General features: G+C 71.0%; 320 protein-coding genes, 1 tRNA gene, 1 pseudogene and 1 riboswitch (1 of these 323 cut by a window edge). Of the genes and pseudogenes, 215 read left to right on the forward strand and 107 right to left on the reverse strand.

Annotated features, from left to right (window positions below; translation table 11 throughout):
• The 5 genes in view from QM517_RS12800 to QM517_RS12820 are tightly spaced (at most 43 nt apart) and all read left to right on the forward strand, a layout consistent with a single transcriptional unit that may run on beyond the window.
• Positions 1-879 carry the 3' portion of an ABC transporter permease gene (locus QM517_RS12800; RefSeq protein ID WP_283287876.1) on the forward strand. It extends 486 nt beyond the left edge of the window, so 879 of the gene's 1365 nt are visible here — the last part of the coding sequence; its start codon lies beyond the left edge, outside the window; the stop codon is at positions 877-879.
• Positions 876-2174: an ABC transporter permease gene (locus tag QM517_RS12805; protein ID WP_077050473.1), complete on the forward strand. Its 1299-nt coding sequence runs from the start codon at positions 876-878 to the stop codon at positions 2172-2174. The genes QM517_RS12800 and QM517_RS12805 overlap by 4 nt, the downstream gene beginning before the upstream one ends.
• Before the next feature lie 43 nt (positions 2175-2217).
• Positions 2218-2619, forward strand: a complete 402-nt coding sequence (locus tag QM517_RS12810; RefSeq protein WP_058595516.1) for a cytidine deaminase — start codon at positions 2218-2220, stop codon at positions 2617-2619.
• Complete coding sequence (locus QM517_RS12815; RefSeq protein WP_283287881.1) at positions 2616-3905, forward strand: thymidine phosphorylase; 1290 nt, start codon at positions 2616-2618, stop codon at positions 3903-3905. Before QM517_RS12810 ends, QM517_RS12815 begins: the two co-directional genes overlap by 4 nt.
• A 23-nt stretch (positions 3906-3928) precedes the next feature.
• On the forward strand, positions 3929-5035 hold the full coding sequence (locus tag QM517_RS12820; protein WP_283287883.1) for an adenosine deaminase: 1107 nt from the start codon (positions 3929-3931) through the stop codon (positions 5033-5035).
• 138 nt (positions 5036-5173) lie between these two features.
• Here the strand turns inward: QM517_RS12820 and QM517_RS12825 are convergent, their stop codons facing one another.
• The 7 genes from QM517_RS12825 to QM517_RS12850 all read right to left on the reverse strand — a co-directional run bounded on the left by QM517_RS12825 (position 5174) and on the right by QM517_RS12850 (position 11677).
• Positions 5174-5953, reverse strand: a complete 780-nt coding sequence (locus QM517_RS12825) for an alpha/beta hydrolase (protein WP_283287885.1) — start codon at positions 5951-5953, stop codon at positions 5174-5176.
• Between the two features lies 1 nt (position 5954).
• A complete protein-coding gene (locus QM517_RS12830) occupies positions 5955-7106 on the reverse strand; it encodes a mannitol-1-phosphate 5-dehydrogenase (RefSeq protein ID WP_283287887.1) in 1152 nt (383 codons plus the stop codon).
• Entirely contained in the window at positions 7103-7540 is a 438-nt protein-coding gene (locus QM517_RS18420; RefSeq protein WP_077050468.1) for a PTS sugar transporter subunit IIA, read from the reverse strand. The genes QM517_RS12830 and QM517_RS18420 overlap by 4 nt, the downstream gene beginning before the upstream one ends.
• Positions 7541-7642: 102 nt before the next feature.
• Positions 7643-9301, reverse strand: a complete 1659-nt coding sequence (locus QM517_RS12835) for a PTS mannitol transporter subunit IICB (protein WP_077050467.1) — start codon at positions 9299-9301, stop codon at positions 7643-7645.
• 52 nt (positions 9302-9353) lie between these two features.
• Positions 9354-11036 carry a phosphoenolpyruvate--protein phosphotransferase gene (gene ptsP, locus QM517_RS12840; RefSeq protein ID WP_283287889.1) on the reverse strand — a complete coding sequence of 561 codons (1683 nt, stop codon included), beginning with the start codon at positions 11034-11036 and terminating at the stop codon, positions 9354-9356.
• 15 nt (positions 11037-11051) lie between these two features.
• Positions 11052-11327 carry an HPr family phosphocarrier protein gene (locus tag QM517_RS12845; protein ID WP_077050465.1) on the reverse strand — a complete coding sequence of 92 codons (276 nt, stop codon included), beginning with the start codon at positions 11325-11327 and terminating at the stop codon, positions 11052-11054.
• 23 nt (positions 11328-11350) lie between these two features.
• The gene (locus QM517_RS12850; protein ID WP_077050464.1) at positions 11351-11677 is read right to left on the reverse strand and encodes a PTS sugar transporter subunit IIB; all 327 of its coding nucleotides are present in this window, start codon (positions 11675-11677) and stop codon (positions 11351-11353) included.
• 121 nt (positions 11678-11798) lie between these two features.
• On the opposite strand from QM517_RS12850, the gene QM517_RS12855 reads away from it, so the two are divergent.
• Positions 11799-13772, forward strand: coding sequence for a BglG family transcription antiterminator (locus tag QM517_RS12855; protein WP_303655593.1), 1974 nt, complete (start codon positions 11799-11801; stop codon positions 13770-13772).
• 104 nt (positions 13773-13876) lie between these two features.
• Here QM517_RS12855 and QM517_RS12860 read toward each other — a convergent pair whose 3' ends face one another.
• The 3 genes from QM517_RS12860 to QM517_RS12870 all read right to left on the reverse strand — a co-directional run bounded on the left by QM517_RS12860 (position 13877) and on the right by QM517_RS12870 (position 17534).
• Positions 13877-14842 carry a type IV toxin-antitoxin system AbiEi family antitoxin domain-containing protein gene (locus QM517_RS12860; RefSeq protein ID WP_283287892.1) on the reverse strand — a complete coding sequence of 322 codons (966 nt, stop codon included), beginning with the start codon at positions 14840-14842 and terminating at the stop codon, positions 13877-13879.
• A 203-nt stretch (positions 14843-15045) separates the two neighbouring features.
• The gene (locus QM517_RS12865) at positions 15046-16704 is read right to left on the reverse strand and encodes a phospho-sugar mutase (RefSeq protein ID WP_283287894.1); all 1659 of its coding nucleotides are present in this window, start codon (positions 16702-16704) and stop codon (positions 15046-15048) included.
• Entirely contained in the window at positions 16701-17534 is an 834-nt protein-coding gene (locus QM517_RS12870) for a purine-nucleoside phosphorylase (RefSeq protein WP_283287896.1), read from the reverse strand. The genes QM517_RS12865 and QM517_RS12870 overlap by 4 nt, the downstream gene beginning before the upstream one ends.
• A 67-nt stretch (positions 17535-17601) precedes the next feature.
• Between QM517_RS12870 and QM517_RS12875 the strand changes: the two genes are divergently transcribed.
• The gene (locus QM517_RS12875; RefSeq protein WP_077050460.1) at positions 17602-19062 is read left to right on the forward strand and encodes an NAD(P)H-quinone dehydrogenase; all 1461 of its coding nucleotides are present in this window, start codon (positions 17602-17604) and stop codon (positions 19060-19062) included.
• A 296-nt stretch (positions 19063-19358) separates the two neighbouring features.
• Here QM517_RS12875 and QM517_RS12880 read toward each other — a convergent pair whose 3' ends face one another.
• Positions 19359-21125 (reverse strand): ATP-binding protein, encoded by a 1767-nt coding sequence (locus QM517_RS12880; protein ID WP_283287899.1) that lies wholly within the window; start codon positions 21123-21125, stop codon positions 19359-19361.
• 77 nt (positions 21126-21202) lie between these two features.
• Entirely contained in the window at positions 21203-21850 is a 648-nt protein-coding gene (locus QM517_RS12885) for a Maf family protein (RefSeq protein ID WP_077050458.1), read from the reverse strand.
• Positions 21851-21907: 57 nt separating this feature from the next.
• Here QM517_RS12885 and QM517_RS12890 point away from each other — a divergent pair, with 57 nt between their 5' ends.
• From QM517_RS12890 to QM517_RS12905, 4 genes are all read left to right on the forward strand, one after another.
• Positions 21908-23155: a class I SAM-dependent RNA methyltransferase gene (locus QM517_RS12890; protein WP_283287901.1), complete on the forward strand. Its 1248-nt coding sequence runs from the start codon at positions 21908-21910 to the stop codon at positions 23153-23155.
• 61 nt (positions 23156-23216) lie between these two features.
• The gene (locus QM517_RS12895) at positions 23217-23882 is read left to right on the forward strand and encodes a response regulator transcription factor (protein ID WP_077050456.1); all 666 of its coding nucleotides are present in this window, start codon (positions 23217-23219) and stop codon (positions 23880-23882) included.
• Positions 23875-25134, forward strand: a complete 1260-nt coding sequence (locus QM517_RS12900) for a sensor histidine kinase (protein WP_139340614.1) — start codon at positions 23875-23877, stop codon at positions 25132-25134. The genes QM517_RS12895 and QM517_RS12900 overlap by 8 nt, the downstream gene beginning before the upstream one ends.
• Positions 25131-26171, forward strand: a complete 1041-nt coding sequence (locus tag QM517_RS12905; RefSeq protein WP_083735027.1) for a hypothetical protein — start codon at positions 25131-25133, stop codon at positions 26169-26171. Before QM517_RS12900 ends, QM517_RS12905 begins: the two co-directional genes overlap by 4 nt.
• Positions 26172-26454: 283 nt before the next feature.
• On the opposite strand, the gene QM517_RS12910 is transcribed toward QM517_RS12905, so the two are convergent.
• Positions 26455-26685 (reverse strand): acyl-CoA carboxylase subunit epsilon, encoded by a 231-nt coding sequence (locus QM517_RS12910; protein WP_077050455.1) that lies wholly within the window; start codon positions 26683-26685, stop codon positions 26455-26457.
• On the reverse strand, positions 26682-28271 hold the full coding sequence (locus tag QM517_RS12915) for an acyl-CoA carboxylase subunit beta (RefSeq protein WP_283287906.1): 1590 nt from the start codon (positions 28269-28271) through the stop codon (positions 26682-26684). The genes QM517_RS12910 and QM517_RS12915 overlap by 4 nt, the downstream gene beginning before the upstream one ends.
• Positions 28272-28429: 158 nt before the next feature.
• Between QM517_RS12915 and QM517_RS12920 the strand changes: the two genes are divergently transcribed.
• The 9 genes from QM517_RS12920 to QM517_RS12960 all read left to right on the forward strand — a co-directional run bounded on the left by QM517_RS12920 (position 28430) and on the right by QM517_RS12960 (position 38111).
• Complete coding sequence (locus tag QM517_RS12920) at positions 28430-29212, forward strand: biotin--[acetyl-CoA-carboxylase] ligase (RefSeq protein WP_077050453.1); 783 nt, start codon at positions 28430-28432, stop codon at positions 29210-29212.
• Between the two features lie 59 nt (positions 29213-29271).
• Positions 29272-29826 carry a PH domain-containing protein gene (locus tag QM517_RS12925; RefSeq protein WP_077050452.1) on the forward strand — a complete coding sequence of 185 codons (555 nt, stop codon included), beginning with the start codon at positions 29272-29274 and terminating at the stop codon, positions 29824-29826.
• A gap of 79 nt (positions 29827-29905) precedes the next feature.
• On the forward strand, positions 29906-31039 hold the full coding sequence (locus QM517_RS12930; RefSeq protein WP_283287910.1) for a 5-(carboxyamino)imidazole ribonucleotide synthase: 1134 nt from the start codon (positions 29906-29908) through the stop codon (positions 31037-31039).
• Between the two features lie 94 nt (positions 31040-31133).
• Positions 31134-31601 carry a 5-(carboxyamino)imidazole ribonucleotide mutase gene (purE, locus tag QM517_RS12935; RefSeq protein WP_283288291.1) on the forward strand — a complete coding sequence of 156 codons (468 nt, stop codon included), beginning with the start codon at positions 31134-31136 and terminating at the stop codon, positions 31599-31601.
• Entirely contained in the window at positions 31598-33064 is a 1467-nt protein-coding gene (locus tag QM517_RS12940) for an LCP family glycopolymer transferase (protein WP_083735008.1), read from the forward strand. Before purE ends, QM517_RS12940 begins: the two co-directional genes overlap by 4 nt.
• Positions 33061-34161, forward strand: coding sequence for a glycosyltransferase (locus QM517_RS12945; RefSeq protein WP_283287911.1), 1101 nt, complete (start codon positions 33061-33063; stop codon positions 34159-34161). Before QM517_RS12940 ends, QM517_RS12945 begins: the two co-directional genes overlap by 4 nt.
• 21 nt (positions 34162-34182) lie before the next feature.
• Complete coding sequence (locus tag QM517_RS12950; RefSeq protein ID WP_283287912.1) at positions 34183-35118, forward strand: glycosyltransferase; 936 nt, start codon at positions 34183-34185, stop codon at positions 35116-35118.
• A gap of 54 nt (positions 35119-35172) precedes the next feature.
• Positions 35173-35685 carry a hypothetical protein gene (locus QM517_RS12955; protein ID WP_283287914.1) on the forward strand — a complete coding sequence of 171 codons (513 nt, stop codon included), beginning with the start codon at positions 35173-35175 and terminating at the stop codon, positions 35683-35685.
• Positions 35682-38111: a hypothetical protein gene (locus QM517_RS12960; protein ID WP_283287916.1), complete on the forward strand. Its 2430-nt coding sequence runs from the start codon at positions 35682-35684 to the stop codon at positions 38109-38111. Before QM517_RS12955 ends, QM517_RS12960 begins: the two co-directional genes overlap by 4 nt.
• Before the next feature lie 43 nt (positions 38112-38154).
• Here the strand turns inward: QM517_RS12960 and QM517_RS12965 are convergent, their stop codons facing one another.
• Positions 38155-39567 (reverse strand): bifunctional dTDP-4-dehydrorhamnose 3,5-epimerase family protein/NAD(P)-dependent oxidoreductase, encoded by a 1413-nt coding sequence (locus tag QM517_RS12965; protein WP_283287918.1) that lies wholly within the window; start codon positions 39565-39567, stop codon positions 38155-38157.
• 5 nt (positions 39568-39572) lie between these two features.
• Positions 39573-40571, reverse strand: a complete 999-nt coding sequence (gene rfbB / locus QM517_RS12970) for a dTDP-glucose 4,6-dehydratase (RefSeq protein ID WP_077050446.1) — start codon at positions 40569-40571, stop codon at positions 39573-39575.
• A gap of 83 nt (positions 40572-40654) precedes the next feature.
• Here rfbB and rfbA point away from each other — a divergent pair, with 83 nt between their 5' ends.
• The 5 genes from rfbA to QM517_RS12995 all read left to right on the forward strand — a co-directional run bounded on the left by rfbA (position 40655) and on the right by QM517_RS12995 (position 47487).
• The gene (gene rfbA, locus QM517_RS12975; protein ID WP_077050445.1) at positions 40655-41536 is read left to right on the forward strand and encodes a glucose-1-phosphate thymidylyltransferase RfbA; all 882 of its coding nucleotides are present in this window, start codon (positions 40655-40657) and stop codon (positions 41534-41536) included.
• Complete coding sequence (locus QM517_RS12980; RefSeq protein WP_077050444.1) at positions 41526-43400, forward strand: rhamnan synthesis F family protein; 1875 nt, start codon at positions 41526-41528, stop codon at positions 43398-43400. The genes rfbA and QM517_RS12980 overlap by 11 nt, the downstream gene beginning before the upstream one ends.
• 1 nt (position 43401) lies before the next feature.
• Positions 43402-45300 carry a rhamnan synthesis F family protein gene (locus tag QM517_RS12985; RefSeq protein WP_283287922.1) on the forward strand — a complete coding sequence of 633 codons (1899 nt, stop codon included), beginning with the start codon at positions 43402-43404 and terminating at the stop codon, positions 45298-45300.
• 136 nt (positions 45301-45436) lie between these two features.
• Positions 45437-46297 carry an ABC transporter permease gene (locus QM517_RS12990; protein WP_238592338.1) on the forward strand — a complete coding sequence of 287 codons (861 nt, stop codon included), beginning with the start codon at positions 45437-45439 and terminating at the stop codon, positions 46295-46297.
• A complete protein-coding gene (locus QM517_RS12995; RefSeq protein ID WP_077050441.1) occupies positions 46297-47487 on the forward strand; it encodes an ABC transporter ATP-binding protein in 1191 nt (396 codons plus the stop codon). The genes QM517_RS12990 and QM517_RS12995 overlap by 1 nt, the downstream gene beginning before the upstream one ends.
• 15 nt (positions 47488-47502) lie before the next feature.
• Here the strand turns inward: QM517_RS12995 and QM517_RS13000 are convergent, their stop codons facing one another.
• Positions 47503-49641, reverse strand: a complete 2139-nt coding sequence (locus tag QM517_RS13000; protein WP_283287925.1) for a glycosyltransferase family protein — start codon at positions 49639-49641, stop codon at positions 47503-47505.
• Positions 49642-49723: 82 nt separating this feature from the next.
• Between QM517_RS13000 and QM517_RS13005 the strand changes: the two genes are divergently transcribed.
• Together QM517_RS13005 and QM517_RS13010 are read left to right on the forward strand one after the other, a co-directional pair.
• Positions 49724-50452 carry a glycosyltransferase family 2 protein gene (locus QM517_RS13005; RefSeq protein WP_077050439.1) on the forward strand — a complete coding sequence of 243 codons (729 nt, stop codon included), beginning with the start codon at positions 49724-49726 and terminating at the stop codon, positions 50450-50452.
• Entirely contained in the window at positions 50449-50811 is a 363-nt protein-coding gene (locus QM517_RS13010) for a DUF2304 domain-containing protein (RefSeq protein ID WP_077050438.1), read from the forward strand. Before QM517_RS13005 ends, QM517_RS13010 begins: the two co-directional genes overlap by 4 nt.
• 23 nt (positions 50812-50834) lie before the next feature.
• Here QM517_RS13010 and QM517_RS13015 read toward each other — a convergent pair whose 3' ends face one another.
• Together QM517_RS13015 and QM517_RS13020 are read right to left on the reverse strand one after the other, a co-directional pair.
• Positions 50835-51917 (reverse strand): UDP-N-acetylglucosamine 2-epimerase, encoded by a 1083-nt coding sequence (locus tag QM517_RS13015; RefSeq protein ID WP_077050437.1) that lies wholly within the window; start codon positions 51915-51917, stop codon positions 50835-50837.
• Positions 51914-52957, reverse strand: a complete 1044-nt coding sequence (locus QM517_RS13020; RefSeq protein WP_283287929.1) for a glycosyltransferase family 2 protein — start codon at positions 52955-52957, stop codon at positions 51914-51916. The genes QM517_RS13015 and QM517_RS13020 overlap by 4 nt, the downstream gene beginning before the upstream one ends.
• 181 nt (positions 52958-53138) lie before the next feature.
• Between QM517_RS13020 and QM517_RS13025 the strand changes: the two genes are divergently transcribed.
• Together QM517_RS13025 and QM517_RS13030 are read left to right on the forward strand one after the other, a co-directional pair.
• Positions 53139-54632, forward strand: coding sequence for a DUF2142 domain-containing protein (locus QM517_RS13025; RefSeq protein ID WP_077050435.1), 1494 nt, complete (start codon positions 53139-53141; stop codon positions 54630-54632).
• Entirely contained in the window at positions 54629-55882 is a 1254-nt protein-coding gene (locus QM517_RS13030; protein WP_283287931.1) for a lipopolysaccharide biosynthesis protein, read from the forward strand. The genes QM517_RS13025 and QM517_RS13030 overlap by 4 nt, the downstream gene beginning before the upstream one ends.
• Positions 55883-55894: 12 nt before the next feature.
• Here the strand turns inward: QM517_RS13030 and QM517_RS13035 are convergent, their stop codons facing one another.
• The 5 genes from QM517_RS13035 to QM517_RS13055 all read right to left on the reverse strand — a co-directional run bounded on the left by QM517_RS13035 (position 55895) and on the right by QM517_RS13055 (position 62592).
• Positions 55895-56974: a glycosyltransferase family 4 protein gene (locus QM517_RS13035; RefSeq protein WP_283287933.1), complete on the reverse strand. Its 1080-nt coding sequence runs from the start codon at positions 56972-56974 to the stop codon at positions 55895-55897.
• On the reverse strand, positions 56971-58155 hold the full coding sequence (locus QM517_RS13040; protein WP_278101026.1) for a hypothetical protein: 1185 nt from the start codon (positions 58153-58155) through the stop codon (positions 56971-56973). The genes QM517_RS13035 and QM517_RS13040 overlap by 4 nt, the downstream gene beginning before the upstream one ends.
• Positions 58156-58277: 122 nt before the next feature.
• Positions 58278-59477 carry a glycosyltransferase family 2 protein gene (locus QM517_RS13045; protein WP_278101027.1) on the reverse strand — a complete coding sequence of 400 codons (1200 nt, stop codon included), beginning with the start codon at positions 59475-59477 and terminating at the stop codon, positions 58278-58280.
• Positions 59474-60673, reverse strand: a complete 1200-nt coding sequence (locus QM517_RS18690; protein WP_283287936.1) for a glycosyltransferase family 4 protein — start codon at positions 60671-60673, stop codon at positions 59474-59476. Before QM517_RS18690 ends, QM517_RS13045 begins: the two co-directional genes overlap by 4 nt.
• A gap of 2 nt (positions 60674-60675) precedes the next feature.
• On the reverse strand, positions 60676-62592 hold the full coding sequence (locus QM517_RS13055; protein ID WP_283287937.1) for a DUF6541 family protein: 1917 nt from the start codon (positions 62590-62592) through the stop codon (positions 60676-60678).
• A 162-nt stretch (positions 62593-62754) separates the two neighbouring features.
• Here QM517_RS13055 and glf point away from each other — a divergent pair, with 162 nt between their 5' ends.
• Genes glf through QM517_RS13075 form a run of 4 tightly spaced genes read left to right on the forward strand, consistent with a single transcriptional unit; the run spans position 62755 to position 67485 of the window.
• On the forward strand, positions 62755-63891 hold the full coding sequence (glf, locus tag QM517_RS13060) for a UDP-galactopyranose mutase (protein ID WP_283287939.1): 1137 nt from the start codon (positions 62755-62757) through the stop codon (positions 63889-63891).
• Positions 63892-63938: 47 nt separating this feature from the next.
• Positions 63939-65930 carry an acyltransferase family protein gene (locus tag QM517_RS18695; RefSeq protein WP_283287941.1) on the forward strand — a complete coding sequence of 664 codons (1992 nt, stop codon included), beginning with the start codon at positions 63939-63941 and terminating at the stop codon, positions 65928-65930.
• Between the two features lie 23 nt (positions 65931-65953).
• Positions 65954-66745: an ABC transporter permease gene (locus tag QM517_RS13070; RefSeq protein WP_077050427.1), complete on the forward strand. Its 792-nt coding sequence runs from the start codon at positions 65954-65956 to the stop codon at positions 66743-66745.
• A complete protein-coding gene (locus tag QM517_RS13075) occupies positions 66745-67485 on the forward strand; it encodes an ABC transporter ATP-binding protein (RefSeq protein WP_283287942.1) in 741 nt (246 codons plus the stop codon). Before QM517_RS13070 ends, QM517_RS13075 begins: the two co-directional genes overlap by 1 nt.
• Here QM517_RS13075 and QM517_RS13080 read toward each other — a convergent pair.
• The 4 genes from QM517_RS13080 to QM517_RS13095 are packed head-to-tail and all read right to left on the reverse strand — an operon-like array spanning position 67470 to position 73125.
• Positions 67470-68435, reverse strand: coding sequence for a glycosyltransferase family 2 protein (locus tag QM517_RS13080; protein ID WP_077050638.1), 966 nt, complete (start codon positions 68433-68435; stop codon positions 67470-67472). The two genes, QM517_RS13075 and QM517_RS13080, sit on opposite strands and share 16 nt — an antisense overlap.
• 2 nt (positions 68436-68437) lie before the next feature.
• A complete protein-coding gene (locus QM517_RS13085; RefSeq protein ID WP_283287944.1) occupies positions 68438-70348 on the reverse strand; it encodes a glycosyltransferase in 1911 nt (636 codons plus the stop codon).
• 48 nt (positions 70349-70396) lie between these two features.
• The gene (locus QM517_RS13090) at positions 70397-71728 is read right to left on the reverse strand and encodes an O-antigen ligase family protein (RefSeq protein ID WP_283287945.1); all 1332 of its coding nucleotides are present in this window, start codon (positions 71726-71728) and stop codon (positions 70397-70399) included.
• Positions 71725-73125 (reverse strand): O-antigen ligase family protein, encoded by a 1401-nt coding sequence (locus QM517_RS13095; protein ID WP_283287946.1) that lies wholly within the window; start codon positions 73123-73125, stop codon positions 71725-71727. The genes QM517_RS13090 and QM517_RS13095 overlap by 4 nt, the downstream gene beginning before the upstream one ends.
• A gap of 63 nt (positions 73126-73188) precedes the next feature.
• Here QM517_RS13095 and manA point away from each other — a divergent pair, with 63 nt between their 5' ends.
• The 4 genes from manA (at position 73189) to QM517_RS13115 (ending at position 79137) form a co-directional block, all read left to right on the forward strand.
• Positions 73189-74349 (forward strand): mannose-6-phosphate isomerase, class I, encoded by a 1161-nt coding sequence (manA, locus tag QM517_RS13100; protein WP_077050423.1) that lies wholly within the window; start codon positions 73189-73191, stop codon positions 74347-74349.
• A 139-nt stretch (positions 74350-74488) separates the two neighbouring features.
• Positions 74489-74812 carry a WhiB family transcriptional regulator gene (locus QM517_RS13105; protein ID WP_077050422.1) on the forward strand — a complete coding sequence of 108 codons (324 nt, stop codon included), beginning with the start codon at positions 74489-74491 and terminating at the stop codon, positions 74810-74812.
• A gap of 93 nt (positions 74813-74905) precedes the next feature.
• Positions 74906-77743, forward strand: coding sequence for a glycosyltransferase (locus tag QM517_RS13110; RefSeq protein ID WP_283287948.1), 2838 nt, complete (start codon positions 74906-74908; stop codon positions 77741-77743).
• Positions 77740-79137, forward strand: coding sequence for a DUF5719 family protein (locus tag QM517_RS13115; RefSeq protein ID WP_283287949.1), 1398 nt, complete (start codon positions 77740-77742; stop codon positions 79135-79137). The genes QM517_RS13110 and QM517_RS13115 overlap by 4 nt, the downstream gene beginning before the upstream one ends.
• A 16-nt stretch (positions 79138-79153) precedes the next feature.
• Here the strand turns inward: QM517_RS13115 and QM517_RS13120 are convergent, their stop codons facing one another.
• The gene (locus tag QM517_RS13120) at positions 79154-79585 is read right to left on the reverse strand and encodes a hypothetical protein (RefSeq protein WP_202400981.1); all 432 of its coding nucleotides are present in this window, start codon (positions 79583-79585) and stop codon (positions 79154-79156) included.
• A gap of 118 nt (positions 79586-79703) precedes the next feature.
• On the opposite strand from QM517_RS13120, the gene QM517_RS13125 reads away from it, so the two are divergent.
• On the forward strand, positions 79704-79910 hold the full coding sequence (locus tag QM517_RS13125; protein ID WP_022878762.1) for a DUF3499 family protein: 207 nt from the start codon (positions 79704-79706) through the stop codon (positions 79908-79910).
• A 70-nt stretch (positions 79911-79980) separates the two neighbouring features.
• Here QM517_RS13125 and QM517_RS13130 read toward each other — a convergent pair whose 3' ends face one another.
• On the reverse strand, positions 79981-80814 hold the full coding sequence (locus QM517_RS13130; RefSeq protein ID WP_283287952.1) for an RDD family protein: 834 nt from the start codon (positions 80812-80814) through the stop codon (positions 79981-79983).
• 16 nt (positions 80815-80830) lie between these two features.
• Here QM517_RS13130 and QM517_RS13135 point away from each other — a divergent pair, with 16 nt between their 5' ends.
• From QM517_RS13135 to katG, 3 genes are all read left to right on the forward strand, one after another.
• Positions 80831-81826 (forward strand): stage II sporulation protein M, encoded by a 996-nt coding sequence (locus QM517_RS13135; protein WP_077050418.1) that lies wholly within the window; start codon positions 80831-80833, stop codon positions 81824-81826.
• 70 nt (positions 81827-81896) lie between these two features.
• Positions 81897-82358 carry a Fur family transcriptional regulator gene (locus QM517_RS13140; protein WP_077050417.1) on the forward strand — a complete coding sequence of 154 codons (462 nt, stop codon included), beginning with the start codon at positions 81897-81899 and terminating at the stop codon, positions 82356-82358.
• The gene (gene katG / locus QM517_RS13145; RefSeq protein WP_283287955.1) at positions 82355-84613 is read left to right on the forward strand and encodes a catalase/peroxidase HPI; all 2259 of its coding nucleotides are present in this window, start codon (positions 82355-82357) and stop codon (positions 84611-84613) included. Before QM517_RS13140 ends, katG begins: the two co-directional genes overlap by 4 nt.
• 240 nt (positions 84614-84853) lie before the next feature.
• On the opposite strand, the gene QM517_RS13150 is transcribed toward katG, so the two are convergent.
• From QM517_RS13150 to QM517_RS18705, 8 genes are all read right to left on the reverse strand, one after another.
• Positions 84854-85813: an NAD-dependent epimerase/dehydratase family protein gene (locus QM517_RS13150; RefSeq protein WP_283287957.1), complete on the reverse strand. Its 960-nt coding sequence runs from the start codon at positions 85811-85813 to the stop codon at positions 84854-84856.
• The gene (locus tag QM517_RS13155; protein WP_283287959.1) at positions 85810-88458 is read right to left on the reverse strand and encodes an alpha/beta fold hydrolase; all 2649 of its coding nucleotides are present in this window, start codon (positions 88456-88458) and stop codon (positions 85810-85812) included. The genes QM517_RS13150 and QM517_RS13155 overlap by 4 nt, the downstream gene beginning before the upstream one ends.
• On the reverse strand, positions 88455-89477 hold the full coding sequence (locus QM517_RS13160) for a 3-oxoacyl-ACP synthase III (protein WP_077050415.1): 1023 nt from the start codon (positions 89475-89477) through the stop codon (positions 88455-88457). The genes QM517_RS13155 and QM517_RS13160 overlap by 4 nt, the downstream gene beginning before the upstream one ends.
• A 220-nt stretch (positions 89478-89697) precedes the next feature.
• Positions 89698-90999 carry a DUF58 domain-containing protein gene (locus tag QM517_RS13165; protein WP_283287962.1) on the reverse strand — a complete coding sequence of 434 codons (1302 nt, stop codon included), beginning with the start codon at positions 90997-90999 and terminating at the stop codon, positions 89698-89700.
• Positions 90999-92027, reverse strand: coding sequence for an AAA family ATPase (locus QM517_RS13170; protein ID WP_374114689.1), 1029 nt, complete (start codon positions 92025-92027; stop codon positions 90999-91001). The genes QM517_RS13165 and QM517_RS13170 overlap by 1 nt, the downstream gene beginning before the upstream one ends.
• Positions 92024-93190, reverse strand: coding sequence for a DUF4350 domain-containing protein (locus QM517_RS13175; protein ID WP_283287964.1), 1167 nt, complete (start codon positions 93188-93190; stop codon positions 92024-92026). Before QM517_RS13175 ends, QM517_RS13170 begins: the two co-directional genes overlap by 4 nt.
• Positions 93187-93858, reverse strand: coding sequence for a DUF4129 domain-containing protein (locus QM517_RS18700; protein ID WP_283287966.1), 672 nt, complete (start codon positions 93856-93858; stop codon positions 93187-93189). The genes QM517_RS13175 and QM517_RS18700 overlap by 4 nt, the downstream gene beginning before the upstream one ends.
• On the reverse strand, positions 93855-95117 hold the full coding sequence (locus QM517_RS18705) for a glycerophosphoryl diester phosphodiesterase membrane domain-containing protein (protein WP_283287968.1): 1263 nt from the start codon (positions 95115-95117) through the stop codon (positions 93855-93857). The genes QM517_RS18700 and QM517_RS18705 overlap by 4 nt, the downstream gene beginning before the upstream one ends.
• Before the next feature lie 160 nt (positions 95118-95277).
• Here QM517_RS18705 and mtrA point away from each other — a divergent pair, with 160 nt between their 5' ends.
• The 5 genes from mtrA (at position 95278) to hpf (ending at position 100838) form a co-directional block, all read left to right on the forward strand.
• Positions 95278-95958 (forward strand): MtrAB system response regulator MtrA, encoded by a 681-nt coding sequence (mtrA, locus tag QM517_RS13190; protein ID WP_077050411.1) that lies wholly within the window; start codon positions 95278-95280, stop codon positions 95956-95958.
• A gap of 7 nt (positions 95959-95965) precedes the next feature.
• A complete protein-coding gene (mtrB, locus tag QM517_RS13195) occupies positions 95966-97651 on the forward strand; it encodes an MtrAB system histidine kinase MtrB (RefSeq protein WP_283287970.1) in 1686 nt (561 codons plus the stop codon).
• Positions 97648-99306, forward strand: a complete 1659-nt coding sequence (locus QM517_RS13200) for an LpqB family beta-propeller domain-containing protein (RefSeq protein WP_283287972.1) — start codon at positions 97648-97650, stop codon at positions 99304-99306. The genes mtrB and QM517_RS13200 overlap by 4 nt, the downstream gene beginning before the upstream one ends.
• A gap of 92 nt (positions 99307-99398) precedes the next feature.
• Positions 99399-100082 (forward strand): ComF family protein, encoded by a 684-nt coding sequence (locus QM517_RS13205; RefSeq protein ID WP_283287974.1) that lies wholly within the window; start codon positions 99399-99401, stop codon positions 100080-100082.
• Between the two features lie 93 nt (positions 100083-100175).
• Positions 100176-100838: a ribosome hibernation-promoting factor, HPF/YfiA family gene (gene hpf / locus QM517_RS13210; RefSeq protein ID WP_077050407.1), complete on the forward strand. Its 663-nt coding sequence runs from the start codon at positions 100176-100178 to the stop codon at positions 100836-100838.
• 60 nt (positions 100839-100898) lie between these two features.
• On the opposite strand, the gene QM517_RS13215 is transcribed toward hpf, so the two are convergent.
• On the reverse strand, positions 100899-102209 hold the full coding sequence (locus QM517_RS13215; protein ID WP_283287977.1) for a hypothetical protein: 1311 nt from the start codon (positions 102207-102209) through the stop codon (positions 100899-100901).
• A gap of 181 nt (positions 102210-102390) precedes the next feature.
• On the opposite strand from QM517_RS13215, the gene secA reads away from it, so the two are divergent.
• Both secA and QM517_RS13225 read left to right on the forward strand, forming a co-directional pair.
• Positions 102391-105192, forward strand: coding sequence for a preprotein translocase subunit SecA (secA, locus tag QM517_RS13220; protein ID WP_077050405.1), 2802 nt, complete (start codon positions 102391-102393; stop codon positions 105190-105192).
• A gap of 113 nt (positions 105193-105305) precedes the next feature.
• A complete protein-coding gene (locus QM517_RS13225; protein WP_077050404.1) occupies positions 105306-106532 on the forward strand; it encodes a pyridoxal phosphate-dependent aminotransferase in 1227 nt (408 codons plus the stop codon).
• A gap of 7 nt (positions 106533-106539) precedes the next feature.
• On the opposite strand, the gene QM517_RS13230 is transcribed toward QM517_RS13225, so the two are convergent.
• On the reverse strand, positions 106540-106971 hold the full coding sequence (locus QM517_RS13230; protein ID WP_077050403.1) for an Rv3235 family protein: 432 nt from the start codon (positions 106969-106971) through the stop codon (positions 106540-106542).
• A 442-nt stretch (positions 106972-107413) separates the two neighbouring features.
• On the opposite strand from QM517_RS13230, the gene QM517_RS13235 reads away from it, so the two are divergent.
• From QM517_RS13235 to QM517_RS13245, 3 genes are all read left to right on the forward strand, one after another.
• Positions 107414-112675 (forward strand): ExeM/NucH family extracellular endonuclease, encoded by a 5262-nt coding sequence (locus QM517_RS13235; RefSeq protein ID WP_283287982.1) that lies wholly within the window; start codon positions 107414-107416, stop codon positions 112673-112675.
• A 46-nt stretch (positions 112676-112721) separates the two neighbouring features.
• Positions 112722-113150 carry a hypothetical protein gene (locus QM517_RS13240; RefSeq protein WP_283287984.1) on the forward strand — a complete coding sequence of 143 codons (429 nt, stop codon included), beginning with the start codon at positions 112722-112724 and terminating at the stop codon, positions 113148-113150.
• Positions 113151-113230: 80 nt separating this feature from the next.
• Positions 113231-114727, forward strand: a complete 1497-nt coding sequence (locus tag QM517_RS13245) for a sensor histidine kinase (protein ID WP_077050400.1) — start codon at positions 113231-113233, stop codon at positions 114725-114727.
• Between the two features lie 168 nt (positions 114728-114895).
• On the opposite strand, the gene QM517_RS13250 is transcribed toward QM517_RS13245, so the two are convergent.
• A complete protein-coding gene (locus tag QM517_RS13250) occupies positions 114896-115144 on the reverse strand; it encodes a WhiB family transcriptional regulator (RefSeq protein ID WP_013583608.1) in 249 nt (82 codons plus the stop codon).
• 217 nt (positions 115145-115361) lie between these two features.
• On the opposite strand from QM517_RS13250, the gene QM517_RS13255 reads away from it, so the two are divergent.
• On the forward strand, positions 115362-115742 hold the full coding sequence (locus QM517_RS13255; protein WP_077050399.1) for a histidine kinase: 381 nt from the start codon (positions 115362-115364) through the stop codon (positions 115740-115742).
• A 26-nt stretch (positions 115743-115768) separates the two neighbouring features.
• On the opposite strand, the gene bcp is transcribed toward QM517_RS13255, so the two are convergent.
• Genes bcp through aroA form a run of 3 tightly spaced genes read right to left on the reverse strand, consistent with a single transcriptional unit; the run spans position 115769 to position 118650 of the window.
• The gene (gene bcp / locus QM517_RS13260; RefSeq protein WP_077050398.1) at positions 115769-116242 is read right to left on the reverse strand and encodes a thioredoxin-dependent thiol peroxidase; all 474 of its coding nucleotides are present in this window, start codon (positions 116240-116242) and stop codon (positions 115769-115771) included.
• Complete coding sequence (rsgA, locus tag QM517_RS13265; protein ID WP_077050397.1) at positions 116239-117303, reverse strand: ribosome small subunit-dependent GTPase A; 1065 nt, start codon at positions 117301-117303, stop codon at positions 116239-116241. Before rsgA ends, bcp begins: the two co-directional genes overlap by 4 nt.
• A gap of 3 nt (positions 117304-117306) precedes the next feature.
• Entirely contained in the window at positions 117307-118650 is a 1344-nt protein-coding gene (aroA, locus tag QM517_RS13270; RefSeq protein WP_283287994.1) for a 3-phosphoshikimate 1-carboxyvinyltransferase, read from the reverse strand.
• Positions 118651-118750: 100 nt separating this feature from the next.
• On the opposite strand from aroA, the gene QM517_RS13275 reads away from it, so the two are divergent.
• From QM517_RS13275 to QM517_RS13295, 5 genes are read left to right on the forward strand one after another with little or no spacing between them, the layout of a single operon-like run.
• Entirely contained in the window at positions 118751-119344 is a 594-nt protein-coding gene (locus QM517_RS13275) for a sigma-70 family RNA polymerase sigma factor (protein ID WP_077050395.1), read from the forward strand.
• On the forward strand, positions 119341-119583 hold the full coding sequence (locus QM517_RS13280; RefSeq protein WP_077050394.1) for a zf-HC2 domain-containing protein: 243 nt from the start codon (positions 119341-119343) through the stop codon (positions 119581-119583). The genes QM517_RS13275 and QM517_RS13280 overlap by 4 nt, the downstream gene beginning before the upstream one ends.
• Positions 119584-119631: 48 nt before the next feature.
• A complete protein-coding gene (locus QM517_RS13285) occupies positions 119632-120930 on the forward strand; it encodes a GNAT family N-acetyltransferase (RefSeq protein ID WP_283287995.1) in 1299 nt (432 codons plus the stop codon).
• 36 nt (positions 120931-120966) lie between these two features.
• Positions 120967-123489 (forward strand): bifunctional lysylphosphatidylglycerol flippase/synthetase MprF, encoded by a 2523-nt coding sequence (locus tag QM517_RS13290; protein ID WP_283287996.1) that lies wholly within the window; start codon positions 120967-120969, stop codon positions 123487-123489.
• Complete coding sequence (locus QM517_RS13295) at positions 123486-124787, forward strand: alpha/beta hydrolase (RefSeq protein ID WP_283287999.1); 1302 nt, start codon at positions 123486-123488, stop codon at positions 124785-124787. Before QM517_RS13290 ends, QM517_RS13295 begins: the two co-directional genes overlap by 4 nt.
• 72 nt (positions 124788-124859) lie before the next feature.
• On the opposite strand, the gene QM517_RS13300 is transcribed toward QM517_RS13295, so the two are convergent.
• Positions 124860-128540, reverse strand: coding sequence for a multifunctional oxoglutarate decarboxylase/oxoglutarate dehydrogenase thiamine pyrophosphate-binding subunit/dihydrolipoyllysine-residue succinyltransferase subunit (locus QM517_RS13300; RefSeq protein WP_083735000.1), 3681 nt, complete (start codon positions 128538-128540; stop codon positions 124860-124862).
• Between the two features lie 140 nt (positions 128541-128680).
• Here QM517_RS13300 and QM517_RS13305 point away from each other — a divergent pair, with 140 nt between their 5' ends.
• Positions 128681-130141 (forward strand): GuaB1 family IMP dehydrogenase-related protein, encoded by a 1461-nt coding sequence (locus QM517_RS13305; RefSeq protein ID WP_283288001.1) that lies wholly within the window; start codon positions 128681-128683, stop codon positions 130139-130141.
• Here QM517_RS13305 and QM517_RS13310 read toward each other — a convergent pair.
• Positions 130131-131105, reverse strand: coding sequence for a glycoside hydrolase family 76 protein (locus QM517_RS13310; protein WP_283288003.1), 975 nt, complete (start codon positions 131103-131105; stop codon positions 130131-130133). The genes QM517_RS13305 and QM517_RS13310 overlap by 11 nt on opposite strands.
• A 150-nt stretch (positions 131106-131255) precedes the next feature.
• Between QM517_RS13310 and QM517_RS13315 the strand changes: the two genes are divergently transcribed.
• Entirely contained in the window at positions 131256-132599 is a 1344-nt protein-coding gene (locus QM517_RS13315) for a hemolysin family protein (protein ID WP_283288293.1), read from the forward strand.
• Positions 132596-133657, forward strand: coding sequence for a hemolysin family protein (locus tag QM517_RS13320; protein WP_077050386.1), 1062 nt, complete (start codon positions 132596-132598; stop codon positions 133655-133657). Before QM517_RS13315 ends, QM517_RS13320 begins: the two co-directional genes overlap by 4 nt.
• A gap of 27 nt (positions 133658-133684) precedes the next feature.
• Here QM517_RS13320 and QM517_RS13325 read toward each other — a convergent pair whose 3' ends face one another.
• Positions 133685-134743 (reverse strand): NADH:flavin oxidoreductase/NADH oxidase, encoded by a 1059-nt coding sequence (locus tag QM517_RS13325; RefSeq protein ID WP_283288006.1) that lies wholly within the window; start codon positions 134741-134743, stop codon positions 133685-133687.
• A gap of 29 nt (positions 134744-134772) precedes the next feature.
• On the opposite strand from QM517_RS13325, the gene QM517_RS13330 reads away from it, so the two are divergent.
• The 4 genes from QM517_RS13330 (at position 134773) to QM517_RS13345 (ending at position 138924) form a co-directional block, all read left to right on the forward strand.
• On the forward strand, positions 134773-135624 hold the full coding sequence (locus QM517_RS13330) for an ADP-dependent NAD(P)H-hydrate dehydratase (protein ID WP_077050384.1): 852 nt from the start codon (positions 134773-134775) through the stop codon (positions 135622-135624).
• A gap of 114 nt (positions 135625-135738) precedes the next feature.
• Positions 135739-137043, forward strand: a complete 1305-nt coding sequence (locus QM517_RS13335; RefSeq protein ID WP_283288010.1) for a glycosyltransferase family 87 protein — start codon at positions 135739-135741, stop codon at positions 137041-137043.
• A gap of 9 nt (positions 137044-137052) precedes the next feature.
• A complete protein-coding gene (locus QM517_RS13340; protein ID WP_283288013.1) occupies positions 137053-137376 on the forward strand; it encodes a thiamine-binding protein in 324 nt (107 codons plus the stop codon).
• A 267-nt stretch (positions 137377-137643) separates the two neighbouring features.
• Complete coding sequence (locus QM517_RS13345) at positions 137644-138924, forward strand: MFS transporter (RefSeq protein ID WP_283288014.1); 1281 nt, start codon at positions 137644-137646, stop codon at positions 138922-138924.
• A gap of 168 nt (positions 138925-139092) precedes the next feature.
• Here QM517_RS13345 and metX read toward each other — a convergent pair whose 3' ends face one another.
• The gene (gene metX / locus QM517_RS13350) at positions 139093-140298 is read right to left on the reverse strand and encodes a homoserine O-acetyltransferase MetX (RefSeq protein ID WP_283288017.1); all 1206 of its coding nucleotides are present in this window, start codon (positions 140296-140298) and stop codon (positions 139093-139095) included.
• A 79-nt stretch (positions 140299-140377) separates the two neighbouring features.
• On the opposite strand from metX, the gene QM517_RS13355 reads away from it, so the two are divergent.
• Positions 140378-140776 (forward strand): DUF4259 domain-containing protein, encoded by a 399-nt coding sequence (locus QM517_RS13355; protein WP_283288019.1) that lies wholly within the window; start codon positions 140378-140380, stop codon positions 140774-140776.
• A gap of 52 nt (positions 140777-140828) precedes the next feature.
• A complete protein-coding gene (locus QM517_RS13360; RefSeq protein WP_077050378.1) occupies positions 140829-141524 on the forward strand; it encodes an SDR family NAD(P)-dependent oxidoreductase in 696 nt (231 codons plus the stop codon).
• 162 nt (positions 141525-141686) lie between these two features.
• Here QM517_RS13360 and QM517_RS13365 read toward each other — a convergent pair whose 3' ends face one another.
• Positions 141687-143009, reverse strand: coding sequence for a bifunctional o-acetylhomoserine/o-acetylserine sulfhydrylase (locus tag QM517_RS13365; RefSeq protein WP_283288024.1), 1323 nt, complete (start codon positions 143007-143009; stop codon positions 141687-141689).
• A gap of 146 nt (positions 143010-143155) precedes the next feature.
• On the opposite strand from QM517_RS13365, the gene QM517_RS13370 reads away from it, so the two are divergent.
• On the forward strand, positions 143156-143938 hold the full coding sequence (locus QM517_RS13370; protein ID WP_283288026.1) for an SDR family oxidoreductase: 783 nt from the start codon (positions 143156-143158) through the stop codon (positions 143936-143938).
• Between the two features lie 9 nt (positions 143939-143947).
• Here the strand turns inward: QM517_RS13370 and QM517_RS13375 are convergent, their stop codons facing one another.
• Positions 143948-145441, reverse strand: coding sequence for an MFS transporter (locus tag QM517_RS13375; protein WP_283288029.1), 1494 nt, complete (start codon positions 145439-145441; stop codon positions 143948-143950).
• 78 nt (positions 145442-145519) lie between these two features.
• On the opposite strand from QM517_RS13375, the gene QM517_RS13380 reads away from it, so the two are divergent.
• From QM517_RS13380 to QM517_RS13390, 3 genes are all read left to right on the forward strand, one after another.
• Complete coding sequence (locus tag QM517_RS13380; protein WP_077050375.1) at positions 145520-146014, forward strand: phosphoribosyltransferase; 495 nt, start codon at positions 145520-145522, stop codon at positions 146012-146014.
• A complete protein-coding gene (locus QM517_RS13385) occupies positions 146011-146697 on the forward strand; it encodes a uracil-DNA glycosylase (RefSeq protein ID WP_308208905.1) in 687 nt (228 codons plus the stop codon). The genes QM517_RS13380 and QM517_RS13385 overlap by 4 nt, the downstream gene beginning before the upstream one ends.
• A gap of 103 nt (positions 146698-146800) precedes the next feature.
• A complete protein-coding gene (locus tag QM517_RS13390) occupies positions 146801-147412 on the forward strand; it encodes a GNAT family N-acetyltransferase (protein ID WP_077050630.1) in 612 nt (203 codons plus the stop codon).
• A 31-nt stretch (positions 147413-147443) separates the two neighbouring features.
• On the opposite strand, the gene QM517_RS13395 is transcribed toward QM517_RS13390, so the two are convergent.
• The 8 genes from QM517_RS13395 to QM517_RS13430 all read right to left on the reverse strand — a co-directional run bounded on the left by QM517_RS13395 (position 147444) and on the right by QM517_RS13430 (position 154831).
• Positions 147444-147764 (reverse strand): protealysin inhibitor emfourin, encoded by a 321-nt coding sequence (locus tag QM517_RS13395; protein WP_283288031.1) that lies wholly within the window; start codon positions 147762-147764, stop codon positions 147444-147446.
• Complete coding sequence (locus tag QM517_RS13400) at positions 147751-148809, reverse strand: M4 family metallopeptidase (protein ID WP_077050372.1); 1059 nt, start codon at positions 148807-148809, stop codon at positions 147751-147753. Before QM517_RS13400 ends, QM517_RS13395 begins: the two co-directional genes overlap by 14 nt.
• A gap of 55 nt (positions 148810-148864) precedes the next feature.
• Positions 148865-149653 carry an ABC transporter ATP-binding protein gene (locus QM517_RS13405; RefSeq protein ID WP_283288034.1) on the reverse strand — a complete coding sequence of 263 codons (789 nt, stop codon included), beginning with the start codon at positions 149651-149653 and terminating at the stop codon, positions 148865-148867.
• Positions 149650-150456, reverse strand: a complete 807-nt coding sequence (locus QM517_RS13410) for an ATP-binding cassette domain-containing protein (RefSeq protein WP_283288036.1) — start codon at positions 150454-150456, stop codon at positions 149650-149652. Before QM517_RS13410 ends, QM517_RS13405 begins: the two co-directional genes overlap by 4 nt.
• Positions 150453-151322 carry an ABC transporter permease gene (locus QM517_RS13415; protein WP_283288038.1) on the reverse strand — a complete coding sequence of 290 codons (870 nt, stop codon included), beginning with the start codon at positions 151320-151322 and terminating at the stop codon, positions 150453-150455. Before QM517_RS13415 ends, QM517_RS13410 begins: the two co-directional genes overlap by 4 nt.
• The gene (locus QM517_RS13420; RefSeq protein ID WP_283288039.1) at positions 151319-152269 is read right to left on the reverse strand and encodes an ABC transporter permease; all 951 of its coding nucleotides are present in this window, start codon (positions 152267-152269) and stop codon (positions 151319-151321) included. The genes QM517_RS13415 and QM517_RS13420 overlap by 4 nt, the downstream gene beginning before the upstream one ends.
• Entirely contained in the window at positions 152266-153777 is a 1512-nt protein-coding gene (locus QM517_RS13425) for an ABC transporter substrate-binding protein (RefSeq protein WP_283288041.1), read from the reverse strand. The genes QM517_RS13420 and QM517_RS13425 overlap by 4 nt, the downstream gene beginning before the upstream one ends.
• 136 nt (positions 153778-153913) lie before the next feature.
• Complete coding sequence (locus QM517_RS13430; protein WP_077050367.1) at positions 153914-154831, reverse strand: alpha/beta fold hydrolase; 918 nt, start codon at positions 154829-154831, stop codon at positions 153914-153916.
• A 107-nt stretch (positions 154832-154938) separates the two neighbouring features.
• Here QM517_RS13430 and QM517_RS13435 point away from each other — a divergent pair, with 107 nt between their 5' ends.
• From QM517_RS13435 to QM517_RS13445, 3 genes are all read left to right on the forward strand, one after another.
• On the forward strand, positions 154939-155472 hold the full coding sequence (locus QM517_RS13435) for a carboxymuconolactone decarboxylase family protein (RefSeq protein WP_083734998.1): 534 nt from the start codon (positions 154939-154941) through the stop codon (positions 155470-155472).
• Positions 155469-156179, forward strand: a complete 711-nt coding sequence (locus tag QM517_RS13440) for a tyrosine-protein phosphatase (protein ID WP_283288045.1) — start codon at positions 155469-155471, stop codon at positions 156177-156179. Before QM517_RS13435 ends, QM517_RS13440 begins: the two co-directional genes overlap by 4 nt.
• A gap of 68 nt (positions 156180-156247) precedes the next feature.
• Entirely contained in the window at positions 156248-156712 is a 465-nt protein-coding gene (locus QM517_RS13445) for an SIP domain-containing protein (protein ID WP_278101096.1), read from the forward strand.
• An 8-nt stretch (positions 156713-156720) separates the two neighbouring features.
• Here QM517_RS13445 and QM517_RS13450 read toward each other — a convergent pair whose 3' ends face one another.
• From QM517_RS13450 to QM517_RS13465, 4 genes are all read right to left on the reverse strand, one after another.
• Complete coding sequence (locus QM517_RS13450; protein WP_283288046.1) at positions 156721-157176, reverse strand: hypothetical protein; 456 nt, start codon at positions 157174-157176, stop codon at positions 156721-156723.
• Positions 157173-157991 carry an arginase family protein gene (locus QM517_RS13455; RefSeq protein WP_283288048.1) on the reverse strand — a complete coding sequence of 273 codons (819 nt, stop codon included), beginning with the start codon at positions 157989-157991 and terminating at the stop codon, positions 157173-157175. Before QM517_RS13455 ends, QM517_RS13450 begins: the two co-directional genes overlap by 4 nt.
• Positions 157992-158050: 59 nt before the next feature.
• Positions 158051-158803, reverse strand: a complete 753-nt coding sequence (locus QM517_RS13460) for a PspA/IM30 family protein (RefSeq protein WP_278101099.1) — start codon at positions 158801-158803, stop codon at positions 158051-158053.
• A 91-nt stretch (positions 158804-158894) separates the two neighbouring features.
• On the reverse strand, positions 158895-160943 hold the full coding sequence (locus QM517_RS13465; RefSeq protein WP_283288050.1) for a TPM domain-containing protein: 2049 nt from the start codon (positions 160941-160943) through the stop codon (positions 158895-158897).
• A 123-nt stretch (positions 160944-161066) separates the two neighbouring features.
• Between QM517_RS13465 and QM517_RS13470 the strand changes: the two genes are divergently transcribed.
• The 5 genes from QM517_RS13470 (at position 161067) to QM517_RS13490 (ending at position 165471) form a co-directional block, all read left to right on the forward strand.
• The gene (locus QM517_RS13470; protein WP_283288052.1) at positions 161067-161900 is read left to right on the forward strand and encodes a DUF3097 domain-containing protein; all 834 of its coding nucleotides are present in this window, start codon (positions 161067-161069) and stop codon (positions 161898-161900) included.
• A gap of 74 nt (positions 161901-161974) precedes the next feature.
• On the forward strand, positions 161975-162694 hold the full coding sequence (gene trmB / locus QM517_RS13475) for a tRNA (guanosine(46)-N7)-methyltransferase TrmB (protein ID WP_283288055.1): 720 nt from the start codon (positions 161975-161977) through the stop codon (positions 162692-162694).
• Positions 162691-163563: a CPBP family intramembrane glutamic endopeptidase gene (locus QM517_RS13480; RefSeq protein ID WP_077050358.1), complete on the forward strand. Its 873-nt coding sequence runs from the start codon at positions 162691-162693 to the stop codon at positions 163561-163563. Before trmB ends, QM517_RS13480 begins: the two co-directional genes overlap by 4 nt.
• A gap of 56 nt (positions 163564-163619) precedes the next feature.
• Positions 163620-163683, forward strand: a riboswitch (guanidine-III (ykkC-III) riboswitch).
• 9 nt (positions 163684-163692) lie between these two features.
• Positions 163693-164016: a DMT family transporter gene (locus QM517_RS13485; RefSeq protein ID WP_077050357.1), complete on the forward strand. Its 324-nt coding sequence runs from the start codon at positions 163693-163695 to the stop codon at positions 164014-164016.
• 129 nt (positions 164017-164145) lie between these two features.
• Positions 164146-165471 (forward strand): mannosyltransferase family protein, encoded by a 1326-nt coding sequence (locus QM517_RS13490; protein WP_283288060.1) that lies wholly within the window; start codon positions 164146-164148, stop codon positions 165469-165471.
• 67 nt (positions 165472-165538) lie between these two features.
• Here the strand turns inward: QM517_RS13490 and QM517_RS13495 are convergent, their stop codons facing one another.
• The gene (locus QM517_RS13495; RefSeq protein WP_283288061.1) at positions 165539-165814 is read right to left on the reverse strand and encodes a hypothetical protein; all 276 of its coding nucleotides are present in this window, start codon (positions 165812-165814) and stop codon (positions 165539-165541) included.
• Between the two features lie 111 nt (positions 165815-165925).
• On the opposite strand from QM517_RS13495, the gene QM517_RS13500 reads away from it, so the two are divergent.
• From QM517_RS13500 to QM517_RS13510, 3 genes are all read left to right on the forward strand, one after another.
• Complete coding sequence (locus QM517_RS13500; RefSeq protein ID WP_283288062.1) at positions 165926-167107, forward strand: sensor histidine kinase; 1182 nt, start codon at positions 165926-165928, stop codon at positions 167105-167107.
• A 150-nt stretch (positions 167108-167257) separates the two neighbouring features.
• A complete protein-coding gene (locus tag QM517_RS13505; protein ID WP_283288063.1) occupies positions 167258-167761 on the forward strand; it encodes an SRPBCC family protein in 504 nt (167 codons plus the stop codon).
• Positions 167758-169233 (forward strand): phytoene desaturase family protein, encoded by a 1476-nt coding sequence (locus QM517_RS13510; protein WP_283288065.1) that lies wholly within the window; start codon positions 167758-167760, stop codon positions 169231-169233. The genes QM517_RS13505 and QM517_RS13510 overlap by 4 nt, the downstream gene beginning before the upstream one ends.
• Positions 169234-169284: 51 nt before the next feature.
• Here QM517_RS13510 and QM517_RS13515 read toward each other — a convergent pair whose 3' ends face one another.
• The 3 genes from QM517_RS13515 to QM517_RS13525 all read right to left on the reverse strand — a co-directional run bounded on the left by QM517_RS13515 (position 169285) and on the right by QM517_RS13525 (position 170375).
• Entirely contained in the window at positions 169285-169446 is a 162-nt protein-coding gene (locus QM517_RS13515) for a hypothetical protein (RefSeq protein ID WP_283288066.1), read from the reverse strand.
• Positions 169447-169662: 216 nt separating this feature from the next.
• Positions 169663-169992: a hypothetical protein gene (locus QM517_RS13520; protein ID WP_283288068.1), complete on the reverse strand. Its 330-nt coding sequence runs from the start codon at positions 169990-169992 to the stop codon at positions 169663-169665.
• A gap of 14 nt (positions 169993-170006) precedes the next feature.
• Positions 170007-170375: a DUF7882 family protein gene (locus tag QM517_RS13525; RefSeq protein WP_077050351.1), complete on the reverse strand. Its 369-nt coding sequence runs from the start codon at positions 170373-170375 to the stop codon at positions 170007-170009.
• Between the two features lie 115 nt (positions 170376-170490).
• Between QM517_RS13525 and QM517_RS13530 the strand changes: the two genes are divergently transcribed.
• From QM517_RS13530 to QM517_RS13550, 5 genes are all read left to right on the forward strand, one after another.
• A complete protein-coding gene (locus QM517_RS13530; protein WP_283288071.1) occupies positions 170491-171045 on the forward strand; it encodes a MarR family winged helix-turn-helix transcriptional regulator in 555 nt (184 codons plus the stop codon).
• Positions 171046-171083: 38 nt separating this feature from the next.
• Positions 171084-171221, forward strand: coding sequence for a hypothetical protein (locus QM517_RS13535; RefSeq protein ID WP_283288073.1), 138 nt, complete (start codon positions 171084-171086; stop codon positions 171219-171221).
• A gap of 74 nt (positions 171222-171295) precedes the next feature.
• Positions 171296-171649: a hypothetical protein gene (locus tag QM517_RS13540; protein ID WP_238592334.1), complete on the forward strand. Its 354-nt coding sequence runs from the start codon at positions 171296-171298 to the stop codon at positions 171647-171649.
• A gap of 45 nt (positions 171650-171694) precedes the next feature.
• Positions 171695-172327, forward strand: coding sequence for a hypothetical protein (locus QM517_RS13545; protein ID WP_283288077.1), 633 nt, complete (start codon positions 171695-171697; stop codon positions 172325-172327).
• 248 nt (positions 172328-172575) lie between these two features.
• Positions 172576-175023: a bifunctional lysylphosphatidylglycerol flippase/synthetase MprF gene (locus tag QM517_RS13550; protein WP_283288079.1), complete on the forward strand. Its 2448-nt coding sequence runs from the start codon at positions 172576-172578 to the stop codon at positions 175021-175023.
• Between the two features lie 10 nt (positions 175024-175033).
• Here the strand turns inward: QM517_RS13550 and QM517_RS13555 are convergent, their stop codons facing one another.
• Complete coding sequence (locus QM517_RS13555; protein WP_175627568.1) at positions 175034-175426, reverse strand: DUF5684 domain-containing protein; 393 nt, start codon at positions 175424-175426, stop codon at positions 175034-175036.
• Between the two features lie 93 nt (positions 175427-175519).
• On the opposite strand from QM517_RS13555, the gene QM517_RS13560 reads away from it, so the two are divergent.
• The 15 genes from QM517_RS13560 to prfA all read left to right on the forward strand — a co-directional run bounded on the left by QM517_RS13560 (position 175520) and on the right by prfA (position 190166).
• Positions 175520-175960, forward strand: a complete 441-nt coding sequence (locus tag QM517_RS13560; protein ID WP_283288083.1) for a hypothetical protein — start codon at positions 175520-175522, stop codon at positions 175958-175960.
• Between the two features lie 84 nt (positions 175961-176044).
• Entirely contained in the window at positions 176045-176218 is a 174-nt protein-coding gene (locus tag QM517_RS13565) for a hypothetical protein (protein ID WP_283288084.1), read from the forward strand.
• A 54-nt stretch (positions 176219-176272) separates the two neighbouring features.
• Positions 176273-176348 (forward strand) — tRNA-Arg (locus QM517_RS13570).
• 275 nt (positions 176349-176623) lie between these two features.
• Entirely contained in the window at positions 176624-176878 is a 255-nt protein-coding gene (locus QM517_RS13575; RefSeq protein ID WP_077050275.1) for a DUF6458 family protein, read from the forward strand.
• Between the two features lie 37 nt (positions 176879-176915).
• Positions 176916-178052, forward strand: a complete 1137-nt coding sequence (locus QM517_RS13580; RefSeq protein WP_283288085.1) for a serine/threonine-protein kinase — start codon at positions 176916-176918, stop codon at positions 178050-178052.
• Positions 178049-178615, forward strand: a complete 567-nt coding sequence (locus QM517_RS13585) for a hypothetical protein (RefSeq protein WP_283288087.1) — start codon at positions 178049-178051, stop codon at positions 178613-178615. Before QM517_RS13580 ends, QM517_RS13585 begins: the two co-directional genes overlap by 4 nt.
• The gene (locus QM517_RS13590) at positions 178600-179409 is read left to right on the forward strand and encodes a transglutaminase-like domain-containing protein (protein WP_283288089.1); all 810 of its coding nucleotides are present in this window, start codon (positions 178600-178602) and stop codon (positions 179407-179409) included. Before QM517_RS13585 ends, QM517_RS13590 begins: the two co-directional genes overlap by 16 nt.
• A 39-nt stretch (positions 179410-179448) precedes the next feature.
• A complete protein-coding gene (locus QM517_RS13595; RefSeq protein WP_283288091.1) occupies positions 179449-181113 on the forward strand; it encodes an arginine--tRNA ligase in 1665 nt (554 codons plus the stop codon).
• A gap of 2 nt (positions 181114-181115) precedes the next feature.
• Entirely contained in the window at positions 181116-181886 is a 771-nt protein-coding gene (locus QM517_RS13600) for an LmeA family phospholipid-binding protein (protein WP_283288092.1), read from the forward strand.
• A gap of 169 nt (positions 181887-182055) precedes the next feature.
• Entirely contained in the window at positions 182056-183486 is a 1431-nt protein-coding gene (gene lysA, locus QM517_RS13605) for a diaminopimelate decarboxylase (RefSeq protein ID WP_283288094.1), read from the forward strand.
• Entirely contained in the window at positions 183483-184814 is a 1332-nt protein-coding gene (locus QM517_RS13610; protein WP_283288096.1) for a homoserine dehydrogenase, read from the forward strand. The genes lysA and QM517_RS13610 overlap by 4 nt, the downstream gene beginning before the upstream one ends.
• Position 184815: 1 nt before the next feature.
• Entirely contained in the window at positions 184816-185898 is a 1083-nt protein-coding gene (gene thrC, locus QM517_RS13615) for a threonine synthase (RefSeq protein WP_077050267.1), read from the forward strand.
• A complete protein-coding gene (gene thrB / locus QM517_RS13620; protein ID WP_077050266.1) occupies positions 185895-186827 on the forward strand; it encodes a homoserine kinase in 933 nt (310 codons plus the stop codon). The genes thrC and thrB overlap by 4 nt, the downstream gene beginning before the upstream one ends.
• A 156-nt stretch (positions 186828-186983) precedes the next feature.
• The gene (rho, locus tag QM517_RS13625) at positions 186984-189071 is read left to right on the forward strand and encodes a transcription termination factor Rho (protein ID WP_283288099.1); all 2088 of its coding nucleotides are present in this window, start codon (positions 186984-186986) and stop codon (positions 189069-189071) included.
• An 18-nt stretch (positions 189072-189089) separates the two neighbouring features.
• Entirely contained in the window at positions 189090-190166 is a 1077-nt protein-coding gene (gene prfA, locus QM517_RS13630) for a peptide chain release factor 1 (protein WP_308208910.1), read from the forward strand.
• A 136-nt stretch (positions 190167-190302) separates the two neighbouring features.
• Here prfA and QM517_RS13635 read toward each other — a convergent pair whose 3' ends face one another.
• Positions 190303-191706 carry an amidase gene (locus tag QM517_RS13635; RefSeq protein ID WP_283288102.1) on the reverse strand — a complete coding sequence of 468 codons (1404 nt, stop codon included), beginning with the start codon at positions 191704-191706 and terminating at the stop codon, positions 190303-190305.
• Between the two features lie 39 nt (positions 191707-191745).
• On the opposite strand from QM517_RS13635, the gene QM517_RS13640 reads away from it, so the two are divergent.
• Positions 191746-192153 (forward strand): phage holin family protein, encoded by a 408-nt coding sequence (locus QM517_RS13640; protein WP_077050264.1) that lies wholly within the window; start codon positions 191746-191748, stop codon positions 192151-192153.
• A gap of 6 nt (positions 192154-192159) precedes the next feature.
• Here the strand turns inward: QM517_RS13640 and epsC are convergent, their stop codons facing one another.
• Positions 192160-192729 (reverse strand): serine O-acetyltransferase EpsC, encoded by a 570-nt coding sequence (epsC, locus tag QM517_RS13645; protein WP_077050263.1) that lies wholly within the window; start codon positions 192727-192729, stop codon positions 192160-192162.
• Position 192730: 1 nt separating this feature from the next.
• Positions 192731-193669: a cysteine synthase A gene (gene cysK / locus QM517_RS13650; protein ID WP_077050262.1), complete on the reverse strand. Its 939-nt coding sequence runs from the start codon at positions 193667-193669 to the stop codon at positions 192731-192733.
• Between the two features lie 99 nt (positions 193670-193768).
• Between cysK and prmC the strand changes: the two genes are divergently transcribed.
• The 16 genes from prmC (at position 193769) to QM517_RS13730 (ending at position 208258) form a co-directional block, all read left to right on the forward strand.
• Positions 193769-194653 (forward strand): peptide chain release factor N(5)-glutamine methyltransferase, encoded by an 885-nt coding sequence (gene prmC / locus QM517_RS13655; protein ID WP_283288105.1) that lies wholly within the window; start codon positions 193769-193771, stop codon positions 194651-194653.
• Positions 194654-194692: 39 nt separating this feature from the next.
• Positions 194693-195433 carry an L-threonylcarbamoyladenylate synthase gene (locus QM517_RS13660; RefSeq protein WP_283288107.1) on the forward strand — a complete coding sequence of 247 codons (741 nt, stop codon included), beginning with the start codon at positions 194693-194695 and terminating at the stop codon, positions 195431-195433.
• Positions 195430-196605: an MraY family glycosyltransferase gene (locus QM517_RS13665; protein ID WP_077050259.1), complete on the forward strand. Its 1176-nt coding sequence runs from the start codon at positions 195430-195432 to the stop codon at positions 196603-196605. The genes QM517_RS13660 and QM517_RS13665 overlap by 4 nt, the downstream gene beginning before the upstream one ends.
• Positions 196602-197090 carry a hypothetical protein gene (locus QM517_RS13670; protein ID WP_077050258.1) on the forward strand — a complete coding sequence of 163 codons (489 nt, stop codon included), beginning with the start codon at positions 196602-196604 and terminating at the stop codon, positions 197088-197090. The genes QM517_RS13665 and QM517_RS13670 overlap by 4 nt, the downstream gene beginning before the upstream one ends.
• A gap of 210 nt (positions 197091-197300) precedes the next feature.
• Positions 197301-198113: a F0F1 ATP synthase subunit A gene (gene atpB / locus QM517_RS13675; RefSeq protein WP_374114694.1), complete on the forward strand. Its 813-nt coding sequence runs from the start codon at positions 197301-197303 to the stop codon at positions 198111-198113.
• Between the two features lie 44 nt (positions 198114-198157).
• Positions 198158-198394: a F0F1 ATP synthase subunit C gene (gene atpE / locus QM517_RS13680; protein WP_077050257.1), complete on the forward strand. Its 237-nt coding sequence runs from the start codon at positions 198158-198160 to the stop codon at positions 198392-198394.
• Positions 198395-198425: 31 nt separating this feature from the next.
• Complete coding sequence (locus tag QM517_RS13685; protein ID WP_278101199.1) at positions 198426-198986, forward strand: F0F1 ATP synthase subunit B; 561 nt, start codon at positions 198426-198428, stop codon at positions 198984-198986.
• Entirely contained in the window at positions 198986-199777 is a 792-nt protein-coding gene (locus QM517_RS13690; protein ID WP_283288112.1) for a F0F1 ATP synthase subunit delta, read from the forward strand. The genes QM517_RS13685 and QM517_RS13690 overlap by 1 nt, the downstream gene beginning before the upstream one ends.
• Before the next feature lie 61 nt (positions 199778-199838).
• Positions 199839-201470: a F0F1 ATP synthase subunit alpha gene (gene atpA / locus QM517_RS13695; protein ID WP_077050254.1), complete on the forward strand. Its 1632-nt coding sequence runs from the start codon at positions 199839-199841 to the stop codon at positions 201468-201470.
• 24 nt (positions 201471-201494) lie between these two features.
• Positions 201495-202394 carry a F0F1 ATP synthase subunit gamma gene (locus QM517_RS13700; protein ID WP_077050253.1) on the forward strand — a complete coding sequence of 300 codons (900 nt, stop codon included), beginning with the start codon at positions 201495-201497 and terminating at the stop codon, positions 202392-202394.
• Positions 202395-202416: 22 nt separating this feature from the next.
• Positions 202417-203865 carry a F0F1 ATP synthase subunit beta gene (gene atpD, locus QM517_RS13705; protein ID WP_076490916.1) on the forward strand — a complete coding sequence of 483 codons (1449 nt, stop codon included), beginning with the start codon at positions 202417-202419 and terminating at the stop codon, positions 203863-203865.
• Between the two features lies 1 nt (position 203866).
• Positions 203867-204124: a F0F1 ATP synthase subunit epsilon gene (locus QM517_RS13710; protein WP_283288116.1), complete on the forward strand. Its 258-nt coding sequence runs from the start codon at positions 203867-203869 to the stop codon at positions 204122-204124.
• A 69-nt stretch (positions 204125-204193) separates the two neighbouring features.
• Positions 204194-204943, forward strand: a complete 750-nt coding sequence (gene yaaA, locus QM517_RS13715; RefSeq protein WP_283288118.1) for a peroxide stress protein YaaA — start codon at positions 204194-204196, stop codon at positions 204941-204943.
• A 120-nt stretch (positions 204944-205063) separates the two neighbouring features.
• Complete coding sequence (locus QM517_RS13720; protein WP_283288120.1) at positions 205064-205738, forward strand: DUF5684 domain-containing protein; 675 nt, start codon at positions 205064-205066, stop codon at positions 205736-205738.
• 168 nt (positions 205739-205906) lie between these two features.
• On the forward strand, positions 205907-206680 hold the full coding sequence (locus QM517_RS13725; protein WP_283288122.1) for a PP2C family protein-serine/threonine phosphatase: 774 nt from the start codon (positions 205907-205909) through the stop codon (positions 206678-206680).
• Between the two features lie 45 nt (positions 206681-206725).
• Positions 206726-208258, forward strand: a complete 1533-nt coding sequence (locus QM517_RS13730) for an APC family permease (protein ID WP_077050248.1) — start codon at positions 206726-206728, stop codon at positions 208256-208258.
• An 86-nt stretch (positions 208259-208344) separates the two neighbouring features.
• Here QM517_RS13730 and QM517_RS13735 read toward each other — a convergent pair whose 3' ends face one another.
• On the reverse strand, positions 208345-209328 hold the full coding sequence (locus tag QM517_RS13735) for an asparaginase (protein WP_077050247.1): 984 nt from the start codon (positions 209326-209328) through the stop codon (positions 208345-208347).
• Positions 209329-209383: 55 nt separating this feature from the next.
• Here QM517_RS13735 and QM517_RS13740 point away from each other — a divergent pair, with 55 nt between their 5' ends.
• Together QM517_RS13740 and QM517_RS13745 are read left to right on the forward strand one after the other, a co-directional pair.
• On the forward strand, positions 209384-209854 hold the full coding sequence (locus QM517_RS13740; protein ID WP_077050246.1) for an OsmC family protein: 471 nt from the start codon (positions 209384-209386) through the stop codon (positions 209852-209854).
• 26 nt (positions 209855-209880) lie between these two features.
• Entirely contained in the window at positions 209881-210360 is a 480-nt protein-coding gene (locus QM517_RS13745) for a hypothetical protein (protein WP_283288124.1), read from the forward strand.
• An 86-nt stretch (positions 210361-210446) separates the two neighbouring features.
• Here the strand turns inward: QM517_RS13745 and glpK are convergent, their stop codons facing one another.
• The 3 genes from glpK to QM517_RS13760 form a co-directional block, all read right to left on the reverse strand.
• Positions 210447-211958 carry a glycerol kinase GlpK gene (gene glpK, locus QM517_RS13750; RefSeq protein ID WP_077050244.1) on the reverse strand — a complete coding sequence of 504 codons (1512 nt, stop codon included), beginning with the start codon at positions 211956-211958 and terminating at the stop codon, positions 210447-210449.
• A gap of 91 nt (positions 211959-212049) precedes the next feature.
• Entirely contained in the window at positions 212050-212805 is a 756-nt protein-coding gene (locus QM517_RS13755; protein WP_077050621.1) for an MIP/aquaporin family protein, read from the reverse strand.
• A gap of 120 nt (positions 212806-212925) precedes the next feature.
• Positions 212926-214644 (reverse strand): glycerol-3-phosphate dehydrogenase/oxidase, encoded by a 1719-nt coding sequence (locus tag QM517_RS13760; protein WP_283288128.1) that lies wholly within the window; start codon positions 214642-214644, stop codon positions 212926-212928.
• Positions 214645-214754: 110 nt separating this feature from the next.
• Between QM517_RS13760 and QM517_RS13765 the strand changes: the two genes are divergently transcribed.
• Positions 214755-215720 carry a sugar-binding transcriptional regulator gene (locus QM517_RS13765; RefSeq protein WP_077050242.1) on the forward strand — a complete coding sequence of 322 codons (966 nt, stop codon included), beginning with the start codon at positions 214755-214757 and terminating at the stop codon, positions 215718-215720.
• A 15-nt stretch (positions 215721-215735) separates the two neighbouring features.
• Here the strand turns inward: QM517_RS13765 and dhaM are convergent, their stop codons facing one another.
• The 4 genes from dhaM to QM517_RS13785 form a co-directional block, all read right to left on the reverse strand.
• On the reverse strand, positions 215736-216461 hold the full coding sequence (dhaM, locus tag QM517_RS13770; protein ID WP_283288129.1) for a dihydroxyacetone kinase phosphoryl donor subunit DhaM: 726 nt from the start codon (positions 216459-216461) through the stop codon (positions 215736-215738).
• The gene (gene dhaL / locus QM517_RS13775; RefSeq protein WP_283288131.1) at positions 216458-217093 is read right to left on the reverse strand and encodes a dihydroxyacetone kinase subunit DhaL; all 636 of its coding nucleotides are present in this window, start codon (positions 217091-217093) and stop codon (positions 216458-216460) included. The genes dhaM and dhaL overlap by 4 nt, the downstream gene beginning before the upstream one ends.
• On the reverse strand, positions 217090-218085 hold the full coding sequence (dhaK, locus tag QM517_RS13780) for a dihydroxyacetone kinase subunit DhaK (protein ID WP_077050619.1): 996 nt from the start codon (positions 218083-218085) through the stop codon (positions 217090-217092). Before dhaK ends, dhaL begins: the two co-directional genes overlap by 4 nt.
• An 87-nt stretch (positions 218086-218172) precedes the next feature.
• The gene (locus QM517_RS13785; RefSeq protein ID WP_303655663.1) at positions 218173-218874 is read right to left on the reverse strand and encodes a lysophospholipid acyltransferase family protein; all 702 of its coding nucleotides are present in this window, start codon (positions 218872-218874) and stop codon (positions 218173-218175) included.
• A 158-nt stretch (positions 218875-219032) separates the two neighbouring features.
• Between QM517_RS13785 and QM517_RS18710 the strand changes: the two genes are divergently transcribed.
• Both QM517_RS18710 and dxr read left to right on the forward strand, forming a co-directional pair.
• Positions 219033-219998, forward strand: coding sequence for an FKBP-type peptidyl-prolyl cis-trans isomerase (locus QM517_RS18710; RefSeq protein ID WP_283288135.1), 966 nt, complete (start codon positions 219033-219035; stop codon positions 219996-219998).
• Between the two features lie 9 nt (positions 219999-220007).
• Positions 220008-221090, forward strand: coding sequence for a 1-deoxy-D-xylulose-5-phosphate reductoisomerase (gene dxr, locus QM517_RS13795; RefSeq protein WP_283288137.1), 1083 nt, complete (start codon positions 220008-220010; stop codon positions 221088-221090).
• Positions 221091-221144: 54 nt separating this feature from the next.
• Here dxr and QM517_RS13800 read toward each other — a convergent pair whose 3' ends face one another.
• The gene (locus QM517_RS13800) at positions 221145-222803 is read right to left on the reverse strand and encodes a Mur ligase family protein (RefSeq protein ID WP_077050237.1); all 1659 of its coding nucleotides are present in this window, start codon (positions 222801-222803) and stop codon (positions 221145-221147) included.
• A gap of 87 nt (positions 222804-222890) precedes the next feature.
• Here QM517_RS13800 and QM517_RS13805 point away from each other — a divergent pair, with 87 nt between their 5' ends.
• Positions 222891-224207, forward strand: coding sequence for a M50 family metallopeptidase (locus QM517_RS13805; RefSeq protein ID WP_283288140.1), 1317 nt, complete (start codon positions 222891-222893; stop codon positions 224205-224207).
• Between the two features lie 16 nt (positions 224208-224223).
• Here QM517_RS13805 and QM517_RS13810 read toward each other — a convergent pair whose 3' ends face one another.
• Positions 224224-226209 (reverse strand): anthranilate synthase family protein, encoded by a 1986-nt coding sequence (locus QM517_RS13810; protein ID WP_283288142.1) that lies wholly within the window; start codon positions 226207-226209, stop codon positions 224224-224226.
• 204 nt (positions 226210-226413) lie between these two features.
• Between QM517_RS13810 and ispG the strand changes: the two genes are divergently transcribed.
• On the forward strand, positions 226414-227565 hold the full coding sequence (gene ispG / locus QM517_RS13815) for a flavodoxin-dependent (E)-4-hydroxy-3-methylbut-2-enyl-diphosphate synthase (protein ID WP_175627553.1): 1152 nt from the start codon (positions 226414-226416) through the stop codon (positions 227563-227565).
• A gap of 66 nt (positions 227566-227631) precedes the next feature.
• Positions 227632-228825 (forward strand): benzoate/H(+) symporter BenE family transporter, encoded by a 1194-nt coding sequence (locus QM517_RS13820; protein ID WP_283288143.1) that lies wholly within the window; start codon positions 227632-227634, stop codon positions 228823-228825.
• 7 nt (positions 228826-228832) lie between these two features.
• Here the strand turns inward: QM517_RS13820 and pcp are convergent, their stop codons facing one another.
• Positions 228833-229471, reverse strand: a complete 639-nt coding sequence (pcp, locus tag QM517_RS13825) for a pyroglutamyl-peptidase I (protein ID WP_283288145.1) — start codon at positions 229469-229471, stop codon at positions 228833-228835.
• A gap of 4 nt (positions 229472-229475) precedes the next feature.
• Positions 229476-230303 carry a hypothetical protein gene (locus tag QM517_RS13830; RefSeq protein ID WP_283288148.1) on the reverse strand — a complete coding sequence of 276 codons (828 nt, stop codon included), beginning with the start codon at positions 230301-230303 and terminating at the stop codon, positions 229476-229478.
• 114 nt (positions 230304-230417) lie between these two features.
• Between QM517_RS13830 and QM517_RS13835 the strand changes: the two genes are divergently transcribed.
• From QM517_RS13835 to QM517_RS13890, 13 genes and pseudogenes are all read left to right on the forward strand, one after another.
• Positions 230418-230744: an RNA polymerase sigma factor gene (locus QM517_RS13835; protein ID WP_283288150.1), complete on the forward strand. Its 327-nt coding sequence runs from the start codon at positions 230418-230420 to the stop codon at positions 230742-230744.
• Between the two features lie 96 nt (positions 230745-230840).
• A pseudogene (locus QM517_RS18795) lies at positions 230841-230894 on the forward strand (hypothetical protein); the annotation flags it as partial.
• Positions 230895-230937: 43 nt separating this feature from the next.
• Positions 230938-231768: a hypothetical protein gene (locus QM517_RS13840; RefSeq protein ID WP_283288151.1), complete on the forward strand. Its 831-nt coding sequence runs from the start codon at positions 230938-230940 to the stop codon at positions 231766-231768.
• Positions 231769-231801: 33 nt separating this feature from the next.
• Positions 231802-233598, forward strand: coding sequence for a proline--tRNA ligase (locus tag QM517_RS13845; protein ID WP_283288152.1), 1797 nt, complete (start codon positions 231802-231804; stop codon positions 233596-233598).
• Between the two features lie 43 nt (positions 233599-233641).
• Positions 233642-234463, forward strand: coding sequence for an aldo/keto reductase (locus QM517_RS13850; protein WP_283288154.1), 822 nt, complete (start codon positions 233642-233644; stop codon positions 234461-234463).
• Positions 234464-234500: 37 nt separating this feature from the next.
• Positions 234501-236333, forward strand: coding sequence for a lipase family protein (locus QM517_RS13855; protein ID WP_283288156.1), 1833 nt, complete (start codon positions 234501-234503; stop codon positions 236331-236333).
• 106 nt (positions 236334-236439) lie between these two features.
• Complete coding sequence (locus tag QM517_RS13860; RefSeq protein WP_374114695.1) at positions 236440-238935, forward strand: glycogen/starch/alpha-glucan phosphorylase; 2496 nt, start codon at positions 236440-236442, stop codon at positions 238933-238935.
• A 238-nt stretch (positions 238936-239173) separates the two neighbouring features.
• On the forward strand, positions 239174-239815 hold the full coding sequence (locus QM517_RS13865; protein WP_283288159.1) for an HD domain-containing protein: 642 nt from the start codon (positions 239174-239176) through the stop codon (positions 239813-239815).
• Positions 239816-239866: 51 nt separating this feature from the next.
• Positions 239867-240856, forward strand: a complete 990-nt coding sequence (gene nusA, locus QM517_RS13870; protein ID WP_076490889.1) for a transcription termination factor NusA — start codon at positions 239867-239869, stop codon at positions 240854-240856.
• A 33-nt stretch (positions 240857-240889) separates the two neighbouring features.
• Complete coding sequence (locus QM517_RS13875) at positions 240890-241141, forward strand: YlxR family protein (protein ID WP_077050227.1); 252 nt, start codon at positions 240890-240892, stop codon at positions 241139-241141.
• Between the two features lie 93 nt (positions 241142-241234).
• Positions 241235-244054, forward strand: a complete 2820-nt coding sequence (infB, locus tag QM517_RS13880; protein WP_308208906.1) for a translation initiation factor IF-2 — start codon at positions 241235-241237, stop codon at positions 244052-244054.
• A gap of 200 nt (positions 244055-244254) precedes the next feature.
• Positions 244255-244713 (forward strand): 30S ribosome-binding factor RbfA, encoded by a 459-nt coding sequence (gene rbfA, locus QM517_RS13885; protein ID WP_077050225.1) that lies wholly within the window; start codon positions 244255-244257, stop codon positions 244711-244713.
• A gap of 135 nt (positions 244714-244848) precedes the next feature.
• Positions 244849-245832, forward strand: a complete 984-nt coding sequence (locus QM517_RS13890) for a CPBP family intramembrane glutamic endopeptidase (protein ID WP_283288163.1) — start codon at positions 244849-244851, stop codon at positions 245830-245832.
• Between the two features lie 10 nt (positions 245833-245842).
• On the opposite strand, the gene QM517_RS13895 is transcribed toward QM517_RS13890, so the two are convergent.
• On the reverse strand, positions 245843-246709 hold the full coding sequence (locus QM517_RS13895; RefSeq protein WP_283288166.1) for an A/G-specific adenine glycosylase: 867 nt from the start codon (positions 246707-246709) through the stop codon (positions 245843-245845).
• Positions 246710-246932: 223 nt separating this feature from the next.
• Here QM517_RS13895 and QM517_RS13900 point away from each other — a divergent pair, with 223 nt between their 5' ends.
• From QM517_RS13900 to QM517_RS13920, 5 genes are read left to right on the forward strand one after another with little or no spacing between them, the layout of a single operon-like run.
• Positions 246933-247439 (forward strand): hypothetical protein, encoded by a 507-nt coding sequence (locus tag QM517_RS13900; protein WP_077050222.1) that lies wholly within the window; start codon positions 246933-246935, stop codon positions 247437-247439.
• Positions 247439-248332: a tRNA pseudouridine(55) synthase TruB gene (truB, locus tag QM517_RS13905; RefSeq protein WP_283288168.1), complete on the forward strand. Its 894-nt coding sequence runs from the start codon at positions 247439-247441 to the stop codon at positions 248330-248332. The genes QM517_RS13900 and truB overlap by 1 nt, the downstream gene beginning before the upstream one ends.
• Positions 248329-248697 carry a hypothetical protein gene (locus QM517_RS13910; RefSeq protein ID WP_077050220.1) on the forward strand — a complete coding sequence of 123 codons (369 nt, stop codon included), beginning with the start codon at positions 248329-248331 and terminating at the stop codon, positions 248695-248697. The genes truB and QM517_RS13910 overlap by 4 nt, the downstream gene beginning before the upstream one ends.
• Before the next feature lie 54 nt (positions 248698-248751).
• On the forward strand, positions 248752-249171 hold the full coding sequence (locus tag QM517_RS13915) for a hypothetical protein (RefSeq protein ID WP_077050219.1): 420 nt from the start codon (positions 248752-248754) through the stop codon (positions 249169-249171).
• Entirely contained in the window at positions 249168-250112 is a 945-nt protein-coding gene (locus QM517_RS13920; RefSeq protein ID WP_308208912.1) for a bifunctional riboflavin kinase/FAD synthetase, read from the forward strand. Before QM517_RS13915 ends, QM517_RS13920 begins: the two co-directional genes overlap by 4 nt.
• A 69-nt stretch (positions 250113-250181) precedes the next feature.
• Here the strand turns inward: QM517_RS13920 and QM517_RS13925 are convergent, their stop codons facing one another.
• A complete protein-coding gene (locus tag QM517_RS13925) occupies positions 250182-251549 on the reverse strand; it encodes an MFS transporter (RefSeq protein ID WP_283288173.1) in 1368 nt (455 codons plus the stop codon).
• 243 nt (positions 251550-251792) lie between these two features.
• Between QM517_RS13925 and QM517_RS13930 the strand changes: the two genes are divergently transcribed.
• From QM517_RS13930 to QM517_RS13945, 4 genes are all read left to right on the forward strand, one after another.
• The gene (locus QM517_RS13930) at positions 251793-253949 is read left to right on the forward strand and encodes a DEAD/DEAH box helicase (protein WP_283288175.1); all 2157 of its coding nucleotides are present in this window, start codon (positions 251793-251795) and stop codon (positions 253947-253949) included.
• A 101-nt stretch (positions 253950-254050) separates the two neighbouring features.
• Positions 254051-255121 carry a hypothetical protein gene (locus QM517_RS13935; protein WP_283288177.1) on the forward strand — a complete coding sequence of 357 codons (1071 nt, stop codon included), beginning with the start codon at positions 254051-254053 and terminating at the stop codon, positions 255119-255121.
• Between the two features lie 94 nt (positions 255122-255215).
• Entirely contained in the window at positions 255216-256244 is a 1029-nt protein-coding gene (locus tag QM517_RS13940) for a 6-phosphofructokinase (RefSeq protein ID WP_077050215.1), read from the forward strand.
• A gap of 266 nt (positions 256245-256510) precedes the next feature.
• The gene (locus QM517_RS13945) at positions 256511-257428 is read left to right on the forward strand and encodes a hypothetical protein (RefSeq protein ID WP_283288180.1); all 918 of its coding nucleotides are present in this window, start codon (positions 256511-256513) and stop codon (positions 257426-257428) included.
• A gap of 118 nt (positions 257429-257546) precedes the next feature.
• On the opposite strand, the gene QM517_RS13950 is transcribed toward QM517_RS13945, so the two are convergent.
• Complete coding sequence (locus QM517_RS13950; RefSeq protein ID WP_283288181.1) at positions 257547-259661, reverse strand: S9 family peptidase; 2115 nt, start codon at positions 259659-259661, stop codon at positions 257547-257549.
• Between the two features lie 172 nt (positions 259662-259833).
• On the opposite strand from QM517_RS13950, the gene QM517_RS13955 reads away from it, so the two are divergent.
• From QM517_RS13955 to QM517_RS13970, 4 genes are all read left to right on the forward strand, one after another.
• Positions 259834-261057 carry an inorganic phosphate transporter gene (locus QM517_RS13955; protein WP_308208913.1) on the forward strand — a complete coding sequence of 408 codons (1224 nt, stop codon included), beginning with the start codon at positions 259834-259836 and terminating at the stop codon, positions 261055-261057.
• On the forward strand, positions 261054-261383 hold the full coding sequence (locus tag QM517_RS13960; RefSeq protein WP_077050213.1) for a peptidase: 330 nt from the start codon (positions 261054-261056) through the stop codon (positions 261381-261383). Before QM517_RS13955 ends, QM517_RS13960 begins: the two co-directional genes overlap by 4 nt.
• 35 nt (positions 261384-261418) lie before the next feature.
• The gene (locus QM517_RS13965; protein WP_283288184.1) at positions 261419-262318 is read left to right on the forward strand and encodes a phosphodiesterase; all 900 of its coding nucleotides are present in this window, start codon (positions 261419-261421) and stop codon (positions 262316-262318) included.
• Between the two features lie 136 nt (positions 262319-262454).
• Positions 262455-263918, forward strand: coding sequence for an aspartate ammonia-lyase (locus QM517_RS13970; protein WP_292891417.1), 1464 nt, complete (start codon positions 262455-262457; stop codon positions 263916-263918).
• A 51-nt stretch (positions 263919-263969) separates the two neighbouring features.
• Here QM517_RS13970 and QM517_RS13975 read toward each other — a convergent pair whose 3' ends face one another.
• Positions 263970-264836, reverse strand: coding sequence for a fumarylacetoacetate hydrolase family protein (locus QM517_RS13975; RefSeq protein WP_283288185.1), 867 nt, complete (start codon positions 264834-264836; stop codon positions 263970-263972).
• Positions 264837-264929: 93 nt separating this feature from the next.
• Between QM517_RS13975 and QM517_RS13980 the strand changes: the two genes are divergently transcribed.
• From QM517_RS13980 to QM517_RS13990, 3 genes are all read left to right on the forward strand, one after another.
• Complete coding sequence (locus QM517_RS13980; protein ID WP_283288188.1) at positions 264930-266096, forward strand: PrsW family intramembrane metalloprotease; 1167 nt, start codon at positions 264930-264932, stop codon at positions 266094-266096.
• Between the two features lie 149 nt (positions 266097-266245).
• Positions 266246-266611 (forward strand): FKBP-type peptidyl-prolyl cis-trans isomerase, encoded by a 366-nt coding sequence (locus QM517_RS13985; protein WP_077050208.1) that lies wholly within the window; start codon positions 266246-266248, stop codon positions 266609-266611.
• Between the two features lie 149 nt (positions 266612-266760).
• On the forward strand, positions 266761-267321 hold the full coding sequence (locus QM517_RS13990; protein ID WP_077050207.1) for a YceI family protein: 561 nt from the start codon (positions 266761-266763) through the stop codon (positions 267319-267321).
• 69 nt (positions 267322-267390) lie between these two features.
• On the opposite strand, the gene QM517_RS13995 is transcribed toward QM517_RS13990, so the two are convergent.
• The 3 genes from QM517_RS13995 to QM517_RS14005 form a co-directional block, all read right to left on the reverse strand.
• Entirely contained in the window at positions 267391-268308 is a 918-nt protein-coding gene (locus QM517_RS13995; RefSeq protein ID WP_283288192.1) for a DMT family transporter, read from the reverse strand.
• Between the two features lie 78 nt (positions 268309-268386).
• Positions 268387-269688, reverse strand: coding sequence for an MFS transporter (locus QM517_RS14000; protein WP_283288193.1), 1302 nt, complete (start codon positions 269686-269688; stop codon positions 268387-268389).
• Positions 269685-269906, reverse strand: coding sequence for a DUF167 domain-containing protein (locus QM517_RS14005; RefSeq protein WP_283288195.1), 222 nt, complete (start codon positions 269904-269906; stop codon positions 269685-269687). The genes QM517_RS14000 and QM517_RS14005 overlap by 4 nt, the downstream gene beginning before the upstream one ends.
• 164 nt (positions 269907-270070) lie before the next feature.
• Here QM517_RS14005 and rpsO point away from each other — a divergent pair, with 164 nt between their 5' ends.
• Positions 270071-270340 (forward strand): 30S ribosomal protein S15, encoded by a 270-nt coding sequence (rpsO, locus tag QM517_RS14010; protein WP_071642334.1) that lies wholly within the window; start codon positions 270071-270073, stop codon positions 270338-270340.
• A 213-nt stretch (positions 270341-270553) separates the two neighbouring features.
• Here the strand turns inward: rpsO and QM517_RS14015 are convergent, their stop codons facing one another.
• Entirely contained in the window at positions 270554-271570 is a 1017-nt protein-coding gene (locus tag QM517_RS14015; RefSeq protein WP_283288200.1) for an isopenicillin N synthase family dioxygenase, read from the reverse strand.
• A 348-nt stretch (positions 271571-271918) separates the two neighbouring features.
• Between QM517_RS14015 and efeU the strand changes: the two genes are divergently transcribed.
• The 6 genes from efeU (at position 271919) to QM517_RS14045 (ending at position 278336) form a co-directional block, all read left to right on the forward strand.
• Positions 271919-272944 (forward strand): iron uptake transporter permease EfeU, encoded by a 1026-nt coding sequence (efeU, locus tag QM517_RS14020; RefSeq protein ID WP_283288203.1) that lies wholly within the window; start codon positions 271919-271921, stop codon positions 272942-272944.
• Entirely contained in the window at positions 272941-274170 is a 1230-nt protein-coding gene (efeO, locus tag QM517_RS14025) for an iron uptake system protein EfeO (RefSeq protein ID WP_278101247.1), read from the forward strand. The genes efeU and efeO overlap by 4 nt, the downstream gene beginning before the upstream one ends.
• On the forward strand, positions 274167-275480 hold the full coding sequence (gene efeB / locus QM517_RS14030; RefSeq protein WP_374114692.1) for an iron uptake transporter deferrochelatase/peroxidase subunit: 1314 nt from the start codon (positions 274167-274169) through the stop codon (positions 275478-275480). Before efeO ends, efeB begins: the two co-directional genes overlap by 4 nt.
• A 202-nt stretch (positions 275481-275682) precedes the next feature.
• A complete protein-coding gene (locus QM517_RS14035; RefSeq protein WP_283288300.1) occupies positions 275683-276888 on the forward strand; it encodes an LLM class flavin-dependent oxidoreductase in 1206 nt (401 codons plus the stop codon).
• Position 276889: 1 nt separating this feature from the next.
• Positions 276890-277534, forward strand: coding sequence for an FMN reductase (locus QM517_RS14040; RefSeq protein ID WP_077050198.1), 645 nt, complete (start codon positions 276890-276892; stop codon positions 277532-277534).
• A gap of 199 nt (positions 277535-277733) precedes the next feature.
• Entirely contained in the window at positions 277734-278336 is a 603-nt protein-coding gene (locus QM517_RS14045; RefSeq protein ID WP_283288206.1) for a class I SAM-dependent methyltransferase, read from the forward strand.
• Positions 278337-278355: 19 nt separating this feature from the next.
• Here QM517_RS14045 and QM517_RS14050 read toward each other — a convergent pair whose 3' ends face one another.
• Complete coding sequence (locus QM517_RS14050) at positions 278356-279138, reverse strand: DNA/RNA non-specific endonuclease (protein ID WP_283288209.1); 783 nt, start codon at positions 279136-279138, stop codon at positions 278356-278358.
• A 46-nt stretch (positions 279139-279184) separates the two neighbouring features.
• Between QM517_RS14050 and QM517_RS14055 the strand changes: the two genes are divergently transcribed.
• Positions 279185-279946, forward strand: coding sequence for a fructosamine kinase family protein (locus QM517_RS14055; protein ID WP_283288210.1), 762 nt, complete (start codon positions 279185-279187; stop codon positions 279944-279946).
• Between the two features lie 9 nt (positions 279947-279955).
• On the opposite strand, the gene QM517_RS14060 is transcribed toward QM517_RS14055, so the two are convergent.
• On the reverse strand, positions 279956-280573 hold the full coding sequence (locus tag QM517_RS14060) for a DedA family protein (protein ID WP_283288211.1): 618 nt from the start codon (positions 280571-280573) through the stop codon (positions 279956-279958).
• Positions 280574-280706: 133 nt separating this feature from the next.
• Between QM517_RS14060 and QM517_RS18450 the strand changes: the two genes are divergently transcribed.
• Entirely contained in the window at positions 280707-282671 is a 1965-nt protein-coding gene (locus QM517_RS18450) for a glycosyltransferase (RefSeq protein WP_308208907.1), read from the forward strand.
• Positions 282672-282812: 141 nt separating this feature from the next.
• Here QM517_RS18450 and QM517_RS14075 read toward each other — a convergent pair whose 3' ends face one another.
• Positions 282813-284135, reverse strand: coding sequence for a hypothetical protein (locus QM517_RS14075; protein ID WP_283288212.1), 1323 nt, complete (start codon positions 284133-284135; stop codon positions 282813-282815).
• Positions 284136-284438: 303 nt separating this feature from the next.
• Here QM517_RS14075 and QM517_RS14080 point away from each other — a divergent pair, with 303 nt between their 5' ends.
• From QM517_RS14080 to QM517_RS14090, 3 genes are all read left to right on the forward strand, one after another.
• Positions 284439-286727, forward strand: coding sequence for a polyribonucleotide nucleotidyltransferase (locus tag QM517_RS14080; RefSeq protein ID WP_278101254.1), 2289 nt, complete (start codon positions 284439-284441; stop codon positions 286725-286727).
• Positions 286728-286952: 225 nt separating this feature from the next.
• Complete coding sequence (locus QM517_RS14085; protein ID WP_077050191.1) at positions 286953-287978, forward strand: aldo/keto reductase; 1026 nt, start codon at positions 286953-286955, stop codon at positions 287976-287978.
• A 79-nt stretch (positions 287979-288057) separates the two neighbouring features.
• On the forward strand, positions 288058-288660 hold the full coding sequence (locus tag QM517_RS14090) for a histidine phosphatase family protein (RefSeq protein ID WP_278101256.1): 603 nt from the start codon (positions 288058-288060) through the stop codon (positions 288658-288660).
• A gap of 468 nt (positions 288661-289128) precedes the next feature.
• Here QM517_RS14090 and QM517_RS14095 read toward each other — a convergent pair whose 3' ends face one another.
• The 3 genes from QM517_RS14095 to QM517_RS14105 all read right to left on the reverse strand — a co-directional run bounded on the left by QM517_RS14095 (position 289129) and on the right by QM517_RS14105 (position 290975).
• Positions 289129-289782 (reverse strand): class I SAM-dependent DNA methyltransferase, encoded by a 654-nt coding sequence (locus QM517_RS14095; RefSeq protein ID WP_283288215.1) that lies wholly within the window; start codon positions 289780-289782, stop codon positions 289129-289131.
• Between the two features lie 82 nt (positions 289783-289864).
• Positions 289865-290392, reverse strand: a complete 528-nt coding sequence (locus QM517_RS14100; protein ID WP_283288217.1) for a hypothetical protein — start codon at positions 290390-290392, stop codon at positions 289865-289867.
• A 112-nt stretch (positions 290393-290504) separates the two neighbouring features.
• The gene (locus tag QM517_RS14105; protein WP_283288218.1) at positions 290505-290975 is read right to left on the reverse strand and encodes a GNAT family N-acetyltransferase; all 471 of its coding nucleotides are present in this window, start codon (positions 290973-290975) and stop codon (positions 290505-290507) included.
• 83 nt (positions 290976-291058) lie between these two features.
• Between QM517_RS14105 and dapB the strand changes: the two genes are divergently transcribed.
• On the forward strand, positions 291059-291871 hold the full coding sequence (gene dapB / locus QM517_RS14110) for a 4-hydroxy-tetrahydrodipicolinate reductase (protein ID WP_077050183.1): 813 nt from the start codon (positions 291059-291061) through the stop codon (positions 291869-291871).
• Entirely contained in the window at positions 291868-292320 is a 453-nt protein-coding gene (locus QM517_RS14115) for a hypothetical protein (RefSeq protein ID WP_077050182.1), read from the forward strand. Before dapB ends, QM517_RS14115 begins: the two co-directional genes overlap by 4 nt.
• Before the next feature lie 36 nt (positions 292321-292356).
• On the opposite strand, the gene QM517_RS14120 is transcribed toward QM517_RS14115, so the two are convergent.
• From QM517_RS14120 to QM517_RS14135, 4 genes are all read right to left on the reverse strand, one after another.
• Entirely contained in the window at positions 292357-293271 is a 915-nt protein-coding gene (locus QM517_RS14120) for a TIGR01777 family oxidoreductase (protein WP_283288219.1), read from the reverse strand.
• Positions 293264-293689: an OsmC family peroxiredoxin gene (locus QM517_RS14125; RefSeq protein ID WP_077050180.1), complete on the reverse strand. Its 426-nt coding sequence runs from the start codon at positions 293687-293689 to the stop codon at positions 293264-293266. The genes QM517_RS14120 and QM517_RS14125 overlap by 8 nt, the downstream gene beginning before the upstream one ends.
• A 105-nt stretch (positions 293690-293794) precedes the next feature.
• Entirely contained in the window at positions 293795-294301 is a 507-nt protein-coding gene (locus QM517_RS14130; RefSeq protein WP_283288221.1) for a DUF4395 domain-containing protein, read from the reverse strand.
• The gene (locus QM517_RS14135) at positions 294294-294731 is read right to left on the reverse strand and encodes a TlpA family protein disulfide reductase (RefSeq protein ID WP_076490839.1); all 438 of its coding nucleotides are present in this window, start codon (positions 294729-294731) and stop codon (positions 294294-294296) included. Before QM517_RS14135 ends, QM517_RS14130 begins: the two co-directional genes overlap by 8 nt.
• A 165-nt stretch (positions 294732-294896) precedes the next feature.
• Between QM517_RS14135 and QM517_RS14140 the strand changes: the two genes are divergently transcribed.
• From QM517_RS14140 to QM517_RS14150, 3 genes are read left to right on the forward strand one after another with little or no spacing between them, the layout of a single operon-like run.
• The gene (locus QM517_RS14140) at positions 294897-295706 is read left to right on the forward strand and encodes a thymidylate synthase (protein ID WP_283288226.1); all 810 of its coding nucleotides are present in this window, start codon (positions 294897-294899) and stop codon (positions 295704-295706) included.
• The gene (locus QM517_RS14145; RefSeq protein ID WP_283288228.1) at positions 295703-296206 is read left to right on the forward strand and encodes a dihydrofolate reductase; all 504 of its coding nucleotides are present in this window, start codon (positions 295703-295705) and stop codon (positions 296204-296206) included. The genes QM517_RS14140 and QM517_RS14145 overlap by 4 nt, the downstream gene beginning before the upstream one ends.
• Positions 296203-296958: an SDR family NAD(P)-dependent oxidoreductase gene (locus QM517_RS14150; protein WP_283288230.1), complete on the forward strand. Its 756-nt coding sequence runs from the start codon at positions 296203-296205 to the stop codon at positions 296956-296958. Before QM517_RS14145 ends, QM517_RS14150 begins: the two co-directional genes overlap by 4 nt.
• 1 nt (position 296959) lies before the next feature.
• Here QM517_RS14150 and QM517_RS14155 read toward each other — a convergent pair whose 3' ends face one another.
• Positions 296960-297496, reverse strand: coding sequence for an NUDIX domain-containing protein (locus tag QM517_RS14155; RefSeq protein ID WP_077050176.1), 537 nt, complete (start codon positions 297494-297496; stop codon positions 296960-296962).
• A gap of 111 nt (positions 297497-297607) precedes the next feature.
• On the opposite strand from QM517_RS14155, the gene dapA reads away from it, so the two are divergent.
• The 14 genes from dapA (at position 297608) to dapF (ending at position 311527) form a co-directional block, all read left to right on the forward strand.
• The gene (dapA, locus tag QM517_RS14160; RefSeq protein ID WP_077050175.1) at positions 297608-298585 is read left to right on the forward strand and encodes a 4-hydroxy-tetrahydrodipicolinate synthase; all 978 of its coding nucleotides are present in this window, start codon (positions 297608-297610) and stop codon (positions 298583-298585) included.
• Positions 298586-298662: 77 nt separating this feature from the next.
• The gene (locus QM517_RS14165) at positions 298663-300339 is read left to right on the forward strand and encodes a ribonuclease J (RefSeq protein ID WP_283288234.1); all 1677 of its coding nucleotides are present in this window, start codon (positions 298663-298665) and stop codon (positions 300337-300339) included.
• 72 nt (positions 300340-300411) lie between these two features.
• On the forward strand, positions 300412-300903 hold the full coding sequence (locus tag QM517_RS14170) for a GNAT family N-acetyltransferase (RefSeq protein ID WP_077050173.1): 492 nt from the start codon (positions 300412-300414) through the stop codon (positions 300901-300903).
• Positions 300904-300977: 74 nt separating this feature from the next.
• The gene (locus tag QM517_RS14175; RefSeq protein WP_283288236.1) at positions 300978-303677 is read left to right on the forward strand and encodes a DNA translocase FtsK; all 2700 of its coding nucleotides are present in this window, start codon (positions 300978-300980) and stop codon (positions 303675-303677) included.
• Positions 303677-304264, forward strand: a complete 588-nt coding sequence (gene pgsA / locus QM517_RS14180; protein WP_283288238.1) for a CDP-diacylglycerol--glycerol-3-phosphate 3-phosphatidyltransferase — start codon at positions 303677-303679, stop codon at positions 304262-304264. The genes QM517_RS14175 and pgsA overlap by 1 nt, the downstream gene beginning before the upstream one ends.
• Positions 304261-304788 carry a CinA family protein gene (locus tag QM517_RS14185; protein WP_283288240.1) on the forward strand — a complete coding sequence of 176 codons (528 nt, stop codon included), beginning with the start codon at positions 304261-304263 and terminating at the stop codon, positions 304786-304788. The genes pgsA and QM517_RS14185 overlap by 4 nt, the downstream gene beginning before the upstream one ends.
• Before the next feature lie 160 nt (positions 304789-304948).
• Entirely contained in the window at positions 304949-305257 is a 309-nt protein-coding gene (locus QM517_RS14190; protein WP_076490831.1) for a helix-turn-helix domain-containing protein, read from the forward strand.
• Positions 305258-305266: 9 nt separating this feature from the next.
• Positions 305267-305491: a DUF3046 domain-containing protein gene (locus QM517_RS14195; RefSeq protein ID WP_283288241.1), complete on the forward strand. Its 225-nt coding sequence runs from the start codon at positions 305267-305269 to the stop codon at positions 305489-305491.
• 312 nt (positions 305492-305803) lie between these two features.
• Positions 305804-306856: a recombinase RecA gene (gene recA / locus QM517_RS14200; protein WP_077050168.1), complete on the forward strand. Its 1053-nt coding sequence runs from the start codon at positions 305804-305806 to the stop codon at positions 306854-306856.
• A complete protein-coding gene (locus QM517_RS14205; protein WP_283288243.1) occupies positions 306856-307620 on the forward strand; it encodes a regulatory protein RecX in 765 nt (254 codons plus the stop codon). The genes recA and QM517_RS14205 overlap by 1 nt, the downstream gene beginning before the upstream one ends.
• 74 nt (positions 307621-307694) lie before the next feature.
• The gene (gene miaB / locus QM517_RS14210; protein WP_283288245.1) at positions 307695-309245 is read left to right on the forward strand and encodes a tRNA (N6-isopentenyl adenosine(37)-C2)-methylthiotransferase MiaB; all 1551 of its coding nucleotides are present in this window, start codon (positions 307695-307697) and stop codon (positions 309243-309245) included.
• Positions 309242-310189: a tRNA (adenosine(37)-N6)-dimethylallyltransferase MiaA gene (miaA, locus tag QM517_RS14215; protein ID WP_283288248.1), complete on the forward strand. Its 948-nt coding sequence runs from the start codon at positions 309242-309244 to the stop codon at positions 310187-310189. Before miaB ends, miaA begins: the two co-directional genes overlap by 4 nt.
• Entirely contained in the window at positions 310186-310626 is a 441-nt protein-coding gene (locus tag QM517_RS14220) for a GNAT family acetyltransferase (RefSeq protein ID WP_077050166.1), read from the forward strand. Before miaA ends, QM517_RS14220 begins: the two co-directional genes overlap by 4 nt.
• A gap of 46 nt (positions 310627-310672) precedes the next feature.
• Complete coding sequence (dapF, locus tag QM517_RS14225; protein ID WP_077050165.1) at positions 310673-311527, forward strand: diaminopimelate epimerase; 855 nt, start codon at positions 310673-310675, stop codon at positions 311525-311527.
• A 27-nt stretch (positions 311528-311554) separates the two neighbouring features.
• Here the strand turns inward: dapF and QM517_RS14230 are convergent, their stop codons facing one another.
• Positions 311555-312208, reverse strand: coding sequence for a class I SAM-dependent methyltransferase (locus QM517_RS14230; RefSeq protein WP_077050164.1), 654 nt, complete (start codon positions 312206-312208; stop codon positions 311555-311557).
• A 90-nt stretch (positions 312209-312298) separates the two neighbouring features.
• On the opposite strand from QM517_RS14230, the gene hflX reads away from it, so the two are divergent.
• Complete coding sequence (gene hflX / locus QM517_RS14235; RefSeq protein WP_077050163.1) at positions 312299-313816, forward strand: GTPase HflX; 1518 nt, start codon at positions 312299-312301, stop codon at positions 313814-313816.
• Positions 313817-313873: 57 nt separating this feature from the next.
• Here hflX and QM517_RS14240 read toward each other — a convergent pair whose 3' ends face one another.
• From QM517_RS14240 to lexA, 3 genes are all read right to left on the reverse strand, one after another.
• Positions 313874-315760, reverse strand: coding sequence for a S9 family peptidase (locus QM517_RS14240; protein WP_283288251.1), 1887 nt, complete (start codon positions 315758-315760; stop codon positions 313874-313876).
• Between the two features lie 109 nt (positions 315761-315869).
• Entirely contained in the window at positions 315870-316943 is a 1074-nt protein-coding gene (locus QM517_RS14245; protein WP_283288252.1) for a hypothetical protein, read from the reverse strand.
• A gap of 143 nt (positions 316944-317086) precedes the next feature.
• On the reverse strand, positions 317087-317776 hold the full coding sequence (gene lexA, locus QM517_RS14250; RefSeq protein WP_283288254.1) for a transcriptional repressor LexA: 690 nt from the start codon (positions 317774-317776) through the stop codon (positions 317087-317089).
• Positions 317777-318037: 261 nt separating this feature from the next.
• Here lexA and QM517_RS14255 point away from each other — a divergent pair, with 261 nt between their 5' ends.
• Genes QM517_RS14255 through QM517_RS14280 form a run of 6 tightly spaced genes read left to right on the forward strand, consistent with a single transcriptional unit; the run spans position 318038 to position 322318 of the window.
• On the forward strand, positions 318038-318388 hold the full coding sequence (locus tag QM517_RS14255) for a LysM peptidoglycan-binding domain-containing protein (protein WP_283288257.1): 351 nt from the start codon (positions 318038-318040) through the stop codon (positions 318386-318388).
• Positions 318389-318412: 24 nt separating this feature from the next.
• Entirely contained in the window at positions 318413-319507 is a 1095-nt protein-coding gene (locus tag QM517_RS14260; RefSeq protein WP_175627547.1) for a histidinol-phosphate transaminase, read from the forward strand.
• Positions 319504-320118, forward strand: a complete 615-nt coding sequence (hisB, locus tag QM517_RS14265) for an imidazoleglycerol-phosphate dehydratase HisB (protein WP_283288259.1) — start codon at positions 319504-319506, stop codon at positions 320116-320118. The genes QM517_RS14260 and hisB overlap by 4 nt, the downstream gene beginning before the upstream one ends.
• Positions 320115-320762, forward strand: a complete 648-nt coding sequence (hisH, locus tag QM517_RS14270) for an imidazole glycerol phosphate synthase subunit HisH (protein ID WP_077050158.1) — start codon at positions 320115-320117, stop codon at positions 320760-320762. The genes hisB and hisH overlap by 4 nt, the downstream gene beginning before the upstream one ends.
• 46 nt (positions 320763-320808) lie before the next feature.
• Entirely contained in the window at positions 320809-321555 is a 747-nt protein-coding gene (priA, locus tag QM517_RS14275) for a bifunctional 1-(5-phosphoribosyl)-5-((5-phosphoribosylamino)methylideneamino)imidazole-4-carboxamide isomerase/phosphoribosylanthranilate isomerase PriA (RefSeq protein WP_077050157.1), read from the forward strand.
• The gene (locus tag QM517_RS14280; protein ID WP_077050156.1) at positions 321539-322318 is read left to right on the forward strand and encodes an SseB family protein; all 780 of its coding nucleotides are present in this window, start codon (positions 321539-321541) and stop codon (positions 322316-322318) included. The genes priA and QM517_RS14280 overlap by 17 nt, the downstream gene beginning before the upstream one ends.
• Positions 322319-322333: 15 nt before the next feature.
• On the opposite strand, the gene QM517_RS14285 is transcribed toward QM517_RS14280, so the two are convergent.
• Complete coding sequence (locus QM517_RS14285) at positions 322334-322978, reverse strand: TetR/AcrR family transcriptional regulator (RefSeq protein WP_283288263.1); 645 nt, start codon at positions 322976-322978, stop codon at positions 322334-322336.
• Positions 322979-323017: 39 nt separating this feature from the next.
• Here QM517_RS14285 and QM517_RS14290 point away from each other — a divergent pair, with 39 nt between their 5' ends.
• Positions 323018-324304 (forward strand): glycosyltransferase, encoded by a 1287-nt coding sequence (locus QM517_RS14290; RefSeq protein ID WP_283288265.1) that lies wholly within the window; start codon positions 323018-323020, stop codon positions 324302-324304.
• A gap of 268 nt (positions 324305-324572) precedes the next feature.
• On the opposite strand, the gene QM517_RS14295 is transcribed toward QM517_RS14290, so the two are convergent.
• Entirely contained in the window at positions 324573-324977 is a 405-nt protein-coding gene (locus tag QM517_RS14295) for a DUF1844 domain-containing protein (RefSeq protein WP_374114693.1), read from the reverse strand.
• Between the two features lie 243 nt (positions 324978-325220).
• Here QM517_RS14295 and infC point away from each other — a divergent pair, with 243 nt between their 5' ends.
• From infC to QM517_RS14400, 21 genes are all read left to right on the forward strand, one after another.
• Positions 325221-325847, forward strand: coding sequence for a translation initiation factor IF-3 (infC, locus tag QM517_RS14300; protein ID WP_076490814.1), 627 nt, complete (start codon positions 325221-325223; stop codon positions 325845-325847).
• A 46-nt stretch (positions 325848-325893) separates the two neighbouring features.
• Positions 325894-326088: a 50S ribosomal protein L35 gene (rpmI, locus tag QM517_RS14305; protein WP_013583375.1), complete on the forward strand. Its 195-nt coding sequence runs from the start codon at positions 325894-325896 to the stop codon at positions 326086-326088.
• Positions 326089-326117: 29 nt separating this feature from the next.
• The gene (gene rplT, locus QM517_RS14310) at positions 326118-326501 is read left to right on the forward strand and encodes a 50S ribosomal protein L20 (protein WP_063257942.1); all 384 of its coding nucleotides are present in this window, start codon (positions 326118-326120) and stop codon (positions 326499-326501) included.
• Positions 326502-326601: 100 nt separating this feature from the next.
• On the forward strand, positions 326602-327399 hold the full coding sequence (locus QM517_RS14315) for a TrmH family RNA methyltransferase (RefSeq protein WP_283288270.1): 798 nt from the start codon (positions 326602-326604) through the stop codon (positions 327397-327399).
• A 74-nt stretch (positions 327400-327473) separates the two neighbouring features.
• Positions 327474-328235, forward strand: coding sequence for an amino acid ABC transporter ATP-binding protein (locus QM517_RS14320; RefSeq protein ID WP_077050151.1), 762 nt, complete (start codon positions 327474-327476; stop codon positions 328233-328235).
• Positions 328236-328343: 108 nt separating this feature from the next.
• On the forward strand, positions 328344-329264 hold the full coding sequence (locus tag QM517_RS14325; protein ID WP_283288271.1) for a glutamate ABC transporter substrate-binding protein: 921 nt from the start codon (positions 328344-328346) through the stop codon (positions 329262-329264).
• Positions 329265-329340: 76 nt separating this feature from the next.
• Entirely contained in the window at positions 329341-329991 is a 651-nt protein-coding gene (locus QM517_RS14330) for an amino acid ABC transporter permease (protein WP_077050149.1), read from the forward strand.
• A gap of 39 nt (positions 329992-330030) precedes the next feature.
• A complete protein-coding gene (locus QM517_RS14335) occupies positions 330031-330903 on the forward strand; it encodes an amino acid ABC transporter permease (RefSeq protein WP_283288272.1) in 873 nt (290 codons plus the stop codon).
• Between the two features lie 63 nt (positions 330904-330966).
• On the forward strand, positions 330967-332007 hold the full coding sequence (gene pheS / locus QM517_RS14340; RefSeq protein WP_283288273.1) for a phenylalanine--tRNA ligase subunit alpha: 1041 nt from the start codon (positions 330967-330969) through the stop codon (positions 332005-332007).
• Complete coding sequence (gene pheT / locus QM517_RS14345) at positions 332007-334532, forward strand: phenylalanine--tRNA ligase subunit beta (RefSeq protein ID WP_283288274.1); 2526 nt, start codon at positions 332007-332009, stop codon at positions 334530-334532. The genes pheS and pheT overlap by 1 nt, the downstream gene beginning before the upstream one ends.
• A 415-nt stretch (positions 334533-334947) precedes the next feature.
• A complete protein-coding gene (gene argC / locus QM517_RS14350) occupies positions 334948-335997 on the forward strand; it encodes an N-acetyl-gamma-glutamyl-phosphate reductase (protein ID WP_283288275.1) in 1050 nt (349 codons plus the stop codon).
• On the forward strand, positions 335994-337151 hold the full coding sequence (argJ, locus tag QM517_RS14355; RefSeq protein WP_283288276.1) for a bifunctional glutamate N-acetyltransferase/amino-acid acetyltransferase ArgJ: 1158 nt from the start codon (positions 335994-335996) through the stop codon (positions 337149-337151). Before argC ends, argJ begins: the two co-directional genes overlap by 4 nt.
• Positions 337148-338050, forward strand: a complete 903-nt coding sequence (gene argB, locus QM517_RS14360; RefSeq protein ID WP_077050143.1) for an acetylglutamate kinase — start codon at positions 337148-337150, stop codon at positions 338048-338050. Before argJ ends, argB begins: the two co-directional genes overlap by 4 nt.
• Positions 338047-339321: an acetylornithine transaminase gene (locus tag QM517_RS14365; protein ID WP_283288277.1), complete on the forward strand. Its 1275-nt coding sequence runs from the start codon at positions 338047-338049 to the stop codon at positions 339319-339321. The genes argB and QM517_RS14365 overlap by 4 nt, the downstream gene beginning before the upstream one ends.
• Entirely contained in the window at positions 339318-340241 is a 924-nt protein-coding gene (gene argF, locus QM517_RS14370) for an ornithine carbamoyltransferase (RefSeq protein ID WP_077050141.1), read from the forward strand. Before QM517_RS14365 ends, argF begins: the two co-directional genes overlap by 4 nt.
• Complete coding sequence (locus tag QM517_RS14375) at positions 340220-341359, forward strand: heparan-alpha-glucosaminide N-acetyltransferase domain-containing protein (protein ID WP_283288278.1); 1140 nt, start codon at positions 340220-340222, stop codon at positions 341357-341359. Before argF ends, QM517_RS14375 begins: the two co-directional genes overlap by 22 nt.
• A gap of 42 nt (positions 341360-341401) precedes the next feature.
• Positions 341402-342832 carry an argininosuccinate lyase gene (gene argH / locus QM517_RS14380; protein WP_283288279.1) on the forward strand — a complete coding sequence of 477 codons (1431 nt, stop codon included), beginning with the start codon at positions 341402-341404 and terminating at the stop codon, positions 342830-342832.
• Positions 342833-342881: 49 nt separating this feature from the next.
• The gene (locus tag QM517_RS14385) at positions 342882-343529 is read left to right on the forward strand and encodes a SatD family protein (protein WP_283288281.1); all 648 of its coding nucleotides are present in this window, start codon (positions 342882-342884) and stop codon (positions 343527-343529) included.
• Positions 343526-344239, forward strand: coding sequence for a hypothetical protein (locus QM517_RS14390; protein WP_077050138.1), 714 nt, complete (start codon positions 343526-343528; stop codon positions 344237-344239). The genes QM517_RS14385 and QM517_RS14390 overlap by 4 nt, the downstream gene beginning before the upstream one ends.
• Before the next feature lie 47 nt (positions 344240-344286).
• Positions 344287-345600, forward strand: coding sequence for a tyrosine--tRNA ligase (tyrS, locus tag QM517_RS14395; RefSeq protein WP_308208909.1), 1314 nt, complete (start codon positions 344287-344289; stop codon positions 345598-345600).
• Positions 345600-346427, forward strand: a complete 828-nt coding sequence (locus QM517_RS14400; protein ID WP_283288283.1) for a DUF4184 family protein — start codon at positions 345600-345602, stop codon at positions 346425-346427. The genes tyrS and QM517_RS14400 overlap by 1 nt, the downstream gene beginning before the upstream one ends.
• Positions 346428-346700 lie beyond the last annotated feature (273 nt).

Consider the following 346700-nt stretch of genomic DNA (forward strand, 5'->3'; position numbering starts at 1 on the left):
GCGTTCCGCGTCGGCATGTTCAACATCGGCGGTCGCGGTCAGATGCTCGTCGCCGCGGCGGCCGCGGGCTGGGTCGCCTTCTCGTTCGACCTGCCGTGGGGCGTCCACATGGTCATCGCCCTGGTCGCCGGCGTCGTCGCCGGTGCGATCTGGGCCGGCATCGCGGGAGTCCTCAAGGCTCGCACCGGTGCGCACGAGGTCATCGTGACGATCATGCTCAACTACGTGGCGTACTACCTCGTGTACTACATGCTGCGCACCCCGGGGCTCCTTCAGGCGCCGGGCTCGAGCAACCCGACGACCCCGCCGATGAAGGACACCGCGGTCTTCCCCGACCTCTTCGGCTCGGGCTACAACCTGCATTTCGGTTTCGTCCTGTCCATCCTCGCGGTGGTGCTGGTGTGGTGGATCCTCGAACGGTCCTCGCTCGGCTTCCGCTTCCGCGCGGTCGGTCTCAACCCGAACGCGGCGCGCGTCGCGGGCATCAACGTCAAGTCGATGTACGTCTACGCGATGCTCATCTCCGGTGGTCTCATCGGTCTCGCCGGAGTGGACCAGGTCCTCGGAACCGTGACGACCGGATTCTCCAGCGGCATCGACGCCGGCATCGGGTTCGATGCGATCACCGTCGCGCTGCTCGGCCGCTCCACCCCCGTGGGCGTCCTGGTGGCCGGCATCCTGTTCGGCGCGTTCAAGGCCGGCGGCTTCGCCATGCAGGCCGCCAACGGCGTGCCGATCGACATCGTCTTGGTCGTGCAGTCGCTCATCGTGCTGTTCATCGCCGCCCCGCCCCTGGTGCGCGCGATCTTCCGCCTGCCGACCCCCGGAGCGCGCCAGCCCAAGGTGCGCGCCGCCAAGAAGAAGGAGGCGGCCCGGTGAGCACCACCGCCGCACACCCCGAGGCCGCGCCCGCCGTCGAGGCCCTCGACAAGGCCGTCGTCGTGAGCTGGAAGGCCCCGATCGTCTACGGCGTCATCACGGTGCTCGCCGCCGTGCTCTTCGTCGTGGCGCGCCAGGACGGCGACGCCGTCTTCCGCATCTCGAGCCCGGGTGAATTCATCCAGTTGCCCGAGGTCGTGCTGGGCGGCGCCGTGACCGGCGCGGTCTGCACGATCCTGCTGGCGCTCGTCACGGTCGCGAGCGTGCTGATGGTGCGCGCGCACCGCCGGCCTCCGATCTGGCTGGCTGTGATCTTCGCCGTCGTTTTCATGGTCGGATTCCTCACCTGGGCCGCCGCCGGCGCGACGACCTCGGTCATCCCGCTCACGGGTCTCCTCGCGGGCGGACTGAGCCTCTCGGTGCCGCTGATCTTCGGTGCCATGTGCGGTGTCCTCAGCGAGCGCGTCGGCGTAGTCAACATCGCGATCGAGGGACAGCTGCTGGCCGGCGCGTTCACCTCGGCGATCGTCGCGACGGTGACGGGCAACCCCTTCATCGGTCTGCTCGCCGCCGCGGTGGCCGGTGTCCTGGTGTCCTTCGTCCTCGCCGCCTTCGCGATCAAGTACTTCGTCGACCAGGTGATCGTCGGCGTCGTCCTCAACGTGCTCGTCGTGGGTCTGACGAGCTTCCTGTTCTCGCAGCTCCTCTCGCCGCACGCCGACACGCTGAACTCGCCCCCGCGGTTCCCGCGTCTGCCGATCCCGGTGCTGGCCGACATCCCGATCATCGGGCCCATGCTGTTCAACCAGACCGTGATCGTCTACCTCATGTACGTCACGGTGATCGCCGTCTACCTGGGCCTGTTCCACACCCGCTGGGGCCTCCGGCTGCGCGCCGTCGGCGAGCACCCGCAGGCGGCCGACACCGTGGGCATCAACATCGCCCGCACCCGGTTCTGGAACGTCTCCCTGGGCGGTGCGATCGCGGGTCTGGGCGGTGCGTTCTTCACCCTGGGTTCGGTCGGTGCCTTCAACAAGGAGATGACGGCGGGCGCGGGATACATCGCCCTCGCGGCGGTCATCTTCGGTCAGTGGGACCCGATCCGCGCGACCCTCGCCGCCCTGCTGTTCGGCTTCGCCTCGAACCTACAGAACACCCTCGGCGTCATCGGCTCGCCCGTGCCGAGCGAGTTCATGCTCATGCTGCCGTACGTCGTGACGATCTTCGCCGTCGCCGGTCTTGTCGGGAAGGTCCGCGGCCCCGCGGCCGCCGGCAAACCGTACGTCAAGGGCTGACCCGGCCCGCTTCCCCCTTCACGAGAGGACCCTCCGCTCCACGATGACCGACATCGACTGGGACGAACTCCGTTCCGCCGCCACCGAGGCCATGCATCGCGCCTACGCCCCGTACTCCCGCTTCAAGGTGGGCGCCGCGGCGCTCGTCGCCGACGGACGCATCGTCTCGGGGTGCAACGTCGAGAACGCCTCCTACGGCGTGACGCTGTGCGCCGAGTGCGGGCTGGTCTCGGAACTCCACATGAGCGGCGGTGGTCAGCTCGTGGCCTTCGTGTGCGTCGACGGTGAGGGCCGTACGCTCATGCCCTGCGGCCGGTGCCGTCAGCTGCTCTTCGAGCACGCGATCCCGGGCATGCTGCTCGAGACCGTCAGCGGCATCCGCACGATCGACGAGGTCCTCCCGGACGCCTTCGGTCCGCGCGACCTCGAGGAGGCGGCCCGGTGAGCACCGAGCAGTACGACGCGGTCGACATCATCCGCGCGCAGCGCGACGGTCGGGCCATCTCCGAGGGCGAGATCCGCTGGTTGGTCGACGCCTACACGCGCGGCTATGTGATGGACGCGCAGATGTCGGCGTTCACGATGGCGGTCCTGCTGAACGGTCTCGGCCGCGATCAGATCCGGGTGCTGACGGATGCCATGATCGCCTCCGGCGAGCGCATGGACTTCTCGTCGCTCGACAAGCCCACCGTCGACAAGCACTCCACCGGTGGGGTGGGCGACAAGATCACGCTGCCACTGGCGCCGCTGGTCGCCGCATTCGGCGTCGCCGTTCCGCAGCTCTCCGGCCGCGGTCTCGGGCACACCGGCGGCACGCTGGACAAGCTCGAGTCGATCCCGGGGTGGCGCGCAGCGCTGTCCAACGACGAGATCCTCGCGCAGCTCGCCGACGTCGGCGCCGTGATCTGCGCGGCGGGAACGGGCCTGGCCCCGGCCGACAAGAAGCTCTACGCGCTCCGCGACGTCACCGGCACCGTCGAGGCGATCCCGCTGATCGCCTCGAGCATCATGTCGAAGAAGATCGCGGAGGGCACCGACTCGCTCGTGCTCGACGTGAAGTTCGGCTCCGGCGCCTTCATGCAGGACATCGACCGCGCGCGCGAACTCGCCGAGACGATGGTCGCCCTCGGCACCGACTCCGGCGTGAACACCACGGCGCTCCTGACCGACATGAACACCCCGCTCGGGCGCGCGATCGGCAACGCCAACGAGGTGCGCGAGTCCGTCGAGGTCCTCGCCGGCGGCGGCCCGGCCGACGTCGTCGAGCTGACCGTCGCGCTCGCCCGCGAGATGCTCACCCTCGCGGGTCGTCCCGACGCCGACGTCGAGGCCGCCCTGGCCGACGGCCGCGCGATGGACGTGTGGAAGCGCATGATCCGCGCGCAGGACGGCGACCCGGATGCCGCGCTCCCGACCCCGCGCGAGACCCACACGGTCGTCGCGGATCGCTCCGGCGTCGTCACCCGCGTCGAGGCGCTGCCCTTCGGCATCGGGGCGTGGCGCCTGGGCGCCGGGCGCGCCCGCGCCGAGGACGCCGTGGTGCACGCCGCGGGGATCGACCTGCACGTCACCGTCGGCGACTCCGTCGCGGCCGGTCAGCCGCTGTTCACCCTCTCGGCCGATGATGAGACGCGCTTCGATCGCGCCCTCGCTGCGGTCGAGGGCGCGTGGGAGATCGGCGACAGCGCTCCCGCGCGCACCCCGCTCGTGCGCGAGCGCATCACCGCGTGATGGCATCCGACCCGAGGAGCACCATGGCCACCGACGACGTCCGCATCCAGGGCAAGAAGCTGAAGAATCTGCCGAAGGTGTCGTTGCACGACCACCTCGACGGCGGGCTCCGTCCGCAGACCGTCCTCGAACTGGCCGATGAGATCGATCTCGACCTCCCCGCCGATGACGCGAAGGGTCTGGAGACGTGGTTCTCGGACCACATCGACGGAGGATCGCTCGAGGACTACCTCGAGAAGTTCGACGCGACGATCGGCGTGATGCAGACGCGCGAGGGGCTCGTGCGCGTGGCGAAGGAGTTCGTCGAGGACCTTGCCGACGACGGCGTCGTGTACGCCGAGGTGCGGTGGGCTCCCGAGCAGCACCTCACGCGCGGCCTGAGCCTGGACGACGTCGTGGATGCCGTGCAGGAGGGGATCGAAGAGGGCGAGGATGCCGCGGACGCCCGAGGCAAGGACATCCGGGTGGGGCAGCTGCTCACGGCCATGCGCCAGGGGTCGCGCTCCCGGGAGATCGCCGAGCTCGCCGTCTCGTGGCGCGGGCGCGGCGTGGTCGGATTCGACCTCGCCGGTCCCGAGGACGGCTTCCCTCCGTCGAACCATCGCGCGGCGTTCGACTACCTGGCCGAGCAGTTCTTCCCCACGACGGTGCACGCCGGTGAGGGCGCGGGGCTGGCATCCATCCGCTCCGCTCTCATCGACGGCCGGGCCGTGCGCCTCGGTCACGGCGTGCGGATCGCGAACGACCTCGACGTCGTGTCGCGCGAGGGCGAAGAGGTGCTCGTCACGTTCGGCGACATGGCGCGCTGGGTGCGCGACCGCGAGATCACGCTCGAGCTGTCGCCGACGTCGAACCTGCAGAGCGGCGCGGTCACGGCCTGGGGCGACACGATGGACGCCCACCCGTTCGATCTGCTCTACCAGCTGGGTTTCTCCGTCACGGTGAACGTCGACAACCGCCTCATGAGTCGCACGACGCTGACCCGCGAACTCGGGCTGCTGGCGCAGGCGTTCGACTACGACCTCGACGACCTCGAGGCCTTCCAGCTCAACGCCGCGGCCGGTGCGTTCCTACCGGTCGAGGAGCGCGAGGAGCTCATCGAGATCATCGCCGAGGGCTTCCAGCGCTGACGCGCCGCACGGGGCGCGGGGCGACGATTCCGCGCTGTTTGCGCCGCGAGTGTCCAGGACACGCGGATGCACGGTCGTCGCATCCGCGTGTCTTGGACGCCGAACCCGGCCGCGTGGGGCCACGGCTACGGCACAGCGTCAGGGCGTCGGCAGGAACGCGGCGAGCTGCTCGGCGATGACGCGGTCGACCTCGGCGGGATCGGCGGTCGGGGTGCCGTCGCCGGCCTGCGGACCATAGGCGCCGAAGGAGGCGTGCGAGGCGCCGGGGATTTCGACGAACACCGCGTCGGCGGGGAGCTCCTTCGCCGCGTCGGCGATCTTCTGCGGTGTGGACAGGCCGTCCTCGGAGCCCGACAGGCTCAGCACCGGCAGCCCCGCCCCGGAGAGGTCGTTCGCGCAGTACGACGCGAACAGCACGAGGGCGTCGGCGTCGCCGGCGAGCTGGCAGGCGCGTACGCCGCCCAGCGAGTGTCCGCCGACGGCCCACGCCGAGACATCCGGTGCGAGGTCGGTGAAGGTCGAGAGGGGGCGCGGGTCGAAGAACGCGAGGTTCAGCCACGGCCGGGTGATCACCACCGTCACGCCGTCGTCGACCACGGTGTCTTCGAACGTCGCGACGTAGCCGAGGGCGTCGACCTTCGCGCCCGGGATGAACACCAGGCCGCGGCCGGTGTCACCCGCGACCGGCGTCAGGATCACCGCGGTGGAGTCCTCGGTGATGGTGAGCCCGGGATTCGCGCGTGCCTCGGCGAGCGGGTCGGGTTCCGCGCCCATGACCCCGACCTGGCTGTAGATCAGGATGCCGGCGACGAGGAGCAGCACGAGGGCGCCGAGGCCCGCGAGGATCCAGCGCAGGACACGAAAACGCCGACGGGGCGCTCGGGGCGCCCCGTCGGCGGACGGGCTGGTGTCGGTCACCTCACGAGCGTAATGCGGCCTGACGTGCGGAGACGATCTCCGCGATCGGCGCGAACAGCGGGTGCTCGGGCGCGAGCCCGGTCACCTGGCCGGTGAAGGCGGCGGCGTCGAGTTCTCCGAGCAACCGCTGCAACTCCACGGCCTGGGCGTCCTCGGCATCCTGGAACTCCAGGGCGGCGGCCATCGCGGCCACGAGTGCGTCGACGGGCAGGCCCCGCTCGATCGCCTCGGCGGCGGGGCCGACGAAGCGCTCGTGACGGGAGAGCTTGCGCAGCGGCTGCCGGCCGACGCGCCACACGGTGTCGGGGAGCGCGGGGTTGCGGAAGCGCCGGAGGATCGTCTCGCGGTACTGCCCCTGCACCTCGGGGTCCAGCTCGTGCTTCTGCACGAGGAGGGCGCTCGTCTCCTGCAGCGCCGCCTCGACCTTCGCCGCGATCGCCGGATCGGCCAGCGCGTCGGAGATGCGCTCGATGCCGGCCTGCGCGCCGAAGTACGCCGTGGTGGCGTGTCCGGTGTTGACCGTGAAGAGCTTGCGCTCGATGTACGGCTCGAGGTCGTCGACGAAGTGCGCGCCCGGGATGTGCGGCGGGGTGTCGCCGAACGGCCCCCGCTCGATCGCCCACTCGTAGAACGGTTCGACCGTGACGTCGACGCCGCCGACGGCCTGGGCCGGGACGATCCGGTCGACGGCGGTGTTCGCGAAGACGGCGCGCGCTTCGAGGGCGTCCCAGGAATCGCCGGCGATGTCGACCACGTGCTCGCGCAGTTGGTCGGTCGCTCCGATCGCGTTCTCGCACGCCATGATCTGCAGGGGCGCGAGCGAGGGGTCGCGCAGCGCGAGGCCCGCGACGATGTGCGGCGCGACGAACTTCAGGATCGTGGGTCCCACGGCGGTGGTCACGACGTCGGCGGTCGCGATCTCGTCGACGAGGGTCTCGGCATCCGTCGAGCTGTCGATGGCACGGAAACCGGTCACCGTCTTGTCGACGCCGCCTTCGCCCACCTCGTGGACGGTGTACTCGGATGCCGCGTTGATCGCCGCGACGAGCGGAGCGGACACGTCCGAGAAGACGAGCTCGTAGCCGCCCTCGTGGAGCAGCAGACCGACGAAGCCGCGACCGATGTTGCCGGCGCCGAAATGGACGGCCTTCATGCGTTGACGGAGCCCGACAGGGCCTCGAAGAGCTCCTCGGGGGAGGAGGCGGCCTTCAGGCGAGCGACGTCGTCCTCCTCGGAGAAGAGGATGGCGATCTGCGACAGGATCTCGAGGTGCTCATCGCCCTTGCCGGCGATGCCGATGACGAAGGTGACGGGCTCCCCGCCCCAGTCGACGCCCCCGTCGTAGCGGACGACCGACAGGCCGGAGGTGAGGATGGCCTGCTTGGTCTCGTTGGTGCCGTGCGGGATGGCGAGCTCGTTGCCCATGTAGGTGGACACGGTCTCCTCGCGCTGTTGCATGGCGGCGAAGTACTCGCCGGTGACGGAGCCGGCGGCTTCGAGCAGATCGGCGGCTTCCTTCATCGCCTCCTCGCGGGTGGCGCTTCCGGGGTGGATGCGAACGGATTCGATGCGGAGGACGTCCGACATGGTTCTCGCCTTTCTCGTCGTACTGTCCAGCCTGGCAAAACGCGGGCCGAACGGGAAGACGCCAGGGGCCGGGGTTGTGCCCCAGCCCCTGGCGTGCGGGGGTTACTTCGCCTCGTGCTGGCTGCGGACCATCTCCACGACCTCGTCGTACTTCGGCGAGTTCATGAAGTTGTCCACCGAGACGTGGATCGCGTCGGGGTTCTGCGCCTTCGCGCGGTCGGTCAGCTGGTTCTGCGTGATGACCAGGTCGGCGGTGCCGTCGAGATTCGCGATCGCCTGGTTGGTGACCGTGACCCCTTCGATGCCGGCCTTCTTGATCTTGTTGCGCAGGACGCTCGCGCCCATCGCCGAGGAGCCCATGCCGGCGTCGCAGGCGAACACGATGTTGTTCAGCTGCTTCGTGGCGACGGCGCCCCCGAGGCCGCCGAGGGCACCCTCGACGTCGTGGTCGGCGGACGCGGTCACGTCGCTCGACGTGCGCGAACGCAGGCCGCCCAGGGCCGAGGACTCCTTGCCCTTGTTGGCCTCGGTCTGGTCGATCGCCGCGGCGAACGCGTCGTCGCCGCCCTCGGCCGCGAGGTCGCGCTTGCGCGAGGCACGCAGGATCACACCGGCGATCAGGAACGTGACCACGGCGGCGACGGCCACCGAGAGGTACACGACCAGGAGGTTGCCGGGGCCGGCGCCGATCGCGGCGGCGGTGACGGCGATGATGCTGCCGGGGGCCGCCGGGAACACCAGGCCGCCGCTGAAGATCATGTTCGTCGTGACGCCCGCGGCGCCACCGGCGATGAGCGCGAGGATCGTCATGGGCTTGGCGAGCGCGTACGGGAAGTAGATCTCGTGGATGCCACCGAGGAACTGGATGACGATGGCACCGGGCGCCGAGGCCTTCGCCGCGCCGACACCGAAGAAGGTGAAGGCGAGGAGCAGACCCAGGCCGGGGCCGGGGTTGGCCTCGATGAGGAACAGGATCGACTTGCCCGACTCCGCAGCCTGCTCGATGCCGAGCGGGGTGAAGACGCCGTGGTTGATGGCGTTGTTGAGGAACAGCACCTTGGCCGGCTCGACGATGATCGACAGCACCGGCAGCAGGTTGAACTGCACGAGGAACGCGACGATGCTGCCGAGGACCGCGCTGATGCCGAGGAAGACGGGACCGAAGGCGAAGAAGCCGACGATCGCGAGGATCATGCCGAGGATGCCGGCGGAGAAGTTGTTGACCAGCATCTCGAAGCCGGGGCGGATCTTGCCGTCCCACAGCTTGTCCATCTGCTTGGTGATCCAGGCCGCGAGCGGACCCATGATCATCGCGCCGAGGAACATCGGGATGTTGGTTCCGACGATGACACCCATCACGGCGATGGTCGCCACCACGCCACCGCGCGCGCCGTAGACCATGCGGCCGCCGGTGTTGGCGATGAGGAGGGGCAGGAGGTAGGTGATCATGACGCTGACCAGGCCGACGTAGCCCTGGTAGGTGCTGCCGTCCGCGTTGGCGGTGAGCGCCGTCGCGGCCCCCGGCCACCCGATCGTGGCCGCGTCGCCGCCGCCGCCGATGATCTCGGCCACAGGGGCCCAGTGCCACCCGAAGGGGCTCTTCGCACCGAAGAAGCCGGCGGGGATGAAGAGCATGGTGATGAAGCCCCACGCGATGAACGCCGCGATGTTGGGCATGATCATGCCGGAGAGGAACGTGCCGAACCGCTGGACCGCGACCCGTGCACCTCCCGGCTTCTTGGCTGTAGACGCCGTCGTCATTGCTGTGTCTCCTTGTTGTGGATGCGACCGGGGCCGCGGGGTGTCGCGCGGCTCAGGCCGCGGTGGTGGCGGAGGCTGCCTGCGCGGCCTCTCGGGCGGAGGCCGCGTCGTCCGCGGCCAGGGCTGCCTCGGCGATGCGGCGGGCATCGTCGAGAGAGTGGGTGAGGAGCGAGGCGCGGACGTCGGCGAGCGCGGTGGGCGCCATCGACAGCGTGGTCGCGCCGAGTCCGACGAGGACGATCGCGAGAAGCGGGTCGGCGGCGGCCTCGCCGCAAATGCCGACGGGCTTTCCGTTCGCCCGGCCTGCGGCGCCGACCTCGCGGATGAGGCGCAGGACGGCCGGATGCCACGGGTCCTGGAACGATGCGACCGAACCGAGCAGCCGGTCGGCGGCGAGCGTGTACTGCGTCAGGTCGTTGGTGCCGATCGATGCGAAGTCGGCGATCTGCAGGATGCGATCGGCGAGAAGTGCCGAGGAGGGCACCTCCACCATGACGCCCGTGGTCTTCAGCCCGTAGTCCTTGGCCAGGGCGGTGAAGTACCGCGTCTCCTCGACGGTCGACACCATGGGTGCCATCACCCAGAGATCGGCGGGGCCGGCTTCGGACTTCCGTGTCTCGGCATCCGCCTCGGCGAGGGCCGTGAGCTGTTCGCGCAGGATGTCCTCGCTCGCGCGGAGGGCGCGCAGGCCCCGGAGACCCAGCGCGGGGTTCTCCTCGTGCGCGTCGTTGAGGAAGGGGAGCGGCTTGTCGGCACCGGCGTCGAGCACGCGCACGACCACCTTCTTGCCGGGGAAGGCGCTGAGCAGCTCGATGTAGGCGGTGCGCTGCTCCTCGACCGTGGGGGCGGAGCTGGAGCTGAGGAAGAGGAACTCGGTGCGGAAGAGGCCGACGCCCTCGGCGCCGAGCTCGACGGCCTCGGCGGCACCGCCGGGCTTGCCGAGGTTGGCCAGCAGCGGAATCTTCGTGCCGTCCGACAGGGCGCCGTCGGTGATTGGGGCGGAGGAGGCCGCCGCGCGCGCATCGGCGCGGTTCTTGGCCCGCGCCAGGTCGTCGTCGCTCGGGTCGACCGTGACGACGCCGGCGGCGGCATCCACGATCACCGTCTGACCGTCGACGAGGTCTTTCGCTCCGCTCGCGCCGACGACGGCGACGATCGACTTCTCCCGCGCGAGGATCGCGGTGTGCGACGTCGGGCCGCCTTCGGTGGTGACCAGCGCGAGGACCTTGTCCAGGTCGAGCAGCGCGGTGTCGGCGGGGGCGAGGTCCTTCGCGACCAGCACGAACGGGTGACCGGGGTCGGGGATGCCGGGGGCGGCGACGCCGCGGAGACGCGCGATCACACGCTGGGCGACGTCGTCGAGGTCGGCGGCGCGTTCGCCGAGGTAGCCGCCGAGGGCGACGAGCTGCTCGCGGAACGACGCGAAGGCGTCGTGGACGGCGAACTCGCCGTTCTTGCCGGCGGCCAGGCGGGAGTCCACCTCGGCCTCGAGGGTCGGGTCCTCGGCGATCATCGCCTGGGCTTCGAGCACGTCGCGGGCGGCGCCGCCGGCCTGAGCCCCGCGCGCCTCGAGCTCGCGTGCGACGGCCGATACGGCCTCGCGCACGCGGGCCGTCTCGTCCTCGACCGACCGGTCGCTCGGTGTGTCCTTCGGAGCGGGCAGGGGCTCGGCCATGCGCGCGATGGGTCCCTGGGCGACGCCCAGTCCGATTCCGACTCCGCGAAGTTCCGTCATGTTCCTGTGATTCCTTTACTCGGCGTCGTGGTCGGTGGTCAGAAGCTCGGCGAGGCGCTCCAGCGTCGCCTCGGCGTTGTCGCCGTCGGCGGTGAGGGTGACGTAGTCGCCCTGCTCCAGGCCGAGGGCGATGATCCCCAGGATGCTCGCGGCGTTCACCGGGCTGCCGGCGTCCTTGGCGATGGTGACCGGGATGCCGGACTCCTTCGCCGCCTGGGCGAAGAGCTTCGCGGGACGGGCGTGGAGGCCGTGCGACGAGCCGATACGGACCGTCCGGGTGATCTGGGGCATGGGTGTTCCTTTCCGGCGGCGGGTCAGACGGTGTCCGCGGATTCCCGCGCGCCCATCGCCTCTTCCACGAGAGCGAGGGTGCGGGTTCCGGTCAGGTCGGTGAAGACGTCCTCGGGCAGCAGCGCGACCCGCACTCCCCGTGTCGCGGCATCCTGTCGGATCCGCTCCAGGTCGGGGGCCAGGTGCGGGCCGACGAGCACGACGTCGGCCTGATCGAGGTCGATCGGGAGCGACCTCGCGGTCCCCGCCGAAGCGGAGTAGGGGAGGCCGCGATCATGGGCGGCGCGTTGAACACGCTGTGCGACGAACGTGCTGGACGCACCAGCGCCGCACACCACGAGGATCCTCATCGACCCGCCTCCTTCTCCTCGATTCTCGGCACCGCGTTCACAGCGGACAACCAGGTTCGTTTCCCACCCCCCGGAACGCGGATGCCGCGCCCCGGCGCCGCGGGCGGACGCGCGTGGTTGGATGGAGGGAGCGCTGCCATTCCGGGGGCGGCGCGGAGGACGGATCGTGACGACGAAAGCTCGCCAAGACCGCCTGCTGGCCCTGCTGCTGCGGGACGCGGAGTGGTCCACGGCCGCGTCGCTGGCGGATGCGCTGGGCGTGACCCCCCGCAGCGTGCGTTCGTACGTCACCGCGGTGAACGCCCGCGTCGCCGGCGGCGGGGCGATCGAGTCCGGCCCGCTCGGATACCGCGCGGGCACGGACGCGGCCCTCGCGCTGCGCGCCGGTTCGCCGGCCGACACCGGCACCCCGCGCGATCGCCTGCACACGCTCGTGCGGCGGCTCCTCGACGCGGCCGACGGCATCGACGTCTACGAGACCGCCGACTCGCTGCACGTCAGCGCCGCGACCCTCGAAGCCGACCTCGCGCGCGTGCGCGGGCTGCTCGGCGGGACCGAACTGACCCTGGAGCGCTCGGCATCCACCGCCCGCCTCCGCGGAACCGAGGTCGCTCAGCGGAGGCTGCTGTCCAAGCTCGCGCACGACGAGATGGATGCCGGGATGTTCGACCTCGACGCTCTCCGGCGCACGCTCGGCGAGAGGTCGGTCGGCGCGCGCGCGTTCGGACCGTTCAAGGCCGAGCTCGTCGCCGAACTCGGGTCGCTCGGCTACTTCGTCAACGAGATCGGCATCGGCGACGTGGTCATGCACATCGCGATCGCCGCCGACCGGGTCACCCGCGACCGGGGCCTCGGCGCCGCCGCGGGGGAGTCCTCGGATGCCGCGGACGCCGTCGCCGAGCTGCTGGACCGTCTGACCCTCAAGCACATCGGAGTGCAGTTGGGTGCGGGCGACCTCCACCACCTCGCCACGCTGGTCCTCACCCGCATCGTCGCGCCCGGTGCGCCCGCAGCCGACGACGTGCGCTCGCGCCTCGACCCCGCGGTCGAGGCGGCGGTGCGCGCGGTCGTGGAGGCTGCGGCATCCCAGTATCTGGTGGACATCGCGCACGACGACTTCGTCCTGCGACTGGCGCTCCACGTGCAGAACCTGCTGCATCGCTCGCGCGAACAGGCGTGGTCCCGCAACCCGCTGACCCGCTCGCTCAAGTCGACGTACCCGATGATCTTCGAGGTCGCCGTGTACATCGCCAGCGGACTGCAGGACGCCCTCGGCATCCCGATCCTCGACGACGAGATCGCCTACATCGCGATGCACGTCGGCGGCCGGCTCGAGCGCAGTCGACGCTCCGACCAGCTGCTGACCGCGACGATCGTGTGCCCGGGGTACTACGAGCTGCACGAGCTCCTGCGCTCGAGCGTCGACCGGTCCCTGGGCCAAGCCATCGAGGTCGTCGGCGTCGAGACGCGCATCGATCCGGCGTGGGACTCGATCGACACCGACCTCGTGCTCACCACGATCGACCCGCCGCGTCCCGGCGACCGGTTCGTCCGCATCCAGCCGTTCCTGACCGACGCCGACGTCGAGCGCGTCCAGGCGGCGGCGTCGCGGGTGCGCCGCGGAAGGCGCCTCGCGCGGCTGCGCGCCGAACTCGAGACGTACTTCTCGCCCGATGCGTTCGTGCGCGGGCTGGATGCCGACGGCGGCGAGGCCGGTGTCATCCGGCGCCTCGGCGGGCTGCTGGTGGACGAGGGCGTCATCGACGACGACTACGTCGTTCGGGCGGTGGAGCGCGAGGCGATCTCGTCCACGGCGTTCACCGACGCGCTCGCCGTGCCGCACGCGATGGGCATGACCGCGACGCAGACCCGCATCGCGATCGGCATCGCCGATCCCTCGATCGCGTGGGGCGAGGGGCGCGTGCAGGTGGTGGCGCTCGTGGCGTTCAGCGAGACCGACCGCGAGGCTTTCCAGACCGTGTTTGAGCAGTTCGTCGAGGTGTTCAGCGAGCGCGACAGCGTGCAGCGCATCGTCCGGCGTGGCACGGACTTCGCGGCGTTCCTCGATGAGTTGGTCGCGGTGATCGACGGCTGACGCTCTGTGGGCGTGCGCCCATCCCGTGCTTTGGGGCGGATTCGTCCGCTCGGGGCGCGGAATGCGCCGCCCCAAGTGGCATCCTGCGCCCCGATCGCGGGAGGTCACGACGTGCCCGGGGTGAGATGGAACGCCGCGAGCCGCCGGCCGAGGGTGTCGGCGGTGCGGAGATGCGACCATCCCCACCGCACCATGGGGCGCCGCGTCACCCCACGGATCCAGTCCTCCCTCTGCTTCTCTCGCAGAACGACTTCGTCGGTCGTTCGCCCCGACCGGAGGGCGTCGTCGAGGTACTTGCCCGTCCCGTCGAACTCTCCCCATGCCTGCACGTCGTCGAGCCCGAAGTCGACGTAGTAGTTCGTGCCGGACGGCCCCGCGACGGGGACCTGAAGGCGGGGCGGCTCGAATCCCAGCTGCGCGAGCCGGATCCGGCTGATGCTTTCGCCCGGCAACTGCGCCTTCCCATCGGCGAAGGCCAGAGCCCGGTACGCCCGAGAGCGACCGTGTGCCGAACGAAGAGCGATCGTCAGCGCGCGGGCGCGCATCTCCTCAGCCTTCTCGGCGTCGTATGTCGCGACACGTGTATGCGCCACACCTCGCAGCGCAGCGTCCAGAACGCAGACGGCGGTATCGAAGGCGCAGGTGCGTGCGACGTCCGCCATGGTCCGCGGGATGCTCGTGCACCGCAGGCCGTGTCGCTCCACGATGTCGTCTGCGGGGACTTCGCCGCGATGCCGGACCGCGGATGCCACGGCTCCGCGCCGTCGCTCGTCAAGGATGACGTGTACCCGCTCCGAATCCGCGGCGATGGTCGGCCAGCCATGCAGTGCCGCGGCCGTCAGGTGGGAGAACAATGGAGGTTCCGCGCTGACGAGCGCGAGCGCTCGCGCCCGGACGACGATCCACCCCTCTAGGGAGAGGCCGGTGGTGTCGGCGGTCTCGGCATATACCCCGGGACGGATACGCCGGAGAAGTCCCGAGCGCAGGAGCGCGTCCAGCCGATGTCGATCGACCCCGTCGGCGGCGAGGTCGCCTCGACGTCGGAGCGGTATCGACAGGCTGGCATCCACCCCCTCACTGTGGTGCGCGGCGCCGTCTCCCCGTGGCGGGCCTGGCCCGATCGGTGGAGTCCCGGTCGGATCCTCGGTCTGGGGAGGAGCGGACCCAGCGACGTGCCGAGCCACGGGTTTGGGGCGGTCCCTTCCGGTCGGGGCGGAGAATTCCACGCCCCAAACGGAAGATCCCGCCCCAAAACGGAGACGGCGGCCCCGCGTCAGCGCACCGCCGCGAGCAGATCCTCGGCACCGGCGTGCAGCGCCTCGAGGCGGCGCCGGGCCTTCTTCGCCGACGAGCCGCGCACGTCGAGGTACAGCTTCAGCTTCGGCTCGGTGCCGCTGGGCCGAACGATGAGGCGCGAGCCGTCCTCGAGCCAGATCCGGAGCACGTCGCCCGGGGGCAGCCCGTCGACGCCCTCGAGCAGGTCGTCGATCCTCGACACCGCGACCTCGCCCACCGCGGACGGCGGCTGGGCGCGGAGGGATGCCATGATCGCGCCGATCTCGCTCAGGTCGGTGACGCGCACCGAGATCTGGTCGCTCGCGAACGCGCCGAAGGTGTCGCGGAACTCCTGCAGCAGGTCGGCCACGGTGCGGCCCTCGGCGCGTGCGGCGGTGGCGAGCCCGAGGAACGCGACGGCGGCGGAGACGCCGTCCTTGTCGCGCACGGTCTCGGGGTTCACGAGGTAGCCCAGGGCCTCCTCGAAGCCGTAGACGATGCCCGGCGCGCGAGAGATCCACTTGAAGCCCGTGAGGGTCGCGTGGAAGTCCAGGCCGTAGTGCTCGGCCACGGCCTGCAGCCCGGGCGACGACACCAGAGAGCAGGCGAGGGAGCCACCGGATGCCGTGCGCGCGGCGCGCCAGCCGAGGAGCAGGCCGATCTCGTTGCCGGTCAGGCGACGCCAGCCGCCCTCGACCTCGGGGTCGGGGATCGCGACGGCGAGGCGGTCGGCATCCGGGTCGTTGGCGATGACGAGCTCGGCGTCGGCGGAGCGGGCGGTCTCGAAGGCGAGGTCCATCGCCCCCGGCTCCTCCGGGTTGGGGAACGCCACAGTGGGGAAGCGGCCGTCCGGGTGGATCTGCGCCTCGACGACCGTCGGCGCGGGATACCCGGCTTCGGCGAGCACGCGGGACACCGTCTCCCACCCGACGCCGTGCATCGCGGTGTAGACCCACCGCAGCCCGTCGGCGCCGGCAGGCGCGGGGGCCACGGCGGCGGTCGCGGCGACGTACGCCTCGACGAGCGCCTCCGGGGCGTTCTCGAACCCGACGGAGCGGGGGAGGACGGTGACGTCACCCGCATCGGCCACGCGCTGGATGTGCGCGGCGATCTCGGCATCCGCCGGCGAGACGATCTGCGCGCCGTCGTCGGCGCCGCCGAGGTAGACCTTGTACCCGTTGTCGTCCGGCGGGTTGTGGCTCGCGGTGACCATGACACCCGCGTCGGCTCCGAGGTGCCGCACCGCGAACGCGAGCACGGGCGTGGGCAGCATCCGGGGGAGCAGGATGGCGCGCAGCCCCGCCCCGGCGAAGATCTCGACCGAGTCGCGCGCGAAGACGTCGGAGTTGCGGCGTCCGTCGTACCCGACGACCACGGTCGGCGTCCCGTCGGGCTGCTTCTCGCGCAGGTACGCGGCGAAGCCCGCCGCGGCCTGCGCCACGAGCACCCGGTTCATGCGGTTCGACCCGGCCCCGAGCGTGCCGCGGAGCCCCGCGGTACCGAAGGCGAGACGGGTGGCGAAACGGTCTTCCAGGTCGGCGGCCGCCTCGGCATCCCCGTCCTCGACGCGTTCGATGAGCGACGTGAGCTCCTCGCGCGTCGTGGCATCCGGGTCCTGGGCGAGCCAGGCGCGCGCGGCGGCGACGTACTCGCTCACAGCGCGCCGATCACACGGGCCAGCAGTGCGGAGATCACCGGCTCGGCCTCGCGCCCGGCCTCGAGCACCTCTGCGTGGCTGAGGGGCGTCTTCTGGATGCCGGCGGCCAGGTTCGTGATGAGCGAGAAGCCGAGGATCTCCATGCCGGCCTGCCGGGCGGCGATGGCCTCCAGCGCGGTGGACATGCCCACGATGTGGCCGCCGATGGTCTTGGCCATCTGCACCTCGGCCGGGGTCTCGTAGTGCGGACCGCGGAACTGCGTGTAGACGCCCTCGTCGAGGGTCGGATCGATCGCCCGGGCGAGGTCGCGCAGGCGCTGCGAGTACAGGTCGGTGAGGTCGATGAAGGTCGCGCCCTCGAGGGGCGAGTCGGCGGTGAGGTTGATGTGGTCGCTGATGAGGACGGGCTGGCCGGGCTTCCACGTCTCGCGGATGCCGCCCGCGCCGTTGGTGAGGATCATCGTGGTCGCGCCGGTGGCCGCGGCGGTGCGGACGCTGTGCACGACCCGGCGGACACCGTGGCCTTCGTAGTAGTGCGTGCGCGCGCCGATCACGAGGACGTTCTTGCCGCCGGGGGTGCGGACGCTGCGGAGTGTTCCGACGTGCCCCTCGAGGGCGGGCTTCGAGAAGCCGGTGACCTCGGTCGCGGGGAACGACGCGGTCTCCTCGCCGATGAGCTCGGCGGCGCGGCCCCAGCCGCTGCCGAGGGTGACCGCGATGTCGTGACGCTCGACACCGGACAGGCGCGCGATGTCGGAGGCCGCCGCCGCGGCGATCTCGAACGGGTCGGCCGCCGGGTCGTCGAGCGGGTGAGAGTTGCTGTGTGCCATGAACCCACTTTAGAAAGCCGCGGCATCCGGGGCCAGGCGCACGGGCCGCGCGTCGCACTAGGGAAGAATGGATGCCATGGTGCAGAGCTTCGAGCGCAAGCAGTCCGTCGCGATCGTCGGCGGTGGCCCCGGCGGCTACGAAGCGGCCCTCTCCGCCGCCCAGCTGGGCGCCGACGTGACCCTCGTGGAGCGGGCGGGCGTGGGCGGCTCGGCCGTCATCACCGACGTCGTCCCCTCGAAGACGCTCATCGCGACCGCCGACGCGGCCGTGGCGATCCGCAGCGCCAGCGAGCTGGGTGTGCAGCTGTTCGCCAAGGACGACCGTGGCAAGCCGCTGACCCCCGAGGTCGCGATCAACCTCGCGGCGGTGAATCAGCGGCTCCTTTCGCTCGCGCGGCAGCAGTCCGACGACATGCGCTCGTCGCTCCTCGACGCGGGCGTCCGCATCATCTCCGGTCACGGCCGCCTCGACGGTTCCGGCGCCGTGGTCGTCTCGACCGAGGCGGGCGGCACCGATTTCGACCGCATCGAGGCCGAGACGCTCGTCGTCTCCGTGGGCGCGTCGCCGCGCGAGCTGCCGTCCGCGCAGCCCGACGGCGAGCGCATCCTGACGTGGACGCAGCTCTACAACATGAAGTCGGTGCCGCAGCACCTCGTCGTCGTCGGCTCGGGTGTCACCGGCGCGGAGTTCGCCTCGGCGTACATGAACCTCGGCGCGAAGGTCACACTGGTCTCCAGCCGCGACCAGGTGCTCCCGGGCGAAGACCAGGATGCCGCGGCCGTCCTCGAGCGCGTCTTCCAGCGCGGCGGCATGACGCTGCTGTCGAAAGCGCGCGCCGACTCCGTCGTCAACACCGGAGAGGGCGTCGTGGTGACGCTCGCCGACGGACGCACGATCGAGGGCAGCCACTGCCTCATGGCGGTGGGGTCCATCCCCAACACCGCCGGGATCGGCCTGGAGCAGGCGGGCGTGCAGATGACGCCGTCGGGCCACATCCGCGTGAACCGCGTCGCCCGCACGTCGGTGCCGAACATCTACGCCGCGGGCGACTGCACGAATTTCTTCCCGCTGGCGTCCGTGGCATCCATGCAGGGTCGTCAGGCCGTGTTCCACGCGCTGGGCGACGTCGTGATCCCGCTGGAGACCCGCCGGATCACCGCGAACATCTTCACCGCGCCCGAGATCGCCACCGTCGGTTTCAGCGAGCAGGACATCGCGGACGGCAAGATCGCCGGCGTCGTGAAGAAGCTGCCGCTGTCGGCCAACCCTCGCGCCAAGATGCAGGGCATCACCGACGGCTTCGTCAAGCTCATCGCCCGTCAGGGCAGTGGAACCGTCATGGGCGGCGTGATCGTCGCTCCCCGCGCCTCGGAGCTCATCTACCCGATCGCGATCGCCGTCGAGCGCCGCCTCACCGTCGATCAGGTCGCCCGCGTGTTCGCGGTGTACCCGTCGCTCACATCGAGCATCACGGATGCCGCGCGCGCAATGCACATCGTCGACCGCGACGATCCCGGCGAGGACTGAGCTTCGGGATGCCGCGGGTGAGCGGCATCCATCCTGCTCGGTGGTTCCGTGGGGTGTGCGTTCACGCATAAACGCTTCTGGCGCGTGGAAACGCGGTGTGCTCGCGTTTATGCGTGCGTATCGCGTTTATGCGTGGCTGGCACCGCCGCACCGCCGCACCGCCGCACCGCCGCACCGCCGCACCGCCGCGCCGCCGCACCGCCGCACCGCCGCACCGCCGCCGCAGCGCACACCCGCCGTAACGCGACGGCGCCGCGCCCCCGGAGGGACGCGGCGCCGGCGGCGAGGAGGGTGCCTCAGCTGATGAGCAGCAGCTGGTGACCCGCCGAGACGGTGGTGCCGGGGCTGGCGTCGATGCCGGCGACGGTGCCGTCCTTGTGCGCCTGGATGGGCTGCTCCATCTTCATCGCCTCGAGCACGACGACGAGGTCGCCCTTGACGACCTGCTGGCCCTCCTCGACGGCGATCTTGACGACCGTGGCCTGCATCGGCGACTTCACCGCGTCACCGGTGGCCCCGGCGGTCGGCGATGCGGCGTGCGACCGACGCGACGGCGGTGCGACGGCCGGGCGGCCCGGCTTCGCTGCGGGGGCGGCGATGCGGTCGGGGAGGCTGACCTCGAGTCGCTTGCCGCCGACCTCGACCACGACCGTGTGTCGACCGGGCGCCTCGACGGGGGGCTCGAGCTCGCCGTCCCAGGCGGGGATATCGTTGACGAACTCGGTCTCGATCCAGCGGGTGTAGACGCCGAACGTGCCGTCCTCGGCCGTGAACGCGGGGTCGCGGACGACCTTGCGGTGGAACGGGAGAACGGTGGGGAGTCCGGCGACCTCGAACTCGTCGAGCGCGCGGCGCGAACGCTCCAGAGCCTCGGCGCGGTCGCGCCCGGTCACGATGATCTTCGCCAGCAGCGAGTCGAAGGCGCCGGAGACGCTGTCGCCCGCCGTCACGCCGGAGTCGAGGCGCAGCCCCGGGCCGCCGAAGGTCTTGAAGACGTGGATCGGGCCCGGCTGCGGGAGGAAGTTTCGGCCGGGGTCTTCGCCGTTGATGCGGAACTCGATCGAGTGGCCGGTGGGCGCGGGGTCGTCGTAGCCGAGTTCCTCGCCCTCGGCGATGCGGAACTGCTCGCGCACCAGGTCGATTCCGGTGACCTCTTCCGACACCGGGTGCTCCACCTGCAGGCGGGTGTTGACCTCGAGGAACGAGATCGTGCCGTCGGCGCCGATGAGGAACTCGCACGTCCCGGCCCCGACGTAGCCGACCTCGCGGAGGATGGCCTTGGATGCCGAGTAGAGGATCGCGTTCTGCTCGTCGCTGAGGAACGGCGCCGGGGCCTCCTCGACGAGCTTCTGGTGACGGCGCTGCAGAGAGCAGTCGCGCGTGGAGACGACGACGACGTTGCCCGCGGCATCCGCCAGGCACTGGGTCTCGACGTGGCGGGGCTTGTCGAGGTACTTCTCGACGAAGCACTCGCCGCGACCGAAGGCTGCGACGGCCTCGCGGGTCGCCGACTCGAACATCTCGGCGACCTCGTCGAATTCGCGCGCGACCTTGAGGCCGCGTCCGCCGCCGCCGTACGCCGCCTTGATCGCGATGGGCAGGCCCACCTGCTCGGCGAAGGCGATGACCTCGTCGGCGCCGGCCACCGGCCCGGGGGTGCCGGGGGCGAGGGGGGCCCCGACCTTCTCGGCGACGTGGCGCGCGGTGACCTTGTCGCCGAGCGCTTCGATCGCCGCGGGCGACGGGCCGATCCAGACGAGGCCCGCGTCGATGACGGCGCGGGCGAAGTCGGCGTTCTCGGCGAGGAATCCGTATCCGGGGTGGACGGCGTCCGCGCCGGAACGGCGGGCGACCGAGAGGATCTTCTCGATCGAGAGGTAGGTGTCGGCGCTGGTGGCGCCCTCGAGCGCGTACGCCTCGTCGGCGAGGCGGGTGTGCAGGGCGTCCCGGTCCTGGTCGGCGTAGACCGCGACGGAGGCTTTGCCCGAATCGCGTGCGGCGCGGATGACACGGACGGCGATCTCGCCGCGGTTGGCGACGAGTACCTTGGCGATCTTCGGCATCCTCCCAGCCTAGCGAGGGGTCGTGCGGGTCTTTTGACCCTCCTCCACAAGAAACGCCGAAAAACGTGTGGGGGAGTCTACGAACGGTTCCACAGATCGGTCCACGATCCGCCGAGATCGCGGACGAGGCGACGCACGGTCGACAGCGACATCCCCACCACCGTGGAGGGGTCGCCCTCGACGCGCTCGATGAACGCGCCGCCCAGGGAATCGACGGTGAACGCGCCCGCGACGAGCAGCGGTTCGCCGCTGGCGACATACGCCGCGATCTCCTCATCGGCGACGTCGGCGGCGAAGGTCACCGACGCCTCGGCCACGGCGAACGCCTCCCGGGGCTCGTGGCCGGGGGCGACCCGGAAGACGCTGTGCCCCGAATGCAGCACGCCCGTGCGCCCGCGCATGTCGCGCCAGCGCGCGGTCGCCGCCTCGGCGGTGTAGGGCTTGCCGAGGATCTCGTCGCCGAGCGCGAACATCGAGTCGCCGCCGATCACGAATCCGTCGAACCCGGACCCGTCGGAGGCCAGGCGGAGCGCCACGTCCTCGGCCTTCCGCCGCGCGAGCAGAAGGACGTGCTCCGGTGCCGGTAGCGTGCGCCCCTCCGCCGCCTCGACCTCGGCGATCACCGCCTCCTCGTCGACCCGGGGTGCCCGGGCCTCGGGCTCGATTCCGGCCTGCCGCAGCAGCATGAGTCGAGCGGGGGAAGTGGATGCCAGGCACACGCGCATGCGTCCACGCTACCGACGACGCGACCCGCCGGGACCGCCGTGTGACAGGCTCGGAGGATGCAGAACGGCGACCTCATCGATCTCGACATCACCGGAGTCGCCCACGGCGGCATCTTCGTCGGGCGGCACGAGGGCCGCGTGGTCTTCGTCCCGGACACCCTCCCCGGGGAGCGCGTGCGCGTGCGGCTCACCGATACGCGCAAGAAGGCGTTCTGGCGTGCAGAAACCGTCGAGGTCCTCGAGGCCGCGCCCGAGCGGCGCGCGCACGTGTGGCCCTCGGCCGCCATCGACCGTTCGCCCGACGAGCGCGTGGGCGGAGCCGAGTTCGGTCACATCGAACTCGGTCACCAGCGCGCGCTGAAGGAGCGGGTGATCCGCGAGTCGCTCGAGCGCGTCGGACGCCTCGAACTCCCCGTCTCGGTGGGTCCGGCCGGGGTCGACGAGACACCGGACGGCACCCGTTGGCGGACGCGCGTGAGCCTGCACGTGGACGAGGCCGGACGCGTCGGTCCGTTCGCTCCGCGCTCGCACCGGGTGATCGAGACGCCCGATCTCCCGCTCGCGACGGACGCGATCGCCCGTGCGGCCGCGGAGCTGCGCGGCGCGGCTCCCGGCCGGATCGACCTCGTCCAGCCGGCCGACGGGCGGGTGCGCGTCCTCCCGCGTCCCGACGGATCCCGCGCGACCGGGACCGCCGAAGTCGTCGAGGAACGCGTCGGCGACCGCGTGTTCCGCGTCGACGCGGGCGGCTTCTGGCAGGTGCACCGCCTCGCGGCCGGAGCCCTGACGGAGGCGGTCGGCGATCGCGTCCGTGAGGCCGCGGGCGACCTGGACCCGGATGCCGTCCACCTCGACCTCTACGGAGGCGTGGGCCTCTTCGCCGCCACGCTGGCCGACATCGGCGGCGCGTCCACCCGGGTCGTCAGCGTCGAGAGCGACGCCCGCGCGACCGAGCACGCGGGGGAGAACCTCGCAGAGTGGGTCGGTGCCCGCGCCGAGACGGCGCGGGTCGACCGGTACGTCGCGCGGCTGCGGGCGGACGCCTCCGCGCGCGAGCGCGAGCGCCTGTCCCGCGGCGTCGTCGTCCTCGATCCTCCGCGCTCGGGCGCCGGGCGGGAGGTCGTGGAGGGGATCGCGGGCCTCGATCCCCGGGTCGTGATCTACGTGGCCTGCGACCCCGTCGCGCTCGCGCGAGACCTGGCGACGTTCGCCGTGAACGGGTACCGCGTCGAGGGCGGCGTGCACGGTCTCGACCTCTTCCCCCATTCCCATCACGTCGAGGCGGTCGTCGCCCTCCGGCGATGACCCGCCGATCGGCGGGTGTGCACTCCCGGCGGGGGAGGGGTCGCGCCGATACGATGTGGGGATGACGCGCGTCGCCCTCATCGATGACCATGAATCGGTCCGGCTCGGCCTCGAGGCGGCGTTGGCGCAGACCGAGTCGTTCCAGGTGGTCCTGTCGGGCGCGAACGTCGCCGCCTACCTCGATTGGCGCCGCACCGCGGGTGAGGCCCCCGCCGATGTCGTGGTCCTCGACCTCACGCTCGGTGACGGCACCACCGTCTCCGAGAACGTCGACCGTGTCGTGCGGGACGGTTCCAGCGTCATCATCCACAGCGTCGCCGACCGCCCGGCCGCCGTGCGCGAGGCGCTCGCCGCCGGCGCCGCGGGCATCGTGAGCAAGTCGTCTCCCACGCACGAGGTCCTCGCGGCCATCGGGACCGTCGCCCGCGGCGAGCTGCTCGACAACGTCGAGTGGGCCAGCGCGGTCGAGGGCGACCGCGAGTTCGCCGATGCGCAGCTGTCCGCGCGCGAGCGCGAAGTGCTGCGGCTGTACGCCGCCGGGCTCCCTCTCAAGGCCGTCGCCGAACGCCTGGGCGTGGCCTACTCCACGGCCAAGGAGAACATCACGCGCGTGCGCGTGAAGTACGTCGAGGTGGGGCGCCCCGCCCCGACCAAGGTCGATCTGCTGCGACGGGCGATGGAGGACGGCATCCTCCACGAGACGCCCGAGACGCCCCGAGATGCCTGACGTCGATCGGTCGGTCCTCGACGAGGCGTGGGGGCGGATCCCGCACACGCGCGAGACGAGCGACGACCCCGGTTCGTTCACGCAGAAGCGCATCGAGCGCGTCATCACCCTGCTGGTCGGGCCGGCCTGTCTCGTCCTCGGGGTGCAGGCCTTCGTCGCCGCCTTCGGGCCGAGCGACGAAGCCCCGGGGTGGCATCTGCCCCTGGTCATCGGCGTCTTCGTTCCGCTGGTCGCGATGGTCGTGGCGTGCGCCGTCAACCGGTTCGCGAGGGTGTTCTCGGGCGTGTTCGCGGTGCTGTTCATGGTCGCCCTCGCCCTCTGGCCGATCGCCACCGTCGGCGGCGAGCAGTCCCCGTCGCCCACCGAGAACCCCTGGATCTTCTACCTCATCAACGTGGCCACGGTGGCCACGGTCGTGGCCTTCCCGCTGTCCCTGCAGATCGCCTGGACGGTGGCCGCGCCGCTGCTGTTCGGTGTGGTCCGTCTCATCCAGGCGGGCGGACGGTCGGAGTTCCTGCTGCCCGTCGCGCTCGACGTCTCGTTCGCGCTGATGCTGGGCGCGGTCCTGGTGACTCTCACCTGGATGTACCGCTCGATCGCGGCGAACGTCGACGAGACGCGCGCCCGGGCCGTCGCCAGCTACGCGCAGGCTGCGGCCACCGCCGCGACCGAGCACGAGCGGGTCGCCGTCGCGGCACTCATGCACGACAGCGTCCTGGGCGCCCTGCTCGCGGCCGAACGCGCCTCGACCCCGCGGGAGCGCACCCTCGCCGTGAGCATGGCGCGCGAGGCCCTCACGCGGCTGGCCAACGCCGAGAAGGACGCCCTCGAGGGCAGCGACGAGCCGATGGATGCCGCGGCCCTCGCCGACGACATCGAGACCTCGGCCCGCGACTTCGGGGTGGAACTGGCGGTGACCCGACGGGTGCAGGAGGGCACGCCCCGCGTTCCCGGGCGGGTGGCCCGGGCGCTCGTGCTCGCCGCGATGCAGGCCGTCGCCAACGCGGTGCAGCATGCCGAAGCGCGAGCCCTGACCGTCGAGGTCACCGGCTCCGCCGAGCCCGGGGGAGTGACGATCCGGGTGCGGGATGCCGGTCGCGGCTTCGACGTGAATGCGATCCCCGCCGATCGGCTCGGCATCCGCGGCTCCATCATCGCGCGCGTCACGGCGGTCGGCGGACGCTCGACCCTGGACTCCTCGCCCGCGGGCACGACGGTGACCCTCGAGTGGGAGAGCGGGGACCGCTGGTGACCGTCCGCTCCATCCTCTCGGGCATCGGCCTGGCCTTCACGGCCTACCTCTCCGCGCGCAGCCTCCTGTGGACGCTGCCCGACACGGTCGAACGCGGCTGGCTGCTGATCGCTGCGCTCGTGCTGTACCTCCCGATCACCTGGCTCTGGATCCTCCTGCCGACGCGTCGCCGCGTCGCGGCTCCGGACGACGCGGACACGGACACGCGGCTCGCGCCTCCGCGATGGGCCGTCGGCCTCGCGCTGCTGGCCGCCGCGGTCGTCCCGAACGCCGCCTTCGCGGCGGTGAACGAGGCCGGACGGTCGCAGCCGTTCGTCACGTGGGTCATCGGCGGAATCGGCGCGCTCATGACCGTCGTCATGGTGCGGCGGCGACCCGTCGTCGCCTGGATCGGCACGGGCCTCCTGGCCGTGTCGGCGGCGGTCTGGCTGGGCCCGCTCGCCGCGCTCAGCCTGGGGCTCGTGGGTTCGCTCGTCTGGGTGGCGGTGGCCCAGCTCATCACCACCGCTCTCGACCGGGTCGCCCGCGATGCGGAGCAGCTGTCGGAGCTGCAGCAGGCGGCATCCGCCTGGCAGGCCTCGCAGAGCGGGCGTCAGCGCGAGCGTCGGCTGCACGTGCAGCGGGCGCTTCACGTCGCCGGTCCGGTGCTCGGTCGCACGATCGAGACGGGTGGGAACCTGCGTCCGAGCGAGAAGAACGCGGCGCGCCTCGCCGAGCAGAGCCTGCGCGACGAGTTGCGCAGCCCCCGTCTCCTCGACGAGGCGGTGCGCGCACAGATCGACGCGGCGCGTCGCCGCGGGACGATCGTCATGCTCTTTGACGAGGGGGGCCTGGAAGACCTGCCGGCGTCGGCGCTGCGCGACATTCGGTCCGAGCTGGCGGGCATCGTCGAGGAGGCCGCGTCCGAGCGTCTGATCATCCGGACCTCGCCCCACCACGAGGTGGCGGTCACCGTCGTGGGTCGCACGGCGGCTGCGGGCGCCGGGGCCGACGACGACGACGTCGATCTCTGGCGCGAGATCCGCCGCCCGCACTGACGCGAAGGATGCGCCGCCCGCACGGACGCGACGGAGAGGCCCCCGTGGCGCGAACGCCGACGGGGGCCAGAACGGGTATCTGCATCCGGGGAAGAGTGCGAAAAGTGAGGGGTGAGGGGCGGCGATGTCGCCTGCCCCTCACCCATGCGAACGGCTACCCGAAAACCGTCCGCGGTGGCCGGAACCGGCTCGATGGAGCGGCCCGACCGAACGCGTGATGCGTTCCAGCTCCTCCAGTATTCGCGAACGTTCTCGCGGCGTCTGTAGGTATTTCGGGGGACAGTCAGCCCGTGAATCCGTTCCAGCCGGCGTCGCGGTCGAGCGGGGCCCGCAGTCCGCGAGCGGACAACTCCCAGCGCGAGCGCGCCGACGTCTCCGGTGCCGTGGCATCGGCGGACTCCCGGGCGTACGCCTCGCTCACGACGACGATCGCCGCGGCGAGTTCCTCGGGCGTGGGGGTGCCGCGCACGATGCGTCCGACGGTCTCGGGCGATCCGTCACCGGTCTCGCTCACAGCGGGATGTTCCCGTGCTTCTTCGCCGGCAGACTCGCCCGCTTGTTGCGCAGTGCCCGCAGCGCCTTGGCGATCGACACGCGCGTCTGCGCGGGCTCGATGATGCCGTCGAGCTCGCCGCGCTCGGCCGCGAGGAACGGGGATGCCACGTTATAGGTGTACTCGTTCGCGAGGCGGGTGCGCACCGCCGCGACGTCCTCGCCCGCTTCCTCGGCGCGCTTGATCTCACCGCGGTAGAGGATGTTCACCGCGCCCTGACCGCCCATCACGGCGATCTCGGCGGTCGGCCACGCGAGGTTGATGTCGGCACCGAGCTGCTTCGACCCCATCACGATGTAGGCGCCGCCGTAGGCCTTGCGCAGGATCACCGTGACCAGCGGCACGGTGGCCTCGGCGTAGGCGTAGAGGAGCTTCGCGCCGCGGCGGATGACACCGGTCCACTCCTGGTCGGTGCCGGGCAGGTAGCCGGGCACGTCGACGAGCGTCACGATCGGCACGGAGAACGCGTCGCAGAACCGCACGAAGCGGGAGGCCTTCTCTCCCGCGTCGATGTTCAGCGTGCCGGCCATCTGCGAGGGCTGGTTGGCGATGATGCCGACGGTCCGGCCCTCGATACGGCCGAAGCCGATGACGATGTTCGGGGCGAACAGCGGCTGGACCTCGAGGAAGTCGGCCCCGTCCACGATGCCGTCGATCACGGTGTGGATGTCGTAGGGCTGGTTCGGCGAGTCGGGGATGACGGTGTTGAGCGCTCGATCGGCATCCGTCGTCTCGAATTCGAACGGCGTCTCGTAGACCGGGATCTCGGCGAGGTTGTTGTCGGGGAGGAATCCGACGAGGGTGCGGGCGTAGTCGAGCGCGTCGTCCTCGTCCTCGGCGAGGTAGTGCGCCACGCCAGACCGGGTGTTGTGGGTGTGGGCGCCGCCGAGATCCTCCATGCCGACGTCCTCGCCGGTGACGGTCTTGATGACGTCGGGGCCGGTGACGAACATCTGGCTCGTCTTGTCGACCATGATGACGAAGTCGGTGAGCGCGGGCGAGTACACGGCGCCGCCGGCGGCGGGTCCCATGATGATCGAGATCTGCGGGATGACCCCCGAGGCGGCGGTGTTCAAGCGGAAGATCTCGCCGTACTTGCCGAGCGCGACGACACCCTCCTGGATGCGCGCGCCGCCCGAGTCAAGCATGCCGATGATCGGGATGCCGCTGCGGAGCGCCAGCTCCATGACCTTGATGATCTTGTCGCCGGCGACCTCGCCGAGCGAGCCGCCGAAGGTGGAGAAGTCCTGCGCGTAGACGGCGACCGTGCGCCCGTGGATCGTGCCCGTGCCCGTGACGACGGAGTCACCGTAGGGGCGCGACTTGTCCATGCCGAACGCCGTGGTGCGGTGGCGGACGTACTCGTCGAGCTCGACGAACGAGCCGGGGTCGACCAGCATCTCGATGCGCTCGCGGGCGGTGAGCTTGCCCTTCGCGTGCTGTTTCGTGCGCGCGGCGGCTTCGGCGTCGACGACCGCGTCCTGGAACCTGGCGCGCAGGTCCGCGATCTTGCCGGCGGTGGTGAAGAGATCGGGCTGGTCGGTCACGCTTTCCACCCTATCGACCGGTTCGACGCCGATGTTGGAGGGTGCGCACAAGCACCTCGTCGGGACGCTGTGGCATCCATCCATTCGTGCGCGAGAGTGCGAGGCCGGGGGACGGCCCGGGGATGCCGATTCCCCCGGGTCGTGCCTAGGGTGTGCACATGCCGATCCCCGCTGCCGGATACCCGCTCACCGCCGCGCTCAGCCCGCGCCTCCAGGTCGTCGAGACCACCGACTCCACCAACGCCGACGTCGTCGCCGCCGTCGCAGCGGACCCCGCCGGATGGCCGCATCTGTCGTTGCTCGTCACGGACGACCAGCGCGCCGGGCGGGGCCGACTCGACCGCACGTGGACCGCTCCGGCCGGGACCGCCCTCGCCGTGTCGGTCGTCGTGGACGCCGGGCGCATCCCGATGGGGATGCGCGGGTGGATCCCCCTCGCCGCGGGTGCGGCCATGACGCGCGCCGTCGCTTCCCGCCTGACCGGTCACGGTCCGAGCGCGCAGCTGAAGTGGCCGAACGACGTACTCGTGGACGGGGGGAAGATCTGCGGCATCCTCGCCGAGGCCGTTCCGGGCACCCTCGACACGGTCGTGATCGGATCGGGGATCAACACGCGCATGACCCGGGCGGATCTGCCGGTGTCGACGGCCACCTCGTTCACAGCCCTCGGCGTCGAGGTCGACGAGGATCGCCTGCTCGCCGATTACCTCGAGTCCCTCGCCGCGCTGCTCGCCGCGCTCTCGGAGGGCGATGTCGCCCGCGTGCACCGCGACGTCGAGAAGCTGTGTTCGACCGTGGGCCGTGAGGTGTCGGTGTCCCTCCCCGACGGCACCACCGTCCAGGGCCGGGCGGAACGGCTCGACACCGAGGGACGCCTGGTAGTCGAATCGGGCACGATCCAGACGGTGGTCGCCGCCGGGGATGTCGTCCACGTGCGCTGACCCGCGCCCGTCCCGCGTGTGCGGGCGACGCCGGCGGCTCCCGCCCCCACAATGAGTACGTGACCCCGCCCGACACCTACGGAGGCCGTCCCCGCACGCCGGCCCCTGGCGCGGCTGCGCCCGAGCGCCGCATCGCGCGCCTGCGCGGTCACGCCCGGCGGTTGTTCTGGTCGGCCCTCGTGCTGATCGCCGTGGCCGGTGCGACCGCGTACTACTACGACAATCTCCCGGCTCCGTTCGAGAACTGGATGCTGTTGACCGCGGCCGGTGCCGCGCTGGTGCTGCTGGTGATCGTGCCGTACTTCGTGTGGCTCTCCCGGTCGTGGACGATCACCACCCGCCGCGTCATCGAGCGCTCCGGCTTCTTCGGGTCGAGCAGCCGCGAGATCTCGCACGTGCGCGGGTACGCGATCCAGATGAGGCGCGGCATCCTCCAACGGCTGTGGGGAGCGGGGACCCTCACGCTGTCCAACGGAGTGGAACCTCCCCTTCGTCTGAAGAACGTCCCCCACGCGGTGCTCGTGCACGAGACGCTGGTCGACCAGGTCGAGGTGAACCAGATCCTCGCGCATCGCGACTCGCAGGCGCACGGCTCCGGCGCCGTCGAGTTCTGACGCGGACGTCGTGCCTCTCGCCGGGGTCGGGAAGTGCGGCGGCGGTGTGGAGCACAATGGACGGGACGGAAGGAGCGGCATGGCGCTGCGAGTCGGAGTGGTCGGTGGAGGACAGCTGGCGCGGATGATGATCGCGCCGGCCGAGGAGCTCGGGATCGACATCCGTGTCCTCGCCGAGACCGAGGGCATGTCGGCGGGGCTCGCCGCCACCGCCGTGGGCGACTACCGCGACGCCGAGACCGTGCTCCGCTTCGCGCGTGAGGTGGACGTACTCACGTTCGACCACGAGCACGTGCCTCAGGACGTCCTGGGCGCGCTCGTCGACGCCGGCGTCGCGGTCCACCCGGGCCCGGCCCCGCTGGCCGTCGCCCAGGACAAGCTCGTCATGCGCGCGCGCATGGCCGAGCTCGGGATGCCGCAGCCCGACTGGGCCGCCGTCTCGGATGCCGCGCAGCTCCAGGACTTCCTCGACGCCCACGGCGGACGCGCCGTCGTTAAGACCCCCCGCGGCGGGTACGACGGCAAGGGCGTGCGCGTGGTCTCGGCCGCGACCGAAGCCGACGATTGGTTCGCCGCGCTCGCCGAGGACGCCCACGGCGGGGCGCTCCTGGTCGAAGAACTCGTCGACTTCACGCGCGAACTGGCGCAGCAGGTCGCGCGTCGTCCGTCCGGCGAGGTGCGGGCGTATCCTCTCGTGGCGACGACGCAGCGCGACGGGGTGTGCGCCGAGGTGATCGCGCCCGCTCCGCGTGCGGGGGACCGGCTCGAGCGCGCGGCCGCCGCGATCGGCGTCGCCGTCGCCGAAGGGCTCGGGGTGACCGGCATGCTCGCCGTCGAGCTGTTCGAGACGACCGACGAGCGCGTCCTCATCAACGAACTCGCCATGCGGCCGCACAACAGCGGCCACTGGACGCAGGACGGCGCCGTCACCAGCCAGTTCGAGCAGCATCTGCGCGCCGTGCTCGACCTTCCGCTCGGATCGACGGATGCCACGGCTCCGTGGACCGTCATGGTCAACATCCTCGGCGGGCCCGCCGAGGGCGGGCTGACCGAGCGCTTCGCACCCGCGATGGCCGCGCACCCGACGGCGAAGATCCACACGTACGGCAAGGACCCGCGTCCGGGGCGCAAGGTCGGGCACGTCAACGTCGCCGGCGACGACCTGGACGACGTCGTCTACGAGGGCCGCGCGGCGGCGGCATTCTTCGACTGAGCGTGCCGTTCCGGGATCTTCCAGCGACCCGCCCTAGCCTGGACCGGTGACCCGGCCGCTGCATTCCTCCGAGACGCCGCTGGTCGGCGTCGTCATGGGCTCCGACTCCGACTGGCGCGTGATGAGCGACGCCTCGCAGGTGCTCACCGAATTCGGCATCCCCCACGAGGTGGAGGTCGTCTCGGCTCACCGCACGCCCGACAAGCTCATCCGGTACGGCCGCGAGGCGCGGGCGCGGGGGCTGCGCGCCATCATCGCCGGAGCCGGTGGGGCCGCCCACCTCCCCGGAATGCTCGCCTCCGTCACCGCGCTCCCGGTCATCGGCGTCCCCGTCCAGCTGGCCACGCTCGACGGTCTCGACTCGCTGCTCAGCATCGTGCAGATGCCCGCCGGGATCCCCGTCGCGACGGTGTCGATCAACGGGGCGAAGAACGCAGGGCTCCTCGCCGCGCGCATCCTCGGTGCCGCCGACGTCGCCCTCGGCAACCGCGTCGAGGGCTACGCCGCCGATCTCGAGTCCCAGGTGGAGGAGAAGAACCGCCGCCTCAAGGAGTCGTTGTGAGCGTCGCCGCCCCGCCGCGGCCGCGCGCCCGCCCGTCGCTGACGGAGTCCCGGCCCCTGCGTCATCCGGACGCGTCGTCGCGCGAGGTCATGACGCGGCGCGGGTGGTGGCTCGTCGTGCTCAACGTGCTCATCCCCGGGTCGGCGCAGATCCTCGCGGGCAACCGTCGCCTGGGCCGATTCGGCCTGGGCGCCACGCTCTTCCTCTGGACGGCCCTCGTCCTCACGGCGGTGGCGGCGTTGCTCTGGCCGAGCGGTCTCTTCGCCCTCGCGACGGGCTCGTTCATCCCCGACTTCCTGTCGTGGTTCCGGTGGGTTCCGCTCACCCTGGTGCAGGTCGTCCTCGTCGGCTACATCGTGCTGTGGATCGTGCTCACGATCGACACCCTGCGGCTGGTGCGACTCGTGCGGACGGGGCCCGTGGCCCGGTGGATCATGACGGTCGTGTCGGTGGGGCTGCTCGTCCTCACCGGCTCGGGTGCCGCGTGGGCCGCCCAGGCCGCCGGGACGACAAGGGACGCCTTCGCGTCGATCTTCGCCGAATCGGCACCCGTCGTCCCGCCGTCCGACGGCTACTACAACATCCTCCTCCTGGGTGCCGACTCGGGTGAGGGGCGCGACTCGATGCGGTTCGACTCCATCTCCGTGGTCTCGATCAACGCCTCCACGGGAGCGGTGACCATCACCGGAATCCCGCGCGACATGCCGAATTTCCCCTTCGCCCCCGGGCCCATGCAGGACCTGTACCCGAACGGACACCAGGGCAAGTACGACCCGACCTGCGGCTGGGGCAGCGGCATCAACCAGCTCCGCACCGAAGTCGAGGTGTGCCAGGACGGAAACGCCCTCTACCCCGACGCCAAGGCCAACGGCTCCGAACCGGGCATCGAGGCGACCAAGGATGCCGCCGAGGGCATCCTCGGCATCCAGATCCCGTACTACGTGCTGATCGACATGAAGGGCTTCGCCGACGTCGTCGACGCGCTCGGCGGCGTCGACATCAACGTCCAGGAGCGCCTCCCCAAGGGCGGGCCTGCGTACGACGGCCAGCCGGTGGACGACTGGGCCTTCGGCTGGATCGAGCCCGGTCAGCAGCACATGGACGGAGACACCGCCCAGTGGTACGCCCGTTCGCGGTACACCACGAGCGATTTCGACCGCATGCGCCGCCAGCGCGAGTTGCAGGAGGCGATCCTCGCGCAGTTCACCCCGCAGAACGTCCTCCAGCACTTCCAGCAGGTGGCCGCCGCGGGGACGAACATCCTCGAGACCGACCTCCCGCAGGGTCTCATCGCCCCGACGCTGGTCGACCTCGCGCTGAAGGCAAAGGGCCAGCCGGTCACGACGATCGAATTGACCCCCGAGGGTGGCGTCGACGAGTTCGACCCGGACTACGCGCAGGTGCAGCAGATCGTGCGCGACAAGCTCCACCCCCCGACCGAAACGGAGAGCCCCGCGCCGTGACCGTCACCCTTCGCGTCGTCCTCGACCAGCTCGTCGCGCCGACTTCCCGCGACCTCGCGGAAGCCTCGGCGTCGCTCGCCCAGGCCCTCGTCGACACCGCCCCGCGCGGCTGCGACGTCGCGGCCATCACTCCCGCGCCGGGTCTCCCCAACGACGCGGGCGTCACGGGTCTCAGCGCCGAGACGCGCCTGTCGATGCGCCGACGCGAGCTGGCGGCATCCTGGCAGCTCGGGGTGGCGCCCGGCATCGGTCGCGGGCTCATCCACTCGCCGACCGCGCTCGCCCCGCTCGTCCGGCACGACCGTGTCAACGAGACGCATCAGATCGTCGTCACGCTGTGGGACCTCCGCGCGTGGGAGACACCGGACGAGCTGCCCCGGGCCGAGGTCCTCGCCACCCGCGCGCTGCTGTCGCGCATCGGCAAGCACGCCGATGCCGTCGTCGTGCCCTCGCACGCCATGGCCGAGCGCCTGGCGGAGGTGGCCAAGGCCAAGCTCGTCGCGAAGGTGCGCGTGATCGGCGGGGCGCCGGCGGCCGGGTTCCGTGCGCCCTCCGATGCCGTCGGCCGCCTCCGTGCGCTCGACCTGCCCGCGTCGTTCGTCGCCCTGGCCGGCGGCGCCGCCGCCTCGGACGGCCTCGCGGACGCCTTCGCGGCCCTGGCGTCGGAGTGGGACGGTGACGTCGTGGTGCTGGACGTGCCGGAGGGGGAGGAGCCGGCGGTCGTCGAGCTCGCGTCCGCCGCGGGGGTCCCCGAGGCGCGCGTCCACGCGCGCGGTACTCTGGACCAGTGGGACCGCGCCGCGGTGCTCTCCCACGCGGTCGCGTTCGTCGCGGCGAGCACCCGGACCGACTGGCCGTGGCGGGCCGTGGACGCACTCGCCCTCTCCGTGCCGATCGTCGCGCGAGACACCGCGGTCCATCGCGAGGTGCTCGCCGACGCGGCCGCCTTCGCCACGGAGAGCGGACTCGGCGCTGCCGTCGCGCGCGCTCTCGGGGAGGACGCGGAGCGCCTGCGCGTGCTCGCCGGTGATCGCGCGAAGGGGTTCGCGTGGGCGGCGTCCGCCGACCGCGTCTGGGCTCTGCACGCCGAACTCTAGGCGGGACCTATGCTCGAACCCATGACCGCGCGCGTCGGAATCGTCGTCCGCACCCGACGACGTCCCGACTTCCTCCGTCGGGCCCTGGCCGACATCGCCGCCCAGTCGTACTCCGACCGGCGCGTCGTCGTCGTGAACGACGGGGGCGATCCGGCCGAGGTCGAGTCGGTCGTGGCCGAGGCGGGAGGCGCCGCCGACGTCCTGCACATCGCGCCGGGCGAGGGCGGGCGGTGCATCGCCGCGAACGCCGGCGTGCGCGCGGCGGCGACCGAGCTGATGGTCCTCCACGACGACGACGACCGGTGGCATCCGGACTTCCTCGCCCGCACCGTGGAGTGGCTCGATACGCACCCCGGGGATGCCGCGGTGTCGGTGAGCACCGAGATCGTCTACGAGGAGGAGCGCGAGGGGCGGTGGGTCGAGGTCGGTCGCGCCCCGTTCTGGGCGGGGATGCAGCGGATCTCGCTGGGCGAGATGCTGAGCGTCAATCGCGCGGTACCCATCTCCGTCCTCTATCGGGCGGCGGTCCACGAGGAAGCGGGCTGGTACGACGAGTCGCTGGAGGCCGTCGAGGACTGGGACTTCTACCTCCGCGTGCTCGCCCGGGCCGGATTCGGCTTCGTCGCGGGCGAGCCCCTCGCCTACTGGACACAGCGACCGGATGCCACGGGCATCGCCGCCAACAGCATGTTCGCGCTCGCCGACGCGCACGCTCGCGACGATGCGCTGGTGCGCGATCGGGCGCTCGAGCAGTGGACGCGACGGGAGGGAGACGGGCTGCCGCTCTACCTCGCCGCCCAGCAGCAGCAGCTCATCGCCCACCTCGAAGAGCTGTCGACGCGGCAGTCGGAGCGGCTGCGCGCCGAGATCCGCGACGACCTGCGACGCGAGATCGATGCGCACCAGCCGGTGTGGTCGCGCCTGCGACGCCTCCGGCGCCGGGTCGGCCGCGGCTGACCGCCCGCGGCGTGGCAGCCGCCGTTCGCGGCGCGCAGCCCGCACAATGATCGCGTGATCCCCGTGAACCACCCCCGGACGTCCCCCTCAGGGAAGAGGAGTCGCCGCTGGGCCGTGCCCGTCGGCGTCGTCGCGCTTCTCGCCCTCGCCGGCTGCGCGACACCCGTCGGAGGCGCGGTGTCCACCGGAACGCCCACCCCATCGGCATCCATCTCGTCGACGCCCGAGCCGAGCGCCTCCTCGACACCGACCGCGGTGCCGACGCCCTCCGTCACCCCGTTCTCGGGAGACGTTCTCGTCATCACCTCCGAGATCGTCGGCGGCAACCTCGAAGTCACGGCGATGGTGCCGAAGGTTTCCGAAGACGACGGCACCTGCACGCTCGAGCTCGTGGGCACCGACCGCACGGTCTCGGTGACCGGCACCGAGGGCAAGGACGTGACCTACTGCGGAGTCATGTCGATCCCCGTCGACGATTCGTCGACCGCGCCGCAGTTCCGGGTGCGGTACGAATCTCCCTCCACGCGCGCCGAGTCGGCCGTCTCCACGGTCGAGCCGGCGCCGTGACCGCACGGTCCCGCCCTCGCGCAGCCCTCGCCGTCCTCGCCGCCTGGGTGTGCGCGGCAGCCCTCCTGGTCGCGCTGCCGGTGGCGCTCCCCGCCACGGTGGCGCCGGTGGCATCCGCCTCCGCGGCGAATGCGGCCGACTGGAACCCCGGCAACATCATCGACGACGCGTTGTTCTACGACGGCTCGGCGCTGAGCGCGTCCGACATCCAGGCCTTCCTGCAGAAGCAGGTGCCGAACTGCCGGAGCGGGTACACCTGTCTCAAGGACTACCGCCAGAACACCGACGACCGGCCGGCCGACAAGTACTGCAACGGATACGCGGGCGCGGCGAACGAGAGCGCCGCGACGATCATCGCCAAGGTGGGCCTCTCCTGCGGGATCAGCCAGAAGGCCATGCTCGTGCTGCTCGAGAAGGAGCAGCGGCTGGTCTCCTCGACGTGGCCCGAAGACTTCCAGTACAAGGCCGCCACCGGACAGGGATGCCCCGACACCGCGCCGTGCGATGCGTCCACGGCCGGGTTCTTCTATCAGGTCTACTACGCCGCGCGACAGTTCGAGATCTACCGGCTGAACCCGACGTGGTGGGGCTACCAGGCGGGGCGCTGGAACAACATCCTCTACAACCCCACGACCAGCTGCGGCACGCAACGCGTCTACATCGAGAACGCCGCCACGGCCGGGCTGTACATCTACACGCCGTACGTGCCGAACGCGGCGGCGCTCCGCAACCTCTACGGCGAGGGTGACGGCTGCTCGGCGTACGGCAACCGCAACTTCTGGCGCATCTATACGGACTGGTTCGGGTCGACCCGGGACATGGGGAACCCTTATGGGCCGATCGGGTCCGTCGATGCCATCACCCGGGTACCGGGCGGTTTCCAGGTGTCGGGATGGACCGCGGATCCCGAGACCTCCAATTCCATCAGTGTCCAGGTACGGGTGGAGGGGACCACACGCACTGTGACCGCTGACGGCTATCGCGCAGACGTCGCCGCGGCCTATCCGACGCTCGGCGGAAATCACGCCTTCTCCCTCACCGTCCCCGCGGCGCAGGAGGGCGACAACACCGTCTGCGTCATCGGGATCAACGTCGGCCAGGGGCGGGACTCCCAGCTCAAGTGCGACCGTCTCGCGGCCATGGCAGGCTCGCCGTTCGGCAATCTCGAGGGGGTGACGGCGCAGGCGGGCGCCGTCGCCGTCGGCGGCTGGGCCATCGATCCCGACACCACGCAGCCGATTGCCGTGCACGTGTACGTCGACGGGGTGGGCACGGCCCTGCTGGCGGACTCGTCCCGCACGGACGTCGCAGGCGCCTACCCCGCCTACGGAGCCAAGCACGGATTCGGCGCCGTCCTCCCGGCCGCACCGGGGGCGCGCACCGTCTGCGCGTACGGGATCAACACGGGCCTCGGCGGGAACGTCCAGCTCGGTTGTCGCACGGTGACCGTCGGCCAACCGGTCGATCAGGGGCGCGTGCCTTTCGGCGCCCTCGACGCCGTGGTCGTCCAAGGCACGAGGGTGACAGCGAGCGGGTGGGCCATCGACCCGGACACTTCGCTGCCCATCCAGGTCCGCATCGAGGCCTCGGGCGCGTCCTCGTCCTCGTCTGCCGACCTCCCGCGTTCCGACGTCGGAGCGGCATACCCGGCCTCCGGCCCGAATCACGGCTTTGCGACCTCCCTCACCCTCATGGGGGGCAAGCACGACGTCTGCGTCTTCGCCGTCAACAACGGGAAGGGCGGTGACGGCGCTCTGGGATGCCGGACGATCACCATCCCTGTGCCCGACCTCGGGCGGGCACCCATCGGCATGCTCGAGGGCGTGAGCGTCAGCGGGATGACGGCCACCGTCAGCGGATGGGCGCTCGACCTGGACACGACCTCGCCTGTGTCCGTTCATATCTACGTCGGAAGCAGGGGAGCGGCCTACACGGCCGATTCGGATCGCCCCGACGTCGGGGCGGCCTACCCCCTCGTCGGATCGCGGCACGGTTTCGCCGAGCGCATCACCGTTCCCGCAGGCACGTCCTCGATCTGTGTCTACGTGATCAACAACGGCGCCGGGGGTAACAGCTCGCTCGGATGCCGGACGGTCGATGTGGCCGACCATTCACGGCCCCCGATCGGCAACCTGGAGGCGGTCGGGGCGACCGCGGGCGCCGTCACGGTCGGCGGGTGGGCTCTCGACCCCGACACGAGCGATCCGATCGCCGTTCACGTCTACGTGGACGGGGTCGGAACGGCGATCCTCGCGAACGTTTCGCGTGCGGACATCGCGGCAGCTTTCCCCGGCATGGGTGACCGTCACGGGTTCTCCGCGCGCGTCCCTGCGGCGAAGGGTTCGCACACCGTCTGCGTCTATCCGATCAATGACGTCGAGGGGCCGAACACGTTCCTGGGTTGTCAGACCGTCACGGTCGGATGAATGGGGGAGGGCGTCGGAGATCCTGCGTCGACGCCCTCCCCGATCAGGCTGTCACGTACGCTCGGAGTCGGTCCGGGCCGAGGGGCGCGCACACGTACGTGCCATCGCCGAGTTCGAGGACGCTGTTCCGGGGCCGCGGTGCGACCGGTCCCGCCGCGTCGGCGAAGTACTCCTCGGTGGTGACCCCGGTTACGCGTGCCGGGTCGTGACCCGTCATGCGGTATACCTCGCGCGCGATGTCGTACCAGGAGACCGGGTCGCCCGCCGAGGTGACGTTGTAGACGCCGTGAGCGGCGCGGGTCTCCAGCAGCGTGCGGATGGTGGCTGCGATGTCGGTGGTGAAGGTGAGGCGTCCGGTTTGGTCGTTGACGACGCGGGGGTTGATGCCGCGTTCGGCGAGGGAGGCCATGGTGCGCACGAAGTTGTCGCCGTCGCCGATGACCCAGCTGGTGCGGAGGATGTAGTGGCGGGGAACGCTGGAGACGATGGCGTCGCCGGCGGCCTTGGTCTGCCCGTACACACCGAGGGGGGAGACGGGGTCGGCGGGGGTGTAGGCGCCGTCCTTGGTCCCGTCGAAGACGTAGTCGCTCGACACGTGGACGAGGGTGATGCCGTTGTCGGTGGCGATGCGGGCGAGGGCGGCGACGGCGGTGACGTTCGCGGCCCAGGCGTGGGTACGGCCTTCGGGTGTTTCGGCGGCGTCGACCTTGGTGTAGGCGGCGGCGTTGATGATGGTGGCGTAGTCGCGCCAGCGGCGGGCGGTCGGGAGGTCGGAGGAGGTCAGGTCGAGGTCGTCGCGGGTGGTGTAGTCGATCCAGGGGTGGTCGCCGAACTCTGCGCGGAGGGCACGGCCGAGTTGCCCGTTCGCGCCGGTGACGAGGATCCGCTTCGGCGGCATCGGGACGACGTCGGCGAGCCGCGGGTGATTCTTGTCCTTGTCGCTGATTTCGACGCTGTCCAGGGGAATCGGCCACTGGATGCCGACGGTCTCGTCCGCGAGATTGAGGAAGGTGTAGCTCGCGGCGGGGGACCAGTGGTCGTTGACGAGGTAGGTGTAGGCGGTGTCGGGTTCCAGGGTCTGGTACGAGTTGCCGACGCCTCGCGGCACGAAGATCGCTTTCGACGGGTCGATCTCGGTGGTGTACACGGCGCCGAAGGTGTCGCCTTCGCGGAGGTCGACCCAGGCGCCGAAGATGCGTCCGGTGGCGACGGAGACGTACTTGTCCCAGGGCTCGGCATGGATGCCGCGGGTGGTGCCGACGGCGTCGTTGAAGGAGATGTTGTTCTGCACCGGCCCGAAATCGGGCAGGTGGACCCCTTCGGCGGTCATCTTCTCCCGTTGCCAGTTCTCTTTGAACCAGCCGCGGGAATCCCCGTGCACGGGCAGGTCCAGCACGATCAGGCCCGGGATGGGGGTTTCGGCGGTGGCGAGGGTCTTGCCGAACGCGGTGGCCATGCCGCTCACTGTCCCTTGCTGGCGTAGAACGCTTCCACGCCGTCCTTCGCCGGTGCCCACCAGGCCTCGTTCTGCCGGTACCAGTCGATGGTCGCGGCCAGGCCCGATTCGAATTCGCCGTATGTGGGGGTCCAGCCGAGCTCGGTGCGCAGCTTGGTGGAATCGATCGCGTACCGCAGGTCGTGCCCGGGACGGTCGGTGACCAGGTCGTACGCGTCGGCGGGCTGGCCCATGGTCTGCAGGATCAACTCGACCACGGTCTTGTTGTCCTTCTCGCCGTCCGCGCCGATGAGGTAGGTCTGCCCGATCTCGCCTCTGTCGAGGATCGTCAGCACGGCGGAGGAGTGGTCGTCCGCGTGGATCCAGTCCCGCACGTTCTCCCCGGTGCCGTAGAGCTTCGGACGGATGCCACGGATCACGTTCGTGATCTGACGGGGGATGAACTTCTCCACGTGCTGGTAGGGGCCGTAGTTGTTCGAGCAGTTGCTGATGGTCGCGCGCACCCCGAACGACCGCACCCACGCGCGCACGAGCAGATCCGACCCCGCCTTCGTCGAGGAGTACGGCGAGGAGGGGTTGTAGGGCGTGGACTCGGTGAATCGGGCCGGGTCATCGAGCTCGAGGTCGCCGTAGACCTCGTCGGTGGAGATGTGGTGGAACCTCACGTCATGCTTCCGCGCGGCCTCGAGCAGCGTGTACGTGCCGACGATGTTGGTGTCCAGGAACGGCCGCGGGTCGTGCAGCGAGTTGTCGTTGTGGGACTCCGCAGCGTAATGAACGACCGCGTCGGCCTCGGCGACCAGCGGATCAACCACCGCGGCGTCGGCGATGTCGCCCACGACCAGTCGCACACGATCCTCCGGCAACCCCGCCAACGACCCCCGATTCCCGGCATACGTCAACTTGTCCAACACCGTCACCGAGTGATCCGTGTGCGCGGTCACATGGTGGACGAAGTTCGAACCGATGAACCCGGCACCGCCGGTGACAAGAAGACGACCCATGCGGCCAGACTAACCGGGCTCACCTGGGACGTACGGCGGCCGACGGATTGGCGGGGACCGGGTGGGTCGGGGAGAATCGAGGAATGCGTGGCATCATCCTTGCGGGCGGAACGGGGTCGCGACTGCACCCCATCACGCTCGGCGTCTCCAAGCAGCTCGTCCCGGTGTACGACAAGCCGATGATCTACTACCCACTGTCGACGCTGATCCTGGCCGGCATCCGCGACATCCTCATCATCACGACTCCACAGGACTCCGACCAGTTCCAGCGGCTGCTCGGAGACGGGTCGCGTTTCGGTATCTCCCTCACCTACAAGGTGCAGCCGTCGCCCGACGGACTCGCCCAGGCATTCCTCCTCGGTGAGGAGCACATCGGGTCCGAACCGGTCGCCCTCGTGCTCGGCGACAACATCTTCTACGGGCAGGGCATGGGCACCCGGCTGCGCCAGTACACGCAGCTCGATGGCGGCGTCGTCTTCGGATACCGTGTGGCGGACCCGACCGCATACGGTGTCGTGGAATTCGACGCCGACGGGCGGGTGGTCTCGCTCGAGGAGAAGCCGGCATCCCCCAAGAGCGACTACGCCGTTCCGGGTCTGTACTTCTACGACAACGACGTGATCGAGATCGCCCGTGCGCTCACGCCGTCTCCACGCGGTGAGCTCGAGATCACGGACGTCAACCGCACGTATCTGGAGCAGGGTCGGCTGCGTGTAGAACTCCTGCCACGCGGTACCGCCTGGTTGGACACGGGCACCTTCGATTCCCTCGCCGAAGCGACGGACTTCATCCGCACCGTCGAGAAGCGTCAAGGCCTGTCCATCGGCTGCCCCGAAGAGGTCGCGTGGCGGATGGGCTTCCTCACGGACGACGAGTTGCGCGCACTGGCGGAGCCTCTGGTCAAGAGCGGGTACGGTGCGTACCTTCTCAAGGCCCTCGACCAGGGACAGTCGCGTGGCCGCTGACCCCGGCGTGCCGCCGCGATTCCCGCTCGGCGGCACACGCGCTGTCGCGTACGCGGTGCAGACCCGATCCGGACGGATGAGCGGTGCCGCCCTGCACACCCTCGCCGGTCTGAGAGCCGAAATGGATCACGTCCTCGTGGTCGCGGGTCCGCTCGACGCGACGGGACGCGCTCAGGTGTCTGCGCTCGCCGACGAGATCGTCACGGTCGGGCCGGAGACCCAGGGATTGTGGGCGTACGCCCACGCTCTGCGGGTGTGGGGTCCCCGGGCTGAAGCCTTCGATGAGATCGTTCTGACCTCCGACGCGTGGTTCGGGCCGGTGTCGCCGCTGGGTCCGGTACTCCAGCGTCTCGAGTCGCGTTACGTGGATGTGTGGTCGCTCACCGATCGCCGTGACGTCGTGCGGGGCGACCGTTCCGAGGGGCGTGACGGCGTCGTCCGGCTCAGTGCATACTGGCTCGCCGCGCGTCGCCGGGTCCGGCAGTCCCAGGCGTGGAAGCAATTCTGGTCATCGCTGCCGGCCCGACCAGACCAGGACTGGCGCGTGCGCGAGATCGAGAACCGCTTCAGCGATGTCCTGACCGCGGACGGGTTCCGTCTCTCGGCGGCATTCTCCAGCGACGACTACCCCGCGGAACACGCCGACATGTTCAACGTGGATCTCCTCATCGAGGACGGGTGTCCATCCGTCCCTCGCGCCGTATTCGATGGATACCCGCTGTTCTTCGACCAGCACGCGATCATCGGTCGCCGACTCGCGGCGGCGATGGCCGAACACGGGTACCCCGTCGCGTCGATGTGGTCCGACCTGGCACAGCGATGTGCGCCCAAGCGGCTGCACACCACCGGTGCCATGCTCGAAGTCATCCCTCCGGTGCGTGCCGCAGTCGATACCCGCGCGGCCCGGATCCTCGCGATCATCCACGTCGTAGACCTCGACGCGCTGACGGACGTCGTCGCCCGGTTGAGCGGCGTGCGCTCGCTCCAGCGCGTTGTTCTCACCCTTTCGGACGGCGTGACGGAAGACGTGGTCACCGACATCTGGGACGCTGCCGGGCCGACCGATCTCCCCTACGAAATCCGGCCGGCGAGGTCTCGCGTCGGAGCGGACACCGTCGTGGCGTTCGACGAATGTCGGGACCTGCTCCTCGCGGACGACGTCGACCTGGTTCTCGCGTTGCACACGGGTACGCCCTCGGGGTTGACGCGCAACGCCCGCGATTACTTCCGGCGCCAGCAGATCGACTGCCTGCTGGGGCACGGCCCGGCCCACCTCGCGCAGATCGTGGACCTGTTCGACCGCGACCCATCGCTCGGTCTCGTCTTCCCGCCGACGCCGCATATCGGCATGTCGAGCCTCGGCGAGGGGTGGGCGGGGCATCGAGACGCCGCTCTCACCGTCCTCGATCGGCTGGGGATCACGGTGCCCGTCGACTGGGCCAGCCCGCATGCGCCGATCGGGGGGATGTGGATGGCGCGGCCGCAGGCGGTACGCGCACTTTCTTCAGTGAGGTGGACGCACGACGTGGCGGCGGGCGAGCTGTGCATGCGGCTGCCCGCGTACGCGGCGGGCGAGGCGGGCTTCGTCAGCAGGACCGTCGCAACGAGCGAGCACGCGGGCCTGAGCCACGCTTCCCTGGAGTACATCGGGGATCACATGGCGATGACGTCGTACGGGTATCCCGCCGGTTACACCAACCTTCTCCACCGCGCCGGACCCGTCGGATCGGGCCGCGCCGTGGACTTCACCCGCATGTGGCTCCGCTACCGGCATCCCCGGGTCTGGTCCGTCGTGGCGCGGGCCGCGAGCGCCGTCAGAGTCGCCCGACGGCTGCAAGGCCGACTCACCGGAAGGAGGCGTTGACATGACGCACCCGTCTCGTTTCCCCGATGGCGGCTCGCGGGCCGTCGTCTACGTGATCTACGACCGCCGGGGCCGGATCGAAGACTTCGTGCTGCACGCCCTGCGCGGCCTGCGAGAGCACGCCGATCGGATCGTCGCGGTGGTCAACGGAGAACTTCTTCCCGAGGGCCGTGCGAGGCTCGCCGAGGTCGCCGATGACGTTCTCCAGCGGGAGAACGTCGGGTTGGACATCTGGGGCCACAAGGCGGGGCTCGACCTCCTCGCGGCGGAACTCGACGCCTTCGACGAGATCATCCTCACCAACGACACCTGGTACGGCCCGGTGCGACCCTTCGCGCCGGTCTTCGAGTCGATGGAACAGGCCGAGATCGATTTCTGGGGGCTCACCGACCACCCGCGGGTCGAGCAGGGCGCGTCCTGGACCGGCGAGGTGATCCCGTATCACCTGCAATCGTTCTGGATCGCCGTGCGGAAACGGATGTTCACCTCGCCCGCGTGGCGAACGTACTGGGACGAGCTGCCCCTCCTGGATGACTGGACGGAGGCCGTCACGCGGCACGAGGTGACCTTCACCGAGCACTTCGCCGAACGAGGGTTCACGCATCGCGTCGGATTCGCTCACGACCGTTACGACACCGAGAACCCCTCCGTCTTCAATGCTTCGCAGATGCTCGACGACGGATGCCCCATCGTCAAGCGGAAGCCCTTCTACTTCTGGCCCGTGACGATGGACCACGAGGCGTCGATCGGCAAATGGCTGCTCGAGAAGGTCGAATCCTACGGGTACAGCGCCGATCTGATCTGGAGCCATCTGACACGTAACGCTCCGCCGCGGGACCTCACCGCCGATCTCGGCCTGCTCGAGATCCTGCCGAGCGTGGATGTGTCCTACGACGCGGATCGACCGTTGCGGATCGCCGTCATCGCACACATCTTCTACGTGGACATGACCGACGAGATGGTCGACCGTGCGGACCTGTTGCCCTGCGACTACGACCTGATCATCACGACGCCCGACGCCGAACGGGCGCGGGCGATCGAGGAGATCCTCGCGGCCCGAGCCCGCCCCGGGCGGACCACGGAGGTCCGCGTACTCCCATCGAACGACGGACGCGATCAGAGCGCCTTCCTGATCGGATGCCGCGACGTGATTCTCGGCGACGAATACGATCTCATCGTCAAGGTCCACACGAAGCGCACTCCCCAGCAGGGGTTCGCGGTGGGGCAGCATTTCAAGGGGCAGCAGCTCGACAATCTGCTTCCGGACGCCGGGTACGTCGCCAACCTGGTGGCGCTCTTCCAACGGGACGAGTCTCTCGGGCTTGCCTACCCGCCGATGATCCATATCGGCCACGGCACGCTGGGGCATGCGTGGTGGGGGAACCGCCCCCGATTCGAGCGGGTCGCCGAGGAGTTGGGGATCGCGGTGCCCATCGACAACGTCTCGCCGCTCGCGCCCTTCGGCTCGATGTACGCGGCGCGGCCGCGTGCGCTGCGCATCCTCGCGGCACGCGATTGGCGATACGAGGAATTCGGGGGGAAGGACGCCTACAAGGACGGCGGGCTGGCTCACGTGCTCGAACGGATGCCGTCGTACGCGGCGGCCGAGGACGGTTTTCACACCCGCACGATCCTCACCGCGGAGTACGCCGCGCTGAGCCACACCTCGCTGGAGTTCAAGGTCGATGAGATGGCCGCGACCCTGCCCGGGTCGCTCCGGGACAAGACGCTCTTCCTGCACCGTGCGGGCTGGATGGGCACAGGGCGCGCGACCGACTTCTTCTGGATGTACCTGCGCTTCAACCGACCGGATCTGGTCCCGCGCTTCGAACGCGTGCGTGCACTGGTGAGCGCCCCGCGCCGCATGCGGGACATGGTCCTGCGTCGCTCCCGCCGCTGAACGCACAGGGGGCGTCGAGGCGCGTCAGAGCGATCCGTCGATCTCGCCCGTTAGAATCATGATTCCCGAAGAACGATGGTCAGGCTTGGAAAAATCAGAGAGATTCGCCGCGCTCGCGCTCCTACCGTTCGCGACGGTGGATGCACGTGGCATGTCCTTCCCCGGACGCGGGGGCAAGCTCCGAGAACTTTTGTCTCGTCGCGACCTGCTGTTCCTTCTGATCCGGCGGGACCTGCAGGCGCGGTATCGCGACAGCTTCCTCGGGTTCTTGTGGACGGTCATTCGACCGCTGATCCAGTTCCTGATGTATTTCATCGTCCTCGGTCAGTTTCTGCGCGCCGCCGAGGGCATCCCGAACTTCGCGATCTACCTGTTCGCCGGCCTGACGCTGTACCAGTTCTTCAACGACACCGTGTCGGGTGCGACCGGCTCGATCCTGATGAACTCGGGATTGGTGAAGAAGATCTATCTCCCTCGTGAGATATTCCCCTTCGCCAGCGTCGGCGGCGCCGGGTTCATGTTCCTGGTCCAGCTCTCCGTGCTGGTGATCGCCGCTCTGGTCTTCCAGGCGCTTCCGACCCCGGTCGAGATGCTGTGGTTCTTCCCCTCGCTCGCCCTCGTCCTCGTGTACGGGACGGCGGTGGGGCTTCTTCTGAGCGCCGTCAACGTCTACTTGCGCGACATCCAGTACCTCACCGAGGTCGTGCTGATGCTCGCGATGTGGGCGTCTCCCATCGTCTACTCGTGGCGGATGGTGAGCGACGTGATCGCGCGATTCTCGCTCCCGTCGTGGATTCTCGAGGTGTACCTCGCCAACCCGCTCACCCTCGCCATCCTCGGCTTCCACAAGGCGTTCTGGGGGGCGGGATCACCGCAGGACTACCCTCCGGGTCTCGAGCTCCGCATGCTCGTCGCCGGGATCGTCGGGCTGGTGCTTCTCTTCGTGTCCCACCGGGTCTTCACCCGCCTGCAAGGAAATTTCGCTCAGGAGCTGTGATGGACGACGCTTTCGGCCCTGTGGTTGTGCGCCTGAACGAGGTGCGCAAGCGTTTCCGCGTCCGCAAGGACAACAGCCTCAAAGACCGCATCGTGCACCTGGGACGTCAGGGGAAGACGCACCGGGAGGATTTCGTCGCCGTCAAGGACGTCAGCATCGAGATCGGGGCCGGGACGACGGTCGCCCTCATGGGAGCGAACGGCTCGGGCAAGAGCACGCTGCTCAAGCTCATCGGCGGAATCGTCTCGCCCACGTCCGGAACCGTGCAGACACGCGGGCGGATGGCAGCGCTCCTCGAGCTCGGTGCCGGATTCCACCCCGATCTGAGTGGGCGCGAGAACATCTATCTCAATGCCGCGATCCTCGGGCTGAGCCGCGCGGAGGTCGACGCGCGGTTCGAGGACATCGTGGAGTTCAGTGGGATCGCCGACTTCATCGACACCGCCGTGAAGTTCTACTCCTCGGGGATGTACGTGCGCCTGGCCTTCTCGGTCGCCATCCACACGAATCCCGACATCCTGCTCGTCGACGAGGTGCTCGCGGTGGGCGATGAGGCGTTCCAGCGCAAGTGCATGGATCGGATCGCCAGGTTCCGGGCGGAGGGCTGCACGATCATTCTGGTCAGCCACTCGGCTCAGCAGGTGGCGGAACTCTGCGACCGTGGAATCGTTCTTCGCAAGGGCGAGGTCGTGCACGACGGCGACGTCGATGAGGCAATCGGGGTCCTCCGCGACGTTCTCGAAGGCCGCGACGACGCCACGGTCAGCGAGACGGCCGGTGCCGCACCCATCAATGTCGCGAGCGTCGAGATCCTCGGTGTCGATGGCGAACGAAACCGCACGTTCGACTCCGGTGAGCCGCTCACGATCCGACTCGGCTTGCGCTCGGCGCGGCCGATCACGCCCTGGGCTGCAGGGTTCAGCATCAACACCCCGATGGGGCACATGGTGTTCGCGTCCAACACCGATCTTCTGCACACGCCCCTGCCCCCCATCGACGGAGAGCTCTCGATCGACTTCCGGGTCGGCGCGCTGCACCTGGGCGAGGGGACCTATCACGTGCATGCGAACGCCGTAGCACCCGAGGAGGGCGGGGTGCACGGGATCGCACATGGTGCGACCTTCAGCGTCCGGACCCCCGAGCCCACGCTGGGCACGGCGACCGCCGACGTCGCGGTGACCGTGGGCTGACCGCGATCCCCGACCTCAGCCGCGGAGCTGGAGTGCGGCGTCGAGCAAGGTCCGAGCGCGGGCGTCGAACGAGTGTTCGCGCCTCACCCGTTCGGAGATCAGGGAGAGCGTCTCTGGGTCGGGGAACATTTCGTCGGGATCGCTCGACAGCGTCTGGAGGAGTTCCGGCACCGTCTCATAGGTAGCGACGGCACCGGAGAAGAGCGCGTCGATCCCGTCCACCTGGTCGCTGACGGCCCGGCCCCCAGCGGCCACGACATCGAACAGTCGGTTCGACACGAAGCCGTGGCGCTGCATAGCGGGCCAGTGGTCGTTGAGCACGGCGCGCGCACCCTCATACAAGCGCGGGAGTTCACTGTTGGGGACGTGTGTGGCGACGATCGTCGAGGGCGGAATGTAGCCGCGCCAATCCGGACCGTAGACATCGACGGGGAGTCCCGCGCGGATCGGCTCGACGACCGAAGGCCGCGCTATTCCCCGCGACGTCCCGACGAACACGTACCGGTCGCCCCGGGGGGTGCCGTGCGGGCGGAATCGTTCTGTGTCCGTGCACTGAAGGAGCGGATGAACGTCGCGCTCCCACTCGCGCGTCTTGGCGCGCGCCCAACTCTCCGACGCGGCGAACACCGCGTCGAAGCCCTCGACATCGTCGCGGTCCAGCTCGTCCGGGTGGCTGATCACCCACAGCAACGAAACCGCCCCGGGCTGAGGCAGGAGCGGCTCCGGGCCGCGAAGGGCCAGCACGACCTCATCGAGCGCGGAGGACGGGCGATCCCGCGCCGCATACGCGTCGATCACCACCTCCTGTCCGAGTCGGCGCAGCGCGTCGGCGATCCCGCGTGCGAAGTGGGTGTCGCCCCAGGCCTCGCCGGGACGTCCGGGGGGCGCGGCGATCTTGATCGCCCATCGAAGCGAGGGGGAGCGTCGTCCTCCCGGAAGCGCGGTATCACGGGCCAGACGCCGGAAGCGTGGACCGGAGGAGGTCCAGCCTTCGACCACCCAGCCGAGCGGTGCCACGAGCTCGGCGATGTCCGTGTCGGGGCCCGCGACGGGCCTCGAGGACGCGCGCGGGAGAGCCGGGGCCCGCACGACCGCGTCCGTCAGGGTACGAGCCGCTCGGTCCGAAGGCGCCACAGGGCGGGCGTAGGTCGTGCCATCCACCTCCGAGGAGAGGACGACGGGCCCGAGCGCCATCGCGTCCTCTCGAGGGAATCCGGCGAGAAGACGGTATGAACGTCCGTTTCGCACACCCGTGCCGGCGGAGGCCACCGATCCATCCCATCCGAGCCAGAGCGGGGCGACCGGGCCGTCCGAGGCGGACCGTGCGAGCACGAGGAGATCGTCGGCGGAGATCTCGGCGTGCGGGCCGCGCACGACGACGACCGCGTCCGCGGGGAGGGTCGCCGCCACGCGGCTCGCCACGTCCTCGGTGTCCCGGACCAGGACGGTGTGCGGCCGGGTCGCGGCGATCTGGGCCGCCGCGGCGGCCACTTCGCTCCCCCAACCGCCGAGCGCCAGCACCAGTGCGGCGCCGATTCGATCGGCGGCGTCCCTCGTCTCCCGGAGAGGGGTGGCCGGGAGCCCTTCGTCATCGGCGAAACGGGCCACGACGGCCGCGGGGGCGTCGAGGACGCGGGGAATGACCCCTCGAGCTCCCGCCACCGCCGCGCATGCGGAGGCATGCAGGACGTCCCAGGACGTCCGCTCGCCGTCGGAGACTTCGAGGACGCCCTCCTGCCGGGCGCGGCGCCACGCGTGCCCCAGCACGCTGCCGCGATCGTCGGGGGAATCGGGGTTGCGGGTCGCGTAGGCGGGCGCGTCCCACACGACGCTCGCTTCGATTCCGCGCACGTCGTTCGCCAGATATGCGTAGAGTGCGGGCACGCGCCCGGCGTCCGGGAGTTGCGATGACACCAGTCGCTCCATGAACAACGGGTTCAGCGCGAATCCGGATCGGAAGCCGCCCCGCACATAGGCGCGGACGGCGCGACTCGCGGTCGGGGGGCCGCCCTGGGCGACGACGAACTCGAGGTCGACGACGTCCGCACGGCGGATCGTGCGCGCCCACCACCATCGATCGGCCGCCACGACCAGGGGCGCCAGGACTGAGGACGACCGCGCCCGACGCAGAATCGCTCGGGCTCGTCTCCGCACCCGTCAAGTATAGGAACTTCCCGATCCGCCGCCGTCGCCGCTGCCGCAGGAGCCACAGGCGGGGCAGTAGACTGTCCTGGTTATGACGGACCTGGGTGATCGCGTCGCCGTGCTCGTGCCGGCGTGGAACGAGGTCCGTAATGTCGGCCACACCGTTCGTGAGATCCGAGCCGCGGACGACCGATACGACGTCATCGTGATCGACGACGGATCCTGGGACGGGACGAGCGAGGCTGCCCGTTCCGCCGGAGCGGAAGTTCTCGTGCTGCCCTTCAACCTCGGGGTGGGCGGCGCGATGCGGACGGGCTTCACGTTCGCCGCGCGCCGGGGATACTCCCGGGCGATCCAGGTGGATGCCGACGGCCAGCACAACCCCGATCACATCCGCCTGGTCCTGGACGGGCTCGAGCGGGCCGACATCTCGATCGGCGCCCGGTTCGCGGACGTCGGCGACTATCAGGTGAGCGGTCCACGACGATGGGCGATGGTGTTCCTCGCTGCCATCGTCTCGCGGGTTTCCGGCGTCCGGCTGACCGATGTCACGAGCGGATTCCGCGCCGCGAACCGGCGCGCCATCGAGCAGTACGTGCGCTACTACCCGGCCGAGTACCTCGGCGACACCCTCGACTCACTCGTGGAGGCTCTGCACTCCGGTCTGACGGTGACGCAGGTCCCGGTGGCGATGCGGCCGCGCATGCACGGCAAGCCGAGTCAGAACGTCGTGGGGTCGACGGTGTATCTCGTGCGCTCCGTGTTCGCCATCTCGCTCGCGCTCATGCGAGGCGCCCTACGCCGGAGGCCCCACGCATGATCGTTCCGGTCGGCATCGCGTTCGCGCTCGTGATCCTCACGATCATCGTCGTGCTGCTCATGCGTCGCCATCTGCGAGAGAAGTACGCCGTCATGTGGCTGCTCATCGGAGCGGCGATGCTCGTTCTCGCGTTCTTCCCCGACCTCCTCAGCGGGTTGGCCGGGCTGCTGGGCGTGCTCGTTCCCGCGAACCTCTTCTTCGCGCTCGCGGTTGCCTTGCTGACCGGAGTGACGCTCCATCTGTCGTGGGAACTCTCGCGCGCCGAGGAAGAGATTCGCCGCGTCGCCGAAGAGGTCGCGATCCTCCGCGCCGAGGTCGACGACTTGCGAGCGAACAACTCCGGCGACCGTTCCGACTGAGTCGGTGTCCGCGGACGCGACGCTCAGACGGTTCCGGCGAACCCGCGGGCGATGAGGTCTTCGACGATGATGTCGGAGGGTGAGGCGGACTCCGCGTCGGCCGCAGCCCGCCGGGTGTCCGCATCGGCGAGGAATCGACGGACGACGTCCTGGTCCCAGTGGGACAACAGGGCGCTGGTGCCGAGGCCTTCCGAGCGTTCAGTGGCCATGCGGTGGATGAGGGTCGGGATGCCGAACACGGCCGACTCCTCCTGCACACCGCCCGAATCGGTGACGACGAGCTGCGCGCCCTGCAAGCTGGCTACGAAGGCCGCGTGCTCCTGCTTGGCCGTCGGGGTCAACCGCGACAGCCCGTGTTCGCCGATGACGCGTTCGATCGCGTCGCGCGAGTATGAGTCGACGACGACCCTGAGGTCGACCGGGGTGTGGTCGTTCAGGGTTCGCAGCGTTTCGACGACGAGTTGAGGGTTCGAGATGAACTCGAACCGGTGCAGCAGCACGAGTCCGTAGGGGGATGACGACGCGTCGGTGCGGAGCCCGCGCGCGGCACTGTCGCGGACGGCATCCTTCACGGTGTTGCCCTGGGTCACGATGACGTTCGACCGCCCGGCGAGGTTGGCTGCAGTCTCGGGTGTGGGGGCGTAGTGGATGGCGGCGAGGCGACCGACGATGCGCCGGTCCAACTCCTCGGGGAAGGGATGCCGCCAGTCGCCCGACCGCAGGCCGGCCTCGACGTGGGCGACGGGAACGCCGGCAAGACGGCCGATGAACGTCCCGAGCACCGTCGTCATCGTGTCGCCGTGGACGATCACGACGCCCCCGCGGGGAGCGCGGCGAAGAGCGCCCAAGTGGCGGATCGCCCACCCGCCCACGGTCGCCATCCAGCCGACCATCTGGATGGGGCGCTTGAGCGGACGACCCCGCCACCCGTCGGCGATGACCCGATCGGGACCCCGCAGGCCCAGTTCGGGCATGGCGGCCCGCAGGGCGTCGGTGTGCTGGAACGTCACCCACTGCTGGTAGGCCACCCCGCGGTCGTCGAGTCGGCGCATGATCGGGGCGAGTTTGATGGCTTCTGCGGTCGTGCCGTAGATGAAGACGATCATGGCGTGTGCTCCTTCGGTGCGCGCGAGAGGAAAGCGGCGCGATGGATTCCGATGCCCCGGACGATCCCCGCCCAGAACGGCGCCGCGAACGGCAGCAGGTATGTCAGGAAGGCTCGGATCGACCGGGGCGGACACCGCCGGGACGCGGCGGTTCCGCTCACGGCGGCGACGGCGGCGGCGAACAAGCCGCCGATCGGGAGGAGTCTCCGCGCGCGTCCGCCGATAACCGCCGACAGGAAGATCGCGCCGAGGGCGAGGGGGGCGACGGCGAGGAGGAGGAGGACGACCGACCGCAGTGGGGTCGTCCCGGCGTACGAGTCGACGAACAGCGTCCCGCGGTCGAAGGAGTGAGCGAGGAAGCCCCGTACGGTCGTACGGGGGCGATAGGTCGCCCGGAATACGGGGTCGAGCCGGATGCCGCCGTGCCCGGCGATCCAACGGAGCACCTTGGTGTCGTCGGACACGAGGGGGGATTCGACTGTCGGAGCGGCGAAACGGAACGCCTCGTCCAGCACCGTCCGCGGAGCCAGGAACATCGTCGTCCCCTTCGGTGCCCGATCGAAGTTCTCCGGGGTCAGGACCATGGGGCGTGGGTCGGCGAGGTAATGGGACCAGAACAAGTGGGTCGGCACTTCCCAGAAGAGCCCGACGAGCGGCGTGGACGGATCGATGACGATGTGCCCGTTCCACACGCGGAGGTCGTCGTTCGCGACCCGCGGCCAGACGTCGCGGAGGCTGTCGGGCCCGATGAGGACTCTCGAATCCAGCAGGAGGACCATGTCTGCCCTCGCGGACTCGAGGCCCCGACGCCGTGCGGCGAAGCGGCCGGCGTTCGGCTGCGTGATCACCTCCGAGCGGCCGGGGAAGGTCGCGGTGGCCGAGCGGGTGGCCCCGGCCGTGTCGTCGGTCGAGCCGTCGTCGACCACGATCAGCTCCACGTCGAGCCCCGCGCGCTGCACCGCCTCCGACAGGGCGGCGACGGTCGAAGAGATCCAGGGAGCCGAGTTGTACGCGGGGATCACCACGCTCAGAACCGGCATCGGCGACGCGCTCATCGCAGCCCCGGCCGACGGCGCGCCCCAGCCGTCACGGCATGGGGCGATCTCGGCGCCGGATAGCATGGAGCGGGGCTGCGGGACACCCGACAAGCCTAGTCCGTGGCGAAGCAGAGCCTCTTGCCGCTGTGGACGTCAGCTGATCCTACGAAGGAGCCCGCGCCCGATGAGATTCCCATCCGCCGTCCGACGACTTCGACCGGCGGCGATCATCGCCGCTGTGCTCCTGGCGTTGCTGGCGTGGGCGGTCTCGTCTCCCCCCGGTTCCAGCCCGGACGACGATTACCACATGGCATCCATCTGGTGCGCGACGACCGCCCCGACGGACCTCTGCTCCTCCACTCCTCAGTCCGAGGAGCGGACGCTGCACGCCGACGTGCTGGACGCGGCGAGCTGCTTCGCGTTCGATTCCACCGCCGCGGCGTCCTGCCCCCGCGACGAGACCGGAACGCGCGTCAGCACGCGGGGCAACTGGAACGGCGAGGCTTACCCGCCGGTCTACTACGCGACGATGCACCTGTTCGCGGGCGACGACCTCTCGGCATCCATCGTCCTCATCCGTTCTGTGAACGCCCTTCTCTACGTGGGGCTGATCGCGGTCGTGTTCTTCCTGCTGCCGCGGTCCGGGCGGGCGCCGCTGATCTGGGGGGCACTGATCACCGCGGTCCCGCTCGGAGCGTTCCTCGTCGCCAGCGTCAATCCGAGTTCGTGGGCCGTCATCTCTGCGACCGCGCTGTGGGCGGCGACCTGGGGGTACTTCCAGCAACGAGGATGGCGGAAGGCTGCGCTCGCGGTCCTGACGGTCCTGCTCGTCGTCGTCGGTGCGGGATCGCGCGGTGACGCCGCGGCCTACGCGATGCTCGCGCTCTTCGTCGGTGCCGCGCTCTCCTTCCGCCGCGACCGGCGATTCGCTCTGGAGTCGCTCCTTCCGGTGGCGCTGGTCCTCGTCTCCGCCGCGCTGTTCCTCAGCGCGGGGCAGTCGGCGGTGGTCGGCGGCGCGACGGTCGTGAAGAATCAGACGTACACGTTCAGCGAGCTGCTCTTCATCAACGTCAAGCAACTGCCGCAGCTGATCACCGGCTTCACGGGGACGTGGGGGCTCGGGTGGTTGGACACCTACATGCCCGGGATCGTCTGGGTGACGACGATGCTGATCTTCGGGGGAGTCGTCTTCTGGGGTCTGCGCGTCGGGTCGTGGCGCAAGTGGCTGGTCGTCGCGGCCGTCGGAGCAGGAGTCGTCGCCGTCCCTCTCTTCCTCCTCATGCACGACGGTGTCGTCGTCGGAAACGGCGTGCAGCCGCGGTACGGCTTCCCGCTCGTGATCATGTTCGCGGGGGTCGTCCTCATCGGCCTCCGGGGAGCATCGCTGGGTCTCGGGCGCGCGCAGTTGATCGTGGCCGGTGTGGGGTTGATCGTCGCCAACAGCGTCGCGCTCCACGTGAATCTGCGCCGGTACGTGACCGGTCTCGACCGTGTCGGCATCAACCTCGACCGTGACATCGAGTGGTGGTGGAACGCGCCCATCTCGCCGATGGGCGTCTGGGTGTTCGGCACGCTCGCGTTCGCCGCGGCCATCGCCGTCCTCCTCACCGTCGCCTGGCCCCCCGCGCGAGAGCGCCGTTCCTCCGACGCCACCGGTATCGCGCCGGTGGACGCATGACGCCTGCGGTCGGCCGCGGCGGACACGTCCGCGCGCACGCGGTCGCGCTCGCCGCGGTGGGAGTGGCCAGCGCGATAGGCGCCATCGCGGCGTTCGCATTCCACGTCGTCACCGCCCGGTTCCTGGGGGCGGCGGATTTCAGCATCCTCGCGGCGTTCTGGTCCATCGTCAACGTCGCCGCGATCGGGAGCTCCGCGCTGCAGAACTCCGTCGCCGTCGAGACCGCTCGTCTCGGCGCCGTTCGCGCCGCTCCGTCGAGGTTCCGCCTGCCACTCGATGCGGTGGTGGTCGGACTCGCGGGCGGTGTGCTCGTGTCGGTCCTCTCTCCGCTGCTGGCGAGTGCTCTGGATGCCAACACCGCCATCGTCCTCACGGCTGCCGTCACCGTCCCGCTGAGCTTCCTCTTCGCCGCCTACCTGGGACGTATTCAGGGAACGGGCCGGGCCGCCGCGACCGTCGGATGGTCCACCGCCTCGCTCGTCTTCCGGGTCGTGCTGGCGGTTCCCGCTCTCGTGCTCGGCGCCGGGGTGGGGGGAGCTGCGGGTGCGGTCGTCGCCGGGACGGGGCTGGCCGTGATCGGCGCAGCCGTGTCCGCACGTCGAGCCCCGGCGCCGTCGCGCTCGATCTTCACCGCGGACGGCGTGACGATCATGGTGATCACCGTCGCGCTGGCCTGGCTCACCAGTTCCGACGTCTTCTTCATGCGGATGCTCACACCCCCTGATTTCGCCGGTGCCTACGCGTCCGTCGCGGTGCTGGTGAAGTCGTCGTTCATTCTTCCGTCGACGCTCTCGCTGTATCTCCTGCCGCGTTTCGCGCGCAACCGCGGCGAGGCGGACCTGACCCGCCTGGGGGTCCTGGTTTCGCTCCTGGCCTCCGCCGCGGCCGCCGTGGCGGTGGTCGTCGTGTTCCTCCTCATCGGCGGCCCCCTCGTCGATGTCCTCTACGGGTCTGCGTACGCGGAGGCGAAGTCGCTGCTGCTGCCGGTCGCGATCGCGTATGTGCCCTGGATCGTCTTGCAGGGGCTCCTGATCCAGCTGATCTCGGACGCCTCGCGAGCGGCGGCGGTGGTGCTCGTCATCGCGGTGGGGGTTCAGGCGGCCGTGTTCTTCGCCTTCCTCCCGGCCATAGGGCCCGCGCTGATCGGCTTCGGTGTCCTCGGGGCCGTGCTCTGCGCCGTTCTGCTTCTCACCATCTGGCAGCGTCTCGCACGGGTGCGCCGCACCGCGCGCGAGAATCGCGCCGCCTGACTTCGCCCGACCTCAGCGCGTGACGCGCCCGAACGCCTCGAGCATGCCCTCGGCCGTGGCATCCCAGGTGAACAGCCCGGCGCGCTCGCGGCCGTCTTCCACCATGGCCGCCCGGGCGGCGGGATCGGCGAGCGTCCGCTCGATCTGCCGGGCGATGTCGGCCGGATCGAGCGGGTCGAAGTAGCGCACCGCGTCGCCGCCGACCTCGCGGAGCACGGGGATGTCCGAGCAGATGACGGGGCAGCCGCGCTCCATGCCTTCCAGCACGGGCAGCCCGAAGCCTTCGAAGAGCGTGGGGAACACGACCGCGGCGGACGTGCGGTAGAGGTTCTCGACCTCGTCCTGGGTGAGCCAGCCGCGCAGATCCACCCACTTCTCGATGCCGAGGTCGGCCGCGACCGCGCGCAGCGGGTCGTCGCCGTGGCTGCCGGAGATCGTCAGGACTGGACGACTCGCTTCGGGGAGGAGCGCGAGAGCCTCCAGCAGGCGGGGGAAGTTCTTGTGCGGCATGCGGTTGCCGAGGCTGAACAGCCCGGAACGCGGCTGCTCGTCGACGTCGCGACGGACGCCCGATCCGCCGGGGAAGACGACGGTGACGTCCGCGGCATCCCGGCCGGTGATCTCGAGGATGTCGGCCCGCGCGGCCTCGGAGTCCGTGACGATGTGGGATGCGGCGCGGGCGGCGCCGGAGATCAGGAGCTTCGTCGGCAGCACACCGGCCTTGCTGGGCAGGAACTCGGGGCGCTTGAACGCCAGCATGTCGTGCAGGGTGAGGACGAGGGGCACGCCAGGACGCGGCGGCCCGAAGTTCGCGGGGGAGTGGATGAGGTCGGCGCCGACCGACCGCGCGGCCCGGGACACCCCGAACACTTCTCCCCACGCCCACTGCGGTCGCTTGTCGCACTGGAGTCCCGAGTCGATGAGGCGGCCGGGGAACCACTCCGCACCGGCGGCGACGAGTTCGCTGCTCGCATAGCCCACGAACTCCCAGCCGGGTCGCTCCGCGAGCCGCGAGTAGACCTGACGCGCCACGGTCTCGGTGCCGCCCTGCTTGCCCGTGAAGAACAGCAGATCGACGAGTACACGGGTCACGGAACGATCCTATCGTCGGGGTCGATGAAGCCTCGGGCCGGGACGTCCGTCGCGGCCGGCGCCGCGACGAGCTCGCGGTAGGCGCGCCGGGTGCGGCGGATCATCCAGACGGTCGCGATCAGTTCGGTCGCGCCGTAACCGATCGCGGTGCCGACGGGGCCGATGGCGTAGGTGAGGGCGATCATGAGCGGAAGGCCGACGGCGCTCGCGACGAGGGTGGCGACCATGACCGTGGTGGCGGCGTGCGCCGGGAAGAGGAAGTGCCGGATCATCGACATCCGCGTCGAGTAGCACGCGAACGCGAAACCGAGCACGACCACCACGCCGACCGGGGCGACCGTGCTCTCGCCGAACAGCACGAGGCTCACGAACGACCCCAGGGATCCGAGGGCGGCCCAGCCGAGGAGCCCCATCGCGATGTGCAGGCCGAGCGCCCGCCGCAGCCGTCGCGCGCGCGCCTCGCCGCTCACCTCGGCCGTCCAGTACTGGAGGGCGTTGGCGAGCGTGATCGGGAGGAATTGCCCCAGCTTGAGCATCTTGTCGCCCGACGCGTACCCGGCCGCCTCGGCGGGCGCGGCGACCTGGACCAGCGGCACGGGGACGGACGAGTACAGCCCGAGAGCGCCCTCGTTCACGGCGACCGGTGCGGTGATGCGGAACAGTCCCGGAACCTCCCGCCGCGCGGGCCACGCCGCGGGGAAGCGCCGGAGGATCCGAACGGTGTAGAGCGTCGTGCCGATCACCGTCACGGCGATGCCGGAGAGCGGGTACAGCTCGACCGGGGCGCCGAGGAGACCGATCGCGGCGGCGACGCACACGGCCGCGATCACGCGGGGGACCGCGTCGTAGAGGGCGATGGACCACGGATCGCCGAGACCCACGGCGAACCACGTGTACGACAGCGAGATGAGGGCGCCCTGCAGCCCCATCAGCACCGCCAGCAGCACATACTCCTCGGAGGCGAGGGAGGCACTGATCACGGCCGTGATCGGAAGGGCGATCAGTGCGGTGAGGGAGCGGACGATCAGGGCTTCCCGATAGATCCGCCCCCGGCGGGCCTCGGATGCCACCGAGACCAGGGCGGGCCCCACCGTCGTCCATCCGAAAGCCAGGGCGATCGCCGCGAACGTCCCGACGGCCTCGCCCGCGAGCGCGCTCGACCATCCGCTCGGCCCCGACACCCGCGACACGAACGGCAGGACGACGAGGGGCGAGACGGCGGCCAGGGCGGGAAGGACCGTGAAGCCCAGGAGCCTCCGGCGCGTGGCACGGCTGTCGGGCGCGGACTCGGCGATGGCCGGTCCTAGCTCTCGATGACGGCTTCGGGGCGCTGCTCGCGCCGGGGCGTGGTGAGCACGCCCGAGAAGAAGCTCATCATGGCGGTCTGGAAGCCCAGGATGATCAGCAGCGCGCTGGGGACCGCGATGCGCACCGCCTGGGCGGCGTTCTGCGCGCCGAAGTCGGTGCTGCCCCAGATCGCGACCTGCACGATGCCGATGATGACGCCGAGGAGGAACAGCCCGACACCGATCAGCAGACCGCGTTCGGCCGACCACTTCGCCACGATCCGCCGATATCTCTCGCTCGTGGGGAGGAAGCCCTCCTGCGTCGCGTAGAGCTTGGTCAGCCAGAAGAAGAGCAGCGATTGGAAGCCGATGACGCAGAGGGCGCTGGCGTAGACCATCGTGGTGACGTCGAAGCCGACGCCGCCGATGTTGACCCCGCCGAAGGCGAGGACGCCCACCGTGATCGCCCCCAGGAAGAACGCCACGAGCCCGGGGTAGACGAAGAGCCACCGGGGCGCGAAGAGCAGGAGGAAGCGCAGGTGGCGCCAGCCGTCGTGCCAGCTGCGCAGGTGAGGCGGGCGCGAGCGGCCGTCCTTCTTGAGAGTCGTGGGGACCTCTTCGATCCGGTAGCGGGCGAGCGAAGCGCGCACGACCATCTCGGAGGCGAACTCCATGCCCGTCGTCTGCAGGTCGAGCTCGCGGATGCGGGCGCGGTTGAAGCCGCGGAGTCCGCAGTGGAAGTCGCGGATGCCGGGGCGGAAGAACAGCTCTCCGATGAAGGACAGCACCGGGTTGCCCAGGTACTTGTGCAGCGGCGGCATCGCGCCGGGGGCGATCCCGCCCTTGAAGCGGTTGCCCATGACGAGGTCGGCCCCGGCCCGGAGCCGCTCGACGAACGGCTCGAGGTTCTCGAAGTCATAGCTGTCGTCGGCGTCCGCCATGATCACGTACTCGCCGCGGGCCTGGTCGATGCCGTTGATGAGCGCGGCGCCGTAGCCACGGCGCGGGGCGTGCGAGACGCGGGCGCCGAGACGCTCGGCGATCGCCTGCGAGCCGTCGGTGCTGCCGTTGTCGGAGATGAGGACCTCACCGCGGATGCCGCTGCGCTGGAGGAAGCCCTGCGCCTTGCGGATGCACACCTCGAGGGTCTCCGCCTCGTTGAGACAGGGCATGAGGATCGTCAGTTCGACGGCGTCGTTCGGGGAAGGAGAGGTCACGGCGTGTCTTCTTTCGTGTTCCGCGGTGCGGGGGCTGTCGGCAGCTGCAGCGCCGACAGGATCCCCTCCACGGTGCGTCGGATGGTACGGGTGCCCACGGCGGTGTCGTACCAGGCGCGCGCGGAGCGGCGCAGGTCGTCACCGCCGTCGGCGACGGCCCGGATCGCCCGGGCGAGGTCGGTGGGGGAGGTGCGGGGCGCGACGACGCCGTTGACGCCCTCGTCGATCAGCTCGGTGGCGGCGTTGCCCTCGTCGGCGACGAGGACGACGGGCGTGCCGTGGGCGTTCGCCTCGACCACCACGAGTCCGTAGCCCTCGCGGCGGGACGGGTTGATCAGGGCCAGCGCGCCGTGCATGAGGGAGTCGAGTTCGTCGTCGTCGACGAAGCCCGGGAAGTCGGTCCAGTCCGTGCCGCCGACCCGGTCGACCTCGCCGCGGATCCGAGCCGAGCTCGGACCTGAACCGAGCACGACCAGCCGCAGATCGGGGATGACGGCGCGGGCCTCCGCGACCGCGGCGGGGAGCGCCTCGACGCGCTTGTCGGGGATGTGCCGCCCCGCGTAGAGGACGTACGGGGGCTGGGATGCCGATGAGGTCGGGGCGGCATCCACGGCACCGTCGATGAGTCCGGGGCTCACGAGCGGCGCGCGGCGCAGCCCCTCCCGGCGGAGGCGCGTCGCGCTCAGCTGCGAATGGCACGTCGCGAGAGGGGTGACGGCGATCGCGCACCGCTGCAGAATCCAGGCGATCGTGCCCGTGAGCGCGCCGGAGTACTCCACCCACTGCCGGCGGTGCCAGACCTCGAGGTAGTCCACCACGACGCGCGTCCGCGTCCCGAGGAGCGCGAGACGCGCGGCGAAGACGTTGAAGATCGGCAGACCGCTGACGATGAGGGCGTCGTACCGCCCGCGGCTGCGCCGCAGGGCACGGAACAGGCCGGCGGCGTAGGCGAGGGCGGCGGGGATGCGGCGGACTCCGTCGGCGGAGTACAGGGACAGGCGTCCGCTGACCGGGACGATCCGGAAGTTGTCCTCCGACGGCACCGCCCCCTCCCACTGGACGGACGTGAGGTAGTCGACGTCGAGCCCCCGCGCCCCGATCTCGTCGGCGAACGCGCGGTACTGCCGCTCCCCGCCCCCGGTGGAGTACGGAAACAGGCAGTCGTACGCGACCGCCACGGTCGCCGGCGCGGCCACGGTCAGCACCCTTCGATGCGGAACAGGCGGGCGGCGGGTCCCTGCGAGTCCACGAGGACCAGGTGCTCGGACGGCGTCAGATTCTGGATGCCATCGTAGGCCGCCGCGCCAGACGGGTCGATGACGTCTTGCCTTCCGAAGTCGAGCACGTAGTCGATGCCGAGGTCATCGATCGCAGAGCACACGGCTGGGTCGCTCTCGATGTCGCGGAGGTGACCGTTGATGTACTGCAGCTCAGGGGACGGGGAACCGAACACGTGCTTCTGCATCACCGTGCGGTCGGCGAGGGCGAGAGCCAGCGATGTGCCGGTCCGTGGGCTGCCGGCGATCACCGCATCGGGCGGGGTTTCGTCGTCGAGCCGGTCCAGGAGGGCACGTTCGTCGGAGGAGAGGATGAGGGAAGCGTCGGTGTAGGCGTACGCCTCCTGCACCTGCCCGAGCGCGATGCGGGCGTTGGGTCCGATGGCGACCGAGAAGATCACGACCACACCGACGGCTGATGCGAGACCGGGGAACCACGCGGGCAGGCTGCGCGTGCGAGCCCACCGGCGAACGAGGTCGACCACCACGACGGCTCCGAGGGTGGCGGCGGGAATGGCAGCCACTGGCAGCAGCGCAGCAAGACGGTTCGAGTCGTTGTACCAGGGGTTGGTCAGCAGCTGACGCAGCGGGTGGTCGGCGCGCAGCCCCGACGACACGACGAAGAGGAGGACGGCGACCGCGAAGGGAGCGATGGCCGGGAGGAGCTTCGGTCGGCGCGCGACCGCGATGAATGCGACGAGGAGGAGCGCCGACACCAGCAGGGTCGGCGCATATCCGCGCGGGGAGGCGAGCGCGGCCTCGCCGAACGATTGCGCCATGTTCTGCCAGGGCGCCCAACCGGAGTGGTCGGCGGGCGTGCGGAAGACCGCCACCGTGGCGATCACGGCCACGGTGAAGGCCGCGGTCCACAGGAGGAGGGTCAGGGCGGAGCGGCGGTCGCGAGCCGCTGCGGCCCGGACGGCAAAGGTCGTGACGACTGCCGCCGCGGCGAAGAAGAGCAGGCTGAGGAATGCGTTGGGGTGTCCGAGGAACGTCCCACCCGCGAGCAGGGCGACGAGCAGGGCGGAGCGAATGAGATCGGTCCGAGTGCGATCCGAGAGGGCGGTGACGATGGCGGCGAGTGCGGCGGGGAGCATCGCATAGCCGACGATATTCGGGTAGAGCACCCCCCAGTTGAAGAAGAGCGCGGGGAAAGCTCCGAAGCCCGTCGACAGGGCCGCGGAGACAACGTACGCGGTGCGCCGCTGTGCGAACAGCGCGCCGGCGAGCGCCATCGTCGATGCCGGCCACAGGATCGCCACGATCGCGAGGTTGGCTCCGTTGACCGCGATCGGAACGGAGGATCCGGTCAGTTCGGCGGCCAGGGTGGTGAGTGCGTGCCAGCCGTTGGGATAGAACCCGATGTCGGAGGTCGACCCGATCTGGAACGGTGAGGCGCTCCCGTTCTGCAGCGCCGAGGCGATGGCGTTCAGATGGACGATGTTGTCGAACCGTTGCGCGATGTTGTCGGGGGAGCCGAAGGCGCGGGCGTAGAGGACCGTCATCACCGTCGCGGCCAGAACCAGTGCGCCGGCGGCGACAATTCCGGTTCGCCGGTGCGCCGGGGCGGCATCGGGCCCGGCCGAACGGCGCAGGATCAGAGCGATCCCCACGATGAGCAAGGTGACCAGGAGGACCGGGATCAGGTTCCAGCGCAGGCCGACCAGCGGCGCGAGGCAGGCAGCCGATGCCGCGATCGTCACGGAGATCGCGGGTGCCAGCAGAAGCCGCTGTGGATTGCGGAAACCCCATCCGGCGGCCACCACGGCTACTCCGGGTATCACCAGAATGGCGGCGACGACGAGGTACGGCGGAATCGCGCTGACCCAGTCACCCATGCAGTTTCGTCTCCGTCCGCGGCCGATTCGACATGCCATCGTATCGGACGGTCTCTTCACGGCCGCTGAGTGACGCTACCGGCCAAGTGGCCCCCGGGTAGTATCGTGCGGGCGTCTGCCCTCGGGTTCGTGCCCTCTCTCTCGACACGAAAGCCTCATCACATGGATCTTCTCATCGTCGGCTCGGGCTTCTTCGGTCTCACGATCGCGGAGCGCGCGGCTGCGTCGGGTCGGAAGGTGACGGTCATCGACCGTCGTCATCACATCGGCGGCAACGCGTATTCCGCGAACGAGCCCGAGACGGGCATCGAGGTGCACCAGTACGGAGCGCACCTCTTCCACACCTCCAACCCGACGGTGTGGGAGTACGTCAACCGCTTCACCGACTTCACGTCGTACGTCCACCGCGTCTACACGACGCACAAGGGCGTGGTCTTCCCGCTGCCGATCAACCTCGGCACGATCAATCAGTTCTTCCAGGCGGCGTACACGCCCGACCAGGCGAAGGCGCTCGTGCACGAGCTCGCGGGCGAGTTCGACGCGAAGGACGCCGCCAACCTCGAGGAGAAGGGGATCGCCCTGATCGGGCGGCCCCTCTACGAGGCGTTCATCCGCGACTACACCGCCAAGCAGTGGCAGACCGACCCGAAGGATCTGCCCGCCGAGGTCATCTCCCGCCTGCCCGTCCGCTACACCTACGACAACCGGTACTTCAACGACACGTGGGAGGGCCTGCCCGTCGACGGGTACACGGCGTGGCTGGAGCGGATGGCCGACCACCCGAACATCGAGGTGAAGCTGTCGACCGACTACTTCGACGAGTCGCAGCCGCTGAACCGGAAGTCGACCGTCGGACAGGTGCCGGTCGTCTACACCGGCCCGGTCGACCGCTACTTCGACTACGCCGAGGGCGAGCTGTCCTGGCGCACGCTCGACTTCGAGCAGGAGGTCCTGCCGATCGGCGACTTCCAGGGCACCAGCGTGATGAACTACGCCGACGCCGACGTCCCCTACACGCGCATTCACGAATTCAAGCACTTCCACCCCGAGCGGGCGGACCGGTATCCGACCGACAAGACCGTCGTCGTGCGCGAGTACTCGCGGTTCGCGACACGGGCGGACGAGCCGTACTACCCCGTGAACACCGCGGATGACCGTGCGGGCCTGCTGGCCTACCGCGAGCTGGCCAAGGGGGAGAAGGACGTTTTCTTCGGCGGGCGTCTCGGGACCTACCAGTACCTCGACATGCACATGGCGATCGGTTCGGCCCTGTCCATGTGGAACAACCAGCTGGCGTGAGAGCGACCCTCCCCACGTCCCGCACCTCACGGCCCTCCGCCGGTGGGGTGGACGACGCTCGCTGGGGGTATCGGGCGGACATCGACGGGCTCCGTGCCGTCGCCGTCCTGCTGGTGGTGACGTACCACGTGTGGTTCGGGCGGGTGTCGGGCGGGGTCGACGTCTTCCTCATGCTGTCCGCGTTCTTCCTGACGCGCGGGTTCGTCCGCCGCATGCCGGGCCCGCACCCGGTGCGACCGCTCCGGCACCTGCTGGGGATCTTCCGCCGACTCCTGCCGGCCGCGGCGATCACCCTGGTCGCCGTGCTCGCGCTCGTGCGCACGGTGCATCCGCCGACGGTGTGGAACTCGGTCTGGGAGCAGACGTGGGCGTCCCTGCTGTACGTCCAGAACCGGGTCCTGGCCGCGGATGCCGTCGACTACTACGCGCGCACGGAGACGCCCAGCCCGCTGCAGCACTTCTGGTCCCTGTCGGTTCAGGGGCAGGCGTTCCTGCTGTGGGTGGTGATCCTGGCGATCTGCCAGATCCTGGTCCGCCGACGCGGCTGGTCTCCCGACCGTGTCGTGGGCGTCGCGTTCGGCGCGGTCTTCGCGATCTCCTTCGTGTACTCGGTCATCCTCACCGCCGCCGACCAGCGGGCCGCGTACTTCGACACGGGCGCGCGACTGTGGGAGTTCGCCGCCGGCTCGCTCCTGGTCGTCGTCCTGCCCTCCGTCCGTGCGGGTGAGAGGATGCGCGCCGTGCTCGGGTGGGCGGGCCTGGTGGGGCTTCTCGCGCTCGGCATGCTCGTGGACGTCCAGGGCGGCTTCCCCGGCTTCCTCGCGCTGTGGCCGATCCTCTGCGCCGCCGCCGTGGTGTTCTCCGGGTCGGGGCCGCGCCCGGTCGGACCCGCCCGGCTGCTGGCATCCCGGCCCCTGGGGGCACTCGGACGCGACGCCTACGCGCTCTACCTCGTGCACTGGCCGATCCTGATCACCCTGCTCGTGGTGACCGGGCGATCGGATGCCGGCCTGGTCGGGGGAGCCTTGGTGATCGCCGCTTCCCTGGTGCTGGCTCGGGGCCTGACGGCCCTGGTGGACGCCCCTGTGCGCGCGTGGCGGAGATCCGACTCCTCGCCCCTCGTGCCCGTCGCGGTGCTCGTGGTGGCCACCGCCGTCGTCGTCATCCCGCTCGCCGGGTGGCAGGTGTCCAGCGCCATCCAGGACCGCGAGCTCGAGGCGCGGGCGCTGCTCGACAACCCCGGCGCGGCCGTGCTCCGTGATCCCGGGCTCCCCGAACCCCCCGCGGACGCCGTGCTCCTTCCGCTGCCCACGCAGCTCGAGGACGAGTGGGTGTACCTCGACCAGGACTGCTCGGGGGATCGGGCCGTTGCGGCCGAGATCCTCCAGGGCACGTGCTCCGAGACGCGCGCCACCCCGCGGGCCGACCAGACCATCGTCGTGATCGGCGACTCGCACGCCCAGCAGATGACCGGAGCCCTCCTGCCGGTCGCCGCGCAGAACGGCTGGGGCGTCGTGTTCCTCATCAAGGGCGGTTGCTCGATGGGGCTCGAGGAGCCCGGCATGGATCCCTCCTGCCCCGAGTGGCGCGAGACCGCGATCGCCCACGCCGAGCGGCTGGCGCCGGCGGCGGTGATGACGGTGGTCACCCGTTCCGATCCCGGCGAGGACGACGAGGCGCTGCGCCCCGGCATCGAGGGGTTCCTCCAGCGCATGGCCGATGCCGACCTGGACGTCATCGCCGTGCGGGACAACCCGCGGTTCGCGTTCGACATGTTCGGGTGCATCGTGGACACCGAGAACCCGCTCGACTGCGCCGTGCCGCGATCGAGTTCCCTCGCCGAGGTCAACCCCGCGCGCGAACTCGCCGGCCCGGGGGTGCGCCTCGTCGATCTCACCCCCTGGATCTGTCCCGAGGACTTCTGCCCCGGTGTCGTCGGGAACGTCGCCGTCTACCGCGACGACAACCACCTCTCCCGCACCTACGCCACGACGCTCGCCCCCTCGCTCGCCGAGCAGCTGCCCCCCAGCCTCGGCTGAGGGCGGGCGCATAGGATTCTCCGGTGACCCCCGCCGCCGTCGGCGCCCCCGGATCGGTGCGGCGCTCCCTCCACTCGCTGTGGCTGCTGTCGGCGCGCGACCTGCGCGTCCGGTACTCCACGAGCGCGCTGGGATACCTGTGGTCGGTGCTCGATCCGCTGGTGATGAGCGGCATCTACTGGTTCGTCTTCACGCAGGTGTTCCACCGCTCGGTCGGCGAGGAACCGTACATCGTGTTCCTCATCACGGCGCTCCTGCCCTGGGTGTGGTTCAACTCCGCCGTGACCGACTTCACGAGAGCATTCAAGAAGGATGCGCGCCTGGTGCGATCGACGTCGATCCCGCGCACCATCTGGGTCACGCGCATCGTGCTGAGCAAAGGCATCGAGTTCCTCTTCTCGCTCCCCGTGCTGGTGCTCTTCGCGGTCTTCGGGGGCGCACAGGTGTCCTGGGGCTTGCTGCTGTTCCCCGTCGCCGTCCTCCTGCAGAGCGCGCTACTGGTCGGCCTCGGGCTCATCGTGGCGCCGCTGTGCGTGATGTTCGGCGACCTCGAGCGCACCACGCGCCTCGTGCTGCGCGCCCTGTTCTACGCCTCGCCGATCATCTACGGGGTCGGCAACCTCCCCGGCGTGTTCGCGGACCTCGCCGCTTTCAACCCGCTCGCCGGCATCATCACGCTCTACCGGGTGGGGTTCTTCCCCGATCAGTGGGACGCGCTCACGGTCCTCGTGGGAGCGGCGCTGAGCGTCGGCATCCTCGTGATCGGCGTCACGGTGTTCCCGCGGCTCGAGCGTCCGGTCCTGAAGGAGCTGTGATGGAGCGCGCTGCGATCGAGGTGGACGACCTCGGCGTCCGGTTCCGCCGCAACCGCCGCGGTGGGCGCTCCCTCAAGGACCTCTTCGGGGGCGCTGTCCGCCGGACACGGCCCGACGAGTTCTGGGCGTTGCGGGGGGTGTCCTTCTCGGTGCGGCCGGGGGAGGCGATCGGGGTCGTCGGACGCAACGGTCAGGGCAAGTCCACGCTCCTCAAGCTCGTCGCGGGCGTGTTGCTGCCCGACGAGGGTCGGGTCGCGGTCGACGGGGGAGTCGCACCCCTCATCGAGATCACGGGCGGGTTCGTCGGCGACCTGACGGTGCGCGAGAACGTGCGGCTGACGGCGGGATTGCACGGGATGCCGCGCGCCGAGGTCACACGCCGATTCGACGACATGATCGATTTCGCGGAGATCGGCGACTTCGTGGACACGCCCTACAAGCACCTGTCGAACGGGATGAAGGTGCGTCTGGCCTTCTCGGTCGTGTCGCAGCTGGACGAGCCCATCCTCCTCGTGGACGAAGTGCTCGCCGTCGGCGATCGCTCCTTCCGGGAGAAGTGCTACCGCCGGATCGACGAACTCCTCGCCGAGGGTCGGACGCTCTTCTTCGTCAGCCACAACGAGAAGGACCTGCGGCGCTTCTGCGCCCGCGGGCTCTACCTCGACGGGGGCGCGCTGAAGCTCGACGCCCCGATCGCCCAGGTTCTGGATCGCTACAACGCCGACTACGCGACGGGCTGAGTGGGCGCCAGCGGCGGCATCGGCCGCCAGGACGCGTCGCGCGAGATCTTCCGGCCCTCGCGCAGCCCGCGGAACAGGTGGCTCGTGCCGCGCAGCTTCCTCTCGACCACGACCAGTCGGATGAGCTCCTTGACGAAGGTCAGCGCGGTGCCGGCGGTGAACGGGAGCGCGCGGTAGACGCCGAGTTCGCGGTAGTACTTCGCGAGATATGCCCGATTGCGCATGATGTAGAAGCGGTAGGCGTCGCTGGAGGCGTTCATGTGGCGGATGCCCATGTCCCACTGCTTGATCTCGCGCGTGCGACGCAGGACGAACTCGTTCACGATGACGGAGTCCGTCACCCGCGAGGCGAGCCACCCGTAGAGCTGGTCGTCCCAGTAGATGAAGAAGCGGGGGTCGGGCAGGCCGATCTTGGCGACCACGTCACGGTGGATGAACATGCCCTCGAAGCATCCGGAGTTCATCGGCTTGAAGCCGGAGTCGTCGAAGCTCGCGGGGGCGAAGGGAATCGGGATCGCCATCGACTCGGCGACGCGGTACTGCCAGTAGAACTCGCTGCCGTCGTAGTCGTAGCGGCGTCCCTGGATGCTCTGGAACCGCGGGGCCCAGCGGCCCATGCGCGACAGACCGTCGGAGACCACTTCCACGTCGTCGTCCATGAGCCAGATCCACTCGGAACCCAGCTCGTACGCCACGCGCATGCCCTCGCTGAACCCACCCGAGCCGCCGGTGTTCGTCTCGAGCCGTCGGTACACGAGCTCGGTGGGAAGCCGGTCGCGAAACGATTCGACGACCGCGGTGGTGTCATCCGTCGACGCGTTGTCGACGATGACGAGGTGGCCCGGTGCGGGCGACATCCGCTCGATACTCTCGAGCAGTCGGGTCAGGAGCGGGGTGCGGTTGTAGGTGACGACGACGATGGTCGCGGACGCCGGATCGAAGGATGCCACGCTCACGCACGCTCCTCGAAGGTCGCGCGCCACTGCGCCTCGGACGTGAGGTCGGGGAGGGCGTCACGGTACTGGCGCGAGAGCCGCGGCCACTCCCGCTGCAGCCGTCGGTGCAGGCGCACGGAGTCCAGCAGCATTCGGCGGAACTGCGCGCGGTCGCGCGTGTAGATGTTCTTGCCGGAGCCGTCGGCGGCGCTGACGAGGGCGCTGTCGTACAGCGGGATACGCCACCAGTGGGCGTCGCCCTTGCCGAACTCCACCTCGGGCTGTGCGACGTTCTCGGGACGGGGCGTATGGAACCAGTGCGACACGAGGGTGCGCAGCGTGAAGGTGCGCAGGGCCAGGCCCGTGGGGCTGTCGAACTGGTTCTTCTTGAGCCGCTTGAAGACCTGGCGCCCGCGGCGGGAGCGCAGCGGGACGCCTGAATCCTTGTGGATGCGCGTCTCGGGGTGCTTCTGCGCGATGAGACGGGCCTCGGGCATGGCGCGGGCGAGAGTCTCGCGCATGTGCGCAGGGCCGGACAGCACGTCACGCAACGCCCGGTGGCGCAGCTCGACGGGGTAGTACTGCATCATCATGAGGTGCTTGAGGTCGACCCGTCGGCTGTGGCGGATCAGGGTGCCTCCGAGGGGGGACCGCGAGTGCAGGAGCGCGGCGACGATCCGGTTGCGGGCGTGGAAGTAGGCCTGCCAGTCGATCGAGTCGTCCTTGCCGACCCACGAGACGTGCCACAGGGCCACGCCGGGCATGGAGACCGTCGGGTAGCCGGCATCCCGTGCCCGGACGCAGAACTCGGCGTCGTCCCACTTGATGAACGCCGGGAGCGACAGGCCGATCTCGCGCAGGATGCTGGTCGGGATCAGGCACATCCACCAGCCGTTGTAGTCGGCGTCGAGGCGCATGTGCAGCATGGGCGACTGCCGCAGGTTCGCGACACTGAAGTCGTGGGGCAGGCGCTCCTGGAACAGGGCGCGCCACATGAACGGCTCGTCGTCGACGACCTCGGCCCACGCGTGGAGCTTGGGGCGGTCGAGCAGGTCGAACATGTGCGCGCCGACGATCGTGGGAACCGAGGCGTAGCGACCGAACACGACCGAGCGGCGGATCGACTCGGGCTCGATGCGCACGTCGTCGTCGAGGAGCTGGACGAAATCGCTCTCGGGGCGCGCGAGGGTCTCGACCATCGCGCGGGCGAACCCGCCGGACCCGCCGAGGTTGGGCTGCCGCACGATCTGCAGGGTCGCGCCCAGCCGCTCCGCGACCTCGGGGTACGCGGCCTGGTCGGTGACGAGGTCGGTGCCCTGGTCGATCAGGAAGACGCGATCGACCACGTCGAGGACGTCCGGCGCGTCCGCGAGGGCCGCGAGCGTCGTCACGCAGTAGTCGGGCTTGTTGTACGTGGTGATCCCGATGCTGGCCTTGCCCGCGCGGACGGGCTCCTGCTCGGTGGTCCACTCCGCGCCCTCGAACATCGCGTCCGTGCGGTCGGCGGCCACGTCGAACCAGATCCACCCGCCGTCGCTGTACTGGTCGAGGACCAGATCGAACGAGGTCGCGGCCTCGCCGCGGACCTCGCGCGTCTCGATCCGCTGCCTGGTCCCCCCGCCGTTGGAGCGGTACACCAGGATCGTGGCATCCCCCGACGTGCGAACGGTCAGGCGTACATCGCGCACGGCCGTCCAGTGCTGCCAGTACGACGCGGGGAAGGCGTTGAAGTAGGTGCCGAACGAGACGCGTCGGCCCGCGACGATGCGGGCGCGGTGGCGGTCGAGCACGTTGCTCAGCTGCGCGACGTTGGTGACCCGGACCGGCTCCTCGTCGATGGTCGACCACGTCTCGGGGTCGACGTACAGGGGGAGGAGATCGGGATCGCGGTCGAGCGGAAGCACCGCGTTCTGCAGGGTGTACGTCACGAAGGGATCTTTCGTCGGAGGCGCAGGCCGTCGCGGCCAGCCCGCAGTCTACCCGGCGCTCTCCCGACCCCCCTGAGTGCGGGCCGGGCCGTCCGGGGGTTCGGGAACGCGCTCCAGACGCTCGCGCCACGAGCGCGACTGGCCGGCGCGGACGGCGCACAGGACGAGCAGCAGCAGCCCCGCACCCGAGAGCACCGAGCTCTCGAACACGGACACCGTCAGCAGGACCACGAGGGTCAGCGGTGCCCACGTGTGGACCACCGAACGCCGCTCGCCGGCCACGAGCCAGCTCCGCGCGAGAGCGAGGGCGCACAGGACGAGGAAGACGAGGAGGCCGACCCACCCCAGCTGCAGGAGGACGTCGAGGAAGGCGTTCAACGCCGAAGCGTGCTGCTGGCCCAGGGTGAAGTTGAGGGTGCTGAAGGGAGCGTCGGCGGGGTCCCACGGGCCGAACCAGCCGAAACCCACCACGGGCCGATCGTCGGAGAGGCGGAGGATCTCGCCCCACAGGTCGGTGCGCACGGACAGATCGGCGCGGCCGTCCAGCGCGGCGGCGATCGCGAAGCGCTGCGCCCAGGCGAGGGCGGACAGGACGACGAGTGCGAGTCCGAGGCCGATCTGCACCGCTCGGCGGCGGCGCGCGGGGAGCGCGCGGACGGACGTGAGCGCCGCGGCGGCGATCGCCGTCGCCGCAGCGACGACGATGACGGTCGGTGAGCCGCTCAAGACGGCCAGCAGCGCCGCGAGGATCACCGAGGACACCGCCGTCGCGGGACGGACCGAACGCGTGCGCCACTCCACCAGGAAGGTCAGCAGCGCCACGACGGTCACGACGCCCAGATCGTTGCGGCTGCCGAAGAGCCCCTGCACGGGGCCGAGCTCGGCGATGTCGCCCTGGATTCCGAGGAACGGGATGGGGGTGTCCCACAGGATGCCGCTGAGCACCTCGAGCACCAGGGATGCCGCGAGCAGCCAGCGCAGCACGTCGCCCAGCGCCCGCACGCTCTGGTGCGCGTCGCGCACGTGCCCCACGACGACGCCGAGGAACGAGACACCCAGGAGCGCTGCCCAGCCGGCGAGGCTGCGGAGCGCGTCTGTGCTCCACAGGACGCTCGCGCCGGCCCAGAGGATGAGGAAGACGAGCGTGGTCGGTGCCAGATGGAGCACCTCGATCTCGCGGCGTCGGGTGACGAGCATCGCGCCGCCGAGCAGACAGAGGGCCGCGAGGATCGTCGCGTACGTGACGTCGCCCGCGGCACCGCGGATCGCCGGGGCGCCGAACGTCGCGGCGAACACCGTGAGGGTGAACGCCCGTGCGAGCTCCGCCGAGGCCAGGAGGGTCCGGGGGTCCGGACGCATCGCGGGCCGTGCGTCGCTCACGTCCCCGATCTCTGGGGTTCGCCGCGTTCGATCGCGATGCTCTGCTCGGCAGGTCCGACGCCCAGCAGGGGCGACTGCTTGATCTTCGACCCGAAGAGCACCACCAGCATCCAGCCCCACAACAGCAGCGGGGTCGACTCGGTGAGGCCCTGGACGACGAGGAGGGCGCCGACGAGCGTCGGGAGCAGGGTGAGGGGGGAGTAGGGCCGGTCGGCGCGCAGATCCCAGCGGGGGCGGTCGATCGCGAAGAACCACGATCTCCACACGTAGGCGAGGAACACCAGAGCCAGGAGCACGACGCCGACCCCGCCGAGTTGGAAGTACGCGTCGAGCCACATGCTGTGCGCCTGAACCACGGTCTGCCCGTGATCCACGATCCACCCGTCGATGAGCGGTTCGGACGAGATCCAGGGCATGGAGAACCCCCACCCGATGAACGGATGCTGATCGGCCCGCGCCAGCACGTCGGCCCAGATCCCTTCACGCCCGGTGAGATCGGCATCCCTCCCGAGCGCGCCGAACACGCTGTCGCGACCGAACCACAGAGCCGCCCCGCCGCCGACACCCACGAGCGCGTAGAGGACGTACCACCGCGTGCGCTCGCCGGGGCGGCGTGCCGTGCGCATGACCAGGACCGTCGCGAGCACCAGCACGACGAACGCCGCGGCGACGACGGTCGTGGCGGAGCCGGCCCGGACGAGGAGGAATGCGGCGATCGCGATCCAGCCCCACAGCAGCGACCGGCGGGGGGCCCGCGCGGCGTAGCGGATGGCGAAGACGATGATCGCGAGGAGCATCGCCGCGCCCAGCAGGTTGGCGTTGCCGAAGATGCCCTGGATCCGACCGCCGTCGAAGAGGTTGTCGCGCGACCAGTAGACGATGGGGTCCATCCGGCCTTCGGGCCGTACGAAACCGGGCAGGATCGGGCCCTGGACGAAGATCGACACGGCCAGCTCGAACAGCAGCGAGAGCCCCACGACCCACTTGGCGGCCGAGGCCACCGCCCCCACCACATCGCGCCAGGTCAGGACGGCGCCGACGAAGAGGCCCTGGAACGTGGTGACGGCGAGCAGCAGCCAGGTGAGCACGGATGCCGCCGGCCACGCGCTCCACAGGATCGAGAGCCCGGCCCACGCGACGTACCCGAACGCGAGGAACGGCAGGCGCCGCACGGCGACCGGGGGGCGGACGACGGTCCAGACGACGGCCGACACCAGCGCCGACGCGACCACGACGACGCCCGCCACGGTCGGGCCGACGGCGTTGATCACGCCGACTCCGCCAAGGGCGAGGAAGAGCACGAAGACGCACCAGGCGCGGAGGAGGAGGTGCCCGGTGGTCTCGCGCGGCGGAGCCGTCGGCAGGGCCGAGACCGGGTGACTGGTGTACATCGCCATGGTGTCCTCAGGCTACCCTTCGCGGATACGGGCGCCCAGGGTGCCGACGCTAGGCTGACGCCCGTGCTGATCGAGATCTCGAACACCCCCCGCGACTACGCCTGGGGCAGCTCCACGCTCATCGCCGGCCTCGAGGGACGGGCGCCGTCCGGCTCCCCGGAGGCCGAAGTGTGGTTCGGCGACCACCCCGGGTCGCCGGCGCTCGTGCACGACGGCTCCGATCGGACCCTCGATGCGTGGCTGGGCGCCCACGCGGGCGCCGCGGGCGTGCCGGCGCGGCTGCCGTATCTGCTGAAGCTCCTGGCGGCGGGGGCGCCGCTGTCGATCCAGGTGCACCCGTCGAAGGATCAGGCCGTCGCGGGCTTCGCCCGCGAAGAGGCAGCGGGCGTGCCGCGCGACGCCGGTCACCGCAACTACAAGGACGACAACCACAAGCCCGAGGTCATCGTCGCCCTGAGCGACACGTTCACCGCGCTCGCGGGGCTCCGCGACATCGACGCGACGCGTCGTCTGGTCGCCGCGCTCGGGACGGGCGACGGTGTGCGGACCCTCAGCGGGTTGCTGGATGCCGACGACCCGGCCGCCGCTCTCCGCGCGGCGATCGCGTGGGCGCTCGGTGAGGCCGATGCCTCGGCGATCGAGCAGATCGTCTCGGCCGCGGCATCCGTGGAGTCCGAGGAGTTCTCGGGGGAGCTCCGCCTCGTCCGCGATCTGGATGCCGCCTACCCCGGGGATCCGGGCATCGTCGTCGCCCTGCTGATGAACCTCGTCGAGCTGCGCCGCGGCGAGGCGATCTTCGTCCCCGCGGGCGTGCTGCACGCCTACGTCGCCGGCCTCGGTGTGGAGATCATGGCCGCCAGCGACAACGTGCTGCGCGGTGGACTGACGCCCAAGCACATCGACGTGCCGGAGCTCCTCGGGCTCGTGGAATTCCGTCCCGCCGCTCCCCCCGTGCTCGCTCCCCGCCCCGGCGAGGCGGGCGCGGAGATCTTCGCCCCCGGCATCCCCGATTTCGCCCTCGCCCACGTGCCCGGCGACGCGTCGGGCAGGGTGGCCCTCGCGGGCGTCTCGATCGCCCTCGCGGTGGGGGGAGAGGCCGTCGTCACCGGTGCCTCCGGGGCGAGCGTCACTCTGAGCCCGGGACACGCTGCGGTGATCACGCCCGACGAGTCGCCCCTGTCGGTCGAGCACGGCGAGGTCTTCGTCGCGATGCCCGGGGAGTGACGCGACACGCCGATGGGGCGTCGTGAAGGTTCACCTCGCCGTTGAGGGTTTACGATCCGCGACTTGACCAATCCGAATGACACGGGTGTAATTACTGGTACGCGCCAGCGTCAGGGGATCGAACGAGGGGGAGGGCGAGATGGCGACATCGCAGTACCGGTCCGGTGTCCCGGACAACTGGTTCGTCGATCCGGTCGACCTGGGGGTCCCGGGTGTCCGACGCGACATCGACTCCGTCGAAGAGAACACCCTCGCCTGGCAGACCGACGCCCTGTGCTCTCAGACGGACCCCGAGGCCTTCTTCCCGGAGAAGGGCGGCTCGACCCGCGACGCCAAGCGCATCTGCACCTCGTGCGACGTGAAGTCCGAGTGCCTCGAGTACGCCCTGCAGAACGACGAGCGCTTCGGAATCTGGGGCGGTCTCAGCGAGCGCGAGCGCCGCAAGCTCAAGCGTCGCGCCTGACCTCCGGCATCCTCGGTCCGCTTCCTGAGGGATCCGCTGCGAATCGGCGCGGCGTCCGCGAACGCGGAGCGCCCCGCCTAGGCTGACCACGCCATGCCCGCCCGTGTACACGCCGTCCTCGTGGTCCGCCCCGAGGGCCGCATCCCCGCCGCCCCCCACCTCACGCGCACCCTCGAAGCGTTGGCCGCTCAGACGCGCCCCGTGGACGCGCTCACGATCGTGCTGTGCGGGAACGACCCCGCACTGACGCGCATCGCCGCGGCATCCGGTGCCGAGGGCGTCATCACGGCCTCCGCCGGCACGACCTTCGCCGCGGCCACGGCCCTCGCGACGCCCCGACTGACCGGAGACGCGGTCTGGCTCCTCGCGCAGGACACCGCTCCCGATCCGGACGCCCTCCTGCGTCTCGCCGGCGCGCTGGAACTCTCGTCCTCGCTCGCCGTGGCGGCCCCCAAGCTCGTCGCGTGGGACGACCCGGCCGAGATCGTCTCGCTCGGCGTCAGCATGACCCGGTACGGCCGCACCGTCGAGCTCGCCGCCGGCGAACTGGACCAGGGTCAGCGCGACGGGGACGCGGACGTGCTGGGCGCCGACGTCCGCGGCATGCTCGTCCATCGTGACTCCTGGCGGGCGCTCGGCGGCCTCGACCCGGCGCTCGGGGGTGCCGACGAGGGGCTCGACCTCGCCGTCCGCGCCCGCCTCGCCGCCGACCGCGTGTCTCTCGTCCCCGCGGCCCGTGTCGCCGTCGCCGGCGACGGCGTGGCCGCCATGGCCCGCGGGCGCAAGCGCGCACGGCGCCGCGCGTTTGCCGAGCGCACCGCGCAGCTGCATCGCCGTCTGGCGTACGCGCCGGCCGCCGCGGTCGTCCTGCACTGGCTCTCGTTCCTGCCGTTGGCGCTGTGGCGCACCATCGTCCACCTCGTGGGGAAGGTCCCGCACAAGGTCGCCCCCGAGTGGGGCGCGACCCTGCTGGTGATGGCGCGGATGGCCGCGGTCGCCCGTGCGCGACGCCGCATCCGGGCGGTCCGCTCGGTGGGATGGTCCCGCATCGCCCCGCTGCGCGTCTCCCGATCGGAGATGCGGCTGCGGTGGGAGGGCGACGCGGCCGAGAGCGACGCGCCGGTCCGGTCGGAGTTGCGCTTTTTCGTCGGCGGCGGCGCCTGGGTGGTCCTCGGCGCGCTGGCGGTCTCGGCGCTGCTGTTCGCGCCGCTGCTCGCGTGGCCGGTGCTCGGAGGCGGTGGCCTCGCGCCCCTGCGGGCGACCGTCGCGGGCCTGTGGCAGGACGCCGCGTGGGGCGCCCGTCCCCTCGGTCTCGACGTCGTGGGACCCGCCGACCCGTTCTCGGCGCTGATCGCCCTCATCGGCTCGCTGTCGCCGGCCGAACCGTCCCGCGCGCTCGTCGTGCTGTGGATCCTGGCGCTGCCGCTCGCGGTGCTGGGCGGGTGGTTCGCGGCGACGCGCGTGACCGAGTCCTCGCTGCTGCGCATCACCGCCGCACTCGCCTGGGCACTCGCCCCCACGTTCCTGGCCGCCCTCGTCGAGGGGCGTCCCGCGCCGCTCCTCCTGCATCTGCTCCTGCCCTGGCTCTTCTTCGCCGCGAGTGTCGCGCACCGATCATGGGCGCCCGCCGGGGCGGCATCCATCCTCCTCGTCGCCGTCCTCGCGTGCGCCCCGTCCCTCGCGCCGGCGGTCGTGGTGCTGTGGTCGGCCGCGCTCGTCGTGGTGGCACTGGTCGCGCCGCGGGGCATCGCCCGGGTCGTGTGGCTCCTGGTGCCCTCGATCGTGGTGTTCGCACCGCTCGTGTGGACGCAGGTGAGACTCGGCAATCCGTGGGGACTCCTGGCCGACCCGGGCGTCCCGTTCGCGGGGGACGAAGCCACCGCCGACCCGCTCGGTCGCGCCCTCCTCGCGGCCGGCTTCCCCACGTCCGACCCCGGGGGATGGGCGGCGCTCACCGGAGGACCGGTGTGGTGGATCGCCCTGCTCGCTGCGCCGCTCGCGGTCCTGGCACTGCTCGCCGTCCTCACGCCGCGATGGCTCACCGCGACCGGGCTGCTCCTCATCGCCGCGACGGGCCTGGCCACGGCGTTCGCGGCCGTCGGCGTCGCCGTCTCGTTCGACCATGCGACACCCGTGCCCCTCTGGCCCGGGGCCGGGCTGAGCCTGGCCTGGCTCGGTGTGGTGGGGGCGGCCGTCACCGCGCTGGACTCCGGGATCGTCGAGCGCGTCCGCGTGCTGCGCCCGATCGCCGCCGTGCTGACCCTCGCGGCGCTCGCGGTCGCCGTGGCCCCCTCGCTCACCGCGACAACGTCCGACCCCTCGCGCGCCGTGCTCACCAACGGCCCCGTGTCGACCCTTCCCGCCTTCGTCGCCGCGGAGGGGCGGGGTTCGACGTCCGTCGCGACGATCGTGCTCGACCCCCGCGCGGACGGCCTCCGCGTCGACGTCGTGTGGGGTGGGAGTGCGACGCTCGGCGGGCAGAGCACCCTCGATGCCACGCGCACGCAGGCGCGACCCGCCGACGAGGAGCTGGCAGCCCTCGCCGCCGACCTCGTCACGCCGTCGTCGGAGGATGCCGTGGCCGCCCTCGCGGCGCGAGGCATCGGCTTCGTGCTGCTGGAGCCCGGCCCTGGGGGAGAGGACGACGTGATCCGCGGAGCGCGACTGACGGCGGCGACATCGCTCGACCAGCGCGACTCGCTCGACGCCGTGGGGGCCACCGCCCGCGGCGACCTGTGGCGCGTCACGTCCGGCGTCGAGCCCCGCGCGGCGCTGGACGCCAACCAGACCCGCCTGCAGCAACTCGTGGCGGCCGCATGGATCGCGGTGCTCGTCATCGCGCTGCTCCTGGCCGTCCCGACGGCCGCGTCGCGACGCGTCGCCCGGCGCACCCCGCGCACCGTCGGCTTCGTCCGGGGAGGTAACCGATGAGCGATCGTCGTCTGGTCCGCGTGGCCACCACCGGCGCCCGCGTCCTCGTGGGGGGTGCCGTGGCCGCGGCGGTCGTCGTCGGCGCCGTCGCCGGGATCGCCGCCCCGTGGCCGAGTCTCGTCGCCGAGCCGGTCCGCGTGAAGGTCACGCCCGCGCCCTCCGACACCGTGCTCGCGTGCGACGGACCGGTCTTCGCGCTCGGCCGCACCGCCGAATCGGCCGGCGCGCTGAGCGTCGCCGCCCCTCAGACCACCGTGTCCGGTCCGGACTCCACCGAGGCGGAGACGTCGACGCTCTCCGGCGCGACCTCCGACGGATCGGGGGATGCTACGGTGTTCCGCGCGCAGCCGGTCGACCGCACCGCCGCCCCGTACGCCGCCGCCGGGTCGGCGACCGCCGCGTCGCCCGACCTGATCGGCTTCAGCGCCTCGGCCTGCCGACCGCCGCTCGCCGAGTCGTGGCTCGTGGCCGGCGCGAGCACGACCGGCGCGAACGACCTCGTGGTGCTCGGCAACCCGGGCGACGTCGCCGCGACCGTGCAGTTGTCGGTGTACGGCGCACAGGGCGTGGCCACGCCCGCCTCGGGCACCGGCATCGTCGTCCCCGCCGGCGGCCAGCGCGTCATCCCCCTCGCGGGACTGCTCTTGGGCGAAGAGAGCCCGGTGGTCCGCGTGGTCGCCACGGGTGCTCCCGTGCGGGCGTCCCTGCAGGCGAGCCTCACGCGCGTGCTCCTGCCCGGCGGGAGCGACCAGGCCGCGCCGCTCGCGCAAGCGTCGACGTCGCTCGTGATCCCCGGCATCCAGGTCGTCGCCGGATCGGGCGGGGATGCCGGTACGGTCCTCCGTCTGCTCGCGCCCGGGACGACCGCGTCCGCGACCGTGACCATCACCGCGGTGGGAAGCGGCACGCCCGCGGAGGATCCACGGACCCTGGAGCTCCCCGCCGGAACCCCCACGTCCCTCGACCTTTCGAACCTGACGCCCGGGGCCTACACCGTCTCGATCGCCGCCACCCAACCCGTCGTCGGGGGCGCGTGGTCGACGACGGGCTTCGGCGAGGGCGCGGACTTCGCCTGGTATTCACCCGCACCGACCTTCGCGGCATCCGGTCTCGTGGCGGTCGCGCCCGGAGCGGGGGCGACCCTCGTGGTGGCGGCGGATGTTGACGGAGAGCCCGCCTCGGTGACGCTGACGCCGCAGGCCGGCGGCGACCCGGTGACCGTCTCGGTGCCTGCGGGCGGGTCCGCGGCTGTCCCGGTCGACGCGGGCGTCTACGAGCTGAGCCCGGATCGCCCCGTCACCGCCGCGGTCTCCTACTCGGCGCCGGGAGCGCTCGCCGGTTACCCGCTGTGGCCGGCGGATGCCGCCGCGGGAGCGATCACGGTCCTGCCCTGAGCCGCGCGACCGGGGCTCAGAGGAACCGGAAGCGCTCGGGGCCGAGGTCCCACGGATCGCGGTCGAGATACTCGGCGGCCGCGCGGAACACGGCCCCTTCGATCATCATGCGGCGGTGCAGGTCGTCGTCGATGTGAGGGTGTCCGAGACGCTCGATGGGCACGCGGTAGAGGATGATGCGCTTCTGCTCCCGCAGCACCTGCCACCGGGGGATCGCGCCGGTGGCTGCGGGCGGCATGATGCCGATCTCGAACGACACGTCCCGCAGATCGCTCCAGGCCGAGCGCAGGAACTCCGCAGCGGTGCTCACCGCGATGTCGAAGCGCTCGATGCGCGTGTCCAGCGGCGGGAGCGGCGGTCGGACCACGGGACTGCGGTTCTCTCGGCCGTGACGGCCGTGGCGCGAGGGGCGCGCGACCGGACGGGCCTCACGGGTTCGACGACGCATGGGCCCATCCTACGTTCGGCCCGCGTGCCGGGTCCGCCGTGGCATCCCCTGTCGCACCCTGCGCCGCCGCGGCGCGGCGTCGCCGGCCGGCGGCGGCATCGGCCTAGGCTGACCCGCGATGCGCGACAGACTCTGCTCGAAGGTGGGATGCGCCCGCGAGGCGATGAGCACCCTCACCTACGACTACGGCGACCAGATGGCCGCCCTCGGACCCCTCGGCCGTGCGGGCGACCCGCACGCCCACGATCTGTGCGCGCTGCACGCCGACCGCCTGTCGGTTCCGCGCGGGTGGGTCGTCGTGCGCCACGAGACGCTGCGCGCCTGACTCGGCCGAGAGGCGTGAGTCGCCACGATCGGTCGCCTGATCCCGTGGCGAGGCGACACATGTTGGCGACTCACGCCCGTTCGGTGAGGGAGGCCGCGCGCTCGTTCTCGAGCATCAACGCGCGGTACTCGCGCTCGCGACGCACCGCCGCAGCCGCGCGCACCAGGGTCTCGGGGTCGGCGGCCGGGATCGGCGCCACGTAGGGCGCCACCGCCTCCGCGAGTCCCGCGGCCACGCGCGCCCGCGCGCCCGGCTCCAGGGCGTCGGCGCCGCGGACGAACTGCGCCATGCGCGCCGCGAGACGGTCGGGCAGGCGCGACACGTCGGCGACCGCGGCCCAGTCCTCCATCCCCGGCGGGACGCCGGGTGCCGCCGCGGGGAGCGGACGGGTGCGGGTCCGCTCGGACGCGGTCCCGGCCAGCAGGTCGCCCAGGCGCTGGGCGCGCGGAGTGAACATGCCGACGATCGCGGCGATCCCGCCGAGCGTGAACCACAGTTCGAGCACGCCCACCAGGGCGCGGATGAAGGCCTGCCGGAAACCGGCCGCACCGCCGTCGACGCGCACGATGCGTCCACCGACCGCCCACCGGCCGAGGCTCCGCCCCCGCGAAAGCGTCTCGACGGCCGTCGGGATCACGACCATGACGACGACGAGGAGCGTGATCAGGCCGATGCGGAAGGCGCTGTCGGGGATGGTGCCGCCGGCGACGAGCACGGACAGGAACACCGACCCCGCGATCAGCAGGATGATCCCCGCGACCATGTCGATGAGGCATCCCACCGCCCGCAGGAAGAAGCCGAGCGGCTGGACGTCCAGCGCGACGGCTTCTCCGGTCAGCGTCTCGTCCGCGTCGAGGTGCGCGCGCGAGACCCCGGGGGGAGAGGGGGTCGCGGGGGAGGCCATGCGTACAGTTGACCACATGGACCTCGACGCCCTCACGGCCGCGCGACGGCAGGAGTGGGCTCGGCTCGACGAACTGGGGCGCACGCGCCGCCTGACGGGCCCGGAGGTGGACGAGCTCGTCACCCGCTACCGTGCGGCATCGGCGGACCTCGCCGACATCAAGACGTCCGCGGGTCGCACGCCGCAGGGCGACTACGTCTCGATCCTGCTCGCCCGCACCCGGCTGCGGCTCACCGGTGTCCGCGAGAACGTCCTGCGACAGGCGCCGCGGTTCTTCCTCCTGCAGCTCCCCGCGGCGCTGTACCGCGTCCGGTGGACGACGCTCGCCGTCGCGGTGGCCTTCGTGGTGGTGGCGACGCTGGTCGGGCTGTGGATCTCGTCCGATCCCCGCGCGGTCGCCGCCCTCGGCACGCGCAGCGAGCTGCAGAACTACGCCGACGAACAGTTCGTGCAGTACTACCGCGAGAACCCGAACGCGATCTTCGCCGGCACCGTGTGGACGAACAACGCGTGGATCGCGGCGCAGTGCGTGCTGTTCGGGGTGACCGGGTTCTGGCCGTTGATGGTGCTGATGCAGAACGCCGTCGGGGTGGGGTCGTCGGCGGCCATCATGATCGCCTTCGACCGGGCGGACGTGTTCTTCCAGTTCATCCTCCCGCACGGTCTGCTCGAGCTGACGGCGATCTTCGTCGCCGGCGCGGCGGGTCTGCACATCTTCTGGGCCTGGGTCGCCCCGGGGCGCCGGACGCGATCCGCGGCGCTCGCCGCCGGTGGCCGGTCGTTGGCGACCGTGGCGGTGGGGCTCGTGTTCGCGCTCGGACTCTCGGGGCTGGTCGAGGGGTTCGTGACGCCGTCCACGCTGCCGTGGCAGGTGAAGATCGCGATCGGTGCCGCCGCGCTCGGCGTGTTCCTCGCCTACATGCTCGTGCTCGGGCGCCGGGCTCACCGTGCGGGCGAGACGGGCGACGTCACCGAGTACGAGGCCGGCACCCCGACGCTGACGTCGGGCTGAGGCATCCGCGATTCTCGACGTTCCCCGGCGCGTCATTTTTGATTCACTCAAAACTACGTAGGGTGGAAGCATGCTCGATGATCGGACGGATGCCACCGCGGACGCGCTGTTGCGCGGCGCGGGGCTGCGGGTCACCGCGACCCGCGTCGCGGTCCTGGGGGCCCTGCGCTCCCGCCCGCACGCCACCGCCGACGACGTCTTCGACACCATCCGGGAGACCCTGCCCGGAACCAGCATGCAGTCGGTCTACAACGCCCTCGGCGACTTCGCCGACGCGGGGTTGGCGCGGCGCATCGAGCCCGCCGGACACCCCGGCATGTTCGAGCTGCGGGTCGGGGACAACCACCATCACGTCGTCTGCACCGGCTGCGGCCGGGTCGACGACGTGGACTGCGTCGTGGGCGCCGCACCGTGCCTGCACGTGCCGGAGGGGAGCGGTTTCCTCATCGAGACCGCCGAGGTGACGTTCTGGGGCGTCTGTCCCGACTGTCGAGCATCGAACGAAGCCGAAAAACCGAGAGGATCCCGATGAGCGACGCTCTGAACGGGTGCCCCGTCTTCCACGACGGTGCCGCCCCCGACGACAACCGGCTGCCGGTGGGCGAAGCCCCCGCCGACAGCGAGCCGGCCGGCGCCCTGCCCCACCCGACCCGCGGGTCGGCCAACCGCGTGTGGTGGCCCGACAGCCTGAACGTGAAGATCCTCGCGAAGAACAACGAGAAGCGCGACCCGCTGGGGGCCGACTTCGACTACGCCGCCGCGTTCGAAGCCCTCGACCTGGATGCCGTGAAGAAGGACATCCAGCAGGCGCTCACGACGTCGCAGGACTGGTGGCCCGCCGACTTCGGCCACTACGGCCCCCTCATCATCCGCATGGCGTGGCACAGCGCCGGAACGTACCGCGTCACCGACGGCCGAGGCGGTGCCGGTGCCGGCATGCAGCGGTTCGCGCCGCTGAACAGCTGGCCCGACAACGTCAACCTCGACAAGGCGCGCCGCCTGCTCTGGCCGATCAAGAAGAAGTACGGCCAGTCGATCTCGTGGGCCGACCTCATGATCCTCGCCGGCAACGTCGCGCTCGAGGACATGGGCTTCCCGACCTTCGGCTTCGCCGGCGGTCGCGCGGACGTCTGGGAGCCAAACGACGACGTGTACTGGGGTCCCGAGACCACGTGGCTCGGCGACGAGCGCTACGCCGGGAACCGCGACCTCGAGAAGCCCCTCGCCGCGGTGCAGATGGGCCTCATCTACGTCAACCCCGAAGGCCCCAACGGCACCCCCGACCCGCAGCTCTCGGCGCACGACATCCGCGAGACGTTCGGCCGCATGGCCATGAACGACGAGGAGACGGTCGCCCTCATCGCCGGCGGTCACACCTTCGGCAAGACGCACGGTGCGGCCAGCGACAGCCACGTCGGCCCCAACCCCGAGGCCGGTGACATCGAGGACCAGGGCTTCGGCTGGAAGAGCGACTTCGGTTCCGGCAAGGGCGATGACACGATCTCGAGCGGACTCGAGGTCACGTGGACCTACCACCCCACCCGCTGGGACAACGAGTTCTTCCACATCCTGTTCGCCTACGAGTGGGAGCTCTTCCAGAGCCCCGCCGGCGCGCACCAGTGGCGTCCCGTCAACGGCGGGGGCGAGGGCCTCGTTCCTCTCGCCCACTCCGAGGGCCGCCGCGAGCCCCGCATGCTCACGAGCGACCTCGCGCTGCGCGTCGACCCGGCGTACGAGAAGATCTCGCGGCGCTTCGCCGAGGACCCGGCGGCGTTCCAGGATGCCTTCGCCCGCGCGTGGTTCAAGCTGACCCACCGCGACATGGGACCCCGCGCCCGGTACCTCGGGTCCGAGGTGCCGGCCGAGGTGCTCGACTGGCAGGACCCCGTCCCCGCGGTCGACCACCCCCTCATCGACGCGGCCGACGCCGCGGCGCTGAAGCAGCGGATCCTCGACAGCGGCCTGTCGGTGGCGCAGCTCGTCACCACGACGTGGGCGGCGGCCTCGACCTTCCGCGGCAGCGACAAGCGCGGCGGCGTCAACGGCGCGCGCATCCGCCTCGAGCCGCAGAAGAGCTGGACGGTCAACAACCCCGAGCAGCTGGCATCCGTGCTCTCGGTCCTCGAGAACATCAAGGCCGAGTTCGACGCGCAGGCGGCGGACGGCAAGAAGGTCTCGATCGCCGACCTGATCGTGCTCGCCGGCAACGCCGGCGTCGAGCAGGCCGCGCGGGCCGGTGGCGTCGAGGTCGGGGTGCCCTTCACCCCGGGCCGCACCGACGCGACGCAGGAGCAGACCGACGTCGACTCGTTCCGCTGGCTCGAGCCGATCGCCGACGGCTTCCGCAACTACGCCTCGCGCGAGACGCGGCTCCCCGCCGAGTACCTGCTGCTCGACAAGGCGAACCTGCTGACGCTCACGGCGCCCGAGACGACGGTCCTCGTCGGCGGCCTCCGCGCGATCGGCGCGAACTGGGACGGCTCGGACTGGGGCGTGTTCACCGCGACCCCCGGCGCGCTGACCAACGACGTGTTCGTGAACCTCCTCGACCTCGGCACGACGTGGAAGCCGCTGGACTCCGGCAAGCACGCGTTCGAGGGCACGAAGGACGGATCGGGCGAGAAGGTCGGCATCGGCACGCGCGTCGACCTCGTGTTCGGGTCCAACTCGGAGCTCCGTGCGCTCGCCGAGGTCTACGCCTCCGACGACGCGAAGGTGAAGTTCGTGCACGACTTCGTCGCCGCGTGGCGCAAGGTCACCGAGCTCGACCGGTTCGACCTCGTCTGAGTCCCGCGCCGCCGCTTCGCGGCCAGGTGCTCCGCCGGAAGGCCCGTCCCCGTGTGGGGCGGGCCTTCCGGCGTCGTCTCGGCCGCTGTTCCGGTGCTGCCGTTGCCGGAGCGACGCCGCACCAGCGCGATAAACGCGATTGGCGGCGAGAAACGGGATGCCGTGGCGTTTCTCGTCGTGGATCGCGTTTATCGGGGAGAGGGGGGTGCGGCGCGCAGCAGAGTGCGGCGCGCAGGGGGGCTACGCGCGGGAGAGACGGCGCAGGCCCTCGTCGATCGAGACGGCGGGCGTCCACCGGAGGTCGCGGCGGATCTCGGTCTGATCGAACCAGTGCGCCGTGGAGAGCTGCTCGGCGAGGAACCGGGTCATCGGCGGTTCATCGGCGCCGGGGCGGACGGCCCACACGCGCTCGACGAGTCCGCCGGCCGCGCGCGCCAGCCCGGCGGGGATGCTGAACCGCGGCGGGCGCACGCCGGACGCGAGACAGATCCCGGCGAGCAGGTCGCCCACGGGTCGCGGTTCGCCGTTGGTCAGCACGTACGCGCGTCCGCTGACGTCGTCGACGTGTTCGAGGGCCGCGACGATCCCGGACGCGGCGTTGTCGACGTAGGTGGAGTCGATCAGGGCGGTGCCGCCGTTGAGCAGCGGCAGCCGGCCGCGACGGGCGCGGTCGACGACGCGCGCGATGAGCTGCGTGTCGCCGGGACCCCAGACGAGGTGCGGGCGGATCGCCACGAGGGAGGCCGAGTCGCCGACGCGTGAGAGGGCGAGCAGCTCGGCCCGGGCCTTGGTGCGGGCGTACTCGCCGCGGGCGCCGAGCGGGTCGGCGGGTTCGGCGCCCACCCCGGCCAGCGCGTGCCCGGCGTGGGCGACGGACGGCGACGAGACGTGCACGATGCGCGTGACCCCGGCGGCTGCGGCGGCGTCGAGGAGCGTCCGCGTCCCCTCGACGTTGACGGCGTGGAACTCGCCCGGGTCGCCCGCGAGAGACACCTTGGCCGCCAGGTGGACGACGGCGTCGACGCCGTCGACGGCGGCGGCCGTGGCATCCGGGTCGGTCACCGAGCCGAGGCGGTCCTCGGCGCCGGGCACCCCCGACGGGCGCCGCTGCAGCGTCCGGACCTCGTGGCCGGCGTCCTGCAGCGCGCGGACGACGGCGCGACCGAGGAAGCCGGACGCGCCGGTGGCGAGGACTCTCACGGCGCCGTCGGCTTCTCGCCGGCGAGCACGCGCTCGGCCCACCGCGCGAGGCGCGAGCGGTCGATCTTGGAGTTATGGCGGATGTCCGTCGGCAGCGCGGGCACGGCGAGCACGGCCGCGATCGGCAGCGCGGTCGCGGCCCGCACGACCTCGGTCAGACCCGCGGATGCCACGCCCGGGCGCCGCACGGCCGGGTCCCGTTCGATCACCACGGCGATCACCTGGCGTCCGACCGGACCGACCCCGACGGCGGCGGCGCGGACGACACCGGGTGCCGCCTCGACGTCCTGCTCGATGCCGACCGGCGTGACCGGGCCCTCGGCCGTCGTGATGACGTGGGGGAGCCGCCCTTCGATCCAGAGCCGTCCGGCGGCGTCGAGGTGGCCGACGTCGCCCGTGCGATGCCACCGGCCCCGGAGGTCGTCGAGATCGCGCGTCGCCTCGCGGTCGGTGAGGTGGAGCCGGAAGTAGCCGCGCTTGAGGTGCGGCGCGCTGATCACGACCTCGCCCGTGACCCCGGCGTCGGTCGTGGGGGTTCCGGTGGCGCGCCCCCGGGCGTCGAGCGCCGCGATGCGGACGCGGCCCCGACCGATGGGCGCGCCCACGCACACGCCGCGATCGGCGGAGGCGTCGGCCTCCTCGATCTCGGGCAGCGTGACGTCCGCGACGAGCAGGCACTCCGTCATCCCGTACGGCGTGTGGGCGGTCGCGTTCGGCATGAGGCGCTGCGCCTGGCGCAGCAGGGGGGTCCCGACCGGCGCCCCCGTGGACAGGAACGTGCGCACGCGGTCGAGCGCCGCCCGTTCGTCCGACCCCAGCGCGTCGGCGGTCGCGACGACGTTGCGGACGGCGGCGGGGGAGAGGAAGACGATGCCCGCGTCCGAGGCTCGGACGGCGGCGGCGACCGCGGATGCCGTGAGCGTGCGCGGCGCGGACACGTCCATGTCGGGGGTCGCCGAACGCGTGCCGAGGGCCGGACCCAGCAGCGCGAAGGGGGCGAAGCCCGTCACGAGTCCGGTGTCGGGGCCGACGTCGAAGTGCTCCGCGAGCGCGTCCCGCAGCGACGAGAGCTGGCGATGCGTGTACACGACGCCCTTCGCGGGTCCCGTGGACCCGGACGTGAAGAGGATCGCGGCATCCGCGTCGGCGTCCGGCGGGACGGGGAGTGTCCGACCGCGGCCCGCCCGGGCGATGTCGGCGAGGCTCGCCTCGACCCCGAGGGCGCGCATCGCGGCGGCGGGGAGGGCCGCGGCCGCGATGCGGCGTCCCGGCCAGCCGAGAGCGCGCGCGGCGGCGAGCCCCGCGAGCTCGCCGATGACGACGTCGGGCACGGCCCCGCGGACGGCGCGGGACAGCCCCCGGATGCCGAGACCCCGGTCGGCCACGACGACGACGGCGCCGATGCGCAGGCACGCGTACAGCACGGCGGTGAGCGTGGGGCCCGGGGGGACGAGCAGCGAGACGCGGTCGCCCGCGCGGACGCCGAGGACGTCGAGACCCGCGGCGAGTTCGTCCACGCGGGCGGCGAGCTGTCGCCAGCTCACCCGCAGCGGGGCGTCGGCGGAGCCGGTGGCCATGTCGATGACCGCGACGTCGTCGTCCGCGCGGCGCGCCTCGAGGGCCGCCCACAGGGGCGCGGGCGCCGGGGTGTCGTCGACGGGCGCCGGGGACGCGGCATCCGCGCCGACCGAGACGCGTTGATCGAGCCAGTCGAGCACCGCGTCGGCGTATGGACGTTCCTCGGCCATCAGGTGACCCGCGCCCTCGAAGCGGTGAACGTCGGCGTGCGGCAGCCGGTCGACGAGGTCGTCGAGGTGCGCCTCGAGGAACACCGGGTCCTTCGGGCCGCGCAGCAGAAGGGCGGGGACGTCGAGGTCGCGCAGCCCTGCCGAAAGGCTCCGCAGCGCCGGGGTGCTCTCGTCGTCCGCCGTGGCCGGGATGTCGGCGACGAATCCCCCGACGCCCCGTCGGCGCGCCACGGTGGCGTACGGCGCGCGGAACGCGGCGCGCACCGCGGGGTCGAGGTCGGCGAGGGCGAGCGTCGTGTCGAGGAACGCCGTCGTCCCCGTCGTGCCCGCGGCGAGCACGCCGCGCGCGGTCGCGACGCGCAGCGGGAACGGCAGCGGCGCGTCCTCCGCGTGGTGCACGGCGGTGTTGAGCGCGATGACGGCGGCCAGGCGCGCGGGATTGCGCACGGCCCAGCCGAGCGACACCGGCCCGCCCCAGTCGTGGCCGATGGTCACGATCGGACCCGGGATGCCGAGGGCCTCGATCAGGCCGGAGAGGTCGGCGATGCGCTGAGCGAGCGTACGCCGCAGATCGGTCCGGTCGGAGAAGCCCATCTCCAGCTGGTCCACGGCGACGACGCGCCACGCGGGAGCCCCCGCCTCGGCCCGCGCGAGGGACGCGTTCACGAGCGCGCGCCACAGGTACGACCAGGTCGGGTTGCCGTGCACCGCGACGATCGTTCCCTGCGCGACGATCCCGCGATCGGCGAGCGCGTCGCCGGTGTCGAGGATGTGCCACGTGCGACGGTGGCCGACGTCGGCCGCGGTGCCCTCCACCTCGACGAGGCGCGACAGGGCGGGGTCGAGGCCGGGGAGCCCGGCCGGGGGAAGGGTCGCGGACAGGCCGGTGACCGTCACCAGGCCAGCTCCAGCATCCCGGTGTTCAGCCCGGAGCCCACTCCCATCAGCAGCACGCGGTCGCCGCGGCGCAGGGTCTTCTGCTCCTCGGCCAGGGTGATCGGGATGGAGGCGGGCCCCACGTTCCCCAGGTGCGGGTAGGTGACGGGGACGCGGCCCCGGTCGAGCTTGGCGGCCCGGACGATCGCGGAGGTGTGCACCGACGACACCTGATGGGTGATGTACCGGTCCATGCCCGTCCAGGCGAACTCTCCCCGGGCTTCCTTCCACGCCGAGACGACGAGGTCGAGACCGCCCTTGAGTAGAGCCTTCGCGTCGGTGAACATGCCGTCGACGCTGCCGACGCAGAGGTCGTAGAACTGGGTCGCGGCGCGCGTCACGCCCCCGACGATCCGGTGGCCCTCGGGGTGGTCGCTCGCGCGGCCGAGCACCGCGGCGGCCGCGCCGGAGCCGAGCGTCAACGACGCGAACTCCTGCATGAACGCATCCCGGTCGAGGTCCTCCCGCACGAGGCGGTTGATCGTGTTGACCTGGATCTCGTCGGCATCCTCGCCGTTGACGATGAGGGCGTACTTGACCTGGCCGGACTGGATCATCCCGGCGGCCAGGCTCATCCCGTTGATGAATCCGAGGCAGGCGTTGGCGACGTCGAAGTTGATCGCCGAGCTCGGCAGCCCGAGCCCGTGGTGCAGTCGCACCGCCACCGACGGCTCGAGGTGCTTGCGGGTGACCGAGGTGTTGATGATGAGGCCGATCTCGCTCGGATCGACTCCCGCCTCGGCGAGCGCCTGCTTGCCCGCGGCGATCGTCGCCTCGTCGGACGACTCTCCCTCGGCCCAGTTGCGCCGCTCCACCACTCCCGCGACGCGTCGCAGCAGTCCGGGCTTGAGCTTCAGTCGCGACAGGGCCGGCGCCAGCCTCTCTTCGATGTCGTCGGAGGTGGTCACGCGGCTGGGCAGCACGCTGGCCACCGAGACGAGGGCCACATCGTCGAAGCGAGTGGTGGCGTTTCCTGGCAAGAGAGCTCCCGCATCCTGTGCGTAGACGGCCGAGCCGCGCGCGGAGGGACACGCCGGCGGCTGGAAGGGTACCCCCCAGGATAAGCCGCGACGTATGCGACCGGCTGCATGGGGAGTGTGTGCTACGCCAGCGGATGCCGAGTTCGTCGCCGTCCCGACGGTGCCGCGACGGTGTCGCCGCGCGTCGCGCGGCTCGACCCGCGGCGGTGAACCGGCGTCGTCACAGTCGCCCGGCCGCCTTGAGCGCGAGATACCGGTCGGCCACGAGCGGGGGCAGGTCGTCGGCCGAGGCCGAGACGGCATCGCCGCCCGCCCTCACGACGGCCTCGCGCACGCGATCGGCGTCGGACCGCGCACGCTCCACCGCCGCGGCGGCGTACACGGCGGCGGCGTCGTCGAGCTCGGGTGCCTCGCCGGGGCCGTCCGTGGCCGTCGCCACGAGCAGGCGCGACCGCGCCGCCACGGCGGGGAGGGACGCGAGGAACGCGCGCGCCGCCTCCGGATCGTCGGCGGCGGTCACCAGCACGACGAGAGCCGGGCGCTGCGTGAGACCGCGCACCTGGGTGAAGGCGGCATTCCAGTCGGTGTCGATGAGCTGCGGTTCGACGGGCGCCATCGCGTCCACGAGTGCGGGGAGCAGTCCCGAGCCGTCGACGCGGGTGACGCGGGCCCGGGTCACCCGGTCGAACATCAGCAGGTGCACGTGGTCGCCCGCCCGCACCGCGAGGGCGGAGAGGAGCAGTGCCGCCTCCATCGCGGCGTCCAGCCGAGTGCCGTCGCCCACCCGCGCCGCAGCCGTCCGGCCGGTGTCGATGACGATCACGACGTGCCGGTCGCGCTCCGGCCGCCAGGTGCGCAGCATCGTCGTTCCCGCGCGCGCCGTGGCGCGCCAGTCGATCGAGCGCACGTCGTCGCCGCGGACGTACTCGCGCAGGCTGTCGAACTCCGTTCCGGCACCGCGCACCTGGAGGGTCGTGTTGCCGTCGAGCTCGCGCAGACGCGCCAGACGCGAGGGCAGATGCCGCCGCGACGTGAAGGGCGGGAGCACGCGCAGCCTCGCCGGTGCCGGGATCGTCGCCTGCCGCCCGGCCAGGCGCAACGGCCCGTCCGACCGCACGACGACGAACTCGCTCCGCAGCTCGCCGCGACGCCGGGGACGCAGCGGCAGCGGGGCACCTCGACGCTCGCCCGGCGGCACGACGAATCGCAGCCGCTCGGGTGGGGCCCCTGCCGTGGGCTGCCATGCGTCGCGCACGCGGGCGCGCAGCATCCGTCGGCCCAGGTTGCGGACCCGCACTTCTCCGGCGACCGGTTCATCCCGCAGAGCGCGTTCGGGGAGCCGCCGGGTGATCTCGATCGCGCGGGGGCTCGCGGCGAGCAGGACGTCGGCCGCCGTCAGTCCCGCGCACAGCGCGAGCCAGCCACCGACGACGGTCCAGGGTCCGGCCCCCGCGGAGGTGAGCAGGATCAGCGGGAGGACGCCGAGGGCGACGAGCAGGGCCAGACGACCGGTGACGTGCATCAGAGCGGAACGCGCGTCTGCTGCAGGACCGAGGCGAGGACGGCATCCACCGACACGCCCTCGATCTCGGCTTCGGGTCGCGGCCGGATCCGGTGGCGCCACACGGGCACGAGCATCGTCTGCACGTGGTCGGGCGTGATGGCGGGGTAGCCCCCGAGCCACGCCCACGCCTTCGCCGCGGCGAGGAGTCCGGTCGACGCGCGCGGACTCACCCCGAGCAGCACGGACGGGCTCTGCCGCGTGGCCCGGGCGAGGTCGACGACGTAACCGAGCACGTCGTCGGCGACGGCGACGGATGCCGCCGCGCGCTGCGCCGCGAGGATCTCCGGCGCCGTGACGACGGCATCCACTCCGGCCTCGCCCAGGCGTCGCGGATCGAACCCGCCCGCGTGGCGGCGGAGGACGTCGACTTCGGCATCCCTATCCGGCAGATCGACCACGAGCTTGAGGAGGAAGCGGTCGAGTTGAGCCTCGGGGAGCGTGTAGGTGCCCTCGTGTTCGACCGGGTTCTGGGTCGCGGCGACCAGGAACGGGTCGGGAAGCGGACGGCTGACGCCGTCGGACGAGACCTGGCGTTCCTCCATCGCCTCCAACAGGGCCGCCTGCGTCTTCGGGGGCGTGCGGTTGATCTCGTCGGCGAGGAGCACGTGCGTGAACACGGGTCCGGCGCGGAATTCGAACTCCCCCGAGCGGGCGTCGTAGACGAGCGAACCGGTGACGTCTCCGGGCATGAGGTCGGGGGTGAACTGCACGCGTCGCGTGTCGAGGCCGAGCGCCCGGCTGAAGGACCGCACGAGCAGGGTCTTGGCGACGCCCGGCACGCCCTCGAGGAGCACGTGGCCGCGCGACAGGAGAGCGATGAGCAGTCCGGTGATCGTGCCGTCCTGGCCGACGACGGCCTTGCCGACCTCTGTGCGCACACGGTGCATCGCCTGACGCAGGGCCGCGTCGTCGGCCCCCGTTCGCGGCGCGTCCGACGCGGGTGCGGGAGCGGCGTGGTCGGGGGAGCCGAGAGGACTGTCGGTCATCGGGGGGTCCTTTCCGTTCGGAGTGTCGCGCGGACGCTCGTCTCGAGATCGCGCAGTCGGTCGCTGGCCGCGACGAGCTCGCGGTCGGTGCGGGGGAGGTCGTCGATCAGGATGCCGCGCACGATCGCGCGGTCGGTCCCGAGCCGCTCGGCCACCGCGTCCGCGAGTTGTTCCGCGGGCGTCCGGGCCGACAGGCCGAGCAGCCGCACCAGCCGGCGACGGGCGGCACGGCGCAGTTCGTCGAGAGCGTGGGCGGCATCCCCGGAGGCGGCGTAGAGCCGGGCTCGTCCCTCGGTCGTCTCGTTCGCGCGGACCGTCACCGGCAGGCGCTCGGTCACGAGCGGCCCGAACCGGCGTCCGCGCCACACCGCGGCCGTGAGCCCGGCGATCAGCAGCAGCACCATCGCCGGCGTCACCCACCCGGGGGTGAGTTCGCCGAGCGTGGGGACGGCGGTGCCGGTGTCGGCGTCGGCGAGGGAGGGCACGTACCAGACGAGCGCGGGCGCGCGCCCGAGGAGACCGAGGGCGAGGGCGGCGTCGCCCTCGAGGGGGAGGGCCCGGTTGGTGAGGACGGACAGTCCGTCCACCGCCGCGACCGTCCTGTCTCCCTGGTCGTGGACGAGGACGCCGAACCCGCCGTCCGTCGGGTAGCAGCCGGTCACGCCGTCGCCGGGCACGTACAGCTCGCCCACGTGCGCCGAGCCCGCGGCCCGGGCGGCGGGAACGTCGCACGCCGGAGGGGTCGAACGATCCTCGACGACGTCTCCGAGCGCGGAACCGTTCAGCAGGACGTCCAGGCTGCGTGAGCGCGGTTCGACGAGCACGACGTCGCCCGCGTCCGCGGTGAGGCGGCGCAGTGCCGCGTCGCTGAGCATCGGTGCATCGCGCATCACGAGCATGCTCGGCGCGGCGTCGAGCGCGCGTTCGGCGGCGGCGAGATCGCGGACGACGGTGACCGAGACGCCCTGCTGCTCGAGGAGGCGCACGACGGCGCGGGTGCCGTCGGGCGCCGGGGAGTCGGGGTCGAGCGCATCGCGCTGCGTCCACCCGCCGAACACCAGGGTCGTGCCGAAGAGTGCGACGACGGCCAGGGCGGCGACGAGCGCGATCCACCCGATCGCGGTTCGGCGACGCCGGAGGGGAGCTGCGGCGACAGACGTCACGGCGCGACCGCCCCGGCATCCGGGATTCCGACGCGGGATGCCACGGCGGTCTCGTCGAGGCGACGGACGAGGGCATAGGCGTCGGCCGTGCCGGGGCGTCCGAGATACCGCACGTCGTCGAACACCGCCGCCGCGGCGAGCCCGGACGAGCCGAGCGCGGGGAGCGCGTCGCCGGCGGACCGGGCGAACGCGCGCGCTGTGGCGCCGGGCGGCGGGTCCACGATGCCGCGCTCGGTGAGTCCGCGTGCGAACGCGCGGAACCGGAGCACGGTCGCGGCGTCCCAATCGTCGCGCTCGGCCGCCGCCGCGGCGTCGGCGCGGAGCTCGTCGGCGGACCGTCCGTCGTCCTCGTCGAAGAGGGCGCGCGCGGCCGGGCGGGCCCGGGCGGTGACGCGCGGACGGCCCCAGATCAGCAGCGCCACGATGATCGCGGCGATGACGAGGACGGCCAGCACGACGAACGCCCACGGACCCCAGTCGCCCGACACCGGGGCGGTGAACAGCCGCTCCAGGAAGTCCAGGACCGCCCGCGCCGCCCGGTCGAAGGGCGTCGGCTCGGCGGCGCGGTAGACCGGGTCGGCGAGCTCGCGCTCGGCCCACTCCCGGGCCTCGTCCGGGTCGGGGAGCAGCGGGACGGCGCTCACCAGCGCCCGGAGGGCCGTGATCACGAACCCGCGGGCGGGCCGCCGGGGGCCGCCCATGCGGTCGGGTCGGACGGCGGGACGGGCGGGTGCGGCGGTGCGGCCGCGGGGGGTGCGGGCGTGGTGGCGGGCGACGCGGTCGGCGGCGCCGCCGTCGTCGGGGTCGGCGCGGGCCAGGCCGCGCCGCCGGCGGGTGGCGCGGGCCACCCCGGAGCAGGCGGCGTCCCCCACGCCGGAGCGGGCGCGATCGTGCGGCCGATGCCGGCGCGGTAGGGGTCGGGCAGTGCGGCCGCCCCCGCGTCGCGCGCCTCGACGTAGACGGAGAGGTCGTGGTCGAGACCCTCGACGCGCATCCGCGCGTCCACGTACACCAGGACCGCCGAGGTCGACTGGACCACGACCGCGATGCACTGGACCAGCAGGATGCCGATCTGCCCGACGAACTGGATCACCACGAACGCCACGATCGCGCTGGGGTTCTCGGCTGCGGTCGGCGCGATGATCGCGGAGATCCCACCCGAGAGCAGGCTCAGCGGGATCGAGATGACCTGTGCGACGAAGCCGAAGGCGAGGGAGATGACGACGATCACGCCGAACGTCGACCAGAAGCGCCGTCGCGTCAGCACCCAGGACCGCGCGATGGCGCGCCGGATGCCGACGCCCTCGAGGATCATCGCGGAGGGGACGAGGAAGAGTTTGGTCGACAGCCAGGCGTAGAGGGGGATGAGTCCGAGGGCGAACAGGACGCCCAGCACGATCCCGAGCGGGAGGACCGCCCAGCCCGCGAGGACCGCGATCCCGCCGAGGATCGCGAGGACGACGACCGAGGCCAGGAGGGTCAGCAGGGCGTAGCCGAGGAGGCGGAAGAAGACGGGGCGCACCCGCAGCCACGCCTCGCGCAGCGTCGGCTTCTCGGCGACGACCGCGGAGGCGACCTCGGTGACGACGACGGCCTGGACGAGGATGCCGAGAGCGCCGGCGAGAGCCCCGAGCACCAGGGCGGCGACGCCCGTCAGGGCGATGGACCCGGTCAGGACGGCATCGAACGCGTCGCTGCCCTCGACGAGGGTGTCCAGGCGCGAGAAGCTCGCGACCGCCACCCCGGCGATGGCTGCCGTGACGATGACGTAGGCGACGGTCTGCACGACGAGGGCGAAGCCCAGCAGCACGCGCGGGTTGTGGCGCAGCGCCACGAACGAGCGGCCGAGGATGGTGCCGAACCCGTACGGATGCAGCGGAACGATCCCGGCGCGCGAGGCCGGCGTCCAGGCGGGGTACGCGGTCACGATGACGCCTCCTCGGCGGTCGGCTGTGTCCTCATCGTGTCACACACCCCGGACACGCTCGGCCTCATCCCGGACACGTCGACTACGCTCGGGGTGATGCGCCCCACCCGCGGCGCGTTACCCGTTCCCGAACGGGGCCGAGACGGAAGACGTACACCCGATGACTTCACGGATCCTGGTTGTCGACGACGACACCGCGCTCGCCGAGATGATCGGCATCGTGCTGCGCACCGAGGGATTCGAGACCGTGTTCTGCGCGGACGGCGCACAGGCGGTCGACGCGTGGCGCACCGAGCGTCCCGATCTGATCCTCCTCGACCTCATGCTGCCCGGCGTCGACGGCATCGAGATCTGCACGCGCGTGCGCGCGGAGTCCGGCATCCCGATCATCATGCTCACCGCCCGCACCGACACCGCCGACGTCGTGAAGGGGTTGGAATCCGGGGCCGACGACTACATCGTCAAGCCGTTCAACCCCAAAGAGCTCGTCGCCCGCATCCGCACGCGCCTGCGTCCGGCCGCGGCGGCGGTCGACGAGACCCTGCGGATCGGCGACCTCGTCGTCGACGTCGCCGCGCACGAGGTCCGCCGCGGCGAGAGCCCGATCGCGCTGACCCCGCTCGAGTTCGAGCTCCTCGTGGCCCTCGCCGAGAAACCGCAGCAGGTCTTCTCGCGCGAGATGCTGCTCGAACAGGTCTGGGGATACCACTACAAGGCCGACACGCGCCTGGTCAACGTGCACGTCCAGCGCCTGCGCGCCAAGGTCGAGGCCGACCCCGACAACCCCCGCATCGTGACCACCGTGCGCGGGGTGGGCTATCGCGCCGGCGCGGTGGCTTGAGACCCTCATGACGGGCGCGGTGCGCACGATCCCGGTCTCCCGGGTGAGGCGGCCCATCGACTGGCGTGGCATCCGCGACCGTCTGGCGACCCTGTGGCGTCGATCGCTGCGGTTCCGCACGATCGTCATCACCGTCGCGCTGACGGCCGCGACGATCCTCGTCACCTGCGTGGCGATGGCGCTCGTCATCCAGAACGAGCTCTTCACCGCCCGGAAGGACCAGGTGCTCCTCGAGGCCCAGCGCGCGACGGCGGCGGCCCAGGCGACTCTGGATGCCGCGGTGGACTCGACCGATCCGGCGGCGGCGCAGACGCTGATGAACGGCATCGCCACGCGCCTGTCGCAGCAGTCCTCGAGCGACCTGATCGCCCTGTACCGCATCGGTCCCGCTTCTCCTCTGGCGCCGCAACCGTTCATCTCGCCGGCGTTCGACTCGGGGATCGTCACCGACGCCCTGCGGACCCAGGTGCAGTCCAACCCCGACCTGCAGTGGTGGCAGTCGGTGGCGTTGCCCTCCGACACCGGGCGCGAGGTGCCCGGCATCCTGGTCGGTCACCAGTTGCGTTTCCCCGCCCAGGACGGGGTCGACTACTACGAGCTCTACATGGGGTACGACCTCTCCAGCGCCTCTCAGACGCTCGCGTTCGTCCAGGTGCTGCTGTGGGTGGTCGGGTTGGTGCTCGTCGTGCTCATCGGGGCCATCGCCTGGGTCGTGCTCCGATCGGTGACGACTCCGATCGCGGATGCCGCCGAGACCAGCGCCAAGCTCGCGGCGGGCGACCTGGGGGTCCGCCTGCCCGTCCGCGGCGAGGACGAGCTGGCCACCCTGAACCGCTCGTTCAACGCGATGGCCGACAGCATCGAATCCCAGATCAAGGAGCTGGCCGACCTCTCGCTCGTGCAGCAGAGGTTCGTCTCGGACGTGTCGCACGAGCTGCGGACGCCGCTGACGACGATCCGCCTCGCCGCCGACATGATCAACGACCAGCGCGCGGAGTTCGAGCCGACCACGGCCCGTGCCGCCGAGCTGCTGCACGCGCAGGTGCAGCGCTTCGAGGTGCTCCTGACCGACCTCCTCGAGATCAGCCGCTACGACGCCGGATCGGTGCAGCTCGAACTCGAGCCCACGAGCATGGCCCACCTGGCGGAGGACGTCATCGCGTCGATGGAGCAGCTCGCCCACCAGCACGGCAGCGACGTCCGCCTGGTCGCCCCCGGCGGCTACACCCCCATCGACATGGACGGGAGGCGGGTGCGCAGGATCGTGCGCAACCTCCTCGGCAACGCGATCGAGCACGGGGAGGGGCGTCCGATCGTCGTCTCCGTCGACAGCGACCGGGATGCCGTCGCCCTCAGCGTCCGCGATTTCGGCCTCGGCATGCGAACCGAAGATGTGGAGCGCGTGTTCGACCGCTTCTGGCGCGCGGATCCCTCGCGCGTGCGGACGATCGGCGGGACGGGTCTCGGGCTCTCCATCGCCCTGGGCGACGCGCGGCTCCACGGCGGCACGCTGTCGGTGTGGTCGGAACTCGGCCACGGCTCGAACTTCCTGCTCACACTTCCGCGCGACGGGCGTCCGCTCGGCGGGTCGCCGCTGCCCCTGGTCCCGGACGACGAGCAGGGCGGCGCGCTCGAAGCGCTCGGACTGACGCAGCCGATCTCGCTCGGACGGACGGGGAGGACGCCTTCATGAAGCGCGCATTCGCGGGCCTGAGCCTGCTGCTCGTCCTGGTCCTCTCCGCGTGCACCGGTCTGCCCACGACGGGATACGTCAACCCGGGTCGCGGACCGGAGGGCGACCAGACGCAGCAGTTCGCCTTCGTCCCGGACGGTCCCCTCGAAGACGCCTCGCCCGCCGAGATCGTCGAGGGCTTCCTGCGCGCGGGGTCCGGCCCCGCCGACGATTGGGCCACGGCCAAGCTCTTCCTCGCGCCCGGCACCCAGTGGGACCCGCGCGCCCGGGTGACGATCGACCGCCTCGCCGACCGTCGTGCGACGGCCGTTCCGGACGGGACCTCCGTCAGCGTGCAACTCTCGACGATCGCCGGCGTGGATGCCGACGGCGCCTATTCTCCGGCGGTGAGCGGGGCCACCGAGACCCTGTCGTTCACCCTCGCGCGTGTCGACGACCAGTGGCGGATCACGTCGGCCCCCGACGGCGTCGTGCTCTACGAGGAGGTCTTCCCGACCGTCTATCAGGCGGCATCGGTGGCGTACTTCGACCCCACGTGGAGTTTCATCGTCCCCGACGTCCGGTGGTTCCCGCGCCCGCTCGTGGCCAGCCGGATCACGACCGCCCTGGTCGACGGGCAGCCCAGCGCCTGGCTCTCGGGCGCCGTGAAGAACGCCTTCCCCGATGGGCTGTCCCTGGTGGGGCGTTCGGTGACGCTCTCCTCGAGCGGCGTCGCGCAGGTGCAACTGCCCCAAGCGGCGCTGAGTCTGGATCGCACCACCCTCGACCGCATGCAGACGCAGTTGACCCGCAGTCTGGCCACGGCCGGGATCAGCGAGGCGCAGATGACGGTCGACGGGACGCCGATCGCCGCGACCGAGCTGCCGGTGAAGGTCACCCGGGTCGACCCGTCGCCGGCCGTGCTGACCACGGACGGGACGTTCGGGGTGCTCAGCGGCGAGACGGTCGAGACGATCCCCACCCTCTCCGACGCGGTGGAGTCGCTCGCCCCCACGAGCGTCGAACTCGAGGCCGACCGCAGCCTCGCCGCCGTGCTCACGCAGCAGGGGGCGGTGGCGAGCGCGCTCGCCGACGGCGGCACGTTCCTCCTCGACGACCGCGCGGGTCTGCTGCCCCCGTCCATCGACGCGACGGGCGAGATCTGGAGCGTTCCGCGGTCCGCTCCCTCGCAGCTGCGCGCGTACACACCGCAGGGGGTTCCGCGCGACATCGGCAACGCCTGGCCGGATGCCTCCGAGGTGGTGTCCTTCCAGATCTCGCGCGACGGCACGCGCGTCGCGGCGATCGTGACCGTCGCGGGGGTCCGGGAGGTGTGGCTGGCGGGCATCGTGCGCGAGGGGAACGCGGTCAGCCTCGGCCCGCCGCACGTGCTGTCGTTCTCGGAACCGGGCGCGTTCGATCTCGCGTGGCTGGACGACACCGTCGTCGGCGTGTTGACGTCGGTCGACGGCGCGGCGCGGCTCGACGAGCTCAACGTCGGGGGACGGGGGACCGTGGGGCCCGTCCCCGAGAGCGCGAAGGCGATCGCCGGAGGCAGTGCGACCGTGCGCATCCTCGACGACTCCGGTCGCCTCTTCAGTCGCCGCGGTAGCTCGTGGACCCTCGTCGCCAGTGACATCCGCGTCCTCGCGGTGCAGCAGGGCACCACGTCCTGACCCGTCCTCCCCGGGCGGGGTCGGGACGGATCCCTCCCCGGAAGGGGTCCCCGCCCCCGCGGGAGCACGCGGTGAGGCGCCATCCTGCCGACATGGGGTCTTCTCTTCCGGCGGTGTGGACGCGCGCCATCCGCGAGGCCGTGGTCGACGCGCTGGCGTTCTGGTTCCCGGTGGCGTGCGCGGGGTGCGGCGCGCTCGACGTCGACGTGTGCGAGGGATGCCGCGCCGCCCTGGCCCCGCGGGTCGTCCGGCGCCCGCTGCTCCCCGATGTCGAGGTGATCAGCGCGCTCGAGTTCGACGGCGTCGCCGCGCGTGTCATCCGCGCGATGAAGTCCGACGGCCGGACGGGCCTCGCCGGCGCCCTGGGGCCGGCGCTCGCCGCGGCGCTCGCCGCCGCCCCGGCCGGGGCGACCGTCACGACCATCCCGGCCTCACGCGCGGCCGACCGGCGCCGCGGCTACCGTCCCGTCGACCTCCTCGTGCGCAGGGCTGGGGCCCGGACCGTTCCGCTGCTGCGGATGCGCCGCGCCTCCGCCGATCAGCGTGGTCTCGGCCGCGCCGCGCGCCGGGCCAACGTCGCGGGTCTCTTCGCCGCGCGCGCCCCGCTCGCGGGCTCCGTCGTCGTGGTGGACGACGTCGTCACCACCGGCGCCACCCTCCGGGATGCGGTGTCGGCGCTCCGGGACGCGGGGGTCGACCGCATCGTCGCCGTCACGCTCGCGTACACGCCGAGACGCGGCGGATCCACACGCGAATCGGAGGTGATTATTACGTGACATCGGGGTGTCCACCCGACTACCGTGAGGGGGACTGAAGGCGACGGCTGTTCCGCCCTTAGACCGGCGGAACCCGGAACAAGGAGGTCACGGATGGACACCAGCATCGTGGGCGTGGGAGTCGGTATCACCGACCGTTTCCGCTCGGTGGTCGAAGAGAAGGTCAGCCGGATCGAGCACCTCGCGCCCCGCGCGAACACGCTCGAAGTCAAGGTGACGCATCGCTCCTATCGCAACGGCCGGATGGAGGACGATACGGTCGAGCTCACCCTCGACGGGAAGGGTCCCGTGGTCCGCGCGGAGGCGACCGACACCGACAAGTTCGCCGCCCTCGACCTGGCGGTCGACAAGATCTCGGAGCAGGTGCGACGCGCGAAGCAGAAGCGCGTGGACGCCCGCAACCACCCGCGCGGTGCCAAGTTCGAGAAGGGAACCGGCGAGCTCGCCGGCATCGACGTCGAACCCGCCTCGGTGGACGTCCTCCGCGCGGTGGCGACGGGTTCCGTGCCCGTGCAGGCGGAGGCCGCCGAAGAAGAGGAGTACTGCCCGGTCGTCATCCGGCAGAAGGAGTTCGGCGCCGAGTGGATGACGGTGGAAGACGCCGTCGACCGGATGGAACTGGTCGGCCATGACTTCTTCCTGTTCATCGACGCGCGCACCGACCACCCGAGTGTCGTCTACCGCCGGAAGGGCTGGGACTACGGCGTCATCGCCCTGGGCACCCAGGCTTCGCCAGAGGTCGCGGTCGCTTCCTGACCGTCGACGAAAGCGGGGCCCCGTCCATCGGACGGGGCCCCGCTTTCGTGCGCCGACGACTCAGCCGTCGAAGATGTCGCCCAGCAGCGAGCCGATGACGAGGCCGCCGAGCATTCCGCCCACCATGTTCCCGCCGCCCATCCCGCCCCCGCGGCCGTAGCCGCCGCGGCCGTAGCCGTTACCGCCCCAGTCATCGGGGCGGGACTGCTCGATGTCGCGCTGAGCCAGCTGGAGGGACTCGGATGCCAGGCCGCCGGCGCGTCGTGCCGTGGCGAGCGCCGTCTCGCGCTGATCCTCCGCGATGGGGCCCAGGGGGAGTCCGGCGCGCAGCCGCTCGGCCTCGACGAAACGCGTGCGCGCGTCGGCGCCGATCCAGCCGCGGTGGCCCGTGATGAGCCCGCGGGCGACGGCGAGCTGACGGTCGGCGTCGTCGATGGCGTGCTCGACCTGTTCCTGCGAGGGCACGGGTCGCGCCGCGCGCTCGCGAGCGAGATCCAGGTCGGCGTTGGCCTGACGGAGCGAGGAGAGCGCGCTGAACGGGTCGGTGCGGGCGCCCGCGGCGGGCAGCGCGTGGAGCTCCCGCTCGAGCGTCGCCATGGCCTGGAGCACGGCCGGCGTCTGCGCGCCCCGCCGCGCGTCCACCAGATCGCCGCGGGAGTCGTCAATGACGGCCGCGAGGGTCGATTCGGCGCGCAGGGCCTCGATCTCGAAGGTGTCGACGGCATCCAGGAGCGACTCGGCGCGGCGCACGGCCTCGGTCGCCGCTTCCAGCGCCACCGACGCCTGCTCGCGCTGACCGGCCTCGCGACGGCGCTCGGAGACCCCGGCGGTGTGGACGGCGAAGTCGAGGAGCTGCTGGATCTCGTCGGGGTTGCCCGATACCTGCTGGAGCGCGGACGGGCTGTAGCGCTGGGCGAGACGCTCGACGATCTCGCGGGCGTGCGGGACCCTTTCGGCCAGCCGGTCGCGATCGGCGCGGACGCGGGCCAGCGTCTCGGGCGCCCGGCGTACCGCGTCGATCTTGGGCTGCAGGACGAGCGTGCGCTCCTCGAGGAGGTCCTCGGCCCACTTCGAGAGCTGGATGATGCGCGCGTTCCGCGTCCGCAGCTCTTCTTTGGTGTCGGGGATCTCGTCGTGGTTCAGCTGGTGCAGCTGGAACGCCTCGGCGAGGTGCACCTTGACCGAATCCAGGGCGGCCGCGAGGTCTTCCGTGGCCTTGTCGCCGAGCTCGGCGCGGGCGAAGTCCAGTTCGTCGGAGGTGAGCCGCACGCGCTCGTCGGCGGCGACGATGGCGAGTTCGGCGCGGCGTGCCAGATCGGCATCCGCGGCATCCTGCTCTTCGCGCTTCCTCTTACCCCAGAAACCGGCCATGGCTCGATCCTAAGCGGGGCTGTTCGGAGCGGGCCGGGTGTTCGCTACGGGCGCGCACGGCGAGCACGAAAGCCAGCGGGCTCGCAGGTCACGAACGGATAACACGGATAGCATGACCGTGTATGCCTGTACGCAGGCCGGCGTCCACGAGGGCGCCGCACCCGATAGATGGAGATGCTTCGTGGCCAATCCGCTCGAGAAACTGCTGCGCGCCGGAGAGGGGCGCATCCTCCGCCGACTGCAGGGCGTCGTGAAGGCGACCGGTGCCCTCGAAGAGGACTACGAGCAGCTCACCGACGAAGAGCTGCGCAACGAGACCGTCGAACTGCGCGCGCGGTACGAAGCCGGCGAGACCCTCGACCAGCTCATGCCCGAGGCCTTCGCCGCCGTCCGCGAGGCCGCCAAGCGCACGCTCGGCCAGCGTCCGTACGACGTGCAGATCATGGGCGGCGCGGCCCTCCACCTCGGCAACATCGCCGAGATGAAGACCGGTGAGGGCAAGACCCTGACCGCGGCGCTCCCGGCCTACCTCAACGCGATCGCGGGCAAGGGCGTCCACGTCATCACGGTCAACGACTTCCTCGCGAGCTACCAGTCCGAACTCATGGGCCGCGTGTACCGCGCGCTCGGCATGACGACGGGCACCGTCGTCTCGGGTCAGACGCCCGAGGTCCGCCGGGAGCAGTACGAGGCCGACATCAGCTACGGCACGAACAACGAGTTCGGCTTCGACTACCTGCGCGACAACATGGCCTGGCGCAAGGAAGACCTCGTGCAGCGCGGCCACTTCTTCGCCATCGTGGACGAGGTCGACTCGATCCTCATCGACGAGGCGCGCACCCCGCTCATCATCTCGGGCCCCGCGTCGGGCGAGGCGAACCGCTGGTTCACCGAGTTCGCCAAGCTGGCGCGCACCCTCGAGGCGGGCGTCGACTACGAGGTCGACGAGAAGAAGCGCACGATCGGAGTGCTCGAGCCCGGCATCGAGAAGGTCGAGGACTACCTCGGCATCGACAACCTGTACGAGTCGGCCAACACCCCGCTCATTTCGTTCCTCAACAACTCGATCAAGGCGATCGCGCTCTTCAAGCGCGACACCGACTACGTCGTCATGAACGACGAGGTTATGATCGTCGACGAGCACACCGGCCGCATCCTCGTCGGACGCCGCTACAACGAAGGCATCCACCAGGCGATCGAGGCGAAGGAGGGTGTCCCGGTCAAGGCCGAGAACCAGACCCTCGCCACGGTCACCCTGCAGAACTACTTCCGCCTGTACGAGAAGCTCTCGGGCATGACCGGTACCGCCGAGACCGAGGCGGCCGAGTTCATGTCGACCTACAAGCTCGGCGTGGTGCCCATCCCCACGAACAAGCCGATGATCCGCAAGGACCAGCCCGACCTCGTGTACAAGAACGAGACGGCAAAGTTCGCGCAGGTCGTGGAGGACATCGCCGAGCGGCACGAGAAGGGGCAGCCCGTCCTCGTCGGAACGACCAGCGTCGAGAAGAGCGAGTACCTCTCGCGGCTGCTGTCGAAGAAGGGCGTCCGCCACGAGGTGCTCAACGCCAAGAACCACGCGCGCGAGGCCGAGATCGTCGCCCGCGCGGGTCGCCTGGGCGCCGTCACGGTCGCCACGAACATGGCCGGTCGCGGTACCGACATCATGCTCGGCGGGAACGCCGAGTTCCTCGCCGTGTCCGAGATGAAGGCGAAGGGCCTCGACCCCGTCGAGACGCCCGACGCCTACGAGTCCGAGTGGGACTCGGTCTACCAGGCCGTCCGCGACACGGTCGCCGAAGAGGCGGCGAAGGTCACCGAGGCCGGCGGGCTGTACGTGCTCGGTACCGAGCGCCACGAGTCGCGTCGTATCGACAACCAGCTGCGCGGTCGCTCCGGGCGTCAGGGCGACCCGGGCGAGAGCCGCTTCTACCTCTCGCTCACCGACGACCTCATGCGCCTGTTCCAGTCGGGGGCCGCCGAGGCGATCCTGGCCCGCACGAACTTCCCCGACGACGTCGCGATCGAGTCGGGCCTCGTGTCGCGCGCGATCAAGAGCGCGCAGTCGCAGGTCGAGGCCCGCAACGCCGAGATGCGCAAGAACGTCCTCAAGTACGATGACGTCCTCAACCGCCAGCGCGAGGCGATCTACGCCGACCGTCGCCACATGCTCCAGGGCGACGACATCGCCGACCGCGTGCAGCACTTCATCGAGGATGCCATCACGGCCATCATCGACGACCACACCGGCAGCGGTCACACCGAGTCGTGGGACTTCGACGCGCTGTGGACCGAGCTGAAGACCCTCTACCCGGTGAGCGTCACGATCGACGAGGTCGTCGCCGAGGCCGGGGGGAACAAGGGCCGTATCACCCCCGAGGGCCTGAAGCGCGAGATCATCTCCGACGCCCGCATCGCCTACGAGAACCGCGAGCAGACGCTCGGCGCCCCGGCGCTGCGCGAACTCGAGCGTCGCGTCGTGCTGCAGGTGCTCGATCGCCGCTGGCGCGAGCACCTGTACGAGATGGACTACCTCAAGGACGGCATCGGCCTGCGCGCGATGGCCCAGCGCGACCCGCTGATCGAGTATCAGCGCGAGGGCTACCAGATGTTCCAGTCGATGATGGGGCAGATCAAGGAGGAGTCGGCCGGCTTCCTCTACAACCTCGAGGTCGAAGTCCGTAAGGGCGACGGCGACGAGGGCGCTCAGGTCGAGGCGAAGGGCCTCGCCCCCGCGGCCGTCGAGGGTCAGCGCCTGGAGTACTCCGCCGCGAACGACGCCGGCGAGGTCGAGGTGCGCAACGAGCGCGGCCAGGTGCAGCAGGCGGCGACGAACCGTCTGCGCCAGGCGGGCCAGGCGACGGCCCCCGCGGCCGAGGCCGCCCCCTCGGGCCCGCGCGGCGCCTTCGGGCAGCGGACGGCGGCCCCCGAGCCCGCGGCGAACAACCGCGCCGATCGTCGCGCCGCCGGCAAGAAGAAGTAACCCCGCCTCACGGATGCCGTGCCCCCGCCGATGCGCGGGAGCACGGCATCCGTGCGTCGGGACAGGCCACGGGTGGTCGATTGGCCGGTTCGGCCCGGGGATATCCTGAGGCGATGAGCCCGCTGCGCCCCCTCGATCAGTCGTCGAAGCTGAAGGACGTCCTCTACGAGATCCGCGGGGAGGCCCTTGTCGAGGCCGATCGACTCGAGGCCGAGGGGCACTCGATCCTCAAGCTCAACACGGGCAACCCGGCGACGTTCGGCTTCGAGGCGCCGCACCAGATCGTCCGCGACATGATCGCGTCGGTGCCCCACGCGCACGGGTACAGCGACAGTCGCGGCATCCTGTCGGCCCGCCGCGCGGTCGTGTCGCGCTACGAGCAGGAGCCCGGCTTCCCCCACGTCGACCCCGACCACGTGTACCTCGGCAACGGGGTGTCCGAGCTGATCACCATGACGATGCAGGCGCTGCTCGATGAAGGCGACGAGGTCCTCATCCCGGCCCCGGACTACCCGCTGTGGACGGCGATGACGAGCCTGGGGGGCGGCACCCCGGTGCACTACCTCTGCGACGAATCGCGCGAGTGGCAGCCCGACCTCGAGGACATCCGGGCGAAGATCACGCCGCGCACCAAGGCGATCGTCGTGATCAACCCGAACAACCCGACCGGTGCGGTGTACTCGCGCGAGGTGCTCGAGGGCATCGCCGACATCGCCCGCGAGCACTCGCTGCTCGTGCTGTCGGACGAGATCTACGACCGCATCCTGTTCGACGACGCGGTGCACATTCCGATGGCCACGGTCGCGCCCGATCTGCTCGTGCTGACGTTCAACGGCCTGTCCAAGACGTATCGCGTGGCGGGGTACCGGTCGGGGTGGCTCGTGATCACGGGACCCAAGGATCACGCCGAGGGGTTCCTGCACGGCATCACGCTGCTGGCATCCACTCGTCTGTGCCCGAACGTGCCGGCGCAGTTCGCGGTTCAGGCGGCGCTGTCGGGGGTGCAGTCCATCAACGCGCTCGTCGCGCCGACGGGGCGTCTCCACGAGCAGCGGGATGCCGCGTGGAAGGGTCTCGAAGCGATCCCGGGTGTCTCGTGCGTCCTGCCGCGCGGTGCGTTGTACGCCTTCCCGCGGTTCGACCCCGAGGTCTACGAGATCCCCGACGACGCCAAGTTCGTGCACGACTTCCTGATCGCCGAGCACGTGCTCATCGTCCAGGGATCGGGCTTCAACTGGCCGGCCACCGACCACGTGCGCATCGTCACGCTCCCCGAGGCCCGGGTGATCTCGGATGCCGTGGAGCGGCTGGGCAACTTCCTGGCGTCCTGGCGACCCTGAGAGGGCGTCACAGCAGCGCCAGGGCGGTGACCCGCCACCGGCCGTCGAGACCCTCGATGCGGAGGGCGATGGCGCGCGTGCGCGTCCGCGCCGCGGCGATCACCGTGGCCTCGACGACGCCGTCGGCGGGCGAGGAGAGGTGCACCGACCGGATCTCGTGCACGTCGCGGGGCGCCGGCATGCGTCGGGCGCTGCGGGCCCGCGCAGCGAGGCCCGCGCGGACGACGACGGCCCGGTAGACGTCCTCCGTCGTCCATCGGGCGAGCTGCTCCGCCTCGCGAACGCCCGCGAAGACCTCGAGCACACCCCGGACGACGTTGCGGGTGAAGACCTCCGCCGAGGGGAGGTGCGCGGTCGAGGTGCGCTGCGGGGCGAAGAACGCGTCGGGTCGGACGGCGGCGGAGGCGTGCTCCGAGCCGCGGAGGAGGGGAGCGGGCATGGGGAACTTCCGTGTTTCGTGTGTGCCGGGGGACTGTGGCACGACGCTAGGACGGCACAGGCGGTGAAGCGAACCGCGCGCCGCCCCGGAGACCAGGGGTCGCGGGGGTGAGACGCGGGTCCATCGCATTGCCCGTCACGACGACCGTGCCGCCGCCCCTGGCATCCGTGCGGGGGAGGACGGCGGACGAACCGGTCAGGGGGTGACGGTGCCTAGAGCGGGCGATCATCATGTCCCCCGAGTTGCCGGGGTGGGCGGTTCACCCGCCTTCTTCACCCGCAGACCCCCGTGTCGCGTGGTCGCGCCCGAGGGGGACGACGCGCCGGCGAGGACATCGACGTGAGCCGCTCCGTTTCCCCCTCGCTAACCTCGCGCTCCGCGGGAAGTGGCGGGGGATGCGTACGTTCCCAGGTGATTCCTCATGTCTACCAAGGAGATCCGTATGTCTGCGCGCCCGTTGTCCATGTCGGCGCTGTCCAGCGCCCTCGCCGCCGTGATCGTCGGCGCCCTGATCCCTCTCGCGGCGGTCGCGCCGGCGCAGGCCGACACCGCCGGCACCGGCGTGATCATCAACGAGGCGTACCTGAAGGGCGGGAGCGCGAACGCCCCGTACTCGAAGAAGTTCGTCGAGCTGTACAACCAGGGCGGCACCGACGTCGACCTGTCCACGTGGTCGCTGCAGTACCGGTCGGCGACCGGCACGAGCGCCTCCAACGGCGTCGGCGCCCTCAGCGGGACGATCAAGGCCCACTCGTACTTCCTCGTGCAGCTCAACGGCAACGGCTCGACCGGCGCGGCGCTTCCGACCCCCGACCTCGACCTTGCCGGCAAGGTGACGCCGTCGGGCACGACGGGCACGCTCATCCTGGCCAAGACCACGAGCGCGATCACTTCGCCGACCGGCAGTGTCACGGGCAACCAGAACATCGCCGACCTGCTCGGGTACGGCGCATCGAACACCTACGAGGGCCGTGTGGTGCCGGTCACCGGGGGGAACGACACCCCGAACTCGCTGGCACGGACGGGCTTCTCCGACACCGACGACAACCGCACCGACTTCACGCACCCGGCCTCCATCACGCCGCAGAACTCCGCGTCGTCGTCGCCGTCGCCCTCCCCGTCGCCGACGACCTCGCCGACCACCTCGCCCACGGCCTCGCCGAGCCCGTCGCCGACGACGCCCGCGGCATCCGTCACGGCCATCGCGGCGATCCAGGGAACCGGCGACGCGTCGCCCCTGAACGGCCAGACCGCCACCACGCGCGGTGTGGTCACCGCCGCGTACCCCTCGGGGGGCTTCGCCGGCTACTACGTGCAGACCGAGAACACCGGCGGCGCGATCGACTTCGCCTCCCACACCGCGTCGGATGGCCTGTTCGTCTACTCGCCCAGCACCGTCGGCCAGGTGGCCGTCGGCGACGTCGTCCAGGTCACCGGAACCGTCGGCGAGTACTTCGGCCTGACCCAGCTCACCGTGGCCTCGGGCGGCGTGACGAAGGTGGGGACCGGCAGCATCGCCCCCGCGACCGTCGCGGTTCCGCGTGACGCCGCTCAGCGCGAGTCGCTGGAGGGCATGCTGATCGCCCCGCAGGGTGCGTACACGGTCAGCAACACCTACTCGACCAACCAGTACGCCGAGATCGGACTGGCCACCGGCACCACTCCGCTGATCACCCCGACCGAGATCGCGCGCCCCGGCACGGCCGAGTACACCGCCGCGGTCGCCGACAACGCCGCGCGCGGGATCACGCTCGACGACGGCGCCTCGATCAACTTCCTCGGCAGCGCCACCAACAAGGCCATCCCGCTGCCGTACCTGACCACGACCACGGTCTCCGTCGGCGCCGCGGCCACCTTCACGCGCCCCGTCGTGCTGGACTACCGCAACAACACCTGGAAGCTCCAGCCCACCGCGCAGCTGACCGCGGACAACGACGCACAGGTCTCGCCCGCCACGTTCTCGAACGTCCGTCAGGCGGCGCCCGCCGCCGTCGGCGGCGACATCAAGGTCGCGACGTTCAACGTCCTGAACTACTTCACCACGACCGGTGACACCCTCACCGGCTGCTCCTTCTACACCGACCGCGCCGGCACCCCCATCACGGTCAACACCGGCTGCGACGCCCGCGGTGCCGCCAACGCCACGAGCCTCCAGCGTCAGCAGGACAAGATCGTCACGGCGATCACCACCCTGGGCGCGGACGTCGTGAGCCTCGAGGAGATCGAGAACTCGGCCGTCTTCGGCAAGAACCGCGACTCCGCGCTCAGCACCCTCACCGCTGCGCTGAACACCGCTGCCGGTAGTGACGTGTGGGCCTTCGTGGCATCCCCGTCGACCCTGCCGGCGTCCGAGGACGTCATCCGCACCGCCTTCATCTACAAGAAGGCGACCGTGCGCACCGAGGGCGACTCGCGCATCCTGACGACCGGTTCGGCCTTCGACAACGCCCGCCGCCCGCTGGCCCAGAAGTTCGGCCTCGTGGGCAAGGGCGACGACTCCACGTTCATCGCGATCGCCAACCACTTCAAGTCGAAGGGATCGGGCACCGGCGCCAACGCCGATCAGGGTGACGGGCAGGGCGCCTCGAACGCGTCGCGCGTCGCCCAGGCCGGCGACCTGGTGTCGTTCGCGAACGGGCTGAAGAGCGAGTGGGGAACCGACCGGGTGTTCCTCATGGGCGACTTCAACGCCTACTCGAAGGAGGACCCGATCAAGGTCCTCACCGACGCGGGTTACATCGACCAGGGTTCCAAGTCGGGCAAGTACTCGTACTCGTTCAGCGGTCAGAGCGGCTCGCTCGACCACGTCTTCGCGTCGTCCGCCGCGGACCAGCGCGTGCGCGGTGCCGACATCTGGAACATCAACTCCGGCGAGTCCATCGCCCTGGAGTACAGCCGTTACAACTACAACGCGACCAACTTCTACGACACCTCGGCGTTCCGCTCCAGCGACCACGACCCGGTGCTCGTCGGCGTGGACCTCACCCCCACGGCGACGGTGAACCTGGTCGACATCAACGACTTCCACGGTCGTATCGACGCCAACACCCCGCAGTTCGCGGGAACGATCGAGCAGCTGCGCGCGCAGTACGGGGAGGCCAACACGCTGTTCCTCTCCAGCGGTGACAACATCGGCGCCTCGCCGTTCGCGTCGGCGTCGCAGAACGACCAGCCCACGATCGACGTGCTCAACGCGCTCGACCTGAAGGCGTCGGCCATCGGAAACCACGAGCTCGACAAGGGCTTCGACGACCTCGTGAACCGCGTGGTCGGCACCGGCCCCAACGCGAAGTTCGCCTACCTCGGCGCCAACGTGTACCGCAAGGGCACGACGACCCCTGCCCTGCCCGAGTACGCCATCACCACGGTGGCGGGACTGCGGGTCGGCGTCATCGGCACCGTCACGCAGGAGACCCCGGCGCTCGTCTCGCCCGGCGGTGTGAGCGGCGTGGACTTCGGCGACCCCGTCGAGGCGACCAACCGCGTGGCCGCCCAGCTCACCGACGGCGACCCCGCCAACGGTGAAGCGGATGTCATCGTCGCGGCCTACCACGAGGGCGCGGGTGCCGGAACTCCCGACGGCGCGACGCTCGCTCAGGAGATCGCCGCGGGCGGACCGTTCGCCAAGATCGTGACGCAGACCTCGGCGAAGGTCGACGCGATCTTCACCGGTCACACGCACAAGACCTACGCGTGGGACGCCCCCGTCCCCGGCGCCACCGACGGCCGCACGCGCCCCGTCATCCAGACGGGCAACTACGGCGAGAACATCGGCAACGTCGTCCTGACGGTCTCCGACACCAGCGGTGACGTGCTGTCCTACACGGGCGCCAACGTCGCTCGCACCAAGACCGCGACGAACACCCTGGTCGCCACCTACCCCCGCGTCGCGCAGGTCAAGAGCATCACGGATGCCGCCCTGGCCGCCGCAGCTCAGATCGGCAACCAGCCGGTCGGGTCGGTGACCAAGGACATCACCACGGCGTACGCGGGTGGCTCCTACACCAACGGCGTGTACACCGGTGGGTCGCGCGACGACCGCTCGAAGGAGTCGACCCTCGGCAACCTCGTCGCGGACTCGCTCGTGACCAGCCTCGGCGCAGCGGACCGCGGTGGGGCGCAGATCGGTGTCGTGAACCCGGGCGGCCTGCGCGCCGAGCTGTTCTACGCCCCCGACGGTGTCGTGTCCTACTCCGAGGCGAACGCTGTCCTGCCCTTCGTGAACAACCTCTGGACGACCTCGCTCACGGGCGCGCAGTTCAAGACTCTTCTCGAGCAGCAGTGGCAGACCAACGCCGACGGCACAGTGCCGTCGCGTCCGTTCCTCAAGCTCGGCCTGTCGAAGAACGTCGCGTACACGTTCGACGCGAGCCGCGCGGCCGGTGACCGGATCACCTCGATCACGGTCGACGGCGTCGCGATCGACCCCACCGCGTCGTACCGGATCGGTTCGTTCAGCTTCCTCGTGCAGGGCGGCGACAACTTCCGCGTCTTCACGCAGGGCACGGGCACGAAGGACTCGGGTCTGATCGACCGCGACGCCTGGATCGACTACCTGAAGGCGAACCCGGGCCTCGCGCCCGACTTCGCCCGACGGTCGGCCCAGGTCACGGGCGTCCCCTCGACGCCCGTCACGGCCACCTCCTCGCTCGCGCTCACGGTCTCGGGTCTCGACCTGACGTCGCTCGGCAGCCCCGCCAACACCACGGCGTCGGTCGAGTGGACCGGCAGCTCGGCGTCGTTCGCGCCGGTGACGGTGTCGGGCGGTTCGGCGAGCCTCTCCCTGACGGTGCCCACGGATGCCGTGGCCGCCAGTGAGATCGTCGTGCGGGCGCAGCCGAGCGGCACGGTCGTGCGCATCCCGGTGACTGTCGCGGTCGATCACGACGCTCCCCGCGTCAGCCTCTCGGTGAGCGGCCGCACCGTCACCGTCTCGGCGACCGACGCCGGTGCGGGTGTCGCCTCGGTCGAATACCGCCTGGACGGGGGTGCCTGGACGGCCTACTCCACCGCCCTGGTGCTCGACGACAAGGCGCACACGGTCGAGGCCCGCGCCACCGACAAGGCCGGCAACGTCTCGACGGTCGCTTCGACGTCGCTGGCGTCGGTCGACACCACGCAGGCACCGGTCCTGACCGCGCGTGGCACGGCTCGCACCGTCACCGTGGGCGACTCCGTCGCGCCGGGCTCGGTGTCCGTCGCGGATGCGAGCGGTTCCGCCCTGTCGGGGGTCGCGGTCACGTTCAAGGTCTCGGGTCCCGCCACCTTCGCCGGTGGCAAGACGAGCGTGCGTGTCGTCTCCGACGCACTGGGCCTCGCCACCGCACCGTCGGTGACGACCTCAGCGGCGGGTGCGGTGAAGGTCACGGCCAGCGCTCCGCTCGCCACCAAGGTGTCGCACCCCGCGATCACGGTGGTGGCCAAGGCGCCCGCGCTGACGATCGACGGTACGGCCACGACGAGCATCGTCAGCGGCAAGGCGCGCCTCACGGTCCGCGTCACGAACACCGCGACCGAGACCGTCGCCATCAAGATCAAGACCGTCTACGGCTCGAAGACCGTCGCGACGCTGGCTCCCGGAGCCTCGACCGAGGCCGTCTTCAAGACGGCGCTGACCTCGCTCCCCGCGGGTTCGGCGACGGTCGAGATCACCGGCGCCTCGGGGTCGAACACCGTCGAGCTGCCCTACACGGCGACGCGATGACCGTCGTCACCGGTATCGACTCTCTCTCAGAACGGAACAGCTGATCATGGACAACCTCACTCCTGCACACGGCGTCACGCGACGTTCGTTCACCAGGGCCGCCGCGTGGAGCGTTCCGGTGATCGCGGTCGCGGTCGCCGCCCCCGCGGCGTCCGCGTCCGGAGCTCTCTCGGCCAGTGCCTACGACATCTCCGACGTCGAAGCGGGTGACTCCTTCCCGCTGTCGATCGACGTCGCGGAAGGAGGCAAGCCGCTGGCCGACGGCACGGTCGTCACGGTGAGCCTCACCGACAACGCCGTGCTCGAATTCGATCCCGACGCGGACGGCTTCGTCACCTCGACGATCGCCAGCGTGCCGATCACCGGCGGGGTGGCCAACGCGATCGTGCTGGTGCGTGCCTTCGGCACGACCACCGGCGCCGTCGCGTACCGCTCCTCGCAGGTCAGCTACGTGGTGGGCGTGACGCGGGCCTGAGATCCGAACGCTGTCGCCCCGGGTGCATGCACCCGGGGCGACGGCGTTCCCGACGGACTCGGTGCCCGTAGGGTGAGAGGGTGTCGACACTCAGCGAACTCGTCTACGCCCAGGGCCGCTCCAGCGAGGCCGACGTCGAGTGGTTGCACCGGCTCGCCGGCGACGGCCAGCTGCTCGCCGACCTGGCCTTCGCCGACATCGTGATCTGGGTGCCGACCCCGGACGACTCGTTCGTCGCCGTCGCGCACACGCGTCCCGGGGGAGCGGCGACCCTGTTCTACCGCGACATCGTCGGCGACCGGGTGCGGCCCCAGTGGCGCACGCAGGTGCGCGAGGCGTTCCAGAGCGGACGCATCGTCGACTCGGCATCCCCCGACTGGTTCGAGGAGACGCCGACGCGCGTGCGCGCGGTGCCCATCGTCCGCGAGCTCTCGCGCGACGGCCACGCCGTGACGACGGTGGGCGTGCTCACCCGCCACACCAACCTGGGCGAGACGCGCACGCCCTCGCGCCAGCAGATCACCTTCAACGACTGCGCCGACGACCTGTTCGGCATGATCTCCTCGGGCGAATTCCCCGACCTGAAGGCCCCGACCTCCCCGCGCCGCGGCGCTCCGCGCGCCTCGGACGGCCTCATCCGTCTCGATGTCGACGGCATCACGACGTTCGCGAGCCCGAACGCGCTGTCGGCCTTCAACCGCATGGGCTTCGACGACGAGCTCGAGGGGGAGTCTCTCGCCGAGGTCACCGAGCGCATCCTCCCCGCCAAGCGTCAGGATGTCGACGAGTCGCTGCCCATCGTGGTGACGGGGCGCGCTCCGTGGCGGGCGGACATCGAGGCGCGCGGTGTGCAGGTGTCGCTGCGGACCATCCCGCTCCGCGACCGGGGGACGCGCATCGGCGCGATCGTGCTCAGCCGCGACGTCACCGAGATCCGCCACCAGGAGCAGGAGCTCATCACCAAGGACGCCACGATCCGCGAGATTCACCACCGGGTCAAGAACAACCTGCAGACCGTGGCCTCCCTCCTCCGCATCCAGGCGCGGCGCACGCACTCCGACGAAGCCCGGGATGCCTTGACCCAGGCCATGCGACGCGTCTCGGCGATCGCGGTGGTCCACGACACGCTGTCCGAGGGGCTGGCCCAGAACGTCGACTTCGACGACGTGTTCGCGCGCGTGCTGAAGCTCGTCGCCGAGGTCGCCGCCGCCCCCAACACCCGGGCGCGCACCCGCAGCACCGGGCGGTTCGGCACTCTTCCGAGCGAATACGCCACGCCGCTCGCGCTCGCGCTGACCGAGCTCGTCACCAACGCCGTCGAGCACGGGCTCGCGGGTCAGGAGGGCGACGTGGAGATCGCCGCCGAACGCGGCGACGAGATGCTCGAGGTGCGGGTGCGCGACACCGGCGTCGGCCTCCCCGAGGGACAGGTGGGCCGGGGCCTGGGCACGCAGATCGTGCGCACGCTCATCCAGGGCGAACTGGGCGGGACCATCGACTGGCACACCCTGATGGGCAGCGGTACCGAGGTCACGATCGAGATCCCGCTGCGCTACATCGACCGCGTCACCGCCTGACCGCGGCGCAGCGTCAGCGATCCGCGGACCCTCAGCCATTCTCGGCGGCTGCGCGTTGATCCGACGCGGATCACTGAGCCGGCGCGGATCGCGGAGCGCGCGCCTGTGCCCGGAAACGGAAGGAGCCCACCCCCCGGAAGGGGTGGGCTCCTCGACGTCGCTGCGGCGTCAGGACGCGCGGCGGGCGCGCGCGGCGCGGCGCTTGAGGGCGCGGCGCTCATCCTCGGAGAGGCCGCCCCACACGCCCGAATCCTGGCCGGACTCGAGGGCGTACTGCAGGCAGACCTCGGTGACGGTGCAACGTGCGCAGACCGACTTGGCCTTCTCGATCTGGTCGACCGCGGGGCCGGTGTTGCCCACGGGGAAGAACAGTTCGGGGTCGACGGTCAGGCAGGCTGCTTTGTCGCGCCAATCCATAGGGGTGCTCCTTGTTGCAGAAAAATATTCGTTGGCGGGCACCGGGGTTCGGGTCCGGTACCCTGGTGGGATACGCGAGCGATTGCTCGCCCCACTTCGCTGTGGGAGCACACGGCTTTTTCCATGGTCCCACAGCGCTTCCGGCCGATCAAGAGGTAACCGGCAGGTTTCCAGGTTGCAACGCCGGGGAAACATGCGTCGGGAAGGATCGCGGGTCATGCCGGTTCGTCTTCTGGCCGCGCTCGTCGTCGGGCTCGAGGCGATCGGCGTGCTGGCGCTCGCCGGGTGGCAGGTCGTCGCCCTCATCGGAGGGGACACCGACTCGGTCGTCAGCTCGGTCGCCCTCATCGTGCTCACCGTGATCGGCGCGGCGATCATCGGAGCGTTCGCCGTCGCGACCGCCCGGGACGTCTCCGCCGGTCGATCGGGCGGCATCGTCACCCAGCTGCTGATCCTGTCGGTGGCGATCGGCGCGGTGACGGGGGAGTGGGCGGCTCCCGGGATCGCCCTCCTCATCGCGGCGCCCGCCGTCGTGGGGCTGATCCTGCTCGTCCTCGCCGTGCGGGCGTCCGCGCCGCGCCGCCGCGACGACGACTGAGCGCCGTCGCGGGCGCGCGGACCGGATCAGGCGGTCGCGAGACCGAGCGTCTTGCGCAGGCGCGCGACGTGACCGGTCGCCTTGACGTTGTACTGCGCCTCGACGACGCGGCCGTCTTCGTCGATCACGAAGGTCGAGCGCAGGACGCCGGTGATCGTCTTGCCGTAGTTCTGCTTCTCGCCCCACGCGCCGTACGCCTCGTGCACGGCGTGGTCGGGGTCGCTCAGCAGCGGGAACGTCAGCCCGTCGCTGTCGCGGAACGCCCGAAGCTTCTCGGGGGTGTCGCGCGAGACGCCGAGGACGGTGTACCCCGCACCCTGGAGCGAGGCGAGGCTGTCGCGGAAGTCGCACGCCTGCGTCGTGCACCCGGGCGTCTGCGCCGCGGGATAGAAGTACACGATCACCCGGCGACCGCGGAAGTCGCTGAGCGAGACGGGGTGCTCGTCCTGGTCGAGCAGGGTGAAATCGGGAGCGGCCTGGCCGGCTTCGAGGGTCGTCACCCCTCCAGCCTAGAACGCTCGATCGACTGGAACGTCGTGAGGAGCCGCTGCAGCGAGTCCAGCCGGGCCGCACCGCCCGGACCCAGGCGACCGGATGCCACGGCCTCGACGATCGCGCAGTCGGGGGCGTCGGGAAGGTGCGTGCACCCGCGCGGGCATTCCTCGGCGATCTCGGCGAGGTCGGTGAAGGCCGCCAGCACGTTCGCGGGGTCGACGTGCCCGAGCCCGAACGAACGGACGCCGGGGGTGTCGATGACCCAGCCGGATCCGGCGGGACCCCGATACCGCAGCGACACCGCCGAGGACGACGTGTGGCGCCCGCGCCCCGTCACCTCGTTGACGTGTCCGATGGCGCGCTCCGAGCCGGTGAGGGCGTTCACGAGCGTCGATTTGCCGACGCCGGAGTGGCCGACGAACACGGTCGAATGGCCGGCGAGCGCCTCGCCGATCCGGTCGAGCGGCATCGCCTCGTGGCCGCTCGTGAAGACCCGGAGGTCGACGCCGGCGAAGTGCGAGAGGAACTCGCTCGGGTCGGCGAGGTCGGTCTTGGTCACGACGAGCATCGGGCGGATGCCGGCATCCAGCGCCGCGACGAGGTAACGGTCGACGAGGCGCTCGCGGGGCTCGGGGTCGGCGGCGGCGACGACGATGAGCATCTGGTCGGCGTTGGCCACGATGACGCGCTCGACCTGGTCGGTGTCGTCGGCGCTGCGGCGCAGCAACGACGTGCGCTCCTCGATCCCGATGATGCGCGCAAGCGTCCCGTCGTCGCCGGAGAGGTCGCCGACGACCCGGGCGCGGTCGCCGTTGACGATGGGCTGCTTGCGCAGTTCGCGCGCGCGGGTGGCGAGGACGCGGCGTTCGTCGGGACCGTCCTCGTCGACGAGCACCGTGTAGCGTCCGCGGTCCACGCCCAGCACGCGCGCGATCTGCGCGTCGGCGTGCGCGGGGCGGCGTTTGGTCCGCGGTCGGTTCGCCTTGGGGTTCGGGCGGACCCGGACCGACGACTCGTCGAATTCGAGGTCGTCGTCGTCATCGGCTGCGTCGTCGAGCCAGCTCACGCGTCAGTCCGTGGCATCCGTGCCCAGCATCGTCTGCCAGAGTGCTGCGAACTGCGGCAGGGTCTTCGCGGTCGTGCCGATGTCGTCGATGACGACGCCGGGGACGCGCAGACCGATCAGGGCGCCGGTGGTGGCCATGCGGTGGTCGTGGTGCGCCTTCCACCCGCCGCCGTGGAGCGGGACGGGCACGATGCGGATGCCGTCCTCGAGCTCGTGCGCCTCGCCGCCGATCCCGCGCAGGTTGCCGACGAGGGCTGCGATCCGATCGGTCTCGTGCCCGCGGATGTGCCCGATGCCGTGGAGCGTCGTCGGGCCGTCGGCGAAGGCCGCGAGGCCGAAGATCGTCGGGGCCAGTTCTCCGGCGGCCGAGAGGTCGAGTTCGGCGCCCAGGATGGTGTCGCCCGCCGTCACGGTGAGCGTGCCACCGCGGCGGCTGACGTGTGCGCCCATCTCGCTCAGGATCTCGGGGAGCAGCGCGCCCGGCTGGGTGCTGTGGGCGGGCCACCCCGTCACGGACACGGAGCCCCCGGTGACCATGGCCGCGGCCAGGAACGGCGCCGCGTTGGAGAGGTCGGGCTCGATCGCGACGTCCTTCGCGCGGATCGGTCCGGCCGGCACGATCCATTCGCCGACCGCGGGGCGTTCGACGTGGACGCCGCGGTGCGCGAGGGACTCCACCGTCATGTCGATGTGAGGGATGCTCGGCAGCCGCGATCCGACGTGGCGCAGATGGAGTCCGACGTCGAAACGGGGAGCGGCCAGGAGCAGCCCGGACACGAACTGGCTCGACTGGCTGGCGTCGATCTCGACCTCGCCGCCGCGGACGTGCCCGTGTCCGCGGACGGTGAAGGGAAGGGTCCAGCTGCCGCCGTCGTCGATGTCGACGCCCACCTCGCGGAGGGCGGAGACCATGGCGCCCATGGGGCGGTGCAGCGCGCTCTCGTGGGCCGTGACGAAGACGTCGCCGCGCGCGAGTCCGGCCACCGGCGTCACGAACCGCATGACGGTGCCGGCCTGGCCGCAGTCGACCGTCGCGGCGCCCGTGAACGAGGACGGCGGGGTGACCCGCAGGTCGGGGCCGAACGGGGACCCCTCGTCGACCTCCTCGATCCCGACGCCGAGCGTCCGCAGGGCGTCGATCATGCGGGCGGAGTCGTCGGAGTGCAGGGGGGCGTGCAGCACGCCCGGGCCGTCGGCGAGGGCCGCGAGCACCAGTTCGCGGTTGGTGAGGGACTTCGACCCGGGCACCGTGACCGTGGCATCCACCGCGGTGCGCGCCACGGGCGCACCCCATTCTCCGCGCGGCGCGGCGGTCGGGGAAAGGGGGGAATACCCGTGGTCGCTCATCGGTTTCTACCCTACTGAAAGGGGACGACACGTGACCGCACTTCTCGAGCGCCCGGCGCTGCGATGGCCCGAACATACCCTCGACGTAGACTTGCCGTCGATGGATGACACGGCAGATGCGACGGAGCCTCGCGCGCAGTTCGAACAGCAGGCGCTGCCCTTCATGGACCAGCTCTATGCGGCGGCGATGCGTATGACGCGCAACCCGGCCGATGCGGCCGACCTCGTGCAGGAGACCTTCGTCAAGGCCTTCGGATCCTGGTCGTCGTTCACGCAGGGCACCAACCTCAAGGCGTGGCTGTACCGCATCCTGACGAACACGTACATCAACACGTATCGCAAGAAGCAGCGCGAGCCGTACCAGAGCGCCATCGACGACCTCGAGGACTGGCAGCTCGGCGGAGCCGAGTCCACCACGGCCACGAGCGCCCGCTCGGCCGAGGCCGAAGCGATCGACCACATGCCCGCGTCCGTCGTCAAGGACGCGCTGCAGTCGATCCCCGAAGATTTCCGGATGGCGGTGTACCTCGCCGACGTCGAGGGCTTCGCCTACCAGGAGATCGCCGACATCATGAAGACACCGATCGGCACGGTCATGAGCCGTCTGCACCGCGGCAGGCGGCTGCTGCGCGACCTGCTGTCGGACTACGCGAAGGAGCGCGGCATCCAGGCCGCGACGGGAGTGAAGAAATGAGCGACTGCGGCTGCGAGCAGGCACGACGCGACCTCGAGGAGTACCTCCGCAACGAGGTGTGCAAGACCGAGCACAACGACATCCGTGAGCACCTCGAGAACTGCCCCGGGTGCCAGGACGAAGCGCTCGTGGCACGCACGCTGACCGAGGTCGTGGCCCGGGCGTGCAAGGAGACGGCGCCCGACGAGCTGCGCGATCAGGTGCTGGCCCGCCTCCGTTCGGTGCAAGCCACCCACTGATCCCGCGTCATCCGGCGCCGGAGGCCCCGCCGTCCGTAGGCTGGGGGCATGGCCCCATCGCAGACCTCGACACTTCCTCTGGATGCCGAATCCTCGGCGGCGCTGGCCCGGACCGGACTCGAGTACGTCCTCGTCGACCCGGACGGTGACGGTTTCCCTCCGTTCCTGACGTCCGTCGCGCGCGGGTTCCTCGGTGAGGAGCCGACGCCCGAGCAGATCGAGAGTTCGCGTTCGGCGCTTCGGACCCGACGACTGACGGGTGTGTTCGACCGCGCCGGCGAGCAGCCGGACGCCCCGGTCGCGACCGTGGATTCCTGGATCAGCGAGCTGACGGTGTCGCCGGAGCGCACCCTCCCGATCTGGTCGATCAGCGCCGTCACGGTCGCCCCCACCCATCGTCGCCGCGGGATCGCGACGGCGATGCTCACGGGCGAGCTGCGGACCGCGGCAGCCGCCGGCTACGCGCTCGCGGGACTCACGGTGACCGAGGCCACGATCTACGGGCGCTGGGGCTTCTCCCCGGCCGCCTGGGCGTCCCACGTGGTCGTCGACACGCGTCGCGCGCGGTGGACGGGTCCGGTCGCCCCCGGCCGTCTCGACTTCGTCCCGCGCGAGAGCCTGCCGGAGCGCCTCACCGCCGTGCACGAGCGGATGCGGGTGCGCCGCCCCGGTGCCGTCCCCGGTTGGGAAGGGCGCTGGCGCGGCATCGCGGGCCTCACCCCGGAGGCGCCGGATGCCAAGAAGGTCCGTGCCGTGGCGTACCGCGATCCCGAGGGGGTGGAGCGCGGCATCCTGGTCTACACGATCGCCGAGCGCGAGGAGTACACGGAGCACGAGCTCCAGATCCGGGCGCTCTTCGCCGACGGCGATGAAGCGCTCGCCGCGCTCTGGCGGTTCGCCCTCGAACACGACCTGGTCGGCCGCGTGACCGCCGAGCTCCAGCCGGCGGTGCCGCCGGTGCAGTGGATGGTCTCCGACCGTCGCGCGGTCACCGCGACGCTCACCGACCACCACTGGCTGCGGGTCCTCGATGTGCCGGGCGCACTGGCATCCCGTCGCTATTCCGGCCCGCTCGACCTGGTCCTCGGTGTGAGCGACCCGCTCGGGTTCGCCGACGGCGCGTGGCGCGTCCGCGTCGACGGCTCGGGGGAGGCCACCGTCGAGCGCAGCGACGCCGAACCGGACGTGCGGATGCCGGTGGGCTCCCTCGCGTCTCTCCTCCTCGGGGGCGTGCGTGCGACCGAGCTCGCCACGGCGGGACTCGTGCACGGGGACGCCGCGCACCTCGGCGCGGTGGACGGCGCGTTCGCACCGGCCGCGGCGCCGCTCCTGGACATCTGGTACTGAGTGCCGTCCACAGAGTCGCCGAGTAGCATCCCGCCGATGTCCGACGCCGCACCCGCCCCCGCCGCCCCGCGGCGCGCGTGGCGTGCCCGCGAAAGGCTCGCCGCGCTGTCGCGGGCCGCTCGTCGCTTCGTCGCGACGCACCCGGTGTCGGTCGCGCTGGTGGTCGTGATCCTCTCGACCGCCGCTCTCACCGGCACCCTCTGGGGAGAGGACGCCTCGATCTGGGGCGCCGGACCCCTCGCGACCTTCGCCGCGGGGCGATGGTGGACGCTGGTGACGGCCCTCGTGATCCCCGACTCCACGGTCGACGCGGTCGTCTCGGCGGCTCTGGCCGTCTCGGTGCTGGCGTATGCGGAGCGGTTGCTCGGTTCGCGTCGGACGGCGGTGCTCCTCGGCGCGCTGGGTCTCGCGGGTCTGCTGACGGGCATCGGATTCCACGCGGCCGCCTGGGCCGTGACCGACCTCCGCCCGGTCGTGGCCGCCGAGGTGCCCGTCCTCGACCCGACGACCCCGATCGCCGGCGTCGTGATGGCGGCGACGGCCTTCGCGCCGACGCTGTGGCGCCGGCGCGTGCGACTCGTGGGCTTCGCCACCCTCGCGCTGTTCGCGCTGTACGCCGGCGACGCCGACTCGTGGTACCGCCTGAGCGCTGCCGTGATCGGTCTCGGCGTCGGCGAGGTACTGGCCCGAGGCCGCGAGCGCCGCGCCTGGCATCGCAGCTCCACGCGCGAGACGCGGACCCTGCTCGCGCTGGTCGTCGCCGTCGTCGGCAGCGGGCCGCTCGTCGCGCTCATCAGCGGCGGGGGACGCGGTCCTCTGTCGCTCGTGGTCGACGCGTACACGCAGTACGACGACGAGCTGCTGGCGCGATGCGCCCGGGTGTCCTCGTCCGTGTGCGACGAGCAGCTGGCGCTCCTCATGACCCGCGGGCTCGGTCCGGCCCTCCTGGCCGTGACCCCCCTCGTGCTCATGCTCGTGGCCGCGTGGGGGCTGCGGCTCGGGCGTCGTTCCGCCCTCTTCCTCGCGGTGTTCACCCTCGTGGCCTCCGCCGTCATCCCGGTGATCTCGTTGCTCGACGGCCGCCTGCTCATCGACCCCTGGGTCGACGGCAGCGGCGCCGAGTACGTGCTGTGGGCGGTGGCGACGGTGGTCATCCCGCTCGTGCTCGCCGCGGTCCTCGTGGCCGCACGGGGGCGTTTCCCGGTGCGGGCGACACGACGCGCGGCCCGCACCGTGGCCGTCGTCATCGGTGTGGCCTTCGTCGCGTGCGCGACGACGTTCTTCGCCGTCGAGGCGTTGGGCCGCCGATCCTTCGAACGCGACCCCTCGGTGGGCGATCTCCTGCTCCTCACCCTCCGGCGGTTCCTGCCACCGGCCTACACCAACCCCGCGGGGGCAGCGAACTTCCCGCACCACGGGCCGGCGCTCTTCGCCTACCAATGGGTGGGCGTGCTCTTCTGGGCCGTCGTGATCGCCGCGATCCTCTGGCTGTTCCGCCGCGTGCAGCGCCCCGACGCCGGTGACGCGCGCGTCTACCGCGAGCTTCTGCGGCGGGGGAGCGACACCCTCGGATTCCTCGGCACGTGGGCCGGCAACCGGCACTGGTACTCCGACGACCGGGACTGCGCGGTGGCGTACCGGCTGGTGGGCGACGTGGCGCTGGCGGTGGCGGACCCGCTCGCGCCCGAGGGGAGACGACCGGAGGCGCTGCGGGCGTTCTCCGACTTCTGCGTCGAACACGGCTGGATACCGGCGTTCTACAGCGTGCACGAGGACACCGCCGCCGACCTCGAGGCCCTCGGGTGGCGCCATGTGCCCGTCGGGGTGGAGACCGTGATGGATCTGGCCGACCTCTCGTTCGCCGGCAAAGCCTGGCAGAAGGTCCGGCAGCCGCTCACGCGGGCGGAGCGCGAGGGCTACACCGCGGTGTGGACCCGATGGCGCGAGCTCACCGTCCTGCAGGCCTCGCAGGTCGTCGCGATCGACGAGGAGTGGGTCGCCGACCGCGCCCTCCCCGAGATGGGTTTCACCCTGGGGTCACTCGACGAACTGCGCGACCGGGATGTCCGTCTGCTGCTCGCGGTCGGCCCGGACGGTCGCATCGAGGCCGTCACGAGCTGGATGCCGAGCTGGACCGACGGCGCGGTCACCGGCTGGACGCTCGACTTCATGCGGCGGCGGACCGACGGCCCGAACGGGATGATGGAGTTCCTCATCGCCAAAGCAGCGCTGCAGTTGCAGGAGGAGGGCGCGTCCGTTCTCAGCCTGTCCGGCGCACCGCTCGCCGAGGCTCCGGACGCCGCCGCCGACGGTGACCCATCGGCGCTGCGGGCGTTGCTGCGCTGGCTCGCGGAGGTGCTGGAACCCGCCTACGGCTTCGCTTCGCTCTTCCGGTTCAAGGGCAAGTTCCGCCCCCGGTACCGGGAGCTGACGCTCGCGTACCGCGATCCGCTGCATCTCCCGGCGATCGGGGCGGCGGTCGGACGGGCCTACCTGCCCGATGCGTCACGTCGGGAGATCGTCGCCCTCGCCCGCTCGGCCTGGGGAGGTCGCCGATGAACCGTTTCTTCCTGTCGTTCGAACTCATCGACTCGCCGCTGCTCGTCATCTGCGTCGTCGTGGCCGCGCTCGGCATCCTCGTCGTCGTCCTCTGGCCGCCCCGACGGATCCTCCGGACGATCCTCGTCGGTCTGGGCGCCGGGGTCGTGATGTACGTCGTGGCCCGCGTCCTGGAGCACTTCGACGTCTTCCAGGGGCCGTTGCCCGCCGGGGCCGACTTCTGGGCCGCCGGCGGTGTCGCCGCGGCCGCGGTGGGCGTCGTCGGGATCTGCCGCCGGCCGTGGGCGCGCCGGATCGGCGGTGTCGTCACCGTCCTCGCGGCCCTGCTGGCCGCGGCGCTGGGCGTGAACGCGTCCTATGGGGTGACGCACAACCTCGCCGCCATCCTTGGCGTGCAGGCTCTCGACCCGGCATCCCTCCCGCAACCGGACGCCGCGGCGGGTGACCCCGCGACGCTCTACCAGACCTGGGAACCCCCGGCCGACATGCCCGCGAAGGGGACAGTAAGCGCCCTCACCGGCAGCACCAGGATCCCGACGGGACAGTATGCGGCGCGAGACGCCTCGCTCTACCTTCCCCCCGCGGCCCAGGTCGCGAATCCGCCGGCATTGCCGCTCCTGGTGTTCATGATGGGGCAGCCCGGGTCGCCCGACCCGACCTCGCTCGCGAAGGCGCTCGACGCGTTCGCGGCGACGAACAAGGGTCTCGCTCCCATCGCGATCGTCGTCGATCAGCTCACCGCCCCGGACCGCGACCCCGCGTGCGTCGACTCCAGCAAGTACGGTGCCGTCGCGACGTACATCAACCAGCTGGTTCCGCAATGGGCGGAGCAGAACCTCAACATCGTCAAGGACCACAAGTACTGGATCATCGGCGGCTTCTCCAACGGCGGCTCCTGCGCGGCCGTCTACGGCACGAAGTATCCCGAGACGTGGGGGCAGTTGCTCGACGTCATGGGCAACGAGTTCCCCGGTTCGGAACACGTGGACCAGACCGTGGCGGACGTGTACGGCGGCGACGCCGGCGCCTTCCAGGCGAACAAGCCGTCGGTCATCATGGCGGCTGCGGCGTCGGGCACCTATGCCGGGCACACTGCCGTCTTCACGTGGGGCAGCCTCGACACCACCTACGGTCCCGGGCAGCTCGCGAACTCCCAGGCGGCGCAAGCGGCGGGATTCACGGTCCTCACCCACATCGTCGACGGAGCCGGGCACACCGGCGAGGCCCTCGACGGCAGCCTGGCCTACGCGATCCCGGCACTGGCTCCCGTGCTCGGGCTCGCCGCCCCGGCATCCTGAGGCCCTTCCGCACCCGATCCCGTACGACGGAGGGGCCCGGTCGCTATGACCGGGCCCCTCCGTCGTATCGCGTCAGCGCGCGAGCGCCGCCTTCATGATCTCGGCGTGCTCGTTCGCGTGCACCTTGGGCGAGCCCGTCGCCGTCGACGCCGCGGAGGCGCGCGAGATGACACGGATGCCGCGTCCGCCCAGCTGATCGGCGACCTCGAGCGCGATGAACGGCCACGCGCCCTGGTTCTCCGGCTCGTCCTGCACCCACACCAGCTCGGCGTTCGGGTAGCGCTCGAGGACCTTGTTCAGTTCCTCGACGGGAGCCGGGTAGTACTGCTCGAGACGCACGAGCGCGATCTCCGGGTTCGGGTTCTTGTCGAGTTCGGCCCGCAGATCCCAGTGGATCTTCCCGGCGTGCAGGAGCACGCGCTTCACGGCGCCGCCGTCCAGGCCGCGGTCGTCGGCCAGCACCGGCTCGAACTTGCCCTCGAGGAAGTCCTCGACGGGGCTCGTCGCGCCGCGCAGTCGCAGCATCGCCTTCGGGGTGAAGACGATGAGCGGACGGCGGGGGCGCTGGTACGCCTGGCGGCGCAGGAGGTGGAAGTACGACGCCGGCGTCGACGGACGAGCCACGATCATGTTGTCCTGCGCGCACATCTGCAGGTAGCGCTCGATGCGCGCGGACGAGTGGTCGGGTCCCTGACCCTCGTAGCCGTGGGGGAGGAGCAGGACCACGCTGGACTGCTGGGCCCACTTCTGGTCGGCCGACGAGATGAACTCGTCGATGACCGACTGGGCGCCGTTGGCGAAGTCGCCGAACTGCGCCTCCCACAGCACCAGGGCGTCGGCGCGCTCGACCGAGTAGCCGTACTCGAAGGCCATCGCCGCGTACTCGCTGAGCAGCGAGTCGTAGATCCAGAAGCGTCCCTGGTTCTCGCTGAGGTTGGCCAGCGGCAGCCATTCCTGGCCGTTGTCGCGGTCGTGCAGCACCGCGTGGCGCTGCACGAACGTGCCGCGGCGCGAGTCCTGCCCGGCGAAGCGCACCGGGGTGCCCTCCATCAGCACCGAACCGAAGGCGAGCAGCTCGCCGAAGGCCCAGTCGATGTTGCCGTTGCGGCTCATGTCGAAACGCTTGTCGAGCAGCTGCTGCAGCTTGTTGTGGACCGTGAAGCCGTCGGGCTTGTTGACGAAGGCGTCGCCGATGTGGTGCACGACCTCGCGGGAGACGCCCGTGGTCTCGGGTGCGCCCACGACCGGCTCGTCGGACGCGTCGGCCGTGACGACCGGGTTGGCCCCGGTCTCGGCGGCGTGCGTGTCGGCGAAGGCGACCTCGAGGCGGTTCTGGAAGTCCTGCTTCGCCTGCTCGTACTCGTCTTCGGTGATGTCGCCACGACCGACGAGCGACTCGGTGTACAGACGCCGCACCGAGCGCTTCGCCTCGATGAGGTTCGTCATCAGCGGCTGCGTCATCGAGGGGTCGTCGCCCTCGTTGTGGCCGCGGCGGCGGTAGCAGACGAGGTCGATGACGATGTCGCGGTGGAACTCCTCGCGGTAGAGGAACGCCAGGTCGGCGGCGCGGACGACGGCCTCGGGGTCGTCGCCGTTGACATGCAGGATCGGAGCCTGGATGGTCTTCGCGACGTCGGTGGCGTACACCGACGTGCGGGCATCGGTCGGGGTGGTCGTGAAGCCGACCTGGTTGTTCACCACGACGTGGATCGTGCCGCCGGTGCGGTAACCGCGCAGCTGCGACATCTGCAGCGTCTCGACGACCACGCCCTGACCGGCGAAGGCGGCGTCGCCGTGCACGAGGATCGGCAGCCACGAGAACGTGCCGATGGGCTTGCGGTCCTGCTTCGCCCGGACGATGCCCTCGAGCACGCCGTCGACGGTCTCGAGGTGCGAGGGGTTCGCGGCGAGGTAGACGGGCAGCTCGTCGCCGGCGTCGCCGACGAAGGTCCCCTCGGTGCCGAGGTGGTACTTCACGTCGCCCGAGCCGCGCTTGCTGCCGACGGCGACGGCGCCCTCGAACTCGCGGAACACCTGGCCGTACGTCTTGCCGGCGATGTTGGTGAGCACGTTGAGCCGGCCACGGTGCGCCATGCCGATCGCCGCACCGTCCATGCCCGCGGAGGCGGCGCCCTGCAGGATCTGGTCGAGCAGGGGGATGAGGGACTCGCCACCTTCGAGGCTGAAGCGCTTCTGGCCGACGAACTTCGTCTGCAGGAACGTCTCGAAGGCCTCGGCCTGGTTCAGCTTCGACAGGATGCGCAGCTGTTCGTCGTGGCCGGGCTTGGTGTACTTCACCTCGACGTTGCGCTGGAACCACTGGCGCTGGCCGGGGTCCTGGATGTGCATGTACTCGACACCGAGCGTGCGGCAGTAGGAGTCGCGCAGCACACCGAGGATGTCGCGCAGCTTCGCCACGCGCTTGGCGCCGAGCCCACCGGTGACGAACTCGCGGTCCAGGTCCCAGAAGGTGAGGCCGTGCGATTCGATCTCGAGGTCGGGGTGGGTGCGCTGGACGTACTCGAGCGGGTCGATGTCGGCCATGAGGTGGCCGCGGACGCGGTACGAGTTGATGAGCTCCTGCACGCGCGCGCTCTTGTCGATCCGCTCGGACAGGTCGACGCTGATGTCGGCTGCCCAGTGGATCGGGGCGTACGGGATGCGCAGCGCCGCGAAGATGTCGTCGTAGAAGCCGCGCTGACCGATCAGCAGCTCGTGGACCTTCTTCAGGAACTCGCCCGAGCCGGCGCCCTGGATGACACGGTGGTCGTAGGTGCTGGTGAGCGTGATGGTCTTGCCGATGGCCAGTTCGTTGAGCGTCTTCTCGCTCGCGCCCTGGAACTCCGCGGGGTACTCCAGCGCTCCGGCACCGATGATCGCGCCCTGCCCGCGCATGAGGCGGGGGACCGAGTGCACGGTGCCGATGCCGCCGGGGTTGGTGAGGGAGATCGTCGTGCCCTGGAAATCGCCGGGGGTGAGCTTGTTCGAGCGGGCGCGGCGCACGAGGTCTTCGTAGGACGCGAGGAACTCGCCGAACGACAGCGTGTCGGCGCGCTTGATGCTGGGGACCAGGAGCGCGCGCGTGCCGTCGGGCTTGGGCATGTCGATCGCGATGCCCAGGTTGATGTGCGCGGGAGCCACGACGGAGGGCTTCCCGTCGATCTCGGCGTAGTAGACGTTCTGGCTCGGGAACTCCTTGAGCGCCTGGATGAGCGCCCAGCCGATGAGGTGCGTGAAGCTGACCTTGCCGCCGCGCGTGCGGGACATGTGGTTGTTGATGACGATGCGGTTGTCGATCATCAGCTTCGCCGGGATCGTGCGCACGCTCGTCGCGGTGGGGACCGTGAGCGAGTCGTCCATGTTGCTCGCGAGGGCCTTCGGCATGCCCTTGAGGACGGTGACCCGGTCTTCCTCGGTGCTCTCCGAGCCCGCGGACGGCACGGCGTTGGGGGCCTGCGCGGGGATCGGCTGCGGTGCGGCGGGCTTGGCCGTGGTGCGGGCCACAGGCGCCTGCCCGACCACCGGGATCGGCGCGGTCACGGGCTTGGGCTCCGTCGGGGCCGCCGCGGGAGGCGGGGCGGCTGCGGCGGATCCGTCGACGACCGGGTGGTACGCCTCCAGGATCGGCCACCAGGCCTTGTCTACGGAGTGCTTGTCGACCTTGAACTGTTCGTAGAGCTCGTCTACGAGCCACTCGTTCGCGCCGAACTCGCCCTCGCTCGAAGTACCGACGCCCGTCACCTGGCTCGACACAGTCGATCGCCTGCTTTCCTCGATGAAGATTCCTGTGGATGCACGCAGTCGTCTTCGTTGCGCACTCGTTCCAGCCTAGCCGAGGATTCCTGGCTCCTTCCGGGGTCTTGCCATTGATCGGATGTGGTGAGGTGGATGCCATGGAGTTCTCCGGTGCACAGCCCGATGTCGACCTCACCTACTCGGACGTCTTCCTGGTCCCGCGCCATTCCGAGGTGGGCAGCCGCCTCGCCGTGGACCTCGCGCCGGGGGACGGGAGCGGGGCGACTCTTCCCCTGGTCGCGTCGAACATGAACTCGGTGACCGGACCGCGGCTCGCGGCGACGCTCGCGCGACGCGGTGGTCTCGGCGTGCTGCCGCAGGACCTGGCGCTCCCCGACCTGGTCGCCGCCGTCGGCCGGGTGAAGGCGCAACCGGTGGCCTGGGACACCCCGCTCGTCCTCCCGCCCGAGGCGACCGTGGCCGATGCCCGCCGCATCCTTCCGCCCATCGCCGGGCGCGGCATCGTGGTGGCCGAGGTGCGCCCGGACGGCGCGATCGACATCTCGCGCGTGCACGGCATCGTTCCCGCTCCGCGCCTGGCGACGGCTCTCCCGGATGCCACCCTCGGCGACATCGCGCGACACGGCGCCCCCGCGGTCGGCGTCGGCGAGGTGGGCGATCCGCGAGCCGTGTTCGCGCTCATCAGCGAAGCGGGCGTGGACATCGTCCCGGTCATCGACGGCGATCGCGTCGTCGGAACGCTCTCGGCGCGCAGCGCCCTGCGCGCGTCCGTCTACCGCCCCGCGGTCGACGCCGACGGCCGGCTCATCGTCGCGGCCGCGGTGGGGATCAACGGCGACGTCGCCGGGAAGGCTCGCGCGCTCGCCGCGGCCGGGGTCGACGTCCTCGTCGTCGACACCGCGCACGGCCACCAGGAGCAGATGCTGCGCGCGCTCCGCGAGGTCGCGGCGCTCGACCTCGGCATCCCGATCGCGGCCGGCAACATCGTCACCGCCGACGGCGTGCGCGACCTGACCGCGGCGGGGGCCTCGATCCTCAAGGTCGGCGTGGGCCCCGGGGCGATGTGCACCACGCGCATGATGACCGCGGTCGGGCGGCCCCAGTTCTCCGCCGTGCTCGAGACGGCCGAGGCCGCGCGGGCGGCCGGGGCGCACGTATGGGCGGACGGCGGGGTGCGCTATCCGCGCGATGTCGCCCTCGCGCTCGCCGCGGGCGCGGCATCCGTCATGATCGGCTCGTGGTTCGCCGGGACGATCGAGTCGCCCGGGGAACTCCTGCGGGATGCCGATGGGCGGATCTACAAGGAGTCCTGGGGCATGGCTTCGACCAAGGCCGTGCAGGGGCGGTTCGGCGGCCTCGATCCGTTCGAACGCGCCCGCAAGGAGCTCTTCGCGGAGGGGATCTCCTCGTCGCGCATCTACCTCGACCCGCAGCGGCCCGGGGTGGAGGACCTGCTCGACATGATCACCTCCGGGGTGCGATCGTCCTTCACCTACGCGGGAGCGGCGACGGTCGCCCAGTTCCACGACCGTGCCCGGGTCGGACTGCAGTCGGCCGCCGGCTACGAGGAGGGCAAGGCCCTGCCGGTCAGCTGGTGACCGACGCCGACGCCGTGACGTCGGCCTCGAGCGTGATCCAGGCGCCCAGCTGGACGGAGAGATCCCGGTCATCGCCCGTCGGGAGCGCGGGTCGGCGCGGATCGGCCGGGAAGGCCCCGTCGCGGCGCATCGCCCACAGTGCATCGGCGTTGCGACGGACGAGGCGGCGCGCGCGGTCCGCGTCCTCGCCGTCCATCCGGGAGGCGGCCACCCCGAGATAGCGGGCCAGGATGCCGGCGAACAGGCCGCCGTCGCCGCCCCCGGCCGCGGGGAACAGGCCCTCCTCGGCGGCGCACCACCGGTCCACGGCCCCCAGGACGGTGCCGGCGCGGGTGCCGTCGCCGAGGGCGAGGGCGGCCCCGATCGCGACGCCCTGGTTGTACGTCCACAGGTCGGGACGCACGCCGCCGTGCTCGATGCCGTCGCGGACGAGCCCTGTCGCGGGGTCGTCGAGGACCGCGGCCATCCATGCCGCCATCCGCTCGGCGAGGGCGCGGTGACGGCTGGGCGCGAGCACCATGGCGGCGGGTCCGTTCGCGGGGGCGTTGTAGAGGACGCTGCGCGTGCGCCAGGGCAGCGCCCCGACGGCGGGGTCGAACGCCCCGGCGAGCAGTCGCGCGATGCGCGCGCGGGGACGACCGTGAGGGCGGGTCTCGGCGAGCGCAAGTCCCATCCACGCGATGTCGTCGAAGAACGGGGTGATCCAGGTCCCGGCCGTGCGCACGGTGACACCGCGAAGGAGGTCGCCGATCAGTCGTCGTCGGGCGGCCGACGGGCGGTGCCGCTCGGCCTCGGCCAGCACATGGACCAGATGGGCATGCCACCAGTAGTGCCAGGTGCGGGCGCCGTCGCCGGCCGTCGCCGCGTGGGCCCACGCGACGGGCCCGTACCGGTGCACGTACGCGGTGATGACCGCGTCCTCGGCGGCTGCGGCGCGCTGCTGCGTCGAAGGGGTGGCATCCATGCCCCCATCCTGGAGGGGCGGAACGGATGCCGTCGGCCCGGTGCCGGCGGGCGTGCGAGGCCCTAGAATCGGGGGCACGATGGACGACCCTCCCAGTTGTAGACCCGAGCCCCGACGACCCTCTCCCGCGCCGAGCGGGGGTGACGCGTGATGGATTACGTCATGTTGGGCGTGGGGCTGCTTCTCACGGTGGGCACGGGACTCTTCGTCGCGAGCGAATTCGCGCTGGTCAATCTGGACCGAGCCGATCTCGAATCGCGCCGCGCGGCGGGCGAGACGCGACTGTCGCTGACGATCGACGCGCTGCGGATCACCTCGACCCACCTCTCGAGCGCCCAGCTGGGCATCACCCTCACGACGCTGCTCACCGGTTACACGATGGAACCGGCGATCTCAAACCTGCTGCGCCCCGTCTTCCTCTCGTGGTCGATCCCCGAGGCGGTCGTCGGGCCGGTCTCGGCCGTGCTCGGCATCGCGATCGCCACGATCCTGTCGATGATCCTGGGCGAACTCGTCCCCAAGAACTTCGCCCTCGCGGTCCCGCGTCAGGCGGCCAAGCTCGTCATGCCGTTCCAGGTGGCCTTCACGACGGTGTTCCGTCCCGCGGTCGCCGTCCTCAACGGCAGCGCCAACGGCGTGCTCCGCGCGGTGGGGGTGGAGCCCAAGGAGGAGCTGTCCGGCGCGCGGACGGCGGAGGAGCTCTCGAGCCTCGTCCGTCGCTCCGCCAGCGCCGGCATGCTCGAGAAGGACACCGCCTCGCTCCTGGACCGGAGCCTCACCTTCGCCCGGTTGAGCGCGGCCGACGTCATGACCCCGCGACCGAGCGTGCACGCGCTCGCCGCCGGTGAGCCCACCGACGCCGTCATCCAGCTCGCGCGCCGGACCGGGCACAGCCGCTTCCCCGTCTACGACGAGTCGATGGACGACATCATCGGCGTCGTGCACCTGAAGGCGGCCGTCGGGGTTCCCCGCGACCGACGCGGCGACGTCCCCGTCGCCGCCCTCGCCACCGAGCCGCTCCGGGTCCCCGAGACCGTCCACCTCGACACCCTCGTCTCCGAGCTGCGTTCGCGCGGTTACCAGATGGCGATCGTCGTCGACGAGTACGGCGGCACCGCGGGTGTGGTGACGCTGGAAGACCTGGTGGAAGAGATCGTCGGAGAGGTGCTCGACGAGCATGATCGATCCCGCGCCGGTGTCGTGCGCACCGCGGCATCCCTCACCTTCCCGGGCGACCTCCGCCCCGACGAGCTCCTCGACCGCGCCGGCGTGCGCGTCCCCGAGGGAGAGGTCTACGACACCGTGGGCGGATTCCTGATGGCCGAGCTCGAACGCATCCCGAAGGTGGGCGACACCGTCGAGGTCGAGGACGGCGTTCTCACCGTCCACCGCATGGACGGTCGTCGCGTCGACCGGGTGCAGTTCACCCCCGCCCCGTCCGAGGAGGGGGTCGCCGACCTCGTCCGCGCGGCCAAGGGGGGTGACCAGCGATGAGCGACTGGGCCGGAATCGCCTGGCTGGTGGTCCTGCTGGCCGCCAACGCCTTCTTCGTCGGGTCCGAGTTCGCCGTGATCTCCGCCCGACGCTCGCAGGTCGAGCCGCTCGCCGAGCGCGGGTCGCGGTCGGCGAAGACCGCGCTGTACGCCATGGAGCACGCGACGCTGATGCTCGCGACCTGCCAGCTCGGCATCACGATCTGCTCGCTGCTGATCCTGAACGTGTCGGAACCCGCGATCCATCACCTCCTCGCCGGGCCGCTTGGGCTGACGGGACTCTCCGAGACGGCGGTCGACGTCGCCGGGTTCGTCGTGGCGCTGCTGGTGGTGTCGTACCTGCACGTCGTCTTCGGCGAGATGGTGCCGAAGAACCTCGCATTCTCGCTGCCCGACCGGGCCGTGCTGATGCTCGCCCCGCCGCTCGTGGCGGTGTCGAAGGCGTTCTACCCCGTCATCGTGGCGCTCAACTGGACCGCGAACCACATCGTGCGGCTCTTCCGCGTCGAGCCGAAGGACGAGGCGGCCTCCACCTTCACCCTCGACGAGGTCGCGACGATCGTGAACCAGTCCCGCCGCGAGGGGGTCCTCGACGACGCGGCCGGCACGGTGACCGCCGTGGTGGAGTTCACCGAGAAGAAAGCGGCCGACATCGCCGTGCCGATGGCCGATCTCGTCACACTCCCCGAGACGACCACCCCGGCCGAGATCGAGCGGGCGGTGGCGGTCCACGGGTACTCGCGGTACGTGATCGTCGACGCGCACGGGCATCCGACGGGGTACGTCCACCTCAAGGACGTCCTGCGTGTGGCGGAGGGGCCCGACGACGAGGCCGACATGGCGCGGCCGATCCCGACCAAGCGCATCCACCACATGGTGTCGGTTCTGGAGTCGACCGATCTCGAAGACGCGCTGGCCCTCATGCGACGCTCGGGTCGTCACCTCGCCCAGGTGCGCGACGAGGCCGGCGAGGTGCGCGCGGTGCTGTTCCTCGAGGACGTCATCGAAGAGCTCGTGGGCGAAGTGCAGGATGCCACGGCCCGCCGTCGGTTCGTCTGACGGCGGGGAGTGGCATCCGGCCCGCGCTCAGTAGGCCCGCAGGTACTGGGCCGGCGCGGGGAGCTCGGCGCCGAGCTCGACCGCCGCGCGGAGGGCGTAGTGCGGGTCGCGGAGCCACTCGCGCGCGGAGAGCACCGCGTCGGCGCGCCCCTCGGCGACGACCGACTCCGCCAGAGGAGCGTCGTCGATCATGCCGACAGCGGCGACGAGGAGGCCGGTCTCGCGACGCACCTTCTCGGCGAGGGGCACCTGGTATCCGGGGCCCGGCTGGATGATCTGATGCGGCACCAGCCCACCGCTGGAGACGTCGATGAGGTCGGCGCCCGAGGCGGCGACGCGCTCAGCGGCGCGGACGGTGTCGTCGATGTCCCAGCCGCCGTCGGCGGCATCCGTTCCCGAGAACCGGACGAACACCGCCGCGTCGGGGGCGGCGGTGCGCACCGCGGCGGTCACGCGCTCGAGCAGGCGCACGCGCCCGTCGAACGACCCGCCGTACTCGTCGTCGCGGTGGTTGCTCAGCGGCGACAGGAACTGGTGCAGCAGGTAGCCGTGGGCCGCGTGCACCTCGAGGACCTCGAAGCCGGCCGCGACGGCCCGGCGGGCGGCATCCGCGAAATCGGTGACGACCTTCTCGATGCCCGCGGCGTCGAGCTCCCGCGGCTCGGCGAAACCGGGGTACGCGATCGCCGAGGGGGCGACGGTCTCCCAGCCGCCGTCCTCCGTGGGCACGGACCCGCGGCCGCCGGTCAGCGGCGACGTCGTCGAGGCCTTGCGCCCCGCGTGGCCGAGCTGGACGCCCGGGACGGCGCCGCGTGCCCGGATCGCGGCCACGATCGGCGTCCAGGCCTCGACCTGCGCGTTGTTCCACAGTCCGACGTCGTCGGGGGAGATGCGGGCCTCCGGCGAGACCGCGGTGGCCTCGGCGATCACGAGGCCGGCGCCCCCGGCGGCGAACTGCGCGAGATGCACGTGGTGCCAGTCGTTCGGGATGCCGTCGACGGCGCTGTACTGGCACATGGGCGAGACCCACAGGCGGTTGCGCATCTCGATACCGCGGACGGTCAGGGGCGTGAAGAGGGTGCTCACGTCGGCCTCTCTCGTTCTAGGGTGACGCCATGACGGCGAGGGACTGGACGGGGCACGATGCGGCCCGCACACTTCGGAGGCCAACGGACGCCGACGACAAGTATTCCCGCGGGGTCGTGGGACTGCGCACCGGATCGACGCGGTACCCGGGCGCCGCGGTGCTCGGTGTCGAAGCCGCGTGGCGCACGGGGACGGGCATGGTGCGCTACCTCGGACCCGCGCGGGCGCAGGACCTCGTGCTGCAGCGACGGCCCGAGACCGTGACGGCCGACGGCCGCGTGCAGGCTTGGGTCATCGGATCGGGCACGGATGCCGCCGAGCGCGACGCCGCGGAGACCGCGGCGCTGCGCGGCATCCTGTCGGGCGAGGTGCCCGTCGTGGCGGATGCGGGAGCCCTGGACCTGGTGTCGGCCGCGTCGGCCCCGGTGATCGTGACGCCGCACGCGCGTGAGCTGGCGCGGCTGCGCGCGGCGTTGGGGCTCGGTCCCTCGGACGCGGCCGACGACGACGAGCGCGAGCGGGAGGCGGTCGAGACCGCCGCGGCACTCGGCGGAGTCGTCCTGTCCAAAGGTGCCGTGACGATCGTGGCCGCGCCGGGCGGCTGGGTGCGCCGCGTCCGGAGCGGGACGCCGTGGCTGGCGACCGCCGGCACCGGCGACGTCCTCGGTGGGGTACTCGGGGCGGTCGCCGCGGGCGCGACCGCGGCGGGGCGCACGTCCCCCGACGAGCTCGCGGCGTGCGCCGCGACGGCCGCGTGGCTGCACGGCGCCGCGGGCACGGTCGCCGCCGCCCGTCACGGAGGGGCGGGAGGCCCCCTCACCGCTCTCGACGTCGCCGAGGCGCTGCCGAGGGTGGTCGCGGAGGTGCTCACCGCCGGATGACGGACTCGATCGCATAACGGTTGCCCGTCGCGAAGCCCGCCAGGTCGCGTCGAGTCGGCACCCGTGGCATCCCGTCGTCCGGGGCGCTCAGGGACGCCCGCTTAGGATGATCCGGTGGTGAGGCGTGTCGTCGTTCTGTTGCTGGCGTTCGTCGCCGTCCACGTCACGGTGGGGATCCTGGGCTATCAGCAGCCCAACGAGCCCATGGGTGACGTGTATCTGGTGTACGAACCGTGGTCGCGCTGCGCCCTCTTCGGCGGCATCGACGTCTCCTCCTGCACGCGGTCGGACGCGTGGGCGTGGCCGGGGATCACCGAGAAGTGGATCTACCCGCAGCTCGCCTTCCTGCCGATGACGTTCGCGTGGGTGTTCGCGTGGGCCGTGGGGTACACGCCGGCCTGGGCGATCACGGTGTCGCTGTTCAACCTGGTCGCCTTCGTGGTGCTCGTCGGCTCCGGTCGTTCGCGCGGCCGCGTCCTCGCCGCCTGGTTCTGGCTCGCCGCGATCCTCCTCATCGGGCCGGTCGGGCTCTACCGCATCGACGGCATCACCGTGCCGATCGCGATCCTCGGCGCGCTCTGGCTCGTGCGGCGGCCGTTCGTGGCATCCGTGCTCCTGTCGGTCGCGATCTGGATGAAGGTGTGGCCCGCGGCGATCCTGGCCGCCGGTTTCGTCGCCATCCGCCGACGCCTCGCCCTCGTGTGGGGAGCGGTCGCCGTGTCGCTCGCGACGATCATCCCGGTCGTCGCGCTCGGCGGTGCGCCCTACGTCTTCGGATTCGTCGGGGACCAGACCTCCCGCGGCATCCAGATGGAAGCGCCCGTCGGCGGGCTCTACATGTTCCTCGCCGCGTTCTACGTGCCCGGCTCCGAGGTCTACTACGACGGCGGCGTCCTCACCTTCCAGGTGACCGGGCCCGGCGCCGACGTCGTCATCGCCGCGATGACGCCGATCATGCTGCTGGTCATGCTGGCGGTGCTGATCGTCGGGGCCCGGAAGATGTGGCTCGGCGCGACCTTCCTCCGCGTCTTCCCGCCGCTGGCGCTCGCGCTGGTCACCGCCTTCATCGCGCTCAACAAGGTCGGCTCGCCCCAGTACTACGTCTGGCTGTTCCCGCCGGTGGTGATCGGCCTGCTGCTCGACCGGCGCCGCTGGTACGGCTTCGGCGCCCTGACCCTCGCGATCGCGGGGGTGACGCAGTGGGTGTACCCGCTCGTGTACGACGGGCTCATGGCCACCCACCCGGCGCCCTTCCCGGTGTTCCTGCTGGAGCTGCGGAACCTCCTCGGCCTGGTGCTGATGGTCTGGGCCATCGTCCGCGTCCTGCGGGCGCCCACGCACCGCGTCGCGCGCCCCGCCGACCTGCGCGAGTGGGTGCTCGGTCGACGCTCCGTGCCGGCACGACAGACCACGACCTAGGCTCGGACCATGCTCATCGCGTTCTCGGTCGCCCCGTCCGGTGTCGGTACCGCTTCCGCGGAGAACACCGACGGATCCGTCCACGACGCCGTCGCCGCCGCGGTGGCCGTCGTCCGTGCGTCGGGGCTGCCCCACCGTACGACCTCGATGTTCACCGAGATCGAGGGGGAGTGGGACGAGGTCTTCGACGTCGTCAAGCGTGCGACGGATGCCGTGCTGCCGTACGGCTCGCGCGTCTCGCTGGTGCTGAAGGCCGACATCCGCCCCGGCCGCACGGGCGAGATCGACGGCAAGATCGAGCGCCTCGAGCGCGCGATCGACGACGCGGGCTGAGCGCGGCGCCGCGGCGCGGCGTCCCGCGTCCGGCGCGGCCCGGCGTCTCGCGTCGCGCGCGGCGTCCAGCCGTGGCATCCCGCCGTGGCATCCCGCGATAAACACAATTCACGACGAGAAACGCGTTCTCCTCGCGTTTATGCGCGCGAACCGCGTTTATCGCGCCGGGGCTGCGTCGTCGCGGCGCGCTCCGCGTGCAGGGCATCCCGATACACGGCGCGCCGAATCGATTCGACACCGCCGGGTACGGGCCAGTAGCATCAGCGGGTGACCTCTTCGACGACCTCGAAGGGTGCGGCGAAGCGGGCGCTCCTTTCTCTCGCCATCGGCAGCTTCGGCATCGGCATGACCGAGTTCGTCGTGATGGGCCTTCTGCCCAACATCGCGCGCGACCTCCTCCCGTCGGCCTGGGCCGTTTCCCCCGACGACGCCATCGCCCAGGCGGGCTGGCTCGTGTCGCTCTACGCCCTCGGCGTCGTCGTCGGTGCGCCGACGATCGCGGGATCGGTGGCCCGGTTCCCTCGGCACCGGGTGATGATCGTGCTCGCCGCGGCCCTCGCGTTCTTCACCCTGCTGACCGTGATCGCGCCGACGTTCGAGCTGGTCGCGGCCTCCCGGTTCCTCGCGGGTCTCCCGCACGGCGCGTACTTCGGCATCGGCGCGCTCATCGCCGCCGACGCGCTCGGCCCCGGCAATCGCGCGAAGGGCGTCGCGTTCGTCCTCACCGGGCTCACCATCGCGAACGTCGTCGGTGTGCCGCTCGGCACGCTGCTGGGCCAGCAGGTCGGCTGGCGCGCCGCGTTCGCCGTCGTGGCGGGTATCTTCCTGGTCGCCACCGTCTGCATCGCGTTCTTCGTGCCCGCCCATCCGGGGATGCCCGGACGCCGCCTCCGCGACGAGCTGCGGGTCTTCCGCCTCGGTCAGGTCTGGTTCGCGCTCGGCATCGGCGCGATCGGGTTCGGTGGCTTCTTCGCGATGTACAGCTACATCGCGCCCATGATCACCGACGTCGCGGGTCAGCCCGAGTGGGTGGTGTCGGTCGTCCTGGTGCTGGTGGGCATCGGGATGACGATCGGCAACATCGTGGGCGGTGGCCTCGCCGACAAGGACCTGCGATTCTGGCTGCACGTCGGGCTGGTCGCCCTGGCCGCGGCATCCATCGGTCTGGCTCTTACCGCCGGCTGGATCTTCAGCCTCGCGCTCTTCGCGTTCCTCGTCGCCTTCTGCGGTGCGGCGCTCAGCCCCGCGATCCAGACGCGGCTCATGGACGTCGCGGAGGACAACCAGTCCATCGCCGCGGCGCTGAACCACTCGGCGTTGAACATGGGCAACAGCCTGGGTGCGCTCCTCGGCGGGCTGGTCATCGCCGCGGGCCTCGGGCTGGTCGCTCCGGCCTGGGTGGGCGCGGTACTGGCCCTCGCCGGTCTCGTCGTCGCGGTCGTCGCCTACCGTGTGGAGGATCGCAGCGGACACCATCCCGCCCACCGGATGCCGGCCGCCGAGGCCGCGACCACGGCGATCACCGGTTCGATCCCGACGCAGGGCTGATCCCCGCGGTCGCACGCGTCCGCCGCCGTTTCCGACGCGCGCTCGGATCTCAGTGTCCAAGACACGCGGATGCCGCGGGCTCGTGTCCGCGTGTCCTGGACACTCGACGGACGCACCGGTTCCGCGCGGCCGACTCCGGGTGTGGCGCCGCGGGAACCGGCATCCGGGTCAGACGGCGAACAACCGCCGCAGGTGGTGGTCGACGGCCGCGGTCTCGATGAGGAACCCGTCGTGGCCGAAGTCGCTCGTGAGCACTACCGCCTGATCCCCATCGAGGGTGTTCGGGATGCCGCGGGCGATGCGGTGCTGCCCGTCCACCGGGAAGAGCCGGTCGGTGTCGACCCCGAGCACGAGGGTCGTCGCCGTCACCCGTCGCAGCGCGTCCTCGACGCCGTCGCGGTCGCGGCCCACGTCGTGGGAGTTCATGGCCTCGACGAGCGTCAGGTAGCTGTTGGCGTCGAAGCGGCGGGTGAACTTGTTGCCGTGGAAGTCGAGGTACGACTCCACCGCGAAGCGCCCGCCGCGGCCCAGGGGGCTGACACCGGACTGCCACGACCGCTGGAACCGCTGGTTCAGCTCGGTCGGGCTGCGGTAGCTCAGCATCGCCATGCGGCGGGCGAGAGCGAGTCCGCGGTGCGGGCCGTCGCCGTCGGCGGCGTCGTAGAACGCCCCGCCCGCGAAACGCGGGTCCATCCGGATGGTGTCGGCCTGGACGGTGTTGAGCGCGATCTGGTCGGCGGTCGTGATCGGCGGCGACGACAGGATGGCGGCGCGCTCGACCCGGTCGGGGTGCCCGACCGCCCATTCCAGGGCGTGCATCCCGCCCATCGAGCCGCCGACGACCGCCGCCCAGCGGTCGATCCCCAGCGCATCGGCCAGCAGCGCCTGCGCGCCCACCTGATCGCGGATCGTGAGGTACGGGAAGCGCGCGGCCCACTCGTAGCCGTCGGGCGCGATGCTGGCCGGTCCCGTCGACCCCTGGCATCCGCCCAGCATGTTCGGCGCGATCACGAACCAGCGGTCGGTGTCGATCGCGGCGCCCGGGCCCACGAGGTCGCCCCACCAGCCGGCGGTGGGGTGTCCCGGACCCGCGGAGCCGCGGACGTGGCTGTCGCCGGTGAGGGCGTGGAGGATCAAGACCGCGTTGTCGCGCGCGGGGGAGAGTTCGCCCCACGTCTCGTAGGCCAGGCGGAAGCCGGGGAGGCGTTCGCCGTTCTCGGTGCGGAACTCGCCGAACGCGGCGAAGCGCCGGTCGCCGACCGGGTCGCCGTCGCGCCACGCGCCGGTGGTCGGCGGTCGGCCGAGGAGGGACCGCGCATCGGCCTCCGTGATCGGCGCCGAGGGCACCGTGTCTTCGGAGATCTGCCAGTCCATGGCATCCATTCTCCCGGGTCGGGGCGCGGCCGGAGGGACTGTTACGGCGATCTCGGCGGCGCGGTCTAGCATTCACAGCATGGGGACATGGGGCACGAAGCCGTTCGACAACGACAATGCCGCGGACTGGGCTTTCGAGCTCGAAGACGCCGAGAGCTGGGATGTCGTCAGCGACGCGCTGCGCATCGCGGTCGAGGCCGCGCCGTCAGAACTCGAGGCGGACCAGGCGGAGATCGCGATCGCCGCCGGAGACGTCGTCGCCCGCGGCCTCGGCCGCATCGACGGACCGGTCTTCTCGGACGAGGTCGTGCTCTTCCTCGCCCGTGTCCCGCGGCCGTCGGCCGAGGTCGTGGCGCTCGCGGTGTCGGCGATCGCCGTCGCGACATCACCCGAGGGGGAGCTGGCGGAACTCTGGGAGGGCGACCCCGGTTGGCTCGCGGAGAACGAACAGCTCATCACGGCGCTCACCGGCGTCTGACGTCGTTGTCCAGCCCCGGCGCGGGGATGGCGTCGGCGGCGAGGATCGGAGCATGGCGAACTTCCTCCTCATCGCGGCCTCGAGCGACATCGGCGCCGCAACCGCTCGGCGTCTGCGCGACGCCGGCCACCGCGTGATCACCACCGCCCGCGACACGTCGGTGATCGAGCCCGACATGATCCTGGATGCCACCGACTTCGACGCCGTCGACCGGGCCGTGTCCGACGCGGGGGAGCTCGACGGCATCGCGGTGTTCGCGGGCTCGATGCTGCTCAAGCCCGCGCACCTGACCTCGCGGGAGCAGTACGACGACATCGTCGCCGCCTCGCTCACGACGTCCTTCGCGGCAGTGCGGGCGGCGGGGAAGCACCTCCGCGGAGGGTCCGTCGTCCTTACATCGTCGGCCGCGGCGCTGGCGGGGCTGTCGAACCACGACGCCATCGCGGCGGCGAAGGCCGGGGTCATCGGACTGACTCTCTCGGCGGCGGCGAGCTACGCCGCGCGCGACCTGCGCATCAACGCCGTCGCGCCGGGACTGGTGCAGACGCGGCTGACCGAGGGCCTCACGGCGAGTGAAACGTCGCGCAAGGTGTCCGAGGCGATGCACCCTCTCGGCCGGCTCGGTGAGCCCGACGACGTCGCACGCGCGGTGGAGTTCCTCCTCGACCCGGCCAACGCCTGGATCACCGGCCAGGTGCTCGGCGTCGACGGCGGTCTCGGCAGCCTCCGCCCCCGGCAGCGGGTCTGACCGCGCGAGACCGGTGGCGAGCGGAGGAGAAACGCGGAGGGGAGGATGCCTGGGCCCCGCGGCATCCTCCGGTCGCCGGATCTCCTCCCGTGCGTACCCCGCGAGCGAACGCGACGACGCCCCGACCCGGCGGACCGGGGCGGGGCGTCGCGGACGGGCGGGTCAGGCGCGAGCGGCCTCGGACAGACGCCGCGCGGCGGCGAGGGCCTGGTCGAGGTCGGCCTTGAGGTCGTCGATGTTCTCCAGACCCACCGACAGGCGCACGAGGCCCGGCGTCACACCCGAGGTGAGCTGCTGCTCGGGGGTGAGCTGGGAGTGCGTGGTCGAGGCCGGGTGGATGACGAGCGAGCGCACGTCGCCGATGTTGGCGAGGTGGCTGAACAGGTCGAGCGAGTTGACGAACTCGCGGCCGGCCTCCACACCGCCCTTGAGCTCGAACGACAGCACCGCACCGACGCCCTTAGGGGCGTAGTTGTTCGCCGCGGCGTACCAGGGCGAGGTGGGGAGCCCCGAGTAGTTCACACTCGCGACGTCGTCGTGCGCCTCGAGCCACTCGGCGATCTCCTGCGCGTTCTGCACGTGGCGCTCGATGCGCAGCGACAGCGTCTCGAGGCCCTGGATGAGCAGCCACGCGCTGTGCGGCGAGATGGCGGCACCCAGGTCGCGCAGCAGCTGCACGCGCGCCTTGATGATGTAGGCGAGGCCGTCGCCGACCGCGGTGGTGTAGCTCGCGCCGTGGTACGACGGGTCGGGCTCGGTGAGGCCGGGGAACTTGTCCACGTTCTCGGACCACGCGAACGTGCCGCCGTCGACGATGACGCCGCCGATGGTCGTGCCGTGACCGCCGATGAACTTCGTCGCCGAGTGGATGACGATGTCGGCACCGTGCTCGAAGGGACGGATGAGGTACGGCGTCGCGATGGTGTTGTCGACGGTGAGCGGCACGCCGCTCTCGTGCGCGACGTCGGCCACCGTGCGGATGTCGAGCACGTTGATCTTCGGGTTGCCGATGGTCTCGGCGAAGAAGAGCTTCGTGTTGGGGCGGACGGCCGCGCGCCACGCCTCAGGGTCGTCCTGGTTCTCGACGAACGTCGTCTCGATGCCGAGCTTGGCGAGGGTGTACTTGAAGAGGTTGTACGTGCCGCCGTAGATCGAGCTCGACGAGACGATGTGGTCGCCCGCCTGCGCGATGTTGAGCACCGCGAACGTCTCCGCCGCCTGACCGCTCGCGACCAGGAGGGCTCCGGTGCCCCCCTCCAGCGCGGCGATGCGCTGCTCGACGACGTCCTGCGTGGGGTTCTGGATGCGGGTGTAGATGTTTCCGAACTCGGCCAGCGCGAACAGGTTCGCGGCGTGGTCGGCGTTGTCGAACACGTACGACGTGGTCTGGTAGATCGGCGTCGCGCGAGCCTTCGTCACCGGGTCGGGCTGCGCCCCGGTGTGGATCTGCTTGGTCTCGAAACGCCAGTTCTCGGGTGCGGACACGGCTGCTCCTCAAATCTTCGGGGGCCGCGACGGATGCCACGGCCTGCAGCGAGCGTACGGATGCCCGGTCGCACCGACAACAGGGGGGACACGCGCCGTAACGTCGACCGCGGCCGCCGTCGCCGCCCGCCGGTAGCGTGGATGCCATGACGAGACGTGCGGTGGTGACCGGGGCCAGTTCGGGGATCGGTGAGGCGGCGGCGCGGGAGCTGCGCGCGCGCGGGTGGGACGTGGTCGGCGTGGCCCGCCGGGCCGAGCGCCTCACCGCCCTCGAGGCCGAGACCGGGGTCGTGGCGCACGTCGCCGACCTCACCGACGGCGACGCGGTGGCGACCCTCGCCGCGTGGCTGGAAGAGACCGGCGGTGTCGATGCGCTCGTGCACGTCGCCGGGGGTGCGCGCGGTACCGATCGCGTCGAGGACGGCGACCCCGAGCAGTGGCGGTGGATGTTCGAGGCGAACGTCCTGTCGTCTCAGCGACTCGTGGCATCCCTCCTCCCGCTTCTGCGGCGGGCGGCCGAACGCGTCGGACACGCCGACCTCCTGTTCGTCACGTCGACGGCGGCGCAGACGGCGTACCCCGGAGGCGCCGGCTACAACGCCGCCAAGGCGGGCGAGTCGATGCTCGTGGCCGCCCTCCGTCAGGAGCTGAACGGCGAGCCTCTGCGGGTCATCGAGATCGCGCCGGGCATGGTCCGCACCGAGGAGTTCACCCTGAACCGTCTGGGCGGAGACCAGTCCGGCGTCGACAAGCTGTACGAGGGCGTCGAGGCCCCGCTCCTGGCGGAGGACGTCGCGGACGTCATCGCGTACGCCGTCGACGCGCCCGGCCACGTCAACCTCGACCTGGTGACGGTGCGTCCCGTGGCCCAGTCCGCGCAGCACCTTCTCGCGCGCGGACCGTTGCGCGTCCGCGACGCGCGGGACTGAGCGGGCGGCTCAGGCGACGTCGCCGCGGGCGGCGCCGGCCGCCGCCTCCGCGGTGTCGGCGAACGCGACCTTCGGGACGAACAGCAGCAGGACCGCCGCGACGAATCCGCCCGCCGCGCAGATCGACCACACCGTGATGTAGCCGGCGAGCGGGGCGGCCGTCGCCGCGACCGCCGCGCCCGCGCCACCGGCGAGGACCACCCCGAACACCGCGGACGACATCGTGCCGCCGATGGTCTTGGTCGTGTTCGTCAGCGCGGATGCCACGCCCGTCTGCCCCCGCGGAGCGGCCGCCGCGGCCGCGGCGGGCATCGCGGCGACGAGTGCGCCCGAGCCGAGACCGGCGATCGTGAGGCACAGGAGTACCTCCCACAGCTCGGTGTGGAGGGGGACCAGGAGCAGGTAGCCGACGCCGACGAGAGCGGCCGCGCCGATGAGGACCGCCCGGGGACTCGCGCGTCGCGACGTGACGGCGAACAGGATCGCGCCGACGATCAAGGAGACGAGGTACACGCCGATGACGTTGGAACGGTCGGTGGCATCCAGGCCCAGCCCGTAGCCGAGCGAGGGATCGGTGCCGGCGTAGGTCGCGAGCGGCCCCTGGGCGCCGAGTAGGCTGATGCCCACGAGGAACGACGTGACCTGGACAGGCCACATCTCCGGCCGGCGCAGCACGCGGATGTCGACGGCCGGGTCGGGGCGGCGGAGCTCGTAGCGCGCGAACACGACGAGCAGAGCCGCGCCGATCACGAGCAGCGGGACGATGACCGCGGGCCCCGGGCCCGCCGGGAGACGCACGAACGACAGCGCGCCCGTCAGACACAGCAGTGCGGCGGCGAGGAGGACGAACCCGCCGATGTCCAGGCGGCGGGATCCCGGCATCCGCTCCGACTCCGGCACCCCGAACCAGATCACGAGGCACACCAGGGTGACCGCGATCGCGGGGACCGTGAGGGCCAGACGCAGATCGCCACCGGTGGCGGCGAACAGGCGCCCGGCGGCGAGGGCGCCCGCGATGGCGCCGACCTGGAGACCGACGACGAGCAGCCCCGCCGCGCGGCGGGTCTGCGAGACGCCACGGCTCTGCCGGCGGCCGCGGTCGAAGATGAGGGCGATCTCCAACGGGAGCCACACGACGTAGAAACCCTGGAGCGCCCACGCGAGGAGGAACGTCGGGAAGGAGTCGGCGAAGACCAGCCACCAGCTCGCCGCCGCCGTGGCGATCGCCGAGCCGAGCAGGATGCGCTTGTGCCCGAACACGTCGCCGAGCTTGGCGAGGATGGGCAGCACCAGCGCGGAGAGCAGCAGCTGTGCCGCCTCGAACCAGTTGACGTCGGCATCCCGGATGCCGAGGTGCACGACGATGTCGGGCAGCAACGGCACGTAGTACCCCTGCAGGATGCCGCTGGCCAGCTCGACCAGCACGAACCACCCGATGAGTCCCGCGGTCACCCCGAGTGCGGACCCGCGCACCCGGCCGACCGCGCCCGAGACGCGCGACATGGCGCGAGGCTAGCACCGCGTGGGGCGGCATCCGGGAGACACCCTAGGGTGAAAGGCACACGAAGAGAGGGGATCCGCGTGGCGGAGACGACCGGCGAGCGCGAGCGACTGACCTGGGACGATTTCGGGGACGCGACGCGCGACATCTCCCGCGCGATCGTCGCCGACGGATTCCACCCCGAGGTGGTCGTCGCGATCGCCCGCGGAGGGCTGCTGCCGGGAGGCGCGATCGCCTACGGCCTGGGCGTGAAGAACTGCGGCGCGTTGAACGTCGAGTTCTACACCGGCATCGGCACCGTGCTCGACGCCCCCGAGGTGCTGCCCCCCGCGCTCGACCTGTCCTACCTGCAGGGGCGGCGGGTCCTGCTCGTCGACGACGTCGCCGACAGTGGGCGCACGCTCGACCTCGCGGTGAAGCTGCTCGACCGCCACGGAGCCGACGCGCGCTCCGCCGTGATCTACACGAAGCCCACGACGATCATCGCCCCGGACTACTCGTGGAAGGACACCTCGCTCTGGATCGACTTCCCGTGGTCGTTTCAGGGGTCGGTGCACGAGGAAGACGCGGCGTGACGGCGAAGTCGCTCGCCGAGCTCGCCGCCGGGGGCCTCATCGATGCGTCATGGGTGGAACCGCTCGCGCCGGTGGCGGGCGACATCGCCGCGATCGGTGAGCGGCTGCGGACGGAGGGTCAGCCCTACCTCCCCGCGGGCGACCTCGTGCTGCGGGCTTTCCGCACCCCGATCGACGCGGTACGCGTGCTCATCGTCGGCCAGGACCCGTATCCGACACCGGGCCACCCGATCGGGTTGTCCTTCGCCGTCGACCCGCACGTGCGCCCCCTGCCGCGGAGCCTGTCCAACATCTACCGCGAGCTGGCGGACGATCTCGGCATCCCGCCCGCTCCCCACGGCGACCTGTCGCCGTGGGCCGAGCAGGGCGTCATGCTGCTGAACCGGGTTCTCACCGTCGCCCCGGGCGCTCCCGCCTCGCACCGCGGCTGGGGATGGGAACGCGTCACCGAGCACGCCATCCGCAGCCTCGTCGCGCGCGGAACGCCCCTCGTCGCGGTGCTGTGGGGGAGGGATGCCGCGAACCTCACCCCGCTGCTCGGCGACACCGCGATCGTCTCCTCCGCGCATCCGTCCCCGCTGTCGGCGAGCCGCGGGTTCTTCGGCTCCCGTCCGTTCTCGCGCGTGAACGCGCTGCTCGAGGAGCAGGGCGCGGCCGCCGTCGATTGGCGTCTTCCCGCCTGAGTCGCCGGCGGGTCGCTGCCGGCCGGGACTGTCTCGGCGTCGTCCGGCCGGGGCCCCGGTGCGGTTACGCGCCGGAAACCGGCGTCCCCGTAGAGTGGCGTCCGTGCTGGAAGAGGAGTACGAGAAGAGCCGCCGTCGGATGCCGATGCATCTGCGGCGGGCCCCCGAGCCCGAGCGGCCGTTCTCGTACGAGATCCGCCCGGCGACCGAGGGCGACATCCCCGACATCCGCGAGATCTACAACTACTACGTCCGCAACTCCGTCGTGACGTTCGACGAGAAGCCGTGGACCATCGCGAAGTGGCGCGAGAAGTTCGCGAAGCTGAAGCAGATCGATCTGCCGTTCCTCGTCGCCCAGGCGCCCAGCGGGCAGATCCTCGGCTATGCGCTCGTGCAGCCGTGGCAGTCCAAGTCGGCCTACCGGTACACCGTCGAGAACTCGATCTATCTGGGCCAGGCGGCCTCCGGCAAGGGGCTCGGGCGCGCCCTCCTCGAGGCGCTCATCGACGCGTGCGCGGAGAAGGGGATCCGCGAGATGGTCGCGGCGATCAGCGACAAGGGTGCGGAGGCGTCGATCGCGCTGCACGAGAAGCTCGGGTTCACCGAGGTCGGCCGGATGGGACGGGTCGGTTTCAAGTTCGGGCGCTGGCTCGGCGTGGTGTACCTGCAGAAGAGCATCCCGTCGAAGAAGAAGAAGCGGAAGCTCTTCGGCTGACGCGCGGCTCCGGCCTGTCGGCGCGATCCCGTCAGCGCGGGCGCGACGGCGCCGCGGACTGTCGTACCTCGTCGACGAGCGCGCGCCACGGACCCGCCACCTGCCCGTCGGTCAATTGCGCACGATGCACGGCGGAGTCTCCCTCGAGCACCTCGATGCGCCACTGGAACCGGTCGGCGCCACTCAAGGCCGACGGCGACGCGTCCCACGGACACTTCTCCACGAGCTTCCGCCAATGCGGTCGGCGGTCGGGCTCGGGCTCGGTGCGCCACTGCTTCGTCAGACCGGCGATACCGCCCGAGCGCACCACGACGATGACCAACCGGTCGTCCGCGGCCTCAGGCTGTGGCATCCTCTGCGACGCCCACCCCGGCCCACGCGGCGCGGACGGCGTCGACCTCCTCCGACTTCTCACCGTACTCCGCGGCCGCGGTGGCGCGCGTGGCCGCGGCGAACGCGGCGAAGTCGGCCGTCGGGGACAGAGTCCCCGAGGTGAGGGTGCGGTACCAGACGAGTCCCGCCCGCTCCCACGCGAACCCACCCAGCCGCGTGGCGACGAGGAAGAACGCGCGGTTCGGGATGCCGGAGTTGATGTGCACGCCGCCGTTGTCGTCGGAGGTCTCGACGTAGTCGCGCATGTGACCCGGTTGCGGGTCTTTGCCGAGCACGTCGTCGTCGTAGGCGGTGCCCGGCGCCGACATCGAGCGCAGGGCCGTGCCCTGGACGGCGTCCGTGAAGATGCCCGCACCCACGAGCCACGTGGCCTCGTCGGCCGTCTGGCCGAGCGCGTGCTGTTCGGCCAACGCCCCGAACACGTCGGACAGCGATTCGTTCAGCGCACCCGACTGCCCCTGGTACTCCAGGCCCCCGGCGGCCTCCGTCACACCGTGACCCAACTCGTGCGCGATGACGCTGAGCGACCGGGTGAACCCGATGAACACGTCGCCGTCGCCGTCGCCGAAGACCATGCGCTCGCCGTTCCAGAACGCGTTGTCGTAGTCCTCTCCGAAGTGGACGGTCGCCAGCAGCGAACCGCCCGCTCCGTCGATGCCGTCGCGCGAGAAGGCGTCCCAGAAGAAGTCGAAGGTCGCTCCCAGCCCGTCGTACGCCTCATCGACGGACCGGTCGCCGGTGGGGCCGTCGTCCTCGGTCCGGACGCGGCGGCCGGGCAGCCGTTCGGTGTTCCCGGCGTCGGAGATCACCCGGTCGGGCGCGGGGACGGCCTCGGCCACGAGCGCCCCTTCGTCGATCGAGAGGCGCAGGCGCGTGCGGACGTGGCGCGCCGGGCGCGGAACGGTGAGGGTCTTGCGCGCCGCGGCGGCCGCGCGCGCGAGGCGCGGATCGTCGGTCGAGGCGAGCCGATCGAGGAGGAAGGGGGGAACGATGCCGGGGGTCATGGGGCGAGGCTAACGCGGGCCACCGACACGGGAAATCCCTTGTGGAGAACGCGTTTCAGGGGAGCGTCGGCACCGAGGCCAGCAGTTGCCGCGTGTACGCGGCCTGGGGTTGCAGGAGCACCTTCTCGGTCGGCCCCTGCTCGACGACGCGCCCGTCCTTCATGACCACGACCTCGTCGCACACGTTCTGGACGACCCCGATGTCGTGCGAGACGAGCACGAGGGTGAGCTGCTGCTCGGCGCGGAGGTCGGCGAGGAGCCGCAGGATCTGCGCGCGCACCGTGACGTCGAGGGCCGACAGCGGCTCGTCGCCGACGAGGATGCGGGGGCGGTGCACGATCGCGCGCGCCAGCGCGATCCGCTGACGCTGACCGCCCGAGAACTGATGCGGGAAACGGTCCGCGGCATCCGGGCCCAGGCCGACCTGCGCGAGAACGTCGCGCACCCGCGCGCGCCGGTCGCCCTCGATCCGGAGCGCCCACAGCGGTTCGCCGACGATGCGCCCGACGCTCATCCGCGGATCCAGCGACGCGTACGGATCCTGGAACACGATCCCGGTGCTGCGCCGCAGCCAGTGCAGCGATCGGGCCGAGCCTCGGGCGTCGACGACGCGTCCCTCGACCTCGACGGTGCCGGAGGTCGGCGAGTCCAACCCGAGCAGCAGTCGCACGAGCGTGGACTTCCCCGACCCCGATTCGCCGATGATCCCGACGGCGGAGCCCGTGCGGACCGAGAGGTCGACGTCCTGAAGTCCCGCGGTGCGTTCGGGGCCGCCGAACCCGCGGGAGCGCGGCGTCAGGTACGTGCGGGAGAGGCCCCGGGCGTGCACGATCACGTCGCTCACGATGCGTCCCCCTCGTCGCGACCGATCTCCGGATGCCACAGCGTCGCGGTCGCGTCCCGCAGCAGCGCCTGGGTCACCGGGGAGGAGGGCGAGCGCAGCAGATCCTCGACGGCGCCCCGCTCGACGACGCGTCCGTGCTCGAGGACCACCGCGTGCGTCGCGACCTGCGCGAGGACCGCGAGGTCGTGGGTGATGAAGACCAGCGACATCCCGGCATCCTGGACCAGGGATCGCAGGAGCGTCAGGATGCCGGCCTGGATCGTCACGTCGAGGGCGGTGGTCGGCTCATCGGCGATCAACAGCTGCGGGCGGCACGCGAGCGCCATCGCGATCGCCACGCGCTGGCGTTGGCCGCCCGAGAGCTGATGCGGGTAGCGCGCGACGATGCGCGCGGGGTCGGGGAGGGCGACGCGCTCCGCCTCCGCCACGGCCCGGCGCAGCGCCTCGCGTCGCGAGACGCCCTCGTGGATGCGGACCGACTCGCCGATCTGTCGACCGACGGTTCGGATGGGGTTCAGGGCGGTCCGCGGTTCCTGGAAGACGATGCCGATGTCGTCGCCGCGCAGGCGTGCGAGCTCGCGGTCGGGGAGTCCGAGGATCTCGCGGCCGTTCCACCGGATGCTGCCCGTGGCGATCGCGGCATCCGGGAGCAGGCCGAGCACGGCGAGGGCGGTCAGCGATTTCCCCGAGCCGGATTCGCCGATGAGGCCGACGCGGGCGCCGTCGGGAACGGCGAAGCTCACGCCGTCGACGACCGTCCGTCCGCCGATCTCGATGCGCAGATCGTCGACCTCGAGGCTCACGCGACCACCTCCGGCAGGTGCGTGCGCGCGCGCGGGGTGCGCTCGGCGAGCGTGGGATCGGCGGCCTCGCGCAGCGCGTCGCCGAGGAGATTCAGGCCCAGCACCGTGACCGTGATCGCCAGGCCCGGCCACACCACGGCGAGGGGGTGGACGGAGATGTAGGCCTGCAGATCGCCGAGGAGCACGCCCCAGGAGGGTTGGATGATCGGGGCGCCGAACCCGAGGTAGGACAGACCCGCCTCCGCGAGGACCGCCACGGCCATGCCCCACGACAGCTGCACGATGAACACCGGCGCCACGTTGGGCAGGAGGTGGCGCACCAGGTTCTGCACGGGGCTCAGGCCGCTCGCCCGACCCGCCACGACGAAGTCGCTCTGCAGCACCCGTCGGAGTTCCGGCCGGGTCACGCGGGCGATGTTCACGCCGAAGCCGATGCCGACCGACCAGATCACGACGGCGAGGGAGCCGCCCCAGACCGCGGTGATCATCATGGCGATGATCAGCACCGGGAAGGCGACGAGGATGTCGACGAGCACCGCGACGCTCTCGCGCACCCAGCGCGTCGTCAGGGCCCCGAGCGCCGCGAGCGCGAGCCCGAGCAGCGAGGCGACGATCCCCGCGCCCACGGCGACCACGACGGTCGTGCGGGCGCCCGCCATGAGCAGGCTCAGGATGTCGCGGCCGTTCCCGTCCGTGCCGAGGAGGTGCGGCCACGAGGGGTCGCTCCAGCGTGCGCGGGCGTCGACGCTCGCGGGATCGAACGGCGTCCAGAACAGCGACACGAGCGCCGTGAGCGCGATGACGGCGACGACCAGGATGCCGAAGCGTCCCGTGCCGATGCTCCACAACCGGCGCAGGGCTCTCACGCGGCCTCCCTCTGGCGGGGGTCCAGGAAGCGGTGCACCAGATCGACCAGGAACCCGACGACGAGCACGAAGCCGGTGAGGGCGAGCAGTTCGCCCTGGACCTTCGGGAGGTCCCGGGCGGAGACGTCGGCGACCAGCATCCGACCGATCCCGGGGAGGGTGAAGAGCTGCTCGATCACGACCGCACCGACGATGATGCCGGCGATCTGCAGCCCCAGGACGGTGACGACCGAGAGGCCGACGTTGGGGAGCCCGTGAGAGAGGAGCGCCCGTGTGCGGGTGAGGCCCTTCGCGGCCGCCGTGCGGACGTAGTCCTGTCCCACGGCCTGCAGGGTGGCGCTCCGGACGAATCGCAGGAGCATGGCGCCCTCGACGACGCCGATCGTGACGGCGGGGAGCACGAGCGCCCGGAACGCGGCCGACGGATCCTGCCACCCCCCGCGCGGGAAGCCTTGAGGGGGGAGCCAACCGAGCCACACGGCGAACACGACGACGAGCATCATGCCCGCCCACACCACGGGGACGGCGGCGAGGGCCTGGGCCCCGACGCTCAGCGCCGTCCCGTCGGCCCGACCGCGTCGGAGCGCCGACAGCACGCCGAACGGCAGACCGATCGCCAGGGCGACCGTCAGCGACATCGCGGCCAACGGAACCGTGACCCGCGCCTTGTCGGCCAGCTCGGTCGCCACGGGGACGCCCGTGACCAGGGACGTGCCGAGGTCGCCCCGCAGGACCCCGCCGATCCAGTCGAGGTACTGCTGCCACAGCGGTCGGGTCAGCCCGAGGCTCTCGCGCAGGGCCGCGATCTGCTCCGGCGAGGCCTGCGTGCCGCCGATGAGCAGGGCGACGTCACCCGGCAGCACGCGTAGGGAGGCGAAGATCAGCACGCTCGACACGGCCAGGCCCAGAACGAGAAGGCCCAGCCGTGTCAGCGTGTAGCGGATCACTCCGACGAGACCGTCACACCGGCCAGCGGCAGGCGCACGTTGAGGGAGTTCTTCGGGAAGTTCGCGACGTTGTTCGCGACGGCCGTGAGCGGTGTCGAGAGGAACAGCCAGTCGGCGGCATCCTCGTCGGAGACGATGCGCGCGGCCTCGGCGAGGTAGTCGGACGACTGCTGCTCGTCGGTGGTCGCGAGGGACTGCGCGTACAGGCTCTGCACCTTCGGGTTGTCGTAGCCGAAGTAGTACGACGGGTTGGCGAAGTTGCCGAAGTCGCGAGCCTCCACGTGCCGGACGAAGCTGAGGTCGTAGTCGTGGTTGGTGTAGACGCTCGTCAGCCAGGTCGGGAAGTCCACCGACGAGACCTTCAGCGTCACCCCCACATCGGCGAAGGACGACACGAGGAACGTGGCGATCGAGGACGGGTACACGCTCGGGATGGTGAGGGTGAGGGTCAGGTTCTCCGCTCCGGCCTCGGCGAGGAGCTCACGCGCGCGGTCGGGGTTGTACGAGATGCTGCCGGAGAGGTCTTCGTACCCCGGGTCGAGGGGCGGAATCGGGCCGTAGAGCGGCTGCCCTCCGCCGAGGGTGTCGATGAGCGCCTGGTGGTCGATCGCCAGGCGCAACGCCTCGCGGACGCGCTGATCGTTCAGGGGTGCGCGGGCGTTGTTGAACGCGAGCGTGCCCTTGTCGGTGGTCAGACCCGATTCGATCTGGAAGCGGCCCGTGCCGGTGATCTGCCCCTGCAGCTCGGGATCGACCTCGAGCGCCGCGTCCAGATCGCCGTTGACGGCGGCGTTGACCGCGGCGGTGCGATCGGGGATGTAGTCGATCACGACCTCGGCCACGCCGGCCTTGTCGCCCCAGTAGGAGTCGTTGCGGGCGAGGGTGAGGCTCTGGCCGGTGTTCCACGCCGACACGGTGAAGGGGCCGGTCCCGTTGGTCGTCGTCTCGAAGTTCGTCGTGTCGTTGTTCTTGAAGATCAGACCCGCGCGGCCCGTGAGGGCGAACAGGAAGTCGATGTTCGGCTGACTGAGCGTCACGACGACCGTGGTCGGGTCGGGCGAGGAGATGGATGCCACTCCGGCCAGGTCGGCACTGTTCTGGATGGTGGTGTCGTCCTTGGCGGTCTGCAGCGAGGTCACGACGTCGTCGGCGGTCATCGCTGTGCCGTCGTGGAACGTGACGCCCTGGCGGAGCGTGAAGGTGTAGGTGAGCCCGTCGGGGGAGATGGTCCAGTCGGTGGCGAGTTCGGGGACGATGGCGTTTCCGTCGTCGCCGTTGCGGGTCACGAGGCCCTGGTAGACGTTGTCGATGAGCGCCTGCTCGAGGGCGGCGCCGCTGGTGCGCCGGATGTCGAGGTTCGACGGTTCGAGGGAGAGACCGACGGTCAGCGTGGCGTTCGGGTCGGGCGCGCCGGTCGGGCCGGGCGTGGTCGATGTGCCGGTGCACGAGGTGAACAGGAGTGCTCCGAGGAGGAGCGCGCTCGTGGCGACGGCGGTTCGGCGCAGCATTGCGGGGTTGTCCTTTCGCAAGGCCCACGGCATCCGGGTGCGGTGCTGCCGTGGAGTGGGGTGAGGAAAGCCTACTTTCACCCGGCGCGCGGGATGCCGACCATGACATCGGGCGACACCGCCCGGCCGTGAGGCATCACGCCGCCGCGAGGGTCTCGCGCAGGAGCGAGGCGAGGCCCGCGGGGTCTTCCTCCTGCACGTTGTGCGCCGTCGGGACGACCCGTACCCGCGCATCCGAGGCGCGACGGACGAGCTCGTCCGCGTCGTCGGCGCTGACGAAACCGCGATCCGCGCGGACCAACACGATCGGCGCGCGGACGGCGGCGATGTCGTCCCACCCGGTCGACGCGAGCACCGCGCGCACGGCATCCGGCGTCGCCGTGTCCGCCCCCGCCGCGGCTGCGGCAGCGGCGAGGTGGGCGAAGTGGTGCTTCCACTCGATGCGACCGTCGGGGCGGACCCGGGTGTTGAGGAACACCCCGCGCTCGGCGGCGGGACGCGCACCGCCCAGGCCGAACGCCAGGGCCTTGTCGACCAGTTCGTCGCGGCTCGCCCAGTCGGTCGGACCCGCGAAGAACGCGCGCAGCTGTGCCGGGCCGCCGCTCGGGTCGATCCCGGGCGTGATGTCGACGATCACGACCATGTCCACGAGGTCGGGGCGGGATGCCGCGAGGGCCGCGGCCGTGAGGCCGCCCAGCGAGTGCCCGACGAGGACCTGCGGCCCATCCGTCCACGCCTCGAGAGCGGTGGCGACGTCGGGTGCGAGGACTCGGCCCACGTACGCCGCGTCCTCTCGCCACGACGAGTCCCCGTGGCCGGCGAGGTCGAGTGCGAGCGCCGGCACCCCCAGGTGCAGCAGCGTGGTGTCCCAGGTATGGGCGTTCAACCCCGCCCCGTGCAGGAGCGTCACGCGGGGGGATCCCTCGCCCCAGCGCAGGCCGCTGAGCGCGCGTCCGTCCGGGAGGGTCAGCCCGACGCGCTCGACGCGCGGGACGTCGACGCCGGCGGCGGCGGCCTGAGCGGGCAGGAAGGAGAACTCGTCGGTCTCGGGCATGACGCCAGCCTGTCACCGGCCGCCTCGGGGTCGCCAGCGGGCGGACTCCGACGGTCACATGTCGCCCCGCCCGACCCGGCATCCGGGGTCCGCCGTAGGCTGTCGCCATGGGCGAAGAACGACGCGTGCACCTGTCGAAGAGTGCTCCCGAGGCGTACGCCGCGCTGCGGTCCTTCTCGAAGGTCGTGGGCGGGATCGCGGCCGCTGCCGGGATCGATGCGCGCCTGCGCGAGATCGTGCAGATCCACGCTTCTCAGCTGAACGGCTGCGCCTACTGCGTCCGCGTGCACGTGGACGGGGCGGTCAAGGCCGGGGTCGATGCCGATGTCATCGCGCAGATCGCGACCTGGCGCGAGTCCGGCGTCTTCGACGAACGCGAGCGCGCGGCGCTGGAGCTGACCGAGTCGTTCACGTTCATCCACGAGGAGGGCATCGCCGACGAGGTCTACGACCGCGCGGGCGGCATCCTGAGCCAGGACGAGTACGTCGCCCTCAGCTGGATCCTCGTCGCCATCAACGCGTTCAACCGCGTGGCGATCGCCGGACGCTATCCGGTGCCTCCCCGTGGCTCGGGGGCGACGCCGGGCGACGGCGCTCCGCCGCCGACCACGGCCGGGCACGACCACGGAGGCGCCGCGTGAGCTCGCTCGTGTCGGGTGCGACCAACTTCCGCGATGTCGGCGGTCTCCCCGCCGGCGCCGGGCGCAGCCGCCCCGGGGTGCTCTACCGCTCGGGCAATCTCGTGCACGTCGACGACGACGGTCTGCGGACGATGGACGACCTGGGGCTGCGCCGCATCATCGACCTCCGCGACGATGCCGAGGTGCGCCACGCGCCGAGCCGCATCGACGGGCTCGACCTCGAGGTGCAGCGCGTTCCGCTCTTCCTCGGGTCGGTGGAGTCGTTCTTCGAGCGCGACGTCAGCCTCGGCGAGCTGTACGGCGAACTGGTCGAGGGCTCTGCCGCGCGCATCGTCGAGGCGGTACGGGGGATCATCGACACCCAGCCGGTCCTCATCCACTGCACCGTCGGCAAGGACCGCACGGGGGTCACCGTCGCCATCGCGCTCGCCGCAGCGGGGGTCGACCGCGACGCCGTGATCGACGACTACGCGCGCACCGAGGGGCTGCTCCCCGCCGAGCGCAACCGCCAGGTGCTCGCCGGCATCCGGGCGCTGCACCCCGAGAACCGACACGCGGAAGAGCTCGCCACCCGCTCGCCGGCCCCCGTGATGCGCGGCCTGCTCGAACGGCTCGACACGGAGTACGGCTCGCCGGCCGGCTTCCTCCTGTCCCATGGCCTCACCGACGCCGAGCTCGATCGTCTGCGGGCGACGCTCATCGAGTGATGCTCGGCTCATCCTGGGGCGCTACACAGGTTAGGCAACCCTTCATCGCGGGTATAGTGGATGCCATCATGTCCACGCCCGCCGAGCACAACGACGCCGCCTGCCGCGCCTCGCGCCACACGCGCGTGCAGCACCTCATCACGGCCGACGAGACCTCCCTCGCCGAGCTGGAGGCGTTGCTGTCGACGTTGCCGATCTGCTCCACCGGACGCCTCTTCGTCGAGGTTCCCGACGCGTCGTGGATCACGCCGATCGCCGCTCCCGCCCGGATGACGGTGACGTGGCTCGACCGCTCCCGGCGCGGCGGTGCTCCCGGCACCGGTCGCGCGTGTGCGCCGGGCGAGGCCCTGACGCGCGCGGTCGCCGGGTGGGCCGGCGAAATGCTGTGCTGCGACGACGACGCCACGCGCATCTTCCTGCTGGGCGGCTACCTCGGAACCGCCGAGATCGTCGACGAACTGACCTCGCGCCACGGCGTGGAGGCGGCGGCCATCCACACGCCCGAACGCTTCGGGATCACCACCGCCCGCTGACGCGGCGGTCACGCTCCGCGCGGGACGTAGTTCCCCTCGACGAGACCGGCCTCGATCTCGAATCGGTTGCGCAGCGGGTCGCGGCCCGCGAGGAAGTACAGCAGTGGCATGAGGAAGCCGTAGCGGCGCCACTGGCGCACGTGGACGGCTTCGTGTCCGAGGACGGCGTCGGTGGGCGGGACGTCGCCGGTGAGGAAGCAGTCGCCCACGCACACGCCGCCGCGCGGGAACGCCCACGGCGGGAGCCCGCGGAACACCCAGAGCCCGTTCCGGCGCTCGATGCGGCCCGTGCTCCACAGCGACCCCCACACCCAGCCCACCGTGCGGCCGTACCAGAATCCGGCACGGCTGATCGGCGAGTCCAGGAGCACCGGCGGGATGAGGCGGTCGATCCGGCGGCCCCGGGCGACCGCCCGGTCGGCGCGTTCGCGCCAGCCCGCCGGCGGGCGGGGGAGCAGGCTCACGCGAGCGCTCCGACCAGCCGCAGGATGGTGCCGAGGTCGTCGACGGCCGCCGCGGGCGACGAGGGCGAGAACTCGGTGATCGTGGCACCCGCGAGGGGCACTCGTTCGCGCAGCCGGCGGATGGATGCCGCGACATCGGCCGCGGCCGCACCGAAGGGCTCGGCGAAGGACACCCCCGTGATCTCGGAGGGGTCCAGCGCATCGAGGTCGACGTGCACGTGGACGCGCGCGGCGCCGGTCGACACGACCGCTTCGGCGAGGGCATCGGGATCGGATAGCGCGGATGCCGGGATCACGCGGATGCCGTGCTCGTCGATGAACCGTTGCTCCTCGGCATCCAGAGAACGGGTGGCGGCGAGCACGACACGGGACGGAGGGATGCCGGGGTCGAGTCGGAGAGGGTCGACGCCGTCGCCGAGGATCGCGCGCAGAACCATGCCGTGGAAGGCGCCGCTCGGCGAGGACTCGGGGGTGTTGAGGTCGGCGTGCGCGTCGATCCAGACGATCGCGAGGTCGTCGCCTGAGACCGCGGACACCGCGCCGAGCGCGACACCGCAGTCGCCGCCGACGGTGACGGCGTGCTCGCCGGGTGCCGCCGACGCGACGGCGTCGGAGATGCGCTCGCGCATGCGCGCGAGAGCGCTCGCTCGCAGCACCGCGGTCCCCTGCGCGTCGCCCGCCTCGGTCGGGGCGTCGAGGGCGATCGTCGCCGCCCGGGGCAGGTCGCCCGCGATCGCTTCGGCGCCGTCGATGAGTTGCATCGCGCGGGACGACGACGATCCCTGCCACTGCGGGGCGATGACGAAACGCGTCATGACATGCCTGTCGGGTAGGGGAGCGCACCGCCCGCGGGGCCGGTGCGCTCCCGGGTCGATCAGAGGTCGGGGCTCGGGGCGTCGATCGCGGCGCGCTGGGGGCCGCCGGTCTTGAGCGCGGCCAGGCGCGCCTCGACCTCGGTCAGCTCGCCCACGTCCTCGAGCGCGTTGAACTGCGCGTCGATGCTCGACGCCGCCAGCTCCTGCTTGCCGGCGGCGAGAGCCTCCTCGCGACGGATCTTGTCTTCGAAACGACCGAGCTCGCTGGTCGGGTCGAGGACGTCGATCGACTTGACCGCGTCGTGGACCTTGTTCTGGGCTTCGGCGACCTTGGCGCGGGCGAGCAGCTCGCTGCGCTTGGACCTCAGCTGCTCGAGCTTGGTCTTCATGCCGTTCAGGCCGTCCTTGAGCTTGTCGACGACCTCGGTCTGCGAGGCGATGGTGGGCTCGGCGGCCTTGGCTTCGCTTTCGGCGGTGATCTGCCGCTGCAGCGCGATCTTGGCGAGGTTGTCGAACTTGTCGGCCTCGCCGACGTTGCCGGCGGCGCGCAGTTCGTCGCCCTTACGGCTGGCGGCGAGGGCCTTGTTGCCCCACTCCGCCGCGGCCTGGACGTCTTCCTGGTGGTCGCGCTCGAGCAGGCGCAGGTTGCCGATGGTCTCGGCGATCGCGGACTCGGCGTCGGCGATCGAGTTGGAGTAGTCGCGGACGAGCTGATCGAGCATCTTCTGCGGGTCCTCGGCCTGGTCGAGGAGCGCATTGATGTTGGCGCGGACGAGGGTCGAGATCCGACCGAAGATGGACTGCTTGGCCATGCGGGATTTCCTTCCTGAGGCGACCCTGTCGAGTCTGGTGCCGATTTCTACGAGTTTTCTGTGACGGCCGTCACGGGCCGGGTGCGGGGCGTCAGAAGCGGCCCCCTCCGCGTCGCGAACGCGATCCCGCCGAGGATCCGCCCGAGCGGCCTCGGGACCCGCCGGAGCGCGAGCCGCCGCCCCCGCCGCCCCCGAGTCCGCCCATTCCTCCGAGCATGCCGCCGAGGCCGCCGAGCCCGCCGCCGCCGAACCCTCCGCGCGAGCGCGAGCCCCCGCCGAGGATCGCGTTGACGGCGATGCCCCCGAGGATCGCGCCCATCATGTCGCCCCCGCCGCCCCCGCCGCGGTTCCCGGCGAAGGCTCCGACGTCGTTCTGGGCGAGCGAGGAGGCCTGGCCGGCGAGGTCGGCGGCGCGCTGAGCGGTCTGGAGGGCGGATGCCGGGTCGGCCGCGCGCAGCTGCTCGGCCTGGACGAGGGCGGCGCCGGCCTCTGCCAGTCGGGTGCGGGCGGTCGGCCCGACCGCGCCGCGGCGCGCGGAGATGAAGTCCTCGGTCGCAGAGACCTGGGCGCGCGCCTGCACGAGGACGCTGTCCAGCTGCGAGGCGGCGCGGCGGCGCCTCTCGGCCTCGTCGTGCGCGGCGCTGAGGACCGCGTCGATCGCGGTGTTGCCCTGCTCGAGCGCGGCGAGTGCGCGGAGGGGTGCGGTGCGCGGGGGTGCGAGGGCGGCGCGCCCGGCGTCGAGATGGGCGCGCGCGGTGGCGATGGCGCCCGCGATGCGCCCGTCGGGATCGGGCAAGGCTGCCGCGGCGACGAGGTCGCCCTCGATCTCGGCGATGAGGTCGGCGGCACGGCGCTCGGCGGTCGAGAGGTCGGCGGCCAGCGAGGCGACGGCTTTCTCCAGATCTTCGGCCTGGGCGACCGCGGCTTCGCCGGCGCGGATCGCGACGGCGGCCTCCCCGGCGGATCCCGACGCGATCGCCTGATCCGCCGCCGAGAACTGCCGGGCGGCGAGGTCGAGCCGGTCGCGCGCCTGCGCCGCGTTGTCGGCCACGGTGGCGAGCGCGTCGTCGGCGTAGCGCTCGCGGAGGGACGCGAGATCGCGTGCGGTCCCGTCCACCGCCGCGGCCGCGGCCGAGTGCCGCTCACGGGCTCGGGCCACGGCCCCGGGGGCGTCGGATTCGAGGGCGCGGAGCTGATCGAACGCGGCGGCCCTGGCATCCAGCGACTCGTCCGCCGTCGCGCACAGGCGCAGGATCTCGACGTAGCCCGCCCGTCGCTGTTCCGGGGTCTCGGGCACATCGTCGTCGAGCTGCTGCGAGATGGTGAAGGCGCGGTCGAGGTCGGCTTTCGCCTGTGCGAGCGCCTCGGCGAACGGAGTGGCGGCTTCGTCGCCGAACTGGGCGCGCGCGAACCCGAGCTCCTGCTCGCTGGCTTTGATCGCGTCGTCGGTGGCGACGAGCGCCGATCCGGCGCGGCGCGAGAGGTCGTCGAGGCTTTCACCCGCCGCCGGTGCACCGGCGGTGGCGGAGCGTCGACGGCGCAGCCACAGCCACAGCAGTCCGCCGCCGAGCGCGAGCACGAGGAACACCACGAGCGCGATGAGCGCGATGTCCGGTCCCCCTCCGGCCGGGGTGGGCGGAGTGGGCTTCGTGCCCTGCGCCGCGGCCGTGATCCCGGTGGCCGCGGCGTCGGCGGCCCCGGCCCAGTCGCCCGCCGACAGCGCGGGCTGCACGCGCTCCTGTTCGATCGCGGCCAGTTGATCGGCGGTCAGCGTCCCGTCGTCGACATCGCCCGAGAGGTAGTAGGCGCGACCGTCGACCGACACCGCGAGGAGGTACTGGTGGGGGCCGAGGCTGTTGCGGTTGGCGGTCTCGTTGGCCCAGTCCGCGGCCGAGGTCGGCTCGGTGAAGTCGTCGACGAAGACGACCCACAGGTCGAGCCCGGTCTGCTCCGAGAGTCGCAGCAGTCGCGACTGCACCTCGGCCTCTTGCGCGTTGGTCAGCACGTCGGCCTGGTCGAGAACGTAGCTCGACCCGAGCGGCGGAGGCGGCACGGCCCACGCCGGTGCCGCCAGACCGAGGACGGACACCGCCGCGACCACGAGACCCGCCATGATCGCAGCCGTCTTCGGCTTTCGCATGCATACCCCTTCGGCGCTGAGGTCCCCACTCTATAAAGGCCCCCGGACACGCGGGAAGGCTCGGCGCGTCCGCCCTGAGCGCACGCGCGCGGCGCATAGGCTCGGGCGTTCGGAGGTACCCCCATGGACGATCGCTACGGCACCGATGTGCTCGCCCGCGGCTGGCGCGACGCCGGGCGCAAGAAGGCGGCGGAGGTCGCGGCATCCGTCGATCTCGTCGTCGAGGTCGCCGGCGACGGATTCTGCGGAGCGGTGACCCGCCTCGACGGCATGCACGTCGAGCTCGAGGACCGTCTCGGCCGACGCCGCCTGTTCCCCCTCGGGGGCGGGTTCCTCGTCGACGGCGAGCCCGTCGTGCTCGTCGCGCCCGCGGCGGCGCCGAAGGGGCGCACCCGGACGGCGTCCGGGTCGTTCGCCGCTCCCGACCAGCGGGCCCGCACGGCGCGGGCGAGCCGCATCCTCGTCGAGGGCAAGCACGACGCCGAACTGGTCGAGAAGGTGTGGGGGGCCGACCTCCGCGCCGAGGGCGTCGTCGTCGAGTTCCTCGAGGGCGTCGACCTCCTCGAACAGACCCTGGATGCCGAGCCCCCGACGGCCGAGCGCCGGTACGGGGTCCTCGTCGACCACCTCGTGCCGCACTCGAAGGAGTCGCGGATCGCCGAGAAGATCGCGCGGGGCCGCCACGGCGCCCACGTCCGGATCGTCGGTCATCCCTTCGTCGACGTCTGGCAGTGCGTCACACCGCGCGCGCTCGGGATCGCCGCGTGGCCCCAGGTTCCGCGCGACATCGAATGGAAGGTCGGCGTCTGTCGCGCGCTCGGCTGGCCGGCCGAGGAGCAGGCCGACCTCGCCCGCGCGTGGCAGCACATCCTGTCGCGCGTGACGACCTTCCGCGACCTCGAACCGGCCCTGCTCGGCCGCGTCGAGGAACTGATCGACTTCGTGACCGTCCCGTGAGCGGCCGGAAGCCCCGCGACCAGTCGCGTGACGGGCAGAGCGAGCCCGAGGACGGCTCGCCTACCCTGGATGCCATGGAGACCCCCGTCTACCGCGATCGCCCGGTGTCGTTCGTCCGGCGCAGCGGCCGGATGTCGGAGGCGCAGGACCGCGCGTGGGCCGAGCTGTCGCCGTTCTACCTGCTGTCGGTGGAGCGGGATGCCGCGGCCACCAGCGTCCGGCCCGGAACGGCGGTCGACCCGGCCGAGGTCTACGTGCGTCGCGCGCCCCTGATCGTCGAGATCGGCTCGGGCCAGGGCCACCAGATCGTGTCGGCGGCCGCCGCGCATCCCGACACCGATTTCCTCGCCGTGGAGGTGTTCTCCGCGGGACTCGCGCGCACCATGCTCGACGCGGACCGCGCCGGCGTCCGCAACCTGCGTCTGGTCGAGGCCAACGCCCCCGAAGTGCTGGAGCACCTGCTGCCGGCGGCATCCGTCGACGAGCTGTGGGTGTTCTTCCCCGATCCCTGGCACAAGAAGAAGCACACCAAGCGTCGACTCGTCGCGCCCGAGTTCGCGCGCGTCGCCGCGCAGGCGCTGCGGCCCGGGGGGACCCTCCGCCTCGCCACCGACTGGCAGGACTACGCCGATCAGATGCGCGCCGTGCTCGACGCCGCGCCCGCCTTCGAACGGGCCTTCGCGGGGGAGTGGGCCGAGCGGTTCGACGGTCGCGTCCTCACCGCCTTCGAGCGCAAGGGCATCCGCGTCGGTCGCGACATCCGCGACCTCACCTACACCCGCTCCACGCCATGACCGCCCACGCCGCCGCACCCGAGCGCGTCCGCCGCACGTGGACGCCCGCGCTCGTGCCGGCGGCGCTGGTGTGCCTGGCCGCGCCCGTGCTCTTCGTCGCGCAGGTCGTGTGGCTCGGCTGGATCGTGCTGGCGGTGGCCGTGGCATCCGCGGTCCTGGTCGACCTCCGCGCGGGGACGCCCATCGTTCCGGCGCCGCGCTCGGCACCCGTCCCGAGCCTCGCCCGCGACGTCTTCCTGGTGGCGCTCGGTCAGTTCGTCGTGAGCCTCATCCCCCTCCACGCCGAGCTCGACGACGCCGCCTTCGTCCGGTTCACCCTCGGCCTCGGCGGCGCCGTGGTCCTGCCCTACGTCCTGTCGCGGTTCGTCTTCCGGGATCGGGCGATCCGATTCCCCTGGCGCGGCGGTGGGCGATGGGCGTGGTGGCAGTGGGCCTGGCTCGCGGGCGTCATCGTGCTGGGATGGCTGATCCTGCCGTTCTACTTCGTGACCTCGGGCGTCTACATGAACTGGCCCGTCGTGGACACTCCGGAGCTGATCGGTCGCCTGTTCGTCGGTGTGGGCGCGGTGGGGATCTGGGACGAGTTGTTCTTCGTGTGCACGGTGTTCGTGCTGCTGCGGCGCCACCTCCCCGACCTGACGGCGAACGTGCTGCAGGCGATCGTCTTCGTCTCGTTCCTGTGGGAGCTCGGCTATCAGGCGTGGGGACCCGTGCTGACGATCCCGTTCGCGCTCGTGCAGGGCTTCCTCTTCCTGCGCACGCGCTCGCTCTGGTACATCGTCACCGTGCACCTGCTCTTCGACGCCGTCGTCTTCGGCGTCCTCGTCCACGCCCACAACCCCGGCCTGGTGTCGATCTTCCTCGTCTGACCGGACGGACGGATGCCGTGCACGGCCGCTGCACAGGGGCGATTGCTACCGTGTGGAACGCGTGCGAACGGCACCACCGGACGAGGGATCAGTACCCGGACTGCGACAAGACTGGCCGAGGAGTTCGTCATGTCGTGGATCGTTCTGGCCGTCTCCGGCGTCCTGGAAGCGGTGTGGGCCACCGCGCTCGGCCGGTCGGAGGGCTTCACGAAGCTCTGGCCGAGCGTCGTGTTCGCTGTCGCGCTGGTGGCGAGCATGGGCGGGCTCGCGTGGGCGATGAGAGAGATCCCGACGGGGACGGCGTACGCGGTCTGGGTCGGGATCGGAGCGGCGCTCACCGTGGTCGTCGCCATGGTCGGGGGAGCGGAGCCGGTATCGGTGGTGAAGATCCTGCTGATCCTGGGTCTCGTCGGCTGCGTGGTGGGACTGAAGATCGTCAGTGACACCCACTGATCAGGGCATTTCCTGAATGTCAACCGTGAAGGCCGTTGGCATCCATCCGGTACGATCTGGGCGAATGCACTTGTCCGGGCCGGACACCGTCGTCAGCAGCCCACTTCCTCCCTGTGTGAAAGGTTCCGAGTGAGCGCACCGCCGAGCGAGCTGGTCCCCACGGTACGACCCGCCCCCACCGACGATCGCCTCGCGCCGCTGCGGGCGGGTGGACGTCGTGTGCTCGACTCCCGTCTCGGGCAGGCCCTGCGCCGCTACGGCGAGGATGTGCTGCGCGCCCCGCAGGGCGTCGAGCCGATCGAGCGCGGCGCGTTCACGCGCGTGCTGTTGCTGTGGGCGATCGCGCGCGTGGTGAACTTCGGTCTGCTCTGGGGCTTCTACTCGATCGCGAAGGCCGCGCGCTGGGGCTTCGGACCCGACAGCGAGCGGCTCGGGACGTTCTTCGACTACCTCACGGGCTGGGATGCCGACCGCTACGGTCAGATCGCGGCGCAGGGCTATCCGATGTCGTTGCCGATGAACGTGTCGGGCGACATCCTCCCCAACAACTGGGCGTTCCTCCCCGTCTTCCCGTTCCTCGTGCGCACCCTCTCGGGGGCGACGGGGCTCGGGTGGCAGCCGGTCGCCGTCCTGATCAGTCTCGCCGCGAGCCTGGGCGCCACGTGGGTGCTGTTCCGCCTGATGCGCACCGTCACGAAGCCGCGCGCCGCGTGGTGGTCCGTCGTGTTCTTCTCGTTCGCGCCGATGTCGTTCCTCTTCGCGCTCGGCTACAGCGAGGGCCTGTTCATGCTGCTGGTGTTCAGCGGCATGCTCCTGGCCATCCAGCGGAAGTACCTGTGGATCCTGCCGCTCGGGCTGATCGCGGCGTACACGCGCCCCGGCGTGCTGGCCTTCGGCCTCGCGCTCGGCATCCTGTTCCTGGTGCGGTTCTTCCGCCGGCGGGTCGATCCCTTCCCGGTGCGCGAGTGGGCGTCCCTCATGGCGACCGGGCTCACCATCGCGGTCGCCGGTCTGTCGTGGAGCCACATCGCCCAGGACGTCACCGGAACCAAGAACGCGTACATCCGCACCGAACTCGGTTGGTGGCTGGACTACGTCGGCAACGACGAGTTCACGCCGTTCACCCCGTGGTTCCGTCAGGCGGGCACACACCTCGGTGTGGTGGGGATCATCCTGGTCGTCGCCCTGATCGTGGCGTTCGCGGCCCTGTTGTGGTCGCGTCCGGTGCGCCGACTCGGCCTCATGGTCGTCGCCTACACCTTCAGCTACGGCGTGTACATCTTCGCCGTCTTCCTCCCGCAGCAGAGCACGTTCCGCCTGCTCATGCCGATGGCGCCGATCCTCGGCGACGACCGGCTGTCGTCGACCCCCCGCCGTCGTACGGCGATCCTCGCCGGATGCCTGGTCCTGCAGGCCGTGGCGATCCTGCTGCTCTGGACGCGCGGCAACCCGTGATCCGACGGGCATGACGAAGGGGCGGGCACACGTGTGCCCGCCCCTTCGTCGTCCGGTCGCGGCGACCTCAGTCGGGACGACCGCCCGGGTCGACGGCATCCACCATGTCCTGTTCGACGTCGTTGTCCGCCTCGAGCTCGGCGGTCCCCGTCGGCCCGTCGACCTCGTCGGCGCCGGAGGGGTCGGGGGAGGGCTCGGGCGGGAGAGGCACCGTCGGCTCGTCCGGGGTCGGGGCCAGGGGTTCTGCCGGGAAGTCGGGCGACGGTTCCCCCGGGATGGTGGGGAGGTCCGGCGTGCCGGGGGCGGTGGGCGGGTCCATGGGTTCAGGCGTGGGGAGAGTCATGGGACCAGGGTTCGCGGTGTGCGCGTGTCCCGCGAGGGCCTACCGATCCGCGGCGCCAGGGTGTAGCGGCCGGGATAGGCTCGTTCGGGGAGCCGATCGCGAGGGGATGCCGTGTCCACAGCCCACGAGGTGACGCGCCGCGAAGCCATCGACCAGTACCGCATCGTGGGGGCGCTGCCCGAACCGGATCTCCAGGGGCTGGTCGAGTTGGCGGCGACCATCTGCGGCGTGTCGACCGCCGTCATCAACATCATCGACGACCGCGCCCAGCACCAGGTCGCCGCCGTGGGGGTGCAGGCGGCATCCTGTTCCGTCGAGGACTCGATGTGCGCCGCGGTGCTCGTCGACCCGGGTCGCGTGGTCGTACCCGATGCGCGCGAAGACCCGCGGTTCCGCGACAACGCGTTCGTCACCGGCGTGATCGCATCCGTGCGCTTCTACGCGTCCAGTCCGCTCATCACCCCGTCGGGCGTGGCGATCGGCACGCTGTGCGTGTTCGACGACGAGGTCGGCGACCTGACGGATGCCGACGCACGCGCGCTCGACCTGCTGGCGCACCAGGTCATCGACGTCCTCGAACTCCGGCGCCTCACCCGTGGTCTCGCGGAATCGAACACGCGGCTCGAGCAGTTCGCGACCCAGGTGAGCCACGATCTGCGCAACCCGCTGACCGCGCTGTCGGGATTCCTGGAGCTCGCGGCGGACAGCCCCGAGATGATCGACGCCCCGCGAGCGTCGCGCTCTCTCGCCCGCGCCGAGGCCGCGGCCTCGAGGATGACCTCGATGGTGACCGATCTGCTCGACTTCGCCCGCATGGGGGGAGCGCGACCGCACTTCGGCAGCGTCGACGTCGGCGAGATCGTCGACGAGGTGCTGGAGGACCTGGACGGTGCGGTGGTGGGTGCGGGCGCCGAGGTCGTCGTCGACGCGTCGATGCTCGTCCGCGCCGACGACACGCTTCTGCGCGTCCTCCTGCAGAACCTCATCGCGAACGCCGTGAAATTCACGGTCGCGGCGGGCCGCGAGCCGCGCGTCTTCGTCACCGTGCAGGAGCTGCCGGACGGGTGGCGCCTGCTGGTGGACGACAACGGCGACGCGGTCGATCCGGCGCTCCGCGACCGCATGTTCGAGCCGATGCAGCGCGGACACGACGCCGAGGTCCCGGGGTTGGGTATCGGGTTGGCGACCTGCCGGCGAATCGCGCACGCCCACGGCGGACACATCGGACTCGACCGGTCACCCGCCGGGGGGACGCGGGCCTGGGTCGTGCTCCCTTCCGACGTCGCGGCCTGACCGGCGGGCCGGGTGCGCCTAATGGTCGCGGTGCGCCCGCGCAACCACCGTGACCGGCGGGGGCGGCGACCCGTAGCGTTGTCGGCATCCGGTCGGGAGTCCGGGCCCCGGCCGAACACCCCCCGGCCGACGACCAGGAGGTGCTCCCCGATGGCCCGTAACGTGCGACTGCTGCACTGCACGCCCGACGACGTCTTCCGTGTGCTCGCGAACGGGTGGCTGTATCCGCTGTGGGTGGTCGGGGCGTCGCGCATGCGCGACGTGTCGGACGAGTGGCCGAACGAGGGGGCGGAACTCCACCACTCCTTCGGCTCGTGGCCGGCACTCGTCAACGACACGACGGTGATGCGCGTCTGGGATCCGCCTCGACGCGCGGTGCTCGAGCCGCACGGCGGGCCGATCGGCGTCGCGCGCGTGGCCGTCGACGTCAAGCCGCGCGGCGATGCGTGCGTCGTCCGACTCCAGGAGGAGCCCGTGACCGGGCCCACCACGCTCCTCCCCGACGTGTTGTTCGACGCCATCACGCGCTGGCGCAACGCCGAGACCCTGCACCGTCTCGCCTACCTCGCCGAGGGTGGCGCGCCGGGGACCGCCGGGGGAGCGGCCGCCATCGGCCACGCCTCCACCGCCGAGAAGGAACCGGTCCGGCGATGAGCGAGCGATACGACGCGATCGTGGTCGGATCGGGGCCCAACGGCCTCGCGGCCGCCGTCACCCTGGCGCGGTCCGGTCTGTCGGTGGCCCTGTACGAGCGGCAGACGTCGCTCGGCGGCGCGTCGTCGACCGGCGAGCTCACGCTGCCCGGCTTCCATCACGACCTCGGATCGGCGGTGCACCCGCTCGCTCTCGAGTCGTGGTTCTTCCGCGAGTTCGGTCTGGAGCGACGCGTGCCGTTGGTCGTCCCGGAGGTCTCGTTCGCCCACCCGCTGGACGGCGGGCGAGCGGGCCTCGCCTACCGTGACCTGGACTGCGCGGCGGAGGCCATCGGCCGCGACGGGGCGGCCTACGCCCGCCTCATGGGACCGCTCGTCGCGCACCTCCGCGGAGTCGCCGACTTCACCGGCAACGCTCTGCTCCGCATCCCGGGCGATCCCCTCGCGGCCTTCCTCTTCGCCATCCGCTCGCTCGAACAGGGTGGGCCGTGGTGGAACGCGCGATTCCGCGAGGAGGTCGCGCCCGCGCTGATCTCCGGGGTGTCCGCGCACTCGATCCTCGCGCAGCCGAGCCTCCCGGCCGGCGGTGCCGGCCTGGTGCTGCAGACCTACGCGCACGGCCGCGGATGGCCGATCCCCGTCGGGGGCAGCCAGGCGATCGCCGACTCCATGATCGCCGACCTCCGGGCGCATGGCGGTGTCGTGCACACGGGCGTCGACATCACCGACCTCCGTCAGCTTCCGGCCGCACGGGCGGTTCTCCTGGACATCACGCCGCGCGCCCTGGTGGGCCTCGCCGGAGAACGGATGCCGGCCGGCTACCGCCGCGCGCTCGAGCGATTCCGCTACGGCGGGGGAGTGGCGAAGATCGACTTCGCCCTGTCGGAACCCGTGCCGTGGGCCGACCCGGACGTCGCGCTGGCGGGAACGGTGCATGTCGGCGGGACGCGATCGGAGATCGCCGCCGCGGAGAACGCGGTCGTGCGGGGAGAGCTCCCGGACGCCCCGTACGTTCTGGTGTCGCAGCCCTCGCTGTTCGACTCGACGCGTGCGCCCGAGGGGCGCCACGTGCTGTGGGCGTACACGCACGTGCCGGCCGGCAGCACGGCCGACCGCGAGGCGGCGGTCGTCGCTCAGATCGAGCGCTTCGCGCCGGGCTTCCGCGACACGATCCTCGCGACGTCCTCGCGCACCGCCGTCGACATCGCGTCGTGGAACCCCAACTTCCCGGGCGGCGACATCTCGGCCGGTGCGCCGTCGCTGCTGCAGCTGGTCGGGCGTCCCGTGTACAGCCCCGAACCGTGGCGCACTCCGATCCCGGGGGTCTACCTGTGCTCGTCCTCGACGAGCCCCGGCCCCGGTGTGCACGGCCTCGCCGGGTGGCAGGCGGCGCTCAGTGCGCTCCGCCACGAGTTCGGCACGCGCCTGCGCCCCGACCTCGCCCCGCGCCCCGACCAGCTCGCACCCGCCTAGGCGGGCGCGGGCGGAGGCTGTGCTCGCGCGGCGGGGTCGCGCGCCGGCGGGTCAGCCGATCTCGCCCGTGGGCGAGGCGTCGGTGTCCGCCGCGTCGTCGGCGTCGTGCTGGGCCGCGGCGCCCTCTTCCGGCGATTCCGATCCGGCGCCGGAGGATCTTGTGTCGGGCGCGGCGTCGTCCTCGGGACGATCGGATGCGGTGTGGTCGGTCATGGTGACTCCCCTCGTCAGCGCCGGAGTTCGGCGACTCGCGCGACGGTGCCACACGTGCGGCGCGGTGTCCAGGGGGTGGTGGAGCAGAGGTCGCGCGGGGAGTCGCGACCGGGTCGCATCAGATGGGGGAGACGCCGTAGCGTTCCGCGAACTCGGCGCGAGCGGCATCCTCGACGTCGTCGGCCTCGTCGCGGAGGTCGACGATCGGTGCGGCGCTCACAGGTACGGCGCGAGCGCGCCGGCGGTGAGGGCGAAGGCGAGCGCGGCGCTGCCGGCGGCGGTGGCCAGGACGACGGTGGCGCGCTCGGCGCGGAGTCGTCGCGCCGTGTTGACCGGGTCGGTGGTCGATCGCAGCGACGCCTTGGCGCCGTCGAGCGTGTCATAGCGACCGATCGGGACACCGTGAGCGTCCCGCGAGACGAACCCCCCGGACACGCTGTCCACACACCCGAAGTACTCGCCGCCGCGGTGAGCGACCCAGAAGCCGGAGTCGACCTTGGCCCAGAGAACCCGCACGCCCGGGCGCGGGGTGACGACCGTCGCCATGGGTGTCTCCATCCTCAGGCCGCCGTTCGCAGCGTCGAGCGGCGGGGTGCGGGGGCGGGGGTGCGCACCGGCGCGGCCGCCGCGGGGATCTCGGCGTCGAGGGCGACCATGAGGCCGGCCGAGGAGTTGGCCATGTCGGCCATGTCCTTGAGCGTCTGAGCGTTCAGCTGCTCCGGTTCCGCGCTGTCGAAGACGAAGCGCAGGGGGATGGCCGGCTGCAGCCACAGGGTGGAACGACCGGGGGCGCCGTCGACGTGGGTCCAGCTCAGGGTGAAGCTCTCGCTGCGGCGGAGCTTGGTGGCGACGACCACCTTGAGGTGCGACAGGAGGCGATCCGGGATCCGGATGGGCTCGGGCGTCGTGCCGTAGTAGAGGTGACCCATGGGGGACTCCCTTCGTTGGTTTAGCTGCATGAAGAACATACTCGCTTAGTAACTAGTTTGTCGAACTATTTGTTTCGATGTACTATGACGGGATCGACAGCAAGGGGCGTACACCATGACGGACATGCGTGCGGTGTCGCAGAGCCTCTCTCCTGGCGGAGACCGTGACTCGGGCACCTACTGGTACGAAGGCGAGCCCGCCGACCGCCGGGTTCGGAGCAAGGCCGTGCTCGAGGCGCTGCGCGTCTACCGGGCGGCCGAACTCGCGATGCGTCGGCGCACGCGCGAGTCGATGTCGATGGGTGAGAACGAACTGCTCGTCCTGCGTTATCTGCTGCGAGAGCCCGGCCGCCGGGTGCGTCCCGGCGAACTCACTCGCTACCTCGGCCTCTCCACCGCGTCGACGACGGCGATCCTCGACCGCCTCGAGCGATCGGGGCACATCACGCGGACGGCCAATCCCGACGACCGTCGCAGCATCTTCATCCAGGCGACCGACCGCGCCCACGCCGAGGTGCGTCAGACCCTCGGCAACATGCACGACCGCATGCTCTCGGCCGTGATCGACATGTCGGCCGAGGAGTCCGCGGTCGTCGTGGACTTCCTGCACCGTATGAGCGACGCGGTCGACGGGGTCGCCGTCGACGCCGGATCCGCAGCTGCGCCGTGATCTACGTGCTCGTCGGCGGACCGCGCGACGGACAGCACGTGGATGACCTCCCACGCGGATACCGCCTCAGTCTCAACGAACCGGCTCCCGAGCGGTTCGCCGAGTTCGACACCGTGCGTGCGGTGTGGTTCGAGCTCGATTCCGCGATGTTCCGCTCCGCGCAGCGGCGCGACTGATAGCTGCGTATCCCACTCGCCGCGCCTCGCGCAACCCGCCTCCACGCGACGACGCGAACGGCGACGCTGGACGCATGAGATGTGTGACCTACGCCGGCGAGACCGTGATCACCACCGACGATGTGGCGTCGTCCCTCGTGGAGCTGACCGCCGCGGTGGCGAAGGAGGGGCAGGCCGAGGCCGTGAGCATCCCCATCGTCACGGACGACAAGAAGGTCGCGCAGGCGGAACTCGTCATCGGGGTCGGCAACGACGTGTTGTCCGCTCCGGTGGAATGGGCGGGCGAGGAGCCCGACTTCGCGGCGTGGTCGGAGGATCTCCGTAACCACCGGCTGTTCCCGCGGTCGGCGTTGCGCGCGGTGGAGCCGGTCTCGTCGGACGAGGACGAACCCGTGGACTGGGACTTCGACCAGCCCACGCAGGCCTGACGCACGCCGCGAACGGTCCTCGGCGCCCACCGTAGGGTGGAGGACATGGGGAAGCGGAGCGCGTCGTGGCGCGTCGGGGGAATCCTGCTCGGGGTGTGCGGTGTCCTGCGCCTCGGGGGCGCGCAGATGGTCGGCTCTCCGGTGCTGACCCAGACCCTGATCGATGTCGTGTGGGCCCTCGGCATCCTGGTGTTCGCCTTCGGGTTCCGCAGGGCCGGGAGCGTCGTCGCGCGGCGGCCACTGGGACTGACGGCTCTGATCGTGCTGGCCCTCGCGCCGCTCGTCGTGAACCTCTCCTACAACCTCGCTCCGGTGCAGGTCATGTCGTCCGAGCCGTCGACCGGGTGGCTGGCCGTCGCCGTGAGCTGGACGGGATCGGCGGTGTCGATCGCCGCCGGACTGATCGCAGCGACCCAGATCGCGCGCCTGGGCGCCGTGCCTGCGCGCTGGCGCTGGGCTCCGATGTGGGCGCTCGGCATCAGCGTGGGCGGTGCCGTGCTCGTGCAGGTCGTGTGGGTGGCGCTTCGCGCCGCGGGTGCGGACCAGGGGGTCCTCGTGGCGGTGGGGATGATCGGGTGGGTCAGCGCCCTCGCGCCCACGCTCGGGCTCGGTGTCGTCGCGCTTCTGGCCGCCGCGACCGATCGCGCGCCGGGCGTCGAGGTGTTCCGCTCCTCCTGACGCTCCCGTCGACAGGCCCCCGCCGCTCAGCGGGGGCGGATACACCCCGGGGTGGATGACGCCCGCCCGGTGCCGAAGAGACGATGAGTCGTCCGGTCGTCTCCCGCGATCGACGCTCATCCGATCGGAGCCCCATGCCGCCGACCGCCGTCGCCTCACCACCGCCCGTCATCGCGACGCCCTCGACGTCCCGCGCGTCGGCGTCCTCTCCCGCCGGCGCGCCGCCCTCTCCGCGACGGATCATCCGGATGCCACGGGCCAGTGCCGCGCTCGCGGCCGTCATCCTGCTGGTCAGTGTCGTGCAGTTCCGCGGCAGCGTCCTGCTCGGCGACGGGCCGTTCGACGTCCGGGAGTTGGTGCGGAGTCTGTTCACGGTCGACCAGCCGGTGCTGCTGCCGATCGTCCTCGTCGCCGTCCTCGTCGGCGGAGGTGTCGCCGAGCGTGTCCTGGGTGCCCGTCGTCTGCTCGTGGCCTTCGTGGGCGGCGGTCTGGCGACGTCCGTGGCGGGGTTGCTGATCGGCGCCGTCGAGAGCGCCGTCCTCCCGGGCCTGCCGCTGAACTCGGAGGTGTTCACGGGAGCGCCTCCGATCGCGGCGCTCCTGGTCGTCGCGATGACCGCGAGCGGCTTCGTCGGCGCGCTGTGGCGCCGGCGCGTGCGGTGGGCGAGCGCCGTGATCGCCCTCACGCTGTTCCTGTACTCGGCGTCGGCGAGCGACCTGTACACGCTCCTCGCGCTCCCGGTCGGCCTCGCGCTGGGCCTCCTCCTCGGCGGTCGCCCGGTCACGCTGCGCGTCCACCGCAGCTCGCACCACGAGACGCGCGTCCTCCTGGCCGCGCTGACCGCGGTGACCGCCGTCGGCCCGGTGGTCGCGACGCTGTGGGGGAGCGGGGCGGGTCTGTTGTCCGTCTACGGGTGGCTGTCCTACGACCCGCTCACCGTGGTGGACGGACAGGTGTGCGTCGTGGGGTCGGAGCTCCTCGCGTGCTCCCCGGCGGGGTGGTCGACCGGCCCGCTGCAGGCGAACGCCGGATGGATCGCCGCGCTCCCGCTGGCGGTGCTGCTCGTGGCATCCTGGGGCATCCTCCGTGGGCGCCGGGGCGCGCTGGGCATCGCGATCGCGGTGAACCTGCTGGTGTTCGCGGGAATGATGTACGTCTTCGCCGTCACCGAGCCCGACACGCTGGCGGCGCTCGCGGTCACTCGCGACGCGGATGCCGCGTCGGCGGTGTGGCAGATCCTGGTCGGGGTGGCGGTGGGCGCGCTCGTACCGCTCGCGGTCGCGGTGACGCTCTTCTTCTTCCGCCGGGCCGCGCGTATCGGATCCGCTCCCGGGGCACGGTCGTTGTTCCTAGGGACCGTCGGTCTCGCCGGTGTCGGCACCTTCGTCACGTCGCTCGTCGGGACGATGGCGTTCTCGCACCACTTCAGCCCTGAGCCCGGGGCCGGGGCCGTGCTCCGCGCCACCGTCCTGCGACTGCTCCCTCCGTCGCTCCTGCCGAGCGAGTCGATCGCCTTCGTTCCCGTGACGGGGTGGGCGCAGGCGCTTTGGTACCTGCCGTCCGCGATCTTCTGGGCCGTCTGCGTCGTCGCCTCCGTGCGGTTCGTCCTGAGCCCCGGGTCGGCGGCGCATGCGGGTGATCGCGCGCGGGCGCGCGCGGTGCTCGAGCGGGGCGGTGGCGGGGCGCTGTCGTTCATGACGACGTGGACCGGCAATGCCTACTGGTTCGCCCCCGGCGTCGACGCCGCGATCGCCTACCGCGTCCGCGGCCGTATCGCGGTGACGCTCGGCGGCGCGTTCGGCCGTGACCGCACCGAGCCGGGGGTCGCCCGCGCGTTCGTGGACTTCTGCGGCGAACGCGGCTGGACACCGGTCTTCTACAGCGTCGACGACGCCGAGAGCGCCACCCTCGACGAGCTCGGGTGGAGGAGGACCCAGGTGGCCGAGGAAGCCCGCCTCGACCCGGCGACCTGGACGCCCGCGGGCAAGAAGCGACAGGACGTGCGCACCGCCACCCACCGCGCCGCACGGGAGGGCGTGCGGGCGGAATGGACCCGGTGGTCCGAGCTCTCGTTCCGGGACCGGGCGCAGATCCGCGAGATCTCGGAGGCGTGGGTCGCGGACAAGACCATTCCCGAGATGGAGTTCACCCTCGGCGGCGTCGAGCAGATGACCGATCCCGCGGTCCGCCTCATGATCGCGCGCGACGCGCAGCACCGCGTGGTCGCGGTGACGAGTTGGATCCCCGTGTATGCGGCATCCCTCGTGCAGGGATATGCCCTGGACGTCATGCGTCGCCGGCACGACGCGATGAACGGCGTGATGGAGTTCGTCATCGGCGCCGTGGTCGAACGCCTTCGCAGCGAGGGGTGCGCCGTGCTGAGCCTGTCGGGTTCGCCCCTCGCTTTCCACCGGGATGGGGCGGATGCCGAGTCGGATGCCGTCGAGCGCTTCCTCCGTCAGCTGAGCGTCCTGCTGGAGCCCGCGTACGGCTTCCGGTCGCTGGCAAACTTCAAGAAGAAGTTCCAGCCGGAGTTCGCCCCGATGTGGATGGTGTACCCCGACCCCGCGCAGCTCCCGGCCGTCGGACTCGCTCTGATGCGCTGCTACGCGCCCGGGCTGACCGTCGCCCGGGCGGCACGCCTGGCGGCGGGACTGCGCGCGTCAGCGCGCGAGAAGGCGGCGGCCGCCGGGTGATGCCGGGCGATCAGATGCGCTCGGGACGGTACTTGTCGTCGCTGAACCCGACGATGAGGTAGCCGATGACCCAGAACACCACCAGGAGGAAGAACGAGAAGAACCCGCCGTGGCCGAAGGCCCGCCCGAGGCGGATGGCGACGATGATGTGGAAGACGATGTTCACGATCGGGATCAGGTAGAGCAGCGACATCCAGCCCGAGAACCCGGCGATCTTCACGAGGAAGATCGCGTTGACGATCGGGATGATCGCGAGCCAGCCCGGGTATCCGGCCTTCGTGAAGATGCGCCACAGCGCGACGACCGCGAGGACGTAGATCGCCAGCCCGATGAGCGAGTTGGTGGTGTTCAGCGCGAAGATCGACGTCTGGTCGAAAATGGTGTTCGGCGAGGAGGTCAGCATGCCGCTCATCGTAGGGGCACGACCGCGTCCGCCGGGGTGCGGCGGAGGTTACGCTCGCGTCATGCCGATCACCGTCGACTCTCGGGGGATGCCATGACCCGCGACCGCAAGTTCGAATGGGGCGGGCTCAGCGCGGGGCGGGAGGACTTCGTCACGGCCGCCGAGGCACTGACGGCTCTCGAAGAACTGGTCGCGGAGTACGCCGACCTGTCTCCGGAGACGGGGCTGTCCGACGGAGAGGCGTTCGTGCGGCTGTCGGCGGGGGAACGGTGGGCGATCGTCTCGACCCCGGGCACCCGGTGGTTCTCGGTGCGCGTGGATTCCGGGCACCGAGCGCGCCTCGACGACGCCACCTCCACGCGCGCGGAGGCGGCGATGCTGCTGCGGACCTACGTCGCGGTCGGCGCGGCCTTCGTGCGCGGCGAGGCCGTGAGCGACGGCGACCGGCTGACCGTCACCGCCGCGGGGCGCCGCGTGTCGTTGGTCCGCCCGATCGCCGACCGACTCCGCGGGTGGGTGCGCGGCGGGCGCTGAACGGTCTTCCACCGGTGGGTCAAGCCTCTGCGCCGGTGCGGCCGACCCTGCGACGCTGGGCATCTGTCTACGAAGGGAACGACCATGAGCGATCCGCAGAACACCGGCCCGGCCGACGACGCCGAGGACCTCGGCGACGACCAGACGGTGGCGCCCAGCCAGACGAACGACGTGGACGAGCAGTCGAAGGCGCCCTCCGGCGACGACCCGAACGCCGACCACCAGGCCACCGGCATCGGGGTCATCGGCGACGAGTGACCCCGTCTCCCCGGTCGGGGGCGCGTCTGCCACGATGCTAACCTTGACCGGTCCGCCTCCGTAGCTCAGGGGATAGAGCGTTGGTTTCCGGTACCAAAGGTCGCAGGTTCGATTCCTGTCGGGGGCACCACCCGCAAGGCTCCGACCACTCGCTCGCGAGGGTCGGAGCCTTCGTCTTCCGGTAGGGGCTCGCGCGCCGCGGACCGCCGCCGCGCCGGACCGCCGCCGCGCCGAGAACAGGCGCCGCGACGAGAACAGGTCGATCCGGCCGACAACCGCCTGTCGTCGCGACATCCCCTGTTCTCGTGCCACGACGCTCCGACCGCCGCGTTCTCCGTTGTCAAGACCTTCCGCCCGATCGGCGGGGGACTGGCATCCTGACTTCACCCTCCCGAAAGGACTGTCATGAGCATCGGAGCCGGAATCGCGCTGATCGTCATCGGCGCCATCCTCGCGTTCGCCGTGGATCTTCCGAACGACTACGTCGACCTCACGACGATCGGCTACATCATGATGGGCGCGGGGGCCGTCGTCTTCATCATCGGACTGGTGCTCCTCGTCCGCCGTCGGCAGACCGACACGGTGACGCGCACCGAGGGCGTCGGCGGCGCGCAGGTCACCCGTTCGACCACCCGGTCGTCGAACGACGACCTCGTCTGACTTCTCCGCGGGGGGCGTACGACCCCTGAGGACCCCTATGACCGACACCGACACGACGCAACCGGCCGATCCGGCCGCCGCCGACCTCTTCGATGGGCGCTACCGCCTCGGCCGTGTGCTGGGAACGGGAGGATACGCGCGCGTCTACGAGGCCGTCGACACGTCCCTCGGGCGTACCGTCGCGCTGAAGGTGATGATCGGCGACAGCGCCGATCCGGCGGATGCCGCGCGTGTGCGGTCGGAGATCCGACTGCTCGCCTCGCTGTCGCATCCGTCACTGGTCACCCTGTACGACGCCCGTCTGTCGTCGACGCCCACGTACCTCGCGATGGAGCTCATCGCGGGCCCGACGCTCACCGACGTCATCGAGCGCGGACCTGTTCCGCCCGCCGATGCCGCCCGGTACGGCCGTGAGATCGCGGAAGCCCTGGCGGTGGTCCACTCGCGCGGCATCGTCCACCGCGACGTGAAGCCCTCGAACATCCTCCTGCGGCCGCCCGCCCACACGGGGGAGCGGACGCGGGCGACGCTGGCCGACTTCGGGATCGCCGCGCTCGTCGGCGCCACGCGGGTCACCCGCGCCGACACCGTCATCGGAACCGCCGCCTACCTCAGCCCCGAGCAGGCGCGAGGGATGCAAGCCGCCCCGGCGAGCGACGTGTACTCCCTGGGGCTCGTGCTGCTCGAGGCCCTCACCGGTCGACGCCCGTTCGGAGGGCGCACCCCGCACGAGGCTCTCGCGGCGCGTCTGGTGTCTCCGCCGGGCATCCCGGACGACCTTCCCGCCCCGTGGCGCGCCCTCCTGTCGCGCATGACCGCGATCGACCCGGCCGAGAGACCGGATGCCGCCGCCCTCGGGGCCGAGTTGCGCGCCCTCCCCGGCGAGTCGGTGCCGCTCACTCCGCTCGGCGCCACGGCGCTGATCGACGGGCCGGCGCCCGAGGAACTCACCCGCACGCGGGTCCTCCCCCCGGTCGCGGCGCCGCCGCGTCGCGGGGGCCGTCGTCGCACGGTCGTCGTTGTTGCCGTGATCGCGGCCGTCCTGGCCGTCGGCGGTGCGGCCGCGGCGATCGGGGTGAACGCCTCGGCCCCGGCATCCGATCCGTCGCTGCCGTCGCTCCCCGCGCCGCTGGACCAGCACGTCGACGACCTGTGGAAGGAAGTGGGACCGTGACCCGGCGTTGTGTCCTGGCTCCCGTGCTCGCGCTGGCGGTCGGTCTCGTGCTCGCGGGCTGCACACCGCCGGCCGCCGAGCCGACCGCGTGGCAGGGTGTCGTGCAGACGCTCGCGAGCCAGGCGTCGGCTGGGGACTACACCTCCGCGTCCGCGACGTTGGACCAGCTCGAGGCCGACGTCATCGCGCAGCGCGACGCCGGGACGATCGCGTCGGCCGAGGCGGAGGCGATCCTGTCCCGCATCGCGACCGTCCGAGCCGACCTGGCGTCTCTCGCGCCGAGCCCGGAGCCCACTCCCGAACAGACGACGGAGCCGGTGACGGAGGAAACCTCCGAGCCGACGCCGAGCACGGTTTCCGACGACGGAGAGACCGACGACGAGAAGAAGGAGCCCGCGGGGCCGGGCGAGAAGGACGCGGAGAAGTCGGGCAAGGGCGACAGCGGCAAGGGCAAGAGCGACGCCCCCACCGCCCCCGGCGGAGCGGGCAAGAAAGACGGAGGAGCGAGGCGCGCCGCACCCCTCCTCCGTCGTGCGAGGATTGCCCGGTGCCGCGCCGAGTGACCGCTGAACTCGACCTCGATCTGGGGGCGTCCGTCGACCTCATTTTCCAGATCACCGCAGCCCAGGGAGTACCCCTGGCGAGCGAGCATTTGACGTTCTCCAGCGGCGATCGCGTGTACACCCCGACCGAGATCGTCGACCAGTCGGGCAGTCGTCTGCACCGTCTCGCGGGCGAGCCCGGGCCGCTGACCGTGCGGTACGAGGCGGTCGTCTCCGGAGCGTCTCCGACGCTGCACACGAGCGACCTCGAGACCATCACGTACCTGCGTCCGAGCCGGTACTGCCAGTCCGACGAGGTGTTCGCGCAGGCGCGTCGGCAGTTCCGCGGACTCGCCGGGGCCGATCTGATCGCCGCGGTCTCGTCGTTCGTGGCATCCAGCGTGACGTACACCCCGGGGCTGAGCCTCGGCACCGACAGTGCCGTGACCACCCTCATGACCGGCCAGGGCGTCTGCCGCGACTACGCCCACGTCGTGATCGCGCTCCTGCGCGCGATGGACATGCCCGCCCGCTACGCCGCGTGCTACGCGCCCGGCCTCGAGCCCATGGATTTCCACGCCGTCGCCGAGGCGTACCTCGACGGTGCCTGGTACGTCATCGACGCCACCCGGCTGTCGGACCGTCGGTCTCTCGTCCGCATCGCGACCGGACGCGACGCCGCGGATTGCGCCTTCCTGAGCTACCACGGCGGGTACGTCGGGCTCGACCGCATGTACGTCGACGCCGTGCACGAGGGGGATACCGCGGATGCCGCGTCCTCCGACGACCACGAAGCCCTGGTGCAGATCGGCTGAGTCGGGCCCTCGGGCGCCTCGGCCTAGAATTGCAGGGTTATGGATCCCGCAGCCCTCTCCGCCGCCCTGCTCGCCGTCATCGCCCCGCTCGCCGAGGCGCGACGCGAGGGTTCGTCCGCGGGGATCACCGCTGCCGATCTGCCCCTGGAGCGGCCCAAGAACCGTGACCACGGCGATTGGGCGTCCAGCGCGGCCCTGAAGCTGTCGAAGGTCGTCGGGGCGAATCCGCGGGAGTTCGCCGCGGAGATCGCCGCGGGCCTCGAGAGCGTCGACGGCATCGCGAGCGTCGAGGTCGCCGGTCCCGGCTTCATCAACATCCGACTGGATGCCGCCGCCGCCGGTGCCCTCGCGAAGACCATCGTCGAGCAGGGCGCGGCGTTCGGAACGAACGACTCCCAGCGTGGCAACACGATCAACCTCGAGTTCGTCAGCGCGAACCCCACCGGCCCGTTGCACATCGGCCACACCCGCTGGGCGGCCCTGGGCGACGCGATCGCGCGCGTGCTGCTGGCGAGCGGCGCCACGCTCGTCCGCGAGTTCTACATCAACGACGCCGGTGCGCAGATGGAGCGCTTCGGGCGCTCGGTGGTCGCGGCGCTGCACGGCGAACCCACCCCCGAGGACGGCTACGGCGGCGCGTACATCGCGTCTTTGGCCGGGCGGGTCGCCGCCGCGCGCCCCGACATCCGCGACCTCGACCGCGCCGAGCAGATCACGGTCGCGACCGAACTGGCGTACGGGTTCCAGCTCGGCGAGATCCAGGCCTCCCTCGAGCGCTTCAACGTGCACTTCGACGTGTGGTTCTCGGAGCGCACGCTGCACGCCCGCGTCGACGGCCAGCCGAGTCTCGTCGACGAGGCGGTCGACCGCCTGCGCGAACAGGGGCACGTCTTCGACGACGAGGGCGCCGTGTGGGTGCGCACCACCGACTTCGGCGACGACAAAGACCGTGTCATCCGTCGATCGAACGGCGAGTACACCTACTTCGCCGCCGACGCCGCCTACTACCTCAACAAGGGCGACCGCGGGTACGCGCACAAGATCTACCTCCTCGGCGCCGACCACCACGGGTACGTGCACCGCCTGAAGGCCCTCGCGGGCGCCGCCGGCGACGACCCCGAGAAGGACATCGAGGTGCTCATCGGGCAGCTCGTCTCGATCAACGGCGCGAAGCTCTCCAAGCGCGCCGGCAACATCATCGAGCTCGACGACCTGCAGGAGTGGCTCGGAACCGACGCGCTGCGGTACTCGCTCGCCCGGTACCCCGCCGACTCGCCGCTCACTCTCGACCCCGAGATCCTGCAGAAGCGCACCAACGACAACCCGGTCTTCTACGTGCAGTACGCCCACGCGCGTACGCACAACGTGGCCCGCAACGCGGCGGACTCGGGCGTCGACCGGTCCGATTTCGCGCCCGAGCTGCTCGAGCACGAGACGGAGTCGGCCCTGCTCGGTGCCCTGCAGGAGTATCCGCGCATCGTGGCCTACGCGGCCGAGGTGCGCGAGCCGCATCGCGTCGCGCGCTACCTCGAGGAGCTCGCGGGCCTGTACCACCGCTGGTACGACAACTGCCGTGTCATCCCGCTCGGCGATGCCCCGGTCGAGTCGGTGCACCGCACCCGCCTGTGGCTGAACGACGCGACCGGTCAGGTGCTGCGCAACGGCCTGGCGCTGCTCGGCGTGAGTGCCCCGGAGCGGATGTAGTCATGGTGGATGCCGCACGCCCCCGTCGGCGCACCGGACGAGTGATCGCCGTCGTCGCGATCATCGTCGTCCTCATCGCGGGGCTGCTGGTGGCAGCCGAGTTCATTGCGCGGTCGGCGGTCGCGAACACCGTGCGCTCGCTCGTCGTCCAGCAGGTCGGCCTGCCCGCCGACCAGCAGGTCGACGTCGAGGTCCCCGGCATCGTGCTGCCCCAACTTCTGAAGGGGCGCCTCGATCAGGTGGCGGTGTCCGCGGACGATGTGGCGCTCGGCCCGCTGAACGGCGACGTCCGCGTCGACCTGCAGGACGTGCCGGTCGCGGGCGATGCCCCGGCGGCGGGGGGATCGGCATCCGTTCGCCTCGATCCCGACCAGTTGCGCACCCTCCTCGCGCAGATCCCGGGCTTCCCGGCCGACACGGTCGGCACCGCGGCCCCGGATGTGACCCTGACGACGCAGTTCTCGGTGTTCGGCGTGCCGATCCCGGTCGGGATCTCGGCCACGCCCGGCGCGGCCGACGGAGACCTCACGCTGACACCCAGCTCGTTCGACCTGGGCGGCAACCGTCTCGATGCCGATGCCCTGCGCGGCCAGCTCGGCGGGGTCGCCGATGCGGCGCTGAAGACGTGGACCCTCTGCATCGCCGACCGCCTCCCCGCCGGATTGCAGCTGGATTCGGTCAGTGTCCAGGGGGAGGACGTGGTGGCGACCTTCGCCATCGACGGCCGTCTGCTGAACGATCCGGCGCTGCAGCAGAACGGCACCTGCGGCTGACCCGGTCGCCCGCCGACCCGCGGTCGCCTCCGGGGCGGAGCGGGCGTGGGACGGGGGCGGCATATGCCGTGCCCTAGACTGCAAGGACTGCCCGTCGCGTGACGCCCCGCGGGGGCAGGAGCCGTGATCCGCGGCCGTCGCGTCGCCGCAAAACCCGATTGGTTCCTCCGTGTCCGCCTCGCACTCCGCGCTCGTGCCCGAGTGGCTCACCGCCCCGGCCGAAGCGAACGAGCTCGTCGCCTCCGTCTGGCCCTCCTCGGCCCGTCGCTCCGACGACGGTTCCGTCGAGATCGGCGGGGTGTCGGTGTTCGACCTCCGCGACCGCTTCGGGACCCCGCTGTACGTGCTCGACGAGGACGAGGTCCGCGCGCACGCCCGCCGCGCCCGCGCCGCCTTCTCCGCGGCCGCCGAGCGGCACGGCATCCGGTCCCGCGTCTACTACGCGGGCAAGGCCTTCCTGTCCACCGAGGTCGTGCGGTGGGTGACCGATGAAGGTCTCGCGGTCGACGTGTGCACGCGCGGCGAGCTCGAGGTCGCCCTGGCCGCCGGCGCCGACCCCGCGCGCCTGGGGTTCCACGGCAACAACAAGAGCGTCGGCGAGCTGGAGCGGGCGGTGGAGGTCGGAATCGGCTCCGTCGTGGTCGACAGCCCCGTCGAGATCGAGCGCCTCGCCGCGATCGCCGAGCGCCGCGGTGCGGTGCAGTCGGTGCTCGTGCGGGTGCGCACCGGAGTGCACGCCGAGACGCACGCGTTCCTGGCCACCGCCCACGAGGACCAGAAGTTCGGCTTCTCGCTCGAGGGGGCGGCCGAGGCGGTCGCGCGCATCCGCGAGCTGACGAGCCTGCGTTTCGTGGGGCTGCACGCCCACATCGGCTCGCAGATCTTCGACTCGGCGGGCTTCCGCGAGTCCGCGGCCCGCCTCGTCGACCTCCACGCCGATCTCCTGGCCGGGGGCGACATCCCCGTGCTCAACGTCGGGGGCGGATTCGGCATCTCGTACACGTCCGTCGACGACCCGCGACCGATCGAGGACATCGCCGACGGCATCCTCGACGCCATCGCCGACGAGTGCGCGGTGCGCGGCATCGCGATGCCCGACGTCGCGTGCGAACCCGGCCGTGTCATCGTCGGACAGGCCGGCGTGACGCTGTACGAGGTCGGGACGGTCAAGAGGGTCACCGTCGGCGACGACCTCGAGCGCACGTACGTCAGCGTCGACGGGGGGATGAGCGACAACGCGCGCCCCGCCCTCTACGGCGCCGACTTCTCCGCCCGCGTCGTCTCGCGGACGAGTTCTGCGGTCCCCGCGCTCTCGCGCGTCGTGGGGCGCCACTGCGAGTCGGGAGACATCGTGGTGGATGCCGAGTACCTTCCCGCCGACGTCGTTCCGGGCGATCTCCTCGCCGTGCCCGCGACCGGCGCCTACTGCTTCTCACTCGCGAGCAACTACAACTACACGCCTCGCCCGCCGGTGGTGGCCGTCCGCGACGGCCGTGCCCGCGTGATCGTGCGCGGCGAGACCATCGATGATCTGCTCGCCCGCGACGTCGGCGTCGCGGCATCCGCTTCCCCCACCCCACCCCACGGAGACACCGAATGACCGACTACCGCACGCTCCGCGTCGCGCTGCTGGGCGCCGGTGCCGTCGGCTCGCAGGTGGCCGACCTGCTGCTCAAGCACCGCGCAGAACTCGCCGACCGCGCCGGGGCGAACCTCGAGCTCGCCGGCATCGCCGTCCGGAACCTCGACGGCAAGCGCGACGCCGACCTGCCCCGCGAGCTGTTCACGACGGATGCCGAGACCCTCATCAACGGCTCCGACATCGTCATCGAGCTGATGGGCGGCATCGAGCCGGCCCGCACGCAGGTGCTGCAGGCCATCAACTCGGGTGCGGACGTCGTGACCGCCAACAAGGCGCTCCTCGCCACCCACGGTTCCGAGATCTTCGAGGCCGCCGATCAGGTCGGCGCCGAGGTGTACTACGAGGCCGCGGCCGCCGGTGCGATCCCGATCATCCGGCCGCTGCGCGACTCGCTCGCGGGCGACCGCGTCGTGCGCATCATGGGCATCGTCAACGGGACGACGAACTACATCCTCGACCGCATGGACACCGAGGGCGCCGACTTCGGCGAGGTCCTCGCCCAGGCGCAGGCCCTCGGGTACGCCGAGGCCGACCCGACCGCCGACGTCGAGGGCTTCGACGCCGCGCAGAAGGCCGCCATCCTCGCGAGCCTCGCGTTCCACACCACCGTCCCCCTGGATGCCGTCCACCGCGAGGGCATCACCCGGATCGACGCGGCGATGATCGAGTCCGCGCGTCACGCCGGCTACGTCATCAAGCTCCTCGCGGTGTGCGAGCGTCTCGCCGCCGCCGAGGGGGAGGCGAGCGAGTCCATCTCGGTGCGCGTCTACCCGGCGCTCGTGGAGCGCACGCACCCCCTGGCGAGCGTCCACGGCGCGAACAACGCCGTGTTCGTCCAGGCCGAGGCCGCCGGAGACCTGATGTTCTACGGTGCGGGCGCCGGCGGAGTTCAGACCGCTTCGGCCGTGCTCGGCGACGTCGTCTCGGCCGCACGCCGTCACATCGCCGGGGGAGTCGGTGTCGGCGAGTCCACCCGCGCCAACCTCCCGACCGTGCCGATCGGGCGCGTCATCACGCGCTACCAGATCACGCTCGAGGTCGACGATCAGCCGGGCGTGCTCGCCACGGTCGCCGGCATCCTCAGCGAGGGCCGCGTCTCGATCGCGACGGTCGAGCAGACCACCATCGAACCGGATGCCGAGAACCCCGCCGCCGGGGGCTCCGCACGTCTGGTCATCGGAACACACCAGGCCCGTGAGCAGGATTTGAGCGAGACCGTCGAGCGTCTCGCCGCGAGCGGCGTCGTCGAGCGCGTGGTCTCCGTACTGCGCGTGGAAGGGAACTGACATGGCACACGTCTGGCGCGGAGTCCTCCGCGAGTACGCCGACCGTCTGGGCGTCACCGACGCCTCCACCGTCGTGACGCTCGGCGAGGGCGGCACGCCCCTGATCCCCGCTCCCGCGCTCTCGCGGCGCACGGGGGCCGACGTCTACGTCAAGTTCGAGGGCATGAACCCCACGGGCTCGTTCAAGGACCGCGGCATGACCGTGGCGCTCTCCCGCGCCGTCGAGCACGGTGCGAAGGCCGTCATCTGCGCCTCCACCGGCAACACGTCGGCCTCGGCCGCCGCCTACGCGGCGCACGCCGGCATCACCGCCGCCGTCCTCGTGCCCGAGGGCAAGATCGCGATGGGCAAGCTCAGCCAGGCCGTCGCCCACAACGGCCGACTCATCCAGATCCGCGGCAACTTCGACGACTGCCTCGAGATCGCGCGCGAGCTCGCCGACCACTACCCGGTGCACCTGGTCAACTCGGTCAACCCCGACCGCATCGAGGGGCAGAAGACCGCAGCGTACGAGGTCGTGGAGCAGCTGGGCGACGCCCCCGACTTCCACTTCATCCCCGTCGGCAACGCCGGCAACTACACCGCCTACTCGCGCGGGTACCGCGAAGAGGCCGACCGTGGCGTGTCGACGCGCGTGCCGCGCATGTTCGGCTTCCAGGCCGCCGGCTCCGCGCCCCTCGTGCGCGGCGAGGTCGTGAAGAACCCCGAGACCATCGCCAGCGCCATCCGCATCGGCAACCCCGCGTCGTGGGATCTCGCCCTCGAAGCGCGGGATGCCACCGACGGCTGGTTCGGCGCGATCGACGACGAGGGCATCCTCGAGGCGCAGAAGATCCTCGCGGGCGAGGTCGGCGTGTTCGTCGAGCCGGCGTCGGCCATCAGCGTCGCGGGTCTGCTCAGCCGTGCCGAGGCGGGCGTCGTCCCCGCGGGGGCGAAGGTCGTGCTCACCGTCACCGGCCACGGCCTGAAGGACCCGCAGTGGGCCTTGCGCCGGGCCGACGGCACCACGGTCGAGCCGACCGTGGTCGACGCCACCACCTCGGAGGTCGCCTCGGTCCTCGACCTGAAGCCGGTGGCCGAGTGACCGCAGCCCTCGGGCGCCGTGTCGCGGTCCGCGTGCCGGCGACGAGCGCCAACCTCGGTCCCGGGTTCGACACGCTCGGACTCGCGCTGAGCGTGTACGACGAGCTCACCGTCGAGGCACTGGAGCCCGGTCGCCTCGAGATCGAGGTCTCGGGCGAGGGCACGGCGGACGTGCCGCGCGACGCGTCGCATCTCGTGGTGCGCGCGCTCGCGCACACGTACGCCTCGGTCGGGCGGGAGCTCCCGGGGCTGCGTCTCGTCGCGCACAACGTCATCCCGCACGGGCGGGGGATGGGCTCCTCCGGTGCCGCGGTGGTCGCCGGCATCCTGGCCGCGAAGGGCCTGCTGCAGGGTGAGGTCGAGTTCACCGACGTCGACCTGCTGCGCCTCGCGACCGAGATGGAGGGCCACCCCGACAACGTCGCCCCCGGTCTGTTCGGGGGTCTCACGATCGCGTGGATGGATGCCACCGGCCCCCAGCACAAGCAGCTCATCGTGCATCGCGGTGTGTCGCCGCTCGTCCTCGTCCCCGGGTTCACGATGTCGACGGCCGTCGCGCGCAGCCTGCAGCCGCTGCAGGTGCCGCGGGAGGACGCCGTGTTCAACGTCTCGCGCTCGGCGCTGCTGATCGCGGCGATGACCCAGAGCCCCGAGCTGCTGATGGCGGCGACCGAGGACAAGCTGCACCAGAACTATCGCGCCCAGGCCATGCCCGAGACCGACCGCCTCGTGCGGGAGTTGCGGGCGGCGGGGTACGCGGCGGTCGTCTCCGGCGCGGGACCGAGCGTGCTCGTGCTCGCGGACGGTCCGGGGCAGCGCGTCGCCGCGGCGGACCTCACCGCATCCGTCGTCGACACCCCGTGGCAGGCGCTCATGCTCGCCGTCGACGTCAAGGGTGGTACAGTGAAGCCCGCAGAGGGTTCCGCTTAGCACGCGAATCTGAGCCTCTGCACCACCTGCGAAATCCGCAACAAATCGCGAACCCGGTCTCGGCTGCAGTCTCCCGAACCGCTGGTGTGAGTCTTCGTCTGCTCTCTTGCGGCGATACCCCGCGATCTGACCATGTTTCATTTCTGAGGAGCACTCGTGGAGTCCATCTCCGAGACCCAGCCCGTTGACGCGCCCGAGGGCGCTGACATCCCCACCGAGGAGCAGTCCACCGCTCCCGCCGACGAGACGTTGTTCGATACGCCCGTCGATGCCGAGGGCGCCGACGCCCCCGCGGACGAGGAGCCCGCCGCCGAGCAGGCACCCGCCGAAGAGGCCGCCCCGGCCGAGGACGCAGCGCCCGTCGAGGCTCCGGCCGCCGACGCCGCGCCCGTCGAGGCCGACGCACCCGCGGCCGACGCCGCGCCTGACGTCGAGGCCGCTACTTACGCCGCCGACGCCGCTCCCGCCGTGGAGCCGGCCGCCGAAGAGGCCGCCGCGGCTCCGGCGGAGGAGCCCGCCGCCGAAGAGGCGCCCGCCAAGCCCGCCCGCGCCCCCCGTAAGCGCGCCCCGCGCCGTGCGAAGAGCACCCCCGCCGAGGAGGCGCCCGCCGAGGCCGCCGCCACCGAGGTCGCCACGGCCGAGGCCGAGGCCCCGGCCGAGACGGTCGAGGCTCCGGCCGAGGAGACCCCCGCCGCCCCCGCGGAGGCGCCCGAGGCCGTCGCCGACGCGCCCGTCGCCGAAGAGGCCGCCGCCGAGACCCCCGAGGCCGAGGAGAACGCCGAGACCGCAGCCCCGGCCGCCGACGGCGAGTCGGCGGACGAGTCGACCGAGACGCCGTCGCGCAGCCGCAGCCGCAGCCGGTCGCGCAACCGCAACCGCAACAAGGCCGAGAACGCCGATGCCGTCGCCCCGGCGGCGAACGCCCCCGCCGTCGCCGAAGAGGCCGAGGCGCCCGCGCAGAACGGCCAGCAGGCCCAGCAGCAGAACCAGGCGAACAGCCGGAACCGCCAGCGCAACAAGCGCCGCGGCCAGCCCGCCACCGGTGACGAGTTCGAGGGCGAGATCGGCGAGGACGACGTCCTGATCCCGATCGCCGGCATCCTCGACGTGCTCGACAACTACGCGTTCGTGCGCACCACGGGATACCTCCCCGGTCCGAGCGACGTGTACGTCTCGCTCGGCCAGGTGAAGAAGTACAACCTGCGCAAGGGCGACGCGGTCGTCGGCTCGATCAAGCAGCCGCGCGAGAACGAGCAGTCCAGCCGTCAGAAGTACAACGCCCTGGTGAAGGTCGACTCCATCAACGGGCTGTCGGTCGAGGACGCCGCCGCGCGCGTCGAGTTCGGCAAGCTGACGCCGCTGTACCCGCAGGAGCGCCTCCGCATGGAGACGGCCCCCGAGAAGCTCACGCAGCGTCTCATCGACCTCGTCGCCCCGGTGGGCAAGGGTCAGCGCGGGCTCATCGTGGCGCCCCCGAAGGCGGGCAAGACCATCGTGCTGCAGCAGATCGCCAACGCGATCGCGCACAACAACCCCGAGGTCCACCTCATGGTCGTGCTCGTCGACGAGCGGCCCGAAGAGGTCACCGACATGCAGCGCACGGTCAAGGGCGAGGTCATCGCCTCCACCTTCGACCGGCCCGCGGAAGACCACACCACGGTCGCCGAGCTCGCCATCGAGCGCGCGAAGCGTCTCGTCGAGCTCGGTCGCGACGTGGTCGTGCTGCTCGACTCGATCACCCGTCTCGGTCGCGCCTACAACCTGTCGGCGCCCACCTCGGGCCGCGTGCTCACCGGTGGCGTGGACGCGTCGGCGCTGTACCCGCCGAAGCGCTTCTTCGGCGCGGCGCGCAACATCGAGAACGGCGGATCGCTCACGATCCTGGCCACCGCTCTGGTGGAGACCGGCTCCAAGATGGACGACGTGATCTTCGAGGAGTTCAAGGGCACCGGCAACAGTGAGCTGCGTCTGAACCGCCAGCTCGCCGACAAGCGCATCTTCCCGGCCGTCGACGTCAACGCGTCCTCGACCCGGCGCGAAGAGATGCTGCTGTCGCCGGACGAGGTCAAGATCACCTGGAAGCTGCGTCGTGCCCTTGCGGGTCTCGACCCCCAGCAGGCCCTCGAGGTCGTGCTCGGCAAGCTCAAGGAGACGCAGTCCAACGTCGAGTTCCTCGTCCAGATGCAGAAGTCGATCCCGGCTCCCGCGCGCGGAGACAACGGGCACGACAACGGCATCCGCTGAGCCGTGTCGGATTCCGGCATCCTCGAGTCCGTCCGCGGGCTGATCGACGAGCACCGGCAGGTCGAGCTCGAGCTGAACGACCCCGCCGTGCACGCCGATGCGGCGCGCGCGAAGCGGGTCAATCGGCGCTACGCCGAACTGAACCGGATCGTCCACGCCTACGAGGCGTGGCAGTCCGCGGCGGACGACCTGGATGCCGCGCGCGAACTCGCCCGTGAGGACGAGGCCTTCGCCGAGGAGGTGCCCGCGCTCGAGCAGCGGTGGGCGGAGAGTCAGGAGCGGCTGCGTCGCCTGCTGATCCCGCGCGACCCGGACGATGCCCGCGACGTGATCATGGAGATCAAGGCGGGCGAAGGCGGCGCGGAGAGCGCCCTGTTCGCGGCCGATCTGCTGCGGATGTACCTCCAGTACGCGGCATCCATGGGCTGGAAGACCGAGCTGCTCGAACGCAACGAGTCCGACCTCGGTGGTTACAAGGACGTCCAGGTCGCGATCAAGGGATCCTCGAGCGACCCCGCGCAGGGCGTCTGGGCGCACCTGAAGTACGAGGGTGGCGTGCACCGCGTGCAGCGCGTACCGGCGACCGAGTCGCAGGGACGCATCCACACGTCCACGACCGGTGTGCTCGTCTTCCCCGAGGTCGACGAGCCCGAAGAGGTCGCGATCGACCCCAACGACCTGAAGATCGACGTGTTCCGTTCGTCGGGCCCGGGCGGCCAGTCGGTGAACACCACCGATTCGGCGGTGCGCATCACGCACGTGCCGACGGGGATCGTCGTGTCGATGCAGAACGAGAAGTCGCAGCTGCAGAACCGCGAGGCCGGAATGCGCGTGCTGCGCGCCCGGCTGCTCGCCAAGCAGCAGGAGGAGCGCGACGCGCAGGCCGCCGATGCGCGCCGCTCGCAGATCCGCGGCATGGACCGCTCCGAGCGCATCCGCACCTACAACTTCCCCGAGAACCGCGTCGCCGATCACCGCACCGGGTACAAGGCGTACAACCTCGACCAGGTCATGGACGGCGCCCTCGGCCCGATCATCGAGTCGGCGATCACCGCCGACGAGGAAGCGCGCCTCGCCGCGCTCTCCGAGAGCTGACGCTCAGGTCGGCCGCGCCCTCTTCGTGCGTGTCTCGTGCACAACGAAGGAAAGCTGTCCCCGGCGGGGCAGAAACCGCTGTTTCTCGCGGACCGGTTCCCGATCCTCCTTCGTTGTGTCCGCGCCGGATGCAGGCTCAGGCGTCCCACACGGGCGGGTGGGGGAGCGGGCCGCGTCGCCGCTCCAGCTCGGCGCCGAGCGCCAGCAGCGTCGCCTCCCCGCCGGGGCGTCCGATCAGCTGCACCGAGACCGGGTGCCCCGTCGCGTCGACGGTCACCGGGAGCGTGAGGGCGGGCAGGCCCGCCACGTTGACGAAGCTCGAGTACGGTGCGTACTCCACCTGCATCGCGAAGGTGCGCTCGGGATCGTGGCCGGCGTACGCGCCGACGGGCTGCGGAGTCTGGGCCAGGGCGGGGGTCAGGACGGCGTCGAAGGCCGCGAAGTCGGTGATCGTCCGCCGTTCGAACGCGCGCGCCTCGGTCAGTCCTCCGAGCAGCTCCGGCGCCGAGAGCGCCCGGCCCTCCCGCACGAGCCAGGCGGTGAGCGGCTCGACGAGGGCCATGTCGTCGGCGCTCAGCGGGATGCGCGCAGCGCTCGCGCGCCACAGTACGCGGAACAGGGCGGGATAGCCGACCGGATGCCAATCGGCATCCGTGACGGGGTGTCCGGCGTCGCTCAACCAGACGGCCGCCGTCTCGAACGCCGTACGGGCGGCGGGGTCGAGGACGATGTCCTCGTCGTCGTCCCAGGGGGAGACGGTCGTCGCGCCGATCCGATACGTCCCGGATCCGGTGCGTGCGGCACGGACGAAGGGGCCGTGCCCCGGGGCCGCCGTCGCGTAGGGGAACGGCGAGAGCCCCACGAGCGCGTCCAGCAGCAGGCCTGCGTCCTCGACGGTGCGGGCGATGGGACCGGTGACGGACAGCCCGTCGGGGGAGTCGAACCCCGACCCGATGGGCAGCCGTCCGCGTGACGGCTTGAGCCCCACGACGCCGACGGTCGCCGAGGGGATGCGGATGGAGCCGCCGCCGTCCGATCCGACCGCGGCCGGGAGGAGTCCCGCGGCCACGGCCACGGCGGCGCCCCCGCTCGAGCCGCCCGCACCGGCCTCGGGGCGCCAGGGGTCCCGCGCGGGGGCGTGGATGAGCGGTTCCGTGAAGCCGGTCAGACCGAACTCCGAGGTGCTGGTCTTGCCGAGGCTCACCGCGCCCGCGGCATCCATCGCCTCCGCGAGGGCGTCCGAGACCGCCGGCACGTGGTCGGCGCGGGCGCGCGATCCGTACCGCGTGGGGACACCCGCCCGCGCGACGAGGTCCTTCTCCGCCGAGGGCACGCCCCAGAGCGGGCCACGGTGTCCGCCCCCGTCGAGCGCGGTGGCGCGCGCCAGCGCGGACTCCGCGCTGACTTCGGCGAAGGCGCCCAGATCGGACGCGTGAGCGATGCGGTCGAGGTAGTGGGAGGTCAGTTCGACAGGCCCGATCCTGCCGTCCCGGAGCGCCGCGACCTGTGCGACGAGGGACAGATCGTGCAGGCGCGTCATTCTTCGAGCCTAGGCCCGTCGCTCCGCTACCCTCGCAGCATGAAGACCCGGTTGCTGCGCGTGCTCGTCTACCTCGCCTCGGCGGCGGCGGGGCTCGTGCTCGCCGACCTGTTCGTCGGCGGCTTCCGGATCTCGTGGCTCGACTGGTGGGGCTTCCTCGTCGCGATCGTCGTCTTCGCGATCGTCCAGAGCCTCGCGACGCCGCTGGCCACCCGGTTGGCGCAGAAGCACGCTCCGCTCCTCCTCGGGGGGATCGGCATCATCGCGACGTTCGTCTCACTGCTGGTCGTGGTGGTGCTGCCCTCCGCGGGCGTGCGTATCACGACCGCCGCTGCCTGGTTCCTGGCGCCGCTCGTCGTGTGGATCGTGTCCGCCGTCGTGACGTGGGTGCTGACAGTCGTTCTGATCGACCGGCGGGCCCGGACGCTGCCGTCGACGACGCGCTGAACCCGATCAGATCCAGTATTCGGGCGCGGTGAGCAGCGCTCGGGTGTCGTCGCTCGACCGGCGCGCCCGCGCTTTCGCCGGGACCCCGACCAGCACGCTCTCGGGGGCCGCGTCCCGGGTCACCACGGCGTTGGCGCCGACGAGGCTGTGAGCCCCGATCGTGATCGGGCCGAGGATCTTCGCCCCGGCCCCCACGGCCACACCGTCGTGCAGCGTCGGATGGCGTTTGCCGCCCTCGCGCTGGCGTCCCCCGAGGGTGACGCCGTGGTACAGCATGACGTCGTCGCCGACCTCGGCCGTCTCGCCGATCACGACGCCCATGCCGTGGTCGATGAAGAAACGGCGCCCGATCGTCGCGCCGGGGTGGATCTCGATGCCCGTGAGCCATCGCGTGACCTGCGAGATCGCCCGAGCCGGGAACCGCAAGCCCCGCAGCCACAGGCGGTGCGACACGCGGTACGACCAGACGGCGTGCAGGCCGGGGTAGAGGAGAGCGATCTCGAGGCCGCCACGGGCGGCCGGGTCGCGGAACTTCGCCGCGGCGACATCCTCGCGAACGCGGGAGAGGGCCCCCACGTCAGTTGTCGCGCAGGTCTTCGTACAGGGCGGTGGAGAGGTAACGTTCGCCGTACGAGGGGATGATGACCACGATGTTCTTGCCCTCGGCCTCGGGGCGACGTGCGATCTCGAGAGCGGCCCAGATGGCGGCGCCGGAGGACATGCCCACCAGGATGCCGTCCTTCGCCGCCGTTTCGCGGGCCAGCCGGATGGCGTCGTCGAACTCGACGTCGATGACCTCGTCGATGATGCTGCGATCGAGGATCGCCGGGACGAAGTTCGGTCCGATGCCCTGGATCTTGTGGGGGCCGGGGTGGCCCTTGGTGAGGATGGGGGAGTCGGCGGGCTCGACCGCGACGACCTTCACACCCGGGACGCGCTCCTTCAGCACCTGACCGACTCCGGTGATGGTGCCGCCCGTGCCGATCCCGGCCACGAAGTAGTCCACCTTGCCGTCGGTGTCGCGCAGGATCTCCTCGGCGGTGGTCTTGCGGTGGATCGCGGGGTTCGCCTCGTTCTCGAACTGGCGGGCCCAGACGGCGCCGGGCGTTTCGGCGACGATGCGCTTGGCCTCCTCCACCGCGAACGACATGCCCTTGGTGGGGTCGGTGAGCACGAGCTCGGCGCCGAACGCCCGGAGCAGCACGCGACGCTCCTTCGACATCGACGCGGGCATCGTCAGGATGACCTTGTATCCGCGCGCCGCGCCGACCATGGCCAGCGCGATACCCGTGTTGCCGCTGGTGGACTCCACGAGGGTGCCGCCGGGCTTGAGCTCGCCGGAGGCTTCGGCGGCGTCGACGATCGCGATGCCCAGGCGGTCCTTGACGCTCGAGGCGGGGTTGTAGAACTCGAGCTTGGCCAGGATCTGGCCCCCGGCGCCTTCCGCGACGCGGTTGAGGCGCACCAGCGGGGTGTCGCCGAACGCGGAGGTGATGTCGGAGTGGATGCCGGGCATGGCTCGCCTTTCGCCGTCGGTCGGATCGCGACAATCCTAGGTGAGCGGCCGGACACCGCGGCCGTGTGTGACGCTGCGCGACTAGGCTCGGGAGCCGTCATGCCCGAGCCCGTACCCTTCGCCCCGTCCCCCGTCGCCGACGTCGTCCGCGCCACCGCCGCGCGCTTCGCCGCCGCGGGCATCCCCGACCCCCAGGTGGATGCCGAACTCCTCGTCGCCCACGTCCTGTCCACGTCGCGCGGGGGAGTGCAGGCCGCCGCCGTCCGCGGCGATCGTCTGTCCGCCGATGCCGCGGCGGCCCTCGCCCCGCTCGTGGACCGGCGCTGCGCGCGCGAGCCGCTGCAGCACCTCACGGGGCTCGCCCCCTTCCGGTCCCTGGAACTCGCCGTCGGACCGGGGGTCTTCGTCCCGCGCCCCGAGACCGAGATGGTCGCGCAGCTCGCGATCGACGCCCTGCGCGCGGCGGCATCCGGATCGCCGATCGCCGTGGACCTCGGCACCGGCAGCGGAGCCATCGCCCTCGCCCTGGCGACCGAGGTCCCCCACGCGCGGGTGTTCGCCGCCGAGAACTCCGTCGACGCGTTCATCTGGACGAAGGAGAACGTCGCCCGCATCGGCGCGACGAACCTCACGCTCGCGTTCATCGACCTCGCCGATGCGTTCCCCGAGCTCGATGGAACGGTCTCGGTCGTGGCATCCAACCCTCCCTACGTCCCGGACGACGCGATCCCGCGCGACCCCGAGGTGCGGCTGTTCGACCCGCCGGCGGCCCTGTACGGCGGACCGGACGGGCTGGATGCCGTGCGCGTGCTGAGCCGCGTCGGTCTGCGCCTCGCGCATCCCGGCGGCACCATCGTGATCGAGCACGGCGAGTGGCAGGGCGCCGCGATCCGCGAGATCCTCACGGCGGACGGGTGGCGGTCCGCGGCGACCCACCCCGACCTGACGACGCGCGACCGCGCCACGACCGCCGTCCGCCCCTGACCGCGCAGCGGTCCGCGTCTCGGTAGACTGTCGCCCGACATGTCACCCGTCTACGACTGCCGTGACGAGTCGCAGCTGCTGTCCGGGATGCGCCATGCGCGTCAGGCGATCGGCCGAGGCGAACTCGTCGTGCTCCCTACCGACACCGTCTACGGCATCGCCGCGGACGCGTTCAACGCGCGCGCCGTCGCGGGCCTGCTCGAGGCGAAGGGACGCGGACGGCAGCAGCCGCCGCCGGTCCTCGTCCCCGGCGTCGGTACCCTCCGTGCTCTGGTCGCCGAGGTGCCCACCGCCGTCGACGACCTCGTCCACGCCTTCTGGCCCGGCGGGTTGACCATCGTCCTGCCCGCGCAGCCGTCCCTGTCCTGGGACCTCGGTGACACGCACGGCACCGTCGCGGTCCGCATGCCCGCGCAGAACCTCACGCTCGAGCTGCTCAAAGAGACCGGGCCGCTCGCGGTCTCCAGCGCCAACCGCACCGGAATGCCCGCTGCGGTCAGCATCGACGAGGCGCGCGACATGCTCGGCGACAGCGTCGCCGTCTACCTCGACGCCGGACCCAGCGAGTGGGGCTTCGCCTCGACGATCGTGGATGCCACGTCCCTCGTCGGCGGGAGCGAGCCGGTGATCCGCGTGCTCCGCGAAGGCACGATCTCCCGCGCGCGTCTGCGCGAGGTGCTGGGCGACCTGCTCGAGCCGGATCCCGAGACGGGCCCCGCCGACGGCGCCGCCTCGTCGGCGCCGGACACCGCCGCGGATGCCGAGGCGCCGGGTCCGTGACCCAGTACCTCCTCACCATCCTGTTCACGGCGGCGGTGACTCTCGCCCTGTCGTGGGTGGTGTGGAAGTTCGCCCTGCGCTTCCGGTTGTACCCCGGTATCCGGGATCGCGACGTGCACAAGACCCCCACTCCGCGCCTCGGCGGGGTGGCGATGTTCCTGGGCGTCGTCGCGGCCTTTGCGCTGTCGAGCCGGAACCCCTACTTCGCGATCTTCTGGACCGATCCCGTGCCGGTGCTGTCGCTGCTGGGCGCGGTCCTGCTCATCGTCCTGGTCGGGGTCGTCGACGATCTGTGGGATCTCGACTGGATGATCAAGCTCGGTGCGCAGTTCATCGCCGCGGGCATCATCGCGTGGTTCGGGCAACTGCAGATCCTGTCGCTGCCGATGGGGGCGCTCACGGTGGGGTCGAGCTGGGTGAGCTTCCTCCTGACCGTCTTCGCGCTGGTCGTCGTCATGAACGCCGTCAACTTCATCGACGGCTTGAACGGTCTGGTCGCGGGCGTCTGCCTCATCGCCAACGGGGTGTTCTTCGCCTACTCCTACCTGCTCGTGCGCGATACCGGCGCGAGCACGTACTTCAACCTGGCATCCTTCATCGCCGCCGTCCTCATCGGAGCGTGTCTCGGATTCCTGCCGATGAACTGGACGCCGGCCAAGCTGTTCATGGGGGATTCCGGAGCACTCATGCTCGGCCTGCTGATGGCCAGTTCGGCCGTGGCCATCACGGGGCAGCTCGACCCGGCCGTCCTCGACCCGGAGCAGCTCGGCCGCTCCCAGCTGCTCGGTGCCTTCATCCCGATCCTCCTGCCCGTCGTCATCGTGCTGCTGCCGTTGCTGGACTTCGGGCTCGCCGTCATCCGGCGCCAGTGGGCCGGACGCTCGCCGTTCTCGCCCGACCGGAAGCACCTGCACCACCGCATGCTCGACATGGGGCACAGCGACCGCGACGCGGTGCTCATCTTCTACGCCTGGACGGCCGTGGTCAGCCTGTCGTTCCTCCTGATGTACATCGGCACGCAGCAGAGCTGGCCCGGCGACTACTGGATCGGCATCGGCTTCGGTGCCGTGGGCGTCGCGGCGTGCGTCGTGCTGACCCTGCTTCCCTCTTACCGTCCCTCGCGTCGGCGTGCCCGTCGTGCGCAGCCCGCATCCCCGGAGACCTCCTCATGACCACCGCTTCCCCCGCCGCCCGCCGTCCCCTCTCGAGCACGCCGTTCCTCAGAACGGCGTTGGTCTGGGGCGGGATCGTCACCGCGGTCCTCCTCGTGGCCGGCGCCGTGATCGGTTTCGCCGTGGCCGGCCCCGGAGGAGTGGGGAGCGCGGTGTCCGGCGTCGGCGTGAGCGCCGTCTTCCTCGCGGTGACGGCCGCGAGCATCCTCATCGCCAACCGCTGGTTCGGCGATCCGCTCTACGTCCCGATCTTCTTCGGCATCGTGCTCGGCGGGTGGCTGCTCAAGCTCGTGCTGTTCATCGTCGCTATCGTGATCCTGCGCGGCCAGGACTGGGTCGATCCGAAGGTGTTCTTCGTGGCCCTGGTCGTCAGCGTCATCGCCTCCCTCGCGGTCGACGTCGTCGTGCTCCTGCGGATGCGCGTGCCCAGCGCCAGCGACGTGGACCTGCCGACCGATCCCGATGAGGGCGACCGTCGCGCCTGACCCTCTATAACCCGGGGTTCTCGTACCGCGGGCACGTTAGTCCGTCGGCGAGACGAACGATCGGCCGAGACTCATGGATCAGCCGGGAGTTTGATAGGGTGGGGTAAGTACCCACCCGCGACGGGGACTCTCCCCAGACTCGCACTTCGGGTGCCATCACCGACCATCGTCGCAACGGTTCACACCGATGCCCCGAAGCTGGAGCCAGCGCTGTCCACTCAAGCTGCGACCCTGATCACGAACTTCGCGTCTGCGGGTGCGGAGTTCCATCCGCCCTCCATCAACGAGTTCTTCCCTGACGCGGTCCTGTTCGAGGGCACGATCTTCGCGATCACCCGCATCAACCTGGTGCAGATGCTGGCCACCGCCGTGCTGGTCATCCTCTTCGTGGTCGGCACCCGTCGCATGAAGCTCGTCCCCGGGCGCTTCCAGAGCGTCGTGGAGATGGGGCTGGACTTCGTCCGCGTCAACATCGCGGAAGACCTACTCGGTCGCAAGGACGGTCGCCGCTTCCTGCCGATCCTCACCACCATCTTCTTCATGGTGCTGTTCATGAACATCACGGGCATCATCCCCGGCCTGAACATCGCCGGTACCAGCGTCATCGCCGTTCCGCTCCTGCTCGCGATCGTGGCGTACGTCACCTTCATCTACGCGGGTGTGAAGAAGAGCCCCGGCAAGTTCTTCCGCAACGCGCTCATGCCCTCGGGCGTGCCGTGGCCGCTGTACATCATCATCATCCCGCTCGAGTTCCTCTCGACCTTCATCATCCGACCGATCACGCTGACGCTCCGTCTGCTGATGAACATGATCGTCGGCCACCTGATGCTGGTCCTCTTCTTCGCCGCCACCCAGTTCTTCGTCTTCGGCCTCGGCGGCTGGTGGACGGCGCTCGGCGCAGGAACCCTGGCGTTCGGCTTCGCCTTCACCCTTTTCGAGATCCTGGTGGCTTTCCTCCAGGCCTACGTTTTCGCAATTCTCACCGCGGTCTACATCCAGCTCGCGGTCGCGGAAGAGCACTGAGCGGCCCGGCGCACGCCGAGCCACCCAACCGAAAGGAAAAACCCGTGGACGCAACTACGGTTCTCGCCCAGGTCACCGGTTCCATCGCCACCGTCGGCTACGGCCTCGCCGCCATCGGCCCGGCCATCGGCGTGGGCATCGTCGTCGGCAAGACGATCGAGGGTGTGGCCCGTCAGCCCGAGCTGGCCGGTCGCCTGCAGGTCCTGATGTTCATCGGTATCGCCTTCACCGAGGCGCTCGCGTTCATCGGTATCGCGACCGGCTTCATCTTCGGCTTCTGATCCGGCGCACGATCTACGTAAAGGAGACGAGATGCTGAGTGCTCTTGTCACCCTCGCCGCCGAACCCGCCGGCGAAGAGACGCACAGCCCGCTGATTCCGGCTGTCTACGACATCGTCTGGTCGTTGGTGTGCTTCGTCATCATCCTCTTCGTGTTCTGGAGGGTCGTCCTGCCCCGCATGGCGAAGCTCCTCGACGAGCGTGGTGCCGCCATCGAGGGCAACATCGCCAAGGCGGATGAGGCGCAGCGTCAGGCCGAGGCCGCGCTGGAGCAGTACACCGCTCAGCTCGCCGAGGCGCGCAAGGAAGCCGGCGAGATCCGCGAGGCCGCCCGCGAGGACGGCAAGAAGATCGTCGCCGAGGCGAAGGAAGCCGCTTCCTCCGAGGCTGCACGCCTGACCGCCGCGGCGCACGCGCAGATCGAGGCCGAGCGTCAGTCGACGCTGGTGTCGCTCCGCGCCGAGGTCGGCACGCTCGCGGTCGACCTGGCCGGCAACGTCATCGGTGAGACCCTCTCCGACGACGCCCGCGCGCAGGCCGTGGTCGATCGATTCCTCGCCGAGCTCGAGGCATCCGAGAAGGCGGCCCAGTAATGGGCAGCGCGACCACTCAGGCGCGGACCGCGACGGCGGAGGCGCTCACGAACGCCTCCGGTGTCGACCTCGACGTCGCCCGCGAGCTGTTCGCGGCCGTCGGCGCCGTGAACGGGTCGGCGCAGCTGAGCGGCGCGCTCTCCGATTCGTCGGCACCAGCTGCCGCTCGCAGTGCTCTGGTGACGGCCGTCTTCGGCTCCGCGTACCGTGAGACGACCGTTTCGCTTCTGCGCCGTGCGGCGGAGCAGCGGTGGTCGACCGCGGCGGAGTTCGTGGACGGGCTGGAGGAGTTGGCCGTGCGTGCTGCCACCGTCGCCGACGCGTCGGTGGACATCGAAGGAGAGCTGTTCCAGTTCTCCCGCACCGTCGCCTCCAACGGCGAACTCGAGCTCGCCCTGGGCGGTCGCCTGGGCGACGCGTCCGGCAAGGCGTCGCTCGTCTCGACGCTGCTCGACGGCCGTGCCAGCGCCCCGACCGCGCTCATCGTGTCCTCGCTCGTGCAGAACGCGCGCGGTCGTCGCGTCCGGTCGCTCCTGCGCCGGGCGGAGTCGATCGTCGCCGATCAGCGCTCGAGCATCGTGGCCACCGTCTACGCGGCGGCGCCGTTGAACGACGCGCAGCAGACGCGACTCCAGAACGCGCTCCGCGCGCGTTACGGGTCGGCGGTCAGCCTCAACACCGTGATCGACCCGACGGTGGTCGGTGGACTGCGCGTGCAGGTCGCCGACGACGTCATCGACGCGAGCGTGTCCGCACGTCTCGCCGACCTTCGCCAGCGCATCGCCGGCTAAGACTTTCCCGCCCGAGCGGGTGGAGATCTGGGGGCTCGCGCCCCACGAACGAAGGAAGACAATGGCAGAACTCTCTATCAGCCCCGACGTCATCCGTGACGCGCTGAAGGACTTCGTCAACGCCTACGAGCCGACGGGCGCGGGTGCGACCGAGGTCGGCACCGTCGTCGATGCGGCTGACGGCATCGCCCACGTCGAGGGACTGCCCGGCGTCATGGCGAACGAACTCATCCGCTTCGCGGACGGCACCCTGGGCCTGGCCCAGAACCTCGACGAGCACGAGGTCGGCGTCGTCGTCCTCGGCGAGTTCTCCGGCATCGAAGAGGGCCAGAGCGTCACCCGTACCGGCGAGGTCCTCTCGGTCGGCGTGGGCGACGGCTACCTAGGTCGCGTCGTCGACCCGCTGGGCAACCCGATCGACGGTCTCGGCGAGATCGCGACGGAGGGGCGTCGTGCCCTCGAGCTCCAGGCGCCGGGTGTGATGCAGCGCAAGAGCGTGCACGAGCCGCTCCAGACCGGCATCAAGGCCATCGACGCGATGATCCCCGTCGGTCGCGGCCAGCGCCAGCTCATCATCGGCGACCGCCAGACCGGTAAGACGGCCATCGCGATCGACACGATCATCAACCAGAAGGCCAACTGGGAGTCGGGCGACGTCAACAAGCAGGTCCGCTGCATCTACGTCGCCATCGGCCAGAAGGGCTCCACGATCGCTTCGGTCAAGGGCGCCCTCGAAGAGGCCGGCGCGATGGAGTACACCACCATCGTCGCGGCCCCCGCGTCCGACCCCGCCGGCTTCAAGTACCTCGCGCCCTACACGGGTTCGGCCATCGGCCAGCACTGGATGTACGGCGGCAAGCACGTCCTGATCATCTTCGACGACCTGTCGAAGCAGGCCGAGGCTTACCGCGCCGTTTCACTGCTCCTGCGTCGCCCGCCGGGCCGCGAGGCGTACCCCGGTGACGTCTTCTACCTCCACTCGCGTCTGCTCGAGCGTTGCGCGAAGCTGTCCGACGAGCTCGGCGCCGGTTCGATGACGGGTCTGCCCATCATCGAGACCAAGGCCAACGACGTCTCGGCGTACATCCCGACCAACGTGATCTCGATCACCGACGGCCAGATCTTCCTCCAGTCCGACCTGTTCAACGCCAACCAGCGTCCCGCGGTCGACGTGGGTATCTCGGTCTCGCGCGTCGGCGGCGACGCCCAGGTCAAGTCGATCAAGAAGGTCTCGGGAACGCTGAAGCTCGAGCTGGCGCAGTACCGCTCGCTCGAGGCGTTCGCGATGTTCGCGAGCGACCTCGACGCCGCGTCGCGCCGTCAGCTGGCCCGTGGTGCGCGTCTGACCGAGCTGCTGAAGCAGCCGCAGTACTCGCCGTACCCGGTCGAGGAGCAGGTCGTCTCGATCTGGGCCGGTACCAACGGCAAGCTCGACACCGTCGAGGTGTCCGACGTGCTCCGCTTCGAGCGCGAGCTGCTGGACTACCTGCGGCGCAACTCGACCGTCCTCGACACGCTGCGCGAGACCAACGCGCTGGGTGACGACACCGTCGCCGAGCTCGAGAAGAAGATCGACGAGTTCCTCCTCGAGTTCCAGCCGGGTGACGACCAGGGCGTCGTGGGCGCCGAGCAGGTCGACGCCGCCGAGGCCGAGGACGTCAACCAGGAGCGAATCGTCAAGGGCCGTCGCTAACAGCGACGACACGAGAACGGAATCATGGGCGCACAACTGCGGGTCTACAAGCAGAAGATCAGTTCTGCTCAGACGACCAAGAAGATCACGAAGGCGATGGAGCTCATCGCGGCTTCGCGCATCCAGAAGGCGATGGCGCGTGTGCGCGCGGCGTCGCCCTTCGCGCGAGCCGTGACGAGCGCCGTCTCCGCGGTGGCCACGCACTCCTCGATCGACCACCCGCTGACGACGGAGCGCGAGAACATCCGTCGCTCCGCCGTGGTGATCTTCACCTCCGACCGCGGCCTCGCCGGCGCGTTCAACTCGCAGATCCTCCGCGAGGGTCTCGAGCTGGCCGAGCTCCTGCGGACGCAGGGCAAAGAGGTCGTGTTCTACCTCGTCGGGCGCAAGGCCGTCGGCTACTTCCAGTTCCGCCGCATGCCGAGTGCAGCGCAGTGGGTCGGCGACACCGACACACCGCAGTTCTCGACCGCGGAGGCGATCTCGGATGCCGTGCTCCAGGCCTACCGCGCCGGGGGAGAGAACGACGGCGTCGACGAGATCCACCTCGTTTACAACCGCTTCGTCAGCATGATGACGCAGTCTCCCGAGTCTGTTCGTCTGTTGCCGCTCGAGGTTCTCGAGGCGGACGAGGCCCCCGCCCAGGCGGAGGTCTACCCCCTCTACGAGTTCGAGCCCGACGCCGAGACCGTGCTCGATGCGCTGCTGCCGGTGTACATCCAGAGCCGCATCTTCAACGCCCTCCTGCAGTCCTCCGCGGCCAAGCACGCCGCAACGCAGAAGGCGATGAAGTCGGCCAGCGACAACGCCGACAAGCTCATCACCGACTACACCCGCCTGCGCAACAACGCGCGTCAGGCGGAGATCACGCAGCAGATCGCCGAGATCGTCGGCGGCGCCGATGCTCTGTCATCCGGCAAGTAAGTTCCCAAGGAGAGAAGAAGCCATGAGCCTCACCGCCGAGAAGACCGACGCAGCCGTCGTCGGCCGCGTCGCGCGTGTCACCGGGCCCGTCGTCGACATCGAGTTCCCGCACGACGCGATCCCCGAGATCTACAACGCGCTCAAGACCACCATCACCATCGGGGACGACTCGACCGAGATCACCCTCGAGGTCGCTCAGCACCTCGGTGACGACCTCGTCCGCGCCATCTCCCTGAAGCCGACCGACGGCATGGTCCGCGGCCAGGAGGTGCGCGACACCGGCGGCCCCATCTCGGTGCCGGTCGGCGACGTCACCAAGGGCAAGGTCTTCGACGTCACCGGAGAGGTGCTCAACGCGGCTCCCGGCGAGACGATCGAGGTCACCGAGCGCTGGGGCATCCACCGCAAGGCGCCGAGCTTCGACCAGCTCGAGTCCAAGACCGAGATGTTCGAGACCGGCATCAAGTCGATCGACCTCCTGACCCCCTACGTGCAGGGTGGAAAGATCGGCCTCTTCGGTGGTGCGGGCGTCGGCAAGACCGTCCTCATCCAGGAGATGATCCAGCGCGTGGCGCAGGACCACGGCGGTGTGTCGGTGTTCGCCGGAGTCGGCGAGCGCACCCGTGAGGGCAACGACCTCATCGGCGAGATGGAAGAGGCCGGTGTCTTCGACAAGACCGCCCTCGTGTTCGGCCAGATGGACGAGCCGCCGGGGACGCGTCTGCGCGTGGCGCTGTCGGCCCTGACGATGGCGGAGTACTTCCGCGACGTCCAGAAGCAGGACGTGCTGCTCTTCATCGACAACATCTTCCGCTTCACGCAGGCCGGCTCCGAGGTCTCCACGCTGCTGGGCCGCATGCCCTCGGCCGTGGGTTACCAGCCGAACCTGGCCGACGAGATGGGTGTGCTCCAGGAGCGCATCACCTCGACGCGCGGTCACTCGATCACCTCGCTGCAGGCGATCTACGTCCCCGCCGACGACTACACCGACCCGGCTCCCGCGACCACGTTCGCGCACCTGGACGCCACGACCGAGCTCTCCCGTGAGATCGCGTCGAAGGGCCTGTACCCGGCCATCGACCCGCTGACCTCGACGAGCCGTATCCTCGACCCGCGTTACATCGGCGCCGACCACTACCGTGTGGCCACGTCGGTCAAGCAGATCCTCCAGAAGAACAAGGAACTGCAGGAGATCATCGCGATCCTCGGTGTCGACGAGCTCTCCGAGGAAGACAAGATCGTCGTGTCGCGTGCACGTCGCATCCAGCAGTTCCTCTCGCAGAACACCTACATGGCCAAGAAGTTCACCGGTGTCGAGGGCTCCACGGTCCCGATCAAGGAGACCATCGAGTCGTTCGACGCGATCGTCAAGGGTGACTTCGACCACGTCGCGGAGCAGGCGTTCTTCAACGTCGGCGGCATCTCCGACGTCGAGGCCAAGTGGGCGCAGATCCAGAAGGAGAACGGCTGACATGCCGCTGCGCGTGAACCTCGTCTCGGCCGACGCCGAGGTCTGGGCCGGGGAGGCGTCGCTGGTCGTCGCCAAGACGGTCGAAGGCGAGATCGGCTTCATGCAGGGTCACGAACCCGTGCTCGCGATCCTCGCCCAGGGCGAGGTCCGCATCACGCGCGTCGACGGTACCAAGGTCCTCGCGAACGCGGAGGACGGGTTCCTGTCGATGGCGGGCGATGAGCTGACGATCGTCGCCGGTCACGCTTCGTTGGTCTGACACTCTTCTCCTCGACGCGCGTCGTCCGGTTCGCCGGGCGGCGCGCGTCGTTCGTCCCTCCGAGGTCGCATGTTCGTTCTCCTGCCCCCTTCCGAGACCAAACGTCCCGGCGGCGACGGCCCGCCGATCGATCTGGGCGCGCTCGCGCTGCCCTCGCTCCGCCCGCTCCGGGAGCAGGTCGTCGACGGGTTGATCGCCCTGAGCGCCGACGAGGACGCATCCGCCCGCGTCCTGAAGCTCAGCGCGCGCCGTCTGCACGAGATCGCCGACAACGCGGCCTTGCGTTCCGCCGCAACCCTCCCCGCGGTGGACCGCTACACCGGGGTGCTCTTCGACGCTCTCGATGCCGGGACCCTCGACGCGTCCGCCCGCGCGTGGCTGGGCTCCCATGTCCTGATCCATTCGGCGCCCTTCGGCCCGGTGGGCGCGCTCGACGGCATCCCGGTCTACCGTCTCGCGGCCTCGACGTCGTTGCCCGGCCTGCCGTCCCCGCGACGGATCTGGGCGGATGCCGTCACGACGGCGATGGGGCTGGCCCGGCCGGATTTCGTCGTCGACCTGAGGTCCGAGGCGTACGCCGCGTTGGGACCGGTCCCCGCGGACGTCGACGGCGTCTACGTCCGGGTGGTGTCGGAGTCGTCCGACGGAACCGTGCGCGCGCTCAACCACTTCAACAAGAAGGCCAAGGGGCACCTCGCCCGCGCCCTCGCGAGCACGGATGCGCAGATCGGCTCGCGCGGAGCCCTCGTCGAGTGGGCCCGGTCGCAGGGGATCGTGATGCGCGATCGCGGGGTCGGCGAGGTCGAGCTGCTGGTCTGAGATCCGCGGGTCAAGGTACTGTCAGCCAACACTCAGCTTCGCTAGCATGACGTACGCGGGAGACACCCGTCGCTGATGCGAGCGCCAGCTCGCATCCGGCCCGAGAGGAACTTCGTCACCATGATCCATCTGGCTTACAACGATTACGGCGCCAGCGATGCCGCGTCGGCCGCCGCCTTCCTGATCCTCGCCCTGTTCGGTTTCCTGTTCGCCATCGTCGGCTACCTCATCAGCGCGTTCCTGCTGTCGAAGGTCTTCGAGAAGGCGGGCGTGCAGGGCAAGTGGCGCGCCTGGGTGCCGGTCTACAACTACCTGGTGCTGGCCAAGCTCGGCGACCTCTCGCCGTGGGTGATCCTCGCCCTCGTGGTCGCCTCGGTCATCCCGATCCTCCAGTACCTGTCCGGTCTGGCTCTGTTCGTTGCGCTGATCATGGTCGCCTACCGGGTCAACGCCAAGTTCGGTCGCGAGTGGCCGATCCTCCTGCTGTTCATCCTCGGCCCGCTCGGACAGTGGATCTGGCTCGGCATCCTGGCGTTCGGCAGCAACCCGTGGAACCCGAACATCCAGCCCTCGCCGTGGGCGAACTCGTTCCTCGCGGACAAGACGGTGTGGAACGGCGTTCCCGTGCAGCCCGGTCAGCCGGTGCCGGCAGCTCCTGCCGCTCCCGCGGGCTACGCGCCGCCGGCCCAGCCCTACGCGCCGCCGCAGGCGCCGCCCGCTGCGGGCACGACGCCGCCCCCGCCGGCACCCCCGGCCGGTCCGACGCCCCCGCCCCCGGCGGGCCCGCAGGTCTGACACGCACACGATGACGAGCTCCCCGCGTCCGTCGCGGGGAGCTCGTCATCGTTTCCCCCGGGGAACGCCGCGCCCGTGGCATCCGTGGGCACCGTCCGGCGGTCGACTAGGATGACAGGGCCGCGCGGTTCCGCCGGCGGAGATGTCGGCCAACCGGAGGATCTTTTCGTGCCCGAGGTGACCACGCACACGCGCACCGTTCCCCTGACGGGCGGCGCACTCGATCTCTCCTGGGCGGCGACCACCGACACCGGCAAGCGCCGTGAGGTGAATCAGGACGCGCTGCTCGCCGAGTTCCCCCTGTTCGTCGTCGCCGACGGCATGGGCGGCCACCTCGGCGGTGAGATCGCCAGCGCCAGCACCGTCGACCGCCTCCGCGCCGTCGTCGAGAGCGGCATCGTGTCGCCGAAGAACATCGAGAAGGCGCTTTCCCGCGCCGTGAAGGACATCGTCGCCCACCCCGAGACCACCGACGAGGGAACGGGGACGACCCTCACGGGCCTCTACCTCGAGGCCGGGGGAGACGAGCCCCACTGGGTGACGTTGAACATCGGAGACTCGCGCGTCTACCTGCTGCGCGACGACGACATCGTGCAGATCACCACCGACCACTCCGTCGTGCAGGAACTCATCGCCGCGGGCCGTCTGAGCCCCGAGGAAGCCGAGAACCACCCGTACGGCAACGTGATCACGCGTGCCGTCGGCCCGAGCGACAGCGTGAAACCCGACTACCTCCGACTCGAGGTGCTCGACGGCGACCGCTTCGTCATCTGCTCGGACGGTCTGACGAAGGAACTCACCGACTTCGGCATCCGTCACTTCCTCGAGGCCAACCCCGACCCCGCCGACGCGGTCCAGGCGATGATGGCGGCGGCGCTCGAGAACGGCGGCCGCGACAACATCACCATCGTCGTGCTCGACGTCGCCCGACGCGCCGCGTGAGCGCGGTGCTTGACCCGGGGGCCTGCTGACTCCTACGTTCAGCAGATGACCACCGCACCCGAACGGACGGCCGGCAAGGGCCTCGCTGCGGGTACTCTCGGCCTCTGGGGATCGACCGTCATCGGTCTCGCCTCTACCGCGCCGGTGTACTCGCTCGTCGCCACCCTGGGCTTCGTCGTCCTCGCTGTGGGAGCCTCGGCCCCCATCGCCTTCATCATCGCCTTCATCCCGATGCTGTTCATCGCCTTTGCGTATCGCGAGCTGAACAACGACGTCCCCGACTGCGGCACGACCTTCACGTGGGGGACCAAGGCATTCGGTCCGTGGGTCGGCTGGATGGGCGGATGGGGCGTCGCCGTGGCCGGCATGGTCGTGCTGGCGAACCTCGCGCAGATCGCCGGCATCTATCTCTGGACCCTCATCGGCGACGGCTCGCTCGCCGAGAACGTCCCGCTGGTGACCGCGACCGGTGTCGCATTCATCGCTGCCATGACCTGGGTGAGCTACCGCGGCGTGGAGATCGGGGAGCGCATCCAGAACATCCTTCTGGGCGTGCAGTACCTCGTGCTGGCGCTGTTCGTCATCGTCGCGCTGTGGAAGTTCTTCGACGGAACGGCCCCGAACCCGACGCCGTTCGACCTGGCCTGGTTCAATCCGCTCGGCTTCACCGACTGGAGCGGGTTCACCGAGGCCGTGCTGCTGGCGCTGTTCATCTACTGGGGGTGGGACACGTGTCTCGCCCTCAACGAGGAGACCAAGGACCCCAAGCGCATCCCGGGACGCGCGGCCCTGCTGACCACCGTCATCCTGCTCGGCACCTACGTCGCGGTCACGGTCGCGGCGATGATGTACGCGGGCGTGGGTGAGGACGGGACGGGACTGGCCAACGTCGACAACGCCGACGACGTGTTCCTCGCGCTCAAGGACGGTCTCTTCGGCCCCTTCGGATGGATCCTCATCGTGGCCGTGCTGATCTCGGCCGTGTCGTCGACGCAGACCACGATCCTCCCGACCGCTCGTGGCACGCTGGCGATGGCGGCCTACAAGGCGCTTCCGAAGCGATTCAGCACGGTGCACCCGCGCTTCCAGACGCCGTCGTTCTCGACGCTCGTCATGGGGATCGTCGCGAGCGTCTACTACGTCGGCATGACCCTCATCAGCGACAACATCCTGCAGGACTCGATCCTGTCGCTCGGGCTGGCGATCGCGTTCTACTACGCGATCACCGGCTATGCCTGCGTCTGGTACTTCCGCCGCGACCTGTTCACCTCGGCCAAGAACCTCTTCTACCGCGGCATCCTGCCCCTGCTGGGCGCGCTCATGCTCACGTACGCGTTCGTGCAGTCCGCGATCGACATGTGGGACCCCGAGTACGGCAACACGGTACTGTTCGGGATCGGCGGGACGTTCGTGCTGGGAATCGGCTCGCTCGCGATCGGCGTCGTGCTGATGGTGCTCTGGTACGCCTTCCCCCGGTCGAAGCCGTTCTTCCGAGGAGAGAGCCTGAACCGCGAGACCGAGGTGCTCGTGCCCGAGGAGCCGATCGCCTACCCGCGGTCGGTCGACGGCGGCATCTGATCCACGTCGCGCCGGTCGCCTCCTCGGGGGGCGCCCGGCGCGGCCGCGCGTGCGACCAGGTAGCCGTCCGTCAGCGCGGTTCCGCGTCAGACTGCGGCGCGGATCGCTCCGACCGGCTGACCCCCGCCGAGGACGCCGAGCGGCAGCGCCGCGAGCGTGTCGGCGACCGCGGAGGCTTCCAGTGCGCCCGCGCGCTCGAGAAGCCGCAGGGCCACGGCGTGCCCCGCCCGGTTCGACCCGTCGAGCATCTTCAGCGCGACGGTGGTGCCGTCCTGCGCCGTCATGACCTGCACGCCCTCGGCGCCCATCTTGGCGAAGACGCCGAGTCGCTCAATCGCCACGGTGTCGGCCCGGCCCGGCCCGTCGATCGTCCAGGGGTTCTCCCGGACCGCGCGCACCAGGGCGCCGGCGCTGCGGTGCAGCGCGAACGGTGACCGCTCCGAGGAGGTCGCGATCCGCTGGATGGCACGGGCGAGTCCGGTCAGGGTCATGGCGTAGACGGGTGCGCCGCACCCGTCGATCGCGGTCGTGGTCAGGCGCTCGCCGACCAGACGCTCGATGACCTCGCGGATGTGGACCTGCAGCGGGTGCTGCGGGTCGAGGTAGTCCGCCGTGGACCAGCCGTTGGTGACGCATGTCAGCAGCATGGCCGCGTGCTTGCCGGAGCAGTTCATGCGCAGCGGCGACGGCACCCCGTGGTCGCGCACCAGTTCGTCGCGGGTCTGCGGGTCGCTCGGCCAGGCCGCGGGGCAGCCCAGGTCGTCCTCGGTGAGGCCGGCCGACTGCAGGATGCCGCGGGCCACCTCGACATGGCGGTCCGTGCCGCAGTGGCTCGCCATCGACAGCGCGAGGCGTTCTCCGCTCAGTTCCGCACCCGCGGACAGGCACGCGAGGGCCTGCAGGGGCTTCATGCTCGAGCGGGGGAGGAACAGGGCCGAGGGGTCGCCCAGAGCGAGATGCTCCGACCCGTCGGGGGAGAGCACCACGGCGACGCCGTGGTGGCGCGACTCGATGAATCCGTTGCGCTCGACGACGGCGAGTTCGACGGCATCCGGGGCTGTGAGAGGCATCCGTCCATCGTATCCGGCGGCTCCGGACGACACGGGAGGGGGCAGGATGGACACCATGATCGGAGAGCACCAGTACCGCCTGCACGCCACGTGGACCGGCGACCGGGGGAGCGGCACGAGCGGATACCGGGACTACGACCGCTCGGTCTCGCTCGAGGTCGACGGCAAGCCGCTGCTGGAGGCGTCCGCGGACAAGCCGTTCCGCGGCGACCCGGCGAAGTGGAACCCGGAAGAGCTGCTCCTGGGCGCCCTCAGCGAGTGCCACCTCCTGTCGTACCTGCATGCCTGCGTGACCACGGGAGTGGTGGTGGTCTCCTACAGCGACGACGCGACCGGGACGATGGTGGAGGACGGCAAGGGCGGAGGAGCGTTCACCGACGTCCTGCTGCGTCCCCGCGTCGTCGTCGCCGACGAGTCGATGGTCGCCGCCGCGGTCGCAGCCCACCGGCAGGCGCGCGAGTGGTGTTTCATCGCCAACTCGGTGAACTTCCCGGTGCGTCACGAGCCGGTGGTCACCGCGGCCTGACGCTTCGCGCGTCGTACAGTGGGGCCATGCAGCTCGAACCCGCCCTGCGACGCCTCGACCGCCTCGCGGGCGGACGACAGGCCGACCATCGTGTCCCCGCGTCGGACGATCCGCGGGTCCGCCGCGCCTTCCGGGCGATCACGCTCCTCCTCGCCGCCGGATTCCTCCTGGGTGTGGCAACCGTCGTCGTCGCCGCGGTCATGACGATCGGCGGGGACGACGTCGGGTTCGCCGTGTGGATGCGGTGCCTCGTCGTGCTCGGCATCACGACGACCCTCTTCTACTTCCTCTGGCGGGCGCGGGCGGGCTGGTACTGGGCGTTCCGGCGCCTCCAGCTGTTCAGCCGGATCTTCCCGGTCGTCGCCCTCGTCCTGGCCGCGATCCCGGGCCTGTACCCGTTCTGGGTCGTCACCGAGCAGATCCTCTTCGCGATCCTCCTCATCGGCGTCTCGGACTACCTGCAGTCCGATGCCGTGCGAGCGGCGTTCCCCAAGCCCGGTCGGTGAGCCTCGGCATCCGGATGCCGGAACTCCCGGGAACGACGGAACCCCGCCGGCAGCGAGCCGACGGGGTTCCGTTGTGACAGGGGCGCTCAGCGCACGTCGTCGTCGACCCAGTCCATGGACTTGGTGACGGCCTTCTTCCACAGGCGCAGCTCGCGGTCGCGCTCGGCGGAGTCCATGTCGGGCTCCCAGCGCTTGTCCTCCTGCCAGTTGGCGCGGAGGTCGTCGAGGTTGTCCCAGAAGCCGACGGCCAGACCGGCCGCGTACGCGGCACCCAGCGCCGTCGTCTCGGCGACGACCGGGCGGACGACCGGCACACCGAGGATGTCGGCCTGGAACTGCATCAGGGCGTCGTTGGCGGTCATGCCGCCGTCGACCTTGAGCTCGGTCAGGTCGACACCGGAGTCGGCGTTGACCGCGTCGAGCACCTCGCGCGTCTGGAAGGCCGTGGCCTCGAGGGCGGCGCGGGCGATGTGCCCCTTGTTGACGTAGCGCGTCATGCCGACGATCGCGCCGCGGGCGTCCGGACGCCAGTACGGAGCGAACAGACCCGAGAACGCCGGCACGAAGTACACGCCGCCGTTGTCGTCGACAGAGCTGGCGAGCGCCTCGACCTCGGGAGCCGAGGAGATGATGCCGAGCTGGTCGCGCAGCCACTGGATCAGCGATCCGGTCACGGCGATCGACCCTTCGAGGGCGTAGCGCGCGGGCTGGTCGCCGAGCTTGTAGCCCAGCGTCGTCAGCAGGCCGTTCTCCGAGTGGACGATCTCCTCGCCCGTCTGGAAGATCAGGAAGTTGCCCGTGCCGTAGGTGTTCTTGCTCTCACCCGGGTCGAAGGCGGCCTGACCGAACGTGGCGGCCTGCTGGTCGCCCAGGATGCCGGCGACGGGGGTCTCGCGCAGGAGCGAGGAGGACTCGACCTGCCCGTAGACCTCGGAGGAGGAGCGGATCTCGGGGAGCATCGACTTCGGGACGCCGAAGTCCGCGAGGATGTCGTCGCGCCACTGGAGCGTCTCGAGGTCCATGAACAGCGTGCGGCTGGCGTTGGTGACGTCGGTCGCGTGGACGCCGCCGTCGATGCCGCCGGTGAGGTTCCAGAGCACCCAGGTGTCGGTGGTGCCGAACAGCAGGTCGCCGGCCTCCGCCTTCTCGCGTGCACCGTCGACGTTCTCGAGGATCCACACGATCTTGGTGCCCGAGAAGTAGGTCGCCAGCGGCAGGCCCACGATGCTCTTGTAGCGCTCGGTGTCGCCGTCGGCGAGACGGTCGACGATCGACTGGGTGCGCGTGTCCTGCCAGACGATCGCGTTGTACACCGGCTTTCCGGTGTTCTTGTCCCAGACCACCGCGGTCTCGCGCTGGTTCGTGATTCCGACGGCGGCGATGTCGTGGCGGGTGATGTCGGCGCGGCTGAGGGCCAGACCGATCACTTCCTGCGTGTTGCGCCAGATCTCCAGCGGGTCGTGCTCGACCCACCCGGCCTTGGGGAAGATCTGCTCGTGCTCCTTCTGACCGACGGCGACGACGCCCCCGGACTTGTTGAAGATCATCGCGCGCGTCGAGGTCGTGCCCTGGTCGATGGCGAGGACGTAGTCGGCCATGGATGGACTCCTTTGTCAGTGGTGGGTTGAGGTGGAACGGAGGAGGGAAGGGGTGGGCACGGGGGCGCCGACAGGGCGCCCCCGTGGGAGGTCACTTGCTGAGGTGCAGCAGGACCGGGGAGAGGACACCGGCGAGGAGACCGCCGATGAGGGGGCCGACGACCGGCACCCACGAGTAGCCCCAGTCGCTCGAACCCTTGCCCTTGATGGGCAGGATCGCGTGCGCGATGCGAGGTCCGAGGTCACGGGCGGGGTTGATCGCGTAACCGGTCGGGCCACCGAGGGAGGCGCCGATACCCACCACGAGCAGCGCCACCGGGACGGCGGCGAGCCCGCCGATGCCGCCGGGGACGCCGATGTCGGCGACGCCGTAGTCGGCGAATCCGAAGATGACGAAGACCAGGACGAAGGTCGCGATGATCTCGGTGACCAGGTTCCAGCCGTACGACCGGATGGCGGGACCGGTGGAGAACACGCCCAGCTTGGCGGCGGGGTCGGGCTCGTCGTCGAAGTGCTGCTTGTAGGAGGCCCAGGCCAGGACGGCACCGATGATGGCGCCGACCAGCTGCGCGGCGACCGCGACGAGGAACTGGACGAAGCCGATCTTGCCCGCGACGAGGAGCCCGATGGAGACGGCGGGGTTGAGCTGAGCGCCGGAGTACGCCGACACGATCACACCGGCGAACACGGCGAGACCCCAGCCCCAGTTGACCATCAGGAATCCACCGGCATTGCCCTTGGTCTTGGCCAATGCCACGTTGGCCACCACGCCACAACCCAGCAGGATCAGCATGGCGGTGCCGACGACCTCCGAGAGGAAGTACAGCCCCAGATTCACTTCTTGCATGTCGTCATCGACCTTTCTGTTGTGCCCGGCCGCCATCGGCTCGGGCATGTAGCGGCTCGGTTGTTCTGAACCTACGACCGCCGTGCGGGCACGCAACAGACGGCGCGCCCGCACGTTCTCTCAGATTCGCGCCACCCCGGCCTCGGCCAGATCGACGCGGTGCGCGGTCCGCAGCGCCTCGGTGGCCGTCGCGATCTCGTCGTCGACGCGGGCGGCATCCCATCCGAGCGGCCCGGCGACCGCTTCGGCGACCTCCCGCAGCGTGCGCTCGCTCATCCCGCCGACGAAGGCGAGGTGCGTGCGCCGCAGCAGCACGTCGATGAGGTGGACGACCTGCTCGTGCTCCGCGATCCAGACGAGTTCCTCGCGGTAGTACCCGGGAGCGTGCTCGAGCGCGGCGGGCTCCGCCGGCAGGACGTCGAGGATCGCGTCGGCGCGCGTGCCGTAGCGCTCCAGCATGGCCTCCACGACCGCGGTCGAGTGCGCATTCGTGCGAGCCGACACCCAGCGGCGACGCTCCTCGGGAGTGGTCGGGAAGCCCTTGCCGCCACCGATGGGCAGGCCCTGGGTGCTGACGCGGTGCGGACGGCGGAGGCTCTGCAGCGCCTTCATGCTGAGGTGCTCGGCGAGGGCGCGGAACGTGGTCCACTTGCCGCCGACCAGGCTCATGGCCGGGATGCCGCCGATCTCGTCGTCGACGATGCGGTAGTCGCGCGAGACGAAGCCGGGGGCGGTGTCGTCGTGGCGGGGGAGGGGGCGGATGCCCGAGAAGGTGTAGACGATCTGCGAGCGGTCGACCGGCACGGTCGGGAAGACGTGTCCGATGAGGTCGAAGAAGTACTCGATCTCGTCGTCGGTGCACACCACCGGCTGGGAGGGGTCGGCGTCGATGTCGGTCGTTCCGACCAGGACGCGGTCCTTCAGCGGGTAGATCAGGACGATGCGGCCGTCGGAGTGCTCGAAGAAGATCTCGCGTCCACCGGTGGCGGCGAGGAGTTCCGGGTTGTCGAGCACGATGTGCGAACCCTTGGTCCCCCCCATGAACTGCGTGGTGAGACCCAGTGCGCCGTTGGTCAGGTCGGTCCACGGGCCGGAGGTGTTGAGGATCACCTTGGCCTTGACGCTGAACTCCTCACCGGAGACCTCGTCGCGCACGCGGACCCCGTTCTCGTCGGCACCGACGGCCGAGACGTAGTTGACGGCCTGCGTGCGACCGCCGCCGGCGACGATGCCGTCGTGCAGGACGTCGAGCGCGATGCGCTCGGGGTCGTGCATCGAGGCGTCGAAGTAGGTGGCGGTGTAGGCGAGATCGGGGTTGAGCCGGGGCAGCTCCGCCAGCGACTTCTTCTTGCCGAGGAACTTGTGACGGGGAACCGAGCCGCCGTCGCGCGAGAAGGTGTCGTACATGATCAGACCGACCTTGATCAGCAGGGCACCGCGCTCGTTGGGCTTGCCGCGACCGTGGGTCACGAGGAGGCGGAACGGTGCCGACAGGATGCCCGAGAACGTCTTGTAGATCGGGATCGTCGTCTCGAGGGGCTTGACGTAGTGGGGAGCGGTCTTGAGGAGGTCGTTGCGCTCGGTGACTGCTTCCTTCACGAGGCGGAACTCGCCGTTCTCGAGGTAGCGGATGCCGCCGTGGACCATGTGGCTCGAGGCCGAGGATGCGCCGGAGACGAAGTCGCCGCGCTCGACGAGGGCGACCTTCACGCCCTGCAGGGCGAGATCGCGGAGGGTGGCGATGCCGTTGATTCCCCCTCCGATGATGAGGACGTCGAGGTCTTCGGCGTCACGGAGCGCCTGAACGTCGGCGCGGAGCGAAGAAGAGGGGGACGACATGTCGACTGCGACCTTTCGTTGTGGGTACCGAAGAAGAATGCGCGCCCCTGCACGTTGTTGCAAGCCCCTTGAACAAACGTGCAGAATGGGCAAGCGCAGAAAGGCCGGCCATGACGACGCAGACGGAAGAACGCTCGCGCGACGCGCTGCGCGCGGCGCAGCTGTACTACATGCAGGACCTCACGATGGATGCCATCGCCCATGAGATGCGCGTCTCCCGGTCCTCCGTCTCCCGACTCCTGCAGCACGCCCGGGACGTGGGGCTCGTCACGATCTCGATCAGCCCGCCCGACGATGCGCGCGGTCAGATGGCGCAGCGCATCGCCGATCGCTTCGGGATCACCGCCCACGTCGTGCCCACTCCGGCGCGCACCTCCGAGGCCGAGCGTCTCGAGCGCACCGCCCTGACCGCCGCACGCATCCTCGCCGAGCGCATCGAATCCTCCATGACGATCGGCATCGCGTGGGGATCCACGCTCTCGGCCATCGCGCGGCACGTGCCGGCGAAGGACGTGCACGACACCCACATCGTGCAGATGAACGGGGCCGCGAACCTGCGCACCTCCGGCATCCCCTACGCGGGGGAGATCCTGTCCCGCCTGGGGGCGGCGTGGTCGTCGTCCGTGCACCAATTCCCGGTGCCGGCGCTGTTCGACGATCCCCGGACCAAGCAGGCCATGTGGAGGGAGCGGTCGGTTCGGTCGGTCCTGGAGATCCAGCAGCGCGTGGGCCTGTTCGTCTTCGGGCTCGGCTCCCCGCACGCCGAGGTCCCCTCCCACGTCTACAGCGGCGACTACTTCGACGAGCGCGACCGCGCGATCATCGAGCGGGAGGGCGTCGTCGGCGACTGCGCGACGGTGTTCTACCGTGTCGACGGCTCGTGGGACATCCCCGAACTCAACGCCCGGTCCAGCGGTCCCGATCTCGACACCGTGCGCCGCATTCCGCGCCGGTTCTGCGTCGTGTCCAGCCTGTCGAAGCTGACGGCGCTCCGCGGAGCGCTCGCGGCGGGACTGGTCACCGAGCTCGTCGTCGAAGAGGCCCTGGCCCGGCGCCTGCTCAGCGTCACCCGCTGAGGGACGCCGGGCGCGTCACACCTCGCCGAATCCGTCGTCGATCAGAGTTCGCAGCTCTTCGAGCGCCTCGGCCGCCTGAGCACCGGTGGCGGTCACCCTCACCCGTGCGCCCTGGCGGATGCCGAGGGCCATCAGTGCGAGGAGGCTCCGTGCCGATACCGGGGGCGTCTCGCCACCGATCTCGGCGATCTGCACATCGGCGTCGAACCGGGACGCGGCCTTCACGAACGTCGCGGCGGGGCGGGCGTGCAATCCGGAGGGATTGACGACCGTCGTCTCGAACGAGAGCTCGTCGCCCGACTGCGCGCTCTCGCGCTCCGGTACCGGAGCGGCCGCCTCCGTCGCGCCGAGGTGCACGCGCTTCGCCTCGGCCGCCCCCGCGACCTCGGCCGCCACCTGTGCGAGCGTCGCGCCGCCCGCGGCCGTGACGACCGCGCTGACCAGACCCTCCACGAACGGGGCGGGGCTCAGGGTCACGCGATCCGGTGCCGTGGCGAACTCGAGTGCCATCTCCGCGCTCAGGAGGGCGGAACCCAGATCCATCAGAACCAGGACGCCGTCGCCCGAATCCGCCGCATCCAAGGCCTCCGCGATCGCCGCGGCATCCGTTCCGAGATCGCCGTCCGGACCGCCGGCCGCCACCAGGACGGTCGGCGGGTCGCCTCCGCCCATCTGCAGCGCCAGATCCACGGCGGCCTCGGCCAGCGGACGACTGTGCGAGACCGCGACGATACCGATCACCCCCGTGCCGCCAGAGTGTCGCTCAGCGTCTGGAAGAGGAGCGCCGTGGATGCCGCGCCCGGGTCGACGTGCCCCGCGCTGCGCTCGCCGAGATAGCTCGCGCGGCCCTTGCGTGCCACCAGGGGTTCGGTGGCGTCCCGGCCGTGCGCGGCCGCTTCCGCGGCGGCCGCAGCCGCGTCGGCGGCGTCCGCGCCGGCGGCGACGGCGTCGTCCCACGCGGTGACGGCGGGGAGCTGGGCATCGACCATCGTCTTGTCGCCGGGCTCGGCCTTGCCGCGGGCGACCACGCCATCGGCGCCGGCCCGGAGAGCCGCGCCGAGGGAGGCGGCATCCGTCCCCTCCGCGAGAGCCGGCCCCATCCGCAGGAAGAACGTGCCGTACAACGGGCCGCTCGCTCCACCGACCGACGAGACCAGGGTCATGCCCACGGTCTTGAAGAGATCGGCGGCGGAAGCGGGCGGGGCCTCGAGCTTCGCCACCACGGCGTCGAGGCCGCGAGCCATGTTGGATCCGTGGTCGGCGTCGCCGATGGCGGAGTCCAGAGCGGTGAGCTCGTCGCGGTGCTGCTGCACGGCGTCGCGGAACGCGCGGATCCAGGCGACGAGGTCGTCGGTCGAGACGGCCCCGCTCATGCGCCCCACCGGAGGCCGGGGGTGACCACCGGGGCGTCCCACAAGCGCAGGAACTCGTCGTCGGCCTTGACGACCGTCAGCGACGCACCCGCCATGTCGAGGCTCGTGATGTAGTCGCCGACCAGGACGCGCTGGACGTCGACCCCGGCCTCCGCGAGCAGCGGGGCGATCTCGCCGTACAGGAGGTACTGCTCGATGAGCGGGGTGCCGCCCAGGCCCGACAGCAGCACGATCGCCGGCCCGACGGCCTCGCCGAAGTCGTGCACGATCGGGTCGACCATGAGCTTCGCGATCTCGTGCGCGGTGGCGAGCTTGACCCGGGTCCGGCCGGGTTCGCCGTGGATGCCGACGCCCACCTCCATCTCGTCCTCGGGCAGCTCGAAGGTCGGGTGGCCGACCGCGGGGACGGTGCAGCTGGTGAGCGCGACGCCCATCGAGCGTCCCGACTCGGACACGCGCCGGGCCAGTGCCGCGACCGCGTCGAGGTCGGCGCCCTCCTCGGCGAGCGCTCCGACGATCTTCTCCAGGATCACGGTCGTCCCGGTGCCCCGGCGACCCGCGGTCCACGTGGAGTCCTGCACCGCGACGTCGTCGGCGACCACGACCGACTCGACGCGTACGCCCTCGGCGGCGGCGAGTTCCGCGGCCATCTCGAAGTTCAGCACGTCGCCGGTGTAGTTCTTGACGATGTGGAGGACGCCGGCTCCGGAGTCGACGGCCTGCGTCGCCGCGAGCACCTGATCGGGCGTGGGCGAGGTGAACACCTCGCCGGCGGCCGCGGCGTCCAGCATCCCGCGGCCGACGAACCCGCCGTGGAGCGGTTCGTGCCCCGATCCGCCGCCCGAGACCAGGGCGACCTTGCCCTCACGCGTGGGCTCACCGCGCAGGATCACGCGGTTCTCGGTGTCGATGCGAAGCTCCGGATGAGCGGCGTGGATGCCGCGCAGGGCCTCCGCCAGCACGTCGGCCGGGTCGTTCACGAACTTCTTCACGGGTGCCTCCTCGTCGTGGCTGCGGCGGGTTCGGGCCCGCCCCTTCAGACCCTGCTCGCCGCGGGCCGCCACGTCAAGGGCGTCCGCTCAGATGCGCTCGTGCGGGAGGACCTGCTTGATCCTGTCGATCGGATTCTGCGCGGGGACCTCGTTGTAGGCGTTGGCCAGTTCCTGCTCGCTGAGGACGTGGATGGCCGACATGATCTCGTCGGTCGCTCCGCGTCGTGCCCGGCCGGAGGAGGCCGCGCCATGGGGGGACAGGTCGAGCGCCTCGCCGAAGCGGACGGTGATCCGTTCCTTCGTGGAGGGGACCTTGGCTCCGACCGGCATGACCTTGTCGGTGCCGATCAGGCCGACGGGGACGACCGGGGCGCCGGTCTGCAGCGCGAGGAAAGCCACGCCCGTCCGGCCTTTGTAGAGGCGACCGTCGAGCGAGCGCGTGCCCTCGGGGTAGAGCGCCACCGCGCGCCCGTCCTCGAGCAGCGCACGCTGCTGGTCGAGGGCGTCGAGAGCAGCCTGTCCGGCGCCGCGCTCGACCGGGATCGCGCCGATGGCGGTGAAGAACTGACGCGATGCCCACTTCTCGAAGTACGCCGACTTCGCGAGGAAGTGCACGGGGCGCGGCGAGGCCACGGGGATCGCGATCGAGTCGATGAACGACAGGTGGTTGCTGGCGAAGATCACCGGGCCGGTCCGCGGGACGTTTTCCCGCCCCTCGACCCGGGGACGGTACACGGCCCGGGCGAGCGGGGCGATGAAGAAGCGCCCGAGCCCGTAGGCCGCGCCCATCTGCTTCGGTGGGACGGTGGGGGTGCCGCCCGGTTCGTCGGAACTCACTCGTCGAGGCTACTGCGCGCCGCATGCGTCCCCGTGCATGGGGCTCTCAGCGGCGCCAAAGCCGCATGGGGGATGATGGGTCGGTTCCCGTCGTCTCCGAGAGGTCTGCCGTGCGCATCCGCCCGATCGCTTCCCTGTCCGTCGCCGCTGCCGCGGTGCTCCTCCTGGCGGGGTGCACGGGTTCGTCCCCCGACAGCCCGACCCCGGATGCCAGTGCTTCCGCCGACGCGGGAACCTGTCAGAGCGCCCTGTCCCAGGGTAAGGTGTCGAGCGACGTCCAGGTGACGGGCGATTTCCAGGGCAAGGTCGCCGTCACGATCCCGGACGGGTACACGCCCGCAGGACTCGAGCGCACCACGCTCGTCGACGGTTCCGGCCAGCAGGTGCGCGCCGGGGACGTCCTGAAGGCCAACTTCACCCTCGTTGATGCCGCCACCGGTGAGGTGCAGCTGGAGACCCAGACCACGGCTCCCGAGGGGATGGACACCCTCATCTCCTCGCAGCAGATCTTCGGTGCGGCGCTCGAGTGCGCCACCATCGGTTCGCGCACGGTCTCGGCCTTCCCCGCCGGCGTGCTGGGCGAGGGATCGCCCGCCTTCCTTCTCGTCGCCGATGCGATCGAAGAGCTCCCGACCCGTGCCACCGGCACCGAGGTCGCGCCCGCCGAGGGCATGCCCACGGTGACGTTCGACGACACGGGCGCCCCGACCATCACGATGCCCGACGCCCCGGCACCGACCGAGACGCGCGTGGTCAACCTGCGCCAGGGCGACGGCGACGTGGTGAACTCCGGCGACCAGGTCATCGTCCAGTACACCGGCGCGCTGTACGACGACGGCACGGTCTTCGACTCCAGCTGGACCAGCGGCACTCCCGCGCAGTTCGCCACGACCGGCGTCGTGCCCGGTTTCCAGAAGGCGCTCGAGGGCCAGACCGTGGGCTCCCAGGTCCTGGTCGTGATGCCGGCATCCGACGGATACGGAGAATCCGGCCAGGGCAGCATCCCCGCCAATGCGCCGCTGGTGTTCGTCATCGACATCCTCGGCGTCCAGCACGCGGAGGCCGCCGCTCAGTAGGCTGAGCGGATGCGTCGCGTCGTCATCCTCGGCTCCACCGGTTCGATCGGCACCCAGGCCCTCGACGTCATCCGGGCCAACTCCGATCGGTTCGAGGTCGTCGGCCTCGCCGCGGGCAGCGACCGCGCGGGCGTCGAGGCGCAGGCGGCGGAGTTCGGCGTCGACGCCGTCGCCCTCGGAGCCGTCGAGGCCGAACAGCTCGTCCGTGACATCGCGGCCGATGTGGTGCTCAACGGCATCACCGGATCGGTCGGTCTCGGGCCGACTCTCGCGGCGCTGGAAGAGGGGCGCACGCTCGCGCTGGCGAACAAGGAGTCGCTGATCGTCGGCGGCGACCTCGTCACGCGACTGGCCGCGCCGGGGCAGATCGTCCCCGTCGATTCGGAGCACTCCGCGATCGCACAGGCGCTGCGCTCGGGGGAACCGGACGAGGTCCGGCGGCTGGTGCTCACGGCATCCGGTGGCCCTTTCCGCGGGCGCTCCCGCGACGAGTTGGCAGAGGTGACTCCGGCGCAGGCACTCGCCCACCCGACGTGGGACATGGGGCGCGTCGTCACGACGAACTCCGCGACCCTGGTGAACAAGGGTCTCGAAGTCATCGAGGCGCACCTGCTGTTCGACGTGCCCTACGAGCGCATAGACGTCGTCGTCCACCCGCAGTCGATCGTGCACTCGATGGTGGAGTTCCTCGACGGGTCGACGATCGCGCAGGCCTCGCCCCCCGACATGCGCCTGCCCATCTCGCTCGGTCTGGACTGGCCGCACCGCATCGCGGGCGTCGGCGTTCCCCTCGACTGGACCACCGCGAAGCAGTGGACGTTCGAGCCGCTCGATGAGAAGGCCTTCGGCTCGGTCGCCCTCGCCAAGCGCGTCGGGCGCGCGGGGCGCACGTACCCCGCGGTGTTCAACGCCGCGAACGAGCAGGCGGTGGACGCGTTCCACGAGGGGCGTCTGAGCTTCCTCGACATCGTCGAGGTCATCGAACGCGTGGTGGAGCGGCACGAAGCCCCCGACGCGCTGACGCGGGAATCCCTCGCCGAGGCGGAGGCGTGGGCGCGCCGAACGGCCGACGCGGTCATCGCCGCGCGCTGACGCGCGCCCGTGGCGCGTCCCCGGCCGCGCGAGCTCGCGCGGCCGGGGACGGGGTCAGGCGGGGAAGTCGACCGGGCGCTCGGGGTCGGACGACGGCGTGCGGTCGGTCGGGTACGGCACCGGCCACTGCGGATCGGGCACCGGCCAGCCGGCGGCGCGGAGTGCGCGGCGGGAGAGCTCGCGGGCCGAGTAGGGCGTCCGCACCCCGCGGATGTCGCGGTAGTCCTGGTGACCGGGGCCGGCCCACAGGATCGCGTCGCCCTCCCCGACGAGTGCGACGGCCTCGAGGATGGCGCGCTCGGGCGGGGTGAACTCATGGATCTCGGCGTCGGGCTGCGCGCGGCGCGCCCCTTCGACGAGGACCTCCCGGATGGCATCCGGATTCTCGTGCCGGGGGTGATGGTCGGTGACTATCAGGATGTCGCTGCCCTCGACGGCCGTGCGGCCCATGTCGTGGCGCTTCGTCGCGTCCCGATCGCCGTCAGCGCCGAAGAGCATCACGACGCGCCCGGGCGTGACGCGTCGCACCGCGGCGAGCGTCTTCTCGAACGCGTCGGGGGAGTGACCGAAGTCGACGTACACCGCGGGGCCCTCGGGTCCCGACACCAGCTGCGTGCGTCCGGGGAGGGATGCCGCGATCCGGCCGCCGTGGAGGGCTGCGGTCAGCGACTCCCACGTGTGACCGGCCTCGAGCAGCATGACGATCGCCAGGCCCGCGTTCGCCGCCATGTGGCGTCCGATCACTGGGACCACGGTCGTCAGCGAACGCCCGTCACGGTCACGGAGCGTGAACTCCGTGCCGTCCTGGCGCTCGTCGACGATCTCGACCGTCCAGTCCGCCTCGGCCGTCGGGTCGGCGGCGATCGCGGGCGTGACGATCGTGACGACGGGGATGTCGGCACGCGCCGCGATCTCGGCGCCCGCGGGGGAGTCGAGGCACACGACGCCCCGACGCGAGCGATCCGCGCGGAACAGCGGGAGCTTCGCCTCGAAGTACTCGCGCATGTCGGCGTAGTCGTCGAGGTGGTCGTGCGTGAGGTTCGTGAAGCCGGCGACGTCGAACAGGAGCCCGTCGACGCGGTGTCGCGTGAGGGCCTGCGCGCTCACCTCGACGGCGACCGCCTGGACCCCGCGCTCGCGCATGAGGGCCAGCAGCGCGTGGAACTCGGAGGCCTCGGGCGTCGTGAGGCGCGACACGATGACCTCGCCGGCGATGTGGCGCTCGGCCGTGGACGACAGTCCCGTGACGACCCCGAGCTGACCCAGGATGCCTTCCAGCAGATGCGACACGCTGGTCTTGCCGTTCGTGCCGGTCGTCGCCAGCAACTGCGGGAGCTCATCGTCGGGTCCGGTGCCGTACACCCACGCGGACAGGTCGCCGAGGAGCGCGCGGGGATCGGCGACCACGACGATCGGGACTCCCGCGTCCGCGGCGATCTCGGCGCCGGCCTCGTCGGTGATGACCGCGACGGCGCCACGCTCGGCCGCAGCGGCGGCGAACTCCGCACCGTGTCGGTTGACGCCGCGGATCGCGACGAACGCCTCTCCGGCGCGCAGATCCGCCGTGGCCAGGGTGATGCCCGTGAGGACGGTGCCCTCGACGTCGCCGACGCTGCGCTCGCCGAAACGGCGGGCCAGCTCCGACAGGTCGCGGCGCGGCGGGTGCTCCGGCCGGAGGACGGGCGGGAGATGGGAGGGCGTGTCGATCGGCATCCTCTCCATTGTCTCATCCGACCCCGCACAGGCCCCGCATCGGCCGCGCACGGGAGGTTCCAAGGGCCGTGGCGGTATCGTCGGCGGGTGACCGCGATCGCCTTCCTCATCGGCGTGCTCGTGCTCGTGATCGGCCTGGCCGTCTCGATCGCCCTGCACGAGATCGGGCACCTGCTGCCCGCGAAGCTGTTCGGCGTGCGCGTCGGTCAGTACATGATCGGGTTCGGCCCCACGCTGTGGTCGCGCCGCATCGGCGAGACCGAGTACGGATTCAAGCTTCTTCCGCTCGGCGGATTCATCTCGATGTCGGGCATGTACCCGCCCGCCCCCGACGGCAAAGCGCAGCCCACGCGTCGCTCGCGGCTGTTCGCGACGATGATCCAGGACGCGCGCGACGCCAACGCCGAGACGATGATCGCGGGCACCGACCGCGTCTTCTACAAGCTGCCGGTCTGGAAGCGCATCGTCATCATGCTCGGCGGGCCGGTGATGAACCTGATCCTCGCCTTCGTGCTGTCGGCCATCGCCGTGAGCGCCATCGGCGTGACACAGGGAACGACGACGGTCGCCTCCGTCTCGCAGTGCGTCATTCCCGCGAGCGACAACCGCACCGACTGCGCCTCGACCGACCCGGTCGCCCCGGCGGCGGCCGCCGGCATCCTTCCCGGTGACGTCATCGTCTCGGTCGACGGCACCCCGGTCTCGACGTTCGACGAGATGGCCGCGATCATCCAGCGTTCGCCGGGTCAGGCGCTGCCCGTCGTCATCGAACGGGACGGTGCGCAGCAGACGGTGACGGTCACTCCGGCGACGTCGAACCGGGCCGTGACGGATGCCACCGGGCGTCCCGTCCTGGATGCCGCCGGGTCGCCCGAGTATCAGACGGTCGGCTTCGCGGGCCTCAGCCCGCAGTCGGCGCTCGTGCCGCAGCCCATCTGGTACGGCCCCGAGGCGACGATCCAGCAGGTCGGCCAGGTGGCGCAGATCATGACCCAGCTGCCCGTGCGCGTCTACGACACCGCGGTGGACCTGTTCACCGGCCAGCCCCGTGACCCGAACGGTCCGCTGAGCGTCGTGGGCGCCGGCCGCCTCGCCGGCGAGTTCGCCGCGGTCGACGCTCCGATCCTCGCCCGCGTCCAGGCGATCGTCTCCCTTCTCGCGTCGCTGAACATCGCGCTGTTCGTGTTCAACCTGATCCCGCTGCTGCCGCTGGACGGCGGACACGTCGTCGTCGCCCTGTGGGACGGACTGAAGCGCTGGTTCGCCCGCGTGCGCGGCAAGGTCGCACGGCCGGTGGATGCCACCAAGCTCGTGCCCGTGACCTTCGTCGTGGTGATCCTGCTCGTCGGGATGGGCGGCATCCTGTTCCTCGCCGACGTCTTCAACCCGATCCAGCTCTTCTGAGGCGGGACCCCCGGCTTCAGAGGGCGGCGACGATCAGACGCTCGAGGGTGCGCATGCCGTCGCGCGACAGGATCGACTCCAGGTGGCCCTGGACGCTCGAGAAGCGCTCGCCGCGCAGGGCGTAGACGTCGCCGGTGACCGGATCCGCCGCGACCTCGACCGGAATGTCGCGGTCGCCCGCGGGCAGGATGGACACCGCGTCGGTCGGCTCGGCGACGGCCGTGACCGACCCGAACGTGATCCCGCGCTCGGTCGTTCCGGGGGCGACCCGTGCCGTGAAGGTGTTGTAGAACCCGATCGAGGCGGGCTCGCCGAACACGTCGACACTCTTCTGCAGACCCTGGTGCGGCTGCGCGAGGGGCGCGAGATCGATGCCCAGCTGGTCGGCGAGGATCTGGTGGCTCAAGCACACCGCGAGCAGGGGAGTGCGGCGGAAGAGCCGGCGGGAGACGACGTGGTGCATCGCGGAGATGCGGTCGCTCGCGTCATCCCGAGGGTCGCCCGGACCGGGGCCCGCGACGACGAGGTCGGCCCCGTCCACCTCGGCATCCGTCGCTTCCGACCAGTGCACGATCCGGGCGTCGAGCCCGAGGTGGCGCAGCTGGTGGGCGAGCATCGTGGTGAAGCGGTCCTCGGCATCCACCACCAGCGCCGTGCGCCCGGCGAAGGGACCCGAACCGTCGGGGTCCTGCGGGTTCATCCAGAACGGAGCGAGCCGGTCGTTGCGGGATGCCAGCAGCTCCGCGATCGCGGGATCCTCGGCAAGCGGGCGGCGCGGGGCGACCGGCGCGTCGGGATCGGCGTCGGGGTCGGCCGCGGGGGCCGCGTCGCGCGGAATCGCGCCGATCGCGCCCAGCACGCCGGCGGCCTTCCCGTGCGTCTCGCCGACCTCGCCGTACGGGTCGGAGTGGCGCACGAGCGTGGCGCCGACCGGCACGCGCAGGCGACCGTCGACGAGGTAGGCGGTGCGGATGAGGATCGGGGCGTCGAGGTCGTGCGTGGGGCCTTCGGTCGCGCCGTTCGGGGTGAACAGGGCGGCGACGCCGGAGTAGTAGCCGCGCGGCGTCGTCTCGTGACGGGCGATCACCGTGCACGCGTTCTGCATCGGGGAGCCGGTCACGGTCGGTGCGAACATCGTCTCGCGCAGGATGTCGCGCGGGTCGAGCGTGCTCCGGCCCCGCAGCATGTACTCGGTGTGCGTGAGGCGCGACATCTCCTTGAGGTGCGGACCCGTGATGCGACCGCCGTCGCTGCACACGGCGCTCATCATCTTCAGCTCCTCGTCGACGACCATGAAGAGCTCCTCGGTCTCCTTGGTCGAACGCAGGAACTCCGCGAGCGTCTCGGCCGTCGCGCCGCCCTGCGGGTGGCGGAACGTGCCGGAGATGGGGTTCATCGTCACGATGCCGTCGCGGGCGCTGACGTGCGCCTCGGGGCTCGCCCCCACGGCGACGTGGCCCGGGGTCACGACGGCGAACGTCCAGTAGGCGCCCTTCTCGTGCTCGAGCAGAGCACGGAACCACGTCAGGGCGGCCTCGCGCGGATCGGCGTCGACCCCGGCGACGAAATCGCGACGGATGACGAAGTTCGCCCCCTCGCCGCGCCCGATCTCGTCGGCGATCACCCGGCGGACGATGTCGGCGTACTCCTCGTCGTCGATGTCGAACCCGGCCCCCTCCAGGGCGACCGGGGTGGCGGGCAGGGATGCCAGGACCTCGGCGCGGGGGAGCGGCATCCGCTCGTCGATCACGAGGCAGCGCAGCGGCGCGCCGTCGTCGTGACAGACGAAGCCGCGCTCGCGCACCTGCCGGAAGGGGACGAGCGCGAGCACCTCGCGAGGGACGCCGTCGGCGTCGACGAGCGGGATGTCGGCCAGCAGCTCGACATCGACGACGGTGCCGGTGAGCAGCTCGACGGTGGCGTCGTCGCGGGCGATGAGCGCGAACGGCGCACTGCCGGTGAGGAGGTCGTGGATCAAGGAGGAGGGGTCGGGCCCGGTCATCGAAGTACTTCCGTCAGTGATCGAAGGTCCGGAGCGGCCGCCGGAAACACGAAGACCGCCCCGATCCCGAGGGAGGGCGGTCTGTCGCACGCGTGCTCACCGCCTAGACGGTGGGCCACCAGCCGGTATACGCGCGCATGGCGCCGAATTTATCACAGAGCGGCCCTCAGCCCCCGCCCGGGTGCGGCGGCGTAGGCTGTGGGCGTGCCTGCAGTGAACATCGGGATGCCCCGCGTGCCGGAGGTCCTCGCGCCTCGTCGCAAGACCCGTCAGATCAAGGTCGGCAAGGTCCTCGTCGGCGGTGACGCTCCCGTCAGCGTCCAGTCGATGACGACGACGCCCACCACGAACATCAACGCCACGCTGCAGCAGATCGCCGAGTTGACGGCATCCGGCTGCGAGATCGTCCGTGTGGCGGTGCCGTCGCAGGACGACGCCGATGTGCTGCACATCATCGCGAAGAAGAGCCAGATCCCGGTCATCGCCGACATCCACTTCCAGCCGAAGTACGTCTTCCAGGCGATCGACGCCGGGTGCGGCGCGGTGCGCGTGAACCCGGGGAACATCCGCAAGTTCGACGACCAGGTCGGCGCGATCGCCAAGGCCGCCAAGGACGCCGGCGTGTCGCTCCGCATCGGCGTGAACGCCGGGTCGCTCGACCGCCGCCTGCTCGAGAAGTACGGCAAGGCCACCCCCGAGGCGCTCGTGGAGAGCGCGGTGTGGGAGGCGTCGCTGTTCGAGGAGCACGACTTCCACGACTTCAAGATCTCGGTCAAGCACAACGACCCCATCGTGATGGTGAAGGCGTACCGCCTGCTCGCCGAGCGGGGCGACTGGCCCCTGCACCTCGGTGTGACCGAGGCGGGGCCGGCCTTCCAGGGCACCATCAAGAGCGCGACGGCCTTCGGCATCCTGCTCTCCGAGGGCATCGGCGACACCATCCGCGTCTCGCTGTCGGCGCCCCCGGCCGAAGAGGTCAAGGTCGGCCACCAGATCCTGCAGTCGCTGAACCTCCGCGAGCGCAAGCTCGAGATCGTCTCGTGCCCGTCGTGCGGTCGCGCGCAGGTCGACGTGTACTCCCTCGCCGACAACGTCACCGAGGGCCTCAAGGACATGACCGTCCCGCTCCGCGTCGCCGTCATGGGCTGCGTCGTGAACGGTCCGGGCGAGGCGCGCGAGGCCGACCTGGGCGTCGCGTCCGGCAACGGCAAGGGGCAGATCTTCGTCAAGGGTCAGGTCATCAAGACCGTGCCCGAGGCCGACATCGTCCAGACGCTCATCGAGGAAGCCAACCGCCTCGCCGACGAGATGGGCCCCGACGCAGCCCCCGGCACCGCACAGGTCATCACGGCCTGACGAGTCCACCCGTGCGGCCGTGGCCCGCACGCGGGTTCTGCGGAACCCGGTAGCGTCGGAGGCCGTATGACCGCCTCCCTAGCTTCCGACGCGCCCGCGTCCCGCCCGCTCGTCGCGGGTGTCGTAACAGCCCTCGTCGGGTTCACCAGCACGTTCGCGGTCGTCCTGACGGGCCTCCGCGCCGTCGGCGCGACGGCCGACCAGGCCGCCAGCGGTCTCCTGGCCCTGTGCGTCATGGTGGGGCTGGGGTGCCTCTTCGTCGGGGCGCGGTACCGGATGCCGATCACGATCGCGTGGTCGACCCCCGGGGTCGCCCTTCTCGCGGCCACCGGTGCGGTGGACGGCGGGTGGCCGGCCGTCGTCGGCGGATTCCTCGTCTCGGCGGCCCTGATCCTGCTCGCCGGCTTCTTCCCGCCGCTCGGCGCCCTCATCGCCCGCATCCCGCCGTCGATCGCGCAGGCGATGCTCGCGGGCGTGCTGCTGCCGCTGTGCGTGGCCCCCTTCACCGGGCTGCTCTCGGATCCGTGGGGCGTGGCCCCCGTGCTCGTGGTGTGGCTCGTCGCCGCGCGGCTGCTGCCGCGCTGGGCCGTGCCGCTGGCATTCGTCGCCGCCACGGTCGTGATCGTAGTGGGCATCGTGCAATCGGGCGCGCGGGTGGATGCCACGACCCTCGTGCCCCGCGTCGAGTTCGTGGCGCCCACCCTGACGCTCGGATCCGTGGTCGGGATCGGTCTGCCCCTGTTCGTGGTGACCATGGCGTCGCAGAACGTTCCGGGAGTCGCCGTGATGCGGAGCCTCGGGTACACGGTGCCGTGGCGTCCGGCCATGATCGTCACGGGCCTCGGGTCGGCACTCGGAGCGACCGCCGGGGCGCACGCGATCAACCTCGGCGCGATCAGCGCCGCGATCGCGGCCGGCCCCGACTCGCACCCCGACCCGCGGCGCCGCTGGCTCGCGAGCATCTCCGCGGGCGGGTCCTACCTCGTGCTCTCGGCTCTCTCATCGGCCTTCGCCGCGCTCGTGCTGCTCGCCCCCGCGGGCGTGATCCCCGCGGTCGCGGGGGTCGCGCTCTTCGCCGCGTTCGGCTCGGCGATCCAGCAGGCGATCGACGACCCGGGCGAGCGGATGCCGGCCGTGGTGACGTTCCTCGTCGCGGCCTCGGGCGTCGCGGTGGCCGGGGTCAGCGCGGCCTTCTGGGCGTTGCTGGCCGGGCTGCTGGTGCGCACGGTGCTGCACGCGGGACGGCGACGGGCCGTCTGAGCCGCGCTCAGTGGAGCGTGCCGCCCGGGAGCGCGGCGTCCACCGGAGAGTCGACCGCCGCCCGGAGGGCCGCCTCGAGCCCGCGCACGATGTCGCCGATCGGCAGTGAGCTCGCGCCGTCGGGGGCGTTCTCGCTCGCGTACGGCACGTGGAGGAACCCGGCGCGGATTCCCGGGGTGGCGGCGGTCTCGTGCAGCGCCGTGAACATCGCGTGGTTGCACACGAACGTGCCGGCGGAGTGGGAGAGGGATGCCGGAACACCCGCCGCGGCGATCGCGGCGGTCATCGCCTTGACGGGGAGCGTGGCGAAGTACGCGGCGGGTGCACCCGCCACGCTCGGTCGGTCGAGCGGCTGGTCTCCGGCGTTGTCGGGGATCCGTGCGTCCGCGAGGTTAATGGCGACCCGCTCGGGCGTGAGGCCCGTTCGGCCGCCCGCGAGGCCGACGGCCACCACGACGTCGGGGGAGTGCTCGTGGATCAGCGCGCCGAGACGCGCCGAAGCCCCGGCGAACTCGACCGGCAGCACCTCCGAGACGAGCGTCTCGGGACCGGCCCACCGTTCGGCGATCAGGCGCACGGCATCGCCCGACGGGTTGGTCGCGTCACCGGCGAAGGGCTCGAAGCCCGTGAGGAGGATGGTCGTCACCCCCTCACGGTACGTTCCTCCAGACCAGGTCGTACTCGGCGCGGATACGATGGCGCGCGTCGGCGTACTCGGGCACCGCGTCGAAGAACGCGAACTTCCGCGTGATGACCGAGTCGGTGGCATCCACGTCGGGTTCGACCACGTACGCCGTGAACGTCTCGGCGAAGTCCTCGGACACGTTCGTCGCCGCGTAGTCGCTGACGAAGTCGTCCTCGTGGGCCTGGTAGAACTCCCACGCCACGTCGGCGTCGACGTTGTCGCGCGCGGGGGCGTCCGCGTAGCCGGCCCAGAATCGGTCGGCGAAGCGCTGGAGGTCCGAGCCGGGGAGCAGGCATCCGGCACCGGCCCATTCGGTCGCGCACTCGACGGCCGAGGGGTCGGTGTCGTCCGCCCCGAGGCTCAGCATGTGCGCGTACTCGTGGATGAGCGTCGTCATCAACAGATCGCGATCATCGGCATAGGCGAGGTTGGCGGCGAACACCCACTTGGTGGGGTCGTCGGCACTCGCGACGTACGCGAGCATGTCGCTGTCGGGGTCGTCTCCGGTCTCGTATCCGGTGATCATGGAGGCCGCGAACTCGGGGGTCGTCACCCGGAGGAGCTCGCTCCAGACGCGACTCGACCGCCCGTCGGGCGTGGGGGTGAGGGTGGCGTCCGTCGTGACCGTGAAGACATCGGTCGTGGTGAACTCGGGGGACGCCTCGATGCTCTCCCGCCCGGCCCCCGCGAGGGCGTTTCCGGCCCCCACCCCGGCGCCGATGGCGACCCACGTCAGCACGCCCAGGAGGACGGCGGTCGACGCGCTCAACAGCGCGATCCAGCGGGGACGCATGTGCTCACCCTAGGTCGCAGCGAGTCCGGCCGGCGCGCGTTGTCGTTTCGTTATCGAATCGGCTCGGCGTGAGGGAACCGATCCGGGAGTCGCGGACACTACAGGGTGTGGAAGATGACGACGCCGGGCTGTGGGCTCGGGTGCGCCAAGGGGGATGAGTTCGCGCTCGCCGCGCTGTTCGATCGGTACGAGGGGCGGGTTTTCCGGGACGCCTCGCGGCTGTTGACGCACCGGGAGGATGCGAAGGATGCCGTGACGGTGGCGTTCTTCGAGCTGCGGCGCAAGCGTGCGTCGGTGGGGCTGGTGGAGGGGTCGCCGTTGCCGTGGTTGTTGAACACCGTGGCGCATTGCGCGCGGAATCTGGAGCGGTCGGGGCGGCGGTACCGGGCGTTGCTGGACCGGGCGCCGGTCGCGGAGTCCGCGGCGGTCCCGGTGGCGTGAAGACAGTGACGTGATGGTGGCGTTGCGGCGTCTGCCGGAGCGGGAGCAGTCGGTGGTGGTGCTGTCGGTGCTGGAGGGGACTCCGGGCGGGAGGTCGCCCAGGCCCTCGGCATCCCCGCGGGAACGGTCAAATCTCGTCTCTCGCGGGCGAAGGCGAAGTTGCGCGATGAGCTCGCGTGGAAGGGGCACTGTCGTGAACGACGAACTGACGCCCGACGAGCGCGCGGCGATGCGCGTCCCGATCGTGGGCGGGGCCCGCGACATCGCTCCTGTCGGGGCACATCGGAACGCATGGATCGCCGGCTCGATCGCGGCGGTGCTCGTCGTCGCGATCGCGGGCGGGGTGGTGACGACCTCCACCCTGTCGGCGCCGCCGATCGCGAACACACCGACACCGGGTCCGGAGACCGTCGGATCGCAGGCGGGCATCATGCCGGACTGCACCATCGACGGGTTCTCCTGCCAGTACGTCGACCGCTTCGGCGACGCGGCGGTCATGGTCTGGGGATCGACCAATGCCCAGCTGGCGGCGCTCACGGACGCCGTGGGGGAACGCGCGTCTCGCTCCCCGGGTACGGCGCGGTCGCTTCCGGCCGGCGCCTGGACCGTGCCGGAGTGCGCCGACATCCGCGACGCGATCGACGCGGCCCGCGGGCGGGGAGACATCGTCGACCATCGGGGCGACTACTACCCGCGCGGGTTCGACTGGGAGGTGCTCCGCGAACGCGGTGCGGCGGCGTACTGCGCCGTGGACAACCTCTCCGCACCCGAGGGCACGACCACGGTGGTCGACACGATGTTCGGCCCGGGTTCGTCCCCCGATCTCGACGCGATCTCCCGGCACGGGGGCCTGAGCGTCGAGGTGTCGGGAGCGGATGCCGCGTGGTACCTGCCGGACTTCACCTCCACGGCATCGCTGCTGGTGGTCCAGTCGGGACCGAACACCCTCACGGTGGGAACACAGAGCATGACCGAGGAGGAGATGAGGCAGGTCGGTGCGGCCGTGATCGCCGCGCTCGGCTGAGCCCCGGCATCCACCGCTCTAGACTCGATGATCGTGGTCACCCGTCTCTCGAACTACTTCCTCCGCACGCTTCGCGAAGATCCCTCGGATGCCGAGGTCACGAGCCACCGCCTGCTCGTGCGCGCCGGCTACATCCGCCGCAACGCCCCGGGCGTCTTCGCGTGGCTCCCGCTGGGGCTGAGGGTCAAGGCCAAGATCGAGACGGTCGTCCGCGAGGAGATGGCGAACGCCGGAGCCTTCGAGGTGCACTTCCCGGCCCTCCTGCCCCGTGAGCCCTACGAGGTCACCGGCCGCTGGGAGGAGTACGGCGACGCGCTGTTCCGCCTGCAGGACCGCAAGGGCGCCGACTACCTCCTCGCCCCGACGCACGAGGAGATGTTCACGCTGCTGGTGAAGGACCTGTACTCGTCGTACAAGGACCTGCCGCTGACGATCTACCAGATCCAGGACAAGTACCGCGACGAGGCACGGCCCCGCGCCGGGCTCCTGCGCGGCCGCGAGTTCACGATGAAGGACGCGTACTCGTTCGACGCGACGGATGCGGGACTGGATGCCTCGTACCAGGCGCAGCGCGACGCGTACGAGCGCATCTTCCAGCGCCTCGGGCTCGAGTACGTCATCGTCGCGGCGCACGCCGGCGCGATGGGCGGGTCGAAGTCGGAGGAGTTCCTGCACCCGACGCCCATCGGCGAGGACACGTTCGTGCGCTCCGCGGGCGGGTACGCCGCGAACGTCGAGGCGTTCACGACCGAGGTGCCCGAGGCGCTGACCATCGAGGGGCAGCCCGCGCCGGTCATCTTCGATTCGCCGAACACCCCCACGATCGCAACCCTCGTCGACCACGCCAACGCGCACCTGGACGCCCCCGCGCCCGGCATCGCCGGCCCCGCGACGGCGGACGCCGCGGAATGGACGGCCGCGCACACGCTGAAGAACGTCGTGCTCGCGCTCACGCACCTCGACGGCACGCGCGAGATCGTCGTCGTCGGCATCCCCGGCGACCGCGATGTCGACGACAAGCGCGTCGAGGTGGCCTTCGCCCCGGCCGAGGTCGAGGCCGCCACCGAGGCGGACTTCGCGAAGCACCCGCTCCTGGTGAAGGGGTACATCGGACCCTGGTCGCCCACGGGCCCGGTCCTCGGCGAGGAGTCGGCGACCGGCATCCGGTACCTGCTCGACCCGCGCGTGGTCGACGGGACCGCCTGGATCACCGGTGCCAACATCGACCAGAAGCACGTGCACTCGCTCGTCGCGGGCCGCGACTTCGCGGGCGACGGTTTCGTCGAGGCCGCGACCGTCCGCCCCGGCGACCCGGCCCCCGACGGCTCCGGCCCGGTGGAGCTCGCGCGCGGCATGGAGATCGGACACGTGTTCCAGCTCGGCCGCAAGTACGCCGAGGCCCTCGGCCTCAAGGTGCTCGACGAGAACGGCAAGCTCGCCACCGTCACGATGGGCTCGTACGGCATCGGCGTGACGCGCATCCTCGCGATCATCGCCGAGCTCAACAACGACGAGAAGGGCCTGATCTGGCCCGCCTCGGTCGCCCCGTTCGACGTGCACGTCGTCGCGACCGGCCGCGATGCGGTCGCGTTCGACCTCGCCGCGTCGGTGTCGGAGCAGCTCGAAGCCGCCGGTCTCGACGTCCTGTACGACGACCGCCCCAAGGTCTCGCCCGGCGTGAAGTTCGGCGACGCCGAACTCGTCGGCATCCCGCGCATCCTCATCGTCGGCCGTGGTGCGGCCGACGGCGAGGTCGAGCTGTGGGATCGCCGGACGGGGGAGCGCGACACGCTGCCGGTGGCCGAGGCGCTCGCGCGCCTGCAGGGCTGAGACCGCGACCCGGCGCGTGCCGACGGCGGATAGCGTGGATGCCATGATCGCAGCGCCCCGCGTGCCCCTGTCCGACGGTTCCTCCATCCCGCAGCTCGGCGTCGGCACGTACAAGGTCCCGTCCGAGGTGACGGCCGATCTCGTCGCCGGGGCGCTCGCCGCGGGCTACCGCCACATCGACACCGCGGCGCTCTACGGCAACGAGCGGGAGGTCGGCGAGGGCGTGCGGGCCTCCGGACTCGCGCGCGAGGACGTCTTCGTCACCACCAAGGTCTGGAACGACGATCAGGGTTTCGACGCGACCCTGCGGGCGTTCGACGCGAGCCTGGACCGGCTCGGTCTCGGCCGCGTCGACCTCTACCTCATCCACTGGCCGATCCCGAGTGCCGATCGCTACGTCGACACGTGGCGCGCGCTCGTGCGGCTCCGGGAGGAGGGGCGCGCGACCTCGATCGGCGTGAGCAACTTCTCGGCGACGCACATCGAACGGCTGCGCGACGAAACCGGCGTGCTGCCGGTCATCGATCAGGTCGAGCTGCACCCGCGGTTCCCTCAGCGCGAGCTCGTGGACTGGAACACCGCGCACGGGATCGTCACCGAGTCGTGGGCGCCGCTGGCCCGCGGCGGGCTGCTCGACGAACCCGTCCTCGCCGACATCGCCGCACGGTACGGCAAGACACCGGCCCAGGTCGTCATCCGGTGGCACCTCGATCGTGGCCTCGTCGTCTTCCCGAAGTCCGTCTCGCTCGATCGCCTGCGCGAGAACGGCGACGTGTTCGACTTCGCCCTCGACGACCAGGACCACGCGCAGATCGCCGCGCTCGAGACCGGCGAGCGGACGGGACGCGACCCCGACCTCGACTGAGAGAGCCGGGCGGCATCGCCCTGCCTATCATGGCCTGATGCCCGTGACCCGCCGTTCGCTGCCGCGCCGGTGGAACGCTCTTCCCGCCCTCGTGCGCGACGCCCCGCCGAGGGTGCTGCTGGTGGTCGGGGCGGTCGTCGTGGTGCTCGGGGCGCTGATCGTGTCGCGTCCGCTCACCTCGTTGGTGCTCCTGGGCGTCTACGTCGGGGCGAGCGCGGTGGTGATGGGGGTGCTCGAACTCGTCGGCCGGCCGGCCGGCTGGTGGGCGCGGGCGGTGTCGGCCGCGTGGATCCTGGCGGGCGTCGCGGTGCTGGTGTGGTTGGGACGCAGCCTCGAGCTGCTCCCGCCGGTGCTCGCGGTCCTCCTCGTCATCGGCGGCCTGGCCTCGATCGGACGCGCCGTCTCCCGTGGGACGGCGAGCTCGCGCGTGCTGTCGCTGGCGTGGGGGGTCGCGCAGGTCGCGTTCGGACTGCTCTCCTTCACCTGGCCCGACGTGACGGTGCTCGTGCTGGCCGTCGTCTTCGGTGTGCGCACCATCGTGTTCGGTGTCGGGATCTTCGCGCGCGGGGTCGTCGGCATCCGCCGTCCCCGTTCGACCCCCTTCGATGCCGAACGCGCCGTCCGGCGCCGACGCGTCCGCGCCGGGTGGGCGGCCGCCGGACGCTACGCGCTCTCGCTGATCCTCGTCGCGACCGCGGCGGGCGGCTGGTGGCTCAACGACTGGCTGGACGACGGCGCTCCGGTGGTCGACGCGTTCTACGACCCGCCCGCCCAGGTGCCGAGCGGGCACGGCCGACTCATCCGTTCCGACGCCTACCTCGGACGCCTGCCCGAGAACGGCGACGTCACGCGGATCCTGTACACGACCCGGGATGCCGTGGGCCGGGCGGCCGTGTCGAGCGCGCTGGTCATCGTGCCGAAGGACCCGCCCTCCGGCCCGCGCCCGGTCATCGTCTGGAACCACGGGACGACCGGGGTCGCGCAGGGCTGTGCGCCGAGCCTGCGTGACGCGTCGGCGACGAAGTGGTCGATCCCCGCGCTCGAGCAGGCGCTCAAGGCGGGCTGGGTGGTCGTGGCATCCGACTTCTCCGGGCAGGGTGCGCCAGGGGTCTATCCCTACCTGATCGGCGAGGGAGAGGCGCGGTCGTCGCTGGACGCGGTCCTGGCGGCGGGGGAGCTGCGCGCCGATCTGACCCTGTCGCCCGACACGGTGGTGTGGGGCCACTCGCAGGGCGGCCACGCGGCGCTGTGGACCACCGCGATCGCGCCCGAGTACGCCCCGGGGGTCGACGTGCTCGGCACCGCGGTCGTGGCGCCCGTCGCCGATCCGCCCGCGCTGGCGCGGGAACTGCTGTCCGGACCGCCGAACGCGATGCTGTCGGTCATCACGTCGTGGGTGCTCGTGCCGTACTCCCGCACGTACCCGGACGTCGCGCTCGACGACTACATCGCCGAGGGCTCCCGCTCGATCGTGCTCGAGATGACCCAGCGGTGCCCGAGCGAACCGGGCGTCGTGGTGTCTGTCCTCGCGGCCCTGGGGGTGTCGGAGGACCGGCCCCTCTACAGCGCCGATCTCACCGAGGGGGCGCTGGGCCGACGCCTCGCCGAGAACACCATCACCCAGCCGCTCGGAACGCCGATGCTCGTCGCGTGGGGCGCCGACGACGAGGTCATCCCGCCCCGACTCCAGCGGGACTACGTCGACCGGCTGTGCGCCGAGGGGCAACCGGTGCGGTGGGCGACCTACGCCGGGTACGACCACCTGCGCCCGATCCTGCCGAAGTCCCGGTTCCTGCCGGTGCTGTTCGACTGGACGAAAGACCTGATCGAGCGTCGATCGCAGGTCACCGACGGGTGCGGACTGCGCTGACCGGCGCATGCGTCGGCTGTGCGGCGACGAGGTGAAGATCCTGTGTCGCAGCCGATCCCTCTTGGCGAGTGCGGCCGGTTCTCATTACGGTCGGAGGGTGCCCGACATCACTTCTCCCGCGTCCGAGCTCCGCCCCACCCACCCGCTCGCGCTCGCGCCCGTGGCGGCCCCACCCGCGTCGGTCGACGGCTTCGTCCGTCGCTTCCTGCAGAACCTGAACTTCGACCAGGGTGTCGCCCTGTCGACATCCGACGACAACGACCGGTATCTGGCGCTGGCGGGGACGGTCCGCGACTACCTCATGGCGCGCTGGCTCGACGACCAGGCGCAGCAGAGCACGCAGCAGTCCAAGACGGTGTGCTACCTCTCCGCCGAGTATCTGCTGGGGCGCCAGCTCGACAACAACCTCCTGGCGGCCCGTCTGACCGACATCGCGACCGAAGCGCTCGCGCAGTGCGGCATCGACATCGCCGACCTCCGTGCGCTGGAGATCGAGCCCGGGCTCGGCAACGGCGGCCTCGGCCGTCTGGCGGCGTGCTTCATCGACTCGCTGGCCACGATGAGCATCCCCACGATCGGCTACGGCATCCGCTACGAGTACGGGATCTTCCGTCAGGCCTTCGCCGACGGGCAGCAGGTCGAGCAGCCGGACGCGTGGCTGCGGCTCGGCTCGCCGTGGGACTTCCCGCACCCCGAGGCCGCGCAGACCATCTCGTTCGCGGGTCACACCGAGACCTACGACGACGACGGCGTCGAGCGCACCCGCTGGGTGCCCGAGTGGAACGTCCTCGCCGTGCCCTACAACATGATGGTCCCCGGCTATCACAACGGCCGCGTGAACACCCTGCGCCTGTGGCGGGCGGTGGCGACGAACGCGTTCGACCTGCACACGTTCAACTCGGGCGACTACGTCGCGTCGGTGCGCGCGCAGACCTTCGCCGAGAACATCTCGAAGGTCCTCTACCCCGAGGACTCCACCCCGCAGGGCAAGGAGCTGCGTCTCCAGCAGCAGTACTTCTTCGTCGCGGCATCCATCGCCGACTTCGTCGAGAACGTGCTGCCGGAGGGCTTCGATCTGGCGAAGCTGCCCGAGCGCGTCATCTTCCAGCTCAACGACACCCACCCCGTCATCGGCGTGCCCGAGCTCATGCGCGTGCTCATCGACGAGAAGCACCTCGAGTGGGATGCCGCGTGGGCGATCACGCAGAAATGCTTCGCGTACACGTGCCACACCCTGCTGCCCGAAGCGCTGGAGGTGTGGTCGGTCGAACTGCTCGGACGGCTGCTGCCGCGGCACCTCGAGATCATCTACCGCATCAACGACGAGTTCCTGCTCGAGGTGCGCGACCGCTTCGGCGACGACGAGATGCTCATCCGCGACATGTCGATCATCGGCGAGCACCCCTACCGATCGGTGCGGATGGCCTACCTCGCCACGGTCGCGGGTTCCAAGGTGAACGGCGTCGCCGAACTGCACTCGCAGCTGCTGCGCGACAACGTCCTGAAGGACTTCGCGAAGATGTGGCCCGAGAAGTTCACGAACGTCACCAACGGAGTCACGCCGCGCCGGTTCCTGCGGCTCGCGAACCCCGAGCTCTCGGCCCTCATCACCGAGACGCTCGGCGCCGGCTGGACGGTCGACCTCGAGCGCCTGCGCGGGCTCGAGGCGTTCGCCGACGACCCCGAGTTCCGTGAGCGCTTCGCCGCGGTCAAGGCCGCGAACAAGCGCCGACTGAGTCGTGTGCTGGCCGCGCGCGACGGCACCTCCCTCGACGACGGACACCTGCTCGACGTCATGATCAAGCGCCTCCACGAGTACAAGCGGCAGACGCTCAAGGTGCTGCACATCGTGAGCACGTACGACGGCATCGTGTCCGGGCGCGTGAACGTGGAGGACGTGCAGCCGCGGACCTTCCTCTTCGGCGCCAAGGCCGCCCCCGGATACGCGATGGCCAAGCACATCATCCACCTCATCAACGCCGTGGGCGAGGTCGTCAACGCCGACCCGCGCGTCGAGGGTCGCCTGAAGGTGCTGTACCCGGCGAACTACAACGTCACCCTCGCCGAGAGCATCATCCCCGCGGCCGACCTGTCCGAGCAGATCTCCCTCGCAGGCAAGGAGGCCTCGGGCACCGGCAACATGAAGCTCGCGCTCAACGGCGCCCTCACCATCGGTACCGACGACGGCGCGAACGTCGAGATCCGCCAGCTCGTCGGCGACGACAACTTCTTCCTGTTCGGCATGAGCGAGCCCGAGGTGGAGGCGCTGTGGGCCGAGGGCTACCGTCCCGCCGACTTCTACCAGGCGGACGAACGCCTGCGCCGGGCGATCGACCTGATCGCCGCGGGCACGTTCTCGGACGGCGACCGGACGGTCTTCGAGCCGCTCATCTCCAACCTCCTGTACGACGACCGGTTCATGGCGCTCGCCGACTTCGGCACCTACATCGACGCGCAGGAGCGGGTCGACCTGGCCTATGCCGACCAGGACGCGTGGGTGCGCTCGGCGATCCTCAACGTCGCGCGCAGCGGCTTCTTCTCCTCCGACCGGGCGATGCGCGACTACCTCGACCGCATCTGGCACGCCACCCCGGTCAACTGAGCACGCCGGATGCCACGGCCCACGGGTCGTGGCATCCGGCGTTCTGTGGTGGGCTTCGAGAACACAACGCAGGAAACTCTGTCGGTCGGTGCCGCGAGGCCAGCGGCTCACCCCTCCCCGGCCCACGATCTCCTTCGTTGTGTACGCGGTTGGCGGGAAGGCGGCGGAGAGTGACCGTCCGACGCGGGTGCGCGGCGGCCGCGCGCGCAAGAGTGGGAACCCCAGCCCAGGAGGCCCCGTGCAGATCACCGACTTCCCCGTGCCCGACACCCTCGCCGCGCGGGGTTCGCTCGCGCTCGCCGAGGAGTACCAGTCACCCGCGATCACCGCGCACGCGCTGCGGTCCTGGCTGTGGGCCGAGGCGTTCGCGCTCGTCGACGGCATCGCCGACATCGATCACGAACTGCTCTACGTCTCGGCGGTGCTGCACGACATCGGCACCGTGACGGAGTTCGACAACCACACCCTGTCGTACGAGCACGCCGGCGGCCACGTGGGCATCGCCCTCACGGCCGGCGCCGGGTGGGAGCGTGCGCGACGGGAGCGCGTGCTCGACGTCATCGTGCGGCACAACTGGCCGAGCGTGGACCCCGAGATGGATGCCGAGGGGTATTTGCTCGAAACCGCGACAGCGTTGGACATCTCGGGGGCGCGGCCCGACGCCCTGCCACCGGAGTTCGTGCGCGAGGTGCTCACCGCGCATCCGCGCGGCGCGCTCGCAGCCGAGTTCGGCGCGTGCGTCGTCGATCAGGCGCGGCGCAAGCCCGACACCGCGGCGCGACGCCTGGTCGACGGGGGAGTGCTCGACAAGTTGGCGGCGAACCCGCTGGAGCGCATGGCCGGGCCAGGTCGCGGGGGAGCCGGCATCCGGGTATCGTAGGAGGGTTGTCGGCGCCGTTCGTGCCGACGAGAGCTGAATACGGAGGGTCTTGTGGACATCGATCTCGCACTTCTGAAGACGATCGAACGCGAGAAGGAGATCCCCTTCGACGAACTCGCGCGCATCATCGAACAGGCGATCCTCACCGCCTACGCCAAGCACATCTCGCCCAGCGGCGAGATCCCCGCCGGGGCGCGGGCGGAGCTCGACCGCAAGAGCGGCCACGTCGGCATCTACACCCCCGTCCTCGACGAGGAGGGTGCGGTGATCGGCGAGGAGGAGCAGGCCCCCGACGACTTCGGTCGCATCGCCGCGTTCGCCGCGAAGCAGGTCATCAGCCAGCGTCTGCGCGACATCGCCGACGACGCCGTGCTGGGGGAGTTCAAGGGCAAGGAAGGCGACATCGTCGCCGGCGTCGTGCAGCAGGGTCCGAACCCGCGCATGGTGCACGTCGACCTCGGCACGGTCGAGGCGATCCTGCCGCCCGAGGAGCAGGTGCCCGGCGAGACCTACGCGCACGGTTCGCGGCTTCGCGTGTACGTGACCAGCGTGTCGAAGGGCACCAAGGGCCCGCAGATCACCGTCTCGCGCACCCACCCCGGGCTCGTCCGCAAGCTCTTCGCCCTCGAGGTCCCCGAGATCGCCGGCGGCCTGGTCGAGATCGTCTCGCTCGCCCGCGAGGCCGGCCACCGCACGAAGATCGCGGTCAAGGCCAACGACCCGACCGTCAACGCCAAGGGCGCCTGCATCGGCGAACTCGGCCGCCGGGTGCGCGCCGTGACCGAGGAGCTGGCCGGCGAGAAGATCGACATCATCGACTACGACGCCGAGCTGCCCAAGTTCGTCGCCAACGCCCTGTCGCCCGCGAAGGTCACGTCCAGCTTCGTCCTGGATGCCACGACCAAGGCCGTCCGCGCGCTGGTGCCCGACTACCAGCTGTCTCTGGCCATCGGCAAGGAGGGGCAGAACGCCCGACTCGCCGCCAAGCTGACCGGCGCGAAGATCGACATCCAGCCGGACAGCATCCTCGAAGACAACTGAGCGTCCGTCGTCCGGACGACGGCGAGGTGTACGATGGAACCTGTACGAACGTGCGTCGGATGCCGCGCACGTGCCCCCCGATCATCGCTTCTGCGTGTGGTCGCGGACGGGTCGGTCCTCGTCAGAGACGAGCGGGCGGTCCTGCCGGGACGGGGCGCGTGGGTGCACGAGACGGACGCGTGCGTCGGGAAAGCTCTCGCACGCCGCGCCTTCGTACGAGCATTGCGTGTGTCAGGCCCGCTTGACACGCAGACCTTCGAATCACACCACCAGCGAAAAGGCTGAACGGCTATGGACACGAAGTGAACGGCTCGAAATGAGACCCGTCCGCAACTAGCGGTCTGCCCTGTCCGGGGGAGGCCCTCAGACAGGAGAATTGTGGCAAAACCACGCGTGCACGAGATCGCTTCCGAGCTCGGCGTCGACAGTAAAGTCGCGCTCGCGAAGCTGAAGGAGCTCGGCGAATTCGTCAAGAGCCCTTCGTCCACCATCGAACCCCCGGTGGCCCGTAAGCTCCGCGCCGCCCTCGCGGCCGAGGGCTCCTCGGGGTCGTCGGATGCCAAGCCCGCCGCCGCTGCGTCCCGCCCGGGCGCCCGTCCCGGCCCCGCGCGTCCCGCGGCGACCCCCGGTGCGCGCCCGTCCGGCCCCACGCCCGGCCCGGCGCGTCCGGCTGCGCCGAAGAGCGCACCCGAGCCCGCGGCTCCGGCGCCCGCGGCATCCGCTCCCGCTCCGGCCGAGTCCGCCCCGGCGGCTCCCGCATCGCAGGCCCCGAGCCCCGGTTCGCAGGCCCCCGCATCGCAGGCTCCGGCTTCGCAGGCGCCCAAGCCCGGCGGCCCCAAGCCCGGCCCCAGCGCGCCCCCGCGCCCGGGCGGCGCACGCCCCGGCAACAACCCCTTCGCTTCGGCGCAGGGCATGGGTCAGCGTCCCGCCGGCCCGCGCCCGGGCAACAACCCCTTCGCCTCGGCGCAGGGCATGGGCCAGCGCCCGACCCCCGGCAACATCCCGCGTCCCCAGGCCCCGCGCCCGGGTGCTCCGCGTCCCGGCGCCCCGCGTCCCGGTGGTGCCGGTCGTCCCGGTGGCGGCGGTCGTCCCGGCGCGCCGTTCCAGCAGCGTCCCGGCGGTCCCGGTCGTCCCGGCGGTGCCGGTGGCGGCTTCCAGCGCCCCGGTGGCGCCCCGGGTGCTCCCGGTGGCGGCGGGTTCGCCGGTCGTCCCGGTGGCGGCGGTGGCCGCGGACGCGGCCCCGGCGGTGGTACCGCGGGTGCCTTCGGTAAGGGTGGCGGCAAGTCCAAGCAGCGCAAGTCGCGTCGGGCGAAGCGGCAGGAATTCGAGATGCGGTCGGCGCCGGTCGTCGGCGGCGTCAACGTCTCGAAGGGCAACGGCGAGATCATCCGCCTGCGTCGCGGCGCCTCGATCGCCGACTTCGCGGACAAGCTCGAGGCCCTGCGCGGCTACACCGTGCAGCCCGGCACGCTCGTGACGATCCTGTTCAACCTGGGCGAGATGGCCACCGCGACCGAGTCGCTGGACGAGGCCACGTTCGAGGTGCTCGGCGCCGAGCTGGGCTACAAGATCCAGATGGTCTCGCCCGAGGACGAGGACAAAGAGCTCCTCGAGGGCTTCGGTCTCGACCTCGATGCCGAGCTGGAGGCCGAGAGCGAGGACGACCTCGAGATCCGTCCTCCCGTGGTCACCGTCATGGGCCACGTCGACCACGGTAAGACCCGACTGCTCGACGCCATCCGCCAGACGAACGTCGTGGCGGGCGAGGCCGGCGGCATCACGCAGCACATCGGTGCGTACCAGGTCTGGACCGAGCACGAGGGCATCGAGCGCGCCATCACCTTCATCGACACCCCGGGTCACGAGGCGTTCACCGCCATGCGTGCCCGCGGTGCGCAGGTGACCGACATCGCGATCCTCGTGGTCGCGGCCGACGACGGCATCATGCCCCAGACGGTCGAGGCGCTGAACCACGCCCAGGCGGCGAACGTGCCGATCGTGGTCGCGGTCAACAAGGTCGACAAGCCGGATGCCAACCCCGCCAAGGTGCGCCAGCAGCTCACCGAGTACGGTCTGGTCGCCGAGGAGTACGGCGGCGACGTCATGTTCGTCGACGTCTCGGCCCGCCAGGGCACGAACATCCAGGAACTCCTGGACGCCGTGCTGCTGACCGCCGACGCCGGTCTCGACCTGACGGCCAACCCGAACAAGGCGGCACGCGGTGTCGCGATCGAAGCGAAGCTCGACAAGGGCCGCGGTTCGGTGGCGACGGTGCTCATCCAGTCCGGAACGCTGCGCGTCGGCGACGCGATCGTCGCGGGTACGGCCTACGGCCGCGTCCGCGCCATGATCGACGAGAACGGCGACGCGGTCGACGAGGCCTACCCCTCGCGTCCCGTCCAGGTGCAGGGACTCAACTCGGTCCCGCGCGCCGGCGACGTCTTCATCGTCACCGAGGAAGACCGCACCGCGCGTCAGATCGCCGAGAAGCGCGAAGCCGCCGAGCGCAACGCCCAGCTGGCCAAGGCCCGCAAGCGCATCTCGCTCGAGGACTTCACCCGCGCTCTCGAAGAGGGCAAGGTCGAGTCGCTCAACCTCATCATCAAGGGTGACGTGTCGGGTGCCGTCGAGGCGCTCGAGGAATCGCTGCTCAAGATCGAGGTCGACGACAGCGTCCAGCTGCGCATCATCCACCGTGGTGTGGGTGCGATCACCGAGTCGGACATCAACCTGGCCACGATCGACAACGCGATCGTGATCGGCTTCAACGTCCGTCCCGACACGAAGGCCCGCGAGCGCGCCGCCCGCGAGGGTGTGGACGTCCGGTTCTACTCGGTCATCTACAACGCGATCGACGACGTCGAGCAGTCGCTCAAGGGCCTGCTCAAGCCGGAGTTCGAAGAGGTGCAGTCGGGTGTCGCCGAGATCCGCGAGGTGTTCCGCTCCTCGAAGTTCGGCAACATCGCCGGTGTCATCGTCCGCTCGGGCACGATCACGCGCAACGCCAAGGCGCGCGTCATCCGCGACGGCGTCGTGCTGGCCGACGGCCTGCAGATCGAGTCGCTGCGCCGGTTCAAGGACGACGTCACCGAGGTCCGCACGGACTTCGAGGCCGGTATCGGACTCGGCAAGTACAACGACATCCAGATCGGTGACGAGATCGAGACCACCGAAATGGTCGAGAAGCCGCGAGGCTGATCGCACCTGGCGGGAGTCGCGTCTTCGGGCGCGGCTCCCGCTTCGGCCTGCGGGGGTGTGCATCTCCCCGAGCAGAGCGGGGCCCCTACCCCGATGCTCGTGGAGATGCACACCCCCTCCGGCCTACGCTGGGGCGGCGTCCGTAACGGGACGCCCACCTGCCGTGATCGCTCGCGGCGGTATGAGAGAAGGAGAAGGCAGTGGCAGGAGAGCGACAGGCCCGCGTGGCCGACCGCATCCGGGTGGTCCTCGCGGAGCGCCTCGAGAAGGGGCTGCGCGACCCGCGGCTCGGATTCGTGACGATCACCGATGTGCGGGTGACCGGCGACCTGCAGCATGCCTCGGTGTTCTACACCGTGATGGGTGACGAAGCGCACCGGGCCGACACGGCCGCGGCGCTGAAGTCGGCCACGGGGATGCTGCGCAGCGAAGTGGGCAAAAACCTCAACACGCGGCTGACGCCGACGCTGGAGTTCATCCTCGACGCCATCCCGGAGAACGCCGACCACATCTCGGCGCTCCTGCGCGAAGCGCGCGAGCGCGACGAGTCGGTCGCCGGTCTCGCCGCGAGCGCGTCGTACGCCGGCGAAGCCGACCCATACGTCAAGCCGCGGGAGTTCGACGAGGACGATGAAGACGAGGACGACGAGCGCGACTGACGCGCGTCGTCTGGACGGCCGGATGCCGCCCCCGCAGGGGGCGCGTCCGGCCGTTCGTCGTTCCGCCTCGCGGCGCGCGGGCTTCTCCGTCGCGCGGGGGAGGTGGTGGCATCCACCGGTTCGTAGGCTCGGCGCATGACCGCTTCGTCTCGCCCGGACTGGCTCGCCATCGGCGTCTTCGCCGTCACCTGCGTCGCCCTGTCGTGGCTCGTGGCTCTGCCGCTGTGGCTCCGGGGGCAGGGGCTCGCGGATCCGTTCCTCGGGCTCGTCGCCGCTGCCATGATGTTCACCCCGTCGCTCGGTGTCGTCGCGGCGCTGCTGGTCCAGCGGCGCACGCGCGGGCGTCGCGGCGCGCGCGCCGTGCTGCGCGAGCTCGGCATGTGGCCCCTTCGGCCGGCCGCCCGGACCGTCTGGATGTGTGTGGCCGTGATCATCGCCGCCCCGCTCCTGGTCGCGATCGGTCTCGCGATCGTCGGCGCGCTCGGCCTCGCGACGTTCGACCTGGTGGGGTTCTCGGGCTTCCAGAGGACGCTCGAAGAGGCGGTTCCGGCGGGGACTCCGCTGCCGCCGGTGGGGTTGCTCGTCGCGGTCCAGCTCGCCACCATCCCCATCGGCGCGGTCATCAACGCGCCGTTCGCGTTCGGGGAGGAGCTCGGCTGGCGCGGGTTCCTGCTTCCCGCCCTCCGGCCGCTGGGCGTGTGGCCCGCGCTCCTGGTCTCCGGCGCCTTCTGGGGGTTCTGGCACGCGCCGCTGATCCTCCTCGGATACAACTTCCTCGAGCCCAACGCGTTCGGTGTGCTCCTGATGATCGTCGGGTGCATCCTCTTCGGCATCCTGATCGGGTGGACCCGGCTGCGCACCGCGTCGGTCTGGCCAGCGGTGTTCGCCCACGGAGCCTTCAACGCCTCGGCGGGGCTCGGGGCGCTCGTCGTCGCGGCCGACTCCGCCACGCCGTCCCCGGTGATCGCCGGTCCGCTGGGCGTCGTGATGTGGGGCGTCTTCGCCGTCGTGGTCGCGGTCCTCGTCCTGTCGGGGCAGTTCCGCGCCGATCGGCTCGACGCACGGCTCGGCCCCGACCCGGTCCGGGTCGACGCACCAGCGGGCACGCCGTCGTCCTGAACCGCGGCGGTCAGCGGGGGAGGAAGAGCGCGCCGCCCTCGGCCTCGGCGAGCCCGTCGGAGATGAGCGAGTCGATGGCGCGGTCGCGCTGCACCGGATCGGGCCAGTCGGGCACGACGTCGTCGAGGAGCACGGCGGCCGGCGCCGCCTCGCGCAGCACGCGCAGCACCGCGCCGCGCGCCTGTCGATCGCTTCCCTCGTATTTCGCCTGGCGTCGCCGGCGATCCTCGGATGCCGGATACCCCGCCGCTCGCCACGCGCATTGCGGCGCGAGGGGACAGACGTCGCACTTCGGCGCGCGGGCTGTGCACACGATCGCCCCGAGCTCCATCGCCGCCGCGTTGACGATCGCCGCCTCGCCGATGTCGTCGGGGAGCTCCGCGGTCATCCGGGCGAGATCCGCCTTGCCCGGCGATCCGGGCTGGGCGACGCCGTCGACGACACGGGCGAGGACGCGGCGGGTGTTCGTGTCGACGACGGGATGCCGGTCGCCGTAGGCGAACACCGCCACGGCACGGGCCGTGTAGTCGCCGATGCCGGTGAGCGCGAGCAGCGCATCGACATCGCGCGGCACGGTCCCGTCGTGACGGTCGCGGATCTCGACGGCGGCGCGGTGCAGCCAGAGGGCGCGCCGCGGGTATCCCAGGTTCGCCCACTGGGTGACGGCCTCGGCGGGGGCGGCCGCGGCCAGGTCCGCCGGCGTCGGCCAGCGCTCCAGCCACGCTTCGAGGTGGGGGATGACGCGCGCGACGGGGGTCTGCTGCAGCATGAACTCGCTGACGAGGGTGCCCCACGCGCCGAATCCCGGCCGGCGCCACGGCAGATCCCGCGCGCTGCCGCGGTACCAGGCGATGAGCGGCGCGGCGATCCCTGGCATCCCTCCACCCTATGGTCGGCGCGCCGCGTCCATCCCACCCGCATAAACGCGATCCGCGCTCATAAACGCGATGCCATCGCGTTTATGAGCGCCGATCGCGTTTATGCGTGCGAAGTCATGCGCCGGACGCGCCACGGCAGTGATCGACGCGCGCCCGCGGGAAGCGCGCAGGGAGCAGCCCCGGTCGCGAGCGCGGCGCCGGGAGCGACCGTAGGCTGGAGGCATGTCGAGCGAGAACCCCGTCGAGACCGTGCAGCGGAGCCTCCGCGACCTGATGCGCCAGAACGCGGGCAACGGGCGACTCGTCGTCGCGATCGACGCGCTGGATGCCGCTGCCGCCACGGCCTTCGCGAACGGTTTCGCCACGGCGGTCGGCGAGGACGGCACGGCCGTCTTCCGCGCGACACTCGCCGACGACGCCGGCGACGTGCGCGGGCGGATCGTCGCCCCCTTCCGCGCGGGAGAGCCATTCGACGGCAGCAGCACGCCCGCCCCCGAACGCGCGGTCCTCGTCGTCGACGGCCGCTTCCTCCACGCCTCAGGTCTCCGGGGCCTCTGGAACTGGTCGGTGTGGCTCGAGGCGAACCCGCCGATCGGGACTCCGCGCCCTGAGCTGCCGGATGCCGAGAAGCAGTACGTCCGCACCGCGCGGCCGCGGGTCGCGGCATCCGTCATCGTCGAGAATTCCGACCCCGCGCACCCCGTGCAGGTGTTCGGCGACTTCTGCTGATGGCGCGCGCCGGCATCCTCCTGGTCGACAAGCCGGGGGGCATCACCAGCCATGACGTCGTGGCGCGGGCGCGCCGCGCCCTCGGTACCCGCAAGATCGGTCACGCGGGCACGCTCGACCCGATGGCCACCGGACTCCTCGTGCTCGGCGTCGAGGGCGCGACGCGCCTGCTCACCTACATCGTGGGGGCCGACAAGACGTACGAGGCGACCATCCTGCTGGGGGTCTCGACCGACAGCGACGACGCCGACGGCGTCGAGACGGCGCGAGCGGATGCGGCCGTCGTCGCCGCCGTGACCGACGCGGCGATCGACGCCGGCATCCTCGACCTCACCGGAGAGATCGACCAGGTGCCGAGCACGGTCTCGGCCATCAAGGTGCAGGGTCGCCGCGCGTACGATCTCGCCCGCGCAGGCGAAACCGTGGAGCTGAAGGCCCGTCGGGTGACCGTGTCGCGTTTCGAGGTCCGCGAAACGCGGCGCGAGGGTGCGACCATCGCGCTCGACGTCGTCGTGGACTGCACCAGCGGCACGTACATCCGCGCGCTCGCTCGGGATCTCGGCGCGGCGCTCGGGGTCGGCGGCCACCTCACCGCGCTCCGGCGCACCCGCATCGGAGCCTTCGACGTCGCCGCCGCGGTGACGGTCGACGACATCGCCGAGACCGCCCTCGTGAAACCGGCGACCGCCGCGGCCGTGGTCGTCGGTGCGCTCGCGGTCGGTGCGGACGAGGCGCGCGACCTGCGCCACGGCAAGCGCATCGACGGGGGCGGCCGCCTCACGGGGGAACGCGCAGCGGCGATCGATCCGGACGGACGACTCGTGGGGATCGTCGAGCGCCGGGGGACTCAGCTCAAGAGCGTCATGAACATGCCCGAGGAGGTCGCGGGATGATCCTGTGGTTCACACTCACGCAGGTGGGGATCGCCGTGCTGGCGGGCCTCATCGCGGTCGTCGCGGGGCTCGTCGGACGACGCCCGTCCGACCTGACCGTCGGGGCGCTGGCCCTCATCGAGGTGCTCCTGATCGTCCAGATCGTCATCGCCCTCGTCTCGCCGTTCGCCGGGAACCCGCCGACGGGGAGCCTGCTGGAGTTCTGGACCTACCTCGTCTCCGCCGCGCTCCTGCCGCCGGCGGGGGCAGCGTGGGCTCTCATCGAACGCAGCCGCTGGAGCACCGTCGTCATGGGGGTCGCCGCCCTCGCCGTCGCCGTCATGGTGTGGCGCATGCACGCGATCTGGACGGTGCAGGTGGCCTGACGGCCGCCGCCGCACGGTGAGCGCGGGCACCGTCCGAACTAGACTCGGAAGGTCATGGCATCCACCACTCCCGCCCGCACCCGCGGAATGACCGGCATCGGCCGGGTCCTCGTGATCGTCTACGGCATCATGGCGCTCGCCGCGACCGGCCGGTCGTTCGTGCAGATCGTCCGCGAGTTCGACGACGCCCCCGTCGCGTACTCGCTCTCGGCGCTCGCCGCGGTCGTGTACATCCTGGCCACGCTCGCGCTGATCTTCTCCGCGCGTCCGGCCTGGTACCGCGTCGCCTGGGTCGCGATCGGCTTCGAGCTGGTCGGAGTCCTGGTCGTCGGCACCCTGAGCCTGGCGCTGCCCTCGCTCTTCCAGCACCCGACGGTGTGGTCGGTGTACGGCATCGGCTACCTGTTCATCCCGCTCGTACTGCCGTTCCTCGGTCTCTGGTGGCTGATCCGGCATCGCAGGACGGCATCGTGATCGTCTTCCGCGACCCGGCGGAGGTGCCGTCGGGCTTCGGTCCCTCGGTCGTCGCGATCGGGAAGTTCGACGGTGTGCACACCGGTCATCGGGCCGTCATCGATCGCGCCCGCGTGGAGGCGGCGGACGGTGCTCAGGTCGTCGCCGTCACCTTCGACCGCAACCCGCTGAGCGTCCTCCGGCCCGACAGGTGCCCGCCCGACGTGATCGGCCCGCACCAGAAGCTCGAACTGCTCGATCGCGCGGGAGTGGATGCCACGCTCCTGCTGACCTTCGATGAGACGCGCGCCGCACAGCCGGCCGAGGATTTCGTCCGTGAGGTGCTGGTCGACGCGCTCGCCGCCCGCACCGTGCTCGTCGGGCGCGACTTCCGGTTCGGTGCCGGCGGCGCCGGCGACCCCGATCTCCTCGAGCAGTTGGGGGAGCGGGACGGCTTCCGCGTCGATGTGGTCGACGACGTCCGCGCCGTGCACGCCGACCGCCGTGTGTCGTCGACGTGGATCCGCGAGGCGCTCGCGGCGGGCGACATCGCCACCGCCGCCCGGCTCCTGGGTCGCGCGCCGTCGGTGTGGGGCGAGGTGGTGCACGGGCTCAAGCGCGGGCGCGAGCTCGGGTATCCGACGGCGAACCTCTCGCCCGATCTCGAGGGTTTCGTGGCCGCCGACGGCGTGTACGCCGGGTGGCTGATCGACGTGGACGGTGCTCGACGCATCAGCTATCCGGCCGCGATCAGCATCGGGACCAACCCCACGTTCGACGACGTGCACCAGCGGCAGGTCGAGGTGTACGTCCTCGACGAGACCGACCTCGACCTGTACGGGCACCACGTGGAGGTGCGTTTCGTCGAGCGCGTCCGGGGCATGGCGGCGTTCGACGGTGTCGATGCGCTGCTCGTGCAGATGGCCGACGACGTCGAGCGCGTGCGCGGCATCCTGCGCTGATCCGCGACCGCGCGGCATCCCGTGCCGTCGCCCGCGACCGCGCGGCATCCTGTTCCTCTGCCCGCGACCTCACTCGCGGCGCGAAAGATGGTTCCGGATGCCGAGGAACGACGTCGCCGCCCCGAGCACCATCAGCACCGCGGTGAAGATCGCTGCGCGGTGGAATCCGTCGATATCGAGCGCACCGCCCGCGACGGCGGACACCGCGGCGATCGCCAGGAGCCCCGCGACGCGCGACACCGCGTTGTTGACGGCCGAGGCGATCCCCGAACGCTCCGTGTCGATCGCGCCCAGGACGGCCGCCGTCAGCGGCGACACCGTGGCGGTCAGGCCGAGGCCGAACACCACGACGCCCGGCAGCACCTGCGTCCAGTAGTCGAACTCGGGACGCACCGACAGCAGGAGCAGCGCGCCGATCGCCATCACCGCGGGGCCGAGCGTCATGAACAGCCGCGGGCCGATGCGTCCCGAGAGGGCGCCCATGCGGGAGCTGAGGGTGATCATGAGCAGCGTGCTCGGAAGCGACGCGAGCCCAGCGAGGGTCGCCGGGAGCCCCGCGCCCTGCTGCAGGTAGACGCTGAGGACGAAGCCGTTCAGCGACAGGGCGGCGTAGACGAACATCGTGGTGAGGTTGCCGGCCCAGAAGTTGCGCGAGCGGAACAGGTCCAGCGGCATCAGCGGCTCGCGTGCGACGCGCTGGCGGACGAGGAACCCTGCGAACGCGGCCACGCCGACCGCCGCGGGCACCCAGATCACGGGCGACCCCCAGCCGAGGCTCGGTTGCTCGATCAGGGCGAAGACGATCCCACCGAGCCCGACCGCGCAGAGCACGGCCCCGAGCACGTCGACGTGCGCGCCAGGGCGTCGCTGGTCGGCGTGCGCGCGCCGAGCGAGCAGCCACAGCGTCACCCCGATCGGCAGGACGTTCACGAGGAACACCAGGCGCCACGACAGCGTGTCGACGAACACCCCGCCGATGAGCGGCCCCGCGATCATCGCGACGGTGGTGGCGCCGGTCCAGATGCCGATCGCGCGGGCCTGGGTCGGCCCGCGGAAGGTCGACGTGATCAGCGCGAGCGAACTCGGCACGAGCAGGGCACCCGCGATCCCCTGGAGGGCTCGCGCGACGATGAGGAATTCGGCGGTGGGCGCGGCGGCGATCGCGACCGAGGTGATGCCGAAGCCGACCAGACCGATGCGGAGCACGAGGGTGCGCCCGAGGACGTCGCTGAGCGACCCGGCGACGAGGATGAACGCGCCGAGGGTCACGAGATAGGCGTCCACCACCCACTGCTGCGTCGAGAGGCCCCCGCCCAGGTCGCGCGAGATGGCGGGGAGCGCGACGGTGACGACGGTGCCGTCGAGGAAGGAGACGAAGGATGCCAGGACCGCGACGGTCAGCACCACGCGCTGGTCCCGCGACATCGGTTCGGCCATTCCCTCAGCGTAGGTGCGGCCGCGGCGCGCGTGGGTGGGTACGGCAGGGCCCCCCGGCGACGCGCTAGAATGGTCTCGACCCCGTCACCCGCCTCCTCGCGAGCCGTTCCGGTGAAGACGCGTTGCGGGTCGCAGACGCTGCCGCTCCGGCGGTGAGTCTCGCGGCATCCTCCGGGGTCACTGATCCACCGGCCACCGGCCGGGACGTCCCGGACACATCCGGACGACACGCTCAGGAGGAGCATGCCGACCACGGCAACCGCCGCCCGAGGCTCGAGCCAACGGCGCCGCAAGACCTCGTCATCCCGTCGCGATGACGAGGCCCCCGTCATCCCCATCCTCGCCCGCAAGGTGCGCGAGGTCGAAGCCAAGGCCCAACGCGGCAAGCTCGGCCCGACCAACCGCGTGAAGTTCCAGGTCATCGCCTTCCTCGTCCGCGAGGAGCGAGCCCGGGTGAAGGCCGACACCGAGATCACCGACGCCGCGCGCTCCGAGCTGCTCAAGCGCCTCGACGGTGTGGCCACGATCCTGGCCAAGACCGCCGCGCGCGACACGTCGCTGATCCAGCTCCTCGAGGTCGACCAGGCCACGTCGCCCGTCGCGCGCCGCATGCGCCGGGACTGGCTCCTGGAGTCCGGCGCCGACCTGCCCCCGGACGAGCTGATCATCACCGACAACGCCCCGAAGGTCTCGCCGGTCGTCCCCGCGGCGCTCGCCGAGAAGCAGGTCGTCCCGCCCTCGATCGAGGCGCGGCAGATGGCGAACCCGTTCCTCCCGCCCGACCTCACCCCGCGCGCCACCGGTGACGCCCCCCGACGCCGCCTCGACGGCTGGGAGCTCATGGGTCCGCTGTACAAGGCGTTCGAGACCGGCGCCGGAGGTTCGGCCGCCAGCATGGATCTGCCGCCCGTCCCCGAGTTCGATCGGCTCTCGCCGCGCGGCCTCGAGGTCATGCCCCACCAGTCCCGCTTCCTCGAGGCCGTCCGTCAGGGGCACCGCTCGTTCCTGCTGGCCGACGAGCCGGGCCTCGGCAAGACGGCCGAATCGGTGCTCGCGGCGTCGGTCGCCGAGGCCTACCCGCTGCTGGTCGTCGTCCCCAACGTCGTGAAGATGAACTGGGCGCGCGAGGTGCAGCGCTGGACGCCGCACCGTCGTGCCACGGTGATCTCCGGCAGCGGCGCCGACATCGACGCGTTCGCGGACGTGTTCATCGTCAACTACGAGATCCTCGACCGGCACCTGTCGTGGCTGTCGTCGATCGGCCTCAAGGGCATCGCGGTCGACGAGGCGCATTTCATCAAGAACCTGTCGTCGCAGCGGTCGCAGAACGTCCTCGCGCTGGCATCCCGTGTCCGTCAGCAGACGCGCGATCCGCTGCTGCTCGCCCTCACGGGTACCCCGCTGATCAACGACGTCGAAGACTTCGACGCGATCTGGCGTTTCCTCGGCTGGACGAACGGCGAGAAGCCGGGCGCGGAGCTGATGGCGAAGCTGGATGCCACGGGCCTCACCCCCGCGGACAAGGCGTTCTACCCCGAAGCGCGCGAGGCCGTGATCTCCATGGGCATCGTGCGTCGGAAGAAGAAGGACGTCGCCGCCGACCTGCCCGACAAGCTCATCGCCGACCTCCCCGTCGAGCTCGACGACGAGTACGGTCGGTCGATCCGCCACGCCGAGCGCGAGCTCGGGGCGCGCCTCGCGGCGAAGTACCGCCGCATCATCGAGGCCCGCGGCGACCGCGGGCTCGCGCCGGGCGAGATCGACGAGGACATCGTGCGCCTCGTCGCGCACGGCGAACTGGAAGAGAGCAAGGCCGCCGGAACCGGCTCCGAGAACGTCTTCACGATGGTCCGTCGCATCGGTCAGGCCAAGGCGCAGCTCGCCGCGGACTACGCCGTGCAGCTGCAGCGATCGGTCGGCAAGGTCGTCTTCTTCGCCAAGCACATCGACGTCATGGATGCCGCGGAGGCGCACTTCAAGGCGTCCGGGCTCACCGCGGTGTCGGTGCGCGGAGATCAGACCTCCACGGCCCGCCAGGCGGCGATCGACGCGTTCAACACCGACCCGTCCGTCGGGATCGCGGTGTGTTCGCTCACCGCCGCCGGTGTGGGGCTGAACATGCAGGCGGCGTCCAACGTCGTGCTCGCCGAGCTGTCGTGGACCGCCGCCGAGCAGACGCAGGCGATCGACCGCGTGCACCGTATCGGACAGGACGAGCCGGTCACCGCGTGGCGCATCATCGCGGCGCACACCATCGACACCAAGATCGCCGAGCTCATCGACTCGAAGGAGGGCCTGGCGCAGCGCGCGCTCGACGGCCTCGCCATCGAGCCCGGCTCGAGCGACTCCGTGCAGCTGTCCGCCCTCATGCACCTGCTGCGGCAGGCGCTCGGGGCCTGACCCTTTCCACGAACGCCCCGGTGCCGCCGGGGCGTTCGTGCGTCGTGCCGCGGGTCCGCGGACCCGGATGCCGTGTCGGGCGGGGTCGCTAGGGTCGGGGCATGCCCCTGGATGCCTCCGCACTGCTCGACGGCCCGCGCGGGCGGCGGCTGTGCCTGGAGATCCTCCTGGAGGGGGCGCGTCGCGCCGACACACCCGAGGCGCGGGTCGCCGTGCAGGCGGTGTTCTGGGCGGCGCACGGGCGCGAGCGAGGGGCGAGTGTGCTGCTCTCGATCAGCGACGGGTCCGAGCCGTTCGTAGAGCCGGAGGTGACCGCGCGCGACGCGGCGGCGGCGCTCGCCGCGCTCCCGGTGCCCGCGGTCACGCCCGCCGTCCTCGGCGACGCCCTCGAGGCCTCCGTCGACGCGGCCATGTACTGGCAGCCGCCGGACGGCACCGACGCGCTTGCCGCGGAGGACGCGATGACCCCCGTGCTCGCAGCCGTCGCGATCGAGCTCTCCCGGTCGCCCCACGGCCAGACGTGGGGCCACCGCATAGACCCCGACGACCAGTGGACGGTGCAGTTCGACGGCGCGGACGTGCCCGCCGCGGATCCGCGCTCGCTCATCCGACGGTGGCGGACGGACACGATGAGGCACGAGGTCGCGTCGGCGGCGCGGGATCCCGGCGAGCGATGGAGCGGAACGTGGTGGTCGACCCCGCCTCGGGTGTGCCCCGTGACCACCGGGGCGGGGCGGCCTCGGGAGCCACTGCGACTGCGCTACGTCGAAGACGGGATGGGCTGGCAGTCCGCTCGCGTCCGCCGGGTCGTCGTTCCCGAGGGCCCGGTGGTGGAGGTCACCGGCCCCGAGGACTGGGCGGCCCTGTGTGAGCGGCATCCTCTCGTCGTCACCGCGTCGCGGCGCGGAGACTGGGAGCACATCGCCGATCACCGCGGCGTCTGGGTGCAACCGGACTGGGCCTCGGTCGCGGAGGAGGCGGTCGGCGTGCACGTGAGCGTCGCCGGGTACCTGGCGACCGCGGGAAGGGGGATCGTCGTGGGAGACATCGGGATGAGTGTGATGGCCGGGTGGTCGCCCGACGAGACGTTCTGGTTCGACCCGGTGAGCCCGGCCGGCCCCGACGAGCACCGGGTGCGCGACGAGGCCTCCGGGTCATGGCATCCCGCGTGAGCCGTCCCCCGTTTGGCGGGCGCGCGGGGTGGGGCGCTAGTGTCGAACGCGGCAGCGTCGCCGACTCGATCATCCCCAATAGCGAGGTTCCAGCATGAAGATCGGCATCCTGACCAGTGGCGGAGACTGCCCCGGGCTGAACGCCGTCATCCGTGGCGTCGTGCTCAAGGGCACCACCAACTACGACATCGAGTTCGTCGGCATCCGCGACGGGTGGCGCGGAGTCGTCGACGGCGACTTCTTCCCGCTGACGCGTCACGAGGTGAAGGGTCTGTCGAAGGTCGGCGGCACGATCCTCGGCACGAGCCGCACGAACCCGTACGAGGGCGTGCGCGGCGGAGCCGAGAACATCTCCAAGACCCTGTACGGCCACCGCATCGACGGCATCGTCGCGATCGGCGGCGAGGGGACGCTCGCCGCCGCCGACCGCCTGTCCAAGGACGGCATCAACGTCCTCGGCGTCCCCAAGACGATCGACAACGACCTCCGGGCGACCGACTACTCGTTCGGTTTCGACACCGCCGTCAACATCGCCACGGATGCCATGGACCGCCTCCGCACCACCGGCGACTCGCACCAGCGCTGCATGGTGGCCGAGGTCATGGGCCGTCACGTCGGCTGGATCGCGCTGCACGCCGGCATCGCCGCCGGCGCCCACGTCATCTGCATCCCCGAGGTTCCGATGTCCATCGACGAGATCGTCGAGCAGGTCACGCGCGCCCACGACCGCGGCCGCGCGCCGCTGGTGGTCGTGTCCGAGGGATTCAAACTCACCGGGATGGACGAGGCCTTCAGCGACAAGGGCCTGGATGCCTTCAACCGCCCCCGCCTCGGCGGCATCGGCGAACTGCTGGCCCCCGAGATCGAGCGCCTGACCGGCATCGAGACCCGCGCCACGGTGCTCGGGCACATCCAGCGCGGCGGTTCGCCCTCGGCGTTCGACCGCGTGCTCGCGACGCGTCTCGGGCTCCACGCCGCCGACGCCCTCGCGGAGGGTGCCTGGGGGCAGATGGTCGCCATGCGCGGCACCGACATCATCCGCGTGCCGTTCGCCGACGCGCTCGGCGAGCTCAACAGCGTGCCCCTGTACCGCTACGAAGAGGCCGCCGCGCTCTTCGGCTGAGTCCTGGCATCCGTCGCCCCGTCCCGCTCGCCCGGGGCGGGGCGTCGTCGTCTCCGGTGTGCGGCGGACCCCTCGTCCCACTTCTGGCGGTGCATGTCCCATGAATTGCGTTGTGTGTCCCACATCTTGCTGGTCTGGGCCGCCCTAAGCAGCAAGAAGTGGGACACGCTCGCGGGAGGCAGAGGGACCTCCTCCACAGCTCACTGTCCAGCCGATGAGGTTGTGGAGAAGGGCGTCCGGGCTCACGGCATCGAGACCCTGGGGCCATGAAGCCACCACAGCCCCTTCCCGACGGTCTTCCTGAACGGTTCCACGTCGCCGATGCCCGTGACCGCGGGGTGACTCCCGCTCGGTTGCGGGCGTCGGATCTCTCAGCGCCTTTTCACGGCGTTCGCTCACGTTCGCTCGACGATGCCCGATCCATCCTCGAGCGGTGCCGTGCGTATGTTCCGCGCCTCGCCCCGGGACAGTTCTTCAGCCACGAGACGGCTTTCGTCCTGCTCGGCCTGAGCACGCCGGCGTGGCCGTACACGCCTCTCGTTCATGTATCCACACATCGTCCCGCTCGCGAACCGCGCACGCGCGGTGTCGTCGGCCATCGGCTGCAGACACGCGAACCTGCCATCGAAGAGGGTCCGGACGGGATGCCGATCGAGAACGCCGTGCGAGCCTGGCGGCAATGCGGCCGGCTCTGGCAGTTGGATGATCTCGTCGCGGGCGCGGACGCGCTTCTGGCGGGCCGACACCCGATCGCCACGCTCGATGCACTCTCTGAGGAGATCGCGACCATGGGCGACATGCGCGGCGGCGTCCTTCGTCGAGCGTTGTCGTTGGCGCGCCCGGGCGTTCGATCGCCGCGAGAGACGCATCTGCGCTTGTTACTGGTGCGCCGCGGTCTCCCGGAACCTGAAGTCAACGCCGACATCTTCTCGTCGCGTGGGGAGTTCGTCGCAGAGATCGATCTGGCGTTCGCGACGTGGCGGGTGGCCGTCGAATACGACGGTCGTGTGCACGCGGAAGATCCCCGCCAGTTCGCCCGCGATGCCGACCGATGGGCGGCGATCCGTGCCGCGGGCTGGGATCACGTCCGGATCCTCCACCATCACCTCCGCGATGGCGGTGATCCCGCCTTCGCGATGGTGCGCGACGCACTCACCCGGGCGGGCTGGCGGCCCGGCCTCTGACACCGTGTCCCACTTTCAGCGGTATTGAGGGCCGCAGAGTGACAACTTGTGGGACACGCCCTGCCAAGAGTGGGACGAGGCGCCCGCCGAGCCGCAGCGCCGCCCCTCGCCCGCCGCCCTACTCCGCCAACCCCAGCACGTCCAGCAGCCAGGCCAGCTCGAACGCGCGCTCGCGCCAGGCGTTGTAGCGCCCGCTGACGCCCCCGTGCCCGGCGACCATCTCGCACTTCAGCAGCGCGTCGGCGCCCACCTCGCGCAGACGCTGCACCCACTTGGCGGGCTCGACGTACAGCACGCGGGTGTCGTTGAGGGAGGTGACCGCGAGGATGCGGGGGTACCGGACCCCGTCGCGGACGTTCTCGTACGGCGAGTACGACTTCATGTACGCGTACACGTCGGCGTCGTGCAGGGGATCGCCCCACTCGTCCCACTCGATGACCGTGAGCGGGAGGGAGGGGTCGAGGATCGTCGTCAACGCGTCGACGAACGGCACGTCGGCCAGGATGCCCGCGAACAGCTCCGGCGCGAGGTTCGCGACCGCACCCATCAGCAGACCGCCGGCGCTCCCGCCCTCGGCGACGAGGCGATCGGGGGTGGTGTACCCGGATGCCACGAGGTGCCGCGCGACCGCCACGAAGTCGGTGAACGTGTTGCGCTTTGACTGCAGCTTGCCGTCCTCGTACCACTGGCGGCCCATCTCGCCGCCGCCGCGGACGTGAGCCACGGCGAAGACGACGCCCCGGTCCAGCAGCGACAGACGCGGAACGGAGAAGCCGGGCTCGATCGAGTGCTCGTAGGAGCCGTAGCCGTAGAGGTGGACGGGCCGCGGCGAGGAACCGGGCTCGCCGAACGAGCGCTTCCACACCAGCGACACCGGCACGCGGGTGCCGTCGTCGGCGGTCGCCCACGCCCGGGCCTGGCCGTAGTCGTCGGGGTCGAAGCCGCCGAGGACGGGCTGCCGTTTGCGCAGCAGCAGCTCGCCGGTGTCGATGACGTAGTCGTACACGGTGCCCGGCGTCACGAACGAGCCGTAACCGACGCGGAGCACGGGCGGCGCCCACTCGGGGTTCCCGCCGGTGCCGACGCTGTAGAGCGGTTCGTCGAACGTGATCTCGGTCACCGCCCCGTCGCCGTAGGACAGCAGGCCGAGGCGCGCGAGACCGTCGCGGCGGTAGGCCACCACTCCCCAGTCGCGGAACGTGTCGACGCCCAGGAGGCGCTCGCCGGGTCGATGGGCGATCACCGTCTCGCGCGCACCCTCCGGATCGGATGCCGCGACGCGGACGAGTTCGAAGTCGAGCGCGCCGTCGTTGTGGAGGATGTACAGCACGTCGTCTCCGTCGACGACGGCGTGATCGACCGAGTACTCCACGCCCTCGCGGCGCGGCCAGACGACGCGTGCCTCGCCGCGCAGGTCGTCGGCGTCGAGGAGCCGCTCCTCCGAGGTGATCGAGGAGCCCACACCGATCACCAGGTAGCGGTCGCTGCGGGTGAAGTCCGCACCCACCCAGTACCGCTCGTCGGGTTCGTGGAACAGCTTCACGTCGGCATCCACGCCCGTACCGATCTCGTGCAGCCACACAGTGTCGGGGCGCCACGCGTCATCGACGGTGGTGTAGATGATGAAGCGGCCGTCGGGGGAGAACGTGGCGCCGGAGAAGGTGCCGGGGATCTCGTCGACGAGGTTCTCTCCGGTGGCGAGGTCGCGGACGCGCACGGTGTACCGCTCGTCGCCGGCGACGTCGACGCCGTAGAGCATGCGGGTTCCGTCGTTGGACACCTCGAAGCTTCCGAGGGAGAAGAAGTCGGTGCCCTCGGCTTCGACGTTCCCGTCGAAGAGGATCTGCTCACCGGGGACGGCGACGTCGGGGGAGAGCTGCGGCGGCGTCCAGTCGTCGGGGGAGCGGAGGGGGGCGCGGCACTGGATGCCGTACTGCGCGCCGGCGATGGTCCGGCCGTAGTACCACCACTCGCCGCGACGGGCGGGCACCGACAGGTCGGTCTCGAGCGTGCGCCCCTTGATCTCGCCGAAGATCTCGTCCCGCAGGGATGCCAGGTGCGCGGTGCGCGCATCGGTGTATGCGTTCTCGGCCTCGAGGTGGGCTACGACGTCGGCGTCGTCCTTGGCGCGCAGCCACTCGTACGGGTCGTCAAAGGTGTCACCGTGGTGGGTGCGCGCCGTGAGGCGGCGGGCGGCGACGGGAGGGACGGGGCGGGCGTCGGTGTCGGTCACCTCCCCACGCTATCCCGCTCCCGGCGCGGACGGCCGCTCGGCGTTTGACCGATGCCCATGCCGGTGAAATGATGTCGTCGGCCCGGTGAACGTGGGCCGAATGTCAGGTGAACTCTTCGTTCTCCGCGCCGATCCCGTCGGCATCCCTCCTTCCCCCTACGGAAAGCGATCGGTGGAGAGCGCAGCCCTTGTCATCGTGCTGGTCATCGCCCTGGCACTGTTCTTCGATTTCACGAACGGCTTCCACGACACCGCGAACGCGATGGCCACGCCCATCGCCACGGGTGCCCTGAAGCCCAAGGTCGCGGTGCTCCTCGCGGCCGGCCTGAACCTGGTGGGCGCGTTCCTGTCGACGGAGGTCGCCAAGACGATCTCGGGTGGCATGATCCGCGAGGACCAGCTGAGTCCCGACATCTTCCCGCCGATCATCTTCGCCGGCCTCATCGGCGCGATCACCTGGAACATGCTCACGTGGCTGCTGGGGCTGCCCTCCAGCTCGTCGCACGCCCTGTTCGGCGGGCTGATCGGCGCGACGCTCGTGGGCGTGGGGGCGGCGGCGATCGACATGGGCGTCGTGCTCAGCAAGGTGATCCTGCCCGCGCTCATCGCCCCCCTGACCGCCGGTCTCATCGCCTTCACGGTGACCAAGATCGCGTACGGCATCACGCGCCGGTACGACATGAAGGCCGACGGCCGCGACGGCTTCCGCTGGGGGCAGATCTTCACGTCGTCGCTCGTGGCGCTCGCCCACGGCACGAACGACGCGCAGAAGACGATGGGCGTCATCACGCTCGCCCTCATCACGGTCGGATGGCAGTCGACCTCCGATCCGGACCCGCAGCTGTGGGTCATCTTCGCGTGCGCGATCACGATCGCCCTCGGCACCTACATGGGCGGCTGGCGCATCATTCGCACGCTCGGCAAGGGCCTCACCGACGTCAAGCCCGCGCAGGGCTTCTCGGCCGAGACCTCCACGGCCGCGACGATCCTGGCATCCAGCGCCCTGGGCTTCGCCCTCTCGACCACGCAAGTGGCCTCGGGGTCGGTCATCGGCTCGGGGCTCGGCCGTCGCGGGTCGACCGTGCGCTGGAACACCGTCGGCCGCATCATGATCGGCTGGGTGCTCACCCTGCCGGCGGCGGGCGCCGTCGGAGCCGCGGCGGCCCTGATCGTGGTCTGGCTCGGCGGCTGGGGCGTGGCGGTGGATGCCGTCATCGCCGTCGTGATCATCCTCGGCCTGTTCCTCCGCTCGCGCCGCGACGAGGTCACCTCGGCCAACGCCATGAGCGAGGTCGCCGACTCGGGAGCGGCGGTGAAGGTGCCGCGCAAGCCCGGCCCCACGCGCCGTCAGCGCCGCCTGGAGCGCGCGCAGGCCGGGAGGGATGACCGCGCATGAGCATCGACTGGGAAGCCTTCCTCCACGTCTTCATCGCCGCGCTGGTGGGAGCCGCGACCGTGGTGACCTTCTACGCGCTCGGACTGCGTCTGCTCGTCCGGGGCGGCCGTCCGCCGCTGGTCGCTCCGGTGGAGTTCACGGATGCCATCACCGTGCTCACCGACAAGCAGAGACGCCGCGCCGAGAAGGCGGTGGCCAAGGCGGCCGCGCGCAATCCGCTGAGCGCGGGGCAGAAGCGGCTCGCGCTCCTCGGCGCCTACGCGTGCTTCGCCGTCTGCGCGGCGGCGGTGCTCGGTGCGCTGCTGCTGATCCTGCTCCGCCACTGAGGCGCCGTGTCGGGCGCCCCTCGTAGGCTGAGGGCATGGCTTCGGTGCAGTTCGGTCAGTACGCGCCCGCGCGGCGCGTGATCCTCCACCTCAGTGACACCCACCTGCTCGCGGGTGATCGGCTGCTGGGCGGGCGGTACGACACCGCCGCGCAGCTGCGCCGCACGCTCGCGGCCGCCGAGGCGACGGGTGTGCGACCGGATGCCGTGGTGTTCACGGGCGATCTCACCGACCTCGGCGAGCCCGAGGCGTACCGTGCGCTGCGCGCGGAGGTCGAGCCGTGGGCGGAACGTCTGGGAGCCCCCGTCGTGTGGGTCGCGGGCAACCACGACGAGCGGGGTGCGCTGCGCGCCGGCCTCCTCGACGCCGACGCGACGGACGCGCCCGTGACGGGGGTCTGGGACCTGGATGGTCTGCGGCTGATCGCGCTGGATTCAACGGTTCCGGGCTGGCATCACGGCGACCTCGACGCCGCGCAGCTGGACTGGCTGCGGGCCGAGCTCGCCGAGCCGGCGCCGCTGGGCACCATCCTGGCGCTGCATCATCCGCCGCTGCCGACGCACATCCCGTTCTTCGACATCCTCGAGCTCCGCGACCAGCCGGGTCTGGCGTCGGCGATCGCCGGCAGCGACGTCCGTGCCATCCTCGCCGGCCACCTCCACTACTCCACGTCCGGCACCTTCGCGGGGGTCCCGGTGAGCGTCTCCGCGGCCTCGTGCTACACGATGGATCTCGCCGCCCCCGCCGACGAGGTGAACGGAATGGATGCCGGGCAGTCCTTCCACCTCGTCCACGTGTGGGACGACACGATCACCCACGCGGTGGTGCCCGTCGTCGACGCCGAACCGGCGGGCTACTTCACGCCGGAGTGGGTCGCCCGCATGGCCGCGCTCACGCCCGAGGAGCGGCTCGAGGCGTTCTCGCGCAAGCGCTGACCCGGCCGCCCCGTCGCTGTACGCGGGGGAGTGCGCGGCTCCGGCGACAGGCCGTGGCGTCCAGCGACTCCGTCGGTCGCGGTGGTTAGGCTCGGGGGATCCCTGACCGCCGTGACGACCCACGAGGACATCCCCCATGGCTTTGGACGCAATGACGCGCACCCGTATCGAGACCGACTCGCTCGGCTCCCTTGAGATCCCCGCCGATGCCTATTGGGGCATCCACACCGCACGGGCTCTGGAGAACTTCCCCATCGCGAAGCGACCGATCTCGGTCTACCCCGACCTCGTGCGGGCCCTCGCGATGGTCAAGCAGGCCTCCGCGCGCGCGAACCGGCAGATCGGCGTGCTCGACCCGGCCAAGGCCGACCTCATCGACCGCGCCGCGCAGCGCGTGATCGACGGGGAGTTCCACGACGAGTTCGCCGTGGGGGTCATCCAGGGCGGCGCGGGCACCTCGACGAACATGAACGCCAACGAGGTGATCACCAACATCGCCCTCGAGATGGCCGGGCGCGAGAAGGGCGACTACGCGTTCCTCTCGCCGATCGACGACACCAATCGGAGCCAGTCGACGAACGACGTCTACCCGACGGCGGTGAAGATCGGTCTGTCGCTGACGCTGCGGAGTCTGCTCGAGGAGCTCGGGCTCCTGCGGCAGTCGTTCTTGTCGAAGGCCGAGGAGTTCCACGACGTCCTCAAGGTCGGTCGCACCCAGCTGCAGGATGCCGTGCCGATGACTCTCGGGCAGGAGTTCCACGGCTTCGCGACGACCCTGGGCGAGGACTACAACCGTCTGCAGGAGAACGCCTACCTCATGTTCGAGATCAACATGGGGGCCACCGCCATCGGCACGGGGATCACCGCGCACCCGGACTACGGTCCCTCGGTGCTGCGTCACCTGCGCGAGATCACGGGACTCGACCTCGAGACCGCGACCGACCTGGTGGAGTCGACGAGCGACACCGGTGCGTTCATGTCGTTCTCGGCATCCCTCAAGCGCAACGCGATCAAGCTCTCGAAGATCTGCAACGACCTGCGCCTGCTCTCCAGCGGGCCGCAGGCCGGTCTGGGTGAGATCAACCTGCCGGCACGCCAGGCGGGCTCGAGCATCATGCCCGGCAAGGTAAACCCGGTGATCCCCGAGGTGGTCAACCAGGTCGCGTTCTCGGTCGTCGGTGCCGACATGACGGTCACCATGGCCGTCGAGGGCGGTCAGCTGCAGCTCAACGCCTTCGAGCCGGTGATCGCGCACTCGATCTTCCAGTCGATCACCTGGATGCGACAGGCGATGTGGACCCTGCGGGTGAACTGCGTCGACGGGATCACCGCGAACCGCGAGCGCCTGGGCGCGATGGTCGGTTCGTCGGTCGGTGTCGTCACGGCCCTGACGCCCTTCATCGGCTACGCGGCGGCCGCGGCGCTCGCCAAGACCGCGCTCCTCACGCATCGCAACGTCGCCGACCTCGTCGTCGAGGCGGGGCTCATGACGCGCGACGAGGTCATGAAGCAGATCTCGCCCGCGCGGCTGTCGGGTCTGCAGGCCGTCACGGCGGCGATCCCCGTTGTCCGCGCCGCGGACAGCGTCGTCGAGGAGTGACCCGCACCTGACTCGGGCGGCGACCCGACGCGGCGCCGCCCCGCCGCGGCCTCAGTCCAGGATGCGGCAGTGGGTCGTGAGCTCGCCGATGCCGTCGATGCCGACGGTGACCGTCGACCGGTCGCGGAGGAAGATCTGCGGATCGCGGGAGTACCCCGCACCGCCGGGGCTGCCGGTGGAGATCAGCGTGCCCGGCAGCAGGGTCGCCGATTCCGAGAGCTTGTGGATGAGCGTCGCCACGGATCGCACCATCTGCCCGGTGGAGGCGTCCTGCACGGTGTGGCCGTCGACGACGGTCCAGATGTGGAGGTCCTGCGGGTCGGGGATCTCGTCGGCGGTGACGACGAACGGACCCGTGGGGGTGAAGCCGTCGAAGGATTTGCAGCGCGACCACTGCGCTTCCGAGAACTGGATGTTGCGCGCGGTGATGTCGTTGACGACGGTGTAGCCCCACACGTGGTCGAGGGCGTCGGCCTCCGGGATGTCGCGGCCGGGGCGCCCGATGATCACGCCGAGTTCGGACTCGTAGTCCACGGCCTCGCTGAGGGAACGCGGCCACGAGGTCGTCTCGTGGTGCGCCGTGAGGGAGTTCGGCCACAGCACGAAGACGGTGGGGCCGGCATCGGTCTTCAGTCCCAGCTCGCCCGAGTGCGCGGCGTAGTTGAGGCCGACGGCGAGGATGGTCGGGGGAGCCAGGACCGCCGAAGCGAAACGGACCCCGTCGAGCGGATGCCGCGGCGCCGCCGCCGCAGTCTCGCGGACACGGCCCAACAGGTCGTCGCCGCCGGCGATGAGCTGTTCGAGGGTCGCGGGAGCGCCGGCGAAGAATTCATCGACGAACGCGAACTCCTCGCCGTGGACGCTGATGAGGCGAGGGGCATCGGCCGCCTCCGGGGAACGGACGTGGGCGAAACGCATGCCTCCACGCTACCGGGCCGCTCGGCGCGAGAAGCCGTCCGCCGACCCCGCAACCGGCCCGAGCGCCCGGGAGAGCGCCCCTAGGCTGTGCGCATGAGCTACCCCTCGCCGTTGTGGCAGCCCGGTCCGGGCGAGCCCGCCCGCATCTCCGACGCCCCGCCCTCCGCCGCCCCGGCCGCGGCGGTCCCCGCGCGTCCGCGGCGGGACGGGGTGCTCCTCTGGGTCGTCGCGGCGCTGCTGGTGCCCGTCCTCGGGCTGCTCGTGCTGTATTTCCTGCGGTTCCTCGGGCCCGCGGCATCCATCGTCGGGATGGTCCTGGCGGTCGTGCCGTTCGTGATCGTCTGGTTCGCCGTGCGTCTCATCGACCGCTGGGAGCCGGAGCCGCGCCGGCTCCTGGCCTTCGCCGTCGCGTGGGGCGCGATCGCCTCGGTCGCGATCGCCCTCGGCGTGGACGCGCTCCTGGCGTTCCTCACGGGAGGATTGGGCGACGCGTTCAGCTCGGTCGTCCAGGCCCCGATCGTCGAGGAGGTCGCGAAGGGTCTGGGGCTGCTGCTGCTGTACGTCGGCGCCCGCCGGTGGTTCGACGGGCCGGTGGACGGCATCGTCTACGGCGCGCTCATCGGCGCGGGCTTCGCGTTCACCGAGAACGTGCAGTACTTCGCGGTGAGCTTCATCGAGGGCGGCGCCGTCCAGGTCAGCGGGGTGTTCTTCCTGCGGGCCGTCCTCTCGCCGTTCGCGCACGTCATGTTCACCAGCCTCACCGGTTTCGCGTTCGGGCTGGCCGCCCGGCGGTCGCTGGGAACCGGGGCCGCGTTCCGCTACGCCCTCCCGGGGCTCGCGGGCGCGATCGTGCTCCACGCGCTGTGGAACGGCTCCGCGACCTTTTTCAACTTCTTCGAGCTGTACGCGACGCTGCAGGTGCCGCTCTTCGTGCTGTTCGTGCTCGGCATCCTGGCGCTCCGCCGCGAGGAGGCGCGGCTGACCCGGGCGCGACTGGGCGAATACGCCGCCGCCGGGTGGTTCACCGCGCAGGAGGTCGACATGCTGGCCACCGGCGCCGGACGCCGTTCGTCGGTGGCGTGGGCGCGCGGGCTGCCGGGCGACCGTTCCGCCGTCATGAAGACCTTCATCCGGGATGCCACGGCGCTCGCCGCAGCGCGCCAGCGCGCGCTCTCCGGACGCGACGCCACCGCGGCGGGGCAGGAGCGCGCGCTGCTGCAGCGCACCACCGCCGCGCGCGCGGCGTTGCTGGCGCCGTGACCCAGGGTCTTGACAGCCGGAGGGCACCGGGAGCACCATCGATGTAGGCCAACTCAGCGCCCGGGAGACACGCAGGCATCGCCGCGGCACCGGGCGCTGAGTCTTGTCCAGGGGGTTCGCGACGGCGTCCCGCGTGCTTGGATGGACTCATGACTGATCGCACCAAGCCGGAGTTCGACGCTCCCACCGGTCCCGCCCCCTCCGACCTCGTCATCCGCGACATCATCGTCGGCGACGGCGACGAGGCGAAGCCCGGCGACACCGTCACCGTGCACTACGCCGGTGTCGAATACGAATCGGGCGAGGAGTTCGACTCGTCCTGGGGACGCGGCGAGAGCATCCAGTTCCCCCTCCGCGGACTCATCCAGGGCTGGCAGGACGGCATCCCGGGCATGAAGGTCGGCGGACGCCGCGAGCTCGTGATCCCGCCGCACCTGGCCTACGGTCCCGCCGGTGGCCACTTCCTCGGCGGCAAGACCCTGATCTTCATCATCGACCTGCTCAAGGTCGGCTGATCCGGCATTTTCATCGCCTGTTCACGAACCCGAGGGAGCCGCGGCCCCCTCGGGTTCGTGTTTTTCCACGATCGTGGAATACATTCGGATGAATGAGAGTTGGACATCGGCAGGACGCCGAACCGGCTCCCCAGACCTCAAGGAGTGACATGACCGACACGACCACGCTCGAGATCCCCGGCTACAAGGCGGGCACCTGGGTGCTCGACCCCTCGCACAGCGAGGTGACCTTCACGGTTCGCCACATGATGATCTCGAAGGTCCGCGGCACCTTCGGCATGAAGAGCGCCACCCTCGTCGCCCCCGAGAACCCGCTCGAGGCCACGGTCGAGGCGTCCGTCGACGTCACCTCGGTCGACACCAAGGACGAGGGCCGCGACCAGCACCTCCGCTCCGCCGAGTTCTTCGACACCGAGACGTACCCGACCATGGACTTCCGCTCCACCGGCGCCCGCGTCGAGAACGGCGACTTCCTCGTCGACGGCGAGCTCACCATCCGCGGCGTCAGCAAGCCCGCCACCTTCGCCATCGACTTCGGCGGCTTCGGCACCGACCCGTGGGGTAACTACAAGGCCGGCGCGACCGCCAAGACGGTCATCAACCGCGAGGAGTACGGCCTCACCTGGAACGCCGCGCTCGAGACGGGCGGCGTGCTCGTCGGCAAGGACGTCACCATCGAGCTCGACCTGCAGTTCGCTCTCCAGGCCTGATCGCTCGACCCCCGCGAGGCCCCGGACGCCACGGCATCCGGGGCCTCCGTCGTGCCCGGACGGCAGGGATCAGGCGGCGGCGCGGCGGCGGAGCCGCACGCGGTCCTGCACCAGCAGGATGCCGAGGAAGACGATGAGCGCGCCGGCGGGCTCGTTCCAGGTGATCCTCTCGCCGAGCACGAGAATGCCGAGCGCGACGCCGACCACCGGGGTGATGTAGGTCACGGTGGATGCGCGGGTCGGTCCCCACGCGCGCAGCGTGTTCTGGTTCCAGACATAGGCCAGGCCCGTGCCGAGGACGCCGAGCGCGACGATGCTCGCGACGACGGCGGGCGTGAGGCGCATCGGCTCGGCGAGGATCAGCGGCGACAGCAGCAGCATGAGCAGCGCCGCTGGGCCGATGTAGCCGAACGCGAAGGCGATGCCCGTGAGTCCGGCGTTTCCGAGGAACCGGCGCATGTAGGCGAGGCTGAACCCGTAGCAGGCGGTGGCGCCGAGGAGCGCCACCTGAGCGACCGTGCTGCCACCGAGGTCGGTGAGGGCGCCCGGCGCGATGATGACAACCACCCCCAGGATGCCGAGGGCGATCCCCGCGAGTTGGCCCGCCCGCAGCCGCTCGACGCGGAACACCGCCCACGCCATCACGGCCGTCATGATCGGGGTCGTGGCGTTGAAGATGCTCGCGAGCCCCGACGACACGTGCTGTTCGGCCCACGCGAAGAGAAGGAACGGCACCACGCAGAACGTCACGCCGAGGACGCACAGGTGCGCCCAGATCCGGGGGCTCCGCGGCATCCGTTCCCGTCGGATCGCGACCACCGCGGCCAGGGCGAGCGCACCGAAGAGCAGACGGCCACCGGCGACCTGGGCGGGCGTCATGCCGGTGAGGGCGACCGCGATGAACAGGAAGCTCGACCCCCAGACGATGCCGGTCAGGACGAACTGCACCGTGACCGAGACGGGGGAGGGGGAAGGAGCGGATGCCACGTTCCCGACACTAGGTGCGCAGTCGGACATCGCGCGCGGCGTCCGACTGCGACGTCCGGAATCCGCCGGTGGTTGACGCTACGGCGTCGGGTTCAGCGCGTCGTACTCGCGGAACCGCGGGGACAGGCGCATGAGCACACCGACCAGGGCGAGGATCAGGATGCCGCCGAACAGCGGCGGCACCCACAGCGCGGTGAGGGTCGCGAGAGTACCCGCGTAGAGCGCTCCGACGCGGGGGCCGCCGGCGACCACGACGATGAAGATGCCCTGGAGGCGCCCGCGCATGGCATCCGGGACCGCCGCCTGCATCATCGTCGATCGGTAGACCGCGCTGACGTTGTCCGCGGCGCCGGAGACCGCCAGGACGATCGCCGCGAGCACGATGAGCACGACGGCGCCGGAGTCCTCGCCGGTGCCGTCCGGGCGCATCCATCCGAGGGTCGCCGCGAGCAGCACGAGACCGAACGCCCCGATCGACAGGCCGTAGACCTGGATCGCCCGCTCGATCCCGAGGCCCTGTCGCCGAACGCGCCCGACCGGTCCCGAGAACAGGCTCGACAGGAACGCGCCCGCCGCGATCGCCGCCGTGAGGATGCCGGTCGTGATGGCGCCGCCGCCGAGGAGCACCGCGCCGATCGCGGGGAACAGCGCGATCGGCTGACCGAACGTCATCGCGGTGATGTCCAGCAGATACTGCAGGCGGATGTTCGGGGCACGGCGCAGGAATCGGGCGCCGTCGCGGAACGACTCCAGGCCCGGCCGGACGATCTCGCCCTCGGGGCGGAGGCGGGGGAGCGACCACAGACCCAGGAACAGCGACGTCATCAGCAGGACGTCGAGGGAGTACGTCCAGGCGTAGCCGGCGAACGCGACGAGCACGCCGGCGAGCGCCGGGCCCGCCATCACCATGATCCCGACCGTGACGCCCTGCAGCGCGGCCGCGGCCGGCAGGAGATCGCGGGGGAGCAGGCGCGGAGTGATCGCCGATTTCGTGGCCATGACGATCGAGTTGGCGGCCGAGTTGATCACGCTGAGGACGAAAAGGGATGCCACGTTCTCCATGCCCGTCCAGGCCAGGGCGGCCAGCAGCGCGGTGGACACGAACGTGACGGAGGCCGCGAGCAGGGCGACGGTGCGACGGTCGAAGGCATCCGCGAGCATGCCGCCGTAGAGCCCCGCGAGGACCATCGGCACCAGGCCCGCGACGGCGATCATCGACACGGCGAACGTGCTCTGCGTGAGCTCGAACACGTGCAGCATGACGGCGACGACGGTGAGCTGCCCGCCCATGCCGGACAGGGTCGACCCGATCCACAGTCGCGCGAACGCCGGCGACGTGGTGAGCGGGCGCAGGTCGATCAGCGCACTGCCCCGGCTCACTCTCCGACCTCGACGCGCTTGATCCGGGCGGTGTGGCCGCGCACGATCTCGACGTCGCGCGGCGGGACGCCGAAGTGCTCGGCCAGGGCCCGCACGACGCCCGCGTTCGCCGCGCCGTCCGCGGCGCGCTCGCGCACGTGGACGAGAAGACCGTCGGGTCCGTCCTCGACGAGGGGGCCGCGCCGGCTGCCGGGCTTCACGCGGACGGTGATCTGCACCCGTCGAGGCTACGGCACCCCGGGGTGGACGGGTCCGCGGGCGAGTGGGTGGCGGCATCCGGATGCTGGTAGACTCATTCGGTTGCCGTTCGATCGGCCGCGGATAAAGAGAGCCCACGCATCAGGCGTCGGGCGCCGCGCAACGAAGAGGAAGGGGATCACCTATGGCACTGGAAGCAGACGTCAAGAAGGCGATCATCGAAGAGTACGCGACGCACCCCGGTGACACCGGATCCCCCGAGGTGCAGGTCGCGATGCTGACGCAGCGCATCAAGGACCTCACCGAGCACCTCAAGGCACACAAGCACGACCACCACTCGCGCCGTGGCCTGTTCCTGCTCGTCGGTCAGCGCCGCCGCCTGCTGGGTTACCTGCAGGACGTCGACATCAACCGTTACCGCTCGCTCATCGAGCGTCTCGGTCTGCGTCGCTAATCGCACCAGCGTTCAATCGCGCAAAACATTCTTGGAAGGCCGCCCCACGGTGTGGGGCGGCCTTCGTCATTCCCCGGTGGCGTCGCGGGGTGTGCTGCGGTGCGGCACCGGGGTGCGGCATCCATCGATAAACGCGATCCACGGTCAGAAACACGATGGCGTCGTGTTTCTCGTCGTGGATCGCGTTTATCAGTGAGGAGGCGAGGAGGAGCCTCAGGATGCCGCGCGGGCGGCGACCAGATCGGGATGCCAGCGCTCGGCGACGTCGGGGTGGGCGCGCAGGCGCGACTTGAGGGCGTTCTCGCCGTAGGTGGCGTGGATCGGGTTCGTCGGGTCCTGCTCGACGCCGTGGGCATCGGCCGCGAGCTCGGCGGGGAGGTCGATGATCGGAAGGACCGCGTCGAGGGCCGGGTTGAAGAAGAACGGCACCGAGATGCGCTCGTCGGGGAACCGGGGCGAGATGACGCGGTGCTTCGTGGCGGTCAGGTATCCCTGCGTGGCGTACTCCAGCAGCTCGCCGATGTTGACGACGAAGGCCCCGGACACCGGGGGAGCGTCGACCCACTCGCCGTCGCGGAGCACCTGCAGTCCGCCCTTGCCCGGCTCCACCCACAGCAGGGTCAGCACGCCGGAATCCTTGTGCGCGCCGACGCCCTGTTGGGGCGTGGGGTCGTCCTTGCCGGGGTACCGCACGATCTTGATGAGGGTCTGCGGGTCGCCGAAGTGACGGTCGAAGTACTCCTCCTCGGCGCCGAGGGACAGTGCCCATGCGCGCAGCAGGGTCCGGGCGATCTCCGTCAGGCGGTCGTGCCATTCGGTGACGACGTCGCGGAGCTCGGGCTGCGCCGCGGGCCAGAGGTTCGGGCCGACGAGCCGGTTGTAGCCGGGGCCGTCGGGGTTGGTGATGGCCTCGCGCTCGGGCCCGATGTCGATCTGCTCGCGCCAGTCGACACGACCCTGGGTGAGTTCGCCGCCGACACGCGTGTAGCCGCGGAAATGCGGGCTGGTGAGGTTCTCGATCGCGAGCTTCTCCTCCTCGGGGAGGGCGAAGAAGTCCTTCGCGGCCTGGAGGAGGCGGGCCTCCAGCTCGGGGCTGATCCCGGTGCCGGTGAGGTAGAAGAAACCGACATCGCGGGTGGCAGTGCGCAGCTCGTCGCGGAATCGTGCGGCGGCCTCCGGCCCCTGGTCGAGGAGCGAGAGGTCGAGGATCGGGAGGTTCAGCTCGGACATGAACCGAGGCTAAGTCGGGCCCCCGGGGCCGGGGCGAATATTGCCGACGGTTACCGGTCCGCACGCGGCGTCGGTGCCGCTCGGGCGCCGAGCGCGGCCCGTGGACGTGCACCGCGCTGGATTTCCCCGATCAAGGGGTGAATTCCGGGCGAGGTACGGAATGTGACGCGGGGCGGTTCCACGCATCCGAATGACCGGTACCCCGCCGATCAGCGGGGGTGTCCCGCCGTTCGGTGGGGTGCGGGAGGCGTGTCGCATTGCGTAGTGTGTCTGAGTCAGGTGAGGCTGCCCTTACCTACCCGCACCGCCGCGGCTCCTCCTCCGAATCCCGAAAGCCGGTGTCCGCTCGTGCTCGCCTCCTTCTTCGCTCCGTTCCTCATCGGGCTGCGTGAGGGGCTGGAAGCCGCCCTGGTCGTGGGAATCCTCGTCGCCTACCTCACCAAGCTCGGGCGCCGCGACGCCCTGCCGCGTCTCTGGGTCGGTGTCGGACTCGCGATCGGTCTGGCCCTGGCGATCGGCGCCGTCTTCACGTTCGGCGCGTATGCACTGACCTTCGAAGCGCAGGAGCTGATCGGTGGCGGTCTGTCGCTCCTGGCAGTGGCGATGGTGACCTGGATGATCTTCTGGATGCAGAAGGCCGGTCGGTCCCTGAAGGTGGGTCTCGAGGGGGGAATCGATCGGGCCCTCCGCGGCGGAGTCTGGGCGCTCGTGGCCATCGGCTTCGTCTCCGTCGCACGCGAGGGCGTGGAGACGACCCTCCTGCTGTGGTCGATGGTGCAGGGCTTCGGCGACAAGCCCGTCGCCCTCGTCGGAGCGCTCGTCGGTCTCGTGACCGCCGCCGTGCTCGGCTGGCTCATCGCGCGCGGCATGCTGCGTCTGAACCTCGGCCGCTTCTTCACCTGGACGGGCGGGTTCCTGATCATCGTCGCGGCGGGCGTGCTCGCGTACGCCGTCCACGACCTCCAGGAGGCCGGTGCGCTTCCGGGCCCGTTCGGGGCCGGTGCCCCGATCGACCCGTCCACCGGAGCCGTCGCCGTCGGCTGGGCGGGCTTCCCCTTCGGCTGGGCGTTCGACGTCTCGAGCACACTCGCCCCCGACAGCACCCTCGCGGTGCTCCTGCAGGCCACGGTGGGCTTCATGCCCCAGATGACCTGGCTGCAGGTCATCGCGTGGGTCGTCTACGTCGCCGTCGTCGTCCCCCTGTTCGTCCGCGGCGTGCGCGCGGGCCGGCGCCCCGCCGCGGCCACGCCCGCCGCCCCCGCGAGCACCGCCGCCCCGGAACGGGCCGCCGCCCCGGCCTCGACCGCCGCCGCCTCGACTCCGGATGCCGCGCCCACCGTGGCATCCGTCGCCCACCCGAACGGAGCATCATGAACCCGACTCGCCTCCTCGCGGCCACGGCCGCGGCCGGCGCGGCCGTCCTCGTCCTCTCGGGCTGCGTCGCCAAGACCGACGCCGCCGCCACCGGAGCCCTCACCGTCACCTCGACGGCCGACGGCTGCGACGTCTCCGCGGCGACCGCGACCAGTGGCACGCTCGCGTTCGACGTGGTGAACAAGGGCGATCAGACCACCGAGTTCTACCTGCTCGCCTCCGACGGTCTGCGCATCGTCGGCGAGGTCGAGAACGTCGCCCCGGGGGCATCGCGGAGCCTCACGGTCACCGCACAGCCGGGCGACTACTTCACGCTGTGCAAGCCCGGCATGGTGGGGGACGGCGTCGGCAAGGCCGCCTTCACGGTCACGGGCGACGCGGTCGCCGTCGACGGCGCGGATGCCGAACAGAAGCAGCAGGCGATCGACCTGTACGCCGCGTTCGTCAAGGATCAGGTCGGACAGCTGCTCCCCGCGGTGCAGGCCTTCGCCGCCGTCTACGAGTCCGGAGACGACGCGGCCGCGCAGCAGCAGTACCCGCGCGTCCGCGCGTTCTACGAGCGCATCGAGCCGATCGCGGAGGCGCTCGGCGACCTCGACCCGCGCATCGACTACCGCGAGGTCGACGCCGTCGCCGAGGGGCTGGCGTGGACCGGGTTCCACCGCATCGAGAAGGACCTCTGGGTTCCGGCGCAGGATGCCCTGAACGCCGACGGCGAGACCCCGGCGTGGCAGGACTGGGCTCCGTCCACCCCGACCGAGCGGGCGACGTACGGCCAGACCCTGGTCGCCGACACACAGGAGCTGTACGACTACGTCCACTCCGACGCCTTCGAGCAGGCCCTCACCGACCAGGGCGTCGCGGGGATCTCCAACGGCGCGATCGCGCTGCTCGACGAGGTCGCGACCGGCAAGATCAGCGGTGAAGAGGACTGGTGGTCGGGCACGGATCTCTACGACTTCGCCGCCAACGTCGAGGGCTCCAAGATGGCGTTCTCGCTGGTGCGCGACTTCGCCGAGTCGAAGGGCGACAAGGGCGCCTCGCTCGTGACCCGGATCGACTCCGGCTACGCCGACCTCGAGGCGGCGCTCGCCGCTCACGGTTCCGCCGATGCCGGTTTCGTGCCCTACTCGCAGCTCACCGAGGACGACAAGCGTCAGCTCACCGACCTCATCAACGCCCTGGCCGAGCCGCTCTCGCAGCTCACCGTGACCGTCCTGGAGTGACGGTGACGCAGGAGCACACAGAGGGGGACGCCACGACCCCGGCCGACGGAACCGCCGCCGCCGGGGTGTCCCGTCGCGACCTGATCGGCCTCGCCATCGGGGCGAGCGCCACGAGCCTCGTCGTGGGCGCGGGCGCGGGTCTCGCCGGTGGCGCAGCCTACGGCCAGGAGCAGACGCGACGGGCGATTAATGCCGTGGCCCCGGCATCCGGCATCCATCAGGCCGGGATCACCACCCCCGTGCAGGAGCACCTGCACTTCGCCGCGTACGACATGATGGCGCGGACCACCCGCGAGGACGTCGCTTCCCTGCTCGCGGACTGGACGTACGCGGCGACGCGGATGATGCAGGGCCTCGAGGTGAGCGCGACCGGTGCCGTCGGCGGCTCGCCCGAGGCGCCGCCGGACGACACCGGCGAGGCGCTGGGTCTGCCGGCGAGCAACCTCACCATCACGTTCGGTTTCGGGCCGTCGCTCTTCGACGACCGTTTCGGACTCGCCGATCAGCGTCCCGCGGGACTCGAGCGCCTTCCGGCCTTCCTCGGCGACGACCTCGACCCGGAACGCTCCGACGGCGACCTCTGCATCCAGGCGTGCGCCGACGACCCCCAGGTGGCGGTGCACGCGATCCGCAACCTCAGTCGCATCGCGTTCGGCCGTGCGAGCATCCGCTGGTCGCAGCTCGGGTTCGGCCGCACCTCCAAGACCACGAGCGACCAGTCCACCCCGCGCAACCTCTTCGGGTTCAAGGACGGCACCGCCAACATCCTCGCGAACGACGCCGCGGCGCTGGAGGAGAACGTGTGGGTCCCGGCATCCGAGGGGCCCGCGTGGCTCGCGGGCGGGTCGTACCTCGTGGCGCGGCGCATCGCGATGCTGATCGAGACGTGGGACCGCACCCGCCTCGCCGAGCAGGACCGCGTCGTGGGGCGCGACAAGGCGCAGGGGGCTCCGCTGTCCGGTGGTGACGAGTTCACCGCCCCGGACTTCGCGGCCACGGATGCCGCGGGCAGGTCCCGCATCGACGCGCGCAGCCACGTGCGTCTCGCCCACCCCGACATGAACGACGGCATCCGCATCCTCCGCCGCGGCTTCAATTTCGTCGACGGCACCACCGACCTCGGGCGCTTGAACGCGGGACTGTTCTTTTTGTCGTTCCAGCGGAGCCCCGACCGGTTCATCCGGTTGCAGCGCTCCCTCGCCACGGATGCCATGGGCGAGTACCTCAAGCACGTCGGCTCGGGCCTGTGGGCGGTTCCCCCGGCCCCGGTGGCGGGCCAGTCGATCGGCGCGGGACTGCTCGGTTCCTGACAGCTCCGGCATCCCGTCATGAGCGCTCTCTGCGCCGGGAAACGCGTTCTCCCCGCGTTCTCCGGCGCAGATCGCTTTTTCGGACCGACCGGGGGATGCAGCGGACCCCGGGAATAGATCTCGCGCCCGTGCGTTTCACGATGTATATTCAGATGCATACAAAAGGAGGGGCATCGTGAACGAGACGAACAACTGGCCCGGAATGCAGTTCGGTGTCATGACGGTGAGCGACATCACCCAGGACCCGACCACCGGCAAGACCCCGAGCGAAGCCCAGCGCATCAAGGACACGCTCACGATCGCGAAGCACACCGAAGAGGTGGGCCTCGACGTCTTCGCCCTCGGCGAGCACCACAACCCGCCGTTCTGGTCGTCGTCGCCGACCACGACCCTCGCGTACATCGCCGCCCAGACCGAGCGGCTGATCCTCACGACCTCCACGACCCTCATCACCACGAACGACCCGGTGAAGATCGCCGAGGACTTCGCGATGCTGCAGCACGTGTCCGGCGGCCGCGCCGACCTCATGCTGGGTCGCGGCAACACCGGACCCGTCTACCCCTGGTTCGGCAAGGACATCCGTCAGGGCCTGCCGCTGACCATCGAGAACTACGACCTGCTCCACAAGCTGTGGCGTGAGGACGTCGTCGACTGGGAGGGCAAGTTCCGCACCCCGCTGCAGGGCTTCACCTCGACCCCGCGTCCGCTGGACGGCGTTCCCCCGTTCGTGTGGCACGGCTCGATCCGTACGCCCGAGATCGCCGAGCAGGCCGCGTTCTACGGCAACGGCTTCTTCGCCAACAACATCTTCTGGCCCAAGGAGCACTACCAGCGCCTCATCGCCCTCTACCGCGAGCGCTACGCCCACTACGGCCACGGCACGCCCCAGCAGGCGATCGTCGGACTCGGCGGCCAGGTGTTCATGCGGTCCAACTCGCAGGACGCGGTGAAGGAGTTCCGGCCCTACTTCGACAACGCCCCGGTCTACGGCCACGGCCCGAGCCTGGAGGACTTCAGCGAGATGACCCCGCTGACCGTCGGCTCGCCGCAGCAGATCATCGACCGGTACGCCGCCATGCGCGAGACGTTCGGCGACTACCAGCGTCAGCTGTTCCTCATCGACCACGCCGGTCTCCCGACCAAGACGGTGCTCGAGCAGCTCGACATCCTCGGCGGCGAGGTCGTGCCCGTCCTGCGCAAGGAGCTGCAGAAGAACCGTCCGGCCGAGGTGCCCGACGCTCCGACGCACGCGAACCTCGTCGAGAAGATCTACGCGGGCGCCGCTCCCCGTCAGGCCGTCCCCGCCGCCAACCGCGGTGACAACCTGACCGCGGGAAGCCCGTACCAGGATGCCGCGAAGAAGGCCGGCAGCGCGTTCGGTGCCGCGGCGACGAAGGTGGGTGCCTGAGATGGCCGCCCGCCGTATCGCGGTCGTGACCGCGGGGCTGTCGACCCCCTCCTCGACGCGCATGCTGGGCGACCGGCTCGCGCACGCGGCGCTCGCCGAGCTCCGCGAGCGGGGGATCGAGGCCACGAGCGACGTCTTCGAACTGCGCGACTACGCCCACGACCTGACGGACAACCTGCTGACGGGATTCGCCCCGCCCGCGCTCGAGCAGATGATCAACACGGTCGTCTCCGCCGACGGCGTCATCGTGGTGACCCCGATCTTCTCGACGAGCTACTCGGGTCTGTTCAAGTCGTTCATCGACGTGCTCGATCCGCAGGCGCTCACCGGGACCCCCGTCCTCATCGGCGCCAACGCGGGGACCGCGCGGCACTCGCTCGCGATCGACTACGCCATCCGGCCGTTGTTCACCTACCTGCACGCGAATCCGGTTCCGACCGGGGTGTTCGCGGCATCCAGTGACTGGGGGTCGAACGCCGACGAGGTCGCCCCCCTCGGGGCGCGCGTCGACCGCGCGGCTCGGGAGTTCGCCGACGCGATCGCCGCGCGGGAGCCCGTGCAGGACGCCGATCCGTACGACCCGTCGTCGTATCTCGGCGCGGGGAAGTCCTTCGGCCACCTGCTCGGGGGTCTCTCCGGCGAGTGACCGCCCTTCGAAGCCCCGTCGTCCTCGAGGACGGCGGGGCTTCGTGCTGTGCGGGCGGCGCCGGCTCGGGGAGTCGCGCAACCTCCGTGCGATCGCGCGGATCTGGGCTGAGGTCGGGCAGATCGCTGAGGTTGTGCGGAGGAGCGGGCGCGACGTCGTGCGGATCGCCGAGCTTCCGCGGCGGCCCTAGGGTGAGGGCATGGATGCCGCGCAGTGGGACGAGCGCTATCGAGCCTCGGCCGGAGGGGTGTGGGCGAGCGAGCCGCCCGCCGTCGTCCGCGAGATCGCCGCCACGCTCCGCCCGGGTACCGCGATCGACGTGGCCACCGGGGACGGGCGCACCGCGCTGTGGCTCGCCGCGCGCAGATGGTCGGTGACCGGGGTCGATTTCTCGGCCGAGGCCCTCGGGATCGCGGCCGCACGACCCGGTGGTGACGCCGTGACGTGGGTACGCGCCGACGTCCACACGTGGGAGCCCGTGGCATCCGCCGATCTGGTGGTGTCGTGCTACCTGCATCTGCACGACAACGCCGCCGCGATCGCGCGCGTCGCCGGATGGGTCGGTGTGGGCGGCACGCTGGTGGTTCTGGGGCACGACGTCGAGAACATCGCCGCCGGGGGTCACGGACCGTCCGACCCGGCGATCCTCTACACGCCCGAGCTGCTCCGGGGCGCGCTCGACAAACGATTCCGCATCGAGCGCTGCGAACGCGTGGTCCGCGGCACCGGCGACGCCGAATTGCGCGGGGGCCATACGCACGCCGCGATCGACACGCTGCTGCACGCGGTGCGCGTGCGCTGAGACCCGCCGCGCGTCGTGATCAGAGCACGATGTCGCCCGCGTCGTGCAGCTCGCGCACCCCGACGGGGCGCACACCGGGTCGCGCGAGGACGTCCGCCCCGGCGAGCGGCCCGACATCGATGCCCGCCTCGGCCGCGATGTCGTCGATCGGCACCTGGAACGTGCGGAACGCGCCGAGCGGCGGCACCCGCAGCCCCTGTGCGGTGTCGACGAGCGACGTCTGGTCGAGCACGAAACCCGCGGCGGCGAGGCCCGAGGCCGAGCGCCACGCCGCGATCTTCCAGAACCGCAGAGGCACCCGGATGCCGCGGTAGGGCGGGTCGTCCGGGCCGAGCACCGGCGCGGTGAACACCGCCAGCCGTTGATCGGTGCTCTCGGCGTAGGCGAGCACGTGGTCCTCCAGGCCGAGCCAGAGCTCTTTGGACTGGTTGAAGTCTGCCGCCTGGGGTGCGGAGTTGGTGTAGAAGAACGTGGCGGCGGTGGCGTCCCGAGCGTCGTCGGAGGACCCCCACCCCGGATCGCGACGCCGGACGAGGTGGCCGCGGTCGAGATCGTTGCGGCTGTAGACCTCGGGACCGGCCTGCGCCGCCGCCGGCGCCCGGGGATCGAGCCGCCACTCGCCGGAGCGGGGGAGGTCGAGAAGGGTCGCTCCGTCGATGACCACCCCCGTCACGGCGGCGAAGCGGCGCTCCGGGTCGAGCAGCACGGAGAACCGCGGGTAGTCGAGCCGGATCGTCTGGACGGCGGGGGAGGGCAGGGGCAGGGGGATGCCGAGGAAGTCGGGGTCGAAACCGTCGCTCATCGCCCCATCGTGCCCCGGGCGTCCGACATCGCGACAGACTGGGGCGATGGAACGGCTGGTGAAGTCCCGCGACGATGCGCCGGACGGATTCTTCGCCGCGGAGGCGGCGGGGCTGGGCTGGCTCGCCGCCGCGGGCGGCGCTCGAACGGTGGAGGTCCTCGACAGCGGGCCGACGCGCATCGTGCTCGAGCGGGTGGAGACCGTTCGCCCCACCGCGGCCGCGGCGGAAGAGTTCGGCGCCGCGCTCGCCGCGACCCACGACGCCGGCGCGCCCGCCTTCGGCTCGCCGCCGCCGGGGTGGACGGGCGACATCTTCATCGGTCGGCGGACCCAGCCGGCGCGGCCGAAAGCGACGTGGGGGACCTTCTACGCCGCACAGCGCGTCGAGCCGTTCCTCGCCCCGGCCATCGCGGCGGGGAACCTCTCGGCATCCGGGGCCGAGGTCGTGCGGCGGGCGTGCGCGCTGATCGCCGCCGGGGCCTTCGACGACGACGACGCCCCCGCCCGACTGCACGGCGACCTGTGGGCGGGCAACGTCTTGTGGTCGCCCGATGGTGTGGTGCTCATCGATCCCGCGGCGCACGGCGGGCACCGCGAGACCGATCTGGCGATGCTCGCGCTGTTCGGCTGCCCGTTCCTCGACCGCATCCTGGCCGCGTACGACCGACGGCACCCCCTCACCGCCGGGTGGCGGGAGCGCGTGCCCCTGCACCAGCTGCATCCGCTCGCCGTCCACGCGGCCGGGCACGGGCCGGCCTACGGCGACGAGCTCGTGGATGCCGCGGAGCGCACGCTCGCGCTGCGCTGAGCCCGCGGACTACGCGGCGATGTCGCGCGCGGCCCGCCTCCGCGACCGGCGGGCGAGGACGAGGTCGATGCCGACCCCGATCCCCACGGCCACCACGATCGAGACGATCACCGCGACCACCGGTCCGCCCGGGACGAGCGCGGCGACGACGGCGCCGATCACGGCCTGGTACGCGGCCCACGCCATCGCGGCGACGGCGGCCACCCCGAGGTAGCGCGCCGGGTTCACCCGCGCGGCGCCCGCCGCGAGGTTCACCGCGAGTCGGGCGAACGGCACGAACCGCGCCGTGAACAGCACGACGGCGGCGTTGCGTTCGAGCCGGGCACGCGCCCACTCCAGAGCGGTGCGGACGCGCGGCCCGCGCATCCAGGCCCAGCGTTCGACACCGACGGCCCGTCCCACGAGGTAGCAGCAGAGGTCGCCGCAGAAGGCCGCCGCCCCCGCGACGAGGATGACGGCGAAGAGCGGGGGAGTGCCGTGGGCGACGGCCAGCGCGCCGAACGCGGTGACGGCCGCCTCGCCCGGGATGACGACGAGGAACGCGTCGGCGAAGACGAGGGCCGCCATCGCGGGCAGCGCCCACGGGCTCGCCGCGATCAGCCCGAGCCACGCATCGATCCCGTCCATCACGTCACTCTCCGTCGCGGATCGAGACGGGATGCCGACGGGGCGGTGACCCGCCGCGGAGCATCCGGTGAACATCGCGAACGTCGGGCCCTGATCGACGCCGCGGCGGGGTCACGGGTCCCACCCTGGATGCGTGAGAGTCGCGCTGCTGGCCGAGTCCTTCCTCCCGCACATGAACGGGGTCACCGGTTCCGTTCTGCACGTCCTCCGTCATCTGGCGGAGGCTGGTCACGAGACCCTCGTGATCGCCCCCAAGTCCGGAGACGTCACCGCCGATCTGCACGGCGCCCGCGCCGAGCTGCTGCGCTCGGTGCCGCTGCCGTCGTATCCCGAGGTGCGGGTGGTGTTCGCCCGCGCCGCACGCCTGGGCGCGCTGCTCCGGGAGTTCCGACCGGACGTGGTGCACCTGGCATCCCCCTTCGTCCTCGGCTGGCAGGGACTCGCGGCCGCCGAGGCCCTCAAGATCCCCTCGGTCGCCGTCTACCAGACCGACGTCATCTCCTACGCCCAGAAATACGGCCTGCCCCAGGCCACCGCGCTGGTCGCGGGGCACGTCACCCGCCTCCACCGCCGGGCGACCCTGACGCTCGCCCCGTCGTCGGCATCCACCCGTCAGCTCGAGGAGCTCGGCGTCGACCGCATCCGCCGATGGGGGAGGGGAGTGGATGCCGTCCGCTTCGCACCCGAGCACCGCGACGAGACCTGGCGCGCCACGGTCGCGCCCGGCGGTGAACGCATCGTCGGATACGTCGGCCGCCTCGCCCCCGAGAAGCAGGTCGACGACCTGCGCGCGCTCGCCGACCTGCCGGGGACGCGCCTGGTCATCGTCGGAGATGGACCCTCGCGTCCGGCTCTGGAGAAGGCGATCCCGGATGCCGTCTTCACCGGACACCTGTCGGGGGCCGACCTCGCGCGGACGATGGCGGGCTTCGACGTGTTCGTGCACCCCGGTGAGAGCGAGACCTTCGGCCAGACGATCCAGGAGGCTCTCGCCAGCGGCGTGCCGGTCGTCGCCACCGGTGTCGGCGGGCCGCTGGACCTGGTGCGCTCGAGCGTGGACGGCTGGCTGTACAAGCCGGGCGACCTCGACGACCTCCGGGCGCGCGTCGCCGACCTCGTCGGCGACGACGCCAAGCGGCAGGCGTTCGCGCGCGCGGCCCGGGACGCCGTCGCGGGCCGGACGTGGGAGGCCCTGACCCGCGACCTCGTCGGGCACTACCGCGAGGCGGCCGCGCTGCGCGCCCGTGACGAGGGCATGCTCGTGCGCGGGGGAGAGCGTCCCGAGGTGCCGGCGCCCCGCGCCCGCGGGCGCTGGACGCGCTACGTCGCCCTCGGCGACTCGCTCACCGAGGGGCTGTGCGATGCCTCGCGCATGCCGTCGGGTCAGTTCCGCGGGTGGGCGGACCGCCTCGCGGAGCTCCTCGCCCACACCAGTGACGACGGGCCGTTCCGCTACGCCAACCTCGCGGTGCGCAGCCGCCGGGTGCGGCACCTCATCGACGAGCAGATCCCCGCCGCCCTGGCGCTCCAGCCCGACCTCGTGTCGATTCTCATCGGCGCGAACGACCTCGTCGGTCCCGCCCCGGTGATCCCGGCTCTCGTGGCCGAGGTGGAGTCCGCCGTGCGTGCCGTCCGTCGCACCGGCGCCGACGTGCTGCTGGTGACGACGTTCCTTCCGCGGCGGACGGCGGCGCGGATCTTCGCCCGACGCTTCGCCGCGTACAACGTCGAACTCCGCCGGATCGCCCGCACGCACGGCGCGATCCTGCTCGACCTCGAGGCCGTCGCCGAGATCGGCGACCTGTCGCTCTGGGCCGACGACCTGGTGCACCTGCGCTCGCGCGGCCACCGCCTCGTGGCCTACCGCGCGGCCGAGGCGCTGGGCGTGCCCGACGCCGGGGAGCTGTCCGGCCTCGACGAGGCGCTGCACGCCGACGACGAGGTGCCGCAGGGCGGGTGGCTCACGCGCGACGCCCTCCCCTGGGTGTGGCGCCGCATCCGCGGCCGGACCGCCGGCGACGGCATCCTCGCCAAGCACGAGGGCTACGTCGAGCTGCCCACGCGCGGAGACCGCCAGCGTCAGCGCGCGTCGTCCTGAGCGGGGTCTGCGGCGGCCATTTCACGTGATCTGGTCGAGGGCGCACGGTAGGGCCCGGCCGGGGCGTGTGATGTGGTCCATTTCACGTGATCTGGCTTCGCGTGCACGGCACGCGCCGGGCGGGACCGGGAGGGGCGGTGCTCAGTACCAGCCGGTCGACTCGGAGTGCCCCCACGCCCCGCAGGGAGAGCCGTAGCGCGACTTGATGTACGACAGGCCCCACGCGATCTGGGTCGCGGCGTTCGTCCGCCAATCGAGCCCCGCTGCGGCCATCTTCTCCCCGGGGAGGGCCTGGGGGATGCCATAGGCACCGCTCCACGGATTGAGGGCGTCCGCGCGCCAGCCGGACTCCCGGTTCCACAGCGACACCAGGCACGAGAACTGGTCGTCGCCCCATCCGTACCCGGCGAGCGCGCCGCGTGCGTAGTCGCGCGCCTCGGAGGGGCTCATGGTCGGCCCCGCCGGTGCGGTGGTGCCGCCCGCCCCGCCGCTGGAGCCCGACCCGCCCGCGCTCGACCCGCCGCCGCTCGATCCGCTCGAGCCCGAGCCCGATCCGCCGCCGGAGGAGCCGGATCCGCTCGAACCCGAGCCGCCGCTCGATCCGGAACCGGAGCCCGCCCCGCCGCCGCTCGAACCACCCGTGGTCGCCGAACCGCCGCTCGACGCGCCACCGCTCGAACCGCCGCCGCCGGACCCCGCGCTCGCCCCGCCGCCGGTCGCGCCGCCCGGGTCGGCCGCCTGGGCCGCCGTCTGCGCGGCCAGACGCGCCGCGCGTTCCTGTGCCGCGGTCGTCTCGCGCAGGGCGGCGAGCCGGGCGTACAGCGCGTCCAGCTCGGCCTGGGTCGCCGCGACCGTGGCCGCCTCGGCATCCGCGTCGGTCTGTGCCTGGGCGGCAGTGGCCGCCGCCTCGGTGGCGAGGCGGGCCGCCTCCGCGCGCGCCTCCTCCGCTTGCGTGCGGAGCGACGTCGCGAGGTCCGCGGCGCTCCGGGCCTCGCTCGCGGTCCGCGCCGTCATCGCCGTCACCCTGTCCAGGATGCCGAGACGTTCCAGCAGCGAGTCGGGATCGGCCGTGGTCAGCAGCTGCGCGACGAGGGGGCCTCCGGCGCTGGACCGGTACAGCCGCGCCGCACTCGCGCCCGCGCGGGCGCTCGCCGCCGTCAGGGTCGTGTCGGCCGTGGAGCTTTGGGTGGTCAGCGTCTCCGCACGGGCTGCCGTGCTCTCCGCGAGCAGGCGCGCGCGTTCCGCCGCGGCGGAGGCGTCGAGGGCGCGGCGCGACGCGGACGAGGCCGCGGCTTCGGCGGCATCCAGCTGCTGTCGGATCTCCGCCACGGCGGGGTCGTCGTCGCCCACCGCCGCGGAACGGACGGAGACCGCCGCGGCCGGACTGAGAGGAGCGATCGCCAGCGCACCGAAGACCACAGCGCACGCGAGGACCATGTGACGCGTGTGACGTCTGAGGCCCATGAGGCGAGGGTACGGCACCCGTCCGCGTCGAACCAGCCGCGAAAGCCCGGCCCTGATAGGCTCTCGGAGGATGCCGCCATGGCATCCGCTCAACTACACATGAGCTCACGGAGCAGGCCGGCAGACGCTGGTCCCCTGTGGTGGACTCCCCGTCATGACGCCGGGTGGTCGTCTACTGGTGGCCAGTCGCCGGGATTTCCGGGCCGACGAGTCGGCGCGCCCTTTCTGCCTGTTCCTGCTCCTTCGCATGTCAGCTCGTCGCCCACACGGGGCGCCGAGCCTAAACAAAGAAGGAGGGACCTCTTGGAAGGTCCAGAAATCACCGCCGCTGAGGCCGTTCTCGACAACGGTCGTTTCGGCACCCGCACCGTTCGCTTCGAAACGGGTCGTCTCGCGCAGCAGGCGCAGGGCGCGGTCGCCGCGTACCTCGACGAAGAGACCATGCTTCTCTCGGCCACCAGCGCCGGCAAGCACCCGCGTGAAGGCTTCGACTTCTTCCCGCTGACCGTCGACGTCGAAGAGCGTTCGTACGCCGCCGGAAAGATCCCCGGCTCGTTCTTCCGCCGCGAGGGTCGCCCCTCCACCGAGGCCATCCTCGTGTGCCGTCTCATCGACCGCCCGCTGCGCCCGTCGTTCGTCGACGGCCTCCGCAACGAGGTGCAGATCGTCGTGACCGTGCTCTCGATCGCGCCGGGCGAGTTCTACGACGCCCTCGCCATCAACGCCGCGTCGCTGTCGACCCAGATCTCGGGCCTGCCGTTCTCGGGCCCCATCGCGGGTGTCCGTCTCGCGCTCCTCCCGGGTCACGGCGAGCACGCCGACCAGTGGGTCGCGTTCCCGACCGTCACCCAGCTCGAGGATGCCGTCTTCGACCTGATCGTCGCGGGCCGCGTGCTCGACGACGGCGACGTCGCCATCATGATGGTGGAGGCCGAGGCGACCGAAGGCAGCTGGAACCTCATCAAGGGCGGCGCCACCAAGCCGAACGAGCAGGTCGTGGCCGAGGGCCTCGAGGCCGCGAAGCCGTTCCTGCGTCAGCTGGTCGACGCGCAGAACCAGGTCGCCCGCACGGCGGCCAAGGAGATCCAGACGTTCCCCGTCTTCCCGGCGTACAGCCAGGAGACCTACGACTTCGTCGCCGGTCGCGCGTACGACCGCCTCGTGCCGGTCTACCAGATCGCCGACAAGCAGGAGCGTCAGAACGCCGACGACGAGGTCAAGTCCTCCGTCAAGGAGCAGCTGCTCGCCGCCGTCGAGTCGGGGGAGCTCCCCGCCGTCGCGACGCTCGAGTTCAACGCCGCGTACAAGTCGGTGACCAAGACGATCGTCCGCGGTCGCATCCTCGCCGAGGGTGTGCGCATGGACGGACGCGGCCTGGCCGACATCCGCCCGCTCGACGCCGAGGTGCAGGTCATCCCGCGCGTCCACGGCTCGGCGATCTTCCAGCGCGGCGAGACCCAGATCCTGGGTGTCACCACGCTGAACATGCTCAAGATGGAGCAGCAGATCGACTCGCTGTCGCCCATCACGAGCAAGCGCTACATGCACCACTACAACTTCCCGCCGTACTCGACCGGTGAGACCGGTCGTGTGGGCAGCCCGAAGCGTCGCGAGATCGGGCACGGCTTCCTCGCCGAGCGCGCCCTCGTGCCGGTGCTCCCCAGCCGCGAGGAGTTCCCGTACGCCATCCGTCAGGTCTCCGAGGCGCTCGGCTCCAACGGCTCGACCTCGATGGGCTCCGTCTGCGCCTCGACCCTGTCGCTGCTGAACGCGGGTGTGCCGCTGCGCGCCCCCGTCGCCGGTATCGCCATGGGTCTGGTCACCGACGAGGTCGACGGTCAGACGCGCTACGCCGCGCTGACCGACATCCTGGGCGCCGAAGACGCCCTGGGTGACATGGACTTCAAGGTGGCCGGTACGAGCGAGTTCATCACCGCGATCCAGCTCGACACCAAGCTCGACGGCATCCCGTCCTCGGTCCTCGCCGCGGCGCTGACCCAGGCGAAGGAGGCTCGTCTGACGATCCTCAACGTCCTGAACGCCGCGATCGACGCGCCCGACGAGATGGCGCCCACCGCGCCGCGCGTCATCAGCGTGCAGATCCCGGTCGACAAGATCGGCGAGCTCATCGGGCCCAAGGGTAAGACGATCAACTCCATCCAGGACGAGACCGGCGCCCAGATCTCGATCGAGGACGACGGCACGGTCTACATCGGTGCGACCGACGGCCCGTCGGCCGAGGCCGCCCGCGCCCAGGTCAACGCGATCGCCAACCCGACCAACCCCGAGGTCGGCGAGCAGTTCCTGGGCACGGTCGTGAAGATCGCGACCTTCGGCGCGTTCATCTCGCTCCTGCCCGGCAAGGACGGCCTGCTGCATGTCAGCGAGGTCCGCAAGCTCGCCGGTGGCAAGCGCGTCGAGAACGTCGAGGACGTCCTGTCCGTCGGCCGCAAGATCCTGGTGCGCATCACCAAGATCGACGACCGCGGCAAGCTGTCGCTCGAGCCCGTGCTCGACGAGGCCACCGAGCCCGCCGACACCGAGAGCTCGGCTGCGGCCAGCGAGGGTCCCGAGGCTCCGGCCGAGGGCTGATCCCTCTTCGACGGATGCCCGTCCCGCTTCTCGCGGGGCGGGCATCCGTGCATTCCGCCCTCCTCGGTCGCCGAGATTCCGCCGTCATCAAGCGTTATGCAATGTTTACCGCCGAGCCGGGTGAATCGGCGGTCGGACTCTCGTGAGGCCCTACCCTCGAACTACGCGTCGGGGGCGCAGTGGGCGCCGCCGGCGTCCGGTCTCCGCCGCACCGAGGAGTGGCCCATGAGCGGCTCGGGCGTCGACGAGACGGCCACGCCGCCCCTGCGCCGGAACCGCGTACCCCACCCCTCGGCCCCCGTGACGCTGCAGGGTCCCGGTCTCGGGTCGCACGTCCGCGTCCCGCTCGGCGAGACCGGCTTCGACGTCTTCCCGCTCTTCCTCGGCGGCGGCGAATTCGGCTGGAACGTCGATGCGCAGGCGAGCCACGAGATCCTCGACACGTACGTCGAGCTCGGCGGCAACGCGATCCACACCGCCGACAGCTACGCGGCCGGGCGCAGCGAGTTCATCATCGGATCCTGGATGCGGTCGCGCGGGACGCGCGACGACACCGTGCTCACGGTGCGCATCGGTCGGCATCCCGACAACCCCGGTCTCGGTGCGGTCAACCTCGTGCGCGCGGTCGAGGCGTCGTTGAGCCGTCTCGGCACCGACCGCATCGATGTGCTCTCGCTGGATGCCGTCCGGGGTGACACCGCCGTGCTGGAGGACACGCTCGCGACGTGCGAGTGGCTCGTCGAGAGCGGCAAGGTGCGCGCGATCGGGGCGCACGGCTACACCGCGTCGCAGCTGGTGGAGGCGCGGATCCTCTCCTCGGCCGGGTACCCGCGCGTCACGGTGCTGGACGTGCCGTACAACGTGATGCGTCGCGACGAGTTCGACGGCGACCTGCGGCTCATCGCCGCGGCGCAGGGGATCGCGGTCACGCCGTCGCACCCCCTTGCGCACGGCTTCCTCGCCGGAGAGACCCGCACACGCGGTCAGCAGGCCACCTCGGTCCGCGGCTCCCAGCTCGCGGCGCACCTGAACCGCCGCGGTTCCCGGGTCCTGCGGGCGCTGGATGCCGTCGGCGTGGAGCTGGGCGTCCCGGACGCCGCGGTCGCCGTGGCCTGGCTCCTCGCCCAGAAGGCGGTCACGGCGCCGATCGTCAATGCGTTCGCGCCGCGGCACGTCGTCGAGTGCATGCGCGCGGTGGGCGTCCGCTTGAGCCGCGCCCAGCTGTCGGACATCGCCCGCGCTGCCGAGTGATCCGCCCCGTGTCGGAGGCGTGACGTAGGCTGGAAGTGTTCTGCGGGGGGCCCGCACACTGACGACGAGGTGAGCTGACGTGACGCACTACATCTACCTGGTGCGCCACGGCGAGCACCAGGATGCCGAGCACGGACTCACCGACGGCCCCCTGTCTCCGCGCGGTCACCGCCAGGCCGCCCTCCTCGCCGACCGTCTCTCAGGGCTGCCGCTCGACGCCGTCTGGCACTCGCCCCTGGAACGTGCCGCTCAGACCGCGCGCGCCGTCGCCGAGCGTCTCCCGTCGGTCTCGCCCGAGGCATCCGCCCTGCTGTTCGACTGCGTCCCGACCGGCATGACGCCCGAGACTCCGGCGGCGTACGAGCCGTTCTTCGGCGCGGTCACCGAGGCCGAGCTCGAGGCCGGCCGGGCCCAGATGTCGGATGCCACGGCCGAATTCCTCGCGCGCAAGACCGGCGAGGTGCACGAACTGCTGATCACGCACAACTTCGTGATCGCCTGGTTCGTGCGCGAGGTGCTCCAGGCTCCCGAGTGGCGGTGGATGACCATTAACCAGGCGTACTGCGGACTCACCGTCATCGCGCAGAAGAAGGGCCGCCCCTGGACCCTGCTGTCGCACAACGACCTGGCGCACCTGCCGGTCGAGCTGCGCACCGGGCTGGTGGACCCGCTCCCGGTCTGAGATGACACCGGCGTTCCGCGGCGGGCCGTATGCGCCCGTGGTCGGATGGCTGGCCCTCGGCGGAACCGTGGCCGGAGCGGTGGTCTGCGGCATCCTGTTCGGTTTCCTGATACCGCCCGATCGCGGCGAAGAGGACGTCGTGTGGATCATGCCGGCGTACGGAGCGTTCGCCGGTTTCGTCGCGGTCGTCCCTGCGGTCGTCGGATTCTGGGTAGGGCTGGTGTCGTGGACGCGGACCTCGGCCCGTTCGGTCTCGTCGCGAGCGGCGGTGGCGACTGCGTCGGCGTCCGGGGCGGCCCTGCTCTTCTGGGTGGCCACGGTGACGGCGACGACCGGGGGCTACGGGATCGTGCTGGGGCTGTTTCTCGGGGGGGCTGACCGCCGTGGTCACTGCCGCGATCGTCGGTCCGACGACGGTCCGCGCCGCGCGCCGCGCGCCGCGCCGACCGCGACGCCGCAGGCCGGTCCCTATGGGGCGGATCCCGTCGCGGTCGGATCATGTCGCGCGAGCACGAAGCCCTGGGCGTGCTTCTCCTGCGGGAGTGCGTCGCGTCGCGCGGTCGTGACGATCGCGAAGCCTGCACCCTCGAGCGTCGCGGCCACATCGTCCGGCTCGTGGAGCACGGCTCGAAGCGTGACGTCGTGACCGTAGACACGCGGCACCACGCGGTCTCCCGTCCCGGCCTGAAAAGCCAGCAGCAGAGGACCGCCGTCGACGAGCACCCGCGCGGCCTCCTTCGCGACTGCGGCGATCTCGTCAGTCGTGCTGTGGATGATCGCGTACCAGCACAGGATGCCGCGCACCCCGGCATCCGGGAACGGGAGGGCTGATAACGGCGCGACGTCGATCCGCGCCTCGGGCGCGCGCTGTCGGGCGTGCGCGACCATGGCGGGGGAGAGGTCGACGCCGGCGAGGGGTCGGAGCCCCAGACTCGCGAGGTGGGGCAGCATCCGGCCGGTGCCGCACCCCGCGTCCAGGACGGGCGACTGGCCCGCGGGCACGATTGCCGCGAAGCGCGCGATGAGGTCCAGGTCGGACGGCGTCTCCGCCCGTAGATCGGGAAGTACCCGCGCATAGGTGTTGGCGACGGTGTCGTACAGCCGCCGCGTGGAGTCGGTCATTCGTCCTCCTCTGGCGTATCGGGGCGAGGGAGGAGCGGCGAGATGCTGTCGAGGACATCGTCACTCCTGAGCGAGCGGCGGGTCATCGGCCGGCGTCGCCGAATTCTCGCGCGGTTGCGGGGGAGGAGGGCGGTATCTCTCGGAGCACCCGGAGGGCTGCCTTCCGGACATCGCGCGCGATACGATCCGCTGCTCGGGAACCGACCTCGACATCGTCGAACAAGTCATCCAGGACGGCGAGACCGGCCAATGCCGGCCGTTCCTGGTCGTGACCGAAACTTCCGTGGACCCAGCTGGTGAGTTTGCGCTCGTTCATCTCTCCTGCGAGCACTCGTCCGCACAGGTCACGTGCGACGACGACCCGGGGATCCTCCGCGAGGGCCTCCGACATCCCGAGCTCCGTCCCGATCGCGTCGAGCAGTCTCTCGAGGCGGAACGTGTCGACATCGCGGTATATCGACGCCAGCGCCACGACGGCGTCGCCGTCGAGCCCCGCCGTCAGCGCTTCGGTCGCGGCCGTCCCCAGTGCGTCAGCTCCATCGACGAGCCCGATCCGCCAGTAGGCCGCCGCGAGGACGATCCGCTGCTGTGCCGCGCTCTGGGGGTCCATGGTGCGAGTGTCTCAGATGCCGACGCAGCGGACCTGTACGACTACGGGGCGCACGGGTGGGCACCTCTCACTTCGAACGGCGGGGTTGCTCGACCAGCGTCAAGCCGTCGGATCAGTCGAGAGCCTTGCCGCACCACCGCGTCGCGTTCGCGTTGTCGTTGTACGCGGGGATCGCCTGGAAACCCGAACGCGCGTACAGGCCGCCCGCCGCGTCGAGCGTGTGGTGGGTGTCGAGGACGAGCTCTGCGGCGCCGCGCTCGCGGGCTCGGCGTTCGAGGTCCTCGAGGATCAGGCGCCCCCACCCGCGTCCGCGACCGATGTCGCGGACGAACAGGTGCTTGACCTCGTCGCGCGGACCGTTCGGCCCGTCGTCGATGCGGCGGATGCCCCCGCATCCGGCCGGGCGACCCTCGTCGTCGTCCAGCACGACGAAGACGCCGGCCGGTTCGACGAACGTCGCGGGCGACGGGAAGACGGTGCGGTACCCGCCGCCGGGGAAGATCGAGGCGCGCAGCGTGAAGTACTCCTCGAGCAGCGCGTGCGCGTCGGGGGCGTCGACGGGGGAGAGGCGAATCGAGACCACGTTCCGATGCTAGGCGAGGGTCGAACCGGCGCGTCCCTCCCCGGGCCCCGCCCGCGGGGCGCGCCGACACCTAGGCTGGCAGCATGACCACACGCGTTGCCATCGTGGGCGGAACCGGGAAGCTCGGCGGAGTGATCCGCGAGGTCGTCGAGGCCGAAGAGGGGTACGAGGTCGCCGCCGTCCTCGGGTCGCGATCCGACCTCGCCGAACTCGACGGCGCCGACCTGGTCATCGACGCATCGACTCCCGCGGTGTCGATCGACGTGGTGCGCGCGGCCATCGAGCGGGGGATCAACGTCCTCGTGGGCACATCGGGATGGTCGAACGAGCGCATCGCCCTGGTGCGCCCCCTGGTGGATGCCAGCGGCACCGGCGCCGTGTTCATCCCCAACTTCTCGCTCGGCTCCGTGGTCGGCAGCGCCCTCGCCGCCGCGGCGGCCCCCTTCTTCCCGTCGATCGAGATCGTCGAGGCGCACCGCGAGACGAAGGTGGATTCGCCCAGCGGCACCGCCGTCCGGACGGCCGAGCTCATCGCCGCGGCCCGCGAGAAGGTCGGTCCCGTGCACTCGCCCCACGTGGACCAGCGCGCGCGGGGCCAGCAGGTCGCCTCCGTGCCGATCCATTCGTTGCGACGCCCCGGTGTCGTCGCCCGCCAGGAGACCGTGCTCTCGGGCGCGGGAGAGTCGCTCACGATCGTCCACGACACCATCGACCCGGCCACGGCCTACGCTCCCGGCATCCGCATCGCGATGGCCGCTGCGCGCGAGGCGCGCGGGGTGGTCGTCGGGCTCGACAGCTTCATCGACATCGGCGTACGTACGCGTCCCGCCCGTGCGGAGGCGCCGATCGCCGACGGAGACGTCTCCGGTCAGGTCGCGGGCGTCACCAGCGCATGAGGACGCGCATCGCCGTCGCGATCATGACGGTGCTCCTCCTGCTGTACGTCGTTCTCGCGGGCCAGCGCGCCCTCGTGCTGCTCGGCAGCGGCGAGGGCGTGGGAATCGCGATGGGCGTGGCCCTGATCGTGCTGCCGATCATCGCGCTGTGGGCGATCGGCCGGGAACTCTGGTTCGGTGTGCGTGCCCAGAAGCTCGGCGAGATCCTGGATGCCGAGGGTGCCCTGCCGGACGAGGAGCTCGAGGTGCGCCCGAGCGGGCGGGCGACGCGCGCCGACGCCGACGCACTCTTCCCCGACTATCGTGCCGACGTGGAGGCGCATCCGGCGGATTGGCGGGCGTGGTACCGGCTCGGTCTCGCGTACGACGCGTCCGGCGACCGGCGTCGGGCGCGCGAGGCGGTGCGCCGGGCCATCGCCCTCGAGGCGGCCGACCGACGCGTCGCCTGACGCGACGGCCGACGCCCGGAGGCGCGGCCGTCGGCGTCAGCGAGCGGCGGGAACGGCGGACGCGACGGCGTCCTCGACGGTGCGGTGCAGGAACGTGAAGCCCGCGTCCTCGAGCACGGCGGGGCGCACATCGGCATCCGAGGTGAGCAGGGCCTCCGTCGCGTCCCGGCCGAGCGCGAGCTTCATCGCCCACACGGGGGCGCGGAGCACGTACGGGCGGTTCATGCGTCGGGCCAGGGCGAACCCGAGGTCGTTCGCCGTCGCCCGCGTCGGCCCGGTGAGGTTCACCGGTCCTTCGAGGTCGGAGTCGATGACGTGCCGGATGGCGCGCACCTCGTCTTCCAGCGTGATCCACGGCCACACCTGGGTGCCGCGACCGATCGGCCCGGCGGCGCCGAGCTTCGTGAGCAGGAGCAGCGGCTTGAGGACGCCGCGTTCGTGCACGACCGGAGCCGTGCGCAGCAGGGCGACACGGGCGCGCGGTCCCGCACCGCGGGCCGCGTTCTCCCACTCGTCGCAGATGTCGACGAGGAATCCTTCACCGCGTCGCGACGACTCCGTGAGCACCGCTCCCGGCTGCGATCCGTAGTACCCGGTCGCCGAGGCGTTCACGAGCGCCGGAGCGTCGTCGCCGAGTGCCCGGATCGCGGTGGCGAGCGTGCGGGTCGGGGTGATCCGCGACCACAGCAGTCGGCTCTTGTACGACGGCGTCCACGGGAATCGCCCGATCGAGGCGCCGTTCAGGCACACCACCGCGTCGGCGCCGGCGAGCACGCTCGGATCGAGCGGGGTGGCATCCTGCAGCCACTGCACCTCGTGCGGGCCGGATGCGGGATGCCGGACGAGTGACGTCACCTCCACGCCATCGGCGCGTAGCGCCTCGGCCAGTGCCGAGCCGATGAGGCCCGACGCGCCGGCGAGGACGACGCGTCGAGCCGGGGACTCAGGCAAGCGTGGCCTCGAGGGTGATGTCGATGCCCGCGAGCGCCTGCGAGACCGGGCAGTTCGCCTTGGCGTCGTTCGCGATCTTCTCGAACGTCGCGGCATCCAGGCCCGGGACGACGGCGTTGACGTTCAGGTGGCTGCCGGTGATCCCGGTGCCCGGCTTAAAGGTGACCGACGCGGTCGCGTCGATCGATTCGGGCGGGGTGCCGTTCTCGGCGAGGGCGTTGGAGAGCGCCATGCTGAAGCACGACGAGTGCGCACCGGCCAGCAGCTCTTCGGGGGTGGTGACCGAGCTGGAGCCCTCGCTACGGGCCTTCCAGTTCACGTCGAACGTGCCGATCCCCGACGACGTGAAGGTGACCTCGCCCGATCCCTCGAACAGGCTGCCCTTCCAGGCGGTGGTGGCTTCGCTCGTGACGGACATTCGAACCTCCGTGTTCCGCGCAACCCGAAGCGGCTGCGGCGAAAGTCAGCCTAGCCACGGCCTCCGACGCGTCGGAGGTCTTGACAGCCCCCGCCTAGACGGCGCTCAGGCGGCGGAGGGGCGACGCCGACCGATGAGGCCCGCACGCTGGAGGAGGAGGTACAGCTGGCATCCGAGGCACAGCCCGAAGACGGCGTTCAAGAACGCGGCGACGAAGGCCATCGCCGCGGCGATCGGGAGCGCCCACGGCACGCCCGCGACGTGCAGGAGAAGGCCCACGGCCGTGACGAGCAGGCCGACACCCTGCGCGAAGCGCGGCGGGCGCGGGTCTTCGAACTCGGTCGGCGGGGCCAGGCGCGGCTGCACCACCCGCCGGAACAGGACGCCCCACGGGGCGGTGCGCGGCGACGCGACCCCCCACACGAAGAGGAGGGCGATCACGAGGACCAGGAGGAAGCCCGGGTCGAGGAGGCGCGCCGACAGCGTTGCGGCGGCGAGGTCGCCGGTGGCGACGCCGATCAACGACAGGAAGGTCGCGATCAGGAGCAGGACGGTGGTGATGGATGCCGCGAACCGCGGTCCTCGGACATCGATGCGCTGGACCTCAGGCACGGGCGGACTCCTCTTGCAGGCGGCTCAGTTCGAGCTCGACGACGGCGCGGCCAGGGGTACCGCCGAAACGGGTGCGGATCGCACCGTGGCGGTCGAGGACGAGCGTGGTGGGGGTCTGCAGCACGCGGAAGTGCTGGGCGATGTCGGGACGATGCGTCAGGTCGACGTCGAGGTGGCGTACGCCCTCGCGGTCGTCGGCGATGTCGGACAGCATGCGGTGGACGCCCGGGCAGCGCGCGCACATCTCGGTGCTGAACTGCAGCAGCGTCGCCTCCTCGCCCAGTCCGTCGGCGCCGAGGCGGCGCGGGTCGACGATCTCGGCGGAGTCCACGGTGCGAGCACGGCCCTGCGTGCGGCGGAAGACGACGCCGGCGCCCACGGCGACCACGACGAGCGCGGCGATCACGAGGAGAGCAAGAGTCAGGTCCACGACCGATAACGCTAACGCGCGCGAGGACGACGCGGGCCGATGAGTCCCCGAATGACGCTCCCGCCCGGCGTTTCCCCAGCGGTCCCTCAGACAACGCGGTTCTCCGACGACGGAGCGCCCGCGCGCTCCGCGCGGGTGTCGGAGGACCCCGGTATCGTGAGGGCCGTGACCGCCGACATCCCCACGCCCTACGAAGATCTCCTGCGCGACGTCCTCGCCTCGGGCGTGCACAAGTCCGATCGCACCGGCACCGGCACCACGAGCGTGTTCGGTCGACAGATCCGATTCGACCTCGCTCAGGGGTTCCCTCTCGTGACCACCAAGCGCGTCCACATGAAGTCGATCGTCTACGAACTGCTGTGGTTCCTGCGCGGCGAGTCGAACGTCGGGTGGCTGCAGGACAACGGCGTGACCATCTGGGACGAGTGGGCGGATGCCGCCGGCGAGCTCGGCCCCGTCTACGGCGTCCAGTGGCGATCGTGGCCGACCGCCGACGGCGGCGAGATCGATCAGATCTCGCAGGTGATCGAGCAGATCCGTCGCGACCCCGACTCGCGTCGCCTGATCGTGTCGGCGTGGAACCCCGCCGACATCCCCGACATGGCGCTCGCCCCGTGCCACGCGCTGTTCCAGTTCTACGTCGCCGACGGCAAGCTCTCCTGCCAGCTGTATCAGCGCAGCGCGGACATGTTCCTGGGTGTTCCGTTCAACATCGCCTCGTACGCGCTGCTCACGCTCATGATCGCCCAGCAGACGGGATTGGAGCCGGGCGAGTTCGTCTGGACCGGCGGCGACTGCCACGTCTACGACAACCACCGTGAGCAGGTGCAGGAACAGCTCTCGCGTGATCCGTACCCCTACCCGACGCTCCGGTTCGCCCGGAAGCCCGACTCGATCTTCGACTACGCGTACGACGACATCGTGGTCGAGGACTACCGGCACCACCCCGCGATCCGGGCGGCCGTCGCGGTATGAGCAGGCTCGGGCTCGTCTGGGCGCAGGCGCACGGCGGCGTCATCGGCGCCGCGGGTGAGATGCCCTGGCACGTGCCGGAAGACCTGGCCCACTTTCGCGCCGTGACGGGGGAGTCCGACGTCATCATGGGGCGCCGCACGTGGGAGTCGCTCCCGCCGCGATTCCGTCCCCTTCCTGGTCGCCGGAACATCGTCGTCTCGCGCTCGGTCGACTGGGCGGACGAGGGTGCCGAGCGAGCGGATTCCCTGGATGCCGCGCGCGCGCTGTCCACGACACCCGAGGTGTGGGTGATCGGCGGCGGACAACTGTACGCCGAGGCCATCGGGAAGGCGGACGCCCTCGAGGTCACGCAGCTCGATCTGGAGGTCGACGGCGACACGTTCGCCCCGCCTCTTTCCGGATGGGCCCGAACCTCCGCCGACCCCGACGACGGCTGGCACGTCTCGCGCACCGGCATCCGGTATCGCTTCGAGACCTACGTCCCGGCGGACCGCCCATGACACGCACCGCGCTCATCACCGGCGCCAGCTCCGGCCTCGGCGCCGAGTTCGCGCGTCAGCTCGCCGTCCACGGCGCGGACGTCGTCCTCGTCGCGCGCGACCGCGAGGCGCTCGCCGCGGTGGCCGACGGCATCAGCGCGGTCTCCCGGAGCCGGGTCGAGATCCTTCCCGCCGATCTTCCCGACGACGACGACCGCGCGGCGGTCGAAGCGCGTCTCGCCGTCGGCGTCGACGTCCTCGTCAACAACGCCGGATTCGGTCTCGACCTGGCGTTCGAGGAGAACGACATCGCCGACGAGGTGCGGCACCTCCGGTTGCACGTCGAGGTCGCGATGCGTCTCACGCACGCGGCTCTGCCCGCGATGCTCGAGCGTGGCGGCGGCAGGATCATCAACGTCGCCTCGGTGGCCGGATTCGTTCCACGCGGCACTTACGGCGCCGTGAAGGGGTGGCTGATCTCGTTCAGCCGCTGGGCGAACGTGGTCTACGGTCCGCGGGGAGTGACCGTCACGGCGGTGTGCCCGGGATTCGTGCACACCAACTTCCACGAGCGCCTCGGACTCCCGCCCGGGCAGGAGGGGGTCCCGGCCGGGATGTGGCTCGACGCCGGCACCGTCGTGCGCGAGGGGCTGCGCGACGCCGCCCGCGGCCGCTCGGTGTCCATCCCGTCGCTGCGCTACAGGGCGATCGTCGCCGTGTCCCGCCTGCTCCCCGACGGTGTGGTCGTGGGTGCGGCGTCGCGGGGCCGCTGACTCAGCGGAACCGACCCGAACGGATGCCGGCGAAGGCCAGCGCCGCGATCGTCTCCCCGTCCGTGATCCCGCCGTCGGCGATGAGGCCCAGCACCTCCGCGAAGGGCACCCACCGCACGGCCTCGATGCCCTCCTCGCGCTGCGTGGACGTGGCATCCGCGATGCGGAGATCCCGCGCGAGGTAGACGTGTTCGGGCGCCTCGGCGATGCCGTTGAGAGCGTTCATGCGCCCCAGATGCTCCCAGGTCGCGGCCGTCACACCGGTCTCCTCGAGCAGCTCCCGCTGGGCGGCGACGAGCGGGTCCTCGCCGTCGCTGCCGCCGGCGGGGACCTCCAGGGATCGGCCCGTCGTGTACCTCTCGAGCTCGACGAGGCAGACGCGATCGTCCTCGTCCAGGGCGACGACGAAGACCGCGGGCTGCTGCATCCGGACGACGCCGTAGATCCCCTCGCCGTCCGGGCCCGTGACCTCGTCCTCCCGCACCCGGATCCAGCGGTTCTCGTACACGGTGCGGGTGGAGCGGGTCGTCCAGGCCATGCGGTCAGCCTAGGACGACCTCGCGCCCCGACCCGACCCGCGTCGGACGATGTTCATCCACCGGGGCCGCAGGACCGGGGGGAGAGCGGATCGAACCGATAACCTGAGAGCATGACGCACTCCGGCAACCCCTTCGGTCAGGTGCTCGTCGCGCTCGTCACCCCGATGACGGCCGACGGCGAGGTCGATTGGCCCGCGGTCGAGAAGCACATCGACGACGTCGTGAGCGCCGGCGCGGACGGCGTCGTCGTCACGGGCACCACCGGCGAGACGTCGACGCTCACCGACCCGGAGAAGCTCCGCCTCGTCGAGGTCGGCAAAGACGTGGCGGCCGGTCGCGCGAAGATCATCACCGGCGGCGGCTCGAACGAGACCGCGCACGCGATCGAGCTGTACAAGGCCAGCGAGAAGGCCGGCGCCGACGGCATCATGATCGTCACGCCGTACTACAACAAGCCCACCCAGGCCGGCATCCTGACCCACTTCCGGCTCGTCGCCGATGCGACGGACCTCCCGGTGATCCTCTACGACATCCCCGGTCGCACGGGCGTCGAGATCAAGTACGAGACGATCCTGCGTCTCGCGAAGCACCCGAACATCCTCGCCGTGAAGGACGCCAAGGGCGACTTCAGCGAGGTCAGCCGCGTGCTGAACCAGACCGACCTCCTGTACTTCTCCGGCGACGACGCCAACGTCCTGCCGCACCTGTCGATCGGAGCCTCGGGACTCATCGGTGTGACCGCCAACATCGCCGCCGCCCCGTATCGGACGATCGTGGATGCCGTGAACCGCGGCGACCTCGCCACGGCCACCGCCGAGCACAAGCGCCTCGAACCGCTCGTCCGCGCGGTGATGACGCACGTGCCGGGAACGGTCGCGGCGAAGTACATCCTCCACGGCCTCGGCCGCATCGGCAGCCCCCGCGTCCGCCTGCCCCTGGTGGGTCCGGAGGAGTGGGAGGCCGCGACGATCGAGGACGAGCTCGCGCTGGTCCGCGACGTGCCCGGCGCCGACTTCTCCAACTTCCGTCCCGACCGCAACGCCGCGGCCGGCGGTGCCCTGCCCAAGGTGCACGGCACCACGAGATAAGCATCGGCGTCCGCCGAACCGCGGCCAGGGACGCCACACGAAGGGATGCCGCAGGGCGGCGTCCGAGGAGGCACCATATGCCCACGACCGTTTACGATCCCCCCACTCTCGCTCCGGGAACCCTGCGTGTGGTCCCGCTCGGCGGCCTCGGCGAGGTCGGTCGCAACATGACCGTGTTCGAGTTCGAGGGGAAGCTCCTCATCGTCGACTGCGGCGTGCTGTTCCCCGAGGAGCACCAGCCGGGCGTCGACCTGATCCTGCCGGACTTCGAGCCGATCCGGCACCGCCTCGACGACATCGTCGGCGTCGTGCTGACCCACGGGCACGAGGACCACATCGGGGCCGTCCCGTACCTCCTGAAGCTCAAGAACGACATCCCCCTCATCGGGTCCGGCCTGACGCTCGCCCTCATCGAGGCGAAGCTCAAGGAGCACCGGATCCGGCCGCACACGCTCACGGTGAAGGAGGGGCAGCGCGAGCAGGTGGGTCCCTTCGACCTCGAGTTCGTCGCGGTGAACCACTCGATCCCGGATGCCTTGGCCGTGGCGATCCGCACGCCCGCCGGTCTCGTGCTGGCCACCGGCGACTTCAAGATGGATCAGCTGCCGCTCGACGGTCGGATCACCGACCTCCGGGCGTTCGCGCGCCTGGGCGAGGAGGGCGTCGACCTCTTCCTCGTCGACTCGACGAACGCCGACGTCCCCGGCTTCACGCCGACCGAGCGCGCGATCGGCCCGGTCCTGGACCAGGTGATCGCCCGCGCCCCCCGTCGCGTCGTCGTGGCGAGCTTCTCGAGCCACGTGCACCGGGTGCAGCAGGTTCTGGACGCCGCGCACGCCAACGGCCGCCGGGTCGCGCTCCTCGGGCGCAGCATGGTGCGCAACATGGGCATCGCCGCCGACCTCGGCTATCTGAACGTCCCGGACGGCGTGCTGATCGACTACAAGAAGGCGCGCGACCTGCCCGACGACAAGATCGTCTACATGTCGACGGGTTCGCAGGGCGAGCCGATGGCCGTGCTCAGCCGCATGGCGAACCTCGACCACGCGATCGAGCCCGGCGAGGGCGACACCGTGATCCTGGCATCCAGCCTCATCCCCGGGAACGAGAACGCCGTCTACCGCGTCATCGACGGGCTCACGAAGCTCGGCGCGACCGTCGTGCACAAGGGCAACGCGAAGGTGCACGTCTCGGGTCACGCGGCGGCGGGCGAGCTGCTCTACTGCTACAACATCCTGAAGCCCAAGAACGTGCTGCCCGTCCACGGCGAGTTCCGTCACCTGATGGCCAACGCGAAGCTGGCGCAGGAGACGGGGATCCCCGCCGACCGGACCATCCTGGGCGAGAACGGCACGGTGGTCGATCTCCGCGACGGCCGCGCCGAGGTGGTGGGTCAGCTGGACATCGGTTTCGTCTACGTCGACGGCTCGTCGGTGGGCGAGATCACGGATGCCGACCTGAAGGACCGCCGCATCCTGGGCGAGGAGGGGTTCATCTCGGTGATCGTGGTCGTCGACCGCCAGACCGGCAAGATCATCTCCGGTCCCGAGGTGCATGCCCGCGGGTTCGCGGAGGATGCCGCGGTGTTCGAGAGCGTCAAGCCGAAGATCGCCGCCGCTCTGGCCGAGGCCGCCCAGTCGGGCGTGCGCGACACGCATGCGCTGTCGCAGGTGGTGCGTCGCACGATCGGTCGCTGGGTGAACCAGTCGCTGCGTCGACGCCCCATGATCGTGCCCCTCGTCATCGAGGCATGACCCCGGGCCCGCTCTCCCTCCGCCGGGGGAGCGGACCCACGGACGCGCCGCGCGGATCGGTATCATGCGGGCATGCCCGCCATCCCGATCCGCGCGGCTCTCCCGTCCGACGGCGCGTTCCTCGCCGACATGACCGTGGAAGCCGCGAACTGGCGCGCCGGCAGCGTCCGACCGCGTCATGAGGTGCTCAGCAGCCCCGACCATCAGCGGTACGTCGCGGGGTGGCAGCGACCGGGCGACGCGGGTTTCGTGGCCGAATCGCCCGCGGGCGAGGCGATCGGCGCGGCCTGGTACCGCATGCTGCCGCGCAGCGAGCCCGGCTTCGGCTGGGTCGGCACCGGCGTCCCCGAGCTCATCATCGGCGTGCGTCCGGTGTGGCGGGCCCACGGAGTCGGACGGGCTCTCCTGCAGCGTCTCGTCGCCCACGCCCGGGATCAGGGCTATTCGCGCATCAGTCTGAGCGTGGAGCGCGACAATTTCGCCCGCACGTTCTACCGCACCGAGGGCTTCGCGGTCACCCGAGCGGGGCAGGGACGCGACGTCATGGTGAAGACGCTGCGCTGAACCGCGGTATCGGTCCGGTCTCGAACCCCGCGTCGGTCCCTGCGAATGTCGGGAGCTCGGCCTACCGTGGAGGAATGCCCCGCAGTACGTCCACGTCCGGCGGTCGCGCCCCCGCCAAGGGACAGGCGCGACCGAAAGCGTCGGCGCCCGCGCCCAAGCGCTACGTCGACGAGCCCGACAGGCCGCCCGTCGCCGTCCGCGCCTGGACCGCGTTGGCCCACGGGGTCGGCGGCATGTTCCGCGTCTTCGGCCCCGAGACCCTCGAACGCGACCAGCGTCGCGACGGTTTCCCGTTCCTCCTCGTCCTCCTCGCCGTACTCGGTGCGGTGGTCGAATGGTTCTTCATCGGCACCGAGGTCGCCGCGGCGATCAGTGCCTACAGCTTCGGCGGACTCATCGGCCGTGTGGCCTTCGTGTTCCCGGTGCTGTTGCTGCTCCTGGCGGGGTGGTTGTTCCGGCACCCGTCGTCCGTGCACGACAACGGGCGAATCGGTATCGGCTTCGCGCTCTTCGTCATCTCGATGGCCGGGTTCTGCCACGTCGCCGGCGGGCGCCCGGCTCCGAGCGCCGGGCTCCCCACTCTCAGTCTCGCGGGCGGTCTGGCCGGCTGGCTGAGCGGCGAGCCGCTCGCGTTCGTGCTCAAGGACGTCGGTGCGTACATCGCGCTGTCGCTCCTGACGGTCCTGAGCGTCCTGATCCTCACGAAGACCCCGCCGAACCGCATCGTCCAGCGCCTCGGCGATCTGTACGCCTGGATGTTCGGCGCCGAGCGCGTCGAGAAGGATGCGACGACGGCGGTCCTGCCGGTGGATGCCGAAGACGACACGCCCGGCGAGAAGTCGTTGCCCTGGTGGCGGAGGAACAAGTCCGGCCGCGAAGAGGACGTCGATGGCGACCTCGGCTCCGACGACCTGACGACACTGCTCTCACCCGGCACCACCCAGGGGGGATTCGAGTCCGCCTTCGTCGCACCCTCTGCTCCCGCGGCCCCGCCGGCGGCCCCGCCCGCTCGCCCGCCGATGCCGCCCGCACCCGACGCGCTCACCGAGATCATCGACCCGGGTGCCCTGGCCGGCGTCGCCACCGGGCGCGGGCTCCACGACGATTCTCCGACCGTTGACGAACCCGACGACGACCTCCCCGGCATCTCCGGCCTCGGCGGTGACAACGCGGGGCTCCCACCGTCCGCGAACTACCGGCTGCCGTCGGTCGCCGCCCTCGCCGCGGGCACACCGCCCAAGGCGCGCTCCGCCGCGAACGACGCAGTCGTCGCCGCCATCGAGAGCGTCATGGAGCAGTTCAAGGTCGACGCACGCGTCACGGGGTTCTCGCGCGGTCCGACCGTGACCCAGTACGAGATCGAGGTCGGGCCGGGCGTCAAGGTCGAGCGGATCACCGCACTGACCAACAACATCGCCTACGCCGTCGCCTCCAACGAGGTGCGCATCCTCGCGCCGATCCCCGGCAAGAGCGCGATCGGCGTCGAGATCCCCAACGCCGACCGCGAGATCGTGACGCTCGGCGACATCCTCCGATCGGATGCCGCGACCACCTCGACGCACCCGATGACGATCGGTGTCGGCAAGGACGTGGGCGGCGGCTTCGTGGTCGCGAACCTCGCGAAGATGCCTCACCTCCTCGTCGCGGGGTCCACGGGCTCCGGCAAGTCGAGCTTCGTGAACTCGATGATCACGAGCCTCCTCATGCGGGCGAAGCCGTCCGAGGTGCGGATGGTCCTCATCGACCCGAAGCGCGTCGAGCTCACGTCCTACGCCGGCGTGCCGCACCTGATCACCCCCATCATCACCAACCCCAAGAAGGCCGCCGAGGCGCTCCAGTGGGTCGTGAAAGAGATGGATATGCGATACGACGATCTCGCGTCGTTCGGCTTCCGTCACATCGACGACTTCAACCGAGCGGTCGTCGCGGGCGAGATCCAGCTCGCGGCGGGCAGCGAGCGCGTGCTGAAGCCCTACCCGTACCTGCTGGTCGTCGTCGACGAGCTCGCCGACCTCATGATGGTCGCCCCGCGCGACGTCGAGGACTCGATCGTCCGCATCACGCAGCTGGCCCGCGCCAGCGGCATCCATCTCGTCCTCGCCACCCAGCGCCCCTCCGTCGACGTCGTCACGGGCCTCATCAAGGCCAACGTCCCTTCGCGTCTGGCGTTCGCGGTGACGAGCGTCACCGACTCGCGCGTCATCCTCGACCAGCCGGGCGCCGACCGTCTCATCGGTCAGGGCGACGGTCTGTTCCTGCCCATGGGCGCGTCCAAGGCTCTGCGCGTGCAGGGTGCGTGGGTGAGCGAACAGGAGATCGAGCGGGTCGTGGCCCACGTGACGCAGCAGGCGCGTCCCGAGTACCGCTCCGATGTGCAGGCGGCGGCCGAGAAGAAGGAGATCGACGCCGACATCGGCGACGATCTGGAGCTGCTCCTCGCGGCCGCAGAGCTGGTGGTCTCGACCCAGTTCGGGTCGACCTCGATGCTGCAGCGCAAGCTCCGCGTCGGTTTCGCGAAGGCCGGGCGCCTCATGGACCTCCTCGAGTCGCGCGAGATCGTCGGGCCGTCGGAGGGTTCCAAGGCCCGCGACGTCCTCGTCACGAACGAGCAGCTTCCGGCCGTCCTCGCCCGCCTGCGCGGCGAGGATCCGCCCGCCGGCGGCGACGACGACCGCTACGGTCCGGATGCCGTCGAGGCACAGTTCGACGGTCTTCCCGTCGTCGGTGACGACGAGGACTCCGAAGACGCCTGGCAACTGACGGGACGCGACTGATGGCCGTGCACCCGCAGCTTCCCAACGCGATCACGATCGCGCGGATCCTGTGTGCGCCGGTCTTCCTGTGGCTGCTGCTCGCGGACGCGGGGGCCGGGGGAGGGCTCCGTTGGGCTGCGGGCATCGTCTTCATCGTGGCGATCGCCACGGACGGCGTCGACGGGTACATCGCGCGCCGGTTCGACATCGTCAGCGACCTCGGGAAGCTCCTCGATCCGATCGCCGACAAGGCGCTCACCGGCGTCGCGTTCGTCGGGTTGTCGATCCTCGGCGAGCTGGACTGGTGGGTGACGATCGTCGTGCTGGTCCGCGAGATCGGCATCACCGTCTACCGCTTCATGGTCGTCAGCGACCACGTGCTCGCCGCCGCCTGGATGGGCAAGCTCAAGACCGTGGCGCAAGCCGTGGCGCTCTCGATCGCGCTCCTGGCGCTGGCATCCCTGTCGGATGCCGCCGTCTGGCAGTCGACCGTGTGGTGGGCCGGGGTGGTGACGATGACCATCGCGGTGGTCCTCACCATTGCGTCGGGCATCGACTACGTCGTCTCGGAGGTTCGCGGGGCGCGCGCACGGCGAGGCGGCCGATGATCGACGGCGTGCCCGACGACCTCGACGAGACCGTCGTGCGCGACCCGCGCGAGAGCGCCGCCGTACTCCTCGAGCGTCTCGTCGAACTCGGCTGGACAGTCGCCGTCGCCGAGTCGCTCACCGGCGGCATGGTCGTCTCGTCGCTCGTCGACATCCCGGGTGCGTCCCGCGCCGTCCGGGGCGGAGTCGTGGCGTACGCGACCGATCTGAAGCGGAGCGTGCTCGGCGTCGATCCCGCGCTCCTGCAGGCGCACGGCGCCGTACATCCGCGCGTCGCCCGTCAGATGGCGCGGGGCGTCCGTGACGTCCTCGGACACGACGGCATCCCGGCCGACGTCGGTATCGCCACCACCGGGGTCGCCGGTCCGGACCCGCAGGACGGGCAACCGGTCGGGACGGTGCACATCGCCGTCTCGACGCCCCTCGGGACGCGCGTGGACTCCCTCGTGCTGGCGGGCGACCGAGACCGCATCCGCCGGGAGGCGACGCACATCGCCATCCGTCGCGCCCTCGCCGCGCTGTGAGCGCTTCCGCTCGTGCCGAGGGGAACAAATGATGACACATCCGAGTTGTTCCCAGCGATTCCCATCCAGTGCCCAGCGCGCGGCATTAGGGTGACCTGAAACGGTGTTGTACCGTTGTCCACCCGGGCAGCGGAGGAATCGGTAGTGAGGAGGGGTTCACATGATCCTGGTCCGTCAAGAGATCGGCGAGGTCCTGCGTGAGCTCCGCCAGCAGAAGGGTCGTACCCTTCGTCAGGTCGCCAGCCGCGCGAGTGTGGCTCTCGGTTACCTGAGCGAGGTCGAGCGCGGCCAGAAGGAAGCGTCCAGCGAGATCCTCGCCTCGGTCGCCGAGGCCCTCGACGTGCCGATCTCCACCATCATGCGCGAGGTCGGTGACCGCCTGTCGGTCCTCGAAGGTCTGCAGAGTTTCCCCGACGTCGTTCCCGACGACCTGGTGGCAGCGGTCGAGCCCGAGCTCTCCCTGCACTGATCCCGCGTAATGCGACGTAGCGAATTCGATCGCGCGGTCGCCGACGAGTTCGGCGTGCGCGGCGGTTCCCTGATGACCGACCTCGTGCTGACGTCCGTGGGCGGACGCACGAGTGCGGACGCCCTCGCCGCCGGCGTCGACCCGCGCGACGTGTGGCTCGCGCTGTGCGAGGAGACGGACGTCCCTGCCGAGCGGCGGTACGGCGTCGGTCGTCTCGACCCACGGCGCCGGTGATCGCGCCTCGGGTCTGACGAGCCGCGTCGCGGGCGGCGCGCGCCCTCGCCGACGACCGGCACGTCTTCGGGTGTCGCGACGCGCCGCACGGCGTGTCATCGAATCTTCGTTCGATTTCGGCGTAGGCTCCTGCACATCGGAGTTTCGGGCGTTCTCGTCCACAGAAGCCGGGGTTTCCTCCGTCGATGTCGGAGGCCCTCCCTAACGTGATCGATGTCGAACGACACTCTGAACGCCTTGTCGGGCATCCCCTCCGTCGGAGGGGAGCACGACAGCCTATAGGCGACGGATCGCGAGAAGAAAGAAGACGTCATGCCCTCACCCGCAGAGCGCGAGAAGGCCCTCGAATCGGCCCTCGCCCAGATCGACCGGCAGTTCGGAAAGGGCTCGGTCATGCGACTGGGCAGCGACGAGCGCGCCCCGATCGAGACCATCCCCACCGGCTCGGTCGCCCTCGACGTGGCCCTCGGCATCGGCGGTCTTCCCCGCGGTCGCATCATCGAGATCTACGGCCCGGAGTCCTCGGGTAAGACCACGCTGACCCTCCACGCCATCGCCAATGCACAGCGTGCGGGCGGTATCGCGGCGTTCATCGACGCCGAGCACGCGCTCGATCCCGAGTACGCGAAGAAGCTCGGGGTCGACATCGACGCCCTCCTCGTCTCGCAGCCCGACACGGGTGAGCAGGCGCTCGAGATCGCCGACATGCTGATCCGTTCCGGTGCCATCGACCTCGTGGTCATCGACTCCGTGGCGGCGCTCGTCCCCGAAGCCGAGATCAAGGGTGAGATGGGCGACTCGCACGTGGGTCTGCAGGCTCGCCTGATGTCGCAGGCCCTGCGAAAGCTCACCGGTGGGTTGAACACCACCAAGACGACCGCGATCTTCATCAACCAGCTGCGCGAGAAGATCGGCGTGTTCTTCGGCTCGCCCGAGACCACCGCCGGAGGTAAGGCGCTGAAGTTCTACGCGTCGGTCCGTCTCGACATCCGTCGAATCGAGACCCTCAAGGACGGTACCGAAGCGGTCGGTAACCGCACTCGCGTCAAGGTCGTCAAGAACAAGATGGCGCCGCCCTTCAAGCAGGCCGAGTTCGACATCCTTTACGGCGTGGGCATCTCGCGCGAGGGAAGCCTGATCGACTTCGGTGTCGAGCACGGCATCGTGAAGAAGTCGGGCGCCTGGTACACGTACGACGGCGAGCAGCTCGGGCAGGGCAAAGAGAACGCCCGCAACTTCCTGATCAAGAACGCCGATGTCGCGGCCGAGATCGAGTCGAAGATCAAGGGCAAGCTCGGTATCGGCGCTCCGGCCGCGACCGCCGCTCCGGCCGCAGACGAGCTGGCCGCCCGCCGTCCCGCCTGATGACAGACGACGCCCGTCGCCCGGGTCGCGTCTCCGCCGAAGCGGAGCGCGACGCGGGCGACCGCGCGGTCGGTGACGACCTCGCGCCGGTCATCCCTCTCTTCGGTTCGCGTGCTCCCGCTCCCCAGGCGTCGCGCGACCGTGCGGCCACGTCGACGTCCCCCCGGGACGAGGCGACGGGCTGGTCTCGCCCGGGTGCCGCGTTCGACGATCCCGTTGACGCGGAATCGCCCGATGAGATCCGCGATCGCGCCGAGGCGGTTCTCCTGCGCAAGCTTCGTGGGCACTCCCTGTCGCTGGCGGAAGCCCGTACGGCTCTCGGCGGGATCGACGGTGTCGATGACTCCGTGATCGAGGACGTCGTGACGAAGTTCGTCGACCTCGGTTACCTCGACGACCAGGCGTTCGCCGAGCAGCTCGCGATGTCGGCGATCGAACGCCGAGGGCAGGGTCGTCGTGCGGTCGCGCAGACTCTCCGCAAACGCGGGATCTCGCGCGAAGTCGCGGATGCCGCGATCGCCGAGCTGCCCGACGACGACGCGGAACGCGCGCTGGAGTTCGCCCGCTCGAAGGCCCGCAACGTCGGCGGCAAGGACTACGACGCCAGCCTGCGCCGCCTAGCCGGACAACTCGCCCGGCGAGGGTACTCGTCGTCGATCTCCCTCGAAGCTGCGCGTCAGGCACTGGCAGAAGCGGGCATCCGGCGTGCCCCGTTCTCACGACCGGCCGCGTCGGTCGCCGTCCGGTTCACCCCGGACGACTGACGTCCGGTACCGGCCGCGCGCGCTCCCTCCCGACCGTGTTCCTCCGGCGACCGGCGCTTAGAATGGCACGCATCATGACGACCCCCGTATCGACACCGACGCTCATCGCGCCCTCCGCGGCCGCTCACACGGCCGACGGTCGCGCGCGCACCTACGAGGTGCGGACCTTCGGTTGTCAGATGAACGTGCACGATTCCGAGCGTCTCTCCGGTTCGCTCGAGAGCGCCGGCTACGTCCGAGCCGAAGCCGGTGCCGACGCCGACGTCGTCGTGATCAACACGTGCGCCGTCCGCGACAACGCCGCCGGCAAGCTGTACGGCACCCTCGGTCACCTCAAGTCGCGCAAGGACGCCCACGACGGCATGCAGATCGCCGTCGGAGGCTGCCTCGCGCAGATGGACAAGGACGCCGTGCAGCAGAAGGCGCCGTGGGTCGACGTCGTCTTCGGCACGCACAACATGGGGTCCCTTCCCGGAATGCTCGAGCGGGCGCGCCACAACGGCGAGGCCGAACTCGAGATCCTCGAGTCGCTCGAGATCTTTCCTTCGACGCTCCCCACCAAACGCGACTCGGTGCACAGCGGCTGGGTGTCGATCTCCGTGGGGTGCAACAACACCTGCACGTTCTGCATCGTCCCGAGCCTCCGCGGAAAAGAGAAGGACCGTCGTCCCGGCGACATCCTGAACGAGATCCGCCTCCTCGTCGACGACGGGGCGATCGAGGTCACGCTGCTCGGGCAGAACGTCAACTCCTACGGCGTCGAGTTCGGTGACCGGCTCGCCTTCGGCAAGCTTCTGCGCGCGGCCGGCGAGATCGACGGTCTCGAGCGCATCCGCTTCACCAGCCCGCACCCGGCGGCGTTCACGGACGACGTGATCGCCGCGATGGCCGAGACCCCGTCGGTCATGCCGCAACTGCACATGCCGCTGCAGTCGGGGTCGGACCGGATCCTCAAGGCCATGCGCCGGTCGTACCGCAGCGAACGGTTCCTCGGCATCCTCGAGCGTGTCCGCGACCAGATCCCTCACGCCGCGATCACGACCGACATCATCGTCGGTTTCCCGGGCGAGACGGATGCCGACTTCGAAGAGACCATGCGGGTGGTCGAGGCCTCCCGCTTCGCGAGCGCCTTCACCTTCCAGTACTCGATCCGCGAGGGCACTCCCGCCGCGACGATGGACGATCAGGTTCCGAAGGCGGTCGTCCAGGAGCGCTACGAGCGTCTCATCGCGCTGCAGGAGCGGATCTCCCTCGAAGAGAACCAGAACCAGGTCGGGCGCGTGCTCGAAGTGCTGGTGTCGACCGGCGAAGGCAAGAAGGACGCGGCGTCGCGGCGCCTCACGGGCCGCGCGGAAGACAATCGTCTCGTCCACTTCGAGGTGCCCGAGGGTTCGGCGCTCCCGCGCCCGGGTGATGTCGTCTCCGTGGAGGTCACGCGTGCCGCGCCGTTCTACCTCGTCGCCGATGCGGTGACCGGCGGGCCGCTGCATGTCCGCCGCACGCGGGCGGGCGACGCCTGGGACCGCGCGCAGGCGGAATCGTGCGGCGTTCCCGCACCCGGTGCCGACGCGGGCGCCCCGCGCGCCGTGTCACTGGGCCTTCCGAGTCTGCGTATCGGCGTGTGACCGCCGACGACGCGCCGCGGTTGTGGGCGATCGTCGGTGCGACCGGCACGGGGAAGACCGGGCTCTCGCTCAATCTGGCCCACGCCCTCCACGAGCGGGGACGCGCGGTGGAGATCGTGAACGCCGACGCCATGCAGCTGTACCGCGGCATGGACATCGGCACCGCGAAGCTGCCGACGCCGGAGAGGCGCGGGATCCCGCACCACCTCTTCGACGCTCTCGCCGTCACCGACGAAGCGGCGGTGGCCTGGTATCAGCCGACGGCCCGCGAGACGATCACAGGCGTGTTCTCGCGCGGGGCGGATGCGATCCTCGTGGGCGGTTCGGGACTGTACGTCTCCAGCGTGCTGTGGGACTTCCGTTTCCCGCCGCGGGATTCCGCCGTCCGTGCGGAGCTGGAGGCCGAGCTCGAGAGCGAGGGTCCCGGCGTGCTTTTCGCACGCCTGCGGGCCATGGACCCCGCCGCCGCCGAACGCATCGATCCGCGCAACGGACGACGGGTCGTCCGCGCGCTGGAGGTGCTGGCGCTGGGCGAGGACACCCATGGCGGTGCCCTTCCCGCCGAGCCCGACCTCTGGCATCCGCGGACGACGATCCTCGCGACGGAGATCGAACGCGAGACGCTCGTGGGCCTCCTCGACGCCCGGGTCGAGGCCATGTGGGAGCAGGGGCTGCTCGACGAGGTGTCCGCGCTGCGAGCCGAGGGGATCGAGCGCGGTGTCACCGCGGCGCGCGCGATCGGGTACGCGCAGGCGCTGGCCCAGCTCCGCGGCGAGATGACCCGCGCGGAGGCGATCGCCGAGACGCAGGCGCTCACGCGCCGCTACGCGCGGCGCCAGGTGTCGTGGTTCCGTCGCTATGCCGACGCCCGCCGCCTCGATGTCCGGACCGCCCGTGCCGACGCGCTCGTCGACGAGGTACGGGGAGACGAGGTGCGGGGGTGAGTGTGGAGATCCGCGCGTTCCGGGCGGCGGACGAAGAGGCGGTCGTGGCGTTGTGGGAGGAGGCCGGGCTCACCCGGCCGTGGAACGATCCGCGCGCCGACATCCGGCGGAAGCTCACCGTTCAGCCCGAGCTCTTCCTCGTGGCCGCCGACGGCGACACGGTGGTCGGCAGCGTCATGGCCGGATACGACGGTCACCGCGGATGGCTGTACTACCTGGCCTCGGCGTCGTCGCGCCGGGGGCGGGGGATCGGTCGCGCCCTCGTGGCCGAGGCCGAACGGCTCCTGGAAGCGATGGGATGCCCGAAGGTGCAGCTGATGGTGCGGCCGGACAACACCGGTGCGCGCGGGTTCTACGACGCGCTGGGGTACGTCCCGTTCGAGACGTGGGCCACGGGGCGTCGCCTCATCGTCGACGGACCGGGCGGTCCCGCCTGACGACGCCCACGGCGCCCGCATAACGGCCATCCCTAGACTGGATGCCATGGCGACTCTCGCGTTCACCAAGGGCCACGGCACCGGCAACGACTTCGTGATCGTGTCGGACCCGGATGGCGAGCTCCACCTCTCCGACGACCAGGTCGCGATCCTGTGCGACCGTCACTTCGGCATCGGAGCCGACGGATTGCTGCGCGTCGTCCGGTCCGTGGCGATCGACGAGGGGGCGGACGCGGCCGCGTCGGGGGCTGAGTGGTTCATGGACTACCGCAATGCGGACGGCTCGAAGGCGGAGATGTGCGGCAACGGTACGCGGGTGTTCGCCCGCTACCTGACCGATTCGGGACTCGCCGACATCGCCGGTGGGCTGCGCATCGGCACGCGCGCGGGCGTGAAGACCCTGACCCGCAGCGACCGCGGCTTCGAAGTCGACCTGGGGGAGTTCCTGATCGAGCCCGGCGAGGTGCTCGTGCGCGCGAAGGGCCTGCCCGTCGCGCGGCCCGGCGTCGGTGTCGACGTCGGCAACCCGCATGTCGTCGTGGCGCTCTCCTCGGACGCCGAGCTCGACAGCGCGGAGCTGGCGTATCAACCGGTGCTGGACCCGGCGCCCCGGCACGGGGCGAACGTCGAGTTCGTCGTTCCGGCCGACCCGCTCGTGCGCGACGGCGTGGGCGCGATCAGCATGCGCGTGTTCGAGCGCGGCGTCGGCGAGACGCTGAGCTGCGGCACGGGTGTCGCGGCCGCGGCCCTCGCCGTGCGGCACTGGGCCGGATCCGCGGCGCCCGATGCGTGGGTCGTCGAAACGCGCGGCGGAACTCTGGGCGTGCGCGTCGCCGACGGTCACGTGTACCTCTCGGGCCCGGCATCCCTCGTCTTCACCGGAGAGGTCGCTCTGGCCTGAACCGGCGGTGTGCGCCGGCGGAACGCGTCAGAGCGCGTCGGCGATGACGTCGATGGGTTCGCTCGGAGGCGAGCCGTGACGACGGACCCGCAGCACCCGGTACCCGCGTCCGGTGGCGGCACGGTGGACCGAGAATCCGCTCGCGAACGTCGCCGCCAGCCACCGCTGGAGCGAATCGGAACCGAGGTTGCGCTGGACCACGAACCACCCGTCGGACCGCTCCGCGAGGCGCGGGATCCAGTGCTCCAGCATGCCGTGGAGTTCGTTCTTTCCCACCCGGATGGGCGGGTTCGAGCGGATCGTGCGGAACGCGATCCCGTCGGGAACATCCTCGGGACGAACGGCGTTGACATTGGTGAGGCCGAGGCGCTCCGCGTTCTGCCTCACGAGGTCGAGAGCCCGCTCGTTGACGTCGACGGCCCAGACCGTCGCATGAGGGGCATCCAGAGCGAGGCTCAGCGTGATCGGACCCCAGCCGCTTCCCAGGTCGAGGAAGTTCCCACCGGCGGGCGGGGCCGGCGTGTTGGCCAGGAGCACCGAGGTTCCGGCATCCAGACGGTCCGGACTGAAGACACCGCCCGCGGTCACGACTTCGAGCTCACGCCCGGCGAGGGTGACACGGAGGCGGCGGAACTGTTCGGGACTCGACGGCGACGCGCTGAAATAGTGGTCGCTCCCCATGCCAAGGAAGCGTAGCGGACCGGAGCCCTCGACGTGGGGGCGACTAAAGTGCGAGGATGCCGCGGCACCGCTCGCGGACGGAAGGAACACATGACCGAACAGACCACACCCCCGAGCATCGACGAGTCGCCGGTCGACCCGGTCGACCGTGTGCTTTCGCGCGCCGACGCGCATCGCGGGGTCCGGGTCTTCGGCGCAGCGCAGGCCCTGCAGGACTCCGCCACCGCCTACGGCGGATCCGCCGACGGCGACCAGTGGGATCGTGAGGAGCGTGCGGCGCTCCGACGCGTCCCGGGCCTGTCGACCGAGCTGGAAGACGTCACCGAGGTCGAGTATCGGCAGCTGCGCCTCGAGAACGTCGTTCTCGTCGGCGTGCACCCGCAGGGCGAGCAGGCGGATGCCGAGAACTCGCTGCGCGAGCTGGCGGCCCTGGCCGAGACGGCGGGCGCGGTCGTGCTGGACGGCGTGCTGCAGCGCCGCCCGCATCCCGACCCCGCGACGTACGTGGGGCGCGGCAAGGCCCAGGAGCTGCGCGACATCGTCGCGGCGGTGGGTGCGGACACGGTCATCGCCGACACCGAACTCGCCCCGAGCCAGCGGCGCGCCCTCGAGGACGTGGTGAAGGTCAAGGTCATCGACCGGACGACCGTGATCCTCGACATCTTCAGCCAGCACGCCAAGAGCCGCGAGGGTAAGGCGCAGGTCGAACTCGCGCAGCTCGAATACCTGCTTCCGCGCCTGCGCGGTTGGGGTGACTCGATGTCGCGTCAGGCCGGTGGACAGGTCGGTGCCGGCGGCGCCGGTATGGGCTCGCGCGGTCCCGGTGAGACCAAGATCGAGCTCGACCGGCGACGTATCCGCACCAAGATGGCGCTGCTGCGCAAGCAGCTGCGGGACTTCGCGCCCGCCCGCGCGGCGAAGCGCGCCGAGCGCAAGCGTCACACGATCCCCTCCGTCGCGATCGCCGGATACACCAACGCCGGCAAGTCCAGCCTGCTCAATCGACTGACGAGCGCGGGCGTTCTGGTCGAGAACGCCCTGTTCGCGACCCTGGATGCCACCGTCCGCCGTTCCGAGACCACGGACGGCCGTGTCTACACGCTGACCGACACGGTCGGTTTCGTCCGGAACCTTCCGCACCAGCTCGTCGAGGCGTTCCGTTCGACCCTGGAAGAGGTCGGCGACGCCGATGTCATCCTGCACGTCGTGGATGCGTCGCACCCGGATCCCGCGGCGCAGCTGTCGACGGTTCGGGATGTGATGGGCGACGTGGACGCCGACTTCGGGCACGAGATCGTCGTGTTCAACAAGGCCGACCTCGTGAGCCCGGACGATCGCCTCGTCCTGCGCGGTCTCGCCCCGGCTGCGATGTTCGTGTCATCCCGAACCGGCGAGGGCATCGACGAGCTCCGCGCCGCGATCGAGGACGCGCTGCCGCTCCCCGCGGTCGAGGTGCGCGCGGTCGTGCCGTACGACCGCGGCGACCTCGTGTCGGCGGTCCACGAGACCGGCCTGATCATGGCTCAGGAGCACCGCGAGCAGGGAACCTTCCTGCACGCGCACGTCGGTGCGCGTCTCGCGGCCGAGCTCGCTCCGTACGCCGCCTGATCGGATCCCTCACACGACGACGCCCTGCCTCTCGGCGGGGCGTCGTCGTGTGAGGACTCAGTCGAGCGCGAACGCCGGGATGCCGGGTGTCTCGAACCCGAAGACCGCGCCGAGGAAGCCGAGCTCGCGCTGGAGGGAGTCCACCACCGTCTCCGCGCGACGGAAACCGTGGCCCTCGCCCTCGTACAGGACGTACGAGTGCGCGACGCCGTGGGCCGCGAGGGCGTCGCGGATCGCTTCGGCCTGCGAGGGCGGGACGACCCGGTCCTCGGCGCCCTGCAGGATCAGCAGGGGCACGCGGAAGCGATCGGGGTGCGACAACGGCGACCGGTCGAGGTAGACGGCCTCCGCTTCGGGGAGCGGCCCGATGAGACCGTCGAGGTAGCGCGCTTCGAAGTCGTGGGTGTCTTCCGCGAGAGCGCGGGCGTCGCCTACGCCGTAGCGGGAGATCCCCGCCGAGAACACGTCGGTGTTCGTCACCGCCGCGAGCACGGTCCAGCCGCCCGCGGACCCTCCGGCGATGGCCAGGCGCTCGGGGTCGGCGAGACCGGCGGCCGCGAGAGCGGATGCCGCCGCGGCGACGTCGTCGACATCCACGACCCCCCACTGCCCGCGCAGTCTCTCGCGGTAGGCGCGACCGTACCCCGTGGAACCGCCGTAGTTCACGTCGAGCACGCCGATTCCGCGACTGGTGAAGAACGCCGTCTTCGCCGAAGGGGCGGGACCGACGTGCGACGTCGGCCCGCCGTGGACGAGGACGAGGTACGGCGGCCGCTCGCCGGCCGGGGCCACGACATCGGGGTTCGTCGGCGGGTAGGCGAAGGCGTGCACCGGGCCGTGCGGGCCCCCGGTGGTGAGGGCGCGGGCGGCCGGCATCCATTCGACGCCCGGGTGGTCTGCGACCGTGACCTGCGCGACCGCTCCGGTGTCGAGGTCGATCGACCACAGTCCCGACAGCCCCGAGGCGTCGGAACCGGAGACGAGGGCGCGGGAGCCGCGCACGTCGTCGACCGAGGCGCCGGCGACCACCGGCACGTCGAGCAGACGGATGCCGCTGGGCGCGATCTCGACGATCTCGTCGCCGCCGTCGGTGCGGACGGCGATGATGCGACCGTCGTCGGTGGCCGAGAACCAGCGGGTCCCGAGGACCCAGACCGGGCCGCCGGTGTCGGCGTCGGCCGGCGCGACCGGCTGGGGGTCACCGTCGAGCGACCGACGGAACAGGTTCCAGCGCTCCTCCGGATCGTCGGCGTACAGCAGCTCGTCGTCGCCGATCCAGACGGGCTGCAGCGGTGCGCGGCGGTCGCCTCCGGCGAGATCGCGCACGTCTCCGGTTGCGAGGTCGGCGACGCGGAGCACGGTGGCGTCCCACGGCATGTCGGGGTGGTCCCACGCGATCCACGCCAGGTGGCGGCCGTCGGGGGACAGCGCCGGGTGGGCGAGGAACACGCTTCCCGTGGCGAGCACCTCCGTGTCGGAGCCGTCGAGCGGGATCCGCACGATCGCGCGCTCCGGGACCCGCTGGGCTCCGTGGGTCTCGCGGACCGCCACGAGGCTGCCGTACTGCCAGGACAGCCCTCCGTGCCGCACATCGCCGCCCTCGGGGGTCAGCGCGCGCGGCGCGCCACCGGTGGTGAGCGAATAGACACGCTGGTCGGACTTCTCGACGTAGAAGAGCTGGCCGTCGTCGGATGCCGTCCAGGCGCCGCCGCCGTACTCGTGCACCGACGAGCGGGCGTTGCCCGGAGCGGGCAGGACCGTCTCGACCGATCCGTCCGGGCGCTTCCGTTTCACGGTGACGCGTCCGCCCTCGCTCGGGACGGATTCGCCCCACCAGACGTCGTCGCCGACGATGCGCGCGCCGTCCAGCCGAGGCGATGACTGCGCGACCGCCTCGGGCGTGAGGGGAGAGGGCCAGGATCCGTATGGGAGCGTCTGCGGCATGGCATCCACCCTACGGACCGGGCCGGACATGCCGCGCTGCGCCTTCGTCGCCGTGCCCCGAGGCACCCGAACGGCGCGCGACCCGGCCGGACGCCCACCGGCGACGGTCTCAGCCGCCGACGACCTGCCGCGTCACACCGAGCCGACCCACCCAGTCGCGGATGACCTGACGCTGGCCCGCGTCGCACGTGTAGCCGTACCCGACGGTGACCTCGTAGTAGGAGTAGGCGTCGATCGCGACCTCGTGATCGAGCGACCACCCGTCGAGGAACGTCAGCGCGTAGCAGTCGGCCATCGTCTCGGCGTCGCCCCCGAAGGACGCGAGCGCGTCGTCGGTCGGCTGAGGGTTGGTGAACTGCAGGACGTGAGCGTACTCGTGGTAGGCGGCGCCGGTGCGGATCCAGTCGGTCATCGTGGGATCGGTCTGGGAGTCGGCCCGCACGTGCACCGTGAAGGGTTGCGCGCCGGACACGCACGCCAGGGCCGTGGCGCCGCAGGGCGTGGCGCCCTCGAAGACGGTCGAGACCCACCCGCGTCCGAGATCGTCGAGCGTCGCCTCCCACGCGGTCCCCGACGCGTTCGACGCGGCCTGAGCGCTGACGCCGTCGGAGCGGCTCGAGATTTCCGACGTCAATCTCTGCACGTCCACGACGTCCTGATCGAGCGCGGCGGGGTTCCGCCGGTGGATCCACGCGCGATCGGCGAGATCCTCGACGCGGTACCACGGCACGATCGTCGCGTAGGGGAGACCGACGAGCGGCTCGATCGTCGCGTACAGGTCGTTCATCGCGGTACCGAACTGCTCTTTGCGATCGATCATCTCCTGCTGCTCGTCGAGACGTCGCTGCTGGTCGGTGATCTGCTGCTGCTGGTCGCCGATGAGCGTGCGAGCCTCCTGCAGCTGGGTGACCACCCAGAAGAATCCGAGCCCGCCGGCGACGACGGCGACGGCCAGGAGGACGGCGAGGACCACGACGCTCGCGCGCGGACGACGACGTTCGGCCGGCACGGTGACGGGGGCCTCGGTGAGGGGTGCGTCCGCGGGGAGGGAGGGAGCGGGGCCCGGATCCCCGGCCACGGGCACGCGACCCGCGGCCGGATCGTCGGGCACGGCGGGCGGAGCGGGGCGTGCACTGGCCGGGTCGGAGGGCGGGGGCTCGGCGGCGGGGGTGGGGGACGACACGGGACTCGCTCTCTCGATGTGTCCTGTCATGTTAGGGGCGTCCGGCGCGGGCGATCATGCGGCTGTGGAGAGAGCTCGGAACGACGGAGGCCGGATGCCCACCGCGAGGTGGTCATCCGGCCTCCGGAGGAGCCGAGCCGGCGTCAGACCGTCCGCAGCACGGCGACGACCCGGCCGAGGACGACGGCTTCGTCGCCCAGGATCGGCTCGAACGCGGAGTTGCGGGGGAGCAGCCACGTGTGACCGTCCCGGCGGCGGAACGTCTTCACCGTCGCCTCGCCGTCCAGCATGGCGGCCACGACCTCGCCGTTCTCGGCGGTGGACTGCGTGCGCACGACCACCCAGTCGCCGTCGCAGATCGCCGCGTCGATCATCGAGTCACCCGAGACCTTGAGCATGAACAGTTCACCCTTTCCGACGAGCTGGCGGGGGAGGGGGAAGATCTCCTCGACCTGCTGATCGGCGGTGATCGGCACTCCCGCGGCGATCCGGCCGACGAGCGGGACCAGGGCGGCGTCGCCCACGGCGGGTGCGGTGTCGGCCGGATTCTCGGCGGCGGTGCCGGGCAGGTCGATCAGGACCTCCATCGCCCGCGTCTTGCCGGGGTCGCGGCGGAGGTACCCGCTGAGCTCGAGCTGGTTCAGCTGGTGGGTGACGCTCGAGAGCGACTTGAGCCCCACCGCGTCGCCGATCTCGCGCATGCTCGGCGGATAGCCGTGCCGTGCGATCGAGCGCTGGATCACCTCGAGGATGGCGAGCTGCTTGTCGCTGAGGCTCTTCCGGCGCCGGGTCTGCGGCCGTTCGCGGCCGGCCGCGGTCGTCGCGTCGGTCATGTGTGCTCCCCTCGCGCCGCGTCCTGCGATGCGGCGGAAATTCGAATGTCGGAGGTCCGTGATGAGGTCTCCTCGTCGAAACCGTATCCGGTGGACCACTCGATCGCGGCGGAGCTTCCCGCGTGTCGCGTTCGATCGGTCTCCGATAACGCCGGTGTTGACGCCTCCACAGTATCGAAGATAGATTCGGAATACAGATTCGCACCACCGCCCTCCCGGCCGAGGGCGGGGTGTGAATCTCTCCCCACCGAGGAGCACACCATGAGCAGCATCGCCGTCACCGCCCCCACCACCCGCCTGCGTCTGACCGCGCGCGGACGTCGGGTGTTCGCCTTCTTGGCCGCGCTTCCCGTGGTCGTCGCCCTCGCGCTCGCCGTCGTCGGCGGCGGAGCGGCCCTCGCCTCGAACGAGACGGGCGCTCCCACGGGTGCCTTCACCGAGATCACCGTCATGAGCGGCGAGACCCTGTGGTCGATCGCCGAAGACGTCGCCCCCGCGTCCGATCCGCGAGACGTCGTCGCCGAGATCGCCCGCCTCAACGCGCTTGAGAACGGTTCGGTCACCGCCGGTCAGCGCATCGCCATCCCCGCGGCCTACGCCTTGGGGCGGTGATCACCCGGCGCGTCGCCGCCTACCATGGGTGAGGTGACCGTGCGCCTCGACGACCTTCCTCTTCGCGACGACCTCCGGGGCATGACTCCCTACGGAGCGCCGCAGGCGGCCCTGCCCGTCGCCCTCAACGTTAACGAGAACACCCACCCCGTTCCGTCCGAGGTGGCGGACGACATCCTGGACGCCGTCGCCCGGGCCCTTCGCGACGTCAACCGGTACCCGGACCGCGAGTTCACCGGCCTTCGGGAGGCCTTCGCCGACTATCTCGGCCACGGTCTCGTCCGAGAGCAGATCTGGGCGGCGAACGGGTCGAACGAGGTGCTCCAGCACGTCCTGCAGGCCTTCGGTGGTCCGGGGCGCCGCGCGATGGGCTTCGCACCCACCTACTCGATGTACCCGATCCTGACGCGCGCCACCGGCGCGGAGTGGATCGCGGGGGAGCGCGAGCACGACTTCACGCTGAGCGCCGCGTTCGCCGCCGAGCAGGTGGTGCGCGAGAACCCCGACATCGTGTTCCTGTGCGCTCCGAACAACCCCACCGGCACTCCTTTGAGCCTCGACGTCATCGAGGCCGTGTACGCGGTGACCGACGGCATCGTGATCGTCGACGAGGCCTACCAGGAGTTCGCTCCCCACGACGAGCCGTCCGCGGTGACGCTGCTGCCGGGCCGCCCGCGTCTGGTGGTGTCGCGGACGATGAGCAAGGCGTTCGCCTTCGCCGGCGCGCGCGTGGGGTATCTCGCAGCCGACCCCGCCCTCGTCGACGCGCTCCGTCTCGTGCGTCTGCCGTACCACCTGAGCGCCCTGACCCAGGCGGCGGCGACCGCCGCGCTGGGGCACGCCGACACGATGCTGTCGATGGTGGATGAGATCGTCGCCCAGCGCGACCGGATCTCCGCCACGGTGGCGGCGTTGGGGTACACCGCGCACGAGTCGTGGACGAACTTCGTGCTGTTCGGCGGGGTCGACGATCCGGCAGCGACCTGGCAGGCCCTCTACGATCGCGGCGTCCTCATCCGCGATGTCGGTATCGCCCACCACCTGCGCGTCACGGCGGGGACCGCGGACGAGACGACGGCGTTCCTCGATGCACTGGCGTCGGTAGGATCGCGAGCATGACCGCCGCTGCCACGCCTCGCACCGCAACGATCGTCCGCGAGACGAGCGAGTCGCGGGTGGAGCTGTCCCTCGACCTGGACGGGACCGGAGCGAGCGAGATCTCCACGAGCGTGCCGTTCTTCGATCACATGCTGACGGCCTTCGCGAAGCACTCGCTGACCGATCTTCGGGTGACGGCCACGGGCGACACGCACATCGACGCGCACCACACGGTCGAAGACACCTCGATCGTGCTCGGCCAGGCGATCCGTCAGGCGCTGGGCGACAAGTCGGGCATCGCCCGGTACGGCGACGCCCTCGTCCCCCTCGACGAGGCGCTCGCCCAGGCGGTCGTCGACATCAGCGGCCGGCCGTACCTGGTCCACACCGGCGAGCCCGCGGGCTTCGAGCACCACCTCATCGGGGGACACTTCACCGGGTCGCTCGTGCGTCACTCGTTCGAGGCGATCTCGATCCACGCCGGACTCACCGTGCACGTGCGCGTGCTGGGCGGGCGCGATCCGCACCACATCGCCGAGGCCGAGTACAAGGCGCTGGCTCGCGCGTTCCGCCAGGCGAAGGCGCTCGACCCGCTCGTCGACGGCATCCCCAGCACCAAGGGAGCCCTGTGAGCAAGCCCGTCGTCGCGGTCCTCGATTACGGTTCGGGCAACGTCCACTCGGCGGTCAAGGCTCTCATCGAGGCCGGTGCGGACGCGCGCCTCACCTCCGACCGTGCGCTGCTCCTCGACGCCGACGGACTGCTGGTTCCCGGCGTCGGGGCCTTCAGCGCCGTGATGGACGCCCTCACCGCCAGCCGCGGGGGCGAGATCATCGATCGCCGCCTCGCCGGCGGACGTCCCGTACTCGGGATCTGCGTGGGCATGCAGGTCATGTTCGGTCGCGGGATCGAGCGCGGCACCGACACCGAGGGCCTCGGGGAGTGGCCCGGCACCGTTTCGGAGCTCGCGGCTCCGGTGCTGCCGCACATGGGATGGAACACCGTCTCCGCCGGGCAGGGCTCGCGTCTGTTCGACGGGATCGCCGATGAGCGCTTCTACTTCGTGCACTCGTACGCCGCTCAGGAATGGTCGCTCGAGGTCACCCCTCCGTTCCCCGAGCCGGTGCTCACGTGGTGCACCTACGGCGAGCCCTTCCTGGCCGCCGTCGAGAACGGTCCTCTCGCGGCGACGCAGTTCCACCCCGAGAAGTCGGGGGAGGCCGGCATCCGGCTGCTCGCGAATTGGATCGACGGGCTGCGCGCGACTACTGTGTGACCTCGTGCCCGGGGCTGGCGACAGGCGCCTGCCGGCACGAGGAGCCATGAACGATTTCGCGTCCACGCCCGAGCTTGTCCTTCTCCCCGCGGTCGACGTGGCCGACGGAAAGGCCGTCCGACTGACCCAGGGAGAGGCCGGCACCGAGACCAGCTACGGCGATCCCGTGGATGCCGCCCTGGACTTCGCCCGTCAGGGCGCGGCCTGGATCCACCTGGTCGACCTGGATGCCGCCTTCGGTCGCGGCAACAACACCGCCGTGATGCGCAAGGTCATCAAGCAGGTCAAGGGCGTGCAGGTCGAGCTGTCCGGTGGCATCCGTGACGACCGGTCGCTGGAGGCGGCTCTGGAGAGCGGCGCGAGCCGCATCAACCTGGGCACCGCCGCCCTGGAGAACCCGGAGTGGGCCGCCGACGTCATCAACCGCTACGGCGAGGCCATCGCCGTGGGCCTCGACGTGCGCGGCACGACGCTCGCCGCCCGCGGCTGGACGCGTGACGGCGGCGACCTGTGGACGGTCCTGGAGCGACTCGAGGATGCCGGCTGCAGCCGCTACGTCGTCACCGACGTGACGAAGGACGGCACGCTCCGCGGCCCGAACCTCGAGCTGCTCCGCGAACTGACCCAGCGCACGCCCAAGCCCGTCGTGGCGTCCGGCGGCGTGTCGAGCCTGGACGACATCGCGGCCCTGCGGGAGCTGGTGCCGCTGGGCGTCGAGGGCGCGATCGTGGGCAAGGCGCTCTACGCGGGCCAGTTCACCCTGGCCGAGGCGCTGGATGTCGCCGGGCACTGACGACCACCGGGCCGACTCGGCCGGCGTCCCGTGGGAGGGGCGACGGTTCGAGGCGAATCCGCATTCCGGGGACGACGGCTCCGCCGATCCCGCGCTTCTGCTCGCGCTGGAGGCGTTCGCCGCGGGTGGCGGCGACGCCGGTGCCGTCGTCGAGGCCTACCGCACGGCGCGGCTGCTCATCCCCCTGGTGGCGGAGAAGGGCGACCACGGCATCGGCGCGCACGGGCTCGAGGTCGACAAGACGCAGGAGCTGTCGATCGTGACGGTCGCGGCCCCGGATGGGCGCAAGGTCCTGCCGGTGTTCAGCTCGGTCGAGGCGATGCAACGATGGGATGCCACGGCCCGCCCGGTGCCCGCGGACGGTCGCCGCACGGCCCTGGCCGCGGCCTCCGAGGACACGGAGCTCATCGTGATCGATCCGGCCTCGGACACGGAATTCGTGCTGCGCCGGCCCGCGGTGTGGGCCATCGCGCAGGGCGAGTCGTGGGAGCCGGCGCATACCGCTCCCGCCGTCTTCACCGGGCTGCAGGAGAGCATCTCCGGCGAACTCGCGGTGCTCGATCTCGCGGTGCAGCCGGGCGACCCGACGGGGCGCTTGCGGGGCCCGGAGCTGGTGGTCCACCTCCAGCTGATGTCGGGCCTGGAGCAGGACGAGTTGGATGCCGTGCTCGCCCGTCTCGCGCGTCGCTGGGCCGCCGACGACCGTGTCGCGGTCCTCGTGGACTCGCTGACGGTCAAACTGCATCGCAGCACCGACGTCTGACGCGCGCGCGGACGTTCACACGGGGCGAGGACCCGACCGCGCCAACAGCCCGCGCAGCGCCGCGTCGAGCCAGGCGCGGTAGCGGGCGTCGGTCCACCCGGAGGTGGTGACGAAGAACGCGTAGGTCTCGGGTCCGACGAGGTGATTCAACTCGTCCGTCGCCTGTTCACGCTCTCGCGGGTCGAGGAGGCCCCGTTCGATCAACCATCCCGCCGCCCGTCCGAGGTCTGCGCGCCGTCGTGTCCCCAGATCGCGGATGGATGCCGCAGCGAGGTCGTCGGTCTCGGCGGCGACGGTCATCGCGCGGATGAGTCCCGCGGTCGCGCGGTTGGCGTGCGCGACGTAGTCCAGCCAGCCGCCCATGGCGTCGTCCGCATCCGGACGCGACATGATCTCGATCATCGCCGGACGTTCGGTCAGGCTGTGCGGACCGTCGTCCCCGGCGAAGGTGCGCTCGTAGGCCGCGATGAGGAGCGCCGCCTTGGTGCCCGCGAGATGCACGGACTGCACCGACACCCCCGCCTCGTCGGCGATGTCCTTCATGGTCGTGCGGGTGTAGCCGCGCCGGGGGAGCAGTTGGGCGGTCGCGTCGAGGATGGCGTTCCGCGTGCGCTGGGCGTCCGCTTGCCGCGCGGGCGACGAATAGGGCCGCGGGGTCATGGCATCCTTCCACTATGGTTAGAGACCAAATCTAACGAAATGGATGCCACCATGGTGACCGTTCTTCTGGCGTCGAACCCGATCCACGGCCACGTCGGACCGATGCTCCAGGTCGCCGGCCATCTCGTGCGCGAGGGGCACGCGGTGACGGTGGTCACCGGCACGCGATTCCGGGAGCGCGTCGAAGCGGTCGGCGCGGACTTCCGTCCGCTCCGCGGCGCGGCCGACTACGACGACCGCCGCCCCGACCTGTACCTGCCGGAGAGGGCGAAGTACTCCGGCGTCCGCCAGGCTCAATACGACATCCGGACGATCTTCATCGACACGATCCCCGATCAGCACGCGGCCGTGGAGGCGGCGATCGAGGACATCCGTCCCGACACCGTCCTCGTGGACGGCGCGTTCGGAGGCATCCTGCCGATCCTCGATCGGACCAGCGAGCGACCTCCGGTGCTCGCCCTCGGTGTGACCCCGTTGTCGCAGTCGTCGCGGGTGCTGGGCCCGTACGGCATGGCCCTCCCTCCGGCGCGCGGTGCGGTCGACCGTGCCCGGTACGCGGCGCTGGGTGTGGTCGCCCGTCGTATCGTCTTCGGGTCCACCCGACGGGCGGCGGTCCGTGCGCTCGCGGCCTGCGGCACGCGCCCCCGGGGATTCGTCATGGATCTGTCGGAGCGGTTCGACCGCTTCCTCCAGACCGGGCCGGCGAGCCTGGAGTACCCGCGCCCCGATCTCGCGGCGAACACGCACTTCGTCGGCGTGCTGCCGCAGGCGGCCTCCGACGTGGCCCTGCCGCCGTGGTGGGACGATCTCGACGCGGCGGAAGCGGTCGTCCATGTCACTCAGGGCACGATCGACAACCACGATTTCGGGCGTCTCGTCGGTCCGACCCTGGCGGCGCTGAGCGACCGTCCCGTCCTCGTCGTCGTCAGCGCGGGGGGACGCGCCGTCGAGGATCTGGGCCCCCTTCCGGCCAACGCGCGAGCCGCGAGCTACCTCCCGTACGACGCACTGCTCCCGCGCACGGACGTCCTTGTCACGAACGGGGGGTTCGGGGGAGTGCAGGCGGCTCTCGCGGCGGGTGTCCCGGTCGTCGCCGCCGGCGACACCGAGGACAAGCCCGAGGTCGGTGCGCGAATCGCCTGGACCGGCGCGGGCGTGGATCTGCGCACCGGGAGCCCGAAGCCCGACGAGGTCGCCCGAGCCGTGGATGCCGTCCTCGCCGACCCCTCGTACCGTGCGGCGGCGAGCCGGATCGCCGTGGATGCCGCCCGCCACGACGCCCTCGCCGAGATCACGCAGCATCTCCTCGAAACTCGAGTCCCCTGACGCCGCATCCGCACTCCCGCGGGTGTCACCGGGGAGCCGTCCTGCACCGACCCGCCGCTTCATGCTCCGCGGGTGTCACCGAGGCGCCGTCCTGCACCGGCATCCCACCGCCACCTCGACCCGCCGCTTCATGCTCCGCGGGTGTCACGGAGGAGCTGTGCTGCGGCACAGGCGAAGGGGGCGTGCCCTCCCAGGTCGATCGGGGTAGGGGCCCTGTTCTCGACCTGGGAGGGCATGCCCCCGTAGCCGGTACCCCAGAACAAGCGACCTACGTGACGGGACCCGTCCACTTCTCGCCCGGCCCCTTGCCGATCGGGTCGGGGATGACCGAGGCCTCGCGGAAGGCGAGCTGGAGCGAGCGGAGGCCGTCGCGCAGCGACCGCGCGTGCATGTCGCTGATCTCGGGGGCGCCGGCGGTGATGAGTCCGGCGAGGGCGTTGATGAGCTTCCGAGCCTCGTCGAGGTCGGTCTGCTGCTGCGGGTCGTCGGCGAGTCCGACCTTGACCGCGGCGGCGCTCATGAGGTGCACGGCGGTGGTGGTGATGACCTCGACGGCGGGCACGTCGGCGATGTCGCGGGAGGCGGAGGCGGAGACGCGCTCCTGCTCCTCCCACCGCGCGAGCCGCTCGGCATCCTGTGAAGAAAGGGCGTCGTCGGGGGGAATCGTGTCCACGTGGTTCTCTCTGCTAGACTGTGGCGGGCTTCGGAGCGTTCTGCTCCGTACGAAAGAGGATCACATCCCACCCGCGCTTGCCGCTCCAGGCTACCGGGTTCCCGCACTCCGCTTCGTCTTGCACGGAGTCGCCTGGGTGCAGAAGCCGGTGCCGAGAGCACCGTGCCGGGTGGTTCGTCTCCTCTTCGCCCGTGATCCCCCAGGATCGCGGCGGCCGTCATCAGCAGACAAGAGGAGTCCCGCATCAGCGATCCCCGCACCAACGAGCGCATCCGAGTCCCGGAGGTCCGTCTCGTCGGACCCAACGGCGAGCAGGTCGGCATCGTCCGAATCGAAGCTGCGCTGCGCCTGGCCCAGGAAGCGGACCTCGACTTGGTCGAGGTCGCCCCGAGCTCCAAGCCGCCCGTGGTCAAGATCATGGATTACGGCAAGTTCAAGTACGAGGCCGCTCAGAAGGCCAAGGAAGCGCGACGCAACCAGGCGAACACCGTCCTCAAGGAGGTTCGGTTCCGTCTGAAGATCGAGGCGCACGATTACATCACCAAGCTCAAGCGCGCCGAGGGCTTCCTCCAGGCTGGCGACAAGGTCAAGGCGATGATCCTCTTCCGTGGCCGCGAGCAGTCCCGTCCCGAGCAGGGTGTGCGTCTGCTGCGCAAGTTCGCCGAAGACGTCGCCGAGTTCGGCACGGTCGAGTCGAACCCGACGATCGACGGTCGCAACATGGTCATGGTGGTTGCTCCTCACAAGAACAAGTCCGAGGTCAAGACCGAGCAGAACGCGCAGCGCGCGGCGAACCGCGAGGCGGCACGCAGCGCCGCTCGTGGCGACTCGGCCCCCGAGGGCACCGCTGAACCGGCACCCGCCGAGTAAGCTCCCCGACTCCCGCTCCGCCGGGAAACCCAACGAAGGAAGACAGATGCCGAAGCAGAAGACCCACTCGGGCGCCAAGAAGCGTTTCAAGTTGACCGGTAGCGGCAAGCTCATGAAGCAGCAGGCCGGCATGCGGCACAACCTCGAGGGCAAGGCCTCCAAGCGCACCCGTCGCCTGAACCAGGAGCAGGTCCTGGCCAAGGGCGACTCGAAGGTCGCCAAGAAGCTCCTCGGCCTCTGAGCGCCGACGCACGTTAGGAAGAATGAGAAATGGCTAGAGTCAAGCGGGCTGTCAACGCCCACAAGAAGCGTCGCGTCATCCTCGAGCGCGCCTCCGGTTACCGGGGTCAGCGTTCGCGCCTGTACCGCAAGGCGAAGGAGCAGGTCACCCACTCGCTCGTCTACGCGTACCGCGACCGTCGCAAGCGCAAGGGCGACTTCCGTCGTCTGTGGATCCAGCGCATCAACGCCGCGAGCCGCCAGAACGGTCTCACGTACAACCGCTTCATCCAGGGCCTCGGCCTCGCGGGTGTGCAGGTCGACCGTCGCATGCTCGCCGAGCTCGCCGTGAACGAGCCGGCCGTGTTCGCCTCGCTCGTCGCGACGGCCAAGGCCGCGCTGCCCAGCGACGTCAACGCCGCCAAGACCGCGTAATCACCGGTTCCACGAACGGGCGTCCTCCGCGGAGGGCGCCCGTTCGGCGTTTCTGCGCGGGTTCTCGGGGTTCATGCCGCTCGCGCCATACACTGGGGACGTGCTGGAGAACCCTCGTTCGCCGCGGGTGCGCGCCGTGGCCAAGCTGAGCAAGCGCGCCGCCCGGCAGGAGACCGGCCTGTTCCTCCTCGAGGGCCCGCAAGCCGCGCGCGAGGCTCTCGCCTGGGCGCCCGAGACGGTGCTCGAGTTGTACGCGACCCCCAGCGCCCTCGAGAAGCACACCGACGTGCGCGACGCCGCCGTCGACGCCGGTGTCGACCTGCAGTACACGACCGAGGCGGTTCTGGATGCCATGGCCGACACGGTCACCCCGCAGGGCATCGTCGCGGTGGCCCGCCAGTCGCCGACCGCCTTGAAGGACATCCTCGCCGAGGGGCCGACTCTGCTCGCGATCTGCGAGGAGGTGCGCGATCCCGGCAACCTGGGCACGATCATCCGGGCGGCGGACGCCGCCGGTGCGAACGCGGTGATCCTCACCGGACGCACCGTGGACCTCTACAACCCGAAGGTGGTGCGCTCGACCACGGGGTCGCTCTTCCACCTCCCGGTCGCCGTGGACCTCGAACTCGCCGATGTCGTCGCGCGCGTGCACGAGGCGGGGCTGCGCGTGGTCGCCGCCGACGTCGGAGGTGACGATTTCGTGGCGTCGCGAGACCTGCTCAGCCGTCCGACGGCGTGGCTGTTCGGCAACGAGGCCCGCGGCCTCGACGAGACCGCGCTGGCGCACGCGGACCAGTCGCTGCGGCTGCCGATCTACGGGCGTGCGGAGTCGCTGAACCTCGCCACCGCCGCCAGCGTCTGTCTCTACGAGACGGCGTTCGCGCAGCGCGCCGGGTGATTCCGCTGTTACAGAACGGTTAAGGCGCGCGCCACGGTGTGGTTGCTTTCTGATCGGTCTCATAGGGTGGGCGAATGGCATCCGTTCCCCCGGCGGGCCCCGAGCCCCTTGTCGTCCTGTCCGACGTGCAGAAGCACTACGGCCAATTCCAAGCGCTGAAAGACATCGATCTCACGGTCGATCGCGGCGAGGTCGTGGTCGTCATCGGCCCGTCCGGGTCGGGCAAATCGACCCTCTGCCGCACGATCAACCGTCTCGAGACGATCACCAGCGGCTCGATCACGATCGACGGCGACCCGCTGCCCGAAGAGGGCAAGGGCCTCGCGAAGCTGCGCGCCGACGTGGGCATGGTCTTCCAGTCGTTCAACCTCTTCGCCCATCTGACGATCCTCGAGAACGTCACGCTCGGCCCGATCAAGGTCCGCAAGATGAAGAAGGCGGATGCCGAGAAAGAGGCGCGCGCGCTTCTGGATCGCGTCGGCGTGGGCCACCAGGCCGACAAGCTGCCCGCGCAACTGTCCGGCGGACAGCAGCAGCGCGTGGCCATCGCCCGCGCCCTGGCCATGAAGCCGAAGGTCATGCTGTTCGACGAGCCCACCTCGGCCCTCGACCCCGAGATGATCAACGAGGTGCTCGACGTCATGGTGGGGCTCGCGGCTGACGGGATGACCATGATCGTCGTGACCCACGAGATGGGATTCGCCCGCAAGGCCGCGAACCGGGTGGTGTTCATGGCCGACGGCCAGATCGTCGAGCAGGCCGCGCCCGAGCAGTTCTTCACGCGCCCGCAGTCCGATCGAGCGAAGGATTTCCTCTCGAAGCTCATCACCCACTGATCGCGCGCGGAACGACGGTGTTCCGCTGCCCGCACCGCCTCCGGCCGACCCGACGTGCCATCCCCCTGTATCCCCTCCGAACAGCACACGTAACCAAGGAGACATCACATGCGTAAATCTCGGCTTCTCGCGGGCGTCGGCGTCATCGCCGCCGGCCTGCTCGCTCTCACCGCCTGCAACAGCGGTACCCCCGGTTCGCCCGACGCCGGTTCCGGCGAGGGTTCCTCCGACGCCCCGGTGTGGGGCGAGGTCGCGTCGAACGTGACCATCGACGGCAGCCCCACGTTCGAGAAGATCAGCTCGGCGGGCAAGGTCGTCATCGGTGTGAAGGAAGACCAGCCGGGCCTCGGCTACCTCGACCCCGTCACGGGGGAGCGCAAGGGCTTCGACGTCGACATCGCGCGGTGGATCGCCGCGTCCCTCGGGTACGACCCGGCGGACGAGTCCAAGGTCGAGTACAAGGCCATCGCATCGGCCAACCGCGAGCAGGCGCTGATCAACGGCGACATCGACTACTACGTCGGCACCTATTCGATCACCGACAAGCGCAAGGAGCAGATCTCCTTCGCCGGTCCGTACTTCCTCACCGGCCAGGGCCTGCTGGTGGCGGCCGACAATGACACGATCACCGGCAAGGACTCGCTCACCGCGGACACCACGGTGTGCTCGGTGACCGGCTCCACGCCGATCCAGCGCATCCGCGAGGAGACTCCCGCGAAGGTCGTCGAGTTCGACACGTACTCGCAGTGCGTCGAGAAGCTCAAGAACGGCGAAGTGGATGCCGTGACCACCGACGAGGCCATCCTCCTGGGCTACGCCGCGCAGGATCCCGACAACCTCAAGATCGCGGGCGAGCCCTTCAGCGAGGAGCGCTACGGCGTCGGCCTGGCCAAGGGTGACACGGCGTTCCAGGAGTTCGTGAACACGCTCTTCACCGATGGTGGGTCGACCTGGCAGGCGATCTTCGAGAAGAACCTCGGCGCCTCGGGCGTCGAGGGCAAGCAGCCCGCGGTCGACGCCGCCGATTGAGCACACGGTGCGGGCGGCGTGAGCGCGTCGCCCGCACCCTCGACCTCGTCGATCACGAGAAGACAGGAATCAAGCGGTGAATCAGATCTTCGACTACCCCGACCTGTGGGCGCAGGCGCTGTGGGGAACCGTCGTCCTCTTCCTGGGCGGAGGGGCGATCGCCATCGTGCTCGGGTTCGTCGTCGCGGCCATGCGCGTCTCGCCGGTACCGATCGCTCGTGCGGTCGGCGCGGTCTACGTGAACTGGATCCGCAACACCCCGTTGACCCTCGTCCTGTTCTTCTTCGCGTTCTGCGTGCCGCTCCTCGTGGACGTGCCCCGCGGCTTCTTCCTGCCGCTGGCGGTCTGCGGCATCGGCATCTACACCGCGACCTACGTCGCCGAGACGATCCGGTCGGGGATCAACACGGTGCCCGTCGGGCAGGCCGAGGCCGCCCGGGCCCTGGGTCTCAGTTTCGGTCAGGTGATGACGCTGGTCGTCCTCCCGCAGGCGACCCGCTCCGTGATCCCCCCGATGGTGAGCGTGTTCATCGCCCTCCTGAAGAACACCACCGTCGCCTCGGGCTTCTCGGTCGTCAACCTCGGCAACATCCGCGCCAACATGAGTGAGAACGGCGAGAACCAGCTGGTGACGATCGTCCTGGTCATGGTCATCTTCGTCCTGCTCGTGCTGGTGCTCTCGGCTCTGCAGAACGCCGCCGAGAAGAAGTGGAAGGTGGCCCGATGAGCTCCTCCGTCCTCTACGATCTCCCCGGCCCGCGCGCGCGTGCGCAACCGGCTCCTCGGCGCGCTCACCCTCGTGGCGGTGGCGGGGATCATCGGTTTCGTCGTGTGGCGGTTCATCGACACCGGGCAGTTCTCCGCGACGAAGTGGAACGTCTTCACCTACACCGCGATCTGGGTGCGCTTCGGCGAAGCCACCCTCGCCACCCTGTCGGCCTTCGCGGCCGCGGCGGTCGGTGCGCTGGTGCTCGGATTCGTCCTCGCGATCGGGCGCCTGTCCGACCACGCCTGGGTTCGCATCCCGGTCGGCTGGATCGTGGAGATCCTCCGCGCCGTGCCCGTGCTGGTCTTCATGCTCCTGCTCTACTACGGTCTGCCCGTCATCGGCATCCGCCTCTCGCCCTACTGGGCCGTCGTGATCGCTCTCATCGCGTACAACGGGTCGGTTCTGTCCGAGGTCATCCGGGCCGGCGTCGAGTCGCTGCCGCGCGGTCAGAGCGAGGCCGGTTACGCCCTGGGCCTTCGCAAGTCCAACGTGATGCGTCTGATCCTCCTGCCTCAGGCCATCCGGGCGATGCTGCCGGTGATCATCGCGCAGCTCGTGGTGACGCTGAAGGACACGGCGCTCGGCTTCATCATCACCTACCCCGAACTGCTGTACTTCGCGCGGCAGCTCGGCTCGAACGGCGAGTACGGCTCGCCGCTCATCCCCGCGGCCATGATCGCGAGCGTGATCTACGTCGCCATGTGTCTGGCGCTGTCGTACGCCGCGCACCGCGTCGAGATCGGCCTGCGCCGTTCGCCGCGCGCAGCGCGTGTCGCGGGCGCCGAGCCTCCCGGCCAGACCGGCACCGACACCGAGCTCATCGTCGCGCAGCGCGGGGCGGGCAAGAACGACCCCGGTTCGGCGGCCTGACGCGCTCGCCGTCTCGACAGACGGGCGGGGGAGCATCCCCGCCCGTCGGTAGACTCGGTTCTCGTGTCCGACGCACCTGAGATCACCCCCGAGGCCGTCGCCTCCGCCGTCGATGCCGCGCTCGCCGCGGTCGCCGGTGCCGCGACCACGGCCGACCTGAAGGCCGCCCGCTCCGCACATGCGGGGGAGCAGTCGCCGCTATCGCGACTGAACGCCCGCCTGCGTGACGTCGCCCCCGAGAACAAGGCCGCTTTCGGCAAGCTCGTCGGGCAGGCGCGCGGCCGGGTGAATCAGGCGTTCGCGGTCCGTGAGGGCGAGCTAGCCGAGGCGGAGACCGCGGCGCGGTTGGAAGCGGAGCGCGTCGACGTCACAGCACTGCCGCAGCGTGCGCGGGTGGGCGCACGTCATCCCATCTCGCTCCTGCAGGAGCAGGTGTCCGACATCTTCGTCGGCATGGGGTGGGAGATCGCCGAGGGTCCCGAGCTCGAGCACGAGTGGTTCAACTTCGACGCACTGAACTTCGACGTCGACCACCCGGCGCGGCAGATGCAGGACACGTTCTTCGTCGACCCCGTCGCGCGACACCTGGTGATGCGCACGCACACGAGCCCGGTGCAGGTGCGATCGATGCTCGAACGCGACCTCCCGATCTACGTCCTGTGCCCGGGCCGGGTCTACCGCACCGACGAGTTCGACGCGACGCACCTCCCCGTCTTCACGCAGTTCGAAGGACTCGTGGTCGACAAGGGCATCACGATGGCCCACCTCAAGGGCACCCTCGACCACGCCGCCCGCGTGCTCTTCGGGCCCGAGGCGAAGACCCGGTTCCGCGCCAACTTCTTCCCGTTCACCGAGCCGAGCGCCGAGCTCGACCTGTGGCACCCCACCTTCAAGGGCGGTGCGCGATGGATCGAGTGGGGCGGCTGCGGAATGGTGAACCCCAACGTCCTGCGTGCCGCGGGGATCGATCCCGAGGAGTACTCGGGCTTCGCCTTCGGCATGGGCATCGAGCGCACGCTCATGTTCCGCAGCGACGTCCAAGACATGCGCGACATGGCCGAGGGCGATGTCCGTTTCAGCGAGCAGTTCGGAATGGTGGTCTGATGCGCGTCCCGCTCTCCTGGTTGCGCGAGTACGTCGACGTGCCGGCGGATGCCGCACCGGACGACGTCCTGGCGGCCCTGGTGTCGGTCGGTTTCGAAGAAGAGGACGTTCACCGCTTCGAGCTGTCGGGTCCCGTCGTCGTCGGCGAGGTGAAGGAGTTCACCCCCGAACCGCAGTCCAACGGCAAGACGATCCGGTGGTGCCAGGTCGACGTCGGCGAGGAGCACGGCGGCATCCGTGGCATCGTCTGCGGAGCCGGCAACTTCTTCGAGGGCGACAAGGTCGTCGTGACGCTTCCGGGTTCGGTCCTTCCCGGACCTTTCCCGATCGCCGCGCGCAAGACGTACGGTCACGTGTCCGACGGCATGATCGCGTCCGCCAAGGAACTGGGTCTCGGCAGCGAGCATTCCGGCATCCTGCGTCTGGTCGAGCTCGGCATCGACGCCCCGGTGGGAACCGACGCCATCGCGCTGCTCGGGCTCGACGACGTCGCCGTCGAGATCAACGTCACGCCCGACCGGGGGTATGCCCTCTCCCTGCGCGGTGTCGCCCGCGAGTACTCGCACGCGACCGGCGCCGCCTTCCGCGACCCGGGCGCCGGCCACGACGCCGCGCGGGAGCGCACGCCCCACGGGTTCCCGATCTCCGTCGACGACGCCGCGCCGATCCGCGGACGCGTCGGGGCGAGCCAGTTCGTCGCGCGCATCGTGCGCGATGTGGACCCGTCGCGCCCCACGCCGCCGTGGATGATCACGCGCCTGTCCCTGGCCGGCATCCGATCGCTGGGTGTGCTGATCGACATCACCAACTACGTGATGCTCGAACTCGGCCAGCCGATCCACGGCTACGACCTCGACCGCCTGCAGGGTGGCATCACGGTCCGCCGTGCGACCGCGGGCGAGAAGCTCGAGACCCTGGACGGCCAGGTCCGCACCCTTCACGTCGAAGATCTCGTCATCACCGACGAGTCCGGCCCGATCGGCCTCGCCGGCGTCATGGGCGGCGGCCCGACCGAGATGAGCGACGCGACCCGCAACGTGCTCATCGAGGCGGCCACGTTCGACCAGGTCTCGATCGCGCGGACCGCGCGTCGTCACAAGCTGCCTTCGGAGGCGTCGCGACGTTTCGAGCGCGGCGTCGACCCGCTCGTCGCCTTCGTCGCCGCGGAGCGCGTGGCGACCCTCATGGTGGAGCTGGCCGGTGGCACGCTCGACACCTCCCTCGGGGGCTCGCTCGCGGAGAGCTACACCCGCGAGGCGATCGCGCTGCCCCGGGAGTTCGTCCCGGGTCTCATCGGCGTCGAGTACACCGACGACGAGACGGAGCGCGCCCTGCGCCTCATCGGCGCGACGGTCGACCGGAGCGAGAGCGGATGGAGCGTCGTGCCCCCGTCGTGGCGCCCCGACCTCACCGACAAGTGGACGCTCGCCGAAGAGGTGGCCCGTATCGAGGGCTACGACCGCATCCCGTCGGTGCTCCCGACCCCTCCCTCGGGGCGCGGGCTCACCCTCGCCCAGCAGGGGCGCCGGCGCGTCGCGAACGCTCTGGCTGCGGCGGGGTTCGTCGAGACGCCGTCGTTCCCCTTCACCACCTCCGAGCAGAACGATCTGCACGGATCGCCATCGGGCGAAGCGCTGCCGAGCGTGAAACTCGCCAACCCGCTCGACGGGCTGGCGCCGTTCCTACGCCGCTCGCTGGTGCCCGGTCTGCTGCAGGTCGCCCACCGCAACCTCTCGCGGGGCATCGTCGATCTCGCCCTGTTCGAGACGGGTACGGTCTTCCTGCCGAAGCCGGGGGTGCAGTACGGCACCTCCTCGGTCCCGCCGCTCGCGGTGCGGCCGGATGCCGCGACGTTGACGGCACTCGACGCGTCGATCCCGCCGCAACGTCGGCACGTCGCCGTGCTGCTGACGGGGAACCTCGTCGCCAAGCAGCCGGGGCAGGCGGCCGTCGCGGCCGACCTCGCCGACGCGGTGGACGCGGTGCGCGTGCTGGCCGGAGCGGCCGGCGTCGACGTGGAACTGGTCCAGGCACAGCGTGCGGCGCTGCATCCGGGCCGTACGGCGCGGGTTCTGGTCGCGGGTGTCGACGTGGGCTACGTCGGTGAGCTGCTGCCTGCCGTGGCCGCCGCGGCCGATCTCCCGGGGTGCGTGCTGGTGGCGGAACTCGACCTCGATGCGCTTCTCGAGCGCGCGCAGTCTCGGGTGGTCGCGGCATCCCTGTCCGGCTTTCCGGCGGCCACGCAGGACGTGTCGGTCGTCGTGCCGGTCGGGGCCGCCGCGGGCGAGGTGCGGGCTGCGCTGCTCGAGGGCGGTGCGCCGCTGATCGAGGGCGTGCGGCTGGTCGATGACTACCGCGGGCCCGGCGTTGCGGACGGAACGAAGAGCCTGACGTTCGCCCTGCGCTTCCGTGCGGCGGATCGGACGCTGACGGCGGCCGAAGCGACGGAGGCCAAGATGAGTGGCGTCGCGGTGGCGGCGGAGCGTTTCGGCGCCGCCATCCGGGACGGCGAGGCGAGCGTCTGATCTGCTTCGGGCGGGCGCTGTCCGGGGGAGCCCGGAAAAGTGCCTGCCCTCATCGCCGACGAGGGGGCAGTCGGAAGTGGTCGGCGATGAGGGCAGGTGTCATGAGCATACCCCCAATTTGTCCCCCATATGGGGGACAAGCTGAAAGAAGTCGATGCGTCTTCTTTTCGCCGGCCCGGACGGGCGTCCCGCGCGGTGGATTTGCTCCGGCGCGGCCGCGGCGGATACCCTCGCGGAATGTCGTCGATCGTCGTCCGCAACGAGGAGCTCTCCGTGAGCACCGTTGCCGTGCGTCGACGTCGGGCCGCACGCCGAGTTTCGGCGACCTCGTAACCCGCCGTCGGTCGGGCATACGGGCGTCGCCGCCCCGGTTCACGCTGATCACAGCCACAGCCCCGACTTCTAAGGTGGATCCATGACCCTCTCGGTCGCCGTCTCCGGCGCCTCCGGCTATGCGGGCGGCGAGATCCTCCGCCTGCTCGCCGATCATCCCGACATCGAGATCCGCACCGTCACCGCGCACGCGAACGCGGGCCAGGCGCTCATCTCCCACCAGCCGCACCTGCGCTCGCTCGCGCACCTCGAGCTCCAGGCCACGACTCCGGAGGTGCTCGCCGGGCACGACGTGGTCTTCCTCGCGCTGCCGCACGGTCAGTCGGCCCAGTACACCGAAGCCCTCCGCGACACCCCGCTCGTCATCGACGCGGGAGCCGATCATCGGCTCACCTCCGCCGCCGACTGGGCGGCTTTCTACGGCGGCGAGCACCCCGAGCCGTGGGCGTACGGCGTTCCCGAGCTTCCGATCGCCGGCGGCAAGCAGCGAGACCTCCTGCGCGGCGCCGCGCGGATCGCCGCTCCGGGATGCAACGCCTCCACCGTCGCCCTCTCTCTGGCACCCGGCGTCGCCGCCGGGGTCATCGATCCGGGCGACATCGTGTCGGTGCTCGCGGTCGGACCGAGCGGTGCCGGCAAATCGGCCAAGGTGAACCTCCTCGCGAGCGAGATCCTCGGCACGGCCAACCCCTACGCGGTCGGCGGCACGCACCGGCACATCCCTGAGATCCGGCAGGCTCTGGCCGCCGCGGGCGCTCCGGCCGACGGCATCCGGGTCTCGTTCACGCCCGTGCTCGTGCCGATGGCGCGCGGCATCCTGGCGACCTCGTCCGCTCCGATCCGCTCCAGGGTCTCGGATGCCGAGATCCGAGCCGCGTGGGAGGACGCCTACGCGGGTGAGCCGTTCGTCGAGGTCCTGCCCGAGGGGACGTTCCCGCGGACGGCCGACGTGCTCGGCGCGAATGTCGCGTCGCTCGGACTCGCGATCGACCGCGCGGCGAACCGGGTCGTGGTCGTCGCCGCCGTCGACAATCTGGTCAAGGGAACCGCGGGCGCCGCGGTGCAGTCCCTCAACATCGCGCTGGGTCTTCCCGAGACCACGGCCCTTCCCCTGAACGGAGTCGCCCCGTGAGCGTGACCGTCCCCGCAGGATTCGAAGCGGCCGGCGTCGCCGTGGGGCTGAAGTCCACCGGCGCGCGTGATGTCGCCGTCGTCGTCAACCGCGGTCCGCAGAAGGTCGGGGCGGCCGTCTTCACCACCAACCGCGCCAAGGCCAACCCGATCCTGTGGTCGGAGCAGGTCGTGAAGGACGGTGTCGTGGAGGCCGTCGTGCTCAACTCCGGCGGAGCGAACTGCTTCACCGGGTCCTTCGGTTTCCAGACCACTCACCAGACCGCCGAGCGCGCGGCCGAGCTGCTGGGCGTCGGAGCGGGCGACGTCGTGGTCTGCTCGACGGGTCTCATCGGCACCGGCGACGAGGTCTTCCGCGCCAAGGTGCTCGACGGGGTCGAGAAGGGCGTCGCGGCGCTGTCGGTCGACGGCGGCGAGGACGCGTCGCTCGCGATCATGACGACCGACTCCCGTCCCAAGCGTGCGGCGCACGTCGGAGAAGGCTGGAGCATCGGCGGGATGGCGAAGGGCGCCGGCATGCTCGCGCCCGGGCTCGCGACGATGCTCGTCGTGCTGACCACCGACGTGGTGCTGGACGCGTCCGAGGCCGATGCCGCGCTGCGTGCCGCGACGCGGGTGAGCTTCGACCGTCTCGACTCCGACGGCTGCATGTCGACCAACGACCAGGTCACTCTCCTGTCGAGCGGGGCCAGCGGCATCCGGGTGGATGCCGCCGAGTTCGCCGCCGCGCTGACCGCGGTGTGCGACGATCTCGCCGCTCAGCTGCAGAGCGACGCCGAGGGCGCCAGCCACGACATCACCATCCGGGTCGTCGGCGCCGCGACCGAGGACGACGCCGTCGAGGTGGGCCGCTCGATCGCCCGGAACAACCTCTTCAAGGCCGCGATCTTCGGCAACGACCCGAACTGGGGCCGCGTGCTCGCCGCCATCGGCACCACGCAGGCCGCGTTCGATCCGTACGACGTCGACGTGTGGATGAACGGAGTGCGCGTGTGCTCGGCGGGCGGCCCCGACCGTCCGCGCGAGGAGGTCGACCTGACCCCCCGCGCGACCGATCTCGTCGTCGACCTCCGCGTCGGCGACGCCGCGGCCACGATCCGCACGAACGACCTCACCCACGACTACGTCCACGAGAACAGCGCCTACGCCTCATGAGCGATATCGATATCCAGGACACCGATCCGGCCGCGGCGAGCGAACGGGCGGTGACTCTCGTCGAATCGCTGCCGTGGGTGCGCAAGTACCGCGACCAGGTGGTGGTGGTGAAGTACGGCGGCAACGCCATGGTCAGCGATGAACTGCAGGACGCCTTCGCGGCCGACATCGCCTACCTCCGTTACGTCGGGGTGAAGCCGGTCGTCGTGCACGGCGGCGGTCCGCAGATCTCGTCGATGCTCGACCGGCTCGACATCCCGAGCGAGTTCCGCGGCGGCTACCGGGTGACCTCCACCGAGGCGATCGGGGTCGTGCGCATGGTCCTCACGGGGCAGATCAACCCGCAGCTGGTCGCCAAGGTCAACGCGCACGGGCCGCTCGCGACAGGTCTCAGCGGAGAGGATGCCGGACTCTTCGGCGGTCGTCGCCGCGGTGTCGTGGTGGACGGCGTCGAGCATGACCTCGGGCGGGTGGGCGACGTCGTGACCGTCGACCCGCAGCCCGTGCTCGACCATCTCGCCGCCGGGCGGGTGCCGATCGTCTCCTCGATCGCACCCGACCTCGACAACCCGGGCGCATCGCTCAACGTCAACGCGGATGCCGCAGCTGCGGCCCTCGCGGTGGCGCTGAACGCGAAGAAGCTGGTCGTGCTGACGGACGTCCCCGGCCTGTACGCCGACTGGCCGAACCGCGACTCGCTCGTCTCCCACCTGACCTCGACGGAGTTGCGCGCGATGGTGCCGACACTCGAGTCGGGCATGATCCCGAAGATGCAGGCGTGCCTCGACGCCGTCGACGGGGGAGTGCCCACGGCCGCGATCATCGACGGCCGCGTGCCGCACTCGGTGCTCGTCGAACTGTTCACCAGCAAAGGAATCGGAACGGAGGTGGTCGCGTGAACGCGGACACGACACAGGAATCCCACGGCTCGCGCGGCCCGTCCTGGCAGGAGGATGCCGGGCGCGACCTCGTGCGCAGCTTCGGCGACCGCATGGCGCTGTTCGTGCGTGGTGAGGGTGCCTACGTCTGGGACGACGGCGGCAAGAAGTACCTCGACTTCCTCGCCGGGATCGCGGTCGACGCTCTCGGCCACGCCCACCCGGCGTTCGTCGAGGCGGTGTCGACGCAGGCGGCGACCCTCGCGCACGTCTCGAACTACTTCGCCACGCCCCCGCAGTTGGCGCTCGCCGCGCGGCTGAAGCGACTCGCGGGCACCGGGGAGTCCGGCCGCGTCTACTTCGCCAACTCGGGCGCCGAGGCGAACGAGGCGGCGTTCAAGCTGGCCCGGCTGCACGGGCGCGGAACCGACCGCACCCGCATCCTGACGCTCCAGGGCGGTTTCCACGGGCGCACGATGGGTGCTCTCGCGCTCACCGGCAAGCCCGCCCTGCAGGCCGACTTCCTGCCGATGGTGCCCGGCGTCGAGCACATCGAGGCGACGGTCGAAGCCCTCGAGGCGGCGGTCGACGAGCGCGTCGCCGCGTTCATCGTCGAGCCCATCCAGGGCGAGGCCGGTGTGGTCGAACTCCCCGAGGGGTACCTCGAGGCGGCGCGCGAGATCACGGCCCGCCACGGCGCGTTGCTGATCGTCGACGAGATCCAGACGGGGGCGGGTCGTACCGGTGCCTGGTTCGCCTTCCAGCACGCGGGAATCGTCCCGGATGCCATCACGGTCGCCAAGGGCATCGGCGGCGGGTTCCCGATCGGCGCGCTCATCACGTTCGGGGCGGCCAGCGACCTGTTCTTCCCGGGCACCCACGGCTCGACGTTCGGCGGCAATGCGCTGGGAACCGCCGTCGCCGGCGCCGTCCTGCAGGAGATCGAGTCCGCCGGTCTCGTCGACAACGCCGCGCGGCGCGAAGCACAGCTCCGTGAGCGGATCGCGGGCCTGGCATCGCCGCTGGTCGCCGGCGTGCGCGGCCGCGGGCTGCTGCTCGGCGTCGCGCTGGCCCACCCGGTCGCGAAGGCCGTGGTGGCGGCTGCGCAGGAGCACGGGCTGATCATCAACGCCGCCAACGACGAGACCATCCGTCTCGCCCCGCCGCTGATCATCGGGGATGCCGAGATCGCGGAGTTCCTCGCGCTGTTCCGCGCGTCGTTGGCCACGGTGGCCGACGCCCTCATCATCGACGAGTCCGCCGATCGGGCGGCCGAAGGAGTACCCGCGTGACCCGCCACCTGCTGCGCGACGACGACCTCACCCCTGCCGAGCAGGGCGAGATCCTCGACCTCGCCCTCGAGCTGAAGAAAGATCGCTGGGCGCAGAAGCCCCTCTCCGGCCCGCAGACCGTCGCGGTCATCTTCGACAAGTCCTCGACGCGCACCCGGGTGTCGTTCGCGGTCGGCATCGCCGACCTGGGGGGCTCTCCGCTGATCATCTCCACCGCGAACAGCCAGCTCGGCGGCAAGGAGACGCCCTCGGACACCGCACGCGTCCTGGAACGCCAGGTCGCGGCGATCGTGTGGCGCACATACGCTCAGGCGGGGCTCGAGGAGATGGCTCGCGGCACCCGTGTCCCGGTCATCAACGCCCTCAGCGACGATTTCCACCCGTGCCAGCTGTTGGCCGATCTGCTCACGATCCGCGAGCACAAGGGCGAGCTGCGCGGGTTGACGCTGTCGTTCTTCGGCGACGGTCGGAGCAACATGGCTCACTCCTACGTCCTGGCCGGTGTGACCGCCGGCATGCACGTCCGGGTCGCCTCGCCGGCGGATTACTCCCCTCGTGCCGACGTCATCGCGGATGCCGAGCGCATCGCCGCCGCGACCGGCGGATCGATCTCGCTGACCACCGACCCCGAAGCCGCGGCATCCGGAGCGGATGTCGTGGTGACCGACACGTGGGTGTCCATGGGCAAGGAGGAGGAGAAGATCGCGCGTATCCGCGATCTCGGCGGCTTCAAGGTCACCTCCGAGCTGATGGCGCGGGCCGACGACGCGGCGATCTTCATCCACTGCCTCCCGGCCGACCGCGGGTACGAAGTCGACGCCGAGGTGATCGACGGTCCGCAGAGCGTCGTGTGGGACGAAGCCGAGAACCGACTGCACGCCCAGAAGGCGCTGCTGGTGTGGCTGCTGAGCCAGGACTGATCTCGCGGACGGGTCGGGCGTGGCGTCGTTTCGACGGACCCGCCCGACTCGTCGGCATCGATCTGGCTCGCGGGCTGGCGGTGCTCGGCATGCTCGCCGCGCACCTGCTCACGATCGATCCGCTCGTCCTCGATGATCCGTCGACCTGGCTCGACATCGTCAACGGACGCTCCTCGATCCTGTTCGCGACGCTCGCGGGTGTCTCGATCGCTCTCGTCACCGGTGGGTCTCGACCGCCCGAGGGGGCCGCTCGCTCGCGCGCGGCGGCGCGCCTGGCCCTGCGCGGGGCTCTGCTCTGGGGGATCGGCATCCTGCTGGTGATGACGGGCGTCCCGGTATACGTGATTCTTCCCGCCTACGCGCTGCTGTTCGCCCTCTCGCTGCCGTTCCTCGGGCTTCGCGCGGGGAACCTCTTCCTGGCGGCGGCGCTCGTCGCCGTCGTGATGCCGTGGGTCTACCCGTTCCTCGACGCCGCTCCGATCTGGAGCGGGCGCGCGGGGGAGGACCTGCAGGCCCTCGTGGGGTGGGCGTACCCCTTCCCGGTGTGGATCGCCTTCCTGCTCGCGGGGATGGGTGTCGGGCGCCTGGACCTGCGGCGGCTCGGCGTGCAGGCGGCGCTCACGGTCGTGGGCGGCGCGGTGGCGGCGTGCGGGTACGGCGTCGCGACCGCCACGGCGGCGACGGTCGCCGAAGCCGGTCCCTATCTCGCCGCGGTCTGGACCGCCGAGGCGCACTCGTCGGGTCTGTGGGAGGTCGTCGGCTCGGGCGGATTCGCCGTCGCGATGATCGGGCTGTGCCTGCTGGTCTGCCGCACTCCGCTCCGATGGGTGGCGATTCCGCTTCGCGCGGTCGGCTCCATGCCTCTCACCGCGTACGTCCTCCAGATCGTCGTGTGGGCGGTGTTCGCGGCCGTGCTGCTCGGCGACACGTCCGATCTGTCCGGTGTGCGCGATGCGGGTCTGTTCCTGCCGCTGACTCTCGGAATCGTCGTCGGGTGCACCGCCTGGGTGCTGTCCTGGGGGCGCGGGCCGCTGGAAGCGGTGATCGACGGCGTCGTCCGTCGCGTCGTCGGTCCTGCTTCCCGATCGGATGCCGCGCCTCCGGCGTCCGCGGACTGAGCGGGCCGGGTGGTGTCCGACGCTCTCGCTAGGCTGGGACGCATGAGCACCGAGACCGGCCAGGGTACGAACGAGGGCGCGCTGTGGGGCGCCCGTTTCTCCGGCGGGCCCTCTCCCGAGTTGGCGGCGCTCAGCCGCTCCACCCACTTCGACTGGGACCTCGCGCTGTACGACATCGCCGGCTCGCACGCGCACGCTGCCGCCCTCGAGGCCGCCGGGTATCTGTCCGCGGATGAGGCACGCGACATGCACGCCGGGCTCGACGACCTCGCCGAGCGCGTGCGTTCGGGTGCGCTCGTGGCGGCCCCGGGCGACGAAGACGTGCACGGTGCCCTCGAGCGGGTGCTGATCGAGACGGTGGGTCCGGCCCTCGGGGGCAAGCTCCGCGCGGGTCGCAGCCGCAACGACCAGATCGCCACGCTGGTGCGTCTGTACTTGCTCGACCACGCCCGCACCATCACGCGCGAACTGCTGCGACTGATCGACGCGCTGGTGTCGCAGGCATCTGCGCACGAGTCGGCCATCATGCCCGGCCGTACCCACTTGCAGCACGCGCAGCCGGTCCTCCTCGCGCATCATCTCCAGGCGTACGGCTGGGCGTTCGTCCGCGGGATCGAGCGCCTGCGCGACTGGTCGGTGCGCGCGTCCGTCTCGCCCTACGGCGGAGGCGCGCTCGCCGGAGCGACTCTCGGCCTCGACCCTCAGCTCGTCGCCGACCGGCTGGGCCTCGCACGCCCGGCCGAGAACTCCCTCGACGGTACGGCGTCGCGCGACGTGGTCGCGGAGTTCGCCTTCATCACCGCGATGATCGGCGTCGACCTGTCCCGCCTGGCCGAAGACGTGATCCTGTGGAACACGCGCGAGTTCGGGTTCGTCACCCTCGACGACGCGTACTCGACCGGTTCGAGCATCATGCCGCAGAAGAAGAACCCCGACATCGCCGAGCTCGCGCGCGGCAAGGCGGGGCGGCTCATCGGCAACCTCTCCGGTCTCCTGGCGACGCTCAAGGGGCTCCCCCTGGCCTACAACCGCGACCTGCAGGAGGACAAGGAGCCGGTCTTCGATTCGGTGCGCACGCTCGAGCTCGTTCTGCCCGCGTTCTCAGGCATGATCTCGACCCTGCGATTCCACACCGATCGGATGGCGGAGCTCGCCCCGCAGGGCTTCTCGCTCGCGACCGACGTCGCTGAGTGGCTCGTCCGGCAGGGCGTGGCCTTCCGCGACGCCCACGAGATCTCCGGAGCACTGGTGCGCACGTGCGAAGAGCGGGGGATCGGTCTCGAGGATGCCGACGACGCGTTGCTGGTCTCGGTTTCGCCGTCGCTCACGCCCGAGGTTCGCGACGTGCTGACGATCCAGGGCTCGGTGGCCAGCCGCACGGGCGCCGGTGGCACCGCACCGGACCGTGTGTCCGAGCAGCGCACCGAACTGGTGTCCCGCGCGCAGGCGGCCGCGCATGATCTCGGGTTCTGAATAAGCAAAAAGCTTATAAATCCGTCCCCATAAGCCATAAGCTGTTCACATGATCGCCGCCGTCATCGCCGACATCGTCCGTTCGCGCGAGTTGGACGACCGCAGCCGTGCGCAGAGCGCGATCCACGCCGCCGTCGCGCGAGCGGAGGCCGATGTCCCGCTCGCACTCGCGCCGCTCACCGCCGTCGTCGGAGACGAGCTGCAGGGGGAGTACCCCACGATCGCCGCCGCGGCGGCCGCCCTCCTCCTGGTCCGCCTCAACCTTCCCGACGGGGTCGAGTGCCGGTTCGGCGTCGGGATCGGTGAGGTGCGTCCCGTCGAGGTCGACGGCCGGGCGATTCCGGAGGGGCCCGCGTGGTGGGCGGCGCGGACGGCGATCGAGCGGGTCGAGGCGATGCAGCAGCGGGCGGTTCCCCACGCCCGCACCTGGTTCGAGGCGCAGGAGCACACCGGTGCGAGGGTGCTCGAGAGCGTCGCGCTCGCGAACGCGTACGGGTTGTCGCGAGATCAACTCGTGTCGTCGATGAGCGAGCGGACGCGACGTCTGACGTACGGCCGGTGTCTGGGGCGATCGCAGCGCGAGCTCGCCGCCGATGAGGGAATCACCCAGTCGGCTGTCTCGCAGGCGCTGGCCTCCGCCGGGTCGGTGGCGATCGTCGAGGGGTTCCTCGCCCTCCGGGCGGGGGTGTCGTCGTGATCGCCGCGGCCCTGCTGCTCCTCGCCGTCGGTGGCGTGGACCTTCTGCGCCGGCTGATCGCGCATCGCCGGAGGGCGATCTTCGCCGTCGCGGGCGTCCTGCTGGTGGCGCTGTCGGCCGGGGCGGATGCGGTCGTCGCCGGTATCCTCGCCGTGGCGGTCGCGGCGATCTGGACGTGGGTCGTTCCCGAGTCGGGTTCGGCGCGCGCGGGCCTGTGGCCGGTGGGACTCCTCGGGATCGCGGTCGCCGCGTGCGTGGTCGTCGCGCCCGCTCGTCCCCATCCGGGACTCCTCGGCGCAGGCTGGGAGGCGTACGGGCCGCGCGCGGACGTCTCGTTGGACGCGGTGCTGCTCGTGGCGGGGTGCCTGCTGTTCCTGCTCGAGTCCGGCAATGCCGTGGTCCGCATCGCGCTGCGCGCCGAGATGGGGGAGCGTGTGCTGCCCCCGTCCGGCGAGGCACCGACCACCCTCAAAGGCGGCCGCCTGATCGGTCCGCTCGAACGGATCCTCGTCTTCGCCCTGACCCTCGCAGGGGCGTACACGCTGCTGGCCGCCGTCCTCGCGGCGAAGGGGATCGTGCGGTTCCCCGAGATCTCCCGCGACGGCGAGGGCGGAGATCGGGCGGAGTACTTCCTCATCGGCAGCCTCGTCAGCTGGGTGACCGCGCTCGCGGCCGCCTTCGTCGTGTGGTGGGGCGTCAGCGGCGCGTGACCCGCCCGCCATCCTGGCCGCGTCGTCGCCGCTGATAGCCTGAAAGGGTGTCCGTTCCCTCCGACGAGCTTTCCGTTCGCGCCCTCGAGCCCGCCAACGACCCCGCGTTCGATTCGGTGTGGGACGAGCTGGTCTGGCGCGGTCTGATCCACGTCTCGACCGACCAGGACGAGCTGCGCCAACTGCTGTCCGGACCGCCGATCGTCTTCTACTGCGGCTTCGACCCGACCGCGCCGAGTCTGCACCTCGGAAACCTCGTGCAGCTGCTCACGATGCGGCGACTCCAGCTCGCGGGGCACCGCCCCCTGGGCCTCGTGGGGGGCTCGACGGGGCTGATCGGCGACCCCCGTCCGACGGCGGAGCGGACGTTGAACACCCGGGAGACGGTCGCGGAGTGGGTCGACCGGCTGCGGACGCAGGTGGAGCGCTTCTTGAGCTTCGAGGGCGACAGCGCGGCGCGGATGGTCAACAACCTCGATTGGACCGCACCGCTCAGCGCGATCGATTTCCTCCGCGAGATCGGGAAGCACTTCCGCGTCGGGACGATGCTGAAGAAGGATGCGGTCAGTGCCCGCCTCAACTCCGAGGCCGGGATCAGCTACACGGAGTTCAGCTACCAGATCCTGCAGGGCATGGATTACCTCGAGCTCTTCCGCGCGTACGGTTGCGTCCTGCAGACCGGCGGGAGCGACCAGTGGGGCAACCTCACCAGCGGCACCGATCTGGTGCGCCGCGTCGAGGGGGAGTCGGTCCACGCGATCGGCACTCCGCTGATCACCAACAGCGACGGAACCAAGTTCGGCAAGAGCGAGGGCAACGCGATCTGGCTGGATGCCGACATGTGCAGCCCGTGGACGATGTACCAGTTCTGGCTGAACACCGACGACCGCGACGTCGTCGACCGCCTGAAGGTGTTCACGTTCCTCACGCGAGCCGAGATCGAGGAGCACGCGCGACTGGTCGACGAGGAGCCGTACCGTCGTGCCGGGCAGAAGCGCCTCGCGCGCGAGGTCGTCACGACCGTCCACGGCCCGGATGCCGCCGACGCGGTCGTCGCGGCCACTGAGGCATTGTTCGGCCAGGGCGACCTGATGGCTCTGGATGCCGCGACCCTGCGGAGCGCCCTGGAGGAACTCCCGCACGCGTCCCTGCCCGCGGGGGCGACGGTGCTCGATGGACTCACGTCGACGGGTCTCGTGAGCAGTCTGAGCGAGGCGAGGCGTGCGATCGCACAGGGCGGTGTGTCGCTGGACGGGCAGAAGGTGACCGCGGACGACACCCCGGTTACCGGCTCGCTGCCCGGCGGCGTCTCGGTCCTGCGGCGCGGCAAGAAGACGTTGGCCGGAGTGTTCGTCGGCTGATGCCTTTCACGCCGAGCCATGCCGTCGTCGCGCTCCCTTTCGTGCGCACGCGGCTGGTGCCGGCGGCGATCGCCATCGGGGCGATGACCCCCGACCTGCCGTTGTTCTTCCGCGGCATGTGGCCCGACTACTCCCTGACCCACGATTTCGCCTGGGTGCCGGTCACCACGGTGCTGGCAGTGCTGCTGCTTCTCGTCTGGCGGTGCGTTCTCCGCCCCGCCGTTCGCGAGCTCTCCCCGCGGGTGGTCGCCGAGCGTCTTCCGGACCGATGGGATGCCGGCTTCCGCGACGGTCTCCGCGAAACGCTCGGCGGGGGACCGGTGGCGCTGATGTGGCTGCTCGTCTCGCTCGCGTTCGGAGTCGCGACCCACATCCTGTGGGATCTCTTCACTCACGAGGGTCGTCTGGGCGTCGCTTTGATGCCGTCGCTGGACGACCAATGGGGCCCCCTTCCGGGAGTGAAGTGGCTGCAGTACGGATCGGGCGCGTTCGGGCTGATCGTCCTCACCGCCTATGGACTCGTGTGGACGGCACGACGGGGGATCGTTCCGGTGCGGCGGGTGCTGCCGACTGCGGTGCGTGTCCTGTGGTGGGTATCTCTGCCGGCCGCTCTCGTCGTCGGCGGAGCGATCGCGGTGTTCATGAGCGCCGCCCAGGGCGCGGTGATGTCCCCGACCGCACTGATCTACGGAGTTCTGACCCGCATTGCCGCGGCATGGGCGATCGCGTCCCTTCTGCTGGCCGTCACGGTTCAAGTCCTGCGTCGGCGCGAGATCCGCGTGTTTCCGCGGATTTCGAGTCGCGACACGCCCGGGATGAGGCGCTGATTGGACGAGTCGGCCGTATCCGCGTAACTTATTACTTGTTCGCCCCACAGGGGAGAGCGGAGCGGCCGAAAGGCCCCGCGTCCTCTCAAGCGGTGAGCCACCCCGATCAGAACTTGTGAGCTTCGGCTCGAGGGTCTAAGATCGGATTCTGCCACTCGGCACTTGTCTTCCAAGACTGAATCTTCTGATTCGACTTGTGAACTATGACTGGTGTGTGGCGTATAAGGTAGTGAAGTTGCCTCGCGGGTAGGTCGAGAGATCGTTTCTGTGGGT

The organism is Microbacterium sp. IEGM 1404 (assembly GCF_030056775.1).
Lineage (GTDB): Bacteria > Actinomycetota > Actinomycetes > Actinomycetales > Microbacteriaceae > Microbacterium.

Bases quoted from the DNA above. Each gene is read 5' to 3' on its own strand.
- QM517_RS12810 (WP_058595516.1), top strand. From the start codon at position 2,218: ATGACCGACATCGACTGGGACGAACTCCGTTCCGCCGCCACCGAGGCC.
- QM517_RS12820 (WP_283287883.1), top strand. From the start codon at position 3,929: ATGGCCACCGACGACGTCCGCATCCAGGGCAAGAAGCTGAAGAATCTG.
- QM517_RS12830 (WP_283287887.1), bottom strand. From the start codon at position 7,106: ATGAAGGCCGTCCATTTCGGCGCCGGCAACATCGGTCGCGGCTTCGTC.
- QM517_RS18420 (WP_077050468.1), bottom strand. From the start codon at position 7,540: ATGTCGGACGTCCTCCGCATCGAATCCGTTCGCATCCACCCCGGAAGC.
- QM517_RS12835 (WP_077050467.1), bottom strand. From the start codon at position 9,301: ATGACGACGGCGTCTACAGCCAAGAAGCCGGGAGGTGCACGGGTCGCG.
- ptsP (WP_283287889.1), bottom strand. From the start codon at position 11,036: ATGACGGAACTTCGCGGAGTCGGAATCGGACTGGGCGTCGCCCAGGGA.
- QM517_RS12845 (WP_077050465.1), bottom strand. From the start codon at position 11,327: ATGCCCCAGATCACCCGGACGGTCCGTATCGGCTCGTCGCACGGCCTC.
- QM517_RS12850 (WP_077050464.1), bottom strand. From the start codon at position 11,677: ATGAGGATCCTCGTGGTGTGCGGCGCTGGTGCGTCCAGCACGTTCGTC.
- QM517_RS12855 (WP_303655593.1), top strand. From the start codon at position 11,799: ATGGAGGGAGCGCTGCCATTCCGGGGGCGGCGCGGAGGACGGATCGTG.
- QM517_RS12870 (WP_283287896.1), bottom strand. From the start codon at position 17,534: ATGGCACACAGCAACTCTCACCCGCTCGACGACCCGGCGGCCGACCCG.
- QM517_RS12875 (WP_077050460.1), top strand. From the start codon at position 17,602: ATGGATGCCATGGTGCAGAGCTTCGAGCGCAAGCAGTCCGTCGCGATC.
- QM517_RS12880 (WP_283287899.1), bottom strand. From the start codon at position 21,125: ATGCCGAAGATCGCCAAGGTACTCGTCGCCAACCGCGGCGAGATCGCC.
- QM517_RS12885 (WP_077050458.1), bottom strand. From the start codon at position 21,850: ATGCGCGTGTGCCTGGCATCCACTTCCCCCGCTCGACTCATGCTGCTG.
- QM517_RS12890 (WP_283287901.1), top strand. From the start codon at position 21,908: ATGCAGAACGGCGACCTCATCGATCTCGACATCACCGGAGTCGCCCAC.
- QM517_RS12895 (WP_077050456.1), top strand. From the start codon at position 23,217: ATGACGCGCGTCGCCCTCATCGATGACCATGAATCGGTCCGGCTCGGC.
- QM517_RS12900 (WP_139340614.1), top strand. From the start codon at position 23,875: ATGCCTGACGTCGATCGGTCGGTCCTCGACGAGGCGTGGGGGCGGATC.
- QM517_RS12920 (WP_077050453.1), top strand. From the start codon at position 28,430: ATGCCGATCCCCGCTGCCGGATACCCGCTCACCGCCGCGCTCAGCCCG.
- QM517_RS12930 (WP_283287910.1), top strand. From the start codon at position 29,906: ATGGCGCTGCGAGTCGGAGTGGTCGGTGGAGGACAGCTGGCGCGGATG.
- purE (WP_283288291.1), top strand. From the start codon at position 31,134: ATGGGCTCCGACTCCGACTGGCGCGTGATGAGCGACGCCTCGCAGGTG.
- QM517_RS12950 (WP_283287912.1), top strand. From the start codon at position 34,183: ATGACCGCGCGCGTCGGAATCGTCGTCCGCACCCGACGACGTCCCGAC.
- QM517_RS12965 (WP_283287918.1), bottom strand. From the start codon at position 39,567: ATGGCCACCGCGTTCGGCAAGACCCTCGCCACCGCCGAAACCCCCATC.
- rfbB (WP_077050446.1), bottom strand. From the start codon at position 40,571: ATGGGTCGTCTTCTTGTCACCGGCGGTGCCGGGTTCATCGGTTCGAAC.
- rfbA (WP_077050445.1), top strand. From the start codon at position 40,655: ATGCGTGGCATCATCCTTGCGGGCGGAACGGGGTCGCGACTGCACCCC.
- QM517_RS12985 (WP_283287922.1), top strand. From the start codon at position 43,402: ATGACGCACCCGTCTCGTTTCCCCGATGGCGGCTCGCGGGCCGTCGTC.
- QM517_RS12995 (WP_077050441.1), top strand. From the start codon at position 46,297: ATGGACGACGCTTTCGGCCCTGTGGTTGTGCGCCTGAACGAGGTGCGC.
- QM517_RS13005 (WP_077050439.1), top strand. From the start codon at position 49,724: ATGACGGACCTGGGTGATCGCGTCGCCGTGCTCGTGCCGGCGTGGAAC.
- QM517_RS13010 (WP_077050438.1), top strand. From the start codon at position 50,449: ATGATCGTTCCGGTCGGCATCGCGTTCGCGCTCGTGATCCTCACGATC.
- QM517_RS13015 (WP_077050437.1), bottom strand. From the start codon at position 51,917: ATGATCGTCTTCATCTACGGCACGACCGCAGAAGCCATCAAACTCGCC.
- QM517_RS13020 (WP_283287929.1), bottom strand. From the start codon at position 52,957: ATGCCGGTTCTGAGCGTGGTGATCCCCGCGTACAACTCGGCTCCCTGG.
- QM517_RS13025 (WP_077050435.1), top strand. From the start codon at position 53,139: ATGAGATTCCCATCCGCCGTCCGACGACTTCGACCGGCGGCGATCATC.
- QM517_RS13030 (WP_283287931.1), top strand. From the start codon at position 54,629: ATGACGCCTGCGGTCGGCCGCGGCGGACACGTCCGCGCGCACGCGGTC.
- QM517_RS13055 (WP_283287937.1), bottom strand. From the start codon at position 62,592: ATGGGTGACTGGGTCAGCGCGATTCCGCCGTACCTCGTCGTCGCCGCC.
- glf (WP_283287939.1), top strand. From the start codon at position 62,755: ATGGATCTTCTCATCGTCGGCTCGGGCTTCTTCGGTCTCACGATCGCG.
- QM517_RS13075 (WP_283287942.1), top strand. From the start codon at position 66,745: ATGGAGCGCGCTGCGATCGAGGTGGACGACCTCGGCGTCCGGTTCCGC.
- QM517_RS13095 (WP_283287946.1), bottom strand. From the start codon at position 73,125: ATGGCGATGTACACCAGTCACCCGGTCTCGGCCCTGCCGACGGCTCCG.
- QM517_RS13105 (WP_077050422.1), top strand. From the start codon at position 74,489: ATGGCGACATCGCAGTACCGGTCCGGTGTCCCGGACAACTGGTTCGTC.
- QM517_RS13110 (WP_283287948.1), top strand. From the start codon at position 74,906: ATGCCCGCCCGTGTACACGCCGTCCTCGTGGTCCGCCCCGAGGGCCGC.
- QM517_RS13115 (WP_283287949.1), top strand. From the start codon at position 77,740: ATGAGCGATCGTCGTCTGGTCCGCGTGGCCACCACCGGCGCCCGCGTC.
- QM517_RS13120 (WP_202400981.1), bottom strand. From the start codon at position 79,585: ATGCGTCGTCGAACCCGTGAGGCCCGTCCGGTCGCGCGCCCCTCGCGC.
- QM517_RS13125 (WP_022878762.1), top strand. From the start codon at position 79,704: ATGCGCGACAGACTCTGCTCGAAGGTGGGATGCGCCCGCGAGGCGATG.
- QM517_RS13130 (WP_283287952.1), bottom strand. From the start codon at position 80,814: ATGGCCTCCCCCGCGACCCCCTCTCCCCCCGGGGTCTCGCGCGCGCAC.
- QM517_RS13135 (WP_077050418.1), top strand. From the start codon at position 80,831: ATGGACCTCGACGCCCTCACGGCCGCGCGACGGCAGGAGTGGGCTCGG.
- QM517_RS13140 (WP_077050417.1), top strand. From the start codon at position 81,897: ATGCTCGATGATCGGACGGATGCCACCGCGGACGCGCTGTTGCGCGGC.
- katG (WP_283287955.1), top strand. From the start codon at position 82,355: ATGAGCGACGCTCTGAACGGGTGCCCCGTCTTCCACGACGGTGCCGCC.
- QM517_RS13165 (WP_283287962.1), bottom strand. From the start codon at position 90,999: ATGCACGTCACCGGTCGTCTGGCCCTGCTCGTCGCCCTCGGCGTCCTC.
- QM517_RS13170 (WP_374114689.1), bottom strand. From the start codon at position 92,027: ATGACCGACAGTCCTCTCGGCTCCCCCGACCACGCCGCTCCCGCACCC.
- mtrA (WP_077050411.1), top strand. From the start codon at position 95,278: ATGACTTCACGGATCCTGGTTGTCGACGACGACACCGCGCTCGCCGAG.
- mtrB (WP_283287970.1), top strand. From the start codon at position 95,966: ATGACGGGCGCGGTGCGCACGATCCCGGTCTCCCGGGTGAGGCGGCCC.
- QM517_RS13200 (WP_283287972.1), top strand. From the start codon at position 97,648: ATGAAGCGCGCATTCGCGGGCCTGAGCCTGCTGCTCGTCCTGGTCCTC.
- QM517_RS13205 (WP_283287974.1), top strand. From the start codon at position 99,399: ATGGGGTCTTCTCTTCCGGCGGTGTGGACGCGCGCCATCCGCGAGGCC.
- hpf (WP_077050407.1), top strand. From the start codon at position 100,176: ATGGACACCAGCATCGTGGGCGTGGGAGTCGGTATCACCGACCGTTTC.
- QM517_RS13215 (WP_283287977.1), bottom strand. From the start codon at position 102,209: ATGGCCGGTTTCTGGGGTAAGAGGAAGCGCGAAGAGCAGGATGCCGCG.
- QM517_RS13225 (WP_077050404.1), top strand. From the start codon at position 105,306: ATGAGCCCGCTGCGCCCCCTCGATCAGTCGTCGAAGCTGAAGGACGTC.
- QM517_RS13230 (WP_077050403.1), bottom strand. From the start codon at position 106,971: ATGCCCGCTCCCCTCCTCCGCGGCTCGGAGCACGCCTCCGCCGCCGTC.
- QM517_RS13235 (WP_283287982.1), top strand. From the start codon at position 107,414: ATGTCTGCGCGCCCGTTGTCCATGTCGGCGCTGTCCAGCGCCCTCGCC.
- QM517_RS13240 (WP_283287984.1), top strand. From the start codon at position 112,722: ATGGACAACCTCACTCCTGCACACGGCGTCACGCGACGTTCGTTCACC.
- QM517_RS13250 (WP_013583608.1), bottom strand. From the start codon at position 115,144: ATGGATTGGCGCGACAAAGCAGCCTGCCTGACCGTCGACCCCGAACTG.
- QM517_RS13255 (WP_077050399.1), top strand. From the start codon at position 115,362: ATGCCGGTTCGTCTTCTGGCCGCGCTCGTCGTCGGGCTCGAGGCGATC.
- aroA (WP_283287994.1), bottom strand. From the start codon at position 118,650: ATGAGCGACCACGGGTATTCCCCCCTTTCCCCGACCGCCGCGCCGCGC.
- QM517_RS13275 (WP_077050395.1), top strand. From the start codon at position 118,751: ATGGATGACACGGCAGATGCGACGGAGCCTCGCGCGCAGTTCGAACAG.
- QM517_RS13280 (WP_077050394.1), top strand. From the start codon at position 119,341: ATGAGCGACTGCGGCTGCGAGCAGGCACGACGCGACCTCGAGGAGTAC.
- QM517_RS13285 (WP_283287995.1), top strand. From the start codon at position 119,632: ATGGCCCCATCGCAGACCTCGACACTTCCTCTGGATGCCGAATCCTCG.
- QM517_RS13290 (WP_283287996.1), top strand. From the start codon at position 120,967: ATGTCCGACGCCGCACCCGCCCCCGCCGCCCCGCGGCGCGCGTGGCGT.
- QM517_RS13295 (WP_283287999.1), top strand. From the start codon at position 123,486: ATGAACCGTTTCTTCCTGTCGTTCGAACTCATCGACTCGCCGCTGCTC.
- QM517_RS13305 (WP_283288001.1), top strand. From the start codon at position 128,681: ATGGAGTTCTCCGGTGCACAGCCCGATGTCGACCTCACCTACTCGGAC.
- QM517_RS13310 (WP_283288003.1), bottom strand. From the start codon at position 131,105: ATGGATGCCACCCCTTCGACGCAGCAGCGCGCCGCAGCCGCCGAGGAC.
- QM517_RS13315 (WP_283288293.1), top strand. From the start codon at position 131,256: ATGGATTACGTCATGTTGGGCGTGGGGCTGCTTCTCACGGTGGGCACG.
- QM517_RS13320 (WP_077050386.1), top strand. From the start codon at position 132,596: ATGAGCGACTGGGCCGGAATCGCCTGGCTGGTGGTCCTGCTGGCCGCC.
- QM517_RS13330 (WP_077050384.1), top strand. From the start codon at position 134,773: ATGACGGCGAGGGACTGGACGGGGCACGATGCGGCCCGCACACTTCGG.
- QM517_RS13340 (WP_283288013.1), top strand. From the start codon at position 137,053: ATGCTCATCGCGTTCTCGGTCGCCCCGTCCGGTGTCGGTACCGCTTCC.
- metX (WP_283288017.1), bottom strand. From the start codon at position 140,298: ATGGACTGGCAGATCTCCGAAGACACGGTGCCCTCGGCGCCGATCACG.
- QM517_RS13355 (WP_283288019.1), top strand. From the start codon at position 140,378: ATGGGGACATGGGGCACGAAGCCGTTCGACAACGACAATGCCGCGGAC.
- QM517_RS13360 (WP_077050378.1), top strand. From the start codon at position 140,829: ATGGCGAACTTCCTCCTCATCGCGGCCTCGAGCGACATCGGCGCCGCA.
- QM517_RS13370 (WP_283288026.1), top strand. From the start codon at position 143,156: ATGACGAGACGTGCGGTGGTGACCGGGGCCAGTTCGGGGATCGGTGAG.
- QM517_RS13375 (WP_283288029.1), bottom strand. From the start codon at position 145,441: ATGTCGCGCGTCTCGGGCGCGGTCGGCCGGGTGCGCGGGTCCGCACTC.
- QM517_RS13395 (WP_283288031.1), bottom strand. From the start codon at position 147,764: ATGCCACAGCCTGAGGCCGCGGACGACCGGTTGGTCATCGTCGTGGTG.
- QM517_RS13400 (WP_077050372.1), bottom strand. From the start codon at position 148,809: ATGACCCCCGGCATCGTTCCCCCCTTCCTCCTCGATCGGCTCGCCTCG.
- QM517_RS13425 (WP_283288041.1), bottom strand. From the start codon at position 153,777: ATGCTGCGCCGAACCGCCGTCGCCACGAGCGCGCTCCTCCTCGGAGCA.
- QM517_RS13430 (WP_077050367.1), bottom strand. From the start codon at position 154,831: ATGCCCGAGACCGACGAGTTCTCCTTCCTGCCCGCTCAGGCCGCCGCC.
- QM517_RS13435 (WP_083734998.1), top strand. From the start codon at position 154,939: ATGGGCGAAGAACGACGCGTGCACCTGTCGAAGAGTGCTCCCGAGGCG.
- QM517_RS13445 (WP_278101096.1), top strand. From the start codon at position 156,248: ATGTCCACGCCCGCCGAGCACAACGACGCCGCCTGCCGCGCCTCGCGC.
- QM517_RS13455 (WP_283288048.1), bottom strand. From the start codon at position 157,991: ATGACGCGTTTCGTCATCGCCCCGCAGTGGCAGGGATCGTCGTCGTCC.
- QM517_RS13460 (WP_278101099.1), bottom strand. From the start codon at position 158,803: ATGGCCAAGCAGTCCATCTTCGGTCGGATCTCGACCCTCGTCCGCGCC.
- QM517_RS13465 (WP_283288050.1), bottom strand. From the start codon at position 160,943: ATGCGAAAGCCGAAGACGGCTGCGATCATGGCGGGTCTCGTGGTCGCG.
- QM517_RS13470 (WP_283288052.1), top strand. From the start codon at position 161,067: ATGGACGATCGCTACGGCACCGATGTGCTCGCCCGCGGCTGGCGCGAC.
- trmB (WP_283288055.1), top strand. From the start codon at position 161,975: ATGGAGACCCCCGTCTACCGCGATCGCCCGGTGTCGTTCGTCCGGCGC.
- QM517_RS13480 (WP_077050358.1), top strand. From the start codon at position 162,691: ATGACCGCCCACGCCGCCGCACCCGAGCGCGTCCGCCGCACGTGGACG.
- QM517_RS13485 (WP_077050357.1), top strand. From the start codon at position 163,693: ATGTCGTGGATCGTTCTGGCCGTCTCCGGCGTCCTGGAAGCGGTGTGG.
- QM517_RS13495 (WP_283288061.1), bottom strand. From the start codon at position 165,814: ATGACTCTCCCCACGCCTGAACCCATGGACCCGCCCACCGCCCCCGGC.
- QM517_RS13505 (WP_283288063.1), top strand. From the start codon at position 167,258: ATGGCCCGTAACGTGCGACTGCTGCACTGCACGCCCGACGACGTCTTC.
- QM517_RS13510 (WP_283288065.1), top strand. From the start codon at position 167,758: ATGAGCGAGCGATACGACGCGATCGTGGTCGGATCGGGGCCCAACGGC.
- QM517_RS13515 (WP_283288066.1), bottom strand. From the start codon at position 169,446: ATGACCGACCACACCGCATCCGATCGTCCCGAGGACGACGCCGCGCCC.
- QM517_RS13520 (WP_283288068.1), bottom strand. From the start codon at position 169,992: ATGGCGACGGTCGTCACCCCGCGCCCGGGCGTGCGGGTTCTCTGGGCC.
- QM517_RS13525 (WP_077050351.1), bottom strand. From the start codon at position 170,375: ATGGGTCACCTCTACTACGGCACGACGCCCGAGCCCATCCGGATCCCG.
- QM517_RS13530 (WP_283288071.1), top strand. From the start codon at position 170,491: ATGACGGACATGCGTGCGGTGTCGCAGAGCCTCTCTCCTGGCGGAGAC.
- QM517_RS13540 (WP_238592334.1), top strand. From the start codon at position 171,296: ATGAGATGTGTGACCTACGCCGGCGAGACCGTGATCACCACCGACGAT.
- QM517_RS13545 (WP_283288077.1), top strand. From the start codon at position 171,695: ATGGGGAAGCGGAGCGCGTCGTGGCGCGTCGGGGGAATCCTGCTCGGG.
- QM517_RS13550 (WP_283288079.1), top strand. From the start codon at position 172,576: ATGCCACGGGCCAGTGCCGCGCTCGCGGCCGTCATCCTGCTGGTCAGT.
- QM517_RS13555 (WP_175627568.1), bottom strand. From the start codon at position 175,426: ATGCTGACCTCCTCGCCGAACACCATTTTCGACCAGACGTCGATCTTC.
- QM517_RS13560 (WP_283288083.1), top strand. From the start codon at position 175,520: ATGACCCGCGACCGCAAGTTCGAATGGGGCGGGCTCAGCGCGGGGCGG.
- QM517_RS13565 (WP_283288084.1), top strand. From the start codon at position 176,045: ATGAGCGATCCGCAGAACACCGGCCCGGCCGACGACGCCGAGGACCTC.
- QM517_RS13575 (WP_077050275.1), top strand. From the start codon at position 176,624: ATGAGCATCGGAGCCGGAATCGCGCTGATCGTCATCGGCGCCATCCTC.
- QM517_RS13580 (WP_283288085.1), top strand. From the start codon at position 176,916: ATGACCGACACCGACACGACGCAACCGGCCGATCCGGCCGCCGCCGAC.
- QM517_RS13595 (WP_283288091.1), top strand. From the start codon at position 179,449: ATGGATCCCGCAGCCCTCTCCGCCGCCCTGCTCGCCGTCATCGCCCCG.
- QM517_RS13600 (WP_283288092.1), top strand. From the start codon at position 181,116: ATGGTGGATGCCGCACGCCCCCGTCGGCGCACCGGACGAGTGATCGCC.
- QM517_RS13610 (WP_283288096.1), top strand. From the start codon at position 183,483: ATGACCGACTACCGCACGCTCCGCGTCGCGCTGCTGGGCGCCGGTGCC.
- thrC (WP_077050267.1), top strand. From the start codon at position 184,816: ATGGCACACGTCTGGCGCGGAGTCCTCCGCGAGTACGCCGACCGTCTG.
- QM517_RS13635 (WP_283288102.1), bottom strand. From the start codon at position 191,706: ATGACGCGCCTGCACGATCTGTCCCTCGTCGCACAGGTCGCGGCGCTC.
- QM517_RS13640 (WP_077050264.1), top strand. From the start codon at position 191,746: ATGAAGACCCGGTTGCTGCGCGTGCTCGTCTACCTCGCCTCGGCGGCG.
- cysK (WP_077050262.1), bottom strand. From the start codon at position 193,669: ATGCCCGGCATCCACTCCGACATCACCTCCGCGTTCGGCGACACCCCG.
- prmC (WP_283288105.1), top strand. From the start codon at position 193,769: ATGCCCGAGCCCGTACCCTTCGCCCCGTCCCCCGTCGCCGACGTCGTC.
- QM517_RS13660 (WP_283288107.1), top strand. From the start codon at position 194,693: ATGTCACCCGTCTACGACTGCCGTGACGAGTCGCAGCTGCTGTCCGGG.
- QM517_RS13670 (WP_077050258.1), top strand. From the start codon at position 196,602: ATGACCACCGCTTCCCCCGCCGCCCGCCGTCCCCTCTCGAGCACGCCG.
- QM517_RS13685 (WP_278101199.1), top strand. From the start codon at position 198,426: ATGCTGAGTGCTCTTGTCACCCTCGCCGCCGAACCCGCCGGCGAAGAG.
- QM517_RS13690 (WP_283288112.1), top strand. From the start codon at position 198,986: ATGGGCAGCGCGACCACTCAGGCGCGGACCGCGACGGCGGAGGCGCTC.
- atpA (WP_077050254.1), top strand. From the start codon at position 199,839: ATGGCAGAACTCTCTATCAGCCCCGACGTCATCCGTGACGCGCTGAAG.
- QM517_RS13700 (WP_077050253.1), top strand. From the start codon at position 201,495: ATGGGCGCACAACTGCGGGTCTACAAGCAGAAGATCAGTTCTGCTCAG.
- atpD (WP_076490916.1), top strand. From the start codon at position 202,417: ATGAGCCTCACCGCCGAGAAGACCGACGCAGCCGTCGTCGGCCGCGTC.
- QM517_RS13710 (WP_283288116.1), top strand. From the start codon at position 203,867: ATGCCGCTGCGCGTGAACCTCGTCTCGGCCGACGCCGAGGTCTGGGCC.
- yaaA (WP_283288118.1), top strand. From the start codon at position 204,194: ATGTTCGTTCTCCTGCCCCCTTCCGAGACCAAACGTCCCGGCGGCGAC.
- QM517_RS13720 (WP_283288120.1), top strand. From the start codon at position 205,064: ATGATCCATCTGGCTTACAACGATTACGGCGCCAGCGATGCCGCGTCG.
- QM517_RS13730 (WP_077050248.1), top strand. From the start codon at position 206,726: ATGACCACCGCACCCGAACGGACGGCCGGCAAGGGCCTCGCTGCGGGT.
- QM517_RS13735 (WP_077050247.1), bottom strand. From the start codon at position 209,328: ATGCCTCTCACAGCCCCGGATGCCGTCGAACTCGCCGTCGTCGAGCGC.
- QM517_RS13740 (WP_077050246.1), top strand. From the start codon at position 209,384: ATGATCGGAGAGCACCAGTACCGCCTGCACGCCACGTGGACCGGCGAC.
- QM517_RS13745 (WP_283288124.1), top strand. From the start codon at position 209,881: ATGCAGCTCGAACCCGCCCTGCGACGCCTCGACCGCCTCGCGGGCGGA.
- glpK (WP_077050244.1), bottom strand. From the start codon at position 211,958: ATGGCCGACTACGTCCTCGCCATCGACCAGGGCACGACCTCGACGCGC.
- QM517_RS13755 (WP_077050621.1), bottom strand. From the start codon at position 212,805: ATGCAAGAAGTGAATCTGGGGCTGTACTTCCTCTCGGAGGTCGTCGGC.
- QM517_RS13760 (WP_283288128.1), bottom strand. From the start codon at position 214,644: ATGTCGTCCCCCTCTTCTTCGCTCCGCGCCGACGTTCAGGCGCTCCGT.
- QM517_RS13765 (WP_077050242.1), top strand. From the start codon at position 214,755: ATGACGACGCAGACGGAAGAACGCTCGCGCGACGCGCTGCGCGCGGCG.
- dhaL (WP_283288131.1), bottom strand. From the start codon at position 217,093: ATGAGCGGGGCCGTCTCGACCGACGACCTCGTCGCCTGGATCCGCGCG.
- QM517_RS13785 (WP_303655663.1), bottom strand. From the start codon at position 218,874: ATGGGCGCGGCCTACGGGCTCGGGCGCTTCTTCATCGCCCCGCTCGCC.
- dxr (WP_283288137.1), top strand. From the start codon at position 220,008: ATGCGTCGCGTCGTCATCCTCGGCTCCACCGGTTCGATCGGCACCCAG.
- QM517_RS13800 (WP_077050237.1), bottom strand. From the start codon at position 222,803: ATGCCGATCGACACGCCCTCCCATCTCCCGCCCGTCCTCCGGCCGGAG.
- QM517_RS13810 (WP_283288142.1), bottom strand. From the start codon at position 226,209: ATGACCGGGCCCGACCCCTCCTCCTTGATCCACGACCTCCTCACCGGC.
- QM517_RS13820 (WP_283288143.1), top strand. From the start codon at position 227,632: ATGACCGCCTCCCTAGCTTCCGACGCGCCCGCGTCCCGCCCGCTCGTC.
- QM517_RS13830 (WP_283288148.1), bottom strand. From the start codon at position 230,303: ATGCGTCCCCGCTGGATCGCGCTGTTGAGCGCGTCGACCGCCGTCCTC.
- QM517_RS13835 (WP_283288150.1), top strand. From the start codon at position 230,418: ATGACGACGCCGGGCTGTGGGCTCGGGTGCGCCAAGGGGGATGAGTTC.
- QM517_RS13850 (WP_283288154.1), top strand. From the start codon at position 233,642: ATGATCGCAGCGCCCCGCGTGCCCCTGTCCGACGGTTCCTCCATCCCG.
- QM517_RS13855 (WP_283288156.1), top strand. From the start codon at position 234,501: ATGCCCGTGACCCGCCGTTCGCTGCCGCGCCGGTGGAACGCTCTTCCC.
- QM517_RS13875 (WP_077050227.1), top strand. From the start codon at position 240,890: ATGGAACCTGTACGAACGTGCGTCGGATGCCGCGCACGTGCCCCCCGA.
- QM517_RS13890 (WP_283288163.1), top strand. From the start codon at position 244,849: ATGACCGCTTCGTCTCGCCCGGACTGGCTCGCCATCGGCGTCTTCGCC.
- QM517_RS13895 (WP_283288166.1), bottom strand. From the start codon at position 246,709: ATGCCAGGGATCGCCGCGCCGCTCATCGCCTGGTACCGCGGCAGCGCG.
- QM517_RS13900 (WP_077050222.1), top strand. From the start codon at position 246,933: ATGTCGAGCGAGAACCCCGTCGAGACCGTGCAGCGGAGCCTCCGCGAC.
- truB (WP_283288168.1), top strand. From the start codon at position 247,439: ATGGCGCGCGCCGGCATCCTCCTGGTCGACAAGCCGGGGGGCATCACC.
- QM517_RS13910 (WP_077050220.1), top strand. From the start codon at position 248,329: ATGATCCTGTGGTTCACACTCACGCAGGTGGGGATCGCCGTGCTGGCG.
- QM517_RS13915 (WP_077050219.1), top strand. From the start codon at position 248,752: ATGGCATCCACCACTCCCGCCCGCACCCGCGGAATGACCGGCATCGGC.
- QM517_RS13925 (WP_283288173.1), bottom strand. From the start codon at position 251,549: ATGGCCGAACCGATGTCGCGGGACCAGCGCGTGGTGCTGACCGTCGCG.
- QM517_RS13930 (WP_283288175.1), top strand. From the start codon at position 251,793: ATGCCGACCACGGCAACCGCCGCCCGAGGCTCGAGCCAACGGCGCCGC.
- QM517_RS13935 (WP_283288177.1), top strand. From the start codon at position 254,051: ATGCCCCTGGATGCCTCCGCACTGCTCGACGGCCCGCGCGGGCGGCGG.
- QM517_RS13940 (WP_077050215.1), top strand. From the start codon at position 255,216: ATGAAGATCGGCATCCTGACCAGTGGCGGAGACTGCCCCGGGCTGAAC.
- QM517_RS13945 (WP_283288180.1), top strand. From the start codon at position 256,511: ATGAAGCCACCACAGCCCCTTCCCGACGGTCTTCCTGAACGGTTCCAC.
- QM517_RS13960 (WP_077050213.1), top strand. From the start codon at position 261,054: ATGAGCATCGACTGGGAAGCCTTCCTCCACGTCTTCATCGCCGCGCTG.
- QM517_RS13965 (WP_283288184.1), top strand. From the start codon at position 261,419: ATGGCTTCGGTGCAGTTCGGTCAGTACGCGCCCGCGCGGCGCGTGATC.
- QM517_RS13970 (WP_292891417.1), top strand. From the start codon at position 262,455: ATGGCTTTGGACGCAATGACGCGCACCCGTATCGAGACCGACTCGCTC.
- QM517_RS13975 (WP_283288185.1), bottom strand. From the start codon at position 264,836: ATGCGTTTCGCCCACGTCCGTTCCCCGGAGGCGGCCGATGCCCCTCGC.
- QM517_RS13980 (WP_283288188.1), top strand. From the start codon at position 264,930: ATGAGCTACCCCTCGCCGTTGTGGCAGCCCGGTCCGGGCGAGCCCGCC.
- QM517_RS13985 (WP_077050208.1), top strand. From the start codon at position 266,246: ATGACTGATCGCACCAAGCCGGAGTTCGACGCTCCCACCGGTCCCGCC.
- QM517_RS13990 (WP_077050207.1), top strand. From the start codon at position 266,761: ATGACCGACACGACCACGCTCGAGATCCCCGGCTACAAGGCGGGCACC.
- rpsO (WP_071642334.1), top strand. From the start codon at position 270,071: ATGGCACTGGAAGCAGACGTCAAGAAGGCGATCATCGAAGAGTACGCG.
- QM517_RS14015 (WP_283288200.1), bottom strand. From the start codon at position 271,570: ATGTCCGAGCTGAACCTCCCGATCCTCGACCTCTCGCTCCTCGACCAG.
- efeO (WP_278101247.1), top strand. From the start codon at position 272,941: ATGAACCCGACTCGCCTCCTCGCGGCCACGGCCGCGGCCGGCGCGGCC.
- QM517_RS14035 (WP_283288300.1), top strand. From the start codon at position 275,683: ATGCAGTTCGGTGTCATGACGGTGAGCGACATCACCCAGGACCCGACC.
- QM517_RS14040 (WP_077050198.1), top strand. From the start codon at position 276,890: ATGGCCGCCCGCCGTATCGCGGTCGTGACCGCGGGGCTGTCGACCCCC.
- QM517_RS14045 (WP_283288206.1), top strand. From the start codon at position 277,734: ATGGATGCCGCGCAGTGGGACGAGCGCTATCGAGCCTCGGCCGGAGGG.
- QM517_RS14050 (WP_283288209.1), bottom strand. From the start codon at position 279,138: ATGAGCGACGGTTTCGACCCCGACTTCCTCGGCATCCCCCTGCCCCTG.
- QM517_RS14055 (WP_283288210.1), top strand. From the start codon at position 279,185: ATGGAACGGCTGGTGAAGTCCCGCGACGATGCGCCGGACGGATTCTTC.
- QM517_RS14060 (WP_283288211.1), bottom strand. From the start codon at position 280,573: ATGGACGGGATCGATGCGTGGCTCGGGCTGATCGCGGCGAGCCCGTGG.
- QM517_RS14075 (WP_283288212.1), bottom strand. From the start codon at position 284,135: ATGGGCCTCAGACGTCACACGCGTCACATGGTCCTCGCGTGCGCTGTG.
- QM517_RS14085 (WP_077050191.1), top strand. From the start codon at position 286,953: ATGAGCGGCTCGGGCGTCGACGAGACGGCCACGCCGCCCCTGCGCCGG.
- QM517_RS14095 (WP_283288215.1), bottom strand. From the start codon at position 289,782: ATGACCGACTCCACGCGGCGGCTGTACGACACCGTCGCCAACACCTAT.
- QM517_RS14100 (WP_283288217.1), bottom strand. From the start codon at position 290,392: ATGGACCCCCAGAGCGCGGCACAGCAGCGGATCGTCCTCGCGGCGGCC.
- dapB (WP_077050183.1), top strand. From the start codon at position 291,059: ATGACCACACGCGTTGCCATCGTGGGCGGAACCGGGAAGCTCGGCGGA.
- QM517_RS14115 (WP_077050182.1), top strand. From the start codon at position 291,868: ATGAGGACGCGCATCGCCGTCGCGATCATGACGGTGCTCCTCCTGCTG.
- QM517_RS14125 (WP_077050180.1), bottom strand. From the start codon at position 293,689: ATGTCCGTCACGAGCGAAGCCACCACCGCCTGGAAGGGCAGCCTGTTC.
- QM517_RS14145 (WP_283288228.1), top strand. From the start codon at position 295,703: ATGAGCAGGCTCGGGCTCGTCTGGGCGCAGGCGCACGGCGGCGTCATC.
- QM517_RS14150 (WP_283288230.1), top strand. From the start codon at position 296,203: ATGACACGCACCGCGCTCATCACCGGCGCCAGCTCCGGCCTCGGCGCC.
- QM517_RS14155 (WP_077050176.1), bottom strand. From the start codon at position 297,496: ATGGCCTGGACGACCCGCTCCACCCGCACCGTGTACGAGAACCGCTGG.
- dapA (WP_077050175.1), top strand. From the start codon at position 297,608: ATGACGCACTCCGGCAACCCCTTCGGTCAGGTGCTCGTCGCGCTCGTC.
- QM517_RS14165 (WP_283288234.1), top strand. From the start codon at position 298,663: ATGCCCACGACCGTTTACGATCCCCCCACTCTCGCTCCGGGAACCCTG.
- QM517_RS14170 (WP_077050173.1), top strand. From the start codon at position 300,412: ATGCCCGCCATCCCGATCCGCGCGGCTCTCCCGTCCGACGGCGCGTTC.
- QM517_RS14175 (WP_283288236.1), top strand. From the start codon at position 300,978: ATGCCCCGCAGTACGTCCACGTCCGGCGGTCGCGCCCCCGCCAAGGGA.
- pgsA (WP_283288238.1), top strand. From the start codon at position 303,677: ATGGCCGTGCACCCGCAGCTTCCCAACGCGATCACGATCGCGCGGATC.
- QM517_RS14185 (WP_283288240.1), top strand. From the start codon at position 304,261: ATGATCGACGGCGTGCCCGACGACCTCGACGAGACCGTCGTGCGCGAC.
- QM517_RS14190 (WP_076490831.1), top strand. From the start codon at position 304,949: ATGATCCTGGTCCGTCAAGAGATCGGCGAGGTCCTGCGTGAGCTCCGC.
- QM517_RS14195 (WP_283288241.1), top strand. From the start codon at position 305,267: ATGCGACGTAGCGAATTCGATCGCGCGGTCGCCGACGAGTTCGGCGTG.
- recA (WP_077050168.1), top strand. From the start codon at position 305,804: ATGCCCTCACCCGCAGAGCGCGAGAAGGCCCTCGAATCGGCCCTCGCC.
- QM517_RS14205 (WP_283288243.1), top strand. From the start codon at position 306,856: ATGACAGACGACGCCCGTCGCCCGGGTCGCGTCTCCGCCGAAGCGGAG.
- miaB (WP_283288245.1), top strand. From the start codon at position 307,695: ATGACGACCCCCGTATCGACACCGACGCTCATCGCGCCCTCCGCGGCC.
- dapF (WP_077050165.1), top strand. From the start codon at position 310,673: ATGGCGACTCTCGCGTTCACCAAGGGCCACGGCACCGGCAACGACTTC.
- QM517_RS14230 (WP_077050164.1), bottom strand. From the start codon at position 312,208: ATGGGGAGCGACCACTATTTCAGCGCGTCGCCGTCGAGTCCCGAACAG.
- hflX (WP_077050163.1), top strand. From the start codon at position 312,299: ATGACCGAACAGACCACACCCCCGAGCATCGACGAGTCGCCGGTCGAC.
- QM517_RS14240 (WP_283288251.1), bottom strand. From the start codon at position 315,760: ATGCCGCAGACGCTCCCATACGGATCCTGGCCCTCTCCCCTCACGCCC.
- lexA (WP_283288254.1), bottom strand. From the start codon at position 317,776: ATGACCGACGCGACGACCGCGGCCGGCCGCGAACGGCCGCAGACCCGG.
- QM517_RS14255 (WP_283288257.1), top strand. From the start codon at position 318,038: ATGAGCAGCATCGCCGTCACCGCCCCCACCACCCGCCTGCGTCTGACC.
- QM517_RS14260 (WP_175627547.1), top strand. From the start codon at position 318,413: ATGGGTGAGGTGACCGTGCGCCTCGACGACCTTCCTCTTCGCGACGAC.
- hisB (WP_283288259.1), top strand. From the start codon at position 319,504: ATGACCGCCGCTGCCACGCCTCGCACCGCAACGATCGTCCGCGAGACG.
- priA (WP_077050157.1), top strand. From the start codon at position 320,809: ATGAACGATTTCGCGTCCACGCCCGAGCTTGTCCTTCTCCCCGCGGTC.
- QM517_RS14280 (WP_077050156.1), top strand. From the start codon at position 321,539: ATGTCGCCGGGCACTGACGACCACCGGGCCGACTCGGCCGGCGTCCCG.
- QM517_RS14285 (WP_283288263.1), bottom strand. From the start codon at position 322,978: ATGACCCCGCGGCCCTATTCGTCGCCCGCGCGGCAAGCGGACGCCCAG.
- QM517_RS14290 (WP_283288265.1), top strand. From the start codon at position 323,018: ATGGATGCCACCATGGTGACCGTTCTTCTGGCGTCGAACCCGATCCAC.
- rpmI (WP_013583375.1), top strand. From the start codon at position 325,894: ATGCCGAAGCAGAAGACCCACTCGGGCGCCAAGAAGCGTTTCAAGTTG.
- rplT (WP_063257942.1), top strand. From the start codon at position 326,118: ATGGCTAGAGTCAAGCGGGCTGTCAACGCCCACAAGAAGCGTCGCGTC.
- QM517_RS14320 (WP_077050151.1), top strand. From the start codon at position 327,474: ATGGCATCCGTTCCCCCGGCGGGCCCCGAGCCCCTTGTCGTCCTGTCC.
- QM517_RS14325 (WP_283288271.1), top strand. From the start codon at position 328,344: ATGCGTAAATCTCGGCTTCTCGCGGGCGTCGGCGTCATCGCCGCCGGC.
- pheT (WP_283288274.1), top strand. From the start codon at position 332,007: ATGCGCGTCCCGCTCTCCTGGTTGCGCGAGTACGTCGACGTGCCGGCG.
- argC (WP_283288275.1), top strand. From the start codon at position 334,948: ATGACCCTCTCGGTCGCCGTCTCCGGCGCCTCCGGCTATGCGGGCGGC.
- argB (WP_077050143.1), top strand. From the start codon at position 337,148: ATGAGCGATATCGATATCCAGGACACCGATCCGGCCGCGGCGAGCGAA.
- argH (WP_283288279.1), top strand. From the start codon at position 341,402: ATGAGCACCGAGACCGGCCAGGGTACGAACGAGGGCGCGCTGTGGGGC.
- QM517_RS14385 (WP_283288281.1), top strand. From the start codon at position 342,882: ATGATCGCCGCCGTCATCGCCGACATCGTCCGTTCGCGCGAGTTGGAC.
- QM517_RS14400 (WP_283288283.1), top strand. From the start codon at position 345,600: ATGCCTTTCACGCCGAGCCATGCCGTCGTCGCGCTCCCTTTCGTGCGC.